The sequence below is a fragment of the Streptomyces sp. NBC_00670 genome (genome assembly GCF_036226765.1).
In the GTDB taxonomy this organism is placed as follows: domain Bacteria; phylum Actinomycetota; class Actinomycetes; order Streptomycetales; family Streptomycetaceae; genus Streptomyces.
This window is the reverse complement of the sequence record NZ_CP109017.1, coordinates 2,199,564-2,660,936: the sequence shown is the minus strand read 5'-3', so window position 1 is coordinate 2,660,936 and position 461,373 is coordinate 2,199,564. Positions and strand designations below refer to the sequence as shown.

373 protein-coding genes, 9 tRNA genes, 4 pseudogenes and 1 riboswitch (1 of these 387 cut by a window edge) are annotated in these 461,373 nt (G+C 72.7%); of the genes and pseudogenes, 218 read left to right on the top strand and 168 right to left on the bottom strand.

What is annotated here, in order from left to right:
- Positions 1-121: 121 nt before the first annotated feature.
- Genes OIE12_RS11725 through OIE12_RS11710 form a run of 4 tightly spaced genes read right to left on the bottom strand, consistent with a single transcriptional unit; the run spans position 122 to position 5,822 of the window.
- Complete coding sequence (locus OIE12_RS11725) at positions 122-1,282, bottom strand: acyl-CoA dehydrogenase family protein (RefSeq protein ID WP_329134485.1); 1,161 nt, start codon at positions 1,280-1,282, stop codon at positions 122-124.
- A gap of 3 nt (positions 1,283-1,285) precedes the next feature.
- Positions 1,286-2,251, bottom strand: a complete 966-nt coding sequence (locus OIE12_RS11720) for a hydroxymethylglutaryl-CoA lyase (RefSeq protein ID WP_329134483.1) — start codon at positions 2,249-2,251, stop codon at positions 1,286-1,288.
- Positions 2,248-4,185, bottom strand: coding sequence for an acetyl/propionyl/methylcrotonyl-CoA carboxylase subunit alpha (locus OIE12_RS11715; RefSeq protein WP_329141871.1), 1,938 nt, complete (start codon positions 4,183-4,185; stop codon positions 2,248-2,250). Before OIE12_RS11715 ends, OIE12_RS11720 begins: the two co-directional genes overlap by 4 nt.
- 14 nt (positions 4,186-4,199) lie before the next feature.
- The gene (locus tag OIE12_RS11710) at positions 4,200-5,822 is read right to left on the bottom strand and encodes a carboxyl transferase domain-containing protein (RefSeq protein WP_329134481.1); all 1,623 of its coding nucleotides are present in this window, start codon (positions 5,820-5,822) and stop codon (positions 4,200-4,202) included.
- An 85-nt stretch (positions 5,823-5,907) separates the two neighbouring features.
- On the opposite strand from OIE12_RS11710, the gene OIE12_RS11705 reads away from it, so the two are divergent.
- Together OIE12_RS11705 and OIE12_RS11700 are read left to right on the top strand one after the other, a co-directional pair.
- On the top strand, positions 5,908-6,513 hold the full coding sequence (locus OIE12_RS11705; protein ID WP_329134479.1) for an SACE_7040 family transcriptional regulator: 606 nt from the start codon (positions 5,908-5,910) through the stop codon (positions 6,511-6,513).
- A 219-nt stretch (positions 6,514-6,732) separates the two neighbouring features.
- Positions 6,733-7,527: a phosphatase gene (locus tag OIE12_RS11700; protein ID WP_329134477.1), complete on the top strand. Its 795-nt coding sequence runs from the start codon at positions 6,733-6,735 to the stop codon at positions 7,525-7,527.
- 42 nt (positions 7,528-7,569) lie between these two features.
- Here OIE12_RS11700 and OIE12_RS11695 read toward each other — a convergent pair whose 3' ends face one another.
- From OIE12_RS11695 to OIE12_RS11685, 3 genes are all read right to left on the bottom strand, one after another.
- A complete protein-coding gene (locus tag OIE12_RS11695) occupies positions 7,570-8,577 on the bottom strand; it encodes a cation diffusion facilitator family transporter (RefSeq protein WP_329134475.1) in 1,008 nt (335 codons plus the stop codon).
- A 5-nt stretch (positions 8,578-8,582) separates the two neighbouring features.
- The gene (locus OIE12_RS11690) at positions 8,583-9,464 is read right to left on the bottom strand and encodes an acyl-CoA thioesterase (RefSeq protein ID WP_329134473.1); all 882 of its coding nucleotides are present in this window, start codon (positions 9,462-9,464) and stop codon (positions 8,583-8,585) included.
- A gap of 88 nt (positions 9,465-9,552) precedes the next feature.
- Entirely contained in the window at positions 9,553-10,710 is a 1,158-nt protein-coding gene (locus OIE12_RS11685; protein WP_329134471.1) for an acyl-CoA dehydrogenase family protein, read from the bottom strand.
- Between the two features lie 265 nt (positions 10,711-10,975).
- On the opposite strand from OIE12_RS11685, the gene speB reads away from it, so the two are divergent.
- The 3 genes from speB to OIE12_RS11670 all read left to right on the top strand — a co-directional run bounded on the left by speB (position 10,976) and on the right by OIE12_RS11670 (position 12,691).
- Positions 10,976-11,956 (top strand): agmatinase, encoded by a 981-nt coding sequence (gene speB, locus OIE12_RS11680; protein ID WP_329134469.1) that lies wholly within the window; start codon positions 10,976-10,978, stop codon positions 11,954-11,956.
- Between the two features lie 106 nt (positions 11,957-12,062).
- Positions 12,063-12,272: a type II toxin-antitoxin system VapB family antitoxin gene (locus tag OIE12_RS11675; protein ID WP_329134467.1), complete on the top strand. Its 210-nt coding sequence runs from the start codon at positions 12,063-12,065 to the stop codon at positions 12,270-12,272.
- Positions 12,269-12,691 (top strand): PIN domain nuclease, encoded by a 423-nt coding sequence (locus OIE12_RS11670; RefSeq protein WP_329134465.1) that lies wholly within the window; start codon positions 12,269-12,271, stop codon positions 12,689-12,691. Before OIE12_RS11675 ends, OIE12_RS11670 begins: the two co-directional genes overlap by 4 nt.
- A gap of 125 nt (positions 12,692-12,816) precedes the next feature.
- Here the strand turns inward: OIE12_RS11670 and OIE12_RS11665 are convergent, their stop codons facing one another.
- Together OIE12_RS11665 and OIE12_RS11660 are read right to left on the bottom strand one after the other, a co-directional pair.
- Positions 12,817-13,623 (bottom strand): endonuclease I family protein, encoded by an 807-nt coding sequence (locus OIE12_RS11665; protein ID WP_329134463.1) that lies wholly within the window; start codon positions 13,621-13,623, stop codon positions 12,817-12,819.
- Between the two features lie 193 nt (positions 13,624-13,816).
- Positions 13,817-16,096 carry a glycosyltransferase family 39 protein gene (locus tag OIE12_RS11660; protein ID WP_443053799.1) on the bottom strand — a complete coding sequence of 760 codons (2,280 nt, stop codon included), beginning with the start codon at positions 16,094-16,096 and terminating at the stop codon, positions 13,817-13,819.
- Between the two features lie 153 nt (positions 16,097-16,249).
- Between OIE12_RS11660 and OIE12_RS11655 the strand changes: the two genes are divergently transcribed.
- Positions 16,250-16,813: a dihydrofolate reductase family protein gene (locus OIE12_RS11655; protein WP_329134461.1), complete on the top strand. Its 564-nt coding sequence runs from the start codon at positions 16,250-16,252 to the stop codon at positions 16,811-16,813.
- Here the strand turns inward: OIE12_RS11655 and OIE12_RS11650 are convergent.
- Both OIE12_RS11650 and OIE12_RS11645 read right to left on the bottom strand, forming a co-directional pair.
- The gene (locus tag OIE12_RS11650; RefSeq protein ID WP_329134458.1) at positions 16,770-17,006 is read right to left on the bottom strand and encodes a DUF397 domain-containing protein; all 237 of its coding nucleotides are present in this window, start codon (positions 17,004-17,006) and stop codon (positions 16,770-16,772) included. The two genes, OIE12_RS11655 and OIE12_RS11650, sit on opposite strands and share 44 nt — an antisense overlap.
- On the bottom strand, positions 16,999-17,793 hold the full coding sequence (locus tag OIE12_RS11645; RefSeq protein WP_329141867.1) for a helix-turn-helix domain-containing protein: 795 nt from the start codon (positions 17,791-17,793) through the stop codon (positions 16,999-17,001). The genes OIE12_RS11650 and OIE12_RS11645 overlap by 8 nt, the downstream gene beginning before the upstream one ends.
- 170 nt (positions 17,794-17,963) lie before the next feature.
- Here OIE12_RS11645 and OIE12_RS11640 point away from each other — a divergent pair, with 170 nt between their 5' ends.
- Both OIE12_RS11640 and OIE12_RS11635 read left to right on the top strand, forming a co-directional pair.
- Positions 17,964-18,227, top strand: coding sequence for a hypothetical protein (locus tag OIE12_RS11640; protein WP_329134456.1), 264 nt, complete (start codon positions 17,964-17,966; stop codon positions 18,225-18,227).
- Positions 18,224-18,571 (top strand): hypothetical protein, encoded by a 348-nt coding sequence (locus OIE12_RS11635; protein ID WP_329134454.1) that lies wholly within the window; start codon positions 18,224-18,226, stop codon positions 18,569-18,571. Before OIE12_RS11640 ends, OIE12_RS11635 begins: the two co-directional genes overlap by 4 nt.
- On the opposite strand, the gene OIE12_RS11630 is transcribed toward OIE12_RS11635, so the two are convergent.
- Positions 18,526-19,077, bottom strand: a complete 552-nt coding sequence (locus OIE12_RS11630) for a TetR/AcrR family transcriptional regulator (protein WP_329134452.1) — start codon at positions 19,075-19,077, stop codon at positions 18,526-18,528. The two genes, OIE12_RS11635 and OIE12_RS11630, sit on opposite strands and share 46 nt — an antisense overlap.
- Before the next feature lie 122 nt (positions 19,078-19,199).
- On the opposite strand from OIE12_RS11630, the gene OIE12_RS11625 reads away from it, so the two are divergent.
- Together OIE12_RS11625 and OIE12_RS11620 are read left to right on the top strand one after the other, a co-directional pair.
- On the top strand, positions 19,200-20,363 hold the full coding sequence (locus OIE12_RS11625; protein WP_329134450.1) for an epoxide hydrolase family protein: 1,164 nt from the start codon (positions 19,200-19,202) through the stop codon (positions 20,361-20,363).
- A 122-nt stretch (positions 20,364-20,485) separates the two neighbouring features.
- Entirely contained in the window at positions 20,486-21,547 is a 1,062-nt protein-coding gene (locus OIE12_RS11620) for a hypothetical protein (protein WP_329134447.1), read from the top strand.
- 8 nt (positions 21,548-21,555) lie between these two features.
- On the opposite strand, the gene OIE12_RS11615 is transcribed toward OIE12_RS11620, so the two are convergent.
- Positions 21,556-22,173, bottom strand: coding sequence for a DUF6000 family protein (locus OIE12_RS11615; protein ID WP_443054036.1), 618 nt, complete (start codon positions 22,171-22,173; stop codon positions 21,556-21,558).
- Positions 22,174-22,279: 106 nt separating this feature from the next.
- On the opposite strand from OIE12_RS11615, the gene OIE12_RS11610 reads away from it, so the two are divergent.
- The 6 genes and pseudogenes from OIE12_RS11610 to OIE12_RS33480 form a co-directional block, all read left to right on the top strand.
- The gene (locus tag OIE12_RS11610) at positions 22,280-23,326 is read left to right on the top strand and encodes an esterase-like activity of phytase family protein (protein WP_329134443.1); all 1,047 of its coding nucleotides are present in this window, start codon (positions 22,280-22,282) and stop codon (positions 23,324-23,326) included.
- Positions 23,327-23,423: 97 nt separating this feature from the next.
- Positions 23,424-23,822, top strand: coding sequence for a type II toxin-antitoxin system RelE/ParE family toxin (locus OIE12_RS11605; protein WP_329134441.1), 399 nt, complete (start codon positions 23,424-23,426; stop codon positions 23,820-23,822).
- The gene (locus tag OIE12_RS11600) at positions 23,819-24,124 is read left to right on the top strand and encodes a helix-turn-helix domain-containing protein (RefSeq protein WP_329134439.1); all 306 of its coding nucleotides are present in this window, start codon (positions 23,819-23,821) and stop codon (positions 24,122-24,124) included. The genes OIE12_RS11605 and OIE12_RS11600 overlap by 4 nt, the downstream gene beginning before the upstream one ends.
- A gap of 154 nt (positions 24,125-24,278) precedes the next feature.
- The gene (locus OIE12_RS11595; RefSeq protein ID WP_329134437.1) at positions 24,279-28,013 is read left to right on the top strand and encodes an ABC transporter ATP-binding protein; all 3,735 of its coding nucleotides are present in this window, start codon (positions 24,279-24,281) and stop codon (positions 28,011-28,013) included.
- Positions 28,014-28,188: 175 nt separating this feature from the next.
- On the top strand, positions 28,189-28,572 hold the full coding sequence (locus OIE12_RS11590) for a hypothetical protein (protein WP_329134435.1): 384 nt from the start codon (positions 28,189-28,191) through the stop codon (positions 28,570-28,572).
- A 30-nt stretch (positions 28,573-28,602) separates the two neighbouring features.
- Positions 28,603-28,701: pseudogene (locus OIE12_RS33480) on the top strand (winged helix-turn-helix transcriptional regulator); the annotation flags it as partial.
- Here the strand turns inward: OIE12_RS33480 and OIE12_RS11585 are convergent.
- Positions 28,698-28,823: pseudogene (locus OIE12_RS11585) on the bottom strand (winged helix-turn-helix transcriptional regulator); the annotation flags it as partial. The pseudogenes OIE12_RS33480 and OIE12_RS11585 overlap by 4 nt on opposite strands.
- 151 nt (positions 28,824-28,974) lie before the next feature.
- Here OIE12_RS11585 and OIE12_RS11580 point away from each other — a divergent pair.
- Positions 28,975-30,438: a S28 family serine protease gene (locus OIE12_RS11580; RefSeq protein WP_329134433.1), complete on the top strand. Its 1,464-nt coding sequence runs from the start codon at positions 28,975-28,977 to the stop codon at positions 30,436-30,438.
- A 31-nt stretch (positions 30,439-30,469) separates the two neighbouring features.
- On the opposite strand, the gene OIE12_RS11575 is transcribed toward OIE12_RS11580, so the two are convergent.
- Positions 30,470-32,314, bottom strand: coding sequence for a glycoside hydrolase family 3 protein (locus OIE12_RS11575; RefSeq protein WP_329134431.1), 1,845 nt, complete (start codon positions 32,312-32,314; stop codon positions 30,470-30,472).
- 489 nt (positions 32,315-32,803) lie between these two features.
- On the opposite strand from OIE12_RS11575, the gene OIE12_RS11570 reads away from it, so the two are divergent.
- Positions 32,804-34,237 carry an alkaline phosphatase family protein gene (locus tag OIE12_RS11570; protein WP_329134429.1) on the top strand — a complete coding sequence of 478 codons (1,434 nt, stop codon included), beginning with the start codon at positions 32,804-32,806 and terminating at the stop codon, positions 34,235-34,237.
- Between the two features lie 63 nt (positions 34,238-34,300).
- Here the strand turns inward: OIE12_RS11570 and OIE12_RS11565 are convergent, their stop codons facing one another.
- Genes OIE12_RS11565 through OIE12_RS11555 form a run of 3 tightly spaced genes read right to left on the bottom strand, consistent with a single transcriptional unit; the run spans position 34,301 to position 37,445 of the window.
- Positions 34,301-35,098: a sugar phosphate isomerase/epimerase family protein gene (locus tag OIE12_RS11565; RefSeq protein ID WP_329141865.1), complete on the bottom strand. Its 798-nt coding sequence runs from the start codon at positions 35,096-35,098 to the stop codon at positions 34,301-34,303.
- Between the two features lie 44 nt (positions 35,099-35,142).
- Entirely contained in the window at positions 35,143-36,297 is a 1,155-nt protein-coding gene (locus OIE12_RS11560; protein WP_329134427.1) for a dihydrodipicolinate synthase family protein, read from the bottom strand.
- Entirely contained in the window at positions 36,294-37,445 is a 1,152-nt protein-coding gene (locus tag OIE12_RS11555) for a Gfo/Idh/MocA family protein (RefSeq protein ID WP_329134426.1), read from the bottom strand. Before OIE12_RS11555 ends, OIE12_RS11560 begins: the two co-directional genes overlap by 4 nt.
- Positions 37,446-37,642: 197 nt before the next feature.
- On the opposite strand from OIE12_RS11555, the gene OIE12_RS11550 reads away from it, so the two are divergent.
- A complete protein-coding gene (locus tag OIE12_RS11550; RefSeq protein ID WP_329134424.1) occupies positions 37,643-38,683 on the top strand; it encodes a LacI family DNA-binding transcriptional regulator in 1,041 nt (346 codons plus the stop codon).
- A 247-nt stretch (positions 38,684-38,930) separates the two neighbouring features.
- Here the strand turns inward: OIE12_RS11550 and rbsD are convergent, their stop codons facing one another.
- The 5 genes from rbsD to OIE12_RS11525 form a co-directional block, all read right to left on the bottom strand.
- On the bottom strand, positions 38,931-39,320 hold the full coding sequence (gene rbsD, locus OIE12_RS11545; protein ID WP_329134422.1) for a D-ribose pyranase: 390 nt from the start codon (positions 39,318-39,320) through the stop codon (positions 38,931-38,933).
- A complete protein-coding gene (locus tag OIE12_RS11540) occupies positions 39,317-40,219 on the bottom strand; it encodes a ribokinase (RefSeq protein ID WP_329134420.1) in 903 nt (300 codons plus the stop codon). Before OIE12_RS11540 ends, rbsD begins: the two co-directional genes overlap by 4 nt.
- A gap of 70 nt (positions 40,220-40,289) precedes the next feature.
- Positions 40,290-42,248 (bottom strand): ABC transporter permease/substrate-binding protein, encoded by a 1,959-nt coding sequence (locus OIE12_RS11535; RefSeq protein ID WP_329134418.1) that lies wholly within the window; start codon positions 42,246-42,248, stop codon positions 40,290-40,292.
- The gene (locus tag OIE12_RS11530) at positions 42,238-43,773 is read right to left on the bottom strand and encodes a sugar ABC transporter ATP-binding protein (protein WP_329134416.1); all 1,536 of its coding nucleotides are present in this window, start codon (positions 43,771-43,773) and stop codon (positions 42,238-42,240) included. Before OIE12_RS11530 ends, OIE12_RS11535 begins: the two co-directional genes overlap by 11 nt.
- Positions 43,770-44,816 carry a LacI family DNA-binding transcriptional regulator gene (locus tag OIE12_RS11525; RefSeq protein WP_329134413.1) on the bottom strand — a complete coding sequence of 349 codons (1,047 nt, stop codon included), beginning with the start codon at positions 44,814-44,816 and terminating at the stop codon, positions 43,770-43,772. The genes OIE12_RS11530 and OIE12_RS11525 overlap by 4 nt, the downstream gene beginning before the upstream one ends.
- Before the next feature lie 144 nt (positions 44,817-44,960).
- Between OIE12_RS11525 and recD2 the strand changes: the two genes are divergently transcribed.
- Positions 44,961-47,297, top strand: a complete 2,337-nt coding sequence (gene recD2 / locus OIE12_RS11520; protein WP_329134411.1) for an SF1B family DNA helicase RecD2 — start codon at positions 44,961-44,963, stop codon at positions 47,295-47,297.
- A gap of 134 nt (positions 47,298-47,431) precedes the next feature.
- On the top strand, positions 47,432-48,721 hold the full coding sequence (locus OIE12_RS11515; RefSeq protein ID WP_329134409.1) for a citrate synthase: 1,290 nt from the start codon (positions 47,432-47,434) through the stop codon (positions 48,719-48,721).
- 785 nt (positions 48,722-49,506) lie between these two features.
- On the opposite strand, the gene OIE12_RS11510 is transcribed toward OIE12_RS11515, so the two are convergent.
- The 3 genes from OIE12_RS11510 to OIE12_RS11500 form a co-directional block, all read right to left on the bottom strand.
- Entirely contained in the window at positions 49,507-51,897 is a 2,391-nt protein-coding gene (locus OIE12_RS11510; RefSeq protein WP_329134407.1) for a heavy metal translocating P-type ATPase, read from the bottom strand.
- 20 nt (positions 51,898-51,917) lie between these two features.
- On the bottom strand, positions 51,918-52,157 hold the full coding sequence (locus OIE12_RS11505; protein WP_329134405.1) for a heavy-metal-associated domain-containing protein: 240 nt from the start codon (positions 52,155-52,157) through the stop codon (positions 51,918-51,920).
- Positions 52,158-52,410: 253 nt separating this feature from the next.
- Complete coding sequence (locus tag OIE12_RS11500; protein WP_329134403.1) at positions 52,411-52,611, bottom strand: helix-turn-helix transcriptional regulator; 201 nt, start codon at positions 52,609-52,611, stop codon at positions 52,411-52,413.
- Positions 52,612-52,939: 328 nt separating this feature from the next.
- On the opposite strand from OIE12_RS11500, the gene iolB reads away from it, so the two are divergent.
- A complete protein-coding gene (gene iolB / locus OIE12_RS11495) occupies positions 52,940-53,776 on the top strand; it encodes a 5-deoxy-glucuronate isomerase (protein ID WP_329134401.1) in 837 nt (278 codons plus the stop codon).
- Between the two features lie 40 nt (positions 53,777-53,816).
- Here the strand turns inward: iolB and OIE12_RS11490 are convergent, their stop codons facing one another.
- Positions 53,817-54,659: a hypothetical protein gene (locus OIE12_RS11490; RefSeq protein WP_329134399.1), complete on the bottom strand. Its 843-nt coding sequence runs from the start codon at positions 54,657-54,659 to the stop codon at positions 53,817-53,819.
- Between the two features lie 251 nt (positions 54,660-54,910).
- Here OIE12_RS11490 and OIE12_RS11485 point away from each other — a divergent pair, with 251 nt between their 5' ends.
- Entirely contained in the window at positions 54,911-57,565 is a 2,655-nt protein-coding gene (locus OIE12_RS11485) for an alpha/beta fold hydrolase (RefSeq protein ID WP_329134397.1), read from the top strand.
- Positions 57,562-58,467, top strand: a complete 906-nt coding sequence (locus OIE12_RS11480; RefSeq protein WP_329134395.1) for an ABC transporter permease — start codon at positions 57,562-57,564, stop codon at positions 58,465-58,467. The genes OIE12_RS11485 and OIE12_RS11480 overlap by 4 nt, the downstream gene beginning before the upstream one ends.
- Positions 58,468-58,559: 92 nt before the next feature.
- Here the strand turns inward: OIE12_RS11480 and OIE12_RS11475 are convergent, their stop codons facing one another.
- Positions 58,560-58,961, bottom strand: coding sequence for a rodlin (locus OIE12_RS11475; protein ID WP_329134393.1), 402 nt, complete (start codon positions 58,959-58,961; stop codon positions 58,560-58,562).
- A gap of 249 nt (positions 58,962-59,210) precedes the next feature.
- Between OIE12_RS11475 and OIE12_RS11470 the strand changes: the two genes are divergently transcribed.
- The 3 genes from OIE12_RS11470 (at position 59,211) to OIE12_RS11460 (ending at position 60,855) form a co-directional block, all read left to right on the top strand.
- Positions 59,211-59,660, top strand: a complete 450-nt coding sequence (locus OIE12_RS11470) for a rodlin (protein ID WP_329134391.1) — start codon at positions 59,211-59,213, stop codon at positions 59,658-59,660.
- Between the two features lie 293 nt (positions 59,661-59,953).
- Positions 59,954-60,211 (top strand): chaplin, encoded by a 258-nt coding sequence (locus OIE12_RS11465; RefSeq protein ID WP_329134389.1) that lies wholly within the window; start codon positions 59,954-59,956, stop codon positions 60,209-60,211.
- A 107-nt stretch (positions 60,212-60,318) separates the two neighbouring features.
- Complete coding sequence (locus OIE12_RS11460; protein ID WP_329134387.1) at positions 60,319-60,855, top strand: chaplin; 537 nt, start codon at positions 60,319-60,321, stop codon at positions 60,853-60,855.
- Positions 60,856-61,243: 388 nt separating this feature from the next.
- Here OIE12_RS11460 and OIE12_RS11455 read toward each other — a convergent pair whose 3' ends face one another.
- Positions 61,244-62,542: an NAD(P)-binding domain-containing protein gene (locus tag OIE12_RS11455; protein WP_329134385.1), complete on the bottom strand. Its 1,299-nt coding sequence runs from the start codon at positions 62,540-62,542 to the stop codon at positions 61,244-61,246.
- A complete protein-coding gene (locus tag OIE12_RS11450) occupies positions 62,542-64,047 on the bottom strand; it encodes a carboxylate--amine ligase (RefSeq protein ID WP_329134383.1) in 1,506 nt (501 codons plus the stop codon). The genes OIE12_RS11455 and OIE12_RS11450 overlap by 1 nt, the downstream gene beginning before the upstream one ends.
- Before the next feature lie 414 nt (positions 64,048-64,461).
- Here OIE12_RS11450 and OIE12_RS11445 point away from each other — a divergent pair, with 414 nt between their 5' ends.
- On the top strand, positions 64,462-65,724 hold the full coding sequence (locus tag OIE12_RS11445) for a glycoside hydrolase family 26 protein (protein ID WP_329141864.1): 1,263 nt from the start codon (positions 64,462-64,464) through the stop codon (positions 65,722-65,724).
- A 61-nt stretch (positions 65,725-65,785) separates the two neighbouring features.
- On the opposite strand, the gene OIE12_RS11440 is transcribed toward OIE12_RS11445, so the two are convergent.
- From OIE12_RS11440 to OIE12_RS11400, 9 genes are all read right to left on the bottom strand, one after another.
- Positions 65,786-66,877 carry a GNAT family N-acetyltransferase gene (locus tag OIE12_RS11440; protein WP_329134381.1) on the bottom strand — a complete coding sequence of 364 codons (1,092 nt, stop codon included), beginning with the start codon at positions 66,875-66,877 and terminating at the stop codon, positions 65,786-65,788.
- Positions 66,878-67,566: 689 nt separating this feature from the next.
- Positions 67,567-68,226 (bottom strand): lipopolysaccharide biosynthesis protein, encoded by a 660-nt coding sequence (locus tag OIE12_RS11435; RefSeq protein ID WP_329134379.1) that lies wholly within the window; start codon positions 68,224-68,226, stop codon positions 67,567-67,569.
- Positions 68,223-69,365, bottom strand: a complete 1,143-nt coding sequence (locus tag OIE12_RS11430) for a glycosyltransferase (protein ID WP_329141862.1) — start codon at positions 69,363-69,365, stop codon at positions 68,223-68,225. Before OIE12_RS11430 ends, OIE12_RS11435 begins: the two co-directional genes overlap by 4 nt.
- A 5-nt stretch (positions 69,366-69,370) precedes the next feature.
- Entirely contained in the window at positions 69,371-70,168 is a 798-nt protein-coding gene (locus OIE12_RS11425; RefSeq protein ID WP_443053797.1) for a polysaccharide deacetylase family protein, read from the bottom strand.
- Complete coding sequence (locus OIE12_RS11420; protein ID WP_329134377.1) at positions 70,152-72,044, bottom strand: lipid II flippase MurJ; 1,893 nt, start codon at positions 72,042-72,044, stop codon at positions 70,152-70,154. The genes OIE12_RS11425 and OIE12_RS11420 overlap by 17 nt, the downstream gene beginning before the upstream one ends.
- Positions 72,041-73,381, bottom strand: coding sequence for an O-antigen ligase family protein (locus tag OIE12_RS11415; RefSeq protein WP_329141858.1), 1,341 nt, complete (start codon positions 73,379-73,381; stop codon positions 72,041-72,043). The genes OIE12_RS11420 and OIE12_RS11415 overlap by 4 nt, the downstream gene beginning before the upstream one ends.
- Before the next feature lie 105 nt (positions 73,382-73,486).
- Positions 73,487-75,064 (bottom strand): sugar transferase, encoded by a 1,578-nt coding sequence (locus OIE12_RS11410; RefSeq protein ID WP_329134375.1) that lies wholly within the window; start codon positions 75,062-75,064, stop codon positions 73,487-73,489.
- Positions 75,061-76,521, bottom strand: a complete 1,461-nt coding sequence (locus OIE12_RS11405) for a glycosyltransferase (RefSeq protein ID WP_329134373.1) — start codon at positions 76,519-76,521, stop codon at positions 75,061-75,063. The genes OIE12_RS11410 and OIE12_RS11405 overlap by 4 nt, the downstream gene beginning before the upstream one ends.
- A gap of 40 nt (positions 76,522-76,561) precedes the next feature.
- Positions 76,562-77,815 (bottom strand): DUF3344 domain-containing protein, encoded by a 1,254-nt coding sequence (locus OIE12_RS11400; RefSeq protein ID WP_329134371.1) that lies wholly within the window; start codon positions 77,813-77,815, stop codon positions 76,562-76,564.
- A 223-nt stretch (positions 77,816-78,038) separates the two neighbouring features.
- Between OIE12_RS11400 and OIE12_RS11395 the strand changes: the two genes are divergently transcribed.
- From OIE12_RS11395 to OIE12_RS11370, 6 genes are all read left to right on the top strand, one after another.
- Positions 78,039-78,278, top strand: a complete 240-nt coding sequence (locus OIE12_RS11395; RefSeq protein ID WP_030379910.1) for a chaplin — start codon at positions 78,039-78,041, stop codon at positions 78,276-78,278.
- A gap of 229 nt (positions 78,279-78,507) precedes the next feature.
- On the top strand, positions 78,508-79,371 hold the full coding sequence (locus OIE12_RS11390) for a hypothetical protein (RefSeq protein WP_329134369.1): 864 nt from the start codon (positions 78,508-78,510) through the stop codon (positions 79,369-79,371).
- A gap of 278 nt (positions 79,372-79,649) precedes the next feature.
- Entirely contained in the window at positions 79,650-79,958 is a 309-nt protein-coding gene (locus OIE12_RS11385) for a hypothetical protein (RefSeq protein WP_329134367.1), read from the top strand.
- Between the two features lie 112 nt (positions 79,959-80,070).
- Positions 80,071-80,592 carry a hypothetical protein gene (locus tag OIE12_RS11380; protein ID WP_329134365.1) on the top strand — a complete coding sequence of 174 codons (522 nt, stop codon included), beginning with the start codon at positions 80,071-80,073 and terminating at the stop codon, positions 80,590-80,592.
- A 136-nt stretch (positions 80,593-80,728) separates the two neighbouring features.
- On the top strand, positions 80,729-81,286 hold the full coding sequence (locus OIE12_RS11375; RefSeq protein ID WP_329134362.1) for a tyrosinase family oxidase copper chaperone: 558 nt from the start codon (positions 80,729-80,731) through the stop codon (positions 81,284-81,286).
- A 111-nt stretch (positions 81,287-81,397) separates the two neighbouring features.
- Positions 81,398-82,267 carry a tyrosinase family protein gene (locus tag OIE12_RS11370; RefSeq protein ID WP_329134360.1) on the top strand — a complete coding sequence of 290 codons (870 nt, stop codon included), beginning with the start codon at positions 81,398-81,400 and terminating at the stop codon, positions 82,265-82,267.
- 148 nt (positions 82,268-82,415) lie between these two features.
- Here OIE12_RS11370 and OIE12_RS11365 read toward each other — a convergent pair whose 3' ends face one another.
- The 3 genes from OIE12_RS11365 to OIE12_RS11355 all read right to left on the bottom strand — a co-directional run bounded on the left by OIE12_RS11365 (position 82,416) and on the right by OIE12_RS11355 (position 84,088).
- A complete protein-coding gene (locus OIE12_RS11365; RefSeq protein WP_329134357.1) occupies positions 82,416-82,742 on the bottom strand; it encodes a chaplin in 327 nt (108 codons plus the stop codon).
- Between the two features lie 208 nt (positions 82,743-82,950).
- Positions 82,951-83,916, bottom strand: a complete 966-nt coding sequence (locus OIE12_RS11360) for a D-2-hydroxyacid dehydrogenase family protein (protein WP_329134355.1) — start codon at positions 83,914-83,916, stop codon at positions 82,951-82,953.
- 99 nt (positions 83,917-84,015) lie between these two features.
- Positions 84,016-84,088 (bottom strand) — tRNA-Arg (locus OIE12_RS11355).
- A 320-nt stretch (positions 84,089-84,408) separates the two neighbouring features.
- Between OIE12_RS11355 and OIE12_RS11350 the strand changes: the two genes are divergently transcribed.
- The 7 genes from OIE12_RS11350 to OIE12_RS11320 all read left to right on the top strand — a co-directional run bounded on the left by OIE12_RS11350 (position 84,409) and on the right by OIE12_RS11320 (position 93,959).
- Entirely contained in the window at positions 84,409-86,019 is a 1,611-nt protein-coding gene (locus tag OIE12_RS11350; protein ID WP_329134352.1) for a dynamin family protein, read from the top strand.
- 5 nt (positions 86,020-86,024) lie between these two features.
- On the top strand, positions 86,025-88,400 hold the full coding sequence (locus OIE12_RS11345; RefSeq protein ID WP_329134350.1) for a YfjP family GTPase: 2,376 nt from the start codon (positions 86,025-86,027) through the stop codon (positions 88,398-88,400).
- 278 nt (positions 88,401-88,678) lie between these two features.
- Positions 88,679-89,206, top strand: a complete 528-nt coding sequence (locus OIE12_RS11340; protein WP_329134348.1) for a single-stranded DNA-binding protein — start codon at positions 88,679-88,681, stop codon at positions 89,204-89,206.
- Between the two features lie 357 nt (positions 89,207-89,563).
- Positions 89,564-90,946, top strand: a complete 1,383-nt coding sequence (locus tag OIE12_RS11335) for a TQXA domain-containing protein (RefSeq protein WP_329134347.1) — start codon at positions 89,564-89,566, stop codon at positions 90,944-90,946.
- A 203-nt stretch (positions 90,947-91,149) separates the two neighbouring features.
- Positions 91,150-92,814, top strand: a complete 1,665-nt coding sequence (gene ettA / locus OIE12_RS11330; RefSeq protein ID WP_030379928.1) for an energy-dependent translational throttle protein EttA — start codon at positions 91,150-91,152, stop codon at positions 92,812-92,814.
- 6 nt (positions 92,815-92,820) lie between these two features.
- The gene (locus OIE12_RS11325) at positions 92,821-93,267 is read left to right on the top strand and encodes an acyl-CoA thioesterase (protein WP_329134342.1); all 447 of its coding nucleotides are present in this window, start codon (positions 92,821-92,823) and stop codon (positions 93,265-93,267) included.
- On the top strand, positions 93,264-93,959 hold the full coding sequence (locus OIE12_RS11320; RefSeq protein WP_329134340.1) for a hypothetical protein: 696 nt from the start codon (positions 93,264-93,266) through the stop codon (positions 93,957-93,959). The genes OIE12_RS11325 and OIE12_RS11320 overlap by 4 nt, the downstream gene beginning before the upstream one ends.
- Before the next feature lie 83 nt (positions 93,960-94,042).
- Here the strand turns inward: OIE12_RS11320 and OIE12_RS11315 are convergent, their stop codons facing one another.
- From OIE12_RS11315 to OIE12_RS11300, 4 genes are all read right to left on the bottom strand, one after another.
- A complete protein-coding gene (locus OIE12_RS11315; RefSeq protein ID WP_329134338.1) occupies positions 94,043-95,092 on the bottom strand; it encodes an ATP-binding cassette domain-containing protein in 1,050 nt (349 codons plus the stop codon).
- Between the two features lie 23 nt (positions 95,093-95,115).
- Entirely contained in the window at positions 95,116-97,869 is a 2,754-nt protein-coding gene (locus OIE12_RS11310; protein ID WP_329134336.1) for an FtsX-like permease family protein, read from the bottom strand.
- A gap of 1 nt (position 97,870) precedes the next feature.
- Positions 97,871-101,233, bottom strand: coding sequence for an ABC transporter permease (locus OIE12_RS11305; RefSeq protein ID WP_329134334.1), 3,363 nt, complete (start codon positions 101,231-101,233; stop codon positions 97,871-97,873).
- A 176-nt stretch (positions 101,234-101,409) separates the two neighbouring features.
- The gene (locus tag OIE12_RS11300; protein WP_329134332.1) at positions 101,410-101,814 is read right to left on the bottom strand and encodes a globin; all 405 of its coding nucleotides are present in this window, start codon (positions 101,812-101,814) and stop codon (positions 101,410-101,412) included.
- 122 nt (positions 101,815-101,936) lie between these two features.
- Here OIE12_RS11300 and OIE12_RS11295 point away from each other — a divergent pair, with 122 nt between their 5' ends.
- On the top strand, positions 101,937-102,899 hold the full coding sequence (locus OIE12_RS11295) for a methyltransferase domain-containing protein (RefSeq protein WP_329134330.1): 963 nt from the start codon (positions 101,937-101,939) through the stop codon (positions 102,897-102,899).
- Positions 102,900-102,964: 65 nt separating this feature from the next.
- Here OIE12_RS11295 and OIE12_RS11290 read toward each other — a convergent pair whose 3' ends face one another.
- The 10 genes from OIE12_RS11290 to OIE12_RS11245 all read right to left on the bottom strand — a co-directional run bounded on the left by OIE12_RS11290 (position 102,965) and on the right by OIE12_RS11245 (position 118,959).
- The gene (locus OIE12_RS11290; protein WP_329134328.1) at positions 102,965-104,962 is read right to left on the bottom strand and encodes an FHA domain-containing protein; all 1,998 of its coding nucleotides are present in this window, start codon (positions 104,960-104,962) and stop codon (positions 102,965-102,967) included.
- A 135-nt stretch (positions 104,963-105,097) separates the two neighbouring features.
- Positions 105,098-106,447: a vWA domain-containing protein gene (locus OIE12_RS11285; protein WP_329134326.1), complete on the bottom strand. Its 1,350-nt coding sequence runs from the start codon at positions 106,445-106,447 to the stop codon at positions 105,098-105,100.
- Positions 106,448-106,529: 82 nt separating this feature from the next.
- Complete coding sequence (locus tag OIE12_RS11280; protein ID WP_329134324.1) at positions 106,530-107,984, bottom strand: PP2C family serine/threonine-protein phosphatase; 1,455 nt, start codon at positions 107,982-107,984, stop codon at positions 106,530-106,532.
- A 4-nt stretch (positions 107,985-107,988) separates the two neighbouring features.
- A complete protein-coding gene (locus OIE12_RS11275; protein ID WP_329134323.1) occupies positions 107,989-110,862 on the bottom strand; it encodes a serine/threonine-protein kinase in 2,874 nt (957 codons plus the stop codon).
- A 287-nt stretch (positions 110,863-111,149) separates the two neighbouring features.
- Positions 111,150-112,463 (bottom strand): hypothetical protein, encoded by a 1,314-nt coding sequence (locus OIE12_RS11270; protein ID WP_329134321.1) that lies wholly within the window; start codon positions 112,461-112,463, stop codon positions 111,150-111,152.
- Positions 112,464-112,737: 274 nt separating this feature from the next.
- On the bottom strand, positions 112,738-113,751 hold the full coding sequence (locus tag OIE12_RS11265; RefSeq protein WP_329134318.1) for a glutamate ABC transporter substrate-binding protein: 1,014 nt from the start codon (positions 113,749-113,751) through the stop codon (positions 112,738-112,740).
- 82 nt (positions 113,752-113,833) lie between these two features.
- Positions 113,834-115,234, bottom strand: coding sequence for a hypothetical protein (locus OIE12_RS11260; RefSeq protein WP_329134316.1), 1,401 nt, complete (start codon positions 115,232-115,234; stop codon positions 113,834-113,836).
- A 229-nt stretch (positions 115,235-115,463) separates the two neighbouring features.
- Positions 115,464-116,453, bottom strand: coding sequence for an N-acetylglucosamine kinase (locus tag OIE12_RS11255; RefSeq protein WP_329134314.1), 990 nt, complete (start codon positions 116,451-116,453; stop codon positions 115,464-115,466).
- Positions 116,450-117,715, bottom strand: a complete 1,266-nt coding sequence (locus OIE12_RS11250; protein ID WP_329134312.1) for a 6-phospho-beta-glucosidase — start codon at positions 117,713-117,715, stop codon at positions 116,450-116,452. Before OIE12_RS11250 ends, OIE12_RS11255 begins: the two co-directional genes overlap by 4 nt.
- 110 nt (positions 117,716-117,825) lie before the next feature.
- Positions 117,826-118,959, bottom strand: coding sequence for a mechanosensitive ion channel family protein (locus OIE12_RS11245; RefSeq protein WP_329134310.1), 1,134 nt, complete (start codon positions 118,957-118,959; stop codon positions 117,826-117,828).
- Positions 118,960-119,293: 334 nt separating this feature from the next.
- Here OIE12_RS11245 and OIE12_RS11240 point away from each other — a divergent pair, with 334 nt between their 5' ends.
- Entirely contained in the window at positions 119,294-119,830 is a 537-nt protein-coding gene (locus tag OIE12_RS11240; RefSeq protein ID WP_006137298.1) for an HNH endonuclease, read from the top strand.
- 117 nt (positions 119,831-119,947) lie between these two features.
- Here the strand turns inward: OIE12_RS11240 and OIE12_RS11235 are convergent, their stop codons facing one another.
- The 3 genes from OIE12_RS11235 to OIE12_RS11225 are packed head-to-tail and all read right to left on the bottom strand — an operon-like array spanning position 119,948 to position 122,582.
- A complete protein-coding gene (locus OIE12_RS11235) occupies positions 119,948-121,300 on the bottom strand; it encodes an ABC transporter permease (protein WP_329134307.1) in 1,353 nt (450 codons plus the stop codon).
- Complete coding sequence (locus OIE12_RS11230) at positions 121,297-122,052, bottom strand: ABC transporter ATP-binding protein (protein ID WP_329134305.1); 756 nt, start codon at positions 122,050-122,052, stop codon at positions 121,297-121,299. Before OIE12_RS11230 ends, OIE12_RS11235 begins: the two co-directional genes overlap by 4 nt.
- Positions 122,049-122,582: a PadR family transcriptional regulator gene (locus OIE12_RS11225; protein WP_329134303.1), complete on the bottom strand. Its 534-nt coding sequence runs from the start codon at positions 122,580-122,582 to the stop codon at positions 122,049-122,051. The genes OIE12_RS11230 and OIE12_RS11225 overlap by 4 nt, the downstream gene beginning before the upstream one ends.
- Before the next feature lie 211 nt (positions 122,583-122,793).
- Between OIE12_RS11225 and OIE12_RS11220 the strand changes: the two genes are divergently transcribed.
- The 3 genes from OIE12_RS11220 (at position 122,794) to OIE12_RS11210 (ending at position 125,597) form a co-directional block, all read left to right on the top strand.
- Positions 122,794-123,057 carry a hypothetical protein gene (locus tag OIE12_RS11220; RefSeq protein ID WP_329134301.1) on the top strand — a complete coding sequence of 88 codons (264 nt, stop codon included), beginning with the start codon at positions 122,794-122,796 and terminating at the stop codon, positions 123,055-123,057.
- Positions 123,058-125,274 (top strand): 4-alpha-glucanotransferase, encoded by a 2,217-nt coding sequence (gene malQ / locus OIE12_RS11215; protein WP_329134299.1) that lies wholly within the window; start codon positions 123,058-123,060, stop codon positions 125,272-125,274.
- Positions 125,275-125,360: 86 nt separating this feature from the next.
- Positions 125,361-125,597 (top strand): hypothetical protein, encoded by a 237-nt coding sequence (locus OIE12_RS11210; protein WP_329134297.1) that lies wholly within the window; start codon positions 125,361-125,363, stop codon positions 125,595-125,597.
- 103 nt (positions 125,598-125,700) lie between these two features.
- Here the strand turns inward: OIE12_RS11210 and OIE12_RS11205 are convergent, their stop codons facing one another.
- On the bottom strand, positions 125,701-126,273 hold the full coding sequence (locus tag OIE12_RS11205; RefSeq protein WP_329134295.1) for a TetR/AcrR family transcriptional regulator: 573 nt from the start codon (positions 126,271-126,273) through the stop codon (positions 125,701-125,703).
- A 172-nt stretch (positions 126,274-126,445) separates the two neighbouring features.
- Here OIE12_RS11205 and OIE12_RS11200 point away from each other — a divergent pair, with 172 nt between their 5' ends.
- Positions 126,446-127,927 (top strand): FAD-dependent monooxygenase, encoded by a 1,482-nt coding sequence (locus OIE12_RS11200; RefSeq protein WP_329134293.1) that lies wholly within the window; start codon positions 126,446-126,448, stop codon positions 127,925-127,927.
- A gap of 19 nt (positions 127,928-127,946) precedes the next feature.
- Here OIE12_RS11200 and pepN (OIE12_RS11195) read toward each other — a convergent pair whose 3' ends face one another.
- Both pepN (OIE12_RS11195) and OIE12_RS11190 read right to left on the bottom strand, forming a co-directional pair.
- Positions 127,947-130,526, bottom strand: a complete 2,580-nt coding sequence (gene pepN, locus OIE12_RS11195; RefSeq protein WP_329134290.1) for an aminopeptidase N — start codon at positions 130,524-130,526, stop codon at positions 127,947-127,949.
- Positions 130,527-130,720: 194 nt separating this feature from the next.
- The gene (locus OIE12_RS11190; RefSeq protein WP_329134288.1) at positions 130,721-131,743 is read right to left on the bottom strand and encodes an aspartate-semialdehyde dehydrogenase; all 1,023 of its coding nucleotides are present in this window, start codon (positions 131,741-131,743) and stop codon (positions 130,721-130,723) included.
- A 378-nt stretch (positions 131,744-132,121) separates the two neighbouring features.
- On the opposite strand from OIE12_RS11190, the gene OIE12_RS11185 reads away from it, so the two are divergent.
- Both OIE12_RS11185 and OIE12_RS11180 read left to right on the top strand, forming a co-directional pair.
- Entirely contained in the window at positions 132,122-132,955 is an 834-nt protein-coding gene (locus OIE12_RS11185; protein ID WP_329134286.1) for an alpha/beta fold hydrolase, read from the top strand.
- Positions 132,948-133,511, top strand: coding sequence for a TetR/AcrR family transcriptional regulator (locus OIE12_RS11180; protein WP_329134284.1), 564 nt, complete (start codon positions 132,948-132,950; stop codon positions 133,509-133,511). The genes OIE12_RS11185 and OIE12_RS11180 overlap by 8 nt, the downstream gene beginning before the upstream one ends.
- A gap of 55 nt (positions 133,512-133,566) precedes the next feature.
- Here OIE12_RS11180 and OIE12_RS11175 read toward each other — a convergent pair whose 3' ends face one another.
- Entirely contained in the window at positions 133,567-136,917 is a 3,351-nt protein-coding gene (locus tag OIE12_RS11175) for a S8 family serine peptidase (RefSeq protein ID WP_329134282.1), read from the bottom strand.
- 199 nt (positions 136,918-137,116) lie between these two features.
- Between OIE12_RS11175 and OIE12_RS11170 the strand changes: the two genes are divergently transcribed.
- The 3 genes from OIE12_RS11170 to OIE12_RS11160 all read left to right on the top strand — a co-directional run bounded on the left by OIE12_RS11170 (position 137,117) and on the right by OIE12_RS11160 (position 140,201).
- Entirely contained in the window at positions 137,117-137,578 is a 462-nt protein-coding gene (locus OIE12_RS11170) for an NUDIX hydrolase (RefSeq protein ID WP_329134280.1), read from the top strand.
- 136 nt (positions 137,579-137,714) lie between these two features.
- Complete coding sequence (locus tag OIE12_RS11165) at positions 137,715-138,002, top strand: hypothetical protein (protein ID WP_329134278.1); 288 nt, start codon at positions 137,715-137,717, stop codon at positions 138,000-138,002.
- A gap of 417 nt (positions 138,003-138,419) precedes the next feature.
- Entirely contained in the window at positions 138,420-140,201 is a 1,782-nt protein-coding gene (locus OIE12_RS11160) for a TIGR03767 family metallophosphoesterase (protein ID WP_329134277.1), read from the top strand.
- 19 nt (positions 140,202-140,220) lie between these two features.
- On the opposite strand, the gene OIE12_RS11155 is transcribed toward OIE12_RS11160, so the two are convergent.
- A complete protein-coding gene (locus OIE12_RS11155) occupies positions 140,221-141,324 on the bottom strand; it encodes a hypothetical protein (protein WP_329134275.1) in 1,104 nt (367 codons plus the stop codon).
- A 214-nt stretch (positions 141,325-141,538) separates the two neighbouring features.
- Positions 141,539-144,118, bottom strand: a complete 2,580-nt coding sequence (gene pepN / locus OIE12_RS11150; RefSeq protein WP_329134273.1) for an aminopeptidase N — start codon at positions 144,116-144,118, stop codon at positions 141,539-141,541.
- 237 nt (positions 144,119-144,355) lie between these two features.
- Between pepN (OIE12_RS11150) and OIE12_RS11145 the strand changes: the two genes are divergently transcribed.
- The gene (locus OIE12_RS11145; protein WP_329134271.1) at positions 144,356-145,090 is read left to right on the top strand and encodes a mycothiol-dependent nitroreductase Rv2466c family protein; all 735 of its coding nucleotides are present in this window, start codon (positions 144,356-144,358) and stop codon (positions 145,088-145,090) included.
- A 199-nt stretch (positions 145,091-145,289) separates the two neighbouring features.
- Here the strand turns inward: OIE12_RS11145 and OIE12_RS11140 are convergent, their stop codons facing one another.
- The gene (locus tag OIE12_RS11140; RefSeq protein ID WP_329134269.1) at positions 145,290-145,958 is read right to left on the bottom strand and encodes a superoxide dismutase; all 669 of its coding nucleotides are present in this window, start codon (positions 145,956-145,958) and stop codon (positions 145,290-145,292) included.
- A gap of 384 nt (positions 145,959-146,342) precedes the next feature.
- Here OIE12_RS11140 and OIE12_RS11135 point away from each other — a divergent pair, with 384 nt between their 5' ends.
- Complete coding sequence (locus OIE12_RS11135; protein ID WP_329134267.1) at positions 146,343-146,918, top strand: biotin transporter BioY; 576 nt, start codon at positions 146,343-146,345, stop codon at positions 146,916-146,918.
- 84 nt (positions 146,919-147,002) lie between these two features.
- Here the strand turns inward: OIE12_RS11135 and OIE12_RS11130 are convergent, their stop codons facing one another.
- On the bottom strand, positions 147,003-148,451 hold the full coding sequence (locus tag OIE12_RS11130; protein ID WP_329134265.1) for an amino acid permease: 1,449 nt from the start codon (positions 148,449-148,451) through the stop codon (positions 147,003-147,005).
- A gap of 331 nt (positions 148,452-148,782) precedes the next feature.
- On the opposite strand from OIE12_RS11130, the gene OIE12_RS11125 reads away from it, so the two are divergent.
- The 10 genes from OIE12_RS11125 (at position 148,783) to OIE12_RS11080 (ending at position 163,746) form a co-directional block, all read left to right on the top strand.
- Positions 148,783-149,268 carry a ribose-5-phosphate isomerase gene (locus tag OIE12_RS11125; protein ID WP_329134262.1) on the top strand — a complete coding sequence of 162 codons (486 nt, stop codon included), beginning with the start codon at positions 148,783-148,785 and terminating at the stop codon, positions 149,266-149,268.
- Positions 149,269-149,599: 331 nt separating this feature from the next.
- The gene (locus OIE12_RS11120) at positions 149,600-150,421 is read left to right on the top strand and encodes an Fpg/Nei family DNA glycosylase (protein WP_329134260.1); all 822 of its coding nucleotides are present in this window, start codon (positions 149,600-149,602) and stop codon (positions 150,419-150,421) included.
- Between the two features lie 234 nt (positions 150,422-150,655).
- Positions 150,656-151,831 carry a PP2C family protein-serine/threonine phosphatase gene (locus tag OIE12_RS11115; RefSeq protein ID WP_329134258.1) on the top strand — a complete coding sequence of 392 codons (1,176 nt, stop codon included), beginning with the start codon at positions 150,656-150,658 and terminating at the stop codon, positions 151,829-151,831.
- 128 nt (positions 151,832-151,959) lie between these two features.
- The gene (locus tag OIE12_RS11110; RefSeq protein ID WP_329134256.1) at positions 151,960-154,302 is read left to right on the top strand and encodes an ADP-ribosyltransferase; all 2,343 of its coding nucleotides are present in this window, start codon (positions 151,960-151,962) and stop codon (positions 154,300-154,302) included.
- 48 nt (positions 154,303-154,350) lie between these two features.
- Entirely contained in the window at positions 154,351-154,752 is a 402-nt protein-coding gene (locus tag OIE12_RS11105) for a hypothetical protein (RefSeq protein WP_329134254.1), read from the top strand.
- 282 nt (positions 154,753-155,034) lie between these two features.
- Positions 155,035-155,367 carry a hypothetical protein gene (locus OIE12_RS11100; RefSeq protein ID WP_329134252.1) on the top strand — a complete coding sequence of 111 codons (333 nt, stop codon included), beginning with the start codon at positions 155,035-155,037 and terminating at the stop codon, positions 155,365-155,367.
- 125 nt (positions 155,368-155,492) lie between these two features.
- A complete protein-coding gene (gene eccD, locus OIE12_RS11095) occupies positions 155,493-156,848 on the top strand; it encodes a type VII secretion integral membrane protein EccD (RefSeq protein WP_030383064.1) in 1,356 nt (451 codons plus the stop codon).
- A gap of 89 nt (positions 156,849-156,937) precedes the next feature.
- Positions 156,938-158,200: a MinD/ParA family protein gene (locus OIE12_RS11090; RefSeq protein ID WP_329134249.1), complete on the top strand. Its 1,263-nt coding sequence runs from the start codon at positions 156,938-156,940 to the stop codon at positions 158,198-158,200.
- 25 nt (positions 158,201-158,225) lie between these two features.
- Positions 158,226-162,212: a type VII secretion protein EccCa gene (gene eccCa / locus OIE12_RS11085; RefSeq protein WP_329134247.1), complete on the top strand. Its 3,987-nt coding sequence runs from the start codon at positions 158,226-158,228 to the stop codon at positions 162,210-162,212.
- A gap of 112 nt (positions 162,213-162,324) precedes the next feature.
- The gene (locus OIE12_RS11080) at positions 162,325-163,746 is read left to right on the top strand and encodes a DUF6177 family protein (RefSeq protein ID WP_329134245.1); all 1,422 of its coding nucleotides are present in this window, start codon (positions 162,325-162,327) and stop codon (positions 163,744-163,746) included.
- Between the two features lie 123 nt (positions 163,747-163,869).
- On the opposite strand, the gene OIE12_RS11075 is transcribed toward OIE12_RS11080, so the two are convergent.
- Complete coding sequence (locus OIE12_RS11075; protein WP_329134244.1) at positions 163,870-165,042, bottom strand: acyltransferase family protein; 1,173 nt, start codon at positions 165,040-165,042, stop codon at positions 163,870-163,872.
- A gap of 666 nt (positions 165,043-165,708) precedes the next feature.
- Between OIE12_RS11075 and OIE12_RS11070 the strand changes: the two genes are divergently transcribed.
- A complete protein-coding gene (locus OIE12_RS11070; protein WP_051707867.1) occupies positions 165,709-165,903 on the top strand; it encodes a hypothetical protein in 195 nt (64 codons plus the stop codon).
- Between the two features lie 94 nt (positions 165,904-165,997).
- On the opposite strand, the gene OIE12_RS11065 is transcribed toward OIE12_RS11070, so the two are convergent.
- Positions 165,998-166,071 (bottom strand) — tRNA-Gly (locus OIE12_RS11065).
- 218 nt (positions 166,072-166,289) lie between these two features.
- Here OIE12_RS11065 and OIE12_RS11060 point away from each other — a divergent pair.
- The 5 genes from OIE12_RS11060 to clpX all read left to right on the top strand — a co-directional run bounded on the left by OIE12_RS11060 (position 166,290) and on the right by clpX (position 171,503).
- Positions 166,290-166,366: transfer RNA gene (locus OIE12_RS11060), tRNA-Pro, on the top strand.
- Between the two features lie 232 nt (positions 166,367-166,598).
- A complete protein-coding gene (gene tig, locus OIE12_RS11055; protein WP_329134242.1) occupies positions 166,599-168,002 on the top strand; it encodes a trigger factor in 1,404 nt (467 codons plus the stop codon).
- A gap of 582 nt (positions 168,003-168,584) precedes the next feature.
- On the top strand, positions 168,585-169,205 hold the full coding sequence (locus tag OIE12_RS11050; protein ID WP_006137351.1) for an ATP-dependent Clp protease proteolytic subunit: 621 nt from the start codon (positions 168,585-168,587) through the stop codon (positions 169,203-169,205).
- A 111-nt stretch (positions 169,206-169,316) separates the two neighbouring features.
- The gene (locus OIE12_RS11045) at positions 169,317-170,015 is read left to right on the top strand and encodes an ATP-dependent Clp protease proteolytic subunit (protein ID WP_329134239.1); all 699 of its coding nucleotides are present in this window, start codon (positions 169,317-169,319) and stop codon (positions 170,013-170,015) included.
- Positions 170,016-170,216: 201 nt separating this feature from the next.
- The gene (gene clpX, locus OIE12_RS11040; protein ID WP_030381734.1) at positions 170,217-171,503 is read left to right on the top strand and encodes an ATP-dependent Clp protease ATP-binding subunit ClpX; all 1,287 of its coding nucleotides are present in this window, start codon (positions 170,217-170,219) and stop codon (positions 171,501-171,503) included.
- 73 nt (positions 171,504-171,576) lie between these two features.
- Here the strand turns inward: clpX and OIE12_RS11035 are convergent, their stop codons facing one another.
- Positions 171,577-172,542, bottom strand: a complete 966-nt coding sequence (locus OIE12_RS11035; RefSeq protein WP_329134237.1) for a hypothetical protein — start codon at positions 172,540-172,542, stop codon at positions 171,577-171,579.
- A 136-nt stretch (positions 172,543-172,678) separates the two neighbouring features.
- Here OIE12_RS11035 and OIE12_RS11030 point away from each other — a divergent pair, with 136 nt between their 5' ends.
- From OIE12_RS11030 to OIE12_RS10985, 10 genes are all read left to right on the top strand, one after another.
- On the top strand, positions 172,679-175,330 hold the full coding sequence (locus OIE12_RS11030) for a valine--tRNA ligase (RefSeq protein WP_329134235.1): 2,652 nt from the start codon (positions 172,679-172,681) through the stop codon (positions 175,328-175,330).
- Between the two features lie 204 nt (positions 175,331-175,534).
- A complete protein-coding gene (gene folC, locus OIE12_RS11025; protein ID WP_329134233.1) occupies positions 175,535-177,052 on the top strand; it encodes a bifunctional tetrahydrofolate synthase/dihydrofolate synthase in 1,518 nt (505 codons plus the stop codon).
- A gap of 5 nt (positions 177,053-177,057) precedes the next feature.
- On the top strand, positions 177,058-177,444 hold the full coding sequence (locus tag OIE12_RS11020; RefSeq protein WP_329134231.1) for a DUF4233 domain-containing protein: 387 nt from the start codon (positions 177,058-177,060) through the stop codon (positions 177,442-177,444).
- Positions 177,445-177,508: 64 nt separating this feature from the next.
- A complete protein-coding gene (ndk, locus tag OIE12_RS11015) occupies positions 177,509-177,922 on the top strand; it encodes a nucleoside-diphosphate kinase (RefSeq protein WP_329134229.1) in 414 nt (137 codons plus the stop codon).
- Between the two features lie 326 nt (positions 177,923-178,248).
- Positions 178,249-179,268 carry a rod shape-determining protein gene (locus OIE12_RS11010; RefSeq protein ID WP_030381728.1) on the top strand — a complete coding sequence of 340 codons (1,020 nt, stop codon included), beginning with the start codon at positions 178,249-178,251 and terminating at the stop codon, positions 179,266-179,268.
- Between the two features lie 176 nt (positions 179,269-179,444).
- On the top strand, positions 179,445-180,440 hold the full coding sequence (gene mreC, locus OIE12_RS11005) for a rod shape-determining protein MreC (RefSeq protein ID WP_329134227.1): 996 nt from the start codon (positions 179,445-179,447) through the stop codon (positions 180,438-180,440).
- Positions 180,441-180,452: 12 nt separating this feature from the next.
- A complete protein-coding gene (gene mreD / locus OIE12_RS11000) occupies positions 180,453-181,124 on the top strand; it encodes a rod shape-determining protein MreD (RefSeq protein ID WP_030381726.1) in 672 nt (223 codons plus the stop codon).
- A gap of 143 nt (positions 181,125-181,267) precedes the next feature.
- A complete protein-coding gene (gene mrdA / locus OIE12_RS10995; RefSeq protein WP_329134223.1) occupies positions 181,268-183,523 on the top strand; it encodes a penicillin-binding protein 2 in 2,256 nt (751 codons plus the stop codon).
- Positions 183,520-184,719, top strand: coding sequence for a rod shape-determining protein RodA (gene rodA, locus OIE12_RS10990; protein ID WP_329134221.1), 1,200 nt, complete (start codon positions 183,520-183,522; stop codon positions 184,717-184,719). The genes mrdA and rodA overlap by 4 nt, the downstream gene beginning before the upstream one ends.
- A gap of 228 nt (positions 184,720-184,947) precedes the next feature.
- A complete protein-coding gene (locus OIE12_RS10985) occupies positions 184,948-186,897 on the top strand; it encodes a TIGR03960 family B12-binding radical SAM protein (protein WP_329134219.1) in 1,950 nt (649 codons plus the stop codon).
- Positions 186,898-186,919: 22 nt separating this feature from the next.
- On the opposite strand, the gene OIE12_RS10980 is transcribed toward OIE12_RS10985, so the two are convergent.
- Positions 186,920-187,699 (bottom strand): hypothetical protein, encoded by a 780-nt coding sequence (locus OIE12_RS10980; protein WP_329134217.1) that lies wholly within the window; start codon positions 187,697-187,699, stop codon positions 186,920-186,922.
- Positions 187,700-187,889: 190 nt separating this feature from the next.
- Here OIE12_RS10980 and OIE12_RS10975 point away from each other — a divergent pair, with 190 nt between their 5' ends.
- The 7 genes from OIE12_RS10975 (at position 187,890) to obgE (ending at position 198,893) form a co-directional block, all read left to right on the top strand.
- Positions 187,890-190,013, top strand: coding sequence for a restriction endonuclease (locus OIE12_RS10975; protein ID WP_329134215.1), 2,124 nt, complete (start codon positions 187,890-187,892; stop codon positions 190,011-190,013).
- Positions 190,014-190,084: 71 nt separating this feature from the next.
- Positions 190,085-191,239: a hypothetical protein gene (locus OIE12_RS10970; RefSeq protein ID WP_329141856.1), complete on the top strand. Its 1,155-nt coding sequence runs from the start codon at positions 190,085-190,087 to the stop codon at positions 191,237-191,239.
- Between the two features lie 46 nt (positions 191,240-191,285).
- Positions 191,286-192,074, top strand: coding sequence for a TIGR03936 family radical SAM-associated protein (locus OIE12_RS10965; protein ID WP_329134213.1), 789 nt, complete (start codon positions 191,286-191,288; stop codon positions 192,072-192,074).
- 245 nt (positions 192,075-192,319) lie between these two features.
- Positions 192,320-196,492, top strand: a complete 4,173-nt coding sequence (locus OIE12_RS10960; RefSeq protein WP_329134211.1) for an Rne/Rng family ribonuclease — start codon at positions 192,320-192,322, stop codon at positions 196,490-196,492.
- A gap of 254 nt (positions 196,493-196,746) precedes the next feature.
- Positions 196,747-197,067: a 50S ribosomal protein L21 gene (gene rplU, locus OIE12_RS10955; protein ID WP_006132815.1), complete on the top strand. Its 321-nt coding sequence runs from the start codon at positions 196,747-196,749 to the stop codon at positions 197,065-197,067.
- Positions 197,068-197,081: 14 nt separating this feature from the next.
- Positions 197,082-197,336 (top strand): 50S ribosomal protein L27, encoded by a 255-nt coding sequence (gene rpmA, locus OIE12_RS10950; protein WP_006137396.1) that lies wholly within the window; start codon positions 197,082-197,084, stop codon positions 197,334-197,336.
- Positions 197,337-197,447: 111 nt separating this feature from the next.
- Positions 197,448-198,893 carry a GTPase ObgE gene (gene obgE, locus OIE12_RS10945; protein ID WP_329134196.1) on the top strand — a complete coding sequence of 482 codons (1,446 nt, stop codon included), beginning with the start codon at positions 197,448-197,450 and terminating at the stop codon, positions 198,891-198,893.
- Between the two features lie 564 nt (positions 198,894-199,457).
- Here the strand turns inward: obgE and OIE12_RS10940 are convergent.
- Entirely contained in the window at positions 199,458-201,551 is a 2,094-nt protein-coding gene (locus OIE12_RS10940; RefSeq protein ID WP_329134195.1) for a hypothetical protein, read from the bottom strand.
- 366 nt (positions 201,552-201,917) lie between these two features.
- On the opposite strand from OIE12_RS10940, the gene proB reads away from it, so the two are divergent.
- The 5 genes from proB to OIE12_RS10915 all read left to right on the top strand — a co-directional run bounded on the left by proB (position 201,918) and on the right by OIE12_RS10915 (position 207,219).
- Positions 201,918-203,069 carry a glutamate 5-kinase gene (gene proB, locus OIE12_RS10935; RefSeq protein WP_329134193.1) on the top strand — a complete coding sequence of 384 codons (1,152 nt, stop codon included), beginning with the start codon at positions 201,918-201,920 and terminating at the stop codon, positions 203,067-203,069.
- Between the two features lie 383 nt (positions 203,070-203,452).
- Positions 203,453-204,001: a hypothetical protein gene (locus OIE12_RS10930; RefSeq protein WP_329141854.1), complete on the top strand. Its 549-nt coding sequence runs from the start codon at positions 203,453-203,455 to the stop codon at positions 203,999-204,001.
- Between the two features lie 93 nt (positions 204,002-204,094).
- Complete coding sequence (locus OIE12_RS10925; RefSeq protein ID WP_329134191.1) at positions 204,095-205,381, top strand: glutamate-5-semialdehyde dehydrogenase; 1,287 nt, start codon at positions 204,095-204,097, stop codon at positions 205,379-205,381.
- A 52-nt stretch (positions 205,382-205,433) separates the two neighbouring features.
- Positions 205,434-206,054 (top strand): SCO2584 family spore wall biosynthesis protein, encoded by a 621-nt coding sequence (locus OIE12_RS10920; protein ID WP_329134190.1) that lies wholly within the window; start codon positions 205,434-205,436, stop codon positions 206,052-206,054.
- Positions 206,055-206,154: 100 nt separating this feature from the next.
- Positions 206,155-207,219, top strand: a complete 1,065-nt coding sequence (locus OIE12_RS10915; protein ID WP_329134188.1) for an SCO2583 family membrane protein — start codon at positions 206,155-206,157, stop codon at positions 207,217-207,219.
- A gap of 205 nt (positions 207,220-207,424) precedes the next feature.
- Here OIE12_RS10915 and OIE12_RS10910 read toward each other — a convergent pair whose 3' ends face one another.
- Complete coding sequence (locus OIE12_RS10910; protein ID WP_443053796.1) at positions 207,425-208,546, bottom strand: M48 family metallopeptidase; 1,122 nt, start codon at positions 208,544-208,546, stop codon at positions 207,425-207,427.
- A 144-nt stretch (positions 208,547-208,690) separates the two neighbouring features.
- Between OIE12_RS10910 and OIE12_RS10905 the strand changes: the two genes are divergently transcribed.
- The 7 genes from OIE12_RS10905 (at position 208,691) to OIE12_RS10875 (ending at position 213,200) form a co-directional block, all read left to right on the top strand.
- Positions 208,691-208,849 (top strand): hypothetical protein, encoded by a 159-nt coding sequence (locus OIE12_RS10905; protein WP_030381708.1) that lies wholly within the window; start codon positions 208,691-208,693, stop codon positions 208,847-208,849.
- A 159-nt stretch (positions 208,850-209,008) separates the two neighbouring features.
- Positions 209,009-209,173, top strand: coding sequence for a hypothetical protein (locus OIE12_RS10900; protein WP_030381707.1), 165 nt, complete (start codon positions 209,009-209,011; stop codon positions 209,171-209,173).
- A 91-nt stretch (positions 209,174-209,264) separates the two neighbouring features.
- A complete protein-coding gene (gene nadD / locus OIE12_RS10895) occupies positions 209,265-209,939 on the top strand; it encodes a nicotinate-nucleotide adenylyltransferase (protein WP_329134182.1) in 675 nt (224 codons plus the stop codon).
- Between the two features lie 16 nt (positions 209,940-209,955).
- Positions 209,956-211,773 carry an LCP family protein gene (locus tag OIE12_RS10890; RefSeq protein ID WP_329134180.1) on the top strand — a complete coding sequence of 606 codons (1,818 nt, stop codon included), beginning with the start codon at positions 209,956-209,958 and terminating at the stop codon, positions 211,771-211,773.
- 160 nt (positions 211,774-211,933) lie between these two features.
- Complete coding sequence (gene rsfS, locus OIE12_RS10885; RefSeq protein WP_329134178.1) at positions 211,934-212,380, top strand: ribosome silencing factor; 447 nt, start codon at positions 211,934-211,936, stop codon at positions 212,378-212,380.
- Positions 212,377-213,051: a histidine phosphatase family protein gene (locus tag OIE12_RS10880; protein WP_329134176.1), complete on the top strand. Its 675-nt coding sequence runs from the start codon at positions 212,377-212,379 to the stop codon at positions 213,049-213,051. Before rsfS ends, OIE12_RS10880 begins: the two co-directional genes overlap by 4 nt.
- 76 nt (positions 213,052-213,127) lie before the next feature.
- Positions 213,128-213,200: transfer RNA gene (locus tag OIE12_RS10875), tRNA-Ala, on the top strand.
- A 90-nt stretch (positions 213,201-213,290) separates the two neighbouring features.
- Here the strand turns inward: OIE12_RS10875 and OIE12_RS10870 are convergent.
- Positions 213,291-213,959 (bottom strand): eCIS core domain-containing protein, encoded by a 669-nt coding sequence (locus OIE12_RS10870; RefSeq protein WP_329134174.1) that lies wholly within the window; start codon positions 213,957-213,959, stop codon positions 213,291-213,293.
- A gap of 346 nt (positions 213,960-214,305) precedes the next feature.
- On the opposite strand from OIE12_RS10870, the gene OIE12_RS10865 reads away from it, so the two are divergent.
- The 3 genes from OIE12_RS10865 (at position 214,306) to OIE12_RS10855 (ending at position 214,949) form a co-directional block, all read left to right on the top strand.
- Positions 214,306-214,479 (top strand): hypothetical protein, encoded by a 174-nt coding sequence (locus OIE12_RS10865; RefSeq protein WP_329134172.1) that lies wholly within the window; start codon positions 214,306-214,308, stop codon positions 214,477-214,479.
- A 3-nt stretch (positions 214,480-214,482) separates the two neighbouring features.
- Positions 214,483-214,716, top strand: coding sequence for a hypothetical protein (locus OIE12_RS10860; protein WP_006137425.1), 234 nt, complete (start codon positions 214,483-214,485; stop codon positions 214,714-214,716).
- A 160-nt stretch (positions 214,717-214,876) separates the two neighbouring features.
- Positions 214,877-214,949: transfer RNA gene (locus OIE12_RS10855), tRNA-Ala, on the top strand.
- Positions 214,950-215,068: 119 nt separating this feature from the next.
- On the opposite strand, the gene OIE12_RS10850 is transcribed toward OIE12_RS10855, so the two are convergent.
- Together OIE12_RS10850 and OIE12_RS10845 are read right to left on the bottom strand one after the other, a co-directional pair.
- Positions 215,069-216,700 (bottom strand): NADH-ubiquinone oxidoreductase-F iron-sulfur binding region domain-containing protein, encoded by a 1,632-nt coding sequence (locus OIE12_RS10850; RefSeq protein ID WP_329134170.1) that lies wholly within the window; start codon positions 216,698-216,700, stop codon positions 215,069-215,071.
- The gene (locus tag OIE12_RS10845) at positions 216,697-217,998 is read right to left on the bottom strand and encodes a cytochrome b/b6 domain-containing protein (protein ID WP_329134168.1); all 1,302 of its coding nucleotides are present in this window, start codon (positions 217,996-217,998) and stop codon (positions 216,697-216,699) included. The genes OIE12_RS10850 and OIE12_RS10845 overlap by 4 nt, the downstream gene beginning before the upstream one ends.
- Positions 217,999-218,454: 456 nt before the next feature.
- On the opposite strand from OIE12_RS10845, the gene leuS reads away from it, so the two are divergent.
- The 8 genes from leuS to holA all read left to right on the top strand — a co-directional run bounded on the left by leuS (position 218,455) and on the right by holA (position 230,110).
- Positions 218,455-221,349 carry a leucine--tRNA ligase gene (leuS, locus tag OIE12_RS10840; protein WP_329134165.1) on the top strand — a complete coding sequence of 965 codons (2,895 nt, stop codon included), beginning with the start codon at positions 218,455-218,457 and terminating at the stop codon, positions 221,347-221,349.
- Between the two features lie 248 nt (positions 221,350-221,597).
- The gene (locus OIE12_RS10835) at positions 221,598-222,341 is read left to right on the top strand and encodes a hypothetical protein (protein ID WP_329134164.1); all 744 of its coding nucleotides are present in this window, start codon (positions 221,598-221,600) and stop codon (positions 222,339-222,341) included.
- Positions 222,342-222,449: 108 nt separating this feature from the next.
- Positions 222,450-223,295 (top strand): DegV family protein, encoded by an 846-nt coding sequence (locus OIE12_RS10830; RefSeq protein ID WP_329134162.1) that lies wholly within the window; start codon positions 222,450-222,452, stop codon positions 223,293-223,295.
- Positions 223,296-223,654: 359 nt separating this feature from the next.
- A complete protein-coding gene (locus OIE12_RS10825; protein ID WP_329134160.1) occupies positions 223,655-224,752 on the top strand; it encodes a ComEA family DNA-binding protein in 1,098 nt (365 codons plus the stop codon).
- A 383-nt stretch (positions 224,753-225,135) separates the two neighbouring features.
- On the top strand, positions 225,136-227,637 hold the full coding sequence (locus OIE12_RS10820; RefSeq protein WP_329134158.1) for a ComEC/Rec2 family competence protein: 2,502 nt from the start codon (positions 225,136-225,138) through the stop codon (positions 227,635-227,637).
- Positions 227,638-227,880: 243 nt separating this feature from the next.
- Complete coding sequence (locus OIE12_RS10815; protein WP_329134157.1) at positions 227,881-228,759, top strand: YceI family protein; 879 nt, start codon at positions 227,881-227,883, stop codon at positions 228,757-228,759.
- Between the two features lie 61 nt (positions 228,760-228,820).
- Positions 228,821-229,066, top strand: a complete 246-nt coding sequence (locus OIE12_RS10810) for a hypothetical protein (protein WP_329134156.1) — start codon at positions 228,821-228,823, stop codon at positions 229,064-229,066.
- A 48-nt stretch (positions 229,067-229,114) separates the two neighbouring features.
- Positions 229,115-230,110 (top strand): DNA polymerase III subunit delta, encoded by a 996-nt coding sequence (holA, locus tag OIE12_RS10805; protein WP_329134155.1) that lies wholly within the window; start codon positions 229,115-229,117, stop codon positions 230,108-230,110.
- Positions 230,111-230,428: 318 nt separating this feature from the next.
- Here holA and rpsT read toward each other — a convergent pair whose 3' ends face one another.
- Complete coding sequence (gene rpsT / locus OIE12_RS10800; RefSeq protein WP_329134154.1) at positions 230,429-230,695, bottom strand: 30S ribosomal protein S20; 267 nt, start codon at positions 230,693-230,695, stop codon at positions 230,429-230,431.
- Between the two features lie 256 nt (positions 230,696-230,951).
- Here rpsT and lepA point away from each other — a divergent pair, with 256 nt between their 5' ends.
- Positions 230,952-232,820 carry a translation elongation factor 4 gene (gene lepA, locus OIE12_RS10795; protein ID WP_329134153.1) on the top strand — a complete coding sequence of 623 codons (1,869 nt, stop codon included), beginning with the start codon at positions 230,952-230,954 and terminating at the stop codon, positions 232,818-232,820.
- Between the two features lie 324 nt (positions 232,821-233,144).
- Positions 233,145-235,031 carry an AMP-dependent synthetase/ligase gene (locus tag OIE12_RS10790; protein ID WP_329134151.1) on the top strand — a complete coding sequence of 629 codons (1,887 nt, stop codon included), beginning with the start codon at positions 233,145-233,147 and terminating at the stop codon, positions 235,029-235,031.
- A 60-nt stretch (positions 235,032-235,091) separates the two neighbouring features.
- Here the strand turns inward: OIE12_RS10790 and OIE12_RS10785 are convergent, their stop codons facing one another.
- Together OIE12_RS10785 and OIE12_RS10780 are read right to left on the bottom strand one after the other, a co-directional pair.
- Positions 235,092-235,679 (bottom strand): response regulator, encoded by a 588-nt coding sequence (locus OIE12_RS10785; RefSeq protein WP_329134150.1) that lies wholly within the window; start codon positions 235,677-235,679, stop codon positions 235,092-235,094.
- Between the two features lie 28 nt (positions 235,680-235,707).
- Positions 235,708-239,895 (bottom strand): HAMP domain-containing protein, encoded by a 4,188-nt coding sequence (locus OIE12_RS10780; protein ID WP_329141852.1) that lies wholly within the window; start codon positions 239,893-239,895, stop codon positions 235,708-235,710.
- 443 nt (positions 239,896-240,338) lie between these two features.
- On the opposite strand from OIE12_RS10780, the gene OIE12_RS10775 reads away from it, so the two are divergent.
- Together OIE12_RS10775 and hemW are read left to right on the top strand one after the other, a co-directional pair.
- On the top strand, positions 240,339-242,534 hold the full coding sequence (locus tag OIE12_RS10775) for an ATP-binding SpoIIE family protein phosphatase (protein ID WP_329134148.1): 2,196 nt from the start codon (positions 240,339-240,341) through the stop codon (positions 242,532-242,534).
- 133 nt (positions 242,535-242,667) lie between these two features.
- Positions 242,668-243,900, top strand: a complete 1,233-nt coding sequence (gene hemW, locus OIE12_RS10770; protein ID WP_329134146.1) for a radical SAM family heme chaperone HemW — start codon at positions 242,668-242,670, stop codon at positions 243,898-243,900.
- A 204-nt stretch (positions 243,901-244,104) separates the two neighbouring features.
- Here the strand turns inward: hemW and OIE12_RS10765 are convergent, their stop codons facing one another.
- Both OIE12_RS10765 and OIE12_RS10760 read right to left on the bottom strand, forming a co-directional pair.
- Complete coding sequence (locus tag OIE12_RS10765) at positions 244,105-244,926, bottom strand: DUF3097 domain-containing protein (RefSeq protein WP_329134144.1); 822 nt, start codon at positions 244,924-244,926, stop codon at positions 244,105-244,107.
- A gap of 31 nt (positions 244,927-244,957) precedes the next feature.
- The gene (locus tag OIE12_RS10760) at positions 244,958-245,731 is read right to left on the bottom strand and encodes an MBL fold metallo-hydrolase (RefSeq protein ID WP_329134142.1); all 774 of its coding nucleotides are present in this window, start codon (positions 245,729-245,731) and stop codon (positions 244,958-244,960) included.
- A 165-nt stretch (positions 245,732-245,896) separates the two neighbouring features.
- On the opposite strand from OIE12_RS10760, the gene hrcA reads away from it, so the two are divergent.
- The 14 genes from hrcA (at position 245,897) to OIE12_RS10690 (ending at position 261,937) form a co-directional block, all read left to right on the top strand.
- On the top strand, positions 245,897-246,916 hold the full coding sequence (gene hrcA, locus OIE12_RS10755) for a heat-inducible transcriptional repressor HrcA (RefSeq protein ID WP_030383353.1): 1,020 nt from the start codon (positions 245,897-245,899) through the stop codon (positions 246,914-246,916).
- Position 246,917: 1 nt separating this feature from the next.
- Positions 246,918-248,054: a molecular chaperone DnaJ gene (dnaJ, locus tag OIE12_RS10750; protein WP_329134139.1), complete on the top strand. Its 1,137-nt coding sequence runs from the start codon at positions 246,918-246,920 to the stop codon at positions 248,052-248,054.
- 205 nt (positions 248,055-248,259) lie between these two features.
- A complete protein-coding gene (locus tag OIE12_RS10745; protein WP_329134136.1) occupies positions 248,260-249,345 on the top strand; it encodes a nitronate monooxygenase in 1,086 nt (361 codons plus the stop codon).
- On the top strand, positions 249,342-250,091 hold the full coding sequence (locus OIE12_RS10740; RefSeq protein ID WP_329134134.1) for a 16S rRNA (uracil(1498)-N(3))-methyltransferase: 750 nt from the start codon (positions 249,342-249,344) through the stop codon (positions 250,089-250,091). Before OIE12_RS10745 ends, OIE12_RS10740 begins: the two co-directional genes overlap by 4 nt.
- Positions 250,092-250,113: 22 nt before the next feature.
- Positions 250,114-250,506: a VOC family protein gene (locus tag OIE12_RS10735; protein ID WP_329134132.1), complete on the top strand. Its 393-nt coding sequence runs from the start codon at positions 250,114-250,116 to the stop codon at positions 250,504-250,506.
- Between the two features lie 75 nt (positions 250,507-250,581).
- Positions 250,582-251,127: a hypothetical protein gene (locus OIE12_RS10730; protein ID WP_329134129.1), complete on the top strand. Its 546-nt coding sequence runs from the start codon at positions 250,582-250,584 to the stop codon at positions 251,125-251,127.
- Positions 251,128-251,173: 46 nt separating this feature from the next.
- Positions 251,174-254,374 (top strand): S41 family peptidase, encoded by a 3,201-nt coding sequence (locus OIE12_RS10725; RefSeq protein WP_329134127.1) that lies wholly within the window; start codon positions 251,174-251,176, stop codon positions 254,372-254,374.
- A 617-nt stretch (positions 254,375-254,991) separates the two neighbouring features.
- Positions 254,992-255,345: a histidine triad nucleotide-binding protein gene (locus tag OIE12_RS10720; RefSeq protein WP_329134125.1), complete on the top strand. Its 354-nt coding sequence runs from the start codon at positions 254,992-254,994 to the stop codon at positions 255,343-255,345.
- 19 nt (positions 255,346-255,364) lie between these two features.
- Positions 255,365-256,270, top strand: a complete 906-nt coding sequence (locus OIE12_RS10715; protein WP_329134123.1) for a ribonuclease Z — start codon at positions 255,365-255,367, stop codon at positions 256,268-256,270.
- 20 nt (positions 256,271-256,290) lie between these two features.
- The gene (locus tag OIE12_RS10710) at positions 256,291-257,283 is read left to right on the top strand and encodes an adenosine deaminase (RefSeq protein WP_329134122.1); all 993 of its coding nucleotides are present in this window, start codon (positions 256,291-256,293) and stop codon (positions 257,281-257,283) included.
- 232 nt (positions 257,284-257,515) lie between these two features.
- Positions 257,516-258,415, top strand: a complete 900-nt coding sequence (locus OIE12_RS10705; RefSeq protein WP_329134120.1) for a methyltransferase domain-containing protein — start codon at positions 257,516-257,518, stop codon at positions 258,413-258,415.
- Positions 258,416-258,514: 99 nt separating this feature from the next.
- Positions 258,515-259,411 (top strand): 5-dehydro-4-deoxyglucarate dehydratase, encoded by an 897-nt coding sequence (locus tag OIE12_RS10700; protein ID WP_329141850.1) that lies wholly within the window; start codon positions 258,515-258,517, stop codon positions 259,409-259,411.
- Positions 259,408-260,703 carry a glucarate dehydratase family protein gene (locus OIE12_RS10695; protein WP_329134118.1) on the top strand — a complete coding sequence of 432 codons (1,296 nt, stop codon included), beginning with the start codon at positions 259,408-259,410 and terminating at the stop codon, positions 260,701-260,703. The genes OIE12_RS10700 and OIE12_RS10695 overlap by 4 nt, the downstream gene beginning before the upstream one ends.
- A gap of 106 nt (positions 260,704-260,809) precedes the next feature.
- Positions 260,810-261,937 carry a carbohydrate kinase family protein gene (locus OIE12_RS10690; RefSeq protein WP_329134116.1) on the top strand — a complete coding sequence of 376 codons (1,128 nt, stop codon included), beginning with the start codon at positions 260,810-260,812 and terminating at the stop codon, positions 261,935-261,937.
- Between the two features lie 115 nt (positions 261,938-262,052).
- On the opposite strand, the gene era is transcribed toward OIE12_RS10690, so the two are convergent.
- From era to OIE12_RS10645, 9 genes are all read right to left on the bottom strand, one after another.
- Positions 262,053-263,006 (bottom strand): GTPase Era, encoded by a 954-nt coding sequence (gene era, locus OIE12_RS10685; protein WP_329134113.1) that lies wholly within the window; start codon positions 263,004-263,006, stop codon positions 262,053-262,055.
- Positions 263,007-263,063: 57 nt separating this feature from the next.
- Positions 263,064-263,417 carry a cytidine deaminase gene (locus OIE12_RS10680; RefSeq protein WP_329134111.1) on the bottom strand — a complete coding sequence of 118 codons (354 nt, stop codon included), beginning with the start codon at positions 263,415-263,417 and terminating at the stop codon, positions 263,064-263,066.
- A 37-nt stretch (positions 263,418-263,454) separates the two neighbouring features.
- Positions 263,455-263,814 carry an MmcQ/YjbR family DNA-binding protein gene (locus tag OIE12_RS10675; RefSeq protein ID WP_329134109.1) on the bottom strand — a complete coding sequence of 120 codons (360 nt, stop codon included), beginning with the start codon at positions 263,812-263,814 and terminating at the stop codon, positions 263,455-263,457.
- Positions 263,811-265,118 carry a hemolysin family protein gene (locus tag OIE12_RS10670; RefSeq protein WP_329134107.1) on the bottom strand — a complete coding sequence of 436 codons (1,308 nt, stop codon included), beginning with the start codon at positions 265,116-265,118 and terminating at the stop codon, positions 263,811-263,813. Before OIE12_RS10670 ends, OIE12_RS10675 begins: the two co-directional genes overlap by 4 nt.
- Positions 265,115-265,612: an rRNA maturation RNase YbeY gene (gene ybeY, locus OIE12_RS10665; RefSeq protein WP_329134105.1), complete on the bottom strand. Its 498-nt coding sequence runs from the start codon at positions 265,610-265,612 to the stop codon at positions 265,115-265,117. Before ybeY ends, OIE12_RS10670 begins: the two co-directional genes overlap by 4 nt.
- Positions 265,613-265,627: 15 nt before the next feature.
- Complete coding sequence (locus OIE12_RS10660; protein WP_329134103.1) at positions 265,628-266,722, bottom strand: PhoH family protein; 1,095 nt, start codon at positions 266,720-266,722, stop codon at positions 265,628-265,630.
- A gap of 146 nt (positions 266,723-266,868) precedes the next feature.
- Positions 266,869-268,209, bottom strand: a complete 1,341-nt coding sequence (locus OIE12_RS10655) for a GH1 family beta-glucosidase (protein ID WP_329134101.1) — start codon at positions 268,207-268,209, stop codon at positions 266,869-266,871.
- Positions 268,206-268,472 carry a protealysin inhibitor emfourin gene (locus OIE12_RS10650; RefSeq protein WP_030382054.1) on the bottom strand — a complete coding sequence of 89 codons (267 nt, stop codon included), beginning with the start codon at positions 268,470-268,472 and terminating at the stop codon, positions 268,206-268,208. The genes OIE12_RS10655 and OIE12_RS10650 overlap by 4 nt, the downstream gene beginning before the upstream one ends.
- A gap of 21 nt (positions 268,473-268,493) precedes the next feature.
- Positions 268,494-269,564 carry a M4 family metallopeptidase gene (locus OIE12_RS10645; RefSeq protein ID WP_329134098.1) on the bottom strand — a complete coding sequence of 357 codons (1,071 nt, stop codon included), beginning with the start codon at positions 269,562-269,564 and terminating at the stop codon, positions 268,494-268,496.
- A gap of 312 nt (positions 269,565-269,876) precedes the next feature.
- Between OIE12_RS10645 and leuA the strand changes: the two genes are divergently transcribed.
- The 4 genes from leuA (at position 269,877) to OIE12_RS10625 (ending at position 273,377) form a co-directional block, all read left to right on the top strand.
- The gene (gene leuA, locus OIE12_RS10640; protein WP_329134096.1) at positions 269,877-271,598 is read left to right on the top strand and encodes a 2-isopropylmalate synthase; all 1,722 of its coding nucleotides are present in this window, start codon (positions 269,877-269,879) and stop codon (positions 271,596-271,598) included.
- A 236-nt stretch (positions 271,599-271,834) separates the two neighbouring features.
- Positions 271,835-272,563: a TerB family tellurite resistance protein gene (locus OIE12_RS10635; protein WP_030382058.1), complete on the top strand. Its 729-nt coding sequence runs from the start codon at positions 271,835-271,837 to the stop codon at positions 272,561-272,563.
- A 149-nt stretch (positions 272,564-272,712) separates the two neighbouring features.
- Positions 272,713-273,057, top strand: a complete 345-nt coding sequence (locus OIE12_RS10630; RefSeq protein WP_329134094.1) for a type II toxin-antitoxin system RelE/ParE family toxin — start codon at positions 272,713-272,715, stop codon at positions 273,055-273,057.
- Complete coding sequence (locus tag OIE12_RS10625; protein WP_329134092.1) at positions 273,054-273,377, top strand: helix-turn-helix domain-containing protein; 324 nt, start codon at positions 273,054-273,056, stop codon at positions 273,375-273,377. Before OIE12_RS10630 ends, OIE12_RS10625 begins: the two co-directional genes overlap by 4 nt.
- A 36-nt stretch (positions 273,378-273,413) precedes the next feature.
- Here OIE12_RS10625 and OIE12_RS10620 read toward each other — a convergent pair whose 3' ends face one another.
- Together OIE12_RS10620 and OIE12_RS10615 are read right to left on the bottom strand one after the other, a co-directional pair.
- Positions 273,414-273,704 (bottom strand): DUF397 domain-containing protein, encoded by a 291-nt coding sequence (locus OIE12_RS10620; protein WP_329134090.1) that lies wholly within the window; start codon positions 273,702-273,704, stop codon positions 273,414-273,416.
- Positions 273,686-274,519 carry a helix-turn-helix domain-containing protein gene (locus OIE12_RS10615; protein WP_329134089.1) on the bottom strand — a complete coding sequence of 278 codons (834 nt, stop codon included), beginning with the start codon at positions 274,517-274,519 and terminating at the stop codon, positions 273,686-273,688. The genes OIE12_RS10620 and OIE12_RS10615 overlap by 19 nt, the downstream gene beginning before the upstream one ends.
- Before the next feature lie 116 nt (positions 274,520-274,635).
- On the opposite strand from OIE12_RS10615, the gene OIE12_RS10610 reads away from it, so the two are divergent.
- Genes OIE12_RS10610 through OIE12_RS10595 form a run of 4 tightly spaced genes read left to right on the top strand, consistent with a single transcriptional unit; the run spans position 274,636 to position 276,724 of the window.
- Positions 274,636-274,842, top strand: coding sequence for a hypothetical protein (locus OIE12_RS10610; RefSeq protein ID WP_329134087.1), 207 nt, complete (start codon positions 274,636-274,638; stop codon positions 274,840-274,842).
- Positions 274,839-275,078 carry a hypothetical protein gene (locus OIE12_RS10605; protein WP_329134085.1) on the top strand — a complete coding sequence of 80 codons (240 nt, stop codon included), beginning with the start codon at positions 274,839-274,841 and terminating at the stop codon, positions 275,076-275,078. The genes OIE12_RS10610 and OIE12_RS10605 overlap by 4 nt, the downstream gene beginning before the upstream one ends.
- A gap of 34 nt (positions 275,079-275,112) precedes the next feature.
- Positions 275,113-275,859 (top strand): DNA repair protein RecO, encoded by a 747-nt coding sequence (recO, locus tag OIE12_RS10600; RefSeq protein WP_329134083.1) that lies wholly within the window; start codon positions 275,113-275,115, stop codon positions 275,857-275,859.
- A gap of 28 nt (positions 275,860-275,887) precedes the next feature.
- Positions 275,888-276,724, top strand: coding sequence for an isoprenyl transferase (locus tag OIE12_RS10595; RefSeq protein WP_329134081.1), 837 nt, complete (start codon positions 275,888-275,890; stop codon positions 276,722-276,724).
- An 85-nt stretch (positions 276,725-276,809) separates the two neighbouring features.
- Here OIE12_RS10595 and OIE12_RS10590 read toward each other — a convergent pair whose 3' ends face one another.
- The 4 genes from OIE12_RS10590 to OIE12_RS10575 are packed head-to-tail and all read right to left on the bottom strand — an operon-like array spanning position 276,810 to position 279,979.
- Complete coding sequence (locus tag OIE12_RS10590; RefSeq protein WP_329134079.1) at positions 276,810-277,217, bottom strand: Fur family transcriptional regulator; 408 nt, start codon at positions 277,215-277,217, stop codon at positions 276,810-276,812.
- Positions 277,218-277,276: 59 nt separating this feature from the next.
- On the bottom strand, positions 277,277-278,215 hold the full coding sequence (locus tag OIE12_RS10585; RefSeq protein ID WP_329134077.1) for a metal ABC transporter permease: 939 nt from the start codon (positions 278,213-278,215) through the stop codon (positions 277,277-277,279).
- Between the two features lie 10 nt (positions 278,216-278,225).
- A complete protein-coding gene (locus tag OIE12_RS10580; RefSeq protein WP_329134074.1) occupies positions 278,226-279,020 on the bottom strand; it encodes a metal ABC transporter ATP-binding protein in 795 nt (264 codons plus the stop codon).
- Positions 279,017-279,979, bottom strand: a complete 963-nt coding sequence (locus tag OIE12_RS10575; RefSeq protein WP_329134072.1) for a metal ABC transporter substrate-binding protein — start codon at positions 279,977-279,979, stop codon at positions 279,017-279,019. The genes OIE12_RS10580 and OIE12_RS10575 overlap by 4 nt, the downstream gene beginning before the upstream one ends.
- Positions 279,980-280,196: 217 nt before the next feature.
- Here OIE12_RS10575 and OIE12_RS10570 point away from each other — a divergent pair, with 217 nt between their 5' ends.
- Complete coding sequence (locus OIE12_RS10570) at positions 280,197-281,579, top strand: glycine--tRNA ligase (RefSeq protein WP_329134070.1); 1,383 nt, start codon at positions 280,197-280,199, stop codon at positions 281,577-281,579.
- A gap of 64 nt (positions 281,580-281,643) precedes the next feature.
- On the opposite strand, the gene OIE12_RS10565 is transcribed toward OIE12_RS10570, so the two are convergent.
- The 3 genes from OIE12_RS10565 to OIE12_RS10555 form a co-directional block, all read right to left on the bottom strand.
- The gene (locus OIE12_RS10565; RefSeq protein ID WP_329134068.1) at positions 281,644-282,540 is read right to left on the bottom strand and encodes a helix-turn-helix transcriptional regulator; all 897 of its coding nucleotides are present in this window, start codon (positions 282,538-282,540) and stop codon (positions 281,644-281,646) included.
- A gap of 209 nt (positions 282,541-282,749) precedes the next feature.
- Positions 282,750-283,346 (bottom strand): TetR family transcriptional regulator, encoded by a 597-nt coding sequence (locus OIE12_RS10560; protein ID WP_329134066.1) that lies wholly within the window; start codon positions 283,344-283,346, stop codon positions 282,750-282,752.
- Between the two features lie 35 nt (positions 283,347-283,381).
- Positions 283,382-284,362, bottom strand: coding sequence for a GlxA family transcriptional regulator (locus tag OIE12_RS10555; RefSeq protein WP_329141846.1), 981 nt, complete (start codon positions 284,360-284,362; stop codon positions 283,382-283,384).
- Between the two features lie 146 nt (positions 284,363-284,508).
- Between OIE12_RS10555 and OIE12_RS10550 the strand changes: the two genes are divergently transcribed.
- The 4 genes from OIE12_RS10550 to OIE12_RS10535 all read left to right on the top strand — a co-directional run bounded on the left by OIE12_RS10550 (position 284,509) and on the right by OIE12_RS10535 (position 291,233).
- On the top strand, positions 284,509-285,474 hold the full coding sequence (locus OIE12_RS10550) for an NADP-dependent oxidoreductase (protein ID WP_329141845.1): 966 nt from the start codon (positions 284,509-284,511) through the stop codon (positions 285,472-285,474).
- A gap of 99 nt (positions 285,475-285,573) precedes the next feature.
- A complete protein-coding gene (locus tag OIE12_RS10545; protein WP_329134065.1) occupies positions 285,574-285,894 on the top strand; it encodes an NIPSNAP family protein in 321 nt (106 codons plus the stop codon).
- A gap of 104 nt (positions 285,895-285,998) precedes the next feature.
- Positions 285,999-286,556, top strand: coding sequence for a hypothetical protein (locus OIE12_RS10540; protein WP_329134063.1), 558 nt, complete (start codon positions 285,999-286,001; stop codon positions 286,554-286,556).
- An 18-nt stretch (positions 286,557-286,574) separates the two neighbouring features.
- Positions 286,575-291,233, top strand: coding sequence for a cation-translocating P-type ATPase (locus OIE12_RS10535; RefSeq protein WP_329134061.1), 4,659 nt, complete (start codon positions 286,575-286,577; stop codon positions 291,231-291,233).
- Between the two features lie 80 nt (positions 291,234-291,313).
- Here the strand turns inward: OIE12_RS10535 and dusB are convergent, their stop codons facing one another.
- Positions 291,314-292,459 (bottom strand): tRNA dihydrouridine synthase DusB, encoded by a 1,146-nt coding sequence (gene dusB, locus OIE12_RS10530; protein WP_329134059.1) that lies wholly within the window; start codon positions 292,457-292,459, stop codon positions 291,314-291,316.
- A gap of 122 nt (positions 292,460-292,581) precedes the next feature.
- Between dusB and OIE12_RS10525 the strand changes: the two genes are divergently transcribed.
- Positions 292,582-294,036 carry an MFS transporter gene (locus OIE12_RS10525; RefSeq protein ID WP_329134057.1) on the top strand — a complete coding sequence of 485 codons (1,455 nt, stop codon included), beginning with the start codon at positions 292,582-292,584 and terminating at the stop codon, positions 294,034-294,036.
- A 36-nt stretch (positions 294,037-294,072) separates the two neighbouring features.
- Here the strand turns inward: OIE12_RS10525 and OIE12_RS10520 are convergent, their stop codons facing one another.
- Positions 294,073-295,959, bottom strand: a complete 1,887-nt coding sequence (locus tag OIE12_RS10520; protein WP_329141843.1) for a CDP-alcohol phosphatidyltransferase — start codon at positions 295,957-295,959, stop codon at positions 294,073-294,075.
- 1,346 nt (positions 295,960-297,305) lie between these two features.
- On the opposite strand from OIE12_RS10520, the gene ppdK reads away from it, so the two are divergent.
- From ppdK to nirD, 5 genes are all read left to right on the top strand, one after another.
- Positions 297,306-300,047: a pyruvate, phosphate dikinase gene (ppdK, locus tag OIE12_RS10515; protein ID WP_329134056.1), complete on the top strand. Its 2,742-nt coding sequence runs from the start codon at positions 297,306-297,308 to the stop codon at positions 300,045-300,047.
- 422 nt (positions 300,048-300,469) lie between these two features.
- Positions 300,470-301,342 (top strand): alpha/beta hydrolase, encoded by an 873-nt coding sequence (locus OIE12_RS10510; protein ID WP_329141841.1) that lies wholly within the window; start codon positions 300,470-300,472, stop codon positions 301,340-301,342.
- Between the two features lie 103 nt (positions 301,343-301,445).
- Positions 301,446-302,684, top strand: coding sequence for an NAD(P)/FAD-dependent oxidoreductase (locus OIE12_RS10505; protein ID WP_329134054.1), 1,239 nt, complete (start codon positions 301,446-301,448; stop codon positions 302,682-302,684).
- Complete coding sequence (gene nirB / locus OIE12_RS10500; protein WP_329134053.1) at positions 302,684-305,287, top strand: nitrite reductase large subunit NirB; 2,604 nt, start codon at positions 302,684-302,686, stop codon at positions 305,285-305,287. Before OIE12_RS10505 ends, nirB begins: the two co-directional genes overlap by 1 nt.
- Positions 305,284-305,634 carry a nitrite reductase small subunit NirD gene (gene nirD, locus OIE12_RS10495; protein ID WP_329134050.1) on the top strand — a complete coding sequence of 117 codons (351 nt, stop codon included), beginning with the start codon at positions 305,284-305,286 and terminating at the stop codon, positions 305,632-305,634. Before nirB ends, nirD begins: the two co-directional genes overlap by 4 nt.
- A 1-nt stretch (position 305,635) precedes the next feature.
- On the opposite strand, the gene OIE12_RS10490 is transcribed toward nirD, so the two are convergent.
- The 3 genes from OIE12_RS10490 to OIE12_RS10480 all read right to left on the bottom strand — a co-directional run bounded on the left by OIE12_RS10490 (position 305,636) and on the right by OIE12_RS10480 (position 308,842).
- Entirely contained in the window at positions 305,636-306,268 is a 633-nt protein-coding gene (locus tag OIE12_RS10490) for a class F sortase (protein ID WP_329134048.1), read from the bottom strand.
- A 142-nt stretch (positions 306,269-306,410) separates the two neighbouring features.
- Positions 306,411-306,935 carry a hypothetical protein gene (locus OIE12_RS10485; protein ID WP_329134045.1) on the bottom strand — a complete coding sequence of 175 codons (525 nt, stop codon included), beginning with the start codon at positions 306,933-306,935 and terminating at the stop codon, positions 306,411-306,413.
- Positions 306,936-307,195: 260 nt separating this feature from the next.
- Positions 307,196-308,842 carry a M4 family metallopeptidase gene (locus tag OIE12_RS10480; RefSeq protein ID WP_329134043.1) on the bottom strand — a complete coding sequence of 549 codons (1,647 nt, stop codon included), beginning with the start codon at positions 308,840-308,842 and terminating at the stop codon, positions 307,196-307,198.
- A gap of 116 nt (positions 308,843-308,958) precedes the next feature.
- On the opposite strand from OIE12_RS10480, the gene cutA reads away from it, so the two are divergent.
- The gene (gene cutA, locus OIE12_RS10475; RefSeq protein ID WP_329134041.1) at positions 308,959-309,315 is read left to right on the top strand and encodes a divalent-cation tolerance protein CutA; all 357 of its coding nucleotides are present in this window, start codon (positions 308,959-308,961) and stop codon (positions 309,313-309,315) included.
- Between the two features lie 71 nt (positions 309,316-309,386).
- Positions 309,387-309,668, top strand: coding sequence for a hypothetical protein (locus OIE12_RS10470; RefSeq protein ID WP_329134038.1), 282 nt, complete (start codon positions 309,387-309,389; stop codon positions 309,666-309,668).
- Between the two features lie 210 nt (positions 309,669-309,878).
- Here OIE12_RS10470 and OIE12_RS10465 read toward each other — a convergent pair whose 3' ends face one another.
- Both OIE12_RS10465 and OIE12_RS10460 read right to left on the bottom strand, forming a co-directional pair.
- Positions 309,879-312,002, bottom strand: coding sequence for a molybdopterin oxidoreductase family protein (locus OIE12_RS10465; protein ID WP_329134036.1), 2,124 nt, complete (start codon positions 312,000-312,002; stop codon positions 309,879-309,881).
- Between the two features lie 116 nt (positions 312,003-312,118).
- Positions 312,119-312,832 (bottom strand): SanA/YdcF family protein, encoded by a 714-nt coding sequence (locus OIE12_RS10460; RefSeq protein ID WP_329134035.1) that lies wholly within the window; start codon positions 312,830-312,832, stop codon positions 312,119-312,121.
- Between the two features lie 402 nt (positions 312,833-313,234).
- On the opposite strand from OIE12_RS10460, the gene OIE12_RS10455 reads away from it, so the two are divergent.
- From OIE12_RS10455 to OIE12_RS10430, 6 genes are all read left to right on the top strand, one after another.
- Positions 313,235-314,038 (top strand): sirohydrochlorin chelatase, encoded by an 804-nt coding sequence (locus tag OIE12_RS10455; protein WP_443054035.1) that lies wholly within the window; start codon positions 313,235-313,237, stop codon positions 314,036-314,038.
- A gap of 41 nt (positions 314,039-314,079) precedes the next feature.
- Complete coding sequence (locus OIE12_RS10450; protein WP_329134031.1) at positions 314,080-315,234, top strand: FAD-dependent oxidoreductase; 1,155 nt, start codon at positions 314,080-314,082, stop codon at positions 315,232-315,234.
- Between the two features lie 88 nt (positions 315,235-315,322).
- Positions 315,323-316,660: a deoxyguanosinetriphosphate triphosphohydrolase gene (locus OIE12_RS10445; protein WP_329134028.1), complete on the top strand. Its 1,338-nt coding sequence runs from the start codon at positions 315,323-315,325 to the stop codon at positions 316,658-316,660.
- A 144-nt stretch (positions 316,661-316,804) separates the two neighbouring features.
- Complete coding sequence (locus tag OIE12_RS10440; protein WP_329134026.1) at positions 316,805-318,070, top strand: NAD(P)/FAD-dependent oxidoreductase; 1,266 nt, start codon at positions 316,805-316,807, stop codon at positions 318,068-318,070.
- Between the two features lie 48 nt (positions 318,071-318,118).
- Entirely contained in the window at positions 318,119-320,029 is a 1,911-nt protein-coding gene (dnaG, locus tag OIE12_RS10435) for a DNA primase (RefSeq protein ID WP_329134024.1), read from the top strand.
- Between the two features lie 92 nt (positions 320,030-320,121).
- Complete coding sequence (locus OIE12_RS10430) at positions 320,122-321,252, top strand: RNA polymerase sigma factor (protein ID WP_329134022.1); 1,131 nt, start codon at positions 320,122-320,124, stop codon at positions 321,250-321,252.
- Between the two features lie 130 nt (positions 321,253-321,382).
- Here OIE12_RS10430 and OIE12_RS10425 read toward each other — a convergent pair whose 3' ends face one another.
- The 4 genes from OIE12_RS10425 to OIE12_RS10410 form a co-directional block, all read right to left on the bottom strand.
- Complete coding sequence (locus tag OIE12_RS10425) at positions 321,383-323,314, bottom strand: ABC transporter ATP-binding protein (RefSeq protein ID WP_329134020.1); 1,932 nt, start codon at positions 323,312-323,314, stop codon at positions 321,383-321,385.
- Positions 323,314-325,047, bottom strand: a complete 1,734-nt coding sequence (locus OIE12_RS10420) for an ABC transporter ATP-binding protein (protein WP_329134018.1) — start codon at positions 325,045-325,047, stop codon at positions 323,314-323,316. The genes OIE12_RS10425 and OIE12_RS10420 overlap by 1 nt, the downstream gene beginning before the upstream one ends.
- A gap of 174 nt (positions 325,048-325,221) precedes the next feature.
- A complete protein-coding gene (locus OIE12_RS10415; RefSeq protein WP_329134016.1) occupies positions 325,222-326,676 on the bottom strand; it encodes a xylulokinase in 1,455 nt (484 codons plus the stop codon).
- Positions 326,677-326,879: 203 nt separating this feature from the next.
- Positions 326,880-327,185 carry a YtxH domain-containing protein gene (locus OIE12_RS10410; RefSeq protein WP_329134014.1) on the bottom strand — a complete coding sequence of 102 codons (306 nt, stop codon included), beginning with the start codon at positions 327,183-327,185 and terminating at the stop codon, positions 326,880-326,882.
- Between the two features lie 168 nt (positions 327,186-327,353).
- Between OIE12_RS10410 and OIE12_RS10405 the strand changes: the two genes are divergently transcribed.
- The 3 genes from OIE12_RS10405 to OIE12_RS10395 all read left to right on the top strand — a co-directional run bounded on the left by OIE12_RS10405 (position 327,354) and on the right by OIE12_RS10395 (position 327,814).
- Positions 327,354-327,426, top strand: a tRNA-Asn gene (locus tag OIE12_RS10405).
- A gap of 5 nt (positions 327,427-327,431) precedes the next feature.
- Positions 327,432-327,504, top strand: a tRNA-Asn gene (locus OIE12_RS10400).
- Positions 327,505-327,740: 236 nt separating this feature from the next.
- Positions 327,741-327,814: transfer RNA gene (locus OIE12_RS10395), tRNA-Ile, on the top strand.
- 289 nt (positions 327,815-328,103) lie between these two features.
- Here OIE12_RS10395 and hemC read toward each other — a convergent pair.
- Complete coding sequence (gene hemC, locus OIE12_RS10390; RefSeq protein WP_329134013.1) at positions 328,104-328,829, bottom strand: hydroxymethylbilane synthase; 726 nt, start codon at positions 328,827-328,829, stop codon at positions 328,104-328,106.
- 513 nt (positions 328,830-329,342) lie between these two features.
- Between hemC and OIE12_RS10385 the strand changes: the two genes are divergently transcribed.
- Both OIE12_RS10385 and OIE12_RS10380 read left to right on the top strand, forming a co-directional pair.
- Positions 329,343-330,254, top strand: a complete 912-nt coding sequence (locus OIE12_RS10385; RefSeq protein ID WP_329134011.1) for a hypothetical protein — start codon at positions 329,343-329,345, stop codon at positions 330,252-330,254.
- Entirely contained in the window at positions 330,251-330,778 is a 528-nt protein-coding gene (locus OIE12_RS10380; RefSeq protein ID WP_329134009.1) for a GNAT family N-acetyltransferase, read from the top strand. Before OIE12_RS10385 ends, OIE12_RS10380 begins: the two co-directional genes overlap by 4 nt.
- A 560-nt stretch (positions 330,779-331,338) precedes the next feature.
- Here OIE12_RS10380 and OIE12_RS10375 read toward each other — a convergent pair.
- The gene (locus OIE12_RS10375; protein ID WP_329134006.1) at positions 331,339-331,917 is read right to left on the bottom strand and encodes a hypothetical protein; all 579 of its coding nucleotides are present in this window, start codon (positions 331,915-331,917) and stop codon (positions 331,339-331,341) included.
- Positions 331,918-332,787: 870 nt separating this feature from the next.
- On the opposite strand from OIE12_RS10375, the gene fxsA reads away from it, so the two are divergent.
- From fxsA to OIE12_RS10340, 7 genes and pseudogenes are all read left to right on the top strand, one after another.
- Positions 332,788-332,949: an FxSxx-COOH cyclophane-containing RiPP peptide gene (fxsA, locus tag OIE12_RS10370; protein WP_329134004.1), complete on the top strand. Its 162-nt coding sequence runs from the start codon at positions 332,788-332,790 to the stop codon at positions 332,947-332,949.
- 175 nt (positions 332,950-333,124) lie between these two features.
- Positions 333,125-334,387, top strand: coding sequence for a TIR-like protein FxsC (locus OIE12_RS10365; RefSeq protein ID WP_329134002.1), 1,263 nt, complete (start codon positions 333,125-333,127; stop codon positions 334,385-334,387).
- A complete protein-coding gene (fxsT, locus tag OIE12_RS10360) occupies positions 334,377-338,384 on the top strand; it encodes an FxSxx-COOH system tetratricopeptide repeat protein (RefSeq protein WP_329134000.1) in 4,008 nt (1,335 codons plus the stop codon). The genes OIE12_RS10365 and fxsT overlap by 11 nt, the downstream gene beginning before the upstream one ends.
- A gap of 102 nt (positions 338,385-338,486) precedes the next feature.
- On the top strand, positions 338,487-339,776 hold the full coding sequence (locus tag OIE12_RS10355) for an FxsB family cyclophane-forming radical SAM/SPASM peptide maturase (protein ID WP_329133998.1): 1,290 nt from the start codon (positions 338,487-338,489) through the stop codon (positions 339,774-339,776).
- Positions 339,773-340,777, top strand: a pseudogene (locus OIE12_RS10350) (aKG-HExxH-type peptide beta-hydroxylase); the annotation flags it as partial. The gene OIE12_RS10355 and the pseudogene OIE12_RS10350, both read left to right, overlap by 4 nt.
- A 60-nt stretch (positions 340,778-340,837) precedes the next feature.
- Complete coding sequence (locus OIE12_RS10345; protein WP_329141839.1) at positions 340,838-341,641, top strand: aminoglycoside N(3)-acetyltransferase; 804 nt, start codon at positions 340,838-340,840, stop codon at positions 341,639-341,641.
- Positions 341,642-341,740: 99 nt separating this feature from the next.
- Complete coding sequence (locus OIE12_RS10340; protein ID WP_329141837.1) at positions 341,741-342,634, top strand: DUF4231 domain-containing protein; 894 nt, start codon at positions 341,741-341,743, stop codon at positions 342,632-342,634.
- Between the two features lie 18 nt (positions 342,635-342,652).
- Here OIE12_RS10340 and OIE12_RS10335 read toward each other — a convergent pair whose 3' ends face one another.
- From OIE12_RS10335 to OIE12_RS10320, 4 genes are all read right to left on the bottom strand, one after another.
- Positions 342,653-343,138, bottom strand: coding sequence for a hypothetical protein (locus OIE12_RS10335; RefSeq protein ID WP_329133995.1), 486 nt, complete (start codon positions 343,136-343,138; stop codon positions 342,653-342,655).
- A gap of 121 nt (positions 343,139-343,259) precedes the next feature.
- The gene (locus tag OIE12_RS10330) at positions 343,260-344,297 is read right to left on the bottom strand and encodes a rod shape-determining protein (RefSeq protein ID WP_030382097.1); all 1,038 of its coding nucleotides are present in this window, start codon (positions 344,295-344,297) and stop codon (positions 343,260-343,262) included.
- Between the two features lie 154 nt (positions 344,298-344,451).
- Positions 344,452-345,441, bottom strand: coding sequence for a S66 peptidase family protein (locus OIE12_RS10325; RefSeq protein ID WP_329133992.1), 990 nt, complete (start codon positions 345,439-345,441; stop codon positions 344,452-344,454).
- Between the two features lie 99 nt (positions 345,442-345,540).
- Positions 345,541-347,007 carry an acyl-CoA synthetase gene (locus tag OIE12_RS10320; protein WP_329133990.1) on the bottom strand — a complete coding sequence of 489 codons (1,467 nt, stop codon included), beginning with the start codon at positions 347,005-347,007 and terminating at the stop codon, positions 345,541-345,543.
- A gap of 201 nt (positions 347,008-347,208) precedes the next feature.
- Here OIE12_RS10320 and OIE12_RS10315 point away from each other — a divergent pair, with 201 nt between their 5' ends.
- Positions 347,209-348,084 carry an ATP-grasp domain-containing protein gene (locus OIE12_RS10315; protein ID WP_329133988.1) on the top strand — a complete coding sequence of 292 codons (876 nt, stop codon included), beginning with the start codon at positions 347,209-347,211 and terminating at the stop codon, positions 348,082-348,084.
- Positions 348,085-348,119: 35 nt separating this feature from the next.
- On the opposite strand, the gene OIE12_RS10310 is transcribed toward OIE12_RS10315, so the two are convergent.
- Positions 348,120-348,710 carry a hypothetical protein gene (locus OIE12_RS10310; RefSeq protein ID WP_329133986.1) on the bottom strand — a complete coding sequence of 197 codons (591 nt, stop codon included), beginning with the start codon at positions 348,708-348,710 and terminating at the stop codon, positions 348,120-348,122.
- A 185-nt stretch (positions 348,711-348,895) separates the two neighbouring features.
- Here OIE12_RS10310 and OIE12_RS10305 point away from each other — a divergent pair, with 185 nt between their 5' ends.
- The 7 genes from OIE12_RS10305 (at position 348,896) to arfA (ending at position 355,997) form a co-directional block, all read left to right on the top strand.
- On the top strand, positions 348,896-349,669 hold the full coding sequence (locus tag OIE12_RS10305) for an IclR family transcriptional regulator (RefSeq protein WP_329133985.1): 774 nt from the start codon (positions 348,896-348,898) through the stop codon (positions 349,667-349,669).
- Positions 349,666-350,523: an SMP-30/gluconolactonase/LRE family protein gene (locus OIE12_RS10300; RefSeq protein ID WP_329133983.1), complete on the top strand. Its 858-nt coding sequence runs from the start codon at positions 349,666-349,668 to the stop codon at positions 350,521-350,523. Before OIE12_RS10305 ends, OIE12_RS10300 begins: the two co-directional genes overlap by 4 nt.
- Positions 350,524-350,671: 148 nt before the next feature.
- Positions 350,672-351,163, top strand: a complete 492-nt coding sequence (locus OIE12_RS10295; protein ID WP_443053795.1) for a mycothiol transferase — start codon at positions 350,672-350,674, stop codon at positions 351,161-351,163.
- A gap of 142 nt (positions 351,164-351,305) precedes the next feature.
- Positions 351,306-352,664 carry an extracellular solute-binding protein gene (locus OIE12_RS10290; protein WP_329133981.1) on the top strand — a complete coding sequence of 453 codons (1,359 nt, stop codon included), beginning with the start codon at positions 351,306-351,308 and terminating at the stop codon, positions 352,662-352,664.
- Complete coding sequence (locus tag OIE12_RS10285) at positions 352,661-353,602, top strand: carbohydrate ABC transporter permease (protein ID WP_329133979.1); 942 nt, start codon at positions 352,661-352,663, stop codon at positions 353,600-353,602. Before OIE12_RS10290 ends, OIE12_RS10285 begins: the two co-directional genes overlap by 4 nt.
- A complete protein-coding gene (locus OIE12_RS10280; RefSeq protein ID WP_329133977.1) occupies positions 353,599-354,462 on the top strand; it encodes a carbohydrate ABC transporter permease in 864 nt (287 codons plus the stop codon). The genes OIE12_RS10285 and OIE12_RS10280 overlap by 4 nt, the downstream gene beginning before the upstream one ends.
- A 29-nt stretch (positions 354,463-354,491) precedes the next feature.
- Complete coding sequence (arfA, locus tag OIE12_RS10275) at positions 354,492-355,997, top strand: arabinosylfuranosidase ArfA (RefSeq protein WP_329133975.1); 1,506 nt, start codon at positions 354,492-354,494, stop codon at positions 355,995-355,997.
- Between the two features lie 109 nt (positions 355,998-356,106).
- Here arfA and OIE12_RS10270 read toward each other — a convergent pair whose 3' ends face one another.
- From OIE12_RS10270 to OIE12_RS10255, 4 genes are all read right to left on the bottom strand, one after another.
- Positions 356,107-356,718 carry a response regulator gene (locus OIE12_RS10270; RefSeq protein WP_443054034.1) on the bottom strand — a complete coding sequence of 204 codons (612 nt, stop codon included), beginning with the start codon at positions 356,716-356,718 and terminating at the stop codon, positions 356,107-356,109.
- 65 nt (positions 356,719-356,783) lie between these two features.
- Positions 356,784-358,100 (bottom strand): sensor histidine kinase, encoded by a 1,317-nt coding sequence (locus OIE12_RS10265; RefSeq protein ID WP_329141835.1) that lies wholly within the window; start codon positions 358,098-358,100, stop codon positions 356,784-356,786.
- A 174-nt stretch (positions 358,101-358,274) separates the two neighbouring features.
- Positions 358,275-360,389 carry an MMPL family transporter gene (locus OIE12_RS10260; RefSeq protein ID WP_329133971.1) on the bottom strand — a complete coding sequence of 705 codons (2,115 nt, stop codon included), beginning with the start codon at positions 360,387-360,389 and terminating at the stop codon, positions 358,275-358,277.
- Positions 360,390-360,783: 394 nt separating this feature from the next.
- Positions 360,784-361,590, bottom strand: coding sequence for an oxidoreductase (locus OIE12_RS10255; protein WP_329133969.1), 807 nt, complete (start codon positions 361,588-361,590; stop codon positions 360,784-360,786).
- Between the two features lie 90 nt (positions 361,591-361,680).
- Between OIE12_RS10255 and OIE12_RS10250 the strand changes: the two genes are divergently transcribed.
- On the top strand, positions 361,681-362,205 hold the full coding sequence (locus OIE12_RS10250; protein WP_329133967.1) for a MarR family winged helix-turn-helix transcriptional regulator: 525 nt from the start codon (positions 361,681-361,683) through the stop codon (positions 362,203-362,205).
- Between the two features lie 70 nt (positions 362,206-362,275).
- Positions 362,276-362,734, top strand: coding sequence for an RrF2 family transcriptional regulator (locus OIE12_RS10245; protein ID WP_329133965.1), 459 nt, complete (start codon positions 362,276-362,278; stop codon positions 362,732-362,734).
- A 31-nt stretch (positions 362,735-362,765) separates the two neighbouring features.
- Here the strand turns inward: OIE12_RS10245 and OIE12_RS10240 are convergent, their stop codons facing one another.
- The 9 genes from OIE12_RS10240 to OIE12_RS10200 form a co-directional block, all read right to left on the bottom strand.
- The gene (locus OIE12_RS10240) at positions 362,766-364,361 is read right to left on the bottom strand and encodes a substrate-binding domain-containing protein (protein WP_329133963.1); all 1,596 of its coding nucleotides are present in this window, start codon (positions 364,359-364,361) and stop codon (positions 362,766-362,768) included.
- A 607-nt stretch (positions 364,362-364,968) separates the two neighbouring features.
- A complete protein-coding gene (locus tag OIE12_RS10235; protein ID WP_329133960.1) occupies positions 364,969-366,732 on the bottom strand; it encodes a pyridoxal phosphate-dependent aminotransferase in 1,764 nt (587 codons plus the stop codon).
- A 170-nt stretch (positions 366,733-366,902) separates the two neighbouring features.
- On the bottom strand, positions 366,903-368,132 hold the full coding sequence (locus tag OIE12_RS10230) for an aldose epimerase family protein (RefSeq protein ID WP_329133958.1): 1,230 nt from the start codon (positions 368,130-368,132) through the stop codon (positions 366,903-366,905).
- Positions 368,133-368,190: 58 nt separating this feature from the next.
- Positions 368,191-369,435 (bottom strand): multiple monosaccharide ABC transporter permease, encoded by a 1,245-nt coding sequence (gene mmsB / locus OIE12_RS10225; protein ID WP_329133956.1) that lies wholly within the window; start codon positions 369,433-369,435, stop codon positions 368,191-368,193.
- Complete coding sequence (gene mmsA, locus OIE12_RS10220; protein ID WP_329133954.1) at positions 369,432-370,991, bottom strand: multiple monosaccharide ABC transporter ATP-binding protein; 1,560 nt, start codon at positions 370,989-370,991, stop codon at positions 369,432-369,434. Before mmsA ends, mmsB begins: the two co-directional genes overlap by 4 nt.
- Positions 370,992-371,034: 43 nt before the next feature.
- On the bottom strand, positions 371,035-372,147 hold the full coding sequence (chvE, locus tag OIE12_RS10215; RefSeq protein WP_329133952.1) for a multiple monosaccharide ABC transporter substrate-binding protein: 1,113 nt from the start codon (positions 372,145-372,147) through the stop codon (positions 371,035-371,037).
- A 149-nt stretch (positions 372,148-372,296) separates the two neighbouring features.
- Complete coding sequence (locus tag OIE12_RS10210; RefSeq protein ID WP_329133950.1) at positions 372,297-373,265, bottom strand: hypothetical protein; 969 nt, start codon at positions 373,263-373,265, stop codon at positions 372,297-372,299.
- Positions 373,266-373,482: 217 nt separating this feature from the next.
- Positions 373,483-374,517: a zinc-dependent alcohol dehydrogenase gene (locus OIE12_RS10205; protein WP_329133948.1), complete on the bottom strand. Its 1,035-nt coding sequence runs from the start codon at positions 374,515-374,517 to the stop codon at positions 373,483-373,485.
- Complete coding sequence (locus tag OIE12_RS10200; RefSeq protein ID WP_329133947.1) at positions 374,514-375,677, bottom strand: mandelate racemase/muconate lactonizing enzyme family protein; 1,164 nt, start codon at positions 375,675-375,677, stop codon at positions 374,514-374,516. Before OIE12_RS10200 ends, OIE12_RS10205 begins: the two co-directional genes overlap by 4 nt.
- 214 nt (positions 375,678-375,891) lie before the next feature.
- Between OIE12_RS10200 and OIE12_RS33475 the strand changes: the two genes are divergently transcribed.
- The gene (locus OIE12_RS33475; RefSeq protein WP_443053794.1) at positions 375,892-377,115 is read left to right on the top strand and encodes an SCO2400 family protein; all 1,224 of its coding nucleotides are present in this window, start codon (positions 375,892-375,894) and stop codon (positions 377,113-377,115) included.
- Positions 377,116-377,369: 254 nt separating this feature from the next.
- Here OIE12_RS33475 and OIE12_RS10195 read toward each other — a convergent pair whose 3' ends face one another.
- Positions 377,370-377,816, bottom strand: a complete 447-nt coding sequence (locus OIE12_RS10195; protein WP_329133945.1) for a MarR family winged helix-turn-helix transcriptional regulator — start codon at positions 377,814-377,816, stop codon at positions 377,370-377,372.
- 118 nt (positions 377,817-377,934) lie between these two features.
- On the opposite strand from OIE12_RS10195, the gene OIE12_RS10190 reads away from it, so the two are divergent.
- Both OIE12_RS10190 and OIE12_RS10185 read left to right on the top strand, forming a co-directional pair.
- Positions 377,935-378,957, top strand: coding sequence for an NADP-dependent oxidoreductase (locus tag OIE12_RS10190; protein WP_329133943.1), 1,023 nt, complete (start codon positions 377,935-377,937; stop codon positions 378,955-378,957).
- Between the two features lie 58 nt (positions 378,958-379,015).
- On the top strand, positions 379,016-379,840 hold the full coding sequence (locus tag OIE12_RS10185; RefSeq protein ID WP_329133941.1) for an EI24 domain-containing protein: 825 nt from the start codon (positions 379,016-379,018) through the stop codon (positions 379,838-379,840).
- Between the two features lie 7 nt (positions 379,841-379,847).
- Here the strand turns inward: OIE12_RS10185 and OIE12_RS10180 are convergent, their stop codons facing one another.
- A complete protein-coding gene (locus OIE12_RS10180) occupies positions 379,848-380,465 on the bottom strand; it encodes a TetR/AcrR family transcriptional regulator (protein ID WP_329141833.1) in 618 nt (205 codons plus the stop codon).
- A gap of 161 nt (positions 380,466-380,626) precedes the next feature.
- Between OIE12_RS10180 and OIE12_RS10175 the strand changes: the two genes are divergently transcribed.
- Positions 380,627-383,071, top strand: coding sequence for a beta-glucosidase family protein (locus OIE12_RS10175; protein ID WP_329141831.1), 2,445 nt, complete (start codon positions 380,627-380,629; stop codon positions 383,069-383,071).
- 214 nt (positions 383,072-383,285) lie between these two features.
- On the opposite strand, the gene OIE12_RS10170 is transcribed toward OIE12_RS10175, so the two are convergent.
- Positions 383,286-384,269 (bottom strand): aldose epimerase family protein, encoded by a 984-nt coding sequence (locus OIE12_RS10170; RefSeq protein ID WP_329133939.1) that lies wholly within the window; start codon positions 384,267-384,269, stop codon positions 383,286-383,288.
- A 9-nt stretch (positions 384,270-384,278) separates the two neighbouring features.
- Positions 384,279-385,184, bottom strand: a complete 906-nt coding sequence (locus tag OIE12_RS10165) for an SGNH/GDSL hydrolase family protein (protein ID WP_443053793.1) — start codon at positions 385,182-385,184, stop codon at positions 384,279-384,281.
- A gap of 275 nt (positions 385,185-385,459) precedes the next feature.
- Between OIE12_RS10165 and OIE12_RS10160 the strand changes: the two genes are divergently transcribed.
- A complete protein-coding gene (locus OIE12_RS10160; RefSeq protein WP_030382895.1) occupies positions 385,460-385,954 on the top strand; it encodes a DUF3145 domain-containing protein in 495 nt (164 codons plus the stop codon).
- 190 nt (positions 385,955-386,144) lie between these two features.
- Here the strand turns inward: OIE12_RS10160 and OIE12_RS10155 are convergent, their stop codons facing one another.
- The 5 genes from OIE12_RS10155 to OIE12_RS10135 form a co-directional block, all read right to left on the bottom strand.
- Positions 386,145-387,416, bottom strand: a complete 1,272-nt coding sequence (locus OIE12_RS10155; RefSeq protein WP_329133935.1) for a beta-ketoacyl-[acyl-carrier-protein] synthase family protein — start codon at positions 387,414-387,416, stop codon at positions 386,145-386,147.
- 138 nt (positions 387,417-387,554) lie between these two features.
- A complete protein-coding gene (locus tag OIE12_RS10150; protein WP_329133933.1) occupies positions 387,555-387,800 on the bottom strand; it encodes an acyl carrier protein in 246 nt (81 codons plus the stop codon).
- Between the two features lie 64 nt (positions 387,801-387,864).
- Entirely contained in the window at positions 387,865-388,896 is a 1,032-nt protein-coding gene (locus tag OIE12_RS10145; protein ID WP_329133931.1) for a ketoacyl-ACP synthase III, read from the bottom strand.
- An 11-nt stretch (positions 388,897-388,907) separates the two neighbouring features.
- Positions 388,908-389,855, bottom strand: a complete 948-nt coding sequence (locus OIE12_RS10140) for an ACP S-malonyltransferase (protein WP_329133929.1) — start codon at positions 389,853-389,855, stop codon at positions 388,908-388,910.
- Positions 389,856-389,945: 90 nt separating this feature from the next.
- Entirely contained in the window at positions 389,946-391,151 is a 1,206-nt protein-coding gene (locus OIE12_RS10135; RefSeq protein WP_443053792.1) for a PucR family transcriptional regulator, read from the bottom strand.
- Positions 391,152-391,553: 402 nt separating this feature from the next.
- Here OIE12_RS10135 and OIE12_RS10130 point away from each other — a divergent pair, with 402 nt between their 5' ends.
- From OIE12_RS10130 to OIE12_RS10085, 10 genes are all read left to right on the top strand, one after another.
- Positions 391,554-392,204, top strand: coding sequence for a pirin family protein (locus OIE12_RS10130; protein WP_329141827.1), 651 nt, complete (start codon positions 391,554-391,556; stop codon positions 392,202-392,204).
- A gap of 187 nt (positions 392,205-392,391) precedes the next feature.
- On the top strand, positions 392,392-392,898 hold the full coding sequence (locus tag OIE12_RS10125) for a chorismate mutase (protein ID WP_329133927.1): 507 nt from the start codon (positions 392,392-392,394) through the stop codon (positions 392,896-392,898).
- The gene (locus OIE12_RS10120; protein WP_329133925.1) at positions 392,895-393,869 is read left to right on the top strand and encodes a menaquinone biosynthesis protein; all 975 of its coding nucleotides are present in this window, start codon (positions 392,895-392,897) and stop codon (positions 393,867-393,869) included. The genes OIE12_RS10125 and OIE12_RS10120 overlap by 4 nt, the downstream gene beginning before the upstream one ends.
- Positions 393,866-394,159 (top strand): Dabb family protein, encoded by a 294-nt coding sequence (locus OIE12_RS10115; protein WP_329133923.1) that lies wholly within the window; start codon positions 393,866-393,868, stop codon positions 394,157-394,159. Before OIE12_RS10120 ends, OIE12_RS10115 begins: the two co-directional genes overlap by 4 nt.
- Before the next feature lie 202 nt (positions 394,160-394,361).
- Positions 394,362-394,790, top strand: a complete 429-nt coding sequence (locus tag OIE12_RS10110) for a DUF2000 domain-containing protein (RefSeq protein ID WP_329133921.1) — start codon at positions 394,362-394,364, stop codon at positions 394,788-394,790.
- Positions 394,791-395,117: 327 nt separating this feature from the next.
- A complete protein-coding gene (locus OIE12_RS10105) occupies positions 395,118-396,542 on the top strand; it encodes a phenylacetate--CoA ligase family protein (protein ID WP_329133918.1) in 1,425 nt (474 codons plus the stop codon).
- A complete protein-coding gene (locus OIE12_RS10100) occupies positions 396,539-397,522 on the top strand; it encodes a branched-chain amino acid transaminase (protein ID WP_329133917.1) in 984 nt (327 codons plus the stop codon). The genes OIE12_RS10105 and OIE12_RS10100 overlap by 4 nt, the downstream gene beginning before the upstream one ends.
- A gap of 48 nt (positions 397,523-397,570) precedes the next feature.
- Complete coding sequence (locus tag OIE12_RS10095) at positions 397,571-398,164, top strand: prephenate dehydratase domain-containing protein (RefSeq protein ID WP_329133915.1); 594 nt, start codon at positions 397,571-397,573, stop codon at positions 398,162-398,164.
- A 105-nt stretch (positions 398,165-398,269) separates the two neighbouring features.
- Positions 398,270-399,256, top strand: coding sequence for an ornithine cyclodeaminase family protein (locus OIE12_RS10090; protein WP_329133913.1), 987 nt, complete (start codon positions 398,270-398,272; stop codon positions 399,254-399,256).
- A gap of 27 nt (positions 399,257-399,283) precedes the next feature.
- Positions 399,284-400,393 carry a histidinol-phosphate transaminase gene (locus OIE12_RS10085; protein ID WP_329133911.1) on the top strand — a complete coding sequence of 370 codons (1,110 nt, stop codon included), beginning with the start codon at positions 399,284-399,286 and terminating at the stop codon, positions 400,391-400,393.
- A gap of 25 nt (positions 400,394-400,418) precedes the next feature.
- Here OIE12_RS10085 and OIE12_RS10080 read toward each other — a convergent pair whose 3' ends face one another.
- Complete coding sequence (locus OIE12_RS10080; protein WP_030382902.1) at positions 400,419-400,871, bottom strand: Lrp/AsnC family transcriptional regulator; 453 nt, start codon at positions 400,869-400,871, stop codon at positions 400,419-400,421.
- A gap of 156 nt (positions 400,872-401,027) precedes the next feature.
- Between OIE12_RS10080 and OIE12_RS10075 the strand changes: the two genes are divergently transcribed.
- On the top strand, positions 401,028-402,056 hold the full coding sequence (locus OIE12_RS10075; RefSeq protein ID WP_329133909.1) for a DMT family transporter: 1,029 nt from the start codon (positions 401,028-401,030) through the stop codon (positions 402,054-402,056).
- 84 nt (positions 402,057-402,140) lie between these two features.
- Here OIE12_RS10075 and OIE12_RS10070 read toward each other — a convergent pair whose 3' ends face one another.
- Positions 402,141-403,562 carry an ATP-binding protein gene (locus OIE12_RS10070; RefSeq protein WP_329133907.1) on the bottom strand — a complete coding sequence of 474 codons (1,422 nt, stop codon included), beginning with the start codon at positions 403,560-403,562 and terminating at the stop codon, positions 402,141-402,143.
- A gap of 120 nt (positions 403,563-403,682) precedes the next feature.
- Complete coding sequence (locus tag OIE12_RS10065) at positions 403,683-404,693, bottom strand: GlxA family transcriptional regulator (protein WP_443053791.1); 1,011 nt, start codon at positions 404,691-404,693, stop codon at positions 403,683-403,685.
- 70 nt (positions 404,694-404,763) lie between these two features.
- Between OIE12_RS10065 and OIE12_RS10060 the strand changes: the two are divergent.
- Positions 404,764-406,108 (top strand): annotated as a pseudogene (locus tag OIE12_RS10060) (MFS transporter).
- Here OIE12_RS10060 and OIE12_RS10055 read toward each other — a convergent pair.
- Positions 406,059-406,328, bottom strand: a complete 270-nt coding sequence (locus OIE12_RS10055) for a DUF397 domain-containing protein (protein ID WP_329133903.1) — start codon at positions 406,326-406,328, stop codon at positions 406,059-406,061. The pseudogene OIE12_RS10060 and the gene OIE12_RS10055 sit on opposite strands and share 50 nt — an antisense overlap.
- Positions 406,288-407,136, bottom strand: coding sequence for a helix-turn-helix domain-containing protein (locus OIE12_RS10050; protein ID WP_329133901.1), 849 nt, complete (start codon positions 407,134-407,136; stop codon positions 406,288-406,290). The genes OIE12_RS10055 and OIE12_RS10050 overlap by 41 nt, the downstream gene beginning before the upstream one ends.
- Before the next feature lie 95 nt (positions 407,137-407,231).
- Here OIE12_RS10050 and OIE12_RS10045 point away from each other — a divergent pair, with 95 nt between their 5' ends.
- Positions 407,232-407,669: an ATP-binding protein gene (locus tag OIE12_RS10045; RefSeq protein ID WP_329133899.1), complete on the top strand. Its 438-nt coding sequence runs from the start codon at positions 407,232-407,234 to the stop codon at positions 407,667-407,669.
- Here the strand turns inward: OIE12_RS10045 and OIE12_RS10040 are convergent.
- From OIE12_RS10040 to OIE12_RS10020, 5 genes are all read right to left on the bottom strand, one after another.
- Positions 407,647-409,098, bottom strand: coding sequence for a DUF6177 family protein (locus tag OIE12_RS10040; protein ID WP_329133897.1), 1,452 nt, complete (start codon positions 409,096-409,098; stop codon positions 407,647-407,649). The genes OIE12_RS10045 and OIE12_RS10040 overlap by 23 nt on opposite strands.
- Before the next feature lie 58 nt (positions 409,099-409,156).
- A complete protein-coding gene (locus OIE12_RS10035; RefSeq protein ID WP_329133895.1) occupies positions 409,157-410,173 on the bottom strand; it encodes a hypothetical protein in 1,017 nt (338 codons plus the stop codon).
- Positions 410,170-412,407 carry a hypothetical protein gene (locus OIE12_RS10030; RefSeq protein WP_329133893.1) on the bottom strand — a complete coding sequence of 746 codons (2,238 nt, stop codon included), beginning with the start codon at positions 412,405-412,407 and terminating at the stop codon, positions 410,170-410,172. Before OIE12_RS10030 ends, OIE12_RS10035 begins: the two co-directional genes overlap by 4 nt.
- A 5-nt stretch (positions 412,408-412,412) precedes the next feature.
- Positions 412,413-412,811 carry a DUF6507 family protein gene (locus OIE12_RS10025; RefSeq protein WP_329133891.1) on the bottom strand — a complete coding sequence of 133 codons (399 nt, stop codon included), beginning with the start codon at positions 412,809-412,811 and terminating at the stop codon, positions 412,413-412,415.
- A 345-nt stretch (positions 412,812-413,156) separates the two neighbouring features.
- Entirely contained in the window at positions 413,157-414,860 is a 1,704-nt protein-coding gene (locus OIE12_RS10020; protein ID WP_329133890.1) for a hypothetical protein, read from the bottom strand.
- A 122-nt stretch (positions 414,861-414,982) separates the two neighbouring features.
- Positions 414,983-415,045: riboswitch (guanidine-III (ykkC-III) riboswitch) on the top strand.
- A 14-nt stretch (positions 415,046-415,059) separates the two neighbouring features.
- Between OIE12_RS10020 and OIE12_RS10015 the strand changes: the two genes are divergently transcribed.
- Positions 415,060-415,374: a DMT family transporter gene (locus OIE12_RS10015; protein WP_030382907.1), complete on the top strand. Its 315-nt coding sequence runs from the start codon at positions 415,060-415,062 to the stop codon at positions 415,372-415,374.
- A 23-nt stretch (positions 415,375-415,397) separates the two neighbouring features.
- On the opposite strand, the gene OIE12_RS10010 is transcribed toward OIE12_RS10015, so the two are convergent.
- On the bottom strand, positions 415,398-416,243 hold the full coding sequence (locus tag OIE12_RS10010) for a serine hydrolase domain-containing protein (RefSeq protein ID WP_329133886.1): 846 nt from the start codon (positions 416,241-416,243) through the stop codon (positions 415,398-415,400).
- 72 nt (positions 416,244-416,315) lie between these two features.
- Complete coding sequence (locus OIE12_RS10005) at positions 416,316-416,801, bottom strand: GNAT family N-acetyltransferase (protein ID WP_329133884.1); 486 nt, start codon at positions 416,799-416,801, stop codon at positions 416,316-416,318.
- Between the two features lie 133 nt (positions 416,802-416,934).
- Here OIE12_RS10005 and OIE12_RS10000 point away from each other — a divergent pair, with 133 nt between their 5' ends.
- Positions 416,935-417,396, top strand: a complete 462-nt coding sequence (locus tag OIE12_RS10000; RefSeq protein ID WP_329133882.1) for a MerR family transcriptional regulator — start codon at positions 416,935-416,937, stop codon at positions 417,394-417,396.
- Positions 417,397-417,408: 12 nt separating this feature from the next.
- Here OIE12_RS10000 and OIE12_RS09995 read toward each other — a convergent pair whose 3' ends face one another.
- From OIE12_RS09995 to OIE12_RS09985, 3 genes are all read right to left on the bottom strand, one after another.
- Entirely contained in the window at positions 417,409-418,278 is an 870-nt protein-coding gene (locus tag OIE12_RS09995) for a DUF4429 domain-containing protein (protein WP_329133880.1), read from the bottom strand.
- 66 nt (positions 418,279-418,344) lie between these two features.
- Positions 418,345-419,562: an alpha/beta hydrolase gene (locus OIE12_RS09990; protein ID WP_329133878.1), complete on the bottom strand. Its 1,218-nt coding sequence runs from the start codon at positions 419,560-419,562 to the stop codon at positions 418,345-418,347.
- 148 nt (positions 419,563-419,710) lie between these two features.
- Positions 419,711-420,343 carry a TetR family transcriptional regulator gene (locus OIE12_RS09985; protein WP_329133876.1) on the bottom strand — a complete coding sequence of 211 codons (633 nt, stop codon included), beginning with the start codon at positions 420,341-420,343 and terminating at the stop codon, positions 419,711-419,713.
- 136 nt (positions 420,344-420,479) lie between these two features.
- Between OIE12_RS09985 and OIE12_RS09980 the strand changes: the two genes are divergently transcribed.
- Both OIE12_RS09980 and OIE12_RS09975 read left to right on the top strand, forming a co-directional pair.
- Complete coding sequence (locus OIE12_RS09980) at positions 420,480-422,102, top strand: MFS transporter (RefSeq protein ID WP_329133874.1); 1,623 nt, start codon at positions 420,480-420,482, stop codon at positions 422,100-422,102.
- Between the two features lie 321 nt (positions 422,103-422,423).
- A complete protein-coding gene (locus tag OIE12_RS09975) occupies positions 422,424-422,729 on the top strand; it encodes a small hydrophobic protein (protein WP_329133873.1) in 306 nt (101 codons plus the stop codon).
- Positions 422,730-422,883: 154 nt separating this feature from the next.
- Here the strand turns inward: OIE12_RS09975 and OIE12_RS09970 are convergent, their stop codons facing one another.
- Positions 422,884-425,262, bottom strand: a complete 2,379-nt coding sequence (locus OIE12_RS09970; protein ID WP_329133871.1) for an Orn/Lys/Arg decarboxylase N-terminal domain-containing protein — start codon at positions 425,260-425,262, stop codon at positions 422,884-422,886.
- Positions 425,263-425,438: 176 nt separating this feature from the next.
- On the bottom strand, positions 425,439-428,186 hold the full coding sequence (gene aceE, locus OIE12_RS09965; protein ID WP_329133869.1) for a pyruvate dehydrogenase (acetyl-transferring), homodimeric type: 2,748 nt from the start codon (positions 428,184-428,186) through the stop codon (positions 425,439-425,441).
- Between the two features lie 445 nt (positions 428,187-428,631).
- Between aceE and OIE12_RS09960 the strand changes: the two genes are divergently transcribed.
- From OIE12_RS09960 to OIE12_RS09935, 6 genes are all read left to right on the top strand, one after another.
- Positions 428,632-429,066 (top strand): DUF3052 domain-containing protein, encoded by a 435-nt coding sequence (locus tag OIE12_RS09960; RefSeq protein ID WP_329133867.1) that lies wholly within the window; start codon positions 428,632-428,634, stop codon positions 429,064-429,066.
- A gap of 250 nt (positions 429,067-429,316) precedes the next feature.
- Positions 429,317-429,775: a peroxiredoxin gene (locus tag OIE12_RS09955; RefSeq protein ID WP_329141824.1), complete on the top strand. Its 459-nt coding sequence runs from the start codon at positions 429,317-429,319 to the stop codon at positions 429,773-429,775.
- A gap of 124 nt (positions 429,776-429,899) precedes the next feature.
- A complete protein-coding gene (locus OIE12_RS09950; RefSeq protein ID WP_329133865.1) occupies positions 429,900-430,475 on the top strand; it encodes a calcium homeostasis/redox stress adaptation protein in 576 nt (191 codons plus the stop codon).
- Positions 430,476-430,681: 206 nt separating this feature from the next.
- Entirely contained in the window at positions 430,682-431,260 is a 579-nt protein-coding gene (locus OIE12_RS09945; RefSeq protein WP_329133863.1) for a TerD family protein, read from the top strand.
- A 173-nt stretch (positions 431,261-431,433) separates the two neighbouring features.
- Complete coding sequence (locus tag OIE12_RS09940) at positions 431,434-432,573, top strand: DUF475 domain-containing protein (RefSeq protein WP_329133861.1); 1,140 nt, start codon at positions 431,434-431,436, stop codon at positions 432,571-432,573.
- Between the two features lie 159 nt (positions 432,574-432,732).
- Complete coding sequence (locus OIE12_RS09935; RefSeq protein WP_329133859.1) at positions 432,733-433,479, top strand: TerD family protein; 747 nt, start codon at positions 432,733-432,735, stop codon at positions 433,477-433,479.
- Positions 433,480-433,653: 174 nt separating this feature from the next.
- Here the strand turns inward: OIE12_RS09935 and OIE12_RS09930 are convergent, their stop codons facing one another.
- The gene (locus tag OIE12_RS09930; RefSeq protein ID WP_329133857.1) at positions 433,654-434,484 is read right to left on the bottom strand and encodes a TerD family protein; all 831 of its coding nucleotides are present in this window, start codon (positions 434,482-434,484) and stop codon (positions 433,654-433,656) included.
- Between the two features lie 256 nt (positions 434,485-434,740).
- Here OIE12_RS09930 and OIE12_RS09925 point away from each other — a divergent pair, with 256 nt between their 5' ends.
- The 6 genes from OIE12_RS09925 (at position 434,741) to OIE12_RS09900 (ending at position 444,956) form a co-directional block, all read left to right on the top strand.
- On the top strand, positions 434,741-435,907 hold the full coding sequence (locus OIE12_RS09925; protein ID WP_329133855.1) for an HpcH/HpaI aldolase/citrate lyase family protein: 1,167 nt from the start codon (positions 434,741-434,743) through the stop codon (positions 435,905-435,907).
- Positions 435,908-435,981: 74 nt separating this feature from the next.
- Positions 435,982-438,534, top strand: coding sequence for a phosphoribosyltransferase (locus tag OIE12_RS09920; RefSeq protein WP_329133853.1), 2,553 nt, complete (start codon positions 435,982-435,984; stop codon positions 438,532-438,534).
- Between the two features lie 29 nt (positions 438,535-438,563).
- Positions 438,564-439,379, top strand: a complete 816-nt coding sequence (locus OIE12_RS09915; RefSeq protein WP_443054033.1) for an HAD family hydrolase — start codon at positions 438,564-438,566, stop codon at positions 439,377-439,379.
- Positions 439,380-440,071: 692 nt separating this feature from the next.
- Positions 440,072-442,252 carry a transglycosylase domain-containing protein gene (locus OIE12_RS09910; RefSeq protein WP_329141820.1) on the top strand — a complete coding sequence of 727 codons (2,181 nt, stop codon included), beginning with the start codon at positions 440,072-440,074 and terminating at the stop codon, positions 442,250-442,252.
- 48 nt (positions 442,253-442,300) lie between these two features.
- A complete protein-coding gene (locus OIE12_RS09905) occupies positions 442,301-443,578 on the top strand; it encodes a hypothetical protein (RefSeq protein ID WP_329133851.1) in 1,278 nt (425 codons plus the stop codon).
- 196 nt (positions 443,579-443,774) lie between these two features.
- Complete coding sequence (locus OIE12_RS09900) at positions 443,775-444,956, top strand: amidase domain-containing protein (RefSeq protein ID WP_329133849.1); 1,182 nt, start codon at positions 443,775-443,777, stop codon at positions 444,954-444,956.
- A gap of 146 nt (positions 444,957-445,102) precedes the next feature.
- Here the strand turns inward: OIE12_RS09900 and OIE12_RS09895 are convergent, their stop codons facing one another.
- Both OIE12_RS09895 and OIE12_RS09890 read right to left on the bottom strand, forming a co-directional pair.
- Positions 445,103-446,500, bottom strand: coding sequence for a hypothetical protein (locus tag OIE12_RS09895; RefSeq protein WP_329133848.1), 1,398 nt, complete (start codon positions 446,498-446,500; stop codon positions 445,103-445,105).
- Positions 446,501-446,594: 94 nt separating this feature from the next.
- On the bottom strand, positions 446,595-447,365 hold the full coding sequence (locus OIE12_RS09890) for a DUF4097 family beta strand repeat-containing protein (RefSeq protein ID WP_329141818.1): 771 nt from the start codon (positions 447,363-447,365) through the stop codon (positions 446,595-446,597).
- 183 nt (positions 447,366-447,548) lie between these two features.
- On the opposite strand from OIE12_RS09890, the gene OIE12_RS09885 reads away from it, so the two are divergent.
- Positions 447,549-447,623, top strand: a tRNA-Val gene (locus tag OIE12_RS09885).
- 64 nt (positions 447,624-447,687) lie between these two features.
- On the opposite strand, the gene OIE12_RS09880 is transcribed toward OIE12_RS09885, so the two are convergent.
- Complete coding sequence (locus tag OIE12_RS09880; protein WP_329133846.1) at positions 447,688-448,179, bottom strand: GNAT family N-acetyltransferase; 492 nt, start codon at positions 448,177-448,179, stop codon at positions 447,688-447,690.
- A gap of 265 nt (positions 448,180-448,444) precedes the next feature.
- Here OIE12_RS09880 and OIE12_RS09875 point away from each other — a divergent pair, with 265 nt between their 5' ends.
- The gene (locus OIE12_RS09875; protein ID WP_329133844.1) at positions 448,445-449,095 is read left to right on the top strand and encodes a DedA family protein; all 651 of its coding nucleotides are present in this window, start codon (positions 448,445-448,447) and stop codon (positions 449,093-449,095) included.
- Here OIE12_RS09875 and OIE12_RS09870 read toward each other — a convergent pair.
- The 4 genes from OIE12_RS09870 to OIE12_RS09855 all read right to left on the bottom strand — a co-directional run bounded on the left by OIE12_RS09870 (position 449,092) and on the right by OIE12_RS09855 (position 452,011).
- Positions 449,092-449,313, bottom strand: coding sequence for a DUF2277 domain-containing protein (locus tag OIE12_RS09870; RefSeq protein ID WP_329133842.1), 222 nt, complete (start codon positions 449,311-449,313; stop codon positions 449,092-449,094). The genes OIE12_RS09875 and OIE12_RS09870 overlap by 4 nt on opposite strands.
- 72 nt (positions 449,314-449,385) lie before the next feature.
- Positions 449,386-449,970: a hydrolase gene (locus OIE12_RS09865; RefSeq protein ID WP_329133840.1), complete on the bottom strand. Its 585-nt coding sequence runs from the start codon at positions 449,968-449,970 to the stop codon at positions 449,386-449,388.
- 86 nt (positions 449,971-450,056) lie between these two features.
- Complete coding sequence (locus OIE12_RS09860; RefSeq protein WP_329133838.1) at positions 450,057-451,562, bottom strand: MFS transporter; 1,506 nt, start codon at positions 451,560-451,562, stop codon at positions 450,057-450,059.
- Positions 451,559-452,011, bottom strand: a complete 453-nt coding sequence (locus tag OIE12_RS09855; RefSeq protein ID WP_329133836.1) for a MarR family winged helix-turn-helix transcriptional regulator — start codon at positions 452,009-452,011, stop codon at positions 451,559-451,561. The genes OIE12_RS09860 and OIE12_RS09855 overlap by 4 nt, the downstream gene beginning before the upstream one ends.
- A 110-nt stretch (positions 452,012-452,121) precedes the next feature.
- On the opposite strand from OIE12_RS09855, the gene OIE12_RS09850 reads away from it, so the two are divergent.
- Positions 452,122-452,466 (top strand): hypothetical protein, encoded by a 345-nt coding sequence (locus OIE12_RS09850; protein ID WP_329133833.1) that lies wholly within the window; start codon positions 452,122-452,124, stop codon positions 452,464-452,466.
- A 232-nt stretch (positions 452,467-452,698) separates the two neighbouring features.
- On the opposite strand, the gene OIE12_RS09845 is transcribed toward OIE12_RS09850, so the two are convergent.
- The 3 genes from OIE12_RS09845 to OIE12_RS09835 all read right to left on the bottom strand — a co-directional run bounded on the left by OIE12_RS09845 (position 452,699) and on the right by OIE12_RS09835 (position 455,672).
- Entirely contained in the window at positions 452,699-453,163 is a 465-nt protein-coding gene (locus tag OIE12_RS09845) for a DoxX family protein (protein ID WP_329133831.1), read from the bottom strand.
- Between the two features lie 189 nt (positions 453,164-453,352).
- Positions 453,353-455,047, bottom strand: a complete 1,695-nt coding sequence (locus OIE12_RS09840; protein ID WP_329133829.1) for an alkaline phosphatase D family protein — start codon at positions 455,045-455,047, stop codon at positions 453,353-453,355.
- 91 nt (positions 455,048-455,138) lie between these two features.
- Positions 455,139-455,672 carry a DUF4232 domain-containing protein gene (locus tag OIE12_RS09835; protein ID WP_329133827.1) on the bottom strand — a complete coding sequence of 178 codons (534 nt, stop codon included), beginning with the start codon at positions 455,670-455,672 and terminating at the stop codon, positions 455,139-455,141.
- A 515-nt stretch (positions 455,673-456,187) separates the two neighbouring features.
- Between OIE12_RS09835 and OIE12_RS09830 the strand changes: the two genes are divergently transcribed.
- Together OIE12_RS09830 and OIE12_RS09825 are read left to right on the top strand one after the other, a co-directional pair.
- Positions 456,188-456,769 carry a TMEM165/GDT1 family protein gene (locus tag OIE12_RS09830; protein ID WP_030379604.1) on the top strand — a complete coding sequence of 194 codons (582 nt, stop codon included), beginning with the start codon at positions 456,188-456,190 and terminating at the stop codon, positions 456,767-456,769.
- A gap of 287 nt (positions 456,770-457,056) precedes the next feature.
- The gene (locus OIE12_RS09825) at positions 457,057-457,725 is read left to right on the top strand and encodes an HAD-IA family hydrolase (protein WP_329133825.1); all 669 of its coding nucleotides are present in this window, start codon (positions 457,057-457,059) and stop codon (positions 457,723-457,725) included.
- Positions 457,726-457,767: 42 nt separating this feature from the next.
- On the opposite strand, the gene OIE12_RS09820 is transcribed toward OIE12_RS09825, so the two are convergent.
- On the bottom strand, positions 457,768-458,796 hold the full coding sequence (locus OIE12_RS09820; protein ID WP_329133823.1) for a peptidoglycan-binding domain-containing protein: 1,029 nt from the start codon (positions 458,794-458,796) through the stop codon (positions 457,768-457,770).
- Positions 458,797-458,945: 149 nt separating this feature from the next.
- Between OIE12_RS09820 and OIE12_RS09815 the strand changes: the two genes are divergently transcribed.
- A complete protein-coding gene (locus OIE12_RS09815) occupies positions 458,946-461,015 on the top strand; it encodes an MDR family MFS transporter (RefSeq protein ID WP_329133821.1) in 2,070 nt (689 codons plus the stop codon).
- Positions 461,016-461,194: 179 nt separating this feature from the next.
- Positions 461,195-461,373: the 5' end (the start) of a hypothetical protein gene (locus tag OIE12_RS09810; protein WP_329133819.1), read on the top strand. It continues 487 nt past the right edge of the window; only the first 179 of its 666 coding nucleotides appear in the window; its start codon is at positions 461,195-461,197; its stop codon lies off the right edge, out of view.

The window sequence follows — 461,373 nt, the reverse complement described above, 5'->3', positions numbered from 1 at the left end:
GGGTGGCCCGCCGGACGAGTTCGAAAGTAGGTTAGCCTAACCTCATGCCGGGTCCGGGGGGCGGGGTCCTTCCCCTGTGCATGCCGCGTCCGGGGGCGGGGTCCTCACCTGTACGTCGGCGTCAGCTCGTCAGCCCCAACTCCCTGGCGATCAGCATGCGTTGCACCTCGCTCGTGCCCTCGCCGATCTCCAGGATCTTGGCGTCCCGCCACATCCGCGCCACCGGGTACTCGTTCATGAAACCGTAGCCGCCGTGGATCTGCGTGGCCTCGCGGGCGTTGTCGACCGCGATCGTGGACGAGTACAGCTTCGCCAGGGCCGCCTCCTTCTTGAAGGGGTCGCCGGAGACCAGGCGGGAGGCCGCGTCACGCCAGGCGAGGCGGGAGGTGTGGGCCTTCATCTCCATGTCGGCGATCTTGAACTGGATGGCCTGGTACTCGCCGATGTGCCGGCCGAAGGCCCTGCGCTCCTTGGCGTACTTCACCGACTCGTCCACACAGCCCTGCGCGAGACCCGTGGCCAGCGCGGCGATCGCGATACGGCCCTCGTCCAGGATGCGCAGGAACTGTGCGTAGCCCCGGCCCACCTCGCCCAGCAGATTGGCCGCCGGGACCCGGACGTCGGCGAAGGACAGCTCCCGGGTGTCCGACGCGTTCCAGCCGACCTTGGAGTACGGGGCCGCGACCGTGAAGCCCGGGGTGCCGGACGGGACGATGATCGAGGAGATGACCGGCCTGCCGTCCGGTTTGCGGTCCGTCACCGCCGTCACCGTGACCAGGCCCGTGATGTCCGTGCCGGAGTTGGTGATGAAGCACTTGGTGCCGTTGATCACCCACTCGTCCGTCTTCTCGTCCAGGCGGGCCGTGGTGCGCGTCGCGCCCGCGTCGGAGCCGCCCTCGGGTTCGGTGAGGCCGAACGCGCCCAGGATCTCGCCCGCGCAGAGCCGGGGGAGCCACTCCCGCTTCTGCTCCTTCGTGCCGAACAGATGCAGCGGCATGGCGCCGAGCGAGACCCCGGCCTCCAGGGTGATGGCGACGGAGGAGTCGACCCGGGCCAGCTCCTCCAGGGCGATGCCGAGCGCGAAGTAGTCGCCGCCCATGCCGCCGTACTCCTCCGGGAACGGCAGCCCGAACAGGCCCATCCGGCCCATCTCGCGGACGATCTCGTACGGGAACTCGTGCCGCTCGTAGAAGTCGCCGATCTTGGGGGCGACGACGTCGTGGGCGAACTCCTCGACCGTGCGGCGGAGTTCCTCCAGCTCGGGGGAGAGCTTGTGGTCCATGGGTCACTGCTCCTTGTGGGAGGCGGCCTGAGAGGCCCGGGGGGTGAGGGCGCGGACGGTGCGGGACGGGCTGGGGCGGCCCAGGTGCCCGGCCATCCACTCGCTCGTGGCGACGAGACGGTCCAGGTCGACTCCGGTCTCGATGCCGAGGCCCCGGAGCATCCACACCAGGTCCTCGGTGGCGAGGTTGCCGGTGGCGGACTTGGCGAACGGGCAGCCGCCGAGGCCGCCCGCGGAGGCGTCCACGGTGGTGACGCCATGCTGGAGGGCGGCCAGGGTGTTGGCGAGGGCCTGGCCGTAGGTGTCGTGGAAGTGGACGCCGAGGGCGCCGGTGGGCACCCCGGCCTCGTTCAGCGCGGACAGCAGTGCCGTGACATGGCCGGGGGTGGCCACGCCGATCGTGTCGCCCAGGCTCAGTTCGTCGCACCCCAGGTCCAGAAGGGCCCGGCAGACCTGGACCACCTGCGCCACCGGGACCGGGCCCTCCCAGGGGTCGCCGAAGCACATGGAGAGATAGCCCCGGACATGCCCGCCCTCCGCCTTCGCGCGGGACACCACCGGGGCGAACATCGCCAGCGACTCGTCCACCGTGCGGTTGAGGTTGGCCCGGGCGAAGGACTCCGTGGCGCTGGCGAAGACGGCGACCCGGCGGGCGCCCAGCGCGAGCGCCCGCTCCAGGCCCCGTTCGTTCGGCACGAGGACCGGCAGCGCCACCGGCAACGCGCTCACCAGGGGGAACAACTGCTCCGCGTCGGCCAGTTGGGGCACCCACCTGGGGTGCACGAAGCTCGTGGCCTCGATCGTCGTCAGGCCCGCCTCGGCGAGCCGGTGGATGAACTCGGCCTTCACCGCCGTCGGCACCGTCGCCGACTCGTTCTGCAACCCGTCGCGCGCGCCGACCTCGTGGATGCGGACCCTGGCCGGCAGCCCCGGCGCGGGGACGGCCATGGGGAGTTCCTGAGCGGTCATTCCGCGCCCTCCTCGAGCGGTGCCAGTACGGCGAGCACCTGGTCCATGGCGACCGCCGTGCCCGGGGTGACGTCCAGCTCGGCGACCGTGCCGGCGTGCGGGGCGGAGATGACGTGCTCCATCTTCATCGCCTCCACCACCAGCAGGCTCTGCCCGGCCGCCACCTCGTCGCCGACGGCCACCTTCACCACCGTCACCGTGCCGGGCATGGGCGCGGTCAGGGCGTCCGCCCCGGCGTGCGCGGCGCGGGTGAGGGAGGCGGCCACCGGGTCGTGGTCACGGACCTGCCAGGCGTCGCCGTCCCGGCCGAGCCAGTCGCCGGAGTGGTGGAAGGTGTGCGTCACGCCGTCCAGCGTCACGGTGACGCGGTCGGCCGTGACGTGGCGCGTGCCGCGCGGGGCGTGCGTCACGGGGTCGAATCCCGTGACGCGCAGGTCGAAGGAGACCGGCGCCGGCTGCCCGCCCATGCGCCAGCCGCTGGGCACCGAGAACGGGTCGGTCCAGCCCTCCGCGCGGGGCGCGAGCGCGTCCAGGCGTACGGCCGCGGCGGCCTCGTACACCTCCTCGGGCACCTCGGTCGGCACGAGGCCGTCGGCCTCGCGTTCCACCAGGCCCGTGTCCAGCTCGCCCGCCACCACCGCCGGGTGGGCCAGCAGCCGGCGCAGGAAGCCCGCGTTGGTCGGCACGCCCAGTGTCACCGTGTCCGCCAGGGCCGCCCGCAGCCTGCGCAGCGCCGTCGCGCGATCGGGGCCGTACGCGATCACCTTGGACAGCATCGGGTCGTAGAGGCTGCCGACCTCCGTGCCCTCGCTGAGCCCCGAGTCGCTGCGCACCCCGTCGCCCTGCGGCTCGCGCAGCGCCAGCACCCGGCCGCCGGACGGGAGGAACCCGCGGGACGGGTCTTCGGCGCAGAGCCGGGCCTCCACCGCGTGGCCGGTCAGCCGGATGTCCTCCTGGCGGTACGCCAGCGGCTCCCCGGCCGCCACCCGCAGCTGCCACTCGACCAGGTCGAGACCCGTGACGAACTCCGTCACCGGGTGCTCCACCTGGAGGCGGGTGTTCATCTCCATGAAGTAGTACGACGACGGGTCGCCGCCGGAGACGATGAACTCCACCGTGCCCGCGCCCCGGTAGCCGCAGGAGCGGGCGGCCTGGACCGCCGCCTCGCCCATCGCCGCGCGCGTGGCCTTGTCGAGCAGGACGCTGGGCGCCTCCTCGACGATCTTCTGGTGGCGGCGCTGGAGGGAGCACTCGCGCTCGCCCAGGTGCACCACGTTCCCGTGCGCGTCGGCCATCACCTGGATCTCGATGTGCCGGGGGCGGTCGATCCAGCGTTCGACGAGGAGGGTGTCGTCGCCGAAGGAGGCGCGGGCCTCGCGGCGGGCGGCGGCGATCTCCTCCGCCAGCGCCCCGGGGTCCCGCACCAGCCTCATGCCCTTGCCGCCGCCGCCCGCGCTGGGCTTGAGCAGCACAGGGGCGCCGATCTCGCGGGCCGCGGCCGCAAGCTCGGCGTCGGTGAGTCCGGAGCCGCTGGAGCCGGGCACCACCGGGACCCCGGCCGCCTTCACCGTCTCCTTGGCGCGGATCTTGTCGCCCATCAGGGCGATCGCGTCGGCGGGCGGGCCGATGAAGACCAGCCCCGCCTCGGCGCACGCCCGCGCGAACCCGGCGTTCTCCGCGAGGAAGCCGTATCCCGGGTGCACCGCCCGGGCACCGCTGCGGACGGCGGCCTCGAGCAGCCGCTCCACCGACAGATAGCTCTCGGCCGCCGGGGCCGGGCCCAACCGCACGGCCGTGTCGGCCTCGCGGACGTGCCGGGCGTCCGCGTCCGCGTCGGAGAAGACGGCCACCGAGCGCACGCCCAGCGCCCGCAGGGTGCGGATCACGCGGACGGCGATCTCGCCCCGGTTGGCCACCAGCACCGTGTCGAACATGGTCATGCTCCCCCTCACATCCGGAAGACGCCGAAGCCGCCGGCCGCGGGCGGCAGCGGGGCGTGGGCGCACGCGGTCAGGGCCAGGCCCAGCACCTGGCGGGTCTCCAGCGGGTCGATCACGCCGTCGTCCCACAGGCGGGCCGTGGCGTAGTAGGCGTTGCCCTGCTGCTCGTACTGGGCGCGGATCGGAGCCTTGAAGGACTCCTCCGCCTCGGCCGGCCACTCCTCGCCGCGCCCCTCCAGCTGGTCCCGCTTGACCGTGGCGAGGACGGAGGCGGCCTGCTCGCCGCCCATCACCGAGATCTTGGCGTTCGGCCACATCCACAGGAAGCGCGGCGAGTACGCCCTGCCGCACATCGAGTAGTTCCCCGCCCCGTACGAGCCGCCCACCACGACCGTGAGCTTGGGTACGCGGGTGCAGGCGACCGCCGTGACCATCTTGGCGCCGTGCTTGGCGATGCCGCCGGCCTCGTAGTCCTTGCCGACCATGAAGCCGGAGATGTTCTGGAGGAAGACCAGCGGGATGCCGCGCTGGTCGCACAGCTCGATGAAGTGCGCGCCCTTCTGGGCCGACTCGGAGAACAGGATGCCGTTGTTGGCGACGATGCCGACCGGGTGGCCGTGGATCCGGGCGAAGCCGGTGACCAGGGTCTGGCCGAACTCCGCCTTGAACTCCGCGAACCGCGAGCCGTCCACCACGCGGGCGATGACCTCCCGTACGTCGTACGGCGTCCGCGAGTCGACCGGCACCGCGCCGTACAGGCCGTAGGGGTCCACCTTCGGCTCGACGGCCGCGGTGACCTCCCAGGGCAGCTCGCCGCGCGCGGGGAGCGTGGAGACGATGTTGCGGACGATCCGCAGCGCGTGCGCGTCGTCCTCCGCGAGGTGGTCCGTGACGCCGGAGGTGCGCGAGTGGACCTCGCCGCCGCCCAGCTCCTCGGCGGTGACGACCTCGCCGGTGGCCGCCTTCACCAACGGGGGGCCGCCCAGGAAGATCGTGCCCTGGCCGCGGACGATCACCGCCTCGTCGCTCATCGCCGGGACGTACGCCCCGCCGGCCGTGCAGGAGCCGAGGACCGCCGCGATCTGCGGGATGCCGGCGCCGGACATGCGGGCCTGGTTGTAGAAGATCCGCCCGAAGTGCTCGCGGTCGGGGAAGACCTCGTCCTGCATCGGCAGGAAGGCTCCGCCGGAGTCGACCAGGTAGACGCACGGCAGGTGGTTCTCCAGCGCGACCTCCTGGGCGCGCAGGTGCTTCTTGACCGTCATCGGGTAGTACGTGCCGCCCTTGACCGTGGCGTCGTTGGCGACGACCACGCACGCGCGTCCGCTGATCCGGCCGATGCCGGCGATCACCCCGGCCGCCGGGGCCTGCCCGTCGTACATCCCCTCGGCGGCCAGCGGGGCCAGCTCCAGGAAGGGGGAGCCGGGGTCGAGCAGGGTGTCCACCCTGTCCCGCGGCAGCAGCTTGCCGCGCGCGGTGTGCCGGGCGCGGGCCCGCTCGCCGCCGCCCGCGCGGGCCGCGGCGAGCCGGCCGCGCAGCTCCTCGACGAGCGCGCGGTGCGCCGACTCGTTGGCCCGCCAGGCCGCCGACGCGGGGTCTGCCGCGCTGGTCAGCTCCGGTGCCTGTTGCATCCTGCGGTCCCCTCACGTGTTAATGAGCGTTAACGCACTCCGTCCAGGTTAACGACCGCTAACGTGGATGTCTAGAATTGTTTTCATGGCCACGAGAACCGACGCCCCGACCCGCCGCGAGCAGATCCTCAAGGAGGCCGCGCGCCTCTTCGCCGAACGCGGGTTCCACGGCGTGGGCGTCGACGAGATAGGTGCCGCGGTCGGCATCAGCGGACCCGGGCTCTACCGGCACTTCGCCGGCAAGGACGCGATGCTGGCGGAGCTGCTGGTCGGGATCAGCGGGCAGCTGCTGACCGGCGGCCGGCGGCGGGCCGCCGAGACGGCCGGCGACCCGGAGGCGGTGCTGGACTCGCTCATCGAGGGCCACATCGACTTCGCGCTCGACGACCGTCCGCTCATCACTCTGCACGACCGCGAGCTGGACCGCCTGCGCGACAGTGACCGCAAGCTGGTGCGGCAGTTGCAGCGGCAGTACGTGGAGCTGTGGGTGGAGGTGCTGCGGGAGGTGTACCCCGGGCTTCTGGAACCGGTCGCCCGGGCGGCGGTCCACGCGGTGTTCGGCCTGCTGAACAGCACGCCGCATCTGGGTCGTCGCGGTGCGCTTCCCGGTCGCGCGGCGACGGCGGAGCTTCTGCGGGCGATGGCCCGCGGCGCGTTCGCCTCGGCGGCGGGCTCGCCTGCGGCGGGCTGAGCGCAGGGCGCCTTATAGCTCCGGGGCTTCTGTGGTGTGGCGGCTGCGGGTGCGTCGTGGCCGTTCGCGCAGTTCCCCGCGCCCCTTGAAAGCCCGGGGGCGCCCCCTGCTTTCAAGGGGCGCGGGGAACTGCGCGGTCTTTTGGGGGTCCGGGGGCGGAGCCCCCGGGGATGGGAAGGGCAAGGGCGGCGGGGGCGAGGCAGCGTACACAATGGGGGCATGCCGATACCCGGGACGCCCCCCAGCCGCGCCGACCTCGTCGATCACCTCGTCCGCACCCGCATCGCGGGCGACGTCGCCACCCCCCGCGAGAACAACCTCTCCCACTACCGCAAGCTGGCCAACGGCGACCGCAACTTCTGGCTCGGCCTGGAGCTCGGCGACCGCTGGACCGACGAGCAGGACGTCCTCGCGGTCATGGCGGAACGCGTCGGCGTCAACGACGACCCCGAGTACCGCTACGGCCAGGACACCATCGACCCCGACCTCACCGTCGACGCCCTGGACCGCATGGCCGCCCGCCTCCGCAAGGCCGCCGACGGCCGCCAGCGCGTCCTGTTCGCCACCGGCCACCCCGGCGGCCTCCTGGACGTCCACCGCGCCACCGCCGCCGCCCTGCGCGCCGCCGGCTGCGACATCGTCGTGATCCCCGAGGGCCTGCAGACCGACGAGGGCTACGTCTGGCAGCTCGCCGACGTCGCCGTCCTCGAACACGGCGCCAGCCTCTGGCACACCCACTCGGGTGAACCCATGCGGGCGATCCTGACGGGCCTGGAGCGCGACGGCGACCCGGCGCCCGACCTCGTCGTCGCCGACCACGGCTGGGCCGGCCGCGCCGCCCAGGACGGCGTCGACGCCATCGGCTACGCCGACTGCAACGACCCCGCCCTCTTCCTCGCCGAGTCCGAGGGCACGCTCCAGGTCGCCGTCCCCCTCGACGACCACGTCACCAGCCCCCGCCACTACGACCCGATGACGGCCTACCTCCTGGACCAGGCGGGACTGCTCGGCTGACGGTGCCGGGAGGGGCTGAACCCCGCACTCACGGCCCCGTCCTCACGGCCACGGGTTCAGCCCCTCCGCCCGCCGCTGCGCGAACCCCGGCGTCGGGTCCAGGTACACCCGGCTCACCGAGGGGACCGCCGCCCGCAGCCGCTGCTCCGCCTGCTCGCACGCCCATTCGATCTGGGCCGCCGTCGACACGTCCCGGAAGTCGACCTTCGCCGCCACCAGCGCCTCCTTCGGCCCCTGCACCAGCGTCGTCAGCTCCAGCACGGCCTCGATGTGCTCCACCGCCACCAGCTCCGCCCGGATCCGCTCCCGCACGGACCGCGGCAGCGGGCGCCCGATCAGCAGTTCGACGTTGGACCTCCCGAGCACCCAGGCGACGTACAGCAGCAGCCCGCCGATGCACAGTGAGGCGACGCCGTCCCACACCCCGGAGCCGGTGAGCTGCCCGCCCAGCAGGCCGCCCGCCGCGAGCAGCAGGCCGACCAGGGCCGCCGAGTCCTCCATGACCACCGCCTTGACCGCGGTGTCGCTGGTGCGCCGCAGATAGCGTCCGAAGGGCACCCTCAGCCGGGACGCCTCCCCGCGCGCCTGGCGCACCGCCGTGCGCAGCGAGAAGCCCTCCAGGACGAAGGCGACGGCGAGCACGATGTACGAGGCCAGCGGGTCGCCCAGTTCCTCGCCCGCCGTCAGGGTGTGGATGCCGTCGTAGAGGGAGAAGACCGCGCCGCCGACGAACGTGGCGACGGCGGCGAGCAGGGCCCAGATGTAGCGCTCGGGGCCGTAGCCGAGCGGATGCTCCTCGTCGGCGGGTTTCGCGCTGCGTTTGAGCGCGGTGAGCAGCAGTACCTCGGTGACGGTGTCGGCGACCGAGTGCGCGGCCTCCGACAGCATCGCGCTGGAGCCGCTGATCAGCCCCGCGACGGCCTTGGCCACCGCGATGCCGAGATTGGCGAGGGCGGCGACGACCACCGTGAAGGTGCTCTCGCCGCCGCCGTCCTGCTGACCGGTGTCCTCAGCCGGGTCCCGGTCCGGTTCCGTGTCCGTGTGCGCCATGCATGTCAGTGTTCCCGCGGAACGCGGACCACGCCTTCCTGGATCACCGATATCGCCAGGCTGCCGTCCTGGGTGTGGATGCGTGCCTGACCGAGACCGCGACCCCCGGAGGCCGACGGCGACTCCTGGTCGTACAGCAGCCACTCGTCGGCGCGAAACGGCCGGTGGAACCACATCGCGTGGTCGAGCGAGGCGCCGACGACGTCCCCGACGGCCCAGCCGCCCCGGCCGTGCGCGAGCAGGACGGAGTCCAGGAGGGTCATGTCGGAGACGTAGGTGGCGAGGACGACGTGCAGCAGGGGCGTGTCGATCGCGCCCTCCAGCTTGCCGTTGGTGCGGAACCACACCTGGGAGTGCGGCTCGCGCGGCTCGCCGAAGCGGCCGTACGGCGGCTCGTCGACGTAGCGCAGGTCGACCGCCTCGCGGACCTCCAGGAACCGCTCCACCACCGCCGGGTGCAGATGCTCGTACGAACGCAGCCGTTCGGCGGAGGTGGGCAGGGTCGCCGGGTCCGGGGCGGACGGCATCGGGGCCTGGTGGTCCAGCCCCTCCTCGTACACCTGGAAGGAGGCGGAGAGGTGGAAGATCGGCTGTCCGTGCTGGACGGCGACCACGCGCCGGGTGGTGAAGGAGCGGCCGTCGCGGATGCGGTCGACGGAGTAGACGATCGGCGCGCCCGGGTCGCCGGGCCGCAGGAAGTACGCGTGCAGCGAGTGCGCGTGCCGGTCCTCGGGGACCGTGCGGCCGGCCGCGACGAGCGCCTGCGCGGCCACCTGCCCGCCGAAGACCCGGGGGACGACGGCGGGCCGGAAGTGGCCGCGGAAGATGTCCCGCTCGATCTGCTCCAGGTCGAGCAGATCGAGCAGCGACTGAAGTGCCTGACTCATATGTCAGTTCTATCCTGCGTGTTCTCCGTGCGGGGTGCCGGGCCGGGGCCGTGGCTGGGACGGCGGTCGGAACCGGTGCCGGGGCCGGTCACAGCCCCATGTTCTTCGCGATGATCGACTTCATGATCTCGCTGGTGCCGCCGTAGATCCGGTTGACCCGGTTGTCGGCGTACAGACGGGCGATCGGGTACTCGTTCATGTAGCCGTAGCCGCCGTGGAGCTGGAGGCAGCGGTCGATGACGCGGTGGGCGACCTCGGTGCAGAACAGCTTGGCGGAGGCGGCCTCGGCGGCCGTCAGCTCACCGGCGTCCAGGGCCTCCAGGGCGCGGTCGGCGACCGCCTCGGCGGCGTCCACCTCGGCCTGGCAGGCGGCCAGCTCGAACTTGGTGTTCTGGAAGCTGGCGACGGTCTTGCCGAAGACCGTGCGGTCCTGCACGTACTCCTTGGCGAACCGGATCGCGGCCTTGGCCTGCGCGTACGCGCCGAAGGCGATGCCCCAGCGCTCGGAGGGCAGATTGGCGCCGAGGTAGTGGAAGCCCTTGTTCTCCTCGCCGAGCAGGTCCTCGGCCGGGACCTTGACGTCGACGAACGCGAGTTCGGCGGTGTCGGAGGTCTTCAGGCCCAGCTTGTCCAGCTTGCGGCCGACGGAGTAGCCCTCGGACTTGGTGTCGACGGCGAAGAGGGAGATGCCGAAGCGGCGGTCCTCGGCGGTGGGCGCGGCGGTGCGGGCGCAGACGATGACGCGGTCGGCGTGGACGCCGCCGGTGATGAAGGTCTTGGCGCCGTTGAGGACGTAGTGCGTGCCGTCCTCGCTGAGCTTCGCGGTGGTCTTCATGCCGGCGAGGTCGGAGCCGGTGCCCGGCTCGGTCATCGCGATCGCCCACATCTCCTCGGCGGAGACGAACTTCGGCAGGTACCGCTTCTTCTGCTCGTCGGTGGCGAGCATCTTGATGTAGGGGAGCGCGAGCAGGACGTGCACGCCGGAGCCACCGAAGGTCACGCCCGCGCGGGCGGTCTCCTCGTACTGGATGGCCTCGAACTTGTGGCTCTCCAGGCCGGCGCCGCCGAACTCCTCGGGCACGTTGATGCCGAAGAGGCCCAGCTCGGCGAGCTTGTAGTAGAACTCGCGGGGCACGATGCCCTGCGTGAACCACTCGTCGTACGCCGGTACGACCTCGGCCTCGATGAAGGCGCGGAGGGTCTCCCGGAACGCCTCGTGATCCTCGTTGAACACCGTACGGCGCACTGCCGCCTCCCTCGAACGTCACCTGCGCGAGCTTGTCTAAGCGCTTGCTCAGACACCAAGGTACCGACGGGTAGGGACCGGCGTCCAGGGCGGGCGGAAAGGGGCGGCCGTAACGCTCGTCACGCCGGGACCGCGGACCCGGCGCTCCCGTTATCGTCGTGTCCGCGCACGCCACCGTGTGCGCGCCCCGGCCGGCGGCCGTCTCGGCACCCCGAACACCCGTCCGTCCGGGCAGCTCACCGCACGCAGAAAGAGGCAGCACCCCATGAGCAGCGAGACGCCCCGCGGCCCCGTCGACTCCTCCCGCGTCCCCCGGTACGCGGGCCCGGCGACCTTCGCCCGGCTGCCCCGGCTCGACGAGGTCGGCGGACGCGCCGACGTCGCCGTCGTGGGCGTGCCGTTCGACTCCGGCGTCTCCTACCGGCCCGGCGCCCGCTTCGGCGGCAACGCGATCCGCGAGGCGTCCCGGCTGCTGCGCCCCTACAACCCGGCGCAGGACGCCTCCCCGTTCGCCCTCGCGCAGGTCGCGGACGCCGGTGACATCGCCGTCAACCCGTTCAACATCAACGAGGCCGTCGAGACGATCGAGGCGGCCGCCGACGACCTGCTCGGCACCGGCGCCCGCCTGATGACCCTCGGCGGCGACCACACCGTCGCGCTCCCGCTGCTGCGCTCGGTGGCCAAGAAGCACGGCCCGGTCGCGCTGCTCCACTTCGACGCCCACCTGGACACGTGGGACACGTACTTCGGCGCCGCGTACACCCACGGCACCCCGTTCCGGCGGGCCGTCGAGGAGGGCATCCTCGACACCTCCGCCCTCTCCCACGTCGGCACGCGCGGCCCGCTCTACGGCAAGCAGGACCTCACCGACGACGAGAAGATGGGCTTCGGCATCGTCACGTCGGCGGACGTCTACCGGCGCGGCGCGGACGAGGTCGCCGACCAGCTCAGGCAGCGCATCGGCGACCGTCCCCTCTACGTCTCCATCGACATCGACTGCCTCGACCCCGCCCACGCCCCGGGCACCGGCACCCCGGAGGCGGGCGGCATGACCTCCCGCGAACTCCTGGAGATCCTGCGCGGTCTGGCCCCCTGCAACCTGGTCTCCGCGGACGTCGTCGAGGTCGCCCCCGCGTACGACCACGCCGAGATCACGTCGGTCGCCGCGTCCCACACGGCGTACGAACTGACGACACTGATGACGCGGGGGATCGCGGGGGAGCGGGGGGACGCCGACGGGCGGTGAACCCAACGGCCGGGTCACTCGGAGGGATGAGTGCCGGGTCCGGAGGCACCTCTCCGCCTCCCTGACCGATATCCTTCATATGTGCCAGCCATAGGGAGGATATGTCGTGTCGAATCTCTACGTGGAAGTCGATGACGAAGCCCTGAACGAGGCCGCCGAAATACTGGGCACCCGCACGAAGAAGGACACGGTCAACGCGGCCCTGCTGGAGGTCGCCAAGCGCCGGCGGAGACTCAAGGCGCTCGAGGAGCTCGCGGCGATGGGCGAGCGGGGCGACTTCGACCTGTTGCTGGACAAGGAGAACTACCGCCGATGAGCTCGGCGAAGTACCTCATCGACACGTCTGCCGCGGTGCGCATCCTGACGGGCAAGCAGGTGCGAGAGCAGTGGAACGACCACCTGGCCGAGGGCGTGGTGGCGCTGTGCGACGTCACCGAACTGGAGATGCTCTACTCCGCGCGCTCCCTGATGGACCGCCTGGCCAAGGAAGAGCTGTTCGCGGAACTCTTCAACTGGGTGCCCATGCCGGACGGCGTCTACCAGCGGGCACGTGCCGTGCAACGCAGGCTGACGGAGTCCGGCGGACATCGCAGCGCCGGTGCCGTCGACCTGCTTGTGGCGGCCACGGCCGAGTTGTCGGGGCTGACCGTGCTGCATTACGACGGCGACTTCGAGACGGTGGCCGAGGCCACGGGGCAGCCGACGCGGTGGGTGGCCCGGGCCGGGACGTTGTGAGGTGACGCCCCGGTCCGGTCCCCTCGCGCAGGCGCAGGCGCAGGCGCAGGCGCAGGCGCAGCGCCGGAGCCGGAGCCGGAGTCGATCCGCCCACTGGCGCGCCGGGGCTCCGGCGGCGGCAGTGCCTACCAGATGGACTCGACCCACTCCGGGTGGTCGATGAACGGGTTGCGGTTGTGCTGGTAGGTGTCGTAGATGACGTCGTTGCGGTTCTCCTCGAAGGAGCTCGGCGGGTCCTGCTCGTTCCATGCCTTGAGGACGGCGAGCTTGCCCATGTACGGGTTGCTGCCGTTGTTGACCTTCTCGTTGGGCTCCAGGTCGGCGAACCCGTCGTCGCCCTCGTAGCGCACGGCCATGTAGAGGATCATGCGGGCGACGTCGCCCTTGTCCGCGTCGCGCGGCTCGAAGGAGTCGGAGTCCACGCGGCTGCCGCCGCCGTTGGTGACAGTGCTGCCGCCGTTGTCGAAGTCCAGGTTGCCGCGGATGCTGTTGACCTGGACGTCGGCGGGGCGCAGGTGGTGCAGATCGGTGCCGGGGCCCGTCACCTCGCCGAAGTCGCCGTGGGACTTGGCCCAGGTGTGCTCGCGGTTCCAGTCGCCGACGTCCCCGCCGTTGAGGGACTTGCTGCGCGAGACGCCGCTGTACAGCAGGATCACGTTGTTGCTGTTGTTCGGGTCCTGGTCGGTGACCTTCAGCGCGTTCCAGACGGCGGAGTACGAGATCTTGGTCTGGCTGCTGATGATCGTGTGGAGGGCCGACTTGAGGCTCGTGCCGGACTTGCCGACGGCGTTCTTGTAGTACGTCGAGTCGTAGTCGGTCGTCGTGGCGGAGGCCGGGGTGGCGGTCAGCGCCGGGGCGGTGAGGCCGACCAGGAGGGCCGCGGTGGCCCAGGCCACCGTCTTCGTCTTCCGACGGGGGTGTGTCGCCGACATGGGGGGCTCCTGTCTACGCGGGTTGAAAGGAGGCGGCAGACGGGAGCGTGACATGGACATGGGAACCTGTAAATGAACCGGACGTGCCAATTCGATGACCGGAGGCGACGATCTCCTCCGTTTCGCCGCGAATCGGGGCACGGGAACGGCCCCCGACCGGAGGGGCGGGGGCCGTTGGGGTGCCGGGTGGGCGTCAGTCGAGGTCGGATGCGTCCAGGCGGTAGAGGGTCGACTGGTTGGCGTTCGATGAATTCGACTCCGATGCCGACGAGTTCGACTTCGTCGTCGACGTGTCCGTCTTGCTGTACGCGCTCTCCTTCACCGCCGTGCCGTGCTTCTGGACCCACGTGGTGAGCGCGGAGCTCACGTCGTTGTTGCCGCCGGGGCCGCCGCCCATGCCGCCGCCGAGTTGGATGTAGTGCAGTTCGCCCTTCTTCACCAGTTCCTTGAGCTTGGCCACGGTCATCGCCTTGTCCGTGCCGGTGAAGCCGAACATGGAGATCACCGGCTGGCCGGTGCTGACGATCAGCTGTCCCGCGCTGGAGGAGCTGGAGACGGCGAGCAGCCAGGTGGCGCCGTCGCGGTGCTTCTTCAGGTAGGCGATCAGCTCGGTGCTGACGTCGCCGCCGCCGGGGCCGCCGCCCATGCCGCCGCGGGCTCCGCTGCCGCCGCTCGCGCCGGGGTCACCGGCTTCGCCAGTGCCGTTCGGTGGCGTGCCGCCGCCCGGCATCTCGCCGTCGCCGGAGGCCTGGCCGTTGCCCGGCGCCTGGCCGTTGGCGCCCGAGCCGCCGGGGGCGCCGCTCGGCATCCCGCTCGGCATGCCTCCGCCGGGGAAGCCCCCGCCCTGAGCCTCGCCGCTGCCCTGCCCCGTACCGCCCGGCGCCTCGCCGCCCGCCTCCGCGTCGCCCGCGCCCGGGAAGCCGCCCTGGCCGCCGCCCCCGCCCGGGCCGCCGCCCATGCCGCCGCCCGTGGACGGACCCGCCGTCGGGTTCGTCCCGCCCATGCCGCCGCCGGAACCCGACGGCACCGAGGCCGCGTACGCCGCCGGGCCGGCGAGCGAGGCGAGCAATGCCGCCGCGACGGACGCGCCCAGCAGCCGTACGCGCGTGCCGGAGCGGAAGAGGAGCAGTCCGACGACCGCGAGCGCCATCAGCACCCCGACCACCGGCCACAGCCACGTGTTCCAGCCGTCGGCCCGGCGCAGCAGCACGATCGCCCACACCCCGGTGACCGCCAGCGCGAGCGGCAGCACCCACGCCCACCGCCGGTCCGCCCGGAACGCCCGCAGCAGCAGCGCCCCGCCGCCCCCGCACAGCGCCGCGATGCCGGGCGCGAGCGCGGTGGTGTAGTACGGGTGCATCGTGCCCTCGGCCATGCTGAACGTCAGGTAGTGCAGCAGCGTCCAGCCGCCCCACAGCACCAGCGCGGCGCGCGTCGGGTCCGTGCGCGGCGCCCGGCCGCGCAGCACCAGTGCGCCGACGAGCGCGATGCCCGCGAAGGGGAGCAGCCAGGAGATCTGGCCGCCGAGGACGTCGTTGAACATCCGGCCGAGGCCCGCGCTCCCGGAGAAGCCGCCGCCTCCGCCCCCGCCGCCCCCGCCGTTGCCCTCGCCGCCGAGGACGCGGCCGAGGCCGTTGTAGCCGAGGATCAGGTCCCAGGCCGTGCCGTCCGTCGACCCGCCGATGTACGGCCGCTGGTCCGCCGGTACGAGGGAGACGGCCGTCGCCCACCAGAACGAGGCCACGGCGAGCGCGACGGCCGCGAGCAGCAGGTTGCGCAGTCGCTTGGCCCAGCCCAGCCGGGAGGCGTACAGATACACGGCGAAGACGGCGGGCAGGGCGATGTACCCCTGGAGCATCTTGGTGTTGAAGGCGAGCCCGAAGCAGACCGCCGAGCCGAGCAGCGGCAGCAGCCGGCCCTCGCGCGTGGCGCGCAGCCCGAGCGCGGCGGCGGACACCATCAGCAGCACGAGCAGGGTGTCGGGGTTGTTGTCCCGGTTGATGGCGACGGTGATCGGCGTGAGCGCGAGGACGAGCGCCGCCACGGCAGCGGCCCCGTGCCCGAAGACCCGCTTCACGGAGGAGTGCAGGATCCAGATCGTGGCGAGCGCGGCCACGATCATCGGCGCCATCATCTGCCACGTGCCGAAGCCGAACACGCGGCACGACAGCCCCATCACCATCAGGGCGAGGGGCGGCTTGTCGACGGTGATGAAGTTCCCCGCGTCGAGCGAGCCGAAGAACCACGCCTCCCAGCTCTTCGTCCCGCTGAGCACGGCCGCGCTGTAGAAACTGTTCAGCCCGGAGGACGACAGGTTCCACGCGTACAGCACACCGGCGAGCGCGAGGATCGCGAGCAGCGCGGGCAACGACCAGCGCGGCGCGGCGACTTGGGGCGGTTCGCCGCCCGGCGGTACGGGGGCCGCGGGACGGCGACCGGGGGCATCGGAGAGTGAATCGGTGGCAGATGTCACCACTGCACGGTGCCGGGCGGGGTTGGGCGCGGGCTGTGCCGTGGCTTGCGGCAGTCTGTGAATCCGTGGCGCCACCGGCCCGGCGAACGGTGCGATGAGTTGTGCAGCGTTTCGCGGTCGTAAGTGCGTACCCGGAACCGAGGAGGATTTCTGATGCGCAGCGTGACCTGTTCCATGAGCGTCTCGCTCGACGGCTACATCGTCGGGCCGGACGGCCGCTTCGACTGGTCCGTGCCCGATGAGGAGGTCTTCCGCCTCGCCACCGACGAGGTGCGCGGGCTCGACGTCCATCTGCTGGGGCGGCGGCTGTACGAGACGATGCGGTACTGGGAGGACGCGGACCGAAAGCCCGAACTCAACGACCTGGAGCGGGAGTTCGCCGCGATCTGGAACGCACTCCCCAAGGTGGTGTTCTCCACCACGTTGACGGAGGTCCGGGGCAACGCCCGCCTGGCCTCCGGCGGCCTGGCGGAGGAGATCGAGCGGCTGCGGGCCGAACCCGGGGAGGGCGACCTCGCGATCGGCGGCGCGACGCTCGCCGCCGAGGCGGCGGCGCTGGGCCTGATCGACGAGTACCGGATCAGGGTCTACCCGGTACTGGTCGGCGGCGGCACGCCGCTCTTCCCCCGGGACGAACGCCGGGTGGACCTCGACCTCGTCGAGAGTCGTACGTTCAGTTGCGGGGTCGTGTACCTCCGGTACCGCGTGTCGCGGTAGCGAGGAACGAGGTCCAACTGGTCCGCGAGAAGAGCAGTACGGGGCTGTCCGCAAGCTTCGAGTCGCGGACGGGGATCCCGGCGGGGTGCCCGTCCAGCACCTCCAGGCAGCTGCCGCCCTCGCTGTTGCTGTAGGAGGATTTGCGCCAGCCGCCGCGTATGGAGGGGCTCGGGATGCTCGTGTTGTCAGCCATGGTGTCCGTACTCCTTCGCCGTCGTTCTGAGCAGCGCCAGTGAGTCCTTCAGCGGCAGTGCATCACTCAGGGCGAGATCGTATCGATGCTGCAGTTGCTGGACTACGGATGGGGCGTCGTGCAACTTCCCCATCAGGAGTCCTTCGCTGTAGGCGAGCGGCGGTTGGTCCTCGAACCACATCAGCGTCACCATGCCTTCGAGCAGAGGGTGAAAGCCCGCCGCCAACGGAAGCACGTGGAGGCGGATGCGATGGGCCTCGACCAGGCGGACGAGGTGCGTGATCTGTTCGGCCATGACGTCGGGGCCGCCGATCGTGCGCCGCAGTACCGCCTCGTCCAACAGGGCCCACACGACGGGTGTGACGGGAGTGTCCAGGAGCTTGGCCCGTGCGAGCCGTGTGACGACGAGCCTGTCACACTCCTCCTCACCCACCGGAGGGAACGACGTGCTCAGGACCGCACGTGCGTACCTTTCCGTCTGGAGGATGCCGGGGACGAACGACAGGGCGAACTCCCGGATCACCACCGCCTGTTGTTCGAGCAGGCGGGCCGACTCGAAGTAGTCGGCGACCGCCGCCTCCTCCGGTGGGAGGAAGCTGCTGAGCACGTTTCCCGTGTTCAGCACCCTGTCCAACCGGCGGGCGTCCTCCTTGGACGGCGTCCGTCGGCCCGCCTCGATGTGGGCGATGTGCGAACGCGTCATCACCGCCGCGTCCGCCAACTGCTGCTGCGTCAGCCCTGCCTGCTCGCGCTGCTGTTTGAGCCAGTCGCCGTAGATGCTGCCCAACCGGGCCTCCTCGTGTGACAGATCATTCGTCACGTCTCAACCCCTGGCGAGCCTAGCTCCGTCCGCTCCACTCTGTGAGCGGATCGCTACAGAAAGCGAGACCCCCGCGACCGCGCGACCGGTCCGGGGGCATGGCCATCAATCCTCATGGGTGCCAAGGAGTTGACGACGTGCGTCACCGTATCGCCCGGCTCGTCGAGCCGTTGCTGCGTTCGCTGTTTCCCCTGGAGGGGCGGCACCGCTCCGTGCCGGAACCGGCAGTGGCACCCGGCGTGGCCGAACGGCCCGCCCGCCCCTGCTGCTTCGCCGACGGCCTTTGCCCCGAGGCCCGCCGCCGCGCGCTGGAACGGCGACGGGAGCTGTGGCGCGCGCAGTACGCCGCCGAGCTCGCGGCAAGCCGTGCGGCCGAGCTCGCGACGGGAGCCCGGCGATGAGGGCCGCCGGAACCGGCGAGGCGCGGCTGCTGCCGTGGGCCGGGGAGGACGGCAAGCCCTGCTACCTGATCACGGACGGCGACGGGCCGCTCTCCCGTGCCGCCGACGCCGTCGAAGCCGTGCAGCTCTCCATGGCCGTCGGACTGCTCCGGCACGCCGATGAGCTGTTGGGCGACCGCGCAGCGACGTCCGTCCAGCTCCGCTACCTGCTCGCCCGCATGTGCGAGTCCCTCCGCGACGTGCACCGCGTCGCCGAGAGTCGAGGGGACCGGCTCGGGTCGCTCGGTACGGTCGACCCTCACTCGGAACGGGGTGGCGCTCCGCCGACGACCGCGCGCGCCTGAGCCGCCTGCGCGCGGCGGATGTCCGCGACGGAACGCCCCGTGTCGAGCAACTCGTCGACGAGGTCGATGTGCAGCACCGCGAGCAGCGCGTGCGCGGCGTACCCGGCGTCACTCTCGCTGCGTGCGGGCGCGGCCTCCCGGATCAGCCCCCGCAGGAGCGCGTGCATCCAGCGGTAGCGCTCCGACCGCAGATTCCCGGGTGCGGCCACCTCGCGGGCGCGCATGAGGTTGCGGTTCTCCAGCTTGAAGGTGAGCACCGCGTCCAGGAACGCGACGATCCGGTCGGGCGCCGGAGTGCCCGGCCCGAGAGGTTCCGGGCCGGACTCCACGGCCGTGCGGAGCGGCTGGAACTTCGCGGCGGCCAGCGCGTCGAGGAGGCCGTCGCGGTCACCGAACGCCCGGAACAGCGTGCCCTTGCCGACGCCGGCCGCCGCCGCGATGGCGTCCATCGACACGGGCTGAGCCGTCGCGTCGGCCGCGAACAGCGCGTCCGCGGCGGCGAGCACGCCGTCGCGGGACGCCGGCGGGCGTCCCAGGCGTCCGCCGGAAATTTTGGACTGACGGTCCGAAACGGTGTTACGTTGTTCTGGACTCATAGTCCGAAAGTCTAGCGGAGGCGGAGAATCCCATGCGCAAGACGCCCTTCACCATCTCCATCGACGACGACCGGCTGGACGACCTGCACTGCCGACTGCGCCACACCCGCTGGCCCGACTCCCTGCCGGACATGGACTGGGCCGACGGAACCGACCTCACCTTCCTCCAACGCCTGACGGAGTACTGGCGGACCGACTTCGACTGGCGGGCGCAGGAGGCCCGGCTGAACGCGTTTCCGCAGTTCGTCGCGGAACTGGACGGGGTCGGCATCCACTTGATCCACCAACGCGGAAAGGGTCCCGACCCCCACCCGCTGGTGCTCACGCACGGCTGGCCCGGCACCGGGTTCGACATGGCAGGGCTCATCCCCCTGCTCACCGATCCCGGCGGCCACGGCGGAGACCCGGCCGACGCCTTCGACGTCGTCGTGCCCTCGCTGCCGGGCTACGGGTTCTCGGAGCGGCCGACCCGGCCGGGGTCCGGCCCCGAGCGCGTGTCGGGGATGTGGACGCGGCTGATGACGGGGCTCGGCTACCCGCGCTTCGGCACCCAGTCCTCCGACTGGGGCGCCGCCGTTTCCATGTGGCTCGCCTCCCGCTTCCCCGAACGGGTGTCCGGGCTGCACGTGACGTTCGTCCCCGGCTTCTACCGGCCCCCGCTGGGCGAGGGGCAACCGCCCCTGTCGGCGGAGGAGAGGGCGTTCCACGAGAGGGCCGCGGCATGGTTCGAGGCGGAGGGCGGCTACCACCGCCTCCAGTCGACGAAGCCGCAGACCCCCGCGTACGCGCTGACCGACTCGCCGGCGGGTCTGGCGGCGTGGATCGTCGAGAAGACGCGCGGCTGGAGCGACTGCGACGGCGACGTGGAGCGCGCCTTCACCATGGACGCCCTCCTCACCAACATCTCGATCTACTGGTTCACCGGCACCATCGGCTCCTCCATGCGGTTCTACCGCGAGAACGCCCTGCGCCCGAACCACTTCGGGCCCGGGGCCCGCGTCCGGCCTCCCATGGGGGTGGCGTCGTTCCCCAAGGACGTGATGCCGCCGCGCAGTTGGGTCGAGCGGGTCTTCGACGTGACGCGGTGGGCGACCATGCCGCGGGGCGGGCACCTCGGTGTCATGGAGGCGCCGGAACCTCTCGCCGAGGAGATCCGCGCATTCTTCCGCCCGCTGCGGGGGCGGCGGACGTCCTGACCGGTGGGAGGCCGGTGGTGGACTGCCGAGGGGATCGGCCCGGGCCGTTTGAGGGAGGGGGCGGGGTGGATAAGTAGCCTGCGTGGGGCGGGAGTTGCTCAACGTGGTCGGGGGGTTACGGGTTGAGGCCGTTGATCGCCGTGGTGGGGAGCGCGGATCCGGTGCGGGTGTACGAGCCGCCGCTGGTGTCCGGGGACCGGGTCGAGGGGGCGTGCGGGGAGATCGGCGCGGCGCTCGCCGAGGCCGGGTGCGATCTCGTCGTCTACTCCAGCGAGGCGCAGTTCGTGGAGGACTGGGTCATCACCGGCTACCTCGCCCACGGCGAACCCGCGCCCGGGTCCATCCACGTCCGGCCGCCGTACGGGAACGTCGACACGGACTTCCCGCTTCTCGACGAGCGGCCCGAACTGTACGACGTACGGCACGAGTCGGGGGAGGAGTGGGAGAGCGGCTACTACCGTTCGCTCGCCGAGGTGCACGGTGTCGTGCTGATCGGCGGCGGCCGCTCGACGCTGATCACCGGCATGGTCTGCCTCGCCTTCGGCATCCCCGTCTACGCGGCGGCGTGCTTCGGCGGGGCCGGCCGCAGGGTGTGGGACGTGATGAACAGGGTCGAGCGGCACCCCACGCCGGACGAGGTGTCGGCGATGGGCGCGGAGTGGGGGCGGGACACGGCGGCCCGGCTGGTGCGGATACTGGCCGCGCAGCGGGAGCGCAAGGACGAGCGGCGCCGCCAGGACGCCCGCGCCGTCCGCCGCGCGGCCTGGCGCAGCGCGTTCGGCATCACGGTGGGGCTGCTCCTGCTCTGCCTCGGCCTTGGCATGATCCCGCTGACCTACGCGCTGGACGCGAGCGCCGCCGTCAACCTCACCGGGCTGATCGTCGGCGCGCTGGCCACCGGCACCTCCGGTGCCATCACCCGCAACGCCTTCGACCGCGGGGAGCACTGGGCGCGCACGGCGGCGCTCGGCATGTCGGCGGGCGCCGTCGCGTTCCTGCTCTTCGTCTCGGCCCAACTGGCCGCCTCCCCCGACATCCTGACCGGCGAGGGCGCCCGCCGCCTCCTCTTCTTCGTCCTGACGGTCGGCTTCGTCTCCGGCTTCACCTTCGACGCGGTCTACGGCCGCCTGAAACAGACGGAACCGCCCCTGCCCCCGCCGCCGGGTCCGCCGACCGGAGCGTGACGGCGCCGTCAGCCCGCCTCGGCGCACTCGTCGACGACGGCGCAGAGCCGGCGTACGAGGCTCAGATAGGTGGCGGGGTGCGTGGTGCCGCGCTGTCGCATGTGGGGCGCGTCGTGGTGCCACTGCTCCCACAGGCCGCCCGGGCGCAGGAACCGGGCGGCCCGGTCGCTGCCCAGGTTGAGGTCGACGAAGAGGAGAGCGCCCATGACCACGGTCTGGTCGTAGCCGAGATCGGGGCGGCGGAGGTACCGGTCGAGGTAGTCGGCCAGCAGATCGGCGTCGCGGGGCGTGCCGAAGCCGGCCAGTGCCACGCAGTAGGCCAGACCGGCGCAGGGGACTTCACTGGCCAGCAGCAGTTCCCCCAGGCGTTCCCGGAACCCGGTCCGCCGGGAGACGGCCACGAGCCACGCCGCGGTCCTCCGCTCCCGCCATCCACCCTCCAGGAGGGTGCCGATCTCGCCGTCGGTGACGACCCCCGCGTCCTCACCGAGCTCCCGTACGAACCGGCCGTACGCGGCCTCCTCCATGCGCAGCAGACCCCCACCGAGCTTCATGTACCGCCGCCCGGGCATGACGTAACGACGGGCCAGGACCAGCAGTTCGGCATCCTCGCGGACGTTGCGCATCACAGCGCTCATCCTGCCCCGCCGACGCGCCGCGAGGCCATCCCCGCAAGGGACCGTGCACGCGGCGGTCTCCCGTACGTCATCCGGCCGTCCTACCGTGATCCGCATGCGTCTGAAAAGCGTGTTTGCCGCTGCCTCCGTCTGTCTCGCGACCGCCGCCTGTCTCACGGCCGCCGGGCCCGCCGTCGCCCATTCCTCGTACGGGAACGCCTGTTCGTCCGCCGTCTCGCTCGCCGGGTTCTCCGACGTGCTCGACAAGACGTCGTACGACGGCACCTACGTCGGGAACCTCTCCGCCCTCGCGCGGGACCGGGACGGGGCGCTCGTCGCGCTCTCCGACCGGTCCTCCCTCTTCCGGCTGGACGCGAAGACCCTGCGGCCCAAGGGCGTCGTCGCGCTCGCCGACGAGAGCGGGGGCGCGCTCGACTCCGAGGGCGTCGTCGTCGACCGGGACGGCACCCGGCTCGTCACCTCCGAGACCGAGCCGTCCGTCCGGCGGTACTCCCGGGACGGGCGCCTGCTCGGGCGGCTGCCCGTGCCGGCCTCCCTCCAGGTCGCCCCGGCCGGGCGGGCCACCGCCAACGGCACCTTCGAGGGGCTCACCCTGCTGCCCGACGGCCGTACCCTCGTCGCCTCCATGGAGTACGCGCTCAGCGGTGACAGCGCCGGGATCGTCCGCCTGCAGACCTGGCGGCGGCACGGTACGCAATGGCGGCTCGGCGCCCAGTACGCCTACCGCGCCGACGACGGGCTCGGCGTCCCGGAGATCACCGCCACCCCCGACGGCCGCCTCCTCGTCCTGGAGCGCGGCTTCACCTCCGGCGTCGGCAACACCATCCGCCTCCACCTCGCCGATCTCCGGCACGCGACCGACACCAGCGGCATCGAGAACCTCACCGGACACAAGTCCGTACGGCTCGCCAAGAAGACCCCGCTCGCCGACCTCGTCGACTGCCCCACCCTCGGCGCCACCGCCAAGCAGCCCCAGCCCAACCCCCTCCTCGACAACATCGAGGGCATGGCCGTCACCGGCCACGACCACCACACCGGCCGCCTGAACGTCCTCCTCGTCAGCGACGACAACCAGAACACCGCGCAGACCACCCGCTTCTACCGGCTCACGGTGCGGCTGCCGCGGCAGGGAGGGGCCTGATCACTCGCGGGCGGGTCCGTGTACCGGCGACAGGCGAAAGGCATCGGTGTGGCGGAGTTCGGTTGTCCGGAGTATTAGTTCATGCTAATTTTCTGGTGTGGCCGAACCCTATGAGCTGCGCTTCTTTGAAGACGTGCTGGACTGGATCAAGACACTCGCAAAAGAAGACCCGGACAGCCATCTCCACGTGATAGCCGCTCTGGAACGGCTCCAGGAAGTGGGGCCGGCGCTCCGCCGCCCGACGGTCGGCGCGATCGAGAGGAGCCGTTACCGGAACATGCGGGAGTTGCGTCCACGCAATGGCGGGACGGTGAGTATCCGGATGCTCTTCGTCTTCGACCCCGAGCGGCGGGCCATCTTTCTCGTGGCGGGTAACAAGGCAGCGGGGCGGCAGTGGGCAGCCTGGTATCCCAAGGCGGTCAAGGAAGCCGACGACAAGTACACGGCCTACCTCAAGGCGCTGGAGCAGGAGAAGAAGGAAGGGCAGGGCAGATGAAACTCGGTACCATGGCCGACCTGACGGCCGACATCACCCCGGAGAAGCGCGAGCGCATCGACGTCCTCAAGGCGGAGATGGTCGACGCCGAGCGGGGGCACGAACTGGCCGCTCTCCGCAAGGCTCAGGGTTTCACTCAGACGCAGGTCGCCAAGGTCATGGGCGTCACTCAGGGGCGGATCAGCCAGATCGAGCGGGGTCTCGCCCGTCTGGACACCTCGACGATGGCCGCGTACCTGCACGCGATCGGCGGCGAGCTGACCATAACCGCCACCGTGGGGAACCTCTCCGTAAAGCTGTGAAGCTGTGAAGCCGTGACCTAGGACCTCCGCCCCACCCCCCTCCGCCATTGGCCCCGGGATTGTTGCGGCGGGATGAAATGCCACGTCACCGATGTTGGTGTCTTCCGGACGAGCAGGGCCGGACGGGCCGGCAGGAGCGACGGAGGGCGGCCGCGTGGCAGCGCAGCAGGGGCAGCAGCAGGGAGGGGCGGGGCGCGGCTGGGCCCGGCGGCTCGGCGGGTATGCGTGGCGGTACCCGAAGGACGTCGTCCTCGCGCTCGGGTCCTCCCTCGCCGGCATGGGGCTGCTCGCCCTCGTCCCGCTGATCACCAAGGTGATCATCGACGACGTGATCGGCGACCACAGCCGCTCCATGGGCCCCTGGGCGGGCGCCCTGGTCGGCGCCGCCGTCCTCGTCTACGGACTCACCTACGTCCGCCGCTACTACGGCGGCCGGCTCGCCCTCGACGTGCAGCACGACCTGCGCACCGGGATGTACGACACGATCACCCGGCTCGACGGCCGCCGCCAGGACGAGCTGTCCACCGGGCAGGTCGTCGGCCGCGCCACCAGCGACCTCCAGCTCATCCAGGGGCTGCTCTTCATGCTCCCGATGACCATCGGGAACGTCCTGCTCTTCGTCATCTCCCTGGTGATCATGGCGTGGCTGTCCCTGCCGCTCACCCTCGTCGCGCTCGCCGTCGCCCCCGCCGTCTGGTTCATCGCCAAGCGCAGCCGCTCCCGGCTGCACCCCGCCACCTGGTACGCGCAGGCGCAGGCCGCCGCCGTCGCCGGGGTGGTGGACGGCGCCGTCAGCGGCGTCCGCGTGGTGAAGGGGTTCGGGCAGGAGGACCAGGAGACCGGCAAGCTGCGGGAGGTCGGCCGGCGGCTGTTCGCGGGGCGGCTGCGCACCATCCGCATGAACGCCCGGTACACCCCCGCCCTCCAGGCCGTGCCCGCGCTCGGTCAGGTCGCGATGCTCGCGCTCGGCGGCTGGCTGGCCGTGCGCGGACACATCACGCTCGGCACCTTCGTCGCCTTCTCCGCCTACCTCGCCCAGCTCGTCGGCCCCGTCCGCATGCTCGCCGTCGTCCTCACCGTCGGCCAGCAGGCCCGGGCCGGCGCCGAACGCGTCCTGGAGCTGATCGACACCGAGCCGTCGATCCGGGAAGGCACCAAGGAACTTCCCGCCGACGCCCCCGCCACCGTCGAGTTCGACGACGTCTCCTTCGGCTACGAGGACGGCCGCCCCGTCCTCCAGGGCCTCAGCTTCGAGATCCGCCCCGGCGAGACCCTCGCCGTCGTCGGCTCCTCCGGCTCCGGCAAGTCCACCGTCTCCCTCCTCCTGCCGCGCTTCTACGACGTCACCCACGGCGCCGTCCTCGTCGGCGGCCACGACGTGCGCGAACTGACCTTCGAGTCGCTGCGCGCCGCCATCGGCCTGGTCCCCGAGGACTCGTTCCTCTTCTCCGACACCGTCCGCGCCAACATCGCCTACGGCCGCCCCGACGCCACCCAGGAGCAGATCGAGACCGCCGCCCGCGCCGCCCAGGCCGACCGCTTCATCGCCGAGCTGCCCGGCGGCTACGACACCAAGGTCGGCGAGCACGGACTGACCCTCTCCGGCGGCCAGCGCCAGCGCGTCGCCCTGGCCCGCGCGATCCTCGCCGACCCCCGCCTGCTCGTCCTGGACGACGCCACCTCCGCCGTCGACGCCCGCGTCGAACACGAGATCCACGAGGCGCTCAGGGAGGTCATGCGCGGCCGCACCACGCTGCTCGTCGCGCACCGCCGCTCCACCCTGGGCCTCGCCGACCGCATCGCCGTCCTCGACGACGGCCGCCTCGCCGACCTCGGCACCCACGAGGAACTCCAGGCCCGCAGCCCCCTCTACCGCAGGCTGCTCACCGACCCCGACGAACTCGGCGGCGTCTCCCCGGGCCACACCCCGCCCACCGCGCCCCAGGACGAGGACACCTCCGTCAGGGCCGAACTGGACGCCGAGTTCGACGCCGAGCGCGGCCTCACCCCCCGGCTGTGGACCGGCGACCGCGAGCCCAAGGACACCGCGCTGTCCGGCATGCCCGCCACCCCCGAACTCCTCGCCCAGGTCGACGCGCTGCCCCCGGCCACGGACACCCCGCACGTCGACGAGGCGGCCGCCGTACGGCCCGAGGAGTCCTACGGGCTGCGCCGCCTGCTGCGCGGCTTCGGCAAGCCGCTGCTGATCAGCCTCGCGCTGGTCGCCGTCGACGCCGGGATGGGCCTGCTGCTGCCCATCCTGATCCGGCACGGCATCGACCAGGGCGTCAACAAGCTCGCCCTCGGCGCCGTCTGGGCCGCCGCCACGCTCGCGCTGCTCGCCGTCGCCGCACAGTGGTCGGCGCAGGTCGCCGAGACCCGGATGACCGGCCGCACCGGCGAACGCGTCCTCTACGCACTGCGCCTGAAGATCTTCGCCCAGCTCCAGCGGCTCGGCCTCGACTACTACGAGCGCGAACTGACCGGCCGCATCATGACGAGGATGACGACGGACGTCGACGCCCTCTCCTCCTTCCTCCAGACCGGCCTGGTCACGGCGTTCGTCTCGGTCGTCACCTTCCTCGGCATCATGGTCGCCCTGCTCGTCCTCGACCTCCAGCTCGCCCTGGTCGTCTTCGCGACCCTGCCGCCGCTGATCATCGGCACGGTCTTCTTCCGCCGGGCCAGCGTGAAGGCGTACGAACTGGCGCGCGAGCGCATCTCGGCCGTCAACGCCGACCTCCAGGAGTCGGTGTCCGGGCTGCGGATCGTGCAGGCGTTCGGCCGCGAGCGCGACGGCCGCGCGCACTTCGCCGCCGGCAGCCTCAGCTACCGCCAGGCCCGCATCCGCGGCCAGTGGCTGATCTCCATCTACTTCCCCTTCGTCCAGCTGCTGTCCTCCGTGGCCGCCGCGGCCGTCCTGATCGTCGGCGCCCACCGGATCGGCGCGGGCACCCTCACCACCGGCGCGCTGGTGGCGTACCTGCTCTACATCGACCTCTTCTTCGCCCCCGTGCAGCAGCTCTCCCAGGTCTTCGACGGCTATCAGCAGGCCACGGTCTCGCTCGGCCGCATCCAGGAACTGCTCCGCGAGCCGACCTCCACGAAGAGCGCCGGGACCCCGGCCGAGGTGGGGCGGCTGCGCGGCGAGATCGTCTTCAAGGACGTCCACTTCTCCTACGGCGACGAGGAGGAGGCCCTCGCCGGCATCTCCCTCACCATCCCCGCCGGCCAGACCGTCGCCTTCGTCGGCGAGACCGGCGCGGGCAAGTCGACGCTGGTCAAGCTGGTCGCCCGGTTCTACGACCCGACCCGCGGCCGGGTCCTGGCCGACGGCACCGACGTACGCGAGCTGGACCTCACCGCCTACCGGCACCGGCTCGGCGTCGTCCCGCAGGAGGCGTACCTCTTCCCCGGCACGATCCGGGACGCCATCGCCTACGGCCGCCCCGACGCCACCGACGCGGAGGTGGAGGCGGCGGCACGGGCGGTCGGCGCGCACGAGATGATCGCGACGCTGGAGGGCGGCTATCTGCACACGGTCGCCGAACGCGGCCGCAACCTGTCCGCGGGACAGCGCCAGCTGATCGCGCTGGCGCGCGCGGAGCTGGTCGACCCCGACGTCCTCCTCCTCGACGAGGCCACCGCCGCGCTCGACCTGGCCACGGAGGCCCAGGTCAACCAGGCCACCGACCGCCTCGCCGGCCGCCGCACCACCCTGGTCGTGGCCCACCGCCTCACCACGGCGGCCCGCGCGGACAGGGTCGTGGTCATGGACCAGGGCCGAGTGGTGGAAGACGGCACCCACGACTCCCTACTGGCAGCGAACGGCCGCTACGCCCAACTCTGGCGCACGTTCGTGGGCGAACCGGTGGGGGCGCCCCGTTAGGGGCCGCCCGTAAGGGGCGCGGGGAACTGCGCGACCAGCCCCCACCGGCGGGTCAGCCGACAACGCACCCCGGGGTCCAAGGGGCGGAGCCCCCCATGCGCAACCACCCACCCACCCCACGCGTCCGTACACCCGTACGAACCCACCCCGCCCCACCCCTCGAAAGGACACCCCCGTGACCCGCGGCGCAATACGCCGAACCGCCGCACTCGCCATGGCCGCCGCGACCACAACCGGCCTCCTCGCCCTGGCGACCCCCGCAACCGCCGCCGCCCCCCTCTGCCCCGGCCACAGAATCCGCACCCTCCCCTTCCACACCGGCTCGGTACAGATCTTCCGCAGCGGCAACTACCTCTGCGCCCTGACCTACCCGAAGAAGAAGCGCGGCAAGAAGACGATGTCGGTGAGCATCCAGGCCCGCGGCAGCCGCCCGGTCGTCGACAAGGGCCGCTTCACGTACCACGCGGGCCCGCTCTCCGTACACGTCGGCCACCGCTGCGTATGGATCAGAGGCAGGGTGGACTCGTCCTCGGTCAGCTCGGGCTGGATCCTCTGCTGACCCCGTCGGCGCCGGGCCCATCCTTACCGATTGCAGAGCCTGGTCCGTGACGGGCTCGTCGCGCGGCGCGTGGAGCCGACCGTGCCGCCGGCCGTGCACTACCGGCTCACGGGGCTCGGGTTGTCGGTCGTGGACAGCATCTTCTGCGAGATGCCCGGGATCCGGCGCCGCAGCACCGCGAAGCGCAGCTCGCCCGGAGCCGCCCGGTCGCCGACGACCTCACCGGCCACGTCATCGAGGGCTGCGGCCACATCGTCCCGCTGCACCGCCCGCACGCCCTGCTCACCGTGCTGCGCCCGTTCCTGGCCGGGCCGGAGGACGAGATGCCTGTCGAACGACCCCTGGCGGAGCGTAAGTTGCTCCGCTAGGTTCCGGCGGACATCTGCACTCCCAGGAGGATGCATGCGCAAGGCGCTCAGATGGCTGCTGGCGCTCACCGTGCTGATCGGCACGCTGGGCACGGCGGGCACGGCCACCGCCGCCCAACCGGCCGCCGGCAGCACCAGTGACCGGGCCGGGACCACCGGCCGGGCGGACAGCACCGACATCAAGGACCGGCTGCTCGCCATTCCCGGCATGAGCCTGATCGAGGAGAAGCCGTACACCGGTTACCGCTTCTTCGTGCTCAACTACACCCAGCCGGTCGACCACCGGCACCCGTCCAGGGGCACGTTCCAGCAGCGGATCACCGTGCTGCACAAGGACGTCTCCCGCCCGACGGTCTTCTACACCGGCGGCTACAACGTCTCCACCACCCCCAGCCGCCGCGAGCCGACCCAGATCGTGGACGGCAACCAGGTCTCCATGGAGTACCGCTACTTCACCCCGTCGCGGCCCGCACCCGCGGACTGGTCCAAGCTGGACATCTGGCAGGCGGCCGGCGACCAGCACCGCATCTTCAAGGCGCTGAAGCGGATCTACACCGAGCGGTGGATATCCACGGGCGGTTCGAAGGGCGGCATGACCGCCACGTACTACGAGCGGTTCTACCCGCGCGACATGGACGGCGTCGTCGCGTACGTCGCCCCCAACGACGTCGTCAACGACGAGGACTCCGCGTACGACCGCTTCTTCACCTCCGTCGGCACCGCCGACTGCCGCGCACGGCTGGAGGGCGTGCAGCGCGAGGCGCTGGTGCGGCGCACCGCGCTGGAGAAGAAGTACGCGGACTACGCCGCCGACAACGGCTACACCTTCACCACGATCGGCAGCCTCGACCGCGCGTACGAGGCGGTCGTCCTCGACTACGTCTGGGGCTTCTGGCAGTACAGCCTGGTCTCGGACTGCGCCACGATCCCGGCCGACGCGAAGTCCGCGACCGACGAGGCGATCTGGACCTCCGTCGACACGATCTCCGGCTTCTCCGCCTACACCGACCAGGGCCTGGAGCAGTACACGCCGTACTACTACCAGGCGGGCACGCAGCTCGGGGCGCCCACGATCCACTTCCCGTACATCGAGAAGAGCCTGATCCGGTACGGCTACCAGCCGCCGCGGAACTTCGTCCCGCGCTCGATCCCGATGCGGTTCGAGCGGGGTGCGATGCGGGACGTGGACGGGTGGGTCCGCCACCACGCACGGCACATGCTCTTCGTGTACGGGCAGAACGACCCGTGGGGCGCGGAGCGGTTCCGGGTCGGCGCGGGGGCGAAGGACTCGTACGTGTTCACGGCGCCGGGGATGAACCACGGCGCGAACGTGGCCGGGCTGCCGGCCGCGCAGAAGGAGCTGGCGACGGCGCGGATCCTGAGCTGGGCGGGGGTCGCTCCGGCGGGAGTGAAGAGCGGCGAGGTGCCGGCGAAGCCGTTGGCGTCGTTCGACGCGAGGCTGGATCGACGGGGGGTGGAGCGGGGGCTTCGGCCGTAGGCCGTCGCCCCCCTTCCCCGGGGGCGCCCCCTCAGTACCCCAGGCCGTATCCGATCGGGTACAGCACCTTCTCCGGGTCGTCCGCCCGTTGGACCGCCACCGGTAGGTGGCCCCTCGGGCGGACGTGGCCCGTCAGGACGCGGGCCGCCGCGCGGAGTTCGACGTCCGTCCAGGCGTACGTGGCCAGGACGGCGTCGGCCTTTGGGAGGTGGGCGACGTCGTACGGGTTGCGGACGGCGACGGCGACCACCGGCACCCCGGTGGCGGCGAGTTGCCGTACCAGCGACGCCTGGGCGCTGTCCGCCGTCACGTTGTACGTCGTGACGACGACCGCGTCCATGCCGTCGGCCGCCGCCACGGCCTTGGCGATCGTCGCGGCGGAGGGCGCCGTACCCGTGGACAACGCGGCCGCGGAGAAGCCGAGTTCGGCCAGGGCGCCGGCGAGGACGGCGGTGGGCGGACCGTCGGTGCCGGACGGCGAGGCCGGGTCCGCGCCGACGACCAGCACCCGGCGGTGGGTGCGGCGGGACAGCGGGAGCAGGCGGTGCTCGTTGACCAGGAGCGTGGTCGTCCGCTCCGCGATGCGGTCGGCGGTGTGCAGATGGGACTCCGTCCCCACCGCCCGGTCCACGCCCCGCCGGGTGACGTACGGCTCGGCGAGCAGGCCCAGCTTCGCCTTGAGCCGGAGGATCCGCAGGATCGATTCCTCGAGCCGTTCCTCGGTCAGCTCACCCTCGTGCACGGCGTCGAGGACGGCGTGGAAGGCGACGTCGAGGGAGGGCGGGTTGAGGAGCTGGTCGACGCCGGCCCTGAGCGCGAGGACGGGGACGCGGTCGTCGCCGTACTTGGTCCGTACGCCCTCCATGCCGAGGGAGTCGGTCACCACCACGCCGTCGTAGCCGAGCTCTCCGCGCAGGATGCCGGTGAGGATGGGGCGGGAGAGGGTGGCGGGGTCGCCGGAGTCGTCGAGCGCCGGGACCATCAGATGGGCGGTCATGATGGCGTCGATGCCGGCCCGGATCGCCGCGCGGAACGGCACGGCGTCCAGCGCCTCCCACCGCTCACGGCTGTGGGTGATGACGGGGAAGCCGGTGTGGCTGTCGACGGCGGTGTCGCCGTGCCCCGGGAAGTGCTTGGCGGTGGCCGCGACCCCGGCCTGCTGGTACCCCTTCACCTCGGCGGCGACCATCCCGGCCACCGCGTCCGGATCGGCGCCGAAGGACCGTACGCCGATGACCGGGTTGGCGGGGTTGACGTTCACGTCGGCGACGGGGGAGTAGTCCTGGCGGATGCCGAGCGCGTGCAGCTCGGTGCCGGAGATCCGGCCGAGCGTACGGGCGTCGGCGCGGGAGCCGCCGGCGCCGAGGGCCATGGCGCCGGGGAAGAGGGTGGCGGGCTTGCCCACGCGGGCGACGATGCCGTGCTCCTGGTCGGTGCCGATGAGCACCGGCAGGCCGTTCGGCCGGGCGAGGGACGCCTTCTGGATGCCGTTGGAGAGGGCGGCGATCTGGTGCGGGTCGCGGGTGTTGTGCGCCCAGGTGAAGTAGATGACGCCGCCGACGTGGTACTTCTCCACCAGTTCGGCGGCGGTGCGGACGCCCAGTTCCTCGAGGTTGGCGTCGATGTCGGCCTGGTCGGGTGCGGTGGCCGAGTGGCCGTAGACCCGCGAGACGAACAGCTGGCCGACCTTCTCCTCCAGGCTCATCCGGGCGATCAGGGCCCGCAGCCGGTCGTCGTGCGGAACGTCGGCGTGGGCCCGCCCACTGCCGAGCGCCCCGAGCCCGAGCGTGGCGGTCAGCCCCGCGGTGGCGGCGAGCACGGTCCGCCGCGCGGGAGCCTCGCCGGGCTCACCACCCTCACCCTCGATGTCACGCACACGCGCCCCTTCCGACGAACCGACGAACATCACTGAAGGAAACTTCCGTGCAGCCACGAATAACCGGAAACTAACTTCCAGTCAAGAGACCTCGCAGAGCAGAGGGGAGGGCCGCGCCCCGCCAGGGCCGCGCCCCGCAAGGGGCGCGGCCGCAAGGGGCGCGGGGCTGTGTTCATTCGCGGCTCCGCCGCGGGGCGCGAGCAACCCAATCAAGCCCCCACCCGCAAACGCACAGAACCCCCCGAGCTGGAAGGCGCCGAGGGGGTCAAAGGGGCGCAGCCCCTTGAAGGGAGGACGGGAAGGGTAGGGGCGGCGGGGGCCGAAAACCGCGCAAAACCCCCACCCGCACAACCGAACGTTGACGCCAAGTTCACCACATGCCCCTGACAACAATCCCACCCCAAGCGCACAGTGAACGGCGGGGCAGGCCCCGTACCACCCACGCCCCGGCACCCCCCGCACCGCCCCGACGACAAGAAAGGGCACCGCATGACACCCCCGCCGCTCACCCGCCGCAGACTCCTCGGCTCCGCCGCCGCCACCCTGGGCGGCGCCACCGCCCTCACCCTTCTCCCCCCGAGCGTCCAGAAGGCCGTCGCCGCCGGCCCCCCGAAGCACGGCTCCCTCCGCGACATCGAGCACGTCGTCATGCTGATGCAGGAGAACCGGTCCTTCGACCACTACTTCGGCACCCTGAGCGGCGTCCGCGGCTTCCACGACCCGCACGCCCTCAAGCTGGACACCGGCCGCTCCGTCTTCTTCCAGCCCGACGCCCAGAACCCGCGCGGCTATCTGCTCCCGTTCCACCTCGACACCCACTCCTCCAGCGCCCAGGCCATCCCCTCCACCAGCCACGCCTGGTCCGTGCAGCACGACGCCTGGAACGGCGGCAAGATGGACCGGTGGCTCCCGGCCCACCGCAAGGCCGACGGCGTCAACGGCCCGTACGTGATGGGCTACTACACGCGCGAGGACATCCCCTTCCAGTTCGCCCTCGCCGAGACGTTCACCGTCTGCGACAACTACTTCTGCTCGGTCTTCGGCCCCACCTGGCCCAACCGCCTGTACTGGATGACCGGCACCATCGACCCCGGCGGCACACAGGGCGGCCCGGTCCTCACCAACAAGGCGCCGATGCCGTACCGCTGGACGACGTACGCCGAACGGCTCCAGGCGGCCGGGGTGAGCTGGAAGGTGTACCAGGAGGACGACGACTACGGCTGCAACATGCTGGAGCAGTTCGCCACGTTCAAGAACGCCGAACCCGGCTCCGACCTCTACGAGCGCGGCATGCGGCCGCAGCCCGCGGGCACCTTCGAGGACGACGCCCGGGGCGACCGCCTCCCGGCCGTCTCCTGGATCATCCCGACCAGCTACCAGTCCGAGCACCCGGACTATCTGCCCGCCGCGGGCGCCGACTTCGTCGCCTCCAAGATCGAGGCGATCGCGTCCAACCCGAAGGTGTGGCGCAAGACGGCGTTCATCCTCAACTACGACGAGAACGATGGCCTGTTCGACCACGTGCCGCCGCCCGTCCCGCCCGAGGGCACGAAGGACGAGTTCGTGCAGGGACTGCCCATCGGCGGCGGCTTCCGGGTGCCGGCCATCGTCATCTCGCCCTGGACGGTGGGCGGCTGGGTCTCCTCCGAGGCGTTCGACCACACCTCCGCGCTCCAGTTCCTGGAGCGGTTCACCGGGGTGGCGGAGCCGAACATCAGCGACTGGCGCCGGGACACCTTCGGCGACCTCACCTCCGCGTTCCGCTTCCACTCCGCCCACCGGCACGTGCCCCGGCTGCCCGACGACACCGCCGAGCAGTTGGAGAAGGCGAAGGAGGAGGTGGCGACGCTGCCGGAGCCGACGCTCCCGGGCGCCGACCAGTCCTACCCGCCCCAGGAGCGGGGCCGTCGCCCGCACGTATGAGCGACACCGGGGCCGTACGGTTCCGGTCGTACGGCCCCGGTGCCGGAGCGGGCGGTGTGTGGCTCACAACGCGTGCGCCACGAACCGCGCCGCCGTCTCGGCGAGGACCGCGCGGCCGTCCCGCGCCCACAGGTCCTCGTTGAACAGCTCGACCTCGATCGGCCCGGTGTACCCGGCCGCCTCCACGTACCCCTTCCACTCCCGCAGGTCGACCGCCCCGTCGCCGAGCTGCCCGCGCCCGTTGAGGACGCCCTCGGGCAGCGGCACGGTCCAGTCGGCGAGCTGGAAGGTGTGGATGCGGCCCGCCGCCCCCGCACGGGCGATCCCCGCCGGGGCCGCGTCGTCCCACCACAGGTGGTACGTGTCCAGGGTGACGCCCACCTGGTCGGCCGGGAAGCGTTCCGCCAGGTCCAGGGCCTGCGCCAGCGTGGACACCACGCACCGGTCGGCGGCGAACATCGGGTGCAGCGGCTCGATCGCGAGCCGTACGCCCCGCTCGGCGGCGTACGGGGCCAGCTCGCCGAGCGCGTCGGCGATCCGCTCCCGCGCCCCGCGCAGATCCTTCGAACCGGCGGGGAGCCCGCCGGACACCAGCACCAGCGTGTCGGTGCCGAGCGCGGCGGCCTCGTCGACCGCCCGCCGGTTGTCGGCCAGCGCGGCCGCCCGCGCGGCCGGCTCGACGGCGGTGAGGAAGCCGCCGCGGCACAGCGTCGTCACCGACAGCCCGGCCCCCCGCACCAGCTTGGCGGCCGCGTCGACGCCGTAGGCCTGCACCGGCTCCCGCCACAGGCCGACCCCGGGCACGCCCAACTCAACGCAGGCGTCGGCGAGTTCCGGCAGGGATAGCTGCTTGACGGTCATCTGGTTGATGCTGAAGCGCGTGAGACGCGTGGGGTCGGGATCCGTCACTGGTTCACTCCGTAGAGCGCGAGCAGGGTTCGCATCCGCTCCTCCGCCAGCTTCGGGTCGGGGAACAGGCCCAGACCGTCGGCCAGTTCGTAGGCGCGGGCGAGATGCGGCAGGGAACGGGCCGACTGAAGACCGCCGACCATCGCGAAGTGGCTCTGGTGCCCGGCCAGCCAGGCCAGGAACACCACGCCCGTCTTGTAGAAGCGGGTGGGCGCCCGGAAGAGGTGGCGGGAGAGGGCCACGGTCGGGTCGAGCAGGGCGCGGAAGCCCGCCGCGTCCCCGGTGTCCAGCACCCGTACCGCCTGTGCCGCCAGCGGGCCCAGCGGGTCGAAGATGCCGAGCAGGGCGTGGCTAAAGCCCTGTGCGTCGCCCGCGATCAGCTCGGGGTAGTGGAAGTCGTCGCCGGTGTAGCAGCGCACCCCGTCCGGCAGGCGCTGGCGCAGATCGACCTCGCGCCCGGCGTCGAGCAGCGAGACCTTGATGCCGTCGACCTTGTCCGGGTGGGCGGCGATGACCTCCAGGAAGGTGCCGGTGGCCGTGTCCAGGTCGGCGGAGCCCCAGTAGCCCTCCAGGGCGGGGTCGAACATGGGGCCGAGCCAGTGCAGGATCACCGGCTCGGCGGCCTGGCGCAGCAGGTGGCCGTAGACCTCCAGGTAGTCCTCGGGCCCCTTCGCGGTGGCGGCGAGCGCGCGCGAGGCCATCAGGATCGCCTGTGCGCCCGACTCCTCGACGAGCGCGAGCTGCTCCTCGTACGCCGCCCGGATCGCGGGCAGGGAACCGGCGGTGGTGAGCTGGTCGGTGCCGACCCCGCAGGCGATGCGGCCGCCCACCGCCCGTGCCTCGGCGGCGCTGCGGCGGATCAGCTCGGCGGCACCGGCCCAGTCCAGGCCCATGCCGCGCTGCGCGGTGTCCATCGCCTCGGCAACCCCGAGGCCGTGCGCCCACAGATGGCGGCGGAAGGCGAGGGTGGCGTCCCAGTCGACGGCGGCGGGGGAGTCGGGGGTCACGTCGGCGTACGGATCGGCGACGACGTGCGCCGCCGAGAAGACCGTACGGGAGGTGAAGGGCGTGCCGGCGGTGACGGCGAGCGGCTCGCGGCGGGGCTCGTAGGTCCGCGACGTGCCGTCGGCGGCGGGGAGTCGGATGCTCACAGCGCGATCTCCGGGACCTCGATGCGGCGGCCCTCGGCCGAGGACTTCAGCCCCAGCTCGGCGAGCTGGACGCCGCGGGCGCCGGCCAGCAGGTCCCAGTGGTAGGGGGCGTCGGCGTAGACGTGCTTGAGGAACAGCTCCCACTGGGCCTTGAAGCCGTTGTCGAACTCGCCGTTGTCCGGGACCTCCTGCCACTGGTCGCGGAAGACCTCGGTGGCCGGGACGTCCGGGTTCCAGACCGGCTTGGGGGTCGCGGAGCGGTGCTGCGCACGGCAGTTGCGCAGGCCCGCCACGGCCGAGCCCTCCGTCCCGTCGACCTGGAACTCGACCAACTCGTCGCGGTTGACGCGGACCGCCCAGGAGGAGTTGATCTGCGCGATCGCCCCGCCGTCGAGTTCGAAGATGCCGTACGCGGCGTCGTCGGCGGTGGCGTCGTAGGGCTTGCCGTTCTCGTCCCAGCGCTGCGGGACGTGCGTGGCGGTCAGCGCCTGGACGGAGGTGACGCGGCCGAACAGTTCGTGCAGCACGTACTCCCAGTGCGGGAACATGTCGACGACGATGCCGCCGCCGTCCTGTGCGCGGTAGTTCCACGAGGGGCGCTGGGCCTCCTGCCAGTCGCCCTCGAACACCCAGTAGCCGAACTCGCCGCGCACGGACAGGATCCGGCCGAAGAAGCCGCCGTCGATCAGCCGCTTCAGCTTCCGCAGCCCGGGCAGGAACAGCTTGTCCTGCACGACCCCGTGCTTGACGCCGGCCGCGTGCGCGAGACGGGCCAGCTCCAGGGCGCCGGCCAGGCCGGTGGCGGTGGGCTTCTCGGTGTAGAGGTGCTTGCCCGCGGCGATCGCCTTCTTCAGCGCCTCCTCGCGGGCGGAGGTGACCTGGGCGTCGAAGTAGATCTCGACCGAGTCGTCGGCGAGGACCGCGTCGAGGTCGGTCGAGTAGTGCTCCAGGCCGTGCCGCTCGGCCAGCGCGCGCAGTGCGTGCTCCCGGCGCCCGACGAGGACGGGCTCCGGCCACAGCACGGTGCCGTCGCCGAGATCGAGGCCGCCCTGCGCGCTCAGCGCCAGCAGGGAGCGGACGAGGTGCTGTCGGTGGCCCATGCGTCCAGTGACGCCGTTCATGGCGATCCGCACCGTCTTGCGTGTCACGTCATTCCCTCCGTACGCGTCCGGCGCCGCGTACGCCCACAGGTGAGCGTGACAGCAAGCGCTTTCTATCACGGGAGACGCTAGCCTCAGTGCGGCGGATCGGACAAGACCGCGAGAGCGGATGGGACAACACCGCCGGAGACGATGCCGACGACGACGACGGCGAAGAACAGACGCGCGACCGGAGGACGACGACGATGACGGTGACCCTGGCGGACGTGGCGGCGCGCGCGCAGGTCTCGCCCGCGACCGTGTCGCGTGTGCTGAACGGCAACTACCCGGTGGCCGCCTCCACCCGGGAGCGCGTGCTGCGGGCGGTGGACGAGCTCGACTATGTCCTCAACGGCCCCGCCAGCTCCCTCGCGGCGGCCACCTCCGACCTGGTCGGCATCCTGGTCAACGACATCGCCGACCCCTTCTTCGGCATCATGGCCGGCGCCGTCCAGTCGGAGATCGGCGGCCCCGGCGGCCGGGCAGGGGGTGAACGGCTCGCGGTGGTCTGCAACACCGGCGGCTCCCCGGAGCGCGAGCTGACGTACCTCACGCTGCTCCAGCGGCAGCGGGCGGCGGCGGTGGTGCTCACCGGCGGGGCGGTGGAGACGCCCAGCCACCGGGAAGCGGTTTCCGCGAAGCTGCGGAAACTGGCGGCGGCCGGCACCCGGGTGGTGCTGTGCGGCAGACCCCCGGCGCCGGAGGCCATCGCGCTCACCTTCGACAACCGGGGCGGCGGACGCAGGCTCACCGAACACCTGATCGGCCTCGGTCACCGGCGCACCGGGTACATCGCCGGCCCCGAGGAGCGCACCACCACCCGGCACCGCCTGGAGGGCCACCGCGAGGCGCTCGCCGCCGCCGGGCTCGCGGACGACCCCCGGCTCACCGTCCACGGCCGCTACGACCGCCGGTCCGGCTACGAGGCCACGCTCGAACTGCTGCGCAGGGAGCCGGGGCTGACCGCGATCGTCGCCGCCAACGACACGGTCGCCCTCGGCGCGTGCGCCGCGCTGCGCGACTCGGGGCTGCGCATCCCGGACGACGTGTCCGTGGCCGGCTTCGACGACCTGCCGTTCTCCATCGACGCGGTCCCGGCCCTGACGACGGTACGGCTCCCGCTGGCCGAGGCGGGCGCCCGCGCGGGCCGCATCGCGATGGGCAGGGAGGAACCGCCGCCGGGGGACATCGCGGTGGTGCGCGGGGAACTGATGGTGCGGGGGTCGACGGCGGCGCCGAAGGGCTGACCCGGCGCCCGACCGGACCCCGCCCGGTACCCGCCCTGGCGCCCTGCTCGGCACCCGCCCGATGGTGCCGAAAAAAATCTTGTGCACCCGTGCAACCGTCGGCCCCCGTGGACGGTCGTACTTGGCATCAGGACCACTGGGGGGAGGATCTGGGGGGATCCGCGGGGGTTCTGACATGGGGAGGCGCGAGGGGCCCGGTCGACGACCGGGCCCCTCCGAGCGTGTGCTGAAGAAGGCACGACCTGGCCTAGAAGAACACCCCGCACCGCAGCAGCACGTTCGCGTACGGGCGGGCCTCGCCGGTGCGCACCACGAGGCGGGCGCCCGCCGACAACTCCTTCAGGCGTACGTGCGGGACGAGTTCGAGCGCGCTGAAACGGTCCCGCAGGACGTCCGCCGCCGCCGGGTTGGCCGTGCGGACCTCCTCCGCCGCGACCGCGCCCTCGACCACCAGCTCCTCAAGGAGCCCGTCGAGCACCTCGGTGAACGCCGGGACGCCCGCGCGGAACGCCAGGTCCACCACGCGGGGGCCGGGCGGGATCGGCATGCCGACGTCGCACACCAGTACGCCGTCCCCGTGGCCCAGTTCGGCCAGGGCGCCGGCGAGATGGCGGTTGAGTATCCCGGTCCGCTTCACAGCGCCGCGACCTCCTCCGCCGTCGGGAACGACGCCTGCGCGCCCGCCCGTGTCACCGCCGCCGCGCCCACCCGGGCCGCGTACGCCGCCGCCTCCGCCAGGGACGCGCCCGCCCCCAGCCGCCAGGCCAGCGCGGCGGTGAACGCGTCGCCCGCGCCCGTCGTGTCGACGGCGTCCACTGTCACCGACGGCACCCGCACCGGGGCGCCCGTGCCGTCGGCGACCACCGCGCCCGCCGCGCCGAGCGTCACCACGACCGAGCGCGGCCCCCGCGCCAGCAGCGCGGCCGCCCACTCCTCGGGCGTGCCGCCCAGCCCGTCGCCCGCGACGACCCGCGCTTCGTGCTCGTTGACGATCAGCGGATCGCACGCCGCGAGCACCTCGTCCGGCAGCGCCCGCGGCGGCGAGGGGTTCAGCACGAAGCGGGTGCCGTCCGGCAGGTTCCGTACGACCTCCACGACCGTCTCCAGCGGGATCTCCAGCTGCGCCGAGACGGCCCGGGAGGCGTGCAGCAGACCGCCGGCGGCGCGGACGTCCTCCGGGGTCAGCCGGGCGTTGGCGCCGGGGGAGACCACGATGCTGTTGTCCCCGGAGGGGTCCACCGTGATCAGCGCGACCCCGGTGGGCGCCCCGCCGACCAGCACGCCCACCGTGTCCACGCCGGACGCCCGCTGCGAGTCCAGCAGCAGCCGCCCGTGCCCGTCGTCGCCGACCCGCGCCAGCAGTGCCGTACGGGCGCCGAGCCGGGCGGCGGCGACGGCCTGGTTGGCGCCCTTGCCGCCCGGGTGGACGGCGAGGTCCGAGCCGAGGACGGTCTCCCCGGCGGCGGGCCGCCGCTCGACCCCGATCACCAGATCGGCGTTGGCCGATCCCACGACCAGCAGGTCGTAGTCGTACATGAATCGTCTCCCTGTAGGGGCTCTGTAGGAGGCCTGCCACTTCGGCGTCAGTCGGCGGGCCCGGCTCGCGTCAGCCGGTGAACCCGGCGACGTTCTCCTTCGTGACCACCTTCACCGGCACCTTCACCGTCGCGTCGACCTTCTTGCCGTCGATCGCCCGCAGCGCGTTGTCCACCGCGATCCTCCCGAGCTGGGACGGCTGCTGCGCCACGGACGCGTACAGCGTGCCGTCCTTCACCGCCTTCAGCCCGTCCGGCGTGCCGTCGAAGCCGACCACGGCCACCGACTTGCCCGCCTTCGAACCCAGCGCCTTGATCGCGCCGAGCGCCATCTCGTCGTTGGCCGCGATCACGCCCTGCACGTCCGGGTGGGCCTGGAGCAGGTTGGACATCACGTCGAGCCCCTTGGTGCGGTCGAAGTCCGCGGGCTGCTCGGCGAGGACCTTGATGCCGGGGTAGGCCTTGAGCCCCTGGGCGAAGCCCTCGGCGCGCTCCCGGGCGGCGGAGGTGCCCGCCTGGCCCTGGAGGATCACGATCTTTCCGGTCCCGCCGAGCTCTTCGGCGACCGTCTTCGCGGCGAGCCTGCCACCGGCGACGTTGTCCGAGGCGACGAGCGTCTTTGTCTTCGCCTTGTTGACGCCGCGGTCGACGGCGACGACGGGGATGTCGGCCTTGTCGGCGGCGCGTACGGACGGTCCCGCCGCGTCCGAGTCGACCGGGTTGACGATGATCGCCCCGTAACTCGAACTGGTGAAGTTCTGCAACTGGTTGGCCTGCTGGGAGGCGTCGTTCTGCGCGTCCGTGACGGTCAGGTCCACGCCCCGCTTCTTCGCCTCCGCCTGCGCACCCGACCGGATCTGCACGAAGAACGGGTTGTTCAGCGTGGACAGCGACAGCCCCATCTTCGGGTTGGCGGAGGAGGAACCGCCGTGCAGGAAGGAGGTCGCGCCCACGACCGCCACCGTGACCACGGCCGCGAGGACGTACGTCGCCGCCTGCTTCCCCCTCCCGCCCGGCGCCCCGGCGCCCGCGGCCGGCGTGCTCGCCCCCGCCTTGCGCCGGGCGGTGTCCAGCAGCACGGCAAGGGCGATGACGACACCGATGACGACCTGCTGCCAGAACGCGGACACCGACAGCAGGTTGAGGCCGTTGCGCAGCACCGCCAGGATCAGCGCGCCGATCAGCGTCCCCGACGCCTTGCCGGTGCCGCCCGCGAGGGAGGCGCCGCCGATGACGACGGCCGCGATCGCGTCCAGCTCGTACCCGTCGGCGGCCTGCGGCTGCGCCGAGGAGAGCCGGGCGGCCAGCACGATGCCCGCGGCGGCGGCGAACAGCCCGGAGAGCGCGTAGATCGCGAGCTTCTGCTTCTTCACCCGCAGCCCGGAAAGCCGGGCCGCCTCCTCGTTGCCGCCGATCGCGTACATGGAACGGCCGATGTACGTCCGGCCCAGGATCAGCGCGGCGACGAGGCCGAGCACCACCATGACCAGCACCGGCACCGGCAGCCAGCCGCCCAGGGTGTCGCCGAGGTGCGAGACCGAGGCGGGGAACGCGATCGGGGAGCCGCCGGAGACGACCAGCGACAGACCGCGGCCCACCGACAGCATGGCGAGCGTCGCGATGAACGGCGGCAGCTTGCCGTACGCGATGAGGAAACCGTTCACCAGCCCGGCCGCCACGCCGGTCGCCACCGCCAGGACGACGGCGAGCACCACCGGCACCCCGTGGGAGGTCGCGGACCAGGCGAGCACGGTCGCCGACAGCGCGGCCACCGAGCCGACCGACAGGTCGATGCCCGCCGAGACGATGACGAAGGTGACGCCGAAGGCGAGGATCGCGGTCACGGCGGCCTGGACGCCGACGTTGAGCAGGTTGTCCGTGGTCAGGAAGTCGCCGGACAGCGCCGACATGGCGATGACCAGGACGATCAGCGCGGTCAGGGCGCCGTTGTCGAGGAGCAGCCGGCGCAGGCCGGCCGTGGTGCCGCCGCTGCGCGCGCCCGGCTCGCTCAGATGCGTGTCAGTGGCCACGGGAGGCCTCCGTTCCGTCCGTTCCGTTGGTGTGCGTGCTGACGGCGAGGGCCATCACGGCGTCCTGGGTGGCCTGTTCGGCGGTGAGTTCACCGGCGACCCGTCCCTGCGCCATCACCACCACCCGGTCGCTCATGCCGAGCACCTCCGGCAGATCGCTGGAGATCATCAGCACGGCGGCACCGGCGGCCGTCAGTTCGTTGATGAGCTGGTAGATCTCGACCTTGGCGCCGACGTCGATACCGCGCGTCGGCTCGTCGAGGATCAGCACCTTGGTGTGCGCCAGCAGCCACTTGCCGATGACGACCTTCTGCTGGTTGCCGCCGGAGAGCGTGCGCACGTGCTGGCCGAGCCCGGCCATCCGCACACCGAGCTGTCCCGCGACCTCGGCGGCGGCGGCCCGCTGCGCCTTGCGGTCGACCAGTCCGGCGTGGGTCGCCGCCCGCATGGTGACCAGGCCGAGGTTCTCCTCCACCGAGGCGTCCAGCACGAGCCCCTGGCCCTTGCGGTCCTCGGGCACGAGCCCGATCCCGGCCGCCATGGCGGCGTTCACGTCGTGCCGGCGCAGCGGCGCGCCCGCGACACGCACGGCACCGGCGTCGTACGGATCGGCCCCGAACACCGCCCGGACCACCTCCGTCCGCCCGGCCCCGACGAGCCCCGCGATGCCGACGACCTCACCGGCCCGCACCTCGAACCCCACGTCGTGGAAGACCCCGTCGCGGGTCAGCCCCTCCACCGTGAGCAACGCCTCGCCGGTGTCGGTGCGTTCACGCGGGTACTGCTGTTCGATCGACCGCCCGACCATCAGCCGGACCAGCTCGTCCTCGGGCGTGGTCGCGGGCACCTGGCCGACGCTGCGGCCGTCCCGGATGACGGTGACCCGGTCGCCGAGGGCGGCGATCTCCTCCAGGTGGTGGGTGATGAACACGATCCCGACGCCGTCCTCGCGCAGCCGCCGCACGATGGCGAACAGCTTCTCGACCTCCTCGGAGGTCAGCACGGCGGTCGGCTCGTCCATGATCAGGACGCGCGCGTCGAGGCTGAGCGCCTTGGCGATCTCCACCATCTGGAGCCGCGCGATGCCGAGTTCGCGCACCCGGGCGCGGGGCGGGACGTCCAGCCCGACGCGCTTGAGCAGCACCTCGGCGTCCGCGTCCATCCGCTTGCGGTCGATCATCCCGAACCGGCGCGGCTGCCGCCCCAGGAAGATGTTCTCGGCGACCGTCAGATCGGGGACGAGGTTGAACTCCTGGTAGATGGTGGCGATTCCGAGCCGCTCGGAGTCCTGCGCACCGTGGACGCGCACCTCCTCGCCGTCGACCACGATCCGCCCGGCGTCGGGCGTGTAGGCACCGGAGAGCATCTTGATCAGCGTGCTCTTGCCGGCGCCGTTCTCGCCGAGGAGCACATGCACCTCGCCCCGGCGCAGGTCGAAGTCGACGCTGTCGAGCGCGACCACGCCGGGGAAGGTCTTGCGGATGCCCTCGATGCGCAGCAACTCGTCCGGACTGCGGCTGCTCACGGCGTACTCCTTCGTACGGGGGAGGGGGACAGGTCGGAGGCGGGGGACGGCGGGGGCTCGCCGCACGAGCGGCGCACGACGAGCCGGGCCGGGAGGGTGACCGACTGCGGGGGCCGCCCCTCGATGCGGTCGACGAGCGCGCGCACGGCGGCCCGCCCGAGTGCGCCCGTCGGCTGGGCGATCGCCGTGACCGGCGGATCGGTGTGCACGAACCACGGGATGTCGTCGAACGCGGCGAGCGCGAGGTCGCCGGGCAGCCGCAGCCGCCGCTCCCGTACGGCGTCCAGCGCGCCGAGCGCCATCAGGTTGTCGGCGGCGAACACGGCCTCGGGCGGTTCGTCCAGGTCGAGGAAGCGCTCGGTGGCCCGGCGGCCGCTGGCGGCCTGGAAGTCGCCCTGGCCGATGTAGGCGTCCGGCAGGCGCAGCCCGTGCTCCGCGAGCGCGTCCCGGAACGCGCTCACGCGCTCCCGGCCGGTCGTGGTGGCCGCCGGACCCGCGATGATCGCGAGCCGGCGGTGCCCGAGCCGGTACAGATGGGCGACGAGTTCGCGTACGGCCGCCCGCCCGTCGGACCGTACGACGGGCACGTCGAGCCCCGCGATCCAGCGGTCCACGAAGACCATCGGGGTGCCGGCCCGGACCGCGTCCAGCATCAGCGGGGAGCCGCCGTCGGTCGGCGAGACCAGCAGGCCGTCGATGCGCCGGTCCAGCAGGGTCCGTACGTGGTGGTCCTGGAGGTCGGGCCGCTCGTCGGCGTTGCCGATGATCACGCTGTAGCCGAGCGCGCGGGCCTCCTCCTCGACGGAGCGGGCCAGCTCGGTGAAGTACGGGTTCATGACGTCGCTGATGACCAGGCCGAGGGTGCGGGTCTGGTCGGTGCGCAGCGACCGGGCGACGGCGTTGGGGCGGTAGCCCAGCGCGTCGACGGCCGTCAGCACCCGTGTGCGGGCGGCCGCGCTGACCGACGGATGGCCGTTGAGGACGCGCGAGACCGTCGCGACGGACACGCCCGCCTCGGCGGCAACGTCCTTGATGCTCGCCATCGCCGTTCCACCTCCTCGTGGAATCGATTACATGGAGGATTGGAATCGATTACACGGGCGGCTGACAAGAGGGTGCGGGGCGGCCGAAACGGAATCGTGACCGGACGCCGGGGCAGTGTCACACCCCGCCGGTACCGTCGGATCATGCCCAACCAGTCCGCAGGCGCTCCTGGTGAACGGCGGCTCGCCGTGCTCGAAGGCGTGCTGGAGCGCGTCACGTACGCCAACGAGGAGAACGGCTACACCGTCGCCCGCGTCGACACCGGCAGAGGCGCCGGCGACCTGCTGACCGTCGTCGGCGCGCTGCTCGGCGCGCAGGTGGGGGAGTCGCTGCGGATGGAGGGCCGCTGGGGCTCGCACCCGCAGTACGGCAAGCAGTTCCTCGTCGAGAACTACACGACGGTCCTGCCGGCCACCGTCCAGGGCATCCGGCGCTACCTCGGCTCAGGGCTGGTCAAGGGCATCGGACCGGTCTTCGCCGACCGCATCACCCAGCACTTCGGCGTGGACACCCTCACCATCATCGAGGAGGAGCCGAAGCGGCTCATCGAGGTGCCGGGGCTCGGCCCCAAGCGGACGAGGAAGATCGCCGACGCCTGGGAAGAGCAGAAGGCGATCAAGGAGGTCATGCTCTTCCTCCAGACCGTCGAGGTGTCGACGTCGATCGCGGTCCGCATCTACAAGAAGTACGGCGACGCCTCGATCTCCGTGGTGAAGAACCAGCCCTACCGGCTCGCCGCCGACGTCTGGGGCATCGGCTTCCTCACCGCCGACAGGATCGCCCAGTCCGTCGGCATCCCGCACGACAGCCCGGAGCGGGTGAAGGCCGGGTTGCAGTACGCGCTGTCCCAGGCCACCGACCAGGGGCACTGCTACCTCCCCGAGGAGAAGCTGATCGCCGACGCGGTCAAGCTGCTCCAGGTGGACACCGGGCTCGTCATCGAGTGCCTGGCCGCGCTCGCCGCCGAGCCGGAGAACCCGGAGGACGACCCCGGCGTCGTCCGCGAGAAGGTCCCCGACCCCGAGGGCGGCGACCCCGTCACCGCCGTCTACCTGGTGCCGTTCCACCGCGCCGAACTCTCCCTGGCGGGCCAGACGCTGCGGCTGCTGCGCGCCGACGAGGACCGCATGCCCGCCTTCGCGGACGTCGCCTGGGACAAGGCGCTCGGCTGGCTGAAGGGGCGCACGGGGGTCGAACTCGCGCCCGAACAGGAGGCCGCCGTCAAGCTGGCGCTGACGCAGAAGGTCGCCGTGCTGACCGGCGGGCCCGGCTGCGGCAAGTCGTTCACCGTCCGCTCGATCGTGGAGCTGGCCCGGGCGAAGAAGGCGAAGGTGGTGCTCGCCGCGCCCACCGGGCGGGCCGCCAAGCGGCTCGCCGAGCTGACCGGCGCCGAGGCGTCCACCGTGCACCGGCTGCTCGAACTCAAGCCCGGCGGCGACGCGGCCTACGACCGGGAACGGCCGCTCGACGCCGACCTGGTCGTCGTCGACGAGGCGTCCATGCTGGATCTGCTGCTCGCCAACAAGCTGGTCAAGGCCGTGCCGCCGGGCGCCCATCTGCTCTTCGTCGGGGACGTCGACCAGTTGCCGAGCGTGGGCGCCGGCGAGGTGCTCCGGGACCTGCTGGCGCCCGGAAGTCCCGTGCCCGCCGTGCGGCTCACCCGGGTCTTCCGGCAGGCCCAGCAGTCCGGCGTGGTGACCAACGCGCACCGGATCAACGCCGGTCAGCACCCCGTCACCGACGGCATGAAGGACTTCTTCCTCTTCGTCGAGGACGACACCGAGGAGGCCGGGCGGCTCACGGTCGACGTCGCCGCCCGCCGCATCCCGGCGAGGTTCGGGCTCGACCCCCGGCGGGACGTGCAGGTGCTCGCGCCCATGCACCGGGGGCCGGCCGGCGCGGGCGCGCTCAACGGACTGCTCCAGCAGGCCGTCACCCCGGGCCGCCCCGACGTGCCCGAGAAGCGGTTCGGCGGCCGGGTCTTCCGCGTCGGCGACAAGGTCACCCAGATCCGCAACAACTACGACAAGGGCGAGAACGGCGTCTTCAACGGCACCGTCGGCGTCGTCACCTCCCTCGACCCGGTCGAACAGCGGCTGACGGTACTGACCGACGAGGACGAGGAGGTGCCGTACGACTTCGACGAGCTGGACGAACTGGCGCACGCCTACGCCGTCACCATCCACCGCTCCCAGGGCAGCGAGTACCCGGCGGTCGTCATCCCGGTGACCACCGGCGCCTGGATGATGCTCCAGCGCAATTTGCTCTACACGGCGGTCACCCGGGCCAAGCGGCTGGTCGTCCTCGTCGGCTCCCGCAAGGCCATCGGCCAGGCGGTGCGCACGGTCTCGGCGGGCCGCCGCTGCACGGCGCTGGACTTCCGGCTCGCCGGATCCCGCCTTCCGGACAGAAATGATCGATCAAATGAGTCGCGAAGGTCACAGAGCACTTCCGGAACCGGGGTGAAGGCGGCAGGATGAGCAGGTTGGCGGCACTCAGTGCCGCCAATGAGCCCAACGGCCGACCCCGAGTGCACGCTTCTGCGCCGAATGGGGGATGGTAGAGACAGTCAGGGCACCTCGAAGATGAGGCACTACGTCGGGTGAGGGAAGACGTGAGCGACAACTCTGTAGTACTGCGGTTCGGCGACGGCGAATACACCTACCCGGTGGTCGACAGCACCGTCGGCGACAAGGGCTTCGACATCGGCAAGCTCCGCGCCCAGACGGGTCTGGTGACCCTGGACAGCGGCTACGGCAACACCGCCGCCTACAAATCCGCCGTCACCTATCTCGACGGCGAGCAGGGCATCCTCCGCTACCGCGGCTACCCGATCGAGCAGCTGGCCGAGCGGTCGACCTTCCTGGAGGTCGCCTACCTGCTCATCAACGGTGAGCTGCCGACCGTCGACCAGCTCTCCTCGTTCAAGACCGAGATCACCCAGCACACGCTGCTGCACGAGGACGTCAAGAACTTCTACAAGGGCTTCCCGCGCGACGCCCACCCGATGGCCATGCTGTCCTCGGTGGTCTCCGCGCTGTCCACGTTCTACCAGGACAGCCACAACCCCTTCGACGAGAAGCAGCGCGACCTCTCCACGATCCGCCTGCTCGCCAAGCTCCCGACGATCGCGGCGTACGCGTACAAGAAGTCGATCGGTCACCCGTTCGTCTACCCGCGCAACGACCTCGGCTACGTCGAGAACTTCCTGCGCATGACCTTCTCGGTGCCGGCCCAGGAGTACGACCTCGACCCGGTCGTCGTCTCCGCGCTGGACAAGCTGCTCATCCTGCACGCGGACCACGAGCAGAACTGCTCCACCTCCACCGTGCGTCTGGTCGGCTCCTCGCAGGCGAACATGTTCGCCTCGATCTCCGCCGGCATCTCCGCGCTCTGGGGCCCGCTGCACGGCGGCGCCAACCAGTCGGTCCTGGAGATGCTCACGGGCATCCAGGAGTCCGGCGGCGACGTCGACACCTTCATCCGCAAGGTGAAGAACAAGGAGGACGGCGTCCGCCTGATGGGCTTCGGCCATCGGGTCTACAAGAACTTCGACCCTCGCGCCAAGATCATCAAGGCCGCCGCGCACGACGTGCTCTCCGCCCTCGGCAAGTCCGACGAGCTGCTCGACATCGCGCTCAAGCTGGAGGAGCACGCGCTCTCCGACGACTACTTCACCGAGCGCAAGCTCTACCCGAACGTCGACTTCTACACCGGCCTGATCTACCGCGCCATGGGCTTCCCGACCGAGATGTTCACGGTCCTCTTCGCCCTCGGCCGCCTCCCCGGCTGGATCGCCCAGTGGACCGAAATGATCAAGGAGCCGGGCTCCCGCATCGGCCGCCCGCGCCAGATCTACACGGGCGTGGTGGAGCGGGACTTCGTGCCGGTGGAGGAGCGCTGACCCCTTAAGGGGCGCGGGGAACTGCGCAAAACGGAGCGAAGCTCCGTAGGGGGGTCCGGGGGCACAGCCCCCGGGGACGGGAAGGGTAGGGGCGGCGGGGGCGAAAAACTCCACCAGCCACTACCCGCCCCCGGTAGCACGCGCAGGCACGCACGCACACCCGCCCGCAAACGACAGAAGGCGCCCTGGTACACCGGTCCCCCCACGGGCCGGCGACCAGGGCGCCTTCCCGTGTCCCGGTACGGATTCCCCCCACGGGATCCGGCCGGGCGCCTAGAGGACAGCGCCTGAATCGCTGTGAGCACAACGAGCAGAACCCGCCGTGCCGCATCGCCGCGGCCTGCGCCGCGACTGTTGTTGCTGCCTGCCGGGACGCGCACGCGCGGGAGGGCCGCTCAAAGCTCCCCGGTGTACGTGCCCCGGCAACGCTTCCTCCGGCTCTCGACCGACCACGGGCCTGCCTCGAGCAGAAGGCACCTCTTTCCGGGAACGTCCCCCAAGACATCCCCAGATGTCAGTCGCGCCCCCCAAGACGCTTCTGACATCGCCAACTTAGACCCACGAACCCCTTCGATGGTTACATTCACATCACTGTGATCTGCGTCTCTTGCATATGTCCCGAAGGTGCGCAAGTGCCTCGATATGGCGATCGAGACCCCAGCGTAAGGAAGATGCGCGAGCCTTGTGAAGAGCTTATGTGAGGCACGCTCCTGACTCTAGGGGGTCTCTTACCTCGTCATCAGAAGAATGCTCATCGTAATAATGCGATGCCGTAGGCCTTCGGCTCAGGAGAACGACCGCAACCGCAGGCTGTTGGTCACCACGAACACCGACGAGAACGCCATCGCGGCGCCCGCGATCATCGGGTTCAGCAGCCCCGCCGCGGCCAGCGGCAGCGCGGCCACGTTGTAGCCGAACGCCCAGACCAGGTTCCCCTTGATCGTGGCGAGCGTCCGCCGGGAGAGCCGGATCGCGTCCGCCGCCACCCGCAGATCGCCCCGTACGAGCGTGAGGTCGCCGGCCTCGATCGCGGCGTCCGTGCCGGTGCCCATGGCGAGGCCCAGATCGGCGGTGGCCAGCGCCGCCGCGTCGTTGACGCCGTCGCCGACCATGGCGACCGTACGGCCCTCGCCCTGGAGCCGCCGTACCTCGGCGACCTTGTCCTCGGGCAGCACCTCGGCGATCACCTCGTCGATGCCGACGCTCCGCGCCACCGCCTCGGCGACCGCCCGGTTGTCCCCCGTCAGCAGTACCGGCGTCAGCCCCAGCGCGCGCAGCCGCCGTACGGCCTCGGCGCTGGTCTCCTTGACCGCGTCGGCCACCGTCAGTACCCCGGCCGCCGTGCCGTCGAGCGCGACCACCACGGCCGTGCGCCCCTCGGCCTCCGCCGCCGTACGCGCCCGTACCAGTTCCTCGGGAAGCGTGGCCGTGGCCTCGGCGAGCCGGCCCACCGTCACCTCGCGCCCCGCCACGCGCCCGCGCACGCCGCGCCCGGGCACGTTCTCGAAGTGCTCGACGGCGGGGAGGGCGAAGTGCTCGACGGTGGGCAGGGCGCCCGCCTCGTCCCGCGCGCCGGTGGTGTGCGCCGTGCGGAGGCGTTCCCGGGCGCCCGCGGCGATCGCGCGCGCCACCGGATGCTCCGATGCGTCCTCCAGCGCGCCCGCGAGCCGCAGCAGCTCCCGCTCGTCCGTCCCGTCCGCCGCGTAGACGTCGTGGAGCGTCATGTGGCCGGTGGTCACCGTGCCGGTCTTGTCCAGCACGACCGTGTCCACCCGGCGGGTCGACTCCAGCACCTCGGGGCCCTTGATCAGGATGCCGAGCTGGGCGCCCCGGCCGGTGCCGACCATCAGCGCGGTCGGCGTGGCCAGCCCCAGCGCGCACGGGCAGGCGATGATCAGCACGGCGACGGCCGCGGTGAACGCGGCCACCGTGTCGCCGGTGACGCCGAGCCAGACCCCGAACGTCCCCGCCGCGAGCAGCAGCACCACGGGCACGAAGATCCCCGAGATCCGGTCGGCCAGCCGCTGCACCTCCGCCTTGCCGCTCTGCGCGTCCTCCACCAGCCGCGCCATCCGCGCCAGCTGGGTGTCCGCGCCGACCCGGGTGGCCTCGACGACGAGCCGGCCCCCGGCGTTGACGGTGGCGCCGGTGACGGTCTCGCCCACGGCCACGTCCACCGGCACGGACTCGCCGGTCAGCATGGAGGCGTCGACGGCGGAGGCGCCCTCCACCACGGTCCCGTCGGTGGCGATCTTCTCGCCGGGCCGGACGACGAACCGGTCGCCGACGGCCAGTGCGCTCACCGGGACCCGCACCTCGCGGCCGTCCCGCAGTACGGCGACGTCCTTCGCGCCCAGCTCAAGCAGCGCCCGCAGCGCGGCGCCGGCCCGTCGCTTGGAGCGGGCCTCGAGGTAGCGGCCGAGGAGGATCAGGGCGATCACCCCGGCGGCCACCTCCAGGTAGATCGTCGATGCCCCGTCCGTCCGGGACACCGTCAGCTCGAAGCCGTGCCGCATGCCGGGCATCCCGGCGTCGCCCCAGAACAGCGCCCACAGCGACCAGCCGAAGGCGGCGAGCGTGCCGAGCGAGACGAGCGTGTCCATGGTGGCCGCGCCGTGCCGGGCATTGGTGTACGCGGCCCGGTGGAACGGCAGCCCGCCCCAGACCACGACGGGCGCGGCGAGCGTCAGCGACAGCCACTGCCAGTTGTCGAACTGCCATGCGGGAACCATGGCGAGCAGCACGACCGGCACGGCCAGCAGCACGGAGGTGACGAGCCGCTGCCGCAGGGCGGCGAGCTCGGCGTCGGGTCCGGCGGACCCGGACCCCTCACCGCCGGCCGGCCCGGATCCCTCGACGCCACCGGGTCCGGTCCCCGGCGCCGACGGCTCGGGCGGCGGCGGAACCTTCTCCTCCGCCGTGTACCCGGTCTTGACCACCGTCGCGATCAGGTCGTCGACGGCGACCCCCCGGGGGTACGCCACCTTGGCCTTCTCGGTCGCGTAGTTGACCGTGGCGGTGACGCCTTCCATGCGGTTGAGCTTCTTCTCGACGCGGGCCGCGCAGGAGGCGCAGGTCATCCCGCCGATGAGCAGCTCGACCTCGGCGCGGGACGGGTCGTCGTCCGGCGCCGGGGTGCCGAGGGCGGGCCCGGAGGCCGTGGTGCTGCTGGTCATGGCGTATCCGGTTTCGTTGCTCAGAGGGTGCCGACAAGCTCGAACCCGGCCTCGTCCACCGCGGCGCGGACGGCGGCCTCGTCGAGCGGGGCGGCGGAGACGACGGTGACCTCACCGGAGGAGGCGACGGCCTTCACCGAGCTGACCCCGGCCAGCTCCGAGATCTCACTGCCTACGGCGCCCTCGCAGTGCCCGCAGCTCATGCCGCTCACCTTGTAGACGGTGGTGACGCCGTTCTGCGTGTCGTTGGTGGAAGTCATGCGGGTACTCCTCGGTGCTGTGCGTCGGTACGTATGGGGCCTACGGTACGCAGACTATACCCCTAGGGGGTATCAGGCAAAGGTCCCGCCGCACCGGCGCGGGCCGACGGGTGCCCCGGGGCGGCATCCGGAGCGCTTCGGCATCCGATGTGCCCGGCATCCGAGGAGCCCGGCCGCCACCCGAAGTACTGGTCGGCCCGCGCCCCCTGCTGGTTCCGCCGGTCCGCCGACCGCTGTCCGGTCCGGCCGACCGCTACCCGTTCCGCCGGCCGCGGTTGCCGGGCCGGGCGGCGACCCAGGCGCGGACGGTGTCCGCGTACCAGTACGGTTTCCCGCCCTCCACGTGGTCGGGCGGGGGCAGCAGCCCGTGCTTGCGGTAGGAGCGCACGGTGTCCGGCTGCACCTTGATGTGTGCGGCGATCTCCTTGTACGACCAGAGCCGGCTTTCGGTCATCGGTTACCTCCCCGCGAGCGCGCGGCGGCGGCCCGGGGCGGGCCGGCGGGGGAGCCGGGCGCTGCGCTTTGGTGATCACGCATCCTGTGCGGGGTGAACGACGCAGGGTGACGACGGGCAAGGCGCTGTCGCGGTGCTGGGACGAACGGCTCGCGTTCCCGTGACGCCCGTAACCGAACCGATGCGTTCGTGGCCTTACGGACACCATGACGTCGACACGTCGTCCGAATGTCCGGACAAAGGATTGACATGACTCGCGCGCCCCGGCTAGACCTGTGTCCAGCCGGGGGCGAGGGGGCCGCCGGGGCGAACCGCTGTGAGGACCTTCATGAGCCGCACGACGACCGGAACCGGCAGCGCCGACGGGCTGCACCTCCCGCACGGCAGCACCGCCCGCGGCCCGTACGCCCTCGACATCGACCCCGGGCGGGCCGGCTGGACCCACAGCAGCCTGCGCATCGTCGCACTGGAACCGGGGGGTACGCACACGTTCGACTCCGGCGACAGCGAGTGGCTCGTGGTGCCGCTGAACGGCGCCTGTACGGTCACCGCCGGGGACGACGTCCTCCCACTCGACGGACGGCCCGACGTGTTCGCCTCCGTCACCGACTTCGCGTACGTACCCCGCGACACCCACACCCAGATCGCCTCCGGCGCGGGAGGCCGCTTCGCCCTGGCAGGAGCGAAGTGCGAGCGCCGACTCCCCGCCCGCTACGGCCCCGCGCCGGAGGTACCCGTCGAGGACCGGGGCAGCGGCGACTGCGCCCGCCGCGTACGCAACTTCGCCGCCGCGGGCACCTTCGACTGCGACACGCTCATCGCCGTGGAGGTCGTCACCCCCGGCGGCAACTGGTCCTCGTACCCGCCGCACAAGCACGACGAGAACCGTCCGGGCGAGGAGACAGAGCTGGAGGAGATCTACTACTTCGAGATCGAGGGCACGGGCGGCTTCGGCTACCAGCGCGTGTCGCCGTCACGGGAGGGCGGCGCCGACGTGCTCGCCGAGGTCCGCACCGGCGACACGGTCCTCGTGCCCGACGGCTGGCACGGCCCGTCCATCTCCCAGCCGGGCCACGACATGTACTACCTCAACGTCATGGCGGGCCCTGGCGAACGCGAGTGGCGCATCCGGTTCCACCCGGACCACACGGAGGGGTACCGGTGACGTCCCTCCCCGGCGCCCCGCCCGCTCGTCCGCCGGTCCGTCAGCTCGCTGCCTTCACCGCGTCCGTGAGGTCGCCGACCTGCGCGGCGGGCGGGGCGGCTATGTCCTTGGTGGCACCGAACTTGTCGAAGTCCATGGTGACCTTCATGGTGCCGAACCGCTGCGTCATGCGCACCGGGAGGTCCTTGGCGCCCACCCAGACGTCCATGGTCATGCTGGAGGAGCCACCGGTCATCGAGCCGAAGAGGTTGTCCTCGTTGGCGTAGGCGTCCTTGAACCTGCCCATGCCCTTCTGGTCGATCACGGCCCGGTAGTGGGTCGTGGACGTGCCGTCGACCTTCTCCCTGCCCAGGTCCTCGACGTCGTCGGCGTACTTCAGGCTCTTCATGGACGCCGACGGGCTGGCCCCGCCGCCCGCCGAGTTGAGCGCGTCGGCGCCCGACTCGCCGAACACGGCCGAGGTGTCGATCTTCATCCACTCCTTGCCCGCCAGGGGGCCGGAGGGCTGCGGGTCGACGTCGTAGTAGTACGCGCCGTCCACCAACAGCGTCCTCACCGTCGGAGAGTCCGTGAGCGGCTCCATGTGGACCGCCTTGGTGTCCATCTCGATGTCGAACGCGTAACCGTCGCCCCAGGAGTACGTGCCGTCCGCGGCGATCGGCTTGCCCGAGCCCAGGGTGGTGGTCATCCGCACCTCGGCGGAGCCCAGCTGCTCGGTGCGGTCGGTGGCGCGGGACAGCGCCGCCATGATCATGTCCGTCTTGTCCACGGCCTTGTCGACGGCGTCGGACGCCGTCTTCGTACCGCCCGAGCCGCACGCGGTCGTGACGACCATGGCGGCCGCCGTCATCCCCACCCAGACCGCCGTGTACCTCAGCTTCATGAGTCCCCACCCGTAGCCGTGATTCTGTGATTCTTCTGTGCGCGGCAGCCTACCGACCCCCACTGACAGCGCCCCGGACAGCCCGGGCCGACCTGGCCTGACGCCACCGCACCCGGCCCGTGTCCCCGCGTGCGTCCCCTCCGTGTACCGCGTCCGTGGTAGGCGGGCGGAGCCGCGTACCTCCATGGGAGGTCGGCGGGTCCACCCCCGGGACTGCTCCGGTTGTCGGTGACGGCCCGTACCGTTGAGCCATGGATCTTCGACTGCCCCGCGTCCGAGGGCTGCTGCGGGGGCCGCGGCGGCTGGTGACCGCCGCGGCCGCCGTCGTCGTGCTCGCCGGCGCGGGGACGTGGACGGCCGTCGCGTCCGACGACGCACCGGCCGTGCACGTGAGCGACAGGGCGCTGCCCATGGGCGGCGGAGTCCGCCTGGACACCTCCTACTTCACCGCGGGCCCCGCCGGCCGCCGCCCCGCCGTCCTGCTGGCGCACGGCTTCGGCGGCAGCAAGGAGGACGTGCGCGGCCAGGCCGAGGACCTCGCCCGCGAGGGCTACGCCGTACTCACCTGGTCCGCCCGCGGCTTCGGCCACTCCACCGGGAAGATCGGGCTGAACGACCCCGAGGGCGAGGTCGCCGACGCGTCCCGTCTCGTCGACTGGCTCGCCGAGCGGCCCGAGGTCCAACTGGACAAGGCGGGCGACCCCCGCGTCGGCATGGCCGGCGGCTCCTACGGCGGCGCGATCTCGCTGCTCACCGCCGGGTACGACGACCGGGTCGACGCCATCGCCCCGGCGATCACGTACTGGAACCTGTCGGACGCCCTGTTCCCGAACGGCGTCTTCAAGAAGCTGTGGACGAGCCTGTTCCTCAACTCCGGCGGCGGCTGCGACCGGTTCGAGCCCGCGCTGTGCCGGATGTACCAGCGCGTCGCCCAGTCCGGGCAGCCCGATGCCGAGGCCCGCGCCCTGCTGGACGCCCGCTCCCCGGAGGCCGTCGGCGACCGCATCAAGGTGCCCACCCTGCTGACGCAGGGCCAGACCGACTCCCTGTTCCCGCTCGGCCAGGCCGACGCCGCCGCGAAGGCGATCAAGGCCAACGGCGCCCCCGTCGACGTCGACTGGATCAGCGGCGGCCACGACGGCGGCAACATGGAGACCGACCGCGTCCAGGGCCGCGTGAAGTCCTGGTTCGACCGCTACCTCAAGGGCGACAAGGGCGCCGACACGGGTCCGGCCTTCCGCGTCACCCGCACCGGCGGCGTCGACTCCACCGACGGCGAGACGCGGTTGCGCGGGGCGACCGACGACCACTACCCCGGCCTGGCGAGCGGCCCGCGCACCCTCCGCCTCGCCGGCGGCGAACAGCACTTCGTCAACCCGGCGGGAGCCAGCCCGCCCGCGATCTCCGCCCTGCCCGGCCTCGGTGACTCGGGCGGACTGTCCCAGCTGTCCTCCCTCGGCGTCGGCATCTCCCTCGACTTCCCCGGCCAGTACGCGGCGTTCGAATCCGCGCCGCTCACCCGGGACCTCGGGATCACCGGCTCGCCCACCGCGACCGTGCACGTCACGTCCACCAGCGAGGACGCCGTCCTGTTCGCCAAGGTGTACGACGTCGCCCCCGGCGACTCCCGGCCGGGACTGCCCGCGCAGCTGGTCACCCCCGTGCGGGTCGAGAACGCGCGGCAGGGCAAGGACGTCACGCTCACCCTGCCCGCGATCGACTACGAGGTCCGCAAGGGCCACCGGCTGCGGCTGGTGCTGGCCTCCACCGACCTCGCCTACGCCTCCCCGACGCAGCCCGCCACGTACACCGCGGAGCTGAAGGGCGGGCTGACGGTCCCGACCGCCCCCGGCGTGGCGACCGCCGACAGCCCGCTGCCGTCCTGGGTGTGGTGGCTGCCGCTCGCCGGTGCCGTGCTCGCCGCGACGCTGCTACTCACCGCCCGCCGCCGCACCTCCGCCCCGGCCCCCGATCCCGAACTGGCCGACGTGCCCCTGGTGATCGCCGGCCTGAGCAAGCGGTACGCCAGGTCCGCCGACCGGTATGCCGTCAGGGACCTCTCCTTCCGGGTGGAGAAGGGCCAGGTGCTCGGTCTGCTCGGCCCCAACGGCGCCGGCAAGACCACCACCCTGCGCATGCTGATGGGGCTGATCACCCCGGACGACGGCGAGATCCGCGTCTTCGGCCACGCCGTCCGCCCCGGCGCCTCCGTACTGTCCCGGGTGGGCGCCTTCGTCGAGGGCGCCGGATTCCTGCCGCACCTGTCCGGCCGGGACAACCTCCGGCTGTACTGGCAGGCCACCGGCCGCCCGCCCGAGGACGCGCACCTGGAAGAGGCGCTGGAGATCGCCGGGCTGACCGACGAGGCGCTGGCCCGCGCCGTGCGCACGTACTCGCAGGGCATGCGGCAGCGACTCGCCCTCGCCCAGGCCATGCTCGGCCTGCCGGACCTGCTGATCCTCGACGAACCCACCAACGGCCTGGACCCGCCGCAGATCCGCGAGATGCGCGAGGTGATGATCCGCTACGCCGCCGCCGGCCGCACGGTGATCGTCTCCAGCCATCTGCTGGCCGAGGTCGAGCAGTCCTGCACGCATCTGGTCGTCATGGACCGCGGCCGGCTGGTCCAGGCGGGCCCGGTCGGCGAGATCACCGGCGCCGGGGACACCCTGCTGGTGGGCACGGAGACGCCGGTCGGCGAGCCGCTGGCCGAGAAGGTCGCCGCGCTGCCCGGCATCGCCTCGGCCGAGGCCGTCGAGGGCGGGCTGCTGGTCCGGCTCGACACGGACGGCAGCGCCCCGCGGCTGGTCGCCGAACTCGTCCGCCTGGAGGTGCCCGTCGCGTCGGTGGGCCCCCACCGCCGCCTGGAGGACGCCTTCCTCACCCTGATCGGAGGCTCGGCATGAGCAGCCTCGCCGGCTCCACGTCCGCCGGCTCCACGTCCGCAGGCCACCCGTCGGTGCAGCCCCCCGAGGTCGCCGACGGGTACCGGGCCGGGCGCACCCTGCCGTTGCGGGTCGAGCTGGTCCGCCAGCTCAAGCGGCGCCGCACGCTCGTCATGGGCGCGGTCCTCGCGCTGCTGCCGTTCGTGCTGGTGATCGCCTTCGCCGTGGGCGACCCCGGCTCACAGGGCGACCGGATCACCCTGATGGACACGGCGACGGCGTCCGGCGCCAACTTCGCCGCCGTCAACCTGTTCGTCTCCGCCGGGTTCCTGCTGGTGGTGCCGGTCGCCCTGTTCTGCGGGGACACGGTGGCCGCCGAGGCGAGCTGGTCCTCGCTGCGGTATCTGCTGGCGGCGCCCGTGCCGCGGGCCCGGCTGCTGTGGTCCAAGCTCGCCGTCGCGCTGACGCTGAGTCTGGCCGCGATGGTGCTGCTGCCGCTGGTCGCCCTGGCGGTCGGCTCCGTCGCCTACGGCTGGGGGCCGTTGCACATTCCCACCGGGGGCACGCTGTCCACCGGCACGGCGGCCGAGCGGCTGGTCATCGCGGTGGCGTACATTTTCGCGTCCCAACTGGTCACCGCCGGGCTCGCGTTCTGGCTGTCCACGAAGACCGACGCACCCCTGGGCGCGGTCGGCGGCGCCGTGGGCCTGACGATCGTGGGCAATGTGCTCGACGCGGTCACCGCGCTCGGCCACTGGCGCGACTTCCTGCCCGCGCACTGGCAGTTCGCCTGGATCGACGCCGTCCAGCCGGAGCCCGAGTGGTCCGGGATGGCGCAGGGCACCGCCGTGTCGGTCGCCTACGCGCTCGTCCTGTTCGCGGCGGCGTTCCGGGGCTTCACGCGGAAGGACATCGTGTCGTAGCACGGAGGCGGGGGCCGGGGCGTGGACGGGGGCGCACACGGAGGCGGGGCGCCGGATCGTCCGGCGCCCCGCCTCCGCGGCCGTGACCGTGCTCAGTCGTCGTGCTCCTCCGAGTTGGTCGACAGGATCGACACGTCCTCCAGCAGGTGCGCGAGCGCGCCGTCCCGCTTGATCTGCGTGGAGTTCTCGGTGCACTGCTGGCTCAGGTCGTCCGACAGGATCGGGATGTCCTGCACCGGGACGCCGTTGACGACGGGCAGGTTGATGTCCTGCAGACCGATGCAGGGCTTGTTGAACGAGCCCTGGATCAGCGCCATCTGCGGGCTCATGTTCCCGTACGTGGCCGAGTTGCCGTACATCTGCATGGCGTTGTTGCCGTTGACAGAGGCCGGACCGCCGTCGTCACCGATGGCCATCGCCTGCGGGGCCGTGGCGGCGCCGGCGCCCACGACGGAGGCGGCGATCGCCGCGGCGGCAAGAGCCTTCTTGATCATTGGTCAGTCCTTTCAGCGGAAAACCCCGTTCACCGGGGCGTCCTGGTCAACTGCGCGGCAGCAGGGTGGTTTCTCCCGTTCACCCCGTCGGCCTATACCGAAGAAATGACCGCCGTCCGCCGGAACCGCGTTGTCCAGGCATTTCTTCCGAGCACGCACCTCCAACCGGGTGAACCCCCGCAACCAATCATCCGGCACCGGGTTGATGAGGCCGTAGGACATGCGTCGCTACGAAGAAAGGAACGCGAAGTGCTCAAGAAGGCAATGGTCGCCGCGGCGGCCGCCGTTTCCGTCATCGGTATGTCGGCGGCAGCCGCTCCCCAGGCGCTTGCCATCGGTGACGACTCCGGGCCGAACTCGGCCAACGGCAACGGTGCCGTGTCGTCGTTCGGCAACTCGGCGACCAAGGGCGACATGAGCCCGCAGCTGTCCCTCATCGAGGGCACGCTGAACAAGCCGTGTGTGGGCCTGGACGACCTGAACGTCCCGATCGTCAACCTGGTTCCGGTCCAGGACATCAACGTGCTGGGCGACGAGCTCGACCAGCAGTGCACCGACAACTCCACCCAGGCCAAGCGCGACGGTGCGCTGTCGCACGTCCTGGAGGACCTGTCGGTCCTGTCCGCGAACGGCGAGACCGAGGGTGTGGCGCACGACGCCGCCGGCGACGGGAAGAACGGCGGCCACGAGGACCGCTGAGCCGTCCGCGCCGGGCTTTCGTGGCCCGCGCGTCCGGACGGGAAGGAGCCGCGGCGCCGCCACCGCCGACGTCGTACGGAAGGCTTTTCCGATGAATTGCCTTCCGGCGTCGGCGAAGGCGTCGCTGCTCCTTCCGGGGTACCGTGCCGACCAGGTGTGGGGCATTCGGGCGTAATACCGGCCGACTCACGTTCCGCGGTTTCCTCCGGGGTCTATTCCTCGTTTACAGCTTGCAGGTCGTGCTGCGAGTCGTTCATGTCGTGCTCGCTCGGTTCCGACCGGCAACAGGGGGCATGACCGCGAAGAAGGGAAAGTACGTGAAGCACAAGAAGAGCGCTGCTGCCGTTGCGGGCATCCTCATGGCCCTCGGCATGGCCGCCCCGGCGGTCGCCGACGCGGGCGCCTCGGGTGTCGCGGCGAACTCCCCGGGTGTTCTCTCCGGCAATGTCATCCAGGTTCCGGTGCACGTTCCGATCAACGTGTGCGGCAACACCATCGATGTCATCGGCCTGGCGAACCCCGCGGCCGGCAACGCCTGCGTCAACGACTGAGTCGACGGCGCAGCAGCCGTACGGCTGATTGCGGCCGGTCCTGGACTGTCTCGTACAGCTCCGGGGCCGGCTTTTCCCATCTCTACCAGCAGGAAGACAAGCTGAAATTGCGACAGACCCTGAGCAGGGGAATGGTCGCGGCGGCGGCCGCGACGGGCATTCTGTCCCTGTGCGCCGCTCCCGCCCTCGCCGACTCGACCGCTGACGGCGTGTCCGCGAACTCGCCCGGCGTCGCCTCGGGCAACGCCGTGCAGGCGCCGGTGGACATCCCGGTCAACGTGTGCGGCAACTCCGTGGACGTGGTGGCCGCGCTGAACCCGGCGTTCGGCAACCAGTGCGCGAACGACGGGCACGCGGAGGCGGACGAGCCGTCCGCGCCGCCGGAGAAGCACGTCCCGGCCACGCCGCCGGCCCACCAGGAGGAGCCCCCCGGCTACGGCGAGGCACCCCCGCAGCCGGCCCCGGAACACAGCACCCCGGCCACGCCTCCCGTGGCGTCCCACACCGAACGCCCGCACGCCCAGCCGCCCATGCTGGCCGAAACGGGCGGCGGCGGCCTGCTGGTCGCCTCCCTGGTGAGCGCGGGCATGCTCACCGGCGGCATGCTCCTCTACCGCCGGGGCCGGACGACTCCGGACCACTGACGGCACGTGCGCCTGCCGGCGGGTACGGCGGCTGCGGGGTGAGCGGTGTCCGTGGGCCGGCCGTGCCCGCGGGGCGGGCCGGGCCTGCGGGGCGAGCGGTGCGCGCGGGGCGCTGCGATCCGGGGTCGGACACGTCCGCGCCGCACGCTCCGACCCACGGCCGCCGACGCGCGACCGCCCGCGTCCACCGGACGCGGGCGGTCGTGGTGCTTGCCCTGCCCGCCGGGCGCGTGCGCCGTGGCGCTTTCGCGTCCACCGCCGCCGGGCCGCAGGCGCCGTAGGCCGCGTCGGCCGGGCGCATGGCCCGATGGACACGCCTTCGCGCCTCCGCTCCACCCGCCCCGGACGGGGCGGAAGCCCGGTGGCCGTCCGTGGAGCCCGGGGCGGGCTACTCGCCCGTGCCCGTGGCTTCGGGGACCGGACGGGCAGGAGCGGCCGGGGCCGGCACCGTCGCCGTACGCCGGCCGTGCGCGACCGCTGTCCGGACGGCCGGCCCGCGCAGACGCTGCCGTACCCCGCGCACCAGCGTGCGTGCGGTGTAGTCCGCGCCCTGGACGAACCGCATCGCGGGGCCGAACGCGGGCGCCGTCATCAGACCCGCCAGGAACAGCCCCGGCACCGCCGACTCGAACAGTGGTCCGACGGCCGGCGCCTCCAGCGCGCCGGGTGCCAGCCGGGACCGTACGTCCTCCTCCAGCAGCTCCAGACGCCCCGCCGCCGCGGTGAACCCCGTGGCGGCGATGACGTGTTCGGTGCGCAGGACGCCCGGCACCCCTGACCGGGTCACCGTGTCCAGATGGACGGCCCCGGCCACCTCCTTCGCCTTGACGATCTCCTGGTCGAGCCGCAGCTCCACCGCCCGCTCCACCCGCTCCCGCACCCACCACGCCCCGGCCGGACCCAGCGCGGTCGCCGCGACCCGGGCGCGCACGCCCCCGGGCAGCCGCCGGTACAGTCCCGGCCGCTCCGCGTAGAACCAGTTGCGCCAGCCGGGGCCGAGGCCGCTGTGCGGCGAGCGCGCCGACCGCCACCACGACCGCTCCAGCGGCGGCGGCACGTCGTTCCAGCGCAGCCGGTCCGCGCGGGCCAGCACCCGGACCCGGGTGCCCTGCTCGGCCAGCAGCGCCGCCGTCTCCAGGGCCGCCTGCCCGCCGCCCACCACCGTGACGTCCCGGTCCAGGAACCGGCTCAGCTCGGCGTGGTGGCTGCTGTGCGTGACGAGCGCCGGGTCGAAGCCGTGCAACGCCTCCGGGAACCGTACGAACGGCAGTACGCCCACGGCCAGGGCGACCGTACGCGCGTACACCACCTCCCCGTCCGCCAGCGCCGCCTCGAAGCCACCGGGGCGGGCGCGGAGCCGGGTCACCGCACGCTCGTCGACCTCGCAGGGCAGCGCGTTGCGGGCGAACCACAGCCCGTACGAGGCGAACGTGCCGACCGGGATCGGTTCCCCGTGCCGTGCCTCGACGCCCTGCCCCGCGCAGTACCGGTCCAGCCGCCAGCGCCCCTCAGGGTCGGAGAGGTTGGAGGCCCACGGTTCCGACTTCAGGAACATCCCGGTCGGCATGTGGTCCCGCCAGGAGGCCATCGGGCGGCCCTGCACACGCAGGGAGAGCCCGGCGGCCGCGGCATGGGCCGCGATGGACAGGCCGTAGGGGCCGGAGCCCACCACCAGCAGGTCGTACATCAGCAACTGCTCGCTTTCTCGTCGTCGGTCGGGGAGGCGGGGGAGGGCAGGTAGGGCCGCGGCCGTGCGGCGCCGAGGGGGCGAGTGCGCGCGCCGTCCGACGTCGAGGACGCGGCCGGCGCTCGCAGGAGACCGGCGGACCCGACCGCCTGAGCCGTCGTGCCGGGGGCCGCGGGGGCGACCCGCGTGGCCTTGGGCCCGGTGGGCGCCGGGTCCGCGGGGTCCGTCGGGTCGCCGGGGTGGCGAAGCGCGGTGGGGGTCGCGGGGCCCCGGGAGCTGCGGCGGGCCGCACACCAGGGCCTCGCGGCGGTGCGGGCGGCGTCCAGTGCGCGGGGCGCGACGCGCTGCGCGACCCGGCCCGCCACATGGCGGGACCACAGCGCCCACATCGCGAGACCCGGACCGGGATCGTCCGGCGCGTGCCAGGCCAGCTCGCGGCCCTGGGGCGGGCGCCGCAGAGCGGTCAGCGGGGCGTAGTTCTCCACCACGAAGGCCCGCCCGGGGCGGGGCGCCGGCGCCGGGAGCGCACGGCCCGTCAGGTCCAGGTGCTGCGCGCGGACGACGTCCAGCCCCGTGGCGTCCGTGAACAGCCGGAACTGGGCCCCGGGACGCGGGTTGAAGTCGAGCAGGTGGTAGCCGCCCGTGCCGGCGTCCCGGCGGAAGTCCAGGTCCAGGATGCCGCGGTAGCCCAGCTCCCCGACCAGCCGCTCCGCCAGCTCCGTCACCCGCGGGTTGACCGCCCACTCCCCAGCCGCGGTCAGCCCCGCACCGCGCGGCCAGGAACGGTGCTTGCGGCCGGGCCCGCCCGCGCGCAGCGCCCCGGTCCGGTCGGCGTAGCCGTGGAAGAACCAGTCGCGGTCGGGCCCCGGCGGCAGGAACGCCTGGAGCAGCAGCCGGCTGCCCGCCTCGGCCGAGCGCGCGTACAGCTCCCTGGCCTCCCGCGCCGAACGCAGCACCACCGTGCTGCGCAGCCCGCGCCCGCCCGGCAGCAGCCAGGGCCGGCTCCACTTCGCCACCACCGGCAGCCCCAGCCGCCGCACGCCGGAGACGGCCTCCGCCGCGCTCTCCGGGACGAGCGTCACCGGGTGCGGCACGCCCACCCGGGCGCACACCTCGGCCAACTCCGCCTTGTCCGCCACCTGTTCGGCGAGCGTGCCGGACCCGGCGGGCAGCAGGAAGCCGGGCGTGAGCCGCTCCCGCAGCCGGCTCACCGCGACCGCGCCCGCGTCGTCCATCGCGACCAGCACGGCGGGTCTGCCGACCCGCCCGGCGACCCGCCCCAGTACGGCGGCGATGTCGTCGGGACGGGCGCCCGGCGCCGGCGGCGGATGCAGCCGCCGGACGAACCGTGAGCCGCGTACGGGACTGGCGGCGCAGTCGGCGACCAGGTGCACCTCCACCCCCGCCCGGCCCAGCGAGCGCACCGCGCCCAGCGTCCCGTGGTGGAAGGGGTTCCGGTCGATCCGCAGCAGAACGGCGGGGACCCGGGTGTCGAGCAGCGGCACGATGACTTTCCTTCGGGTTCGGGAGGGAGGAGGGCGGCGACGGCGGAATTCCTCGGTGGAATCCTCGGTGGTTCTCTCAACGCGTCGCGCGGGCTTCTTTCGAACCGGTTTCACCCGTGCGAGCGACAACGCCACCCGAAGGCCGGAACCGATGTTGGTGCGACGGGTATTCATATGACTGAGTGTCAGTAAGCGAAATCCGCCGAATGGGAACCGAAGGAGCCCGGGAAGCACACGGACGGAACCAGAACCGGCACCAGAAGCAGGTCCAAAGCCAGAGCCATTGGCGCGGCCAGAACCAGGAACGACGAAGCGGAAACAGGAGCATGCATGGGTGCACAGCGGCAAGGACGGGCGTGCACGGGGGGACAGCGGAAACGGTCCCGGTTCCGGCCCGGGTCCCGACGGCCGGTGATGCTCGCCGCGGCGGTGGTCGCGTCGGTCACCCTCGCCGCGGTGCCCTGCCACGCCGCCGACCCACCGCCCCCCGTGGCGACCCCGCGGCCCGCCGCGTCCGCCACGCCACCTGCCGCCGTGCCCGCGCCCGCCGCCGCCCCGGCACCGCGGCCGCCCGCGGTCACCCCCTCGCCGGGCGCCCCGACCCCCGGCGGCACCGACGGCGCCGCCACCGAAGACGCCGCCCGGTGGCCCGCCTTCGGCGCCTACCTCGACTACGGCCCCCGCGGCGTGGCCCGCATGGCCGAGCTCAGCAAATGGCTCGGCGGCACCGAACTCCGCGTCGGTCACACGTACCTGCCCGGCGACCGCTGGAGCAACATCGAGGGCCCGCCGGGCTTCCTCGACGTGTGGGCGCACTGGCGACGGCAGCAGGCCGACCGGATGCTCGTCCTCAACGTGCCGATGATGGAGCGCAACGAGGCGCACGTCTCCGACGACGAGGTGCGGGCGCTGCTGCGCCGTGGCGCGGCCGGCGAGTTCGACCGGCACTTCACCGCGCTCGCCGAACGCCTGGTCGACTCGAAGGTGCCGGACACCGTGATCGTGCTCGGCTGGGAAATGAACGGCACTACATACACCCATCGCTGCGGGCCCGACCCGGAGAACTGGAAGAAGTACTGGAACAGAATTGTGACGGCCATGCGCGCGGTGCCGGGACAGGATTTCCGGTTCGACTTCGCGCCGAGCCGGGGCCGCGACGCCGTCCCCTGGACGGAGTGCTATCCCGGGGACGACACCGTCGACATCCTCGGCATGGACGCGTACGACCAGCCGCGCGGCCTGTCATTCGAGGAACAGGTGAAGGAGCCGTACGGACTGCAGGCGCAGGTCGATTTCGCGAAGGCGCACCACAAACCGGTGTCGTATCCGGAATGGGGACTGTTCCGCAACGGCGACAATCCGGAATACATGCGGGGCATGCTGGACTGGATGGCCCAGCACAAGCCCGCGTACAACACGCTCACCGACTACTGCCCGCACGGCGTGTGGAGTTGCGACGACAACCCCAAGGCGTCCGAGGTCTACCGCTCGCTGCTCTCGCACCTGCCGCACGTCACCCCGACGCCGGCAACTTCCTCTCCCGTGCCGACTCCGACGCCGACCCCGGCCCCGGGTCATCCGGCGGGCTGTTCGCCGATCAACCTCGGGGACTGGGTGGAGTACTGGCTCGGCGGCAAGCTCTGCGTGAAGTTCGACTGGTGGTCGCGCAGCCGCTGAGCGACCGGAGCGCGTGGGCGCGCGGGCGGGGGCGTGCGCGGGAGCGCAGGCCGTGGTGCGGTCAGCCACCGCCGCCCCCGTCCCCGCCCCCGCGCTCGCGCCGGCGCCGCAGCAGCTCCTTGCCGCGCCGGCGCGCGGCGACGTCGCAGAGGACCGCGCCGATCAGCGGCGCGGTGCGTCGGCGGGCCAGCAGCAGCCGCTGGTTGGCGACCGGGACGGGGCGCCAGTGGTGCTTGTACGGCTCGTCGCCGCGCAGCAGGCTCAGCGTCGTGCGGCCGTCCTCCGGTCCCGTATGACGGCTGCACGCGTCGAGGAGCATCACCGCGACGTCCGCCTTGCGCTCGCGCAGCCGGGGATGGGCGCCGTAGAGGTAGCCGCCGGCCAGGCGCCGGGACAGCAGCGTGAGGTCGACGGCGGCCACGTCGCCGTCGAGTCGGAACTCGGTCACCACCGCGTCCCCGTCGCGCACCATCGGCCCGACCGCCCGCACCAGGTGCGCGGCGAACCGGTCCGTGAGGTGCTCCGCCGTCACCTTCCGGCCGCGCCACTGCAACCGGTGCAGCTCCAGCAGCCGGTGCAGCGCCGTCTCGACCCCGTCCGGCGGTACGACCGTACGCCGCACGCCGAGGGCGTCCAGCTTGCGGAGCTTGGCGCGCACACGCTGCGCCTTGCCGGAGGGGAGGCGGGCGACCAGCTCGGCCATCGGGGCGGCGGGCAGCTCCAGACAGAGTGAGTCCTCCAGGCGCCGGCGGGGGCCGCGCCAGAGGTCGTAGACCTGTTCGACGGCGCCGCCGGGCCGCACCTCGCGGAAGTCGATCACCGCGGTGCGGGCGGCGGCGGCCAGGCCCTCGGCGAGCGCGGCGGCGGCGGGGCCGGCGTACGCGTCGTCGAGCAGGACGTCGGCGTAGTCCGAGAGCGCGCCGCCGAGCGGCACGAGGGCGGGCACGGGCCCGCGCACCCGCGTCAGCGGGGCGACGGCGCGCAACTCGGCGCCGTCCCGCACGACGACGAGCCGCAGCCGGCCGCGGCGCCCGTACGACAGCCACCAGGAGTACGCCCAGGCGTGACTCTGGAACGGCGTCGCACTCTCGCACCGTCGGTGCAGCCGCCCCCACGCGGGCGCGAGCGCGGCGAACGCGCGAGCGTCCCGCACGACCTCGACGACGAGCCGGCTCCGGCCGGTTCGCGCGGGGGCCCGGCGGTCCGAGGACCCGGCCGACGAACCGGCCCCGCCGGCGACGGTGGCGGTCGGTGGGCCGACCTCGGCGGTGGCCGCGGCGGCCGACGGGCCCGCCTCACCGACGGTCGCGGTGGCCGGCGGGCCGCCTTCGGCGGTGGCTTCGGCGGCCGACGGGCCCGCTTCGACGGCGGTCGCGGTGGCCGGCGGGCCGGCTTCGGCGGTGGCCTCTGCGGCCGACGGGCCCGCCTCGACGGCGGTCGTGGCGGCCTGCGGGCCGGCTTCGGCGGCCGACGGGCCGACCTCGGCTTCGGACGCGGCCTCGGGACCGGGCTCCGATCCGGCCTCGGACCCTGCCCCGGGCTTCCGCCCGGCCCCGGCCTCGGAGCCTGCCCCGGGCTTCCGTTCTGACCCGGCCTCGGGCTCGGACCCGGCCCGGGGCTTCGTCCCGGACCCGGGTTCCGTCCCGTGCTTTCGCCCGGCTCCGGCCTCGGACCCCGCCCGGGGTTCCGTCCAGGACCCGGGCTCCGTCCCGGACCCGGACCCAGAGCCCGGACCGGCACCGGACCCAGGCGTCAGCCCAGGCCCGGGCTCCGGCCCGCCCCCGTGTGCCGGCACCGGTGGGCGTTCCGGAAGCCGGGATCGTCCCGTGCGCACCGTGGGGTTCACAGTTGGCCGTGGACGTCGGCGGCCTGGGCCGGGCTGGGGACCGAGGCGGGGCGGGGCGGGTCCTCGGGGGTGCGGCGGGGGCGGACCAGGAGGGCCAGGCCACCGAGGAGGCCGCCCGCACCCGCCCCGACCAGCCCGGTGAGCGGCGCGGACGGCGACGACGGCGCCGTCGGCTCGACCGCGCGGGAGAAGTTCACCAGCTTCACGTGCGTACTGGACTGCGTGTCGTTCGCGTGCCGGGTCAGCGAACGCGCCACCGCGTTGGCGATGTCCGCGGCCAGGTCGGGCCGCGCGGACGTCGCCGTGACCGAGATCATCGGCGCGTCCGGCGAGGTGGCCGCCCGCACGCTGCTCCGCAGCGTCGAAACCGGCACCCCCGCCCACACCTGCGCGTCCCCGAGCACCGCGAGCTGCGTGGCGACCCGCCCGTAGGCCTGCGCGAACCCGGTCGCCGAGGCCGGGTCCGACTTCTCGGTCGGCACGGCGACGACGTAGCTGGAGGCGCTGTACTCAGGGGCCCGCAGCTCCCCGTACGCCCCGCCGGCGAGCCCGCCGCACAGGACGCCGGCCGCGACCAGCGTCCACGGCGGCAGCGCCTTGACGCGCGTCGGCAGCGCGCCTGCGAAGCGGCGCTTTCGGGTGGGATTCTCGGTCATCGGGAACTCGCTCCTGCTGGTGTGGGACGGGCGACGGCGGCCGCGTACACGCCCATCAGGCGGGCGGCGCTGCGCGTGACGCAGTAGTGGTGGGCGGCGTCCGCCGGTTCGCGCGGGAGCGCACCCCGGGCGCGGACGCGGGTGATGGCGCGTGCGAAGGACTCCGGGGCGCACTCGACGCGCTCCGCGCCCCCCGCCGCGCCCGGCGGCAGATCGTCGATCGCCGGGCAGGACACGTACCGCACGGGCAGTCCCGCCGCGAGCGCCTCGACGGGCGCGAGCCCGAACGCCTCCTCGGGCGACGGCGAGGCGAACACATCCATGGCGGCGAGCAGCGACGGCAGATCGGGCCCGGGCGTGCCGTCGGCCACGACCGGCCGCTCCCCGGCGAACAGCACCCGCCCCGCGAGCCCGGCCCGCCGCGCCGCGGCCCGCAGCGCGCCCTCCTCGGGCCCGGCCCCGACCAGCAGCAGCCGTACGTCACCGGGCAGCAGCGCGAGTGCGTCGACGAGGACGTCGAACCGTTTGCCCGGCGCGAGCCGCCCGACACCCCCGACGACGTACGCCTGGGCCGGCAGCCCCAGCTCCCGCCGGGCGCGCGCCCGGCGCTCCGCGTCGAAGCGGAAGAGACCCGCGTCGATGCCGTTCGGCACGACCTCGATGCGCGGCGCCGGCACGCCCCACCGCTCGAGCCGGTCGGCGACGGTGGGGGAGACGGCGACCGTGGTCCGGCCCAGCCGCTCGCCCGCCAGGTACAGCGCGCGCACCCCGGCGCCCAGCGCACGGCCCTCCAACTGCGAGTCGCCGAGCGAGTGCTCGGTGGCGACGACCGCCCGGACGCCGGCCAGCCGCGCGGCGATCCGCCCGTAGAGGCAGGCCCGGTACAGGTGCGTGTGGACGAGGTCGTAGCCGCCGCGCCGGACCAGCCGGACCAGGCGCGGCAGCGCGGACAGGTCGCGGTTGCCGGCCATCCCGAGGTGGTGCACCCGGACCCCGTCGGCGGCCAGCCCGGCGGCGACCGGGCCCGGGTTGGTGAGCGTGACGACCTCGCAGGTCACCGGCAGATGGCGGAGCAGCAGCCGCAGCTGCTGTTCGGCGCCGCCGACGCCGAGCCCGGTGATGACGTGCAGGACCCGCATCGCGGTCACACCCCCTCGGCGGGGCGGCGGCGCCACCGGTGCAGCCGGCGCTTGAGCGCCAGCCGCAGCGGCGTGTCGCGCTCGCCGACGTGCAGCCGCGGCAGCGCGAACGGCCCGGTCAGCGGACCGGGGTCGATGGCGCACCCGTACACGTACCCCGCGTCCCGTACGGCGTCGGCGACCCGGCGGTCGACCGTCCCGTACGGGTAGCAGAAGCCCGGCACATGCGCCCCGACCAGCTCCGAGAGCACCGCCCGGCTGTCCGCGACCTCGGCGCGCAGCGTCTCGTCGTCGACGCGGGTGAGGTCGAGGTGGGTGAGCCCGTGCGAGCCGATCTCGATGCCGTCGGCCGCGGCGGCCTCCCGGATGCCGTCCGCGTCGAGGAGCGGCTTGCGCGGGCCGAGCGGATCCCAGGCGTTGTCGCCGCCGAGCCGGCCGGGCAGGACGTAGAGGGTGGCGCCGCAGCCGTGCCGGCGCAGCAGGGGCAGCGCGGCGGAGACGAAGTCGGCGTACCCGTCGTCGAACGTGAGCCCCACGAGCCCCGCGCCCGCGCCGCGCGCGCGGGCGGCCAGCAGCTCGGCCACGCCCACCCCGCGCAGACCCCGGCGGCGCAGCGCGCCGAGCTGCTGGTCGAGGCGCCCGGGGGAGACGGTGACGCGGTACGGGTCGTCGGAGCAGTCGCCCACCGAGTGGTACATGGCGATCCACGGCACGGCGGGGGCGGCCGTCCGGGGATCGTGGACGGCGCGGACGGCGGACGTGGCGGGCGCGGCGGTGCGCGTGGCGTCAGCGGGCACGGACATGGGCGAGCCTCCGGGTGACGGAGCGGGTGACGGAGCGGACGGCGGGGGCGACCGCCTGGGCGCCGAGCGCCCAGGCGACCAGGACGAACACGACGGCCACGACCACGGAGCCGACGGCCAGGCCCAGCACGGGCGAGTCCACGCGGCTCGCGCAGAACGTGCCCAGCGCGGCGGCCACCAGCGCCGCCCGCACCGGCCTGCCGATCTCGGTGAGCACCGCGCGGATCCGGACCGGCACGCTGCGCGCGCCCATCCCGTACAGCAGGACACCGGCGCTGAGCGTGACCCCGGCCGCGTTGGCGGCGGCGATCCCGCACACCCCCCAGGAGCCGACCGTCAGCACGCCGAGCCAGGAGGTGACGGCGACGCCCGCGGCCATCGCGAACATCGGGTACCAGGTGGGCCGACCGCCGGAGAAGTACGAGCGGGCCAGCGCGCCCACCAGCGTGTGCCCGAGCAGCCCGAGCGCGTACACCCGCATCACGGCGGCGGTGGCCTCGGTGTCGCGCGCGGTGAACGCGCCGCGCTGGAAGAGGAGTTCGATGATCTGCGGGGCGCACGCGACCACGGCGGCGGCGCCCACCAGGACCGTGCACGACACCAGCGCGAGGTCCCGCTCCACGCGCCCCCGCGCACGCTCGGTGTCACCCTCGGCCAGCGCCTGCGCCACCACCGGGAAGGTGACGGTGCACAGCATCAGCGCGATCACCATCGGCATCTGGGCGACCTTCTGCGCGTAGTTGAGGTGCGAGATGGCCCCGGCGGGCAGCGAGGAGCCCAGGAACCGCTCGACGAGCACCTGCGACTGCCGGGCCAGGGCGAACATCAGCACGGTGGAGATGGCGGCGAGGTCGACGGAGGAGCGGAGGGGGCCGACCGGTTCGGCGGGGGCCCGGTCGTCCGTGTCGGCCGGCTTGTCCGTGTCGGGCCCGTGGGTCCTCCCGGCCGCATGGGTCGTCCCGGCCGCATGGGTCGTCCCGGTCGCATGGGTCGTCCCGGTCGCATGGGTCGTCCCGGTCGCACGGGTCGCCTCGGCCGTCTCGGTCGCGGGGGACGGGGCGGCCGCCGTCCCCGCCTCCCCCGCCCGCAGCCGGCGCCACAGCGACGGCACCTGTACGGCCGCCATGAGCAGGCCGCCGGCCGCCACCCCGGCCGCTGCCGACCGCACGCCCCAGTCGGCACCGAGCAGGAACATCGCCGCGATGATGGCGGCGTTGTAGGCGACGTAGATCGCGGCCGGTGCCACGAACCGCCGGTGGGCGCGGAGCGCCGCGCTGCAGTACCCGGCCAGCCCGAAGCTCAGGACACAGGTCGCCGTCAGCCGCGTGCAGTCCACCGCGAGCCCGGGGTCGGGCAGTCCGGGCGCGAGCGCCGCGACCAGGTACGGCGCCCCGACGATCAGCAGCGCGGACACGGCGAGGAACGCCGGTACCAGGCGCGGCAGGGTCGTGCGGACCAGCGCGCGCACCGGATCGTCCGCGCCCCCTTGCGCCCTGCGCGCCAGCGCGCGGCTGAACGCCGGTACGAGGACGAACGCGAGCCCGTCCTCGATCAGCAGCGTCGCCGCGAACTCCGGGACCGTCCAGGCCACCAGGAACGCGTCCGTCTCCGGCCCGGCGCCGAACAGCCGGGCGAGCGCCTGGTCGCGGCCGAGCCCGAGCACCGCCCCCGCGATCGACAGGCCGATGGTGACGAGGGCGGCTCTGGCGAGGAACCGTCCGGTGGCGGGGCCGAGCCCGGAGGGCTGCGCGTCGGCGGCCGCACGGGCGGTGGGGACGGGCGCGACTTCGGTGGCGTCACCGGCGGCGCCGGCCGTGGCGTCCGCGCCTTCGCGGCTGTCGGCGCCGGTGGCTGCGTGGGGCGGGGTCACCGTCATCGTGCCGCGGCCTCCTTCGGGGACGACGGGGCGTGCGTACGGGGCCGGACGGGCGGGGCGGCCGCGCAGGCCGGGTCGGCCAGCGCCCAGCGGGCCACCAGGCCGAGGCAGACGGCGGTCAGCGCGGTCGAGGGCCCGCCGATGTCGCCGTACGCGAAGTCGATGAGCTGCCAGATCAGCAGCCCGCAGGCGACGAGCGCGCAGTCGAGGGAGCCGGACGCGCCCGGCGTCCCCCGCCGCACCCGCACCAGCCCGCGCACCCCGCACACCAGCAGCGCGAGCCAGCCGCCGACGAGGGTCGTCACGCCGAGCAGTCCCTGTTCGCCGAGCACGAGCAGGTACATGTTGTGCGGCGACAGCAGCGGCTGCTTGCGGAACGCGGCGCCCGCCCCCTCCGTGTCGCTGCCCGAGGAGAGCGCCAACGAGGCGTAGCCGTCCCGGTGTTCGGGGAAGCCCTTGAGGCCGACGCCGGTCAGCGGGTGGTCGCTCCACATGTCGACCGCCGCCGCCCACATCGTGTACCGGTCGGTGACGGACTGGTCCGGCGCGTCCGTGACCTGGCCGATGCTGCTGAGCCGTTCCTGCAGCATCGACGAGCCGACGCCGAACCCGCCCACCAGCACCAGGCCCGCCGCCACCACGACCGCGAGCACCCGCAGCGCCCGCCGTACCCCGGCGAGCAGCAACTGGGCGCCGCAGGCCACGGTGGTCGCGATCCACGCGCCCCGGCTGAACGACAGCGCGAGCGGCGCCAGCAGCGCCAGCGCGCACACCAGGGCGGACACGCGCTGCCGCACGCCCCCGGCGCCCAGCGCGAGCCCGACCGCGCACACCACCCCGAACGACACGACCGCCGCCATCCCCATGACGTCCGTCGCCCCGAAGGTCCCCACCGCCCGGATGTCCTCGCCCCGGTACGAGGCGCCGGTCCCGGTGGCGTACTGGTGCACGCCGAGCGCCCCCTGCCACAGCGCGAGCCCCACCAGCGACCAGGCGAGCAGCCGCAGATCGGCACGGTGCCGCAGCAGCAGGACGACGGCGGCCGGAACGAGCACGAAGACCTGCAGATAGCGGCCGAACCCGGCGAGCCCCTCGCCCGGCGAGGGCGCCCCGAGGGCCGCCGCGGCGAACCCGACGACGGGCAGCCCCAGCACCACCGCCGCGGTGACCGACAGCGGGCGCCGCCGTCGGCGCACGAGCCGGAGCGCGCAGTACACCACCAGCGCCCCCGAGGCGACGTCCGCCGCCGTCGCGCCACCCCCGCCGCCCGGGTCGACGGGCAGCGCGAGCAGCGCGACGACCGCGACCGCGGGCAGCACCGGCGCCACGGCCGCGATCCGGCGGCCGAACCGCGTGCCCGTGAACGGCGGTGGTGCGGCGGAGGGACGGGAGTCCGAGGGGCCCGCGGGGTGGGGAAGCGGCGGGACGACGTGGCTCACCGGTCAGCTCCCCGTCGGACGGACCAGCGCGGCCGCCGTGCGCAGCAGGATGCAGACGTCCTGCCACAGCGACCAGTCGTCGATGTAGGCGTTGTCGAAGCGGGCCCGGTCCTCGATGGACGTGTCCCCGCGCAATCCGCTGATCTGGGCGAGCCCCGTGATGCCGACCGGCATCCGGTGCCGGGCCGCGTAACCGGGGTGGTCCTGGCTGAACGTACGCACGAAGTACGGACGTTCGGGGCGCGGGCCGACCAGGCTCATGTCGCCCCGGAAGACGTTCCACAGCTGGAGCAGCTCGTCCAGCGAGGAGCGGCGCAGGAACCGGCAGAACCGGCTCATCTCCGCCTCGCCCGCCACGCTCCAGCGCGTCGCGGCCTCGTGCGCGTCGGCCGGCCGGTGCGTGCGCAGCTTGAGCAGGGTGAACGGCCGGCCGTCCTTGCCGATCCGCTCCTGCCGGAACACCACGCCGGGCCCGTCGGACAGCCGCAGCACGAGGGCGCAGCCCAGCAGCAGCGGGGAGAGGAACAGCAGCAGGGCGCCGGAGACCAGGACGTCCAGTGCCCGCTTCACCTCGGTGGCGAGGCTCCGGTCGCCGCGGCCGGCAGCGTCGAGCCGCCGGCAGACGAAGCCGGCGAGCCGCTCGGTGCGGTCGCGCGCGCTTCGGGCGTAGGGGGCGCGTGCGGTGTACGGGGCGGCGTGTGCCGGGTGGACGTCGTACGCCCAGGGCGCCGCGTCGACCTCCCACAGGGCGCAGCCGGCCGCGGCCAGTTCACGGGCCGGCGCCAGGTGCTCGGTGCCGAGCGGGGGATCGGCGGGACCGGCGTCGGCGCCGGCGTGCGTGCCCGCGCCCGTGCGCTCACCCGCGCCCCTGACGAAGAGAATCGCGCGCACGCCGTTCTGGATGAACGCCCGCCGCACCTCCTCGCCCGTGGTCAGCACCGGGAGCCCGTCGTCGCCGTCCGCGGACTGCGCCGGGGCGACCACACCGACGGGGCGCAGCCCGCAGCCCGGGTGGCGCAGGAAGGCCGCGGCCACGCGCTGGGCGGTGGCGGCGTCGCCCGCCACCAGCGCGGCGCCCGGACGGCGGACCAGTGTCCGGCGGCGCAGCCAGTGCACGGTGCCGCGGCCCGCGCCGCTCGCGCCGGACTGCAGGGCGCAGCCCAGGACGAGGGCGTGCGCGGAGAACGCGTGCGCCGGAGCGAACGCCGCGGTGAGCGCCGCGAGCGCGCACCAGCTCACCGCGATCCGCCCGCACACCGCGGGCAGTTCGTCGAGCAGGACCGGCACGGCGGGCGGCCGGTGCAGACCGGCGCGCGCGTTCAGCGTCAGGACGCCGAGCAGCAGCGCCCCCGCGAACAGCGGGTGACCGCGGGTCCCGTCCACCACGAGGGCGGCGAGCAGCGCGGCACCGGCGTCCACGGCGAGCAGCAGCGGCGCCGGCAGCCGCCGTACGGCGGGCGGGCGGCCGGCGGGCAGCCGGTAACCGTCGACGGCCTCACGGGGAGGGATGACCGAGACGGGCGAGTGTCCGTACTCCCGCGGCTGTCCGCCGGGGGAGGGAACGGTGCTTTCCGCAGTCACGTGTGGCTGGACTCCCTGCACTCGGTGGCTTCCGCGCCGGTGGTGTGCGCGGCGCGCACGGCGCACGAGGCGCACGGGGCGGACCCGCCGCCCGGGGCGTGATCGGTGCGTCTGGGACGGCGCACGGTCTCCGGGGAGTGCACGGCGCAAACGGCGGCGCACGCCCCGCCGACGGACGCGCCCCGACCCCGCAGGACGCGTAGCCCGGCCACTCCCCGCACGGCCCGTACGCCCGTCACGGCCCGCGCGGCCCCGGCCGTCGGTCCCGTGGCGAGCAGTTCGCGGTAGACCGCCATGACCGCCTCCGCCGTCCGGCGCACGTCGTGCGTGGCCACGACGTGTGCGCGGGCCTCCTCGCCGAGCCGGGCGCGCAGCGGGGGGTCCAGCAGCAGGGCGGCGATCCGGTCGGCCAGCGGTCCCGGCTGTTCGACGGGCACCGGTTCCTGACCCGGCGGCAGGCACTCCCGGGCGCCCGCGACCTCCGTCAGCACGACCGGCCGTCCGCACGCCATCGCCTCCAGCGGCGCCAGCGCCATGCCCTCCCAACGGGACGGCAGGACGACCACGTCGGCCGCGCGGTACCAGGGCACGACCTCGTCCACCGCACCGGCGAACAGCACCGACGCGGGCGCCGAGGCCCGCAGCCGGGCCTCCTCCGGGCCGTCGCCGACCAGTACGAGCCGTGCCCCCGGCACCCGTCGGACCACCGCGGGCCAGGCGCGCAGCAGCACGTCCTGTCCCTTCTGCCGGCACAACCGCCCGACGCAGACGACGAGCGGGCCGTCGGGGCGGCCGGGGGCGTCCGGCTCGGGCGACCCGTGCGGGCCGTCCGGCTCGGCGTCCGCGTCCGCGCCCGCGTTCGCGTCCGTGAGGAGGCCGAGCCCGGCGCGGGCGCCCGTGTGGGGCGCGGGACGGTGGTGTTCGGTGTCCACCCCGTTCGGTACGACACTCCACGAGGCGCGCACCCCGGCACATACGCCCGCCGCGCGCTCCGCCTCGCTGACGCACACCACCCGCGCGGCCCAGCGGGCGCCCCAGCGCTCCCAGCGCACCGACAGCGCCGCCAGCACCCCGTCCACCGCCTCGAACGACCAGGCGTGCGGCTGGAACACGGTCGGCACCCGCCCGCGCACCGCGAGCCGGGCCGCGAGCCCCGCCTTGGCGCTGTGCGCGTGCACCAGGTCCGGCCGCGTCCCGGCGAGTACGCGCCGGAGCCGCCGTACCTCTCCGGGCAGCGCACGCCCCGGCGCGCGGGTCGCCGGCCAGTCGTGCACCTCCGCGCCGAGCGCCCGGAGCGCGTCGGAGAGCCCGGAGCCGTCCGGACAGGCCACGGCCACCCGGAGCCCGGCGGCCCGCTGGGCGCGCACCAGGTCGCGCACCACCCGGGCCACTCCGCCGTCGACCGGCTGGGTGACGTGCAGGACCAGTGGCCCACGGCCGGTTGCTGGCAGGTGCATGCGCGGTTCCTCGGTCACGGACGGCGTCAGGGGGCGCGCGTCACTGCTGGGCATCGACGGCGACGAAGAGCGCCCCGGTCCAGGCCGCGTCGCGTTGTGAAACGATCAGAAAGTCCAACCGGTCACCCCCGTTTCGGGTCGTGCCGCCCAGATCGAGCACGTCCGAGTCGTAGCCGAGGGTGTTCACGGGGCCCGACCGGCGTTGGTCCGGCCTTCTCGGGGCTCCGGCCGGCCGATGCGGCCCGACAAGTCCGGGCGATCCGGTCATTTTTTCCGTCAATCCGTCCGGATCCGCGATGGTCGAGTTGAGTACGTCGGTACGCGGGTTGGCGGAATCACTCAGCACCGTGCGCGCCCCCCGGCGTGCGGATGCGCTCAGTGAGTCACCCGTGCGCCCCCGGTCGCCGTTGTAGGCGACCAGCCCCACGACGCCGTGCGCCCCCGGTGGGAAGGACAGCCGGCGCATTCGCACCAGGGTCCGCGCGCCGGGTGCGAGCGCCTCGAAGCCGTCCCACAGCACCAGGTGCCGCAACGGCTCCGACGCCTTCTCGTACGCCACCACCAGCGTCCAGCCGCCCCAGGAACCGGCCGCCGAACGGCCCTTGGCCACATTGATCTGCGCCACCGTGTACGCGCCCGAGCCGCTCGACCGGACCAGCCCGGTGACGTCCGCCGAGGCCTGGTAGGCGTCCGCGCCGTGCGCCACCCGGTGGCCGACGACGGTGTCCGCGAGCAGCGCCTTGTAGCTGCCGCCCGGCTCGGCGACCAGCACCCGCCCGTTGTCCGCGGGCGGCTTCTGCTCGCCGACACGGAGGTTGCCGCCCCAGTACAGGCGCGCATACGTGACGTATGCCCCCGGCGGCAGACGGAGTTCGGCGCGGCTGGAGTTGTAGGTGTTCGGGTCGTCGTCGACATCGACGTAACCCATGTCGAAGTCGCCGTTGGTGCCCGCGCCGCCCGCGCGCGCGGCGCGGCAGGCGCGGTCGCCGCCCGGGGTGCGGGCGGACCCGGGGCGGCAGGTCACGGCGGTGCCGGCCGCCCGGACGAGGCCGCCGTGGCCCAGGGCGCGGTAGCGCTCGGCGAACGGCACGCGCTGCCGTTCCGGCGCGGGGGCCGGAACCGGAACGGTGGAGGCGGACGAAATGGACGAAGTAGCCGAAGCGGCCGAAGCGGCCGAGGCTACCGGGGCAGGGGGCGGGCCGGGGGCCGCGGTGGCTGCGGGGGCCCAGAGGGCGGTGAGGGCGCAGACACACGCGATCGCGCGGCCCAGGGGATGACCGGAGGAAAAACGCATGACCGGCGTCGCACCCTTCGCGGCTCGTGAGCGGTCTCGAACGGCTCGCCACTGTAGCCACAAGGGGGATGTACCGGATAAAAGCGGCAACTGTGTCGGCCGGGTCAATCTCCGTACCGTCGGAGTTCACCCCATCGGCGGCACAACCCGCGCCGCGGCCACGCGTTGATTCAGCGTCGGGCATCCCGCCCGGCTGTTGTGACAACCCAAGGAGCACTTCTCCATGTCGCGTATCGCGAAGGGCCTGGCCCTCACCACCGTTGCCGCCGCGGCCGTGGCGGGCACCGCCGGCATCGCCGCTGCCGACGCCGACGCCGGGGCCGTCGCCGCCCACTCGCCGGGTGTCGTGTCGGGCAACGCCATTCAGGTTCCGATCCACGTTCCGGTCAACGTCTGCGGCAACACCATCAACGTCATCGGTCTGCTGAACCCGGCGTTCGGCAACACCTGCGTCAACGACTGACGTCCCGACGGACCGACGGACCGGCCGTCCCCTGGCGGGGGCGGCCGTTCCGTGCTGTCCGGCCCCGAATGGCGGTGTGCCGCCGGGAGCCGCCGCAGGTGCTCCCACCAGGGACGACGCCACGTTCCGGGCGCCCGGCGTGCCACTCTGTGTGGTCGACGGGTTGCAGCAGGTCACTACCCCTTTCACGGTGAGCAGAGGATTCGATGCCCCGCTGAAAGGAACGTCCATGCGTGCTCTGCCCGCACGGCACCTCGCGTCCCCGGCACTCTGCGCCGCACTCCTGCTCGGGATCGCCGGACCCGCCGCCGTCGCGGCCGACGGCCAGTCGGCCACGGGTCAGGCGACCACGGGCCAGTCGGTCACGGATCAGGCGGTCACGGATCAGGCGGCAACCGGCCGGTCCGAGTCCGGCTCGTCCGCCTCCGGCCAGTCGCAGGTGCCCGTCCCCGGCGCGGACGCGCTGCTCGGCCAGGTCCGGTCGCTCTCCACCGCCGGCGGTGTGCTGACCCCCGTCACCGACCTGCTCGACACCACCCTCAAGGCGGACAACGGCCAGCTCTCCGCCAAGCGGGCGGCCGAGCTCGGCCGGGCGGCCAAGGACGCCATCAAGAAGGCCGCGGCGGCTCCGTCGACGGTCGCGCAGCCCGCGAAGCCGGCGGAATCGGCGAAGCCCGCCGAGCCCGCGAAGCCGGCCGCATCGGCGAAGCCCGCGAAGCCGGCGACGCCCGCGGCCCCGCCGCTGTCGAAGACCGCCGCCCTCGGGCAGACCCGGGCGCACGGCGACAGGGCGACGCGGAAGGACACCACCCAGGACGCGCTGACGGCTCTGCAGAAGGCGGTCGACGCGCTGGTGAAGGCGTCCACCTCCGGTGACGTCGGCCAGGTGGTGCCGGCCGTCTCCGAGGTGGTGAACAACCTCGTCGACGTACTGATCGCCACGCTCACCGACAGCAGCCTGAGCGACCCGGAGCTGACCGATCCCGACCTGGCCGGTCTCATCCCGTCGGCGAGCGACGTCTCGGCCGTCACGCTCCCGTCGGCCCCGGCGCTGCCGCCGCTGCCGAGCGACCTGATCCTTCCGACGAGTTGAGCGACGGGCGGGCGGGACCGCCCGCACGCCGCCGCCCCGTCATCGCGCCGACCCTGCCGCAGGGTCGGCGCGACGCGTTTGTGCACGGGGCGTTCTTCGCCCGCGTCCCCGAAGGGGCGCACCTGCGAAGGGGCGCACTCCTTGAAGAGGCGCACTCCTTGAAGGGGCGCGGCCCCCGAAGGGGCGCGGCCCCGTTTCCGTGATCCGCAGGGCTCGTTAGGCCGTGCGCACACGCCGTCCGGCGACGTACGCGCGTCGCCGCAGCAGGAAGGAACACGATGAAGTCGTCGAAGTCCCTCAAGGCCGTCGCCGTCGTTGCCGGGTCCCTCGCCGCGGCGGGAGCGGCCACCCCCGCCCTCGCCGCCACGCAGCCCGCCGACTTCGAGACCCCCACCAGCCTCAACGGCGGCGTGGAGAAGGCCCTCAGCACGCGGACCCTGGACCTGCGCCCGCTGCAGCACCAGTCGGACACCCTCGACACCGAGAACGAGGACTCCGTGCTCAACACGGTGAACGGCGTGGCCGACACCCTCAACCGCAACGGCGGCCCCGCCCGGCTCCTGGGCGGCCTCCCGTTGGGCGGCTGACCGCCTGTCGTACTACTGCGTCACCCGGGGGAATCCCGTACTGGCGCCGTCCCCCGGTCGTTACCCGAGACGCAGGCAGCCCCACGCCCATCCGAAAGGGACCGCACCCGACATGAAGCCGACCACCCGAGGAACGCTCGCCGCCGCCATCACCTGTGTGGCCGCCGCCGCGGGAGCCGCCACCGCCGCCACGCCCGCAGCCGCGGCGACCACGGTCCCCGTGCCGCTGCCGCTGGACGGCGTCGAGAAGTCGCTCCACATGGAGATGCCCCACGTCACCGGCGAGCTGCCGGTACCCGTCGCGGGCGCGCCCGAGGGCACCCGGTTCGCCGAGGGACGCCTGCTGCCGGAACGCGCCCTGCCCCGGCTGCCCCTCGGCGGCGGACTGCCCGGCGGCGACCTGCGCGCCCCGCTGCCGCACGTCCTGGGCGACGGCTTCGACCACCTCGGCGTCAGCGCTCCCGCCGCCGACCTGCGCACGGCGACCCCGGGGCTGTCCGTCGACACCCCCCTGGGCCGGCCGGACGCCGCGAACGGGGGCCTGCCCTCGCTGCACGAGCCGCGCGCGGGGCTCGGCACGCCGCTGCTGCGGACGGTGCCGGGCGCGGAGATCGTCACGGGCCCGGGCGCGTAACCGCCCCTCGGACGCGCGCCCCCCGCACATCCCGCGCGCCCCAGCGCCCCCGAGCACCCCACACCGTCGTACTGCCGTATCGCCGTACTGCCGTATCGCCGTACCGCCGCACATGAACGAGGCCGAGGAGAGAGCGTTGGCCGAGAGAACCCGCAGGGAGGCCCTGCGCGCCCTGGCCATGACGGTCGGCGCCCTGGCCCTGGTCCCCGCCGTCACCGCGTCCCGCTGCCGGCGCACGGAGGACCTCGCCGCCGGCCCGCACACCACCGGGGGCGACGGGGGTCAGGGAGCCGACGGGGGCGCCTCGGCCGACGATCCCACCGCTCCCCGGTCCTCCACCGGCCGGCCCGGCGGTCCGGCGGGAACGGCCGGGCAGCGGCGCAGGTTCACGCAGACGTACCGGGGCCGCCGTATCGAGGGCACCTGGGCCGCGCCGAGCCGGGCCGCCCGGGACGGCGCGGCCCACGGCCCCAGCGATTCGAGCGGCGGGGCCGGCGGGGACGGTGCCGGGCGGTGGCACATCACCGTGGACGGCCGTCCGCTGCACCTGATGCGCCGGGCGGACGGCACCTGGATCAGCATGGTCGACCACTACGCGTCGTACCCCACCCCGCTCGCCGCGGCCCGCGGCGCCGTCGACGTGCTCGGCCCCGGCAACCACCTGCGCGACTCCGACACGGCGCACGTCATGTGACGGAGCCGCGCACAGCACCACGCACCACGTCACAGCACGACACAGCACGTCACAGCACCGCCGCCCGGCGCCGGAGGGCGCCGTGGCGTGCCGGGGGAGGGGGAGGACCGGATGGCGGTCCACACACGGAAGAACGTCACGGCGCTGTCCCGCACGGAGCGGCGCCGCCTCGTTGACGCGCTGCTCGCGCTCAAACGGCGCGGCGAGTACGACGAGTTCGTCCGCACGCACATCGACCACTACGTCTCGGACGGCGAGGACGGGCTGCGCACGGCCCACATGACGCCGTCCTTCCTGCCCTGGCACCGCCGGTTCGTACTGGAGCTGGAGCGGGCGCTGCAACGCGTCGACGCGTCGGTGACGGTGCCGTACTGGGACTGGACCCGCACGCGCGACGCGTCCGCCGTGCCCTGGACCGACGATCTGCTCGGCGGGGACGGGCGCCGCTCCGACGGCCGGGTCACCACCGGCCCGTTCGCGTATGCCGGGGGCGAGTGGACGATCCGGGAGAGCGTGACGGACGCCACATATCTGATGCGGGACCTCGGCCGCCACCGCGACCCGATCGGCCTGCCCACGCGTACGGAGCTGGACCGGGCCCTGGCCGAACCCCTGTACGACGTCGCGCCGTGGGACTCGACGTCGGAGAAGGGATTCCGCAACAAGCTGGAGGGCTGGGGGCGGGGGAGCGGCAGTGCGGCCTGGCACACCCACAACCGCGTCCACCGCTGGGTCGGCGGCCACATGCTCGGCGGCGCCTCGGTCAACGATCCCGTCTTCTGGATGCACCACGCCTTCGTCGACATGCAGTGGACGCGCTGGCAGCAGCGGCATCGCGGGGCGCGTTACCTGCCCGCGCGGCAGCCGGGACGCGGGGACGCGCAGCACGGGCGGATCGTGGCCCGGAACGAGCGGATGCCGCCGTGGGACGTGACCCCGGCGGACATGGAGGACGTGAGCCGCCTCTACCGCTACGTGTAGCGGGCCCGCCCGGAAGCGATGCGGCGGGCGTCTTGGGAGGTGTCGGGGCGGGCGTCTCCGGACTGACTCGACGCAAGGCGAAGCCCCCGGCGGTGGGACCGCTGGGGGCTCGCTCAGGTGTCCGGCCGACGCGTGGCCGGGGGCGGAATCAGCCGCCGTAGCCACCGTCGTCGTGGTGCTCGTGGCCCGACTTGCCGTCGTCCTTGGAGTCGTCGGACTTCTTGCCGTCTTCGTCGCCGCCGTTGACGCAGGCGTTGCCGAAGGCCGGGTTGAGGACGCCGATCACGTCGATCGTGTTCCCGCACACGTTGACGGGGACGTTGACGGGAACCTGGATGACGTTGCCGGAGAGGACACCGGGCGACCCGACGGCCGCACCCTGGGCACCCGCGTCCGCCATGGACAGACCGGCGCCGCTGAGCACCACGGCACCCGTGCCGAGGGCGACCGCGGCCGCCTTCGCGATGCGAGACATCACATACTCCTTCGGTGAAAGGGTGAGCACGGTGATCGCCACCGTGCTCACCCTTCAACGCGCCCGCACAGCCCCGGTCACGGCGTTCATCGGGGGATCACCCTTTCCGAACGGAGCCTTGGGCCGGAGGGGCCATTGCGGATGCGCGCACGCCCGCACGGAGTTATAGGGGCCCGCCGGGCGCCGTGCCCTCTTCGGCGCTGCGCGGCTACGCGGGTCCCAGGACGCGTATCGGCTCCCCGGCCAGATAGGCCCGGATGTCCTCCACGGCCTGCCCGTAGTAGCGCTCGTAGTTGGCCCGGCTGACGTAGCCGAGGTGCGGGGTGGCCAGCAGGCGCGGGGCGGAGCGCATGGGGTCGTCGGCAGGCAGCGGCTCGCTGTCGAACACGTCGACGCCGGCCCCCGCGATACGGCCCTCGCGCAGGGCGGCGAGCAGCGCCTCCTGGTCGACGAGACCGGCGCGCGAGGTGTTGACCAGGTACGCCGTCGGCTTGAGGAGGGCGAGTTCGGCGGCGCCGAGCAGCCCCCGGGTGCGCTCGCTCAGCACGAGGTGCAGCGAGACGAAGTCGCTCGTGCGGAGCAACTCCTCCTTCGACGCGACACGTTCGACACCGACCTCGTCGGCACGCTCCTGGGTGAGGTGCCGGCTCCAGGCGCTCACCCGCATCCCGAACGCGAGCCCGACCCGGGCGACCCGTTCGCCGATCTTCCCCAGCCCCAGCAGCCCGAGCCGCTGCCCGTGCAGATCGGCCCCGAGGGTGCTCTGCCAGGGGCCGCCCGCGCGCAGGGCGGCGTTCTCGGCGACGAGACCGCGGGCCAGCCCCAGCAGCAGCGCCCAGGTCAGCTCGACGGGCGGGGTGGGCGAACTGGCCGTCCCGCACACGGTCACCCCGTGCGCCTCGGCGGCGGCGTAGTCGATGACGCTGTTGCGCATGCCGGAGGCGACGAGCAGTCTCAGCCGCGGCAGCCGGCCGATCACCGACCCGGGAAACGCGACCCGCTCCCGCAGCGTGACGACGATGTCGAAGCCGTCCAGCGCCGCCACGAGCGCGTCCTCGTCGGCGAAGTGCTCCCCGAAGGACACGACCTCGACGTCATCGGCGAGCCCCGACCAGTCGACGACGGAGGTCGCCACTTGCTGGTAGTCGTCCACCACCGCACACCTGAGCCCCACCAGGCCCCCTTCCCGATCCCTTGCACCACACCATAAGGGCCCCCACCGACAACACCCCCGAACAGCAAAAACGCCCTCCCGAAGGAGGGCGGAACGCAGCGCCCCCGGCAGGACTCGAACCTGCGGCCAAGCGCTTAGAAGGCGCCTGCTCTATCCACTGAGCTACGGGGGCCGATGTGGTGGCCTGTGTCGTGGTGCCCGGGTGTGGGGCGATCCGTGACCTCGCCGGGGACAAGGATAGGGCTCCCGAGCCCTTGTCCCTGTTGCTTCGCCTCCGTGGCTCGATGTGGAGGTTCGGTGAAGCGGGTCCGATAATCGCAGGCAGGTACGAATCCTGCATCGCTTTTGGCCGCTCGCGCATCGGGTGTTGTGCACTCGTTATGCCTGGACTGTGCCTGTGTCCCGGTCGTCCTTTCCGTCCCGTGTGTCCAATCGGCGCGCAGAACCAGTTATATGCTTCAGAAAGGCTGCAAAATTGGGCATTCTTCACATGTGGTGACCTTGGACGTACGGCCCCAGCTGCTCGACGCACTCTCCGCCCTGCGCGACCGTGTGGCCGCCGCACGCTTCCCGCTCCCCCTCGCGGGAGCGCCACGCGCGCGTGCGAACCGGGACGAACTCCTCGCGCAACTCGACGACTATCTGGTGCCCCGATTGCGTCAACCAGAGGCGCCGTTGCTTGCCGTGGTGGGCGGTTCCACCGGCGCCGGAAAGTCGACGCTCGTCAACTCCCTGGTGGGGCGCAAGGTCAGTGAGGCCGGCGTCCTGCGGCCCACCACCAGGACCCCCGTGCTGGTGTGCCATCCCGAGGACCACCACTGGTTCAGCGGCATGCGCGTCCTGCCCCAACTCGGCCGCGAATGGCTGCCCCGCGCGGAGACCGGCGACGACGACCTGCCCCCCCTCGCCGACCAGGACCAGCGCGTGCTGCGCATCGAGACCGCCGAGACCCTGCCGCCCGGGCTCGCCCTCCTCGACGCCCCCGACATCGACTCCCTCATCGCCGGCAACCGCACGCTCGCCGCGGAACTGATCTGCGCCGCCGACATCTGGGTCATGGTCACCACCGCCGCGCGGTACGCCGACGCCGTCCCCTGGCACCTGCTGCGTACCGCCAAGGAGCAGCGGGCCACGCTCGTCACCGTCCTGGACCGCGTCCCGCACCAGGTCGTCTCCGAGGTGTCGCGGCAGTACGCCGCCCTCCTCACCAAGGCCGGACTCGGCGACGTGCCCCGCTTCACCGTGCCCGAACTGCCCGAGTCCGCCTGGGGCGGCGGCCTGCTGCCCGCCACCGCCGTCGCGCCGCTGCGCACCTGGCTCACCCATCTCGTGCAGGACCCGGCCACCCGGACCGCCGCCATGGCCCGTACTGCCCACGGAGCGCTCGGCTCCCTCGACTCCCGGCTGCCCGAACTGGCCGGCGCCGCCGCCGCGCAGTACGCCGCCGCGCTCCGGCTCACCGCCGCCGTCGACGGAGCCTACGACAGCGAGTACGCGCGCGTGCGGGGCCGTCTGCAGGCCGGCGCCGTGCTCGCCGGTGACGCGCTGAAGCGGTGGCGCAGCTTCCCCCTGGACTGCACCGCCCGGGAACTGCTCGACGCCCTGGTGGAGAGCCTCGGCGCGCTCCTGCTGTGCGCCGTCACCGCCGCCGACGAACGCATCGACGAGGCCTGGCGCCTCGAACCGGCCGCCGACGCCCCCGAACTCTCCGGGCGCGACCCCGCCGCCGACCACACCGAGCACCGGATCGGCCTGGCGGTACGGCGCTGGCGGCGCGTCCTGGAGGAGTACGCCGAGGAGGAGGCGCGCGACCTCGACCGGAGCGTGGCGCCGGACGCCGAGGTGGTGGCCGCCCTGGTCGCCACCGCGCTGCTCGGCGGACGCAGGGCGCGCTCCGCGGGTGAGCGGCTGGCCGAGCGGATCGGCGCCCACGGAGCCCTGCGGCTGCGCGACCGGGCCGCACGGCTGCTCTCCGACTACGTCGACAGGGTGCTGCACACCGAGCGGGAGCGCCGGCTCGCCCCGCTCGACGCCCTGGAGGTCCATGCCGAGCCCCAGGCGGAGCTCATCGCCGCGCTGTCCCTACTGCAGAAGGAGAGGTGACCGGGGTGACCGCCGTCACTGACCGCACGGACCACGCCCCAGAACGGCCCGGAGCACCCGGCGACCCGGGGCGCCCGGACGGCGATCCCTCGGAGAACCGGGCAGGCCGGGAGGCCGCGCCGGACGCCGTACGGACGAGACCGGAGGAACTGGAGCGGGAGGAATGGGAGCGGAAGGAGCGGGAGCAGACGGAGCGGGAGCACGGCGTGCTGCAGGACCGGGGCGGGGACCGACACGGGGACGACGGTGACGGCGGGGAGGGAGACAACGGCGACGACAAGGGCGTGGACGACAACAAAGGCGTGCACGACGACGGTGTGCACGACGGCAAAGCCGCGCGCGTCGACAAGGGCGCGCGCGTCGACAAGGGCGCGCACGACGGCAAGGGCGCGCGCGACAGCGGGACGGAAGCCTCCGGCGACCCCCGCGCGCACATGGCGCTCCAGCGTGCCCAGCCCGACTTCCGCAGGTCGTCGGAGAGCTCCCGGCCGGGCGGTCGTACGACACCTGGGGGACGGCCTCCCGCGCCCGAGAACCGTCATCCCTCGCCCGAGGACCGTCATTCCGCGCCCGGGGGACGTCCTTCCGAGCCCGCGCCCGAGGACGGCGACGACGGTGACGCCTGGGACGACGGGCTGATCGCGCGGCGGGTGACCGAGAAGAGCGCCGCCCAGGAGACGCCGTCCGTCGTGGAGACCAGGAGCAGCGCCGCACGGCGGCCCGCCCCGCTCGCCTACGACGGCCGACTGCGGTCGCGCCTCGACGCCCTGCGGGAGCTCGTCGGACTGTCGCGCACCCGGCTGGACAGCCGCACGCTCTCCGAGGCGAGCCGTGTCCTGGAGGAGGCGGCGGCACGCCGCAGGCTCTCCGGGCAGCACACCGTCGTCGCCCTGGCCGGCGCGACCGGCAGCGGCAAGTCGGCGCTGTTCAACGCGCTCGCCGGGGTTGCGATCTCGGAGACCGGGGTGCGCCGGCCCACCACCGCCGCACCCATCGCGTGCAGTTGGAGCGACGGCGCCGCGGCGCTCATCGACCGGCTCGGCATCCCCGGGCGGCTGCGCAGACGCCCCGTCCAGGGCCCCGACGGCGACCCGCAACTGCGCGGCCTCGTTCTGGTGGACCTCCCCGACCACGACTCGGCGGCCGTGGAGCACCGTGAGCAGGTCGACCGCGTCCTGGCGCTCGTCGACGCCGTCATCTGGGTCGTCGATCCGGAGAAGTACGCCGACGCCGTCCTGCACGAGCGCTATCTGCGGCCCATGGCGGGCCACGCGGAGGTCATGTTCCTCGTCCTCAACCAGGTGGACCGGCTTCCCGGGGAGGCCGCCGAACAGGTGCTCGACGATCTGCGGCGGCTGCTCGACGAGGACGGCGTCGCCCTCGGGGAGTACGGCGAACCGGGCGCGACCGTGCTTCCGGTCTCCGCGCTCACCGGTGACGGCATCGGGGAACTGCGCGAGGCGCTCGGGCAGTTCGTGGCCGAACGCGGCGCCCCGGGCCGCCGGGTCTCGGCCGACGTGGACGCGGCCGCCGCGCGGCTGCGGCCGGTGTACACCACGGGGCTGCGCGCCGGGCTCAGCGAGAACGCGCGCGACGAGTTCGCCGCGCGGCTCGCGGACGCCGTGGGCGCCACCGCGGCGGGCGAGGCGGCCGAGCGGGCCTGGCTGCGCAACGCCAACCGGGCGTGCGGAACGCCCTGGTTGCGGTTGTGGCGCTGGTACCAGGACCGGCGTGAACCCCCGACGGGGCGGCTCCCGCTGCGTGCCCCCGCGGACGAGGAGGCGACCGCGCGGCAGCGCGTCGAGCAGGCGGTACGGACCGTGGCGGACCGGGCCGCGGCCGGGCTGCCCTCGGCCTGGGCGCAGGCGGTGCGCGAGGCCGCCGTGCGCGGGGCGCACGGGCTTCCGGAGGCGCTGGACGCGCTGGCCGTGCGCGCCGGTGCGCCGCCCGGGCGCCCGCCGCGGCCGGGCTGGTGGCCGGCGGCGGTACTGGCGCAGGCCGCGATGACCCTGCTGCAAGTGGTCGGTGGGTTGTGGCTGCTCGGTCAGATCATCGGATTCATGTCGCCCAACCTCGGTGTGCCGGTGCTGCTGATGGCGCTGGGCATCGTCGGCGGTCCGGTGGTGGAGTGGAGCTGCCGGATGGCGGCACGGGGGCCCGCGCGGCGGTACGGACTGGAGGCGGAACGCAGGCTGCGGGAGGCGGCCGCCGGGTGCGGACGGGCCCGGGTGCTGGACCCGGTGGCCTCGGAGCTGCTGCGCTACCGGGAGGTCCGCGAGCAGTACGCCAGGGTCACGGGACCGGCCGGGGTGGCGGGCACGGTGGGCACGGTGAGTGCGACGGGTGCGACGGGGGCCGGGGCGGGGGACCGGGCGAGGTGAACGGGCGCCGCGCGAGGTGAACGGGGGCCTCGCGAAAGGGGGGGGGGACGGCAACCGTGGGGAGGCGGGCTCACTCGTCCGGGTGACGGAGATGTCCACAGCCCGGCGGTCGTCCACAGCCCTCAGCAGGATCCGGCCGGCGGAGGCAGTCTGAATCCCGCGGCGCTCGCGACGGAGGCGGGCAGCCGCGGCAGACACCACCGTGCGGGAGGGACCCGTGCGTGGATCCGCCGCCCCGCCGGCCCTCGCCGGCCGGGGCGGTGAGGGAGGGGTACGACATGAACGAGACGACTGTGTGCGTGGTCGGCAACGTCGCCACGCAACCGGTGTTCCGCGAGTCCGCGACCGGCGCGTCGGCGCGCTTCCGGCTGGCGGTGACGGCGCGGTACTGGGACCGCGAGAAGAGCGCGTGGGTGGACGGCCACACCAACTTCTTCACGGTGTGGGCCCGCCGGGCACTGGCCACCAACGTCGGCGCGTCCCTGTCGGTGGGCGATCCGGTGCTCGTGCAGGGCCGGCTGAGGGTGCGCACGGAGCAGCGCGACGGACAGAACTGGGCCTCCGCGGACCTGGACGCGAGCGCGATCGGCCACGACCTGGCACGGGGCACGTCGGCCTTCCGACGGGCGTCGAGGCCCGAGACACCCCAGGGAACAGCGGCACAGGAAGCGGGGGCACAGGGGGCCGGAACGCAAGGGGCGGGGGCCCAGCCGGAGCCCGTCTGGGAGGCGGAACCGGCCGGCGCCGCGGCGGCGGATCCCGGGCCGGGGGCCCAACAGCGGCCGGTGGCCGCCGGGGTGACGTGAGGTCGGCACAGGTGGCCGGGGCGGCGGCGTGCGCCCGGTAAAACCTCGATAAGTCCTCGATAAGCGCAGCTCACGCACAACCTGTGGACGGGATAACGATTCCGATTCGGATCAGCCGCGCGAGGAGGTGACCGGGAAGAGTGGCGTCCCCGCGTCCTTAGGATGCCGGGCATGGCTCACGGGGCTCGTGAGGCGCCGGCGGGACCGCTCCCCGCCCACGTCAAGGAAGCCTCGTACTAAGGGGGACTGGTTGTGAAGTCAGCGTTGTCCGTGGTGCCGGGGTTGGCGGGGCTGTCCGCATGGACGGGAACGCTGTCCGCACGCGGTCGGCGGGCCGTGCGAGCGGTACTGCCGCGGATGTCCGCGCGTCTCGCCGCCGTGACCCTGGTGTCCGGGCTGGTGACCGCCGGAGCGCTGGCGGGTGCGGGCTCCGCCGTCGCCGAGGAGAGCACCCGCGGCGAGGGCGGCGCCACGGCGACGATCGGCGGCCTCAAGACCTACGGGGACGCGGTCATCCACGGCACGGACGGCGACCGGCAAGTCTCTGCGGGGCTCTTCGAGATGTCCGTCGAGGGCGGCGGCATGCTGCAGACGTACTGCGTCGACATCGACAACCCCACGCAGAAGGACGCCAGGTACCAGGAGACACCCTGGAGCGGCACCTCACTGGGCGCCAACAAGGCCGCCGGCCGGATCCGCTGGATACTGCGGAACTCCTACCCCCAGGTCAACGACCTCGCCGCACTCGCCGCCAAGGCCGGCGTCAAGGGCCTCACCGAGCAGGACGCGGCGGCCGGCACCCAGGTGGCCATCTGGCGGTACTCCGACGGCGCCGACGTGGAGGCGCTCGACCCGCAGGCGGAGCGGCTCGCGGACTACCTGGAGAGTAACGCCCGCGACGTGGCCGAGCCGCAGGCCTCGCTGCGCCTGGACCCGCCCGCCGTCTCCGGGCACCCGGGCGAGCGGCTGGGACCGGTCACCGTGCACACCACCGCCGACAGCGTCACCGTGACACCGCCGGCCGCCGCCACCGCGAACGGGGTGACGGTGGTCGACAAGGCGGGGAAGCCGGTCACCTCGGCCGCCGACGGCAGCCGGATCTACTTCGACGTGCCCGACGACACGGCGGCCGGCTCGGCCTCGCTGACCGTCCAGGCCTCCACCAGCGTGCCGGTCGGCCGGGCCTTCGTCTCCGACAGCCGCAGCCAGACCCAGATCCTGGCCGGCTCCAGCGAGTCGACGGTGTCCGCGACGGCGACGGCCAACTGGGCGGAACAGGGCGCGATACCCGCGCTGTCGGCCCGCAAGAACTGCGCCGAGGGCGGGCTCGACATCACCGCCGCCAACCAGGGCGACAAACCCTTCACGTTCACCCTGATGGGCACCGAGCACGGCATCGGGGCCGGCGGCAGCGAGACGGTGACGGTCCCGCTGCAGGAGGACCAGGCGTACGACTTCACCATCAAGGGACCGCACGGAGTCGACAGCCGCTTCGAGGGCATCCTCGACTGCGCGACCGAGACCGCCGAGAGGAGCGCCGTGGGCGGTGAGTCGGTGCAGACGCTGAGCGAACCGAGCCCGGCGACGGCCGGCGGCACCACGGACGTGACCAACCTCGCGGAGACCGGCGGCTCCGACACGACCCCGCTGATCGCGGGCGTGGCGATCGCCCTGGTCGTGGTCGGCGGCGCGGTCCTGGTGCTCCTCGGCCGCAGGAAGAACCCCACCACCCGGCATTGACCGGCAGCACCTTGGCAACTGCACAGTGATCCAGAGGCCGGCCCCGGACCGCCGCCCGGGGCCCCGGCACCCCCCTGGGCCGACCGGCGTCGAAGGGCCAGGTCAGCGCCCGCTGACCCCACTCGTTTTCTTCCAGGGGCGGCGGTGCGGCAAGATGGGTGTGTCTGCCCACTGCCAGATTTCAAGCTGCCGGACGGTTTCTCTTGGCTGAGTTCATTTACACCATGCGCAAGGCGCGCAAAGCGCACGGCGACAAGGTGATCCTCGACGACGTCACCCTGAACTTCCTGCCGGGGGCGAAGATCGGCGTCGTCGGTCCGAACGGTGCCGGTAAGTCCACCGTCCTCAAGATCATGGCGGGCCTCGAGCAGCCGTCGAACGGTGACGCCTACCTCTCGCCCGGGTACACCGTGGGCATCCTGCTGCAGGAGCCCCCGCTGAACGAGGAGAAGACGGTCCTGGAGAACGTCCAGGAGGGCGTCGCCGAGATCAAGGGCAAGCTCGACCGGTTCAACGAGATCGCCGAGCAGATGGCGACCGAGTACACCGACGAGCTCATGGACGAGATGGGCAAGCTGCAGGAGCAGCTCGACCACGCCAATGCCTGGGACCTCGACGCCCAGCTCGAGCAGGCCATGGACGCGCTGGGCTGCCCGCCCGGCGACTGGCCCGTGGTCAACCTCTCCGGTGGCGAGAAGCGCCGCGTGGCGCTGTGCAAGCTGCTCCTCGAGGCCCCCGACCTGCTGCTCCTCGACGAGCCCACCAACCACCTCGACGCCGAGTCGGTGAACTGGCTGGAGCAGCACCTCGCCAAGTACGAGGGCACCGTCGTGGCCGTCACCCACGACCGGTACTTCCTGGACAACGTCGCCGGGTGGATCTGCGAGGTCGACCGCGGCCGGCTGCACGGCTACGAGGGCAACTACTCCAAGTACCTGGAGACCAAGGCCGCCCGCCTCAAGGTCGAGGGCCAGAAGGACGCCAAGCGGCAGAAGCGCCTCAAGGACGAGCTGGAATGGGTCCGCTCCAACGCCAAGGGACGCCAGGCCAAGTCCAAGGCCCGCCTCGCCCGCTACGAGGAAATGGCCGCCGAGGCCGACAAGATGCGGAAGCTGGACTTCGAGGAGATCCAGATCCCGCCGGGGCCGCGCCTGGGCAGCGTGGTCGTCGAGGTCGACAAGCTCAACAAGGCCTTCGGCGAGAAGGTCCTCATCGAGGACCTCAGCTTCACCCTCCCGCGCAACGGCATCGTCGGCGTCATCGGCCCGAACGGCGCCGGCAAGACGACGCTGTTCAAGATGATCCAGGGCCTGGAGGAGCCGGACTCCGGTTCCATCAAGGTCGGCGAGACCGTCAAGATCTCCTACGTCGACCAGAGCCGCGAGAACATCGATCCGAAGAAGACGCTGTGGGCCGTCGTCTCCGACGAGCTGGACTACATCAACGTCGGACAGGTGGAGATGCCCTCCCGGGCGTACGTCTCCGCCTTCGGGTTCAAGGGGCCGGACCAGCAGAAGCCGGCCGGCGTGCTCTCCGGCGGTGAGCGCAACCGCCTCAACCTCGCGCTTACCCTCAAGCAGGGCGGCAACCTGCTGCTCCTCGACGAGCCGACCAACGACCTCGACGTCGAGACGCTCTCCAGCCTGGAGAACGCGCTGCTGGAGTTCCCCGGGTGCGCCGTGGTCGTCTCCCACGACCGGTGGTTCCTCGACCGCGTGGCCACGCACATCCTCGCCTACGAGGGCGAGTCCAAGTGGTTCTGGTTCGAGGGCAACTTCGAGTCCTACGAGAAGAACAAGATCGAGCGCCTGGGTGCCGACGCGGCGCGCCCGCACCGGGCCACCTACAAGAAGCTGACCCGGGGCTGATCGATCTTGCGGCATCTCTACCGCTGCCCGCTGCGCTGGGCGGACATGGACGCGTACGGCCACGTCAACAACGTGGTCTTCCTCCGCTACCTGGAGGAAGCCCGTATCGACTTCCTGTTCCGCCCGGACAAGGACTTCCGGCAGGGGTCGGTGGTGGCACGCCATGAGATCGACTACAAGCGGCAGCTCGTCCACCGGCACGCGCCCGTGGACATCGAGCTGTGGGTCACCGAGATCAGAGCGGCGTCCTTCACCCTCGCCTACGAGGTGAAGGACCCCGGCCAGGTCTACGTCCAGGCCTCGACGGTGATCGTGCCGTTCGACTTCGAGGCGCAGCGGCCGCGCCGGATCACCGCCGAGGAGCGCGAGTTCCTCGACGGCTACCGCGACGACGACGCGGCGGACGGTGTCACGGCCGCGGCGGACGACGAGGGCGAGGCCGTGGCCGCATGAGCGTGCTGCACCTCGCCGACGACGGGGAGGCGGCCGACCTGGCCGGCTTCCTCTCCCGGCTGCTGCACTACGACCGCGCGGCGGCGGTGCGGCTCCAGGCGTCCGGGACGGCGCTCGCCGTGTTCGGCCGGCCGCCTTCCTTCGAGGTGCTGGCCGTGCGCGCGGTGCGGCTGGACAAACCGTACGAACACGGCCTGGACGTCACCCTCGACGTGACCGTGTCCGCCGGCGAGCTGCTGGACTCCGTGGACGAGGCGGCGGGCACGGCCACCGTTCCGGCCGCGGTCACCGGTCCGCCCTGGGCCGGGGTGCTGCCGCCGCGCGGCGGCTGGCGGCCCGAGCCGGGACTGCCCGCACCGGACGCGCTGCGGGCGACGGTGGCCGGCGCGGTCGCCGAGTTCCGCTCCCGCACGGACGCACTGCCCGAGGAGCGGCGGACCCGGGCCGAACTGGACCGGATCGGACGGGAGATCTGGTCCCGCACCGTCGCCGGCACGGCGCTGCCCGTGCGGGCCGTGCACGCGGCGCGGACGTTCGGTTTCCTGCGGGCCACCGGGGCCGCGCAGTCCGGTGCGGCCCGTCCGGGGCTGTTTTCCTCGGGTTCCTGGCTCCGGCTGCGCACCCCCTACGGCTCGGTCGCGGTGCGCCGCACGGGGCTCGGCGTGGGCGGACTGGACGTCAGCGTGCGCTGACGGGACGGGCAAGGGACGGGCCGGACGCCGGCGCGCGCCGGCCGACCGACCGGCCCGCGGGCCGGGGGAAGAGACGCGGCCGGTCAGCCGTGGTCCGGGCCCGGGTCCCGGGCCGTGTCGTCCGGGCGGACGGTGATGTGGTCCGGTTCCAGTTCCAGGGCGACCCGGTCGCGCATGCCGAGGGCCTCGGTGTAGTCGGCGGGCAGCTGGAGCCGGCCGGCGCGGTCCAGCATCGCGTACTCGCGGGCCACCACCGCCTCCCGACCGGTGGCCGCGTCCACCTCCGTGCGGCGCAGCACCTCCGTGGACGTACGGCCGTCGCGGATGGCGACCGTGCGGCGGACCTCGCTGGCCACCGCCTGGTCGTGGGTGACGATCACGACGGTGGTGCCGAGGGACTCGTTGGCGGTGCGGAACGCGGCGAAGATCTGCTCGGCGGTGCCCGAGTCGAGTTCGCCGGTGGGCTCGTCGGCGAGGAGCACGGCGGGGGAGTTGACCAGGGCGACCGCGATGGCGACCCGCTGCTGCTGGCCGCCGGACATCTGGTGCGGGCGGCGGTCGCGGCAGTCGGCGACGCCGAGCAGGTCCAGCAGTTCCAGGGCGCGTTCCGTGCGGGCGCGGCGGCGGGCCCGGGGACCGCGCACACCGGCCGGGCGGCCGGTCAGCCGCAGCGGGAGCGCCACGTTCTGTGCGGCCGTCAGATAGGGGAGCAGATTGCGGGAGGTCTGCTGCCACACGAAGCCGACGGTGTCCCGGCGGTAGCGCAGCCGGTCCCCGGCGGTCATGGTCAGCAGGTCCTGCCCGGCGACGCGGGCCGCGCCGGCGGTCGGGGTGTCGAGCCCGGCCAGGATGTTCATCAGGGTGGACTTGCCGCTGCCGGAGGCGCCGACCAGCGCCATCAGCTCGCCCTCGCGCACGAGGAGGTCGAGCCCCTGCAGGGCCTGCACCTCGACGCCGTCGGCGGAGAAGACGCGCACCAGGCGGTCGCAGGTGATCAGCGCGTCGTGGCCGTAGGCGGGCCGCGCCCGGTCCGCGCGGACGCGGTCCGCCAGGTCGGCGAGCGTGGGGTCGCCGGCCTGGGGACCGGGGGCCGCCGGGTGCCTGCTGCCGGTGGTTTCGGAGTCGGTGGTCATCGGGGGCCTCCCGCCGGTGGTGTTCATGCGCGCTCTCCCGCCCGCAGTTCCCGTACCGAGCCGCGCCGCCCCGTCGCCCAGGCCTGGAGGGCGGCGACGGCGACCGTCAGGAGCAGTACGGCGAGGGCCGGCAGCAGCAGGGACGCCGGGTCGGTGCGCAGGTGCGCGGTGTCGGTGGTGCCCCGGGCGGCCAGGGCGAGGGTCGCCAGGTCGATGCCGGGGGAGAGGAGCCGGACGGCCGCCCAGCCCGTCAGCGTGCCGCCCGCCGCGGCGAGGACGGCCTGGGGCAGCGACTCCAGGATCAGCAGACGGCGGCCCTGGGCGCGGGTGAGGCCCATGGTGCGCAGCCGGGCCAGCAGCGCGGTGCGCTCGGGGGCGGCGCGGACCAGGGCGAGCAGCAGGGCGAGGACGGCGTAGCCGGCACCGGCCGCGACCGCCGCCGTGTAGAGGTGCTCGGCGCCCGTCTGGAGGGGCGAGTGGGCGTAGGCGGCGCGTTCCCGCGCGCGGACCTGGACACCCGGGGAGCCGCCCGCCGCCCGGCGCAGCGCTGCCGGGTCGAGGTGGGAGCCGGTGACGAGGAGGGTGGTCGGGCGGACGGCGGCCGGGGGGAGTCCGGAGCGGTCGACGACGAGGAACTCCGTGCCGGTCACGGCCGGGGTCGCCGCGCGCACCAGCGTGATCCGTACGGTGACGTGGCTGCCGTCCTCCAGGCGCACCGGGAAAGGGGCCCTGCCGTAGCGGTGGGCGACGGCGGGAGAGGCCAGCGCGGGGAGCGGCGCCGAGCGCTGGGCTTCACGCGATGCCGCCAGCGCGTCGGCCGGGAAGGCGCCCAGATGCACGCGGCCGGCCAGCCGGGCATAGGCGGTCGGGGACACCGCGGCCAGGGGCACGGTCTCCGGACCGTCGTGCGGCTTCGCCCCGCGGGCGACGGCCGCCGTGGTGACCTCCTCGACGCCCGGCACTCCGCGCACCCGCCGCGCCGCACCGGCCCGCAGCGTGTCCGCCGCCTCCACGCGGGCGTCCGCGCCGGTGGCCAGGAGGGCGGCGTGGTCCCGGGCGGCGTCGATCCCGGCGGTCACCGAACCGCCGAAGGCGGCCGTGGTCAGCGCGGTCAGCAGGGCGAGCAGCGGCAGGACGGCGGAGACGGAGGTGCGACTCGCCCGGGCCAGCGCGAGCGGGCCGACCGCGCCCCGCAGCCGGCCCGCCGCCCGGGTCAGCAGGCGCAGCGGCAGCGGGTGCAGCCGTACCAGCACCAGGGCGGCGATCACCCCGACGAGCACGGGCGCCAGGGAGACCAGCTCGTCGCCCCGGGTGCCGGGCGCGCCCGAGGTGCCCCGCCGGCGCAGCGCCTCCACCGCGCCGGCGGCCAGCACCAGCAGGGTGAGCTCGGCGACCGTGCGGCGCCGGGAGGGGCGTACGGAGACCACGTCCTCGCGGGCCGTGCGCAGGTGGGCCGTGCGGTGCCGGGCGGCCGCGCGCAGCGGGAGCGCGGCGCAGGCCAGCAGGGTGACGGCACCGGCCGCCGCCACCGCGTACGCCGTCCGGCCGTGCGGGACGGCCCACAGTGCCGCCGCCAGCCCCAGCGCGCCGGCGGGCAGCGCCACCACCGCCGTCTCGGCCAGCAGCCGTCCGGTGAGGCCGGGCAGGGAGGCGCCGCGGGCGCGCAGCAGGGACAGTTCGGCGCGGCGGCGGTCCGCGGCGAGGCCGCCCGCCATCAGCAGGACGACGACGGCGATCGTGCCGGTGCCCAGGGCGGCGACGGAGACGAGCGGGGCGATGCGGGAGCGGAGGCCGTCGTAGTCGTCGAGGACGTCGTCGAGGTCGGTCTCGGCGTCGAGGGCCGGGTCGACGGCGTCCCGGATGCGGCCGAGGCCCGGGCCGCTCTCCAGGGCGGCGACGGCGGAGCGCAGGGCCGGCAGCGCGTGCGCGGGCGCGGTGGTGAGGTCGGGTGCCACCTGCCAGTAGCGCACGGGGTTGCCGGCCGTGCCGAGCATCGCGGGCGCGGCCCCCGGCGGCAGCAGCAGCGCGCCGAGCCAGTAGGTGGGGGCGTCGGGCGAGACGCCGTCCCGGACGAGAGAAGGCGAGTGCAGCAGCGGCTGGGCCGCCCAGTAGGCGCCGTCCGACCGCCGGGGCGCGACGATGCCGGTGACGCGCACGGTCAGCGGGGCGCGGTCCGCGCCGGGGACGTGGAGCACCGAGCCCGCCTCGATCCGCAGCCGGGCGGCGGTCTCGGTGGTGACGGCGGCCTCGACGGCGGCGGTCGTCGCGGTCACCGTGCCGGTGGTGCGGGGCAGCCGTCCCGAACGCAGCCGGGCGTGGCCGGCGAGGTCGTTCTGGGCGGCCAGTACCATGCGCGGCGGAAGCCGGTCGGGCCGGGGCAGCCAGGCGTCGGGTACCGCCAGGGGCGTCGCGGTGCGCACCCCGTACGAGGACTGCGCGCGGTCGGCCGCGAGGGGCCGGCGGACCTCGTCGAGGACGGTGGCGTACTGCCGGCGCAGGGCGCCGGGGCGCAGCGCCGACTCGCGCCGCTCGCGCGCGCTCTCGACGCGGGGCTGCGGCGCCCACAGCTGGACGGTGGTGCGCCGGGCCCCGGCCTCGGCGACGGCCCGCCGCAGCCCGGCGTCCTCCGCCCGGTCCACGACGCGCGGGCACACGGCGGCGAGGAACGCGGTGACGGCCACCAGGACGGCGAGCCCGGCCGCGACCCCGGGCGCCACGCGCAGCCGGGTCCGCACCCAGGGGGCGACGACCCGGTTCCCGCGACGGTACGGGCGCATGTCACTCGCCCCCTTGGCGGCGCAGGGAGGCCGCCGGGTGCGGGCGGCGGCGCAGGGACAGGTGGACCGTGAGGGCGACCGGCGCGGCGGCCACCACGGCGAGCAGGAGGACCGCCCGGGAGACGGGGAGCCGTACCAGGACGTCCGGCAGGGGGCGGGCGGCGCCCGAGGTCAGCACGATCAGCGGGACCACGGCGCGGGTGAGGACCGTGCCCAGGGCGGTGCCCACCGCCAGCCCCAGCGCCACCAGCAGCCCCTGTTCGGCGGCGACGAGCCGGGCCAGTTGCCGGCGCGGGGTGCCCAGCGCGCGCAGGACGGCGAACTCCGTGCCGCGCTCCCGCAGCGCCCCCGCCGTGCTCACCGCGAAGCCGACCGCGGCCAGCGCCGCCGCCACCACGGCGGCCGCGGCGAACGCCGCCTGCGGGCCCACGCCGAAGGGGTCGTCGCGCAGTTCGGCCGCGATCTCGTCGCGGACGACGACCTGCGAGGGCGTCAGCTCCGGACGCTCCCGCAGCGTGGTGGCCACCCCGGCTGCGGCGCCCGGGGCGGGCCGCAGCCACCACTCGGTGGGCTGCGCGCTCTGCCCGTACCGGTCCTGGAGGACGTCGTTCACGGCGCGCAGGTCGACGAGGAGGGCGCCGCCGTCGGCCTTGTCGCCCCGCCCCAAGGCGGCGGACGTGCCGGAGGCGGCCGTTCCGGTCGTCGGGAGGGCCTTCGTCGTGCCCACGATGCGCACCGGGACGGTGGCGCCGGCGAACTGCACGTCGACGCGGTCGCCGCGCCGGGCGCCCGCCGCGTCCAGGAAGCGGTCCGTGGCGACGCCGGTCACCTCCGGCGCCTCCGGCCGCGCCGCCCGCAGCCGGACGGTCAGCGAGCCGGTCACCCAGGTGAGCCGGGGCGGCACGAACCCGGTGCCGTACCGCACCGCGATCGAGCCGTCCGACGGGCGGCGCACGTGCGGGGGAGCGGGGCGGTTGCGGGCGTCGGCGGTGGCGGTGGTGCCGTCCGTGCGGGAGCCGGCCGTCCAGGAGGCGGCGAGCGGCGGGCGGCTCGTGGTGCCGTCGGCGGCGACGGCGGTCAGCCGCTCGACGGTGAACGTCTGCCGCTGGGCGGTGCCGGCCGGCTGCGGCACGGTCAGCTCCAGCTCGTCCAGGTTGAGTGGACCGGCCGCCCCGGACACGTCGAGGAGGACCTCGTGGGGGCGCCCGTCGGCCGGGAGCGCGCCGGCCGGCAGTGGGTACGGGGTGCCGTAGCCGTCGGTCACGGTGGCGCGGACGTCGGCGGTGGTGCCGGCGTCGGCGGGCGGGTCGCTGCGCAGCCGCAGCACCAGGCGCAGCCCGGCGGTGCCCTTCGGCAGCCGGGTGCCGGCGACGACGGGCGTCTTCGGGGCGAGGCCGGTCAGGGGGGTGCCGGACGGGCGGGGGGACAGGTCGGGGCGGAGCAGGACCGTGTCGGCGGCGTGCGCGGTGTCCAGGGCCAGCACGGTCGCGGTGCGGTCGCCCGAGAGGGGCACGGTGGTGCGTACGGCGGGGGCGGCGTCGCGCACGCCGGGGAGCGCGGCGAAGTCCCCCGACTCCCCCAGCGAGCCCTCCCCGGTCAGGGTCACGCGCACCGGGGCGCCCGCGCGGAAGTCGGCCTGGTCGTCCTGCGAACGGCTCCAGGAGGCGGCCTGGCCGATGCCGAGCAGACCCAGGGCCACGGCGAGCACCAGCAGCAGGACGGGCCCCGCGCCGCGCCCCGGGCGGCGGCTGAACTGCCAGCCCGCCAGCGCCGCGGGCAGCCCCCGTCCGCCGGCCGCGCGGCGCTCCGCGAGCCGGGCCACCGGCGGCAGCAGCCGCAGGGTCAGTACGGTCCCGGCGAGCAGCGCCAGCGCGGGCGCCGCGACCAGCAGTGGATCGATGCCGAGAGCCCCCGTGCCGTCGTCGCTCACGGCACCGCCGGCGCGTCGGTCCAGCTGCCAGTACGCCACCCCGGCGACGGCCAGCAGCCCGAGGTCCGCACCGGCGCGCACGGGGGCGGGCAGCGCACGCGCGCGCCCCGCGGACGTGCCGGACGCGGTGGTGAGCGCCGGCCCGGTCACCGCGAGCGCGCACCCCAGCGCGACCGCGCCCGCCACCAGCCACACCCCGGGGTCCCCCACCGAGGCCTCCGGACGCAGCCCGATCCGGGACAGGGACCCCTGACCCGACAGCAGCCCGGTCAGCGGACCCGCGAGCAGCGGGGCGCAGACGGCGGCGGGCAGCGCGAGGAGCAGCGCCTCCAGGGCCGCGAGGCCCGCCACCCGGCCCCGCGAGGCCCCGCGGGCGCGCAGCAGCCGGGTCTCGTCGGCACGTCCGGCGCTCAGCAGACCGGCGACGAGCAGCAGCGCGTACCCGGCGAGGAGCACCAGTTGCAGGGCGACGATCAGCAGCGTCGAACGCGCCACGAGCAGCGCGCGCTCCACCCGGTCGAGGACGTCCGGCAGCGAGGTGCTCACCGCGGTCGTGCCGTTCAGGGCGGCGGCCTTGCGCAGCGTGCGCGGGCCCGCGCCGGCCGCGTCGCGCAGCCGGCCGATGTCGCCGGTGCGCACGGCGGAGTAGTCGGCCCTCGCCAGCCAGGCGGTGGTGCCGGAGCTGACCGCGTCCGAGGTGAGCACGCCGGGGGCGGTCAGGAGGGGGCCGTAGGTGGTGAAGGAGACGGTGCCCACCCCGCGGCCGCCGAGGTCGTCCAGGCGCCAGTAGGGGGCGTCGGGGCTGGTCGGGCGGTAGAGGCCGGTGATCCGGACGTGGACGGGCGGGCCGTCCAGGCGGTCGGTGACGGTGAGCCGGTCGCCGGGTCCGAGCCCCAGGCGGTCGGCGGCGGAGCGGGGGAGGGCGGCCTCGACGGTGCCGGGCGGGGCCCCGCCGGAGGGAGCGCGGCCGGTGGTGAAGCGGATCTGGGCGCGGTCCAGGGCCGCGAAGAAGGTGAGGTCGGGGTCGTCCTCGCCGTCGGTCTTGGCCTTGTCCTTCGCCTCGGTGGCGGTGGTCCTGTTTCCGTCGGAGGAAGCGGGTGTGCCTGTGCGGAGGGCGCGGGGGAGCGCGTACGGGCCCGAGCGCACCAGGGTGTGGACGGTCACCGGGAGCCCGTCGAACGTGCGCCGGGCGCCCGCGCGGACCGCGTCGTCCGCCGCCGCGCGCCGGTCCGCCGGGACCTCGGCCTTGACGGTCAGCGCGGCCTCACCGGCGGTCGCGGGGTCGGCGAGGGCGTGGCGCAGGGACGCGTCGCCGAGGGCGCCGGAGTAGGCGGTGAGGGTGGCCAGTACGGCCGTGGTCAGCGCGACGGTGAGCAGGGCTGCCGTGAGCAGCAGGCGGTGCGCGCGTGCGCGCAGTAGCACCAGCGCTGTCACCCGGCCCCCCGCCCTGTGATCGTCCCTCGTTCCTGGTGATGTTCGCAGAGGAGGGTGGGCGGGGGTAAGGCGGTGTGGTGCGGGATTGATCGGATCGTGACCGGAATACGGGGAGGGGTGACCGGAATGCGCGCGTCAGCAGGTCTCAGCCGGTCTCAGCCGGTCTCAGGTCGGTCTCAGCCGGGGGTGTTGATCATCGTGGCCGCGGCGTAGGTCAGGTACTTCCACATCGTGCGGTCGTGTTCCTCGGGGAGGGCGAGGTCGTCCAGGGCGTCGCGCATGTGCTTCAGCCAGGCGTCGTGGGCGGCGCGGTCGACGGTGAAGGGGACGTGGCGCATGCGGAGGCGGGGGTGGCCGCGGCGCTGGCTGTACGTGGTGGGGCCACCCCAGTACTGGATGAGGAAGAGGGTGAGGCGTTCCTCGGCGGGGCCGAGGTCCTCCTCGGGGTACATGGGGCGGAGCAGGGGGTCTGCGGCTACGCCCTCGTAGAAGCGGTGGACGAGGCGGCGGAAGGTGTCCTCCCCGCCGACCTGCTCGTAGAAGGTCTGCTCCTGAAGCGTGTCGCGCGGGTTGTCATTCACGGGTCCATGGTCTCAGACGGGGCGGGTGGTCCGTGGGGGTGGTTTTCGCGCCCGCGCGGCGGAGCCGCAGATCCGGTACAGCCCCGCGTCCCTTGCACGGCGCGGAGTGGAACAGTGGATGTATGGGTGAAATCGGCGAGTTCGCGCGGGAAGCACGGGGGGAGTTGGTGCGGGGGATCGGGGTGAGGGGGGTGTGGGAGGGGGAAGCGGAGTGGCGGGAGGCGTTCGCCGAGGTGCCTCGGCACTTGTTCGTGCCTTACTACTACGTCGGCGTCAGGGGTGGTTATGAGCGGCGTTGGGGGGAGCACGCCGACTTCCGGCAGCGGGAGCGGTGGTTGCGTGGGGTCTACGAGGACGTGCCGCTCGCGACCCGGCTGCGGGACGGGGAGTTGGTGTCCTCCAGCAGTCAGCCCTCGCTGATGGCGATCATGCTCGTCGAGCTGGGGGTGCGGGACGGCGACACCGTTCTCGAGATCGGCGCCGGTACCGGGTACAACGCCGCCCTGCTGTCCCACCGGCTCGGGGACGAGCACGTCACCACCGTCGATCTCGACCCGGAGATCACCGAGTCGGCCCGCCGGCATCTCGACGCCGCCGGGTACCACCCCACCGTCGTCACCGGCGACGGGGCGCGCGGGGTGCCCGAGCGCGCCCCCTTCGACCGGATCATCGCGACCTGCGCGCTGCCGTCGGTGCCGCGCGCCTGGCTCGCCCAGTGCGCCCCCGGCGGTCGCATCCTCACCCCGCTCGCCACCGGGCTCGTCCTCCTCCGGGTCGCCGACGCCGCGCACGCCGAGGGGCACTTCCTCGACACGCCCGCCTACTTCGTGCCGCTGCGCGGTGACACACCGCCCGAGCCGCCGCTCCCGCGGTTGGAGGGGCTGCCGCGCCGGGCCCGCGGTGACGACCTCTTCCGGTTCCTGCTCACGCTGACGGCCGGCGGCCTCGACCCGCGGGAGGCGTACGCCCTGTGGGAGCGCGAGGGCGAACCGCCGCGCGAGCGGTACGGGATCACGGTCGACGGCGACCGTGCCTGGAGCTGGCTGGACGATCCCGAGGGTCCGTACGTCTGGCCGCTGCCCTGAGGGGGCAGGCATGCGTACGGCCGCACGCCCCCTGGGGGTTCGCGCGGCCGTACGGGGTCTGTCGCTCAGCCCCGGTGGACGGTGATGGTCGTCCAGGCGCCGACGTGGACCCGGTCGCCGTCCTGCAGCGGGACCGGTACGAACGGCTGGATCGGCTCCTCGCCGCCGTTGACCGTGGTGCCGTTGGTCGAGTTCTGGTCGACGACCGCCCAGGTGCCGTCCGGCTGCTGCACCAGCATGGCGTGCTGGTGCGAGACGCCCGGGTCCTCCGGCGGCACGGCCAGGTCGATGTCGGGGGTGTCGCCGGTGGAGTGCCGGCGGCGGCCGATCGTGATCTGGTTGCCGGTCAGCGTGCGCTGCTGCTCGGGCGAGTAGGCGGGCAGGTTGAGCCCCGCCGCCTCCGGGCCGGAGCGCTGCATCATCGCCAGGAAGTACTCGCGGTCCGGGCCGATGGTGGCGGTCCAGGTCGACGGTCCCTGGTCGTACGACGGCGGGACGGCCTGGCCGGAGCCGGGCCGGCCGGGCTGCGGGAAGCCGTAGCCGCCGCCCGGGCCCTGTCCGCCGCCGGGGCCGCCGGGTGCGGAGGAGGACGGCGGGGTGAGGACCCAGTCGTCCTCGCCGCCGCCGGCACCGCCGCCGAAGGGCGCCTGCTGGGGGCGGCCGGTTTCCTGCGGGTAGCCGGGCGGGGCCGCCGGGCCGCCGGGGCGCTGGAAGGCGGACGGTGCGCCGGTGCCGGGGAAGGCGAGGGGACCGCCGTCCGCGGCGGCGCCGCCGCGCTCACCGGGGCGCGACGGGTCGCCCCCGTAGCCGCCGCCCGGTCCGCCTTGACGGGAGGGGTCCCCACCGAAGCCGCCGGGACCCCCCGGCCGGGCCGGATCGCCGCCGAAGCCGCCGGGGCCTCCCGGGCCGCCGGGTCCGCCCGGGCGGGCGGGGTCGTTGCCGAACCCGCCCGGTCCACCGGAGCGTGCCGGGTCACCGCCGAAGCCGCCGGGGCCGTCCGGACCACCGGGGCCGCCCCGACGGGACGGATCGCCGCCGAAGCCCTCCCGGCCTCCCGGCTCGCCCGGGCGTGACGGGTTGTTGTCGAAGCCGCCGGGGCCGCCCGGTCCGCCCGGGCGGGCGGGGTCGTTGCCGAAGGCCCCGGGTCCGCCGGGGCGCGACGGATCGCCGCCGAAGCCGCCGGGGCCGCCCGGTCCACCGGAGCGTGCCGGGTCGCCGCCGAAGCCGCCCGGGCCGCCGGAGCGGGAGGGATCGTTGCCGAAGGCACCCGGGCCGCCGGGGCCGCCCGGACCACCGGGCCCGCCGGAACGCGCAGGATCACCGCCGAAGCCCCCAGGGCCCGCAGGACCGCCAGGTCCCCCAGGTCCACCCGGGCCTCCCGGCCCGCCGGCCCCGCCCGGTCCACCCGGACGCGAGCCGTCCCCGTACCCCGAGGGCCCTCCGGGGCGCGACGGGTCGCCGCCGAAGGCCGGCCGCTGGGAGTCACCGCCGTAGCCCGACGGGCCGCCGGGCCCACCGGGGCCGCCCGGTCCCTGGGGCCTGCCCGGTGCTCCGGGACCGCCCGCCGGTTCGCCGCCGTACGGCGGGCCCGGCGGGATCGGTTCCGCCGGGCGGTTCATCTGCGAAGGGCGCGAGCCCTGGTAGTCGTACGAGTCGGGGCCCGGCCCCGGCTGCGTCCGGGGTCCCTGTCCCGCCCCGGGGCCCTGCCCCGGGAACCGCGGCGGCGGGCCGCCGGACGCCGACGGGCGCGGAGCCGCCGGGGTGTACGTCGTCGCCGTGTTCGTCAGGAAGTTCCACCGGCACTCCTCGCAGAACGGCGCGCCCCCCTCCCGGGGCGTGCGGCACTGCGGGCAGAGCTCCGGCTCGGAGTCGCGGCCGCCGCCGAAGGGGCCACGCCCGCCCGCGGCGCCCGGGGGCGGCGGGGGCGAACCCGGCGGCGGATAGCCGTAACCCGCCGCCGGTGGCGGCGGTGGCGGTGGAGGCACGGCACCGGCCATGCGGTGACCGCAGACCTCGCACCAGTCGTCGGAACCCGACTGATGTCCGTTCGGGCAGGTCGGCATGTCGGCGCTTCCCCCTCTCCTTCTCCGGCCCCGCGACGCCCCGTACGACCGGAAAGGACCGGACGGCGGGCCACGGTGGCCGTTTCTCCCACCCCTGGGGGGTCGGGCTCGGTGCTGACTGTGACCGCTTTCAGGTCACTTCTTTACACGAACAGTCTTTGTGGACCTGGTCTCGAGGGTCATTTCGTCCGCCTCCTCGACCTTCGCCTTGAGTCGCACAGTACCTGCCGCCGCGTCGACCACGTCCACCACCTTCGCAAGCAGTTTCGCAGTATCCGCGTTCCCCGAGACCCCCGCGAGCTGCACCGCGCGCCCCAGTTTCGCGGTCGCTCCGTCCAGATCGCCCGCTTTGCGAAGGTCCAGCCCCTGCTGGATGACATGGGCCAGTTCGGCCTGGCCCGTGTAGTGGGCGACTTGGGGGTTGATCCGGGTCGATGCCGCCACGTCGTCCGTCCACACCGCCCGTACGAGCCCCTGCGCGCCCAGGTTCTCCGCCGTCCCGTCAGCCGCCCTCGGTACGACGAGCGAGACCCGGGCGGCGAGCATCTCCTGACCGAGGCCGGCCGGCGGGACCTCCACACACACGTGGTAGTCGCGGGACTCGTCGCCCCAGGAACCGGTGGGGTAGTCGCCGGCGCGCGGGCCGGCCTCCGTGCGGCGGTCGGTGAGATCTTCCACACTCGGCGCGACCTGCTTGACGAAACGCACGGTCGTGCCCACGGGCGTCCACAGCCGCAGCGCCACGTCGGCGACCTCCTTGCCCATCGCCGTCTCCATCATCGCCGTGAAGTCGGCGGTGAGGGCGGCCGGATCGGCGACGATGTCGGCGGTCCCGAGCAGCGCGGAGGCGATCTGGGTGACCTCCTTGACCTCCCAGTCGGTGCCCACGCCCCGGGCGTCGCAGGTGAAGCGCCCGGCGCAGTCGTCCAGGGCGGCCCGCAGGTCCTCGGGCGACTCGTGCTCGTTGCGGCCGTCGGTGAGCAGGATGCCGTGCCGGACGGTGACGTCCGCCGAGGACAGCAGTCGGTCGGCCAGCCGCAGCCAGGTGCCGATCGCCGTGCCGCCGCCCGCGCTCAGCCGGCGCAGCGCCTGCTTGGCCTGCGCGCGCGTGGTGTCGCTCGCGACCGCGAGCCGGCCCCCGCCCGGATAGACCTCCGCGGCGGCGTGCGTGCCGCCGATCACCGCGAAGTGGACGCCGTCGCGCAGGGTGTCGACCGCCGCGGCCGTCGCCTCGCGCGCGTGGCGCAGCTTCGTCGGCGGGTAGTTCATCGAACCCGAGCAGTCGACCATGACCGCCACCGCGGCGGCGGGCCCCCGGCCCGGGGAGTACAGGTGCGGCGCGCCCACCGCGCCGCCGATCGTGCCGCCGCCGGTCGCGCTGACCGTCACGACGGCGTTGACCTCACGGCCGCCCTCGGGCAGGTACTCGTTCTGGTAGACGTCCACCGAGAACCGGGGCACCGTCGGTTTCGAGAAATTCGCCATGCCGTCTCACGTCCCCCTCGTGCGCCCCACCCGGGTGGGGCGATGGCCGAGTGCGGACCGGTCCCCTCCGGCCCGCGACCCTTCAGGCGGATCCTGCCCCCTGCGACGGCGCCGGGAACGGCACGACGGCCACTGTTACGTTGTCGTGGCCCCCGCCGTCCAGCGCGTGACCGACCAGCACCTGCGCGGCGTGCAGCGGACGGACGGCGGCGTCGGACGGCAGCAGCGCGGCCATCTCCTCGGCGGACTCGGCGTAGTTCCACAGACCGTCGGTGCACACCACGACCACGCCCGCCCGGTCCGGCTTGAACGAGGCGGTGTGCGGCTCCAGTTCGTACGCGTCGGCGCCGAGCCAGCCGGTGATGGCGTGGGCGCGCTCGTCGGCGTACGCCTCCGCCTCGCTCATCAGGCCCGCGGCGACCATCTGCGCCGCCCACGAGTCGTCCTCGGTCAGCCGGGCGGGGGGCGCGGAGCGGTCGGCCGGGATCCAGTAGGCGCGGCTGTCGCCGACCCAGCCGATCACCAGCAGACCGCTGGTGACGACCGCGCCGACGAAGGTGCACGCCGGCGCGTTCTGGTGCGGGGCGTGCTCCTGCGCCGTCTCCGGCTCCTCGGCCAGCGCGGTGACCGCCCGCGCGGCGGTGACGATGGCGTCGTGCATCGCCGCCTGCGGGTGCGTGCCGCGGGGGAGCGCCTCGCACAGCGACGCGCCCGCGGTCCCGGCGGCGGCGAGGGAGGCGTCGTCGGGGCGGGTCGCCGACGACACGCCGTCACAGACCAGCGCCAGCACGGCCGGCGGGGCGCCGTCGGGAAGCGGGGCGGTCAGGACGGCGAAGGCGTCCTCGTTGCGGTGGTGGCGCAGCCCGCGGTCGCTGACGGCGGCGACCGGGCCGAGGTCCCGCTCCATGTGGTCGCGCTCGCGGGGCTGGGCGTGGCCGCAGTTCTCGCAGTAGCCGTCACGGTCGACGGTTCCGGCGCGGCAGGCCACGCAGACCCCGGTTCCGGCGGGCGCGCCCTGGGCCCGGGGGTCGCCCCCGGCCGGCGTGGGCCGCGGCTCCGGCGGGGCGAGCGGGTACTCGTCGGGCTCCTCGGCGCCCGCGTGGTCCGGCCGGTCGGCGGAGCGCGGGCGGTCGAGCCGTACGCCGCCGCTCCCGCCCTCCGCGCGCGCCCCTTCGCGCGCCTCCGTGCGCGCCGGGTGCGGCACCGTCGGCGAGCCGCCGGCGCCCGGTTCCGCGCCGTGCGCGCCGACCGCCAGGTGGACGGTGTCCCCGGCACCCGGGCCGCCGGTCCCGACGGCACCGCCGCTCCCGCCCGCACCGGACGGTTCCGGCCGGTCCGCGCCCGCCGCGCCGTCCATCGTGAGCGTCGGGGTGTCCCCCGACGGACCCGGCGACTCCGGGGCCCCCGGTCCTGACCGACCCGTCGGCACCGCCGACAGGTCGTATCCGCACGCACCGCAGAAGCGGTCACCGGACTCCAGCGGCTCGTCGCAACTGGGGCACCTGGTCGGCGCCGTCTGCTGGGGCATCTGCGACATCACTTCACACCCAAGTCCGGGGGCGGTAACGGTTGGCACGTTCCACCAGGTCGATCCTCTCCTCGCCGCCCCGCGCCAGCCGGGCCAGCGTGCGGTACGAGCGTTCCAGGCCGAACCGGAGGCCCCGCTCGTCCAGTTGGCTGCCGAGCAGCGCGGGTCCGGCCGGCGGCGGAGCGGAGGTCCGGCTACCGGAGAGTACCCAGTCCAGGGCGGACCCGAGGACCTCCGTGGCCAGCCGCTCGCGCCGGACGGCGTCCAGACCGTATCCGTCCAGCGCCTCCACCTGCCGCGCGGCGGCGGTGAGTTCGTCCAGGAACGGGATGTCCGGCGATTCGTTCGTACGGTGCCGCAGCCGTGCCCGTACGGCGGCCACCCGGGCCGCGGTGTAGTGGATCGACGACTCCGGCACGGACTCCAGGGTACGGACCGCTCCGGCCCGGTCACCGGTGGCCAGCTGGACGCGGGCCAGGCCGAAGGCGGAGCCGACGTGGCTCGGGTCGGTCGTCCAGACGATGCGGTAGTACTCGGCGGCGTTGTCGAGCTGCCCGAGGACCTCCGCGCACAGGCCGAGGGCCAGCTTGGGCGCGGGCTCGCCCGGGAAGGCGTCGTAGACCGCGTCGAAGGCCAGCGCGGCGCCCTCGTGGTCGCCGGTGACGAGCGCGGCCAGGCCCCGGTACCAGACGACCCGCCAGTCGTCCGGCTGTTCGTCCGTGAGCCGCAGCAGGGCCTCCAGGGCGGTGTACGAGTCCCCGTTCTCCAGCCAGGCGCGGATCTGGCGCAGCCGGGTCTCCAGGGAGGGGGCGGGGGCGTTGCCGAGCGCGGCGAGCAGCTCCAGCGGACCGGAGGTCAGCAGCCCCGCCAGGAACCCGGCGTTGGGGTCGCCGGGGTCCACCCGCGGCACGGGCAGCGCGAGCGCGGCGGCCCGGGCGTCGAGCGGCTTCGTGACCGACCCGGGGGCGGCGGGGGGCGGAACCGGGGCCGGCAGGGCGGCCGGCGGGGGCGTGCGGCGCACGAACCGGCGCTTCCCGGCCGGACCGGGGGAAGCCGCCGTCGCCCTGGACCCCAGCCGCGACACCTCCTCCGTCGGCTCGGCGAACAGCTCGGTGTCCGTGACCTTGAGCTCGGGGCCGAACAGCGTCGACAGCGCCGGGTGCGGCCGGCCCGTGCGCAGGGCCACCACCTCCCGCAGCACGCCCGTCAGCTGCTCGGCCATCTCCTGCGCGGAGGCGAACCGCCGGGCCGGGTCCGGGTCGGTGGCCCGCACCAGCAGCCGGTAGAACGACTCGTACTCCCGGAAGACGTCGACGGTGTCCGGGTCCGGCAGACAGTCCGCGTAGACGGTGGTGTAACCCTGGAAGTCGAACGTGAGGACGGCGAGGGTACGGGCCACCGTGTACAGGTCCGAGGCGACGGACGGGCCCGCCTCGGCGACCTCCGGGGCCTGGTAGCCGACGGTGCCGTAGATGGCCGACTCGTCGTCGTCCATGCGGCGGACCGCGCCCATGTCGATCAGTTTGAGCTGGTCCTCGGTCTGTATCGCGTTGTCGACCTTGAAGTCGCAGTACAGCAGGTTGCGGCTGTGCAGATGGCCCAGCGCCTCCAGCGCCTCGACGCCGTACGCGCAGGCCTGTTCGACGGGGAGCGGGTCCCGCCTGCCCTCCGCCGTGCGGCGGCCGTTGGCGATCTCCTTGAGGGACCGGCCGCCGACGTACTCCATGACGATGTAGCCGTCCAGCGAACCGGAGCGCGGATCGAGGTGCTCGACGAAGTTGTAGATCCGCACGATGTTGGCGTGCTCGATCTCGGCGAGGAAGCGCCGCTCGGAGATCGCGGCGGCCATCGCGTCCTGGTCGCCGGTGTCCAGCAGGCCCTTGAGGACGACCCAGCGGTCGGAGACGGCGCGGTCGACGGCGAGGTAGATCCAGCCGAGGCCGCCGTGCGCGAGGCAGCCGACGACCTCGTACTGGCCGTGCACGACGTCGCCCCCGCGCAGCTTGGGCACGAACGAGTAGGGATGGCCGCACTTGGTGCAGAACCCCTCGGTACGGCCCGGGCGGTCACCGCGCGCCCGGCCGACGGGGGCGCCGCAGTCCGAGCGCGAGCAGAACCGCTTCCGCTCGGGCACCTCGGGGTTGTCCAGGACCATCGCGCGCGGGTCGGGGCGGGGCACGCCGGGCACCTCCACCAGGCCCATGCCGAGCCGGCTGCGGCCGGAGGAGCCGGCCGTCGAACCGGCGCTGCGCACGGAGACGGAGCCGCGGCCGCCCGGCCCCGAGGACGCGCGCGACAACCGTCCGGACACGGACCGCCGCGAGGACGCGGACCGCGAGGACGCGGACCGCGAGGACGCGGACCGTGCCGACGTCCGCGCGGAGGTGCGCGCACTGGGCACGGAGCCGCCGCGTCCGGCGTCCCGACCGGCGCCGGGTGCGCCCGGGCCCGCGGAGCTCCCGCCGGTCGCGGTTCCCCGCGCGGCGCCGGGCGCGGTCGGGCCCGCGGCCCCGGCGCGGTACGGGGCTCCCGGCGCGCCGCCGGATGCGCCCGGGGCTGCCGGCCCGGTGCCGCCCGCGGGGCCTCGCCCGCTGCGGGACGCCGTCGCGGCGGGCGCCAGGCCGCAGGTGTCGCAGTACAGTTCGCCGCCGCCCACGTCCTCGTAGGCCCCGTCGCAGCCGTCCCGCGGACAGGCGCCGCCGACGGCGGCGGCCTCGGCCGTGTCCCCACCGGCCCCGGCCGCACCGACGGCGGCCCCGGCCGTGCCGGCGGCGCCCGCCGGTGCGGCGGGGCCGGTGGGGACGATCACGCCCGCCGCACCGGCCGCGGTGCCGCTCACGCCCACCGCGCCGTCGGCTGCCGTGCCGGCCGGACCCGGCGTGCCCATGGCACCGCCCGTATGCGTGGAGCCCGGTTCCGCGGGCCCCGTCGGTTGCGCCGTACTCTCCGGCCCTGCCGTACTCTCCGGCCCCGCCGTGTCCCCCGGCCCTGCCGTACCCCCCGGCTCGGCCGCCCGTCCGGCCGTTCTCGGTCGTGCGGCCACGTGTGTGGCCGTTTCGGGCTCCGGCGGGGGCTCCGGGGCCAGGCCGCAGGTGTCGCAGTACACCTGGGTCCCGCCCATGTCCTCGTACGTGCCGTCGCAGCCGGGGCGCCGGCACGGGGCCGGTGGTGCCGTCATGGTGTTCCCCCTCGGTCTTCGTCGGGGACGCGGGGGTTCAGCAGGTCCGCCGCCGTGTGCTGGTAGCGCAGGACCGCCTGTTCGGCGACGCGCAGGTCGCAGGGGGCGCTCCACAGCATGCGGCGGGCCGCGTCGTACCGCTCCACCAGCAGCGGGTCCTCCGCGAGGCCGTGCCGGGAGACCTTCGCCCGGTACGCGTCCAGCCGGCCGCGCAGCTCCGCGCGGACCGCGAGCGGCGCGGTGACCGCCGTCAACGACTCACGCGCCCGTAGCAGTTCCTCCTCCGCCTTCTGCTCGAGCGACTCCAGCAGCGGCGACAGCCGGTGCCACTGCGCGTGCCGCCGGTACTCCGCCGCCGTCGCCAACTGCTCCTGCAGCACCGTCGGCGGACCGCTCACCGCCGGCACCTCCGACGCCGCGATCTTCGCCAGCACCTCCCCGCGCGCACTGCGCGCCTCCGCCAGCGTGCGGTCCGCGCGGGAGAGCAGGTCCCGCAGCCGCACCAGCCGCTGCTCGGCGTCCTGCCGGACGGTGAGCACCGCGTCGATCTCGCGGCGCACGTCCTCCAGCGCCCGTGCCTGACGGTCGTACGTCGTCGTGTCCGGACGCCCGCCGCCCGGCGCCGAACTGCCCGGCGCCGGCACCCAGTGGGCCAGCGGGTCGGAGATCACCTCGGCGCGCAGCGCGGTCAGGGAGCGTGTGATCCGCTCCAGGTCGTCCCCGGCCGGGTGCTCGCCCGGCCGTACCCCCACCGAGTGCGCCAGGCGCCGGGTGCGCTGCAACTCGGCCGCGAGTAAATCGATCCGCGCGGGCAGCGCCGACCACACCGCGTCGGCGGCGACCACCATGTCGAGCGAGGACGCGTACAGCTCGTTCATCCGGTCCACCAGGTCCGCCAGCGTGAAGCGTTCGCTGAGCTTCCCCGAACCGGCCATCAGCGTCGGCGCGTTGGCGGTGGCCGTCGCACTGCCCGCGACGGTGACTCCCGCACCGCGCAGCAGTTCGGTCAGCTCCACCAGGTCCTCCCGGCTGGACCAGCGCCGGCGGGAGCGCACCCGGCGGGCGCTGTGCAGGGCGTCGGTGTACGCGTCGAAGTACGCCCACAGCAGCGTGATCGACGCCTCGGTGGCCGTCCAGCGCTCCGCGGTGAGGCCGGTGAGTTCGGCGCCCTCGAGGAGTCTGCGGCCCGCGTGGTCCTGGAGGGCCAGCAACGAGGTCTCGATGGCCTCGTGCTCGGCGCCGAGTCGCGCCAGCGCACGGTCCACCTCGTCCCGGTCCATCACCGGCCCGGCGGGTCCAGCGACGCCCATCGATCACCTCTCGCTCTCGCGTCGTGCCCTGCGCGCGTGTCCGGTGCGCCCGGGCAACTGTCCAGTCGTATCAGGTCGGTTGCCCGCTGACTCGTCCGCTTCCGTGTCCGTGTCCGCTGTCCGTGTCCGCTGTCCGTGTCCGTTGTCCGTGTCCGTTGTCTGTATCTGTGGTCCGTATCCGGTGGCGGTATTCGTATCCCCTGCCGGTATTCGTGATCAATGGGTTCCGGCCGCCGCATCGTGAGGCCGCCGGCGCCTCCCCGGGGCCACCGCCTCAGCGGTACGTCGGTGACGGCGGCCTGGACGACGCCGAGTCCTTGCCCAGCGTGCCGGAGAGCCAGGTGTCGTACGAGCCCTGCCAGCCGTCGTCCCGGTAGTCCTCCAGGACCCGGTTGACCCGGCGGACCAGGTCGTCGGCACCCTTCTTCATCGCCACCCCGTAGTACTCGGTCGTGAACGGCGCGCCCTTGAGCTCCACCGTCGGGTCCTGCGCGGCCTGGCTCGCCGCGAGCGCGCCGTCGGTGACGACCGCGTCCACCTGCCCCAACTGGAGCCGCACCAGGCAGTCCAGCTGGTTGGGCACGGTGACGGAGATGTCGGTGGAGGCCGGTATCCGCCCGCTGCGCCGGTCCGCGGTCAGCTGCGCCAGCGCGGTGGAACCGGTCGCCGAGCACACCCTCGTGTGCGCGAGCGTGTCGTCGTAGCCCGTGATGTCCGACGTCCTCGGGGCCAGCACCTGCTGGCCGGTCCGGAAGTACGGCGCGGAGAACGCGACCTGCCTCAGCCGGTCGCAGGTGATCGTCATCGTGCGCACCACCATGTCGACGCGGCCCGAACGGATGGCGTCGATCCGCTCGTTGGTGGGGATCGCGCGGAACACCACGGCGTCCGGGTCGCCGAGGATCTCCCGCGCGATGCGCCGGGCCAGGTCGATGTCGAAGCCCTCCAGCTCGTTGCCGCCGCCGCTGTTGGGGTCGCGGTAGCCCCAGTGGTAGCTGTTCTGGTCGACTCCGACGACCAGCTTGGGGTTGTCGCGCTTCTTGATGGCGTCGATCGTGTCCCCGTCGGCGCCCGACGGCGAAAGGCTCTGCTTCTCCGGGTCCTCGCACGACCGCGCGCTCGCCCGGGTGCCCTCGGCGAGGCCGCCGGGCGCCCCGGCGTCCGTGCCGGTCCCGCCCGCGCGGGCGAGCGGCAGCAGCACGAAGACGGCGGTCAGCAGGAGCACGACGGCCATCGCCCCGACACCGCCCCAGCCCTTCAGACCCGCCCGCAGACGCCGTACCCGCATTCCCGTTCCTCCTCTCACCACCGCACCCGCTCCTCCCTCACCGGGATGTCTCCCGCCCGGACGTCCCTTGCCCGGACGCCGCTCACCGGTACTCCGACAGCCGCCGGCCTATGCCCAGCACCGCGCCCGCCGCACCCAGCACCGCGAGCACCGCCGCGCCTGCGGGCAGACCGGCCAGCGCCGCGCGCCCGTCGGACGCCGCCCGGTGGAACTCGCTCTCCTCGTGGTCGACGGCCCGGCCCAGGTTCTTGTCGACGCTGTCGAAGCACTCGCCCGTCGACTCGTCCCCCTTGCCGCCGATCACCTTGTCCAGCGCGCCCTGGTAGTCCCCGCCGTCGTCCGCCTCGCGGGCCACCGCGTGCCGCTGCCGCCACACCTTCATGTTCCCGGTGGCCGCCTCGACCGGCCCCCGGCCCGCGCTGTCGTCGGCCAGTGTCCGGGCGTGCGCGAGGCCCGCCGCGAGCGTCTTCATCTCCTGGCCGAAGTCGTAGTCGTACAGGTCGACGACGTCGCCGTCGGCCAGCGTCCTGGTCTCCGCGCCCCGGCTGACCAGCGTCAGGTTCTCGTTGCCGCGCGCGTTCAGCGAGGCGATCCGCGCGTCGTGCAGCACGTTCAGCGAGCGGATGCCGTGCGCGTAGGACGAGTTCAGGTCCGCACGGGCCAGGCTGTGGCCGACCGCCAGCCACAGCAGCACCGCCGCCGAGGCCGCCGTCGCCGCGACCAGGCCCCGGTTGAGCACCCGGTTGGTACGCCGGTAGTGGCGCCGCTGCGCCCACGCCAGCGCGGCCAGCGCGACGACACCGAGGGCGAGCGCGAGCCACGGGTACGGCGTGGCGTGCCCGTAGTCGTCGCGCAGTCGCTGGTTCTCCTTGGTGTACAGGTCCTGCGCGGCCGGCAGCATGCGGTCCTGCATCATCGCGTCGGCCGTGCGCAGATAGGCGCCACCCACCGGGTAGCCGAGCCGGTTGTTGGCACGGGCCCGCTCGATCAGACCCTCGTATCGCGGCAGCAGCCGGTTGAGCTCGGCGATCGTCTCGGCGGCGGGCGAGCCGGGGTCGGCGGCGGCCGCGGCGGTGACCAGTTTGGTGGCGGCGGTCTCCAGGTCCTTCTCGTACCGCGCGCGGACGGCGGCCGGTTCCTGACCGCCCGCCAGGAAGCCGCCCGCGGCGGCGGTGTTGGCGTCCGCGAGCGAGCGGTAGACCTCGGCGGCGCCCGCGCTCAGCGGCTGGCTGCGGTTCAGGACGTCGTCGGCGGCGGCCGCGCGGTCCGTCATCTGCCAGGCGGTGACGGCGCCGAACGCGACGACCAGCAGGGCGAGGAGGGCGCCGATGAGGCGCAGCCGGCCGGGCTCCGTACGGGCGGCGCGGCGCAGGTCGTCGAGGCCTTCGGCGAAGGCGGTGCGGCGGGCGGTGGGGGACGAGGGCGGGGACGGCGGCGGGAGGCCCGGTGGTGCCGTGCCCCGCTGCTCCTGACTCGTCGTCACGCGACCTCCCCCATGGCCGTACGGTTTCCCGGGCGCAAGTATCGCGGCCGGGGGCCGCGCGGCACAGGGCGCGGCTCGGGCCCACGTCCCCTTGGTGAGGAATACGCGTGGGGCGCCGGTGCGGTTCCCTCGTGGGCCCCGCCCGCCCGACCGCTCAGGCCCGTTCCCCCTCGGGCCGCTCAGACCCGTTCCCCCTCGGGCCGTTCAGACCCGTTCCCCCTCGGGCCGCTCAGCCCTCACCCTCGAAGTGCCCCCGCACTCTCTCCTTCGCCTCCCGTGTCGCCCCCAAGCTGTCCAGGCCCAGCAGCGCCGCGCCCAGGACCGGTGGGGCGGTGACCACCTCGGCGTGGGCCCGGGGGGCCCGCGCGGCGAGCAGCGTGCGGACGGCGTCGTCGAGTTGACGGTGGCGTGCGGCCAGGACGCTGCCGCCGAGGAGGACCGGAACCTCCGCCTCCAGCAGGTCGAGGCGGATGAGGGCGACCCTGGCCATCGTCACCACCTCCTCGGCCAGCCGGTCCACCAGTGCCCGGGCGACCCGGTCGCCCGACTCGGCCGTGGCGAACAGGACCGGGGACAACTCGTGGCGGCGGCGCCCGGGGATCTCCCCGAGGTGCAGGGCCTGGAGGAGGTCGTACATCGTGGCCAGCCCGAAGTGGGCGGGGAGCGCACGGGCCAGCGCCGTGGCCTCCCCGCGCCCGTCCTCGGCGCGCGAGGCGTACCAGAGCGCCTCCTCCGCGAGCCCCCAGCCGCCGCCCCAGTCGCCCGAGAGCCGGCCGAGCGCGGGGAACCGGGCGGTGCGGCCGTCCGGCCGCATGCCGACGCAGTTGATGCCGGCGCCGCAGACGACGGCGACCCCGTACGGCTCGGTGACCCCCGCCCGCAGGATCGCGAACGTGTCGTTGCGGACCTCGGTGCCGGCGCCCCAGCCGCGCGCGTGCAGAGCGGCGCCCAGCCGCTCCTCCTCGACGGGGAAGTCCGCGTTGGCCAGGCACGCCGAGACGTGCGTGACGGCCGGGAGTCCGGCCGCGGACAGCGCTTCCTTCACCGGCGTGGCGAGGGCGTCCAGCGCCGGCTCCACGCCCACGGCGGGCGGCCGGAACCCCTCGCCCCGGGCCGTGCCGAGGACCCGCCCGTCGACGCTCACCACGGCCACGTCCGTCTTGCTGTTCCCGGCGTCGACGGCGAGCACGGAGGCGGGGCCCGCGGGATGCGTCGTCACGCCCACGGCAGGTGCTCCCGGTTGTGCGCGAGCAGGCGGTCGGTGAGGGCGTCGGCCCGCGCGTACTGGCCGATCAGGGGGTGGGCGAGGAGCGCGCGGAAGACCCGGTTCCGGCCACCGTGCAGCGCGGCCTCCAGCGCCAGGTCCTCGTACGCGGTCACGTTCGCCATCAGCCCCGCGTACAGCGGGTCGACGGGCGTGACCGGCAGCGGACGCGCGCCCTGCGCGCCGACCGCGGCCTGCGTCTCGATCACCGCGTCGTCGGGGAGGAAGGGCAGCGTGCCCCGGTTGAACGTGTTGACCACCTGGTACGGCGCCCCCGCGCCGGCCAGCAGCGCGGCCGCGAGGTCGACGGCCGCCTCCGAGTAGTAGGCGCCGCCGCGCCGGGCGAGCAGCTCCGGCTTCTCGTCCAGCGCAGGGTCGCCGTACATGCGCAGCAGCTCGCGCTCCATCGCGGCGACCTCCGCGGCCCGCGAGGGCTTGGTGCCGAGCTCCCGCACGACCTCGTCGTGGGAGTAGTAGTAGCGCAGGTAGTACGACGGGACGGTGCCGAGGCGGTCCAGCAGGGGGCGGGGCAGCCGCAGGTCGGCGGCGATGGTGTCGCCGTGCCCGGTGAGCAGCTCGGGGAGGACGTCCTCGCCCTCGGGGCCGCCCAGGCGGACGCCCGTCTCCCAGGTGAGGTGGTTGAGGCCGACGTGGTCGAGGTGGACACCGGCCGGCTCGACGCCGAGCAGCGCGGCGAACTTGCGCTGGAGCCCGATCGCCACGTTGCACAGGCCGACCGCGCGGTGGCCCTCCTTGAGCAGGGCGCGGGTGACGATGCCGACGGGGTTGGTGAAGTCGATGATCCAGGCCCGCGGGTTGCGGCGGCGGACCCGGTCGGCGATGTCCAGGACCACCGGGACCGTGCGCAGCGCCTTGGCCAGGCCGCCCGCGCCGGTGGTCTCCTGGCCGACGCAGCCGCACTCCAGCGGCCAGGTCTCGTCCTGCTGCCTGGCCGCCTGTCCGCCGACGCGCAGCTGGAGCAGGACCGCGTCCGCGCCGTCGACGGCCGCGTCGAGGTCGGAGGTGGTGACGATCCGGCCGCCGTGCCCCTGCCGGGCGAAGATCCGGCGGGCCAGCCCCCCGACCAGCTCCAGCCGGTCCGCGGCCGGATCGACGAGCACCAGCTCCGCCACGGGCAGCGTGTCCCGCAGCCGGGCGAACCCGTCGATCAGTTCGGGGGTGTAGGTCGAGCCGCCGCCGACCACGGTGAGTTTCATGCAGGACGCAGCCCTTCGCTCCGGTGCGCTCCGGATCACTCCGGTGACGGGGGCCACGGTGCCATGAGCGGCATGGTCCGGACCACAGTGCGGGCCCTTCCCGCGCCCCGCTACTTCGACGGCGGGGCCGTGCGTGCCTGCGGTATCGGCTCCGTGGCGCGGGCCTGGGGCGAGGTGGCGTCGGCGAACGTGGAGGGCGCGGCGACCGACGCCGAGGGGTCGGCGGGCTCCTCCTCGGGCGTGGCCGTCGCGCCGCCGACGATGCGGATGTCCGCCGCGTCGAACGCCCGCTTGATCCGCCAGCGCAGCTCGCGTTCGACCGTCGTCGACTTGCCCGGCATCGTCTTCGCCGTCACGCGCACCACCATGGAGTCGATCAGGACGCTGTCCAGGCCGAGCACCTCGACGGGCCCCCACAGGAGCTCGTTCCAGGGCTCCTCCTTGCTCATCTTCTCGGCGACCGCGTCGAGCGTGGCCTTGAGGTGGTCCAGGTCCTCGTCCGCCCTGACGGTGACGTCGACGCCGGCGGTGGCCCAGCCCTGGGAGAGGTTGCCGATGCGCTTGATCTCGCCGTTGCGGACGTACCAGATCTCGCCGTTGTCGCCGCGCAGCTTGGTCACGCGCAGCCCGACCTCGATGACCTCGCCGGAGGCGACGCCCGCGTCGATGGTGTCGCCGACGCCGTACTGGTCCTCGATGATCATGAACACGCCGGAGAGGAAGTCGGTGACCAGGTTCCGCGCACCGAAACCGATCGCGACACCGGCCACACCGGCCGAGGCGAGCAGCGGGGCGAGGTTGATCTGGAAGGCGCCGAGCACCATCAGCGCGGCCGTGCCGAGGATCAGGAAGGACGCCACCGAGCGCAGCACCGAGGCGATGGCCGCCGAGCGCTGCCGGCGGCGCTCGGCGTTGACCAGCAGACCGCCGAACCCGTTGCCCTCCACGGTCTGGCCCGTGCGGTTCATCCGCTCGATCAGCCGGGTCACGGCCCGCCGCACCACCGCCCGCAGCACGACCGCTATCACCAGGATCAGCAGCACCCGCAGCCCGATCGCGAGCCACGTGGACCAGTTCTCCTCGACCCAGCCGGCCGCGTTGGTCGCGTGCTCCTGGGCGTCCTGGAGCGTGGCCGTGGCCGCGTTCCCCGTGTCGGACGGGGAGGGGGACGGCGACGGCGCGGCGGCGGACGCGCGGGGGGCGGATGCCCAGAGGGCGGGCGCCCAGAGGACGGACGGGGACACGGCGGAAACCTCCTGTACGGCCTGCCGCCGGCGCCGGACGGCCGCGGGGTTGTCGGCCGACCGGTGTCGATCGGATCACGGGAAGGTCACCGGACGGGCAGGGAAGACCACACTAACGGGGCAGGTTGTGGGGATTCCCTGTGATGTAGGGAGGAGAGACGGCGCTCACCTGCGTATGCGGGGAGCGCGGCGCGGGGCGCGCTTCCGATGTGGTCGAAAACACTCCCAGCCCGTTACCGGGACATGGTGGCGCTTCCACCAGGCATGAGGAGAGACTGACTATCTGTCGTCCCGGCGCGAGCCACGCGCCGCCGGCGTACCAAGGAGGCCATCCGTGCCGCATGTCCTGGTCCTCAACGCGTCGTACGAGCCCCTCGGCGTCGTACCGCTCCGCCGCGCGCTCGTCCTCGTCCTGGAGAACAAGGCCGTCAGCCTCGAGGAGTCCGGCGCCTTCCTGCACAGCGCGACCGTCACAGTCCCCGCACCCAGCGTGGTCCGGCTGAAGAGGTTCGTCCGGGTTCCCTACCGGGGGCCCGTGCCGCTGACCCGGCGGGCGCTGTTCGCCCGCGACGGCGGGCGGTGCATGTACTGCGGGGGCGTCGCCACCAGCGTCGACCACGTCGTTCCGCGCAGCCGCGGGGGGCAGCACGCGTGGGACAACGTGGTCGCCTCGTGCCGCCGCTGCAACCACGTCAAGGCCGACCGGCACCTCGTCGAACTCGGCTGGCGCCTCCGCCACAAGCCCGCCCCGCCGACGGGGCTGGCCTGGCGCATCATCGGCACGGGCCACCGGGACCCGCGCTGGCTGCCGTACCTGCAGCCGTACGGCGCGGACGACGCGCTGGCCCGCATCGACGGCATCTCGGCGTAGCGCGCCTAGTAGCTCGGGGGGTTCTGTCGTCTGGCGACCGCGGGTGGTTCGTGGCTGATCGCGCAGTTCCCCGCGCCCCTTTCCGGGGCGCGGGGAACTGCGCAAACCACCCCCCCGTCACCCGTACCGCAGCTCCCCCACCGGCACCCCCCGCCCCAACCCCCGCACGGCCACCGCCGAGGCGGCCACGCACGCGCCCCACACAACGGCCGGCACCACGCACGCCCCCCACGGCACCCCACCACTCCCCGCCAACCCCGCGTACCACGCCCCGACCGCCACGCCCCCGCCCCCGGCGACAACAACCCCCGGCCCCAGCGGCAACGCCGTCTCCAGCAACGACGCCCGCACCAGCACCCCGCGCGGCACCCCCACCGCCACCTGCACCGCCAACGCCCGCCGCCGCACGGCAACCGACTCGGCGGAGCCCACCGCGAGCGCGGCCAGCGCGACACAGAGGGCGACCAGCAAGGCGGCCGCCGTCAGGTTCAGTCCCGCCGTGTAGAACGACCGGCCTCCGGCGGTGTTCCCCTCGTCCAGCCGCTCCAGCATCACCCGCCGCACACCGACGAACCCGGCCCCCACCACCGTCACCAGCAGCACCGCCCCATGGCTGCGGGCGGCGGCCCACGGATCCTCCCGCAGCCGCTCCGCCGCGATCAGCACCGCCGGGCTGCCGGTACGCCCCGCCGCCCAGCGTCCCACCAGCCGGGCCGTGACCCCGGACAGCACCACCGCACCCGCCCCGGCGAGCACCACCACCCCGCACACCAGCAGCGCGCCCCACACCGCACCCTGCCGCGCCCCCGCCGTCACCAGGACGAACCCGGCGGCCAGCAGCATCGCCGCCCCGGCGCCCACCAGCGCGGGACCCCGCCCGGTGCGCGGCCGGGACCGCCGCACGACGCCCAGCGGCGAGGCGATCACCCGCCGCAGCGCCACCACGGCCACCAGCGTGCCCAGCACCGGTACCACCACCGCGACCAGCGCGGCCCCGGCCCACACCGGGGCCGGCGGACGCTGCCACACGCGCAGCAGGAGCAGTACGCAGAACACGGCGGTGACCGTCGAGCCCGCCGCGCAGGCGAGCCCCGTCTCCAGCCCGGCGATCCGCCGCACCCGCGCGGGCGAGGCGCCCGCGAGCCGCAGCGCGGCCAGCCGCCGGTCCCGGTGCACCGCGCCGACCCGGGCGCACTGCCCGAGGAAACCGAGCACCGGGACCAGCAGCAGCACCAGGGCGGCGACCACCCCGCGACGCTCCCCGGGCCGGTCCAGCAGCCCGTGCCCGAACGGCACGCTCACCTGCCCGTGCGGCGCCGCGACGGCGAGCGCGGCCAGCGCGCACCCGGCGACCAGGGCCGCACCCGCCCCGGTCAACAGCAGCCGCCACCACTCCCGCCGGTCCGACCCGCGCACCAGTGTCCACGCCAGCCGCAGATCCGCCCGCAGCGTCATTCCCGAAGCGCTCATCGGCCCGCCTCCGCCGTGCCGCCGGCCGCGCCGACGGACGCCCACGCGGGTTCGCCCGCCACGACCCCGTCCCGCAGCACCACCTCCCGGTCCGCGTACGCCGCGACCTGCGCGTCGTGCGTGACCAGCAGCACCGCCGCGCCCGACTCGCGGGCCGTGTGCACCAGGGCCGTCATCACCTGCTCGGTGGCGAGCGAGTCCAGCGCGCCCGTCGGCTCGTCCGCGCACACCACCCGCGCCCCGGTGACCAGCGCCCGCGCCAGCGCCACCCGCTGCGCCTGGCCGCCGCTCAGCTCGCCCGGTCGCAGCTCGCCCTGCCCCCGGACGCCGAACCGCTCCAGCCACTCGCCCGCCCGCTCCCGTGCCGCCGCCCGGGAGGCGCCCACGAGCAGCAGCGGCAGGGCGACGTTGTCGGCCGCCGTCAGCTCCGGGATGAGCTGACCGAACTGGAACACCACCCCGAACTCCGTGCGCCGCAGCTCGCTGAGCCGGTGCTCCGGGAGCCGGTCGACGCGTTCGGCGCCGTAGCGCACCTCTCCCGCGTCGGGGCGCGTGAGGCCCGTCAGGCAGTGCAGCAGCGTGGACTTGCCGCTGCCGCTGGGGCCCGTGACGGCGAGGATCTCGCCGGCGTGCACCTCGATGGAGGCGCCACGCAGCGCCGGTGTGGCGCCGTGCGCCTTGACCAGGTCCCGGCCCGCCAGGAGCGGGCCGTTGGCGTCGGCCGAACCGCGCACGTTGACTGGACTGCTCATGCTGAGTGGACCTCCGCGGTCAAAGTGGTGAGCCGGGCCGCCGTGGTCGTCATCCAGCGGAGGTCGGCGTCGAGGTGATGGAGGGCGTAGTCGGCCGAGAGCACGGTCGCCAGGGGGGCGCCGGGTGCCGTCTTCACCGCGGTGAGCTCCCGCATCCGGGTCATGTGCGCGGCCCGCTGGGCCCGCAGATAGCCGGCCGGATCGCCCGGGGCCAGGATCGCGACGACGACCTTGGCGAAGATCTCGTTCGTCACGAACGGCGCCGGGGGAGTGATCTCCCCCGCCCAGTGGGCCAGCTCCCGGGCCCCGTCCTCGGTGGCGCGGTACAGGGTGCGCTCGGGGCCGCCGTCGGAGCCGGTGCCCTCGACCTCGGCGAGGCCGTCCCGGACCAGCCGTTGCAGCGTCGTGTAGACCTGCCCGTACGCCAGGGGGCGTGCCTGGGGGAAGCGCTCGTCGTGCCGCCGCTTGAGGTCGTAGCCATGGCTCGGCCCCGCGGCGAGCAGCCCGAGCAGGATGTGGCGGGTGCTCATGGTGATCAGTATGCACTCACAACATGTACTGAGTGAATAGTCGGACGCATGGCGGGCGCCGCACACCCGGAAGTGTGACGCGGAGCACGTTGCGGGGTGACTTACGTCTGCGGGTGCGGGCTTGGGGTAGGGCTACTAACCCTCACCCGCGACGGACCGCTCGTACCGGACCATCCGTACCGGACCGTCGTCCGACGACAAGGAGGCCCTTGTGGCCGCACCGGCACGCCTGCTTTTCCCCGCCCAGTCCAAACGCCCGGCGGAGCCGTCCGCCGAAACCGCCGAACTCGACCTGTGCATGCTCAGCGCGGAGGGCAGCCGCGCCGAGGCGCCCCTGACCAGCGAGCCCCCGCTGCCCGACCTCGAGCCGCTCACCAGCGAACCCCCGCTGGCCGACGCGGCCCCCCTGACCAGCGAGCCCTCCGTCGTCGGCGCCGGCCTCACCGGGGCGTGCGCGGACCCCTCGGGACTGTAGATGCCGCCGGGCGAGCGGGAAGAGGCGGCAGAGGCCCCTCGGGCGGGGGACGCGACGGGGGAGACGCCGGCCGACGACCCGTCGGGGGAGACGTCTGCCGACGACCCGCCGGGCGAGGCGTTCGCCGGGGGTGAGCCCGAGACCCCCTTGGCCCGGCTCGCCGCCCTGCACGGTGTCGCCACCTCCTACCGGCCCTCCCCGGACCGTACGGTCGCCGCCTCCGACGGAGCCGTGGTCGCCGCGCTGGCCGCGCTCGGCGTCGACGCGGGCGGCCCGGACGCCGTACGCCGTGCGCTCGACGCGCGCGAGGCGGAGCTGCGGCAGCGGCTGCTGCCGCCGACGGTCGTGCGGTGGCTGCCCGGGGCGGGGGAGGAACCGGTGGTGCCGGACGCCCTCGCCGCGCTCCCCGCCGGTACCCGGCTGCGGGTCGAGACCGAACAGGGCGAGGTCCGCGACGACGGGGCCGACGGCCTCCCGCCCGGCGTCCACACCCTGCACGCCACCGCCCCCGACGGCCGCACCGCCACCGCGCACCTCGTCGTCGCCCCGGCCCGGCTGCCCGCCCCGCCCGGCCGCACCCACGGGCTCCTCGTCCAGCTCTACTCCCTGCTCTCCCACCGCTCCTGGGGCATGGGCGACCTCGGCGACCTCGCCGAGCTCACCGCCTGGGCAGGCCGCACCCTCGGCGCCGGATTCGTGCAGGTCAACCCGTTGCATGCGGCCGTACCCGGCGCCCCCACCGACCCCTCCCCGTACCGGCCGTCCTCCCGCCGCTACCCCGACCCGGTCCACCTGCGGGTGGAGGACGTCCCCGAGTACCCCTACGCCGACGACCCCGCCCGCCTCGCCGGGCTCCGCGCGGACGCCGCCCGGCTGCGCGCCGCCGTTCTGCACGAGGACGCGCTCATCGACCGCGACGCCGTGTGGGAACTGAAGCGCCAGGCCCTCGAACTGGTCCGCGCCGTCCCCCTCGGACCCGGCCGCCGTGCCGCCTACGCCGACTTCCTCGCCCGGGAGGGCCGGGCCCTGGAGGACCACGCCACCTGGTGCGCGCTGGCCGAGGTGCACGGCTCCGACTGGCACCGGTGGCCCGAACCGCTGCGCGACCCCCGCTCGGCCGAGACCGCCCGGGCGCGCGGCGAACTCCTCGACCGCGTCGATTTCCACAGCCGGCTCGCCTGGCTCACCGACGCCCAGCTCGCCGCCGCCCAGCGCTCCGCGCGCGACGCCGGCATGGCGGTCGGGCTCGTGCACGACCTCGCCGTCGGCGTCCATCCCGGCGGCGCCGACGCCTGGGCGCAGGCCGACCACTTCGCCGCCGGCATGTCGGTCGGCGCCCCGCCCGACGCCTTCAACGCCCGTGGCCAGGACTGGGGGCTGCCGCCCTGGCGCCCGGACCGGCTCGCCGCCTCCGGCTACGCCCCCTACCGCAGCCTGCTGCGCGCCCTGCTCCGGCACGCGGGCGCGCTGCGCATCGACCACGTCATGGGCCTGTTCCGCCTCTGGTGGGTCCCCCAGGGCCGGCCGCCCACCGAGGGCACCTACGTCCGCTACGACGCCGACGCCATGCTCGCGATCCTCGTCCTGGAGGCCTCCCGCGCCGGCGCCCTGGTGATCGGCGAGGACCTCGGCACCGTCGAGCCCGGCGTGCGCGAGGCGCTCCAGAAGCGCGGCGTGCTCGGCACCTCCGTGCTGTGGTTCGAACGCGACTGGACCGGCGACGGACGGCCGCTGCCCCCCGAGCGCTGGCGCGCCGACTGCCTGGCCACCGCCACCACCCACGACCTGCCCTCCACCGCCGCCCGCCTCACCGGCGAACACGTCGACCTGCGCGACCGCCTCGGCCTGCTCACCCGACCGGTGGAGGAGGAGCGCGCCGAGGCCGCGGCGGACGTCGGCGAATGGCTGGCCGTCCTCGACCGGCTCGGCCTGCTCGAAGGCGCCGGCGGCGGACCGGCCGGACCCCGCGAGGAGGCCGAGATCCAGGCCCTGCACCGGTTCCTGCTGCGCACCCCCGCCCGCATGGTCGGCGTCTGGCTCCCCGACGGCGTCGGCGACCGCCGCCCGCAGAACCTGCCCGGCACCTGGGACCAGTACCCCAACTGGCGGCTGCCCGTCGCCGACGCGGACGGCCGCCCGGTCACCCTGGAGGACCTGGCCGCCTCGCCCCGCGTCCGCGCCCTGACGGACGTCCTGCGCGAGCCGGGGGAGCGGTGACGCCGGGCCCGGTCCACGGGGCCGGCCGGGCGGCCGTACGGCACCCCGGGCGCGCGGGGCTTCCGGCCGTTCGCTACGTTTGCACCGTGGACAAGAAGAACGCCCTGCGCGCCGGCGCCCTGGCCGCCGGTACGACGCTGATGATGCTGCTCATGTCGTCCCCCGCGCTCGCGCTGGCCCGCGACGACGGCGACGACCCCGGCCAGGGCCTCAGCGTCGCCGAGACGCTGGGACTCTACGTCGCCGCGCCGATCGTCCTGTTCCTGGTCATCGCCGGCCTGGTCATGGCCCTGGACAAGTCCCGCAAGCAGCAGCAGAGCTGACCCGGCCAGACCTTACGCCGAGGGAGCCCGCACACCGCATGGTGCGCGGACTCCCTCGGCGTGTTCGTGCGGCGCGCCGTGTGCCGCACTCCGCGGTGCCGCCTCACGGGCTGGGCGCGGTGAGGTACCGCTGGAGCGTGGGGGCCAGCCACGCCACGACCTCCTCCGGTGAGAGCGCCGCCGCCGACGGGAACCGCAGGACGTAACGGGTCAGCGCCAGCCCCAGCACCTGCGACGCCACGAGCGCGGCCCGGGCCGGCACCTGCTCGGGGTCCGGGCACACGCGCCGGGCGACGGGCACGATCTGGTCCCGGAAGATCCCCTGCATCCGCTCGGCCCCCGCGGCATTGGTCACCCCGGCGCGCAGCAGCGCCGTGAGGACGTCGTTCTCCTCCCACAGGTGCAGGAAGTGCCGCACCAGGACCCGCCCCACCTCCTCCCGCGGCAGCCCCGTGGGGTCGGGCAGCCGAAGGTCGACGTCGAGCACGGCGGCGAACAGCCCCTCCTTCGACCCGTAGTAACGCATGACCATCGACGGGTCGATCCGCGCGTCCTTGGCGATGGCCCGGATGGTCGCCCGCTCGTAGCCGTCGGAGGCGAAGCGTTCGCGTGCGGCGGCGAGGATCGCGGTGCGGGTGGCGTCGGAGCGCCGTGCGGGCGGGGAGGTTTCGGCCATGCCAACAAGCGTAGGCCGACGCCTGACGGCCAACAAGTGTAGGCCAACTCTCGTTGGCCTACACTTGTTGGCCAACATCTGTTGACACGCTGTCTGTGGTCGTCCTACGTTGGCAAACAAGCGTTGGCATAGTTGCGTTGGCCACCATCCGTAGACCCCTGGTGAGGCAGCCATGACGGACAAGTCCCGCACCACCAGCACCGCGCACACCACCACCCCCCGCGTACTCGTCGTCGGCGCGGGGCCGACCGGGCTGCTGCTGGCGGGGGATCTGGCCCTCGCCGGGGTCCCCGTCACCCTCGTCGAGAAGCGCCCGCGCCGGATCAGCAACCTCTCCCGCGCCTTCGTCCTGCACGCCCGCACGCTGGAACAGTTCGACGCCCGCGGGATCGCCGACGAGATCGAGGCGACCGGCCGCAGGCTCGCCGACATCGGCCTCTTCGGCCGCCTCTCCATCCGTCTCGACGAACTCCCCTCCCGCTTCAACCACCTGCTCGTCGTCCCGCAGTACGAGGTGGAGAAGGTCCTGCTGCGGCGCGCCGAGGAGGCGGGGGTGACCTTCCGGTACGACACCGAGGTGACCGGCCTGGCGCAGCACGACGACGGCGTCACCCTGAAGGTCCGCGGCTCCGGCGGGCAGGAGCGGGAGCCGTTGCGGGCGGAGTACGCCGTCGGGACGGACGGCATGCGCAGCGCGGTGCGGGCGGCGGTCGGGCTGCCGTTCCCCGGACGGTCGGTCATCCGCTCCGTCGTGCTGGCGGACGTACGGCTCGGCGAGGAGCCGGAGAACCTGCTCACCGTCAACGCGGTCGGCGACGCCTTCGCCTTCCTCGCGCCGTTCGGCGACGGCTACCACCGCATGATCGGCTGGCACCGGGGCCGTGACGTCCCCGACACCGCGCCGCTCGGCCTGGACGAGGTCAAGGAGATCACCCGGCTCGCCCTCGGCCGCGACTACGACATGCGCGAGGCCCGCTGGATGTCCCGCTTCCACAGCGACGAACGGCAGGCGCCGGCGTACCGGGTGGGCCGGGTCCTCCTCGCCGGGGACGCCGCCCATGTGCACACCCCGGCGGGCGGCCAGGGCATGAACACCGGGCTCCAGGACGCGGCCAACCTGGGCTGGAAACTCGCCGCGGTGCTGCAGGGCCACGCCGGCCCCGGCCTGCTCGACACCTACCAGGCCGAACGGCACCCGGTCGGCCGGGCGGTACTGCGCAGCAGCGGCGGCATCGTACGGCTCGCGATGGCCGAGCGGCCCTGGACCCGCGCGCTGCGCGCCGGCCTCGTCACCTTCCTCGATCACTGCGGCCCCGCCCGCCGCCGCCTCGCCGCCCAGGTCACCGGCATCGGCTACGCCTACGCCACCCCGCGCGGCGCTCACCGCCTGACCGGCACAAGGGTCCCGGACGTCCGCCTGTCGGGCGACACGCGCCTCCACGAGGCCCTGCGCGGAGGCCGCTGGGTCCTGATTCTCCCGCGTGACCGGCAGCTCCCCGCCGGCTCCCGCGAGGACCGTCTCGCCCTCCACCACTGGGCGAGCCCCCGCCGCACCACCCTCCTGGTCCGCCCCGACGGCTACACGGCCTGGGCCGCGGACACACCGGTGTCCGCGGCCCAGTTGGAGCAAACCCTCACGACCCACGTCGGCTGACGGGGGCGCTCCGTGCCCCCTACCGCCCCGCCGCGTCCACCTCCTGCGCCCGCAACGCCCGCTCGACCCCGGCCCGCGCCTCGGAGATCAGCCTCCGCAACGCCGCGTTCGGCTCCGCCGACGACAGCCACTCGTCCGTCTTCGACAGCGTGGAGGCGGCCACCTGCACGGACGGGTACAGCCCCACCACCACCTGCTGCGCCATCTCGTACGACCGCGACTCCCAGACACCCTTGACCGCGTCGAAGTACCGGTCCACGTACGGCGCCAGCAGCTCCCGCTGATCCGTCTGCACGAACCCCGCGATCACCGCCTCCTGCACCGCGTTCGGCAACGTGTCGGACTCCACGACCGAGGCCCACGCCTCCGCCTTGGCCTCCTCCGTCGGCCGCGCCGCCCGCGCACTGGCGGCGTGCCGCTCACCGGCCGCCGTCCGGTCGCGCTCGTACTCCCCGGCGATCTCGTTCTCGTCGAACCGCCCGACCGCCGCCAGCCGCTGCACGAACGCCCAGCGCAGCTCGGTGTCGACGGCCAGCCCCTCCACGGTGTGCGACCCGTCGAGCAGCGACTCCAGCAGGTCCAGCTGCTCCGGCGTACGGGCGGTCGCGGCGAACGCGCGCGCCCAGGCCAGCTGGTGGTCGCTGCCCGCCTCGGCCGACCGCAGATGGGCCAGCGTGGCGTCGGTCCACCGGGTGAGCAGCGTCTCCCTGGCGCCCGGGTCGGCGTAGAGGTCGACGGCGAGCTTGACCTGGCGGTGCAGCGACTGCACCACACCGATGTCGGACTCCTTGCCGATGCCGGACAGCACCAGGGACAGGTAGTCGCGCGCGGCGAGCTCGCCGTCGCGGGTCATGTCCCAGGCCGAGGCCCAGCACAGGGCGCGCGGCAGCGACCACTCGAAGTCGCCCAGGTGCTCGGTGACGAACGCCAGCGACTGCTCGTCGAGGCGGACCTTGGCGTACGACAGGTCGTCGTCGTTGAGCAGGACGACCGCCGGACGGCGCCGGCCGGCCAGCTGCGGCACGGCGGTCAGCTCACCGTCGACGTCCAGCTCGATCCGGCCGTCCTCGGCGCGCACCAGCTTGCCGCTCGCCTCGTCGAGGTCGTACAGGCCGATCGCGATCCGGTGCGGCCGCAGCACGGCCTCGCCCTTGGCGCCGGCGGGCAGCGCCGGGGCCTCCTGGCGGACGGCGAAGGAGGTGATGACACCGTCGGCGTCGGTCTCGATCTCCGGGCGCAGGATGTTGATGCCGGCCGTCTCCAGCCACTTGTTCGACCAGGTCTTCAGGTCGCGCCCGGAGGTCTCCTCCAGCGCGCCCAGCAGGTCGGACAGGCGCGTGTTGCCGTACGCGTGGCGCTTGAAGTACGCCTGCACGCCCTGGAAGAACTCGTCCATGCCCACGTACGCCACGAGCTGCTTGAGCACGCTGGCGCCCTTGGCGTAGGTGATGCCGTCGAAGTTGACGAGCACGTCCTCGAGGTCGTTGATCTCGGCCATGATCGGGTGCGTGGAGGGCAGCTGGTCCTGCCGGTACGCCCAGGTCTTCATCTGGTTGGCGAAGGTGGTCCACGACTGCGGCCACCTCGTGCCCGGCGCGTGCGCGAGGCAGGCGGCCTCGGCGTAGGTGGCGAACGACTCGTTCAGCCACAGGTCGTTCCACCACTCCATGGTGACCAGGTCGCCGAACCACATGTGGGCCAGCTCGTGCAGGATCGTCGCGGCCCGGCCCTCGTACGCCGCGTCCGTCACCTTGGACCGGAAGACGTACTGGTCGCGGAAGGTGACCGCGCCCGCGTTCTCCATCGCGCCCGCGTTGAACTCGGGCACGAACAGCTGGTCGTACTTCTTGAACGGGTAGGCGTAGTCGAACTTCTCCTGGAACCAGTCGAAGCCCTGCCGGGTGATGTCGAAGATCGCGTCCGCGTCGAGGAACTCGGCGAGCGAGGGCCGGCAGTAGATGCCGAGCGGGACGGACTGCCCGTCCTTCTCGTAGACGCTGTGCACGCTGTGGTACGGGCCGACGATCAGCGCGGTGATGTACGTCGAGATCCGCGGCGTCGGCTCGAACACCCAGAGCTGTCCGTCGGGCTCGGGCGTCGGCGAGTTGGAGATGACCGTCCAGCCCTCCGGCGCCTTCACGGTGAACTGGAAGGTCGCCTTCAGGTCCGGCTGCTCGAAGCTGGCGAACACCCGGCGGGCGTCGGGGACCTCGAACTGGGTGTAGAGGTACGCCTGGTCGTCGACCGGGTCGACGAAGCGGTGCAGGCCCTCGCCCGTGTTGGTGTACGCGCAGTCGGCCACGACCCGCAGGATGTTGCGGCCCTCCAGGAGCCCGCGCAGCGCGATCCGGGAGTCCGCGAAGACCTCGGCGGCGTCCAGCGTGTCACCGTTGAGGGTCACCTCGTGCACGGCCGGGGCGATCAGGTCGATGAACGAGTCCGCGCCGGACTCGGCCACGTCGAAGCGCACCGTGGTCACGGACCGGTAGGTGCCGCCCTCTTGAGCGCCCGAGAGATCGAGGTCGATCTCGTACGAGTCGACGGTGAGCAGCTTCGCCCGCGTCCGTGCCTCTTCGCGGGTCAGATTGGTGCCAGGCACGCGGTCATCTCCTCCATATGTGTCGGTTCGGTCATCCTTCCACGACCGGCCCGGCGAAGGCTGCCGAGATTTCGTGGAACGACCGGCGGACCGGACACGTCGAGGGAAAGCCCTGCCCCGGGGCGGACACCGGCGTGGGGGAAACCCCCGCGGGTGCGGCGGGTCGGTTCCCGCCCGCCGCACCCGCCGACCGGTTACTTCTTCTCGTTCAGCTCCGCCGCCACCAGTTCCGCGATCTGTACGGCGTTCAGCGCGGCGCCCTTGCGGAGGTTGTCGTTGGAGATGAACAGGGCCAGACCGTTGTCCACCGTCTCGTCGGCGCGGATGCGGCCCACGTACGACGGGTCCTGGCCGGCCGCCTGCAGCGGGGTGGGGATGTCGGAGAGGGCCACGCCGGGGGCGCCGCCCAGCAGCTCGGTGGCGCGCTCGGGGCTGAGCGGCCGGGCGAAGCGGGCGTTGACCTGGAGGGAGTGGCCGGAGAAGACCGGTACGCGCACACAGGTGCCGGAGACCTTCAGCTCCGGGATCTCCAGGATCTTGCGGGACTCGTTGCGGAGCTTCTGCTCCTCGTCGGTCTCGTTCAGGCCGTCGTCGACCAGGTTGCCGGCGAGGGGCAGCACGTTGAAGGCGATGGGGCGCTTGTAGACGTTCGGCTCGGGGAAGTCCACGGCCGCGCCGTCGTGCGTCAGCCGGTCGGCCTCCGCGACGACCTTCTGCGTCTGTCCGTGCAGCTCGGCGACGCCGGCGAGTCCGGAGCCGGACACCGCCTGGTACGTGGCGACGACCAGCGCCTGAAGCCCCGCCTCCTCGTGCAGCGGCTTGAGGACGGGCATCGCGGCCATCGTGGTGCAGTTCGGGTTGGCGATGATCCCCTTGGGGCGGTTCAGGGCCGCGTGCGGGTTCACCTCGGAGACCACCAGGGGGACGTCCGGGTCGCGGCGCCAGGCGGAGGAGTTGTCGATCACGACGGCGCCCTGGGAGGCGACCTTTTCGGCCAGCGCCTTGGAGGTGGCGCCGCCCGCGGAGAACAGGACGATGTCGAGGCCGGTGTAGTCGGCCTGGGAGGCGTCCTCCACCGTGACACCGTCGACGACCGTGCCGGCGGAGCGGGCCGAGGCGAACAGGCGCAGCTCGGTGACCGGGAAGTCGCGCTCCTTGAGGATCCTGCGCATGACCGTGCCGACCTGTCCGGTGGCTCCGACGATTCCGACCCTCACGGTGTCTCCCTGGTTCTCGGCGCGTCTCGGCCGCGTTTCGGCCGCTTCTCCATGATGCGGTGGTGCCCGGGTTGCCTGTCCAATTCTTTGCCGTCCTGCTCGGGGAGTGGGACGGGGTCCTCCGGGCGGTTTCGGGGCGTGCCTACCCGGGGGGTGGTGGTGCACGCGGGGGTGTGACGTATGCCTCTGCCCTGCGGGGTGCCGGAGTTTTTTCGCCCCCGCCGCCCCTACCCTTCCCGTCCCCGGGGGCTGCGCCCCCGGACCCCCCTAAAAGATTGCGCAGTTCCCCGCGCCCCTTTGCAGGCGCCGTTGACTTCGTTGGCTAACTGGATTAGCTTTTGGATAACGATATTAGCTGAGCGGGTCGAAGGAGCTGTCATGACCGAGTACCTTGCCGTGGACGGTGGGCGTATCGCCTATGACGTCGTGGGGGACGGGCCGCTCGTCGTGCTGGCGCACGGGGTGGGGGACAGCCGGTTCGCCTACCGGGCCGTCGTTCCCCGGCTCGTGGCCGCCGGGTACCGCGTCGCCGCCGTCGACCTGCGCGGCTGCGGCGAGTCCAGCGTCGAGTGGGCGTCCTTCAGCCGTACCGACGTCGCCGGTGACCTGCTCGCCCTCGTACGGCACCTCGGCGGGCCCGCCGTGCTCGTCGGGCACTCCTTCTCCGGCGGCGCCGCCACCATCGCCGCCGCGCGGGAGCCGGAGCTGATCACCGCCGTCGTCGAGCTGGCGCCGTTCACGCGCAAGCAGTCGATGAAGCTCGGCGACCTCAGGGTCAGCCGGTTCCGCAAGGGCATGGTGCGGCTGCTCGGCGCGGGCCTCTTCGGCAGCCCGCGGCTGTGGCGCGCGTACCTGGAGGTGGCCTACCCCGGCGTCCGGCCGGCCGACTGGGAGCGGCGGACGGCGCGCATCGACGCGCTCATGAGCGAGCCCGGCCGGATGAAGGCCATGCAGGCCATGGGGCGCAGCGCCCCGGACGACGCGGGCGCTCAGCTCGGCAACGTCCGCTGCCCCGTCCTGGTCGTCGAGGGCACGCTCGACCCGGACTGGGCCGACCCGCGGGCCGAGGGCGAGGCGATCCTCGCGGAGCTGCCGCAGGGCCTCGGACGGTTGGAGATGATCGAGGGGGCCGGGCACTACGCCCACGACCAGTACCCTGACCAGGTGACCTCGCTCATGCTGCCGTTCCTCGCGGAGACCGCCCGTGCCTAGGGCGGGCCTCGACCCGGCGGTCGTCGTCGCGGCCGGTGCCGCGCTCGCCGACGAGGTCGGCGCGGGCCGCCTCACGATGGGGCTGCTGGCCGAACGGCTGGGGGTGCGCACGCCCTCCCTGTACAAGCACGTGGCCGGGCAGGAGGACCTCAACCGGCGCATCGCCGCCCTGGCGCTGAGCGAGGCCGGTGACGCGGTCGGCACCGCCGTCCAGGGGCGGGCCGGCCGTGACGCCCTGGCGGCCGCGGCCAGGGCCTTCCGCACCTACGTCCTCGACCACCCCGGCCGGTACGCCGCGACGATCGGCATGGAACCCACCGGCCCCGACGACCCGCTGGCCGCCGGCGGCCGACGGCTGCTCGAACCGCTCCTCGCGGTGCTGCGCGGATACGACCTCGCCGAGGCGGACGAGACCCACGCCCTGCGCATGCTGCGCAGCCTCTTCCACGGCTTCGCCACCCTGCAGTCGGCGGGCGGCTTCCGCTGGAGCACCGACGTCGACGAGAGCTTCGAGTGGCTGGTCGACTTCGTCGACCGGGGTCTGCGCGCCCCGTGAACGGCGGGGGAGGGGGGAGACCCCCGGAAGGGACACCCCCGCCCCCGCCGCGCGGTTACCGCACCACCTTGCCGATGCTCACGCTGCCGGTGCCCGCGACCGTGCCCCGGGCGTTGACCAGCTGCACCCGGCCGAAGAACTCCCGGCCCTCGGGCGCCGCGGCCGCCGCCGTGACCTGCGCGTCCACCGTCGCCGACGAGCCCGTGCCGAGCTTCACCGGCGCCGAGGAGGCCACCGTCACCGTGCCGAGCGAGGACGAGAAGAACACGTCCCGGTAGTCGTACTCCGTGGTCCCGGCGGGCACCGAGTAGCCGACGACCTCGACCGTGTACGTCCCGGCGGCCGGCTTGGCCACCGACACCGACTCCTCCGAGTCACCGTCCGCCGACTGCGCGACCTGCGCGCCCGAGGCGTCGTACACCGTCAGGTCCAGGTCGGCCCCGGTGTCCGAGGTCCCGCCGATCGCCACGTCGAGCGAGGCGGCACCCTCGGGCACGACCACGGTGGTGGTCCGGGTCTCGCCCTGCGCGAGCGAGGGCCGGTCCGTCTTCGACGAGCCGAGCGGGCCGCCCTTCAGGGTGCCCTCCAGCGCCGCGAACTTGTTGGTGACCTTCCAGGAGGCGGTGGCCGGGGTGCCGACCTTCGCCTCGGGCACGTTCACGGTCGCCGGGTCGAACTCCGCGCCGAGCACGGTGACGTCCAGCTTGTAGGGGTTGTCGAGCAGCGGCGAGGTACGCCGTGCCTCGACCTCGATCTCCCACACCCCGGCCTGCGGCTCGGCGTACGACCGGGCGTCCGGGCGGCAGCCGTTGCCGTCGAGGTAGTTGTTGTAGCAGTACGGCGTGGACGTCTCGTCCACCGGGACGCCGTACGGGTGGATGCCGATGAACCGGGTCTGGCTCTTGTCCCGCAGCCCGCCGATGGCGACCTCCAGCGAGGTGGCGCCCTCGGGGACCGTGACGAAGTACGAGCGGGTGCTGTTGCGCTGCACCGAACCCGACGCCGTGTAGGTGTACTTCGCCGGCGTGGAGACCACGACCGTGGTGAGGATCTGCTGGTCGGTGCCCTCCGTGCGCGGGTCGTCGACCTCCAGGATCGCGCTCTTGAGCCCCGCCGACCTCGGCGTCGCCCGCACATGGACGGTCACCGGCTCGTTCAGCGGCAGCCGCACCAGCGGGGAGCCGACGATCCGGAACGTGTGCGTGGCGTCGTTGGCGAGCCGCAGCCGGTGCCACACCCCGCCCGAGGGTCCGGAGGTGCGGGTCACGGTGACGTCGTACGTCTTGTGCTGCCCGGCCTTCAGGCCGCCCTCGCGGTCGTAGAGACCGGTGCCGAAGCCCGGGGTCGTGAGCGCGTAGTCGATCGCGGTGTCGACCGGCGCCTTCACCGTGTACGTGTGCGCGCTCGCGCCGTGCCGGATCGACCGCCAGGCGGCGACGATGTCGATGAGACCCGCGCCCTCCTCGTACGCCTGTACGCCGCTGATGTGGTCGGCGGTCGAGGTCAGGGCGGTGCGCAGCTTCGCGGGCGTCAGGTCGATGTGCTTCTGCTTCGCCGCGCTCAGCAGCAGCGCGGAGGCGCCGGCCGCCTGCGGGGAGGCCATCGAGGTGCCCTGGAGCATGGAGTAGCCGGCCGGGAGCGCGTAGCCCGCCTCGGGCACCGGGGCGCCCGGCAGCCAGGTCTGCGTGGTGTTGATCGCGGCGCCCGGCGCGGTCAGCGTCGGCGTGAAGCCGCCGTCCTCACGCGGGCCGCGCGAGGAGAACGGCATCATCGCGTACTTCGTCCGCACCGCGGAGCCGTAGTTGGCCGCCCAGGTCTCGCGCGAGATGGACGCGCCGACCGAGATCACCTTGTCGGCCAGGCCCGGGTCGCCGATCGTGTTGGCGCCGGGGCCGGAGTTGCCCGCGGAGATCACGAGCTGGACGCCGTAGGTGTCGATCAGCCGCGTGTACATCGTGGCGCGCGCGTTGGCGCCGTCGTTGAGCGCGGGCAGCCCGCCGATGGACATGTTGACGATGTCGACGCCCCGGTTGGCGACGAGGTCGATCATGCCCTCGGTGAGCGCCACATTGGTGCAGCCGCCGCTCCAGGTGCAGGCGCGCGAGGAGACGATCTGCGCGCCGGGGGCGGCGCCGTCCATCCGCCCGCCGAACAGCCCGTTGGCGGCGGTGATGCCGGCGACGTGCGTGCCGTGCTCGGACTCGATCACGCCGATGTTGACGAAGTCCGCCTTCTTGCCGACCCAGGACCCGCCGTAGGGGTCCATCGGCACGTCCTTGCGGATCTGCACGACGAACGGCTGCCGCTCGGCCACGTCCGTCTTCGGGTCGTCGGTGCCGAAGTAGCCGACCTGGTAGCCGTCCTTGTACGGCTTCATCGGGGTGTCGTCGGTGAAGTCCCCGTTGTCGTTCAGGTCGACGCGGACCGTGCCGGCCGCCGCGTCGTACAGGACCCCCCAGGAGTCGGTGGTGTCGCCGTCGCGGTTCGCGTCGCCCGCGGCGTCGCCGCCCGTGGTGTACGACTCCTTGAAGGTGCTCACCTGGTACGAACCGGCCGGCGCGGTGTAGGTGCGCCCGCCGTAGGTGAAGGTGGGCCCGGAGACGGAGCTGACCATGGGGCGCCAGGTCTGGTCGCCGTCCACGATCGGGTCGGTCGCGGTCACCCAGTCGACGATCTTCCGCTGGCCGGTGGTCGTCTTCTGCAGCGCCGGGTGGCCGAGGTCCACGCCGGAGTCCAGGATGCCGATGGTGATGCCGCGCCCGTCGGCCTTCGGGTTCTGCCGGACGAAGTCGACGGCGCCGGTCTCGAAGGAGGGGTTGTACGGGTTGACGGCGGGGGTGTTCTTGCCGGGCGCGGGGTAAGTGCGCTCGGCCGCCCGCTTGTTGGCGCCCTTGGCGGCCTTGGTGTCCTTCGCCGTGTCGGCGCTCGGCGTCGGGTCGTCGAGGGCGATCTCCTGGCGGAGGTCGATCGCGTGCACGGAGGACAGCTTGGTGGCGGCCGCGATCGCCGCGTCCGCCTTCGCGGTGGGGACGGTGGCGCGGACGTAACCGAGCTTGTCGTACGTCCGCCCGACGGAGCCGCCCTTGACGGCGTCGAGTTCCCCGGCGACCTGCTCGGTCTTGCCGGGGGCGGTGGCGACCATCATGGTGACGGTCTTGTCGCCGCCCGCCTTCGCCTGCGCCAGCAGGTCGGCGTCGTCCGAACCGAGCTTGGCGGGCCCGGACTTGACGGGGGCGGCGGCCGGGTCGGCCGGGTCGGCGGCGGCCGTGGTGGTGTGGCCCGCCGCGACGGCCAGGGGTATCGGCCCGGCCGCGGAGAGCGCGGCCACCAGGCCGGTGGCCACGGCGACGCGGGCCGCGCGTCTTCTCGCGCCCGATATGGGGGCGCGCTGAGGGTCGGAGGTCATCGGCATCCCTTGTAGGTCAAATGAACCGAAGTGGGCCGCTCAGCTTTACCCGAGCGGGGGTTGTTTGGGGAGTGTTGACCGTCTGATGACGCGTGCATGGCGTACTTCCGCCATACGTCATCGGGGAGTTAGCGGGCAAAGCGGGTGGTTCCGTCCGGGTGACGCGGGGTTTTCTGCCGTCGCCCCGTAACGTCGCCGCATGCGGCAGAACGTGAGGGTGGCGGCCTACGCCGTGTGTGTCCGGGACGGGCGGATCCTGCTGGCCCGGTGGACCGGGGCGGGCGGGCCGCGGCGGTGGACGTTGCCGGGCGGGGGGATGGAACACGGGGAGGACCCGTACGGGACGGTGGTGCGGGAGGTGGAGGAGGAGACGGGGTACCGGGTGGAGCCGGTGGCGCTGCTGGGGGTGGAGTCGGCACGGCGGGTGATCCCGCGCCGGGGCTGGCGGCGGGGTCCGGTCGACCACCAGGCGGTGCGGGTGATGTACGAGGTGCGGGTGGTGGGCGGTGAACTGCGCTCGGAGGTCGACGGCTCGACGGACCTGGCGGCGTGGCACGAACTGTCGGAGGTGGGCGCGCTGGAGCGTGTCCCGTACGTCGACACGGCCCTGCGCCTGTGGCACGACCGCCCGCCGACGGGGCGGGTGGGGAGCTTGCCGTAAGGGCTGCTCGCCCTTGCCACCCTTACCCGAGTCATCCCCGACCAGACACGGCGCCACGCGCTACCCGCAGGTATCGCTGTCACAGTTGGGGCACCGCTCCGTTGTGTCTATGTATCCCGAATGACAGGGAGTTCGAATGGGGCTGGCCATATACGCGCAGGCTGTGGGGCATCAAAGGCTGCGGATGGTGGCTGATGACCGGGACGCGTCCTTCGCGCGCCTGTGCTTGTCGGCTCCGCCGGGCTCGATTCGACGCGGAGTCATGCCTCACGGCGACACCATGTTCAACAGTTGGCAGACCGAACGCCTGATTGAAGAACTTGAGGCACTCCCTGCTGGTCGGCCCGCGGTCATCGACGAGATCCTGGAGATCGCGTGGTTGGCCCTGAAAAAGGCCGGCTATGTCTACATCATCGGGGATTGAGGGACGCTTACCTCTCTCCCTGGGTGAGTGAGGCGTCCACGCTTCACCAGTAGGCCATCGCGATCCTGCTGGACCGGGTGGAACCCTCGAAAGCCGCCTGTGCCACGTTCGTCCACCGCAACCATCGGCGTCGCTGTTGCCGGCCTGGCCGGCCGAGATGCTTGCCACCTACTGGCTTGACGCATCGGAGCGCCCGTAAGTCGGCCTGCCGTAGCGACGCACGACCCGTGTGCGCCTCCGCGGCGCCCCCAGGCTCCGCCTCGCCCCGCAGCCGAAAAAACCTCTGGGGGCGCCGCAACGTTGCCGTCCCGTTCACGCCGTCGCCACCCCCGGTGCCAAGCATCCCGGTGAGCGGAAGGTTCGCGCAGGCGAACCCCGCGCCACCGTCGATGCGTTCGCCCCCGGGGAGATCCCGCCATGCCGCGCCAACGCTCAGCCGCCACAGAACCCCCCACCACAGGCACCAGCACCACCCCCTTCGCCCCCACCCGCCGCACCCTCCTCGCCACCGCCGGCGCGGCCACCGCCTCCGTCGGCCTCGGGCTCGCCCTCCGCCCCGACAAGGCCGCTGCCGGCGCCGAACCGCCGCTCATCACCCACGGGCGCCCCGCCGCGGCCGCACCCCTCGCCCCCTACACCCGCGGCACCACCCTCGCCACCGCCGCCACCCCCGCCACCCCCGCCGGCAAGGACACCGGTTACCGCCGCCTCGGCGACGGCCCCGCCTGGCCCCGTGTCGTCCGCACCGACCTCGCCGCCGCCGCGGGCGGCCGGGCGGCCCGCCGTACCGCCCTCGCCGCGTTCGTCCAGTTCACCGACCTGCACCTGGTCGACGTCCAGCACCCCCTGCGCTACGAGTACCTGCGCGCCCAGACCTCCAGCGCCTGGCGTCCCCAGGAGGCCCTGTCCGTCGCCGGTGCCGCCTCCCTCGTCGAACGCGTCAACGCCCTGCGCGGCGCCCCCGCCACCGGCTCCCCGCTGCACTTCGTGATGACGACCGGTGACAACTGCGACAACAACTCCCGCACGGAACTGGACTGGTTCCTCAAGGTGATGAGCGGCGGCCGCGTCACCCCCAACTCCGGCGACCCCCGCCACTACGAGGGCGTCCAGAACAGCGGTCTGACGCTGTACTGGCAGCCCGACTCCGCCCTGCGCGACGCCGACAAGCAGCACGGCTTCCCCCGTCTCGACGGCTTCCTCGCCGCCGCGATCGCCGAGGTCAACAGCCCCGGCCTCCACCTCCCCTGGTACTCCACCGTCGGCAACCACGACGCCCTGCCCGGCGGCTGCTACGCCCCCGGCGACTCCTGGTTCGCCGAGTTCGCCGTCGGCGGCCGCAAACTGATGAGCCTGGACGAGCACGCGGGCAAGGCCATCTGGGACAACGTCCGGCACGGCGGCGACCCCACCGGCGCCGACTTCCGCGCCCTGCTGAAGTCCCAGGCCCGCCACATGCGTTCCGTCACCCCCGACGAGGCCCGCGCCCCCTTCACCCCCGCCGAGTACCTCAAGGCCCACCTCGACCCCGCGCACACCGGCCCCGGCCCCGTCGGCCACGGCTACACGCAGGCCAACCTCGACGCCGGCACCCAGTACTACGCCTTTCGCATCGCCGACGACGTCCTCGGGATCAGCCTCGACACCACCGACCCCGGCGGCCACTACGAGGGCTCGATCGGCGACGCCCAACTGCGCTGGCTGGAGAAGACGCTGCGCGACAACCGGGACGCCCACGTCCTCGTCTTCAGCCACCACACCAGCAGGACGATGCGCAATCTGCGCACCGACCCCGGCCGCCCCGGCGAGAAGCGGCACGGCGGCGACGAGCTGGTCACCGTCCTCGGCCGCCACCCCAACGTGCTCGCCTGGGTCAACGGCCACAGCCACAAGAACGCCATCACCCCCCACCACTCCCCCGGCAACGGCTCCTTCTGGGAGGTCTCCACCGCCTCCCACGTCGACTTCCCGCAGCTCGCCCGGGTGATCGAGGTCGTCGACAACAAGGACGGCACGCTCTCCCTGTTCACCACGCTCGTGGAGTCCGCCGCCCCGCACCGCACCGACTTCGCCGACCTCACCCAGACCGGGCTCGCCGCCCTCTACCGCGAACTCGCCTTCAACGCACCCGGCTCCCGCGCGACCCTCTCGGGCGACCCCGGGGACCGCAACACCGAACTCGTCCTGAAGAAGGCGTAGAGCAGCACGACAACCGCGCTCACCTGGGCAGGACCACGATGTACGCGGGCGGCTTCCGGTCCGCCGCGGCCATCAGCGCCGTACGGACCACCGTCGCCTGCTGCTCCCTCGCGTCCCGCAGCTTCTTCGGGGTGACGTGGAGGACGGTGACGCCCAGCCGCTCCAGGTGCTCCCGCTTGCGCGCGTGCTCCGTCCACAGGGCGTCGTCGTCCGGGCGCCCCGCGCCCTGCGGGCCGCCGTGGCGCGGGGCACGCGTGTCCAGCTCCACGGCGACCGCGGCCTCGGGCCAGTAGGCGTCCACCCCGCCCAGGTGCGGGCCGCCCGGCAGCCGCAGGTCCACGTTCCACACCGGGTCCGGCAGTCCGTACTCCTCGACCATCCGGTACAGCCGCTCCTCGGCGAGGGTGCGGCCCTCGGCGAGCAGCGCGTCCACGGCGTCCACCACGTGCGGCCGGTTCAGCAGCCGCGCCTGCGTCAGCTCCCGTACGACGGCGGCCGGTTCGCAGTGGCCGCCGCGGACCGCCTCGGTCAGCAGCCGGCGCACCGTGGTGGCGTCCGACAGTTGCGCCACCGCGTCGGCCAGGGCGCGCGGCACCGGGGTGACGGGCACGCCGGTGACCCGCTCGGGGGCGGGCAGCACGGAGGTGCGCACGAGACGGACGCAGCCGACGCTGCGCAGCCGCCGGGTGCGGGGGACGAGGACGTCGATGCGGTCCAGGGACGGCAGCGGCGGGGAGGCGGTGAAGCCGTGCAGGGTGAGCGCGGCGAGCCCGGTGACCATCGCCCCGACGGCGGGCACCGGGCGCGGGGCGGGGCCGGACTCGTGGGCCTGCGCGGCGCCCGGCTGCGGCGGGATGCCCGGGACGGCCGCGCCGGAGCGGCTCTGCGCGCGGTCGGCGTAGAGCAGCACCGCGTGCAGCCGCTCCTCCGAGGTGGGCGGGCCGGGGTGCAGCAGTACGACCCCCGGCAGCAGTTGCTGCCAGGGGCCGCCGGGCCGGCACCGCTCGTCGGTCTCGGCGGCGCCGACGCCGTGGGCGCGCAGCTGCGCGGCGGACAGCACGCGGGGGCGGGCGTCGGAGAGGTGCTGGAGCGGGCGGGGGGAGAGGGGGGTGTTGTGCGTCATGCGGGGGAGTTTCCCGGCCCCGGACCGCCCGATAACCGCTGTTACGCGCCCGTCGACGAACCAGGACAAGGCGGCACTAAAGGACAGCTGTTCGAGTGCCGAAGAGGCTGGTCCGGACGGGCGGCGCCCCGGGTTACGGCCCCGACGTCAGAGTTGCGTAACACCCCGTGGGGAACGGGAAGTTGACGCCGGGGCCGCACCCTCCGTTCCGGCGTCAGCCGGCTGCCGCCGCCGCGTCGCACTCCTGGCCGCGCAGCCCGCGCGCCAGGTCGTCCCGGGCCTCCAGGACCAGGCGGCGCAGCGCCGGGGCCGCGTCCTCGTGGGCCGTCAGCCACGCGTCCGTCGCCGCCAGGGTCTCCCGCGAGGCCTGGAGCGCCGGGTACAGGCCGCGGACCACGTCCATCCCGATCTGGATGGACCGCTCCGCCCACACCCGTTCGATCACCGCGAAGTACTTCTCCGCGTACGGCGCGAGCAGCTCCCGCTGGGACGGCTGCGCGAACCCCGCGATCGTCGCCTCCACCAGCGCGTTGGACAGCGCGTCGGACTCCACCACCCGCTCCCAGGCCCGCGCCTTGACCTCCGCCGAGGGGCGCGCTGCCAGGCAGCGCACCTGGTGCCGCTTGCCGGAGGCGGTGTCGTCCCGGGCGAGTTCCGCAGCGAGCGCCGCCTCGTCCACGGCGCCGTGCGCGGTCAGCGGCTCCAGGAACGTCCAGCGCAGCTCCTGGTCCACCTCCAGGCCGTCGATCTTCTCGGTGTCCTCCAGCAGCCCGCGCAGCACGGCGAGGTCCGCCTCCCCGGCGGCGACCGCCGCGAAGAACCGCGCCCAGGTGAGCTGGTGCTGGCTGCCCGGCTCGGCCGCCCGCAGCTCGCGCAGCGCGCCCTCGGACAGCAGCCGGGCGCCGGTCTCGCGCCACTCGGGCGCGGCGTAGTGGGTGAGCGCGGACTCGGCCCACGCGTGCAGCATGTGCAGCACGCCGATGTCGGACTCGCGGCCCGCGAACCGCAGCACCAGGTCGACGAAGTCCCGCGCGGGCAGCAGCGCGTCCCGGGTCAGGTTCCACAGCGCCGACCAGCACAGCGCCCGCGCCAGCGGGTCCGTGAGGTCGCCGAGCCGGTCGCGCAGCGTGGCCAGCGAGGTCTCGTCGAAGCGGATCTTGCAGTACGTCAGGTCGTCGTCGTTGACGAGCACCAGGTCCGGCGCCTGCTCGCCCGCCAGTCCGGCGACGACCGTGCGCGGCCCGGCGACGTCCGCCTCGGCGCGCGCGTACCGCACCAGCGCCCCGTCCTCGCTCCGGTAGAGGCCCACCGCCACCCGGTGCGGGCGGATCGTGGGGTGCGACTCGGCGGCCTCCTGGACGACGGCCAGCTCCTCCACCCGCCCGTCGGTGCTCAGCAGCACCTGCGGGGTAAGGGAGTTGACGCCGGCCGTCTCCAGCCAGGCGCGCGACCACGCGGCCATGTCCCGCCCGCTGGTCTCCTCCAGGACCGCCAGCAGGTCACCGAGCCGGGTGTTGCCGTACGCGTGCCGCTTGAAGTAGCGCCGGGCGCCCTCCAGGAAGGCGTCCTGGCCCACGTAGGCGACGAGCTGCTTCAGCACGGAGGCGCCCTTGGCGTACGTGATCCCGTCGAAGTTGAGCTTGGCGTCCTCCAGGTCGCGGATGTCCGCCGTGATCGGGTGCGTGGAGGGCAGCTGGTCGGCGCGGTACGCCCAGGCCTTGCGGCGGTTGGCGAAGGTGATCCAGGCGTCCTTGAACCGGGTCGCGCCGACGTTCGCGAACGCGCCCATGAAGTCGGCGAAGGACTCCTTCAGCCACAGGTCGTCCCACCACTCCATGGTGACGAGATCGCCGAACCACATGTGCGCCATCTCGTGCAGGATCGTGTTGGCGCGGCCCTCGTAGGAGGCCCGGGTCACCTTCCCGCGGAAGATGTACTCCTCGCGGAAGGTCACGAGCCCCGGGTTCTCCATCGCCCCCAGGTTGTACTCGGGCACGAACGCCTGGTCGTACTTGCCGAACGGGTACGGGTGGTCGAAGCGGTCGTGGAAGAAGTCCAGGCCCTGCTTGGTGATGAGGAAGACGTCGTCCGCGTCGAAGTGCTTGGCGAGCCCCTTGCGGCACAGCGCGCCGAGCGGGATCTCCAGCCGTGTCCCGTCCTCGAACGTCCGCTCGTAGTGGTCCGTCACGTAGTGGTACGGGCCCGCGACGACGCAGGTGATGTACGTCGAGATCGGCTTCGTCTCGGCGAAGCGCCACACGCCGTCGCGCTGCTCGCCGACGCCGTTGCTCCACACCGTCCAGCCCTCGGGGGCCCGCACCTCGAAGCGGAACGGGGCCTTGAGGTCGGGCTGTTCGAAGTTGGTGAAGACGCGGCGGGAGTCGGCCGGTTCGTACTGCGTGTAGAGGTAGACCTCGCCGTCCTCCGGGTCGACGAAGCGGTGCATGCCCTCGCCCGTGCGGGAGTAGGCGCACTGGGCGTCCACCACCAGCTCGTTCTCCGCGGCCAGGTCCTCCAGGCGGATCCGGGCGCCGTCGAAGACCTCGCCGGGGTCGAGGTCGCGGCCGTTGAGCGAGAGCGCGGTGACGCTCGGGGCGACGAGGTCCGCGAAGCTCGCGGCGCCCGGCTCGGCGCAGCGGAAGCGGATCGTGGTGACCGAACGGAACGTGTGCGGCCCGTCGGCCGGGGCGTCGCCCACGGCCGAGCGCAGGTCGAGCGACACGTCGTACCCGTCGACGGACAGCAGTGCGGCCCGCTCCCGGGCCTCGTCGCGGGACAGGTTCTCACCGGGCACGGGCGGCACTCCCTCGGTATGTCAGGAAAGGGTCCGGCGCTCCGTCTCGGATGCCGGACACACACGTACAGGACCGATCCTGCCATGTGCCCCTGACATCGGGCACCGGGGAATGTCCGGCACCTCCCGCCATGTTGCGACAGGGCAGACCGCCGACTCCCCACCGGGCCGCCCCCGCGACCCGCTCGGCACCCCGTGTACGGCATCCGGCCGTACGACCGCTCCCCGAGGAGACGCATGTCCGAGACGCATGAGACGCACGAGACCGTTGACACGAGTCAGGCCGCCGAGGCGGGAGTGACTGCCGCGACCGCGGGGACCGGTGAGGCCTCCGGGAAGGTCCCGGTCGACTTCTGGTTCGACCCGCTGTGCCCCTGGGCGTGGATGACCTCCCGCTGGGTCCTGGAGGTCGAGAAGGTCCGCGACATCGAGGTCCGCTGGCACGTCATGAGTCTAGCGGTGCTCAACGAGAACAAGCTCGACACGCTGGACGCCGGCTACCGCGAGACGATGACCACCCGCGCCTGGCTGCCGGTGCGGGTCGTCACCGCGGCCTGGCAGAAGCACGGCGCCGAGGTGCTCGGCCCGCTCTACACCGCGCTCGGCACCCGCATCCACAACCGCGGCGAGGGCACCACCCGCGAGGCGATCGTCGGCGCGCTCTCCGACGCCGGACTGCCCGCCGGGCTGATCGACTACGCCGACCAGGAGGACTTCGAGTTCGAGGCGGAGCTGCGCGCCTCGCACAAGGAGGGCATCGACAAGGTCGGCCAGGAGGTGGGCACCCCGGTGATCGCGGTGCCCGGCCCGGACGGCGAGGAGATCGCCTTCTTCGGCCCCGTGGTCACCCCCGCGCCCCAGGGCGATGAGGCCGCCCGCCTCTGGGACGGCACCCTCGCGGTCGCCTCGGTCCCCGGCTTCTACGAGATCAAGCGCACGCGCACGAAGGGTCCGGACTTCAGCAATCTGTGACGGGACGGCGGCCTCGCGGTGCCCGCGGGGCCGCCGGCCGCCCGGCCGGGAGCGTACGGTCGGAGGGCGCCGCGTCGGGAGCCCGGAACCGGTCCCGCCGGGGGCGTGTTCCGGCACCGGCAGCCGGAAACCCCCCGGGAGTCACGTCCTCCCGGGGGATTTCCTCTCTGCGCCTGCCCGGTGAGCGGTGAGAAGACGATCACGAGCAGGCCGCTTCAGTGTGCCGTCGGGGCGCCAGCAGCAGAACATCCGTGCGCGACTTCGCCGCCGCGTAACGCCGGGCGACGTCCTGCCAGTTCACCACCCGCCACATCGCCTCGACGAAGTCGACCTTCTGGTTGCGGTACTGCAGATAGAACGCGTGCTCCCAGGCGTCGAAGACCAGGATCGGCGTGGCGCCCTGGCCCACGTTGCCCTGGTGGTCGTAGACCTGCTCGACGATCAGCCGCCCGCTCAGCGGCTCGTACGCGAGGACGCCCCAGCCGGAGCCCTGCGTCGTGGCCGCCGCCTTCGACAGCTGCGCCTTGAACGAGGCGAACGTCCCGAACGACTCGGCGATCGCGTCCGCCAGCTCGCCCACGCCGTCCGCCGCCAGCGGCTCCCCGCCGCCGTCGCCGGTCATGTTCTGCCAGTAGATCGAGTGCAGGATGTGGCCGGAGAGGTGAAAGGCCAGGTTCTTCTCCAGCCCGTTGACCGAGCCCCACTGGTCCTTGTCCCGCGCCTCGGCCAGATGCTCCAGCGTGTCGTTGGCGCCCTTCACATACCCCGCGTGGTGCTTGTCGTGGTGCAGTTCGATGATCTCGGGGCTGATCACGGGTGCGAGGGCCGCGTAGTCGTACGGCAGTTCCGGCAGCGTGTAGACGGGCATGGCGGATCGATCCCCTCCGGCCTTTATTGCACATTACTTGCAACTACACGCTAGCAACAAGAAGCGTCGGGCGTCAGCGAGGGGAAGGGGGCGCGGCGTGTCCGGCGGCCGGGGGAGACGGCCGGGTGAGGCCGGGCACGGCCCACCGGCGGCCGACGCCGTTGGCGGGTCCCTACAGTCCGCCCGCGTACGCCCGGCGCGCCCACGACGCCGTCGTCCGGGGTGAGCAGCGTCACGCCGCAGGAGGTGTGAGGCACCGCCTTTGTACGGACCCCATCAACGCCCCGTTCCCCGCTTTGTCGGACGGTGACGGTGTAGGACCGGGCATCCACCGGATAGCGTCACGGTGTCCCGAACCGTCCTCACCTCACCCGCGGAGTCCCCATGAGCACCGCCGCCCTCGTCCGCCCCGGTCAGGTCCTCGCCGACCTGCTCCCCTCCACCCGCGTCCGGGACGCCGCCCTCGTGGCCGGCGGCGCCGTGCTCACCGGACTCGCCGCCCAGCTCTCCGTGCCCGTCCCCGGCTCCCCGGTGCCGGTGACCGGCCAGACCTTCGCCGCGCTCCTGGTCGGCACCTCCCTCGGCGCCGGCCGCGGCTTCCTCTCCCTCGCGCTGTACGCGCTGGCCGGCACCGTGGGCGTGCCGTGGTTCGCGGGCGGCGTCTCCGGCGCGGGCGCGCCCTCCTTCGGCTACGTCCTCGGCATGATGCTCGCCGCCCTCGCCGTCGGCGCGCTGGCCCGCCGCGGCGGCGACCGCTCGGCGCTGCGCACCGCCGGCACGATGCTGGTGGGCGAGGCGATCATCTACGCCGTCGGCGTGCCCTACCTGGCGCTCGTGACCGGCATGTCCGCCTCCGCCGCGCTCGCGGCCGGCCTGACCCCGTTCCTGATCGGCGACGCGCTCAAGGCCGCCCTGGCGATGGGCGCGCTCCCGGCGGCCTGGCGGCTGGTCAAGCGCTGAGGCGCGGGCGGGCAGAGGGCTCGCACGGGAGAGGGGCGGGAGCCGCGTACGGCTCCCGCCCCTCCCGTATGTCCGCGGCGCCCGTCAGCGCACCGCCGCCCGGCGCCGCGCGACCACCCGCTCCTTCACCACCGCGACCACCAGCACCCCCGCCGCCACCAGCAGCGACAGCAGTACCGTCTCGCGCCCGTCGTGCTCGGTGTCGGTCAGCATGTAGCCGAGGACGAAGACGATCAGCGCGGCCGTCGCCCAGGTCAGATACGGGTACAGCCACATCCGTACGACCAGCCGTTCCGGGGCCTCGCGCTGGATGATCCGCCGCATCCGCAACTGCGAGAAGCAGATCACCAGCCACACGAACAGCGCGACCGCGCCGGAGGAGTTGACCAGGAAGAGGAAGACCGAGTCCGGGAACTCGTAGTTGAAGAACACCGCCACGAACCCGAAGACCACCGAGGCGACGATCGCCGTCATCGGCACGCCCCGCCGCGTGGTCCGCGCGAACGCCTTGGGCGCGTCGCCCCGCTCGCCCAGCGAGAACGCCATCCGGGAGGCGGTGTACAGGCCGGAGTTGAGGCAGGACAGCACCGAGGTCAGCACGACGACGTTCATCAACTGCCCGGCGTGCGCGATGCCGAGCGAGTCCAGCGCGGCGACGTAACTGCCGTCGTCGGTGATCGCCTTGTCGTTCCACGGCAGCAGACAGACGACGACGAAGATCGAGCCCAGATAGAACACGGCGATCCGCCAGATGATGCTGTTGGTCGCCTTGGTCACCGCCCGCTGCGGGTCCTCGGACTCACCGGCGGCGAGCGTCGGGATCTCGCTGCCCATGAAGGAGAAGACGACCAGCAGCACCCCCGTGAGGATCGCGCCGGGCCCGTGCGGCAGGAAGCCGCCGTGATCGGTGAGGTTGCCGAGCCCCGCACGGTCGCTGTCGACGCCGGGCAGCACCCCGAACACGGCCAGCCCGCCGACGACGATGAACACCGTGATCGCGACGACCTTGATCCCGGCGAACCAGAACTCGAACTCGCCGTAGGAGCCGACCGAGGCGAGGTTGGTCGCGGTGAGGACCACCATGACGATCAGGGCCCAGCCCCACTGCGGCACCGCCGGGACCCAGCCCGCCAGGATCGTCGCCCCCGCGGTCGCCTCGACCGCCAGGACGACCACCCAGAAGAACCAGTACAGCCAGCCGATGGAGAACCCGGCCCAGCGGCCCAGCGCCCGGTCGGCGTGGGCCGAGAACGAGCCCGAGGTCGGGTTGGCGGCGGACATCTCGCCGAGCATCCGCATCACCAGCACCACGAGGACGCCGACGAGCCCGTACGACAGCAGGATGCCGGGGCCGGTCGCGGCGATGCCGGAGCCGGAGCCGACGAAGAGGCCGGCGCCGATGACGCCGCCGATGGCGATCATGGTCAGGTGGCGGTTCTTGAGTCCCGCCTGGAGTCCGGTACCGGGGCCCGGGTCGGGTTTCCCGGGTTCGGGGCCGTTTCCGGGGGTCGCCAGGGTCGGCTGCGAGGTCATGCGCGTCTTCCTTTGCGCCGGGGCCGGGGGGTGGGAGCCGGGGCCGGTGAGTAGGGCTGTCGTCTTCCCCCGGTGCGCGCGGATCATCCGGCGTTTCACGAGGGGTGCACGAACGCCGCACGGGCGGAACACGTGCGAGGGGTGGGACGGGCCGCCCGCCCGTGCGAGCGGCGCACGGGCCGGACCAGTGAATCCCAGGGTGATGTCCTGTGGAACCTGAGTTTCGGATATTTTACAAGCGGCTTACCTGTGGTTCCGTAGCGCGTCTCACAGTTTGGGTGCGCGGTACCCGGGAGGCCGACGCGGCGGGGGCCGTGCCACACTCGGAACCATGCGCGTCTATCTCGGCTCCGATCACGCCGGTTACGAACTCAAGAACCACCTCGTCGAATGGCTCAAGGCGGCGGGGCACGAGCCCGTGGACTGCGGGCCGCACGTGTACGACGCCCAGGACGACTACCCGCCGTTCTGCCTCCGCGCGGCGGAGCGCACGGCGGGCGACCCCGGCTCGCTCGGCGTGGTGATCGGCGGCTCCGGCAACGGGGAGCAGATCGCGGCGAACAAGGTGAAGGGGGTGCGGGCGGCGCTGGCGTGGAGTGAGGAGACGGCGTCGTTGGGGCGGGAGCACAATGACGCGAACGTGGTGGCGGTGGGGGCGCGGATGCATTCGCGCGAGGAGGCGGTGAAGTTCGTCGAGGTGTTCCTCGCGACGCCGTTCTCGGGCGATGCGCGGCACGTCCGCCGCATCGAGATGCTGGCGGGGTACGAGACGACGGGGGACCTCCCCCCGATCCCCCCGCACCACCCGCAGTCCTGACGGCCGTGCGGGCGGCCGGGGCTTTCTTCCGCCCCCGCCGCCCCTACCCTCCCCCAAGCTCTCAACTTCGTTCGAGCAGGGGGGACCCCCATCGTCCCCTCAAGGGGCTCCGCCCCTTGGACCCCGGCACGGGGCTTCGCCCCGTTTCGCGCAGTTCCCCGCGCCCCTGACAGGGGCGCGGGGAACTGCGCGATCGGCCACGACGAGCCCGCGGCCGCCCACGCACCGCAACCCCCCGAGCTGTCCGCACCCCCCGAGTTGTCCGCACCCCCCGAGCTGTCCGCAATCCCCGAGCCGTTCGCAGAACATCCCGCACCGCCGGAGGCGCCCCGTGCCGGAAGGGCACACCATTCACCGCCTGGCGCAGGACTACGCCCGCTTCACCGGCGGAGCCGCCCGCGGAGCCCTCCGCGTCAGCAGCCCGCAGGGCAAGTTCGCCGACGCCGCCGCCCTCCTCGACGGCACCGCACTCACCGCCACCGAGGCCCACGGCAAACATCTCTTCCTCGGCTTCGCCGCCACCGGCTGGGTCCACATCCACCTCGGCCTCTTCGGCAAGGTCGCCTTCGGCGACGCCCCCGCGCCCCCGCCCACCGACACCGTCCGCCTCCGTCTCGCCGACGACACCGCCTACGTCGACCTCCGGGGCCCCACCACCTGCGCCCTGATCACCGATCCCGAGAAGCAGGCGGTCCACGCCCGCCTCGGCCCCGACCCGCTGCGCGCCGACGCCGACCCCGACGTCGCGTACCGCCGTATCTCCCGCAGCCGCACCACGATCGCCGCGCTGCTCATGGACCAGAAGATCGTCGCGGGCGTCGGCAACGTCTACCGCGCCGAGGTCCTCTTCCGGCACGGCATCGACCCCTACCGCCCCGGCCGGGACCTCACCCCCGCCGAGTGGGACGCGATCTGGGCCGACCTCGTCGAGCTGATGCACGAGGGCGTCCGCCTCAACCGCATCGACACCGTGCGCCCCGCGCACACCCCCGAGGCGATGGGCCGCCCGCCCCGTGTCGACGACCACGGCGGCGAGGTGTACGTCTACCGCCGGGCCAACCTGCCCTGCCACCTCTGCGGCACCCCCGTCCGCACCGCGGGCCTCGCCGGCCGCAACCTCTTCTGGTGCCCCACCTGTCAGACCGCCCCGTAGCGGCCGTCCGGACGCGTTCGACACCACGGCCCGGTCCGCGCACGCCGCCCCAACTCCCGTGCGTACAGCACATGATCGACCGTCCCCGTCCCGCCTATCGGGGCAATCCGGTACGAGTGCGGCCGTATCACTCACCGTACGGGCCCCCATACCCTGTGAAGTTGAGCGCTCGGACGGGGGACAAGTGGTACCTCCCGTGCCAAGCACCTGGTCCGATGGATAGGGTCCCGAGCAATGGCATCAGGACGAGAGCGGCGAGCGGAAGCCGAGACGTTCCCGGCCCGGGTGAAAAAGCAGTGGCACCGGGCCCGCGTCGGGCTGCGCCGCGCCGCCGTGGACTACTTCCGCGGGGACGGCTCCGACTGGATCGCCCTCGTCGGCCTGATGCTCACCGTGCCCGTCATCGCGGCGACGACGATGGCCAACTCGGTCTGGTGCTCACCGGCCGTCCTCGTCCTGCCGATCGTCGCCGGCGGCCTGCTGCTGCGACCCTCCAGCCTGCTCGCGCTGTACGCGGCCGCCGCCACCGCGCTGATCGTCGAGTCCGTCCAGCTCGGCCCGTACACCCAGGGCCCCTCCCGGGTCACGCCCGGCGTGGTGCTCGTGGTCGCCGCGTGCGGCTTCTTCGGGCTGCTGATCGCGCAGTTCCGCAGCCGGGTCGGCGTGCCCTGGCGGCGCGGCGGCACCATGCTGTTCGACCTGCGCGAGCGCATCCGGGTGCAGAGCAAGCTGCCGAAGCTGCCGATGGGCTGGCACCGCGAGATGGCGCTGCGGCCGGCCGGCGGGCAGTCCTTCTCCGGGGACTTCGTGGTCGCGGCCCGTACCAACGGCGGCCGCACGCTGGAGGTCGTCCTCACCGACGTCTCCGGCAAGGGCATGGACGCCGGCTCGCGCGCGCTGCTGCTGTCCGGCGCGTTCGGCGGCCTCCTCGGCTCCCTGCCGCCGCACGCCTTCCTGCCCGCCGCCAACGGCTACCTCCTGCGCCAGGACTGGGAGGAGGGGTTCGCGACCTCCATCCACCTCGTCCTCGACCTCGACTCCGGGGACTACGAGTTGTACTCCGCCGGGCACCCGCCGGGCCTCCAGCTCAGCGCGGGCAGCGGTCGCTGGGAGCAGAAGTCCGCGGAGGGCCCGCTGCTCGGTGTCTACGACGGCGCGCAGTTCGACTCGGTGAAGGGCTCGCTGCGCCCCGGGGACGTGCTGATGCTGTTCACCGACGGCCTGGTGGAGACGGCGGAACGGGACATCGCGGAGGGCATGGACCGCCTCACCGGCGAGGCCGACCGCTATGTCGCGGGCGGTTTCCGCGGGGCGGCCTGGCATCTGATCGAGGCGGTCGCCAAGGACGTCAACGACGACCGGGCGCTGCTGCTGATCTGCCGCGAGGGCCCGACGGCCCCGTCCCACTGACCGTTCTTCCCACCGGCTGCCTCACCAACCCGGATTGCACCAGCAATCGCGGAGTTGATAGAGATGACTGCGCGCACGGCACAGCACAGCACGCCAGGCAACGGGCCGGGACGGGGGTCGAGGTCGCGGTGATCAACCCAGCACAGATTCCGCAGTTCACGGGTGATCTGACGCAGCTGGAGAAGGACTACGGGGATCTGAGGACGGACGCGTCGCACGTCCGCTCGACGGGTGCCGGCGTCCACTCCCAGTTCCAGGGCCTGTCGGCGTACTACACGGCTCCGGAGGCGGAGCAGCTCTTCGCGACGACGAAGCCGGTGAAGGACCGCGCGGACGACTTCGCGACGGACCTGGAGACGGTCTCCTCGGCGCTGTCCTCGTACGCCACCGAGATCCGACCGCTGGCCACGAAACTGGCGGAGCTGAAGACCAAGGCGACGACCTTCGTCAACTCCGTGAAGGACGACGACGACTGGCAGTACGACGAGGACAAGGTCGACGAGCACAACGGCATCCGGGACGACATCACGACGACGGTCGCGGCGTTCTGGGCGGCGGAGCGGACCTGCCACAACAAGATCACGGCGATCTTCGGCGGCACGCAGATGGTGGCGGGGGACGGCTCGGACCGCAAGGACCAGTACGGGTTCAACGCGGACGACATGAAGAACGCGAAGCTGCCGTGGGGCGACCCGGTGGAGGAGAAGCACCACGTCTGGGAAGTGGGCCACTGGATCAAGTCGTTCGTGTGGGACGGCCTGATCGTCGACGGCGTCTGGGGCACGATCAAGGGCCTGGGCACGCTGGTCGGCTTCGGCGGCTGGGAGGCGATGGGCCAGGCGTGGAAGGGCCTGGCGCAGCTGGCCACGGGCCTGGCGATCGCCTCGATCCCCGGCGTGGGCACGGCGTTCTGGGCCCTGCCCGACGACAAGCTCCCCGCCTGGATCCGCGACTCCCGCACGGCGGTGAAGGAGACGGGCAAGGCGCTGGTGGCGTGGGACGAGTGGGGCAAGAACCCCGCGCGGGCGGCCGGCGCGGTCACCTTCAACGTCGTGACGACGGTCTTCACGGGCGGTGCGGGGGCGGCGGCGTCGGGCGCGGGCAAGGCGGGCGCGATCGCCAAGGCGCTGTCGGTGGCGGGCAAGGCGGGCAAGGTCATCGACCCGATGACGTACGTCATGAAGGGCGCGGGCGCGGGCCTGTCGAAGATCGGTGACGTGACGAAGGCGCTGAAGGGCGTCGGCAAGATCGACATCCCGACCCTTCCCGACGGCTCGGTCCACCTCCCCGACGGCCGCATCCTGGACCCCCAGGGCCACCTCACGACCCCCGAGGGCGTCGTGGACCCCACCCCCATCCCCCACGAGGCGGCCCCCGGCCTCCCGGCAAGCTGGACGCTGCCCGGCGGCCACCACCCGGTCTACGCCGCGGCCCACGGCCCCGGCGACACCCTGGCCCACACGGCCGACGCCCCGCACCAGCCGGCGTACGGCCACGGCCCGACCCCGACGTCGTACGAGCACACGCCGACGCATGCCCCGCCGCACGAGACGCCGGGCGCCGCCCCCCACCCCGGCCACGAGACACCGGGCGCCCCGCACGACGGCGCGCACGGCGGTGACCACCCGCACGACGGTGCGCACGGTGGCGACCACGACGGGCCGGGCCACCCGGACGACGCGGCGCACCCGGGCGACCACGCGACCCCGGCCCACGCGGTCACGGACGCCACGACCCACCACGCCCCGGACGGCCCCGGGCCGACGGGCCACGCGGACACGGACGTGCCGGGAGGACACGGCGGACCGGGAGAACCGTTCGAGTACAAGCCGTCCATGTCGCAGTCCGAGTTCGCCGGCCTCAGCGACGCCGAGCAGAAGGCGGTGGCCGAGGCAGAACTGGCGCACGGTACGAATCCGGCACCCAGCCTCAGCAACAAGGCAGGGTTCGACTACGGCAACGCGTACTGGAACGACTTCCTGGACGATCTGGACCCCGCGTCCCGGGACAGCCTGGTCACCTACACCGGCAACAGCTACGACGACATCAACGGGCATCTCCGCACCGGCGCTCCCGCATCCGACGCCACGTTGCACACGATTGAGGAGATGGACAAGGTCATGGGCGCCCGTCCCGTACCCGAAGACATCATGATCGTGCGCGGCACCGGAATCGACCACCTCAATCTGCACTCGCCACTGGATATGCAAGGCGGTGTGTTCGACGACAAGGCGTACACGTCGACGGCGCTCGGCAAAACGCCGCCACCGCCCTTCGATGGGAAGCCGGTGTGGATGCACTTGCGGGTGCCGAAGGGCACTCCCGCGCTCTGGCTGGATCACCTCTCCCAGTTCCCCGGCGAACGGGAACTGCTGCTGGCCCGCGGTACGCAGTACAAGGTGACCCGCGTCGTCATGGACGAGGCCGCCGGCAAGTGGCATGTCTACGGGGAGGTTCTGCCGAGGCCCTAGCCTCCTCGCGGACCAAACATGCCTGACGGAAAAGGGAATGTGGACAGCATGAGCTCTGAACGACCGATCAACCCGCGCTTCGACGAGGACGTGCATTTCAACCTCGTGTCGCCGGGACCGCCTCGGTACCGGACGCACAGTGACAAGCCGGTGCGGTACTTCACGGTGGTCGACAAGCAGGGCGGGGCGGTGCTCGGTTATGTGTGGGGCGCCGTTGAGGACGACGCCGCCGCGTGGGAACCCCGGCAGGCTGCCGGGCCTCGCGCCTTGTCCGAGGGTGGCTTCTGGCACGCCCGGCTGACCGAGGCCAAGGGGCGGGGCGTTCCGCCGTCGCAGGCGCTCGCGGAGATGCTGGCCGCGCCGGAGGGCAGGAAGGGGCGGGCTGTGCCGGAGTCGCTGACCGACGCCCCCGACGCCGACGCCGTCAAGGCGTTGGCCGCCCAGGACTGACCCCGGGCTGTACTGCCCGGTGACCCATGGCTTATGTTGCGGGGGCAAAGTGAGGGGGAGCCATGCCGTACGCGGGGGACCGGCGAAGGCGCACGGAGCCGGGGAGGTACGCGCGGCGCACCGGCGCGCCACCCGGCGCGCGGACGGCGGGAGCCGCGGCCTGCGCCGGTTCCGCCCGGTACGCCGTCCTCCCCGAGCCCGCCGCCCACCGGCTCACCGCCCCCGCCCCGACACCCCCGCCCCACCGCAGGTGACTGACGAGACGACACGGGACGACGACTGATGGCACGGGACTACGACAGCCAGCTGCTGGAGTCGGTGGCGGTGCGCCGGCGCCGGATGCGGGACGCGCTGCTGTTCGGCGCGCAGCGCGGCCGGCGCACGGTGGACGAGCGGCTCGGCAAGGTCTTCGCGGGCATCGCCATCGCCGCCGTGCTGTGCGCCGGATGCGTCGGCTGGTCCTTCCTCCAGGCGACCCTGGACAAGCAGAAGGCCGAGAAGAAGAAGCAGGAACAGCAGCAGGAGCAGCTCTACAACCCGTCCGGGCAGAGCGGCTCGCCGAGCCCCACGAAGAGCCCCACGAAGAGCGCGACGAACGACGGGGGCGGGCAGTAGTGAACCGGACGGGAGACGGGAAGGACACACGGGGGAATGATGGGCATGCGCACGTCACCAGATAGCGACATGTTCGCGCCATCGGCGCCCCGTGGCCGAAACTACACGATGATAGGTTCCCGCACGTGGTGAGCACAGCAACGACGTCCCGGGCCCAGCTCAGCCGGGTCACCCTGGTCGGCGAGCGACGGCGAGCCGACATCGTTCTGCCGTCGGACACCCCGATCGGCCAACTGCTGCCCGACATCCTGCAGTTGCTCGACGACCGGGCCGCCTCCCGGCCCATGACCCGGCAGCTGATCACCTCCGACGGCTCGGTCCTGCCGCACGACGCCACGCTCTCCTCCGAGGGCGTCCCCGACGGCGCCGTACTGCAACTCGTGCGCGCGCACGCCGCACCGCCCGCGCCCGTCGTGCACGACGTCACCGACCAGGTCGCCGACGACCTCGACCTGCGCGGCTGGCGCTGGCGCCCCGCCGCCCGGCGGGCCACCGCCGGCACGGCCACGGTCGCCTTCGCGGTCGTCACCGCCGTCCTCGCGCGCCGCGAGTTCGCGCTGGACTCGCTGGCCGGCGTCCTGCTCGGCGCCACCGTCGTCTTCCTGCTCGCCGGCGCCGCCGTCGCGAAGATCGGCGAGGGCAACCAGGGCCTGGCCACCGCGCTGCTGCTCACCTCCGGCGGACTCGGCCTGCTCGCCGCCTGGACCTTCGCCGACGCCCACGACTGGGCGGCGACCGCACGGCTCGCCGCCGTCGCGGCGGCCCTGGTGCTGGTGCTCCTGCTGCTCGCCTTCTTCTCACCGCTCGGCCGCGGCGGACTCATCGGCGCGGGTGCCGTCGCCGTCATGGCCGCCGTCTGGGAGGCCGTCGCCGCGCTCCAGGACCGCTCCGACCGGCTCGGCGCGGTGATGGCGGTCTTCTCCGTCATCCTGCTCGGCCTGCTGCCCCGGTTCGCGCTGATGGCCTCCGGGCTCACCGGGCTCGACGACAAGCGCTCCGGTGGCGTCTCCATCAGCCGCCACCAGGTGGCCAACGCGCTCGCCGCCACGCACCGCGGCCTCGCCCTCGCCACCGTCGTCACCGCCGCCTCCGCCGCGGCCGGCGGCTGGCTGCTGACCACCGCGGACAGCCCGACCCCGTGGAGCGTGGCGCTCGCCTCGCTCACCGCCGTCGTCCTGCTGTCGCGGGCCCGGGCCTTTCCGCTGGTCGCTGAGGTGGTCGCGCTGTTCGCCGCCGCCGCGCTGCTCGTCGTGCGGCTCACCGTGGTGTGGACGGACCACGCGGGCGGCGCCGGACCGCTCGCCGTGCTGTGCGCGGCCGCCGTGCTGCCGCTGCTCGTCCTCGCGGTGCAGCCGCCGGAGCACGTACGGGTGCGGCTGCGGCGCACGGCCGACCTGATCGAGTCCATCGGCGTCATCGGGCTGTTCCCGCTCGCCGTGGGCGTGTTCGGCATCTACGGGCAACTGCTCGACAAGTTCTGACGCGCACCGGCGCGCACGCCCGGGACAGGACGCGGGGCGCGCGGGCCGAAGGCACGGACAGAGGCAGAGGTACAGGGGAGAAGGGCGTTATGCCGAACGGCGACAACTGGCAGAGCGACGTGCTGCGCGACCTGAAGGGCGGCGCCGCGTCCGCGCAGGGCGGCGCGCAGTCCGGCGCGGGCGCGCAGCCGGCGCCCGGCGCACAGCCCCCGCAGGGCGCCGGCGCGCCCGTCCCCGGTGCGCCCGTCCCCGGCGCACCCGCCCCCGGCACGCCCGGACCGGCGCCGCAGCCCCCGCAGGTCCAGCCCCCGCAGACGTACGTCCCCCCGCAGCACCCCCAGGCGCCCCAGTACCAGCAGTCCCCGCAGGCCCAGCGGCCCCAATCCCCGCGCCAGGCACAGCAGTCCCAGCAGCCCCCGTCCCGCCCCCGCACCCCCGACTCCCGCCCCGTCGTGGAGAAGGACCTCGTCGCCGCCGGCCTCAAGCCCCGGCACGGCGAGCCCTTCACCGCCCGCGCGCTGCGTGCCGTACGCCGTACCGTGTCGTCCTCCGCCGCCCGCGAGGTGGCCCGCACCACCGCCACCGCCGAGGTGCTCCAGCAGGCGGTGACCACCGGACGGCAGATCGCGGTCACCTCCATCCGCGGCGGCGCCGGCAAGACCACGATCGCCGCGCTGCTCGGCACCACCTACGCGCACTACCGGCACGACCCCACCCTGATCATCGAGGCCGACCCCGCGCTCGGCTCGCTCCCGCTGCGGCTCGGCGCGCAGACCCTGCGCTGGACCACGGGCGACGTCGCCGGCATCGTCGAACCGCAGATGTCGCTGCTCGACGTCACCGGCTACCTCGTCCAACTCCCCGACAACGCCTGGCTGCTGCCCGGCAGCCAGGGCCAGATCGGGGCGATGCTCGACCTGCGCTCCTACGAGAAGGTCATGGTCTCGCTGCGCCGCTACTTCGGCGTCACGGTCGTCGACTGCGAGACCCTGCCCGCCGAGGTCGCCCGCGTCGCGCTGTCCGCCGCGCAGGCCCGGGTGCTCGTCGCGCCCGCCACCCTGGAGGGCGTGGCCAGTACGTACGCCGTCCTGGAGTGGCTGCGCGGACTGCCCCGGCACGTCATCGCCGGCACGATCGTCACCCTCACCGAGACCGTCCCGCACACCGGCCTCGACCTCGACGCGGCCACCGCCAAGCTGACCGCCACCGGCGCCGGCGTCCACGTCCTGCCCTACGACCGGCACCTCGCGGCCGGCGGCACCATCCGCACCGAACTCCTCGCGCACGCCACCCGGCAGTCCGTCACGCAGCTGGCCGCCGACGTCTTCCAGCTCTCCCAGAAGCGCCGCTGACCGAAGAAGGGGGAGGCCACGGCACATGAGCACCCGACTGATCCACCGTCCCGCCCGGACCACCCGACCCGCCCCCGCGCCCGACCCGCGCTCCATCGAGGCGCCGCCCAACCTGCCCGAGGGCAAGGCGGGTTCGATCGCGACCTCGCTGCTGCCGGTGGCCGGCGTGATGTCGTCCGTGGTGATGATGACCGTCGTCCGCAACAGTCAGTTCGCGGGCCTCGGCGCCATCATCCTCGTCGTCACCCTCACCGGCTCGATGGCCCTGGTCTTCTCCCAGCGCGGCAAGGCCCAGCGCACCCGCCGCACCCAGCGCGAGGCCTACCTCGCCTACCTGGAGGACCTGCGCGAGGAGCTGTCCACGGAGGAGCGGGAGCGGCGCGAGCGGGCCCAGGTGCTCAACCCGCCGCCGGACGCCCTCTACGACATCGTGCGCGACCCGGCCCGGCTCTGGGAGCGCCGCCGGACCGACCCCGACTTCCTGCGCGTGCGCGTCGGCACCGGCGAGATGCCCGTACGGGACCTCAAGGTCGCCCAGCAGGGTTCCTCCGTGCTCACCCCGCCCGACGAGTTCATGCTCAACGAGGCCTCCGCGCTGATGGCCCGCTTCAGCACCGGCACCGAACTCCCGCTCACCGTCCCGCTCGACCGGGTCGGCGACATCAGCGTCATCGGCGCCCGCGAGGACACCCTGCGGGTGGCCCGCGCCCTGCTCGTGCAGGCCGCCGCCACCCACGCGCCCGACGACGTGGCCATGGCGCTCGCCGTGCCCGGAGACCGGCTGGAGGAGTGGGAGTGGGCCAAGTGGCTCCCGCACCTGCTGGACTCCGAGCAGTTCGACGGCCCCGTCGCCGCCCGCCGCATCGCCCCCTCCCTGCCCCAGCTCGCCCGGCAGATCCGCCCCGAACTCGCCCGCCGCGCCTCGTACGCCGCCGAGGTCCGCCGGGGCCTTTCCGGCAAGGACGCGCTCGCCCTGTCCTCCCGGCTGCTCGTCGTCGCCGACGGACACGGCGAGGACGCCGTCGACCTGCCCCGCCCGGACGACGCCGTCGGCCTGCGCGACATGGGCGTCACCGTGCTGCACCTGCTCGACCGGCGGGTCCAGGAGCCCGGCCACGTCGGCGTGCGGATCACCGTCGAGGGCGAGCGCGTCGTCATCGAGGACCTGCGCGAGGCCGAACCGGTCGGCGCGCACGGCACCGTCGACGAGGTCGGCGTCCCCTTCGCCGAGGGCCTGGCCCGGATGCTCGCCCCGATGCGGCTGTCCGCCGACTCCATGGGCGCCGACGCCCCGCTCTCCGGACCCGTCGACTTCGCCGACCTGCTCGGCATCGACGACGTCGCCCGCCTCGACCTCGGCCGGCTGTGGGCGCCGCGCGGCGAGCGCGCCTTCCTGCGCGTCCCGATCGGCGTCAACGACTCCCGCGAGCCGGTCCTGCTCGACCTCAAGGAGTCCTCCGAACTGGGCATGGGCCCGCACGGCCTGTGCGTCGGCGCCACCGGCTCCGGCAAGTCCGAACTGCTGCGCACGCTCGTCCTCGCCCTCGTCGCCACCCACCCGCCGGAGGACCTCTCCCTCGTCCTCGTCGACTTCAAGGGCGGCGCCACCTTCGCCCCCTTCGCCGAACTCCCGCACGTCGCGGGCGTCATCACCAACCTGGAGAACCAGGCCGGGCTCATCGAACGCGTCCACGCCTCCCTCGCCGGCGAGGTCAAGCGCCGCCAGCAGGTGCTCAAGGACGCGGGCAACGTCGCCGACATCGGCCACTACGCCGCCCTGCGCGCCGAGAAGCGGCCCGACCTCGACCCGCTGCCCCACCTGTTCGTCGTCATCGACGAGTTCGGCGAACTTCTCACCGCCAAGCCCGACTTCATCGACCTGTTCCTCTCCATCGGCCGCATCGGCCGCTCCATCGGCGTCCACCTGCTGCTCTCCAGCCAGCGCATCGAGGGCGGCAAGCTCAAGGGCCTGGACACCTATCTGTCCTACCGGCTCGGCCTGCGCACCTTCTCCGCCGACGAGTCGCGCACGGTCCTGGACACCACCGACGCCTTCCACAACCTGCCCCCGCTGCCCGGCTTCGGCTACCTCAAGGTCGACACCAGCCACTACGAGCGGTTCAAGGCCAGCTATGTCTCCGGCGCCTACCGGGGCCCCGTGCAGCGCGAGACCGAGGAGGACACCGGTCCGCTCGCCCTCGCCTACGAGGCGTACAACACCCTCGGCCAGGACGAGGCGGGCGGACCCGAGGAACCGCAGATGCGGCGCCGGGAGACCGGGCCCACCGAGATGGGCGTCCTCGTCGGTCAGATCGAGGAGTCCGGCAGCGCCCCCGTCCGCCAGATCTGGCTGCCCCCGCTGCCCGACGCCATCGCCCTGGACAAGGTCGCCGGCCCCGTCGAGGTCGGCGCGCGCGGCATGCAGCTCGCCAAGCGGCGCGGCCCGCTCCAGGTCCCCATGGGCCTCCTGGACGACCCCACCAAGCAGTGGCAGGGCCAGTGGTACTTCGACCTCACCGTCGCCGGCGGCCACGCCGCCGTCATCGGCGGACCCCAGTCCGGCAAGACCACCCTGCTGCGCACCCTCGCCCTGTCCCTCGCGCTCACCCACACCCCGCAGGAGGTCGGCATCTACGGCCTCGACCTCGTCGGCGGCGGCCTCCAGGCCCTGGCCGGACTGCCGCACGTCGGCGGGGTCGCCGGCCGCGCCGACCGGGAGCGCGCCGCCCGCACCATCGACTCGGTGCGCACCATGCTCGACCAGCGCGAGGAACTCTTCCGCGTCCACAACATCGACTCCCTCGAACAGCTGCGCGACCTGCGCGCGGCCGGCCGGCTGCCCGAACTCGCCTCCACCGAGATCGTCCTGCTCATCGACGGCTTCGGCGCCCTGCGCGACGACTTCGAACAGCTCGACGACGCCGTCGTCGACATCCTCAAGCGCGGCGGCGGCTACGGCATCCACGTCGTCGCCGGCATGCTCCGCTGGAACGACGTCCGCATCGCCACCCAGTCCCAGTTCGGCACCCGTATCGAACTGCGGCTGAACGACCCCAGCGAGTCCAGCGTCGACCGCAAGCTCGCCGAGACCCTGGCCCCCGGCGAGAAGGGCCGCGTCCTCACCGACGGCAAGCTGTTCGCCCAGGTCGCGCTGCCCCGCACGGACGGCCTCGCCGACACCGGCGACCTCGGCGCCGTCCTGGAGCGCACCGCCCGCGGTATCCGCGCCACCTGGACCGGTGACGTCGCCCAGCCCGTCCGCGTCCTCCCGCACGTCCTCGAACCCCAGCAACTGCCCGGCCCCGCCGCCGAACCGCGCCGGGTCCCGATCGGCCTGGACCAGAACCGGCTCGCCCCGGTCCTGCTCGACCTGTTCGACCGCGACCAGCACCTGATCGTCATGGGCGACAGCGAGTGCGGCAAGACCAACCTGCTCAAGGTGATCGCCCAGGGCCTCATCGAGCGCTACAGCGACGAGGAACTCGTCTTCGGCGTCTTCGACCCCCGGCGCGGACTGCGCGGCGCCATCCCCGAGGAGTACCGGGGCGGCTACGCCTACAACGCCAAGCTCGCCGGGGGCCTCGCCACCGGCATCGCGGGCGAACTGGAGAAGCGGCTGCCCGACGAGAGCGCCGACACCGAGGACCTGGAACCCGGCAGCTGGGGCGCGGGCCCCCGCATCGTCATCCTCGTCGACGACTACGACGTCCTCACCACCGCCGGGCAGCAGCCGCTCGCCCCGTTCCTGCCGTACATCCCCTCCGCCGTCGACATCGGCCTGCACTTCGTGCTCACCCGCCGCGTCGCCGGCGCCTCGCGGGGGCTGTACGAGCCGCTGCTCCAGGGGCTGCGCGAGTCCGGCGCGAGCGCGCTGGTGATGGCCGGCGACCGCGGCGAGGGCCAGCTCTTCGCCGGGGTCTACGCCTCCCAGCAACCCTCCGGCCGCGGCACCCTGGTCCGCCGCGGACAGCCCAACCGCCTGATCCAGACGGTGTACACCGGGACGAACTGAACGTGCACACGACGGGACACGACAGCCGCCTCGTGGAGACGGCACACGACAGCCGCAGGGCACCCGGCCGCCGGGTGCCCACCGCCGACGCGACGAAGGGCCTGCCCACCTCATGACCAAGGACGTCATCGCCCTCACCCGCAGGATGCCCGATCCGCTGAGCGTGCTGGCCGGGCTGCTCTCCGGCGGCCCCGACAAACTGGTCGGCGCCGAGGGCGACGGCGCGGTCGTGCAGCTCTGCGACGAGGAGGGCCGCCCGCTGGTCTCCGTCGAGGCCCCGCTCCTCGTCCAGGTCCGCGGCGAGGCCCAGCGACTGCTCGACGCCACCGAGCCGGAGGTTCCGTACTGGTGGACGGAGGCCCGCGCCACCACCGGCGTGCGCGAGGCCGAACAGCTCGCGGGCACGTTCGCGGCGCGCGTGGCCAGTCTGGTCGGCGGCACGGCGTGGCCGCGCGAGGCGGCGACCTCGCTCGCCGTGGTGAAGACCGACGGCATCAGCGCCGCGCCCACCCCGGCCGCCGCCCAGCCGGCCGTCGACGTGCTCACCGACAAGGTCGCCGTCGTCATCCAGGACCGCCCCGTGGTCGCCATGACGGCCTGGCTCTCCGACGCCCTGCGTGCGGCGGCCGCCGCCGAACTCGGCCTGCAGATCGTCACCCCGGCCGGCACCCGGCTCTCGCCCGCCGTCCGGAGCAGCCTCCCCGGCTGGCCTTCACGGTGGGTGGTGCAGGACGAGAAGGACGGCTACTACGACGGCCTCTCCGGCGCCGTACTGGAGTGGAAGAACGGCCTGTTCGTCACCGTCGAGTCCCCGGAGGCCACCCCGCGCGACCCGCGCACCCCGGTCGCCGGCACATTCGCGGCGGACACCGCCGACACGGGCGAACGCCAACTCGCGCTCTCCTTCCGGGCGATCCACCCGGCCGACGACCGCCTCGTGCTGGGCGGCGCCGTGGAGGCCGTCTGGCAGGCGGTCACCGGCGAGTCCCCGGCCGGCTGGGGCACCGAGGAACCGGCCAACCTGCCGTGGAACCTGCGCCAGCTGACCGACGTGGCGCACGAGCGCTCACCGGCCCCGACCTGGCTGGTCGTCGTCGGCACGCCCGAGCGACCGGGCCTGGCCACGGTGCGGATCAGCCGTACGACGGGGGGCGTGGAGGAGGACGTCACGATGGCGTTCGGCTACGGGCCGGGGGAGGAGGTCCCGGTGGACGCGGTACCGAAGGCGGCGGAGGCACTGGCGACCCGGCACGACCTGCAGTCCATGCTGGCCCAGGTCCGCCGCGCCCGCCGCGACCTCTCCGTCCCGCCGCGCTTCGAGGGCCCCGGCGTCCCCCTGGCCTTCGCGCTGGGCGCGGAAGAGGTCCGCACGATGCCGGGCGACCGCGCCCGCAACACCCCCCTGCGCGACAAGCCGAGGGAACTGGGCCCGAGGACCCGCCCCGCCCTCTACTACCCCCTCCCGGGCGACCCGTCCGACCTCACGGCCTGGCAGGACTTCGAACGCCTGATGAGGCACTTGAAGGGGGCGTAAGGTGCGCCTCGGAACTCATGGGCGCGCGACCAACGCAAGGGCCGCGCCCCCAAGGGGCGCGGGGAACTGCGCGACCAGCCACATCAAACCCGCAGCCGCCAACAAACAGTCCCCCGCACCCCCTCAGGCACCCTTCTCCCGGGCCCCCGCACCAACCGTGCGGAAGGCCCACTTGAGCTCCGGCTCCATCACGAACCGGAAAACCCTCCGCACCGGCGGCGTACACAGCACCGTGATGACCGCCGCCGCCACCACCGTGGCGGCGACCTCCCCCCACACCTGCTGCGCCCACGCATGGTCGTACCAGCCCCAGAACCGCGATCCCTTCGCGAGGAACCCGTGCAGCAGGTACCCGTACAGGGTCCCCGCGCCCAGCACGGTGAACCACATCCTGCGCCGCGGCACCCACGCCAGGAAGCAGCCGGTCAGCACCATCGAGCAGCCGAACAGCGCGAGCGTCATGACCACGCCCACCCACCACGGCGCACCCAGCTCCTGCGCGCTGTCCCGGTGGTAGAACCACGCCGAGTTCATCCGCGGCCCGGCCCAGTACGCGAAGGCGACCGCGGCCGCCATCACCGGCACGGACAGCGTCCGCACCGCCCGGCCGCGCAGCCGCCGGAAGTGCTCGGGCTTCATGAAGAGGCCGACGACGAAGAACGGCAGGAACTGGAGCACGCGCTGGAGATCGAGGTCGTCGCCGATGTCGGGCGAGACGGAGGCGAGGCAGGCGATGACGAGCGCCAGCGGCACCGGATGGCGGACGACCTTCCACAGCGGGGTGGTCAGCCGCCAGACGAACAGCGCGACGAGGAACCAGGTGAGGTACCAGGGGTCGAGCAGACTGATCGGATGCCCGGGGTCGTCGTCGGCCCACCGCTTGAACAGGGAGTACGCCACCTCGAAAACGGCGTACGGCACGGCGACGCCGGTGATCAGGCGCTGGAGCCGGTCGGGCCGCATGTCGAAGCTGCGGGAGAAGTAGCCGGAGATGAGGATGAACGCCGGCATGTGGAAGGTGTAGACGACCATGTAGAGCGCCTCGGCGGCGCGGCTGTGGTCGGTCAGCGGCTCCCAGGCGTGGCCCATGGCGACGAGGACGATCGCCAGGTACTTCGCGTTGTCGAAGAACGCGTCACGCTGTTTGGCGGGCCGGGCGGCGGGGGAGCCGTTCACGGCGGGGGAGCCGGGCGGGCGGTGCGGATCGCGGGGTGTGGGCACCCCGTCCGCCGCCGGACGGGCCGGGGGGAGCGGTGTGCGGGGATCGGAGCCGTGCGGTCGCAGCGAGTTGGTCACCGGGCCTCCCACCGAGTGTTCGGCGGGAGTGACCGGGACCTCGCTGCACATGCGGGGGACGAGGCAGCGGAGAACATTTGAGGCACCCTAGCGCTGTCCATGGGGCTTCGTAAAACCCCTGTGGCTAATCCTGGTTATGGCCTGCGCGTACCCCCGATTCACAGAAGTCGACGGACGACATCACGTGTTCTGGGCCACATCCGGGGTACCGAGTCGTACGTCGGACGGTCATCAATTGCCATGCCGTACGCGGCCGTTGTGTCCTGCTTCATCATGATGAAGCAGGACCAAAGGGGCATGGACCGCCCGTCCGTTTCCCGAGGTATGCCGGTTGTGCGCACGCAGGGGCCGCGCGTGCGACGGCCCCTCGCGATCTCCCCTGCCCGCAATGGGAATTACCCGCGAACGAGATGTGTGGGCATGGAAACGATCCTCGGGAATTACCCTGCGGGCGGCTGCTCGAATTCACGTGCGAAATGCGCGCGTTGAGCGGCGCACACGCGGGCGCGCACCCCTCCCGTGCGCGTCTGGACGGACGGAAGTGCACGACGATGCCTCACGCGCCGCATACGGAGGGCCTGTTGGTGGCACGATGGTTCTGGCGGGGGCGCGCCGGGTTGGCGTCCCGGGCCGGTAGTGCGGGACCGACCGAGGGTGTGATCTGTTGTGGCCATTTCGCTGTCAGTGGTGCTGCTGTTGGCGATCATCCTGGTGGTGATGGTGCGAGGGGGCTCCATCAAGGCGGGCCCGGCCATCGTCGCCGTCCTCTTCGGCTTCTTCCTCGCCTCGACCGGCATGGCCCCGTCGATCAACCGCTTCATGAACTCGATAGCGGACATGATCAACTCGATCAGCTTCTGACCGCCGGACCGGCCGCGGACGGGCGCCGCACACGACGACGGCCCCCGTCCCGCCCCGCCCCTCGCAAGGGGCGGAACCGGTCCGGAGGCCGTACTGGAGCGGGCGACGGGAATCGAACCCGCGTAGCTAGTTTGGAAGACTAGGGCTCTACCATTGAGCTACGCCCGCACAGCGGACCGCAGGTCAGTGACCGCGGCACCGCACGCATCGTAGCGGGTCGCCCACCGACAAGGCCAACGCGGATTCCGCCGCACGCGGCGCGGAGCGACGGCGCCCACGCCCGCGGCACGGTGGCACGCACCCCCGTGCGACGACGGCGCGCGCCCCGCCGGAACAATGCGGTCGGCGCACCCCTGCTGGGCATGTACCCTACGTGTCGCACCAGACGGGGTGTGGCGCAGCTTGGTAGCGCGTCCGCTTTGGGAGCGGAAGGCCGTGGGTTCAAATCCCGCCACCCCGACCACCGGGCCGGCCCGCCCGTCACCTCTCCGGCAAGATCGCCTTTGGGCGCGTGAACAGCCTGCGGCTACTATGCAGAATGCGCGCCCGTGCGTCCGCACAGTCACGTCTTACCGGACGGACGGCTCGGCTGTCTCAAGGGCGCGAATCCGCTGAGGCCCTGCCCCGGTCGTTCCCGATCTCCGGCAGGCGCGCACAGCAGAACCCGAAGAAGTCAGCCACAAGGAGACCGAACCGTGAAGAGCGCCGTGGAGACCCTGAACCCGACCCGGGTTCGGCTCACTGTTGAGGTGCCCTTCGAGGAGCTCAAGGACAGCCTCGACGCGGCGTACAAGAAGATCAACCAGCAGGTCACGGTGAAGGGCTTCCGCAAGGGCAAGATCCCCGCCCGGGTCATCGACCAGCGGTTCGGCCGCGGTGCGGTCCTGGAGGAGGCCGTCAACGACGCGCTTCCCAAGTTCTACACCGACGCGGTCAACGAGGCCGAGCTGAACCCCCTGGGCCAGCCCGAGGTCGACATCAAGGAGCTGAAGGACAACGAGCTGCTGTCCTTCACCGCCGAGGTCGACGTCCGCCCGGCCCTCGAGATCCCGGACTACTCCGGCATCGAGGTCGAGGTCGACGCCATCGAGGTCACCGACGAGGACGTCGACAAGGCCGTGGAGGAGCTGCGCGAGCGCTTCGCCTCCACCTCCCCGGTCGAGCGCGCCGCCGAGGACGGTGACGTCGTCACCCTGGACCTCGAGGCCAAGGTCGACGGCGAGGTCCTCGAGGACGGCGTCGCCAAGGACGTCTCCTACACCATCGGCTCCGGCGAGCTGCTCGACGGCATCGACGACGCCGTGAAGGGCAAGTCCGCCGGCGAGGAGGCCACCTTCACCTCCGAGCTCAAGGGCGGCTCGGCGGCCGGCAAGGAGGCCGAGGTCACCGTCAAGGTGTCCCAGGTCGCCGCGCGCGAGCTGCCGGAGCTGGACGACGAGTTCGCCCAGCTCGCCTCCGAGTTCGACACGCTGGCGGAGCTGCGGGAGGACAGCCGCAAGCGGCTGGCCGACATGAAGGAGTACGACCAGGCCACGCAGGCCCAGGAGCGCGTGCTCGACAAGCTCCTGGAGCTCGTCGAGGTGCCCGTCCCCGAGAAGCTGCTCGAGGACGAGATCAACACCCGCAAGCACAACCTGGAGCACCACCAGCTCGGCCAGATGGGCCTCACCCTCGACAAGTACCTGGAGCTCCAGGAGAAGACCGCCGAGGAGTTCGAGACCGAGACCCGCGAGGCCGCGGTCAAGGGCATCAAGACGCAGTTCGTCCTCGACGAGCTGGTCAACAAGGAGAAGCTCAACGTCAACCAGGAGGAGCTCACCGAGCACCTGGTGCGGCGCGCGGCCGGCTCCGGCATGTCCCCCGACCAGTTCGCCCAGGCGGTCGTCGAGGGCGGCCAGGTCCCGATGCTGGTGGGCGAGGTCGCCCGCGGCAAGGCGCTGGCGGTCGTCGTCGAGGCGGCGACGGTCAAGGACACCAACGGTGAGGTCGTCGACCTCAGCGACGACGACGAAGAGGCTGCCGCCGGCTCCGAGGGCGAGACGGTGGCCGAAGCCGCCGCCGACGCCGAGGAGAAGGCCGAGGACTCCACGGAGTCCTGACCTCCCCCCGTACGTCCGGAACGGGCCCCGCGCGCGAGCACGGGGCCCGTTGCCGTTCCGGGGGAGCGCCGTGGGGTGTCCTGTGGCGCGGCCGACCGCGGACCGGTGGGGGCCGCTCGCGCAGTTCCCCGCGCCCCTTGAGGGCGCGGACCCGACCCGGAGGTCACAGGGAACTCTCGGCTCGTGGCAACGCCGCACGCTGCGACCGCCCTACCAAAGGGGCGCGGGGCTGTGTCGATATGCGGCTCCGCCGCGTGGGCGCGAGAAGCCCCACCGGCCCGCAGGCCGCCCCCTCCCGGCGGAGCCACGGCGAAAAGGACCCGGGACCGGGGCGGAGCCCCGCGGCGGGGCGGGCACCGCCGGGTGCCATCCCTACCGTGGGCCCACCACAATTCCCCGCCCCCAGCGGAGCGCATGCGCTCACAGCGAACACTCCCTTACGCGGGATTCCCCGGAGGGACCCGCGCGTTAGGGTCCATGAGTACGAGGGCAGGGGAGTCCCCGAACAGCGCCGGACGGCCCCACGCCCCGGCAGAACACGTGAGACGGCCCGGCGCCGTCGTAAGACGAGCAGGTGGATACGTGACGAATCTGATGCCCTCCGCCGCCGGCGAGCCCTCCATCGGTGGTGGCCTCGGCGACCAGGTCTACAACCGGCTGCTCGGCGAGCGGATCATCTTCCTCGGCCAGCCGGTCGACGACGACATTGCCAACAAGATCACCGCACAGTTGCTGCTCCTCGCCGCCGACCCGGAGAAGGACATCAACCTGTACATCAACAGCCCCGGCGGCTCGATCACGGCGGGCATGGCCATCTACGACACCATGCAGTTCATCAAGAACGACGTGGTCACCATCGCCATGGGCCTCGCCGCCTCGATGGGCCAGTTCCTGCTCAGCGCGGGTACGCCGGGCAAGCGCTTCGCCCTGCCGAACGCGGAGATCCTGATCCACCAGCCCTCCGCCGGACTGGCGGGCTCGGCCTCGGACATCAAGATCCACGCCGAGCGGCTGCTGCACACCAAGAAGCGCATGGCCGAGCTCACCTCGCACCACACCGGCCAGACGGTGGAGCAGATCACCCGCGACTCGGACCGCGACCGCTGGTTCGACGCGTACGAGGCCAAGGAGTACGGCCTCATCGACGACGTCATCACCCACGCCGCCAGCTTGCCGGGCGGCGGAGGCACCGGAGCGGCGTGAGCGCTCCCGTCCGCGCCCGCGCGCACGCCCCGCGTGCGTGACCGCGACAGCGCCCACGCGTACCGCCCCTGCCGACCGCCACAGCCCTTCTCAGGCCCCAGGAGACAACCCGTGAACGACTTCCCCGGCCGCGGCCTCTACGACCGCCTGCAGGCCCCGCAGGCCGCCCAGGCCGAGTACGCCGGCCCCCGCGCCGAGTCCCGCTACGTCATCCCGCGCTTCGTCGAGCGCACCTCGCAGGGCGTGCGCGAGTACGACCCGTACGCGAAGCTGTTCGAGGAGCGCGTGATCTTCCTCGGCGTGCAGATCGACGACGCCTCCGCCAACGACGTCATGGCGCAGCTGCTGTGCCTGGAGTCGATGGACCCCGACCGTGACATCTCGGTCTACATCAACAGCCCCGGCGGCTCCTTCACCGCCCTCACGGCCATCTACGACACGATGCAGTTCGTGAAGCCGGACATCCAGACGGTCTGCATGGGCCAGGCCGCCTCGGCCGCCGCCATCCTGCTGGCCGCCGGAACGCCCGGCAAGCGGATGGCGCTGCCCAACGCGCGCGTGCTGATCCACCAGCCCTACAGCGAGACCGGCCGCGGGCAGGTCTCGGACCTGGAGATCGCGGCCAACGAGATCCTCCGGATGCGCGCCCAGCTCGAAGAACTGCTGGCCAAGCACTCCACCACGCCGATCGAGAAGATCCGCGAGGACATCGAGCGCGACAAGATCCTCACGGCCGAGGAGTCCCTCTCCTACGGCCTGATCGACCAGATCATCTCGACCCGGAAGATGAACAACAACTCGGTCCGCTGAACCCGGACCTCCATCGGAGCTGTATCGTCTGCCGCCCCTTGGTTCGGTTCGACACGCCGCACGTCGGGCGCGCGTCGAAGTGAACCGTGCCAAGGGGGGCCCGAACGGGGGCCGCGGCAAGGTACCGTCGGACATAAGGCAGCACCAGGAGTCGCTGGACGTTGACGTCCAGGCGGCTCCCAGGCGAAGGGGAAGCACACCGTGGCACGCATCGGTGACGGCGGCGATCTGCTCAAGTGCTCGTTCTGCGGCAAGAGCCAGAAGCAGGTCAAGAAGCTCATCGCAGGCCCCGGTGTGTACATCTGCGACGAGTGCATCGATCTCTGCAACGAGATCATCGAGGAGGAGCTCGCCGAGTCCAGCGAGGTGCGCTGGGAGGAGCTCCCCAAGCCCCGCGAGATCTACGAGTTCCTCGAGGGGTACGTCGTCGGCCAGGAGCCGGCGAAGAAGGCACTCTCGGTCGCGGTGTACAACCACTACAAGCGCGTCCAGGCCGGGGAGAACGGCGGCGCGCAGGGCCGGGACGACGCGATCGAGCTGGCGAAGTCCAACATCCTGCTCCTCGGCCCCACCGGCTCCGGCAAGACCCTGCTGGCGCAGACGCTGGCCCGCATGCTCAACGTCCCCTTCGCCATCGCCGACGCCACGGCGCTGACGGAGGCCGGCTACGTCGGCGAGGACGTCGAGAACATCCTGCTCAAGCTGATCCAGGCGGCCGACTACGACGTCAAGAAGGCCGAGACCGGGATCATCTACATCGACGAGATCGACAAGGTCGCCCGCAAGAGCGAGAACCCGTCGATCACCCGGGACGTCTCCGGCGAGGGCGTGCAGCAGGCCCTGCTGAAGATCCTTGAGGGCACCACCGCCTCCGTCCCGCCGCAGGGCGGCCGCAAACACCCGCACCAGGAGTTCATCCAGATCGACACGACGAACGTGCTGTTCATCGTGGGGGGCGCGTTCGCGGGTCTGGAGAAGATCATCGAGTCCCGCGCGGGCGCCAAGGGCATCGGCTTCGGCGCCACCATCCGCTCCAAGCGGGAGCTGGAGTCCAAGGACCAGTTCCAGGACGTCATGCCCGAGGACCTGGTCAAGTTCGGCATGATCCCGGAGTTCATCGGCCGGCTCCCGGTCATCACCTCCGTGCACAACCTCGACCGCGAGGCCCTGCTGCAGATCCTCGTCGAGCCGCGCAACGCGCTGGTCAAGCAGTACCAGCGGCTGTTCGAACTCGACGGTGTGGAACTGGACTTCGAGCGCGAGGCACTGGAGGCCATCGCCGACCAGGCGATCCTGCGCCAGACCGGCGCGCGCGGTCTGCGCGCCATCATGGAGGAGGTCCTCCAGGGCGTGATGTACGAGATCCCGTCCCGCAAGGACGTGGCCCGTGTCGTCATCACCGCCGACGTCGTCCACTCCAACGTCAACCCGACGCTCATCCCGCGCGACGCCCGCGGACGCGGCCCGGGCGAGCAGAAGTCGGCCTGACCGCACACACGTGAAGGGGGCGCCCGGCGAATCCGCCGGGCGCCCCCTTTTTTTTCGAGTGGGTGCGCCTCCGTCAGGCCTTGACGCGTGCCTTGCCGCGCAGTTCGGTGCCGAACGCCGACACCTGGTCCTGCGGGATGCCGGCCCCCGTCTTCGAGGCGGTCAGGTCGAAGCCGTTGACGACGCCGTAGGTGCTGTGGTCAGCCCACACGCAGATCGGCATGTCCAGGCTCTGCGTGCCCTCCGTGATGTGCGCCGTCTGGCACTTCATCAGGGCCCCCTCCAGACCGCTCGGCTTCACGGTCGCCGGGCTGCCCTTCCAGGAGATCTTCTCCTTCTCGTCACTCGTGGACGAGGTCTTGTGGGCGTTGTCGAAGCCCGCGTCGATCGTCGCCTCCGGGTCCTTGATGTCCCCGTAGGCGCCGTTGAACGACATGATCTTGCCGCTGGTGCCGGGACCGGCGGTGTACGTCGCCTTGACGACGTGACCGTTCTCGATGCCGATCGTCTTCAGCTTCTCCGGGCTGCTGGTCCCGGTGGGGCCGCCGTCGTCGTCGGTCGTCAGACCGTCCGCCTTGGCGTAGTCGCCGACCGCGGCCGGCGCCACCAGCTTGTGCGGGCCGTCGTCGGCGACCGAGGCGCCGCCGCCGTCGTCCCCGCCGCTCACCACGAAGTACGCGCCCACCGCGATCGCCGCGACCACGGCCACCGCGCCGATGATCAGCCCCGTCTTCTTCTTTCCACCGCCCGGCGCCGCCGGCTGCGGCGGGTAGGGCTGCTGGCCGTAGCCGGGCTGCTGGCCGTACGGGGGCTGGCCGCCGTAACCCTGCGGCTGGCCGTACGGGTTCGGCTGCTGCGGCACGCCCTGCGGCTGCTGCGGATAGCCGTAACCGGGCTGGGGCGGGGTCTGGGGTGCCTGCGGCGGCTGCCCGTAGCCGGGCTGCGGGGCCTGCGGCGGCTGACCGTAGGGTCCCGGCTGACCGTACGGTCCGGGCTGCTGCGGCTGCCCGCCGTACGGGCCCGGCTGGTTGTGGCTCATCTCTGGGTTCCCCCTCGATTTCCTATGTGGCCCTGACATCCTGGCGGACGGGCCGTGCCGGAGGGACGGTGGGGGCCGCACCGTTACAGAACAAACGCGTTTCAGAACGCGGCCGTGACACCTCTAAACTGAGCGGGTGACCGAGAATGCTCAGCAGCAGCCCACAGCGCCCAGCACCGAACTGCCGACCCAGTACGCGCCGGCCGAGGTAGAGGGGCAGCTGTACGAGCGCTGGGTCGAGCGGGGTTACTTCGAGGCCGACGCCAAGAGCGAGAAGCCGCCGTACACCATCGTCATCCCGCCGCCGAACGTCACGGGCAGCCTGCACCTCGGGCACGCCTTCGAGCACACGCTCATCGACGCCCTGACCCGCCGCAAGCGCATGCAGGGCTACGAGACGCTGTGGCAGCCCGGCATGGACCACGCCGGCATCGCCACGCAGAACGTCGTCGAGCGCGAGCTGGGCAAGGAGGGCAAGTCCCGGCACGACCTGGGCCGGGAGGCCTTCGTCGAGCGCGTCTGGCAGTGGAAGGGCGAGTCCGGCGGCCAGATCAGCGGCCAGATGCGCCGCCTGGGAGACGGTGTCGCGTGGTCGCGTGAGCGGTTCACGATGGACGAGGGCCTGTCCCAGGCCGTCCAGACCATCTTCAAGCGGCTCTACGACGACGAGCTGATCTACCGCGCCGAGCGCATCATCAACTGGTGCCCGCGCTGCCTGACCGCGATCTCCGACATCGAGGTCGAGTACCAGGACGACGACGGCGAACTGGTCTCCATGAAGTACGGGGACGGAGACGAGACCATCGTCGTCGCCACCACCCGTGCCGAGACGATGCTCGGCGACACCGCCGTCGCCGTCCACCCCGAGGACGAGCGCTACAAGCACCTGGTCGGCAAGCAGATCAAGCTGCCGCTGACCGACCGCACCATCCCCGTCGTCGCCGACGCGCACGTCGACCCCGAGTTCGGCACCGGCGCCGTCAAGGTGACGCCCGCCCACGATCCGAACGACTTCGAGATCGGCCAGCGGCACGACTTGCCCTCCATCGCCGTGATGGACGAGCACGCCGTCATCACCGCCCACGGCCCCTTCCAGGGCCTGGACCGGCTCGAGGCCCGCTCCGCCATCGTCGCCGCGCTGCGCGCCGAAGGCCGGATCGTCGCCGAGAAGCGGCCCTACGTCCACTCCGTCGGCCACTGCTCGCGATGCAAGACCACCATCGAGCCGCGCCTGTCCATGCAGTGGTGGGTCAAGGTCGGTCCGCTGGCGAAGGCCGCCGGTGACGCCGTCCGCGACGGCAAGGTCACGATCCACCCGCAGGAGATGGAGAAGCGGTACTTCGACTGGGTCGACAACCTCCACGACTGGTGCATCTCGCGCCAGCTCTGGTGGGGCCACCGCATCCCCGTCTGGTACGGCCCCGAGGGCGAGGTCGTCTGCGTCGGCCCCGACGAGGAGCCGCCGAGCGGTGCGGGCTGGCACCAGGACCCCGACGTCCTGGACACCTGGTTCTCGTCCGGCCTGTGGCCGTTCTCCACGCTCGGCTGGCCCGAGCAGACCGAGTCGCTCGCGAAGTTCTACCCGAACTCCGTCCTGCTCACCGGCTACGACATCCTCTTCTTCTGGGTCGCCCGGATGATGATGTTCGGCCTCTACGCGATGGACGGCACCCCGCCGTTCCACACCATCGCCCTGCACGGCATGGTCCGTGACCAGAACGGCAAGAAGATGTCCAAGTCCTTCGGGAACGTGGTCAACCCGCTGGACTGGATGGACAAGTACGGCTCCGACGCGCTCCGCTTCACCCTCGCGCGCGGCGCCAACCCGGGCGTCGACGTCCCGATCGGCGAGGACTGGGTCCAGGGCTCCCGGAACTTCGCCAACAAGATCTGGAACGCCACGCGGTTCGCCCTGATGAACGGTGCGACGGTCGAGGGCCCGCTGCCGGACGCGTCGCAGATGTCGTCCACGGACCGGTGGATCCTCTCCCGCCTGAACTCGGTCGTCGCCGAGGTCGACGCGTACTACGAGGACTACCAGTTCGCGAAGCTCTCCGACGCCCTGTTCCACTTCGCCTGGGACGAGGTCTTCGACTGGTACGTCGAGCTGTCCAAGACGACGTTCCTGGGCGGCGGCGAGCCCGCGAAGGTCTCCGGACGGGTCCTCGGCGAGGTCCTCGACGTCACCCTGCGGCTGCTGCACCCGATCGTCCCGTTCGTCACCGAGACGCTCTGGACGACGCTCACCGGCGGCGAGTCGGTCGTCATCGCCGACTGGCCCTCCGCTGTGCTGGTTCCTGGCGCTGACGCGCCGGGCGGCTTCCGTGACGCCGGCGCCGAGCGGGAGATCGGGACGCTCCAGCAGGTCATCACCGAGGTCCGCCGCTTCCGCGCCGACCAGGGCCTGCAGCCCGGCCAGCGGGTCCCCGCCCGGCTGACCCTCGACGGTACGGCCCTCGCCCCGCACGAGGCCGCCATCCGCCAGCTGCTGCGCCTCACCCCGGAGGGCGACGCCTTCACCGCGACGGCGACGCTCCCGGTCGCCGGGGCGACGGTCGCCCTGGACCTCTCCGGCACGATCGACGTGGCCGCGGAGCGCAAGCGGCTCGCGAAGGACCTGACGGCGGCCGAGAAGGAGAAGGCACAGGCCACGGCCAAGCTGGGCAACGAGGCCTTCCTGGCCAAGGCCCCCGAACAGGTCGTCGACAAGATCCGCGGCCGCCTGTCGAAGGCGGAGGAGGACATCACCCGCCTCCGGACCCAGCTGGACAAGCTGCCGCAGGCGTGAGGTCCTGAAGGTCAAGCGCAGCGCCCGGTGCCTTGAAGGCTCCGGGGGCTGCGCGCCCTTCAGGGGCGCGGGGAACTGCGCGATCAACCACTACGCACCCGCACCCGCCATGACAACTCGCACCCCCCGAGCTGGAAGGCGCCCGAGCAAGGGGGACCGAGGGGCGCAGCCCCCAAGGGGCGAGCCCTCCGTAGACTGGTCGACGTGAGTGAGCTCCCGCCCGACAACAACGCCTCCGACGACTTCGACGGCGACTTCGACGACATCGTCGCCGCCGAGACGGACCGCGACCCCGACCTCGCCGTCATCGAGGCCGGCAGCCGCACCCTCCGTACCCAGGGCGGCCCGCCGGAGTCCGACATCCCCGCCCGCCCCGCCGACCCCGAGGCCGACAAGGCGCTGCGCGAGGTCGAGGCGGAGCTCGCCACCCGCTGGGGCGAGACCAAGCTGGAGCCCTCCGTCACCCGGATCGCCGCGCTGATGGACGTCCTGGGCGAGCCCCAGCGCTCGTACCCCTCGATCCACATCACCGGCACCAACGGCAAGACCACCACCGCCCGCATGATCGAGGCCCTCCTCGGCGCCTTCGAGCTGCGCACCGGCCGCTACACCAGCCCGCACGTGCAGTCGATCACCGAGCGGATCAGCCTGGACGGGGCGCCGATCTCCGCCGAGCGCTTCGTCGAGACGTACCGGGACATCAAGCCGTACGTCGAGATGGTCGACACCGCGCAGGAGTACCGCCTGTCGTTCTTCGAGGTGCTCACCGGCATGGCGTACGCGGCCTTCGCCGACGCGCCCGTGGACGTCGCCGTCGTCGAGGTCGGCATGGGCGGCACCTGGGACGCCACCAACGTCATCGACGGCGACGTCGCCGTCGTCACCCCCATCGACCTGGACCACACCGACCGCCTCGGTTCCACGCCCGGCGAGATCGCGGGGGAGAAGTCCGGGATCATCAAGCAGGACGCCTCGGTCATCATGGCCCAGCAGCCGGTGGACGCGGCCCAGGTGCTGCTGCGGAAGTCCGTCGAGGCGGATGCGACCGTGGCCCGCGAGGGGCTGGAGTTCGGCGTCGTCGCGCGGCAGGTCGCCGTCGGCGGACAGCTGATCACCCTGCGCGGGCTGGGCGGCGAGTACGGCGAGGTGTACCTCCCGCTGCACGGCGCCCACCAGGCGCACAACGCCTCCGTGGCGCTCGCCGCCGTCGAGGCCTTCTTCGGCGTCGGCGCCCAGCGCCCCGAGCCGCTGGACCTCGACACCGTCCGCAAGGCGTTCGCCGCGGTCTCCTCGCCGGGCCGCATGGAGGTCGTCCGCCGCTCCCCGACGGTCGTGCTCGACGCCGCCCACAACCCGGCCGGCGCCCGGGTCACCGCCGAGGCGGTGGGCGAGGCGTTCGACTTCAGCCGGCTCATCGGCGTGGTCGGCACCAGCGGCGACAAGGACGTACGCGGGGTGCTGGAGGCGTTCGAGCCGATCTTCGCGGAGGTCGTGGTCACGCAGAACTCCACCCACCGCGCGATGGACGCCGACGCGCTCGCCGCCCTCGCGGTCGAGGTCTTCGGCGAGGACCGGGTCCAGGTGGAGCCGAGCCTGCCGGACGCCCTGGAGGCGGCGATCACGCTCGCCGAGGAGGAGGGCGAGTTCGCCGGCGGCGGTGTCCTCGTCACCGGGTCCGTGTACACCGTCGGCGAGGCCCGACTGCTGCTGAAGAGGGGCTGACCGCCGTGCGCATGCTGTGTTCCTCGACCCTGCTGGGCGAGTTCTTCGTGATCGGCTTCGCCGGACTCGTCGCGATGAAGGACCCCGGCCTGTCCGTGGGGACGGTCTGGACGGTCAGCGGCATCGCCATGGTGCTGTGCCTGCTGCTGTGCGGGGTGCTCACCCGGCCCGGCGGCGTCCAGCTCGGCTGGGCGCTGCAGCTCGCGCTGATCGCCTCCGGGTTCTTCGTCCCCACGATGTTCTTCATGGGCGCGGTGTTCACCGCCCTGTGGTGGGCCTCGGTGCACTACGGCCGCAAGATCGACGAGGCGAAGGCCCGCTTCGCGGCCCTGCACGCGGAGCAGGGCGGGCAGAGCCAGGGCTCCGGCCCGGGAGACCTCGGTACTGCGTGATCCTTTCCCGGAGGGGCCCTGTACCCTCTGACCACTCACTCACCAGTTCCCAAGGAGTACCCCCGTGAGCCAGCGCACCCTTGTCCTCCTCAAGCCCGACGCCGTCCGTCGCGGGCTGACCGGCGAGATCATCAGCCGTATCGAGCGCAAGGCCGGCTGGAGCATCACCGCGCTGGAACTGCGCACCCTGGACCAGGAGACGCTGGAGCAGCACTACGGCGAGCACAAGGGCAAGCCGTTCTACGAGCCCCTCGTCGAGTTCATGGCCTCCGGTCCCGTCGTCGCCCTGGTCGTCGAGGGCGAGCGGGTCATCGAGGGGGTCCGGGCGCTGGCCGGCCCCACCGACCCGATCGCCGCCGCCCCCGGCTCCATCCGCGGCGACTACGGCGTCATCGTCCGCGAGAACCTGATCCACGCCTCGGACTCGGAGGACTCCGCCGAGCGCGAGCTGAAGATCTTCTTCCCCGGCCGCTTCTGACCCACCGGCCCGCGGCCCGACTCGCCGTACGACACCGCGCCTGACGCCACGTCAGCCGAACGGCCCAAGGACGCGGGGCGGCCGCCCCGGAAGTGGCCGTCCGTCCGCATATGCGTGCCGATCGGGGGAACGCGCACCCCCGAACGCCCCTCTCCACAAGCGGGGCGGCGCGTGATCTGCTGACAATGGCGGAGACCCTCGCACGGTGTTCGTGCAGGCGAGACTACGATGTAAGCCTTCACGTCACCGCACCCACTTCGCCGCCCCAACACGAGCCCTCACACGCTTCACTTGGGAAGGCCAGACGAATCCTGATGGGGAACTCAATGTCGTTCATCGGCCGTGACATGGCTGTCGACCTCGGGACCGCCAACACGCTGGTGTACGTCAGGGGTCGCGGAATCGTACTCAACGAACCGTCCGTCGTCGCGATCAACACCAACACCGGTGGCATCCTCGCGGTCGGTGCCGAAGCCAAGAAGATGATCGGGCGCACGCCGGGCAACATCGTCGCCGTGCGTCCGCTGAAGGACGGCGTGATCGCCGACTTCGAGATCACCGAGCGCATGCTCCGCTACTTCATTCTGAAGATCCACAAGCGGCGCTACCTCGCCCGTCCGCGCGTCGTCGTCTGCGTGCCCTCCGGGATCACCGGGGTCGAGCGCCGCGCGGTCATCGAGGCCTCCTCGCAGGCCGGCGCCCGCCAGGTGCACATCATCGAGGAGCCCATGGCGGCCGCCATCGGCTCCGGCCTGCCGGTCCACGAGGCCACGGGCAACATGGTGGTGGACATCGGCGGCGGCACCACGGAGGTCGCGGTCATCTCGCTCGGCGGCATCGTCACCGCCCAGTCCATCCGCGTCGCGGGTGACGAACTGGACAACGCGATCATCCAGCACGTCAAGAAGGAGTACTCGCTCCTCCTCGGCGAGCGGACGGCGGAACAGATCAAGATCACGATCGGTTCGGCGTACGACCTCGACTCCGACGAGCACACCGAGATCCGTGGCCGCGACCTGGTCTCCGGCCTGCCCAAGACCGTGGTCATCTCCGCGGCCGAGGTGCGCAAGGCCATCGAGGAACCGGTCAACGCCATCGTCGACGCGGTCAAGACGACCCTCGACAAGTGCCCGCCGGAACTCTCCGGCGACATCATGGACCGCGGGATCGTCCTCACCGGCGGCGGCGCCCTGCTGCGCGGCCTCGACGAACGGCTGCGCCGCGAGACGGGCATGCCGATCCACATCGCCGAGGACCCGCTGGACAGCGTCGCCCTCGGTTCCGGAAAGTGCGTCGAGGAGTTCGAGGCCCTCCAGCAGGTCCTCGACGCCCAGCCGCGCAGATGACGTAACGCTTCGATTCCGCCGTACGAGAAGCACCCCTCTCGTACGGCGGATCGCTGCTAGCGAGGCATAAGCTCCCCCACAACACCCGCAATGCACGCATTGCCCGCGCGCAACCCCCACCTCCGTTCCACCCCACCCCACCTCCCATTCCGACGAGGAAGGCACGGCCGCCGCACGTGAGGGACACAAAGGAGAGCCGGCTGCTCCTGGTGCTGCTGATCGCCATCGCGTTCGCACTGATCACGGTGGACATCCGGGGCGGTGAGGACTCCCCGGTCGACGGCGCCCGGCAGGCCGCCGCCACGGTGTTCGGGCCGATCGAGAACGGGGTGTCGACCGCCGTCGACCCCGTCGGCAACGCGATCGCCGCGGTCCGCGACTCCGGCGACCGGCACGACCGCATCGCCGAACTCGAGCGCGACAACGCCGCGTTGAAGGCGAAGCTCGGCAGCGACGCCCGCAACCGCAGCCGGCTCGCCCAGCTCGACAAGATGCTGCGCATCGCCGGCGAGGGCCAGTACGGCATCAAGGGCGCCCAGGTCATCGCCATAGGAGCGGCCCAGGGCTTCTCCTGGACCGTCACCATCGACATCGGCGCCGACGACGGCGTCAAGCGCGACATGACCGTCCTCAACGGCTCCGGACTCGTCGGCCGCGTCACCACCGTCGGCCCGCACTCCGCCACCGTGCTGCTCGCCAACGACCCCGACTTCACCGTCGGCACCCGTATGGAGGGCAGCGACGAACTCGGCTTCGCCTCCGGCCAGGGCGACCGCCCCTTCCGCGTCCAGCTCCTCAACGCCAAGGCGGACGTGAAGAAGGGCGACCGGCTCATCACCTTCGGCTCCCAGGCCGACAAGCCGTTCGTGCCCGGCGTCCCCGTCGGCAAGGTCCTCCGCGTCGACCCCTCCGGCGGCGACCTGACCCGCACCGTCTACGTCGAGCCCTTCGTCTCCTTCACCAAGCTCGACATCGTCGGCGTCGTCGTCGAGGCGCCCACGAAGGACCCGCGCGACACCGTGCTGCCGCCGAAGTCCAAGCCGAAGCCCACCCCGACCGTCACCGTCACCGTGACGCCCTCGGGCAACGCGCCCGCGGGCGACAACGCCGACGACACCACCGACGACAACACCGGCGCCGACGCCACCGCCGGTGCGCAGCCCACCCCGTAGGAGCCGAACCCGATGCGCCTCAACCGGACGCTGCTCTCCGTCGCCCTCGTGGTCGTCGCCCTGGTGATCCAGGTGAGCGTCCTCGCCCGCCTCCACCTGCCCGGCGCCGTACCCGACCTCGTCCTGCTCACCGTCCTCGCCCTCGCCCTGGTCTACGGCCACGTCGGCGGCGCCCTCGTCGGCTTCGGCGCCGGGCTGCTCTCCGACCTCGCGCCGCCGGCCGACCACGCGGCCGGGCGGTACGCGCTCGTGCTGTGCGTCGTCGGCTACCTCGCCGGGCTCGCCAGACCCGACAACGGCCGTCTGAAGTCCGCCACCGGGCCCATGGCCGTGGTCGTCGTCGCCGCGGTCGGCTCCACGCTGCTCTACGCGGGCGTCGGCGCCCTCGTCGGCGACACCGCCGCCCGCCATGTGGGCCTGCCGAGCCTGCTGCTCAGCGCCGCCGTCTACGACCTGCTGCTCGCGCCCTTCGTGGTCCCCGGGCTGATGGCCCTGGCCCGCCGCGCCGACAACGACCCGCTCGCCGAGACCGGTTCGAACACCAAGGCCGCCGACGTCTCCTCCGGCTGGCTCTCCTCCGGCACCGGGCTGCGCATCGGCAGCCAGCGCGGCGGCCTCAAGGCCCGCGCGGCCAAGGCCCGGGTGGCCCGCGCGGGGCGCATCAAGGGGGTCAAGCGGCTGTGAACCCACGTCACCCGGCCGTCGCCGGGCCGCACAGGTCCGCACGGTACGACTCGTACACGCGCGGGTCGTCCGCACATCGCCAGTACCCGCACTGCTCGTACACGCACTGCTCGCACACGCACTGAGAGGGGGCGGCAGCACCAGTGACCAACATCCCCGAGACCGGACGGACCCCACGCGTCCAGATCCGGCTCGTCGTCATCCAGATCCTCGTCCTCTCCCTGCTCGGCACCCTCGGCGGCCGGCTGTGGTACCTCCAGATCCGCGAGGGCGCCGCCTACGCCAAGGAGGCGTCCGGCAACCACGTCCAGCAGGTCGTCCAGCCGGCCGTGCGCGGCTCCATCCTGGACGCCCGCGGTGTGGCCCTCGCCGACAACGAGACCCGCCTGGTGGTCTCCGCCTCCCGCACCGACCTGATGAAGATGAAGGACGACGGCAAGGCGGTCCTCACCAAGCTCGCCGGCGTCCTCGGCATGAAGCCGCAGGAGGTCATGGAGAAGGTCCGGCTGTGCGACGCCAAGACGCCGCAGCCCTGCTGGAACGGTTCGCCGTACCAGCCCATCCCCATCACCGACGAGGCCACCGCCAAACAGGCCCTGCAGATCCGCGAGCGCGCCGAGGACTTCCCCGGCATCACCGCCGAGCCCGAGGCCGTACGCCGCTACGCCGCCCCCGGCGGGGCCAACACCGCGCAGGTGCTCGGCTACCTCTCCCCGGTCACCGACGACGAGATCACCAAGGCCCAGGACACCGACTCGCCCTACCTCCGCTCCGACCAGGTCGGCCGCTCCGGTCTCGAGCGCCAGTACGACAAGCAGCTGCGCGGTAAGGCCGGCGTCACCCGCTACGAGGTCGACAACCTCGGCCGCGTCATCGGCAAGGCCCAGTCCGACAAGGCCCAGCCCGGCTCCAACCTGGTCACCAGCATCGACGCCCGGGTGCAGCGGGTCGCCGAGTACGAACTGGACGCGGCGATGAAGACCGCCCGCAAACAGTTCGACAAGATCACCGGCGAGAACTACAAGGCGGACTCCGGCGCCGTCGTCGTCATGGAGGCCAAGACCGGCCGCGTCGTCGCCATGGCCTCCGCGCCGAACTACGACCCCAACGTGTGGGTCGGCGGCATCTCCGCCAAGGACTACAAGAACCTCACCGGCAAGGACTCCAACTACCCGCTGCTCAACCGGGCCACCCAGGGCCAGTCGGCCCCCGGCTCCACCTTCAAGGTGGTCTCCACCGCCGCCGCGGTCGAGGCCGGCTACGACTTCGACGGCGACTACCCCTGCACCAGCTCCTACACCGTCGGCAACCAGGTCTTCAAGAACTTCGAGGGCGAGAACTTCGGCGACATCACGCTCGGCCGCGCCCTGGAGGTCTCCTGCGACACCGTCTTCTACGGCCTCGCCGACCGGGAGTGGAAGAAGGACGGCGGCATCAACCCGAAGAAGGGTGAGCCCAAGGACTACTTCTACAAGGCCGCCCACCAGTTCGGTCTCGGCAAGAAGACCGGCATCGACCTCCCCAACGAGGTCACCGGCCGGGTCCCCGACCGCGAGTGGAAGCAGAAGTACTGGGAGGCCAACAAGGACGCCTGGTGCAAGTCCGGCAAGAAGGACGGCACCTACGTCCAGAAGATCGCGTACGAGAACTGCCTCGAGGGCAACAAGATGCGCGAGGGCGACTCGATCAACTACTCCATCGGCCAGGGCGACACCCTGCTCACCCCGATCCAGGAGGCCGTGATCTACGGGGCGCTCGCCAACGGCGGCACCATGTACACCCCGACCATCGGCAAGGCGATCGTCAGCGCCGACGGCAAGCAGGTCACCGAGATCAAGCCGCAGGCCTCGGGCAAACTGCCCGTGAACAAGGCCACCATCGCCAAGATGGACGAGGCGCTCGCCGGTGTGGCCACCCGCGGCACCGCCGCCTGGAAGTTCCAGGGCTGGCCGCAGGACAAGATCCCGCTGCACGCCAAGACCGGTACCGCCGAGGTCTACGGCAAGCAGACCACCTCCTGGCTGGCCACGTACAGCAAGGACTACACGGTCATCATGACGATCTCGCAGGCCGGTACGGGCTCCGGCGCCTCCGGTGAGGCCGTGCGCAAGATCTACAACTCCCTGTACGGCGTCTCCGAGGACGGCAAGATCGACAAGAGCAAGGCGCTGCTGCCCACCCCGCAGAAGAGCCTGCCCAAGATCCAGTCCGACGGCACGATCAAGGCCCCCAAGGTCCAGAAGTACGACCCCAAGGCGGACCAGGCCAACGAGGAGGCCCCCCAGGGCGGCGCCTCTGAGACGCCGGTGGCGACCACCCCGTCACCCACCACCGGCAACCGACAGACACGGCGCCGCTCCGGCCGGGGCCGCCGCGGCGGACGCGGGAGGACGGCATGACCGGCGCCAACAGCTTCTCCGTCTCCGGGTACGGACCCGAGCGGGCCGGCTGGACACGGGTCTTCGCCCGCGACTCCCTCGCCCGCCGCCTGGACTGGCCGATACTGCTGTGCGCCGTCGCGCTCTCGCTGATCGGCTCGCTGCTCGTCTACTCCGCGACCCGCAACCGCACCGAGATCAACCAGGGCGACCCGTACTACTTCCTGCTGCGCCACCTGCTCAACACCGGCATCGGCATCGCCCTGATGATCGGCACGGTCTGGCTCGGCCACCGCACCCTGCGTACCGCCGTGCCGATCCTCTACGGCATCTCGGTCTTCCTCATCCTGCTGGTGCTCACCCCGCTCGGCGCCACCGTCAACGGCGCCCACGCGTGGATCGTGTTCGGCGGCGGCTTCTCGCTCCAGCCCTCCGAGTTCACCAAGATCACGATCATCCTCGGCATGGCCATGCTGCTCGCCGCGCGTGTCGACGCCGGCGACAAGCCGTACCCCGACCACCGCACGGTCCTCCAGGCCCTGGGCCTGGCCGCCGTCCCGGTCGCGATCGTGCTGCTCATGCCCGACCTCGGCTCGGTCATGGTCATGGTCATCATCGTGCTGGGCGTACTGCTCGCCTCCGGCGCCTCCAACCGCTGGATCTTCGGTCTGATGGGCGTCGGCGCGCTCGGCGCCCTCGCGGTGTGGCAGTTGCACATCCTCGACGAGTACCAGATCAACCGCTTCGCGGCCTTCGCCAACCCCGACCTCGACCCGGCCGGCGTCGGCTACAACACCAACCAGGCCCGCATCGCCATCGGCTCCGGCGGCCTGACCGGCGCGGGCCTGTTCCACGGCTCCCAGACGACCGGCCAGTTCGTGCCCGAGCAGCAGACCGACTTCGTCTTCACGGTCGCCGGCGAGGAACTCGGCTTCGTCGGCGCCGGCGCGATACTGCTCCTGCTCGGCGTCGTCCTCTGGCGCGCCTGCCGCATCGCCCGCGAGACGACGGAGCTCTACGGCACGATCGTCGCCGCCGGCATCATCGCCTGGTTCGCCTTCCAGGCCTTCGAGAACGTCGGCATGACCCTCGGCATCATGCCGGTCGCGGGCCTCCCGCTCCCGTTCGTGTCGTACGGCGGCTCGTCGATGTTCGCGGTGTGGATCGCGGTGGGGCTGTTGCAGTCGATCAGGGTGCAGAGACCGCTGTCGGCGTAGGGGAGGGGGCGCCCCGTCAGGGGCGCGGGGAACTGCGCGAGAAGCCCCACCGGCGGTCAGCCGACAACGCACCCGGGGTCCAAGGGGCAGCGCCCCTTGAAGGGACGGGAAGGGTAGGGGCGGCGGGGGCGGAAAACACCCGCGCCCCCACCCCCGCGTTACGCTAGATGGCCGACCCCGGCGAAACCGGAGTCATCCACCCCTCCCTCTCCCGAAGGTAATCGCGCGATGCCAGTCGAGTCGGTCTTCCCACAGCTCGAGGCCCTGCTCCCGCATGTGCAGAAACCGATCCAGTACGTCGGCGGCGAACTCAACTCCACCGTCAAGGACTGGGACGACTGCGACGTCCACTGGGCCCTGATGTACCCCGACGCCTACGAGGTCGGCCTCCCCAACCAGGGCGTCATGATCCTCTACGAGGTACTCAACGAACAGGACCGCGTCCTGGCCGAACGCACCTACAGCGTCTGGCCGGACCTGGAGGCCCTGATGCGGGAGCACCGGGTCCCCCAGTTCACCGTCGACAGCCACCGCCCGGTGAAGGCCTTCGACGTCTTCGGCCTCTCCTTCTCCACGGAGCTCGGCTACACCAACATGCTCACGGCCCTGGACCTGGCCGGCATCCCCCTGGAGTCGAAGGACCGCACGGTCGACGACCCGATCGTCCTGGCCGGCGGCCACGCCGCGTTCAACCCCGAGCCGATCGCCGACTTCATCGACGCGGCGGTCATCGGCGACGGCGAGCAGGCCGTGCTCGACATGACCGCCGTCATCCGCGAGTGGAAGGCGGAGGGCCGCCCCGGCGGCCGCGAGGAGGTCCTGCTCCGCCTGGCGAGGACCGGCGGCGTCTACATCCCCGCCTTCTACGACGTCGAGTACCTCCCCGACGGCCGTATCGCCCGCGTCGTCCCCAACCGCTCGGGCGTCCCGTGGCGGGTGTCCAAGCACACGGTGATGGACCTCGACGAGTGGCCCTACCCCAAGCAGCCGCTGGTGCCGCTGGCGGAGACGGTGCACGAGCGCATGTCGGTGGAGATCTTCCGCGGCTGCACGCGCGGCTGCCGCTTCTGCCAGGCCGGCATGATCACCCGCCCGGTGCGCGAGCGCTCGATCACCGGCATCGGCGAGATGGTGGAGAAGGGGCTGCAGGCCACCGGCTTCGAGGAGGTCGGCCTCCTCTCCCTCTCCTCCGCGGACCACACGGAGATCGGCGACATCGCCAAGGGCCTGGCCGACCGCTACGAGGAGGACAAGGTCGGCCTCTCCCTGCCCTCCACCCGCGTGGACGCGTTCAACATCGACCTGGCCAACGAGCTGACCCGCAACGGCCGCCGCTCGGGCCTGACATTCGCCCCCGAGGGCGGCTCCGAGCGCATCCGCAAGGTCATCAACAAGATGGTCTCGGAGGACGACCTCATCCGGACCGTCGCCACGGCCTACGGCAACGGCTGGCGCCAGGTGAAGCTGTACTTCATGTGCGGCCTGCCCACCGAGACCGACGACGACGTCCTGCAGATCGCCGACATGGCGACCCGCGTGATCGCAAAGGGCCGCGAGGTCTCCGGCTCCAACGACATCCGCTGCACGGTCTCGATCGGCGGCTTCGTCCCCAAGCCGCACACCCCCTTCCAGTGGGCGCCGCAGCTCAGCGCCGAGGAGACGGACGCGCGCCTGGCGAAGCTGCGCGACAAGATCCGCGGCGACAAGAAGTACGGCCGCTCCATCGGCTTCCGCTACCACGACGGCAAGCCCGGCATCGTCGAGGGCCTCCTCTCCCGCGGCGACCGCCGGCTCGGCGCGGTGATCCGCGCGGTCTACGACGACGGCGGCCGCTTCGACGGCTGGCGCGAGCACTTCTCCTACGACCGCTGGATGGCCTGCGCCGACAAGGCGCTCCCCGCCCAGGGCGTGGACGTCGACTGGTACACCACCCGCGAACGCACCTACGAGGAAGTCCTCCCCTGGGACCACCTCGACTCCGGCCTCGACAAGGACTGGCTCTGGGAGGACTGGCAGGACGCCCTCGACGAAACAGAGGTCGACGACTGTCGTTGGACGCCGTGCTTCGACTGTGGTGTGTGCCCTCAGATGGACACCAGTATTCAAATCGGACCAACAGGTAAGAAGCTCCTGCCTCTCACGGTCAAGCAGCCGGCGGGCAGTGCGCACACGCACTGAGGCGGATTCCGGGCGGTCGGCGTCATGAGGCGCCGACCGCCGCCTTCAGGGCCTTGGCCTGGGCGTGGAGCAGGTCCTCGGGGATCTCGGGGGAGGCGGTGGTGCCGTCCACCGTCATGGCGAGGAACGCGGCGACGGTGGAGCCGCAGCGGAACGCGGTGAGGCGGGCGGGGATCTTCGTGTCCTTGCCGTCGGGCCCGGCGAGGACCTTGGTGTAGCGGAACGAGACCGTGTCGTCGCAGGTGGGCGTGGTGTCGACGGAGCGTATGTCCGTGAAGCGTGTGTCCTTCACGCCCTTCTCGTGGAACGCGGTGCAGTGCTCCAGGGCGGTGCGGAGGTCGTCCAGGGTGCGGGTGGCGTCGCCGTGCCGGTAGGAGACCAGGGAGAAGGTGGCCGCGCCCGCTCCCGCCTTCGCCGTGCGCCGGACGCTGCCCACCGGGGTGTGCCGGCCGGCGCCGTAGGACGCGCCGTCGACGGGGGCGCAGGCCGCCGGGTCGGTGAGGTCGGCCGCGACCGGCCGGGCCAGGCCGTTGCCGGGGTCCTCCGTGCCGTCCGTGCTGCCGCCGATCCCCTCGATCCACAGCCCCGGCAGGTCGCCCTTGTCGATGACGGCGGCCTCCAGTTGGTGCTGGGTCAGTACGCGGCCGATCTCCGGGCTCGGCTTCGCCGCCGCGTGCCGTGCGGTGGCCGTGGCGTGCGCGGGGGCCGCGGAGCCGTCCTCGGCGCCGCACGCGGCCGTCGCGAGGGCGAGCGTCAGCGCCGTCGTGCCCGTCGCCCATCTTCGAAGCGTCGTTCCGTGCATGTGCCCCACCCCTTGACCGTTGTGACCGCCGTGATCGTCGTACGAGGAGGGCAGCGTATGCGGCTGGTCGGGGCGGGTGACGGGGTGGGTCGGTTGTCAGTGGGGAGGGATAGAGTCGTCCCCATTGGTGCTGGTTGTGGGGACAGGGTCGGTGGGGTGTGCCGGGCCCTGGGGGAGGGACCTGTAGGGGATGAGTCGTCGCTCCAACGGATTGGCCGGGATGTGGGCCGAGGCGCAGCGTCAGCAGCAGCGGGGGCTGGAGGCGCGGGCCAGGCAGCAGCGGGAGTACGAACGCCGGCAGCGGGCGTACGAGCGTGAGGTGAACCGCAGCCGGCGTGAGCAGCAGGCGGCGTACCGGCAGCAGCGCGAGGCGGAGGCGCGGCGCCGCACGGAGGAGCTGGACGCGCAGGTCGAGGCGTTGCAGGGGCTGCTTGTCGCCGGCTGCCGGGCACCGGCGTTCCGGGCGGGGGCGCTGGGGCGGGCGGAGGAGCTGGAGCCGTTCGCGCCGGGGCCGTTGGCCCAGCCGGTCGCGATGCCCGATCCGAACCAGTATCAGGCGGGGGCCGGTTGGGGCGCGGGGCGCCGGGCACAGGCTCAGGCGGAGGCGCGGGCCCGGTTCGAACACGACTGGCACGCCGCGCAGGCGGCCGAGGCGCAGCGGCAGCGCCAACTGGCGGAGTACCGGCGGCAGTACGACGCGTGGGCGGCGGCCCGGCTCGCGGAGATACGCGCGCACAACGCGGGGATCGCACAGCTGGGCGAGGCCCTGCGGGCGGCGGACCCGGAGGCGGCCGTCGAGTACTTCTCGGCCGCGCTGTACGCCTCCTCCGCCTGGCCGGAGGGGTTCCCGCGCCAGGTCGCGGCGGCCTACGACCCGGCCGCCCGGCAGCTCGTCCTCAACTGGGAGCTGCCGCGGTACGACATCGTGCCGGAGACGAAGCTGGTGCGGTATCTGCCCGGCTCCGACCAGGACAAGGAGGCGCCCCGCCCGGCCACCCAGCGGCGGGCGCTGTACCGCGAGGTGCTCGCGCAGAGCGCGCTCCTCGTGCTGCACGAGCTGTTCGCGGCCGACGAGTTCGGCGCGCTGGAGTCGGTGGCGTTCAACGGGTTCGTGGACGACCACGATCCGGCGACGGGCCGGCGCACGGAGTTCTTCCTGGTCACGGTCATGGCCCCGAAGTCCCTGTTCGCCGGTCTGCGTCTGGAGCAGGTCAGCCCGGTGGACTGTCTGACGGACGCGTTGCACGGCCAGCTCTCCTCCCGCCCGGACCAGTACACCCCCGTACGGCCGGGCCGGCGTCCGGAGGAGGTCGGCGGCGGGGTCGTCACGCACGGCGGGGAGGAGGAACCGGACCTCTTCGCGATGGATCCGCTGCGCTTCGAGGCTCTGGTCGCGGAGCTGTTCCGGGCGATGGGCATGCAGGCGGTGACGACGCAGCGGTCGAACGACGGCGGCGTGGACGTCGACGCGCTGGACCCGACGCCGATCCGCGGCGGCTCGCTCGTGGTGCAGGTCAAGCGGTACAAGAACACCGTCCCGCCGACGGCCGTCCGCGACCTGTACGGCACGGTGCAGTCCCTCGGCGCCAACAAGGGCGTCCTGGTCACGACGTCCGGCTTCGGCCCCGGCTCGCACACCTTCGCCCACGGCAAGCCGCTGGAGCTGGTCTCCGGCCCCGAGCTGGTGGACCTGCTGCACCGGCACGGGCTGCGCGGCCGGCTGGGCGACGGCGGCGGGGGAGCGCCCACCGGGGCGCCGGGCCCGGGCGGCGGCCGGGTGCCCGCGCCGCGCAGTGAATCTCCGGCACCTGCCGCCGACTCCGGCACCGACGACTACAACGTGCTCGGCATGTCCTGGACCGGCGGCGTCGCCCTGGACGTGTGCGCGCTCGTCTGCCACGGCAACCGGGTGCTGAGCGACGACCACTTCGTCTTCTTCAACAACCCGCGCACCCCGGACGGCACGGTCCGCGCGCTGCCCGCCACCACGCCGGACCGGGCCGCGCTGCGGGTCGCCTTCGACGCGCTGCCGGAGCCCGCCGACCGGCTCGTGCTGGTCGCCGCGGTCGACCCGGCCGTCGACCCCGGCGCGGACCTGTCCGGCTTCACGGACGCCGGCATCCGCCTGCTGGACCCGGACCGCACGGAACTGGCCCGCCTGGAGGTCTCCGACGGCCGCCCCGGCGAAACGGCCCTCACCCTCGGCTCGTTCCGCCGCCGCCCGGGCGGCGACTGGGACTTCGTCCTGGGCGGCAAGGGCTACCGCGGCGGCCTGGAGGACCTGCTGCGGGACTACGGGATCGACGTGGAGTAGAGGGGGCGCGGGCGGTGAACGGGGGAGAGACGGGGGAGCCGGTGGAACGGGGGCCCGCGGCGCGGGAGCCCATGGCGCCGGGCGGCGAGGGGTGTCTCGTCGTGGCCGTGCGGATGCCGGTGCGGATCGTGGTGTTCGTGCTGGTCGTGCCGGTGCGGATGGTGTGGGACGCGCTCGTCGCCGGTGGGCGGCTGCTGCACCGTGCGGTGCTGCGGCCGCTGGGACGGGGACTGGCGTGGGTGGGGCGGGCGGTGTTCGTGTGGCCGTGGGTCGCGCTGTGGCGGTACGTGCTGGCACCGGTCGGTGCGGGGCTGGCGTGGGTGCTGCGGGGTGTCGGTGCGGGGCTGGCGTGGCTGGGGCGGGTGCTGCTGGTCGTACCGGCGGTGTGGCTGTACGGCCGCGTTCTCGCGCCTGCCGGGCGCGGGCTCGCCCTGGTGGCGTACGGCATCGGCGCCGGCGTCGGCTGGGTGCTGCGGCGCGTCGGCGCGGGGTTGGCGTGGGTGCTGAGACGCGTCGGTGCGGGGCTCATGTGGGTGCTGCGTGGGGGCGCGGCGGGGGTTGCGTGGGCGTACGCGTGGGTGCTCACGCCGTGCGGGCACGCGGTGGTGTGGCTCGTGCGCTGGCTGGTGGTCGTTCCGGCGCGGTGGCTGTACCGGTACGTGCTCATACCCGTCGGGCACGGCACCGTCCAGGTCGTGCGCGGGCTGCTGTGGCTGGTGCGGACGGGCGTCAACGGAGTCGGGTTCGTCCTCTACTGGACCGCGCGCCTGCTGCTCGTGCTCCCGGCGCTCGCGCTGTGGCGGTGGGTGCTCGTGCCGGTGGGCCGGGCCCTCGTGGTCGTCGGGCGGGAGCTCGCCGCCGCGCTGGGGCACGCCTGGCGGGTCGCGGGGCGCGTGTCGCTCGCCGTGGGGCGCCTCCTGCGCGCCCTCCTGCGGTGGACGGTCGCCGAACCGGCACGCTGGGCCTACCGGCGCGTCCTCACCCCCGTCGGGCACCTGGTGCGCGACGCGGTGCTGCGGCCCGCCGCCGAGGCCGCGCGCGGGGTGGGCCGGGTCGCCCGGCAGGCGCTCGCCACGGCGCGCGACACCGCCCGGCAGGCCCGCGCCGATCTGCGCCGGGCACTGTTCGGGGAGCCCCGAAAGCGGCGCGAGACGGTCCGCCGGGAACCCGGGGGCGACGCGGCACGTACTCTGGAGAGAAGTACGACCGCTCTCACGAAGGACTAGGACACTGGGCAAGCGACAGCCCGAAGGCCCGCCGCCCGCACCCGCGGTGCAGCGCATCCGACTGCGCTACACCAAGCGCGGCCGCCTCCGGTTCACCAGCCACCGTGACTTCCAGCGCGCCTTCGAGCGTGCGCTGCGCCGCGCCGAGGTACCCATGGCGTACTCGGCGGGGTTCACGCCGCATCCGAAGGTGTCGTACGCCAATGCCGCACCCACCGGCACGGGCAGTGAGGCGGAGTACCTGGAGATCGCGCTCACCGAGCCGCGCGACCCGGACACCCTGCGCGCGCTCCTCGACGCGTCCCTGCCCACCGGGCTGGACGTGCTCGAGGCGGTCGAGGCCCGCACCTCGGGCCTCGCCGACCGGCTCACGGCCTCCGTGTGGGAACTGCGCCTGGACGGCGTGGCGCCCGCGGACGCCGAGCGCGCGGTCGCGGCCTTCGCCGCGGCCGGGTCCGTCGAGGTCCAGCGCCGTACGAAGAACGGCCTGCGCACCTTTGACGCACGTCCGGCCGTGCTACGGCTCGAAACGCACCCTTCGCAGGCCGATAGGCCGAACGACCGGCCCTGTGCGATACTGCGGCTGGTTGTTCGGCACGTGACGCCTGCCGTACGACCCGACGACGTCCTGTCCGGTCTCCGCGCCGTGGCCGACCTGGCGCCGCCGGTCCCCGCAGCGGTGACCAGGCTGGCGCAGGGGCTGCTCGATGAAGAGACCGGCACGGTGACCGACCCGCTCGCGCCCGACCGCGAGGCGATCACGGCCGCCCCGGCCGCTTCAGTGGGGGCCGCCGAAGCCGCCGCGTCGGCGCCGGTGCCGGAAGGTTCCGCGTAGGGACGGACGTCGTAGCGCCGCCCTCGTACTCGGGAGCCACCTGGGTCGGGCAGCGCACCGACTACAAGACTTTCGCCAGGCCGTGCACAACAAGGCGTACGGAACCGGCGAGACAGGACACAGACAGCTTCCGAGCGGCGCCCGCGCCCCGGACGGCGGCAGGCGCGCACCGCGCGAGCCGCGGACGTCACCGGCACTGCCGGACCAGGCGGGGCGCCCGGAAGCCTGACGGGAGATACGCCCGCATGCTCGAACCGATCGAACCCGCCGAGGGTTCCGCAACCAACAACTCCCACGCTGCCGGCACCCCCAGCGACACGCTGCCGCCGCGCCGCAGGCGCCGCGCCGCGTCCCGCCCGGCGGGTCCGCCGGTCGCGGCGTCGGAGACGACGCCGGAGATCACGGACACCGCGGCGCCGGCCGCCGCGGAGGACGACGCCGAAGAGGCCGCCCTCGCCCGCACGGAGACGGCGGCGGTGAGCGACGCCGCGGCACAGGAGACGGCCGCCGTCGCGGACGCCGCCACCGCCGCTGACGCCGCGCCGCCGCGCGCGCGGCGCCGTGCGACCCGCAAGGTGTCCGCGCCCGCCGGGGCCCCGGAGGGGGCCGAGGCCGCCGAGACGGTGGTGACTGCGGCGGCCGACGATTCCGGTGCGGCCGGGGAGACCCCGGCCGCGACCGCCGCGACCGACACCTCCGGTGACGCCGCCGAGGCCGCGCCGCCGCGTGCGCGTCGGCGTGCGACCCGCCGGGCGTCCGCGCCCACGGGTGCGCCGCAGACGGCGGCCGCCGGTGAAACGGCGACGTCCGCGCCCGCCGAGGTGGCGCCCGCGGCGCCGGGCGACGGCGACGAAGCCGCGTCCGTCGCGGCCGCCGCCGACGACGCCGAGGCGCCCACCGAGGCCGCTCCGCCGCGTACGCGGCGGCGGGCCACCCGCCGGGCGTCCGCGCCCGCCGGTGCGCCGCAGGCGGTCGAGGCACCCGCCGCCGACCAGCCGGTGTCCGCGGAGACCCCCGTCACCGCCGAGACCCCCGTCGCCGCCGAGATCTCCGTCGAGTCCGTCCCCGGCGCCCAGGCCGCCGAGGCCGAGGACGCCGGTTCCCGGCGCAGCCGCCGCCGCGCCACCCGCCGGGCCTCCGCGCCCGCCGGTGCCCCCGAGGAGCGCGTGGAGGCGCCCGTGACCGCCGACGACGCCGACACCGCCCCGGAGCCCGGCACCCTCGCCGCGCCGCCCGAGGTCGGTGACGCCCTCGCCGCCGAGGAGACCGGCCCCCGCCGTCGGCGCCGTGCCGTCCGCAAGGCCGCCACCGGCTTCGCCGCCCCCGCCCAGCCCGCCGGACGGCGGGGCGCGGGCGAGGAGACGGACGAGGGCTCGCGGCGCCCCAAGCGGCCCGCCGTCGCCGTCTTCCAGGCGCCCGTGTTCACCGAACCGATGTTCCAGACCCCGGAGCGCGCTGCCGCCGCCGCGGCCGCCGAGGCCCGGCAGGAGCAGCAGGAACAGCCCGAGCGGACCGAGCGGCCGGCCGAGCCCGTCGCCGAGGAGGAGACCGGCGGTTCGCGCCGCCGCCGTCGCCGCCGTGGCGGTGCGGACGGCGACGAGGCGCCGGTCGCCGCGCAGCCCGCCGAGAAGGCGGAGGAGCCCGAGGACGAGCCGGAGGCGGCCGAGGACGCCACCGCCACCGACATCGACGCCGACGCCGACGACGGCGACGGCGACGACAACGAGGAGACCGGTTCCCGCCGGCGCCGCCGCCGCGGTGGCCGCCGTCGCCGCCGGGGCGAGGCCGCCGACGGCGACGCGGGCGACGGGGACGACGCCGAGGACGTCGCCGCGGCGCAGGCCGCGCAGGACGCCGAGGACACCGCCGAGCAGACCACCGAGGACGCCGAGGACGCCGAGGACGACTCCCGCGGCGACCAGGGCGGCAGCTCCAGCGGCACCCGCCGTCGCCGCCGCCGGCGCCGCCGCGCGGGCGACGGCGCCGGCGAGGGCGAGTCGTCCGCCGACGACCCCGAGCGCACGGTCGTCAAGGTCCGCGAGCCCCGCAAGGCGAGCGAGCCCGTCGACGAGGTGCAGTCCATCAAGGGCTCCACGCGCCTCGAGGCCAAGAAGCAGCGCCGCCGCGAGGGCCGCGAGCAGGGCCGCCGGCGCGTCCCGATCATCACCGAGGCCGAGTTCCTGGCCCGCCGCGAGGCCGTCGAGCGCGTGATGGTGGTCCGGCAGAGCGGCGAGCGCACGCAGATCGGCGTCCTCGAGGACAACGTGCTCGTCGAGCACTACGTCAACAAGGAACAGGCCGTCTCGTACGTCGGCAACGTCTACCTCGGCAAGGTGCAGAACGTGCTGCCGTCGATGGAGGCCGCCTTCATCGACATCGGCAAGGGCCGCAACGCCGTGCTCTACGCCGGTGAGGTCAACTTCGAGGCGCTCGGCATGTCGGGCGGCCCGCGCCGCATCGAGTCCGCGCTGAAGTCCGGGCAGTCCGTCCTGGTCCAGGTCACCAAGGACCCGATCGGCCACAAGGGCGCCCGCCTCACCAGCCAGGTCTCGCTGCCCGGCCGCTACCTGGTCTACGTGCCCGAGGGCTCGATGACCGGCATCAGCCGCAAGCTGCCCGACACCGAGCGGGCCCGGCTGAAGAGCATCCTCAAGAAGGTCGTCCCCGAGGACGCGGGCGTCATCGTGCGCACCGCCGCCGAGGGCGCCAGCGAGGACGAGCTGCGCCGCGACGTCGAGCGGCTCCAGGCGCAGTGGGAGGAGATCAAGAAGAAGTCCAGGAACGGCGGCAGTGCCCCGACGCTGCTGTACGGCGAGCCGGACATGACCGTCCGGGTCGTGCGGGACATCTTCAACGAGGACTTCTCCAAGGTCGTCGTCAGCGGCGACGAGGCCTGGGAGACGATCCACGGCTACGTCTCCCACGTCGCCCCGGACCTCGCGCCGCGCCTGTCGCGGTGGACGAGCGAGACCGACGTCTTCGCCACGTACCGGATCGACGAGCAGCTCGCCAAGGCGCTGGACCGCAAGGTCTGGCTGCCCAGCGGCGGTTCGCTGGTGATCGACCGGACCGAGGCGATGGTCGTCATCGACGTCAACACCGGCAAGTTCACCGGTCAGGGCGGCAACCTCGAGGAGACCGTCACCAGGAACAACCTGGAGGCGGCCGAGGAGATCGTGCGCCAGCTGCGGCTGCGCGACCTCGGCGGCATCATCGTCGTCGACTTCATCGACATGGTGCTGGAGTCCAACCGGGACCTGGTGCTGCGGCGCCTGCTGGAGTGCCTGGGCCGGGACCGTACGAAGCACCAGGTGGCCGAGGTGACCTCGCTCGGCCTGGTGCAGATGACCCGCAAGCGGGTCGGCCAGGGTCTGCTGGAGTCGTTCTCCGAGACCTGCGTGCACTGCAACGGGCGCGGTGTCATCGTGCACCTGGACCAGCCGGGCACGTCCGGCGGCGGTGGCGGCGGCAAGCGCCGCAAGCGCGGCCGCGGCGGGGCCGACCAGGCCCACGAGCACGAGACGCACGAGCACGGCACGCAGACGGCGGCGGAGACCGCGGTCGAGGAGAGCGCGCCCGAGCCGGTGACCGAGCAGCGGCCGGCCGCCGCGACCGAGGTGCCCGAGTTCACGCCCGACGAGGAGCTGTACAGCAGCGTCGCCGAGGCGGAGGCCGCGGCCACCCGGGGCCGTTCGCGGCGCCGGGCGACCCGGCGGGCGTCCGCCCCGGCGGGCGCGCCGAAGCGGGCCGTCGCCGAGCCCGAGGCGCCGACGGCGCAGGACGTGACCGTCGAGGAAGAGGCCGCGCGTCCGGTCCGCCCGGAGCCGGCCGAGGCCGCGCACGCCGAGCCGGCTGCCGCGGAGGACCCGGTGGTCGAGGCCGCCGAGGCCGCCGAGGCCGTCGAGCCGGCCGCCCCCAAGGGCCGTACGCGCCGCCGGGCCGTCCGCAAGGTGTCGGCGCCCGCGTCCGCGCCCGAGGAGGCCGTGGTGACGGTCACCGAGCCGGTGGCCGCCCCCGCGCCGGCCGAGGCGCCCGAGCCGGAGCAGCCGGCGGCGGAGCCGGCCGCCGAGAGCGCGGCCCCGGCCCGTCCGCGCCGCCGTGCCGTCCGCAAGGCCACCGCGCCGACCTCGTCCGAGGACGCGGCCGTCGTGGTCGTCCCGTCCGCGGAGGCCCCGGCGGAGGAGGCCGGGGCGGCGGAGGAGGCCCCGGCCAAGAAGGCGGCCCGCAAGACCGCCAAGAAGGCCACGGCGAAGAAGGCCGCGACGAAGAAGACGACGGCCAAGAAGACCGCCGCGAAGAAGACCGCCGCCAAGAAGACGACGACGAAGAAGGCGGCGGCCAAGAAGTCGACGGCGAAGAAGACGGCGGCGGCGACGGAGCCGGGGCAGCCGACGGTGTCGGCGTCCACGGACGACTGACGCACGCGCCGGTACGCAACGACGGTGGCCCACCCGCACCTCGCGGGTGGGCCACCTGCGTGCGGGCCCCCTGACGGCTCGGTTTGACCCTGTCGGGGGCTGCCCGTAACCTTGACCGTCGGCGTGTCGAGTGACGCGCCACATCCCCGTAAACCTCTTCCTCCGGGGCACTGCGTGTGCCGGAGAGGCGGCCCGTGTTGTCGGGCGGCTGGACTGCGGGGGTGCCGTTCCCGAGCGTAGAGAGTGAGATCCGCGTGTACGCCATCGTGCGCAGCGGTGGTCGCCAGCACAAGGTTGCTGTCGGCGACATCGTCGAGGTTGACAAGATTTCCACCGCCAAGGTGGGCGACACGGTCGAGCTCTCGACCCTGCTCGTCGTCGACGGCGACTCCGTGACCAGCGACCCGTGGGTGCTGGCCGGCATCAAGGTCCAGGCCGAGGTCGTGGACCACCACAAGGGCCAGAAGATCGACATTCTGCGCTACAAGAACAAGACCGGCTACCGCCGTCGTCAGGGCCACCGCCAGCAGTACACGGCGATCAAGGTCACTGAGATCCCCGCGGCTGCGAAGTAAGGGACTGAGAACAGATGGCACACAAGAAGGGCGCATCGTCCACCCGGAACGGTCGCGACTCCAACGCCCAGCGGCTCGGCGTGAAGCGCTTCGGCGGTCAGGTCGTGAACGCCGGTGAGATCATCGTCCGCCAGCGCGGCACCCACTTCCACCCGGGCAGCGGCGTCGGCCGCGGCGGCGACGACACGCTGTTCGCGCTCCAGGCCGGTGCGGTGGAGTTCGGCACCAGCCGTGGCCGCAAGGTCGTGAACATCGTCCCGGTCGGCTGACCCGGACACTCTCGCGAGGCGGGCCTCACTTCCCCGAGGGGAAGCGGGTCCGCCTTTCGCGTGTTACCCAGAAGACATTCCCGCAGTAGGCAGTAACTGGAGGCACATCCCATGACCACCTTCGTGGACCGCGTCGAGCTGCACGTCGCCGCGGGTAACGGAGGCCACGGCTGTGCCTCCGTCCACCGTGAGAAGTTCAAGCCGCTCGGCGGCCCGGACGGCGGCAACGGCGGCCGGGGCGGCGATGTGATCCTCACCGTCGACCAGTCCGTGACCACGCTGCTCGACTACCACCACTCGCCGCACCGCAAGGCCACGGGCGGCAAGCCCGGCGAGGGCGGCAACCGCTCCGGCAAGGACGGCCAGGACCTCGTCCTGCCGGTCCCCGACGGCACCGTGGTGCTCGACCGGGCGGGCAACGTCCTTGCCGACCTCGTCGGCCACGGCACGTCCTACGTCGCCGCCCAGGGCGGCCGCGGCGGCCTCGGCAACGCGGCGCTCGCCTCCGCGCGGCGCAAGGCCCCCGGCTTCGCGCTGCTCGGCGTGCCGGGCGACCTCCAGGACATCGTGCTGGAGCTCAAGACCGTCGCCGACGTGGCGCTGGTCGGCTACCCGAGCGCCGGCAAGTCCTCGCTGATCTCCGTGCTGAGCGCGGCGAAGCCGAAGATCGCCGACTACCCGTTCACGACGCTCGTCCCGAACCTGGGCGTGGTGACGGCGGGCTCCACCGTCTACACCGTCGCGGATGTGCCCGGGCTCATCCCGGGCGCCAGCCAGGGCAAGGGGCTGGGCCTGGAGTTCCTGCGCCACGTGGAGCGGTGCAGCGTGCTCGTGCACGTCCTGGACACCGCGACGCTGGAGTCCGAGCGCGACCCGCTCTCCGACCTCGACGTCATCGAGGCGGAGCTGCGTCAGTACGGCGGTCTGGACGACCGGCCGCGGATCGTCGTCCTCAACAAGATCGACGTGCCCGACGGCAAGGACCTCGCGGAGATGGTGCGGCCGGACCTGGAGGAGCGGGGTTACCGCGTCTTCGAGGTGTCCGCGGTCGCCCACACGGGGCTGCGGGAGCTGTCCTTCGCGCTGGCGGAGCTCGTCGCGCGGGCGCGGGCGGCCCGGCCGAAGGAGGAGGCGACCCGTATCGTCATCCGGCCCAAGGCGGTCGACGACTCCGGCTTCACGGTCACCCAGGAGGAGTCCGAGGGCGAGCCGCTGTTCCGGGTGCGGGGCGAGAAGCCCGAGCGGTGGGTGCGGCAGACCGACTTCAACAACGACGAGGCGGTCGGCTACCTCGCCGACCGGCTGAACCGGCTCGGGGTGGAAGAGGCCCTGATGAAGGCCGGCGCCCGCACGGGCGACGGCGTCGCGATCGGGCCGGAGGACAACGCGGTCGTCTTCGACTGGGAGCCGACGGTGATGGCGGGGGCGGAGATGCTCGGCCGGCGTGGCGAGGACCACCGGTTCGAGGCGCCGCGGCCGGCGGCGCAGCGGCGCCGTGACCGGGAGGCGGAGCGGGACGAGTCGCTCCGCGAGTACGACGACTTCGAACCGTTCTAACCGGCCGCCGGGGCGTGCGCGGCGGGCGCCCGGGCGGGGCCGCCGCTGCCTGTCGGCGGCTCGCCCGGCTTACGGCCCGCCGGCGGGCGCACCGTGCCGCACCCCGCTGCGGACGTCGTGCCGCACCTCGCTGCGGGCGCGCCCGGCTGCGGGCAGTCGTGCCGCTGGGGCGATGGGGGTCCCCCCACCATCCCCCAGGGGCTCCGCCCCTTCGACCCCGGGGGCGCGGAGCGCCCGAGAGCTCGGGGGGTGGTGGGTACTGCGGCGGGTGCGGGTGCGCTGGGGCTGGTCGCGCAGTTCCCCGCGCCCCTTGCGGGGCGGGGGTGTATTGCTCGCGCCCCTGCGGCGGAGCCGCGCAGAAGACACAGCCCCGTGCCCCTTGCGGGGCGGGGGGGGTGCATTGCTCGCGCCCCTGCGGCGGAGCCGCGCAAAAGACACAGCCCCGTGCCCCTGATGGGGCGCCCCTCCGTGGCGGAGCCGCGCAGGCAGCACAGGCCCGCGCCTCTGACGGGGCGCCCTCCCGGGGCGGGGGCGCTGAACGCACGCCCCCGTTCGGGGGTGCTGTCAGGCGGTGACGGAGTCCTCCGTGCCCGGGGTCGCGTCTGCCTCGATGGCCAGTTCTTCCGGGGCCTCCTCGGCGGCGCCGCGGGGCGCGGGGATGTCGGAGGCCATGCGGGACTCCATGCGCACCCGCCGCTCGTCGGCGCGGTCGCACAACGCCCGCACCGCCTCGTTGAAGCGGACCAGCGACGGCGGCTCCGAGGGCCCGAGGAGCTGCACCTTCAGCTCCGCCCGCGCAGCCGTGAACGCGTCCTTCTCCGGGTGCCGCACCGACTCCAGCAGCCCCTTCACCCCGCCCGCCTTGGGCGTGAGCACCACACCCGCGGACACCGTCGGGAACGCCTCCCGGAACGCCTCCTCCGACAGCCCCGAGGTGTTCGCGACCGCGTACGGCTTCTCGCTGGAGAGCCAGTCCGACACCACCGACGACACGTCGCTGACGAGCAGGTCCGCCTGGTTGAAGCAGGCGAAGATGCCCGGCCGCGCGTCGGTGATGATCTGGTGCTCCCACTCCGGGAAGGAGGCCCAGTAGGCCTTCTCCCAGGCCGCCGTCGCCTCGGCGATCCGCGCCTCGCGCTGCCCGTCGGGCCGGCCCTGGAGCAGCATCCGCTCCATCTCGTCCGCGCTCGTACGGAAGTCCGTGGAGGTGAGCCGGTCCAGCTCGGCCGTCCGGCGGGCCAGCTCGGCGGCGACCTCGGGACCCGGCCGGGCCCCCGACCGCTTGGCGTTCGCTTCCGCGATCATCGCCTTGATGCGCTCGTTGGCGCGGCCCGCGCGCGGGTCGACGGAACCGGTCATCGGGTGCGGCTTGTAGAGCAGTCGTACGCCGTCGTCGGCGAGGAGCTTGCGGACGATGTTCTCGCCGGCCAGCACCACGGAGGTGTTGCCGGGGTTGCCGTCCCAGCCCTCCCAGGTGGGGGCGTACAGCACGGTGGTGTACGTGCCCGTCGGGGCGCCGGAGTACGGGCGGATCGGCGCGAGCTGCGGCCGGCCGACCTCCACGATGTCCTTGTCCTCGACGCCGACCTCGGCCAGCGCGTACCGCTCGCGGGCGGCGGGGCCGGCGACCCACACCTCGTCGTAGGCCTTGGCGTACGGGTTGCAGGAGGAGAGCTTGTCGCTCTCGCCGTGGTTGATGAAGGCGTGCTTGATCGTGGGGATGCGCAGCACCTGGGAGGTCTTCGCCGCGTTGGCGGGGTGCAGCATCATCTTCAGCGTCGAGTTCTCCAGCGAGAACATCGTGGAGACCTTCGGGAAGCAGATCACCGGCACGTCCGTGGCCTCGATCTTCTGCACCATGAACCGCTCGCGCAGCACGATCAGCGGCCGGCCGTCGAGCTGGGAGAGCGTGGAGAGCCACATGTTGGCCTGGTACGCCGAGGTCGTCCCGCCGGAGAAGTACATCGCGAAGGTGGGCCGGTACTCGGCCAGCCAGCCGTCCAGCCACTCCATGACCTGCTGCTCGGTCCTGGCGCGCTTGCCCTTGAGCAGCCAGGTGCCCAGGTACGCGATGCCGCCGACGGCCAGCAGGAGGGCGGCGCCGACGCCGATGTAGCCCCACAGGCCGTCCCCGGTGGCGGCGGTGGCCAGCAGGCCGGCGGTGGCGGGAACGGAGAAGGCCAGCAGCCGGTGCCCCTGGCGGCGGGCCAGGATGCGCGGCGGGGCCTTGGTCAGGTGCAGCGCGGAGGCGTCGATGTTGCGGGTGACGATCGGCAGCGTGCGGGTGCGGCGGACCAGGACGGCGACGGCCTGGCAGCAGAAGTGCAGCGCGTAGAAGGCGCACAGCGCCACCGTCAGGGGCGCCTGCTCGCGCAGGGGCGCGATGTCGTCGATCCGCAGCAGTCCCACCAGGATCAGCATGTCGCGCAGCAGCTGGCGGACCGTGACGTCGAACCGGACCTTGCCGAGGAGGGCGAGGAGGCCGGGGTCGCGGTACTGGTAGTACAGGTCCAGGGCGAGTCCGGCCGCGCTCACGGCGACGAGGACCGGGACATTGGGCAGCAGCGCGGTGATGATCTGGGCCGTGAAAAGCGCGAACATCGCGCACAGCGTGGCCACCTGCACGAGACGGCGGGTGGCGGGGCCTGCGGAGGGCACGGGCTGGGCTCCTGCGGAGGGAATACGGCGGATGGGGGGGGAGCGTGGGAGGTGACGGCCCGCCCTTCGGTCGCGCCCGAACAAGGGTGCCCCATCGAGGAGAGCCGAGGCTGACGGTATGACTTCGGACGCCCGGCAAGCAATCTCCGCCACCCGCTATCGCCGCGAACAGTACATAAGGGGCGCGGGTCCTGTGATCTCGTCCACCTTCTCGTCCACCTTCCCGTCCGCCTTCCCGTCCGCCGTCCGCTCCGCCCCCGCCGACCTCTGCCGGCCCCCGTCCACCTCCCGAAACCCCCGCGCGTCCCGCCGTGCCGTTCCCGTATGTTGCGGGAAGGAACCGCTCCTCGGGGCAATCGTCCGTACATGTCGGGAAAGCGAGAGGCGCACGTGTCAGCGCACAGGCAGGACGTCCACGCAGCACGCCGGATCGTCGTGAAGGTCGGCTCCTCCTCCCTCACGACCGCCGCCGGCGGCCTGGACGCCGATCGTGTCGACGCCCTGGTCGACGCGCTCGCCAAGCACCACGGCGGGGGTGAGAAGGAGGTCGTGCTGGTCTCCTCCGGTGCCATCGCCGCCGGTCTCGCCCCGCTCGGTCTGCGCCGCCGCCCCCGCGACCTGGCCCGGCAGCAGGCCGCCGCCAGCGTCGGCCAGGGCCTCCTCGTCGCCCGCTACACCGCCTCCTTCGCCCGCTACGGGATCCGCGTCGGACAGGTGCTGCTCACCTCGGACGACACCAGCAGGCGCGCCCACCACCGCAACGCCTCCCGCACGCTGGACAAGCTCCTGGCGATGGGCGCGCTGCCGGTCGTCAACGAGAACGACACGGTTGCCACGGACGAGATCCGCTTCGGCGACAACGACCGGCTCGCCGCCCTCGTCGCCCACCTCGTCCACGCGGACCTGCTGGTACTGCTCTCCGACGTGGACGGCGTCTACGACGGCGACCCCGGCAGGCCCGGCACCTCGCGGATATCGCAGGTACGGGGGCCCGCCGATCTCGAGGGCGTCGAGATCGGCAGCGCGGGCCGGGCCGGCGTGGGCACGGGAGGCATGGTCACCAAGGTGGAGGCGGCCCGGATCGCGGCGGCGGCCGGCATCCCCGTCGTCCTGACCAGCGCGGTGCACGCCGCCGAGGCGCTGGCCGGGGGCGACACCGGCACGTACTTCCACCCCACCGGCAAGCGCTCCGCCGACCGGCTGCTCTGGCTCCAGCACGCCTCCGCCCCCCAGGGGGCGCTGATCCTCGACGACGGGGCCGTCCGCGCGGTCGTCGAGGGCCGCAAGTCGCTGCTGCCCGCGGGCATCGCGGGCGCCGAGGGCGACTTCACGGCGGGTGACCCGGTGGAGCTGCGCGACGGCACGGGCCGGGCCGTGGCGCGCGGACTCGTCAACTTCGACGCCAAGGAGATCCCCCGTCTGATCGGCCGCTCGACCCGCGAGCTGGCGCGCGAACTGGGACCGGCGTACGAGCGGGAGGTCGTGCACCGCGACGACCTGGTCCTGCTGGAGGCGTAAGGGACGGGGCTCGGCCCCGCTCCGACCCGAACACCTATTCGCCCACCCCCGACGGAGGACGTTCCGCAAAACCGCCACACGACCGCCCCCCGCCTGCTCAACTGTCTCCCGGGGACACGTTCCGCACGACCGCTGGACACGGCACGACCGCGCTGAAGGAGGCCGCCGTGAGACGAGTGCGCCCTGGGACCCCACCGTCCCGCACCGAGGGCCTCGCCGCCGACCCACGGCCCGGGCCCGGCACCGGCGAGCCCCGGCCCGCGTCCCGGGAGGCGAACCGCGTGCCCGAGCCCCGGGCCGGTTCCGACGTTCGGGAGGCCGGGGAGGCCGGCTCCGGTGAGCGCGGGCTTCGGGCCGTGTCCGGTGAGCGCGAGCCCGGGGGCGTGTCGGGCGGGCGCGGGTCCGGAGCCGCCTCCGGTGACCGGCAGTCGCGGGCCGGGGGCGGTGTGCGCGGGGTGCAGGCGTTGCGTGGGGTGCGGGGGGTCCGGGGTGCGGGCGAGGGGCGGGGGGTCGTCGAGGGCGTGTACGAAGAGTCCGGTGCGGTCGTCGAGCCCGGTGTCGACGGAGGCGCCGGGCGGACAGCCGGGGCCGGAGACCGGCTGTGGCATGTCACGCTCAGCGTCTCCGGCGGGGAGGCCCCGCTCGACGACGTCCGGCGGGGGCTCGAACAGCTCGCGCACGACCACCCCTTCCTGCTCACCAGCCGCTACGCCGGCGACCACGCCGAGATCCGCTACTGGGAGGAGGCCCGCGACCTGCACGACGCCGCCGCGGTCGCCCTCCGCCTGTGGGGCGAGCACCGCCGCACCGCCCGGCTGCCGCCCTGGGAGATCGTCGGCCTGGAGGTCATCGACCGCGAGACCTACCACCAGCGCGTGGCCGCCGGCTACGGCCCGGCCCCCGCGACCCCGGTGGGCGTCCACCCCTTCTGACCGGCACCGGTCGAGGCGTTTCGCCCGGTTCGCCCCGTCTCGGAGCGTGGACCGGCCGGTGGCCGGGCCCGCCCGGCGCACTACGCTTTTCCCATGACCACGCTCTCGCCGTACGACTCCATGTCACCGGTCGCCCGCGCCGCCTACCGGGCGCAGGCCGCGGCTGCCGACATCGCCCCGCTGCCGCGCGCCGTGAAGGACGACACGCTGCTCGCCGTGGCGGACGCGCTGGAGGTCCGGACGAACGAGATCGTCACCGCCAACGCCAAGGACGTCGAGCGCGCCCGCGCGGCCGGCACCAGCGAGGCCATCGTCGACCGCCTCACCCTCACCCCGGAGCGGGTGCGGGCCATCGCCTCCGACGTACGGGACGTCGTCGCGCTGCCCGACCCGGTCGGCGAGGTCGTCCGCGGCTCCACCCTCCCCAACGGCATCGACCTGCGCCAGATCCGCGTCCCGCTCGGCGTCGTCGGCATCATCTACGAGGCCCGCCCGAACGTGACGGTCGACGCCGCCGCCCTGTGCCTGAAGTCCGGCAACGCGGTGCTGCTGCGCGGCTCGTCCTCGGCGTACGAGTCGAACACCGCCCTCGTGCGCGTGCTGCGGGACGCGGTCGGCGGGGCCGGGCTGCCCGCCGACGCCGTCCAGCTCGTGCCCGGCGAGGGCCGCGACGCCGTGCGCGAGCTGATGCGCGCCCGCGGCCTGGTCGACGTGCTGATCCCGCGCGGCGGCGCCTCCCTGATCCGTACGGTCGTGGAGGAGTCCACCGTCCCCGTGATCGAGACCGGCACCGGCAACTGCCACGTCTACGTGGACGCCGACGCCGACCTCGACATGGCGGTCGAGATCCTGGTCAACTCCAAGGCCCAGCGCCCCAGCGTCTGCAACGCCGCCGAGACCCTCCTGGTCCACCAGGACATCGCCCCCGAGTTCCTGCCCCGTGCCCTGGACGCGCTGGCCGACGCCGGGGTCACGGTCCACGGCGACGCGCGCGTGCTGGCGTACGCCAAGGACTCCCGGGCCACCGTCGTCGAGGCCACGGCGGAGGACTGGGACACCGAGTACCTGTCCTACGACATCGCCGCCGGCGTCGTCGACTCGCTGGACAAGGCCGTGGCCCACATCCGGCTGTGGAGCTCCAGGCACACCGAGGCGATCGTCACCAACTCCCAGCAGGCCGCCCGCCGGTTCACCCAGCTGGTGGACGCGGCCGCGGTCGCCGTGAACGCCTCCACCCGGTTCACCGACGGCGGCCAGTTCGGCTTCGGCGCCGAGATCGGCATCTCCACGCAGAAGCTGCACGCCCGCGGCCCCATGGGCCTGCCGGAGCTGACCAGCACCAAGTACGTCGTCACGGGCGACGGTCACGTACGACGCTGACGAATTGTCGTGCGCCCTGCCCAAATCGACCCCCCGGGACTACTCTGGATCCGTGCCGGAGGACGTGGGGGGCACGCCGTTCCCTGACGGCTGGGAGCCCGACGACGACCACGACCGCGGAGCGACGGACGAAGAGTTCGCCTCCGTGGTCTTCGACGAGTCCTTCGTACGGGCCGCCGTGGTCCACGAGCCGACGGCCGTGGAACGCCTCCTCGCCGCCGCACAGGCCCGCGCCGAGGCCCAGGAGGCCGAGGCCCGCCGGGCGCACGCCCGGGGCGCCCTGGGCGACGACGACCCCTACGACGACGACCCCTACGACGACGGCCACGGCCCGGACGGCGGCCGGGTCACCGGCCACGGCCCGGACTTCGACGACCTGGACGACAGCGGCCTCCTCGGTCGGCACGGCGTCCATGGACGGCTGTACGGCAAGCACGCCCGCTGGCACCGCCCGGTGGCCTGGATGCTCGCCCTCGTGATGGGCGTCGGCATGGTCGCACTGGCGTTCGCCGCGGTCTACCGGGGCTCGTCCTCCCCGGACCGCCGGGACCAGGTCCCGCCGCCCGCCTCGACGGGACTGGAACAGGGCCGGGGCACGGGCGCCGACGCGGACCCCGGCACGTCCGCCGAACTCTCCCCGCCCGCGGTCTCCGCGGTACCGCCCGCACCCTGAGCCGGCCGGGCGGGCCGCCGCCCCATCCTGGCCGGGACCTGACACAACTTGTCTCGTAGCGCAGCGTTTACCGGAGCTCCGCGAGACCTACCCTGAAAGTATGGGCGGCCCAGGAAACCCACCCGAGGGGACCCCCGAAGGTGCCCCCGGCGGTGGCGAGGACGAGTACGGATCCGTCGTCTTCGACGAATCGTTCGTCCGCGCTGCCCGCCTCCAGGAGTTCTCCGCTCGGGAGCGGATCTCCGACCACGCCCCCGCCGTGCGCCGCCGCCCCGCCGTCCTGCGGCGCGGGCTCTCCCGGCAGGTGCTCTTCCTCGTCCTGCTGATCGCGCTCGCCTTCAGCACCGCGATCTACATGGGTTTCCGCCACCCCTACCAGAAACCCGTCGCGCGGTCCGCCCAGCCGCTGCGGATGACGGTGATCCCGCTGGCCCCGCGCTCCGCCGTCCCCGGCTCCGCCGACGCCGAGGCGCTCTTCGCCGGCAGCCCGGCCGCCCGGTTCCGCCACGGCGCCGAGGGATTCACCCTGCCGGCCGTGCGGCGCACCGCGCACTTCACCGAGAGCCAGGTCCTCTCCGCGCTGACCACCGCCAAGGACTACCTCGTCGACTCCGCGCTCGACCCGGACGTCCTCACCGGCGGCGCCGTGCGGTCCGTACGGCTGCTCCTCGACCCGCAGCAGTTCGAACAGTTCGACCGGAGCTTCGCCCACCCCGCCGCGGACGGCCGGCACGCCCCCACCGGCTGGCTGATCCGCTTCGACCCCTCCCGCGCCGAGCTGGCCGACCGCAACATCCGGGTACGCGGCACCCTGCGGGCCACCGAGGCCGCCTCCGACGTGCTGGAGGTCGTCGCCGACCACACCCTGGTGTACGCCCTGCGCCCGACCGGCTCCGGTGCCGACGCCAAGGCCTCACTGTTCACGGTGCGGCGCGAACTGACGTTCCACTTCGACCGGGGCGACCTGCGGCTGCACCAGACGGAACTGGCCGCCTCCTCCGTCCAGGCCGGTCCCCTGTCCTGCGCCGACGACCAGGCGGACCACCTCCGCCCCCTCCTGGCCGGCCACAAGGCCAAACCCGGCACCCCCGCCGGCACCAACCCCTACGCCACGGACACCCCCACGGCCCTCTGCGGCACACTGTCCACGGCAGCGCCCCGGTGAGGGGCGCGGGACTGTGTTCGATCTGCGGCTCCGCCGCGCGGGCGCGAGCTGTCACCGTGCCCCTGCAAGGGGCGCGAGGAACTGCGCGAGAAGCCCCACCGGCGGTCAGCCGACAACGCACGCCCGGGGTCCAAGGGGCGAAGCCCCTTGAAGGGACGGGAAGGGTAGGGGCGGCGGGGGCGGGAACACCCCCGGCAAACCCCCGCTAACCCTCACCCTCGTCGTCATCGCGCCCCGGCGCATCCCTGGGCGCATCCTTCGACGGAGTCGACGTGAACCCGTCGAACCCGCGCCGCACGCGCCCGCCGATCCCCCCGGCCCCACCCGCGAGATCGCTGACCAGTTTCATCAACGGATCCTTCGAGCTCTTCACACTGCTCGCGTAGTGCGCCGCCGACTCCCGGAAGGAGTCGGACACGGACGCGTCCTTGTCCTCCGCCCGCCGCGGATAGTGCCCGTCCATCACCCGCTGGTAGTCCCGCGACTCCGCCCACTTCTTCAGCTCGGCCGCCCGCACCGTGGTGAACGGATGCGACCGCGGCAGCACGTTCAGGATCTTCAGCACGGAGTCCCGCAGGTCACCCCCCGCCTCGTACTCCTCCGCCTGCTCCAGGAACGCGTCCACGTTCATCTCGTGCAGATGGTTGCCGCCCGCTATCTTCATCAGCCCCCGCATCGACGCCCGCAGGTCCTGCCCGACCAGCAGCCCCGCCCGGTCCGCCGACAGCTCCGACTTGCGGAACCACTCGCGCAGCGCGGTCACGATCGCCATGACCGCGAGGTTGCCCAGCGGAATCCAGGCCACCCGCAGCGCGAGGCTGGTGAGGAACAGCAGGATCGTGCGGTACACGGAGTGACCGGACAGCGCGTGCCCCACCTCGTGCCCGACGACCGCCCGCATCTCCTCCTCGTCGAGCAGCTCGACGAGCCCCGTGGTCACCACGATGATCGGCTCGTCCATGCCGATGCACATCGCGTTGGGCTGCGGGTTCTGCGTGACGTACATCGGCGGGACCTTCTCCAGGTCCAGGATGTAACAGGCGTCCCGCAGCATGTCGTTGAGGTGGGCGAACTGCGCGTCCGAGACCCGTACCGAGTCGGACAGGAACAGCAGCCGCAGGCTGCGCTCGGGCAGCAGGCCGCTGAGCGCCTTGAAGACGGTGTCGAAGCCGCTGAGCTTGCGCAGGGCCACCAGGGCCGAACGGTCCGCCGGATGTTCGTACGCGCGCGAGGAGATCCCCGGGAACCGCCTGCGCTGCCTGCTGGGCACCTTCTCGTGCCCGTGGGATCCGTTCGGTCGGCTGTCGTCGGACATGTGGTCCCCCATACGTAGGCGTCGTCGAAGGTGTGACGGCGGTGAGAATCCGGTGGGAGCCGTACAAGAACACCCGCCCTCCCCACGCTTCCCGGAGCGGGACCCAGCCTAGGCGGAGTTACCGTGGCAGGGCAGCACACCCGTAAGGAGCGATCCATGGAGCACATCCCCGCCGCCTGGCTCACCGGGGCGGCCGACGCCGCCGCACGGCAGGGCTCCGGATACCTCCTCCGCGTCGTACTGATCGTCATGGTCGTCGGCTGCGCCTTCACCGCCTGGTTCGTGCTGCGCGGTTACGGCCGACACGACGACTGACGCGTTTCAGCCCCGAACGGTTGCCCGAACAGGTGCCCGGAGCGGCCCCCGGGGCCCCGCGCCCGCCCCAACGGTGGAGTCGGCGTGAGGCGCGCACAGGCCCCCGCATACGATGAGGCGACGTCTTTATTCCGCCCACACCGGATAGGTCTGCCGAAGATGAGCCTTCCCAGCACCGCAGCCCAGTTGGTCACTCTCGCCGCCGAGGGCGGGGAGCACGGTGGCAACCACGAGAGCCTCAACCCCGCCGTGACGGGCGGCGCGGCCCTGTTCATCCTGCTCCTGCTGCTGTGGATCACCACCCGGTTCAACCGCGACCGCTGAACCCCGGGCGCAGTGTGGTCCCGGCCATGACATGGCTCGAGGGACGCCCGTCGGACGGAGCTCGTGGGACGGGCCGGTAGGGTCTGCACGCATGGGAGAGCAGGACATGCCTACCGGTCCGGCGAGCGGCGCGGCCCCCGGGGCCCGGCGCGGCCCCGGCAACGCACCGTCGAACCCGGGCAAACGCCGTCTCGGCGTCATGGGCGGAACGTTTGACCCGATCCACCACGGACACCTCGTCGCCGCCAGCGAGGTCGCCGCGCAGTTCCATCTGGACGAGGTGGTGTTCGTCCCCACCGGCCAGCCCTGGCAGAAGGCCGACCGGCACGTCACGCCGGCCGAGGACCGCTATCTGATGACGGTCATCGCCACCGCCGAGAACCCGCAGTTCTCCGTCAGCCGCATCGACATCGACCGCGGCGGCCCCACCTACACCACGGACACCCTGCGCGACCTGCGCGCCCTCAACCCCGACACCGACCTGTTCTTCATCACCGGTGCCGACGCCCTGGGACAGATCCTCACCTGGCGGTACACCGAGGAACTGTTCTCCCTCGCCCACTTCATCGGCGTCACCCGCCCCGGCCACACCCTGACCGACCCGGGCCTGCCCGAGGGCGGTGTCTCGCTGGTCGAGGTCCCGGCGCTGGCCATCTCCTCCACCGACTGCCGCGAGCGGGTCGCGAGCGGCGAGCCGGTCTGGTACCTGGTGCCGGACGGCGTGGTGCGCTACATCGACAAACGCCAGCTGTACCGCGGCGAGTGAGCCGAGAGGGGCACCGGTGAACGACCGATACGACGGATACGCGGGCGGCGGCGACCAGTACGAGCTCGTCGGCTACGACGAGTTCGGGCAGCCCGTGTACCGGCAGGTGCCCGCGCCCCGGGCACCCGAGGGCTACGACCCCTACGCCGGCCGCCCGCCGCAGCAACCCCGGGGCTACGCCGACCAGTCGGGCCAGTCGGGCCAAGTCGACGGGACCGGCTACTCCGGCCAGTCCGGTCAGCAGGACTACTCCGGCCGGCAGGACTACTCCGGCCGGCAGGACTACTCCAGTTACGGCTACGACCCGTATGCCGCCGCCCCGCAGCAGCAGGCCCCGCCGTACGACACCGGCGCGGGCGGCTCCTCGTACGGCCCGTACGACCCGTACGGGACCACCGGCGGCGCCCCGGGCGTCCCCGAGGACCCCTACGGGCAGCCGGCCGGCCGTGGTGCCGACCGGACCGCCCACATCCCCCAGCAGGCGCGCCCGGCGGACCCGGTCGCCCAGGAGACGCGGGAGAAGTCCGAGCCGGACCCCGGTGCCGACCCCGACGCCGCCCCCGAGTACCGCACCGAGCAGTTCGCCTTCGTCGAGGAGCCCGACGGCGACTCCGAGGACGTCATCGACTGGCTCAAGTTCACCGAGAACCGCACCGAGCGCCGCGAGGAGGCCAAGCGCCGGGCCCGCAGCCGTGTCGTCGCCCTCGTGGTCGCGCTCGCCCTCGTCGCCGTCGGAGGGGTCGGCTACCTCTGGTACGCGGGCAAGCTGCCCGGCGGCTCCTCCGACGACGGCAGCGCCGGCACCACGACCGCGGCCGGCGCCCAGAGCCGTGACGTCATCGTCGTCCACCTGCACAACACCAAGGGCGGCGGCACCTCCACGGCGCTCCTCGTCGACAACACCACCACCAAGCAGGGCGCCACCGTGCTGCTGCCCAACTCCCTCAGCCTGACCTCGGACGACGGGTCCACCACCACCCTCGCCAAGTCGGTCGACGACGACGGCTCCACCGGCACCCGCGACGAACTCGACACCGTCCTCGGCACCGACATCGAGGGCACCTGGCGCCTGGACACCCCGTACCTGAACAACCTGGTCGAGCTGGTCGGCACCATCGAGGTGGACACCGACGCCGACGTGCCCGACCCCAGCAGCAAGAAGAAGGACGCCGAGATCCTCGTCCACAAGGGCGAGAGCCAGACCCTCAGCGGCAAGATGGCCGTCGCCTACGCCACCTACCGCGCCTCCGGGGAGTCCCAGGACGTCCAGCTGAAGCGGTTCGGGCAGGTCATGCAGGGCGTGCTGCGCAAGCTGTCCTCCGACGCGGGCGCCGCCACGACCACCGTGCAGACCCTCGCGCAGATCCTCGACCCCTCCCTCACCGACAAGGATCTCGGCGCCTTCCTCGCCAAGCTCGCCGCGCACGCCAAGGAGGGCGACTACACCACCGACACGGTGCCGGTGCGGTCGGACGGGAGCGTCGACGACTCGGCCACCGACGGCGTGGTCAAGAAGCTGCTCGGCGGCACGGTGAAGAGCCCGGAGGCCGGGGACGCCGTCCGCGTCGGCATCAAGAACGCCACCGGCGACAAGGACGACACCGAGAAGGCCCGCGTGACCCTCGTCAACGGCGGCTACACCTTCCTCGACGCCGGCACGGGCACCGCACAGGCCGCGTCCGCCGTCACCTACAAGGACGCCGACGACAAGGGGAACGCCGTCGAGGTCGCCAAGACCCTGGGGCTGCCCACCAGCGCCGTGACGAAGGGCACGGTCACCTCCGGCGCCAACGTGTCCGTCGTCCTGGGGCAGGACTACAAGCCGTCGACGTGAGTCCCGGACCGCCCCGGCCCCCGGGGCGGTCCGTTAATCGCCAAGGGTCCCCGGCGGACCGTGAGACCCTTGGGGAAGTGATACCCCGTGCGGGCGGTCGCCGCCTGGTGCGGCCCCGGGCCCCCGCACCGCCCCGACCGCCGACACGGAAAGCCGCGCAGTGACCGCTACCGACCGCTCTCTCGAGCTCATCAACGCCGCCGCCCAGGCGGCCGCCGACAAGCTCGCGCACGACATCATCGCCTACGACGTCAGCGACGTCCTGTCGATCACGGACGCCTTCCTGCTGGCGTCCGCGCCCAACGACCGCCAGGTCAAGTCGATCGTCGACGAGATCGAGGAACGGCTCAACAAGGAACTCGGCGCCAAGCCGGTACGCCGCGAGGGCGACCGCGAGGCCCGCTGGGTGCTGCTCGACTACGTGGACATCGTGGTGCACGTCCAGCACAGCGAGGAGCGCGTCTTCTACGCCCTGGAGCGGCTGTGGAAGGACTGCCCCGAGCTCGACCTCCCCGAGGACGCCCGGGCCACCCGCGGCAAGGCCGAGGAGCACGCCAAGCTGCGTGCGGCCGAGGAGGCGGCGGAGTTCGGCGGGGAGCCGCGGTGAACCCCGCCACGGACGGCGAAACCGGCCGGCGGCCCGGCCGCGGCCGCCGCGTCATCCTGTGGCGGCACGGCCAGACTCGGTGGAACGTGGAGCGGCGCTTCCAGGGCTCCACGGACGTCGAACTGACCGAGGTCGGCGTCGGCCAGGCCCGCCGGGCCGCCCGGCTCCTCGCCTCCCTGCGCCCGGACGCCATCGTGGCCTCCGACCTCAAGCGGGCCGCCGCCACCGCCGGCGAGCTCGCCGCGCTCACCGGTCTGGACGTGGCGTACGACGAGGGGCTGCGCGAGACCTACGCGGGCGTCTGGCAGGGGCTGACGCACGAGGAGATCATCGCCCGCCACGGCGAGGAGTACGCCGCCTGGAAGCGCGGCGAACCGGTCCGCCGCGGCGGCGGCGAGCTGGAGACGGAGGTCGCCGACCGGGCCGCCCCCGTCGTGCTGCGGCACGCCGAGAAGCTGCCCGAGGACGGCACGCTGGTGGTGGTCAGCCACGGCGGCACCATCCGCACCACCATCGGGCGGCTCCTCGGCCTGGAGTCGCCCCACTGGGAGAGCTTCGGCGGCCTGTCGAACTGCTGCTGGTCCGTCCTCGGCGAGGGCACCCGCGGCTGGCGCCTCCTGGAGCACAACGCGGGCACCCTCCCGGAGCCGGTCCTCGGCGACGACGTCTGAACCGTCGGATTTCACTTTCCGGCCGGCCGCAGGCTAAAGTTCTTCTTGTTCGCCCGCCGAGCGGGAAGAACGACAAGGGGCTATAGCTCAGTTGGTAGAGCGCCTGCATGGCATGCAGGAGGTCAGGAGTTCAATTCTCCTTAGCTCCACGTATTGCGCACTTTCGTGAAGCGGGGGGCGCGGACAATGTCCGCGCCCCCCGCTTCGTGCGCCCCCGAAGCGGGGGGCGCACGCCGGTCTCACCAGCCGGTGTCCTCACCGGACTCCGGGGCGTGGCTGGGCGCCGGTCCCGACATGACGCGGCGCGCGTTGGCCTCGGCCGCCCGCTCGAAGGCGTCCGAGGGATCGGACATCCTCGTCCCGTCACCCATGTCCCTGCCCGCCACCGGCCCTTGGCGCTGCTGGATCACATGCGTGAGTTCGTGGGGGAGCGTGTGCGGGTCGGCGCGCTGCGGATCCATGGCGATGTGGTTGCCCGAGGTCCAGGCGACCGCCTGCATCTGCACCGCCGACTCCTTGGCGAGGCTGTCCGTGTGCAGCACCACGTCGGAGAAGTCCGCGCCGAGGCGGCTCTCCATGTCCCTCCGCACGGGTCCGGGCAGCGGTGTCCCGGGAGAGCTCAGCACCTTGTCCACGGCGGAGCGCCGCTGGACCGGCGCGGGCTGCTCGTGCCCGCACCCGGCGCCGTGCGTGTGCCGCTCCTCCTCCTGCCGCCGCTGCAGCATCCGCGTCACGGCGGCGTTGCCCGCGCTGCGCTGCAGGGCGCGGATCGTGTGCGGCGACGCGGGATCGCCGTGCCCGGCCGCGTCGGCGGCCCGTCCCGTGTCCCGCTTCCGCGCGGTGAGGCCGGGGGGCAGGGCTCGGGCAGCCTCGGACGTGTGCTCGGCCGGCGACTCGTTGGCGCGCATACGCGGACCTTTCCGGTGACGGAGGGAAAGCTCTCACGGTAGGCGCACTCGGCGGCGCACGGACCGGCCTCCGGGGCAGTCCCGGGGGAACCCCTCCCGGAATGAAGGGCAGCGAACCGGGGTACGGCACTTTCCGCACACTCGTGCGGACCGGCTTGAGTCACTTCGGGTTCCGGGGGCGTATATCTCTGCGGACGCGCTCCTCATCCGCACGTACGCGCCGGTCGCGGCGGGTGTCCCGGGTGCCGTGTCCGGACTGGTACGAAGGCGTCGCTGACCGTATTGGCCCGGCCGTGGCAGAATCAAACGGCCGGAAGGGAGCGCGGCCCGACGGGAGGGAGTGGCGATGCCTGCGAGCATCCGCGGGGAGGTCCGGGGCCTCCTCGCAGTGGCGGTGCCGAGAAAGAAGGCCACCTCCCTGGACTGCCCTTCCTGCGGTTCGTCCCTCGTCGCCCAGGTCCTCGGCGACAACGGCGGCGTTTCCTACGTGTGCACGGCCTGCGGCCACAGCTGGAGCTGATCGATGGGTGCACACAGGCGGAAGTGCGACTGGTGCGGCAGTGGCACGCCGATCGTCCGCGACATGGAGCCGGTGAACCAGGACTACCAGTACTGGTGCGAGGAGTGCGCGCGGGCGCTGATCATAAAAGGCGACCCGATCGAGACGTACCGCGAACTCGAGGGTGAGCCGATCTACGGCCGGCTGCTCGACGAGCACTGCACGCTCAAGCGGTTCTACTCGTTCGCGACGGCCTGAGCCCGCGGGCCCGCGTCCGCCGGCCGGGCCCCCGGCCCCGGCCGCCCGCGGGCACCGGAATCGATTTGGTGGTCGACCCCCCGGACCGTGTAATGTTGGCGTCGCCGCCGGGGAGACCGGGCGGACCGCTCGGAAACGCGGCGTCACCGCGTGACCGTACGGGGCTATAGCTCAGTTGGTAGAGCGCCTGCATGGCATGCAGGAGGTCAGGAGTTCAATTCTCCTTAGCTCCACAAACACAGAAGACGTGAGGCGGGTCATCCGGAAACGGATGGCCCGCCTTTCGCGTGGGTGGAGAGAACCGGGGGCGGTTCCCGGCCGCGCCGCCGCCGGGAACAGCCCTCTCGAAATCTCAGCGGCCGCTGCCCAGCGCCCGCCGGCCCCGGCCTCCGCCGCGGCCCTGGGAGAGGACGGGCAGATTGCGGGACGGCGCCGAGGAGCGCGTGTCCTCCTCGATGCGCAGCGCCAGCGCCGGGCACCGCCGTACCGCCCGCAGCGCCTTCGCCTCGGCGTACCGGGGCACGGGGGCCTGTGCGACGGTCGGGAAGCCGTCGGCACCCAGTTCGAAGACCTCGGGGAGGATGTCCGCGCACAGCCCGTGGCCCCGGCACAGCGTCCAGTCGACGTAGATCTTCTGCCGGCTGTCGCCCGCCTCGGGCTCGGCCTGGCCGCCGCCCGGGATGCCGGTCGGCGCCCTGCCGCCCTCGAAGAGGGGCAGTACGCCCTCCACGGGCCGTCCGCAGCCGTTGCCCAGGACATGGGCGGCCAGGTCGTCCGTGAACGCCTTGATGGTCGACTCCAGGAACATCGCCGAGCCGTCCGGGTGCGAGCAGGCGCCGCGCCGCTTCACGGCCTTGGCGACCTGCTTGAGGGCCTCCAGGGCGGCCGGACCGCCGCCGTTCAGGATGTCCTCCATGCCGCGCGCGGCGGCCGGCAGGCCGAGGTAGCAGGGGCCGCACTGGCCCGCGCTCTCCTCCGCCAGCCACTTCGCCACCTGGAGCGACTCGCCCAGCGGGCAGGTCTCCTGACGGATCGGCAGGATGGCGCCCGCGCCCAGCGAACCCCCGACGGCGTCCAGGGAGTTGCGCGAGACGATCGCCTCGTCGACCGTGGCCGCGTCGATCCACTTGCCGTGGTAACCGCCCGTCAGCACGCCCTGCGGCACCGGCGGGGCGCCGGCCAGCTGGAGTACGTACCGCAGGGGCACGCCGGTGGGGACCTCGATCACCATGGGGCGGGCGACGGCGCCGGAGACCGTGAGCATCACGGTGCCCGGCTCGTCGTAGAGGCCGGTGTTGCGGTAGCGGTCCGGGCCGATGCGGGCGGCGATCGCCAGCTGGGCGAACGTCTCCGCGTTGGAGAGCAGTGTGGGCGCGCCGCCCACCCCGCTCTGCGAGGCGCTGATCTTGCGGCCCGGCGGGATGGCCGGGCCGCCGTCGATCGAACGGATCAGCGAGGCGGCGGCGCCCGTCACCATCCGTACCGGGTTGCGCTGCACGCGCGCGCGGATGGCGGCGCCGCGCCGGTCGCCGAGCCCGCGCTCGGAGAGCGCCTGCTCCATCGAGCGTTCGGTGGACTCCCGGGTCACGCCCACCACCAGGGTGCGCGCGCCCAGGGCCTCGGCGACCAGCAGGGCGCCGTCCAGGATGAGGTGCGGTGCCCGGTTGATCAGCACCGTGTCCTTGCGGCAGGCGGGTTCGTCCTCGCTTCCGTTGACCACGACCACCGGCCGGGTGCCGCGGCGGATCGCCTGTTCGGCGACCGACCGCAGCTTCTTGTGGAAGGGGAAGCCGGCGCCGCCCCTTCCCTTCAGGGATATCTGTTCGGCGAGCTGTGCGAGCTGCTCGCCGCCCATCGGCTCGAGCGGCCCGTGCACCTTCAGGTGCATGGGCAGATCGAGCCGTTCCACAAGGTCGAAGCCCGACGTGAGCTGGGGAAGTCCGACGACGCGGACCTCGGGGACGTCGGGCAGGGCCTCGTTCACTTAAAGCCTCCGGAAGGCGTGTTCCATGGTTCTCCGGAGCCCGGGGCGTCGAAGGCACCGGGCAGGGTGTCGCTGGCGGGACCGCTGTTGTACGTGTCATTGGGGTTGTACGTACCGAAGGGTGTGTTCGACTCACCCGCGGCCGAGAAAGTCCCGGAGGAGTTGTCGTAGCCGCTCTGGTACGTCATCCCGCCCGCGAAGGTGTCGGTCATCGGGTCGTACGCGGAGGGCGGGGCCTCGCCCACCGGCGGCGGGGACGGGGCGGGCCAGCGCGGGCCCGCCGGGGCGCCGCCGTCCATGCGCGGCAGCGGACCGGTGCCCTGCATGCCCATCGGCACGTCCATGGGCCGGGTGGCGTCGGCGAAGGGGTCCTGGGCCCGGGTGTTCGAGACGGTCCGGTAGGCGGCCGCGAAGCCGCTCTCGGGCTCCGGGCTCATGGCGCGCGAGCCGGAGGTGTCGTAGAGCGGCGCGGACCCGGTGGCGCCGGCGCCCGCCGGGCCGGGGGAGCGGCGGCCGGAGCCGGCGGGGCGGGCCGCGAAGCCCGCCGTGGCGGCCGCCTCCGCGTTGCGGGCGCGGCTGGCCTCCAGGCCCTCGCGGCCGATCCGGTTGTCGGTGCCGATGAGGGCGACGATCCGGTCGGCGACCTTGCGCTTGAAGGGGCGCGGGGCGCTGCGCAGGGCGAGCGCCGCCATGACGCCGACCAGGCACAGCTCGTACATGACGGTGAAGAGGGGAGACTTCACCGCGCGACCCGCGTAGAGGCCGTGCACCAGGGCGCAGCACCAGGCGGGGTAGGCCAGCATGTGCATCGCCCGCCAGCGGGCGGCGACCGGCGCGGGGGACGCGAAGACGCTGCGCAGGGCGCCGGTGACGGCGGTGAAGATCATGAGCAGTCCGGCCACCGAGCCGAGGCCGACGAGCCCGGCGATGCCGGTGAAGCCGAGGCTGAAGGGGATCACCGCGGCGATGAACTGCGTGTGGTCGAGCGCCAGCTTGACCGTCACGTGCAGCAGCAGGAAGGCCACCGAGGAGATGGCCGTCGTCCGGTGCACGGCCTGCGCCACGATGCGCTGGCGCGTGTTGAGGAAGATGCGGTCGGTCGCGACCAGACCCCAGATCACCGAGCAGGAGAGGGCGACCAGCGACAGCACGCCGGCGCCGAAGTTGAGGAAGTCCCGTACCGAGTTCCCGCCGGCCAGCACGACGACGGGTATCAGCAGCAGGACGACGGCGCTCGCCAGCCCGTAGGCCGAACGGCCTGGCCTGGGCAGCGAGCTGGCACTACGACGAGGATTCATGGGGGCGACTCCGAGCGGTTCGGGAAAGCGGTCCCGCTGCTGCACTCTAAGGCGGCTCCAAACCGAGCGGTACGAGGTTTGAGTTATTGCCTTGTTATCTAAGAGTCTCCAGGGGTGTGCGTTGTCCTATAGAGGGCATTACGCGAAGTAACAATTGAACATTGTTCAAGTTTTTCCGCCCGTCACCCCGGCCGGTGCCGGGATGACGGTTGGGGGACCGGGGGGGTCCGGCGGGCGGAAGTCCGTCGCGGGGCGCTCGGCCGCTGCGGTACCCTGTCGCCATGCGTGCCGTACGCCTTCTGCTTAGCGAGCCGCGCTGATCAGTCCCGACCGGCAAGTGAGACGGTCGGAATCGGCGCGGCGTCCCCTCCTGTGCGAGGGGTTTTTTCGTTTCCGGGAGTCCGTTCCCGGAATCCGCAGCCGTGGGCGCAGACGATCGATGGAGCTTTGAGGATCATGAGCGAGACGAACCCCGCTGCCGACGCCCTGTCGGCCCAGGCAGCGCCGCACCGCTACACGGCCGCCATGGCGGCCGACATCGAGGCACGCTGGCAGGACTTCTGGGCCGCCGAGGGCACGTACGAGGCGCCCAACCCGAAGGGCGACCTGGCCGGTGACCCGGTCCTGGCCGCCCGGCCCAAGAAGTTCATCATGGACATGTTCCCGTACCCCTCCGGCGCGGGTCTCCACGTGGGCCACCCGCTGGGCTACATCGCCACCGACGTCTACGCCCGCTTCCAGCGGATGACCGGCCACAACGTCCTGCACACCCTGGGCTTCGACGCCTTCGGCCTGCCCGCCGAGCAGTACGCCGTGCAGACCGGCACGCACCCCCGGGTCTCCACCGAGGCCAACATCGAGAACATGACCTCCCAGCTGCGCCGGCTGGGCCTGGGCCACGACAAGCGCCGGTCCTTCGCCACGATCGACCCGGACTACTACAAGTGGACCCAGTGGATCTTCCTGCAGATCTTCAACTCCTACTACGACGAGCAGACGCGCAGGGCCCGCCCGATCAGCGAGCTGGTCGCACAGTTCGCATCCGGTGAGCGGCCCGTACCGGGCACCACGCGCGCGTGGAGCGCGCTGAGCGAGGCCGAGCGCGCCGACGTCCTGGGCGAGTACCGCCTGGCCTACGCCTCCGACGCGCCCGTCAACTGGTGCCCCGGCCTGGGCACCGTGCTGGCCAACGAGGAGGTCACCGCCGACGGCCGCTCCGAGCGCGGCAACTACCCGGTCTTCAAGGCCAAGCTGCGCCAGTGGAACATGCGGATCACCGCCTACGCCGACCGGCTGCTCGACGACCTGGACGCGCTGGACTGGCCCGAGGCCATCAAGCTGCAGCAGCGCAACTGGATCGGCCGCTCCGAGGGCGCCCGCGTCGACTTCCCCCTGGACGGCGAGCGCATCACCGTCTTCACCACCCGCCCCGACACCCTGTTCGGCGCCACCTACATGGTGCTGGCGCCCGAGCACCCCCTGGTGGAGAAGTTCACCCCGGCCGCCTGGCCGGAGGGCACCCACGAGGTGTGGACCGGCGGTCACGCCACCCCCGCCGAGGCCGTCGCCGCCTACCGCGCGCAGGCCGCGTCCAAGTCCGACGTCGAACGTCAGGCCGAGGCCAAGGACAAGACCGGCGTCTTCATCGGCGCCTACGCCATCAACCCGGTCAACGGCGAGCGCGTCCCCGTCTTCATCGCCGACTACGTCCTGATGGGCTACGGCACCGGCGCGATCATGGCCGTTCCCGCCCACGACACCCGTGACTTCGCGTTCGCACGCGCCTTCGAACTGCCGGTCCGCTGCGTCGTGCGGCCCACCGACGGCCGCGGCACCGACACCACGGAGTGGGAGGACGCCTTCGCCTCCTACGACGCGACGCTCGTCAACTCCGCGAACGACTCCGTCACCCTGGACGGCCTGGGCGTCGTCGAGGCCAAGGCCCGCATCACCGAGTGGCTGGCGCGCGAGGGCGTCGGCGAGGGCACCGTCAACTTCCGGCTGCGCGACTGGCTGTTCAGCCGCCAGCGCTACTGGGGCGAGCCCTTCCCGATCGTCTACGACGAGGACGGCATCGCCCACCCGCTGCCCGAGTCGATGCTGCCCCTGGAGCTGCCCGAGGTCGAGGACTACTCGCCGCGCACCTTCGACCCGGACGACGCCGACACCCAGCCCGAGACCCCGCTGTCGCGCAACGAGGACTGGGTCAACGTCACTCTCGATCTGGGCGACGGGCGCGGGCCCCGGAAATACCGCCGCGAGACCAACACCATGCCCAACTGGGCCGGTTCCTGCTGGTACGAGCTGCGCTACCTGGACCCGCACAACAGCGAGAAGCTGGTCGACCCCGAGATCGAGCAGTACTGGATGGGCCCGCGCGAGGGCATGCCGCACGGCGGCGTCGACCTGTACGTCGGCGGTGCCGAGCACGCCGTACTGCACCTGCTGTACGCGCGCTTCTGGTCCAAGGTCCTGTACGACCTGGGGCACATCTCCTCCGCCGAGCCGTTCCACAAGCTGTTCAACCAGGGCATGATCCAGGCCTACGTCTACCGCGACAGCCGCGGCATCGCGGTGCCGGCCGCCGAGGTGGAGGAGCGCGACGGCGCGTACTCCTACCAGGGCGAGCAGGTCTCCCGGCTGCTGGGCAAGATGGGCAAGTCCCTGAAGAACGCGGTCACCCCGGACGAGATCTGCGCCGAGTACGGGGCCGACACCCTGCGCCTGTACGAGATGGCGATGGGCCCCCTGGACGTCTCCCGGCCGTGGGACACGCGTGCGGTCGTCGGCCAGTTCCGGCTGCTGCAGCGGCTGTGGCGCAACGTCGTCGATGAGGACAGCGGCGCGGTCACCGTCTCGGACGTCGCGTACGCCGACATCGACGTGGAGACGCTGCGGGCGTTGCACAAGGCGATCGACGGGGTGCGCCAGGACCTGGAGGGCATGCGGTTCAACACCGCCATCGCCAAGGTCACCGAGCTGAACAACCACCTGACGAAGACGGGCGGGGCGGTGCCGCGCGCGGTGGCCGAGCCGCTGGTGCTGATGGTGGCGCCGCTGGCCCCGCACATCGCCGAGGAGCTGTGGCGCCGGCTGGGCCACACCGACTCGGTGGTCCACCAGGACTTCCCCGTCGCCGACCCGGCGTACGTCGTCGACGAGACCGTCACCTGTGTGGTGCAGGTCAAGGGCAAGGTCAAGGCCCGCCTGGAGGTCTCGCCGTCCATCTCGGACGACGAGCTGGAGAAGGTGGCGCTGGCCGACGAGAAGGTCGTGGCGGCGCTGGGCGGGGCGGGCATCCGCAAGGTGATCGTGCGGGCGCCGAAGCTGGTGAACATCGTCCCGGCGTAAGGGTGCGTGCCGTCTGGGAGTGAACCGCTGGGGGCGCGCGTGGGCGTGCGTCCGGGGCCGATCTCCCAGGGGTCACGCCTGGGCGTGCGTCCGGGGCTGATCTCCCAGGGGTCACGCCTGGGCGTGCGTCTGGGGGTGATCCCCTACGGGCAGGTTCGGGGTTCCGCGGGAACCCGGGGCCTGCCCGGTGCGTTTACCGTGGAAGAGCGGCGGAGCAGCCGTGCACACCTGCGTGGAGGAGGAGCGCCGTGGAAACGGTCATCGCGGTCGTCGCACTGCTCTTCGTGCTCTTCGTCGCCCTCGGCGTGTACGCCACCGTCAAGGCGGTCGGCGCCGCGAAGCGCGGCGTGGACCGGACGCTCACCCAGGCCCGGCGCACCGTCGAGGACACCACGCTGCGCGCCAGGACGTTCGCGCTGCCCGGCCCGGCGGGCGAGCTGGCCCAGCTCAGGCTGAAGCTGCGCACGTCGCTGCGCGCCACCCAGGAGACGCTGGAGGCGGGGGCCGTCGAGGACGCCTCGCTGAAGGAGTCCCTCGGCCTCTTCGAGCGGCTCAGCGGCCACGGCCGGCAACTCGACGACGAACTCCGGCGCCTGGAGGGCGATCCGGACCGCGGCGGCCTCGCCCGGCGCCTGCCGGAGCTGCGCGAGCGCACGGAGCGGATCACGAAGTCCGCCGACTCCCTGCGCTGGGCGGCCCACGAGCGCGCCCGCCGCTTCACGGAGGACGACCTGTCGACGCTGAGCGGCCAGATAGACATCGAGGCGGGGGCGCTGAGGCACTGGACGACGGAACCGGGGGCGGGGCCGGGTACGGCGCCGGGGCCGGGGCCGGCGGCGGCGTCCGCCGGGGATCCGGCGTCGAAGGCGTCTGCGTCGAGGGCGGAGGCATCGGGAGCGGAGCGGCCGGTCCGTCCCGCCGTGGCGCCGCCGTCCGGGCCGCGGATCGCCTACCCCTGGGAGAAGAAGCCCCGTCCCGAGACGACGACATGACCGGCGCCCGCGGCCGACGCCAGGCCGATGACGTGATCCCGTCGGTGTCACCGCGGGCGGAAGGGGTCGGGCTGCCTCCGGTTCGCCACGGCAGGTAACCTCCAGCTCATGTCCCGCCATGTCGCGATCGTCACCGATTCCACGGCCTACCTGCCGCCGCGGACGATGGAGCGCCACGGCATCACTTCGGTGCCGCTGACCGTGGTCCTGGGCGACCGGGCGCTCGAGGAGGGGACCGAGATCTCGGCCCGCTCCCTGGCCGAGGCACTGCAGAAGCGACGGCCCGTCACCACCTCGCGGCCCAGCCCCCAGGTGTTCGCGGAGACCTATCGCGAAGTCGCCGGGACGGGAGCCACCGACATCGTCTCCCTCCACCTCTCCTCCGAGTTCTCCGGCACGTACGACGCCGCGGTGCTGGCCGCGCGGGAGGCGCCCGTGCCGGTACGCGTCGTGGACACCGGCATGGTCGCCATGGCGCTCGGCTTCTGCGCCCTCGCCGCGGCCGAGACGGCGGAGGCGGGCGGCACGGTCGACGAGGCGGTCACGGCGGCGGAGAAGCGGGCCGCCGGGACCTCCGCGTTCTTCTACGTCGACACCCTCGACTATCTGCGGCGCGGCGGCCGGATCGGCGCCGCCCAGGCGCTGTTCGGCTCCGCCCTCGCCGTCAAACCGCTGCTGCAGCTGGACGACGGCCGTATCGACCTGCTCGAGAAGGTCCGCACGGCTTCCAGGGCGATCGCCCGCCTGGAGGAGATCGTGGCCGAGCGGGCCGCCGGCGCGCAGGTCGACATCGCGGTGCACCATCTCGCCGCGCCCGAGCGGGCGGCGGCGCTCGCCGAGCGGCTGCGGACGAGGGTACCGGGCCTCGCGGAGCTGCACGTGAGCGAGGTCGGCGCGGTGATCGGGGCGCATACGGGGCCGGGGTTGCTGGGTGCGGTCGTCTCGCACCGTTGATGTGGTGTCGGTGGTGTCGGTGGTGTCGGTGTGTCGGGGTCAATGTTGTCTGGTGTGAGTCACCCTTGTGGGTGACGGAGATATCCACAACCGGCGAGTAATCCACGGTATTTGACCAAGATCATCGCGACGGGCGCGGTCTGTCCGATCCTGCCCGCATGGCACTTCGATCACTTTCACGTACGGCGACTCCCACCAGTGGTCCGGGGCGCGGCCCCGGCTCCGACGGCCGCGCCCGGCATCGTGCCGCGCGGCGCGGTCCCGGGCGGCACGACTCCGCGTTGCGCGGCTCCGGTCGGCGCGACTCCGCGTGGCCTGGTTCCGGCCGGCGTCCTCGCGAGCGACAGCGGGATGCCCCGGTGGCCGAGGCACTGCGGGTGCGCGCGGAGGCCCTCTTCACGGACGGCGCCGTGGCGGGCCGTCGCACGCCCGTGCCGGCACCACCGGCCGAGGACCGGCTGCCGCCGCCGGGGACGCACCCCTTCTTCACGGAGGCGGAGGCGGCGGGACCGGAACCGGGGCGGGACGAGGCGGGGCACGGGCCCCCGTGGGCGGCGGAGCCGTCGCTGGACCGTGAACGGGGGAGGAGCACGGGGACGGCCGTTGCCGAGGTCGAGGCCGAGGTGTCCGACACGGATGACGTGCCCGGTACGGATGCCGTACCCGAGACGGCTGTCGTGCCCCGGCCGACCTGGCGGGAGCGGGTGGGGCTCGCGGTGCGCGAGCGGACGCCGCTGTGGCTGCGGACCCGGTGCGGACTGGAACGCAGGAGCCTTGCGGCGCTCGCGGTCCTGCTCGTGGTGGCCGCGGTCCTCGCCGGCGGACACTTCTGGTCCGGTCGCACCGAGGAGGTCACGGCACCGCAGCCGGTACGGGCGGCGGCCCCGTACGGCGGGCACGGCGGTGACGGCACGGGAGCGAGCGCGGGGCCGTCGCCACGTGCCCGGGATGCCAAGGCACCGGGAGTACCCGCGGCGGCGGGGAGCAGCCCCGGTGCGACGGTCGTCGTCGACGTCAGCGGCAAGGTGCGGCATCCGGGCGTCCAGCGGCTGCCCGCGGGTTCCCGGGTCGCGGACGCCCTGCGCGCGGCCGGTGGAGTGCGCTCCGGCACGGATCTCGACACCCTGAACCGCGCCCGGGTTTTGGTGGACGGCGAACAGGTCGTGGTCGGCGGACCGGCGCCCGCCCCGGCGCCCGGTGCCGCGCCCGCGCCCGCGCCGGGCTCCCAAGGCGCCGGAGCGGCACCCGGCGGTGCGGGACCGGCGAGCCCCGTGTCCCTGAACGCCGCCACCGCCGACCAGTTGGACACGCTGCCGGGCGTGGGCCCGGTCCTCGCCCAGCACATCATCGACTACCGCACACAGCACGGCGGTTTCACGTCGGTCGACCAACTGCGCGAGGTGACCGGCATTGGGGACCGACGGTTCGCGGACCTGCGGGAGCTGGTGCGGCCATGAGCACACCACGGACGGCGGCGCGGGGACCGGCGCCGGTGCCGCGGCGCGGCCCACGCCCCCGGTCCCCGGGCGGCAGGAGCCCGGCGGACCGGGCGCGACCCGGCCGGGCGGGAGCCGCACGCGGACTCCGCGCCGGGCGGACCGGCATCGGGCGGACCGGCTCCGGGCGGACCGGCATCGGGCGGACGGGCACCGGGCGGATCGCTGAGGCCCGGGCGAGAGGCCGGCTCGGGGAGGCTACGGCGGGTCGTCGGCGGGAGGAGGCTACGGCAGCGGGTCGGCTCGAAGAGGCGCCGTTGGGTGGTCGGCGCGGGGAGACTCCGGCGGGTGGGCGCCCGGGGGAGGCGTCTCCCCGGCAGCGGGGCCCGGCGGACCTGCGGCTGGTGCCGCCGGCGCTGGGCGCGTGGGCGGCGGCGGCCTGGGCGCTGACCGCGCCGCCGGGGTGGGTCACCGGCGTGGCCGTCGGCTGCGTGTTGGTCGCCGCCGGGTTGCTGCTGTCACGGCGGACCGCCTGGCCCGCGGTGCCCGTCGCCGCCGTACTGCTGTGCGTCGCCGCGGCCGCCACCTCCGCCGGGCTGCACGGCGCGGACCTGCGGCGCGGACCGGTTCCCGGCCTCGCCCGGCACTACGCCACGGTGACCGCGGAGGTCGAACTGACCTCCGACCCACGGCTCGTCCGCCCGAAGGTCGTCGGCGACCACGCGGCGCCGACCGCGGTGCTGCTGCACGCGGACGTACGACGGCTGACGAGACCGGACGGCACGACGGCGGCGGTCCGTACGCCGGTACTGCTCCTGGTCGACGCCCGCGGCCACCGGATCACGGCCGAGGGAACCGGGACGGCCGGAACCGGAACGGCGGCGGAGGCGGGAGCCGGCACCGCCGGGGCCGGGGCGGCCGGGACCGGAACCGGAGCAGCCGGGCCGGGACCCGGCGCGAGCGGTGACCGGCGGTCGCCCTGGCTGGAGTTGCTGCCGTCGACCCGGCTGAGGGTGGTCGCACGGCTCGCGCCGGCGCTGTCCGGCGGGGACCGGGTGGCGGCCGTGCTACGGGTACGGGGGAAGGGGCCGCCCGAAACGGTGGCGGCGCCCTCGGCACCGCAGCGCTGGGCGGGGCGGCTGCGGGCCGGGCTCCGGGAGGCGACCGCCGGCCTCGGCTCGGACGCGCGGGCGCTGCTGCCGGGACTGGTCGTGGGGGACACCGCACGGGTCACCCCGGAACTGGACGACGCGTTCAAGGCGACCGACCTCACGCATCTACTGGCGGTCAGCGGGGGCAACTTCACGCTGCTGCTGGCCCTGTTCCTGGGCCCGCCGGGGCTCGCCCAGCGCGCGGAGCGCCGCGGACTCGCCCCCCGGCTCGGCATCCCGCTGCGCGGGACCGCGCTGCTCGGCGGCGTGCTCACGCTGGGCTTCGTCGTGGTGTGCCGGCCGGACGCGAGCGTGCTGCGGGCGGCGGCCTGCGGCGCGGTCGCGCTGCTCGCCCTCGCCACCGGGCGCCGCAGATCGCTGCTCCCGGCACTGGCGGCGGTGGTACTGCTGCTGGTGCTGTACGACCCGTGGCTGGCCCGTGGGTACGGCTTCCTGCTCTCCGTGCTGGCGACCGGCGCGCTGCTGACCGTGGCACCCCGGTGGAGTGCCGCGCTGCGGCGACGAGGGGTTCCGCCGCGTCCGGCCGAGGCGCTGGCGGCGGCAGCAGCCGCGCAGGCGCTGTGTGCCCCGGTGGTCGCGGTGCTGTCCGCCCGGGTGAGCCTGGTGGCGGTGCCGTGCAATCTGCTCGCGGAGTTCGCGGTCGCCCCGGCCACCGTACTGGGCTTCGCGGCCCTGGCGACGGCGCCGGTGGCGATGCCCCTCGCCAAGGGGCTCGCGTGGTGCGCGGGGTGGCCCGTCGGCTGGATCGCGGACATCGCCCGCACCGGGGCGTCACTGCCGGGCGCGGGGGTGGACTGGCCGGGCAGCTGGACCGGGGCCTTGCTGCTGGCGGTGGTCACGGCGGGTGTCGTGGCCGTCGGGCGGCGGATCCTGCGGCGGCCCTGGCTCGCGGCCGCGACCGCGCTGCTCCTGGCCCTGGTGGTGGTCAGGCCACCGCCGCTGACCAGGGTGATCACGGGGTGGCCGCCGCCGGGGTGGCGGTACGCGATGTGCGACGTGGGCCAGGGCGACGCGACCGTCCTGGCGGCGGGCGAGGGCACCGGCATCGTGGTGGACGCCGGCCCCGACCCGGTGCTGGTGGACCGGTGCCTGAGCGCGCTCGGCATCACCCGCGTCCCGCTGCTGGTGCTCACCCACTTCCACGCCGACCACGTGGCCGGGCTCCCCGGTGTGCTGCGGGGCCGTGCGGTGGGGGCGATCGAGACGACCGGGTTCGCCGAGCCCGCCGAACAGGCGCTGTGGGTACGGGCCCAGGCGGCCGCCCGGCACATCCCGCTGACCCGCGCCGCGGCGGGGGAGCGGCGGCGGACCGGGTCGCTCACCTGGCAGGTGCTCTGGCCGCCGTCGGACCCCGTGCCGGAGCCGGACGGACCCAACGACGCCAGCGTCACCCTGCTGGTGAGGTCGGCCGGGTTGCGCCTGCTGCTCCTCGGCGACCTCGAACCCCCTGCCCAGCAGGCCATGTTGGCCTCCCCCGCCGCCCAAGAGCTGACCGGAGTGGACGTCCTGAAGGTGGCACACCACGGCAGCGCCCACCAGGACGCGGACCTGATACGCAGGGTGGCCCCACGCCTCGCTCTCATCTCCTGCGGCCGGGACAACCCCTATGGCCACCCGGCCCCGAGCACGGTCGCGGCGCTGCGGGCGGAGGGTGCGACGGTGCTGCGCACGGACGAGGACGGTGCGGTCGCGGTCACCGGCGGGGGCGACCGGCTGGCGGTGGCGCGTGACTGAGGTCAGGGGGCCGGTCCGGGCCGTCCCACGCCGCTGCCGCATCACCGGAATCGGGCGCGCCGGCCCTGTCGCGGCGTCCCCCGCGAGCAGGAGGAAAGGGGTGATGTGTGTTTCCTGTGCGCAGAACCCGGCGCATCCGCCGGATTCCCGCGATGTGGCGTCGAGTTGCCCCGAAAGCCGCAACAGTGATCGAATGTATCTTCGGTAACGGATGTAGTCACGTCGTACAGAGGTGTGTTGCTGATGAGGGTCCGCCGGCTGGGCAACCGATCGAACCGACAGCGGACCGGCCCGCTCGCCTCGGTACGGACGCCGCCCGATGCCGGGGTGATCAGTTGCCGTGTGCTCGATCCCGTCAACCAGCCGGTGCCGCAGGCGGAGTTCACGGTCGCCGACGCCATGGGGCGGGTGGTGGTGAGCGGGGGCACGGACCCCTACGGGCAGATCCTGGCGACGGTGCCGGCCGGGGAGTACCGGCTGGCCGTGTCCGCCGAGGGGTACGCACCCTTCCGGGCGAACGCCGTCGTCGCGGCGGACTCGCTGGCCTCGCTGGGCGACGTCATCCTCCAGGTGTCCCGGCCGCCCGAGTTGCCGGCGACGGGCGACTGGGCGATCGAACCGGCGCACTCCTCCATCGGGTTCACCGCACGGCACATCGGACTGGCCCGGATCCACGGGCGGTTCAACTCCTTCGCCGGTGCCGTGCGCATCGCCGACCCGGCGGAGCAGTCCGCGCTGCACGTGGTGATCGACGCCGGGTCCATCGACACCAATGTGAAGATGCGCGACGACCATCTGCGGTCCGCCGACTTCCTGGACGTGGCGCGGTTCCCGACGCTGGAGTTCTACAGCGACCGGTTCGTCCACCGGGGCGGGGCGCGGTGGGCGGTGCCCGGGGCCCTCTCGCTGCACGGCGTGACGCGGACGGTGACGCTCGACGTCGAGTACCTCGGACTCGGCAACGGCATGGAGGGCGAGGTGCGGGCGGCCTGCCGGGCCACCACCGAGCTGCACCGTGACGACTTCACGGTGAGCTGGCAGACGATGCTGGCGCGGGGCATCGCGGTGGTCGGGCCCAGCATCCAGGTCGAGCTGGACATACAGATCGTGCGGCAGGGCTGAGCGGGGTTCCGGCCGGGGGAGGCCGCGCCTCGACGTGGCGGCCGTCGCGCACAATGGCGGCGTGAGCGATGTGAGACACGTGCTGGTGCTGCCCGACCGCGACGCCGCGGAGGAGGCGGCCGAGGCGCTGGGGGAACGGTTCCGGCTGGACGAGGAGCCGCAGCTGGTCCGGGACGCGCTGGCCGGCGAGGACGACGCCGAGGACGCGCAGTGGCTGCTGGTGCTGCGCGACGAGGCGAACCGGCTCGACCCTGCGGAGCTGGACGCCTTCGCGGGCGAGTGGGAGGGCTGGCGGGAGGAGCCGTAGCCCGCCTCACGGAGGGCGTTGTCAGTGGCGCGTGCGATGCTGTGAGCGATGGCCAGGAAGACCGCAACAGACGACCCTCTCGCCCCCGTCACCCTTGCCGTGGGCCAGGAGGACCTCCTGCTCGACCGTGCCGTACGGGAGGTGGTGGCCGCCGCCAGGGCCGCCGACGCCGACACGGACGTACGTGACCTCACCCCGGACCAGCTTCCGCCCGGCACGCTCGCCGAGCTGACCAGTCCGTCGCTCTTCGCCGAGCGCAAGGTCGTCGTCGTACGCAACGCACAGGATCTTTCCGCCGACACGGTCAAGGAGTTCAAGGCGTACTTCGGCTCGCCCGTCGAGGAGATCACCCTCGTGCTGCTGCACGCGGGCGGAGCCAAGGGCAAGGGCCTGCTGGACGCGGCCCGCAAGTCCGGACTGGCACGCGAGGTGGCGTGCCCGAAGATGACGAAGCCGGCGGACCGGCTGGCGTTCGTCCGCGGGGAGTTCCGCACCCAGGGGCGGTCGGCCACGCCCGAGGCGTGCCAGGCGCTGGTCGACGCGATCGGCAGCGATCTGCGGGAGCTGGCGTCCGCGGTCTCGCAGCTCGTCGCGGACGTGGAGGGGACGATCGACGAGGCCGTCGTCGGCCGGTACTACACGGGGCGGGCCGAGGCGTCGAGCTTCACGGTCGCGGACCGGGCGGTCGAGGGGCGGGCGGCGGAGGCCCTGGAGGCGCTGCGGTGGTCGCTGGCGACGGGGGTGGCGCCGGTGCTGATCACCAGCGCGCTGGCGCAGGGGGTGCGGGGCATCGGGAAGCTGCTCGGGGCGCGGGGCGGACGGCCGGCGGATCTGGCGCGGGAGCTGGGGATGCCGCCGTGGAAGATCGACCGGGTGCGGCAGCAGATGCGGGGGTGGACGCCGGACGGGGTGGCGGTGGCGATGCGGGCGGTGGCGGAGGCGGATGCGGGAGTCAAGGGCGGGGGAGAGGACGTGGGCTACGCCCTGGAGAAGGCGGTGGTGGCGATTGCCCGTGCGGCTCGCTCCCGTGGTGGTCGGGGCTGACCGAGGGTTTTCGCCCCCGCCGCCCTTACCCTTCCCCTCCTCCTCAAGGGGCTCTGCCCCTTGGGCCCCGGCACGGGGCTGCCCCGTTTTGCGCAGTTCCCCGCGCCCCTGGAAGACGCACGCCGAAAGGCCCCGCCCGTTCCCCTGGGGAAGGGGAACGGACGGGGCCCCGGTGAAGCAAAGGGCTCGCACCCGCGTGGCGAACGCAGGCCGCGTGCGAACCCGGGGTGCCGGACGGGAGCGGATGAGAGAGGGCCCGCTCGTGATCCTCCGGCGCGTGGACCCTCACGGGTCCGTCAGATCAGGGGCCGAAGGGCGTCAGCCCTTCAGCGCCGCCACCTTGGTGGCCAGGGCCGACTTCTTGTTGGCGGCCTGGTTCTTGTGGATGACGCCCTTCGAGACGGCCTTGTCGAGCTCCCGCGCGGCAACGCGCTGGTACTCGGTGGCCTTCTCGACGTCACCCGCGGCAGCGGCCTCGCGAGCCTTGCGGATCGCGGTCTTGAGCGAGGACTTCACGGCCTTGTTGCGCAGCCGCGCCTTCTCGTTCGTCTTGTTCCGCTTGATCTGGGACTTGATGTTCGCCACGAAGGAGCCTTTTCAGGTTCTGGCACACGAGAAGACAACCGCGGACGGGAACCGCCTCGCGCGCCGGTGATTTCTTGGAGACGCGCCTTCCGTGACCTCCCATGAGAGGACAGAAGACACAGCTGCCCAGGCTACCAGCCGCCCGCGGGGCCGCCCAAACCGCCCGCCGCCCCCGGCCCGTGGGACCATGGAGGCTGCGTAACGATCCGACCCGAGACCGCAGACGCTGCGGACGCCTCAAGAATCAGGACCCTGCGTGCCCGCGATCCCCAGCCACGTGCCCGAGCCGAGCCGTACCGACCCGGCGCTGATCCGCAATTTCTGCATCATCGCGCACATCGACCACGGCAAGTCCACGCTCGCCGACCGGATGCTCCAGCTGACCGGTGTCGTCGAGCAGCGGCAGATGCGCGCCCAGTACCTCGACCGCATGGACATCGAGCGCGAGCGCGGCATCACGATCAAGTCCCAGGCGGTGCGCCTGCCGTGGGCCCCCACCCACGACAAGAGCGCCACGCACATCCTCAACATGATCGACACCCCCGGGCACGTCGACTTCACCTATGAGGTGTCGCGGTCGCTCGCCGCCTGCGAGGGGACGATCCTCCTCGTCGACGCCGCCCAGGGCATCGAGGCGCAGACCCTCGCCAACCTCTACCTGGCGATGGAGAACGACCTCACGATCATCCCGGTGCTCAACAAGATCGACCTGCCGGCCGCGCAGCCGGAGAAGTTCGCCGAGGAGCTGGCCAACCTCATCGGCTGCGACCCCGGTGACGTGCTCAAGGTCTCCGCCAAGACCGGACTCGGCGTCGAGGCGCTGCTGGACAAGGTGGTCGAGCAGATCCCGGCCCCGGTCGGCGTCGCCGACGCGCCCGCCCGCGCGATGATCTTCGACTCGGTCTACGACTCCTACCGGGGCGTCGTCACCTACGTCCGGGTCGTCGACGGACAGCTCAACAAGCGCGAGCGGATCCGGATGATGTCCACCGGCGCCACGCACGAGCTGCTGGAGATCGGCACCAACTCGCCCGAGATGCTCCCGGCCGACGGCCTGGGCGTCGGCGAGGTGGGCTACCTCATCACCGGGGTGAAGGACGTCCGGCAGTCCAAGGTCGGTGACACGATCACCAGCCAGTCCAAGGGCGCCGAGGAGGCGCTGGGCGGCTACAAGGACCCCAAGCCCATGGTCTTCTCCGGGCTCTACCCGCTGGACGGCTCGGACTACCCCGACCTGCGCGAGGCCCTGGACAAGCTCCAGCTCAACGACGCCGCCCTCGTCTACGAGCCGGAGACCTCCGCCGCGCTCGGCTTTGGCTTCCGCGTCGGCTTCCTGGGGCTGCTGCACCTGGACGTGATCCGCGAGCGGCTCGAACGCGAATTCGGGCTCGATCTGATCGCCACCGCACCCAACGTGGTCTACCGCGTGATCATGGAGGACGGCACCGAGCACACCGTCACCAACCCGAGCGAGTTCCCCGAGGGGAAGATCGACGAGGTCTACGAGCCGGTCGTACGGGCCACCATCCTCGCGCCGACCGAGTTCATCGGCGCGATCATGGAGCTGTGCCAGACCCGCCGCGGCACCCTGCTCGGCATGGACTACCTCTCCGAGGACCGCGTCGAGATCCGCTACACGCTCCCGCTCGCCGAGATCGTGTTCGACTTCTTCGACCAGCTGAAGTCCAAGACGCGCGGCTACGCCTCCCTCGACTACGAGCCCACCGGCGAGCAGTCCTCCAGCCTGGTCAAGGTCGACATCCTGCTGCACGGCGACAAGGTCGACGCCTTCTCGGCCATCACCCACAAGGACCAGGCGTACGCGTACGGCGTACGGCTCGTCGCCAAGCTGCGCGAGCTGATCCCGCGGCAGAACTTCGAGGTGCCGGTCCAGGCCGCCATCGGCTCCCGGGTGATCGCCCGCGAGACCATCCGCGCCATCCGCAAGGACGTCCTCGCCAAGTGCTACGGCGGTGACATCTCCCGCAAGCGGAAGCTGCTGGAGAAGCAGAAGGAAGGCAAGAAGCGGATGAAGATGGTGGGTTCCGTGGAGGTTCCCCAGGAGGCCTTCATCGCCGTCCTGTCCAGCGACGACGGCGGCGGGGCCGGCAAGGGCAAGAAGTAGCCGCCGATCCGGCCGCGGCCGGGTGGATGAAACGGACACAAGAGGGCCCGTCGTGCGAAAGCGCGGCGGGCCCTCCGCCGTGCGGACGGCCGTCCGTCGGAGGAAGTGGGTGCACAGGGCCCCTTACCAACCGGCCGGTCGGCCCTTACGCTGTGCTCGGTAGTTACTCGCGAGTTAAACAAGAGTCGCCGTTGTCCGTGGGCCGCACCACACCCGCGGGCCGGACAACGGCGGACAACGGCGTTGCCCGTGAGTGGAACAACACCGAGAGTGAAACCAGCCGCACTTTGAGTCAGCCGCACCGTCGCGGGCCCGGAGGATGTCGTGAGCGACACACAGACCATGATCGAGAACCGTCCGCCGTCCGTGGCGGCCCTCTTCCTGGAGCGCGTGGCGGCCACACCGGACGCCGAGGCCTACCGCTATCCCGTGCCGTCCCCGTCCGGAGACGGGCCCGACGACTGGCGGACGCTGACCTGGGCACAGGCCGCCGAACGGGTGTACGCCATCGCGGCGGGCCTCATCCAGCTCGGCGTACGGCCCGAGGAGCGGGTCGCGCTCGCCTCCTCCACCCGCGTCGAGTGGATCCTCGCCGACCTCGGCATCATGTGCGCCGGCGCGGCGACGACCACCGTCTACCCGCAGACCAACGCCGAGGAGTCGGCGTTCATCCTCTCCGACTCCGAGAGCCGGGTGCTGATCGCGGAGAACGCCGAGCAGCTCGCCAAGGCCCGCGACAAGCGCGCCGAACTGCCCGAGCTGGCCCATGTGGTCGTCGTCGACCCGGCCGGGGTCGAGCGGACCGCCGAGGAGGGCGACTGGGTCCTCACCCTGGACGAGCTGGAGAGCCGGGGCGCCGCCCACCTGGAGAAACACCCCGAGCTGATCAAGGAACGCGTCGGCGCGATCACCAAGGACCAGCTCGCCACCCTCATCTACACCTCCGGCACCACCGGCCGCCCCAAGGGCGTGCGGCTGCCGCACGACAACTGGTCCTACATGGCCAAGGCCACCGCCGCGACGGGCCTGATCAGCGGCGACGACGTGCAGTACCTCTGGCTGCCGCTCGCCCACGTGTTCGGCAAGGTGCTCACCTCCGGGCAGATCGAGGTGGGGCACGTCACCGCCGTCGACGGCCGCGTCGACAAGATCATCGAGAATCTGCCGGTCGTGCAGCCGACGTACATGGCCGCCGTGCCGCGCATCTTCGAGAAGGTCTACAACGGCGTCGCCGCCAAGGCCCGGGAGGGCGGCGCGGCCAAGTACAAGATCTTCCAGTGGGCGGCCGGGGTCGCCCGCGAGTACGCCAGGGCGAGCCAGGACAACTTCCGGCGCACCGGAACGGCGTCGGCCCCGTTCGGGCTCACCGGCAAGCACAAGGTCGCCGACCGCCTCGTCTTCGCCAAGATCCGCGAGGCCTTCGGCGGCCGGCTGCGCGCCTGCGTCTCCGGCTCCGCCGCGCTCGCCCCCGAGATCGGCTACTTCTTCGCCGGCGCCGGCATCCACATCCTGGAGGGGTACGGGCTCACCGAGTCCTCGGCGGCGTCGTTCGTCAACCCCGGCGAGGCGTACCGCACCGGCACGGTCGGCAAGCCGCTGCCCGGCACCGAGGTGCGGATCGCCGACGACGGCGAGGTTCTGCTGCGCGGCCCCGGCATCATGGAGGGCTACCACGGGCTGCCCGAGAAGACCGCCGAGGTGCTGGAGGCGGACGGCTGGTTCCACACCGGCGACATCGGCGAGCTCTCGCCCGACGGCTACCTGCGCATCACCGACCGCAAGAAGGACCTGATCAAGACCTCCGGCGGCAAGTACGTGGCGCCGGCCGAGGTCGAGGGCCAGTTCAAGGCGGTCTGCCCCTACGTCTCCAACATCCTGGTGCACGGCGCCGACCGGAACTTCTGCACCGCGCTCATCGCCCTCGACGAGGAGGCGATCCTCGGCTGGGCGAAGGAGAACGGCCTGGCGGGCAAGTCGTACGCCGAGGTCGTCGCGGCCCCGGCGACGGTCGCCCTCGTCGAGCTGTACGTCTCCGAGCTCAACCAGGGGCTGCAACGCTGGCAGACCATCAAGAAGTTCCGCCTGCTCCCGCGCGACCTCGACATCGAGCACGGCGAGATGACCCCGAGCCTGAAGCTGAAGCGGCCCGTGGTGGAACGGGAGTTCGGACACCTGATCGACGAGATGTACGCAGGCACGCGCGAGGCGTAGCCACGACCGTCCGCGGGCGCCGCGGGGTCGCGCGAAGTGACCCGGCGGTGCCCGCGCGGCTCACGTGCTGCGCAGCTGCCGCAGGGTCTCCTCCATGCGGCGGACGTGGTGGCGGAGCTCGAAGATGTCCTGGGCCGGGTGCGAGGACAGGTGCGTGTCGAGCTCGTCCAGATGGGCCGAGAGCTGTTCGAACTGGCGTTGTTCGCGGGCCAGCATCCGCTCCAGCTGGCGGTTCTTGCGGTGCAGATCAAGGAAGACGCTCACCTTGGCCCGCAGCACCCAGGGGTCGAACGGCTTGGTGAGGTAGTCGGCCGCCCCGGTGGCGTAGCCGCGGAACGCGTAGCCCGCGTCCGAGTCCGTGCCGGTCAGGAAGATGATCGGCACGTCCTTGGTCTGGTCGAGCCGTTTGATGTGCGTGGCCGTCTCGAAGCCGTCCATGCCCGGCATCCGGATGTCCAGGAGCACCACCGCGAACCGCTGCCTGAGCAGCGCCTTCAACGCCTCCTCGCCCGACCGCGCGCGGACCAGCGGCTCGTTGAGGGAACCGAGCACGGCCTCCAGGGCGATCAGGTTGTCCTCCATGTCGTCGACCAGGAGGATCCCGGCGCGGTCCTCGGCCGTGCCGCCGGCCCTCTGCTCAGGGTTCATCGCCGGCGCCTCACTCGCTCCGTGTTCCTCATCCGTCACTCGCTTCCCGGCCGGCCTCCGGCTCGGCGTGCGGCTCGCCGGCCCGGTCCCCCTCCGGGTCCAACAGTGCGCACACCACCGTCAGCAGCCTGTCGACGTCCACCGGCTTGGGTACGTAGTCGTCGGCGCCGCGGGCGATGGACTGCTCGCGGTCGCCGGGCATCGCCTTGGCGGTGAGCGCGACGATCGGCAGCCGGGCCCAGCGCGGGGTGCGACGGAGGGCGGCTATCGTCTCGTAACCGTCCATCTCGGGCATCATGATGTCCATCAGGACCAGTTCGACGTCCGGGTGGCGCTCCAGCGTCTCGATGCCCTCGCGGCCGTTCTCCGCGTAGAGGACCGGCATGCCGACCCGGCCCAGGACGTGGGTGAGCGCGAAGACGTTGCGGATGTCGTCGTCCACGATGAGGACCGGCCGGCCCGCCAGCACCCGGCCCGCGCGGCCCGACGCCCACTCCTCCAGCCGGCCGGAACCGGGCGGAAAGCCGTCGGAACCGAGCGGAAAGCCGTCCTGACCGGGCGGCAGGCCGTCGGGGCCGGTGGCGGGCGCGAAGCCCGTGGTGGGGGACGGCGCCAGGAGGCCGGGGGAGAGCCCCGCGGAGGGCTCCGGGACCGGCTCCGGCAGCGGACGGTCCTCCGCATGGCCGGGGCAGGTGACCGGCACGTACAGGGTGAAGGTGGAGCCCTTCCCCGGCCGGCTCTCCGCCGTGATGCGGCCGCCGAGCAGGCCCGCGATCTCCCGGCTGATGGACAGGCCGAGCCCCGTGCCGCCGTACTTGCGATGCGTGGTGCCGTCCGCCTGCTGGAACGCGTCGAAGATCACCGGCAGTTTCTCCGGGGCGATGCCGATGCCGGTGTCGGAGACCGCGAAGGCGATCGTGCCCTCCCCGCCGCCGTTTCTGCCCGTGCTCCCGCCGCCGTCCCCGTCCGCGGGCCGCTGCTCGGGGTCGTGCACGCGGTTGACGCGCAGTTCGACCCGGCCCGACGCGGTGAACTTGATCGCGTTGGAGAGCAGATTGCGCAGGATCTGCTGGAGCCGCTGCTCGTCGGAGAACATCTCCCGCGGCACGTCCTCGCCGACCGCGATCTCGAAGGCGAGCCCCCGCTCCAGGGTGAGCGGGCGGAAGACGGCGTGCACGTAGTCGAGCAGCTTCATCAGCGGCAGCCGCTTGGGGCGGACGTCCATCCGGCCGGCCTCGATCTTCGACAGGTCCAGGATGTCGTTGATCAGTTGCAACAGGTCGGAGCCGGAGCGGTGGATGGTTCCGGCGAAGTGCACTTCCTGGTCGGTGAGATGGCCGTCGGGGTTGTCGGCGAGCAGTCGGGCCAGGATGAGCAGGGAGTTCAGCGGGGTGCGCAGCTCGTGCGACATGTTGGCGAGGAACTCGGACTTGTACTGCGAACTGGTCGCCAGCAGCGCCGCCTTCTCCTCCAGCGCGGCATTCGAACGCTGGAGTTCGGCCTGCTGCCGCTGGAGTTCGTCGGACCGCTCCTGCAACTGCGTGGCGAGCCGCTGGGACTCGCCGAGCAGCGACTCGGTGCGGGAGTTGGCGATGATCGTGTTGATGGCGACGCCGATGGTGTTCACGAACTGGTCGAAGAACGCCAGATGCACGTCCGAGAAGCGCGAGAACGAGGCCAGTTCGATCACGCCGAGCAGTTTGTTCTCGAACAGGATCGGAATGATGACGACACTGGCAGGCGCCGCCTCGCCCAGACCGCTGCCGATCTTGATGTAACCGGGCGGCGCCTCCTCCACCAGGATCCGCTTCTTCTCCCGCGCCGCCTGCCGCACCAGCCCGTGCACCGGCAGCCCGCCCGTCTCCACGGTGGCCTCCTGCGCCGCCCCGTACCCGGCGATGAACGCGAGCCCCTTCGCCGGTACGGCGGTGCCGGGCAGCGCCCCGTCCTCCGCCGGGTCGGCCAGGAAGAAGGCCCCGTACTGGGCGTTCACCAACGGGGTCAGCTCGCGCAGGATCAGATCGGCGACCTCCATCAGATCCCGGTGGCCCTGCATCAGCGCGGCCAGCCGGGCCAGATTGGACTCCAGCCAGTCCTTGGCCCGGGTGGTCTCCCGGAGGTTGGCCACCATCAGGTTGATGTTGTCCTTCAGCTCCGCGACCTCGCCGCGCGTCGCCACCGTGATCGAACGTGACATGTCGCCCTGCGCCACCGCCGAGGCGACCTCGGCGATCGCCCGTACCTGAGTGGTCAGATTCGACGCCAGTTCGTTCACGTTCGTCGTCAGCCGCTTCCAGGTGCCGTACACGCCCTCCACCCGGGCCTGTCCGCCGAGCTGCCCCTCGCTGCCCACCTCGCGGGCCACCCGGGTCACCTCGGAGGAGAAGGAGGAGAGCGTGTCCACCATCGTGTTGATGGTGGTCTTCAGTTCGAGGATCTCGCCGCGCGCGTCCACGTCGATCTTCTTCGACAGATCGCCCGAGGCGACCGCCGTGGCGACCTGCGCGATGTTGCGCACCTGGGAGGTGAGGTTGTCCGCCATGTAGTTGACGCTGTCGGTGAGATCCCGCCACACCCCCGACACGCCCTGCACCTGCGCCCGCCCGCCGAGCCGCCCGTCGGTGCCGACCTCGCGCGCCACCCGCGTCACCTCGTCGGCGAAGGCCCGCAGCTGCTCCACCATCGTGTTGACGGTGTCCTTCAGCTCCAGGATCTCGCCGCGCGCGTCCACGGTGATCTTCTTCGACAGATCGCCATTGGCGACGGCCGTCGTCACCTGGGCGATGTTCCTCACCTGTGAAGTGAGGTTGAGCGCCATGAAGTTGACGTTGTCCGTCAGCTCCTTCCACACCCCCGACGCGCCCCGCACCTGCGCCTGACCGCCCAGATTTCCCTCGGTGCCGACCTCGCGGGCGACGCGGGTGACCTCGTCGGCGAAGGCGGAGAGCTGGTCGACCATGGTGTTGATGGTCGACTTCAGCTCCAGGATCTCGCCCTTCGCCTCCACCGTGATCTTCTTGCCGAGGTCGCCCTGCGCCACGGCCGTCGACACGAGTGCGATGTTGCGCACCTGGGAGGTGAGGTTGTCCGCCATGAAGTTGACGTTGTCGGTGAGGTCCTTCCACACCCCGGACACGCCTCGCACCTGTGCCCGGCCGCCGAGCTTGCCCTCGGTGCCGACCTCGCGGGCGACGCGGGTGACCTCGTCGGCGAAGGCGGAGAGCTGGTCGACCATGGTGTTGATGGTCGACTTCAGCTCCAGGATCTCGCCCTGTGTCTCGGCGGTGATCTTCTGGCTGAGATCGCCGTTGGCGACGGCCGTCGTCACCTGCGCGATGTTGCGGACCTGGCCGGTGAGATTGGCGGCCATGAAGTTGACGTTGTCGGTGAGGTCCTTCCACACCCCCGACACGCCCCGCACCTGTGCCCGGCCGCCCAGCCTGCCCTCGGTGCCGACCTCGCGGACCACCCGCGTCACCTCGTCGGCGAAGGCGGACAGCTGATCGACCATCGTGTTGACGGTGAGCTTCAGCTCCAGCAGCTCGCCGGTCGCCTCCACCGTGACCGTACGGGTGAGATCGCCGCGCGCCACCGCCGTGGTGACCAGCGCGATGTCCCGGACCTGCGCGGTCAGCCGCGACGCCATCGCGTTGACGGCCTCCGTCACGTCCCGCCAACTGCCCGAGAGCCCGCGCACCTTGGCCCGGCCGCCGAGCCGGCCGTCGGTACCGACCTCGCGGGCCACCCGGGTCACCTCGCCGGTGAACAGCGAGAGCTGGTCGACCATCGTGTTGACGGCACGGCCGAGCCGGCGCAGATCGCCGCGCAACTGGCGGTTTCCGTCGTGCAGATCGACCCGCTGGGTCAGATCGCCGCCGGCCACCGCGTCCAGTACGCGGGTGGCGTTGGCCGCGGGGGCCACCAGGGCGTCCAGCACCTCGTTCACGTCGTCGACCCGGGCGGCCCAGCCGCCGAGGCCCGGACTGGCCGAAAGACGCTCGTCGAGACGCCCGTAGCGCACCAGTTCCCGGCGCACGCGCTGGAGTTCGCGCCCGTAGTGCGCCTCGCGGTCCACGATCTGGCGGAAGACGGCGGTGAGCTCGGCGACGATGCAGTAGCTCTGGCCGGAGGCCCGGCCGCCGGGGTCCCGGCCGTGGCCCCGGTCCCTGTCGGACTCCGCCGGCTGGACGAAGTTCCCGTCCCGGACGGCGGTCATCGCCGCGAGCAGCGGGCGCAGGGCGGACGGGTCGATCGACGTCGGCTCGGAGATCGGGCGCGGCATCGGCACGGAGGCCGGGTGCGACGCCGGTTCGGACGTCGGGTGCGGAGTCGGTGCGGAGGCCGAGACCGATTCCTGATCGGATGCTCGAATTTGATCGTTTTCCTGCCCGCTTTGGAGCGCATCCTTAGCACTGTTCTTACCCACGGCGGCCCACTTCGGTAACTCGGCGCTTATGGCCGGGGTCAGTCTGTCACTCTGTCCGCATCGGTACAGGCGAATTCGACCGACTGCTCCGGGAGCTGTCCATGGGGGCCATTCCCACACAACGGGACACCTGGGCCCGTCCGTCCGCCGCGTCGGCCACACCCGAGGGAACGACCCCCACGGGTGACGGTGCGCCCGTCGTGGGCGCGTACGGGAGCGCGGGGTGGCACACGGTGGCGCGTACGTCACTGCCCGGCGGGGCGCTCGCGCCGGGCGCCGCCCGCCGCTTCGTCCGCGAGACGCTCGCCGCGTGGACGGGCCGCGCGGTGCCCGGCGCGGGGGCCCTGACGGAGCGGCTGTGCGACGACGCCGAGGTGGTGGTCAGCGAACTCGTCACCAACGCCGTGGTGCACGCGGGCACGGACGTGGGCGTGGAGTGCCGCCTGGAGTACGCGGAGTGGGACACCGGCCTCCTGCCGGAGGCCGGCCTCCTCCCGGACGCCGGCCTTCTCCCGGAGGCCGGCCTCCTCCCGGACGCCGGTCCGGCCGCTGTCACCGGGACCGTTCCCGACGCCGGTCCGCTGCGGGAGCCGGACGCCGGTTCATTGGCGGACGCGGGGTGCCCGGAGAACGACGGCGCGTGCATCCGGGCCGGTGCCGACGGAGCCGCCGGACACGCCGCGCTCGTCGTGGAGGTGTCCGACCGCCATCCCTCCCGGCCCGTACGGGACGAGGGCGCCGGCCGCGGCTTCGGCACGCCGGAGTACGGCCGCGGACTGCGGCTCGTCGCCGCGCTGACCCAGGAGTGGGGCGTCACCTACCGCCGGGGCACCAAGTGCGTATGGGCGCGGCTGGCGGGGGAGAAGGCCGTGGGGCACGAGGGTGCGACGGAGGTTACGGAGGTTACGGCGGTCACGGATGTTGCCGATGTGACCGTCGTCACGGATGTGGCGGGCGCCTGCCCCGTGGATCCCCCTCCCGCCGAGGTTTCGGCGGGGACAGCGGCTCCCTCGGCCCCGTCCGGCTCCCCGGCTCTCCTCGCATCCCCCGGCCCCCGTCCCTCCCGGCCCCCCGACGGTCCCGAGCAGGACTGGCTGGACCGGGGCGCGCTCTCCTTCCTCGCCGAGGCGTCCGACCTGCTGGCCGGGCAGCTCGACGAGGACCTGCTCGCCGCGCTCGCCTGTCAGCTCCTCGTGCCCCGGCTCGCCGAGTGGTGCGCGGTCTGGCTGGAGGACGGGACCACCGACCGGCGCCCGGCCGGTACCGGCGGCACGTCCGGCCCCCGGCTCGCCCGCGTCTGGCACAGCAGCGAGGACCGCCTCGAGGAACTGCGCCGCGTCCTGGAGAAGGACCCGCCCCTGGTGCCCGACGCCGTACGCAGCAGCCCGGTACCTATTCCCTGGCCCGCGGAGGCGCTGGACCCGCATCCGCAGGACGTCGCCGGTGCCGGGGCGGACGCCGGCCCCGGAGGTGTCGCCCTCGCCTACCGGCTGATCGCCGGTGGCCGTCCGCTCGGCACCGTCGTCATCGGCCGGTCCGGCGTGGCGCGCTTCCCCGACGAGGTCACCGGGCTGGTCGAGGACGTCTGCCGCCGGGTCGCCCAGGCCGTCGGCGCGGCCCGCCAGTACGCCCGGCAGGCCAACATCAGCCGCGTCCTCCAGCGTGGTCTGCTGCCCGGCGCGGTCGCCGAGATACCGGGGATGCGCAGCGCCCTCGTCTACGAACCGCGTGACAAGGGCGGCCCCAGCGGCGACTTCTACGACCTGTTCCCCGCCGGGCTCGGCCGCTGGTCGTTCGCGATCGGCGACGTCCAGGGCAAGGGCCCCGAGGCCGCGGTGGTCATCGGGCTGGCCCGGCCGTGGCTGCGGCTGCTGGCCCGCGAGGGGTACGCCGTCCCGGAGGTCCTGGACCGGCTCAACCAGCTCCTCCTCGACGACGCCACCGAGGCCTCGGACGCCGCCGCGCGGGCCCTGGTCGCCGCCGGGGTCCCGGACCTCGGCGCCGACGACGGGCCGCAGAACCGGTTCCTGTCCCTGCTCTACGGCGAGCTGGCGCCCGTCGAGGGCGGGGTGCGCTGCACGCTCGCCTCCGCCGGGCATCCGCTGCCGCTGGTGCTGGCGCCCGACGGGAGCGTGCGGACGGCGGCGCGGCCGCAGACGCTGCTCGGCGTGGTGGAGGACGCGACGTACGACTGTGAAACGTTCGAACTCCGCTCCGGGGACACGTTGCTGTGTGTCACGGACGGGGTGACCGAGCGGCGGCACGGGTCGCGGCAGTTCGACGACGGGGAGGGGCTGGCGGAGGCGTTGGCGGGGTGCCGGGGGTTGTCGGCGGAGCTGGTCGCGGATCGCATTCGCCGGCTCGTTCATGAGTTCGGTGATCGGCCGCCGGAGGATGACCTGGCTCTGCTGGTGCTTCAGGCGGAGTGATGTTTTCGCCCCCGCCGCCCCTACCCTTCCCGTCCCCCGGGGGCTGCGCCCCCGGACCCCCAAAAGATTGCGCAGTTCCCCGCGCCCCTTAACGGCCGCAGGGTTCCGTGCGCCGTGCGGGAGAATGGAACGCATGCCTTCCGCTCTTCCCGATGGTGAGCCCGTGCCCGGTGACGGGGCTCTGCCCGCGTCCGCCCTGGTGGGGGCCGTCGATCGGCCCCTCGGGTTCTATCTGCACGTTCCCTACTGCGCGACCCGCTGCGGGTACTGCGACTTCAACACCTACACCGCCACCGAGCTGCGCGGCAGCGGCGGTGTGCTCGCCTCCCGCGACAACTACGCCGACACGCTGATCGACGAGATCCGGCTCGCCCGCAAGGTCCTCGGCGACGACCCCCGCGAGGTCCGTACGGTCTTCGTCGGCGGCGGCACGCCGACGCTGCTGGACGCGGCCGACCTCGTACGGATGCTGGGGGCGGTGCGCGAGGAGTTCGGGCTCGCGGCGGACGCCGAGGTGACGACGGAGGCGAACCCCGAGTCCGTCGACCCGGCGTACCTGGCCGCGCTGCGGGAGGGCGGCTTCAACCGGATCTCCTTCGGGATGCAGAGCGCGCGGCAGCACGTGCTCAAAGTGCTCGACCGCACCCACACCCCCGGCAGGCCCGAGCGGTGTGTCGCCGAGGCCCGGGCGGCCGGGTTCGCGCACGTCAACCTCGACTTGATCTACGGCACGCCGGGGGAGTCCGACGACGACTGGCGGGCCTCGCTCGACGCCGCGCTCGGTGCCGGTCCCGACCATGTCTCGGCGTACGCGCTGATCGTCGAGGAGGGCACGCGGCTCGCGGCGCGGATCCGGCGCGGGGAGGTGCCGATGACCGACGACGACGTGCACGCGGACCGGTACCTGATCGCGGAGGAGGTGCTCTCCGCGGCGGGGTACGACTGGTACGAGGTGTCCAACTGGGCGACGTCGGACGCGGCGCGGTGTCTGCACAACGAGCTGTACTGGCGGGGGGCGGACTGGTGGGGGGCGGGCCCGGGGGCGCACTCCCATGTGGGGGGCGTGCGGTGGTGGAACGTCAAGCATCCGGGGGCGTACGCGGGGGCGTTGGGGGAGGGGCGGTCGCCGGGGGCGGGGCGCGAGGTGCTGTCGGAGGAGGACCGGCGGGTGGAGCGGATCCTGTTGGAGCTGCGGCTTCGGGAGGGTGTGCCGTTGGGGTTGCTGCGGGAGGAGGGGCTCGCCGCGTCCCGTCGCGCGCTGGCCGACGGGCTTCTTGAGCCCGGGCCGTACGAGGAGGGCCGGGCCGCCCTCACCCTCCGCGGCCGCCTTCTCGCCGACGCGGTCGTGCGGGATCTGGTGGACTGAGGGTTCCCCTGCGGGGGGTGCGCCTGGTGTTTTCCTCGCCCCCGCCGCCCCTACCCTTCCCGTCCCTGCAAGGGGCTCCGCCCCTTGCACCCCGACACGGGGCTTCGCCCCGTTTTGCGCAGTTCCCCGCGCCCCTGATCACGGGCGCGGGGAACTGCGCAATCTTTTGGGGGTCCGGGGGCTTGCCCCCGGAGGGACCTTCGCTCAGCCCTCCGCCGGGGCCGTGACGAAGTCGATCAGTTCCTCCACCCGGCCCAGGAGCTCCGGCTCCAGGTCCTTGTACGTGTGCACCGCGGACAGAATCCGCTGCCACGCCGCCCCCGTGTTCTCCGGCCACCCCAGCCCCCGGCACACCCCCGTCTTCCAGTCCACCCCCCGCGGCACCCGCGGCCACCCCGCGATGCCGACCGCCGCCGGCTTCACCGCCTCCCACACGTCGATGAACGGATGCCCCACCACCAACGCGTACTCGCTCGTCACCGCCTCCGCGATCCGGGACTCCTTGGAGCCCGGCACGAGGTGGTCCACCAGAACCCCCAGCCGCGCATCCGGCCCCGGCGCGAACTCGGCGACCACCGCCGGAAGATCGTCGACCCCGGACAGGTACTCGACGACGACCCCCTCCACCCGCAGATCGTCGCCCCACACCTTCTCCACCAGCTCCGCGTCGTGCCGCCCCTCGACGTAGATCCGCCCGGCCCGCGCCACCCGCGCCCGCGCCTGAGGCACCGCCACGGACCCCGACGCCGTCCGCGTGGGCCGCACCGGGCCCCGCCCGGCCGCCGCGGCCGGCCGCACCAGCGTCACCGGCCGCCCCTCCAGCAGAAAGCCGCGCGGTTCCATCGGGAACACGCGGTGCTTGCCGAAGCGGTCCTCCAGAGTCACCGTGCCGGCCTCGCAGCGGATCACCGCCCCGCAGAAGCCGGTCGCCGGCTCCTCCACCACGAGCCCGGGCTCCGCCGGAACCTCCGGCACGGCCCGGGGCTTCTTCCACGGCGGGGTCAGGTCCGGAGAGTACTGGCGCATTCGACCGACGATAGGGAAAGCTCCCCGCCGGTCACGGCGACACGCCGAAGCGCCGTGCCAGCGCGTCCCGTTGTGCCCGGACGAACCGCGCGTTGACGAGCGCCCCGTGACCGGGCACGTACACCGCGTCCTCGCCGCCGAGGTCCAGCAGCCGGTCGAGCGCGGCCGGCCAGTGCGCGGGCACGGCGTCGGGTCCCGCCTGCGGCTCGCCGGACTCCTCGACCAGGTCGCCGCAGAAGACCACCTCCGGGGAGGAGGTCGTCGCGGGGACCAGTACCGCGAGGTCGTGCGCGGTGTGGCCGGGGCCCACGTTGGCCAGCAGCACGGTGAGCCCGCCGCCCAGGTCGAGGGTCCACTCGCCGGTGACGTGGTGGCGGGGCGGGGCCAGCAGCTCCGCCGCCTCGGCCGCCGCCTCCTCCGCCAGCCCGTTGCGTACGGCGTCCGCGCGCAGCTCCTCCCGCCCGCGCGGCGTGTACGCCGAGTCGACGCCGACCGCGCCGAACACCTCCGCGTCCGGGAACGCCGCCGCGCCGAAGACATGGTCGAAGTGCGGGTGGGTCAGCGCGAGATGCGTCACACGGCGCACGCGCCCCGTGCCCGCGCCCCCGCCCAGCAGCCCCTCGGCCTCCGCGCGCAGCCGTCCGCCCTCCGCCACGCTCGACCCCGCGTCCACCAGCAGCGCCGCGCCCTCGCCGACGACGAGTCCGGCCGTGCAGTCCCACCGCGGCAGCCGGCACCGTCCGGCCCGGGCCGTCACCCGCTCCCAGCCCGCCGCCGTTTCGCAGTCCTCCCACAGCACGCTCATACCGGGACGCTAACGGCGACAACGCCCCGCGGCACGACGTCGCAGGCCCCGCCCTTGCCCGGGCCGTACCCCCCGGCCGTACACTGGACCGGGGATGCTGGCACTCGCGCACATGGAGTGCCAGACGCAGTCGCCGAGGAGACGGCCTTCTGGAGGTGTGCGCGGATGCTCAGTGAACGCAGGCTCGAAGTGCTGCGCGCCATCGTCCAGGACTACGTGGGCACCGAGGAGCCGGTCGGTTCCAAGGCGCTCACCGAACGGCACTCCCTGGGCGTCTCCCCGGCCACCGTGCGCAACGACATGGCGGCCCTCGAGGACGAGGGCTACATCGCGCAGCCGCACACCAGCGCCGGGCGCATCCCCACGGACAAGGGCTACCGCCTCTTCGTCGACAAGCTGGCAGGCGTCAAACCGATGACGGCGCCCGAGCGGCGGGCGATCCAGAACTTCCTCGACGGCGCCGTCGACCTGGACGACGTCGTCGCCCGTACGGTGCGGCTGCTCGCGCAGCTCACCCGGCAGGTGGCGGTCGTGCAGTACCCGTCGCTGACCCGTTCGACCGTGCGGCACGTGGAGCTGCTGTCGCTCGCCCCCGCGCGGGTGATGCTGGTGCTGATCACGGACACCGGGCGGGTCGAACAGCGCATGGTCGACTGCCCGGCGCCGTTCGGCGAGGCCGCGCTCGCGGATCTGCGGGCACGGCTGAACAGCAGGGTCGCGGGGCGCCGCTTCGCGGACGTGCCGCCGCTCGTCCAGGACCTGCCGGAGGCGTTCGAGGAACCGGAGGACCGCGCGACGGTCTCCACGGTCCTCTCCACGCTCCTGGAGACGCTCGTCGAGGAGACCGAGGAACGGCTGATGATCGGCGGCACCGCCAATCTCACCCGCTTCGGACATGACTTCCCTCTCACCATCCGGCCCGTCCTGGAGGCGCTGGAGGAGCAGGTCGTGCTCCTCAAGTTGCTGGGCGAGGCGAAGGATTCGGCCATGACCGTGCGTATCGGTCACGAGAACGCCCACGAGGGACTCAACTCCACGTCCGTCGTCTCCGTCGGCTACGGTTCGGGCGGCGAGGCAGTAGCCAAACTCGGCGTGGTCGGACCGACCCGCATGGATTACCCGGGAACGATGGGAGCGGTACGAGCGGTGGCACGGTACGTCGGACAGATCCTGGCGGAGTCTTAAGGTGGCCACGGACTACTACGCCGTACTCGGCGTGCGCCGCGACGCGTCGCAGGATGAGATCAAGAAGGCCTTCCGGCGGCTCGCCCGCGAGCTGCATCCGGACGTCAACCCCGATCCCAAGACGCAGGAGCGCTTCAAGGAGATCAACGCCGCCTACGAGGTGTTGTCGGACCCGCAGAAGAAGCAGGTCTACGACCTCGGCGGCGACCCCCTCTCGCAGAGCGGCGGGGGCGGTGCGGGCGGCTTCGGCGCCGGCGGCTTCGGCAACTTCTCCGACATCATGGACGCGTTCTTCGGCACGGCGTCGCAGCGCGGGCCGCGCTCGCGCACCCGCCGCGGCCAGGACGCGATGATCCGCATCGACGTCGAGCTCGACGAGGCGGCCTTCGGCACGACGAAGGACATCCAGGTCGACACGGCGGTCGTCTGCACGACCTGCAACGGCGAGGGCGCCGCGCCCGGCACCTCCGCGCAGACCTGCGACATGTGCCGCGGGCGCGGCGAGGTCTCGCAGGTCACGCGGTCCTTCCTCGGCCAGGTCATGACCTCCCGGCCCTGCCCCCAGTGCCAGGGCTTCGGCACGGTCGTGCCCACCCCGTGCCCGGAGTGCGCGGGCGACGGGCGGATCCGGTCCCGGCGCACGCTGACGGTGAAGATCCCCGCCGGTGTCGACAACGGCACGCGGATCCAGCTCGCGGGGGAGGGCGAGGTCGGGCCGGGCGGCGGGCCCGCCGGTGACCTCTACGTGGAGATCCACGAGACCGCGCACTCCATGTTCCAGCGGCGTGGGGACGATCTGCACTGCACGGTGACGATCCCGATGACGGCCGCGGCGCTCGGCACGAAGGTGCCGCTGGAGACGCTGGACGGTCTTGAGGAGGTCGACATCCGGCCCGGCACGCAGTCCGGGCAGTCGATCCCGCTGCACGGGCGGGGGGTCACCCACCTGCGCGGTGGGGGGCGTGGGGATCTCGTCGTGCATGTCGAGGTGCAGACGCCGGGGAAGCTCGATCCCGAGCAGGAGCGGTTGTTGCGGGAGCTGGCGAAGCTGCGGGGCGAGGAACGGCCGACGGGGCAGTTCCAGCCGGGGCAGCAGGGATTGTTCTCGCGCCTGAAGGACGCGTTCAACGGCCGCTAGCGGCCGGGGGTTGTCCGCACCGCCGCCGGGTGCGCGCGGGGGCGCGGGAGAGCTCGGGTGGGCGGGGTGCGTTGACGGGTGCGGGCGGGTCGTGGTTGCTCGCGCAGTTCCCCGCGCCCCTTGAGGGGCGCGGGGCGGCGGGGGCGGGAAAACCCTGCGGAACCGTCGATTCGGACTTGTCAGGGGGACGTGGCACCATGCGGGCATGTCCTCCCCGCTGACCGATCTGTTCCCGCACCCGATCGTGCAGGCCCCCATGGCCGGCGGCGTATCGGTCCCGCGGCTGGCCGCCGCCGTCAGCGACGCCGGTGGCCTCGGTTTCCTCGCCGCCGGCTACAAGACCGCCGACGGCCTCTACCAGGAGATCAAGCAGATCCGCGGCCTCACGGCCCGCCCCTTCGGCGTGAACCTCTTCCTCCCGCAGCCCGAACACGGCGACCCCGCCGCCGTCGAGGTCTACGCCCACCAGCTCGCCGGCGAGGCCGCCTGGTACGAGACGGAACTCGGCGACCGCGACAGCGGCCGCGACGACGGCTACGAGGCCAAGCTCGCCGTCCTCCTCGACAACCCCGTCCCCGTCGTCTCCTTCCACTTCGGCGCCCCCACCCGCGACACCGTCGACGCCCTGCACCGCGCCGGCACCTTCGTGCTGGCCACCGCCACCACCGCCGAGGAGGCCCTCGCCGTCCAGGAGTGCGGCGCCGACGGCGTGATCGCCCAGGGCACCGAGGCCGGCGGCCACCAGGGCACCCACCGAGACCTCGCCGAGAACGACGGCACCGGCATCGGACTGCTCGCCCTGCTCGCCCGGGTCCGCGAGACCGTAGCCCTGCCCGTCCTGGCCGCCGGCGGCCTGATGCGCGGCAGCCAGATCGCCGCCGTCCTCGCCGCCGGCGCCAGCGCGGCCCAGCTCGGCACCGCCTTCCTCGCCACCGACGAGTCCGGCGCCCACCCCCTGCACAAACAGGCGCTGACCGACCCCCTCTACGTCCGCACCGAGCAGACCCGCGCCTTCTCCGGCAGACCCGCGCGCGCCCTCGTCAACCGGTTCCTGCGGGAGCACGGCCGCTACGCGCCCGCCGCCTACCCCGAGGTCCACCACCTCACCGCCCCGCTGCGCCGCGCCGCCGCCGCGGCGGGCGACCCGCAGGGCATGGCGCTGTGGGCGGGCCAGGGCCACCGGCTGGCCCGCGCGCTGCCCGCCGGACAGCTCGTCGAACTGCTGGCGGCGGAACTCGACGCGGCGGCGGCCACCCTGCCGTCCCACCCGGCGGGAGGCACGGCCCGATGACGGCACCGGTGTTCGTCGTGGACGAACTGCGCGACACGGAACCCGAGTTCGTACTGGACGGCCCCGAGGGACGGCACGCCGTCTCGGTGAAGCGGCTGCGGCCCGGCGAGGACGTCGTCCTCACCGACGGGCGGGGCCGCTGGGCCGAGGGCGTCGTCAAGGCCGCCGAGGGCAAGGACCGCCTCGTCGTCACCGGCCTGGCACACGTGCGCGAGGAGCCGGCGGAGCAGCCCCGCATCACCGTCGTCCAGGCGCTGCCCAAGGGCGACCGGGGCGAACTCGCCGTGGAGACCATGACCGAGGTCGGCGTCGACACGATCGTGCCCTGGCAGGCGGCCCGCTGCATCACCCAGTGGAAGGGCGAACGGGGCCTGAAGGCGCTCGCCAAGTGGCGGGCCACCGCGCGCGAGGCCGGCAAACAGTCCCGCCGGGTCCGCTTCCCGGAGGTCGCGGACGCGGCGACGACCAGACAGGTTGCCGCACTTCTGGCCAAAGCCGACCTCGCCGCCGTACTGCACTCCGACTTCGAGTACGGCAGCACCCCGCTCGCCACCGCCGAACTCCCCGCCGCCGGCGAGATCGTGCTGGTCGTCGGCCCCGAAGGCGGCGTCGCCACCGACGAGTTGGCGCTGTTCCGGGAGGCGGGTGCGAAGGCGTACGTGCTGGGCCGTAGCGTGTTGCGCACCTCGACCGCCGGCACGGCGGCCGCCGCCCTGCTCCTCGGCCGCACCGGCCGCTGGTCGTAGAAGTCCTCGGGGGACCTCGTCCATGGAACTCGCCCAAGTCCGGCTGCTCGTCACCGACTTCGCCGCCTGCTACCGCTTCTACGCGGACGTCCTCGGCCTCAAGCCGCAGTCGGGCGCGGCGGACGGACCGTACGAGAAGTTCAGCCCGGCCACCGGCTCGGCGGGCATCGCGTTGCAGGACCGGGCGATGATGGCGCAGGTCCTGGACGAACTGGGCGACGAGGCCACCGGCCACCGCTCCCTCGTGGTGCTGCGGGTCGACGACCTGGACGCCTACTGCGCACAGATCGGTTCACGGGGCGCCACCGTGCTGCACGGCCCGGCGCCCATGACGGACCGGATGCGCGTGGCCCACCTCAAGGACCCCGAGGGCAACGTCGTCGAGTTGCAGGAGTGGCTGCTGCTGCGCGCCTGACGCGCGCGCCCTCCGCCGCCGGGGTGGCCGTATGCGCCCTACCGCCGCGCCGGAGGCGGTGGCAGGCTGCCGCGCATGAGGGCAATGACGCGCTCGAAGGGCGGCCGGGTGGCCGCCGTCGCCGGTCTCGTCGTGATCGCCGTCGGTGCCGTGGTCGCCTGCGAACCCGGCGCTCTCGGCGGGGTGTCGGTCGCGTACACCACCGACCAGACCGCGACGCACGAGCTGGAACGACGGCACGTCGACCTGAGCTGGCTGAGCTGCACCGCCGACTACGGGGACAAGGCGGCCACGAACAAGTCCCCCTCGGCGAAAGCCACGACCGTCGCCGCCGTCGACTGCCAGGGCAGGACGGACGACGGCAAGGACGTCACCGTCAAGGGCCGCGTCACGCGTGCGGTGGACGGCAAATGCGTGCGCGGCGAGCTGCGGGCCACCGTCGGCGGCAAGCAGGTCTTCCGCGTCGACGGCCTCGGCGACTGCGAGGGCGCGACCCCCACCCCGCCGGCCACCTACCGGCCGAACACCCCCGGCCGCCCCGGACCCACCGTCACGGTCACCGCCACCCGCACCATCTGGTGCCACGGCGACCCCACGTGCTGGCCCGTGGAGGGCAAGTGATCCGGAACCCTGTCCGCGCGGCCCGGTCGGTGCATAGGGTGAGCTGGTGACACAGCCCGCATCGCCCGCGTATCTCCGGTTCCCGCACCTGCACGGCGACACGGTCGCCTTCACCGCCGAGGACGACGTCTGGGTCGCGCCCCTGGACGGTGGCCGCGCCTGGCGCGTCAGCGCCGACAACGTCCCCGTGAACCATCCCCGCATCTCCCCGGACGGCACCCGGCTCGCCTGGACCTCCACCCGCGACGGCGCCCCCGAGGTGCACCTCGCGCCCCTGGACGGCGGGTCCACGACCCGCCTCACGTACTGGGGCACCAGAACCCAGGTCCGCGGCTGGACCCCCGACGGCGAGGTGCTCGCGCTCAGTACCCACGGCCAGTCCTCGCTGCGCCGCACCTGGGCCCGCGCGATCCCGCTCGACGGCGGCCCCGCCACCACCCTGCCCTACGGCCCGGTCGGCGACGTCGCGTACGGGCCGCACACCGTGCTGCTCTCGGCGCCCATGGGCCGGGAGGCCGCCTGGTGGAAGCGGTACCGCGGCGGCACCGCGGGCAAGCTGTGGATCGACCGCGAGGGCGACGGCGAATTCGTGCGCCTGCACGAGGAGTTGGACGGCAACCTGGAGTACCCGCAGTGGGTGGCCGACCGGCTCGCGTTCCTCTCGGACCACGAGGGCACCGGCGCCCTCTACTCCTCCCTCGCCGACGGCTCCGACCTGCGCCGGCACACGCCGATCGACGGTTTCTACGCGCGGCACGCGGCCACCGACGGCACGCGGGTCGTCTACTCCTGTGCCGGTGAGCTGTGGATCCTGGACGACCTCGACGGGGCCGAGCCGCGCCGCCTGGACATCCGGCTCGGCGGGCAGCGCGTCGACCTCCAGCCCCAGCCCGTCAGCGCCGCCCGCTGGTTCGGCGCCGCCGCCCCCGACCACACCGGCCGCGGCAGCGCCGTCGCCGTACGCGGGGCCGTGCACTGGGTCACCCACCGCTCGGGCCCCGCCCGCGCGCTCGCCGACGAGCACGGCGTACGCGCCCGGCTGCCGCGCACCTTCCGCTCCGAGGGCGAGGAGTGGGTGGTGTGGGTCACCGACGCCGAGGGCGAGGACGCGCTGGAGTTCGCGCCCGCCACCGGCAGCGCCCCCGGCGCCACCCCGCGCCGGCTCGCCGCCGGACAGCTCGGCCGGGTCCTCGGGCTCGCCATGGCGCCCGACGGCAGCAAGGCCGCCGTCGCCTCGCACGACGGGCGGATCCTGCTCGTCGAACGGGACAGTGGCGAGGTCCGCGAGGTCGACCGCAGCGAGGACGGCGAGGCGAGCGGGCTGGTCTTCTCGCCCGACTCCGCCTGGCTCGCCTGGTCCCACCCCGGCGCGCGCCCGCTGCGCCACCTCAAGCTCGCCAACACCGCCGACCTGTCGGTGACCGAGGCCACCCCGCTGCGGTTCCGCGACTTCTCGCCCGCCTTCACCCTCGACGGCAAGCACCTCGCGTTCCTCTCGGCCCGCTCCTTCGACCCGGTCTACGACGAACACGTCTTCGACCTGGCGTTCGTCGGCGGCGTACGCCCGCATCTGATCACGCTCGCCGCGACCACGCCGTCCCCCTTCGGACCGCAGCGGCACGGCCGCCCCTTCGACGCGCCCGACAAGGACGAGACCCCCGACAGCGAGGGCACCCCCAGCACCCGTATCGACCTCGACGGACTCGCCGACCGGATCGTGCCGTTCCCCGTCGAGGCCGCCCGCTACTCCACCCTGCGGGCCGCCAAGGACGGGGTGCTGTGGCTGCGCCACCCCCTCCAGGGCGTCCTCGGCTCCTCGCGCGCCACCCCCGAGGACCCCGACCCCAAGACCGACCTGGAGCGCTACGACCTCGTCCAGCAGCGCGTCGAACACCTCTCCGGGGACGCCGACCACTATGCCGTCACCGGCGACGGCAAACGCGTGCTGCTGTGGACCGACAGCCGGCTCAAGGTCGTCCCCAGCGACCGCCGTGCCTCCGCCGACGAGGACAGCGACACCAACATCTCCGTCGACCTCACCCGCATCCGGCAGACCGTCGACCCGGCCGCCGAGTGGCGGCAGATGTTCGACGAGACCGGCCGCCTCATGCGCGACAACTTCTGGCGGCCCGACCTCGGCGGCACCGACTGGTCCGCCGTGCTCGACCGTTACCGGCCGGTCCTGGACCGGCTCGCCACCCACGACGACCTCGTGGACCTGCTCTGGGAGGTCCAGGGGGAGCTGGGCACCTCGCACGCCTACGTCACCCCCGGCGGGGCCTGGGGCGGCTGGTCCGACCGGCGGCAGGGGCTGCTCGGTGCGGACATCTCCCGTCACAAAGACGGCAGTTGGCGCATCGACCGGGTGCTGCCCTCGGAGACCTCCGACCCCGACGCGCACGCCCCGCTCGCCGCGCCGGGCGTCGCCGTGCGCGCGGGCGACGCGATCGTCGCCGTCGGCGGGCGGCCCGTCGACCCCGTGACCGGGCCCGGGCCGCTGCTCGTCGGCACGGCGGGCAAACCGGTGGAGCTGACGGTGTCCCCGGCGGGCGGCGGCGACCTGCGGCACGCGGTCGTGGTGCCGCTGGAGGACGAGGAGCCGTTGCGCTACCACGCGTGGGTCGCCGACCGGCGGGCCTACGTCCACGAGAAGTCCGGCGGGCGGCTCGGGTATCTGCACGTGCCGGACATGGTCGGCTCCGGGTGGGCGCAGCTCCACCGGGACCTGCGGGTGGAGGTCGTGCGGGAGGGGCTCGTCGTGGACGTCCGGGAGAACCGGGGCGGGCACACGTCGCAGCTGGTGGTGGAGAAGCTGGCGCGGCGGATCGTGGGGTGGGATCTGCCGCGCGGGATGCGGCCGTACAGCTATCCGGAGGACGCGCCGCGCGGGCCCGTGGTGGCCGTCGCGAACGAGTTCTCCGGGTCGGACGGGGACATCGTGAACGCGGCGATCAAGGCGCTCGGGATCGGGCCGGTGGTGGGGACGCGGACGTGGGGCGGGGTCATCGGCATCGACAGCAAGTACCGCCTGGTGGACGGCACGTTGGTGACCCAGCCGAAGTACGCGTTCTGGTTGGAGGGGTACGGGTGGGGCGTGGAGAACCACGGCGTCGACCCGGACGTGGAGGTGGTGACGGCGCCGCAGGACTATGCGGCGGGCCGTGACCCTCAGCTGGACGAGGCGATCCGGTTGGCCCTGGCGGCCCTGGAGGAAACACCGGCGAAGCAGCCACCGGCGCTCCCGTAGGGTTTTTTCGCCCCCGCCGCCCCTACCCTTCCCCTCCCTGACAAGGGGCTCCGCCCCTTGTACCCCGGAGAGCTCGGGTGGGTGGGGTTGTGTGGGGGCGTGCGGGTGGGTGGGTGGTTGCTCGCGCAGTTCCCCGCGCCCCTGAAAAGCCCGGGGGTGCCCCCCGGCTTTTCAGGAACGCGGCGCAGCGCCGCCGTGCGGCTCCGCCGCGTGGGCGCGACGCCGGTGACTCGTGCCCCGTAAGGGGCGCGGGGCTGTGTTGATTTGCGGCTTCGCCGCGCGGGCGCGTCGCCGGTGACCCGTGCCAAGTAGGGGGCGCGGGGAACTGCGCGAGCAACCACGACGCACCCGCACCCGCCAACGAACCCACCCACCCGAGCTCTCATGCGACTCCCCACCCACCCGAGCTCTTCCGCACTCCCCACCCACCTCGAGCCCTCCGTATCCTTCCCACCCACCCCGAGCCTCCAGCGCCTCCCCGCCCGGAGGGCGTCGGGGTTGAAGGGGCGGAGCCCTTGGGGGACGGGACGGGTAGGGGCGGCGGGGGCGAAAAAACTCCCCGGTGCGGCCGATAGCATGCCCGCAGCGTGATCCACCCGCCCGCGAGGAGGAACCCCATGGCCGGAGAGCCGCAGGACGACTGCCTGTTCTGCAAGATCGTCGCGGGACAGGTCCCCGCCACGATCGTTCGCGAGACCGACACCACCCTCGCGTTCCGCGACATCAACCCCCAGGCCCCCACCCACGTCCTCGTCATCCCCAAGGCCCACCACGCCGACGCCGCCGCCCTCGCCACCGCCGACCCCACCCTCGCCGCGGACGTCCTCCGCGAGACCCACGCGGTCGCCACCGACGAAGGACTCGACAGCTACCGCATCGTGTTCAACACGGGCGCCGACGCCGGCCAGACCGTCTTCCACACCCACGCCCACGTCCTCGGCGGCCGCGGCCTCCAGTGGCCCCCCGGCTAGACAGAGGACGGAGGCCACCGTGTCCGCCCGCGAACTCGTCGTCCTCGGCACCGCCAGCCAGGTCCCGACCCGGCACCGCAACCACAACGGCTACCTGCTCCGCTGGGACGCCGAGGGCATCCTGTTCGACCCCGGCGAGGGCACCCAGCGACAGATGCTGCGCGCCGGCGTCGCCGCGCACGACCTGAACCGGATCTGCGTCACCCACTTCCACGGCGACCACTCCCTCGGCCTCGCCGGCGTCATCCAGCGCATCAACCTCGACCGCGTCCCGCACGAGATCACCGCCCACTACCCGGCCTCCGGGCAGCGGTTCTTCGAACGGCTGCGGTACGCGACGGCGTACCGCGAGACGGTCGCGCTCACCGAGGCCCCCGTCGACACCGACGGCGTCCTGGCGCGAACCCCCGCGTACACCCTGCACACCCACCGCCTCGACCACCCCGTCGAGTCCTACGGCTACCGCCTCGTCGAGCCCGACGGCCGCCGCATGCTGCCGGACCGGCTCGCCGCGCACGGCATCGCGGGCCCCGACATCGGCCGCATCCAGCGCGAGGGCTCCCTCGACGGGGTCCCGCTGGAGGCGGTGAGCGAGGAGCGGCGCGGACAGCGGTTCGCGTTCATCATGGACACCCGGCTGTGCGACGGCGTGCACGCCCTCGCCGAGGGCTGCGACCTCCTCGCCATCGAGTCGACCTTCCTCGACGAGGACGAGGAGCTGGCCACCGACCACGGCCACCTCACGGCGGGCCAGGCGGCCCGCGTCGCCCGGGACGCCGGCGTACGGCATCTCGTCCTCACCCACTTCAGCCAGCGCTACCCCGACCCCGCCGAGTTCGAGCGGCAGGCCCGGGCCGCCGGTTTCGCGGGCGAGCTGACCGTCGCCCGCGATCTCCAACGCGTACCGGTTCCGAAACGGGTGTGAAAGAGCCGTAAAATGCTCTGATGCCCATACCGAAAGCCGAACTGCACCTGCATATCGAAGGCACCCTGGAACCGGAGCTCGTGTTCGAGCTTGCCGCGCGCAACGGCGTGTCCCTGCCGTACGCCGACACGGACGCGCTCCGCGAGGCGTACCGGTTCGAGGACCTGCAGTCCTTTCTGAACCTGTACTACGAGCTGATGGCGGTCCTGCGCACCGAGCGGGACTTCGCCGACCTCGCCGACGCCTACCTCGCCCGGGCCGCCGCCCAGGGCGTGCGGCACGCGGAGATCTTCTTCGACCCGCAGGCCCACACCGCGCGCGGTGTGGAGATGGGCACGGTCGTCGAGGGGCTGTGGCGGGCGCTGGGCAGCAGCGCCCGGAACCACGGGATCTCCACCCGGCTGATCCTCTGCTTCCTGCGCGACGAGCCCGCCGAGTCGGCCCTGCGCACCCTGGACGAGGCCAAGCCCTACCTGGACCGCATCACCGGCATCGGACTCGACTCCGCCGAGGTCGGCAACCCGCCCGCGAAGTTCCGCGAGGTCTACGAGGCCGCCGCCGCGCTCGGTCTGCGCCGGGTGGCGCACGCGGGGGAGGAGGGCCCGCCGGAGTACATCACCGAGGCCCTCGACGTCCTCGGCGTGGAACGCGTCGACCACGGCCTGCGCTGCGTGGAGGACCCGGCGCTGGTCGAACGCCTGGTGCGCGACCGTATCCCGCTCACCCTCTGCCCCCTGTCCAACGTCCGCCTGCGCACGGTCGACCGCCTCGCCGACCACCCCCTCCCCGCCATGCTCGACGCCGGCCTCCTCTGCACGGTCAACTCCGACGACCCCGCCTACTTCGGCGGCTACGCCGGCGACAACTTCGACGGCGTACGGGACGAACTCGGGTTGGGGGAGTCCCGCCTCCGCGCACTGGCCCGCAACTCCTTCCTCGCCTCCTTCCTGGACGACGACGAGGAGCTGCGGGCGCGGTACCTGGCGGAGGTGGAGGCATACGCGTTCTCGTAGACTCCCGGCGTGGCATTCCTGAGCACCCCGCACTGCTGCTTCCTGTGACCGGAAGACACTGAGGGCGGCGCCGTCCGGCGCCGCCCTCCTTGGCGTGCCCGCGGCGTGCACGGCCCTTCCGGCGCCGCCCGTTCTCTTGTGAGGCGGCGACTTCCCCGGCTCCTGCGAGGCGGCGGCCTTCCGCGCGCGTGCGGGCACGGTTCCTTCCCTCCACCCCTGTCAGGAGTGCCCCGTGCCCGTGTCGTTTCCCCCTGCCCTCGTACGCTCCCTCGATCTGCTGCGCTGTCCGGCGTGCCGCACCCACCGTCTGTCCCCCGGCCCGCGGGGCACGCTGCGCTGCCCGGCGGGGCATGCCTTCGACGTCGCCCGGCACGGTTACGCCGCACTGCTGACGGGTGTCCGTGCCACCAGCGGTGACGACGCCGGCATGGTCCGGGCCCGGGAGCGGTTCCTGACCGGGGGCGGTTACGCGCCCGTCCGCCGGGCCGTGGCCGCTCTGGCGGCCGGGTCCCGGGCCGGGCGGGCGGACACGGTGCTGGACGTCGGGTGCGGCACCGGGTACTACCTGGCCGGGGTGCTCGACCGGCTGCCCGGCGCCCGTGGCCTCGGGCTGGACACCTCCGTGCGCGCACTGCGCGCGGCGGCCCGGGCCCATGAGCGGGCCGCCGCGGCGGCCTGGGACGTCTTCCGTCCCCTTCCGCTGGCCGACGCGGTGGTCGACGTCGTACTGGACGTGTTCGCGCCGCGCAGTCCGGCCGAGTTCCACCGGGTGCTCCGGCCGACCGGCCGGCTGGTCGTCGTCCGCCCCACCGAGCGGCACCTGGCCGAGCTGCGGGACCGGGTGCCCGCGATGGTCGCCGTCGATCCGGGCAAGGAGCGGCGTCTGCACCGGGCGCTCGATCCCTTCTTCGAGGCCGCCGACGACGAGCGGGTCGAGTACCGCATGGCCTTGGGCGCGACGGAGGCACTGGACCTCGTGGGCATGACGCCGTCCGCCCGGCACGTGAGCCGGGCCGCGCTGGAGGGCGGCGGGCTCCTCCCCGGCCCCGTCACCGTCTCCGTGCTGGCCACCGCCTACCGGCCCCGGCCTCGTTCCCGGTCCCGATTGACGGGACGCCGTTCGAGTATCTAACCTTCATCTGTATACGTGAATAACGTCTACGTAGGGAGATGAGCGAGGGTGAGCCTCGATGCCGGAGCCAGTGGCGTGGCGCAGCGGTTGCGGGACGGGATGGCGGGGGGTGTGCTGTCCTTCCCCCTGACCTCCTTCCACGAGGACGGCTCGCTCGATCCCGACGGGTTCCGGGACTACGTCGCCGGGCGGCTGGCCACCGCGCCCGGGGCCGTCTTCCCGGCCTGCGGGACCGGCGAGTTCTTCTCCCTGGACGAGGAGGAGTACCGGCAGGTCGTCACGGCGACCGTCGAGGCCGCGGCCGGGCGCGTGCCCGTGGTGGCCGGGACCGGGTACGGGTGGGCGCAGGCCGCCCGGTTCGCACGGATCGCCGAGGAGGCCGGCGCCGACGCGCTGCTCGTGCTGCCGCACTACCTCACCGCCGCCCCGCAGGACGGCCTGGTCGCCCAGCTCGCACAGTTGGCCGCCCGCACCCGGCTGCCGCTGATCGCCTACCAGCGCGGCCAGGTCGCCTACGGGCTCGACGCCTTCCGGCGGATCACAACGATCCCCGGCGTCATCGGGCTCAAGGACGGGCACAGCGACCTCGACCGCCTCCAGCGCCTCACCCTCACCGCCCCCGACGGCTTCCTCTTCTTCAACGGCGCCTCCACCGCCGAGATGCAGGCCCGCGCGTACGCCACCGTCGGCGTCCCCGCCTACTCCTCCGCCGTGCACGCCTTCGCGCCCGAGATCGCGAACGCCTTCTTCGCCGCCCTGCGCGACGGCGACGACGGCACGGTGGAGAAGCTGCTGCGCGACTTCTACGTCCCGCTCGTCGAACTGCGCGACCGCGTGCCCGGGTACGCCGTGTCCCTGGTCAAGGCCGCCGCCCGGCTGCGCGGCTGCCCGGTCGGCCCCGTGCGCGCCCCGCTCACCGCCCCCTCGGCCGCCGACCTGGCCGACCTCACCACCCTGCTGACGACCGGACTCGCCCTCGTAGGAGCCGCCCTGTGACCCGCGACCTCACCCTCACGGACGTCCGGCTGACGCCGATCCTCGTCGCCGACCCGCCGCTGCTCAACACCCAGGGCGTGCACCAGCCGTACACCCCCCGGCTGATCATCGAGGTCACCACCGCCGACGGCGTCACCGGCGTCGGCGAGACCTACGGCGACACCAAGTACCTCGAACTGGCCCGGCCGTTCGCCGCGAAACTGGTCGGGCACCGGCTCACCGACCTCAACGGGCTGTTCACACTCATGGACGAGGTCGCCGTCGACTCCTCCCACGTCTCCGGACAGGTCGACGTCGGCGGACTGCGCGGCGTCCAGACCGCCGACAAGCTGCGGCTGTCCGTCGTCTCCGGTTTCGAGGTGGCCTGCCTCGACGCGCTCGGCAGGTCCCTCGGCCTGCCCGTGCACGCGCTGCTCGGCGGCAAGGTCCGCGACGCCGTCGAGTACAGCGCCTACCTCTTCTACAAGTGGGCCGCCCACCCCGAGGGCGTCGCCTCGGAGCGGGACGACTGGGGCGCCGCCGTCGACCCGGCCGGAATCGTCGCGCAGGCACGGAAGTTCACCGAGCGGTACGGCTTCACCTCCTTCAAGCTCAAGGGCGGTGTCTTCCCACCCGAGCAGGAGATCGCCGCGATCCGCGCGCTCGCCGAGGCCTTCCCCGGCCACCCGCTGCGGCTCGACCCCAACGGCGCCTGGTCGGTTCAGACCTCGGTGAAGGTGGCGGCGGAACTCGGCGACGTCCTCGAATACCTGGAGGACCCGGCGCTCGGCACGCCCGCCATGGCAGAGGTCGCCGCCCGCACCGAGGTGCCGCTGGCCACCAACATGTGCGTGACGACGTTCGCGGAGATCAAGGAGGCGTTCACCAAGGACGCCGTACAGGTCGTCCTCTCCGACCACCACTACTGGGGCGGACTGCGCCACACCCAGCAACTCGCCGCGCTGTGCCGCACGTTCGGCGTCGGCGTGTCCATGCACTCCAACACCCACCTCGGCATCAGCCTCGCCGCCATGACCCATGTCGCGGCCACCGTCCCGAACCTCCACCACGCCTGCGACTCGCACTACCCCTGGCAGTCCGAGGACGTCCTCACCGAACGGCTGACGTTCGACGGCGGCAAGGTGACGGTCTCCGACGCCCCCGGCCTCGGCGTCGAACTCGACCGCGACCGGCTCGCGTTCCTGCACCGCCGCTGGCTGGACGACGACGGCGGACTGCGCGAGCGGGACGACGCGGCCGCCATGCGGATCGCCGACCCGGCGTGGGTCACCCCGGTCGTACCGCGCTGGTAGCGGGCCCTGCCGCACGGGGGCGGGGGTGCGCGGGCGCGCGTACCCCCGCCGGACGGGCCCGGTGGTGCACACTGGCCGGAACCGCACCACGTTCAGGGAGCGCACCGTGACCCCGTCCACCGGAGAGGGACCGCACAGCCCCGCCCACGTCGACCCGCTGGCCGCCCTGCGCGCCCCGGGCGATCCGCCCTGGGACGTGTACCTCACCGGCACCGTCTTCCTGGACATCGTCTTCACCGGACTCGACTCCGCCCCCGTGCGCGGCACCGAGTCCTGGGCGCGCGGCATGGGCTCCAGCCCCGGCGGCGTCGCCAACATGGCCACCGCGCTGGCCCGGCTCGGCCTGCGCACCTCCCTCGCCGCCGCGTTCGGCGACGACCACTACGGCGAGTACTGCTGGGACGCCCTCGCACAGGGCGAGGGCATCGACCTCACCCTCTCCCGGACGGTCCCCGGCTGGCACTCCCCGGTCACCGTCTCCATGGCGTACGAGGGGGAGCGCACGATGGTCTCCCACGGGCACGAGCCGCCGCAGGAGGCGGCGCTCGCCCAGGAGAGCGCCCCCGACCACCCGCCGCGCGCCCGCGCCGCGATCGCCTCGCTCGTGCCGGGCGTCCCGGCCCCCTGGATCGCCGAGGCCGCCCGCACGGGCACACGCATCTTCGCCGACGTCGGCTGGGACGACACCGGAGCCTGGGACCTGGCAGGACTCACCGACCTCGCGCACTGCGAGGCGTTCCTGCCCAACGCGGAGGAGGCCATGCGCTACACCGGCGCCGACTGCCCGCGCGCCGCCGCCCGCGCGCTCACCGCACACGTGCCGGTGGCCGTGGTGACCCTGGGCGCGGAAGGGGCGTACGCGGTGGACGCGCGCACCGGCGAGACGGCGGAGGTGCCCGCGATCGCGGTGGAGGCCCTCGACCCGACCGGCGCCGGCGACGTTTTCGTGGCCGGCTTCGTCACCGGCTCCCTGGCCGGCTGGCCGCTCGCCGACCGCCTCGCCTTCGCCGGCCTCACCGCCGCCCTCTCCGTCCAGGAGTTCGGCGGCTCCCTCTCGGCACCCGGCTGGTCGGAGGTGGCGGCGTGGTGGCGCCGCGTCCAGTCGTACGACGACCAGGACCCGACGGCCCTGCGCCGTTACGCCTTCCTCGCCGACCTGCTCCCCATGGACCACGTACGCCCCTGGCCGCTCCGCAGAGCGGTCCCGACAATCGGCTTCGGCAGGTCGGTATAAGGGGCGCGGGGCTGTGTCGATCTACGGCTCCGCCGCGCGGGCGCAATCTTTCAGGGGGTCCGGGGGCGCAGCCCCCGGGGAAGGGTAGGGGCGGCGGGGGCGGAAAATCCCCCCGTCAGAACCCCAGCCGCCGCAACTGCTTCGGATCCCGCTGCCAGTCCTTGGCGACCTTCACATGAAGGTCCAGGAAAACCGGCGTCCCCAGCAACGCCTCGATCTGCTTCCGCGACTTGATCCCCACGTCCTTCAGCCGCTTCCCCTTCGGCCCGATGATGATCCCCTTCTGACTGGGCCGCTCGATGAACACGTTCGCGTGGATGTCGAGCAGGGGCTTGTCGGCGGGCCGGTCCTCGCGCGGCAGCATCTCCTCCACCACCACCGCGATCGAGTGCGGCAGCTCGTCCCGCACCCCCTCCAGCGCCGCCTCCCGGATCAGCTCGGCCACCATGACCTGCTCGGGCTCGTCCGTCAGATCGCCCTCGGGGTAGAGCGCGGGCCCCTCGGGCAGCAGCGGGATCAGCAGGTCGGCCAGCAGGTCCACCTGCTTGCCTCCCGTCGCCGACACCGGCACGATCTCCGCCCAGGTGATCCCCAGCTCCTTGCCGAGCTGGTCGATCGCGATGAGCTGCTCGGCCAGCGCCTTGGAGTCCACCAGGTCCGTCTTGGTGACGATGGCGACCTTGGGCGTCCGCTTGATCCCGGCCAGTTCCTTGGCGATGAACCGGTCGCCCGGGCCGAGCTTCTGGTCGGCCGGGAGGCAGAAGCCGATCACGTCGACCTCCGCCCAGGTCGCCCGTACGACGTCGTTGAGCCGCTCGCCGAGCAGCGTGCGCGGCTTGTGCAGCCCCGGGGTGTCCACCAGGATGAGCTGCGCGTCCGGCCGGTGCACGATGCCGCGCACCGTGTGCCGCGTCGTCTGCGGCCGGTTGGAGGTGATCGCCACCTTCTGGCCGACCAGAGCGTTCGTCAGGGTGGACTTGCCCGCGTTGGGGCGGCCCACGAAGCAGGCGAAACCGGCACGGTGGACGGCCTCGGCCGGCTCTTCGGAGGACTGGGTAGCAACGCTCATGGCGCCCATTGTCCCTGATCCACGGAGCCCCGCCGCACCGGCCGCATCCGGGCGCGCTCAGCCCGCCGCGAGCGACTCCCGCACCGCCCCGTCCGGCCCTGCCAGATGGACCGGCGTGCCAGCACCGCCGAGATCCCGCACCGCCGCCAGATCCTCCGCCGGAACGCCGCCCGCCTCGGACACCACCGCCGCCGCCTCCAGGGACTTCGCCCCGGACGCCACCGCCATCGCCACCGCCGTGCGCAGCGCGCTCAGCCGGAGCGAGGCAAGCTCCACGCTCCCCGCCACATACGTACGCCCCGTCTCGTCCCGCACGGCAGCACCCTCGGGCACACCGTTGCGGGCCCGGGCCGACCGGGCCAGGGTGACGATCTTGCGGTCCTCGGCGTCGAGCGCGTTGCTGTCGGTCATGCCCCGAGCATACGAACCCGGCCGCCCGGCGCGTGCCTCAGGGGCGGTCGAGGCGGAGCCGCTCCGCCCGCGGCAACCCCGCCACCACCAGGTCGTAGGAGTCCTCCACCAGCTCCCGCACCAGCCGGTCCGGCAGCGACCCGTCCACCGTGACGGTGTTCCAGTGCCGCTTGTTCATGTGGTACCCGGGAACGATCAGCCCCGCATGCTCCTCCCGGAGCCGCACCGTGTCCTCCGGGTCGCACTTCAGGTTGACCGTCAGCGGCCGCGCCCCCAGGTTCGTCAGCGCGAACATCTTCCCCAGCACCTTGAAGACGGAGGTGTCCGGGTTGAAGGGGAAGTCCTCCACCACCGCGTTGAAGGACAGGCACAGGGCGCGCAGCCGCTGCGGGGTCACTCGGACCGCGCCTCCTCCCGGTCCGGCACCGCGGCCGGCACCACCGGCTCCACCAGCACCGTCACGATCTTGTTCCGCCGCCCGGCCGCCGCCTCCGCCGTCAGCCGCAGCCGGCGCCCGTCGGGCAGCTCGACCTCCGAGGACGCGCCCGCGATGGGCACCCGGCCGAGCGCCTTGGCAAGCAGGCCGCCCACCGTCTCCACATCCTCGTCGTCGTACTCCTCGACGCCGTACAGCTCGCCGAGGTCGCCGATGTCCAGGCGCGCGGTGACCCGGAAGCGGTCCCCGCCCAGCTCCTCCACCGGCGGCAGCTCGCGGTCGTACTCGTCGGTGATCTCGCCGACGATCTCCTCGAGGATGTCCTCGATGGTGACGATGCCCGCCGTGCCGCCGTACTCGTCGATCACGACGGCCACGTGGTGGCGCTCCTGCTGCATCTCGCGCAGCAGATCGCCCGCGTTCTTCGTGTCGGGCACGAAGGACGCCGGCCGCATCGCCGTGGAGACCAGGTCGCTCTCCGCGTCCCGGCTGATGTGCGTCTTGCGGGCCAGGTCCTTGAGGTAGACGATCCCGACGATGTCGTCCTCGCTGTCCCCGGTCACCGGGATGCGCGAGAAGCCGGAGCGCAGCGCCAGCGTCAGCGCCTGCCGGATCGTCTTGTACCGCTCGATGACCACCAGGTCCGTGCGCGGCACCATCACCTCGCGCACCAGCGTGTCGCCCAGCTCGAAGACCGAGTGCACCATGCGGCGCTCCTCGTCCTCGATCAGCGACTCCGCCTCCGCGAGGTCCACCAGCGCCCGCAGCTCCGCCTCGGAGGCGAACGGGCCCCGGCGGAAGCCCTTGCCGGGGGTGAGCGCGTTGCCGATGAGGATGAGCAGCGAGGGCAGCGGGCCGAGGACCCGGGCCAGCGGCACCAGCACGTACGCGGCCACCGTCGCCGTGTTCAGCGGGTGCTGGCGGCCGATGGTGCGCGGCGAGACGCCGACCGCCACGTACGACACCAGCACCATCACCGCGATGGCGACGGTCAGCGCCTCCGCCGTGCCGTCGAACTCCTTCAGACAGGCGTACGTCACCACGGCCGCGGCGGCCATCTCGCAGGCCACCCGCAGCAGCAGCGCCAGGTTGAGGTAGCGCGTCGGGTCGGCGGCGACCTGCGCCAGCCGGGCCCCGCCGCGCCGCCCGGACCGTACGGCCTCCTCGGCGCGGAAGCTGGAGATCCGCGCCAGGCCCGCCTCCGCGCAGGCGGCGAGCCAGGCGACGACGACCAGGGCGACGGCCCCGGCGATCAGCTGGGTCATGAGACGGTCGGGGCCGGGGACTGGCCGGTCATGCCCTTCTCCGCCCGCCAGCCGTCCACGATGGCGGCCTGCAGACCGAACATCTCGGCCTTCTCGTCGGGCTCCTCGTGGTCGTAGCCCAGCAGATGCAGCACCCCGTGCACGGTGAGCAGCTGCAGTTCCTCGTCCATGGAGTGCTGCGTGGGCGCCTCGGCGCCCTGCTTGGCCGCGACCTCGGGACAGAGCACGATGTCACCGAGGAGGCCCTGCGGGGGCTCGTCGTCGTCCTTGCCCGGCGGACGCAGTTCGTCCATCGGGAAGGACATCACGTCCGTGGGCCCCGGCAGGTCCATCCACTGCCGGTGCAGCTGCTCCATGGCGTCGGCGTCCACGACGATCACCGAGAGCTCGGAGAGCGGGTGGATGCGCATCCGCGCGAGGGCGTGGCGGGCGATGTCGAGGATCGCCTGCTCGTCGACCTCGGTTCCGGACTCGTTGTTGACGTCGATCGACATGGTCGTGCCGTGTCTCTACTTCCCCTTGTGCCCGGACGACCGGCCCCGGCCGCCCTTGTCGCCCCGCTCGGGGCTCTTGTGGGTGCCGTTCTCGGTGCCGTGCGTGCTGTCGTACTTCTCGTAGGCGTCGACGATACGGCCGACCAGCTTGTGCCGGACGACATCCTGCGACGACAGCCGGGAGAAGTGGACGTCGTCCACGCCCTCCAGGATGTCCTGCACCTGCCGCAGACCGGACTTGGTGCCGCTCGGCAGGTCCACCTGCGTCACGTCACCCGTGATCACGATCTTCGAGTCGAAGCCGAGCCGGGTGAGGAACATCTTCATCTGCTCGGGCGAGGTGTTCTGGGCCTCGTCCAGGATGATGAAGGCGTCGTTCAGCGTCCGGCCGCGCATGTACGCCAGCGGGGCGACCTCGATCGTGCCCGCCGCCATCAGCCGCGGGATCGAGTCGGGGTCGAGCATGTCGTGCAGCGCGTCGTAGAGCGGGCGCAGATACGGGTCGATCTTCTCGTAGAGCGTGCCGGGCAGGAAGCCCAGGCGCTCGCCGGCCTCGACCGCCGGGCGGGTCAGGATGATCCGGTTGACCTGCTTGGACTGCAGGGCCTGGACCGCCTTGGCCATGGCGAGATACGTCTTGCCCGTACCGGCGGGGCCGATGCCGAAGACGATCGTGTGCTTGTCTATCGCGTCGACGTACCGCTTCTGGTTGAGCGTCTTGGGGCGGATCGTGCGGCCGCGCGAGGACAGGATGTTCTGCGTGAGCACCTGTGCCGGCGTCTCCTGGCCGTCGCCCTCGCCGTTCTCGCTCGCCTTGAGCATGGCGATCGACCGTTCCACCGCGTCCTCCGTCATCGGCTGTCCGGTGCGGAGCACCAGCATCATCTCGTCGAACACGCGCTGGACGAGGGCCACCTCGTGGGTGTCGCCGACCGCGCTGATTTCGTTGCCCCGGACATGGATGTCCGTCTCGGGGAACGCCTTCTCGATCACGCGCAGCAGAGAGTCTCCGGAGCCCAGCACGGTCACCATGGGGTGCTGGGCGGGCACGGTGATCTGCGCTCGTGCCTGCCCCTTCGCGGGGTCGTGCGCTGTGGATGTCTGAGTCATGGGCCGGCTCTGTAGGCCTTGCTCGTCCTCCTCGGAACGTCTCGCCCGCCACACGGGCGCCCTGGTGATTCCAGTCATTCCAGGGTACGACGCGACACTGACAGTGCCGTAGGACTTTTCCGGGCCCGGGGGCCCAGCGCGCCTGCTCAGCCGCGCTGGGCCCGCAGCGCCTCCCGCAGCCAGTGGTACGACGCCTTCGGGGTCCGCTCCAGCGTCGCGAAGTCCACGTGCACCAGGCCGAAGCGCCGGGCGTACCCCTCCGCCCACTCGAAGTTGTCCAGCAGCGACCACACGAAGTAGCCCCGTACGTCCACGCCCGCCTCGATCGCCTCGTGCAGCGCGCGCACGTGCCCGTCGAGGTAGGCGATCCGCTCCCGGTCGTCCAGGCCCTCGTAGGAGCAGCCGTTCTCCGTGATCGTCACCGGGGGCAGCCGGTCGCCGTAGCGGTCGCGGAAGGCGGTGAGCAGTTCGGTGAGCCCCTCCGGGACCACCGGCCAGCCGAAGTCCGTCACCGGGCGGCCCTCGATCTCCCGCACCGAGAAGGGCAGTTCGGCGGGCATCGTGACGCCCCCGAACTCGATCTCCGTGCCCTGCGGGGCGCCCACCCGGGTCGGTGCGTAGTAGTTGATCCCGTACCGGTCGATCGGCTCGGCGATCACCTTCAGGTCGGCCTCCACCTGGGCCGCCGTGCCCGGCATCAGCTCGCCGAGGCCGTCGGGGTAGGCGCCGAGCAGCAGCGGGTCGGCGAAGAGGCGGTTCAGGAGCAGGTCGTAGAAACCGGCCGCCTCCAGATCCGCCGGGTCCTGGGAGGCCGGCCAGGTCGGACCGTGGGAGTTGGCGATCCCGACGTCCTCAGCCCCGGCCGCGCGCAGCGCCCGTACCGCCAGGCCGTGCGCCAGGAGCTGGTGGTGGGCGACGGGCAGCGCGTCGAAGAGCAGCCGGTGGCCGGGGGCGTGGATGCCGAGCGCATGGCCGAGGAGGGTGTGCTCGGCGGGCTCGTTGAGCGTGAGCCAGGTGGGCACGCGGTCGCCGAGCCGTGCGGCGACCCGGGCCACGTACTCCGCGAACCGCTCCGCCGTCTCCCGCGACCGCCAGCCCCCGGCCTCCTCCACGGCGAGCGGCAGGTCCCAGTGGAAGAGGGTCGGCACCGGCCGTACGCCGGCCGCGCACAGCTCGTCCACCAGGCGGTCGTAGAAGTCCAGGCCACCGGGGTCGTTGACGCGCGGCCAGGAGACCGAGAAGCGGTACGCGTCCACGCCGAGGCCGCGCAGCAGCGCCACGTCCTCGGCGTGGCGGTGGTAGTGGTCGCAGGCCACCGCCGCCGTCGAGCCGTCCTTCACGCGCCCCGGCGCGGCGGTGAACGCGTCCCACACGGACGGCTCGCGCGCGTCCGCCGCCCCCTCGATCTGGTGCGCCGAGGTGGACACGCCCCACAGGAACCCGGCCGGGAACCGGGGGAGCGGCGAGGGTGCCGGGGCCGGGCTCACGCGCCCTCCTTGAGCACGCGGGAGACCAGCTCGCGCTGCGCCTCGGTCAGCCGGGGGTCCGCGCAGTACACCGTCGTCCCGTCGACCGTGATCCGGTAGCCGAAGCCGTCCGGGACGCCGGACGGGGGCCGGTCCCGGCCGCCCGCCAGCGCCCGCTCGGCCAGCGCCCGCCACTCCCCGGCGTCGGGCCGCCCGGCGGTGTCCACCTCGGCCCGCCGCTCGATGCCCGCGAAACCCCCGGTACGCCTCACCTGAATCCGCATGGCGTTCTGTGTAGTACGGATCTACAGCGTGCGCACCCCCACCTGCTCCCACGCCTTGAGGACGGCCTGGAGCTCCTTGCCCGCGCCGTACCGCTCGCGGGCGGCGGAGACGGTGAGGGTGGCGAAGTCGACGAACAGGGCGTCCTCGTGCAGTTCGCCGCCGGTCAGCACGTCGTACCAGACCTGTCCGGCCCGTTCCCAGGCGTGGCCGCCGAGCGCGGTGGCGGCCAGGTAGAAGGCGTGGTTGGGGATGCCGGAGTTGATGTGCACGCCGCCGTTGTCGCTGCCGGTGTGCACGTAGTCCTCCATCGTGCCCGGCTGCGGGTCCTTGCCGAGGACGTCGTCGTCGTACGCCGAGCCCGGCTCCTTCATCGAGCGCAGCGCCGTGCCGGTGACGCGGGGCGCGAGGAGCCCGGCGCCGATCAGCCAGTCCGCCTCGGCGGCGGTCTGGCCGAGGGTGTACTGCTTGATCAGCGAGCCGAAGACGTCCGACAGCGACTCGTTGAGCGCGCCGGACTGGCCGAAGTAGGCGAGGTTGGCGGTGTGCTGGGTGACGCCGTGGGTCAGCTCGTGGCCGATGACGTCGACGGGGAGGGTGAAGTCGAGGAAGATCTCCCCGTCCCCGTCGCCGAACACCATCTGCTCGCCGTTCCAGAAGGCGTTGTTGTAGTCCTCGTCGTAGTGCACGGTGGCGTCGAGCGGCAGTCCGGAGCCGTCGATGGAGTCGCGGCCGTACGCCTTGAGGTACAGGTCGAACGTGGCGCCGAGGCCCGCGTGGGCGCGGTTGACGGTGGCGTCGGCGGTCGGCTCGTCGCCCTCCCCGCGCACCTTCCGGCCGGGCAGCTCCGTGCCGTGGCCGGCGTCGTAGACCGTGCGGTGCGGCTTCCCGTCCTCGGCGCCGGGACGCGCGGCGACGGCGGCCGCTCCGACGACGGTGGTCAGCCGCCGGCGGGTGCGCTCCAGCGCGTCACGCTCCAGCGTGCGCCGGGCGGGACGGGCGAGCGCCGGATCCCCGTGCCGGGCGAGCCGGTCGAGGACGTGCGGCGGAACGATGGAACAGAAGACAGGCGCGGGGCCCCCGTGTTGAGTCATACGGCAACGATTGCACTGCGTTACCTGATTGTCACCAGGTGCTACCGGAATTGGTGAACGGCGGAACGTGGGCTGACGCGCGGGGGCCGCGGGAAAGAGCCCCCGGTCCCGCATACTGATACGGGGCCCCGCCCACCGCACCGGCTCCGCTAGCATGCGGAGCATCATGCGTATCGGGCTGCTTCTCCTTAGCTGCCGCGGCGAGGGCCTGTAGTCGAGGCCGACCCCCTCCCCGCGGAGTTCGGCGTTGCGCCGTCGGCCGTCCCTTCCGGACCCGCTGACCCGCGGACACTTCGAGGAGCCCACGCCACCATGGCAAACCGCCAGCAGCCCAGCACCATGCCGATCCACAAGTACGGCCGCTACGACCAGGTCGACATCCCCGACCGCACCTGGCCGGAAGCGCGCATCACCACCGCCCCCCGCTGGCTCTCCACCGACCTGCGCGACGGCAACCAGGCCCTGATCGACCCCATGTCGCCCGCGCGCAAGCGCGCGATGTTCGACCTGCTGGTGAAGATGGGCTACAAGGAGATCGAGGTCGGCTTCCCGGCCTCCGGTCAGACCGACTACGACTTCGTGCGCTCGATCATCGAGGAAGAGGGCGCGATCCCGGACGACGTCACGATCTCCGTACTGACCCAGGCCCGCGAGGACCTGATCGAGCGGACCGTGGAGTCCCTGAAGGGCGCCAAGCGGGCCACCGTCCACCTGTACAACGCGACCGCGCCGGTCTTCCGCCGGGTCGTCTTCCGCGGCTCCAAGGACGACATCAAGCAGATCGCCGTCGACGGCACGCGTCTGGTGATGGAGTACGCGGAGAAGCTGCTGGGCCCGGAGACGGAGTTCGGCTACCAGTACAGCCCCGAGATCTTCACCGACACCGAGCTGGACTTCGCGCTGGAGGTCTGCGAGGCGGTGATGGACGTCTACCAGCCCGGACCGGGCCGCGAGATCATCCTCAACCTGCCCGCCACCGTCGAGCGTTCCACCCCGTCCACGCACGCGGACCGCTTCGAGTGGATGCACCGCAACCTCTCCCGCCGCGAGCACGTCTGCCTGTCGGTGCACCCGCACAACGACCGCGGCACGGCCGTGGCGGCGGCGGAGCTGGCCGTCATGGCCGGCGCCGACCGCGTCGAGGGCTGCCTGTTCGGGCAGGGCGAGCGCACCGGCAACGTCGACCTGGTCACCCTGGGCATGAACCTGTTCTCCCAGGGCGTCGACCCGCAGATCGACTTCTCCCAGATCGACGAGATCCGCCGCACCTGGGAGTACTGCAACCAGATGGAGGTCCACCCGCGCCACCCGTACGTGGGCGACCTGGTCTACACGTCCTTCTCCGGCTCCCACCAGGACGCCATCAAGAAGGGCTTCGACGCCATGGAGGCCGACGCGAAGGCCAAGGGCGTCACCGTCGACGACATCGAGTGGGCGGTCCCGTACCTGCCGATCGACCCCAAGGACGTCGGCCGCTCCTACGAGGCCGTCATCCGCGTCAACTCGCAGTCCGGCAAGGGCGGCATCGCGTACGTCCTGAAGAACGACCACAAGCTGGACCTGCCGCGCCGGATGCAGATCGAGTTCTCGAAGATCATCCAGGCGAAGACGGACGCCGAGGGCGGCGAGATCACTCCCGCCGACATCTGGGCGACCTTCCAGGACGAGTACCTGCCCAACCCGGACAACCCCTGGGGCCGCGTCCAGGTCAGGACGGGGCAGTCGACCACGGACACCGACGGCGTGGACACGCTCACGGTCGAGGCGACGGTCGACGGCGAGGACACGGTCCTGACCGGCTCCGGCAACGGCCCGATCTCCGCGTTCTTCGACGCCCTGCAGTCCCTCGGCATCGACGTACGGCTGCTGGACTACCAGGAGCACACGATGAGCGAGGGGGCCTCCGCGCAGGCCGCCTCCTACATCGAATGTGCGATCGACGGGAAGGTCCTGTGGGGGATCGGGATCGACGCGAATACGACACGTGCCTCGCTGAAGGCGGTCGTCTCGGCGGTCAACCGCGCCGCCCGCTGAACCGGCCCTCCGGCCCTGACCTCGGCGTCTTTGACCCCTGTTCGCCTTTTCCGGCGGGCGGGGGTCCGTCGTCGGACCGTCGGCAACCGGCCAATCCGTGTAAGGGTCACACATAGGTCTCGTCCAAGGTACTGACTACGCGTCGACGATGTGGCTAACATCACGCAGACGCGACGACGTCGTCGCGGCACCACTCGCGCCCCTCGCAGGGCGCGGGGGAGTTACGGAGGTGCGACGTGCTGCCAGGACGGGGACGAAGCGGCCACAAAGCCGGCCACCGACGCGTGCCGCGCGCGCTCGCGATCCCCGTGACCCGCCTCGTCGGCACCCGTACGGCGTGGACCGCCGTCGGCGACGGCGAGTTCTTCTGCCCCGGCTGTGGCGGTGACCGCAACTACCAGCGGCTGACCGGCCGGCGCCGGCTGGCCGTGGCGGGCGTGCCGGTGCTGCCGCGCGGCGAGACGGGCCCCGTGGTCGAATGCGCCGCCTGCCGCCACCACTACGGCACGGACGTGCTGGACCACCCCACCACCGTCCGCTTCGCGGCGATGCTGCGGGACGCCGTGCACACGGTCGCCCTCGCCGTCCTCGCGGCGGGCGGCAGCACCTCCCGTACGTCGCTGGAGACCGCCGCCGTCGCCGTGCGCGCGGCCGGCTTCGACGACTGCACGGAGGGCCAGCTCGCCGCGCTCGTCGAGGCGCTGGAGGCGGACACGGGCCGCGTCTACGGCCGCGCGTGCGGCCCCGGGCTCGCCATAGAGCTCCACGAGGCGCTCGACCCCCTGACGCCCCACCTGGCCCCCGCCGGCCGCGAGTCCATCTTCCTCCAGGGCGCCCGCATCGCCCTGGCCGACGGCCCCGACACCCCCGCGGAACGGGACGTCCTGGCCACGGTGGGCGCCGCCCTGACCCTCCCGGCGGACGAGGTCACCCGCCTCCTGGAGTCGGCGCGTACGCCGTCGTGACCGCGTGCCGGGCCCCGGCGCGTTTTTCCTCGTTCGGGTGAACATTCCCACGTGGGGCTTTCGCCGGCAAGCCGTGCGGGTTTAGTGGATGCTAAACTCGCGAAAGGGTTGAGGGTGGAGAAGAGTGGGATGTCTACCTGACCACCGAGGTGGATCAATGGCTGCACGAGCTGGAGAAGACCGACCCCGGTTCGTATGTGCTGGTGAATCAGGCGATCTGGGTCCTGGCCTGCCACGGTCCCGCCGAAGGGCGTCCCCTGGTCGACCGGATCAAGGGATCGGCCCTGCACAATCTCAAGGAGTTGCGTCCTGGCTCGGCGGGGCGCAGCGAGGTGCGCGTTCTGTTCATGTTCGACCCGTGGCGTTCCGCGATCCTTCTGGTGGCGGGAGACAAGTCCGGTAACTGGAGTGCGTGGTACGACGAGGCGATCCCGTTGGCCGAGCGGCGTTATGCGGAATACCTGACTGATCGGAAGAAGGAGTCGGGGAAGTGAGTGGACACACTGCGTGGTCTGCCAGCGGGCACCGTCAGCGGGCGGAGGAACTCGCCGGTGGGCGGGAGGCGTTCCTCGAAGGGGCTCAGCGGTTGCTCACCGCATCGCGCGCCTGGCGGTTGGTCGAGATGCGTCAGGAACGTGGGTACACCCAGGCGGACGTGGCCGAACGCATGGGGGTGAGCAAGGGACGGGTCTCGCAGATCGAGAGTGGCCAGGTGTCCGGTACGGACGTCGTGGCCAGGTACGTCGAAGCGCTGGGCGGCAACCTGATGCTGGTTGCCGTCTTCGCGGACGGGGAGCTGCGCAAGGTCGGTTGAGCGCGGCTCCCGGCTTTCCGCGTCGGATTCGTGGGTTCACCGGCCGGTGACGTGTGCCACCGCGTCGACGAAGTCGGTCCAGGCGGCCGGGCCGACGAGGACGACGGGGCCGTCCGGGATCTTGCTGTCCCGGACGGGGACGATGCCGGGGACTCCGTCGGCTACCTCGACGCAGGCTTCACCGCCGTTGCCGCCGCTGTAACTGCTCTTGCGCCAGCGGGCGGCGCCGGGGAAGTCGTGGGCGACCTCGAGGCAGTCCTCACCGCCGTTGCCGCCGCTGTACGTGCTCTTGCGCCAGCGGGCGTTCGTCAGGTCGTACCCGCGCATCGTCTGTAGTCCTCCGCTGCCGATTCGATCAGGGTCAGGGACGTCTCCGGCGACGACGCGACGGCCCTGAGCAGATCGTAGGACGAGCGGGTGCGACTCACCAGGGTCGGTTCGTCGAGCAGATTGCCCGACAGCACGGCTTCTGTATAGACGGTCGGCGGAGTGTCCTCGAACTCCATGAGCTTCATCATCTTGCCCATCTCCGGGTGGGCGCCCGCCGCGAACGGCAGCACTTGCAGCACCGCCGTGCGCTCGCGCATCAGCGCGGCGAGGTGGTCCAGTTGGCGGGCCATGACGGTGGGCCCTCCGATGGCGATGCGCAGTACCGCCTCGTGGAGGACGGCCCAATACCTGGGCCGGGCCCCGTCCTTGAGGAGCCGGGTGCGGTCCATGCGGCCCTTGATCAGCTCTTCCAGGTACTCCTCGGTGGCGAGGGGGTTGTTCCCCAGGAACACCGCTCGCGCGTACTCCCGGGTCTGGAGCAGCCCCGGGACCACTGCCGGTGCGTACTCGCAGATCTCCGTGGCCAGCCGCTCTAGTTCCGCCGCGTGCGCGAAATACTCCCGGTACGGCTGGTCTTTGATCAGCTTCCGCCACAACCGCTCGAAAATACCGTCGGTTTGCAGGGCCCCGTCGATCCGCTGGGCCACGTCCAGTTGCGGTTTGCGAATGGCCTGTTCGAACTGGCCGATGTAGCCGCCGGAGACGAAGACCCGCATTCCCAGGTCTGCCTGGGTGAGGCCCGCGTCCTCCCTTCGTCGTTTCAGTTCCGTGCCGAAGAACTCCCATGCCGCCTGGCGGGAACCGTTGGCCATGGACAACCTCCCTGTGCTGCCCCGCACTTGTAGTGCGCAGACTCCTGCCGAGTGTAGGCGCGGAGGGTCACCATGTGGGTGCGAAGAGTGAAACCCGGCAGAGAAGGGGAACCACCGTGACGGCACAGCATTCGGCGTTCTGCGTCGAGGAGGCGGAGGAGACCGTGCAGGAATTGCGCAGTGCGCTCGCGAAGGCGGGAATCGTCCTGCCGTCCCTGGGGCTGGACCCCGTGTCCGTCGCCCGGGAGGCGCCGTGTCCGCTCGTGGAGCTGGGGCGCTGCTCCGTCGAGACGGCCGGCCGGCTCGTGACGGCGTTGCGGTGAGGCCCCGTAAGCCGCAGCCCCGCACGCCGCCCGTCGGTGCCTACGCCGTCGACACCCGGAGGGGGTTGCTCGGCGTCGTCATGGGGCACGAAGGGCCCTACGTGCAGCTCCGGCCGCTCGGCGGCGGGCGGGAGTGGGACGTCGAGCCGGGGGCCCTGCGCAGCGCCACCCCGGCCGAGCGGCTCAGCGCGGCGACGGCGTACGTGAACGCCCGCAGCCGGGGCGAGGTGCCTTGACCGGCGCACCCCGGGCGTAGGCGAGAATGGGCGCATGAGCCTGTTCCGCGACGACGGCATCGTGCTGCGCACCCAGAAGCTGGGTGAGGCGGACCGCATCATCACGCTGCTCACGCGCGGTCACGGACGGGTGCGGGCCGTGGCCCGCGGGGTGCGGCGCACGAAGTCGAAGTTCGGAGCCCGGCTGGAGCCCTTCTCCCACGTGGACGTGCAGTTCTTCGCCAAGGGGAGCGAGCTGGTCGGGCGCGGGCTGCCGCTGTGCACGCAGAGCGAGACCATCGCCCCCTACGGCGGCGGCATCGTCGCCGACTACGCCCGGTACACCGCCGGGACGGCCATGCTGGAGACCGCCGAGCGGTTCACCGACCACGAGGGGGAGCCGGCCGTGCAGCAGTACCTGCTGCTGGTCGGCGGACTGCGCACGCTCGCCCGCGGCGAGCACGCCCCGCACCTCGTGCTGGACGCCTTCCTGCTGCGCTCCCTCGCCGTCAACGGCTACGCGCCCAGCTTCGGCGACTGCGCGAAGTGCGGCATGCCGGGGCCCAACCGGTTCTTCTCGGTGGCGTCCGGCGGGGCCGTCTGCGTCGACTGCCGGGTGCCCGGCAGCGTCGTACCCTCGCCGCAGGCCCTGGACCTGCTCGGCGCGCTGCTCACGGGGGACTGGGCGACGGCGGACGCGTGCGAGGGGCGGTACGTGCGGGAGGGGAGCGGACTGGTGTCCGCGTACCTGCACTGGCATCTGGAGCGAGGGTTGCGGTCCTTGCGGTACGTCGAGAAATGACCTGGTGAGTAGAGGAGACGAAGAGCACATGGCCGTACGTGGATTTCTGGGGGGCCGGCGCCGGGAGTACCGCACGCCGGAGCCGCATCCGTCCGGTGCCCGTCCGCCGAAGCTTCCGGGTGAGCTGATCCCCAAGCATGTCGCGATCGTCATGGACGGAAACGGGCGGTGGGCGAAGGAGCGGGGGCTGCCGCGGACCGAGGGGCACAAGGTGGGGGCCGAGCGCGTGCTCGACGTGCTCCAGGGCGGCATCGAGATGGGTGTCGGGGCGATCTCGCTGTACGCCTTCTCCACCGAGAACTGGAAGCGGTCGCCCGAGGAGGTGCGCTTCCTGATGAACTTCAACCGCGATTTCATTCACAAGTCCCGGGACCAGCTCGACTCGCTGGGTGTGCGGGTGCGGTGGGTGGGGCGGATGCCGAAGCTGTGGAAATCCGTGGCGAAGGAGCTCCAGGAGGCGCAGGAGCAGACGAAGGACAACGACCGGATCACGTTGTACTTCTGCATGAATTACGGGGGGCGGGCGGAGATCGCCGACGCGGCGAAGGCGATGGCCGAGGATGTGCGGGCCGGGCGGCTGGAGCCGTCGAAGGTCAGTGAGAAGACGCTGGCGAAGTACCTGTACTACCCGGACATGCCTGATGTGGATATGTTCCTGCGGCCCAGTGGGGAGCAGCGGACGTCGAATTACCTGATCTGGCAGAGCGCGTATGCGGAGATGGTTTTTCAGGATGTGTTGTGGCCGGACTTCGATCGGCGGGATCTCTGGCGGGCGTGTGTGGAGTTCGCGTCGCGGGACCGGAGGTTCGGGGGAGCGATTCCCAATGAGGAGTTGTTGGCGATGGAGGGGCGGCAGCGGGAGTAGGCAGGTGGCGGGGCGCGGTGGTTGGCCGCGCCCCACGGCGGAGTCGCAGGTCGGACCAGCCCCGCGCCCCTGACGGGGCGCTCCCCTACGACGCGCAGTCCCCGCACGTGCCGAAGATCTCCAGCGTGTGGTCCACGTTGACGTAGCCGTGGGCCGCGGCGATGGATTCGGCCCATTTCTCGACCGCGGGGCCCTCGACCTCCACCGCCTTGCCGCAGACGCGGCAGACCAGGTGGTGGTGGTGTTCGCCGGTGGAGCAGCGGCGGTAGACCGACTCGCCCTCGGACGTGCGCAGGACGTCGACCTCGCCGGCGTCGGCGAGGGACTGCAGCGTGCGGTAGACCGTGGTCAGCCCGACCGCGTCGCCCTTGTGCTTGAGCATGTCGTGCAGATCCTGGGCACTGCGGAACTCGTCCACCTCGTCCAGGGCCGCCGCCACGGCGGCGCGCTGGCGCGTGGATCGTCCCCGTACGGGCGGGCCGGCGGTGGTCACCGTTGCCTCCTCACGTCTGCGTCTCGCGGGGCCATTGTGCCAGCCCCGGCTGTGCGGGGTCAGGCGTCGGCCCCCTCGGCAGGTCCTCGCATCGCCGGAAGCGTCGCTTCCGGTCGCTGCGGGGAGGCTGCCCGTTCCGGCAGGGCGCATTCCACCGGGTCCCCGGCCACCGCCTCCGCACGCCTGGTCCTGCGCCTGGCCAGCGGCGCCGCGAGCGCCGTGAGGACCAGGAACGCGGCGATCGTCAGCAGCACGATCGTCGCGCCGGGCGGCACGTCCTGGTAGTACGACGTCACCGTGCCGCCGATCGTGACGCTCACGCCGATCGCCACCGCGAGCGCGAACGTCGCCGCGAAGCTGCGGCCGAGCTGCTGCGCGGCCGCCACCGGCACCACCATCAGGGCCGAGACCAGCAGCAGTCCCACCACCCGCATCGCCACCGTGACGGTGACCGCCGCCGTGACCGCCGTGAGCAGGTTCAGCGCGCGTACGGGCAGGCCCGTCACCCGGGCGAACTCCTCGTCCTGGCTGACCGCGAACAGTTGCCGCCGCAGCCCCAGGGTGACCACGACGACGAAGGCGGCGAGCACACAGATCGCCGTCACGTCCGACTCCGACACCGTCGACAGCGAACCGAACAGATACGAGGTCAGGTTGGCGTTGGAGCCGCCCGGCGCCAGGTTGATGAGCATGACGCCGCCCGCCATGCCACCGTAGAAGAGCATCGCCAGCGCGATGTCGCCGCGCGTGCGGCCGTACCAGCGGATCAGCTCCATCAGCACCGCGCCGAGGACGGAGACCGCCGTCGCCATCCACACCGGGGACCAGGAGAGCAGGAAGCCCAGGCCGACGCCGGTCATCGCGACGTGCCCGATGCCGTCGCCCATCAGGGACTGGCGGCGCTGCACCAGGTAGATGCCGACCGCGGGCGCGGTGATCCCCACCAGCACGGCGGCCAGCAGCGCCCGCTGCATGAAGGCGTAGTTCAACATGTCCATCGGAGGTCCATCAGCTCAGCAGGCCCGTGGGGGCCGGGTCGGTGTCCGCCGCGTGCGGGTGGACGTGGTCGTGGCCCGGCAGGGCGTGCTGGCCGACGGCCTTCGGCGGTGGGCCGTCGTGCAGGACGCAGCCGTCGCGCAGGACGACCGCGCGGTCGATCAGCGGTTCCAGCGGGCCCAGTTCGTGCAGGACGAGCAGGACGGTGACGCCCTCGGCGACCTGTCCGCGCAGGGTCTCGGCGAGCACGCCCTGGCTGACCAGGTCCACGCCGGCCATCGGCTCGTCCATGATCAGCAGCTCCGGCTCGGCGGCCAGCGCCCGGGCGATCAGTACCCGCTGGTGCTGGCCGCCGGAGAGCGCGTCGACGGAGTCCTTGGCGCGGTCCGCCATGCCGACCAGCTCCAGCGCGTGGCGCACGGCGTCGCGGTCGGCCCGGCGCAGTACGCCGAAGCGGGTCCGGGAGAGCCGGCCGGAGGAGACGACCTCGGTCACCGTGGCGGGCACGCCGCCCGCGGCCGTCGTCCGCTGGGGCACGTAGCCCACGCGCCGCCAGTCGCGGAACCGCCGCCGGGGCGTGCCGAACAGTTCGACGTCGCCGGAGGTGACCGGCACCTGGCCGATCACCGTACGGACCGCCGTGGACTTGCCGGAGCCGTTGGCGCCGAGCAGGGCGACGACCTCGCCGCGCCGCACGGTCAGGTCGATGCCGCGCAGCACCGGCCGTGAGCCCAGCTCGGCGGTGACCCCGCGCAGGGCGATGACGGGCTCGCCGAGCCCGTCCGCCGCGTCGTCGCGCCCGGTCATTCGCTGCCCAGGGCCTTCTGGAGCGCCTTCAGGTTGGACTCCATCACCTGGAAGTAGTCGTCGCCGCGGGACTTGTCCGTGATGCCCTCGATCGGGTCCAGCACGTCCGTCTTGAGACCGGCGTCGGCGGCGATCGTCTTCGCGGTCTTGTCGCTGACGAGCGTCTCGTAGAAGACGGTGGTGACGCCGTCGGCCTTCGCCATCTTCTCCAGGTCCTTGACCCGGGCGGCGCTCGGCTCCGACTCCGGGTCCAGGCCGTTGATGGCCTCCTCGGTGAGGCCGTAGCGCTCCGAGAGGTAGCCGAAGGCGGCGTGCGTGGTGATGAAGACCTTGGAGCTGGTGTTCTTCAGGCCCGTCTCGAACCGCGTGTTGAGCTTGTCGAGCCGCTTCACCAGGGCCGCGGTGTTCTTGCGGTACGCGTCGGCGTGGTCGGGGTCGGCCTTCTCGAAGGCCTTGCCGACGCCCTCGGCGACCTCGGCGTAGCGCACGGGGTCGAGCCAGATGTGCGGGTCCTTGCCGCCGGACTCCTCCTCGCCGTGCTCGTCGTCGTGCTCGGCGGCGTGCCCGCCGACCTCGTTGCCGTGCTCCTCGAGCGTGGTCAGGGAGGCGGCGTCGATCTTCGTCTTGACCTCGGACTGGGCGACGGCGTCGTCCACGGAGGGCTGGAGGTTGTTCAGGTAGAGCACCGCGTCGGACTCCTGGAGCCGCGCGGTCTGCTTGGCGCTGATCTCCAGGTCGTGCGGCTCCTGGCCGGGCTGGGTCAGGCTCGTGACGTGCACGTTGTCGCCGCCGATGGACTCGGCGAGGAAGGCGAGCGGGTAGAACGACGCCACGACGTCGAACTTGTCGGTGCTGCCGCCCGCCGCGTCGGCGGAGGAGCAGGCGGAGGTGGCCGCGAGGGTGAGCGCGGAGACCGCGGTCAGCGCGGCCGTGGGTATGAGTCGGCGCCGTACGTTCATGACAGTCATTTTCAACGAGAATGGAAACGATTGTCAATAAGGGCCCGTGGGGAAGGGGTGGTGAGCGCCGCCGGAGGGCCGCCGGAGGGCCGACGGCGAGTCGGTCGGCCCCTTTTGTCACCGGTGTCCGTACACCGGCCCCACCGATTTGATGCGAGGCCGGGCCACGCCGGTAACCTGAAGCATTCGCGCCGTTCCGTCGTATGAAGAGAGCATCGTGGCCGCCGACAAGATCGACACCATCGTCAGCCTGAGCAAGCGCCGTGGGTTCGTGTACCCCTGTAGTGAGATCTACGGCGGGCAGCGCGCCGCCTGGGACTACGGCCCGCTCGGCGTCGAGCTCAAGGAGAACATCAAGCGCCAGTGGTGGCGTTACATGGTCACCTCCCGCGAGGACGTCGTCGGTATCGACTCGTCGGTGATCCTGGCCACCGAGGTCTGGGTGGCCTCCGGTCACGTCGCCACCTTCACCGACCCGCTCACCGAGTGCACCTCCTGCCACAAGCGCTTCCGCGCCGACCACCTGGAAGAGTCGTACGAGGAGAAGAAGGGGCACGCCCCGGCAGGCGGCCTGGCCGACATCAACTGCCCCAACTGCGGCAACAAGGGCACGTTCACCGAGCCCAAGCAGTTCTCCGGCCTGCTCTCCACGCACCTCGGCCCCACCCAGGACTCCGGCTCGGTCGCCTACCTGCGCCCCGAGACCGCCCAGGGCATCTTCACCAACTTCGCCCAGGTCCAGCAGACCTCGCGCCGCAAGCCGCCGTTCGGCATCGCCCAGATGGGCAAGTCCTTCCGCAACGAGATCACGCCCGGCAACTTCATCTTCCGCACCCGCGAGTTCGAGCAGATGGAGATGGAGTTCTTCGTCAAGCCGGGCGAGGACGAGACGTGGCAGGAGTACTGGATGGAGCAGCGCTGGAACTGGTACCGGGGCCTGGGCCTGCGTGAGGAGAACATGCGCTGGTACGAGCACCCGAAGGAGAAGCTCTCCCACTACTCCAAGCGCACCGCCGACATCGAGTACCGCTTCCGGTTCGGCGGCTCGGAGTGGGGCGAGCTCGAGGGCGTCGCCAACCGCACCGACTACGACCTGAGCGCCCACGCCAAGGCCTCCGGCCAGGACCTGTCGTACTTCGACCAGGAGGCCGGCGAGCGCTGGACGCCGTACGTCATCGAGCCGGCGGCCGGTGTCGGCCGCACGATGCTGGCCTTCCTCCTCGACGCCTACGTCGAGGACGAGGCGCCCAACGCCAAGGGCAAGATGGAGAAGCGCACGGTGCTGCGGCTCGACCCGCGCCTGGCGCCGGTCAAGGTCGCCGTCCTGCCGCTGTCCCGCAACGCCGAGCTGTCGCCGAAGGCGAAGGGGCTCGCGCAGGCGCTGCGGCAGAACTGGAACATCGAGTTCGACGACGCGGGCGCGATCGGGCGCCGTTACCGCCGCCAGGACGAGATCGGTACGCCGTTCTGCGTGACCGTCGACTTCGACACGCTCGAGGACAACGCGGTGACGGTGCGGGAGCGGGACTCGATGAAGCAGGAGCGGGTGTCCCTCGACCAGATCGAGGGCTACCTCGGGAGCCGGCTCGTCGGCTGCTAGCCGGTTCGCAGGTGTTCGCGCCGTTCCTCGCGCCCCTCGCTGGGGCCGCGGGGAACGGCGTTTCTCATGCGCCCGTCGCCATCGCGTGCAGCCGTTCCAGGCGGGCGCGGGTCTCGTCGTCCACCGGGACGTACGTGACCAGGCGGGGGCCGTTGCGCGGGCCCAGCCAGAGGTCGGTGTGGTCCAGGGTGAGCAGGCCGACCCGGGAGTTGTGGAACTGCTTGCGCTTGTCGAGCGGGCCCATCACCTCGTGCCGCTCCCAGTACTCGACGAACTCGTCCGACTCGGTGCGCAGCCGGTGCAGGAGCATCTTCCAGGCGGGGTCGGCGAGATGCTCGGCCATCGACGCGCGGAGCGTGGCCGCCATCAGCCGCAGCACCTCCTCGCGGTGCGGCAGTGATGTGCGCCACTCGGGGTGGGTGTAGGCGAGCAGCATGCAGTTGCGGTCCTGCGGGGGTACCGCGTCCATGTCGCACAGCATCAGGGCGTAGGTACGGTTGTAGGCGATGATGTCGTACCGGCTGTTCTGCACGCAGGCGGGCAGCGGCTCCAGTTGCTTCAGCAGGACGCGCTGGGCGTCGGTGACACCGGTGGAGGCGGCGCCGGGGGCGGGGTCGATGGCGCCGGCCAGCTTGAACAGGTGCGCGCGCTCGCTGGAGTCGAGCAGCAGCGCCCGGGCGAGGGAGTCCAGGACCTGCACCGAGACCTGGATGTTGCGGGCCTGCTCCAGCCACGTGTACCAGGTGACGCCGACCGCGGAGAGCTGGGCGACCTCCTCGCGGCGCAGCCCGGGGGTGCGCCGGCGCACGCCGCGGGGCAGCCCGACCTGCTCGGGCGTGACATGCTCGCGGCGGTGCCGCAGGAAGGCGGCCAGTTCGTGCCGCCGTACCGCGGAGGGGGAGCCCTGGCGCCCGCGTGCGGCCTTTCGTGCGGGGGGCGTCTCCTGCGCGGTCGTCGTCATGGTTCCAGGGTGCCGTGTGCGGGAGCCTGTTGCCAGGTGGTGCTCCTACCAGGATGAAGGGGCTCTGGTACCAGCCTTGGGCGGCCTCCGGCGGGGGGTGTGCGCTGCGACGAGCTGCGCGACGGACTGCGACGCACCCGCACGGCCCACTCCCGTCGTACGCGCCTGCGGGCAGTACCCGGTCGGGAACCTTGTGGCCGGCGCCGGCTTCAGGCTGCCCGCAGTCCGGCCAGCAGGAGGTCGAGGACCGTCTCCAGACGGTCCTCGGTGCCCGGGTCCTGCCAGTCGCGGGCGTGGTACGGGGCGTGGAAGCGGGAGGTGGCGTCGAGGAGGGCCGTGGCGGTGGGGGCCGGGTCCAGGGTCCGCCGGAAGGTGCCGTCGGAGATGCCGGCGCGGACGATCGTGGTGAGCTGGGCGGTGAGGTCGCCGACGTGGCGGTCGACGATCGCGCTGTTCTCCCCGGCCAGCACGCCGAACGTGGCGAACAGCTCCGGGTCGTCCACCGCGCGGCGCCGCTTGATGTCGAACAGCGCGCGGAACCAGGCGCGCAGCCGTTCGGCCGGGGCGAGGGCGGTGTCGTCGACGATCCCGGCCAGCCCCTGGTGGGTGCGGTCCAGCCAGCGCTGCGCCACGGCCTCCCGCAGCGCCGTCTTCGTACGGAAGTGCCGGTACACGCTGCCGTGGCTGACCCCGAGCGCGCGGGCCACGTCCACCACGGTCGCCTTGGCGGGGCCGTGGCGGCGCAGCACCTCCTCGGTGGCTTCGAGGATGCGCTCGGCGGTGAGGACGTCGCTGGTCGGTGCCATGCGGGAGACGGTACCCGGGCGGGGGCGGGAGGTCGTCACCGTGCCGCGGCCGGCTCCGGTGCGCTGTGGGCGCGGCGGTAGGCCAGCGGGGACAGGCCCACGTAGGTGTGGAAGTGCTTGCGCAGGGCGACGGGGTCGCCGAAGCCGCAGGCGGTGGCGATCCGGGCGACGGTCAGATCGGTGGACTCCAGGAGCAGGCGGGCGTGCGCCAGCCGCCGCTGGGCCAGCCACTTCAGCGGGCTGCTGCCCACCTCGCTCCGGAACTTCCGGGTGAACGTGCGCACGCTCATGTGCGCGTGCCGGGCCATGTCCTCCAGGGTGAGCGGCTCGGCCAGCCGGTCGAGGGCCCACTGGCGGGTCGCCGAGGTGGAGCGGTCGGTGTCGCGCGGGACCGGGTGCTCGATGAACTGCGCCTGGCCGCCCTCGCGCCACGGGGCCACCACGCAGCGCCGCGCGGCGGCCGAGGCCACCGCCGCCCCGTGGTCGAGGCGGACCAGATGCAGGCACAGGTCGATGCCGGCCGCTCCGCCGGCGGAGGTCAGGATGCGGCCGTTGTCGACGAACAGCACGTCCGGATCGACCTCGACGGCGGGGAACCGCCGCGCCAGCGCGTCGCACAGCGTCCAGTGCGTGGTGGCCCGACCGCCGTCCAGCAGACCGGCCGCCGCGAGCAGGAAGGCGGAGGTGCACAGGCTGACGATGCGGGTGCGCGGCCCGATGCGGTCCAGCGCGGCGGCGAGCTCGGCGGGGAGCGCACCGGTCGTGAGCAGCTGCGCGGTCGGCTCCTGCGTGGCGAGGACGACGGTGTCCGCACTCTCCAGCGCCGACTCGTCGTGGTCGACGACGATCCGGTAGTCCTCGTGCGTGCGCACCGGCCGGCCGCCCAGGGAGCAGGTGGTGACGGAGTAGAGACGGGTTCCGTCCGGGGTGCGGGCCTCGTTGAAGACCCGGGCCGGGATGCCCAGGTCCAGCGGCAGGACTCCGTCGAGGGCGAGGACGACGACACGGTGCGGCAGGGCCATGGCCGGAATGGTACGACAGGTGGCCCTCCGGCCACTCACTCGCCTCCCCGCGCGCCCGGCACTGTGTGTTCTGCGGGAACCGAGGTTCCCGCAGAACACACAGTGGATCTGAACACATGAGCTACCTGAGCGAGGACACGATGAGCGAGCACGTCATGCGGGCCGTCACCGTCAAGGAGTTCGGCGGGCCGGAGGTGCTGACCGTCGAGGAGGTCGCGCGCCCCGAGCCGCTGCCGACCGAGGTGCTGGTACGGGTGCACGCCGCCGGCGTCAACCCGGTGGACTGGAAGACCCGCGAGGGGCAGGGCATGGCCGGGCTGCAGACGCTCCCGCTCGCCCTGGGCTGGGACGTCTCCGGGGTCGTCGAGAAGGTCGGCTTCGGCGTCACCACGCTCGCGCCCGGCGACGAGGTGTACGGCATGCCGTGGTTCCCGCGCGCCGCCAACGCCTACGCCGAGTACGTGACCGCGCCGGCCCGCCAGTGGGCGCGCAAGCCCGCCACCCTCGACCACGTGCACGCGGCCGCCGTGCCGCTGGCGGCGCTGACCGCCTGGCAGACCGTGGTCGACACCGCCTGCGTACAGGCCGGACAGCGCGTGCTGATCACGGCCGCCGCCGGCGGGGTGGGCCACTTCGCGGTCCAGTTCGCCCGGCACCGCGGCGCCCACGTGATCGCCACCGCCAGTGCCGCCCGGCACGCCTGGCTCAAGGAACTCGGCGCCGACGAGACCGTCGACTACACCACCACCCGCTTCGAGGACGCCGTCTCCGGCGTCGACGTCGTCATCGACCTGGTGGGCGACGCGCACGACCGGACCAGCACCCGTGCGCTGAAGGTGCTGCGCCCCGGCGGACTGCTGGTGGCCGTGCCGTCCGGTGTCTCCCCGGACCTGCTGGCGGCCGCCGAGACGGCGGGCGTGCGGGCCACCCCGTACCTCGTCGAGCCGGACGGCACGGCGCTGACCACGATCGCGGGCCTGATCGACGCCGGTGAGGTCACCGTGGAGGTGGCGGAGACGTTCCCGCTGGAGCGGGTCGCCGAGGCCCACACCCGCGGGGAGACGGGCCGCACCCGCGGCAAGCTCGTCCTGACCGTCGCCGACTGAAGCTCGTCCTGACTGTCGCCGACTGATTTCCTCCGTCGTCGGCTGACTTTTCCGTCGTCGAGAAGTGTCGAGAACCATCGAGAAGTTCGGAGCAGCAGCGTGTACTACGAGATCCGTCGTTACCAGGTCCGGCCCGGGCGCCGCGAGGAGTGGGTGCGGTACATGGAGGACGTGGTCATCCCGTTCCAGGCCTCGCTGGGCGTGGACGTGACCGCCTCCTTCGTCGACGCCGAGGACGAGGACGGCTATGTGTGGATGCGCCGGTTCGAGGACGAGGCGCAGAGCGAGGCGCTGTACGCGGCCGTGTACGAGCACGACCGCTGGAAGAACGAGATCGGCCCGGCCGTGCACGAGTTGCTCCTCGCCGAGAAGATCGCCGTCACCCGGGTGGTCCCGACCCCGGCCTCACCGCTGCGGTGAGACGTCCCGGGCCGTTCGACGCTCGCCCGAACGGCCCGGTTGACCTCCCCCGACGCGGGCACTCGTCCGGTTCGCAACGGGTTGTCGCGTACGTGAGGTGAGCCATGGCCGAGGCCGAGGAGAAGTCGTCGAGTCTGCCGTTCCCGCTGCGCACCGCCGCGTCGGTGCTGGGGAAGGTGCCCGGGGCCGGGACGGTGACCCGGGCCGCCGGGGGCGCGCTGGACAAGGTCGGCGCGGTGTCGCCGCGCGGGCGGCGGCTCGTCGTGTACACGGGGGCCGGGGTGCTCGGCCTCGCGGGCGTCGTCGAGTGGCCGGTCGCCGTCACGGGGGCAGCGGTCGCCTGGCTGACGCAGCCGCGGCCGCGGGAGCGTGGGGACGAGACGTCCGGTGACTCCGGAGGTGCGGCGCCTGTGGTCACGACCCCGGCGCCGCCCGCCGCCGTGTCCACGGCGCGCAGCGCCTCGCCCGCGCTGAAGGGCAAGGCGGTCGCCGCGGGCGGTACGGCGGCGCGGGCCGCCCGGGCCACCACCAAGGCGGCGACGAAGGGGGCCGCCACCCCCACCGTCAAGAAGAGCAGGACGGCCGGTGGTGGCGGGACAGGCTCCCGGTCGGCGAAGTCGGCCGGGCGGGCGACCGCCGCGCGCGGCCGCAGCGCCGGCTGAGCGGGGGCGGCGGACGACATGGCACTGGCACTGCTGACCCGGCCGTCGGCCGCGGCCGCGACACTCGCCCTGGCCGGCCCCCGGCTGCTGTCCCGGTCCGCCGCACCGGTGGCCGGCGCGCTCGCCGGCGCGGCGGCGGGCACGGCACGGGCAGGCGTGCGCGGCGCGGACAGCGCGGCCCGCGTACGCCGGGTCGTCCGCAACGCGCTGCCCGGCGGGCCGCGTACGTGGCGGTCGGGGACGCGGGCGCATCTGGCGTTGCGGGCGGAGGGCGACGCGGAGGGGGCTGTGGAGGACGGCTTCGGCGGGGGCGTGGAGGACGACGGCTTCGGCGGGGGCGCGCCGGCGGGGGAGACGGGTGACGCGGGGGACGGGCGGCCGGGGTCGGCCGCGCCCGACGCGAGGGCCCGTCCCGCCCTGCGGGCGGAGGACGGCCTCGGCGGCGACGGCCTCGGCGGCGACGGCCTCGGCGGCGACGTGCTCGCGGAGGAGGCGGGCGGTGGCGGGGGCGGGCGCGGTGAGCGGCTGGGGGCCGGCGCCGCCGGCACGCCCGGGCGGGCGGAGCCGGACGCCTCCGATGCCCGTGCTCGGCGTGCCGCGCGCCTCGCGCGGACCGAGCGGCGGGCGCGGCGGGTCGCCGGTGCGCTCGCGGAGCATCCGGACGTGGCGTTCGCGTACTGGGACGGTGGGCTGGCGCGGCTGGTGGTGGCCGCGACCGAGGACACCGCCATGGACCGGGTACTGGACCGCGCGTCCGAGCTCGCCGCCCGGCACGGGCTGGGGGAGAGCGACGAGCGGGTGGAGGAGTTCTCCCACCCGGGCGACCCCGCCGGCGTCCGCACCGCCGTCGCGGCCCTCGCCGCCGACGCCGCCGGCATCGGCCTGGCGTTCGCCGGCTCGGCCCTGCGGCTGCCGGTCTCGCCGCGGCCGGTCACCGCCGTCACGACGCTGCTGCGCGAGAACCCCCGGTTCCGCGGCTGGCTGCGCACCCGCATCGGCCGCTCCCGCATGGACCTGGCCCTCGCCGTCGCCAACGCCGCCGTCCACGGCGCCGGCCGTACCCCCACCGCACTGGTGCTCGACGGGGCGCTGCGCGCCTGCCAGGTGGGGGAGACGGTGGCACGGGCCGCCGCGTTCGACGCGATGCACGACGAGGTGTGCCGGCCCGACCGCACCGGCGTACCCGCCGGCCGGTGCCCGCGCCCGCCGCTGCGCACCTCCCCGGCGCAGGAGTACGCCGCCTCGGCCGCCACCGGAAGCATGGTGGGCGCCGCCGCGACCCTGCTGGTCAAGCACGACATCGGCGAGGCGGCCGAGGCGGTGCTCGCCGGCTCCCCGAAGGCCGCCCGCTACGGGCCCGCCGCCTTCCACGCCGTCCTCGCCGCGGCCCTGTCCCGCACGGGCGTCCTGGTCCGCGACACCGAGCGGCTGGCCCAGCTCGGCACCGCCGACACGCTCGTCCTGCATCCCAGCGCGCTGCTCGCGCCGGGCGGGGGCGCCGACCCGTGGGCGGAGGAGGTCCTGGAGGCCGCCCGCCGGGCCGGGCTCCGCGTGGTGGTCGTCGACCACCCGGCCCTCGCCGACTTCACCGGCCTCGCCGACCACGTCGCCGACCCGGAACGCCCACTGGCGGAAGTGGTCGCGCGGCAGCGGGACCGCCACGGCGGCACGGTCGTCACGGTGGCCCGGGTGACGGCCGACGACCTCACCGCCGGTCACGACGACGTCCTCGACGGGCTGCTCGCCGGGGACGTGGCCGTGGCCCTCACCGACCGGGACGCCGCCGTCGTCTGGGGGGCCGACGTGCTCGCCCCGCACGGGCCCGCCGACGTGTGGCGGCTGCTCAGCGCCGTGCCCGCCGCGCGGGCGGTGGGGCGCAGGTCGCAGACGCTGGCGCGGTCGGGGGCCGCGCTGTCCGGGCTGCTCGTCGCCGTCGGCGAGTCCCGGCGGGGCCGCCCCTCGCCGTGGCCGGGGCTGCGCCACGCGCCCGTCGACGTCAGCGCGGCGGCCGCCCTCTACACCGGGGCGCGCGCGGCGCTCGGCGTGGCCGTGACGCGCGCCCCGCACCCCCGCCCCCGGGTGGCCTGGCACGCGCTGAAGCCGAAGGACGTCCAGAACCGGCTGCAGGACGAGCCCGAGACACCGCCCGGCCCGGTCGAACAGGCGACCGCACGGGCGCGTGAGCTGGCCGACCGCGCCGGAAAGGTCCGCGTACTCGCTCCCGCCCGCTGGTCCTGGCAGCTCGGCCGGGCCGTACGCGGGGAACTCGACGACCCGCTCACCCCCGTCCTCGCCGTCGGCTCCGCCGCCTCCGCCATCCTCGGCTCCGCCGTCGACGCCCTTCTCGTCCTCGGCGCCCTCGACCTCAACGCTCTGGTCGGCGGCGTCCAGCGGCTGCGCGCCGAGCGGGCGCTGTCCGGGCTGCTCGACGAGCAGAAGCGCAAGGCCCGGGTGCGCGCCGGGACCCCCGACGCCGAGCCCCGCACCGTCGACGCCGCCAAGCTGCACCCCGGCGACGTCATCGAGCTGGGGGCCGACGACGTCGTACCCGCCGACGCCCGGCTGCTGTGGGAGGACGGCCTCGAGGTCGACGAGTCCGCGCTGACGGGGGAGTCGCTGCCCGTCGACAAGCAGACCGCGCCCACCCCGCGGGCCGCCGTCGCCGACCGCAGCTGCATGGTGTTCGAGGGCACCACCGTCGTCGCCGGGCACGCCCGCGCGGTCGTCGTCGACACCGGCGACCACACCGAGTCCGCGCGCGCCGTCCACCTCGCCGCCCGCACGCCCCCGGCCGCCGGCGTCCAGGCCCGGTTGCAGGAACTGACCCGCAAGGCGCTGCCGCTCACCATGGCGGGCGGCGCGGCGGTCACCGGCCTGTCGCTGCTGCGCGGCACGCCCCTGCGCGAGGCGGTCGGCGGGGGCGTCGCGGTCGCCGTGGCCGCCGTCCCCGAGGGGCTGCCGCTGGTGGCGACGGTCGCGCAGCTCGCGGCCGCGCGCCGGCTCAGCCGCCGCGGGGTCCTGGTGCGCGCCCCGCGCACGCTGGAGGCGCTCGGCCGGATGGACACCGTCTGCTTCGACAAGACCGGCACGCTCACCGAGAACCGGCTGCGCCTGGTCCGGCTGACCGACGCGGACGGCACGGTGTACCGGCCCGACGATGAGGCTGACGCCGGCGCGGAGACCTTGCGTGCCGCCGCCCGCGCCTGCCCCCGCCCCAACGGCGACTCCGTCCGTGTCGCCCATGCCACCGACGAGGCCGTCCTCGACGCCGCCCGGCCCGACCCCGGCTGGCGGCAGGACGAGTACCTGCCCTTCGAGGCCGCCCGCGGCTACTCGGCCGCCGTCGGCCGGGAGGACGGCGGCGGCCGTGTCCTCGTCGTCAAGGGCGCCCCCGAGACCGTCCTGCCCGCCGTCGCCGGGCTCACCGACCACGCCACGGAGGCCGCGCACGAGCTCGCCGACCGGGGGCTGCGCGTGCTCGCGGTCGCCCACCGGCCGCTGACGGACGGCGAGCGGCCCGCCGACGTCCTCGAACGCCCGCTGGAGAACCTGGAGTTCACCGGTCTGCTCGCCCTCGCGGACACACCCCGTGAGAGCTCCACCGCCCTGGTGCGCGGGCTGCGCGAGGCGGGCGTGCGGCCCGTGATGCTCACCGGCGACCACCCGGGGACCGCCCGGTCCATCGCCGCCGAGCTGGGCTGGCCCGAGGACACCGGCGTCGTCACCGGCGACGAACTCGCCGCCGTCGACCGCTCCGCGCGCGCCCGGATGCTGCGCGACGTCGGGGTCGTCGCCCGGGTCGCGCCCGAGCAGAAGCTCCAGGTCATCGAGTCGCTGCGGGACGCGGGGCGGGTGGTGGCGATGGTCGGCGACGGTGCCAACGACGCCGCCGCGATCCGCGCCGCCGACATCGGCGTCGGGATCAACGCCCGCGGCTCGGCCGCCGCGCGCAACGCGGCCGACCTCGTCCTCACCGACGACGACATGACCGTCCTCGTCGAGGCGGTCGCCGAGGGGCGCGCGCTGTGGCGCAGCGTCGCGGACGCCATCGCCATCCTCATCGGCGGCAACGCGGGCGAGGTGAGCTTCGGCATCCTCGGCACGCTGCTGTCGGGGTCGGCTCCGTTGTCCACCCGGCAGATGCTGCTGGTGAACCTGTTCACCGACCTGTTCCCGGCGATGGCGGTCGCCGTCACGCCGAAGGAACAGGTGCCGACGGACGACGTGGAGACGGCGGAGCCGCTGGTCACGGCTCTGCTCGGCGAGCCGCTGATCCGCCAGATCCGGCATCGTGCGGCGACGACGTGTCTCGGCGCGACGGCCGCCTGGCTGGTCGGGCGCTTCACCCCGGGTACGGCGCGCCGCTCCACGACGATGGCGCTGTGCGGGGTGGTCGGCACGCAGCTCGCCCAGACGCTGGCCGACCGGCGGGACAGTCCGCTGGTCCGGCTCACCGCCCTCGGCTCGGCGGCGGCGCTGGTGGCGCTGATCCAGACGCCGGGGCTCAGTCAGTTGTTCGGTTGTACGCCGCTCGGGCCGGTGGCGTGGGTGGGGGTGGTGGGTGCGCTCGCCCTGGCGGTCGTGGCGCACCGGTATCTGCCGGGGCTGGAGCGGGCGGTACTGGCGCTCCGCCCGAAGCAGGCGGTTGCGGCTCAGGGCGCGGCTGCTTCTGCGTAGGGCCCGGCGCCGCCCGGGGGCTTCGCCCCCGTGGCGGAGCCGCGCAGACAACGGGGCCCCGCGCCCCTGACGGGGCGCTGTCAGCCGCCCGATGTGTCCAGTTCTGCTTCTTCTCCTACGTCTACCGAGGCGTACGGGTCCTTGAGCCAGCCGTCCGGCAGGACGACCCTGTTGTTGCCGGACGTCCGCCCGCGCGGGCCGTCCGCGCCCGCCGGCCAGCCCTGGTCGAGGTCGAGTTCGTCCAGGCCGCCCCGCAGTTCCGCCAGCGACGACGTGATCGCGAGGCGCTTGCGCATCTCGGAGCCGACCGCGAACCCCTTCAGGTACCAGGCCACGTGCTTGCGGAAGTCGACCACGCCCCGCGCCTCGTCCCCGAGCCACTCCCCGAGCAGGGTCGCGTGCCGGACCATGACGTCGGCGACCTCGCGCAGCGTCGGGCGGACGTAGGCGTCGGAACGGCCCTCGAACGCGGCCACGAGGTCCGCGAAGAGCCACGGCCGGCCCAGGCAGCCCCGGCCCACGACCACGCCGTCGCACCCCGTCTCGCGCACCATCCGCAGCGCGTCCTCCGCCGACCAGATGTCGCCGTTGCCGAGTACGGGGATCTCCGGCACGTGCTCCTTGAGGCGGGCGATCGCGTCCCAGTCCGCCGTGCCGCCGTAGTGCTGGGCGGCGGTGCGGCCGTGCAGCGCGATGGCGGTGACGCCCTCCTCGACCGCCATGCGCCCGGCGTCTAGGTAGGTGAGGTGGTCGTCGTCGATGCCCTTGCGCATCTTCATCGTCACCGGGAGGTCACCGGCGCCGCTGACCGCCTCGCGCAGGATCGACCGCAGCAGGTTCCGCTTGTACGGCAGGGCCGAGCCGCCGCCCTTGCGGGTCACCTTCGGCACGGGGCAGCCGAAGTTGAGGTCGATGTGGTCGGCGAGACCCTCCTCCGCGATCATCCGCACGGCCTTGCCGACCGTCGCCGGATCGACGCCGTACAGCTGTATCGAGCGCGGCTTCTCGCTCGCGTCGAAGCGGATGAGCTGCATCGTCTTGTCGTTGCGCTCGACCAGGGCGCGGGTGGTGATCATCTCGCTGACGTACAGGCCCTTGCCGGCGCTGAACTCCCGGCACAGCGTACGGAAGGGTGCGTTCGTGATCCCGGCCATGGGGGCGAGGACGACGGGCGGTCCGACGGTGTGCGGGCCGATCTGCAACGGGGTGGCGGTGGGCGTGGACATTGCTCCATTGTCCCGCACGGGGCCGGGTCCTCGTGCGGCGTCGTCCACAGGCAGATGCATAGGTCATTAATTAGGCAAGTCATTAGTTAGGCTCGCTATTCTTATTGTCGTACGATGAGGCAATGCCCGAGCTCAGTCACCGCCGCCGCATGCTGGTGCTCGCGATCTGCTGCATGAGCCTGCTGATCGTGGGACTGGACAACACCGTCCTCAACGTGGCCCTGCCCGCGTTGCAGAAGGACCTCCACGCCAGCACCTCGGGGTTGCAGTGGGCGATCGACGCCTACCTCCTCGTCCTGGCCTCCCTGCTGATGCTGTCCGGCTCCACCGCCGACCGGATGGGACGCAAACGCGTCTTCATGACCGGCCTCGCCGTGTTCACCGCCGGCTCGGCGCTGTGCTCCGTCGCCCCGAACCTCCAGATGCTGGTGGTCTTCCGCATGGTGCAGGCCGTCGGCGGGTCGATGCTCAACCCGGTCGCGATGTCGATCATCACCAACACCTTCACCGACCCCCGCGAACGCGCGCGGGCGATCGGTGTCTGGGGTGCCGTCATGGGCGTCTCCATGGCCGCCGGACCACTGGTCGGCGGGCTGCTCGTGGAGTCCGTGGGCTGGCGGTCGATCTTCTGGCTCAACCTTCCGGTGGGCGTCGCCGCGCTGCTGCTCACGCTGAGGTTCGTGCCCGAGTCGCGGGCGCCGAAGCCGCGCCGGCTCGACCCCGTGGGGCAGCTCCTCGTCATCGTGCTCTTCGGCGCGCTGACGTACGCGATCATCGAGGCGCCGGACGCCGGGTTCCTCGCCGTCCTCCCCTTCGTCGTCCTCGCCGTCGCCGCCCTCCTCGGCCTCCTCCGGTACGAGCCCCGGCGCGCCGAACCCCTCATCGAGCTGCGCTTCTTCCGCTCCGCGCCGTTCAGCGGGGCGACCGTGATCGCGATCAGCGCGTTCGCGTCGCTCGGCGGCTTCCTCTTCCTGACGACGCTGTACCTGCAGAACGTACGCGGACTCGACGCGCTCCACGCCGGCCTGTGGATGCTGCCGATGGCGGTGCCGACGTGCCTGTGCGCACCGATCTCCGGACGGCTGGTCGGGAGCCGGGGCCCGCGGCTGCCGCTCGTCCTCGCGGGGTGCGCGATGACCGCGTGCTGCGCGCTGTTCGCCGTGTTCGAGGGGGAGACGTCGAACGTGACCCTGTTCCTCGGCTACGTCCTCTTCGGCATCGGCTTCGGCTTCGTCAACTCGCCGATCACCAACACCGCCGTCTCCGGGATGCCGCGGGAGCAGGCCGGGGTGGCGGCGGCGGTCGCCTCCACCAGCCGGCAGATCGGGCAGACGCTGGGTGTCGCGGTGGTGGGCGCGGTGCTGGTGTCCGGCGTGGGGGCCTCCTCGTACCGGCACGCGTTCGTCTCGGCCGCCCGCCCCGGCTGGTGGATCCTCATGGCGTGCGGGGTGCTGGTGCTGGCCCTGGGCGTGCTGACCACCGGCCGCTGGGCCCGCGGCACCGCCGAGCGGACGGCCCGACGGCTGGCGGAGCCCGAGGTGCGGGACGCGGGGGCGGGTAAGCGGATACGGGCCTGAGGGGAGGGGGCCGGGGCCGGGGCCGCCGCCCGCTCATCATCCCTTCGACGGGTGCGGTGTCGAGCCGTACGCCGTCAGGAACCGGTCCCTGAACGAGCTCATCCGCCACACCGGGGCGTTCTTCGCCGGGCGGAGGCCGTCCGTGTAGTTCCACCCCGCGATCCTGTCGAGCACCTTCGGGTCCTTGGCCACGATCGACACCGGGACCTGGTGGTTGGCGCCGTCGCCGCTCACCTTCGCCACCGGCTGGTGGTCGCCGAGGAAGACGAGCACGGTGTCCTCGTCGCCGTAGCGCTGAAGGAACTGCGTCAGCGCCGTCACCGAGTACTGGATCGACTTTCCGTACTCCTGCTTGACCTTCGTGGAGTCGTAGAAGACGTCGCCCGGGTCCTTGCCCGCCTTCTCGATCGCGTTGTACACGGAGCCGTCGCCCACCTGGTCCCAGCCGACCATCTTCGGGATCGGCGCCCACGGCTGGTGGCTGGACGTCAGGATGATCTCGGACATCAGCGGCTTGTCGCGCTTCTTGCTGTGCTCGAGCCGCTGGAACGCCTCCAGCGCGTACTGGTCCGGCATCGTCGACCAGCTGAACTTCGGCCCCTCGTACCCCATCTGGAACGCGTTGTAGACCTTGTCCAGGCCGTAGAACTTCGCCTCCGGCCAGCCCTTCTGGACGCCGGGCATGATGCCGACGGTGTCCCAGTCGCCGGTCTTCCGGAACGCCTTGGTCAGGCTGAGGTGGTCGCTGTTGGTCACCGTGCGGTAGCGGTTCTGGTTGTCGATCCACAGGCCCGACAGGAACGTCGAGTGCCCGAGCCAGCTGCTGCCGCCGTACGTCGCCGACGTCAGCCAGCCGCTCTTCGCGTGGAACCCGGCCTTGGCCAGTGCCTTGGTGCTCGCGGCGAGCGTCTTGTCGACACCGGGTGCCATCACCGGGTCCTCGATCGCGCTGCGGCCGTAGCTCTCGATGAACGTGAAGATCATGTCCTTGCCGCGCAGGTCCGGCACGAGCTGGGACGGCGGGGTGCCGCCGAACGCGTCCGCCTTCGCCGTCTTCGCGAACTCCCGTTCGTCGCGCAGAGTGTCCTGCACGGCCTCGGCGCGGCTGCGGGCCAGCGCGATGGTGTGTTCGGAGGCGATCGGCACGCCGTCGATGCGGAGACCCAGCACGGTGCAGGTCATCCACACCATGCTGAGGACGAGCAGCGTACGGCCGGTGGTGTGGCGGTGCCGGGCGAGCAGTTCGCTCAGCCGTACGACGGCGAGCGCGATCAGGACGACCAGGACGAGGATCAGCGCGGCCGCGCCGATCAGTACGGCCGTCGTGCCGCTCTTGCCGAGGGTGTCGTTGAGATACGACTTGGCGTCGTCGAGCAGCACCCAGTCGATCACGATGTCGAAGCGGCGGCCGAGGAACTCGTAGAACCCCATGTCGAAGAAGTTCAGGACGGTCAGCGCGCCGAGGACGAGGCCGCCGGCCCACGCCGCGACCAGCCGCCAGCGGCGGGGCAGCGTCATGAGCACGACGCCGCCGAGCAGTGCCTCCACGGGAATGCGGGTGAACTGCGCGGGGCGCAGGTGCATGCGGTTGGGCAGCACCATCGCGGTGAGGACGAGGAGGGCGGCGAGGAGGGTGGTGCCGTCGCGCAGCACGCGGGCGGCGACAGGATGCGCCTCCCGCCACGCCCGTCGCCTCCGCCGTGCGGCGCGGAGGCGCGCCCCTTGCGGGGCCGCTGCGCCGGCGCCGCCCGGCGCACGACCCTCCGCCTCACCCGCCTCGTCCTCGCCGGGTCCGGCGGCCGCGGCGGGCGCCGCCTCCGCCGGGGCCTCCTCCGCGGCCTCCGGCTCGTCCGCAGGCGCGGACTCGCCCGTCGGCGAGGATTCGCCCGCCGGATCGGCGGCGTCCGCCTCGTCCGCCGTCACCGCGGCCTTGGCGGCCCCTGCGGCCGTCGCCCCGCCTGGCTCGGCCGGTTCGGTCGGCTCTGCGTCGGTCCGTGCGCCTGCCTCGGCCGCCTCGGCCGGTTCCGTGGCTTTGGCGGGCCCCTTGGCAACGGCTGGTTCGGTCGGCTCCTCCGCCCCGGCCTGTGCCGACGGCTCGGCCTGTCCCTCGGCCTTGGCGGCCTCCGCGGCCGCCGCCTCGGGTGGTGTCGTCGGCTCGGCGGGCGCGACGGTTCCCGCCGAGTCGGTCGGCTCCGCCGGTTTTGGTGCCCCGACCGGTGCCGCCGACTTCGTGTGGCCCTCGGCCTTGGCGGCCTCCGAAGCCGTCGCCTCGGCCGGTGCCGTCGGCTCGGCGTGGCGCTCAGCGCCGGTGGCCTTGGTCTGACCAACCGAACCGGTCTCTCCGGCCGAACCGGCCAGCGCGTCCGACGCCGTAGGCTCCGCCCCGGCTTGTGCCGACGGTTCGGCCCGTCCTACGGCCTTGACCGCCTTGGCGGTCCCGGGCGTTACGGCCGGCTCCGCCGGTTCGTGTGCCCCGGCTGCTGCCACCGGCCCCGCGTGGCCCTCGGCCTCGGCGGTCTCCGCGGCCGCCGCGTCGGGCGGTGCGGCCGGTTCCGCGGTTTTCGCGGGGCTCTCCGCAGCGGCGGGTTCGGTCGACGCCTCAGCCCCGGCCGAACCGGCCGAGGCCGCCCCGGTCGGCGCAGCCGGCGTCGACCGTTCCGCGGGGTGCGCCGGGGGTGTCTCGTTCGCCGTTTGTCGCGTGTCCGTGTTGAGAGGCACCCGCGGGTCCTTCCGTGCGCAGCCGTGGTGAGAAGGCGGGCCGTTCGGGGAGGCCGGCCCGCCGTCCTCCCGTACGCGCCCCCGCCGACCCGCGTTCAAGCCGTCGCCCCCGCACCCGGCAAACACCCGGCAAACGCCTCGTCAACGCTTCCCCCGGAGGTGTCCGTCAGGCGTCCGCATGGTGAAATCCGGCCCCCTCGAACAGCGTGATTCTCGCCACCCTTGATAGGGGGCATGCTCAGATGAGCGAATCGAAGCGACTGTAAGTCTCGGAGGCGTGGCACTCAGTGCCAGTGGTCGATCGTTCACGGGGTGCACGCATGCGTGCCATGGTGCGCTCATTTGAGCGTCAAAACTGTTTTCGGCTCCCCCTTCCTCTTCAAGAAGTGAACACACCCCCGCTCCCCGCCCCCTCCCGCACCCACTTTCGATCCAGCGGCGGACGGCTGGTTGCGGGCGCATGACGCGCGAGTGGACGTACCCACGCACCTTCGATCTGGGTATGTTCCTCGCCGTCAGGGCAGCCACCGCGTCCTCGAGGAGTCGAGACCGTGTCGGAAAACAAAGATCCTCACGTAACCGGGAACGCCGTCGAGGACGTGAAGTTCGTTTATGACTTCACCGAGGGCAACAAGGACCTGAAGGACCTCCTCGGCGGCAAGGGCGCCAACCTCGCCGAGATGACCAACCTCGGGCTCCCCGTCCCGCCCGGCTTCACCATCACCACCGAGGCGTGCAAGGTCTACCTCGGCAGCGGCGAGGAACCGGCACACCTGCGTGACGAGGTGAGTGCGCACCTCGATGCCCTGGAGAAGAAGATGGGCAAGAAGCTCGGGCAGGCCGACGATCCCCTCCTCGTCTCCGTCCGCTCCGGGGCCAAGTTCTCCATGCCCGGGATGATGGACACCGTCCTGAACATCGGACTGTCCGACAAGTCCGTACAGGGCCTGGCCAAGCAGGCCGGCGACGACCGGTTCGCGTGGGACTCCTACCGCCGGCTCATCCAGATGTTCGGCAAGACGGTCCTCGACGTCGACGGCGACCTCTTCGAGGAGGCCCTCGACAAGGCGAAGGAGGCCAAGAAGGTCGAGGTCGACACCGAGCTGGAGGCCGCGGACCTCAAGAAGCTGGTCACCACCTTCAAGAAGATCGTCAAGAAGGAGGCCGGCCGGGACTTCCCGCAGGACCCGCGCGAGCAGATGGACCTCGCGATCAAGGCGGTCTTCGACTCCTGGAACACCGACCGCGCCAAGCTCTACCGCCGCCAGGAACGCATCCCGCACGACCTCGGCACGGCCGTCAACGTCTGCTCCATGGTCTTCGGCAACCTCGGCCCCGACTCCGGCACGGGTGTCGCGTTCACGAGGGACCCCGCGAGCGGCCACCAGGGCGTCTACGGCGACTACCTCCAGAACGCCCAGGGCGAGGACGTCGTCGCCGGCATCCGCAACACCGTCGCGCTCGCGGAGCTGGAGCGGATCGACAAGAAGTCGTACGACCAGCTGATGCAGATCATGGAGACGCTGGAGAACCACTACCTCGACCTCTGCGACATCGAGTTCACCATCGAGCGCGGCACCCTGTGGATGCTGCAGACCCGCGTCGGCAAGCGCACCGCCGGTGCCGCGTTCCGGATCGCCACGCAGCTCGTGGACCAGGGTCTGATCGACGAGGCGGAGGCGCTGCAACGCGTCAACGGCGCCCAGCTCGCCCAGCTGATGTTCCCCCGCTTCGACGAGGACGCCAAGGTCAGGCAGCTCGGCCGGGGCATCGCGGCCTCGCCGGGCGCGGCGGTCGGCAAGGCGGTGTTCGACTCGTACACCGCGATCAAGTGGTCGCGCTCCGGGGAGCAGGTCATCCTGATCCGCCGCGAGACCAACCCCGACGACCTGGACGGCATGATCGCCGCCGAGGGCATCCTCACCTCGCGCGGCGGCAAGACCTCGCACGCCGCCGTCGTCGCGCGCGGCATGGGCAAGACGTGTGTGTGCGGCGCCGAGGAGCTGGAGGTCGACACCAAGCGGCGCTGTCTGACGGCGCCGGGCGGGGTGGTCGTGGAGGAGGGCGACGTCGTCTCCATCGACGGCTCCTCCGGCAAGGTCTACCTCGGCGAGGTGCCCGTCGTGCCGTCCCCGGTCGTGGAGTACTTCGAGGGGCGGATGCACGCCGGTGCCGACGACGCCGACGAGCTGGTCGAGGCCGTCCACCGGATCATGGCGTTCGCCGACCGCAAGCGCCGGCTGCGGGTGCGCGCCAACGCGGACAACGCCGAGGACGCGCTGCGCGCCCGCCGGTTCGGGGCGCAGGGGATCGGCCTGTGCCGCACCGAGCACATGTTCCTCGGCGACCGCCGCGAGCTGGTCGAACGCCTGATCCTGGCCGACACCGAGGCCGAGCGCGAGGAGTCCCTCAAGCAGCTCCTGCCGTTGCAGAAGCAGGACTTCATCGAACTGTTCGAGGCGATGGACGGCCTCCCGGTGACGATCCGTCTCCTGGACCCGCCGCTGCACGAGTTCCTGCCCGACATCACCGAACTGTCGGTGCGCGTCGCGCTCGCCGAGTCCCGCAAGGACCCGCACGAGAACGATCTGCGGCTGCTCCAGGCCGTGCACCGGCTGCACGAGCAGAACCCGATGCTGGGCCTGCGCGGGGTACGGCTCGGCCTCGTCATCCCCGGCCTGTTCACCATGCAGGTACGGGCGATCGCCGAGGCGGCGGCCGAGCGCAAGGCGGCCAAGGGCGACCCGCGCGCGGAGATCATGATCCCGCTCGTCGGCACGGTCCAGGAGCTGGAGATCGTCCGCGAGGAGGCCGACCAGGTCGTCGCGGAGGTCCAGGCCGCCACCGGCACGGAGCTGAAGCTGGCGATCGGCACGATGATCGAACTGCCGCGCGCCGCGCTGACCGCCGGGCAGATCGCGGAGGCGGCGGAGTTCTTCTCCTTCGGCACCAACGACCTGACCCAGACGGTGTGGGGCTTCAGCCGCGACGACGTGGAGGCGAGCTTCTTCACGGCGTACCTGGAGAAGGGCATCTTCGGGGTGTCGCCCTTCGAGACGATCGACCAGGACGGCGTCGGCTCGCTGGTCAGGGCGGCGGCGAAGGCGGGCCGCGAGACCCGGCCCGACCTCAAGCTCGGCGTGTGCGGCGAGCACGGCGGCGACCCGGAGTCCGTCCACTTCTTCCACGAGGTGGGCCTGGACTACGTCTCCTGCTCCCCGTTCCGCATCCCGGTCGCCCGCCTGGAGGCCGGGCGCGCGGCCTCGTCGTCGACGGGCAGCGACCACCGCTGACCGTCCCGCGAACCCCGGGGCCCGGGTCCCCGACCGAACCGACCCGGGCCCCGGATCACCCCCCGAACGCCGGGGCCCGGGTTCCCTGACCGAACCGCCGGGCCCCGGCCCCCGCCGGCCACACCCGGAACCGCCGCACCCCGCGCACCGACCCTCACCGCGCGGCGACGGCTCCGGCCCGCCGGAAGGAGGCGGCACCCCTTGTGCGGAGGGGCGCCGCCTCCTTCGTCCGTGCGACGGCGGACGGCCGCGAGGTCGGCGAGGCCCCGTGCTCCACCGCCACCGGCACCGGCCGCGACGGACGCCGTGACCACCGGCGTCGGCGGCGCACCCGGCAGGGCCGGGCCGCCCCGCCACGCATGCCCCGCCGCCCGCCGGGCACACGCAACGCCGGTTCCGTCGGCGGTGCGGAGGAGGTCCAGGTGTTCGAGGGATTCGAGGTCGGGCAGGTCCGGACCGGTGACGCGTCGGTGTTCGTGCGGCACGGCGGGGACGGGCCCCCGGTGGTGCTGCTGCACGGGCACCCCCGCACCTCCGCGACCTGGCACCGCGTCGCCCCGCTCCTCGTCCGCGCCGGGTTCACCGTCGTCTGCCCCGACCTGCGCGGGTACGGCCGGTCCACCGGGCCGGTGCCCACCGCGGACCACACCGGGTACTCCAAACGGGCCGTCGCCGGTGACGTGGTCGAGGTGATGCGCGCGCTCGGCCACACGCGGTTCGCGCTCGCCGGGCACGACCGGGGCGGCGCCGTCGCGCTGCGCCTCGCGCTCGACCACCCGGACGCCGTCTCGCGCGTGGCACTGCTCGACTGCCTGCCCGTCTGCGAACACCTCTCCCGCATCACGGCCGAGTTCGCCACGCGGTGGTGGCACTGGTTCTTCTTCGCCCAGCCGGACATCCCCGAACGCGTCATCAACGCCGACCCGGACGCCTGGTACCACGGGGATCCGCACCGCATGGGGCAGGAGAACCACGACGAGTGGCGCGCGGCCACCAGGAACCCGGACGTGGTGCGGGCCATGCTGGAGGACTACCGGGCCGGGCTCACCGTCGACCGACGGCACGAGGAGACCGACCGTGCCGCCGGGGTGCGCGTCCGCTGTCCGGCGCTGGTCCTGTGGTCGCTCCGCGACGACCTCGAGGAGCTGTACGGGGACCCGCTGCGGATCTGGCGGCAGTGGGCGCCCGACGTGCGCGGCCACGGGATCGACTCCGGGCACCACGTCGCCGAGGAGGCGCCGGAGGCGCTCGCGGCCGCGCTGGCCGGCTTCTTGACCGCTGCCCCGCCCGCGTGAGGAGCCCCCTCACACCCGCCCCCCGGCCCCACTGAGGGCAGCGTTCCTCCGGGGAAACAGGAGGGATGCGGTCGGGTAACACCCGCGGCGCACGCTCTTCGGCATGACCTCGGACGCGCGTGTGGTGGTGATCGGGGCCGGGCTCGCGGGTGTCGCGCTCGCCCGGCGGCTCGGTGAGCTCGGTGTGCCCGCGCTGGTCGTGGGGGAGGAGGAGCACCGCCCGTACAACAGGGTGCTGCTCGCCGAGGTGCTGGCCGGGCGGTACGCGCCCGAGGTGATCGCGCTGCCGGGGCCGGCCGGGGAGCCGGTGCGCGGCCGGGTCACCGGGATCGACCGTGCCGCGCGGCGCGTGCGGTGCGCGGACGGCACCGAGATCACGTACGGCACGCTCGTCCTCGCCACCGGCTCCAACCCCGTACTCCCGCCGCTGCGCGGGCTGTTCGGCGCGGACCGCCGGCTGCCCGAGGGCGTGCACGCGTTCCGCACCATGGACGACTGCCTCGGACTCGCCCGTGCCGTGCACCCCGGCGTGCGCGCCGTCGTGGTCGGCGGAGGGCTGCTCGGCGTCTCCGCCGCCCGCGCGCTGGCCGCGCGCGGCGCGCAGGTCGTCCTCGCCCAGCAGGCCGAGCGGCTGATGGAACGCCAGCTCGACCCGGTCTCCTCCGGGCTGGTCCGGCGCCATCTCACCGGGCTCGGCGTGGAGGTCCACACCGAGACCCGGGTGCGCGACGTGCGCTGCGCCGGCGGCGCCGTCCACTCGGTGGAGCTGGCCGACGGCTACCGGCTCGACACCGACCTCGTCGTCCTGGCGTGCGGGGTCCGCCCGCGCACCGGGCTCGCCGAGGAGGCCGGGCTCGCCGTCCGTACGGGCGTCCTCGTCGACGACCGGCTGCGCACCTCGGACCCGTACATCCGTGCGATCGGCGACTGCGCCGAGCACGACGGGACGGCGTACGGCCTGGCCGCACCCGCCCTCGAACAGGCCGGCGTCCTGGCCACCCTGCTCGCGGACCCCGACGCCACCGCCCGCTACACCGGCACCCGCGCACTGACCCGCCTCACGCTCGCGGGAGACGAAGCCCCGGCCGCCCCCGCCCCCTTCCTCGACCTCGCCGCCTTCGGCGACCCCGACCCCCGCCCCGGCGACGACGTCGTCCAGCTCGCCGACGCCACCCGCGGCACCTACCGCAAGGTCGTCGTCCGCGACGACCGCGTCGTCGGCGGGGTCCTCGTCGGCGAACTCGGCACCGTCGGCGCCCTCGCCCGCGCCTGGGAGGGAGCGGAGCCGCTCCCCGACGGCACCCCCCTGCTCCATCTGCTCACCAACGACGGAGGCTCCTGATGACCACCGCCCCCGGGGCCACCCCCACGCTCGTGCTCGTCGGCCACGGCATGGTCGGCCAGCGCTTCCTCGAGGCGCTCGCCGCACGCGGGCTCACCGCCACGTACCGCGTGGTCGTGCTCTGTGAGGAACCCCGCCCCGCCTACGACCGCGTCCAGCTCACCTCCTACTTCGCCGGCCGCACCCCCGAGGAGCTGTCCCTCAGCGACCCCGCCTTCCTCGCCGAACACGGCATCGAACTGCGCCTCGGCGACCCGGCCGAGCACATCGACCGGGAGGCCCGCACCGTCACCGCACGCTCCGGCCGCACGCTCGCCTACGACACCCTCGTCCTGGCCACCGGCTCCTCCCCCTTCGTCCCGCCGGTCCCCGGCAAGGACGCCGAGGGCTGCTTCGTCTACCGGACCATCGAGGACCTGCTCGCCATCGAGGAGTACGCGAGGCGGCGCGCCACCACCGGCGCCGTCGTCGGCGGCGGACTGCTCGGCCTGGAGGCGGCCGGCGCGCTCAAGGGGCTCGGCCTGGACGCCCACATCGTGGAGTTCGCGCCCCGGCTGATGCCCGTCCAGGTCGACGACGGCGGCGGCGCCGCCCTGCTGCGCACCATCGAGGAGAGGGGGCTCGCCGTCCACACGGGCGTCGGCACCCAGGAGATCCTCGCCGACGACACCGGCGCCGTCACCGGCATGAAGCTGTCCGACGGCTCCGAACTGGCCACCGACCTCGTCGTGTTCAGCGCCGGCGTCCGCCCCCGCGACCAGCTCGCCCGGGAGTGCGGGCTGGCCGTCGGCGAACGCGGCGGCATCACCGTCGACGAACAGTGCCGCACCGTCACCGACCCGCACGTCTTCGCCATCGGCGAGTGCGCGCTCGCCGCCGACGGCCGGGTCTACGGGCTGGTGGCGCCCGGCTACGAACAGGCCGAGACGGCCGCCGCGACGATCGCCGCCGACGACACCGAACAGCGCACGTTCACCGGCGCCGACCTCTCCACCAAGCTCAAACTGCTCGGCGTCGACGTCGCCTCCTTCGGCGACGCGCACGGCACCACCGAGGACTGCCTCGACGTCGTCTACTCCGACTCCCGCGCCGGCCTCTACAAGAAGCTCGTCATCGGCCGCGACGGCACCCTCCTCGGCGGCATCCTCGTCGGCGACGCGGACGCCTACGGCACCCTGCGCGCCCTGACCGGCTCGGTGCCGCCGCTCGCCCCCGAGTCCCTCGTCCTGCCCGCGGGCGCCGGCGCCCCCGCCCAGCTCGGCCCGTCCGCGCTGCCCGACGACGCCGTCATCTGCTCCTGCCACAACGTCACCAAGGGCACCATCCGCGGCGCCGTCACCGAGCATTCCTGCACCACCGTGCCCGAGGTGAAGAAGTGCACCCGGGCCGGCACCGGCTGCGGCAGCTGCGTCAAGGTGCTCGGCCAGCTCGTCGAGGCCGAGCTGGAGGCGAGCGGCGTCGAGGTCGACAAGGGCCTGTGCGGCTGCTTCGCGCAGACCCGCGAGGAGCTGTACGAGACCGTCCTCGCCCTGCGCATCGACTCCTACCAGGACCTGCTGGACGGCCACGGCCGCGAGCACGCCCGCGGCGGCGACGGCTGCGACGTCTGCAAGCCCGCCGTCGCCTCGATCCTCGCCTCCCTCGCCCCCACCATCGGCGCGAGCGGCCACATCCTCGACGGCGAGCAGGCGGCGTTGCAGGAGACCAACGACCACTTCCTCGCCAACCTGCAGAAGAACGGCTCGTACTCGGTCGTCCCGCGCATCCCCGGCGGCGAGATCACCCCCGAGAAGCTCATCGTGATCGGCGAGATCGCCCGCGACTTCGGCCTCTACACCAAGATCACCGGCGGCCAGCGCATCGACATGTTCGGCGCCCGCGTCGAACAGCTCCCGCTGATCTGGACCCGCCTCGTCGACGCCGGCTTCGAGTCCGGACACGCCTACGGCAAGGCGCTGCGCACGGTGAAGTCCTGCGTGGGGCAGACCTGGTGTCGCTACGGCGTCCAGGACTCCGTCCGCATGGCGATCGACCTGGAGCTGCGCTACCGGGGCCTGCGCTCCCCGCACAAGCTGAAGTCCGCCGTCTCCGGCTGCGCCCGTGAGTGCGCCGAGGCACAGTCCAAGGACTTCGGCGTCATCGCCACCGCCGGCGGCTGGAACCTGTACGTCGGCGGCAACGGCGGCGCCACCCCGCGCCACGCCGACCTCCTCGCCCAGGACCTCGACGACGCCGGACTCGTCCGCCTGATCGACCGGTTCCTGATGTTCTACATCCGCACCGCCGACAAACTGGAGCGCACCAGCGTCTGGCTCGACCGGCTCCCCGGCGGCCTGGACCACGTCCGCGACGTCGTCGTCGAGGACTCGCTCGGCATCTGCGCGGAGCTGGAGTCCCTGATGGCGGCGCACGTCGCCCACTACCGCGACGAGTGGGCCGACACCATCAACGACCCGGAGAAGCTCGCCCGGTTCGTCTCCTTCGTCAACGCCCCCGACACCCCCGACCCGGTCGTCGCCTTCGTCCCCGAACGCGACCAGATCAAGCCCGACCTGCCCCTGCTGACGATCGGCACCCGGCCCCTGGAAGGAGCCCAGCGATGACCCTGGCCCCCGAGACGACGGACCTGAGGATCCAGCTCCGGCTGGCCGACGACTGGCTCACCGTCTGCGACCTGACCGCCCTCACCCCCGGCCGCGGCGTGGCAGCCCTGCTCCCCGACGGCCGCCAGGCCGCCCTCTTCCGCGACCGTGCGGGGCGCCTCTACGCGATCGGCAACCGGGACCCGTTCACCGGTGCCGCGGTCCTCTCCCGCGGCCTGACCGGCACCCACGCCGGCCGCCCCTTCGTCGCCTCCCCGCTGCTGAAGCAGCGCTTCGACCTGGAGTCGGGCCAGTGCCTGGACGACGACGGGGTGCGGGTACCGGCGTACGAGGTGCGGGCCCGCTGAGTCAGGTGCGGCTGCCGGTGAGGTGGGCGAAGACGACCACGTTGCCCTGGTAGCCGGTCGCCCGCGAGTAGCCGCCGCCGCAGGTGATCACCCGCAGCTCGGGGCGGGCGGCGGCGCCGTACACCTTCTCGTCGGGGAAGTCCTTCGCCTCGTAGACCTCGACGGCGTCCACGGTGAACTCCGCGACGGCGCCGTCCCGGCGGTCCACGTCGATCGTGCTGCCCTTCTTCAGGGCGCCGAGGTCGTAGAAGACGGCGGGCCCCTCGGTGTTGTCGACGTGGCCGGCGACGATCGCGGTGCCTGACTCGCCGGGGGTGGTGCCGGCCTCGTACCAGCCGGCCAGGTTCTTCTCTTCCGCGGGCGGCACGTCCAGGCTGCCGGACTTCGTCAGGCCGAGGCCCATCAGGGGCGCGTCCACATGGATCGACGGGATGCGGATGCGGTCCGGCGGCGACGGCGGCAGGGCGGGGGCCGCGGCGCCCGTGCGGTCGGTCCCGGCGGAGGCCTGCGCGGCCGACGGCTGCGGGGGCGGCGCGGGGGTCTCGGCGGCGCCGTGCAGCAGCCAGGCGCCGGACCCGAGCGCGACCAGGGTGACGGCCGCTATGGCGGAGTTGCCTATCCTGCGTCTGCGCACGAGGCGCCCCCTTTCCGTCGGCCCCCTCTGGTGGTGACGGACCGATGCGGCCCGCATCCCCCTCCGGGCCCGCGAGGGGCGGGCGGACCCGGAGGGGGAGGGGCGTGTGCGGTACCGGCGGACGGACAGCGGAGGATGTCCGTCAGATCCCCTCGCCTCTCGCCCGGCGATGCAGGAGCCAGGTACCGCCCGCGGCGGCGACGGCGAGGGCCGCCACGCCGGCCGCGGTCCGCACGGGGTCGGCGCCGAGCCCGCCGCCGACCCCCGTCTTCACGCTTCCTCTGGGCTGGGTGTGGTTCCGGGTGGCGCTCAACGCCACCACCAGGTCGCCCGTGACCCGCCCGCCGCCCTCGGAACAGCGGGCGACGATCTCGTACGTCCCCGGCTGCGCGCTCGGCGGCACCTCGAACTGACCGATCGCGTCGTGCTCGTGCGCGCTCGGCGCGAGCGCGAAGCGCCCGGCGCCCACGGCGCTCGCGTCGCCGGTGGCCGCGCCGTCCGTGCCACACGCACTGACGTTCACCGACACGTTGTCGCCGGGAATCACCGTGGAGGGGTACACCTCCAGCTCCCCGGCGCCCTCGCCGCCGTACGCGGGCGCGGCGGCGAGACCGGCGACGGTGACGGCGAGCGCGGTACCGGTCAGCAGACGGGCCGTGCGGCGCATGGTGCTCCTCCGAGGGGGCCCGGCCCGCGACACCCCTCATGTGCCACTGCGTCGGCCACGCCCCTGCCCTTCCGAGCAAAAGGGCAGGGACGGCCGCGCGCTTCCTGAGCGCCCGTCAGAAATACGGAGAACGGGTGTTCCGTACCTCGCACACATGACCGGTACGACCCTGTTCCAGCAGGTCAACGCCCCGCCCCCGACCCGCCGGACAGGACCACCCGGGAGGCGTAGGGGACGGGGCGAATGGGGTGACGCGACCGTCAGCCGACGGCCACCGCATCCCATGCGGAGCCCACCGCGGCGTACTCCGCGCTGCCGGCCCCGTAGAGGTCGCCCGCCGCGCTCAGCGTGGCCGCGCGCGCTCCCGCGTAGTCCGTCGACGACGTCATGTACACCGTCAGCGCCCGGTACCAGATCGCGCCCAGCTTGTCCCGGCCGATCCCCGTCACCGTCGAGCCGTCGCAGGTGGGGGAGTCGTACGCGACACCGTTGAGCGTCTTGGCACCGCTGCCCTCGGCGAGCAGATACGCGAAGTGGTTGGCGACGCCGGAGGAGTAGTGGACGTCGAGACCGCCGACCGAGCCGCTCCAGCAGTCGGCCGAGGCACCGTCCCGGGACGGCTCGTCCATGTACCGCAGGGCCGGCTCGCCGAAGCCGGAGCGGACGACCTTCTCGCCGATCAGATAGTCACCGGCGTCGGAGGAGTTGCCCGCGTACCACTCCACCAGCGTGCCGAAGATGTCCGACGTCGCCTCGTTCAGCCCGCCCGACTCGCCGGAGTAGGTCAGCCCGGCCGTCGTCGAGGTCACGCCGTGCGACATCTCGTGCCCGGCCACGTCCAGCGCCACCAGCGGCCCGAACGTCGACCCGTCGCCGTCGCCGTACGTCATGCAGAAGCAACTGTCGTCCCAGAAGGCGTTGTTGTAGCTGTTGCCGTAGTGGACGCGGTTGTACGAGCCCTTGCCGTCACCCGCGATGCCGGTGCGGCCGTGCACCTCCTTGTAGTAGTCCCAGGTCTCGTCCGTGCCGTACTGCGCGTCGACCGCCGCCGAGGAGCGGTCCGCGGTCGTGCCGGTGCCCCAGTGGTTGTCGGCGTCGGTGTAGAGCGTCGCGGGGGCGCGACTGAAGCAGATGCCGAAGATGCAGAGGTCGGTCTTGTTCTCGGCGTCACCGGTGTACGTGTTGCCACGGGTGGCGTCCTTGAGCTGGTACGACGACCCCGACTGCGTCGTCTCCAACGGCACCGTTCCGCTGTAGAGCGACTGCCCGTCGCCGGTGGCCGTCTCGATGGCGTCCCAGGCGTCGATCTCCCGGCCGCTGCGCGCGTCGGTGAGCACGGTACGGGCGACGGGGTTGCCGAGCGAGTCGAGCCCGACCGCATGGGTGCGCCAGGCCAGCTTGGCGGCGCCGTGCAGGGCGTCGACGACCAGCTCGGGCTTGGCCTTCACCGTCCTCAGCGTGCCGCGGTGGGCGGCGCGCAGCTCGGCGGTGGCGAGGTCGGCGGCCTTGGGTGCCTTGACGGCGGGGGTGGTGCTCGCCACCGAGACCGTGCGGGTGGTGGCCCGGTCGGCGCCCTCGTAGGCACCGCCGCGGGCCAGGTGGACGACGAAGTCGCCGCCGAGGACGGGCAGATCGCGGTACGTGCGGTCGTAGCGGACGTGCTGGGTGCCGTCCGCGTCGACGACGACGTCCCGGACGCTGGTGTCCTGCGCGGAGGTCAGACCGAGGGCGGCGGCCCGGTCCGTGAGGACGTGGGCGGCGTTCTCGATCGCGGTGGCTCTGCTCGGCCGGGTGTCCGCCGTGGCGGACGTCGTGGGGGCGAGGGCGGCGGCGAGCAGCGCGGCGGCGGCGACGGCGATGCCGGTCCCGCGGATACGACTCGTACGGCTCATCGGTCTCCGGCTCATCGGACTCCTCGGTCGCTGGGAGGGGGGACCTCTCAGGTTTACGGGGTCATGACATGTCATGTCCATACCGCCTTGGGCGGATGGGGGAGGGGACCGGTGAGGGGATGATGGGTGCCATGACCGAAGCGAACGAGGACGTGGCGGCGCTGACGGTGCTGACGACGACGGACAGCGAGGCGAAGGCGGTGGAACTGGCCCGGGGCGCGGTGGGCGCGCGGCTGGCGGCCTGCGCCCAGATCTCCGGCCCGGTGACCTCCGTCTACCGCTGGCAGGGCGCGGTGGAGACCGCCGCGGAGTGGCAGGTGCTGCTCAAGACGACCCCGGCACGCTACGAGGCCCTCGAACGCCACCTGCGCACCGCGCACGACTACGAGACCCCGGAGATCATCGCGACGCCGGTGGTGCGGGGGAGCGCGGAGTACCTCCGCTGGGTGGCGGAGGAGACGACGCCGGACGGTGCCGGACCGGGCTGAGGTCCGCCGTGCGGGGGACCGCGCCGTGTGCCCCCGCGCTCCCCGGGGACCCCCCGCCTAGGGTCCGGGCCATGACAGACAGACGCATCCGGCACGCACTGTCGGCCGTCGCCCTGGCGGCGACCGTGCTCCTCGCCACCACGGCCTGCTCCCCCGACGACACCCCACCCCCGGCCCCGGGCGCCCCGGCCGACGACACGTCACAGAGCGCGTCGGCAACCCCGACAACCCCGGCCACGACCCCCACCCCGACCGAGACTCCGGACTCCGCGACCCCCACCTTCACCCCACCCGCGGACAGCGCGGCGAGCGCGTCCTTCATGACCCACACACCAACGGCGACGTCGAGCTAAGGGCGTCCCGTAAGGGGCGCGGGACTGTGTCGTCTGCGCCCCGCAAGGGGCGCGGGGCTGTGCTCGATCTGCGGCTGCCGCCGCGCGGGCGCGAGAAGCCCTCACCCACCCGCACTCCCCACTCGACCCCGCCCGCCCGAGTTCTCCGGGGTCAAAGGGGCGGAGCCCCTTGAAGGGATGGGAAGGGTAGGGGCGGCGGGGGCGAAAAACTCACCGCACAACCTCCACCCGCACCGCACACACCTTGAACTCCGGCATCCCCGACACCGGATCAAGCACAGGATTCGTCAACTCGTTGACCCTCCCCGCCCCCGCCCAATGAAACGGCATGAACACCGTGTCCACCCGAATCCCCCCAAAGACCCGCACCGGCACCACCACTCGCCCCCTCCGCGACACCACCGCCACCTCCTCCCCCTCAACAACCCCCACCCGCTCGGCCAGCCGAGGATGCATCTCCACGAACACCCCCGGCGCCGCCGCGTTCAACTCCGCCACCCTCCGCGTCTGCGCCCCCGACTGGTACTGCGCGAGCACCCGCCCGGTGGTCAGCAGCACCGGATATTCCGCGTCCGTCTCCTCCCCGGCCGCCCGGTGCGACACGGCCGCGAACCGCGCCCGCCCGTCCTCCGTGGCGAACCGCTCCAGGAACAACCGGGGCGTCCCGGGATGCGGACGGCCGTCCCCGCCCGCCCCCTCCACGGCCGGACAGGGCCAGAACACCCCGGCCCCATCCCCAGCCCTCTCTTCATTCCCGCCCCCTTCCGCCAACCGCCGGTAACTGATCCCCGAGTAGTCCGCCGGACCCCCCGCACTGGCCCGCCGCAACTCCTCGAACACCTCCTCCGGATCGACCGGAAACCCCTTCTCCACACCGAGCCGCCCGGCCAGCCCGTGCAGCACCTCCAGATCGCTGCGGACCCCGTCCGGCGCGGACAGCGCACGCCGGCGCAGCAGCACCCGCCCCTCCAGACTGGTCGTCGTCCCCGTCTCCTCCGCCCACTGCGTCACCGGCAGGACGACGTCCGCCAGCCGGGCCGTCTCCGAGAGGACGACGTCCGCCACCGCGAGGAAGTCCAACGACCGCAGCCGCTCCTCCACGTGCGCGGCGCGCGGCGCGGACACCACCGGGTTGGACCCCATCACCAGCAGCGCCCGGACGTCCCCGCCGAGCGCGTCGAGGAGTTCGTACGCGCTGCGCCCGGGCCCCGGCAGGGAGTCCGGGTCCACGCCCCACACCCCCGCCACGTGCCGCCGCGCGGCCGGGTCGGTGAGCTTGCGGTAGCCGGGCAACTGGTCGGCCTTCTGGCCGTGTTCGCGCCCGCCCTGCCCGTTGCCCTGCCCGGTCAGGCACCCGTACCCGGACAGCGGCCGGCCCGCCCGCCCCGTCGCCAGCGTCAGGTTGATCCACGCGCCCACCGTGTCCGTGCCCTTGGACTGCTGCTCGGGCCCCCGCGCGGTGAGCACCATCGCGGCCTCGGGAGCGCAGAACATCCGTACGGCCTCCCGCAGTTGGGGCACCAGCACACCGGTGATCCGCTCCACGTACTCCGGCCAGTGCGCCATCGCCGCCGCCCGGGCCTCCTCCCAGCCGCTCGTCCGCTCCCGGATGTACTCCTCGTCCGTGCGGCCTTCGGCGACGACGAGGTGCAACAAACCGAGCGCGAGGGCGAGATCGGTACCGGGGCGGGGCGCCAGATGCAGATCGGCCTGCTCGGCGGTACGGGTGCGGCGCGGGTCGACGACGATCAGCGTGCCGCCGTTCTCGCGCAGTTCGGTGAAGTAGCGCAGGGCCGGCGGCATCGTCTCGGCGGGATTGGAGCCGACGAGGATCACGCACCCGGTCCGCGGGATGTCCTCCAACGGGAACGGCAGCCCCCGGTCCAGCCCGAACGCCCGCGTCCCGGCCGCCGCCGCGGACGACATGCAGAACCGGCCGTTGTAGTCGATCTGCGAGGTACCGAGCACGACGCGGGCGAACTTTCCCAGCGCGTACGCCTTCTCGTTGGTGAGCCCGCCGCCGCCGAACACGCCGACGGAGTCCGCCCCGCGCGCCGTGCGCGCCCGCGCGAGCGCGCCCGCGATCCGGTCGAGCGCCTCGTCCCAGCCGGCGGGCTCCAGTACGCCGTCGCGGCGCACCAGCGGGGAGGTGAGCCGTACGGCGGACGACAGCAGCGCCGGTGCCGTGCGGCCCTTGGCGCACAGCGCGCCCCGGTTCACCGGGAAGCCGGTGCGCTCGGCCACCTCGACCCCGCCGTCGGCCGCCGGGACGAGGTTCATCCCGCACTGCAGGGAGCAGTAGGGGCAGTGCGTGGGGGTGACGGTGGTGTGCATGCCGTTCAGCCTGCGCGGGACGTGTTACGCGGTGGGGCGTACGCCGTTACGCGGGCGGCACGGGGGGCTCCCGGCGGGGCGGGGGCGGACGTGAGGGCGGGCGCGCCCGGTGGCCGTCACCCGGGCCGCACTGCCGCCAGCGCCCGGCCCACCCCCGGCTCCTTCGGGCCGAGGAAGTGCGGGTCCGGCTCGAAGACGGCGTCCAGGGCGGCCTTGGCCGCCGCGAACACCTCGCGGGTGGCGCCGTAGTACCAGGTCACGTCGTGTGTGTCGCCCGCCGCCGCGACGCCGTAGGACTCGATCCCGGCCGCCCGGCACAGGGCCACCGCGCGGCGGATGTGGAAGCCCTGGCTGACCAGGACGGCCCGGTCCACGCCGAAGATCTTCTTCGCGCGGACGCAGGAGTCCCAGGTGTCGAAGCCGGCGTAGTCCTCGACGATGCGGGTGGCGGGGACGCCGTGCTTCTTCAGGTACGCGCGCATCGCGTCCGGCTCGTCGTAGTCGTCGCGGCTGTTGTCGCCGGTGACGAGGACGACCTTGACGCGGCCGGCGTGGTAGAGGGCGGCGGCGGTGTCGAGGCGGTGGGCGAGGTAGGGGGAGGGTTCGCCGTCCCAGAGGCCGGCGCCGAAGACGACGGCGACGTCGGTGCGGGGGGCGGTGCGTGGGGTGCGGAGGTGGCCGTCGGTGGTGGTGAACAGCCAGGCGGCGGGGGTGAGGGCGAGGGTGCAGAGGGCGACGGTGACCTGTAGCGCGCGGCGCTGGGAGCGGCGGGTGCGGGGGAAGTGGGGCAGTCGGAGGAACCGGCGTCCGCGCGGGCGGGGCAGACGCATGGGTCCCTCCGGGGGCGGCGGCGTATGGGTGTTCGTGTGTTCGTGTGTTCGTAAGGGAGGACGCGGAGGGTACGGCGGTGGTTCAGGCAAGTGTGTATCGCCCCCGCCGCCCCTACCCTTCCCATCCTCGACCAGGGGCTCCGCCCCTTTGACCCCGGGAGAGCTCGGGTGGACGGGGTCTCGTTGGGGGGTGCGGGTGGGTGGGGCCTTCTCGCGCAGTTCCCCGCGCCCCTGAAGGCTGGGGGCGCCCCCAGCTTTTTGGGGGCGCCCCACCCACCCGAGCTCTCCCGCACCGTCCCCACCCACCCCCAGCCACGCTCACCACCCCCCACCCCACCCCGTGAGCCCCCCGCAAACCCCCGTGACCCCCACGCAACGGCCCCGCAACCTCCCCCCACCACTCTGAGGAACGTGACCCTCGTCCTCGTAGCCCACGGCAGCCGCGACCCCCGCACCCTCCCCACCGTCCACGCCCTCCTCGACCACATCCGCACCCTCCGCCCCCACCTCCCCACCCACCTCGGCCACATCGAACTCAACGCCCCCCTGCTCACCGACACCCTTGCCTCCCTCGACACCGACGGCGCCGTCCTCGTCCCCCTCCTCCTCAGCCGCGGCCACCACGTCACCCACGACATCCCCACCGCCGCCCGCCAGACGCGCATCCCCACCCTCGTCGCCGCCCCCCTCGGCCCTCACCCCCTCCTCGTCGACACCCTGCACACCCGCCTCCTGGAAGCCGGCTGGCCGGCCGAGCCGGACACCACCCACCGGCACCGCCGCCGCACCGCCGTCGTCCTCGCCGCCGCCGGCTCCCGCGACCCGCACGCCGCCGTCGACACCGCCCGCACCGCCGCCCTCCTCGCCGACCGCCTCGGCGTCCCCGTCGTCCCCGCCTACGCCTCCGCCGCCACCCCCACCGTCCCCGCCGCCGTGCGCGCACTGGCCGCCCGCGGCCGCGACCGGGTCGCCGTCGCCTCGTACTTCACCGCACCCGGCCGCTTCCACACGGAGTGCGCCGCGGCCGCCCCGTGGCGCGCCGCCGCCCCCCTCGGCGCCCACCCCGCGATGGCCCGCCTGGTCCTGCACCGCTACGACGAGGCCCTGGCCCGAGCCGCCACCCGGACCGGCCCACGATCCCGATTCCGCCAACCGCAAAGAGTCCCTACCAACATTGCACTGGTGTCAATCGGCGACCGTTCCTAACGTCGATCGCGCACACCCGCGACGACAGAAGGACCACGCACATGAACCTCCACCCCCGCCCGCCCGCGAAACGCGCCATGGTGATCGGCGCCGGGATCGTCGGCCTCACGACCGGACTCGCGCTGCGCCACGCAGGATTCGACGTCGTGGTCTGCGAACGCGCGCCGGAGATCCGCGCGGCCGGGACCTCGCTCGGACTGTGGGCGAACGCGCTGGCGGTCTTTGACGCGCTCGCCGTCGGCGATCAGGTGCGCGCCGTCGGCGCACCCACCGAGATGCGCTTCCACGACCCGGCCGGAAGGCCGCTCGACACACCGGAGTTCGGCCCCGAGGACCGCCGGTACCTGCTCGTCCACCGCGCGAAGCTGAACGATCTGCTCGCCGACGCCGTAGGGCGGGCGAACATCCGTCTGGGCACCGCGTTCGAGGCGTACGAGCAGCACGCGGACCGGGTGACGGTCCGGCTGTCCGACGGTCGCACTGAGGACGCCGACGTGCTCGTCGGCGCGGACGGCGCGTACTCCGCCGTGCGCGCCCGGCTCGTGCCGGGCACCCCGGCGCGGGAACACGCCGGTCACCACGCCTGGCGCGCGGTCGTCCCGCCCGGCGGCGTCACCGTCTCCGAGGACCGCCTGATCCTCGGCGGCGACCGCTGCCGGGGCGGATACGTGCGCACGTACGACGGAAGCGTCTACTGGCTCGTCAACCAGTTCGACTCGCCCCCGCCGACCGGCACGCCGAAGGAGCAGGCCATGGCCCGCGCCGCCCGCCTGGAGGAGCCGGGACGCGGCGGCGTCCTGTCCGCGCTGATCGCGGCGACGCCCGACGAGGCGATCCTGCACCACCGGATCATGCGGGTGCCGCCGCTGCCCCGCTGGGTCTCCGCCCGGGTCGCGCTGGCCGGGGACGCCGCCCACGCCATGTCCCCGCACATCACCGCCGGTGCGACGCTCGGCATCGAGGACGCCGCCCTGCTCGGCCGGCTGCTCGGCGGCACCGCCGTCGACGTCCCCGCCGCGCTCGCCGCGTACGAGGCCGACCGTATCCCCCAGTACGCCCACGTCGCCGAGCTGTCCGCGGCGGTGGAACACGCCCCCACGCCGGGGGAGTTCGCACGGCACTACGCCGCGTTCAGCCACTGGATGCTCAACCAGCGCCCCGCCGCACCCCGCACCGGAACGGGGCCCGGCGCATGACGTGAACGGGGGCCGCGACGGCACCCGACACCCCCGTCGCGCCCGACCGGACCCGGCACTGTCAGTGGTGGCGTCTACTGTCGTACCCATGGAAGGAACCGCATCCGGCGCGGGCGCCGTCCCGCGTCGGCCGTACGAGCAGTACGCCGCGCACGGCGGGTACGACGCGGCGGCGGTGGAGCGCTGGGCCCCCGAGCCCGACAAGCGCCCCGGGCGCACGGCCTTCCAGCGCGACCGCGCCCGCGTGCTGCACTCCGCCGCGCTGCGCAGGCTGGCCGGCAAGACCCAGGTCGTCACCCCCGGCACCACGAGCTCCGACTGGGACGCCAGCCCTCGTACACGGCTGACGCACTCCCTGGAGTGCGCCCAGGTCGGCCGCGAGCTGGGCGCCGCCCTCGGCTGCGACCCCGACCTCGTCGAGGCCGCCTGCCTCTCGCACGACCTGGGGCATCCGCCCTTCGGGCACAACGGCGAACAGGCGCTCAACGAATTCGCCGAGGACTGCGGCGGCTTCGAGGGCAACGCCCAGTCGCTGCGCCTGCTCACCCGCATCGAACCCAAGCGCTTCGCGCCCGACCCCGCCACCGGCGCCCTCGTCGGCGTCGGCCTCAACCTCACCCGCGCCGCCCTGGACGCCGCCGCCAAGTACCCCTGGCCGCGCGGCGCCCACCCGCGCGATCCGGCCTCGCCCAAGTTCGGGGTGTACGAGGACGACCGCCCGGTCTTCGACTGGGTCCGCAAGGGCGCCCCCGGCGACCGCAGCTGCTTCGAGGCCCAGGTCATGGACTGGTCCGACGACGTGGCCTACTCGGTCCACGACGTCGAGGACGGCCTGCACGCCGGCCACATCGACCCCCGCACCCTGCGCGACGACACCGAGCGGCAGGAGATCTTCGCCGTCGCCCGCCGCCGCTACGTCCCCCCGGACACCGACCCGGCCGCACTCGCCGAGGCCCTGGACCGCCTCCTCGCCCAGGACTGGTGGCCGCACGGCTACGACGGCTCGGCGATCGCCCAGGCCCGCCTCAAGGACGCCACCAGCCAGCTCATCGGCCGCTTCTGCCTGGCCGCCGAGGGCGCCACCCGGGCCGCGTACGGCTCCGGGCGGCACACCCGCTACGGCGCCGAACTGGTCGTACCGCCCGGCACCCGCCACGAGTGCGCGGTCCTCAAGGCGGTCGCCGACCGGTACGTCATGCAGCGCGCCGAGCAGGAGCGGCTCCGCGCCGACCAGCGGGTCGTCGTCGCCGAACTGGCGGACGCGCTCACCGCCCGCGCGCCCGACGGGCTCGACCCCCAGTTCCGGGCCCTGTTCGAGGAGGCGGCCGACGACCGCGCCCGCAAGCGGGCCGTCGTCGACCAGATCGCCTCGCTCACCGACGCCTCGGCACGCTCGCTGCACGCGCGGCTGACGGGGCGGGTGTGAACATGAACGGACGGGTGGGGAGAGGGTGGCGGGAAAGGCGCGCCGGGGCGGCCCGGCGTGCGCCGATCGGGCCACCCCCTCTTCCCGCACCGGGCCGCGTGCGGGAGGCTCGCATGTGGCGACATCCTTACGAGGAGGCATCAAGTGGTCGACGCGGATCAGACGTTCGTCATCGTCGGAGGGGGCCTGGCCGGGGCCAAGGCGGCCGAGGCGCTCCGTGCGGAGGGGTTCACCGGGCGGGTGATACTGATCTGTGACGAGCGCGACCACCCCTACGAGCGCCCGGCGCTCTCCAAGGGCTTCCTGCTCGGCAAGGAGGAACGCGACAGCGTCTTCGTCCACGAGCCCGCCTGGTACGCGCGCAACGACATCGAACTCCACCTCGGCCAGACCGTCGTCGCGATCGACCGCGCCGCCAAGTGCGTCCGCTACGGCGACGACGGCACCGTCGTGCACTACGACAAGCTGCTGCTCGCCACCGGCGCCGAACCCCGCCGCCTGGACATCCCCGGCACGGACCTCGCCGGCGTCCACCATCTGCGCCGGCTCGCCCACGCCGAGCGGCTCAAGGGCATGCTCACCGCGCTCGGCCGGGACAACGGCCACCTGGTGATCGCCGGCGCCGGCTGGATCGGCCTGGAGGTCGCGGCGGCCGCCCGCGAATACGGCGCCGAGGTCACCGTCGTCGAACCCTCCGCCAGCCCGCTGCACGGCGTGCTCGGCCCCGAGCTCGGCAACGTCTACGCCGAACTCCACCGCGAGCACGGCGTCCGCTTCCACTTCGGCGCCCGGCTCACCGAGATCGTCGGCCAGGACGGCATGGTGCTGGCCGCCCGCACCGACGACGGCGAGGAGCACCCGGCGCACGACGTGCTCGCCGCGATCGGCGCCGCGCCCCGCACCTCGCTCGCCGAGGCGGCCGGCCTGGAGATCGCCGACCGCGCCCACGGCGGGGGAGTCGTCGTCGACGAACGGCTGCGCACCTCCGACCCCGACATTTATGCCGCGGGCGACGTGGCCTCCTTCCCGCACGCACTGTTCGGCACCCGGCTGCGCGTCGAACACTGGGCCAACGCGCTCAACGGCGGCCCGGCCGCCGCACGCGCGATGCTCGGCAAGGACGGCGTCTACGACCGGGTGCCCTACTTCTTCTCCGACCAGTACGACGTCGGCATGGAGTACTCCGGCTGGGCCCCGCCCGGCTCCTACGACCAGGTGGTGCTGCGCGGCGACGCCGGGAAGCGGCAGTTCATCGCGTTCTGGGTCAAGGAGGGGCGCGTGCTCGCCGGGATGAACGTCAACGTGTGGGACGTCACCGGACCGATCCAGAACCTGATCACCAGCGGCACCCCCGTGGACACGGAGGCGCTGGCCGACCCGCACACCCCCTTGGAGAGCCTCCTCGCCTGAGCGGCGGGAGCGGCGGGAGCTGTCGGTGGGCCACCGTAGAATTCACGCGTGGCAGGACGGATCAATGACGAGGACGTGAAGGCGGTCCGGGACGCGGTTCCCATCGACGCCGTCGTGTCCGAGTACCTCCAGCTGCGCAACGCCGGTGGCGGCAACCTCAAGGGGCTGTGCCCCTTCCACGACGAGAAGTCGCCGTCCTTCCAGGTCAGCCCGAGCAAGGGACTCTTCCACTGCTTCGGCTGCCAGGAGGGCGGCGACACCCTCACCTTCGTGATGAAGATCGACCACCTCTCGTTCTCCGAGGCGGTCGAACGGCTCGCGGCCCAGGCCGGCATCACCCTGCGCTACGAGGAGGGCGGCTACAACCCCTCCCACCAGCGCGGCGAGCGGATTCGCCTGGTCGAGGCGCACAAACTGGCCGCCCAGTGGTACGCCGAACAGCTCGGCACCCACCCGGAGGCCGACACCGGCCGCACCTTCCTCGCCGAACGCGGCTTCGACCAGGCCGCCGCCGTCCACTTCGGCGTCGGCTACAGCCCCCAGGGCTGGGACCACCTCACCCGCTTCCTGCGCGGCAAGGGCTTCACCGACAAGGAACTGCTCCTCTCCGGGCTCGCCCAGGAGGGCCGCCGGGGCCCCATCGACCGCTTCCGGGGCCGGCTGATGTGGCCGATCCGGGACATCGGCGGCGACGTCGTCGGCTTCGGCGCCCGCAAGCTCTACGAGGCGGACAACGGCCCCAAGTACCTCAACACCCCCGACACCGCGATCTACAAGAAGTCCCAGGTCCTCTACGGCATCGACCTCGCCAAGAAGGACATCGCGAAGGCCTCCCGGGCGGTCGTCGTCGAGGGCTACACCGACGTCATGGCCTGCCACCTCGCCGGTGTGACGACGGCCATCGCCACCTGCGGCACCGCCTTCGGCGGCGAGCACATCAAGATCCTGCGCCGGCTGCTGATGGACAACGGCTCGGCCCGCGTGATCTTCACCTTCGACGGCGACGCGGCCGGCCAGAAGGCCGCCCTGCGCGCCTTCGAGGACGACCAGAAGTTCGCCGCCGAGACGTACATCGCCATCGCCCCCGACGGCATGGACCCCTGCGACCTGCGGCTGGCCAAGGGCGACGAGGCGGTCGCCGAGCTGGCCGAACCCCGCACCCCGCTGTTCGAGTTCGCGCTGCGCCAGATCGTCGGCCGCTACGACCTGGACACCCCGGCGGGCCGGGCCGCCGCGCTCGACGAGGCGGCGCCGATCGTGGCCCGGATCAAGAACAGCGGCGCGCAGCACGAGGTGGCCGTGCAGCTCGCCGGACTGCTCGGCATCCTCGACACCCAGTTCGTCGTCCGCCGCGTCGGCCAGCTCGCCCGCTGGGCCCGCGAGCGCGGCGGCCGGGGCCCGGCACCGGCCGCCGACCGGCGCCCGCAGCAGCAGTACGCCGCGGGACCGGCCCGGCCCGGACTGCGCGGCCCCGCGCTCACCCTGCGCAACCCCGTCTACGCCACCGAGCGCGAGCTGCTCAAACTCGCGCTCCAGCGGCCCGAACTGGTCTCCCCGGCGTTCGACGCGTACGGCGCCGACGAGTTCACCGCGCCGCCCTACGCGGCCGTCCGCGAGGCGATCCAGGAGGCGGGCGGCGCCGAGCAGGGCGTGCGGGACCCGCAGGAGTACCTGCTCCGGGTGCGCGAGGCGGCCCCCGACGACGCGGTCCGCTCGATGGTCACCGAGCTGGCCGTCGAGACGATCCTGCGCCGCACGGTGGACGAGCACTACGCGGGCGAGCAGCTGGTCACCGTGCGCCGCCGCGCGGTCGAGCGGCGGGTGCGCGACATCCAGAGCCAGCTCACCCGGCTCGCCGCGCACGGCGACCCGGCGCAGCTGGGCGCCGTGCAGAACGAACTGTGGGTGCTCCAGCAGTACGACCAGGCGCTGCGGGCGGGCGGCGCGGCGGCGCTGTGAGGGCGCGCCGCCCGTAGCTCCCGCCGCCCTGCCGGTAACCGGCGGGTCACGGACCGGACGCAAAAAGTCACCGCACGCCCCTCGTGGCGGAGATGTGTCGTACCCCACACTGGGGGCGGTGCCAAGTCCTCGGAGCGCGGCCGGCCCGCACCCCCCCCGCAGCGACTCATCCGGAGGTCGCCCCCGTGCAGACCCAGACCCGCACGCAGACAGCCGGCGCGACAGACCGCGCGGTGGAGGTGGTGGTGCCCGTGGAGCCGCCGCGCGGCCGGGCCGACACGGGCGGGACCGGCGGTTCCGGTGCCTCCGGTGGGCCCTCCTCCGACCTGTTCCGCCAGTACCTGCGCGAGATCGGCCGTATCCCGCTGCTCACCGCGGCAGAGGAGGTGGACCTCGCCCGCCGGGTCGAGGCCGGCCTCTTCGCCGAGGAGAAGCTCGGCTCCGCCCCCGATCTGGACAGCCGGCTCGCCCTCGACCTCGACACACTGGTCGTCCGGGGCCGGATGGCCAAGCGCCGGCTGATCGAGGCCAATCTGCGCCTCGTCGTCTCCGTCGCCAAGCGGTACGTCGGGCGCGGGCTGACCATGCTCGACCTGGTGCAGGAGGGCAACCTCGGGCTGATCCGCGCGGTGGAGAAGTTCGACTACGCGCGCGGCTACAAGTTCTCCACGTACGCGACCTGGTGGATCCGCCAGGCCATGTCCCGCGCCCTGGCCGACCAGGCCCGCACGATCCGCGTCCCGGTGCACGTCGTCGAGCTGATCAACCGGGTGGTGCGGGTGCAGCGGCGGATGCTTCAGGAGCGGGGGTACGAGCCGACGGCGGAGGAGGTCGCCGCGCATCTCGACCTGCCGCCGGAGCGGGTGGGGGAGGTGCTGCGGCTCGCCCAGGAACCGGTGTCGCTGCACGCGCCGGTGGGTGAGGAGGAGGACGTCGCGCTCGGCGACCTCATCGAGGACGGGGACGCGGCGAGTCCCGTGGAGTCGGCGGCGTTCCTGTTGCTGCGGGAGCATCTGGACGCGGTGCTGTCGACGCTTGGGGAGCGGGAGCGGAAGGTGGTGCAGCTCCGCTACGGCCTGGCGGACGGCCGCCCGCGCACACTGGAGGAGATAGGCCGCATCTTCGGCGTCACGCGGGAGCGTATCCGCCAGATCGAGTCGAAGACCCTGAACAAGCTCAGGGACCACACGTACGCCGACCAGCTCCGCGGCTACCTGGACTGACGCGACAGAGCTCGGGTAGGTGGGGTTCGTCGGCGGCTGCGGCTACGTCGTGGCTTGTCGCGCAGTTCCCCGCGCCCCTGAAGGGGCGCGGGGAACTGCGCGCGGGGCGAAGCCCCGCCCGGGTCGGACCTCAGTCCACCTCCGCCACCGCCTGGGCGAACTGCGCCCGGTACAGGCGGGCGTACGCACCACCCGTGGCGAGGAGCACGTCGTGGGAGCCCTGCTCCACGAGGGAACCGTTCTCCATCACCAGGATCGTGTCCGCGTCCCGGATCGTGGACAACCGGTGCGCGATCACGAACGACGTCCGCCCCGCCGCCAGCTTCGCCATCGCCTTCTGGATCAGCACCTCCGTCCGCGTGTCCACGGACGACGTCGCCTCGTCCAGCACGAGGATCACCGGATCCGACAGGAACGCCCGCGCGATCGTGATGAGCTGCTTCTCACCCGCGCTCACCCCCGTCCCCTCGTCGTCGATCACCGTGTCGTACCCGTCCGGCAACGTCCGCACGAACCGGTCCGCGTGCGCCGCCCGCGCCGCCTCCTCGATCTCCCCGCGCGTCACCTCGCGCGCGGCCCCGTACGCGATGTTCTCCGCGATCGTGCCGCCGAACAGCCAGGTGTCCTGGAGCACCATGCCGATGCCCGCGCGCAGTTCGTCGCGGGACATCTTCGCGATGTCGACGCCGTCGAGGGTGATCCGCCCGCCGGTGACGTCGTAGAACCGCATCAGCAGGTTGACGAGCGTGGTCTTGCCGGCGCCGGTCGGGCCGACGATGGCGACCGTGTGGCCCGGCTCGACCTTCAGCGACAGGTCCTCGATGAGCGGCTTGTCGGGGTCGTAGCGGAAGGAGACGTGCTCCAGGGCGACACGCCCGCGCAGCTCCGCCGGCTTCTCGCCGGGCACCGGGTCCGCGCTCTGCTCCTCCGCGTCGAGCAGCTCGAAGATCCGTTCGGCCGAGGCGACGCCGGACTGCACCAGGTTGGCCATCGAGGCGACCTGCGTCAGCGGCATCGAGAACTGCCGCGAGTACTGGATGAACGCCTGCACGTCACCGATGGACAGCGACCCCGTGGCCACCCGCAGCCCGCCGACGACGGCGACCAGCACGTAGTTCAGGTTGGAGACGAACATCATCAGCGGCTGCATGATCCCGCTGTTGAACTGCGCCTTGAACCCGGCCTCGTAGAGCTCGTCGTTCTGCTCGGCGAACGCCTTCGCCGACTCCTCCTGCCGTCCGAAAACCTTGACGAGGGTGTGCCCGGTGTACATCTCCTCGATGTGCGCGTTGAGCTTGCCCGTCGTGCGCCACTGCTGCACGAAGTGCGGCTGCGAGCGCTTGCCGACGCGGGTCGCGACGACGAACGACAGCGGCACGGTGACCAGTGCCACCAGGGCCAGGATCCAGGAGACGTAGAACATCATCACCAGCACGCCGACGATCGTCAGCAGTGAGTTGACGAGCTGGCCCATCGACTGCTGGAGCGTCTGGCCGATGTTGTCGATGTCGTTGGTGGCGCGGCTGAGTACCTCGCCGCGCTGGCGCTTGTCGAAGTACGACAGCGGCAGCCGCGACAGCTTCTCCTGCACGTCCCTGCGCAGCCGGGACACCGTCAGGTTGATGGCCCGGTTGGACAGCCGCGTGGACACCGCCATCAGCAGCCCGGCCACCAGGAACGTGCCGAGCGCGAGCAGCAGGACGTTGCCCACCGCGCCGAAGTCGATGCCCTTGCCCGGGGTGAAGTCGGTGCCGGAGAGCATGTCGGCGACGTCGCCGTCGCCGCGCTTCCGCATCGAGTCGAGCACCTGTTCCCTGGTGGCGCCGGAGGGCATCTGCCGTCCGATGATGCCGGCGAACACCAGGTCGGTCGCCTTGCCGAGGATCTTCGGCCCGACCACCGACAGGGCCACGCTGAGCACACCGCACGCCAGCATCACGAGCATCGTGGCGCGCTCGGGACGGAACTGGGCGAGGAGCCGTTTGCCCGATCCCTTGAAGTCCATCGATCGCTGGTCGGGGGCGCCCCGTCCGGCCGCCATCCGCCCCATCGGCCCGGCCATCAGGCAGCCTCCGCTTCCGTGAGCTGGGAGAGCACGATCTCCCGGTAGGTCTCGTTGTCCGCCATCAGTTCCTGGTGGCGTCCGGCGCCGACGATCCGGCCCTCGTCCAGGACCAGGATGCGATCGGCGTCGCGGATGGTCGCCACCCGCTGGGCGACGATCACCACGGTCGCCTCGGCGGTCTCGCGGGCGAGGGCCGCGCGCAGGGCCGCGTCGGTGGCGTAGTCGAGCGCGGAGAAGGAGTCGTCGAACAGATAGATCTCCGGGCGCTGTACAAGGGTGCGGGCGATGGCCAGGCGCTGGCGCTGACCGCCCGACACATTGGTGCCGCTCTGCGCGATCGGCGCGTCGAGGCCGCCCTCCAGCTCGCTGACGAAGCCCTTGGCCTGCGCCACCTCAAGCGCGTGCCACAGCTCCTCGTCGGTCGCGTCCGGGTTGCCGTAGCGCAGATTGGTGGCGACCGTCCCCGCGAACAGATACGGCTTCTGCGGCACCATGCCGACGGTCTTCGCGATCAGCTTCGGGTCGATCTCCCGCACGTCGACGCCGTCGACGAGGACCTCGCCGTCGGTGGCGTCGAACAGCCGGGGGACCAGTCCCAGCAGCGTCGACTTGCCGCTGCCGGTGGAGCCGATGACGGCGGTGGTCTCGCCCGGCCGGGCCACCAGGTCGATGTGGCGCAGCACCGGTTCCTCGGCACCCGGGTAGCGGAAGCCCGCCCCACGCAGCTCCAGATGCCCGTGCCGGCGCAGTTCGAGGACCGGGGCGAGCGGCGGGACCACGCTGCTGGAGGTGTTCAGCACCTCCTGGATGCGCTCGGCGCAGACCTCCGCGCGCGGCACCATCATGAACATGAAGGTGGCCATCATCACGGACATCACGATCTGCATCAGATAGGCGAGGAACGCGGTCAGGTCGCCGATCTGCATGCCGCCGCTGTCGATGCGGTGCGCGCCGAACCAGAGCACGGCGATCGAGGAGAGGTTCACCACGGTCATCACGATCGGGAACATCAGCGCCAGGATCCGCCCGGTGCCCAGCGACACCTCGGTCAGCTCGCGGTTGGCACCGGCGAACCGGTCCTTCTCGAACTCGTCGCGGACGAAGGCGCGGATCACGCGGTTGCCGCTGATCTGCTCGCGCAGCACCCGGTTCACCGTGTCCAGCCGGACCTGCATGCTCCGGAACAGCGGACGCAGCCGGCGCACCAGCAGCGTGACGCAGATGCCGAGCACCGGGACCACCGCGACCAGCACGCCGGACAGCGGCACGTCCAGGCCGAGCGCCATCACGATGCCGCCCACGCACATGATCGGCGCCGACACCATCAGCGTGAACGTCATCAGCGCCAGCATCTGCACCTGCTGGACGTCGTTGGTGGTGCGGGTGATGAGGGAGGGCGCCCCGAACCGGCCGACCTCGCGCGCGGAGAACGACTGCACCCGGTCGAAGATCCCGGCCCGTACGTCGCGGCCGAGCGCGGAGGCGGTACGGGCGCCGAAGTACACGGCCCCCGTGTTGCACACGACCTGGGCCAGCGAGATGCCGATCATCAGCGCGCCGAAGGAAAGGATGTAGTCCGTGTCGCCCTTGACCACACCGTTGTCGATGATGTCGGCGTTCAGGGTGGGCAGGTAGAGGGTGGCGCAGGTCTGCAGGAACTGCAGCAGGACCAGCAGCGCGATGGGTTTCCGGTAGGGCCTGAGATAAGCCCGGAGAAGTCGTATGAGCACGCGGGAACTCTCGGATCGTCGACGGCAGGGTTGCGGTGATGCACCACCCCCTATCGTCGAACACTCCACCCGTGTTACCTCAAGCGATTAATCCGACTGCGGCGCGGGTAGGTGCACGGATTCAGCCGTGAGACGTACGCCACATGGCACGGTCTCCGCGGCTTCCCGCGCGCCTCACGCCCGGAACGCCCCGGGATGGGTCTGTTCGCGCACCGACACGTACTGCTGGCGCACCGCCTGACCCACCGCCAGATCCTCGCCCGCCTCCAGCACCTGCGCCGCCGCGCCCTGCCACACCGGCGGAGTGCGCGGGTCGAGCGTGCCCTGCGAGGCGCCCAGCGCCCAGGCCGCCTGCCGGGCGGAACCGATCGCCGCGTAGTCGGCCGGCTGGGGGACGACGACCTGCGCGGCGAACAGCGAGGGCGCCGCCGCCTGGACGGCGGGCAGTTCGGCGGCGGCCCCGAGCAGGAACACCCGGCGCACCTCCACGCCGCGCCCGCGCAGCACGTCCAGCGCGTCCGCGAGCCCGCACAGCATCCCCTCGAATGCCGCCCGCGCCAGGTGCTCCGGCTTCATCGACTCCCGCCGCAGCCCCGCCAGCGTGCCCGCGGTGTGCGGCAGGCTCGGCGTGCGCTCGCCCTCCAGATAGGGCAGCAGGACGAGGCCGTGCGAACCGGGCGTCGACTTCATCGCCAGCTCCGACAGTGCCTCCAGATCCGGCACGCCGAGCAGATCGGCGGCGCCGCGCAGCGCCCGTACGGCGTTGGTGGTGGTGACCACCGGCAGATGCATCCCGGTGGCGTCCGCGAGCGAGGTGATCATCCCCGACGGGTCCACCAGGGCCTCGGGGTGCACGGCCATCACCGAACCGGAGGCGCCCAGCGACACCACCGCGTCGCCGAGGCCGATGCCGAGCCCGAACGCGGCGGCCATCGTCTCGCCGGTCCCCGCCGAGATCAGCAGCCCCTCCGGGGTGTGCCCGGCCGCGTCGGCGGGGCCGAGCACCTCGGGCAGCATCGCCTGGTGGCCGAGCGCGAGTTCCACCAGGTCCGGCCGGTACGCGCCGCTCGCCGCCGACCAGTAGCCGGTGCCCGAGGCGCCGCCCCGGTCCGTGGTCCGGCGCACCGGCCGGCCGAGCAGCTGCCACACCAGCCAGTCGTGCGCCTGGAGCAGCATGGCGGTGCGCGCGGCGTTCTCGGGTTCGGTCTTGGCCAGCCAGCGCAGCTTCGTCACCGGCTGCGCGGCACCCGGCACACAGCCCACCGACTGCGCCCACGCCTGCCGTCCGCCGAGCGCGTCGATCAGATCGGCGGCCGCGACCTGGGCCCGCTTGTCGCCGCCGACGAGCGCCGGGCGGACGGTGCCGCCCTGGGAGTCGAGCGGCACCACCGCGCCGGCCTGCGCGGAGACGCCGATGGCCTGCACTCCCTCGAGGAGACCGCCGCTCGCCGCGTCGCCGAGGGAGAGCAGCCAGGCCTGCGGATCGACGTCGGAAGGACGTCCGCCGCCCTCTCGCGCCTCCAGCGGATGTGGCGCGTACCCCTGCCTGAGCACGGCCCCCGTGTCCGTGTCACACACGACGATACGAGTGAAATCGGGCGAACTGTCCAACCCGGCGACTATCCCCATGGCGGAATTGTGCCGCACGCCCACGACGGGCCGCGCCGCCCCCCGGGGCGGTTCGTCCGGCTTCCGGGGCGGTTCGTCCGGTTCCCGGGCTGCGGCGGGGCCGGTACGCGGGCGGGCCCGGGGTGTGAACGGGAGGGGTGGCCCTGGCCATCCCCGCCGCCCGCGCCCCGGGCCCGGTACTACCGCGGCTGCCCGCCGTGGGGTTACGTCGTGCTCGTGCCCCAGTCGTCGCGGCCGGAGCCGGCCGTGCTGCGGTCGCGCAGCGACTGGACCCGGCGGCTCACCGAGTCCGGCATGCGGTCACCCACCTTGTCGCTCACCGCGCCGTAGGCCTTGCCGGCGAATTCCCGGCCCTGCTGGGCGGCGGATTCGGCGGTGTTGCGCACCGCGGGGTTCTGCGCCACCCGCCGTGCCGACTTCTTCAGCTGCTCGTAACGCTCGCGTCCGGCCCGTGTGCCCAGTACGTAGCCCACGGCCAGCCCGACCACGAACGTCAGCCGATAGCGCATGACGGCCACCCTTCCCTTGCTCTTGCGTCCCGGTCCTTGCGCGGGCGCCGGTCGTGGGGGATACCGATTGGCGAAGCACCCCCCTGCTTGCGCTAATGTATGTGTCGCAGCGAACGCGCGCCCTCCGGGGCGGCTACCCGGGTAGCTACGTTCGATGCGACGAGGCATTCCTCCGTAGCTCAATTGGCAGAGCAGCCGGCTGTTAACCGGCAGGTTACTGGTTCGAGTCCAGTCGGGGGAGCTCAATCCTCCGTAGCTCAATTGGCAGAGCAGCCGGCTGTTAACCGGCAGGTTACTGGTTCGAGTCCAGTCGGGGGAGCATGCTGAACGAGGACCCTTCAGGGGTCCTTTTTCATGTCCGGCCGAAGGCACGTCCCGGCGGCCGATTCCGGGTCCGGCCGCACGTCCGGTTGACGTTCCGGGAACCGCGCGGGCCGCCGCGGAGTCTCCAAGGACAGCAAGGTCGCCGAGCGCCCGCCCACCTGGAGCAGGAGATCGTATGAGCGGCTATGCTGCGGCAGACGGCGCGCACACATGTACGCGACGCGCCGCAACGGGGCGGTAGCTCAGCCGGTTAGAGCAGCGGACTCATAATCCGCCGGCCGTGGGTTCGAGTCCCACCCGCCCCACTCAAGCTCGGCTCTTCGGACGCCGCGCGCCCGCGAAGATCAGTAGCTCGGCCGATGCTCGGCCGAGCTGTCGAGAGATCACTGCTCGTCCGAAGCTCTGAGGCCGGGGGCATCTTCGCTCCCGGCCCCATGCCGAGCCTGGACCGCCCCGTGAGACTGTTCTCCCTACATACGAAGAGCCCCGACCGCGTGTTCCGGCGTCCTGAGCTGCCTTCAGTACACTCGTAGGCCGCCTCGTCCGTGAGGCCACTCAGCCACGGAAACGCGCTGCTGTGCACGCTCATGCTCCTCAGTGCGGGATGCCCACGATGATGTCTCTCGCTCCTTGACGCAGGAGTTCGGCGGAGACGCGTGCTCCGAGGGTGCCGGGGTCGTTGCTGGACTCGCCCCAGATGTGGGCGTGGACGAACTTCGAGCCGTCGCGGGAGAAGACCATGCCCCGCAAGGACAGTTGCCCGTCGGGCTCGGTGACGCAGTGCCCGGCGATGGGGGAGTTGCAGTGGCCTCGCAGGCCGTGGAGCATCACGCGCTCGGCGGTGACCTCGGTCATCGTCTGCTCGTGGTTCAAGGACGCCAGCAGGCCCGCCACGGGACCGTCGTCCTGACGGCACTCCAGGCCCAGCACGCCCGCGCCGACGGCGGGGAGCATCTCGTGGACGGAGAAGACCTGACGGCCACGGTGGGACAGCCCCAGCCGTTCCAGGCCGGAGGTCGCCAGGATCATGGCGTCCAGCTTGGTGTCGATCTTCTTGGCGCCGTCGAGCTTCTCGATCCGGGTCCCCACCGCCCCGCGCACGCGGACGACGCTGAGGTCCGGGCGGACGCGGTTGATCTGCGCCTTGCGCCGCACGGCCGAGGTGGCCACGGCGGCTCCCGGCGGGAGGTCGTCCAGGGTCTGGAGGTCCGAGCCCTCGGGGAAGAGCAGCACGTCCCGGGCCGCCTCGGCGCTCTCCTCCAGATTCGGCAGGGTCTCGGAGTACCCGGGGTGGCCGGTGTGGTGGGGTTTCGCTGACACGATCATCTGAACCTCTGGGGGAGTCGGCGTACGACGGCCTCGGTTCAGTCAACGACCGCTCCTTTGCCACGAGGAGGAAAAGTCCGTCGGATGTTCGTCACCCTCAAGCGGAAATTCCAGGGTTAGCGCCTGAACTGACGCGGCGTCAGTAACCACCGTGGATGCATGGAGGGGAACACGAGCCTGGCCGGCGCCATGCGGGAAGCGGGCTTCCGTCAGACCGAGTTGGCCGAGACCGTCAACGAGCGCCTGCGCTCGCAAGGCCATGACGGGACGGTGAGTGACCGGACTGTTCGCAACTGGCTGACCGGAAAGACCCGCTGGCCCTACCCCCGGCAGCGTGAGGCACTGGAGGCAGTATTCGGCTGTACGGCCGAAGAGCTGGGCTTCTGCCCGCCGACGGGATCTCGTACCAGCGACCCGGAGGCATCCGTGAGACGCAGGAACTTCCTCACCAGCACAACAGGTACGGCCGCCTCCGTCGTGAGCGCTTTCCACGGTGCTCCACCCCGAGTGGGCACCTCGGACGTCATCCGTCTGCGCAGCGGCCTGGACGCCCTGATGGCCCTGGACGACACCCAGGGAGGCCACGAAGGACTGGAACGGGCGGCGCTGGCGGGAGCGGCCGAAGCCCTGGAGAAGCAGAAGCTCGGGGCCACCCAGCGCATTCGCCTCCGGTTGTTCTCCGTCGCCGCCGACTACACCGCCACGGCCGCCTGGAGCGCCCTGGACGCACGCCGGTCGGACCGCGCTTCCGCCCTGCTGGGCAAAGCCCTGTACCTGGCAGGGATGGCTCAGGACTCCGTCGTGGAACTGAGGGTCTGGAACTCCTACGCCATGCTCGCCCACCAGCGCGGAGAGCACACTGATGCCGTCGACTCCGCCCAGGCCGCCCAGGCCACCTCCCTCACCAGACGGGACCCGTTCTACGCCTCCCTGGCCCACGCGCGTACGGCCATCGGCCACTCCAACCTCAAGGACCGTCAGGCCGCCCTGCGCTCCCTGGGACATGCCCAGGAGGCTCTGAGCAAGGTGGACGGATCCGAACCTCGCCCGAGCTGGGTGGCGCTCTACGGGCCGGCTGAACTGACGGCCATGACCGCGATCGTCCGGGACAGGATCGGGGATGCCGCCGAGTCCGAGGCCGCATCCCATCAGGCCCTGGCCACCATCCCGGAGCACTTCCGCAGAAACCGCGCTCTGGCCACCGCGCGACTCGCCCTGGCCCAGCTCCACCAGCGCGACATCGACCAGGCGTGCGCCACGGCCTCCGGCGTGTTCGAGCTGATGGCGGACTCAGCGCTCCCGGGACGGATGCGTTCCCTGCTCGGCGACTACTACCGAGACCTGATCACGCTTGCGCCGGACGCGACGGTCGCACAAGAGTGGGGAGACCGCTACCGCACGCATTGGAGGCGAGCTTGAGCGCCAACGGTCTGGACGTCCGCCGCTTCAGCCACGCGGATCTCCCGCAGATCCGCCAGGCACTGATCGACGTGCACGCCGACGCCTACGCCGATGCGATGGACGACGAGTTCAACCAGCGCTTCCCCTGGTTCGTGGATCACTGGGGCGGCAACCCCGGCTTCGCCTGCGTGATCGCTTTCGACGCCGGGGAACCGGTGGCCTTCGCCTACGGAGCCCCGGCAACCCCGAAGCGGGAGTGGTGGCGCGAGCACCTCGATCCCGCCCCGGAGACGGACCGGACCTTCTCCTACTCGGAGCTGGCCGTCCGAACGAAGTACCGCAAGACCGGAACGGCGGAGTTGGTCACCCGGGCTCTCCTGGAGGACCGGGACGAAGACCTCGCCGTCCTCCTGGTCGATACCGAGCACCCGCGAGTTCAAGGTCTCTACGAGTCCTGGGGCTTCCGCAAGGTCGGAGAGCGGCAGCCCTTCCCCGACTCCCCGGTCTACGCCGTCATGCTCGCGGACCTGCCGCTCAAGTAGCCGGAACGAAAAAAAGGCCCCGGCTTTCCGCTAGGGAGACCGGGGCTTCAGTGTCTCGCCAGAGATCACCCAAAGGGCGCCTCAGAGGTGCCACGAGCGCAGTACTTGACTCGGACCAGCGGAGATCGCGAGCTCCGCCCCGGACATGGGTTCGATCGGTCCCCGGTCAGGCGTGCTCGCCCATCACGCCTTCTGGTCGGCGTGGACCTTTCGGACACCTACGCATCCCTGCTCCGGGAGGTTGAGCTGGAGATCGCGGAGAAGGCGGCGTACCTGGCCCCCCGAGCGAGGAAAACACCGTGAGAGGAAGATCTGGGGGCCCTATGGCCGAGGGAGCGGATCAGGCCTTCGATCTACGCGAGGAAGTCCTTCCTGCTCGGCCGCTGCTCGGCCGAACGCCTCGGATCAGGGCGTCACGGGGTGACAGCGCACGGGACGAACCGTATCGGGTGTGCCGGCGACTCATAATCCGCCGGCCGTGGGTTCGAGTCCCACCCGCCCCACCACTGCGGGCGCCTGACGGGGACAGGGGCTCCGTCAGGCGGCGGGTCCGGGGGACGTCACTTCTGCTGGAGGACCGGCGGGCACGTGCCCGTCTCCTCGCCGATGGAGTTGATCTCGGCGTTGGAACGCGAGTCGTCGGCGTAGTTGATCTGGTCGGTGCACTTCGTGTCCGGGTCCTTCGGCGTACCCGCGGACTTGTCGGACTTCTCGACGGGCGGGCAGGTGCCGGTGTCCGCGCCGATGGAGTTGATCTCGGCGTTCGAACGGGAGTCGCCCGCGTAGTCGATCTGGTCCGTGCACTTCACGTCGGACGGCGACTTCTGGACCGGCGGACAGGTGCCCGTGTCCGCGCCGATGGAGTTGATCTCGGCGTTGGAGCGGGAGTCGTCGGCGTAGTCGATCTGGTCCGTGCACTTCATGCCGGACTTGGCGGGCGTGCCCGCGGACTTGCCCGACGACGTACCCGACGACGTTCCCTTGCCCGACGCCCCGTCGGACTGCGCGGTGCTCGTGGCCGCTGGCTTGCCCGTGGCGGCGGAGGGCGCACTGGCCATGTCGTCACCGTTGCAGGCCGTCAGGGACAGGCCGAGGGCCACCGCGGTCATGGTCAGGATCGAGATCTTCCGAGTGCGCATTGTCGTGTCCGTCCTCGTGTGGGGCTGGGTCGGCCGTTCGGGCCCGGGTGGCTTTCCGTCCCCCTAGACGGGCGGCCCGGTCGGCACCGTTGCGTCGCGGGTGCCGTCACGACACTCCCGTGACATGGCAGTGGCAGCGGCGTGAAGTTCCCACCGGGCGGACCACGTTCCTGTGACACACCGAAGGGGAGGACACCTGCGGTGGGACGGCGGGAGGGGGCGGGACAGCCCGACGCCTCCGGACCGCCCACCCCGGGCGGTGTGAGGGCGGGCTTCGAGGACGGTACGACGCAGGTCCGGTCGGGCTGCTACGGCGACGCCGACCCCGTCGTCACCACCGACCCGCCTACGAGGGCACGCACGCCCTGCGGTTCGCCCCGAGCCCGGACGGCCGCACGGGCGTCGGCACCAACCGTGACCTCGGCTCCCGCGCGCCCGGCGCGACGGCCACCTACCACGTGTACGCCGACCGACCGGGCACGGCGGTCACCCCGTTCGTCCGGGACGACGGCCACCGGGCGACCCGGACCACGCCCGTCGCCCTGCCCGCCGGCGCCGGCCGGTGGACGACGGTCACCCGGACCGTTCCGGAGGCCGACCCGGTCGGCGCCCTCGGCGGCGTCCTTTCCCACTGCCGGGAGGGGCGCCCGGCGTGCGGGACGCGCCCCCGCGGTGACAATGGCATCAGACGACTCGTCCGGTACGTTCCGGACACCGTTCGGACACGTGTGCGCGCCGCCCGCACGACACCGGTCCCGAGGGCTCGACGGAGGGTGCGTTCCTCTATAGTTCTGCCGTTGCCCGGACCCCGGCGCGGCACCGTACGACACGCGTGCACGCACGCCTCCAGGGAAGGGCACGTACGTGCTGATGGACACGAGCGATTCCGAGTACGCCTCGGTTCTGGTGGATGTCGCCCACGTGCCCATGGACACGCTCGACACACTGCCGGAGACGGCGCTGACGGCGGTACTGCGGGAACTGCGACAGCCGTCGGCGGAGCCGTTCGCGGCCTTCGAGTCGGCCCTCTAGGTTCTCCCGCGACGGACTCTGGCGTTGCCCGGTCACCCGGCATACCGTCAATTGCCCACCGGTGCAGGCCCGGTGAGGGTAGAGCAATGAGCGGCATGGGTATGAAGGTGCCGCGTACGTGTCCCTGGCCCGGCGAGCCGTCGGTGGCCGAGTGAGGGGCGGTGGGGGTTGGGGGGTGCCCTTGGAGCTGGAGTCGTACTTCTTCCTCAGCTATGCGCGCCAGGACGACCGCGACGACGTCTTCGTGAGCCGTTTCTACGAGGACCTCGTGGCCGAACTGGACCGTCTGGGAGAGGACTGCAGCAGACAGCGGCCCTTCCGGGACGTGGAGCGGCTGGCCCTCGGTGCGGACTGGGAACGCACGCTCGGCCGGGAAGTGGGGCACTGCCGCGCCATGGTCGCCCTGTGTTCCCCCTCCTACGTGCACAGCCTCTACTGCGGCAAGGAATGGGCGGCCTTCCAGTCCCGTCTGGAGAACTACCAGGCACGCACCGACATCGACGCACGCGCCCTGATCCCCGTCGTCTGGGCCCCGCTGCGCGGTCCGGTCCCCGAGGTGATCAGCCGTTACCAGTACTCCGAGCACGAGCTGGGCCGGGAGTACGCCGAGCAGGGCCTGATGAGCCTGCTGCGCGGTGACCCCGCCGCGTACCGGAGAGCATTGCGGCTCATCGCCAGACGTGTGCAGTACGCCGCCGGATCATTCCGTCTGCCCACGGTCAAGGGACTCGATCTGGGTGCCGTGCGCAGTCCCTTTCCGGCCCAGAGCACGGTGGCACCGACTGGACGGAGCACCGGCCACGTACGTCTCTTCGTGGCGGCGGGGGCAACCGACGCCCTTCCCGCCGGCCGGCGGCGGCACGAGTACTACGGCCGCTCACCACTCGACTGGACGCCCTATCACCCGCCGGTCCACCCCACCGTGGCGCACCGCGCCCAGCGGGTGATCCTCGAGGAGGAGTACACCTCCAGCATCGAGGTCGTCGACGACACGCTCGGCAGCAAGCTCGACGAGGCGATGGGGGAGAACCAGCCCAGCGTGCTGCTGGTCGACGCCTGGGCCGCGCGCGGCGCGCCGTACCGCGCGCCGCTGTCCGACTACGACCGGCAGAACCACCCTCTCACCGGGGTTCTGATGCCCTTTCACCAGTCGGACGACGAGTCCGGCGACGGCGGACTGTGGGAGGACGTGCGCCAGGTGTTCCAGCGCAACTGGATGCGGCGCAACGACCCGTACGACCGTCTCTTCCGGGTCCAGGTGGACAAGGAACACTTCGACGACCGGCTCGCCGAGATGGTGATCGTGGCACAGAGCCGGCTGATGGAGAACGCCGTTCCCCGACGGCTGCCCGCCGGACCGCCCGCACCGCCGATGCCGGGACTCAACGTCCCCGCGCAGCCCCCTCCCCTCGCAGAGGACCCCGACGATGACGACTGAGGCCGGTACCCGACGCAACGGGCGGATAGTGACGTTCTACTCGTACAAGGGTGGAACGGGACGCACCATGGCACTGGTCAACGTCGGCTGGATCCTGGCCAGCAACGGCCTGAGGGTGCTGCTCGTCGACTGGGACCTTGAGGCTCCCGGCCTGCACCGGTACCTGCGGCCACTGTTCGTCGACTCCGAACTGCGGCGCAGCAACGGCCTGATGAACATGATGACGTCCTACGTCGGGCAGGTCATGGGCTCGGGGGAGCCCGCCCCGCCCGCGGACGGCTCCGTCGCGGCGGGGGACACGGTCATCGAGAGCGAGGAGTGGCTGCGCTCCTGCGCCCGCCTGCGCCCGTACACCACCGGGCTCGATCTGACCCTGCCGCCCGGTGGGCGCCTGGACTTCCTCCCGGCCGGCCGGCAGAGCGCCTCCTACTCCGCCGCCGTCACCACCTTCGACTGGCACCGCTTCTACGACCGGCTCGGCGGCGGCTCCTTCCTCCAGGTGCTGCGCGAGGAGATGAAGGCCGAGTACGACTACATCCTCATCGACAGCCGCACCGGCGTCAGCGACACCTCCGGCATCTGCACCATGCTGCTGCCCGACGTGCTGGTGAACGGCTTCGCGCTGAACCTGCAGAGCATCGACGGCTGCGCCGAGGTCGCCGCCTCGGTGACCACGTCCGCCCCGCACCCGGTGCGGATCCTGCCGGTGCCGATGCGGGTCGAGGACGCCGAGCAGGAACTGCTCCAGCAGGGCAGGGACTCCGCGCGGGCCGCGTTCGCGCCGTACCTCTCCTGGCTGGACAAGGACAAGCGGGAGAAGTACTGGGGGGAGGTGGAGATCCCCTACAAGACCTACTACGCCTATGCCGAGATCCCGGCCACCGTGGGCGACCGCCCGCTGCAGGCGGGTTCCCTGCTGGCCGCGTTCGAACGGCTCACCGCGTGGATCACCGACGGCCAGGTGCGCGGCCTGCAGCCGCAACCCGCCGAGGAGCGGCGACTGCTCAACGCCGAGTACCGGCGTGACCCGCGCGCGGTGCCGCCCCGCTTCTACATCAGTTACGCCCCGACCGACCGGATGTGGGCCGAGTGGGCGGCCGGCCATCTCCAGGCGGCCGGGTACCGGGTGTCCCTGCACGGCACCGTGGAGTCCCTGAAAAGCATCCCCGCCGAGGCGACCGCCGTGCTTGAGCGACGGGGCCGGCTCCTCGCGCTGCTCTCCCCGGACTACGTCCATCAGCCGCGCGCCGCCGATGTGTGGGCCCGGGTGACCAGCCGCGAGTCGGCCGGAGTGCCGGCGCTGGTGGCGGTCCGCGTCCAGGAGACGGACGGCTCCGGTCCCACCGACGGACTCTTCGACGACCGTCTCAGCACCGACCTGACTCGCTGCGGTCCGGAGGATGCCGCCCGCAGGCTGCTGGAGGCCGTCGGTTCGGCCTCGACACCGCGTCCCCCGGCCGCAGGCGCGATCCCACCGCCGTTCCCGGCCGCCACGCCGACCGTGTGGCGTGTCCCCTCACGCAATGTCGCCTTCACCGGACGCGGCCCCCTCCTCGAAGAACTGCGTGACCGATTCGCCACCGGATCCCGGCAGGTGCCCCAGGTCCTGTACGGGCTGGGAGGGGTGGGCAAGACACAGATCGCCCAGGAGTACGCCTACCGTTTCAAGGCCGCCTACGACGTGGTGTGGTGGCTGCCCGCGGCCCAGCCCCACCTGATCCGCCCGGCACTGGCCGACCTCGCCCCCCAGTTGGGGATCGAGGGCGGGGAGGACACGGCCAGCACGGCGGAGGCCGTGTTGCGCGCACTGCGGGAGGGCCGGCCGTACAAGCGCTGGCTGCTCATTCTCGACAACGCCGGACGGCCCGAAGTGCTCGAGGAGTTCCTGCCCGGCGGGCCGTCCGGCGGCCACGTCCTGATCACCTCCCGTGACCGGACCTGGGTCAACAGCGCCGGTCTCATCGACGTCGACGTCTTCCAGCGCCGCGAGAGCCTGGAACTGCTCCACCGGCTTAACCCCCGGCTGCCGGCGCCCGAGGCCGAGCAGGTCGCCGTCCGGCTCGGCGATCTGCCGCTCGCGGTCGGCCAGGCCGCCGTCTGGCTCAGCGACGGCAGCATGCCGGTGTCGACCTACCTCTCCCTGCTCGACGACCGCCTCACCGAGGTCCTGAACGACACCCGACTGCCCGAGCGGGACTATCCGCGTTCCGCCGCGGCGACGTGGCGACTGGCCGTGGACGAACTGCGCCGGGTCAACCCGCCGGCTGCCGAGATGCTGGAGATCTGCGCCTTTTTCGGCCCCGATCCCATCCCCATGCGCCTGCTCTACGGCCGGGCCGTCACCGAGGCCCTCACCCTGGGAGAGGGGGATCCGCGTGACGAGATGACCATCGCGCTGCTGCTGCGCGCCATCAACCGTTTCGGCCTGGCCAGGAGCGACCAGACAAGTGCCACTCTCACCGTGCACCGGCTGGTGCAGGCGGTCATCCGGGAGCAGGTGCCCAAGGAGCACAGATTCAAGATCCGTGCGGTGGTGCACGCGGCTCTGGTCGAAGCTGCCCCCGGCGACCCGGACATACCAGTCAACTGGGAGCGTTACGCGGAACTCCTGCCGCATCTGCAGCCGTGCCGGGCCGCCAAGAACCCGGACCGGGAAGTCCGTAAATGGATCACCGATTCGGTGCGTTACCTCTGGAAGCGCAGTCTGTTCACGGCCGGACTGGACCTCGCCGGGACCACCCTGGCCACGTGGGAGGAGCGTGGCATCGGACACCCCGACGACCCGCAGACCCTCATGCTCCGGACCCAACAGGGCAACCTGCTGCGCTCCCAGGGCAGACTGCTGGAGTCCTACGCGATAGACCAGGACACCTTCGAGCGGTTCCGGCGCACCCGGGGGGCCGAGTACGCCCACACCCTGATCGTCGCCGGCAGCGTGGGCGCCGACCTGCGTGCTCTCGGCCGCTACCGGGAGGCGCGCGAACTGGACCGGGAGACGCTGGCCGCCGCCCGACGGGTCCTGGGCGACGACCACCCCCGCACCTCGATGTACACCAACAACCTCGGCATGTCGGAATACCTGGCGGGCGACCGGCAGGAGGCCTTGCGACTGCACCGCGGCGTCTACCGGCAGCAGCGCGAGACCTACGGACCCGAGAACCCCTACACCCTCACCCGCGCCGACAACTACGCCCGCGATCTGAGGGAGACAGGCAGTCTGCGTACGGCCCTCGAACTGCTGGAGGACACCGTGCAGTTGTGTGCGCGGACCTTCGGCGAGAACCACAACGACACCCTGCGCGTCCGCAAGAACCTCGCCGTCGCCCTACGCAGGAACGGTCAGTACCAGCAGGCCAAGGAGATGGACGAGGACCTGCACAACCGCTACGTCGCCGCCCACGGCCCCGAGCACGCCGACACCCTCGCCGCCGCCTGCAACCTCGCCGCCGATCTCGCCGCCCTCGGCAACACCGCGCGCGCCGTCGAGCTCGCCGAGCGTGCCATGTCCCGTTACGAGACCTACCTCGGCGCCGAGCACCCCGTCTCCCTCGCCTGTGCCAACAACCTCTCCGTCTATCTCCGGCTCGAGGGGCACACCGGGCGGGCGCGGGAGATGTCGGGGCGGGCGCGGGAGCAGATGACGCGGGTGCTGGGCGAGAAGCATCCCTACACCCTCAGCTGCATGGTCAACCACGCCAACGACCTCGCGCTGGCCGGGGCCGCCGACCCCGGCTGCTTCGTGGCCGCCGCCGAACTGGACGTGCGGGCGCACGACTTCTTCGTCGAGGTGCTCGGCACCGACCACTACGACACCATCGGCGTCACCTCCAACCTCGCCCTCAGCCTGCGCGCCGTCGGCCGTACCGACGAGGCGGACGCGCTGGCCGCCGAGGCGCTGCGGCGGGCCCGGGAGACGCTGGGGGAGGAGCATCCCACCACCCGCGCGGTGCTCGCCGGTGCCCGGCTCGACTCCGACATCGAGCCGCCGACGACATGAGCCGGACGGCGGACGGCTCACCCGTGCGCCAAGTCCCGCGCTTCTCCCTGTCCTTGGACCCCGTAAGGTGACGCCGTCACTGACGCCCCACCAGAGCGACCGATGCCCATGCACGCCACCCGCTCCCTGAGCCCCGGGCCCGGCGGCCCGGACGACGACCCCGCCGCCGGGCACGTACCCCTCGTGCCGTTCCGCCAGTTCCTGCTGAAGATCCACAGCCGCTGCGACCTCGCCTGCGACTACTGCTACATGTACGAGGCCGCCGACCAGAGCTGGCGCGGCCGCCCCCGCCACATGGAGCCCGACACCGTCCGCCGCACCGCCGCCCTGGTCGCCGCGCACGCCCGCGAGCACCGCCTGGCCGAGGTGCGCGTCGTGCTGCACGGCGGGGAGCCGCTGCTCGTCGGGGCCCGCCGGCTCGACGAACTGCTCGGCATCCTCACCGACACGCTCGACGGCGTCGCCGTCCCCCGCTTCGTGCTCCAGACCAACGGCGTGCGGCTGGGGCAGGATCCCGCCCTGCTGGACGTGCTGGAGCGGTACGGCGTACGGGTCGGCGTCAGCCTCGACGGGACCGCCGCCGACCACGACCGGCACCGCCGCCGGGCCGACGGCCGCGGCAGCCACGCCGCCACCGTCCGCGCCCTGGACCTGCTCGCCGCCGGCCCGCACCGGCACCTGTACGCGGGTGTGCTGTGCGTCGTCGACCTGGCCGCCGACCCCGTAGGGACGTACGAGGCGCTGCTCGCGCACACCCCGCCCCGCCTCGACCTGCTGCTGCCGCACGCCACCTGGGACGCCCCACCGCCGGGACTGGCGGACCGTACGACCCCGCCCGACCGGCCACCGGCGCTCCCTTACGGGCCCACCCCCTACGGCGACTGGCTGTGCGCCGTCTTCGACCGCTGGTACGGCGCCCCCGTGCGCGAGACCGGCATCCGGCTCTTCGAGGAGATCATGGTGCTGCTGCTCGGCGGCACGGCACGCAGCGAGGCGGTCGGGCTGACCCCCGTCGACCTCGTCGTCGTCGAGACCGACGGGACGATCGAGCAGGCCGACTCGCTCAAGGTCAGCTATCCGGGCGCCCCCGAGACCGGCCTCGACGTGTTCCGTTACACCTTCGCCCAGGCCGCCCTGCACCCCGCCTTCCGCGCCCGGCAGCGCGGCACCGCCGGGCTCGGGCCGGTCTGCCGCGCCTGCCCCCGCGCCCGCGTCTGCGGCGGCGGCCTGTACGCCCACCGCTACCACCCCGGCGCCGCACCGCCGTTCTCCGCGCCGTCCGTCTACTGCCACGACCTCGCGCTCCTCGTCGACCACATCGCCGCCCGCGTCCGGCGCGACGTCGCCCGGCTCACCGGCGGCACGGAACACCCTCAGGCGGTCGGGCGATGAGCACCATGGAGACCCGTCGGCAGACCCCGGACCACCTCGCCCGCCATGTCGTCGGGCGTGAGGACTTCCTCGCGCTGGCCCGCGCCCGCGGCGGCGCGTCCCGCGTCGCGCTGCTGCGCGACGGGCAGCTCAGCAAGCGGATGCTGCTGGTGCGCGCGCTGCGGGAGGCCGTCGGAGAGCCCGTCGAGGACGCCTACCGGCGGCTCGTCGCGCTCAACCGCCGCGATCCGGCGGCCTGGCGGGACGTCATGCTCCAGCCCTACCTCGACGAGGGCGTCGCCCGCACCCTCACCGCCCCGGAGCGCGGCGAGAGCGCCGACACCTCGTGGTTCGACCGGCTGGTGCGCGCCCCCTACGCGCCCGACGGAACGCCCTGGCCCCGGGTGCGCAGCGAGTGCGACGGCCACGTCCTGGACGTACGGCTCGCCGACCGCGGCCCCTTCCGCGACGCCCACGGGCACGTCCTCGCCCCGCCCCTCACCGGACGGGAGCGGGAACGCTGGGCGCGGACGCTCGGCGAGGCGTGGCGGATCCTCGTCCACCGGCACCCCTGGCACGCCGACGCCGTCGCCGCCTGTCTGACCACCCTCGTCCCGCTGGAGCCGGGCCCCGACGGCGGTGGCGTCAGCTCCGCCGCCCGGCGCGCGTACGGGGCCGTCGCCGCCTCCCTGCCCGACGACCCCGTCCTGCTCGCCCTCGGCCTCGTCCACGAGTTCCTGCACGTCCAGCTCGGCGCGCTGCTCGACCTGGTGCCGCTGCACGGCCCGCCCACCGCCGCCCGCTACCACGCCCCCTGGCGCCCCGACCTTCGGCCGGCCGGCGCGCTGCTCCAGGGCACGTACGCGCACCTCGGCGTCACCGACTTCTGGCGCGCCGAACTCGCCGCCGGCACCGGCGGTGCCCGGGCCCGCCGCGAGTACGACACCTGGCGCGGCCACACCGACGCCGCCGCCGGCACCCTGCTCGACAGCGGTGAACTCCTGGCCGCCGGGGAGCGGTTCGTCACCGCACTGCGCCGCGCGGCCCGCCGCCCTGACCCCGGGCCGGCCGCCAGGGCCGCGCTGTACACCCGCGCTCACCTCGCCGCCGACCTGCGGGCCCTCGGGCTCACCGCCGGGGACACGGTGCTCGTGCACTCCTCCCTGCGCGCGCTCGGACCCGTCGAGGGCGGCGCCGAAACCGTCGTGGACGCGCTCCTCGACGTCCTCGGCCCCACCGGCACCCTCGTCGTCTACACCCAGACCCCCGACAACTCCGACCCCTCCCGCTGGCCGCACACCCGCGGCTACGCCGTCCCCGAGGAACGGTGGGACCAACTGCGGGCCGGGATGGCCCCGTTCGACCCGGACACCACCCCCGCCTACGGCGTCGGCGTGCTCCCCGAGACCGTACGGGCGCGGCCCGGCGCCCTGCGCAGCGCGCACCCGCAGAGCTCCTTCACCGCCCTCGGGCCCCGCGCCCGCGCGCTCACCGCCGGCCACGCACCCGACTGCCACCTCGGCGAACGCTCCCCGCTGGCCCGCCTGGAGGAGGCAGGCGCGCGGGTGCTGCTGCTCGGGGTCGGCTGGGAGGTGTGCACGGCGTTCCACCTCGCCGAGTACCGGGTGCCCGGGCGGCCCCGGCAGTCGTACTCCTGCGTCGTCGGCGACGGGCGGGGCGGCCGCGCCTGGTACGCGTACACCGACGTCCGGCTCGACTCCTCGCCGTTCGCCCGCATCGGGGCGTCCTACGAGGCCGCCGGTGACCTCGCCCGGGAGCGGGTCGGCGGCGCCGACGGCCGGCTGTTCGCTCTGGCGCCGGCCGTCGCCCACGCCACGCGGTGGCTGACCGAGGCCCGCCCCGCCGTCCCCGGAACGGATGGTTAGTCCGGTCCACGTCTGGCGCCCGCCCGACGACGGCGCGACCATGGTGGGTCCGAACGGAGGCCGCAACGGGGGGCCCGGACAACGGAGTTGGTCGACGTGCTGGACGACAGGGCGCTGCCGCCGCTATTCATCGAGAACGACCGCTGGGCGCTGAGCCGGCAGAGCGAGGCCTTCCGGGCCACCCGCACCCAGCTGACCGTACTGCTGTCGGGCACGGCCGCCGCCACGCTCACCGAGCACTGGGCGGGCCGCTTCTGGGCCACGCTCGCCGCCCTGTGCTACGCGCTCGCGGGCGTCCTCGGCCTCTACACCGCGCGCCGCAGGGCCCGCGCCCACTGGCAGGCGCACCGCGCGGCCGCCGAGGTCGTCAAGTCGCTGGCCTGGCAGTACATGGTGCACGGGGGGCCGTTCCACACCGGCGTCGTCGACCCGGACGGGCTGTTCGCCGAGCGGCTCGCGGACCGGCTGCGGGAGCTGCGCAAGGTCGGCTGGGAGGACCACGGCGGCGGCACCGGAGGGCTCGCGCTCGTCCGCATCGCCGAGCAGATCACCCCGCAGATGCGCACCGTGCGGGCCAAGCCGTTCGAGGCGCGGCGCGACTACTACGTGCGCGAACGGGTCCTGGAACAGCTCGTCTGGTACGGCAAGCGGTCCGCGCAGGCGCACCGCGCCTCCTCGCGCTGGTCCGCCGGGACCGCCGTCCTCACCGCGCTCGCGCTCGTCACGGCGGCGCTGCGGGCCTACGGCGTGCTCGGCAACTGGGACCTGACCGGGCTGTTCTCCGCCGCCGCGGCGGCCGGGGTGGCCTGGCAGGAGGTGCGCAGGCACCGCCCGCTGGAGTACGCGCACGCCCTCATCGAACAGGATCTGGACACCGCGCGGCTCGCGATGGGCACCACCGTCACGGAGGACGGCTGGGCCGACGCGGTCGCGGACGTGGAGCGGCTGTGCAGCCCGCAGCACACGGACTGGCTGGTGCGGTTCGGGTCGTGAAGGCGCTACTCCAGCGATTTACGCGCGGGTGACGCCCGGCCGCCACAGCACCCGTACGGGTACGCCCGTACTGCGCGCGTACGCCACCACGTCCGCGGTGCCGCCCAGGCCCCGCGCGGGGCGTCCGTCCCAGACGGCGACCAGCCGGTCGGCGTGGTCGACGATCCAGCGGCCCGCCGCGTAGTACGCCTCCTCGTGCGTGGGCTCGCGGGGCAGCCGGACGTGTTCCGCGCAGGCGGCCAGCAGCAGCCGGTAGGCGCCGCGCACCCGCTCGTCGCCGAGGTGCGCCTCGTAGTCCATGCCGGGGATGACGGCGGTCACCGGGACGCCGTGGTCCAGCGCGAGCCGGGCGAAGAGCTGGTCGCTGCCGGCGGCCAGCGCGCTGAGCGCCTGTGCGGCCGGCTCCTGGCTCAGCTCCTTGAGCTCCGCGACGATGCCGGCGCGCACCGCGGGCAGCACGGCGGCGGGAACGCAGCGGTGCCCGGTGATACCGATCCGGGGCACGGACACCACCTCCGCGGGCATGGTTGTCACTTCACCCTAGCGGTCACCCGACGGCGCCCGTAGCCGCAACTGTCGCACGCCCCCCGCGCGTTCGGGGCGGTCGGCGGGCCCTGTTCCCGGGTCAGGCGGCCAGCGGGTCCAGGACCAGCGGCTCGATCCGCCCCTCCAGCATCTCGCCCAGGCCCTGCACCGCGCACACGTCGGGCCGCTCGGCGATGTGCACGGGCATCCCGGTGGCCTGCCGCAGCATTTGGTCGAGGCCGGGCAGCAGGGCGCTGCCGCCGACCATCATGATGCCCCGGTCGGCGAGGTCGGCGACCAGGTCCGGAGGGCAGTCCCGCAGCACCTTGCCGATGCCGTCCAGGACGGCGGTGAGCGGGGTCTGGATGGCGGTGCGCACGGCGGCGGTGTCGACCTTCACCGAGCGGGGGAGCCCGGTGGCCACGTCCCGGCCGTGGATCTCGGTGACCTCGGGCCCGCCCGGGGTGAGCCCGTTGCCGGACAGGGCGATCTGCAGCGGCCGTACCGACTGGCTCGGCAGCATCAGCTCGTGCTGGTGGCGCAGGTGCTGCACGATCGCGTGGTCCACGGCCTCGCCGCCCACCGGGATCCGCTCGGCGGTGACGATGTTGCCCAGCGACAGCACGGCGATCTGCGTGGCCGCCGCACCGCACACCATGATCATCGAAGCCTCGGGACGCTCCACGGGCAGTCCGCAGCCGACGGCCGCGGCGACCAGCGTGTCCACCAGCTCCACCCGCCGGGCCCCCAGCCCGACCATCGTCTCCACGGTGGCGCGCTGGGCCAGCGGATCGGCGTCGTGCGGGGTGCACGCGGCGGCCCGCAGCCGGGGCTTGCGGCGCAGCGTGCGGCGCAGTTTCTCGCCGAGCAGCTGGCGCAGCATGCGCTGGGCCATCTCGATGTCGACGACCGTGCCGCCGGAGACGGGCCGCACCACCCGGATGTACGACGGCGTGCGCCCGGTCATCTTCTCGGCGAACTCACCGACCGCGATCAGCGCCCCGGTCTGCGTGTTGACGGCGGCGGCACTGGGCTGGTCGACGACCAGCCCGACCCCCTTCACATAGACACGGGTCCTCGCCGCCCCCAGATCGACGGCGAAGTGGCAACGGCGCAACTGCTCCAGACTCGCGGTCACGGCGACATCCTCCCGAGGCACGGACCGTGGGGCCTCCGGCCGGCGGCCCCTCACTCGCATCGTGGGACCGGCCGTGCGATCCCGCGCGCGGAGCTGGGCCGAGCGGGCAGCACCCGGACGGGTGAACCTGGGGTGCGTTCCCGGGGAAGGGGAGTCAGCCCTCCGTGACCGCCGGCTCCAGCAGGGTCAGCGTCCGGCGGTCCGCGTCCACCTCCGCGCGGACGCCGAGGGGCAGCGGCAGGTTCGGCGAGTGGTGGCCGAAGTCGACCTGGGCGAGGACCGGGACGTCCCGCCGTCCCAGCACGTCGAGGACCACGTCCCGCAGCTCCGCGCGCTGCCCGCCGCCCTCGTGCGGCTCGACCTCGGTCGGGACGCCGACCACCATGCCCGCGATCCGGTCCAGCACCCCGGACAGCCGCAGCGTGTGCAGGTCGTTCCAGACCCGCGAGACCGGACGCTGCAACTCCTCCCAGAACAGCACGGCGCCGTCGAACAGTTCGGGGGCCGGGGCGAACGGCGTCGCCTGCAACAGGATCAGCCGGTTCAGCAGCCCGCCGAACAGCGGACCCTCCGCGCGCCCCGGCCGCCAGGTCTCCCACACCTCCCGGGCCGGCAGCGCGCCCGGCGCCTCGGCCTTGGTGAGCACCCGGGTGTAGAGGTCGACCAGCTCGGAGCGGCGGGCCTCGTCGCCCAGCGTGTACCAGTCGCTGCCGAAGCCGTGGGTGGCGAGGTCGGCGTGGAGGCCGACGAGGCCGGTGCGGGAGTGCAGCGCCATGTGCAGCAGCGAGATGTCGCTGTAGCCGATGAGCGGCTTGGGGTCGGCCCGGATCGCGTCCAGGTCGATCAGGTCCAGATAGCCGATGGTCGTCTGCCCGCCGGTGTGCGCGACGATCGCCCGCACCTCCGGGTCCCGGAGCAGCCCGTTGAGCTCGTCGGCCTGCTCCGCCGGGGTGCCCGACGCCCACCAGCGGGTGCGCGCCGGGTCGACCAGCGGGCTGACCCGCACCCGGAAACCCATCCGCTCGAGCATCGCCACACCGCGGGCGAGCAGCGGTTCCTCGCCCGGTTCGAGCTGGCCCGAGGGCGCGGTGACGACCACCAGGTCGCCGGGGCGCAGCGCGCGGGGCCGAAGGGTCGCGGGCATGGGGTCTCCTCCTTGCTGATCAACAACGGCCGGGCAACAAGACCCGTGCCACCGATATTCCGCCGCCGCACACCTGTGAGCCGGCCAGGGCCGGCGGGCCTACGGCACCCGCAGCGCCCGCTTCAGCAGCTTCCCCATGTCGTTGCGCGGCAGGGCGGGCACGAAGTGGACGGTGCGCGGCCGCTTGTGCGGCGCGAGCCGCTCCGCCACGTGCGCCGACAGTTCCCCGGCGGCCGGCGGTGCCGCCGGGTCCGCCGCCACCACCCAGGCGACCACCCGCTCGCCGAGATCCGCGTCCGGCTCGCCCGTGACGGCCGCCTCGCTCACCCCCGGGTGCTCCAGCAGCGCGTTCTCGATCTCCCCGGCGCCGATCTTGTGGCCGCCGCTCTTGATCAGGTCCGTCGCCTTGCGGCCCACGATGCGGACGTACCCGTCCGGCTCCCGTACCGCCATGTCCCCGGTGCGGAACCAGCCGTCGGCGGTGAACGCGCCGGCGGTCGCGTCCGGACGGTGCAGATAGCCGGTGAACAGGTTCGGCCCGCGCACCTGGATCTCGCCGACCGTCTCCCCGTCGTACGCGGCGATCGGCGCCCCGTCCTCCTCCACCAGCCGCAGCTCCACCCCCGGCAGGGGCGGCCCGACGGTGCCCGGCCTGGCCTCGCCGTCGGCGCGGACGGCGGTGTTCATCAGCGTCTCCGTCATGCCGTACCGCTCGACGACCCGGCGCCCGGTCGCCGCCGCGATCCGCTCGTGGTCGTGGACGGGCAGCGCGGCCGACCCGGAGACCAGCAGCCGTGCCCCGGCGAGCGCGCCGACCAGCTCCGGGTCGCCGGGCAGCGCCTCGGCGATCCGGTGGTACATCGTGGGCACCCCGAACAGCATCGTCGCCCCGTCGTTCAGCTCCCGGGCCACGCCCTCGGTGGAGAACCGGCCCAGGTGGCGTACGGCACCGCCACGCCGCAGTGGGCCGAGGACGCCGAGGATCAGCCCGTGCACATGGAACAGCGGCAGCCCGTGCACGAGGACGTCGTCGCCGGTCCACTGCCAGGCGTCGGCCAGCGCGTCCAGCGTGGTGGTGACGGCCCGCCGGGGGATGACGGCGCCCTTGGGCGGGCCGGTGGTCCCGGAGGTGTAGACGACGAAGGCGGGGTCCTCGGCCCCGGGCTCCTCGGCCGCTGCCGGAGCCCCGCCGGCGGGGGCGTCGACGTCGACGTCCAGACGCCGCAACCCGCTCACCGCCGCCGGGAGTTCGTCCCCCGGAGCCGCGAGGACGAGCTCCGGCGCACTGTCCGCGAGGATGTGCCCCAACTCGGCATGCCCCGACCGGGGGTTGAGGGGGACGACGGCGAGGCCCGCCTCAAGGGCGGCCACGACCCCCACCGCCGTCTCCAGTACCGGTGTCGCCCACACCGCCACCCGCCCGCCGCCCGCGGCCGCGCGGATCCGCACCGCGAGCGCCCGCGCGGCGGCGGCCAGTTCGCCGTGGCTCAGGGCACGGGAGCCGAAGCGCAGGGCGGGCCGCCGCGCGGCCGGGGCCTCGGCCGGAACCGGGAACAACAGGGACACGCGGCACACTCCTCGTTCGGGGACGGCTACCCGCCACGCGAACCTACGCGGCCGGTACCACGTCCGCCACCACGCAGCCGAGGTGGCCGCCCGCCGGCAGGGGCCGGCGGGCGCGGGCGAACGCGTGTGCTTGTTAGCCTCGCGGAGGCCGGTGCGTGCCACCGCCGTGCCCGTCGTCGTCCGAGGTCAGGAGTCCGTGCCATGTCCCGCATAGCCCTCGCCACCTACCGGCCCGGTCCGGACGCACCCCAGGACCGCGATCTGCCCGTGCTGGTGGCGGCGCTCAACGCGGCCGGGGCGCGGGCCGAGGCGGTGTGCTGGGACGACCCGGAGGCCGACTGGGCCGCCTACGATCTCGTCGTCATCCGCTCCACCTGGGACTACAGCTGGCGGGTGGAGGAGTTCACGGCGTGGACCGAGCGGTGCGGGAAGCTGACCCGGCTGGCCAACCCGGCCCCGGTCGTACGGTGGAACATGGACAAGCGGTACCTGGGCGAACTGTCCGCCGCCGGCGTCCCGACGGTCCCCACCCGCTATCTCGCCCCCGGCGACCCCGTCGAGCTGCCCGGGGACCGGGAGTACGTCGTCAAGCCGACGTCCGGGGCGGGCTCCCGGTACGCCGCGCGGTACACCCCCGGTGAGCGCGAGACCGCCGTACGGCACCTGGAGCGGATGCACGCGGAGGGGCTGACCGCGATGGTGCAGCCGTATCTGAAGGGCATCGACGTCACCGGCGAACGCCCGCTGCAGTTCTTCGGCGGACGCCTGCTGCACGCGGGCCGCAAGCAGGCGGTCCTGACGGCCGGCACGCCCTTCGACGTACGCAAGACGGCACACCCGGGCCTTGAGGTCTGGAAGCCGACGGAGGCGGAAGTCGCGGTGGCCGAGCGGGCGTTGGCGGCGGTGCCGGGGGCGCCGGAGCTGCTGTACGCCCGCGTCGACCTCGTCGACGGCGACGACGGCCGGCCGTGCGTGATGGAACTCGAACTGGTGGAGCCGAACCTGTTCCTGTGGCTGCATCCGGGATCGGTGCCGGTGGTGGCGGGGGAGATCCTGCGGGTGGCGGCCAGTGTCTGAACGGGTTGCCTCGCCCACCGTCGGGTGGAGAGAACTCACCGCGCCCCCACCCGCTGCAGCAGCCCCCATGTGAACTCCGCCGCGTACTCCCTGCGCGCCCCTTCCCCGTCCGGCGCCTTGAACGCCAGGCCCCAGCGGGTCGGCGCCGTACCTTCCAGGGGGCGGGCCGGGGCGAAGGCCCGGGCGACCTCGTCGACCGTGCACGACCACGGGGTCAGGTCCGCCACCGTCCGCAACATCGGTGCCGGCGCCCCCGGGGCCCGCACCAGCCATTCGTTCCAGACCGACCCGTCCGGCCCGACCAGCGCCTCGAAGCGCAGGTCGGGCCAGAGCGGCACCGGCCAGCGCAGCGCCTCGCAGTCCAGGTCGCCGACCCGGCGCGGGGTCACCGACTCGGGCGCCCCCAGCACGGACCGGTGGCGCGCGGCCGCCCCGCGCGAGCGCGGCGCCCGGACCATCGCCTGCCACCGCCTGTTCGCCTCCCGCATCTGCGCCACCGACACCCCCAGCTCGTGCCGGGCGCGTTCGACGAGGTCGGCGTTGTGGTCGGCCATGCGGCGCAGCAGGACCAGCTGGAAGTCGAGGGGGGTGAAGGGGGCCGGGACGGGGCGCTTCGTGGGCGGCATGCGCCCATCCTCCCGCCACCACGCCCCGGGCACCCGTACCGCACCCGTACTCGTACCGCACCCGCACCCATTGCCGCTGTCCTCGGCCGTTGACTAGCCTGTGTTCGTCATTCCGATCGGCTGTTGAGATTTCGAACGCGACTGCGGAAACGCGGCGCACACGACTACAGAGAGGGGGCCGGACCGTGGGACGCCTCGTACCCGCCGTCACCCGGGCTCTCGACATACTGGAGCTCTTCCTGGACGGTGACGGCTCGCTCTCCGCCCCCGACATCGTGCGCAAGCTCCAGCTCCCCCGCACCACCGTGCACGAACTGGTCACGACCCTGGCCGCGCGCCAGTACATCGTCCCGGTCCCGGGGCAACCGGGACGCTACCGCCTCGGCGTCCGCCCGTACCAGCTCGGCAGCCGGTACGCCGAGAACCTCGACCTCGCCGCCGAGGGCCAGCAGGTGGCCCGCGCGGTCGCCGAGACCTGCGACGAGACGGTGCACGTGGCCATCCTGGAGGGCACGGACGTCATCTACATCGCCAAGGTCGACTCCACGCACGCCGTGCGCATGGTGTCCGCCGCCGGCCGCCGGCTGCCCGCCCACTGCACCTCCGTCGGCAAGATGCTGCTGGCCTCGCTGCCGGAGCAGGAGCTCGACGCGCGCATCCCGGCCGACGCCGAGCTGACCGCGATGACCTCGAACAGCATCACCGACCCGGCCGCGCTGCGCGAGGCGCTGAGCGAGATCCGCGGCCGGGGCATCGCCGTGGAGACCCGGGAGTCCAACGAGGACGTCTCCTGCGTCGCCGCACCCGTGCGCGACCGCACCGGCAGGGTGGTCGCCGCGCTGTCCATCTCCGTCCCCATGATCCGATGGAGCGACGAGCGCCGCGCCGAGCTGGAGCAGCTCGCCGCGAAGGGCGCCGCCGAACTGTCGGAACATCTCGGACACCGGAGCGTGGCATGACGACGTACGAAGTGGAAGTCGCCGTACGGGCGGAGGCGGAACTGGGCGAGGGCCCGACCTGGGACGCGGCGGCCGGGCGGCTGCTGTGGCTCGACATCCTGCGCTCCCGGGTGCACACCTACGATCCCCTCTCCGGACGCCGCACGGTCCGCACGACCGAGCAGCACGTCGGCGCCGTCAAGCCGCGGGCCGGGGGCGGGCTGGTGCTCAACCTGCGGGACGGGGTGGGGCTGGTCGACGACGACGGCGGCTTCCGGTGGCTGCGGCACGAGCCGGTGCCGGGGCGGCGCGGCAACGACGCGGCCGTCGCGCCGGACGGGTCGCTGTGGGCCGGCACGATGCGGTACGACGAGGCGACGGGGGGCGGCACGCTGTCCCGGATCACCGGGGACGGGGCGGCCGAGGTGGTCCTCGACGACGTGACGGTGAGCAACGGCACGGGGTGGAGCCCGGACGGGCGGCTCATGTACTACATCGACACGCCGACGCGCCGGATCGATGTCTTCGACTACGACGTGGCGACGGGGCGGGCCTCGGGGCGGCGGCCGCTGGCGACCGTGGAGGAGGGCGCGGGCTATCCGGACGGGTTGACGGTGGACGCGGAGGGGTGCGTGTGGGTGGCGCTGTGGGACGGCGCGGCCGTGCGCCGCTACACGCCGTCGGGCGCGCTCGACCGCGTGGTCCCGCTGCCGGTGCCGCGCGTCACGGCCTGCGCCTTCGGCGGCGCCGGCCTGACGGACCTGTACATCACGACGGCCCGCGTCGGTTTGTCCCCCGCCCCTTCCCTGGCCGGCAGCCTGATGGTCCTGCCCCACGCGGGCAAGGGCGTCCCCCAGCCCTCCTTCGCGGGCTGACCCGGTTCCTTCCCCGCCCCGCCGACGCCTCCCTTCTCGACAGGCACAGCGACGTGCTCCCGACCGCGCGGCCCTTGCCCGCGCGGTCGGGAGCGTTGCCCCGTCCCGCACGGGTCCGCGTACGGGATCTCGCGGCCGCGAACAGCCCATGGCAGGCTCATGCCGCATGATTGACGAGTTCGCGAAGGGCAGCCTGCACGGGAGACTGCGGCGGGACCGCGAGGCGCTCCTCTGGAAACTCGACGGCCTGTCCGAATACGACGCTCGTCGGCCTCTGACGGCGACCGGGACCAACCTCCTCGGCCTGGTCAAACACGTGGCCACCGTCGAGGCCAGGTATTTCGGTGAGGTCTTCGACCGCCCTTCCCCGGAATCGCTGCCCCGGTGGCAGGACTCCGACGGCAGCGATCACTGGGCGGCCGAGCACGAGACCCGCGACCGGATCCGACATCCTGCGCGAGGACATCGACGGCCGAACCGGAATGCGGCCCGGACACGAGACGCGGATCGGCCAGGAAGCCCGCGACGCGTACCGCGCGAAGATCGAGCAGGTCGCGAGATCGGCCGCATCGCTCGAGGCGTAGAAGGCCACGCGGTGAGAAACCCAGCCCGCTCACAGGTTCGCCCCGTTCCTGCGTAACCCATTGACTCGCAAGCGCTTCGATTCTACGGTCCCGTTCGAAGTTCCGGGCGATGTTCGAGATATGGAACGTGTCGCCCGCCGCACGCACCCGTACGCACCGACCCCGCGCGCAGCGCACCGAACAGACAAGGGCAGGGCAATGGGACGACCTGGCCTCAACCGCAGGCAACTACTGGCCGGCGCCGGCGGCCTCGCCGTCGCCGGCAGCTTCGGCTTCGCCGCCCTCGGCACGGGCGCCGACGCGCTCGCCTCCGACGCGAGCACCCGCGTCCGCTACTGGAACCTCTTCAGCGGCGGCGACGGCTACAACATGATCGCGATGCTGGACGCGTTCCGTAAGGACAACCCGGACATCGACGTCAAGGACTCCACCCTCCAGTGGGGCAGCCCCTTCTACACCAAGCTCGCCATGGCCGCGGCCGGCAACCGCGCCCCGGACCTCGGCGTGATGCACCTCGGCCGCGTCACCGGCTTCTCGCCCGGCCGCCTCCTGGACCCCTGGGACCTCGACCTGCTCGCCAAGTACGGCGTACGGGAGGAGGACTTCAACCCCGAACTGTGGAAGCGCGCCGTCATCGACGGCACCCTCTACGCCCTCCCGCTCGACATCCACGTACAGCTCTGCTTCTACCGCAAGGACGTGCTGAAGAAGGCGGGACTGCTCGGCGACGACGGCCGCATCGTGCCGGTGACGTCCGTCGAAGAGTGGTTCGGCGTGCTGAAGAAGGCCAAGAAGGCCACCAAGAAGGGGTTGCAGACCATCGGGCTGTGGGTCAACGACCAGAACTTCCAGTGGTGGTTCTTCGTCGCCTTCTACACCCAGCTCGGCGGCACCTGGTTCAACGACGCGAAGACCGAGGTCACCTTCGACCCCGACAAGGCCACCGAGGTCCTGGAGTTCCTGCGCCGGCACATCACCGACGGCTACGCCAACCCCGCCTTCGCGGGCGGCGCCGGCGCCGAACAGTTCGTCAACGGGGCCCCGTTCTGCTGGGAGGGGAACTGGTCCGTGCCGGTCTTCGACACCGCGAAGGTCGAGTACGGGGCCACCCCGCTGCCGCCCGTCTTCGGCAGGAAGGCCACCCACGCCGAGTCGCACTCCTTCGTCCTGCCGCACCAGTCCGGCCGCGGTGGCGCCGCCAACGACGGGGCGCACCGGCTCGCCGCCTACGTCGTCAAGCACGCCCTGCAGTGGGCGGCCGGCGGCCACATCCCGGCGTACACGCCGACCCTGTCCACGGCCGCGTACCAGAGGCTTCAGCCGCAGAACGAGTACGTCTCGGCCATGAACCACCAGGCCACCGAGCCGAAGGTGTGGTTCGCCGGCTCCACCGGCATCCTCGCCCAGCGCGTCGGCCCGATCGTCGTCTCCTCGACGATGGGCTCCGCGAAGCCGCGGGTCGCCGCGGGCCGGATGAGGAGCACGCTCGCCGAGCTGCTCGCGAGCAAGAACCCCATGGACGGCCGCACGGCCGCGCAGGGAGGTGCCGCCGCATGACCACCACCAGCGCCGAGACCGTCCTGCGCCCGGCCCGCACCCGGGCCGCCGTCGGCAGCGCCACCGTCCGCCGCAAGCAGGGCTTCCAGCACGGCGGCTGGTTCGTCGCCCCGTTCCTGCTCCTGTTCGCCCTCTTCGTCATCTGGCCGCTGCTGCGCGGCCTCTACCTCAGCTTCACGGACGCCAACATCTCCGGCGACTCCCCGGGCTTCGTCGGCCTCGACAACTACCGCGAGGCGCTGCACGACCCGCTGATGTGGGACTCCCTCGGCCACAGCGCGTATTTCACGCTGCTCGTCGTCCCCTGCATCACGGTCCTGGCCTTCCTCCTCGCCATGCTCGCCCACCACATCGAGCGCGGGAAGTGGCTGTGGCGGCTGTGCTTCTTCCTGCCGTTCCTGCTGCCGTCCACCGTCGCCGGCAATCTGTGGCAGTGGCTGTTCAACCCCGGTACGGGGATGGTCAACTACGTCTTCGGCCTGGACACGCCGTGGCTGACCGACAAGTCGTACGCACTGCTCGCGGCCGTCCTCACCACCCTGTGGTGGACGGTCGGCTTCAGCTTCCTGCTCTACCTGGCCGCCCTCCAGGGCATCCCCGCGCACCTGTACGAGGCGGCCAAGCTGGACGGCGCCAACGCCTGGCACCGCATGGTGCACATCACGCTGCCGATGCTGCGGAACATCACCGGGCTCGTCATCGCCCTGCAGATTCTCGCCTCGCTGCAGGTCTTCGACCAGGTCGTCGTCATGCAGGACTTCGGGCCGGGACCGGAGAACTCCACCCGCACCTTCGTGCAGTACACGCTCGAACAGGGCTTCACCACCTACCGCGTGGGCTACGCCTCCGCGATGTCCATCATCTTCTTCGTGCTCATCGCGGCCGTCGCCCTCGCCCGGATGTGGCTGCTGCGCAACCGTGAGGAGGGCGGCCGATGACCACCGCCGCACCGCAGGCGCGGGGTAACGGCCGTCGCGCCTGGACCCCCAGTCAGATCGTCCTCACCCTTCTCGGGGTCGCCGTCTCGATGGTGTTCCTCGCGCCGCTGGCCTGGGCGCTGTTCACCTCGCTGAAGTCGGAGACCGAGGCGGTCGAGGTGCCCACGCACTGGCTGCCGGAGCACTGGACGGGCCAGGCGTGGAAGGCCCTCTTCGAGACCGGCAACATCACCAACTGGTTCGTCAACTCGCTCGTCGTCTCGGTGTGCGTGACGACCGTGGTCCTCGTCGTCAGCGCGCTCGCCGGATACGGCTTCGCCCGCACCGAGTTCCGCGGCAAGGGCGCCCTGATGGGCGTGGTGATGGCGGGGCTCATGGTGTCCCCGGCCGTCCTCGGCGTGCCGCTGTTCACCACCGTGCAGCAGATGGGGATGGTCGACACCTACTGGGGCATGATCCTGCCGCAGTGCGCGCCCGCCGCGATGGTCTACATCCTCTACAAGTTCTTCCAGGGCATCCCGCGCGAGCTGGAGGAGGCCGCGTTCATCGACGGCGCCGGGCGCTGGCGGGTCTTCTTCACGATCATCGTGCCGCTCTCCCGACCCTCCCTCTCCGCCGTCGGGATCTTCACCTTCATCGCCTCCTGGAACAACTTCCTGTGGCCGTACATGGTGACCAACAACCCCGATCTGATGACGATGCCCAACGGCATCGCCACCGTCATGAACTCCTACGGCATCCAGTGGGCCCAGCTCATGGCCGGCGGCCTGATGGCCGGGCTGCCGCTGATCGTCGTCTTCGTCTTCTTCCAGCGCCAGATCGTGGCGGGCGTCGCCCACACGGGCCTGGCCGGCCAGTGACCGCCCCGTCTCCTCCCCGAAGGGAATCCATGCGCACCGCCCGCTTCACCCTCGACCCCGCCTTCACCGTCGGCACGGTCAACCCCCGGCTCTTCGGCTCGTTCGTGGAACACCTGGGCCGCTGCGTCTACACCGGCGTCTTCGAGCCCGACCACCCCACCGCCGACGAGGCCGGACTGCGCGGGGACGTCCTGGACCTGGTCCGCGAACTCGGCGTCACCGCGATCCGCTACCCCGGCGGCAACTTCGTCTCCGGCTACAAGTGGGAGGACTCCGTCGGCCCGGCCGAGGACCGCCCGCGCCGCCTGGACCTGGCCTGGCGCTCCACGGAGACCAACCGGTTCGGCCTGTCCGAGTACATCGCCTTCCTGAGGAAGATCGGCCCGCAGGCCGAGCCGATGATGGCCGTCAACCTCGGCACACGCGGCGTCGCCGAGGCGCTGGAGCTCCAGGAGTACGCCAACCACCCGGCCGGCACCGCCCTGTCCGACCTGCGCGTCTCCCACGGCGACAAGGAGCCGTTCGGCATCCGGCTGTGGTGCCTGGGCAACGAGATGGACGGCCCCTGGCAGACCGGGCACAAGACGGCCGAGGAGTACGGCCGCCTCGCCGCCGAGACGGCCCGCGCGATGCGCCAGATCGACCCCGGCGTCGAACTGGTCGCCTGCGGCTCCTCCGGGCAGTCCATGGAGACCTTCGCCGAGTGGGAGGCCACGGTCCTGACCGAGACGTACGACCTCGTCGACCACATCTCCCTGCACGCCTACTACGAGCCGCACGACGGCGACGTCGACTCCTTCCTGGCCTCGGCCGTGGACATGGAGTCCTTCATCGACAATGTGGTGGCGACCTGCGACCACGTCGGCGCGAAGCTGAAGTCCAAGAAGAAGATCAACCTCTCCTTCGACGAGTGGAACGTCTGGTACATGTCCCGGACCGAGGCCCAGGTCAGCGCCCTGGACTGGCCCGAGGCACCCCGGCTCCTGGAGGACAACTACTCCGTCACCGACGCGGTCGTCTTCGGCTCGCTCCTCATCGCGCTGCTGCGGCACGCGGACCGGGTGACGGTGGCGTGTCTGGCCCAGCTCGTCAACGTGATCGCCCCGATCATGACCGAGCCGGGCGGCCCCGCCTGGCGCCAGACGACGTTCTTCCCCTTCGCCCAGGCGTCCCGGTACGGCAGGGGCGAGGTCCTGGACGTACGGATCGACTCCCCGACGTACGAGACGCGGAAGTACGGCGAAACCGACCTCCTGCACGCGACGGCGGTCCGCGCGGACGACGGCACGGTCACCGTCTTCGCCGTCAACCGCGGCCGCACGGAGCCCCTCCCACTGGAGGTCGCCCTCCCGGGCCTGAACCTGACGAGCGTCGTGGAACACACGGCCCTCGCGGACGAGGACCCCGAGGCCCGCAACACGCTGACGGATCCCGACCGGGTCACCCCGCACCAGGTGCCGGGCACGACGGTGACGGAGGGCCGCCTGACGGCGACGCTGGAGCCGCTGTCCTGGAACGTGATCCGGCTGGCGTAGGTGTTCTCTGCCGCCGAGTCCGGCCGGGCGGAGGACGTACGCGGCCTCCGCCCGGCACGGACACCGGCCCCGAGCGCGGTCTCGCGGGGACGGGACCTGGCGGCGGCGCTCAGAGCGTCCCGGGTGTCACGAGCCCCGACTCGTACGCCGCTATCACCAGCTGCGCCCGGTCACGTGCCCCCAACTTGCCCATGATCCGGCTGACATGGGTCTTCGCGGTGAGCGGACTGAGCCCCAGCGCCTCGGCGATCTCGGTGTTGTTGCACCCGCGCGCGACCAGGGTGAGCACCTGCCGCTCCCGCTCGGACAGCCCGTCCGGGCCGCCCACCGCCGACGTCGTCGTGTCGGGTGCGCGCAGGAAACGGGCGATGAGCCGTGAGGTGGGTCCTGGCGAGAGCAGGGAGTCCCCGGCGGCCACGGTCCGGATGGCGTCGAGGAGTTCGGCCGGCCGGATGTCCTTCACCAGGAAGCCGGACGCCCCGGCCCGCAGCGCGTCGACGATGTGCTCGTCGGTGTCGTACGTCGTCAGGACGAGCACCTTGACGCCCGCCAGGTCCTCATCGGCGGCGATGAGCCGGGTCGCCTCGATGCCGTCCAGGTCGGGCATGCGGATGTCCATCACGACGAGGTCGGCCCGCGCGGAACGGGCGAGGTCCACGGCCTGCCGCCCGGTGCCCGCCTCGGCGACGACCTCCATGTCCCCGGCGGACGCGACGAGCATCGCGAACGAGGCCCGTACGAGGGTCTGGTCGTCGGCGAGCAGTACGCGGATCGGCGTCGGGGCCGTCACGAGGGCTCCTCCCGGAACAGCGGCAGTTCGGCGGTCACTTCGAAGCCCGCGGTGGGGCCCGGTCCGGCGTCCAGTGTGCCGCCCACGCTACGGGCCCGCTCGCGCATCCCGACGAGCCCGAACCCCGGCGCGCCGCCGACGGCCTGCTGCCCGTGCCCCGCCCCGTCGCGCAGCGTGCTGCTCACCCCGTGGCCCGTTCCGTCGTCGGTGACGGTCACCCGCAGGGTCCTCTCCGCCGCCCGCAGACCCACCCGGACGGTCAGGTCGTCGCGGCCCCCGTGGCGTACGGCGTTGGTGAGCGCCTCCTGCACGATCCGGTAGGCGGCGGCGCCCACCGAGGGCGGTACGCCGTCCGCGTGGACGGACAGTTCGACCGTGGCCCCGGCCACCCTGGCCGCGTCCGCGAGCGCGCCCAGCCCGTCGAGCCCGGGCAGCGGCCCACGCCCGTCCTCGGAGCCGAGCCCGGAACCGGAACCGGAGCCGAGTCCGGGACCCGGTCCGGAGCCCGGTTCGGCCACCCGCTCCCGTTCCCCTCCGGCGCTCACGCTCCGCTCGTTCGCCCGCAGCACCTCCAGCGTCGTACGCAACTCGCCCCGGGCCGTCCGGCAGGTCTCCGCGATGTCGTCGAGCGCCTGGGCGACCGCCGTGCGGTCCAGCCGGTCCGGATCCGCGGTGAGGACATGGGCCGCCACGGACGTCCGCACACCGATCAGGGTGATGCTGTGCGCGAGCAGGTCGTGCAGATCGCGGGCGATCCGCAGCCGCTCCTCGGCGACCCGGCGCCGCGCCTCCTCCTCGCGGGTCCGCTCGGCCCGCTCCGCCCGCTCGACGATGGAGGCGACGTACTGGCGGTAGAAGCGGGCGTCGACGCCGAAGAACAGGACCGCGATGATCCAGCCGGAGATCCGCAGCAGCTCCAGTGCCCCGTCCGGGTTGGTGAAGCTGTTGATGATCAGCGTCGGGCCGAGGACGACGACGGCGGTGAGCAGCGAGCGGCGTACCGTGCCGGTCGCCGCGACCGTGTAGAGCGCCAGGAGGGTCGCGGGGATCGGTACGGCGTGGTTGTAGTCGAGGACGTGGTGCAGGGTGACGCAGGCCGCCACCGCGAGCAGCACGAGCAGCGGACGGCTGCGCCGCCACACGAGCGGCACATGGGCGCAGGCCAGCAGGGCCCAGCCGGTCGGGCCGAGCGGGCGTCCGTCGTCGGTGAGCAACGCGAGGACGACGGCGAGCACGGCGACGCCGACGGTGAGCAGCGCGTCGTTGCGGGTGCGGTGCGGCGCGGTGAGCGGGTCCCGGTTGACGACCGCCATGACGCGCTCGATCCGGCGGGGCCGCGCCTCACCCCGTACGACGGTGGTGCTCAGGTCCCCTGCGGCTGAGGTAGCTCCCCGATCGTGCACGACTCCATCTTCCGTCATCGGGGCGCCTCTCCGGCAGAAGGCGGGAGAGGCGCCCGGTCGGTCGGCTGTGGTGGGCCCGGCGGGTCAGGGCGTGCCGATCTGTTCCGGCTGCCGCGGCGGCTCGGTCGGTTCGGACGGCCCGGTGCCGGGCGCGGGTTCGCGGGAGAGGGCGCCCGGCCACCACATCCTCCGGCGCAGGGCGACGCTGGCACTGGTCACCAGGTACGTCCGTACGAGGAAGGTGTCGAGGAGTACGCCGACGGCGATCACGAAACCGAGTTCGACGAGTTCCACGAGCCCCATGTTCATCAGCACGGCGAAGGTCGCGGCGAGGACCAGGCCGGCCGAGGCGATGACGGCGCCCGTGCTCCGCAGGGCGGTGAGCGCGGCGGCGGCCGGTTCCGCGCCGGCCAGGGACTCCTCCCGCATCCGGTGCATGAGGAAGATGCCGTAGTCGACACCGAGGGCGACGAGGAACACGAAGGACAGCAGCCCGAGCCCCGGATCGGTTCCCCTGATGCCGAGGACCGGCTCGAAGACCAGCCCGCCGATCCCGAGGGCCGCGCCCCAGACCGCGACCACGGCGGTCACCAGGATGAGCGGTGCGACGAGGCTGCGCAGCAGGAGGAACAGGATGAGCAGCACCGAGACGAGGACCAGGGGTACGACGATCTTCGTGTCCCGGCTGTTGGTGTCCTCCAGGTCGATCTGCTCGGCGCTGTCCCCGCCGACGTAGGAGCCCTTCAGTTCGCTGCGCAGGGCCTTGATGGTGGCGGTCTCTCCCGCCGACTGGGGGGTGTCCTTCGCGAGGACGGAGATCTCGGTCCAGCCGCCTCCGGTACGGCCCTTCTCGGCGCTCTCGACCCCCCGGGTGTCCCGGATCGCCGCGAGGGTCCGGTCGACACGGTCCGCCGGGGTGATCACGTCGATGGGCTGGGTGCCGCGCTCGGGGTAGGCCCGGGCGAGGGTCTCCATGGCGGTGACGGCCTCGGGCTTGGTGACGAAGGAATCCTCCTGCTTGACCGGTCCGGGCAGGTTGAGCGTGCCGAGGGCGAGCGCGCCGAGCAGGACGGCTCCGGTCGCGAGCACGGTCAGCGGCCTGCGCTTGGCCGAGTCGCCCATCGCGGCGAAGAGGCTCCGCCGCCGCGTGGGTTCGCTGCCGTAGGCCGGTACGAGCGGCCAGAAGACCCGCCGCCCGAGCAGTACGAGAAGGGCGGGGAGCAGTGTCAGCATCGCGACCAGCGCGCACAGCACGCCGACCGTGCCGATCGGGCCCATGCCGCGGCTGCTGTTGAGGTCGGCGGCGAGCAGACACAGCAGCCCGGCGGCGACGGTGCCGGAGGAGGCGAGCACGGCGGGACCGCAGCCGCGCAGGGCGGCGACCATGGCCTCGTACGGGCGCTCGATGCGCCGCAGTTCCTCCCGGTAGCGGGAGATGAGGAGCAGTGCGTAGTCGGTGCCCGCGCCGAACACGAGGATCGTCATCACGCCGGCGCTCTGGCCCGTGACGGTGGTACCGAAGGCCTGGTTGAGCCCGTACACGGCGCCCATCGACAGGAAGTCGGCGACGCCGGCGACGACGAGCGGCACGAGCCACAGCACCGGGCTGCGGTAGATCAGGATCAGCAGGAGGGCGACGACGGCGACGGTGGTGTAGAGCAGGGGGCCGCCGAGTGAGTCGTAGACCTTCCCGGCGTCGGTGCCGAGCGCGGCGGTGCCGCCCACCTCGACGCTCAGCCCGTCCTGGCCGCGGGCGATGCCCCGGACCTCCTCGACGAGCGCGTCCCGCAGCTTCTCGTCGCTCCCGGGCTCGTTGCTGACGACGGGGTACATGAGGGTCGTACCGTCGTCGGACGGAACGCCCTTGGGCTTCCCGCCGACCAGCTCGTGCGCTCCGGCGATCTCCTCGACCTGCCCGGCCGCCACCCGCCGGTCGGCGGCCCTCAGCCCGCCGTCCCGGTGATACACGAGCACCATCTCGGTGCTCTCGCCCCCGGGCAGCGCGTCCTGTATCCGGGCCACCTGGGTCGAGCCGGCGCCGGCGGGCAGATAGTCGGTGGCCCGGTCGTGCTGCACCTGGCCGAGCTTCCCCGCGAACGGGCCCACCAGCGCGAGCGCGGCCACCCACAGCCCGAGCAGCACCCAGGGCACGGCCCGCCTGCGTCCCACGCCCTTCGTGATTGTCTTCCCGACCCTCATGAGCAGATCTCCCTCGCTACGGCGACTACCGCTTGCTCAGCCTTTTCAGCTGTCAGCCTTCCGGCACGGGGAGGGGATTGCGTCGGACGGGAGGGGGAGCCCGCGGGTACTGCCCGGGGTGGCGGGGGGCGCGGATTACTCCCCCGGGAGTAAGGAAGGGAGCGGGGGGCGGACCTGGGCACACGACCAGGCCCGCCCCTGCTCCCTCCAGCGTTCTCTCCTCACGCGGTCTGCCCAACGGCGCTGTTCGCGGACCGCGGCCGCGATCCCGGCGCTCATCCGCGGCGCGGACGCGGCCGAGGGTGGTTCCCGGTTTGAGGGTGTTGGCCGGGCTCCTACGGGTGCTTCGGGGGACCGGCGTCGGATGACGCGGAAGAGGTCCGCGGCCGCCCGTTCAGAGCGTGGGCAGGATTCCTCCGTCGACCGGGACGGTGATGCCGGTGAGGTAGGACGCGCGGGGTGAGGCGAGGAAGGCGATGAGTTCCGCCGCCTCCTCGGGCCGGCCGGGGCGGCCGAGCGGGGCGGCGAGGCGCTGGTGGAACTCCGTGCGGATCTCCTCCAGATCACGGCCGGTCCGCTCGGCGGCCTGCCGGAGGCTGGCCTCGACGGCGTCGGTCTCGACGACGCCCGGCATGACCGCGGTGACCCGCACCCCGTGCGGCCCGCAGGCGAGGGCGAGGCTCTTGCTGTACGAGTTGAGGGCGGCCTTGGCCGCCGCGTACGGCACGCCGTTGGGCTGCGGGTAGCGGGCGGCGTTCGAGGAGACGTGGACGACGGCTCCGCGCCCCTGCGCGACCATGTGCGGGACGAGCACGCGGTCCACACGGACGACGGACAGCAGGTTGGTGTCGAGGTTGGCCAGCCAGTCGTCGTCGGACGCGGCGAGGACGCCGTCCGGTACCTGGGTGTTGCGCCCGGCGTTGTCGACGAGCACGTCGACGCCGCCCAGGTGCTCCAGCGCGGCCCGCGCCGCCGCCTCGGCACCCTCCCCCGTGCTCAGATCGCCCGTCACCAGCCGTACGCCGGCCGGTACGTCGGCCTCCCGCCGGGCGACGGCGACCACCCGGGCCCCCGCGGCGGCCAGCCGCCGCACGGTGGCCGCACCGATGCCGCGGGTGCCGCCGGTGACGACCGCGCGGGCCCCGCGCAGGCCCAGGCCGGCGGTCGGGTCCGAGAGCGGCGGGGAAGCGGTGGTGGGCATGGCACTCCCAAGTTCGATACAGGTGCAGGGATCGTTTACGTTCTTCATTCATGTAGCAATCTACACGATCCCGCCTAGTAGAGTGTCGGGGTGACCAAGGCATCCCCCATCACCACGCCGGCGCCGTCGCCCACCGCACGGCGCGACGAGCCCAGGAACAGCCCGGGGCTGATGCTCGCCCTGCTCGGGCACGAGGCGATGCGGCGGTTGCGGGACGCGCACACCGCCCACGGGCTCACCCCCCGGCAGTTCCACATCCTCGGGCTCCTGCACGACCGCGGCCCGCTCGCGCAGACGGAGTTGGCGGCCGAGACCGACACGGCGGCCAGCGTCCTGGTCACCCAGCTCAACCCGCTGGAGGCCGAGGGCCTGGTGACCCGCACCCGGGACGCGCACGACCGCCGTCGCCACGTGGTGGTGCTCACGGCGGACGGCACACAGCGGCTGCGCGCCGCGACGGCGGCGCAGCACGAGGTGGAGGACGGCCTCTTCCGGTCGCTGGGGGACTCCCAGCGCGCCGAGCTGACGCACCTGCTGATGCGCGTACGCGACGACCTCACCGACGGCGAGGAGCACTGCGCCACGCCGTCCTCGCTCGACCGGACGTCGCGCTGAGCCCCCCGGGGCGGAGAGGCCGCGCCCGCCGGTGGTCACCGCGGGGCGCGTTCGGCACCACAATGGACGCATGAGGATCTCGGCGCGGGCGGACTACGCGGTACGGGCTGTGGTGGAGCTGGCGGTGCGCCAGGGCGACGGGCCGGTGAAGGCCGAGGCGGTCGCCGAGGTGCAGGACATCTCGCACAAGTTCCTGGAGGGCATCCTCGGCGATCTGCGCCGGGGCGGCCTCGTCGCCAGCCAGCGCGGCGGCAACGGCGGCTACCGGCTGGCGCGGGAGGCGGACACGATCACCGTCGCCGACATCATCCGCGCCGTCGACGGCCCCATCGTCTCCGTACGCGGGGAACGGCCGACCCAGCTGAAGTACACCGGCCCCGCCGAGCCGCTGCTCCCGCTCTGGATCGCCCTGCGTGCCAACGTCCGCCAGGTCCTGGAGGGCGTGACGGTCGCCGACCTGGCCACCGGCGCCCTGCCCGGCCCGGTACGGCACCTGGTGGAGGACCCGGCGGCCTGGCAGAACCCCTGAGCCGCGGTCCGCGGTCCCGCGGCCGCACCGGCTACGCGGACGGACGGCACAGCAGCGGCCTCGCCAGTTCCGCGCAGGGGCGGTCGCCGTGGGAGCGGATGATGTCCTGGCCGACCTGCTGGGAGAGGTAGCGCAGGAAGCCGGCGGCGAGGGAGTCGGCGGGCGGTTCGCCGTAGGTGTACGCGTACTCCGTCTGCCAGTACGGGTACGCGCCCTTCTCGACGCCGTCCAGGGTCGCCGGGTAGCCGTCGATCCGCACCGGGACGACGCCCTCGCGCCCGGCGACGTTGCCGGCCTCGCTGTGGCCGAGGGCACCGGGGGTGCGGGCCACCGTGTCGAGCAGGACGTCCGTCCTGCCGACCTCGCAGCGGCCCGGCCTGTCGCGCTCCAGGGCCGTGCAGTCGCTCGTGGTCGTCGCCGGGAGCTTCTTCCCGCCGAGGACCTTCCGCTCCAGCGTGGTGCGGGTGCCGGAGTCGGGGTAGCGGCTGACCAGGTGGATGGGGACGTCCTTGCCGTGCACCTCGTTCCAGTTGGTGATCCTCCCGGCGTAGATGTCCCTGATCTGCTCCAGGGTGAGGTCCTGGACGCCGGCGTCCTCGCTGACGACCAGGGTGAACAGGGAGAGCGCGACGGGACGGGGGAGCAGCCGGGGGTAGCCGGCGGGCTTGGCGCCGTCGCTGAACGTCAGCCGGTCGCCGAGCCCCTTGCCGTCACCGTCCGCGGGACTCGCCCGGTCGCCGGCGTCCGCCAGGGCGCGCAGGCCGGGGCCGCTGCCGCCGAAGTCGCTGTCGGAGGTGGAGATGTGCGCGCCGGGGCACGTCTTCGCGTACTGCTTCGCCGCCTCCTTCAGCACCGGCGCGAACGCGGTGGAGCCGGAGAGGGTGAGTCGGCCGCGCGCGCAGTCCAGCGGCGCCGCCCGGACGTCGTCGTCGCGGGAGAAGGTGAGCAGCGACTGCACCGCTCCCACCAGGGCCAGCACGACGAGCAGGGCGATGACGGGGCGGGAGGCGAAGGGGTGGTACTCGGTCTTCTTGATGGTCCCGCCGCGCACTCCGCCGACGACGCTCGCGACGACCTCCGGATCCGGGAACGCCTCGCCCGGGACGCCCCGTTCGCGTTCCAGGACCGCCAGCACCTTGTAGTGGTCGCGGCGGTTCAGCTTCACCTTCGGCAGTTCGATCAGGCCGTCGGTGACGCCGAAACCGGGGACGGTGCCGGGGACGAAGCCGTGGTTGCCGGTGCCCGGGGTGAAGAAGCCGCGCAGTTCGTCGCGGCTGAGTTCGGTCACCACCATGCCGGCGACGCGGCGGCCCCGGCAGCGGATGCGGATGCCCATGGGGCCCTCGGCGGGGGCGAGGTAGTCGTCCTCGACGATCGGGGCCCAGCCGCTGTTCTCGATGCGCAGCAGGACGAACGACGGGTCGCGGAGGGGGGCGCCGTCGGTGCCACGCAGTTGCTGGAGGACGCCGGCGTACGGGGTGGCCGCGGCGTCGCCGGCGGTCGTGTCCATCTGGACGCGGTAGCCGAGGCGTTTGCGGCCGGCGAGGACGAACTCCCACAGGGCGGCTGCGACGGGGACGGTGAGGCCGAGTACGGCGAAGACGGACTCCCAGGGAAAGCCGTTCACGGCCGGCTCCCGAATGGCTGGAGGGACGGTGGGGGGCCATCGTGGCCGTGGGGGGCGGGGGAGTGCGAGGGTTGTACGGGAATCACACGATGAGTTCACCGTGGTGACAGCGGCAAAACCCGTGCGTTCACCGGGTGTTGGGGTGAACGGGAGGTTCCCCTTCGCCGGGGCCTCCGGGTGGGGTGGGGAGCGCGTGACGACCTGCGGTCGGCGCGGGGGCACGTGACGACCTGCGGTCGGCTTTGGCACGCGGGGTTGTGGCGCGGGCTCCTTCGTGGGGCTGTGCCTCGGGGCCCTTTTCCTCGCCCCCGCCGCCCCTACCCTTCCCGTCCCCCAGGGGCTCCGCCCCTTCGACCCCGGGGGTGCGCCCTCCGGGCGGGGCGCGGGAGGGGCCGGGGGGTTCGGTCGCACCGGCGGCCGCGGGCGCGTCGTGGTCACCCGCGCAGTTCCCCGCGCCCCTCAAAGGCCCCTGCGGGGCCTCTCAGGAGCGCGGGGCTGTGTCGATGTGCGGCTGCGCCGCGTGGGCGCGATCAGCCACAAGTCCACCCGCAGTCGCCGAACAAGCCCGCCCCCCGAGTTCTGCCGCGCACGCATGCCCGGCCGGAGGTCAACCCGCCTGGTACATGGCTCCGGCCGGGGGCCAGCCTCCCGTTTCGGGGGGTGGGTCCGGCTGCGTGCGGCCGCGGACCTGCGCCGCCGTCAGACCACCCGCCGCCGGCATACCCCGCCGGTTCTCCACCGGCGGCACCCCGTTGCCGGGGACGGATTGCAGCCCGGGTCCACCCGGCTGCGCCGGCATCCCCGGCAGTCCGGCACCCGGGCCCCAGCCCACGGTCCCCGCCGGCATGGACGCCGGAGCGGGCGCCGGCATCGGCGCGGAGACCGGCGTGGGCGCGGAGACCGGCGGGGGTCCGGAGACCGGCGGGGGTCCGGAGACCGGTGTGGGTGCCCCGCCGTAGACCGCCCCCGGCACCACCCCCGGTGCCGGCGCCGGCACCGACGGCGTGCCCAGTCCCACTGCGGCCACCATCGCCCCGAGCCCCGGCGCGGGCGCCACGGCCGCCGGGGCGGGTACCTGGGCTGGGGGCGGCGCAGCCGCCGGAGCGGGCCCGGGCACCGCACCCGGCGCCGGTGCCGACCCCGGCGCGAGGGGCATCGCGGAGGCCTGGGCCGCAAGGCCCCGTATGCCCGCGCCGTTCGTTTCGTTGACCAGGCGGTCCACCGCCGCCGTGCCCGAGCTGTAACCCGCGTGCGGGGTCGCGCCGTAGAGGACCTGCTCCAGGCCCGTCACCAGGCGGCGTACGTCCACCTGGGGGCGTACCACGAGCCGCAGGAAGCGGCTGGAGGAGCCGATCTTGTTGCCGCACTCGCGGACCAGGATCCGGTGGCCGGTGAGCAGCCGGTCGCGCACGACCGTGCCCTCCGCCCCCACCGGCAGCCGGACGAAGAGGAAGTTGCCCTGGGACGGGTACACCGTGAGCCCCGGCAGCCGGGCGAGCTGCCCGGCCATGTCCACGCGGTCCTGCCGCACCTGCCGCAGGCTCGCCGCGTACTCCGCCCCGTGCCGCTTCAGCATGAACACCACGTGCTCGGCGAAGGAGTTGAGGTTCCACTTCGGCAGCATCGAGCGGACCCTGCCCGCGAGCGCCGGGTTGGCCACGAGGTAGCCGAACCGGATGCCGTGCAGCCCGAAGTTCTTGCCGAGGCTGCGCAGCACGATCACGTTGGGCCGCAGCATGGCGTCCTGGACGGTGCTCGGCTCCTCCTCCGCGTCGGAGAACTCCAGGAACGACTCGTCGATGACGATGAGGTCGAGGTCGGCCATGGCGTCCATGAAGTCGACCAGCGCCTGCCGGGGCAGGAACCCGCCGTCGGGGTTGTTCGGGTTGCAGACGACGGCGACCCGGGACCCGCGCTTGCGCAGGAACTCGGCGTATGTGCCGAGGTCGAGGGCGAAGCCGCCGGACTCCTGGAGCGGGAACATGTCGACCCGCTTGCCCGTCTCCATCGGCTGGTCGGTCCACCGCCCGAACGTCGGCACGGGCACGGCGAGGGACTCGGTGACCAGCAGATGATCGATCCAGGTGATCAGCTCGGTCGAGCCGTTGCCCATCGCGACGCATTGCGCGGGGAGTTGGAGCAGCTCGCACAGCTCGGCGGTGATGGTGTCGGCGCTGCTCGGGTAATACGTGATGATCTCGCGCAGCCGGCCGGCCAGTTCGTCGAACATGGCGGGGGTGGGGAAGTAGGGGTTGCACGGGATGCAGAAGTCCACCGGCCCGGGGCCGTCGCCGCCCTCGCGCGTCAGCGCGGCCATCGAGGGGCTGTGCGCCGCGGTGCCGCGGAACAACGAGGTGACGTTGTCGGCCATGAAGCCTTCGAACCTCCGTATGGGAACGGGCGCCGGCGGGCCCGTCACGTTTGGGCGGCCCGTGCGGGGGAGCACGGGCCGCCCAGTCATACGGATGCGGGGGCGCCCTCGTTCAAACGCCGGACGGCGCCCCGCGGCTCACCTCGGCCGCCCGCCGGAGCCCGTCCGGCTCACCGCCCCGCGCCGAACGAGTGGACCGTCGTCGTACGGTACGTCTGCCCCGGCCGCAGCACCGTCGAGGGGAAGGACGGCTGGTTGGGGGAGTCGGGGAAGTGCTGGGTCTCCAGGGCGAGCGCGTCGCCCTGCCGGTAGGTGCGCCCGGAGGTGCCCACCAGCGTGCCGTCGAGGAAGTTGCCGGAGTAGAACTGCACGCCGGGCTGGTCGGTGGCGATCCGCAGGGTGCGCCCGGAGGACGGGTCGCGCAGCGTCGCCACGTGCTCGGGCTCCTCGGTGACGCCCTTGTCGAGAACCCAGTTGTGGTCGTAGCCCTTGGCGGTGACCTGCTGGGGGTGGCCGGCGCGCAGATCGCGGCCGATCGCCTTGGCCCGCCGGAAGTCGAACGGCGTGCCGGAGACGCGCGCCAGTTCGCCGGTGGGGATGAGGCCCGCGTCGGTGGGGGTGTACCGGCTCGCGGCCAGGGTGAGTTCGTGGTCGTAGATGTCGCCGCTGCCCTCGCCGGCGAGGTTGTAGTACGTGTGGTTGGTGAGGTTGACGACGGTGGCCTTGTCCGTGGTGGCCGCGTAGTCGATGCGCCAGTCGCCGTGCCGGTTCAGGGTGTAGGTGACCTGGACCTTCAGCGTGCCGGGGAAGCCCTCCTCGCCGTCGGCGCTGGTGTAGTGCAGGCGCAGTCCGACGTCCGCGCCCCGGGTGAACGGCTCGACGTCCCAGACGCGCTTGTCGAAGCCCTTGGCGCCGCCGTGCAGGGTGTTCTCGCCGTCGTTGACGGAGAGCTGGTACGTCGTGCCGTCGAGGGTGAAGCGCCCCTTGGCGATGCGGTTGCCGTAGCGGCCGATGGTGGCGCCGAAGTACGGGCTGCTCGCCACGTAGTCGCCGAGGTCGTCGAAGCCGAGGGAGACGTTGGCGTGGCGGCCGTGGCGGTCGGGGATCTCCAGCGACTGGACGATGCCGCCGTAGCTGAGGACCTTCATCCTCGTCGCGCCGTTCTCCAGCGACCAGCGGTACACCTTGGTGCCGTCGGCCAGCGTGCCGAAGAGCTCCTTCACGGGCTTCCTGCCTCTCGAGGACGACGGCGCGGACGACGACGAGGCCGGGGACGAGGCCGACGACGAGGCCGGGGTCGACGCCTTGTCCGCCGCCGAGGCACGGGCGGTGCCGGCGGTCGCGGCGGTGAGGCCCGCGGCCGCGGCGGTCGCGAGGACGGTACGTCTGCTCATGTCCATGTGCGGCTCCTGCCAAAAGAAGCGGGCCCCGCCGTGGTGGCGGGGCCCGAGCGGAGACTTAAGAACCGGACTTGCGCTTGTTCCACACGTCGAAGCCGACGGCCGCCAGCAGTACCAGGCCCTTGATGACCTGCTGCCAGTCGGTGCCGATGCCGACGAGGTTCATACCGTTGTTCAGCACACCCAGGACCAGGCCACCGATGATCGCGCCGAGGACCGTGCCGACGCCACCGCTCATCGACGCGCCGCCGATGAACGAGGCCGCGATGGCCTCCAGCTCGAAGTTGAGGCCGGCCTTGGGCGAGGCCGCGTTGAAGCGGGCGGCGAAGACCAGCCCCGCCAGGGCCGCGAGCATGCCCATGTTCAGGAAGACCAGGAAGACGACCTTCTTGTCCTTCACGCCCGACAGCTTGGCCGCGGGCAGGTTGCCGCCGATCGCGTAGATGTGCCGGCCGATGATCGCGTTGCGCATCAGATAGCCGAAGCCGACCACCAGCACACCGAGGATGATCAGCACCACCGGGGCGCCCTTGTAGCTGGCGAGCAGCAGCGTGACGACGAGGACGGCGGCGACCAGCGCGACCAGCTTCGTCAGGAACATCTTGGTGGGCAGCACGTCGAGCGCGAACTCCTGCTGCCGCTTGCGGTCGCGGATCTCCTGGTAGACGACGAAGGCGATGACCGCGAGACCGAGCAGGACGGTGAGGTTGTGGTAGTTGGTGTTCGGCCCGACCTCCGGCAGGAAGCCGTTGGCGGTCTTCTGGAGCCCCTCGGGGAAGGGACCGAGGGTCTGCCCCTTGAGGACGATCTCGGTCAGACCGCGGAACAGCAGCATCCCGGCGAGGGTGACGATGAAGGACGGTATGCCGAGATAGGCGATGAAGAAGCCCTGCAACGAGCCCGCGGCGGCGCCGAGGACCAGGCACAGCACCACGGCCAGCGGCCAGGGCACGTCGTGCCTGACCATGAGCACGGCCGCCGCCGCGCCCACGAACGCCGTCAGCGAGCCGACCGACAGGTCGATGTGACCGGCGATGATCACCAGCATCATGCCGATCGCGAGGATCAGGATGTAGCTGTTCTGCAGCACCAGGTTGGAGACGTTGCGCGGCAGCAGCAGGTCGCCGCCGGTCCACGCCTCGAAGAGAATGACGATCAGGCCGAGCGCGATCAGCATGCCGTACTGGCGCATGTTGCGCCGCATGCCGTCCAGGAGCAGCTTCAGCAGGCCGTCGCCCGCGCCCGAGCCGCCCTTGCCCGGCGGCGCGGCCGCCGGGGTCTTCGCGGTGACATCCGTGCTCATCGGGTTACCTCTTTGTCCTTCTCGTCCTTCGTCATCCGGCGCATCAGCACTTCCTGGGTGGCCTCGGCCCGCGGGACCTCGCCGGTCAGCCGGCCGGCGGCCATGGTGTAGATGCGGTCGCACATGCCGAGCAGCTCGGGCAGCTCGGAGGAGATGAAGACGACCGCCTTGCCCTGGGCCGCCAACTGGTCGATGACCGTGTAGATCTCGTACTTCGCGCCGACGTCGATGCCGCGCGTCGGCTCGTCCAGGATCAGCACGTCCGGGCCCGCGAAGATCCACTTGCTGAGGACGACCTTCTGCTGGTTGCCGCCCGACAGCTTGCCCACCGGCTCGAAGACGGTGGGCGCCTTGATGTTCATCGACGTGCGGAAGCCCTCGGAGACCTGGCGCTCCCCGTGCTCGTCCACCAGACCCCGCTTGGAGACCTTCCCCAGGGCGCTGAGCGAGATGTTGCGGTTGATGGTGTCGATGAGGTTGAGGCCGTAGTGCTTGCGGTCCTCGGTGACGTAGGCGATGCCGTGCGCGACCGCCTCGGGGACGGTCTTGGTACGGATCTCCTTGCCGTCCTTGAGGACCGTGCCGGTCGCGTGCCGGCCGTAGGTGCGGCCGAAGACGCTCATCGCCAGCTCGGTGCGGCCGGCGCCCATCAGCCCGGCGATGCCGACGATCTCCCCGCGCCGCACATGGATCGACACGTCGTCGACCACCTTGCGCTGCTGGTCGATCGGGTGGTGCACGGTCCAGTTGCGGATCTCGAAGGCGGGCGCGGCCCCCTCCTCCGGTTGGTGGGGGGTGCGCTCGGGGAACCGGTGGTCGAGGTCGCGGCCGACCATGCCGCTGATGATCCGGTCCTCGGTGGTCTCCGCCGCCTTCACGTCGAGGGTCTCGATGGAACGCCCGTCGCGCAGGATGGTCACCGAGTCGGCGACCCGGCGGATCTCGTTGAGCTTGTGGGAGATGATGATCGAGGTGATGCCCTGCTTCTTCAGCTCCAGGATGAGATCGAGGAGCTTGCCGCTGTCCTCGTCGTTCAGCGCCGCCGTCGGCTCGTCCAGGATGAGCAGCTTCACCTTCTTGGAGAGCGCCTTGGCGATCTCCACGAGCTGCTGCTTGCCCACGCCGATGTCGGCGACCCGGGTGTCCGGGTGGTCCGACAGTCCGACGCGGCGCAGCAGTTCGGTGCCGTGCTTGAGGGTCTCGCCCCAGCTGATGAACCCGCGGGTGGCGTGCTCGTTGCCGAGGAAGATGTTCTCCGCGAGGGAGAGGTAGGGCACCAGCGCCAGCTCCTGGTGGATGATCACGATGCCGTGCTGCTCGCTCGCCCGGATGTCCTTGAAGCGGCAGACCTCTCCCTCGAAGAGGATCTCGCCCTCGTAGCTTCCGTGCGGGTGGACGCCGGAGAGCACCTTCATCAGGGTGGACTTTCCGGCGCCGTTCTCCCCGCAGATGGCGTGGACCTCACCCGGACGCACCGTCAGGGTGACGTCGGAGAGCGCCTTCACACCGGGAAAGGTCTTGACGATCGAGCGCATTTCCAGGACGGGTCCCGCCATGGTCGTGCCTTTCAATCCGTAGGGATCCCTGGGGACGGGCGGGTTACTTCAGTTCGTCCGCGGTGTAGTAGCCGCCGCCGACCAGGACCTTCTCGTAGTTGCTCTTGTTGACGCTCACCGGCTGGAGCAGGTAGGCGGGCACGACCTTGACGCCGTTGTTGTACGACTTGGTGTCGTTGACCTCGGGCTTCTTGTCGTGCAGCGAGTCGTCCACCATGTCCGCGGTGACCTTGGCGAGCTTGCGCGAGTCCTTGTAGATGGTCATGGACTGCTCACCGGCGATGATCGACTTCACCGAGGCGACCTCGGCGTCCTGACCGGTGACGACCGGCAGCGGCTTGTCCTTGGAGCCGTAGTCGTCGGACTTCAGCGAGGACAGGATGCCGATGGAGATGCCGTCGTACGGGGAGAGGACCGCGTCGACCCTGCGGTGCTTGTACGAGGAGGTCAGGATGTCGTCCATGCGCTTCTGCGCGGTGCCGCCGTCCCAGCGCAGGGTGGTGACCTGGTTGAGCGCGGTCTGCTTGGACTGGACCACCAGCTGCTTCTTGTCGATGTACGGCTGGAGCACGCTCATCGCGCCGTTGAAGAAGTACCGGGTGTTGTTGTCGTCGTTGGAGCCGGCGAACAGCTCGATGTTGAACGGGCCCTTCTTCGAACCGTCCTTCAGGCCCAGCTTCTCCAGGATGTAGTCGCCCTGGAGCCGGCCGACCTTCTCGTTGTCGAAGGAGGCGTAGTAGTCGACGTTCTTGGTGCCGAGGATGAGCCGGTCGTAGGAGATGACCGGGATGTCCGCGTCGGCGGCCTGCTGGAGCACGTTGTTCAGCGACTTGTTGTCGATCGCCGCGATGACGAGGGCCTTGACGCCCTGCGTGATGAGGTTCTCGATCTGCGAGACCTGCTGGTCCGGGTCGTCCTCGCCGTAGACCAGCTTGGTCTTGTAGCCCTTGGCCTCCATCTCCTTGACGACGTACTTGCCGTCGTAGATCCAGCGCTCGGAGGACTTGGTCGGCATCGCGATGCCGATGGTCCCGCCCTTGCTGTCGCCCTTGTCCTCCTTGCTGCCGCCCTCACTGTTCTGGCCGCAGGCGGTCAGGGTCAGGGCGAGGGTGGCGACCGAGGCGATCGCGGCTACTGCGGCTCTGCGAGTGGTCATGTTGAACATCCTTGGCGTCAGGCTCAGTTGGACGTGGACCGGTCCTCCGGTGCGCGGTGCGTGGAGGGCGGTGCGAGGAAGGATCGAAGGCGAGTGTGTGGGATTCTGCGCGACTGTGTCGTCTTGTGTGAAGAGATTTTTCGGGAACGTTATGCGCCGGTGTCGAACCGTCGCAGCGAACCCGGCATCCGGGACCCCGGCGGGGCCATGTCGGTGTCCGCCCCGTGGCGCGCGAGCAGGTCCAGGGCGAGCCGCCCGCGGCGCACCCGCTCCTTGGCCGTGGCCAGCGTGACCTCCCGCAACTGGTGCCCGTAGGGGTAGATTCCGGGCGCCTTGGACAGCCCGAACTTCAGATAGATCGGGGCGCCCCGGCGGATCAGCTCGGCCACCTCGTACATCCGCACATAACCGCCCAGATCGTCCGGCGCCTCGATGTACATGTCCATCGGGGCGCCCGAGACCCGGCGGATCTCGGTCAGATGGTCCAGGGTCAGATCGCTGGGGACGTTGACCGAGTCCGCGCCGAGCCGCTCGTACACGGCGAACGAGGCCGGGTTGACGGGGCCGATCAGCGCCGAGACCTTCAGCGTCGTGTCGGCCGGGATGATGCCCTGGGTGCGCGCGCGGTGCAGCGTCCACAGCACGCCCTCGTCGGCCACCAGCAGGCACTTCACGCCGAGTTCGGTGGCGCGCACCGCGTCCTCCAGGCAGCCGGCCACCGCGTCGTGGCCCCGGGCGCGCAGCCCGCCGCCGCGGGAGTCGGTGCGCACGGAGCCGCCGATGTCCCAGGTGCCGCGCGGCCCGGTGAACAGGCACAGCTCGATGTCCCGCGCGGCGGTGGCCTCGACCATCTCGGTGATCTCGGCGTCGGTCAGCATCCACACGCCGCTGCCCTGGCTGATCCGGTGGATCGGCACGTCGAGCCGGGAGGCCTCCTTCAGGACCACGGCGAGCGCCTCCGGGCCCTCGCAGGAGGGCACCTCGGTGCGCCAGCGGCCGCCGCCGGGGAAGGCGTGCGGGGAGGCGTCGGCGGGGGAGAGGGCGGGCGCGTCCAGGCCGAGCGCGGCGAGCGCCTGCTCACCGGGTCGACGGGCCGCCGTAGGGGAAGCGTCGGTCACGAGGTGTCCTTCATGTGCGTCATGTGCGTGTGTCTGGAGCCGGAGGGCCGGGGGCCGGCGCTGTTCGGTATGTCGGACGGGGTTCGCGGAGGGCGGTAGGGGTGGGTGGCGGCGGTGGCCGGGGGCCCGGGATGGTGGGTCGTGCGCCGGTACGGGGCCGTCAGGTCGCTCCGTACCGGCGCACGGCTCGGGTCGCGGCCGTCCCCCCGGGGGGGACCTACGGCCGCAACAGCACCTTGCCCACCTTCGGGTCCCCGGACCCCACCAGTTCGATGGCGCGGGCGAATTCGTCGAGCGGCAGCTCGTGCGAGATCAGCGGCAGCGGGTCGAGCAGCCCCGCCCCGAAGACCCGCACCGTGTGCGCCCACGCCTCCGGCGGCGCCCCGAACACGGTGTGCACCTCCAGCTGGCGTACGACGAGATCGGTCGGGTCGAGCCCGTCCGCGCCCGGGGCCGGGATGCCGGTCAGCACCAGCCGCCCGCCGCGCCGCAGCAGGCCGGCGGCGGTGCGCGCGGCGTCGGCGGACCCGGCCGTTTCGACGACCACGTCGAAGTCGTCCGGGAGCGCCTCGTCCTTGGTACGGAAGTCGGTGGCGCCGAACTCCCGGGACAGCGACTCGCGGTCGCGTCGGGTGCCCACCACGAGCAGCTCCCCGGGCGAGCCCGCCCGCAGGAACTGCGCCGCGAACATGCCGAGCGTGCCGGTGCCGACCACCGCGACCCGCTCGCCCGGCCGTGCCTGCGCCTTGAGCGCGGCGGCGGCGACACAGGCGGCGGGTTCGAGCAGCGCGGCGGCCGTCAGCCCGGCGTCGTCCGGCAGGACGTGCAGCAGCCGGGCCGGCAGGGTCAGGGTGGCGGCCATCGCGCCGGGCTGCGTGAACCCGGTCTCCTCGTAGCCGGCGGTGCACAGCGTGGTCTCGCCCGCGTGACAGCGGTCGCAGACCTGGCAGTTGCGGAACCCCTCGCCGACGACCTTGCGGCCCACGAGGGAGGCGGGCACCCCGGCACCGACCCGGGCGACGGTGCCGGACCACTCGTGGCCCGGGGTGAGCGGGTAACGGACGTACCCCTCGGGCCGGTTGCCCTGGTACACCTCGCGGTCGCTGCCGCAGATCCCGACGGCGTGGACGGCGACCAGGGCTTCGCCGGGCCCGGGCTCCCGCGGGGTGTGCGGGACGAGGCGGTGGGCGCCGGGCGCCTCCACGAGGACGGCGGTACGGCCGGTGCCGGCGTCGGGGGCGCCGGTGCTCACTGGGTGGCCTTGGGGGCGCGCTTCTCCCAGCCCTCGGCCCACAGGTCGAACCGGGCCTGCTGCTGCGGGAACTCGGCCGCCGCGTCGACGTCCAGCTCGACGCCGAGCCCGGGCGCGTCGGAGACGTGGAAGCAGCCGTCCTCCGGGTCCACCTGCGGGGCGCCCTTGACCACCTTCTTGATCTCCGCGTCGGCGAAGTCGTTGAAGTGCTCCAGGATCTTGAAGTTCGGGGAGGTGAAGCCGACCTGGAGGGAGGCGGCGGTGAGCACGGAGCCGCCGACGTTGTGCGGGGCGACGAGCATGTAGTGCGTCTCGGCGGTGGCGGCGAGCTTGCGGGTCTCCCAGATGCCGCCGATGTGGCCGACGTCGGGCTGGAGGATGTCGACGGCCTGGCTGTCGAACAGCTCCCGGAACTCGATCCGGTCGTGGATGCGCTCACCGGTGGCGACCGGGATGTCGACCTTGGCGGCGACCTTCTCCAGCGCCTTGAGGTTCTCCGGCGGCACCGGCTCCTCCAGCCAGGCCGGCTTGAACGGGGCCATCTCCTTGGCGAGGCGGACGGCGGTGGCGGGGGAGAACCGCCCGTGCATCTCCAGCATCAGCTCGGCGTCGGGCCCGATGGCGTCGCGCACGGCCTCGATGAGCGAGACGGCGTAGTGCGTCTGCTCCTGGTCGAGCTCGAAGTGCCCGGTGCCGAACGGGTCGATCTTCAGCGCGCGGTAACCGCGCTCCATGACCCCCTGCGCGGCCTTGTGGTACGCCTCCGGCGTGCGCTCGGTGGTGTACCAGCCGTTGGCGTACGCCTTGACCTTGTCGGTCACCTTTCCGCCGAGCAACTGCCAGACGGGGACGCCGAGGGCCTTGCCCTTGATGTCCCAGCACGCCATCTCGACGACCGCGATGCCGGACATCACGATCTCACCCGCGCGGCCGTAGTCGCCGTACTTCATGCGGCGCACGAGATCCTCGACAGCGAACGGGTCGGAACCGAGAATGTGGTTGGCCTCGGCCTCCTTCAGGTAGCCGAGGAGGGCGTCGGTGTGCCCCAGCATCCGGGTCTCGCCGACTCCGGTGATCCCTTCGTCGGTGTGCACCTGGACGTAGGTCAGGTTGCGCCACGGCGTCCCGACCACGTGTGTGCTGATTCCGGTGATGCGCACGGTGTCGCCTCTCGCTCTGGTTGCCGCTGTGTTCTGTTCGATATTTCGTCACTCGTTCGAAATGCTGGCGTGACAGTAAGAGGTGGTGGGAGGAGTGTCAATGGGTCGCGCACGAGGTGGGCGGGCGGAATCTCCTGATAACTGATCGTTCCCCACACAACTTTCACAGCAGTCACTGGGCAACCGGGTCGGGGGAACCTAGTCTTCCGGCGACATGGACTACTGCACCCCCTGCCGACGACACCTCAACGGAGCCCTGGCGTGCCCGGGTTGCGGGACACCGGTGGGGTGGCTGGAGGGGGAAGCGGGGAACGGGGCGGAGCCCCGCCCGACCGTGCCTCCCACCGGCAAAGCCGCCGTCGGGACGGAGCCCCTTGGGGGTCCGCCCCACATGCCTGCCGGCGAAGCCGCCGTCGGGGTGGGGGCTGCTTCTGAGGGCTCGCCCCACACGCCTGCCGGCGAAGCCTCTCTCGGGATGGAGCCCCACCCCGACGGGGGCGGAGGGGCGGAGCCCCATTCCGGCGGGGGCGGAGGGGCGGAGCCCCATTCCGGCGGGGGCGGAGGGGCCGAGCCCCATTCCGGCGGGGGCGAAGCGGTGGAGCCCGTGGCTCGGCGGGGGCGTGGCCGCCGTGCCTCTCGGGGGTCCAGGGGGCAGAGCCCCCTCGGGAGCGGGGGCGAGAGCCCCCTGACCGGCGACGGGGGCGAAGCCCCTCACACGGGGGTGCAGGGGGCGCAGCTCCCGCGGGGGTCCGGGGCGGAGCCCCTTGAAGACTTGCCTCCTGTTGGCGAAGCCTCCCTCGGGGCGGAGCCCCAGCCGGACGGGGTCGAAGGGGCGGAGCCCCGTGAGGATGGGCAGGGCAGGGGCGGCGGGGGCGAGGAAACCCCCGAGGAACCCCCCGGCCGCCGCGACCGCCGCGCCGCCTCCCACCGCCGCCGACGCCGCCGCGTCCTCCTCGTCGGCGCCGGCCTGCTCCTCGCCGCCGGCGGCCTGAGCCTCGCGGAACTCGGCACCGAGTCCCCGGGCTCCGCGCCGGAGACCGCCGCGACGGGTGATCCGGCGAGCGACGACGCCGGCTCCTCGCCCGAGCGGTCCGGCGAGCCCGGAACGTCCGGTTCCGCGGGTCGCGGCGACGGGACGGCGAGCGCGACGCCGGATGCCTCCGCGTCCGCGTCCGCGTCGGCGTCGCGTTCCGCGAAGGATGAGGGGAAGGGCGCGCCGGCGAGCGCGTCCGAGACGTCGGGCGGGGCGGCGCCGGGGACGACGACGGGGCGGGGGGAGACGGCGGGGTCGTCGGAGACGGCGTCGCCGGGAGGCGAAGGCGGAAGCGGGGGCGGGGACGCGGGGAGCCCCTCGTCCGAGGAGCCGGGGTCGACGACGCCGTCGTCGGAGCCGTCGCCGTCGGACACGTGTGACCGTTTCCTGTGGTGGTGCACGTAGGGGTTTTCGCCCCCGCCGCCCCTACCCTTCCCATCCCCTTCAAGGGGCTCCGCCCCTTGTACCCCGGGGGAGGGCGCCCGGGAACTCGGGTGGGTGGGTTCGTCGGCGGGTGCGGGTGCGTCGTGGCTGATCGCGCAGTTCCCCGCGCCCCTGAGGGGCGCGGGGTTGGCGCTCGCGCATCCCGCGGCGGAGCCGCGCAAAAGACACAGCCCCGCGCCCCTTACAGGGCCCCTGCGGGGCCCCTGACGGGGTGGTCAGCTCGCGTCCTCCTCCGGGAGCATCCGGCGCAGTAGGTCCCGTAGGGACACCCGTTCCGCTTCGGTGAGGGCGGCCAGGGGCTCGCGGGCGAAGTGGAGGGAGTCGCGGAGGCCGCGAGCCACCCGGCGGCCCTCCTCCGTCGCCGCCGCCAGCTTCACCCGCCGGTCGTCGGGGTCCGGCCGGCGCTCGACGAGGCCCCGGCTCTCCAGCCGGTCCACGATCCCGGTCACGTTCGACGGCTCGCACTTCAGCTTCCGCGCCAGCCGCCGCATCGGCAACGGCTCCAGCGACAGCAGGCTCAGCAGCCGCGCCTGCGCACCCGTGAGCGCGTGCTCCGCCGCCGCCTCCTCGTACTCCTCGTGGTACCGCGCGACCACCGTGCCGATCAGATCGACGACCTCCAGCGTCAGCGCGTCCACACGGGGGCTCTTGTGTCCAGCCATGCCCCCGAGGGTACCCGGTTACTTGACATCCTGAAATATTCAGCCCCATTGTTGTTTCAGGTGCTGAATTAAATTCAGCCGGCATCGCGCAAGCACACACAGGAGAGGGCGCGCCCCCATGACCGACCACGCATCGCTTCCCGCCACCGGCCGCGAATGGCAGCTGCTCAGCCGCCCCGTCGGCTGGCCGAAGCCCGAGGACTTCGCCTTCGTCGAGGCGGAGGTCGGCCGGCCGGGCGAGGGCCAGGTCCTGGTGCGCAACCGCTACCTCTCCGTGGACCCGTACATGCGCGGCCGCATGAGCGCCGCCAAGTCCTACGTCGCCCCCTTCGAGCTCGGCAAACCGATGCAGGGCGGCGCCGTCGGCGAGGTGCTCGCCTCGAACGCCGAGGGCATCGCCGTCGGCGACCACGTCCTGCACTTCTTCGGCTGGCGCGAGTACGCCGTCGCGGACGCGAAGCACCTCGTCAAGGTCGACCCCGACGCCGCCCCGCTCTCCGCCTACCTCGGCGTGCTCGGCATGACCGGCCTCACCGCCTACGCCGGCCTGCTGCGCACCGCCTCCTTCAAGGCGGGCGACGCCGTCTTCGTCTCCGGCGCGGCCGGCGCCGTCGGCAGCCAGGTGGGCCAGATCGCCAAGCTCAAGGGCGCCTCCCGCGTCATCGGCTCCGCCGGCACCGACGAGAAGGTGCGGCTCCTGCTCGACGAGTACGGCTTCGACGCCGCCTTCAACTACAAGGAGGCCCCGGTCGCCGAACAGCTGCGCGCGGCCGCCCCGGACGGCATCGACGTCTACTTCGACAACGTCGGCGGCGACCACCTGGAGGCCGCCCTCGGCCGCCTCAACCGCGACGGCCGCATCGCGGTCTGCGGCATGATCTCGGTCTACAACAACACCGAGCCCGCCCCCGGCCCGCGCAACCTCTCCCGCCTCATCCAGACCCGCGGCCGCATCGAGGGCTTCCTCGTCGGCGACCACTACGACCTCCAGCCGCAGTTCGTCCAGGAGATCGGCCCCTGGGTCCGCGACGGCCGCCTCAAGTACCGCGAGACGACCGTCGAAGGCATCGAGAACACCCTCGACGCCTTCCTCGGCGTCCTCCAGGGCGCCAACACGGGCAAGATGATCGTCAAGCTCTGACAAGACGGGGACCGCGGCCCCTGAAGGGGCGCGGCCCCCGCCCGCTATCGTGCAGCCCATGCACGATCTGACCGCAGGATTCCGGCACTTGCTGGCCGGCCACCGCTGGGTGGCCCGGCACGGCCGGGCGTACGGCCTCGGCCTGCTGCCCGGCCTGATCACCCTGCTCCTCTACCTGGCCGCGCTCGTCGCTCTCGCCCTGTGGGGCGACGACTTCGTCGCCTGGGCGACGCCCTTCGCGGACGACTGGCCGAGCCCCTGGCTCGGCCTGTTCCGCGGCTTCCTCACCGCCGTGCTGTTCGCGCTCGCGCTGCTGCTCGCGGTCGTCACGTTCACCGCCGTCACGCTCCTGGTCGGCCAGCCCTTCTACGAGAACCTCTCGGAGCGGGTCGACCGTGACGTCTCGCCGGACGGCACCGCCCCCGAGTCCGGGCTCCCGCTCGTCCGGGAGCTGTGGATATCGGCGCGGGACGGGCTGCGCATCGTGGTGCGGGCCGGGGTGTGGGGCGTGCTGCTGTTCGCCTGCGGGTTCCTGCCGTTCGTCGGGCAGACCCTCGTGCCGGTGCTCGGCTTCTTCGTCACCGGGTTCTTCCTCACCGAGGAGCTCACCGCCGTCGCCCTCCAGCGCCGCGGCGTCGAACTGCGCGAACGGCTCGCCCTGCTGCGCTCCCGCAAGATGCTGGTGTGGGGCTTCGGGACCCCGCTGGGCCTGGCGTTCCTGGTGCCGCTCGTCGCGGTGTTCCTGATGCCGGGCGCGGTCGCCGGCGCCACGCTGCTGGCCCGCGAACTCCTCGGCGAGGAGACCCGGGACCCCGACGGCAACCCTGGCGGCGACCCCGACGGGAGCCCCTACGGCGACCCCGAGTTCACCCCGGTCGACTGAGGCGGCCTCAGCCCGCCCCGGTGCCGTCCTCCGCCTCCGGGGCGTCGCCCGGCCCCCCGCCCAGCAGCGCCACGAAGTCCCGGAACGCCACCGGCATGTCCACCGCCTCCGGGTCGAGCAGCCACTGGAACTGCAACCCGTCCATCACCGCCACCAGCAGCGGTGCCACGCGCTCCGGGGGCAGCCCGCCGGGCAGCCGCTCGCCGTACTCCGCGCGCAGGACCGACGCCATGCTCGCGCGGACCTCCTCGTACCGCCCGGTGAAGAAGTCCCGCGCCGGGTGCCCCTCGGTGACGCTCTCGCCGAGCAGCGCGGAGAACGTCTGGACGACCCCGGGCCGCATCGCGTTGTACTCGACCAGCGAGCCGAGCAGATCGAGCCGCCACCGCTGACCGGGCACCGCGTCCCACTGGTCGCGCTCCTTGAGGACGGCCACGAGCAGCGCGTCCTTGGTGGGGAAGTAGTGCAGCACCCCCTGCTGGGTCAGCCCCACCCGCTCCGCCACCGCGGCCATGCTGGCCCCCCGGTAACCGCGCTCGGCGATCACTTCGAGGGCCGCCCGGACGATCTCCGCGCGCCGCTCCTCGGTCCTGGCCCTGCTCGTCATGGCGCCACCGTACGGGATCTCCCTGCCCCACGTATCACGAGAAAATAACGAAAGCTACCGCATTACAGGTTCCGGGTGCAGCATGGGAGCGTCGAAGCGGCTTTCTACGAGTACGAGGAGGTGCGGCCGTGGCCGGTACAACGGACAAGGCGGACGGGGCGGGCAAGGCGACGGAGAGGGTGACGGGCGAAACGGGCGACCAGGCCCGCGAACAGGCCGTAGAGGCCGCCCTCGCCCGCCTGACACTCGACGACAAGGCGCGGCTGCTCGCCGGCCAGGACCGCTGGACGCTCCCCGCGCTGCCAAAGATCGGCCTCGCCTCCCTCGTGATGTCCGACGGCCCGATCGGCGTCCGCGGGGTCCGCTGGACCGCCGACGACCCCTCCGTCGCGCTGCCCTCCCCGACCGCGCTCGCCGCCACCTGGGACCCCGAACTCGCGCACCGCGCGGGCGTGCTGCTCGCCCAGGAGGCCCGTCGCAAGGGCGTCCACGTCCTGCTCGCGCCCACCGTCAATCTGCACCGCTCCCCGCTCGGCGGCCGCCACTTCGAGGCGTACAGCGAGGACCCGTACCTCACCGGCCGCATCGGCACCGGGTACGTCGCCGGGGTGCAGTCCGGCGGCATCGGCACCACCGTCAAGCACTTCGTGGCCAACGACGCCGAGACCGACCGCTTCACCGTCGACAACCTGGTGGACGCACGCGCCCTGCGCGAGCTGTACCTGGCCCCCTTCGAGGCGATCGTCGCCGGCGCCCGCCCGTGGGGGATCATGACCGCCTACAACTCGGTCAACGGCACCACGATGACCGAGCACGCGCCGCTCGTGAACGGCGTCCTGCGCGGCGAGTGGGGCTTCGACGGCATCAACGTCTCCGACTGGAGCGCCGCCCGCGACACCGTCGCCGCCCTCGAGGGCGGCCTCGACATCGCCATGCCCGGCCCCGACACCGTCTACGGCGAGGCCCTCGCCCGGGCCGTACGGGACGGCCGGGTCGAAGAGGCCACGCTCGACGCGGCCGTGCGCAACGTGCTGCGCCTCGCCGCCCGCGTCGGCATCCTCGACGGCGCCGAGCCCGTCGTCGCGGAGCCGCCCGCGCACCTCGACGGCCGGGCGCTCGCCCACGAGATCGCCCGCCGCTCCTTCGTCCTGGTGCGCAACGAGGGCGCGGCGCTCCCGCTGCGCCCCGGCGCCACCGTCGCCCTCATCGGCGCCGCCGCCCGCGATGCCCGCGTCCTCGGCGGCGGCTCCGCCACCGTCTTCCCCGACCGGATCGTCTCCCCGCTCGACGGCCTCACCGCCGCCCTGCCCGAGGGCGCCCTGACGTACGCCCTCGGCGCCGACCCCAACGAGGAACTGTCCCTCGCCGACCGCGGGTTCACCCTGCGCGCCCTCTGCCGCGACGCCGCCGGCACGGTCCTCGGCACCGGTTCCGCGCCGGGTGGCGACATCAAGTGGACGGACGTCGACCTGCCCGAGGGCGTCACCCACGACAACCTGCACTCCGTCGAGCTGGCCGGCACCTTCACCCCGCGCGAGTCCGGCACGCACACGTTCGGCATCAAGGGCCTGGGCGCGTTCACCCTCGCCGTCGCCGGCACGACGTACTTCGACGGCGTCCAGAGCGCCGCCAAGAACGACCCCTTCGCCGCGTTCTTCGGCGCCCCCGAACCGCACGCCCAGGTGGAGCTGACGGCCGACGAGAGCGTCGAGGTCTCCCTGACGCACGTCGTCGTCACCCCCGAGGACACGACCGCCACGTCGATCCTGTTCGCCCTCGCCCACCAGGAGCCGCGGCGCGACCCCGACGAGCTCATCGCCGAGGCCGCGGAGGCGGCGCGCGGGGCCGACACGGCGGTCGTCGTGGTCGCCACCACCGACCGCGTCGAGTCCGAGGGCTTCGACCGCACCGACCTGCGGCTGCCCGGCCGCCAGGACGACCTGGTCCGCGCGGTGGCCGCGGCCAACCCGAACACCGTGGTCGTCGTCAACTCCGGGTCCCCGGTGGAGCTGCCGTGGCGCGAGGAGGTCGCCGCGGTGCTGCTGAGCTGGTTCCCCGGCCAGGAGGGCGGCGCCGCCCTCGCCGACGTGCTCACCGGCGCGGAGGAGCCGGGCGGGCGGCTCCCCACGACGTGGGGCTCGCTGGCCGACGCACCCGTGACGCAGGTGGTGCCGGAGAACGGCCAACTCGCCTACTCCGAAGGCGTCTTCATCGGCTACCGCGCCTGGGAGAAGGCGGGCCGGACGCCCGTGTACGCGTTCGGACACGGGCTCGGGTACACGGACTGGGCGTACGAGTCCGTGGCGGTGGAGGGGGCGACCGTGCGGGTGCGGCTGCGCAACACGGGGGAGCGGGCAGGCCACGAGATCGTCCAGGTCTACCTCGCCCCGGCCGGCCCGGAGGCCGCCGGCGGCCCCGAGCGACCGGCACGCTGGCTCGCCGGGTTCGCGGGGGTTTCGGCCGGTCCGGGGGAGACGGTGGAGGTGGCGGTGACGCTGCCGGCGCGGGCGTTCGAGGTGTGGGACGAGACGTCTGGAGGCTGGGCGCGTGTGAAGGGTTCGTACGAGATTGCCGCCGGGCGGTCGATCGTGGACCGTCGTGTGACGACGGCGATTACCGTCTGACGCAGGGCACGCCCCTCCCCGAACAGCCCCGGCCCGGCGCCTGACACCCGGACCGGGGCTCAGCCTTCCCCTCCGGGGTGCGCGGAGAGCTCGAGCGGTGGGGTTCGTGGGCGGGTGCGGGTGCATCGTGGTTGCTCGCGCAGTTCCCCGCGCCCCTGAAGGGGCGCGGGGAACTGCGCGAGAAGCCCCACCGGCGGTCAGGGAAACCGGTCCCCTACCGCGTAGCGAACCCGTACGCCGTCTCCGACCGGTACGTCTGCCCGGCGCCCAGCCGCACGCTGGGGAACGACGGCCGGTTCGGGGAGTCGGGGTAGTGCTGGGTCTCCAGCGCGACCCCGTCACCGGCCACGAACGGCGCCGGCAGATGGTCGCCGGTGTACACCTGCACCCCCGGCTCCGTCGTCGCCACCGTCAGCACCCGCCCCGAGGACGGGTCGTACAGCTCGGCCACCGGCTCCGCCACCCCCGTCACGCCCTTGTCGAGCACGAGATTGTGGTCGTACCCGGTCCCCACCTTCCGCGCCGCCCGGAAGTCGAACCGCGTCCCGTCCACCGCCGCCTCCTCCCCCGTGGGAATGAGGTCGGCGTCCACCGGCGTGTACCGCCCCGCGGCGAGCGACAGTTCGTGCCCCGCCGCGCCACCCGTACCGGCCGCGGCACCCGCCAGGTTCCAGTAACTGTGATTCGTCAGGTTCACCACGGTCGCCGCGTCCGTCACCGCCTCGTACGCGATCCGCAGCGTCCCGTCCGCGTCCAGCGTGTACGCCGCGGACACCTCCAGACGCCCCGGGAACCCCTCCTCGCCGTCCGGCGACACGCGGGACAGCCGTACGCCGTGTTCGATCTCCTCGACGGCCCACACGCGCTTGTCGAAGCCGTGCTCGCCGCCGTGCAGGGAGTTGGGCGGGTTGTTGGCGGCGAGCACGTACGTCCGGCCGTCGAGCGTGAAGCGGGCGCCCCCGATCCGGTTGGCGTACCGCCCGACCAGGGCCCCGAAGTACGGCGCGGGGCAGTCGAGGTAACCGTCGAGGGAGTCGAAGCCCAGCACCACGCCCGCGGTGCGCCCCTCGCGGTCCGGGACCTCGACGGACTGCACGATCCCGCCGTACGACAGCACCCGCACCCGTACCCCGGCCCGTTCGAGTGTGCAGCGGTGCACCTCGGTGCCGTCCGGAAGCGTGCCGAAAAGTTGATTCATGGGGAAAGGCTAGGTCACGGGGTCCTTCGCGGTGATGGTGCGGTAGGCGATCTGGGCGAGTCGGGCCTGACCGTCACGGCTGGGGTGGAACCAGTCCCAGTGGCTCAACTGGGCGGGGCCGAAGCGGTAGTCGTGCACCGCGTTGCCGTCGAACCGGCAGCGGGTGTCCGTGGCGCACACCTCCTGAAGCACCTTGTTGTACGCCTCCACCCGCTTCTGCACGGTGTTCCGGCGGGTCTTCGCCGCCGCGTCCAGCGCGTCGGCGTCGCCGAGCATGGAGGGGCAGATCCCCAGCTTCCAGATCTGTTTGCCGAGCGCGCTGGTGCGGCCCTGCGCCCACAGCCGCTTGAGGTTGGGCACGCTCGCCACGTACACCTGACTCTTCGGCAGCTTCGTGCGCAGGGTGGCGAGCGCGTCCTTGAACTCGGCGCGGAAGTCGGCGACCGGGGTCATCCGCTTCGTACTGTCCCGGCAGGCGTCGTTGGCGCCGGCCATCACCGTGACGAGCTCGGGCTTGCGGCGTACGGCCTTGGCCATCTGGGCGGGCACGTCGGCCATCCGGGCACCGGTCACCGCGTAGTTCCAGCTGTGCGCGGCGGCGTCGGCCTTGCCCAGGAGCCGTACCGCGAGACTGTCGACGGAGGCGTCGCTGCCGGTCGCCCAGGAGACGGTGGGGCAGTCGGAGAGCACGTTGCAGGCGTCGAAGCCGCGGGTGATGGAGTCGCCGACGGCCGCGATCGAGTCGGGGCTCGTGTCCCAGACGGGGGCGGAACGGGTGGTGGCGGCGGAGTGCGGGGCGGTGCCGCCGCCGGAGTCGCAGCCGGCCGCGCCCAGGACGACGGCGGCGGTCACGGCGGCCACCGCGGCCGTGGTCCGCATCCGGCGACTTCGGTCGCGCGGCGCCTGGTTCCCCATCCCCTGGTTCCCCTCCTGATCGGAAACTGATCGCGAATGTGTGCCCTCTGTGGTGAACGTGACCGTCCGGTGATTCGTATGCAGAAGACGGGCGTGTCGGCGTGCACGGTCGGTCAGTGCCGCGTCCCGATGGGTGAAACCTCGGGGTTCACGGGCACTGGGACCGACGGTACGTCACACTCCCGGCACCGTCGCACGGTAGCCTCGCCACGTGGCTGCCCCCGCCACCGCCGTTCGTAAAGTTACACAATGCGCCGCTCTGCCCGGAGGTTCAGGTGACGACACGTGGAGTCCTGTACGTGCACTCCGCGCCCCGCGCACTGTGCCCGCACGTCGAGTGGGCGATCGCCGGCGTGCTCGGGACCCGGGTGAGTCTGGACTGGATCCGCCAGCCGGCCTCGCCGGGGACGTGGCGGTCGGAGTTCTCCTGGCGCGGTGAGGCGGGGATCGCCTCCAAGCTCGCGTCGGCGCTGCGGGGGTGGCAGTTGCTGCGGTTCGAGGTGACGGCCGAGCCGTGTGCCGCCGCGGAGGGGGAGCGGTACAGCTGTACGCCGGAGCTCGGGATCTTCCATGCGGTCACCGGGATGCACGGGGACATCCTGATTCCGGAGGACCGGTTGCGGGCCGCGTTGGTGCGGGCGCAGCGGGGGGAGACGGAGCTGGAGGGGGAGCTGGCGAAGCTTCTCGGCAAGCCGTGGGACGACGAGCTGGAACCGTTCCGCTACGCGGGCGAGGGTGCGCCGGTGCGGTGGCTCCACCAGGTCGTCTGACCTGCGGTCCGTTTGCGTACCGAGGGTGCGCCCGGGCTTTTCAGGGGCGCGGGGAACTGCGCGAGCAACCACGAACCGCCCGCGGTCGCCGGACAACAAGCACCCCCGAATCCTCACGCGCCCCCGCCCACGGCAAAGGCCCCCACCCCCCCTCGGGGGTGAGAGCCCTGAACCGGCGGCAGTCGGACCGTCAGACCGACCTGAACGCCAGTACCACGTTGTGGCCGCCGAAGCCGAAGGAGTCGTTGAGGGCGGCGATGCGGCCCTCGACGGGGAGCTTGCGGGCCTCGCCGCGGACCACGTCCGCGTTGGCCTCCGCCTCGGGGTCCAGGTTCTCGACGTTGATCGTCGGCGGCGCCACCCGGTGGTACAGGGCGAGCACCGTCGCGACCGACTCCACGCCGCCCGCGCCGCCGAGCAGATGCCCGGTCATCGACTTCGTACCGGAGACCGCGATGTGGTCGGCGTCGTCGCCGAACACCTTCCGCAGCGCCTTCAGCTCCGCGATGTCACCGGCCGGCGTCGACGTCGCGTGCGCGTTGACGTGCACGATCTCCGCCGGGTCCAGGTCCGTGCGGTCCAGCAGGTTCTGCAGGGCGTGCGAGATGCCCCGCCCCTCCGGCTCCGGCTGCACGATGTCGTGGCTGTCGGCGGAGATGCCCTGGCCGACCGCCTCCGCGTAGACGCGGGCGCCGCGCGCGGCGGCGTGCTCGGCGGACTCCAGGACGATCACGCCCGCACCCTCGCCGAGGACGAAGCCGTCCCGGCCGGTGTCGAAGGGACGCGAGGCGCCCTGCGGGTCGTCGTTGTTCTTGGACATCGCCATCATGTTGCCGAACGCGGCGATCGGCAGCGGGTGGACGGCCGCCTCCGTACCCCCGGCGACGACCACGTCGGCCCGCCCGGTACGGATCATCTCGATGCCGTAGCCGATGGCCTCCGCGCCCGAGGCGCAGGCCGAGACGGGGGTGTGCACGCCCGCGCGGGCGCCCACGGCGAGCCCCACGTTGGCCGAAGGACCGTTCGGCATCAGCATCGGCACGGTGTGCGGGGAGACCCGGCGTACGCCCTTCTCCTTCAGCACGTCGTACTGGTCGAGCAGGGTGGTCACGCCGCCGATGCCGGAGGCGATGACCGTGCCCAGACGGTCGGGGTCGACGGCGGGGTCCTCGCCGGCCTTGCCGGTGAACCCGGCGTCCGCCCACGCCTCCTTGGCCGCGATCAGCGCGAACTGCGCCGAGCGGTCCAGCCGGCGGGCCTGCGGCCTCGGGATCGACTCGGAGGGCTCCACGGCGATCTGCGCGGCGATGCGGACCGCCTGGTCGGCGGCCCAGTCCTGCTCCAGGGGACCCACGCCGGAGCGTCCGGCGACCAGGCCCTCCCAGGTGGAAGTCGCGTCGCCACCCAGCGGTGTGGTTGCGCCGATACCGGTGACGACCACAGTGCGATTGGTCGAGCTCACGGGGATTCTTTCTCCAACGTTACGAGGATGAAGCGGCGCCACCGCCGGGTGGCGGGGCATTTGGGGCCGTGTGCGGCGGTCGCCGCCGGTGGTGCCGGCGGGGTCCGCCGGACGGCCCCGGCCCAGGTGATCGGCGGATCAGGCCTGGTGCTTGAGGATGTACTCGGTGGCGTCACCGACCGTCTTGAGGTTCTTGACGTCGTCGTCGGGGATCTTGACGTCGAAGCGCTCCTCGGCGGCGACGACGACCTCGACCATGGAGAGCGAGTCGACGTCCAGGTCGTCGGTGAAGGACTTCTCCAGCTTCACGTCCTCGACCGGGATGCCGGCGATCTCGTTCACGATCTCCGCGAGACCCGCGACGATCTCTTCCTGCGTGGCCATGTTGGCGCTCCTTCGGTGTGTATCCAGAGGGTGTGGCGTGGGCCGGAAGATCCCGGCCGGTGCACTAGGGGAGGGTAACGACCGTGGCGGCGTAGACCAGACCCGCCCCGAATCCGATGACGAGCGCGGTGTCGCCGCTCTTCGCCTCGCCGGTCGCCAGGAGCCGCTCCATCGCGAGCGGGATCGAGGCGGCCGAGGTGTTGCCGGTGGTGCGGATGTCCCGGGCGACCGTGACGTGCTCCGGCAGTTTGAGGGTCTTCACCATCGAGTCGATGATCCGCACATTGGCCTGGTGCGGGATGAAGACGTCCAGTTCGTCCGGGCTGATCCCGGCCGCGTCCAGCGCCTGCTGAGCGACCTTCGCCATCTCGAACACGGCCCAGCGGAACACCGCCTGGCCCTCCTGGGTGATCGCCGGGAACTTGACGTTCCCCGCGCTGTCCAGCGGAAGCCGGGAGACGTCGCCGATGTGGAACTCGTTCCACGGCACCGTCTGCTTGATCGTCTCGGCCTTGTCGCCCTCCGAACCCCACACGGTCGGGCCGATGCCCGGCTCCTGCGCGGGGCCGACGACGACCGCGCCGGCGCCGTCACCGAAGAGGAAGGCCGTCGAGCGGTCCTCCAGGTCGGTCAGGTCGCTCAGCCGCTCCACGCCGATGACCAGCGCGTACTCCGCGGAACCGTCGACGATCATGCCCTTGGCCAGGGTGAGCCCGTAGCCGAAGCCCGCGCAGCCCGCCGAGATGTCGAACGCGGCGGCCTTGTTCGTGCCCAGCTTGTCCGCGATCTCGGTGGCGATCGCCGGGGTCTGGCTGAAGTGCGAGACGGTGGAGACGACGACGGCGCCGATCTGCTCCGCCGCGATCCCCGCGTCCGCGATCGCCTTGCCGGCCGCCTCGATCGACATGGCGGCGACGGTCTCCTCGTCGTTCGCCCAGTGCCGGGTCTCGATGCCGGAGCGGGAGCGGATCCACTCGTCGGAGGAGTCGATCTTCTCCAGGATCACCTCGTTGGGCACCACGCGTACGGGGCGGTAGCCGCCGACGCCGAGAATGCGGGCGTGCGGGGCGCCCTTGGCGGGCTTGATCTTCGACATGGGGCTCCTTGTCAGGCGCCCGCCGCGTCGGCGGCAGGGGTCGCCGCCTCGGCGACGAGCTCACGGGCGGCGGCGAGGTCGTCGGGGGTCTTCAGCGCCAGCGTCTTGACGCCGGGCAGCGCGCGCTTGGCCAGACCGGTCAGGGTGCCGCCGGGACACACCTCGAGCAGCGCGGTCGCGCCCAGCGCCTGGAACGTCTCCATGCACAGGTCCCAGCGCACCGGGTTGGCCACCTGGCCGACCAGCCGCTGAAGCACCTCGGCGCCGGACGTGACGGTACGGCCGTCCTTGTTGGACACGTACGGAACGGCCGGGTCCGCGGGGGTCAGCTCGCCCGCGGCCTTCGCCAGCGCCTCGACCGCGGGGGCCATGTGGTGCGTGTGGAAGGCGCCCGCGACCTTCAGCGGGACCACCCGGCGCACACCCTCCGGCTTGTCCCCGGCCAGCGCCTCCAACTGCTCCAGCGTGCCGGCGGCGACGATCTGGCCCGCGCCGTTGACGTTGGCCGGGGTCAGCCCCAGCTTCTCCAGATGCGGGATGGTCGTCTCCGGCTCGCCGCCGAGCAGCGCCGACATCCCGGTCGGGGTGACGGCCGCGGCCTCGGCCATGGCCAGGCCACGGGTGCGGACGAGCTTGAGGGCGGCGGTTTCGTCGAGGACGCCGGCGAGCACGGCGGCCGTGATCTCGCCGACGCTGTGGCCCGCCACCGCGCCGGGCGCGAGGACGGTGACGTCGCCGAGCGCGGACGCCGACAGCAGGCCCGCGGCCACCAGCAGCGGCTGCGCCACCGCGGTGTCGCGGATCGCGTCCGCGTCGGCCTCGGTGCCGTAGCGGACGAGGTCGAGCCCGATGGCGTCCGACCACGCGGCAACACGGTCGGCGGCACCGGGGAGTTCGAGCCAGGGGGTCAGGAAGCCGGGCGTCTGGGCGCCCTGGCCGGGAGCGACGAGTACGAGCACTCTCACACTCTCTCTTGTGGACGGCCACGGCCGCCCGTGGGGACAAGGACGAAGAACAGCAGGGGGATTTGTGGACCCCCCACAAAAAGCCTAGATCTGGGGATCTCCATCGACCAGACGCCCCAGGATCAGCGCGATCCGCAAGGTGAAAGCGGAGCGTACATCAGAGGGTGACCAACCGGTGACGTCTGTCACACGTCGGAGCCGGTAGCGCACGGTGTTGGGGTGAACGAACAGCATCCGGGCGGCGCCTTCGAGACTGGACGCCTGTTCCAGATAGACACTGAGCGTCTCCAGGAGCGCGGAGCCGGCCTCCTCCAGCGGTCTGTAGATCTCCTCCACCAACTGCTCGCGCGCGGAGGGGTCCCCGGCCATCGCGCGCTCCGGCAGCAGATCGTCGGCGAGCACCGGGCGCGGGGCGTCCTGCCAGGCCGAACACGCTTTCAGTCCGGCTGCGGCGGCCTGCGCGGAGCGGGTCGCGGCGAGCAGGTCCGGCACGATGGGGCCGGCCACCACGGGGCCGGCGGCGAACGGCCCGATCAACGACTTGGCGACCTGCAACGGATCGCTGTTGCCCCCCGCGATCACCACCAGCCGGTCCCCGAGCACTCCCGTGAGCACCTGCACCTTGGCGTGCCGCGCCGCCCGCCGGATCGCCTCCACCGTCAGCTCGCTGTCCCCGTCGGGCGCGGTCCCCAGCACCACGCACACATGGTCCGGCGAGTTCCAGCCGAGGGCGGCGGCCCGGCTGACGGCGCCCTCGTCGGCCTCCCCGCTCAGCACGGCGTTCACGACCAGCGACTCCAGCCGGGCGTCCCAGGCGCCGCGCGCCTCCGCGGCCTGCGCGTACACCTGGGCGGTGGCGAAGGCGATCTCGCGGGCGTAGACGAGCAGTGCCTCGCGCAGCACGGACTCGTCCCCGGGTGCGGCCACCTCGTCGATGGCGGACTCCATCACCTCGATGGTGGTCCGCACCATCTCCACGGTCTGCCGCAGCGTGATCGCCCGGGTCAGCTCCCGGGGCGCGGTGCCGAACACGTCCGTGGAGATCGCCTGCGGGGTCTCCGGGTGCCGGAACCACTCGGTGAACGCGGCGATACCGGCCTGCGCGACCAGCCCGATCCACGACCGGTTCTCGGCGGGCATCGCCCGGTACCAGGGCAGCGTCTCGTCCATCCGCGCGATCGCCTGCGCGGCGAGCCGCCCGGAGGACTTCTCCAGCCGCCGCAACGTCGCGACATGCGAAGGAGGAGAGGACGCGGAGGATCCGGCAGAGCCGGCTTCGGGTTCGGACACGGAACAAGACTGCCTTATCGGGCCGCCCGCCTGCGGCGCCGGGGGTCACCCCCCGGAGGGGCCGCCCCGCCGGGCCCGCGAGCCCGCGGCTCCACCGCGACGGGCGCGAGCCCCCGCGCCGGTAAGGGGCGCGGGGCTGTGTTGATTCTGTGGCTCCGCCACGCGGGCGCGAGCACCCTGGGGACTCCGCCCCCAGGCCCCCCGGGGGGGGCGGGGAGCTGGGGGTGGGTGGGGAGGGCGCGGGAGAGCTCGGGTGGATGAGGTGTGTACGGCGGGTGCGGGTGGGTGGGGACTTCTCGCGCAGTTCCCCGCGCCCCTTACAGGGCGCGGGCTTGGGGAGGGCAGGGGCGGCGGGGGCGAACAAAACACGCCAAGCCCCGCAGGGCTACCGTTGGCCCCGTGATGGATGTACGCCGCGCCGACACCCGCTACCCCGGCGGAGCCGAACCCGCCGGAATATCGACCCGCCACGCCTTCTCCTTCGGCCCCCACTACGACCCCGACAACCTCCGCTTCGGCCCCCTCATCGCCTGCAACGAGGAACACCTCGCCCCCGGCGCCGGCTTCGACGAACACCCCCACAGCCACACCGAGATCGTCACCTGGGTCGTCGAGGGCGAACTCACCCACCGGGACGACACCGGCCACGCCACTGTCATCCGCCCCGGCGACGTCCAGCACCTCAGCGCCGCCTCCGGCGTCCGCCACGTCGAACGCAACGACGGCGACGAACCCCTCACCTTCCTCCAGATGTGGCTGGCCCCCCGCGACCCCGGCGGCACCCCCTCCTACGAGGTCATCCCCGGCATCGCGGACTCCACCCCCTACGCCCTCCCCGCCGCCGGCGCCATGCTCCACGTCCGCCGCCTCACCCCCGGCGCCCGCACGGCCGTCCCCGAGGCCCCGTACGTCTACCTCCACGTCGTCCGCGGCGAGATCACCCTGGCCGGCGAGCACCTGCACCCGGGCGACGCCGCCCGCCTCACCCACCCCGAGGACATGGCGGCCGTGGCGGAGACCCGGGCGGAGTTCCTGCTCTGGGAGATGGCGTGAAGTCGCCACAAAAATCACGTCGGTTGGCTGGAACCAAACAGCTCCGAAACCACTCCGTCTCAGGTTTCGAGATGCGACCATGAGGCCCTTGTGTATGCCAGTGGCAACGTGAATAGAATCCGAGCGTCAAAGGAACCTGACTGTCCGTCGTCGCCGCCTTCCCGGGCGGCCGAAGGAGTAGGTGTACGTGACGCAGAAAAGCATGGGGGACTTAGCGGCGAACGCCGTCAAGGTCGACGCGCAGAGCGCCACTGAAACCGCCAGACACGCAACCGACAGCCGAGAAGCCGGCCGTGCGGAAAACGGCAGGCAAGCGCCCGAAAGCACAGAATCGGGCAACAAGGAATCCGACCGGCAGGAAACGCCCTGGAAGGAATCCGGCCGGCAGGAAACCGACCGGCAGGGAATGGACCGGCAGGAAATCGACCGCCGGGAGATCGACGCCCTCGATGCGCGCATCGTCCAGCTGATCCGGGACCGCCACCGGATCTCTTCCCGCATCCAGCAGCGCCGCCGCCGCGAGGGCGGCCCCCGCACCGTGCTGACCCGCGAGATGGTCGTCATCGACCGCTACCGCCAGGGCCTCGGCCCCGAGGGCACCGCACTGGCGACGGCCATCCTGAGACTCTGCCGGGGCCCGGCCCCCGAGGCCCCGGGGCCCGTCCCCGCCGGCCGCGGTGAGCCGGACGCGTGAGCGAGGTCCACGCCGCCTCCCGGCCGCCGGCCGCGTCGCGTCGTACCGCCGCCCGCCGCACCACCCGGGCCACCGCCCCGTCCGCCGTCCCGCCCACCGGATCCGCCCCCTTCAGACTGGGCGACATCTCCTTCCTCAACTGCGCCCCGCTGCGCTGGGGCCTGCGCCACAGCGGTGCCCTCGAACAGTTCGACCTGGCCTCCGGACCGCCGGAGTGGCTGGCCGAGGAACTGCTGGCGGGACGGCTCGACGCCGGCCCCGTCAGCCTCGTCCGGTATCTGCGGCACACCGACGCCTGGGAGTTGCTGCCCGGCGGCGTCGCCGTCGGCAGCGACGGCCCGGTGCACTCCTGTCACCTCGTCTCCCGTGCCCCTCTCGACATGCTCGACGGGGCCGTGGTCGCCCTGTCCCGGGCCAGCCGCACCACCGCCCTGCTGGCCCGGATCCTGCTGGAGGACGCCCTCGGCGTCCACCCGGAGTACCGCCCGGCCGCGCAGGACCTGGACGCCATGCTGACCGGCGCGGACGCGGCCGTCCTGATCGGGGACGACGCCCTGCGGCTGCACGCCCGGCCCCCGGCCGGACTGCGGATCCAGGACACCGGCGCGCTCTGGCGCGAGTGGACCGGGCTGCCCATGGTCTTCGCCGTCTGGGTGGTGCGGCGCGAGGCCGCCCGCGCCCACCCCGAGCGGGTGCGGGCCGTCTCCGCCGCGCTCGCCGAGGCGGCCGCGCTGGCCCGCGCGCACCCGGCGGCGGTGGCCCGCGCCGCGGCCGCCGAATCGGCCCGCGGCCCGGGCGGACGCCTCTCCGAACAGGTCCTCCTCGACTACTACCGCGTGCTCGACTACTCCCTCGGCGACCGGCAGTTCGCCGCCGTGCGCGAGTTCGCACGCCGTGCCGCCGCCCGGGGCGAGGTCCCCGCGGACCCCCTCCCGCCCCCCTCACCACAAGCACCAGGAGGACACCCGTGATCCGCCACTACGTGCTCTTCAAGTTCAAGCCCGGCGTCTCCTGGGACGACCCCAGGGCCCAGGAGGCCGAGCGGACCGCGGCCAAGGTCGGCGGCGAGGTGCCGGAACTGAGGGAATGGACCGTCGGCCGTAACATATCGACCCGGCCGATCGCCCACGACTTCGTCGTCGTCGGTCTGCTGGACGACATGGAGGCCGTGGAGCGCTATTTGGTGCACCCCTTCCACCAGGAGGCCATCGCCGCCTGGCGGGAGATCAGCGACTGGGTGATAGCGGATGTCGAGGAATGAGCCGCGGGGCCTCTCCGGCGAACTGCCGGGAAAACCACCGGGTGCGCTTCCTGGGTGAACTTCCGGACGTAGTTCCGGTTGTCGGCGCGGATTACCTCGGACATGTCTCCGCGTTCTTCATGTGCGGCCGTGCCGTGAAATGCGTCCGCGTGCTGTACGAGTGACCGAGCCACTGAGCAACTGAGCAACCGATACAGAAGAAATGGGGAGACCCGTGGGGTACCAATTCGAGAAGTGTGCCATTGTCGTCGACAAGGACCTTCCCGCGGGACTGGCGATGAATACCGTGGCGGCGCTCGCGCTGTCCGTCGGCAAGTTCACCGACGGCATCGTCGGCGACGACGTGAAGGACGCCGACGGCCGGCTGCACACGGGGATCACCTCGATCCCGCTGCCCGTGCTGAAGGCCGACGCCGGGGAGCTGCGCGACGTCGCGGTCCGGGCCGTGGGCGCGAGCGACGTCTTCGTCGTCGACTTCACCTCGGTGGCCCAGTCGTCGCGGTCGTACGACGAGTACACGCGTCGCACCGCCGAGATCCCCACCGGCGAACTCCCCTACATCGGGATCGCGTTGTGCGGCAGCAGGAAGGCGGTGGACAAGATCACCGGCAGCCTGCCGCTGTACCGCTGACACCGGCGCCGTACCGCTGACGCAGGCTCGGCACCGCTGACGTCGGCGCGGGCCGCCGCCGTACCGCCGACGTCGGCGCGTGCCCCCGCCGCCGTACCGCCGACGTCGGCCGCCGCGGCCGTCCGTCCGGCGGCCCGAGCCCGAGACCACCACCCGACACACCCGACACACCCGACACACCCGACGCACCCGACCCGCCCGGCCGGGGCCGGCCCCGCCCGCGCCCCCGGCCGGCCGGTACCCCCTGCCCGAAAGCGGCCGCCACCGCGCCCCCGAACCCCCAAGGACCACCGCACTCCCGCACGCGAACGACCACCGGAGGAAGGCATGTTCACAGTCTTCGACGAGGAACTCGACCGCACCGCCCGCGAGATACGCGACCGCCACCGCTCCTACGCGGCCGGCCGGTGGACCGGGGAGGAGCTGGCGGCCCACCAGCTCGACGCGTTCCGCACCACGCTGGACTACGTCAAGAAGCACTCCGTCTTCTACGGCCGCCACCTGGCCGGCGTGGACCCGGCCTCGATCACCTCGCTCGCGCCCGAACAGCTCGCCACCGTGCCGTTCACCACCAAGGACCACCTCCGGCAGGAGTTCGCCGACGTCCTGTCGCTGCCGATGCACAAGGCGTGGATCTTCTACGAGACCACCGGCACCACCGGCCGCAGCACCCCCTGCCCGCGTGACAACACCGACTCCCTGCACAACAACACCGCGCTGACCGTGTACTACGACACGATCTTCCGGGAGTACGGCGACGAGCAGATCATCGCGGTCTCGGGACCGACCGAACTGCACGCCTTCGGCGACACCTTCGGCGAGGTGTGCCGCAACCTCGGCCACGCCGTGGCCAAGATGTGGCCGCACTCCCCGATGGTCGGCTTCGACCGCGCCCTGGAGACCCTGCGCGTACTGCCCGCCACCGGCCTGTTCAGCACCCCCGGCATGGCGCTCACCCTCGCCAAGAAGGCCCGCGCCGCCGGCCTCGACCCGAAGCGCGACTTCCGCCTCGACGTCATCATGTGCACCGGCGAACTCGCCTCGCCCAGCCTGCTGGAGAACATCGGCGAGGTCTGGGGCGCCCGCGTCCACAACGCCCTGTACGCCTCGCAGGAGGCTTCGGTGATGGGCGCGGCCGGCACCGACGGAGCCCTCTACACGGCCCCGCTGCTCAACCTGTACGAGGTGATCGACCCGGACACCGGGCACGCCGTCGACCCGGGCGCCGACGGAGTGCGCACCGGCGAGCTCGTCGTCACCTCCCTCTACCAGGGCAGCAAGCCCCTCGTGCGCTACCGCACGGGCGACCTGGTCCGGCTCGCCCCGCCCGCCGCGGGCCGCTCGTTGCCCGCGCCCACCCTCGAAGTGCTCGGCCGCACCCGCGACACCCTGCGCATCGGCGGCCGGGACATCAGCGGCTACGACCTGGAGGAGCTGGTCCTCACCCATCCGCGCGGCTACCTGGACTACCAGGTCGTCATCGACGCCGTCGACGGCCGGGACGAGCTGACGCTGCGGCTGGAACTGCCCGAGGACCGCACCGGCGTCCGCCTCGACGAGGGCGAGATCGTCCGCGCCGTCGACGACCGGCTCGGGGTGCCCCTGCACTTCGCGTACGGGCCGCTCGGCAGCGTCACCACCACCGGCGCCATGGTGAGCTGGAAGGCCGCCCGGGTGGAGGACCGCAGGCTCGCCGCCCCCGACGAGGAGCAGGCGGCCGCGCTCGCGGTGGCCGGCGGGAGGGCCCAGTGACCGTCACCCAGGGCGGCGCCCCGGCGCAGCGGCCGCCGGCGTCCGGCACCCCCGCGATCGCCCAGGTCGCCTATCACGACGGCGAGTTCGTACCCCTGGCGCAGGCCCTGCTGCCCGTCACCACCCAGGCCCTCCAGTACGGCACCGGAGTCTTCGAGGGCATCCGGGCCTACGCGCAGGACGACGGCGGCCTCGCGGTCTTCCGCGCCCACGACCACTACCGCCGCCTGCTCCGCAGCTGCCGCACCCTGCGCATCGACCCGGGGCGCACCGTCGAGGAACTGTGCGCGCTCACCGCCGAGTTGCTGCGGCGGATCGGCACGCACGAGGACACGTACATCCGGCCGCTGGCCTACAAGCGGGCCCTGCTGCCCGGGCAGAAGCCGGGTGTCGGCCTCACCGGCGTCTCCGACGCGCTCTCCGTGAACGCCTTCCGGATGGGCTCGTACACCGACCCGGCCGGCATCCGCTGCACCATCAGCTCCTGGCGCCGGCCCTCCTCCGACGCGCTGCCGGTGCGCGCCAAGGTCACCGGCGGGTACGTCAACAACGCGCTCGCCGTGGACGAGGCCCGCGCGGCCGGGTGCGACGACGCGATCCTGCTCAACAGCCGGGGGCAGGTGGCCGAGGCCAGCACCTCCAATGTGTTCGCCGTCGTCGGCGGGCGGCTGGTGACGCCGCCGGTCACCGCCGATCTGCTGGAGGGCATCACCCGCGACACCGCGGTGACGCTCGCGGCGGACCTGCTGGACACCCCGACCGACTTCCGCGACCTGGGCCGGGACGAACTCGCTGGCGCCGACGAGGTGTTCCTCACCGGCACCGGCAGCGAGATCGTCCCGGTCACCGAACTCGCCGGCCGCCCCGTCGCCGACGGCGTGCCCGGCCCGCTCACCACCGCCCTCATGGGCGCCTACCGGAACGTGGTACGCGGCGCGGAACCGCGCTACGGCCACTGGCTCCACCCCGTCACCGCCTGACCGGAGACCCCGGCCGGCAACAGCGGCACCGCACCCAGGGAGGATCGCATGACCACCGAGGCACCTGGCTGGATAGACACCGCACTCACCAACGGCCCGTCCATCGAATCCGTCGGCACGCTCGGACCCACCGGCACGAGCAGCGAGCAGGCCGCGTTATACCTGTGGGCCCGGGGCGGGGACACCGCACCCGACATCCGTCTGTACGACACCTACGAGCAGGCGGGCGAGGCCCTGCGCGAGGGTGCCGTGACCCATCTCGTGGTCGCCAACGCCTACGCGGGCGTGCACAGCTTCTACATGGACCCCGGGCTCCGCTTCGCCGGCGCGTTCCTCTTCGACACCCCGCACTACGGCCTCGCCGTCGCCCCCGGGCACACCGTCCCGAAGCGGCCGAGCGTGGCCACCCACCCGGCGCCCGCCGCCCTCGTCGGCGAACTGCTGCCCGAGGGATACACGGTGGAGGAGCTCCACTACGCGACCTCCACCAGCGCCGCCGCCGACCGGGCCCGCCGCCGGGAGACGGACCTGGCCCTGACCACGCGGCCCGCGGCCAAGCTGCACGAACTGGAGTTCATCTCCCGCACCCGGCCGATCCGCATGCTCTGGTCGGTCTTCACCCCGGCCGCCCCGACGGCCTGACCCCGCCCGGGCCGGGGGCGGCATGCGGACCGGCCGCCACGCACCGCACGCCGCCCCCGCCCCGGGCACCCCCTCCTGCCCGCCGAGGAAGGAACGACCCACCTCATGCTCTTGATCGACCGCGCCACGGTGCGCCGGGTCTACCCCATGGAGCGCGCCATCGAGGTCATGGCCGAGGCCATGCGCCGCTACAGCTCCGGCCTGGTCGACCAGCCGCTGCGCACCATCCTGCGCCCGGAGCGCGACACCGGGCTGCTCGGCACCATGCCGGGCTTCGTGGCCGGGGAGGACCTCAACGGGTACGGGCTCAAGGCCATGGTGCTGCGGCCCGAGAACCCGGCGCGCGGCCTCGACCTGCACATCGGCGTCGTCATGGTCTTCGATCCGGAGACCGGCGCCCCCCTCGCCCTGATGGACGCGGGCGCCGTGACGGCCGTACGGACGGCTGCGGTCTCCGCGGTGGCGACCGACGCGCTGGCCCGGCCCGACGCCGGGGACCTGGCGGTCCTCGGCTCCGGGGTGCAGGCCCGCAGCCATCTGGAGGCCATGACCGTGGTCCGCGCGCTGCGCCGGGTACGGGTCTGGAGCCGCACCCGGGCACACGCCGAGGACTACCGCGCGTGGGCCCGGAAGGAGCTCGGCGTCGACGTCGAGGTCATGGCCGACCCGGCCGCCGCCCTGGCCGGTGCCGACCTCGTGTGCACCACGACCGCCGCCAGGGAGCCCGTCGTCGAGGCCGGCGACCTCGCCCCCGGCGCGCATGTCAACGCCGCCGGTGCCTCCTTCGCCGACCACCGCGAGCTGTCGGCCGAGGCGGTGGCGCGGGCGGCGTTCTTCGTGGACAGCCGCGAGTCGGCGCTGGCCGAGTCGGGCGATCTGAAGGCGCCGCTGGAGGCCGGGCTGGTCGGACCCGAGCACATCCTGGCCGAGCTCGGCGAGGTGCTCCTCGGCCGCCACCCGGGCCGCCGCGACGGGCGGGAGATCACCGTCTACAAGTCGCTCGGGCTCGGGGTGCAGGACATCATGTCCGGCTTCGCGATCGCCGAGGCGGCCGCCGCCCAGGGGCTCGGCCTCGCCTGGAACCAGGACTGACGCGACCCGAGAGGACACCGAACCGCCATGACGACGACCACACCGCACCCCACCGCCCCCGGCACCCCGGCCCCCACGCCCCGCGCGGTGCTCGCCGGAATCCCGGCCTACGTGCCCAAGCCGCCCGCCCCGCCCGCCGAGGGCCCCGCCCACCGGCTGTTCCTCAACGAGAACCCGTACCCGCCGCTGCCCTCCGTCCGGGAGACCATCGCCCGGGCGGCGGCCGAGGCCCACCACTACCCGACCATCCACCCCGAGCGGCTGACGCACGCCCTCGCCCGGCGGCTGGACGTGCCGCCCGCACACCTCGTCACCGGCCCCGGCTCGGTCGGCATCTACCAGCAGATCGGCCAGGCCGTGCTGGAGCCGGGGGACGAAGTCGTCTACGCCTGGCCGTCGTTCGAGGCCTATCCGATCGTGACGCGGATGGCGGGGGCCGTCCCGGTGGAGGTGCCGCTCGCCGACGGCGTGCACGACCTGGACGCCATGGCCGCCGCCGTCGGCCCCCGGACCCGGGCCGTCCTCCTCTGCGAACCCAACAACCCCACCGGCACGGCAGTCGGCGCCGCCGCGCTGGAGCGGTTCCTGGACCGCGTGCCCGGCGACGTCCTGGTCGTCCTCGACGAGGCCTACTTCGAGTTCTACCGGTCGCCGGACGCCCCCGACGGCGTCGCACTGCACCACGACCGCCCCAACCTCGTGACGCTGCGCACCTTCTCCAAGGCCTACGGGCTGGCCGGGATGCGGGTCGGGTACGCCGTCGCCCAGGCCCCGATCGCCGAGGCGCTGCGCAAGTGCGCCGTGCCGTGCGGGGTGGGCCGCGTCGCCGAGGAGGCGGCGCTGACCGCGCTGGAGGTGGAGGCGGAGCTCCTGGAGCGGGTGGAGCGGGTCGTCGCGGAGCGGGAGCGGACGCGGGCGGGGCTCCTCGGACTCGGCTGGGAGGTGCTGCCCAGCGAGACCAACTTCCTGTGGCTGCCGGCCGGTTCGGACGCGGAGCGGGTGGCGGGGGAGTGGGAGCGGCGCGGACTGCTGGTACGGGCCTTCCCGGGCGACGGGCTGCGGGTGACCGTGGGCAGCCCCGAGGCGAACGACCTGCTGCTCACGGCGGCGAAGGAGACGGTGCCGCCGGCCCGGTGAGGTTCCGGCCGGACTCCGGGGTGCCTCACGCCGGCCCGACGACCTTCTTGCGCATGTGCCCGTAGACCACCGAGGTCCGTACGTCGGCCAGTTCCGGACGCTTCGTCAGCTTGTCCAGGACCACCGCATGCAGATGATCGGTGTCGCGCACGGCGACGTGCACGAGGAAGTCGTCGTTGCCGGTGAGGACGAAGAGCGAGATCACCTCGGGCATCCGTTCCAGGAACGCCTGGAAGGCCTCGATCACCGCACGCGTCGGCGGCCGGACCCGCACGGCGATCACGGCCTGCAGCCCCCGGCCGATCGCCGCGAGGTCGGCCTCCGCGTGGAACCCCGTCAGGATGCCGCGCTCGCGCAGCGACCTGATCCGCTCCAGACAGGTGGACGGGGCGATGCCGAGGGCCTGGGCCATGTCCCGGTTGGTGCGCCGACCGTCCTCCTGGAGCATGCGCACCAGCGCCGAATCTAGTTCGTCCATGCGTGCCTCACCCTGCCGATTGCCGAAGATAATTCGGATGGTAGTCGTTCCTTGCGATGACGTTGTTAGCCTTTTCGAGTATTGGCTGATGTTCGTTCGGGCGCGCCTGCTGGACGGCGGGACGTGTGCGGCGGCAGGGGAGAAAGCGGCGTGCGGATGCGTGAGCGAGGGGCAGGCGTGTGGGCGGTGGTCGCGGTGGTGGCGGCCGCGCTGTTCTGGAGCAGTTCGTACGCGGTGACCAAACGGGTCCTGGACGACGTCGGCCCGCTGAGCATCGGCGCGCTGCGGTTCACCATGGCCGCGTTACTCCTGGGCCTGGTGATACGGCTGAACCGGCACCGCCCGGCCCGGCCGGACGCCCGGCAGCGGCGGCAGCTCTATCTGAGCGGCTTCCTCGGCATCACCGTCTACTTCATCCTGGAGAACATCGGCGTCGACATGTCGACAGCGTCCGACGCGTCGCTGATCGTCGCCACCTACCCGCTGATGACGATGCTGCTGGAACTGCTCACCCTGCGCGACCGGATGCCGTGGACACGGGTGGCGGGCGTGCTGCTCGCCACGGTCGGCGCGGTCCTCGTGGTGCGCAGCGGCGCCGAGACCGGCGGCAGTTCGCGGTGGATCGGCGACGTCCTGTTGCTGCTCGGCGGGCTGGCCTGGGCCGGCTACAACATCCTCGGCAAGCGCGCGAGCGCCGGCCAGAACGCCATGAGCGTCACGTACTACCAGACCCTGGCCGGCGCGGCGGGCTTCCTCCTCGCCTCCCTGCTGGAGGCCGGCGACTGGCGGGTCCCGGACGCGACCGCCTCGTCGCTCATCGTCTACCTGGCCGTGGCCTGCTCGGTCGGCGGCTTCCTGCTCTACAACTACGGTCTGCGCAGGATGGCGTCGAGCGTCGCGGTGAACATCCTCAACCTGGTCCCGGTCTTCGGCGTTGCCGGCGCGGTGGTCATCAACGGCGAATCGATCCACCCGGTCCAGGCGCTGGGCGGCGTCGTCATCATCGTGGGGGTGGCCCTGGGCATGCTGGAACGGGGCCACCGGACACCGGTGAGCCCGGAACCGGCCTCCACGACACCCGCCGGGACGGACACCGCCTCGACCGCCTCGACGGACCCGACCGCACCGGTACCGACGGCCGGGGCGGCGGCGGGCCGGTCACCGGCCGACCCCCGGCGACGGTGAGCCGAGCCGCCGACGACTCCGTCCTCGTCCCGATGAGGACCGATCGCACGCCTGCCCGACCGGCGCCGCCGCACGCGGAACTGCTCAGCGGCGCTGCCACGCACCGAGCAGTTCCGCGGGGCCGTAGACCGCCTGTGGGCCGTCGCAGGTGACACCGCTGCGGGAGACGACGACGAGGGGGACGGGCTCGTCCGTCAGGGCAGCCCGGTGTTTGTGCAGGGCCGCGAGGTCGTGACTGTCGAACGGTGACTTCTCCAGCCACTTGACGGACCCCACGAAGAGCAGCCGCTTGGCGACCGGTTCGCGGTCGGCTCCGACGAGGTCGATCTCGACGTCGTTGCTGCGTGTCCAGTACGCGCCCACCGCCGGGGCCGCGGGCAGTCCCTGGTCGGGCAGGAGCCGGGCGAGGCCCTCGCGGACGAGGGGTTCGACGGCCCGGCCGCGCCACGCGGTCCACTGCTCCCGGACGCGGCCCAGGGTCAGATCGCCGCGCATGCGCTCGACCTCCGCCATGTGCGGTTCGAGGAAGGCGAGCCAGAAGCGCAGATAGGAGTCGGCGACCCGGTACCGCCGTTCCTTGGAGGGGCGTGTCGACAGGGGCAGTTCGGCGGCGACCACACGTTTGCCGGTCAGCACCTCCGTCGCCCGGGTGAGCGTGGTGTGGGAGACGCCGCCGGCGGCCCGGGCGATGTTGGTGAAGGTGCGCTCCCCGGCACCGATGGCCTTGAGGACCTCCCGGCTCATCGCCTGCGGCGGGAACTCGGCCCCCAGCGAGCGCTCGGCGGAGACAAGCAGCGCGGAGATCGGATTGGCCAGGGAGGCTTCCAGGAAGTCCCACAGCGATCCGCCGTGGGGCCAGTCACGGCAGATCAACGGCAGTCCACCGGTGACCAGGGCGGCGTCGAAGGCCTCGGCCGGCTCCAGGCCAAGCATCTCGGCGAGGTCCGCGGGGTTCAGGGGCCCCAGGACCATCTCCCGGCCACGCTGGTGGAAGGGTCGGTCGTAGTCGTTGAGGGCCTCCATCATCGACAGGTCCGAACCGATCAGCAGCAGGAGCACCGGCTTGCGGCTGAGGAGCCGGTCCCAGGCGCGCTGCAGCATGCCCTCGAACGCGTCGACCCGGTCCATGAGGTACGGCACCTCGTCGATGACCACCACGCTGGGGCGGTCGTCGGGCAGGGCCTCCGCCAGCAGCCGGAAGGCGGCGTTCCATTGCTGTGGCGCCTCCTCCGCGAAGAGCGCGCGTCCGGGCAGGGTGGAGTGGGAGACGGAGTCGAGCAGCTCCGTCAGCTCGTCCTCGGCGGAGCCGCCGGCCGCCGTGAAGAACAGACTGGGCACTCCGCTCCGCCGGATGAACTCCTCGACCAGGCTGGACTTGCCCACCCGCCGCCGCCCGCGCAGCAGGATGCACTCCCCGGGCCGGGCGCTTCCGACGGCGCCCCCCACGGAGGCGAGTGTCTCGCTCAGCACGCGGAGCTGATGCCTGCGACCGATGAAACGCTGCATGACGGGACTCCGCGTACCTTGAGCCAGGATAGTAACAACAGAGATAGTATCGCGACCGATACTATCTCTGTCGGGAGGATGTGGGGGGACGACGAGGGGAGCCGACGGCGCCGGCCCGCCTCACACCTCCGTGCCCGGCCCTCGGAACGCGGTGCGGTAGACGCTGGGAGAGGTGCCCAGGGTTTGGTGGAAGTGCCGACGCAGGTTGGCGGCCGTGCCGAGGCCGACCTGTTCGGCGACCTGTTCCACCGGCAGCTCCGACTCCTCCAGCAGCTCCCGGGCGCGCTCGATCCGCTGCTGCGTCAGCCAGGTCATCGGCGTGGTGCCGACCTCGTCGTGGAAGCGCCGGGTGAAGTTGCGCACGCTCATGGCCTCGCGTGCCGCGAGCTGTCCCAGCGTGAGAGGTTCGCCCAGCCGTTCCAGGGCCCACCCGCGGGCGGCCGAGGTGGAGGGCGACGACGGCTCCGGCAGCGGGTGGCGGATGTACTGCGCCTGGCCGCCCTCCCGGTGCGGCGGGACGACGGTGCGCCGTGCGACGTCGTTGGCGACCGCCATGCCGAAGTCGCGCCGGATCATGTGCAGGCACAGATCGATGCCCGACGCACACCCCGCGGACGTCAGGACGTCGCCGCCGTCGGTGTACAGCACGTCCGGATCCACCGTCACCCGGGGGAAGAGCCTGGCGAACCGGTCAGTGTACCGCCAGTGCGTGGTGGCGACCCGCCCGTCCAGCAGACCCGCGGCGGCCAGCACGAAGGCACCCGTGCAGATCGACGCCACCCGGGTGCCGGGACGGATACGGGCGAACGCCCCGGCCAGCGGCTCCGCGAGCCGGGGGTCCCGCTGTTCGTAGTCGTCGTACGACGACATCACGATCACGGTGTCGGCCTGCGCCAACGCCTCCGGGCCGTGCGCGACGTCGACGGTGAAGTCCCCGTCCGTGCGCACCTTCCCCGGCCGCAGCGCGCACGTGACGACCTCGTACAGCGGCTCACCCTCCGGACAGGCGCCCTCCCGGGCCTGCCCGAAGAGTTGATGGACGATCCCCAGCTCGATCGGCAGCGTCATCCGGCGGGCGAGGACGGCCACATGATGACGCGTCGGACGGGTGAAAACTCTCGCGGTCCCCATGGCCATATCCTTGCGCATGCCGTCCATGTGGCCACTCGTCGGGCATCCGCCGCGGCACCACGGTGGAACCATGGCTCAGCGCACCCGGACCACTTCCCCTCCGCCCGGCACCGCCGTCCCGCCCCGCCCACGGCCCGGAACACGCCGGGCGGTGACCGTCGCCGTCGTCGCCGGGGCGGCCATCGTCACCGCCGGAGCCTTCACCACCGTCCCCGGACTGCTGATCACCCCGTTGCACCAGGAGTACGGCTGGGACCGCGGCCGCATCGCCCTGGCCGCCTCCGTCAACATGGTCCTCTTCGGCCTCACCGCGCCCTTCGCCACCGCCCTGATGGAGCGCGCGGGAATCCGTCGCGTGGCGGCGGGTGCCCTGCTGCTCATCGCCGGCGGCGCCCTGCTCACCCGCGCGATGACCTCGCCCTGGCAACTCGTCCTGTACTGGGGCGTCCTGATCGGCCTCGGCAGCGGCTGTCTGACGATGACCTTCGCCGCGCTCGTCACCGCCCGCTGGTTCGAGCGGCGGCGCGGCCTGGTCACCGGCGTGCTCAGCGCCTCCAGCCACCTCGGCCAACTGCTCTTCCTGCCACTGCTCGCCTCGGCGGTCGACCGCTACGACTGGCGTCCGCCGGTGGTGACGATGGCGCTCGCCGCCCTGACCGTGTCTGTACTGGTCGCCCTGTGCCTGCGCGACCATCCGGCGGACGCCGGCGTACTGCCGCACGGGGGACGGGAGTTCATCGCGAAGCCGGTCCCCGCCCGGGGAGCCGTGCGCCGCACGGTCACCGTCCTCCTCGACGCCTGCCGCACCGGCACCTTCTGGCTGCTGGCAGGCATCTTCGTGCTCTGCGGCGCCTCCACCAACGGCATCATGTGGAGCAACTGGGTGCCCGCCGCCCACGACCACGGCATGCACGCGACCACCGCCGCGTCCGTGCTGTCACTGATCGGCGTCTTCTCGTCCCTGGGTGCCGCCGTCTCCGGCTGGCTCACCGACCGCTTCGACCCGCGCCGTCTGCTGACCGTCTACTTCACCATTCGGGCGCTCACGCTGCTCGCGCTTCCCCTCGTCCTCCCGGCGTCCGTGCGGCCTTCCCTGATCGCCTTCGCGGTCCTCTATGGCCTCGTCGACGTGGCGACCGTGCCTCCGGTCATCGCCCTCTGCCGGCGCGCCTACGGCGACGACGGCCCTCTCGTCTTCGGCTGGACCAACTGCGCCCACCAGCTGGGAGCCGGCGCCTCGGCGTACCTCGGGGCTGCCGCCCGCGACGTGTTTCGGCGCGTACGACGTGGTGTGGGCGGCTCTGAGCGCGGGTTGCCTCACGGCCGCGCTCCTGGCGGTGGCCGTGAGGCCATCGCTCGCCCCGGCTACCGCAGCCCATCCACGAACGCCCGCCAGGCGCCGGCGCCGACGGTGACGACGGGGCCGGCGGGGTTCTTACTGTCCCGCACGGGCACGGCGCCGGTGGGGCAACCGTCGGCGACCTCGACGCATTCGCCGCCGTTGCTCCCGCTGTACGAGGACGTGCGCCAGGCGGCGCCGCCGGTGACGGTGCACTCGACGCAGTCGCCGCCGTTGCTTCCGCTGTAGCTGGACTTACGCCATTCGATCTTGCTCGGTGCTGTCCGGAGCTGCATAGCGTTCCTCCATCACGCGGGTGATCAGTCTCGCCGAGTCCTCGGGGGAGAGGGCTGAGGCTTGCAGCCGAGCGTAACCGACCGAGCGCTCCTTGATCACGCCCGGATCGGCGGTCATGTGACCCTGGTCGTAGCCGTCCATGTAGAACAGGTCGGGATTGTCGTCGAACCTCAACAGGTTGAACGTACCCATCATGCCCGTGTGTTGGCCTGTTGCGAACGGGAGGACCTGGATGTCCACCCAGGGGTCGTCCTGGAAGCGCAACAGGTGCGCGAGTTGCCGACGCATGACGTCACGCCCGCCGATTTCCAGCAGCAGGGCGGCCTCGCTCAGGACGACCCAGAGCGCGGGCGGCTGATCGCGTTCGAGCACGCGCTGGCGTTCCATCCGAGCCGCCACCATCTCGTCCACCTGCTTGTGGTTCTCCACACCGAGAACCGCCCGCGCGTACTCCTCCGTCTGCAGGAGCCCGTACACCAACTGGGCCTGATACGTGGAGATATATGTAGCCCTCGCCTCCATCTCCGCGTACGGCTGGAACCACGTGGGGAGTTGGCTCCGTAGGACCAGACCGATGAGGCGTGAGAACAGGCCGTCCGTGCCGAGGGCGGCGTCGACGCGTTCGGAGAAGTCGCGCGTGGGGACCTTCTTCGTCGTCTCGATCTGGCCGATCAACGAGCCCGTGCAGAAGATGATCTCGCCGAGCTGGCCCTGCTTGAGGCCGTGCGCCTCGCGCTGGCGGCGCAGTTCCCAGCCGTAGTAGTCGAGCGGGGAGGCGGTGGGGTCCAGGGTCTGGATGTTGGCCACGGAGGCACCTCGCGCGGGAGCGGCGGGGCGCAACGCCCCGCAGGGTTCGTTTCGTTGCGTAGTCGAGCGTATGCGGAACGTCGCACCCTTGTGGTGTGAATCACGTAACTCCTGACAGCGACTACCGCGCCGAGTTCGCCGTGGGCGAGCACTCCGCGCGGCATCTGCGGCGCATCCTGCGTCTCTACCTCACCGGCGCGGGCCTGTCCGACGTGGCCGACGCCGCCGAACTGGCTCTCACCGAGCTGGTCGCCAACGTCGTACGGCACGTGCCGGGGCGCCGCTGCCGGATGTGCTTTCTGCTGCTGCCCGGCGGGGTACGGGTGGAGGTCGCCGATCCGTACCCGCCGCTGCCCGTCGTCCCGGCGGCGCCGGACGTGCTGGCCGAGGGCGGCCGCGGGCTGCTGCTGGTGGCGGCCGTCACCGACCGGTGGGGCGTCGCGCCGCGCCCCGACGGACGCGGCAAGACGGTGTGGTTCGAGTGCCTGCTCGACAAGCCGGACGACGCAACTACGGCGAGGCAGGGGCGCTGACGCCGTCGCGGCTCTCGAAGTGCTGGTCGATCCGTCTGAGGCGCTGCCAGGCGGTGGGATCGGTGCCGTCGCCGAGGGTGTAGTGCAGGGCGGGGCGGGTGGTCGGGCCGAGGTGGGCGGGGGTGGTGTCGGGCGAGGCTTTGTGGGCGTGCCCGAGGCCGAGGTCGGCCGTCGCGTCCGGGCCGAGGGTGAGGGAGACGGGGATCGAGGGTGGTTCGTAGTGGGCCGGGGTGGTCAGGTCGGCGCGGGCCGGCCGGAGTTCGGTGATCATCGTGGCGAGGTTGTGGTGCGTCGCCAGGGCCTCGGCCAGTTCGGGCAGCCGGTCGAGGGGCGGGTCCTCGTCGGCGGTGTGGCCGAGGGCGAGGGTGATGTGTTCCTCGACGCCCGCGCGGGTGTGAGCGATGTGGAGCGTGGCGATCGCCGGGCGGTCGGGGGTGCCGACGACGACCGACCAGGTCGGCTGGGACCGGCGGGCGCGGGTGCGTGCCAGATCGGTGAGTTGCCGTGGTGACCAGGGGGCGTTGACGGGCTCGGCGGTGGCCCAGCCGGCCGGCGGCGCGCCGGTGAGGAGCTGCCAGGTCTCCTCCAACGCACCGCCGAGGACGAGGTGTTCGCGGGCCGGGTGCACGGTGCGCAGGGAGAGCAACAACTGTCGTTCGCCGCTCGGCCCGGCCGAGGGGCGGAAGGCCTCGGCGATGCGTGGGCGGTCGTCTGCGGCGGGGGCGGCGGGAGCTAACCGCCCTTCGTGCCAGTGGAGTACGGCTCCGGAGAGACCGTCGTAGTAGCCGTGCTCGGGGTCCAGTACGACCCAGCGGGCGGGGCCGCGCTCCAGCAGCGTGCGGGCGGGCAGGGTCAGGCGTGTGTTCCGGGACGTGACGAGGCACAGCTCCCGTCCGCTCCTGCCCGCGGCGCGGATCGCCTCCGTCAGCCAGGTGGTGACGGCCAGGACCGGGCGGTCGTGGAGGGCGACGAGGGCCGTGTCCGTGGACGCGTCGAGATCGGCGAGCACGCCGAGGCGGCCGGGGGCGCCCGCCGTGTCACCCTGTCCGCGGGGCACGGCGACGACGTCGGTGTGACCGGCCTCCCGTGGCCAGGTGGTGCCGCCGAGCAGGACGGCGAGCCGGCCCGCGACGGAACCGGCCAGCCGCCGGGCGGCCTCGACACCGGAGGACGCCCGCACTTCCGTCCACCAGACGGGCTCCCGGACGGGAAGACCGGCACCCAGCAGCCGCGCAGTCTCTCCCGGCACCTGGAGGTAGCGCGGAGCCTCGACGGACACCAGCAGTTGCCCGTCGTCGGCACAGAGCTGTGCGACGGCCCCGCCTGCCGCGCGATTGACCCGCAGGTCGGGCCCGCCGGCATGCAGGGCGGCCAGCAGCGCCTTGGCGTCCGGCATCTGGGGGGTGAGGGCGATGACGTCCTGGGTCATCTGCGGCCCTTCGACTGCCACGTACTTTCAGCGGCCACGAGAAGAAGGGTCTGCCGCCTCAGCATTTCCCCGACAGTTCTTCCAGGGCGTCCAGTGACGCGATCTCCCGGGCCGAGTCCTCAAGGAGATGACCGGCCTCCGGCTGCGGCGAATTTCGGGTCAGCCAGTCGAGTGCCGCCAGAGGGGGCAGTCCTTGACGGTGAGCCTCGCGAAGCCGCAGCAGCCAATGCGCGCCCGCGTCGAACGCCTCGTCACCGGCTGCCGTCCGGGGCGCGTAACCGGCGGCGGCGTCACCGACGGATGCCCAGACGAAGCCGAGCGTTCTCCCCTCCCGCTGAACGGTGAAATACCGCACCGGATGCTCCGTGGTCCATTCGTACTCGTCGTCGGAGCGGGGAACCAGGGAAGTGAGGCGGCTTGCCCGGTCCAGCCCTTCGAAGGTTCCCCAGGAGTCGACGTACGCCGGGCCCTCGCTGCGTGGATCTTCGAATCCGGTCGGGCTCGGAGCGGCGTGACGGTTCTCGTCGCCGGGTGTCGGCGGGCTGCCCAGCAACGCCGAGATGCCCTCCAGCGCGGCGGCGAGGCGGGGCGCATTCGCCGCGTACACCTCGGGCTGCTCCCGGTCGCGCGTGTCCATGGTCAGCCAGGCGTCGGAATAGGTCTCCAGCGTCACGACGAGCAGCCGACCGTCCCAGACCTCCAGGTGGATGCTGAACAGCTTCTCCGCTCGGTACTCGGATCCCGGCTCGAACCACCAACCCGGGCAGTCGATCCGGATGGTGAGAACGAAGTCCCCGTCGAGTTCATCGGCCTGGGCCGCCGCCTGCGCGAAGGCGGATCCAGGGGCCAGCGGATCTGTCGTCAGCCGCAACCCGTGCCTTTCCAGGAGAACGTCGCGTAGTTTGCTCCCGGCCCGCACCAGAAGGCCTGCCCTGCTCCCGGGCGCGGCCAGTCGCCGTTCCGTCAACTCGTTCCAGACCGCGACTGCCGTCCGGGCGGCAGCAGCGGGCCGGATGCCGGCGTCTTCCGCCGGGATTTCCCATGTCCAGTCGCCGACAGGGGTGGAGGTGATCACAGCATGTCCTTGGGGTCTGTCTTGCTGCCCGGCGGGATGACGAGGTTTCCGTCCTCAAGACGTACGACGAACGTGATGCCCATCCCTTTTCTTCCTCGAGCGCCGGAATTGATGGCCATGAGCTCATCGTAAGAACCGTTCGACATCCAATCCGCGACAGTTCCACGAGCGCCGTCCACGAGCATCACGGTATGGTCCGCTTCGGAGCTGGCCAGCTGGAGAAGGTACTTGCCGCGGGTGATTTCGCTGACGGCGTTCTGGGGATTGTTCAAGTGCTTCATTTGGTATGCGTACACTTCGCCGGACTCATCCTTGACGCGGATGTCCATGTCGGCGCCGACCGGGTATTTCTGCTCGAAGTCAATGGTGTGGGCGGGTACTCCACTTCTCACCAATTCGTCCGCAAAGATCAACTGGTCGGCTGCGGGTTGGAACATGTGTTCCTTCTTCGCCCCCATGGCTGAAACCACCTGGCCGTACTCGTCGCTCTGGTTGAAGTGTCCGGAAGTGATGATGTCAGCGATTCGTTTCCCGTCCGGTTCTGAAGCAAGACGGTTCAGCACCCTCTCCAGGACGTCGGGCTTGGGCCGCTGCCGGCCCGGAATTTCCTTGACCGCGGCGCGGATCGCCGCTTCCTCCTCACCGCCGCGAGCCAGAGGATGCCCTGCGCTGCCGGGCGAGGACGTTTCAGGACCCGCGGGGCTTTGCACGCCCGGTTCGTCTCCAGAGCCGCCGAAACTGTGCTCCGCCTCCGTACCTCCCGACGCTCCGTCGTGCGGGCGGTCGTGCGAGCCGCCGTGGTCCGCATCGCCATGCCCACCGTGCGGGGGATCGGCCGTATTGCCTCCCGCTCCCGCGCCGCCGTGCTCACCATGCGTAGGGAGGTGTCCACCCACCTGCGCGGTTGCCTCACCCGCACGCCCTCCCACGCCCACCGCTTCGCGGTCCCCCGGCACGCCTCCGCCCACCCGCTCCGCCGCCCCCGGCTCGTGCCGGACCGGGTTCGTGTTCGGGGTGCCGTCGGGGTCGAGGGCGATGAGGTTGCCGTCCTTGTCGATCCGGTAGCGGTCGCTGAGGTCGAGCGCGCCGTCGGGGAACCGGGTCTTCGGCAGGTGCAGATGTGCGCTGACGTTGGCCAGGGTGTCCGAGACCCGGGGGAGAGCCGAGACCGCCTTCACCGCCTTCAGGCTGCCGGAGATCGGGTCCAGCGCGTCCCCGATCTTCGCCATGGTGCCGGCCGCCCTGGCCAGCGAACCTCCCTTGCCGAACCGCGCGACACCGGCGGCCGGCCCGGCCCCCAGCGTGATGAGGTTGAAGAAGACCACCGCGTGGGCGCGGGCCGGGTCCTCCTCCCAGGTGTCGTAGGCGATGAACTGCTTGCCGAACTCCTTGGCGTACGCCTCGCTCTCGTGCTGCCAGTCGGAGACGTGCTCGTCCTGGCCGGCCCAGTCCATGCCGTACGCGTAGGCTCCGACGAGCGTGCGCCGCAGGCCGTCCCACGCCTGGGTACGTGCCTCGGCTCCGTGGTATCCGATGAGCGTCCCGAGGCCGTCGATGCCGCCCCAGACGCTGTCCTTGACGATGCCGTCCCACACCCAGCTCTTGGTTCCATGGCCCCACCAGCCCAGGCTCCACCGCTCGTAGGTGCGGTCCTCGGGGCTGCCCCAGGGCAGGTCCTCCACGTCCTGTAGCGCCTCGGCGTCCACGCCGTACATGCCGAGACCGTGGCTGCCGTCGTCCGGGACCCACAGGGGCCGGCACACGGCCGGGCTGATCGCGCCGATCGTGTTGGCCGCGTTGCGTTCGGCCTCCTGGAACGCCACCACCGCCGCCGACACCCCGTCCAGCAGCGCCTGGTTCCTGTCGACCTTGTCCTGGTCCTCGGTCCAGTCGTCGTCGCCGTCGACACTGTCGACGAAGTCGATGGCGTCCGACTTGAGTTGTCCCAGCCGGTCGGCGTGCGGCTTGGCCTCCGTCACGAACGTGTCCAGCGCGGCGGCGAGCGACTCGATGTCCGCCGCGAACTCGTCGGCCGTGTCCATCACCGGCCGGGTGGAGGAGAAGAGTTGCTCGGCTTCCGGAGCCTTGTAGTAGGCGGCGGTGGCCTGGAAGCGGGCGTGGACGTCCTGGCCGCCGTTGCGGATGCCGGTCGCGTGCGTACGCAGGTCCGACGCGGCCTTGGACAGCTCGGCGAAGTCGCCGGTGTACTGCGGTATTCCCCCGGGCTCGATCACGCCGGCTACTCCCCGCCCCTGTCGCCCGCCCGCTGCCCCACGGCCTGGAGTTCCTCGGGCGTGGGTGCCTTGGCCGCCTCCCGCTGGGCGTCGGCCGCCATGGCCAGATCGCCCTCGAGGTACGCGGTGGTGGCCTCCACCGTGCCGTCCATCGTCTTCTTGGTGCGGGCCGCCATGAACCTGATCCGTCCCTGCGTGTCCGAGACGAAGTTCGCCACCGCCGCTCCGACCGGCCCGGCGGGCGCGGCGCCGCAGTACGGACCGCTGATCGTGCCCGCGAACATGGCGGCGTCCTCCACGCTCTCGCCGTAGCCCTTGATGTCCTTGCTCAGGTCGTCGGCGGCGAGACCCACCAACGACAGAATGGACTGCACCCCGCTGGGTGTGATGTCCCAGCCCGTCACAGCGACCCCCGTACATGACCGTGCCGATACGTTTCCACAGTGGCTCTCCAGCGTGCCCCGTGCCACTGACAACGGATCTTCATCTCTACCAGCCGACTCGTTGCAATAGCAACGCAATTCGCGCCAATCAATCCGCGGCACGTGGTGCGGTAGGTGCCGGCGGGGGTGGCCGACGCCAGGTAGTGGTGAGGGTGGCCCGAGCACGGACTGCCTTACGGCCGTGCACCTGGCGGTGGCCGTGAAGCCACCGTGGAGAACGGGTCGGGGTCGTCGCCGAATCTCAACACGCATGACGTCGCGCCTGGTGACTGTCAGCGACTGCCGCGCCGTGTTGGCGGCTCTTCGTCAATGTGTCGGGTACTGCACGTCGCCCCTCGTGATTGCCACGGACCACGGCATCATCGCCTGTGGGCGTACGAAGTCCTTGAGCAGGACGTCGGTCAACTCGTCGCCCGACATGTTCTTCAGTCTCCTCACCAGGGCCTCGTTCCCGCCGTGGCGTTCAATGCGGGAGATCTCCAGCACGCCGCGGAGCGCCAGTCCCGGAATGATGTGCGGGCCGGCCAGAATATTACCGCTGACATGTTCCGAGTACCGCTTCAATTCATTGGCTGCCGCGGCATCCGCGTATTCCACATGGCCTGCGCCCCCCTTCATGTAGCGCAGTTCTCCACCTTCCGTGTATCCAGTCGCTCCCTCGTATGCGTCGAAGCGCCGCACCTGGTTGCTGAATTTTATGCTCTTCTCGAACTGGGTCACGACCTCGTCGGTCAGCTCCTTGTACCTATCGGCCAGCCCCGCGCCCGTGAAGCTTTCCTGCACCCTCTTGCGTAGCCTTGTGAGGTTGACGATCTGTCGGATGTCGGTCGGGCTGAGGGAGTCTGGGTCCGACCGGAAGGATGCATGGAGGCTGTGGGCGAGTTGCTGTACGAGAGCGTTGAGCTGAGGAAATTCTTCCCAAATTCTCCCAATGTCTATCCTGGCTTTCTGCAGCTTCGCTTCCGGTGACTTGTACTGTTGCATATCGGTGTCGTCCCGTCGGTAGGAGAGCAATTCTCCCTCCGGGCTGGAGCGAAGCGTCGGGTATTCCATGTCGTAGAAGTCATTGATCATTATCCAGCCGCTCTGCGAGACCCGGCCCAGCGGCAGGGCGATACGTGCCGGGCCGCTGGCGTCCCCTTCGGAGAATCTCGTTCGCCGGAACGGGGCATCCTTTTTGGCGATGAAGAAGAAGACGAATGCGTCGTTCGCGAGCTGTTCTTCGTCGTACGGTTCCGTATTGTCGTGGACAGACGAGATGTCAGGGCTTTCGTCCCACTGCTTGCGCCGTGAAGAGAGAGTGCCGTGATCCGTTCGGTTCAGGGCCAGCTCCGCTCGGTTCCGGGTCGTGTAGTGATGCAGCTCGCGCTCTGCCAGGGCGGCCTCGAGCCGCCTTCTCACCGTGTCCTCCCACCCCGCGTCGGGCTCCAACTCCTGTCGCATGGATTTCATGTTGGTGTCGGACATCGACGCGATCAGAGCGTGACCCTCCGGGCCGCCGCTCGTCATGTACTGCTGCCACTTCTCCCCGGTTCCCGTCATGAAGTGGTAGGCGTCGGACTGCTCGGGATCGTTCGCCCAGTTCTCCAGTTCCGGGACGTTCTGTCGAAGGTAGGCCTGCGCCATGGACATCTCCAGAGCCGTCCCGAAGTCGGCGACGTCGAACGGGTTGGACGTCGGGGCGTCGACGTCGGGGCTCTGGGGCTCGGAGTCGGAAAGGCGTTGCACCGATACGTCACCGTGGCCGCCCGGACGGCCCACCCGGCTGTGGTGATCGCCCCCGCCGGTCTCGGTCCCCTGCCGGTGGCCTGCTTGGCGGAGCATCTGGACGACCGCCCCGTTTCCGGCGGTTGCCTGCAATCCGGCCATGCCCTGGCTCTGGTCCCTCGACGGTCTCGGGCCGGGGTGCCCGACCGTGCTCTTCCGGCTCGTGGGGGGCTGGTTCTTCTGGAACTCTTCCCGGTGCCTGCCCATCGTGTCCTCCCTGGCCGAAGCGCTTTCCCTGTCCATTCAAGGCGGTGATGCACCATGGGCAAGAGCCTTCAGGGCAAGCGCGCGGGCCGTTCGGGCGGAGGAGTCGGTGAGCGGAGAAAGCCGGTCTCATCGGTGCCGGAGGTGTGCGACAGTGGGCCGCAGAGCCCCGATCGGCTCCTGGACGAGACGCGCCGTACCCAGTCAGGACAAGACGACGCCGAGGAGTGTGGTCGTCGTGGCGTGGGTCGTGCTCGTGGTGTCCGGGGTGCTGGAGGCCGTGTGGGCCACCGCACTGGACAAGTCCGACGGGCTGAGCCGGCTGGTGCCGAGCGTCTTCTTCTTCGCGGGGCTCGGGCTGAGCATGACCGGGCTCGCGTACGCGCTGCGGACCGTGCCCGTGGGGACCGGGTACGCGGTCTGGGTCGGGATCGGGGCGGTGCTCACCGCGACGTACGCCATGGTCTTCGGCGGTGAGTCCGCCACCCCGCTCAAGCTGCTGCTCCTCGCCGGCATCGTGGGCTGCGTGGCCGGGTTGAAGATCGTGCACTGACCGGCCGACGGCGGGCCGGGGCGTCAGCCCCGCAGTTCCTCCAGCACCGCCTCCGTGAACGGCGGCCACGCCTCGCTCGCCCACGGGCCGAACGCGCGGTCCGTCAGGGCCACGCACGCCGCGCCCGCCACCGGGTCGATCCACAGGAACGTTCCCGACTGGCCGAAGTGGCCGAACGTACGGGGCGAGGAGGACGCCCCCGTCCAGTGCGGGGACTTGCCGTCGCGGATCTCGAAGCCCAGGCCCCAGTCGTTGGGGTTCTGATGGCCGTACCCCGGCAGCACCCCCTTCGTGCCGGGGTACTGCACCGTCATCGCCTCCGCCACCGTGCGCGGGTCCAGGAGCCGGGGCGATTGCACCTCCGCCACGAAGCGGACCAGGTCGGCGACAGTCGAGACGCCGTCCTTCGCGGGGGAGCCGGCCAGCGTCGTCGACGTCATGCCCAGCGGTTCAAGGACCGCCTGGCGCGCGTACTCCGCGAACGGCATGTCCGCCGCCTTCGCCACGTGGTCGCCCAGCGCCTCGAAGCCCGCGTTGGAGTACAGCCGGCGCTCCCCGGGGGCCGACGTGACGCGCGACTCGTCGAAGGCCAGACCCGAGGTGTGGGCGAGGAGGTGGCGGACGGTCGCGCCGGGCGGGCCCGCCGGTTCGTCCAGCTCGACCGCGCCCTCCTCGTACGCGACGAGCACCGCGTACGCCGCGAGCGGCTTGGTCACCGAAGCCAGCGGGAAGCGATGGCCGGCCGGGCCGTGCGTACCGAGCACGGTGCCGTCCGCGCGGACGACGGCCGCCGCCGCGGTCGGCACCGGCCAGTTGTCGATCAGCGTCAGGCTGCGCAGAGAGCTGTGCGGGGAGCTGTGCGAAGACATGCCTACGAGACTATGCGGGACGTCTCCGCGCGCGTACCGAGGGGCCGACCGCCGTCTCGAGAAGCCGAGTGCTCACAGCTGCAGGCGCATGCTCGGGTCCGGCTTGCGGACGAAACCGAGGGAGGCGTACAGCGGCTCGGCCGCCGCCGACGCGTTCAGGTCCACCTGCACGGCGCCCCGCTCCCGGAACCAGTCGAGGAGCGCCTCCATGCACGCCCGCGCGTATCCGCGCCGGCGCGCGCCGGGGTCGGTGGCCACGCTGAAGACGTGCCCGACCCGGCCGTGCGGATTGCCCGCCCGGCCTATCCGGTACTCCAGCGTTCCGACGACGAGGGCGGCCAGCATTCCCGGCCGCCGCGGATCCGGGTGGTCGACGACGAACGCGGCGAGGCCGCCGTCGGGGTCGGCCAGACGGGCGCGCAGGGTCGGCAGGGACTCGGTGTGCCAGTCCGTGGCGGGCTGCTCACCACCGGCGGGGAACACGGAGTCGAGCATGACCTGGCGCAGACGCAGCACTTCCTCCGCGTCCTCGGGTGCGGCACGGCGTACGAGGCTCATGCGGCGCACGGTAGCCGGGCGGGCGGGGGCGCGTCTCCGGGTTTTCGGGCGCCGTGCCGGCCGTCGCACCCGTCGTCCGTCTCGTCCGCGGCGACTTGCCTGGAGTGCACTCCAACGTTCTAGCGTGGAGGTCATGACGGTGATGGAGACCACCCCTGCCACCAGCCCCGAGGCCGACGGCTGCGCCGCGCCGCCGCGCTCGCACCGGCGGCCCGACGGGCAGGACCAGTACACGATCAGCGAGGTCGTCGCCGTCACGGGGCTGTCGGCGCACACCCTGCGCTGGTACGAGCGGATCGGGCTGATGCCGCACGTGGACCGGTCGCACACCGGGCAGCGCCGGTACAGCAACCGTGACCTGGACTGGCTCGCCTTCGTCGGCAAGCTCCGGCTCACGGGGATGCCGGTGGCCGACATGGTGCGGTACGCCGAGCTCGTGCGCGAGGGCGACCACACGTTCGGGGAGCGGCACGGGTTGCTGGAGTCGACGCGGAGGGATGTGCTGAGGCGGATCGAGGAACTCCGGGACACGTTGGCTGTCCTGGACCACAAGCTGGCGTTCTACGCCGAGCGAGCCGGTGACGGGGGCGCATGAGAGCGCGCCCCCCTACAGCTCCGCCAGCAACTCCGTCTTCTTCGCCGTGAATTCCTCGTCCGTCACGAGGCCCGCCTCGTGGAGTTCGCCGAGGTGGCGGATGCGGTCGGCGATGTCGGCCGGGTCGCGGCGGGGAGCGGTGGTGAGGGCCGGCGCCGGGCCGGTGGCGCGGACCGCGGCCAGGACCGCCGCCGCGAACGGCAGCGACTCGTGCACCGGGCCGTACCCCAGGCCGAAGACGACGGCCGCCGGGTCCTGGTCCGGCTGGGCCGCGGCCGCCGCCTGCCCGGCCTCCCCGCGCGGCAGCAGCCGCAGATGCCCCTCCAGCACCTCCGGCGAGCGCCACTCCACCCCGCTCAGCGAGCCCACCGGGTAACGCTGGTCGCCCGCCTTCCACTTCGCGGAGGACGCGCCCGTCCAGGACCAGCGGAACGACACCGTCGTCCCGTCGAACGACGCCTTCCCGTCGTACGCCTTGAACTGCCGGGGCCCCTCCGGCGGCGCCACGAGGTACGCCTCGGCGGGTGCCGCGCGCTGCTCGGGGTCGTCCGGGAGCAGGGCCCGTATCTCGTCCGCGTAGTACTCGGCGAGCGTCTCGCGGTCGGCGGGGAGCACCAGGCGGTAGGGGTCGCACCCCTCCTTGAGCTGGCCCGCGGCCGCGTCCATCAGTGGATCGGCCCCGGGCCTGGGCACCACGCGCAGCACCACCGTGCCGCGCCGGCCCGGTGCCAGCGTCACCCCCGCGATCGCTTCCAGGGGAACCTCGCGCGCGCCGAGCGCCTGGAACAGCTTCGGCGTACGGATCCCCCGTTCGAAGCGGATGCGCACGGAGTCGGACTCGAATTCCCACGTGGCGTGAGCTCCGGCCAGTACGTCACCCATGCGGCTCATCGTATGCGGCATGTGTCCCTCCGTCGCCACCCCGGGCGGACCGCAATTCCTGCGTCTCTACGCGCGTCCGGCCGTCGTCGTGCCGGACAGACCCGCCCGGCACCCGTCGTTGTCCTGGGCGCACGCCACCGTGTCGTACGCCCCCACGCCGATGCCGGCGAAGTTCCGCAGGCTGTCGGTGCCCGGGACGAAGTACCCGGTGTGTCCCTTGGCGTCCCGTGCCGAGAGCACCCGGGCGCCGAAGCCCCGGGAGACCGGGTCGGCGCCGTGGCCGAGGCCGCCGACCTCCAGGTACGGCACGTCCTGGATCCAGTCGTCGGCGTCCCGCATCGCCCAGACGCGGGCCGAGGTGCCGAGCCCGGCGGCGGTCCCGGTGCGCATGCCGGGGCTGCCGGCCACCGCGATGTCCGAGACCCGCGCGGGCAGCCGGTGGGCGGCGACCCCGCACACCACCGAGCCGTAGCTGTGGCAGTACAGGGCGACGGGGGCGCGGCCGGGCAGCGCGCGCAGCAGGGCGTTGAGCCGGACCGCGCCGTCCGCGGCGCGCATCGCGGTGGCCGCCTCGACGCCGAGTCCGGCGGGCGCGGTGTAGTCGGCCCAGGCGATCACCGCCGTGCGCGTCCCGCTGTCCGCCGCGCGCTCCGCCCGGTACAGCGACTTCGCCATGCCGACGGGGGCGGTGTATCTACGGTCGCTGCGCTGGAAGGTGAGCAGATCCGTGTCGACGCCGGGGACGACGAGGGAGATCCGGTCGGCGCGGTCGAGGTCGCCGAAGACCTCCGCGATCCGGCCCGAGCCCGCGGGGTCGAACGCGAGGATCTGCCGGCCGGGCCGCAGCAGCGACTCGAACCGGTGCATGAGGCGGCGCGCCTCCTGGTGGCCGACGGCCGACAGCCGGACGTCGTGCGTCCGTCTCCGTTCGAGGTCACGCTGACGGGCGAGCGCGATCCGGTTGGCCTCGTACCGCAGCCCGGCCGGCGCCCCGTTCATGTTGCCCACCGCGAGCGGATAGCGGTGGACGAGCCGGGAGCGCTGGAGGGTGTCGAGGGAGGCGAAGAACCGGGCGAGCCGCGCGGGCGCCGCGTCGGGGTCCGGCAGCCGGTGCCCGGCCAGGCGGCCGTGCTCCCAGGCGGAGCGCGAGGACTGCAGTGCCGTGGTGCCGCGGTGGCCGCGGACCGCGGTCCAGCCGGTGGTCGCCAGCATCACGAACACCACGGCCAGCGCGAGGCTCGCGCGCCAGACGTTGAGTTGGGGGGAGGTGTCGAAGGAAGTCACTGGGAGGACACACTAGGAGAACGGGACGGTCTCACGTCGGCCTAGTGACGCGTCTCACGTTTCCTGTGCGAAAACTGTGGCATACACGCGTTCGGTGACCGGCCGTCAGTCCCCGTGGCAGGGCCGGAGGCGGATGCCTTCGCCCCCGTCACCAACTGCGGGCGAGCGCCGGACCGATCGCGTCGAGGTGGCGCACGGTCAGCTCCCGCATCGCCGCCACGCTGATGTCTCCGCCGCTGGACCACATCCGTTCGGTGACCCTCATCACACCGCCGAAGAGCGCGACCGCGACCCGGGGACGGGGGTCGGTGTCCGGATCGATGTCCTCGCGGGCGGCGATGATCCGCGCGATCTGCTCCTCCCACTCCGCCGACCGCCGCAGATGGATCGCGAGCAGCGCCGGTGTCTCCCCGATCAGCTGGTACGTGCGCAGATGCAGTCCGACGGGGACGAGCTCCTCGATCGCCTCCCCGATGCGGTCCCAGCCGGTCAGCACCGCCTGCCGCAGCGCCTCCAGCGGCGGCTCCCCGGCCGGGCGCCGGCGGATCTCCGCGACGAAGTGCGACTCGACGACGTCCTGCACGAAGAAGACGACGTCCTCCTTGCCCGCGAAATAGCGGAAGAAGGTGCGCTGGGAGACGTCGACGGCCTCGGCGATCTCGTCGACGGTCGTGTGCTCGTAGCCCTGGGTGGTGAACAGTTCCAGTCCCCGGCGCAGCAGCGTGTCGCGGGTGCGCTGCTTCTTCCGTTCGCGCAGCCCGGGCCGGGATGCCGTGTCCATGGCGGTCGTGGTTCCTTTCTTCGTCCCAGGTCAGGGTAGTCGCGCCCGGGCCGACACCTTTCGGCCACCGGATTGTCAGTTACCGGCATCTGAATCGGTTTGTCGTTTGTCAGTGGCTGTCATTAGCCTCGACGGCATGACTAGTCAGTCCACCGTCGACGCGAAGGGGCCCGGCGACAACGGCCCGGACTCGCCGTCCGACTCCGCTCCCGCCACCACCGGCCTGCGCGGCCGCCCGTGGCTCACCCTGATATCCGTCGCGATCGGCGTGATGATGGTCGCCCTCGACGGCACCATCGTGGCCATCGCCAACCCCGCGATCGCCAAGGACCTCGACGCCAGCCTGGCCGACGTCCAGTGGATCACCAACGCCTACTTCCTCGCCCTCGCGGTCTCGCTGATCACCGCGGGCAAGCTCGGCGACCGGTTCGGACACCGGCAGACGTTCCTGATCGGCGTGGTCGGCTTCGCCGCCGCCTCCGGCGCGATCGGACTGTCCAGCAGCATCGCCTTCGTCATCGTCTTCCGGGTCTTCCAGGGCCTGTTCGGCGCGCTGCTGATGCCGGCCGCGCTCGGTCTGCTGCGCGCCACCTTCCCGGCCGAGAAGCTGAACATGGCCATCGGCATCTGGGGCATGGTCATCGGCGCCTCCACCGCGGGCGGCCCGATCCTCGGCGGTGTGCTGGTCGAGCACGTCAGCTGGCAGTCGGTCTTCTTCATCAACGTGCCGGTCGGCGCCGTCGCGCTCGTCCTCGGCCTGCTGATCCTCGTCGACCACCGCGCGAAGAACGCCCCGCGCTCCTTCGACGTCCTCGGCATCGTCCTGCTGTCCGCCGCGATGTTCTGCCTGGTCTGGGCGCTCATCAAGGCCCCCACCTGGGGCTGGGGCGACGGCCTGACGTGGACGTTCATCGCCGCCTCGCTGCTCGGCTTCGCCCTGTTCGCCTTCTGGGAGACCAAGGTCCAGGAGCCGCTGATCCCGCTGGCGATGTTCCGCTCGGTGCCGCTGTCGGCGGGCGTGGTGCTGATGGTGCTCATGGCCATCGCGTTCCTCGGCGGCCTGTTCTTCGTCACCTTCTATCTGCAGAACGTGCACGGCATGAGCCCGGTCGACGCCGGTACGCATCTGCTGCCGCTCACCGGAATGATGATCGTCGGCTCGCCGCTGGCCGGCGCGATGATCACCAAGGTCGGTCCGCGCATCCCGCTGGCCGGCGGCATGGCGTGCACCGCGATCGCGATGTTCGGCATGTCGCGGCTCGACGCGAACAGCGGCAGCGCCGTCATGTCGCTGTGGTTCGCCCTGCTCGGCCTGGGGCTCGCGCCGGTCATGGTCGGCGCCACCGAGGTCATCGTGGGCAACGCCCCGCTGGAGCTGTCCGGGGTGGCCGGCGGGCTCCAGCAGGCCGCGATGCAGATCGGCGGCAGCCTCGGCACCGCCGTGCTGGGCGCCGTGATGGCCTCCAAGGTCGACAACACGTTCGCGGACAACTGGGCCGACGCGAAGCTGCCGCCGCTCACGCCCGAGCAGCTCGACCAGGCGTCGGGAGCCGTGCAGCAGGGCATCGCGCCCGTGCAGCCGGGCACCCCGGCGGGGATCGCCGCGAAGATCACCGACGTCGCGCACGACACGTTCATCTCCGGGATGAGCCTGGCCTGCCTGGTCGCCGCAGGGGTCGCGGCGGTGGCGGTGCTGGTGGCGTTCCTCACGAAGCGGGGGGACAACGCGGAGGCGGGGGCGGGGGGCGCGCACATCTGACGGTGGGGTGGTGGTGCGGTGCGGTGGGCGGCCGTGGGGGTACGGCCGGGCGCCGCGCCGCGCCGCCGCGGTTCGCCTATCCGGGTGAGGGAGGTGTCGTTCCCTGGCCGGTGGGGCGGGACGCGCGTCACAGTGGGTCAAGTCCTCCGTACGGCCTATGCGTGGCCGGTGGATCGGGGGGCGCTGCGGTCCGCGGCCGCGCTGTCGGAGGGGGACGGCGCGGCCGGGGCCGGAAACCCGTGGCGTGGCGGAGGATTGTCCACCGAATCGGGGGTACCCGCATGTCAGGCCCGAACTGACGGACTAGTTCTGGGAGTTGATATGGCGGGCTTCGGACACAGTTCGCGTACGCACCCTCGCTCACGGGGCCGGATGGGGTCCCGGAGCGGGCCGGATCGCGCGACGCTCGGCATCGTCGGACTGATCTGTGCGATCGCCGGATTCTTCGTGCTGGGGATCGTCCTCGGCCCGGTGGCCATGATCTGCGGCTGGCTCGCCATGGGGCGCAGCTGGGCGGGGTCCCGGCCGGTGCCGGCACTTGTCGCCCTCGTGCTGGGCGCGATTGACACGCTGCTCGCGATCATCTGGATCGCGGGAGCGGCGGGGCCGGGGGGCGGGCTGTTCTGACCCCCGGGCGAGAGAAAAGAGGGCCCCTGGCGACGGCGCGCCGGGGGCCCTGCCCGTGCCTCTGCGCTCTTCGGGCGGGGCCTTTCCGGGCGGTGGCCGGGCCCGTGCCTCCGAACGGGGCGCCCGGGGCCGGGCCCGCCCGCGCCTTTGCGGCTCACCCCACCGGCCTGGCGCCCTCACCGCCGCGTCGCTGCGCCGGCGTCACGGCGTCGGCGAGCCTCTCGTGTGCGTCCGGACGCAGGCACTCGATCAGGTAGTCACCGGTGTCGGGAGCGCGGGTCACCCCGTGCGTCTCGCTGCCGAAACCGGGGAAACGGCGGTCGAAGGCCTCCAGGGCGCCGAGGTACCGCAGGAGGGGGCCGTCCTCCTCCCCGACGCTCTCGCCCGGCATGAGGACCGGGATGCCGGGCGGCGTGACCGTGACCATCGCCGCGGCGACCCGCCCCGCCGCGTCCGCCAGACGGATGCGTTCCGTGCCGCCGCGGATCAGGTGCTGGTAGCACGACTGGGGCGGGGCGACCGGCTCCGGAAGGCGCTGGAAGGCCGTGTCGAGCAGGTCGACCAGCCGGGCCTCGCGCAGGTGTTCGTGCATGTCCTGGCACAGGTCGCGCAGGCTGCGCCCGGAGTAGCGCCGCGGGTGCTCCGCGACCAGCGCGGGCAGTACCCGGTCCAACGGGGCGTCGCCGTCGTAGAGTTCCTTGAAGTCCATCAGGGCGTCCAGCAGCGTGCCCCACTTGCCCTTGGTGATGCCCATGGAGAACAGCACCAGCGTGGTGTAGGTGTCGGTCTTCTCCACGACGATGCCGCGCGTGGTCAGGTAGGCGGTGAGCACCCGGGCCGGGATGCCCCGGTCGGACATCGCACCCGTCGCGTCGAGCCCCGGGCAGGTCAGGGTGACTTTGATCGGGTCGAGCATGCAGTAGCCGTCGGTCAGGCCGGGGAAGCCGTGCCAGTCCGCGTCGGGCGCGAGGTGCCAGCAGGAGGGTTCACCGCACAGCAGGTCCGCCGGAGCCTCGTCGAACGGCAGCCGCGCCCCGCTCCCGGGATCGGTCACCTCGGCCGGCTGCCACACCCCGAAGAACCAGGGCGGCCGGTCCCCGGCGGCCTCGATCCGCCGCCCGATGCGCACCATCTCCTGACGGAACCGGACCGCCTCCGACACCGCCTCGTCGACCAGCCACCGCCCCTGCGGACCGTCCATCATCGCCGTGGCCACGTCCAGTGAGGCGATCATCGGATACAGCGGCGACGTCGTGCCGTGCATCATCAGCGCCTCGTTGAACCGTTCGTGCTCCACCGGCGCCCGGGGCGCGGGCCGGACGTGCACCATGGCGCCCTGCGACAGCGCCGCCAGCAGTTTGTGGGTGGACTGGGTCGCGAAGACCGTCGGCCGGTCGGGGCCGGGGAACACCTCCTCGTCCACCGACATGCCGTAGCGCCCGGCGTAGAGCGGGTGGAAGCGGGCGTAGGCGAACCACGCCTCGTCGAAGTGCAGTCGGGGCGTGCTGGCCGCGAAGGCCCGGGCCGCGGTCGCCGCGTCGTAACACAGCCCGTCGTACGTCGAGTTGGTGAACACCGCGTACTGGGCGCGCGAGGACACCGCGTCCTCGGTGAGGGGGTTGTCCGCGATCCGCGTCGCCACCGAGTCCGCCGCGATCTCGGCCGGCGGCAGCGGACCGGCCAGGCCGTAGCCGTTGCGGGTGGGGACCAGGTACACCGGCCGGGCGCCGGAGACGACCAGGCCGTGCAGGACGGACTTGTGGCAGTTGCGGTCCACCAGGGCGATCTCGTCGCGGGTGACGCTGAAGTGGCCGACCAGACGGTTGCAGGTGGAGTCGCCGTGCAGGACGAAATAGCTGTGCTCGGAGCCGAAGACCCGGGCGGCGTTGCGCTCCGCCTCGCCGATCGGCCCGGTGTGCTCGAACAGCGAGCCGAGTTCCTCCACCGAGATCGACAGGTCGCTGCGCAGCAGCCGTTCCCCGAAGTAGTCGTGGAACGCCCTGCCCACGGGCGACTTGAGGAAGGCGACACCGCCGGAGTGCGCCGGGGTGTGCCACGAGTACTCGTGCGCGTCGTCGAAGCGCCGCAGCGCCTTGAAGAACGGCGGCAGCAAGGCGTCCTGGTAGGCGCGCGCGGCGGTGGTGACGCGTCCCGCGATGAAGGCCGGCGTGTCCTCCAGCGGCCACACGTAGCCCACCACCGACTGCGACACCCACAGCGGCAGCTCGCGCAGTCCCTCGTCCGCCATGACCAGGAACACCGGCAGGTCCCGGAAACGGCGCCCGATCCCGCGCAGCACGGATGCGCCGCCCGGGCCGTCCTCGGCTGCGGGCGGGAGGTCCCAGGCGACCATCGCGGCGGCCACGCCGGCCTCCGTCCTCAGTACCGCCTCGGCGTCGGAGACGCTCATCACCCAGCGGACCCCCAGGCCGCGGGCCCGGATGTCCTCGGCGATGCGCGTCAGCTGCCCGGCGGCGGCGCCCCCGTCGTCCGGATGCTCCGCCACCGCCACCAGAACCGTGCCGTCCGCCATGCCGTCCCCCTCTTCACCGGTGGCCCGCGCCGTCCCCACCAGTGTTCGCGGACGCCGCCCGGCGATGCGGCCCGCAGCCGACGAAACCACCCCTTCGGGGCGCGGTGCGGGCCGGCGTTGACACCGCCGCGGGCGAAGGGCGTTCGGCGGGAACCCCCTTCGCCCGCGGCGGCGGCCTACGCGTCGCCCCCCGCGACGCCGGGGTCGGCGGCGGAGGCATCGAGGAGCTGGTAGCGGTCGATCGCCTGCTTCAGCGCCGAGCGGTCCACGCGCCCCTGCTTCGACAGTTCCGTCAGGACCGCGAGGACGACGGACTGCGCGTCGATGTGGAAGAAGCGGCGCGCCGCCCCCCGCGTGTCCGCGAAGCCGAACCCGTCCGCGCCCAGGGACGCGTACGCCCCCGGCACCCAGCGCGCGATCTGGTCCGGCACCGACCGCATCCAGTCGGAGACGGCCACGAACGGGCCCTGAGCCCCGCTCAGCTTCCGCGTCACCCACGGCACCCGCTGCTCCTCCTCCGGATGCAGCAGGTTGTGCTCCTCGGCCGCCACCGCCTCGCGCCGCAGCTCGTTCCAGGACGTCGCCGACCACACGTCGGCCCGTACGTTCCACTCCTCGGCCAGGATCCGCTGGGCCTCCAGTGCCCACGGCACCGCGACACCCGACGCCATGATCTGCGCCGGGATCTCGCCCGCCGAGCCCGCCGCGATCCGGTGCACGCCCTTGAGGATGCCCTCGACGTCGACGTCCGCCGGCTCGGCCGGGTGCTGGATCGGCTCGTTGTAGACGGTGAGGTAGTAGAAGACGTCCTCGCCGTGCGGGTGCTCCTCGCTCGCCCCGTACATCCGGCGCAGCCCGTCCTGCACGATGTGCGCGATCTCGTACCCGTACGCCGGGTCGTAGGCGACGCACCCCGGGTTGGTCGAGGCGAGCAGCTGCGAGTGGCCGTCCGCGTGCTGGAGCCCCTCGCCGGTCAGGGTCGTACGGCCGGCGGTCGCGCCCAGGACGAAACCGCGCGCGAGCTGGTCGGCCATCTGCCAGAACTGGTCACCGGTGCGCTGGAAACCGAACATCGAGTAGAAGACGTAGACCGGGATCAGCGGCTCGCCGTGCGTGGCGTAGGCCGAGCCCGCCGCGATCGCCGACGCCGTGCAGCCGGCCTCCGAGATGCCGTCGTGCAGCATCTGCCCGGTGGGCGACTCCTTGTACGCGAGGAGCAGCTCACGGTCGACCGACTCGTACTGCTGGCCGAGCGGGTTGTAGATCTTCGCGCTCGGGAAGAACGAGTCCATGCCGAACGTGCGGTACTCGTCCGGCGCGATCAGCACGAACCGCCTGCCGAGCTCCTTGTCCCGCATGAGGTCCTTCAGGAGCCGCACAAAGGCCATGGTCGTCGCGATGGACTGCTGGCCCGAGCCCTTCTTCACGGTCGCGTACGTCTTGTCGTCGGGCAGCGGCAGCGGCTTGGCGCGGACGACCCGGGTCGGCACGTACCCGCCGCACTGCTTGCGGCGGTCGTGCATGTACTGGATCTCCTCCGTGTCCCGGCCCGGGTGGTAGTACGGCGGCGGGCCGGACTCCAGCTCCTTGTCGGAGATCGGCAGATGCAGCCGGTCGCGGAAGCGCTTGAGGTCGTCGACCGTCAGCTTCTTCATCTGGTGCGTGGCGTTGCGACCCTCGAAGTTCGGACCCAGCGTCCAGCCCTTGATCGTCTTGGCCAGGATCACCGTCGGCTGGCCCTTGTGCTCCTTGGCCGCCTTGAACGCCGCGTAGATCTTGCGGTGGTCGTGACCGCCGCGCCCCAGGTGCAGGATCTGGTCGTCGGTCATGTTCTCGACCATCGCCCGCAGCCGGTGGTCGTCGCCGAAGAAGTGCTCGCGGATGTACGCGCCGGACTCCGTGGCGTACGTCTGGAACTGGCCGTCCGGTGTCGTGTTCATCCGGTTGACCAGCACGCCGTCGCGGTCCTGGGCGAGCAGCGGGTCCCAGGTGCGGTCCCAGACCAGCTTGATGACGTTCCAGCCGGCGCCCCGGAAGACCGACTCCAGCTCCTGGATGATCTTTCCGTTGCCGCGCACCGGACCGTCGAGCCGCTGGAGGTTGCAGTTGACGACGAAGGTCAGGTTGTCCAGGTTCTCCCGGGCGGCGATGGAGAGCTGGCCGAGCGACTCCGGCTCGTCCATCTCGCCGTCCCCGAGGAAGGCCCACACGTGCGAGTCGGAGGTGTCCGCGATGCCGCGCGCCTCCATGTAGCGGTTCATCCGCGCCTGGAAGATCGCGCCGAGCGGTCCGAGGCCCATGGAGACGGTCGGGAACTCCCAGAAGTCCGGCATGGAACGCGGGTGCGGGTACGAGGAGAGACCGTTGGGGTACTTCGACTTCTCCTGCCGGAACCCGTCGAGCTGCGCCTCGCTGAGCCGGTCGAGAAGGTAGGCGCGGGCGTAGATGCCGGGGGAGGCGTGCCCCTGGAAGAAGACCTGGTCGCCGCCGCGCCCGTCGTCCTTGCCCCGGAAGAAGTGGTTGAAGCCCACGTCGTAGAGCGACGCGGAGGAGGCGAAGGTGGCGATGTGGCCGCCGACCCCGATGCCGGGGCGCTGCGCCCGGGAGACCATGACCGCCGCGTTCCACCGGGTGGCGTTGAGGATCTTGCGCTCGATCTCCTCGTTGCCGGGGAAGAACGGCTCGCTCTTGGTGGGGATCGTGTTGACGTAGTCCGTACTGCGCATCTCGGGCACGGCCACGCGCTTCTCGCGGGCGCGCTCGATCAGCCGGAGCATCAGATAGCGCGCGCGCTCACGGCCGCGCTCGTCGACCGCGGCGTCCAGCGAGTCGAGCCACTCCTGGGTCTCTTCGGGGTCGAAGTCGGGAACCTGACTGGGAAGGCCGCCAATGATGATCGGATTGCGATCGGATGCGGAAGCCACGCTGTTCCTTCGCTCTCTGGGGGCTGTTGGGGCTGCACAACTGCGCCTTTGGCACCGTTCCCCATCGTGTACCTCGGATACGGAAACTTCATCTTTACCGATCGGTAACCGGGATGCGGGGACAGCCCTGTTGGGGCCGGTCCGGGGCGAGCCCACCCCAATCGCAACGATACGCCCGGGGGGTGACGCCTTACGCAAAACCGTTCGAGTCCCGTAGGCTCGAAGGAATCCGAAACGGGTGAACGGGGCATAACGGTGTGGCGTGCGTCACCCGGGGTCGCGATTCCTTGGCCGGAGTCGCGGCGGCACCGCCAGGATCGTCACCGTTTCGGCGGTCCGGACGGCCGGGTACTTGCGCGATCCGTCCCGCCCGTGTGGACTACCGCCAATGCTTCGCGCACGCGCGAGGCCCAAGGACATTCGCAACATGATCAGGAGGCAACCCGTGAGCGCGACCGCGGACCACGCGGAGGAGCGGACGAACCCTGCCGCAAGGCTGGGGTTCCAGCCCGAGCAGGTGGTCCAGGAACTGGGCTTCGACGACGACGTCGACCAGGAGCTCCGCGAGGCCATCGAGGAAGCCATCGGCAGTGACCTCGTCGACGAGGACTACGACGACGTCGCCGATGCCGTGGTGCTGTGGTTCCGAGACGACGACGGCGACCTGACGGATGCGCTGGTGGATGCCACCACGTACATCGAAGAGGGCGGCTCGATCCTCCTGCTGACGCCGAAGACGGGGCGCGACGGGTACGTCGAGCCCAGCGACATCTCCGAGGCGGCGACGACGGCGGGGCTGTCGGCGTCCAAGAGCGTGAGCGTGGGCAAGGACTGGAGCGGCAGCCGGCTCGTCACGCCGAAGGCGGCGAAGAGGAAGTAAACGGCACTTACCCAACCCCCGGATGCGATGGCTTCCCGGGGGTTGGGCGCGTTCCGGGCAGGGGTGCGGGGGTACGTCGGCGGCGGGCCCGCGGCCGACAAAGCATCCCAGGGGGTCCGGGGCGGAGCCCCGGGACGGGACGGGTAAGGGCGGCGGGGACGAGGAAACCCACCCCCCGGCCCCGCCGGAAGATCGCTGCGTAGGGTGGGGAGTGCCCCACATGGTCCTACGGAGGGACGCAGCGAACATCATGGTCATCCAGGTCGGCGACAAGGCCCCCGACTTCGCGCTCAAGGACAATCACGGCAGCCCCGTCCGCCTCTCCGACTTCCGCGGGGAGAAGAACGTCGTGCTGCTCTTCTTCCCCTTCGCCTTCACCGGCGTCTGCACCGGCGAACTCTGCGCCCTGCGCGACAACCTCCCGAAGTTCGTGAACGACGACACCCAGCTGCTCGCCGTCTCCAACGACTCCATGCACACCCTGCGCGTCTTCGCGGAGCAGGAGGGCCTCGAGTACCCCCTGCTCTCCGACTTCTGGCCGCACGGCGAGACCTCGCGCGCGTACGGCGTCTTCGCGGAGGACAAGGGCTGCGCCGTCCGGGGGACCTTCATCATCGACAAGGAGGGCGTCGTGCGCTGGAGCGTCGTCAACGCCCTGCCCGACGCCCGCGACCTCGACGAGTACGTGAAGGCGCTCGACACCCTGTGACCGATCGGGTGCAGCCGCTGCGGGCGGCGGGAACCCGTCACTAGGATCGAAGCGTTGATCCGGTACATCCGACACATCCGATGCACGACGGGGCTCCCCGCCCCTGAAGACAATGGGAGGACCCGTGGGAGTCAGCCTCAGCAAGGGCGGCAACGTTTCGCTGACCAAGGAGGCCCCCGGCCTGACCGCGGTCATCGTCGGCCTGGGGTGGGACGTGCGTACCACCACCGGCACCGACTTCGACCTCGACGCCAGCGCCCTGCTGCTGAACACGGAGGGCAAGGTCGCCAGCGACCAGCACTTCATCTTCTTCAACAACCTCAAGAGCCCGGACGGCTCGGTCGAGCACACGGGTGACAACATCACCGGTGAGGGCGAGGGCGACGACGAGCAGATCAAGATCAACCTCGCCGGGGTCCCGGCCGACGTGGACAAGATCGTCTTCCCGGTCTCCATCTACGACGCCGAGAACCGCCAGCAGTCCTTCGGCCAGGTCCGCAACGCGTTCATCCGCGTCGTGAACCAGGCCGGCGAGCAGGAGATCGCCCGCTACGACCTGAGCGAGGACGCCTCCACGGAGACCGCGATGGTCTTCGGCGAGCTGTACCGCAACGGCGCCGAGTGGAAGTTCCGCGCCATCGGCCAGGGCTACGCCTCGGGCCTGCGCGGCATCGCCCAGGACTTCGGCGTCAACGTCTGATCCGTGCGCCCGGCGTCAACGCCAGGGGCACGAAGGTACAACCGTCCGGCGTCGCACCGTTTGCGTGCGGCGCCGGACGCGCAGTACATCCAGGAAGCAGCAGTAGACAAGCAGCAGCAGAGCAGCAGCAGAGCAGCAGCAGAGCAGCAGCAGAGAAACAGCAGAGAAACAGCGATACGGCAAGAAAAATCGGGGAGGACAGCATCATGGGCGTCACACTCGCCAAGGGAGGCAATGTCTCCCTCTCCAAGGCCGCACCGAACCTCACCCAGGTGATGATCGGACTCGGCTGGGACGCGCGCTCCACCACCGGGGCCCCCTTCGACCTGGACGCCAGCGCGCTGCTGTGCGGTACCGACGGCCGGGTCCTGGGCGACGAGTGGTTCGTGTTCTACAACCAGCTCAAGAGCCCGGACGGCTCGGTCGAGCACACCGGCGACAACCTCACCGGTGAGGGCGAGGGCGACGACGAGTCGCTGCTGATCGATCTGTCCAAGGTGCCGGGGCACTGCGACAAGATCGTCTTCCCGGTCTCGATCCACATGGCCGACGAGCGCGGCCAGACGTTCGGCCAGGTCAGCAATGCGTTCATCCGCGTCGTCAACCAGGCGGACGGCCAGGAGCTGGCCCGCTACGACCTGAGCGAGGACGCCTCCACGGAGACGGCCATGATCTTCGGCGAGGTCTACCGCTACGGCGGCGAGTGGAAGTTCCGCGCCGTCGGCCAGGGCTACGCCTCGGGCCTGCGCGGCATCGCCCTGGACTTCGGCGTCAACGTTTCCTAGGACGGCGGTCCTTTTCCCGGGGGCCGCCGTCCTTCACCGGGCCCCTGGTCGCGCGCGGAGCCCGCACGGCCGGCTGGAGGATGAGCACTCTAGACTTCGTGGTCAACGTTCAGTAAAGCCGAGTACGGCGCGGGGGAAACCCGTACACATCACGAGTCACGATTGGGTAGCCAGTGCTTCTGAAAACCTTCGGCTGGTCGTTTGCGATCACCGCACTCGGCCTGGTGGCGGCCGTGTTCTACGACGGATGGACCGGGTTCGGGATCGTCGCCATCCTGGCGATCCTGGAGATCTCGCTCTCCTTCGACAACGCGGTCGTCAACGCCGGCGTACTGAAGAAGATGAACGCCTTCTGGCAGAAGATCTTCCTCACCGTCGGCGTGCTGATCGCCGTCTTCGGCATGCGGCTGATCTTCCCCGTCGTGATCGTCGCCATCACCGCGAAACTGAATCCGTGGGACGCGGTCGATCTCGCGTTCTCCGACAAGGACCGTTATCAGCAGCTGGTCACCGACGCGCACCCGGCGATCGCCGCGTTCGGTGGCATGTTCCTGTTGATGATCTTCCTCGACTTCATCTTCGAGGACCGGGACATCAAGTGGCTCGCCTGGCTGGAGCGGCCGCTGGCCAAGCTCGGCAAGGTCGACATGCTCTCGGTCTGCATCTCGCTGATCTGCCTGCTCATCGCCTCCATGACGGTCGCCGCCCACGCCCACCAGCACGGCGGCATCCACGTCGACAAGGGGCAGACGGTCCTCCTCTCCGGCATCGCGGGCCTGATCACGTACATGATCGTCGGCGGCCTCTCGGGATACTTCGAGGACCGCCTGGAGGAGGAAGAGGAACGCGAACAGGAGGCGGAGGAAGAGGCCGAGCGCAGCGGCAAGAAGAAATCGGCCGTACTGCTGGCCGGCCAGGCCGCGTTCTTCATGTTCCTCTACCTGGAAGTCCTGGACGCCTCCTTCTCCTTCGACGGCGTGATCGGCGCCTTCGCCATCACCAACGACATCGTGATGATGGCGCTGGGCCTCGGCATCGGCGCGATGTACGTCCGGTCGCTCACCGTCTACCTGGTCCGCCAGGGCACGCTGGACGACTACGTCTACCTGGAGCACGGCGCCCACTACGCGATCGGCGCCCTGGCCGTCATCCTCATCGTCACCATCCAGTACGAGATCAACGAGGTCATCACCGGCCTCGTCGGCGTCGTGCTGATCGCCTGGTCCTTCTGGTCCTCCGTCCGCCGCAACCGGGCGCTCGCCGCGGAGGGCGGCGGGAGCGAGGCGAAGGACGAGGTCTCGTCCGGCGTCTGACCGGCACGATCCCTCTCGGGCGGGCCCGGCGCACGACCGGGCCCGCCCGAGTGCTTCCGCCGCCGTCGCGGCGGGGGTGTGACGTGGCGCCCCCTGAGGAACGCTTCGTCTGTATGGCCGGTGCATCTCCGGCGAACGTGTCACGCGTGGGGGCGGATTATGGGGTTCTTCGACGGTCTGCTGGGCGCGCGGGCGGCCCAGTTCGACTCCGGCAGCGCGGCCAGCAACTCCATAGAGCTGACCAAGCGGCGTCACACGGTCTCGCTGACCAAGCAGGGTGCGGCCGGCGGGCATCTGCGGGTCAATCTGTCCTGGCGGATGCGCACGTCCGACATCGGTGCGCCGCAGCGGGGCAGTCTGCTGCGGCATCCGTTGCGGATGTTCACCCCCGAGGTGGTGCAGGCGCACACCATGAGCATGGTCAACGTCGACCTCGACCTGGGGTGTCTGTACGAGCTGGCGGACGGCTCCAAGGGGGTCGTGCAGCCGCTGGGCGGCTTCTTCGGGGAGCTCAACACGCCGCCGTACGTGAAGCTGAGCGGGGACGACCGGTTCGGGTCGGGGTCCGGTGAGGACATCTACATCAACCTCGACCACCGGGACGACTTCAAGCGGCTGCTGATCTTCGTCTACATCTACGACCAGACGCCGGCGTTCGACCGGACGCATGCGGTGGTGACGCTGTATCCGAGCAACGGGCCGCGGGTGGAGATCGGGCTCGACGAGCGGCATCCGCAGGCGCGGTCGTGTGCGGTGGTGCTGATCGAGAACGTGAAGGGCGAACTGATGGTTCGCCGGGAGGTCAAGTTCGTGTACGGCTTCCAGGCGGAGCTCGACCGGTTGTTCGGGTGGGGGTTGCAGTGGGGGCGGGGGTACAAGTCGCGGGCGGATCGGGGAGCGATGTAGGGGGTGCGCCCGGGGGGTTTTCTCGCCCCCGCCGCCCCTACCCTTCCCGTCCCTTCAAGGGGCTTCGCCCCTTGGACCCCGGCACGGGGCTTCGCCCCGTTTTCGCGCAGTTCCCCGCGCCCCTGATAGGGGCGGGAAGGGGCGGCGGGGGCGAGAAGAGTCCTGCGGTGACGCCTAGCGGCCGATGAACTGGGGGCCCTGCGGGGGGAGCTGGAAGTCGGGGTCCGGTGCGGCCGGGTGGCCGTACGCCGGGGCCGGCACGCCGGCCGTCTGCGGCTGCGGGTACCCGTACGCCGGCTGCGCCACCGGCTCCGTCGGCCCCGCCGGCGGATACCCGTACGCCGCCTGCTGCGGCACCCCCGCCGACTGCTGCGCCACCACCACCGGCTGCTCCGGCGGCAACGGCACCGCCCCGCCCGCCCCCTCCACCCGAGCCCCCTGCTCGGAATCGTCCACCGAGATGCCGAAGTCGTTCGCCAGCCCCTTCAGCCCGTTCGAGTACCCCTCACCGAGCGCCCGGAACTTCCACGCATCCCCCCGCCGGTACAGCTCCCCGCAGATCAGCGCCGTCTCCTCCCCGGTCTCCGGCGTGATCTCGAAGTACGCCAACGGCTCCCCGCCGGCGGCCCCGCCGGCACCCCCGGCCCCGGCGTCGTACAGCACGATGCACAGCGACCGCACCTGCTCGAACGGCACATCGTCCGCGGACGCCACCAGCAGCACCCGCCCGACATCGCCCTCGACGCCCGCCAGATCCGTCTGGATCGAGTCGGTCATCCCCTCCGGCTCCCGCTTCTTGCCCAGCAGCCGGACCGCCCCCGAGGGGTGCCGGGGCTGGTTGTAGAAGACGAAGTCCTCGTCGGAGCGCACCCGCCCGTCGGGGCCGAGCAGCAGCGCGGACGCGTCCACCTCGGGGGCGCCCTGCCCCGGCGCCCAGCGCAGCACGGCCCGTACCGCCGTCGCCTCCAGCGGGACGTTCGACCCCTTCAGCATCGCGTGCGTCATGCGGTCATCCTGCCTTCTCGGTCCTGCTCACGACAACGCGGGGCGGGGATCGCGCGGCGGTGACCGTGCCGCGGTGCGCCGAGGTACGCGAAAGGTTCCCCGCCCGGTCCGTGGGATACCCGGAGGGACGCCGCGGACACGTCCGTCACAGCGAGGTCATCGGGACTTCACACCCTGAGGGAACTGCGGACATACGTCCGTACGTACTATTACCGGCCACCTGTTTTCCGGCCGATCGGCACCACGGGGGAGTCTTATGCGTCATTTCGGGCACATCGCCCCGGAGCAGCGCCAGCGCCTGTTCTACCGGGAGCCCACGGAATTCACCGCCGACTCCCCGGCCCGGCTGCTCTCCGCCGCCCTCGGCGCCACGCTCTACAGCCCCGCGACGCGCCCCCGCCTCGCCGAGGACGTCGTCAAGCAGGCCGCGCGCGGGGTCGTCTCCATGGTGCTGTGCCTGGAGGACTCCATCGACGACGCCGACGTCACCGACGCCGAGGCCAACCTCGTACGCCAGTTCGCCGCCCTGGACGCGCTTCCCGACCCCGATCTCCCGCTCCTCTTCATCCGGGTCCGCGCCCCCGAGCAGATCCCCGACCTGGTGCGGCGGCTCGGCCCGGCCGTGCGGCTGCTGTCCGGATTCGTACTGCCCAAGTTCACCGAGGAGCGCGGCATCCCCTTCCTCGAAGGTCTCTCCGCGGCCGAGGCGGCGAGCGGGCGGCGGCTGTTCGCCATGCCGGTGCTGGAATCGCCCGAGCTGCTCTACCTGGAGACCCGGGCCGCCACGCTCGACGGCATCTCCCGCACCGTCGACAAGTACCGCGACCGGGTCCTCGCGCTGCGCCTCGGCGTCACCGACTTCTGCTCCGCGTACGGGCTGCGCCGGGCGCCCGACATGACGGCGTACGACGTCCAGATCGTCGCCTCCGTCATCGCCGACGTCGTCAACGTGCTGGGCCGTTCCGACGGCACCGGGTTCACCGTGACCGGGCCGGTGTGGGAGTACTTCCGGGAGCAGGAACGCATGTTCAAGCCGCTGCTGCGGCAGAGCCCGTTCCTGGAGGGGCGGGCGGTGGAACTGCGCCAGGCGCTGCTGGAGAACCGGATGGACGGGCTGCTGCGCGAGATCTCCCTCGACCGTGCCAACGGGCTGCTCGGCAAGACGTGCATCCACCCCTCCCACGTGGCGCCCGTGCACGCGCTGTCGGTCGTCAGCCACGAGGAGTACAGCGACGCGCAGGACATCCTGCGGCCGGAGCGGGGCGGCGGGGGTGTGCTGCGGTCCGCGTACACCAACAAGATGAACGAGGTGAAGCCGCACCGGGCCTGGGCGGAGCGGACGGTGCTGCGGGCGGAGGCGTTCGGGGTGGCGGGGGAGGACGTGGGCTTCGTGGAGCTGCTGGCTGCGGGGCTGCGGGGCTGAGGCGGGGGCGTGGTGGGTGTGGCGGACGTGGCGAGTGTGGGTGTGGCGGGTGCGGCGGGTGTGCTGAGGAAGCGATGAGCGGCGACAGGGGTAGTGACGTGGTGTGGTCCGGTGCGTGGGTGGCCGAGCGGCTCGGGGTCGAGCTCGCCGGTGACGAGGGGCTGCGTGAGCTGCTCGGGCTGGCGCTGCGCCGCAACCCCAAGCGGGCGCATCTGCTGGTGTCCCACGTCCTCGGCAAGCATGTGCCGCAGCGTCCGTCGGTCGTGCACGGGCACGGGGTCGCGCTGGGGCGGCGGGTGCGGGAGCTGCTGGGGGAGCGGGCGGCGGGGGAGGCGGTCGTCCTCGGGTACGCCGAGACGGCCACCGGGCTGGGGCACTGTGTCGCGGACGGGCTCGGGGGTGTGCCGTATCTGCACTCCACGCGGCGGCCGGTCGCGGGGGTCGCGCCGGCGGGGGGCTTCGAGGAGTCGCACTCGCACGCCACGTCGCATCTGCTGCTGCCGGAGGATCCGGGGTTGCTGGGGGGCGACGGGCCGCTGGTGCTGGTGGACGACGAGTTCTCGACGGGGAACACGGTGCTGAACACCGTGCGGGTGCTGCATGAGCGGTTCCCGCGGGAGCGGTATGTGGTCGTGGCGTTGGTGGACATGCGGTCGGAGGAGGATGCGGGGCGGTTGGCGGCGTTCGCGGGGGAGATCGGGGCGCGGGTCGATCTTGTCGCGGGGGCGTCGGGGAGGGTGGTGCTGCCGGAGGGGGTGCTGGAGCGGGGGCGGGCGTTGGTGGAGCGGTTCCAGGGGGCGGGCGGGGCTCCCGCCCCCGGCCCCGAGGGGGCTCTGCCCCCTGGACCCCCGGAGGGGGATGGGGTTGCGGTCCCGGTGGCCGGCGGGGCGAGTGGTGTGGCGGGGGCGAAGGGTGGCCGTGTCGTTCGCGTGGCGCTCGGGTGGCCCTCGGGGGTGCCGGACGGGGGGCGGCATGGGTTCACCGGCGTGGACCGGGGGAGGCTCGACGCCGCGTTGCCCGGGATGGTCGCGCGGATCGCGGAGGCACTGCCCGACGCGGCCCGGCGCGTGCTCGTGCTCGGGTTCGAGGAGTTGATGTACGCACCGCTGCGGCTCGCGCTCGGGCTGGAGGGGGAACTCGGCGACGAGGTCGACGTGCGGTTCTCCACCACCACGCGGTCGCCCGTGCTCGCCGTCGACGACCCCGGGTACGCGATACGCAGCCGTCTGGTCTTTCCCGCTCACGACGGTCCCGCCGACGGGGCCGGTGAGCGGTACGCCTACAACGTGGCCGGGGCCGGGTTCGACGCCGTTGTCGTCGTCGTCGACTCCGTCGGCGACACCCCCGCGCTGCACGCGCCCGACGGGTTGCCGGCCCGGCTCGCCGAGCACATTCCGCATGTTCTGCTCGCGGTCGTTCCCTCGTACGTGCCCCCGCTGCCCGCTCCCGCCGCCGTCGAAAGGCCTTCCATGCTGTCCGAGCCGCTGCGCGGCCCCGCCTTCTCCTCGTACGCGCCCGACGAGGTCGGCTGGCTGCTCCAGGACCTCTCCGAGGTGACCCTGGAGGCGCCCACCGAGGAGCGCGAGGAGGCCATCCAGAGCGGCGGCGCCCACTACGCCGAGTCCCTGCCGGTGGAGTACCAGCCCAGCGAGGAGTACCAGGCCCTCTTCCACGCCGCGCTGGAGACCTCCGCCGCGCGGATCGCCCGCGCCGTCGGCGTCGTCACGGAGACGGTCCTCGCCGAGCGCTCCCCCCGGCCCGTCCTCGTCTCCCTCGCCCGCGCCGGGACGCCCGTCGGCATCCTGATGCGCCGGTGGGGCCAGTACCGCCACGGCCTCGACCTGCCGCACTACGCCGTGTCCATCGTCCGCGGACGCGGCATCGACGCCAACGCGCTGCGCTGGCTCGCCGCCCACCACGACCCCGCCGACGTCGTCTTCGTCGACGGCTGGACCGGCAAGGGCGCCATCACCCGCGAACTGGCCGCCGCCGTGCGCGACTTCGAGGCCGCGGGCGGGGCCGCCGGCTTCGACCCGGAGATCGCCGTACTGGCCGACCCCGGCTCGTGCGTACGCACCTACGGCACCCGGGACGACTTCCTCATCCCCTCCGCCTGCCTCAACTCCACGGTCTCCGGGCTGATCTCGCGCACGGTGCTGCGCGCCGACCTCGTCGGTCCGGACGACTTCCACGGTGCGAAGTTCTACCGCGACCTCGCCGGCGCCGACCTCTCCGTCGCCTTCCTCGACGCCGTCTCCGCCCGGTTCGCCGAGGTGGCCGACGACGCCGACGCCCGCGCCAAGGACCTCCTCGCCGCCGACCGCACGCCCACCTGGGAGGGCTGGGCGGCCGTGGAGCGCATCAGCGAGGAGTACGGCATCCACGACGTCAACCTCGTCAAGCCCGGCGTCGGCGAGACCACCCGGGTACTGCTGCGCCGGGTGCCGTGGAAGATCCTCGCGCGGGCCGGTGCCGGAGCCGACCTGGACCACGTGCGGCTGCTGGCCGCGCAGCGCGGCGTACCGGTGGAGGAGGTCGGCGAGCTGCCGTACTCCTGCGTCGGGTTGATCCACCCCCGCTACACCCGGGGCGCGACCGGCGCCGACGGCAGGGCGGTGGCGCGGTGACGACGCCGAGAACTCCCGCCGCCCCGGTCGTGGTCGCCAGCGACCTCGACCGCACCCTCATCTACTCCGCCGCCGCCCTCGGCCTCACCATGCCCGACGCCCGTGCACCCCGTTTGCTGTGCGTGGAGGTCTACCAGGGCCGTCCGCTGTCCTACGTCACGGAGACGGCGGCCGGGCTGCTCGCCGAGCTGGGCGACGGTGACGCGGCGGTCTTCGTGCCGACGACGACCCGGACGCGCGAGCAGTACCTGCGCGTCAACCTGCCGGGGCCCGCGCCGCGCTACGCCGTGTGCGCCAACGGCGGGCACCTGCTGGTGGACGGCGAGCCCGATCCGGAGTGGCACGCGGCCGTACGGGCCCGGCTGGACGAGGAGTGCGTGCCGCTGGCCGAGGTGCAGGCGCACCTGGCCGCCGCGGCGGACCCGGCGTGGCTGCGCACGCACCGGACGGCCGACGATCTCTTCGCCTACCTGGTCGTCGAACGCGAACTCCTGCCCGGGGACTGGGTGAAGGAGCTCGCGGTGTGGGCGCAGGAGCGGGGCTGGACGGTGTCGTTGCAGGGCCGCAAGGTCTACGCCGTGCCGAAGCCGCTCACCAAGAGCGCGGCGGTGCGGGAGGTCGCGCGGCGGACGGGGGCGGAGCGGACGCTCGCGGCGGGCGACTCGCTCCTCGACGCGGACCTGCTGCTCGCGGCGGACGTCGCATGGCGCCCGGGCCACGGCGAACTCGCGGAGGCCGGCTGGACGGCCCCGACGGTCACCGCGCTTCCGGAGCGCGGCGTGGCCGCGGGGGAGCGGATCCTGCGGGAGTTCCTCCGCGCGGTGGGGGAGGATCCGCGCGCGTAAGAGCTCAGGGGGCGAGGAAAAATCCCAGGTCACCCCTGTCGCACGAACCGGCCCCCGCCGCGTACTCTCCCTACACCGCCCGTTCTTGACCATTTCTCATTCGCCGCTGACCGAAGAGTGCGCACTGGTCACTGATAATTTATGCGTGCCGCGATGAGCCGCATGTCGTGGGAGGGGGGCTCGCAGCCGCAGAACGCGGCAGCTGCATCTACCCGCGCGCGCAACACCGAGTGCGGAGGGAGACGCAGTCGTGACCCATGCCCGGCATCGAACAGATGTCCCGCAGCCCCTGGGCCGTCCCCATTCCGGAGTCGATCATGGATAGAGGGGAGGGCGACGAGCGCCCTGGCATACCCGATCCGTCCGGCGTACCCGTGTGGCCGGACCATCCCGAACGGTCGGAACGTTCCGAACGGTCGGAAGGTGCACAAGGTGTGGATGGTTCGGAAGGTGCGCGAGGTTCGGAAAGTCCGGAAGGCTCGGAACATTCCGAACACCCGGACCGTCCGGACCGTCCGGACCATCCGGACCATCCGGACCGTCCGGAACGCACCGCATCACGCGACCACACCCGCACCGATCCCGACGCCGACCCCGACACCCGTCGCCCCGACGAGACCATGGCCCTGCGCGTCCCTCCGCCGCCGGAGGAGACGATGGCCCTGCGCCGTCCTCCCTCTCCGGAGGAGACGATGGCGCTGCGCGTCCCGCCGCCGCCCGACGAGACGATGGCCCTGCGCGTCGTCAGCGCCGCCGAGGCCGAGGCGGCCGGATCCGGAGCCGAACCGCAGGAGCCGGCCCCGCAACGCCGCTCCCGCCGCAAGGCGAAGCCGAAGGCCGCTGCGACGGTGCCCTCCGCCGTCGCCCGCCTCTTCGCGCCCCTCGCCGCACGCCTTGGCCCCCCGCTCACCGCGGCCGGTGCCCGACTCGCCCCGTACGCCCGCCACTTCAAGCCGGTCTACCCGCGCCCCGGCCGCACCGACTGGCGCCGCTGGCTGCCGTCCTGGCGGCAGTGGCTGGGCGCCTGGCTGATAGCCCTCGGCCTGGGCACCGGCACCCTGGCCGTGGCGTACGCGGCGACGGACATACCGGAGAACCTCAACACCTATGCCACCCAGCAGGACAACGTCTACTTCTGGGCCGACGGCACCCCGATGGCCCGTACCGGCTGGGTGCAGCGGCAGGCGATGCCGCTGAAGGACATCCCCGCGGACGTCCGCTGGGCGGTGCTCGCCGCGGAGAACGAGACCTTCTACTCCGACCCCGGCATCTCCTTCAAGGGCATCAGCCGCGCCGTGTGGCGCACCTTCGGCGAGGGGGACACCGAGGGCGGCTCCACCATCACCCAGCAGTACGTCAAGAACGTCTACCTGAACCAGAACCAGACGGTCAGCCGCAAGTTCACCGAGGCGATGATCTCCCTCAAGCTCGACAACCAGATGAGCAAGGACGACATCCTCGAGGGCTATCTCAACACCAGCTGGTTCGGCCGCGGCACCTACGGCATCCAGCGTGCCGCCCAGGCCTACTACGGCAAGGACGTCAGCGAACTCAACGTGAGCGAGGCCGCGTTCCTCGCCTGTCTGCTCAAGGGCGCGGGGCTGTACGACCCGACGCTGAGCCAGGCCAACCACGCGCGGGCCGTGGACCGGTGGAGCTGGACGCTCGACCGCATGGTCAAGATCGGCAAGCTGTCCGCCGCCGAGCGCGCCACCTACAAGACGTTTCCCGAGCCGCTGAAGACCAACCCGCTCTACGACACCGGTGAGCAGAGCGACTACCTCGTCGAACTGGCCGCCCAGTACGCCAAGAAGTCCGCGCACCTGACGGACAAGGAGTTCGACCTGGGCGGGTACCAGATCTACACGACCTTCGACAAGAAGCGGGAGAAGGCGCTCACCGACACCGTCACCAAGGCCCGCAAGAAGGCGCTCAAGGACGATCCGAAGGCCGCGAAGACGGCCCACTACGGGGCCTCCTCGGTCGCCTCCGACGGACGGATCATCGCCGTCTACGGCGGCCCCGACCACCGTAAACAGGGCTACAACGAGTCCAACGCGACCACCGTCCCGGCCGGCAGCGCCTTCCTGCCCTTCGTCTACGCCGCCGGGCTCGAACACGGCATCACCAAGGAGCGCGACGCCCCGCGCAGCCCCGTCACCCCCGAGTCGGTCTACGACGGCGACGACGCCGTGCCCGTGACGACGCCCGAGGGGCCGTACTGGGACCGCAGCGGCAAGAAGGTCGCCGCGCACAACGACGGGAAGAAGGACTGGGGGCGAATCAGCCTGCACGACGCGCTGGCCCACTCTGTGAACACCCCGTTCATGCAGCTCGGCATGGACACCGGCCTGGACAGGGTGCGGGACACGTCTGTCGCCGCCGGGCTGCTCTCCTCCAGCATGGGCGCACAGGTGCCCGACCTGTCCCTGGGCAGCTCCCGGCCCAGCGCCATCCGGATGGCCAGTGCCTACGCCACGTTCGCCGCCGAGGGCCGGCACACCGAGCCGTACTCGGTGCGCCGCGTCACGCACAACGGCTCGACGGTGCCGATGGACAAGCCGGACACCCGCCGCGCCGTCGGCGCCGATGTGGCCACCGAGGTCACCAAGGCGCTCACCGACGCGTTCCACCTCGCACACCCCACCGCGCCCGCCGCCTTGGCCAAGGCGTCCGGCAAGGCCGGCACCACCGAGGACGACACCGCGTCCTGGTACGTCGGAACGGACAAGGAGGTCTCGACCGCCGTGGTCGTCTACCGCATGGACCTGGCCAAGAGCCTCGAACCACTGCCGCTGAAGGGACTCGCCGGCACCGCCGACGACAGCGTCCCGTACGGCATCTGGTCGAGCGCCCTGGCCCCGCTCGGCTGACGGCCGCCACGTCAACCCCCCACCCCCCTCTCCCAGATGGTGCCCCGTATGAAACAGACCTCCGGCCACCGCCGCCGCGCCCGTCCCCGCCGCAATGCCCGCCCCGGGTTCGTGGTCATGGCGTTCCTCCTCGTCGTGGCGTCGCTGGCCGTCGCCTTCCTGACGCTCAGCCGCTCCGACGACGCCTCCCCGGCCGCCTCCACCGGCGAGGGCACCGGGACGACCTCCGCCAAGGCGTCCAAGGAGCCCGAGTGGGACGGGAAGACGAAGGTGCTCGGGGACGGCTCCACCTCCTACACCGGGCCGCAGAAGGACCAGTTGAAGGCCGTACCGCTGAAGAAGGGGGAGAAACCGCCGCAGTTCGTGGTCTTCTCCTGGGACGGCGCGCTGGAGGGCAGCGACCACCTGTTCTCGCACTACCGGGAGCTGGCCAAGGAGTACGACGCCCACATGACCTTCTTCCTCACCGGCATCTATCTGCTGCCGAAGGACAAGAAGGATCTCTACGACCCGCCGATGCACGACCGGGGCTCCGCCGCGATCAGCTACCCCACCGACGAGCACATCCGCACCACCCTGGAGCAGCTGCGCGAGGCCTACGACCAGGGCAACGAGATCGGCACCCACTTCAACGGCCACTTCTGCGGCGCCAAGGGCGGCGGCGACTGGAGCGTGGCGCAGTGGAAGAGCGAGATCGACCAGTTCTACGACTTCGTCGAGAAGTGGAAGACCAACACCGGCTACAAGGACATCGACCCGCTGCCCTTCGACTTCAAGAAGGAGGTCACCGGCGGCCGCGCCCCCTGTCTGGAGGGCCAGCCCAACCTGCTCAAGGCCATGAAGGACTACGGCTGGCGCTACGATGCCAGCTCCCCGGGCGACTTCCAGATATGGCCGGTGAAGAAGGACGGCATCTGGGACTTCCCGTTGCAGATGCTCCCGTACGAGAGCGGCAAGTACCAGGGCCTGTCCATGGACTTCAACTTCCTCTACAACCAGTCCGACGGGGAGACACAGGGCGACCCCGCCAAGTTCCCGCAGTGGCAGCAGCAGACGGTCGACTCGTACATGGCCGGCTTCAACCGGGTCTACTACGGCAGCCGGGCACCGCTGTTCATCGGCAACCACTTCGAGGACTGGAACGGTGGCATCTACATGAAGTCCATCGACCAGGTCATCAAGAACGTGTGCACCAAGAAGGGCGTCAAGTGCGTGTCCTTCAAGGAGCTCGCCGACTGGATGGACGTGCAGAAGCCGGCCACGCTGCAACGGCTGCGCAGTCTCGACCCGGGGCAGTCGCCGGACTGGTCGACCGTGGTGCAGTGACGGCCGCCGCGGGTCGCGGAAGGTGACGGGGGATCAGGTGATCACGTGATCATCCTGCCGCTTCGGACATCTCCGGAACAGATCGGTTCTGTGAAGTTTCCCGACGTCTCTTGTGCATCCCCCTTCACAGGCGATACAGGGGTCATGGCATCATTCCAGCCCCCGGCGTCCCTGTGCCGGGTAGAGGGGAAACTCAGTGAAGTCAAGGAAATTGAGCCGCAAGCGGCGACGCGCGACCATATTCACGGCGGCGGCCGCCTCGGTCGTCGCGGGCGTGGCCATGCTGCCCAACTGGAGCGCGGGCGCATCGACGGTCGACGACCCCACCGTGGACACGCAGACCAAGGCGACGTTCCAGCGCCTGGCCGACGCGGTCTTCACCGACCGCACGGACGCGCTGGTCGCCAGTGACAAGCAGCAGTACAAGGGCCGCAAGTCCCTGTCCAAGCGCTTCCACGGCGACGTCCGGCTGTCCAAGTCCCAGACGCGCAACGAGAAGACCGCCGTCTCGCAGCTGCGGGACCGCAAGAAGCGCCTTGCCGCGCTCGGCGAGCAGTACAGCGGCGGCAAGACCAGCGTGACGCTCGACAAGACCCATGTCGACGGCCGGCACGCCACCGCCGAGGTCACCGAGACCACGACGCTGACGTACGGCGAGGCGAGGGGCAAGGAGCCGAAGACCACCGGCTTCCAGGCCCACCACAAGCTGTCGTTCACGGCCGACCGGAACGGCAACTGGCAGCTCACCGGCGTCCGTGACACCGACGACGGCGTCGCCGTCAACCAGCCCACGGCGCCGACCGTCGCCGCGCCGGACACGGCCGACGACGACAACCCGCCGGAGGCCACCCGCGCGGCCATCACGCGCAACCCGGCGGCCAACCCGAAGAACCTGACGTCGGGTACGTACGACTACAAGGCCATGGCGGACTACGCCAAGAAGTACTGGAGCAACTACAACCCGGACTACCCCGACTTCAACGGGGCCGGCGAGGGCGGCGACTGCACCAACTTCGTCAGCCAGGCGCTGAAGGCCGGCGGCTGGAAGCACGTGCCGGGCGACGGCACGGACTTCCACAAGTGGTTCGGCAACTCCGAGATCCAGTCGAACTCGTTCGTCGGCGTCAACGAGTTCTCCTGGTTCGCCCTGTCCTCGAAGCGGGTCACGAGCCTCGCCAACGTCTACCAGCTGGACGTCGGCGACGTGCTGCAGATGGACTTCAACAAGGACGGGTCCAAGGACCACACCATGATCGTCACGTCCCGCGTCAACGGCGTGCCGTACCTGTCGTACCACTCGACCAACACGTACAACCGGTCGGTGGCGAGCATCATCGCGTCGTACCCGACGGCGGCGTACTACGCGTACCGCACGTGATTTAGGCGGGGTTCCCCCGCGCCCCATGCTTTTAAGGGGCGCGGGGAACTGCGCAATCTTTCAGGGGGTCCGGGGGCTTGCCCCCGGGACGGGAAGGGTAGGGGCGGCGGGGGCGAAAAACCGTCCGGCAGCCCCCCCCGCACAGGTCACCCCCCGGCCCGCTCCCCCCGAATGTCGGAGACAACCCCCGCCGCGGCCTGCCGCACGGCATCCGTCTCCACCAAGAAGTGCCAGTAGTCCGGATGCCGCCCCTCCAACGAGGCGACCGCCCGCTCAAGGCGCTCCACCGCCGCGTCCAGCGGCCGCGCATGCCGCGGCTCCGGCGTCGACCGCCCCGCCATCGCGAGCCGCTGCGCATCCCGCACCGCGAACCGCGTCCGCTCGATCTCCGCCTGCGGATCCTTCTGCACGGCGTTGAGCCGCCGCAGCCGGTCCCCGGCCGCGGACACCGCCTCGTCCGTCGAGTTCAACAGCGCCCGCACCGTCGCCAGCCGCGCCGTCGCGTCCGCCCAGCGCTGCTCCTGACGGGCCGTCCGCGCCTCCGCCAGCTTCCGCTCGGCCTGCCGTACGTTCTCCGCGGCCAGCTCCGGCACCGGTTGCAGGTCCTGCCAGCACGCCGCCACGAACCGCCGCCGCAACTCGCTGAGGACCGGCTCCACCTGGCCCGCGCGCGTGGTCAGCGCCTGCGCGCGGGTGCGCAGCGACACCAGCCGGTGGTCGATCTCGGCGGCCCGCTCCGGCAGCCGCTCGGCCTCGGCCCGTACCGCCCCGGCCTCCCGGGAGACCCGCTCGGCCCGCTCCAGGGTCGCCGTGACGCCGTGCCGCCCGGCGCCCTCGTTCAGCTTCGTCAGCTCGGGGCCGAGGGCGGCCAGCCGGGCGGCGAGGTCGTCGGCGTTCAGCCCCGTGCCCCGTACGGCGTCCAGGGCCTGACCGGCGGCGCGCAGGGCCTGCCGGGCGCGCTCGACGGCGGGGGCGAGCCGGGCGAGCTGCGTCTCGGCCTTGCCGAGCAGCGGGCCGAGCCCCTGGGCGAAACGATCCAGCTCCTGCTTGACCTTCGTCAGCTCGTCCTTGGCGGCGGCGAGGTCGCGGCGGGCGCGGGCGGCGGCGGAGGCGTCCAGGTCGTCGCGGTCCAGGTCGCAGGCGTCGACGGCGGCGATGTAGCGCTCGCTGACCTCGTCTATCCGGCGCCCGAACGCCTCGAAGTCGGTGAGGGCGCGGCGGGCGGCGGGGGAGTCGTCGACGGCCGCGATGGTCTCGATGGAGATGCGCAGATCGCGCTGGGCGGTGTCCAGCTCGTAGAACGCGGCCGCGGCGGCGTCCTTGGCGGCCTGCGCCTCGGCCCGCGCGCCCTCCGAGCGCCCGCCGAACCACCGCCGGGTCCCGCCTCCGGCGAACGCGGCGGCCAGCAGGGGAGCGGCGAGCAACGGAAGCGCGAGCAGGGCGAAGGCGTCACGGACGACGGGGAACGGCGGGACAGGCGCGTGCGAGGACGCTTGCCGGTGGTGCTTCGACTGTGTGTACGGCTCTGGAGGTGTCGCCGTCACATCCCTCTCCCGTACTGTCGTCCGCTGCCCGGTGTTCATTCTCCCACCGGTTGAGGACGAACACACGGGTGATCCGGTTCGCCGGGAAGACCGCCTATTCCGGGGCGGTGCCCACCGCCACCGAGCCGTCCTCGGTACGGGCGCCGATCACATGGGTGCTGGCCTCGTCGCGGGGGACGGACACACGGACGGAGCCGTCCTTGGACGTGGCCGTGACCCGGTAGGTGGCGTGCGGCAGCGTGAGGCGGAGGGAGCCGTCGTCGCTCTCGGCCGTGACCCGGTCGGGGACGGTGTTCAGGGCGAGACGCACGGAGCCGTCCTGGGTCCCGACGCGCACGCTGCGGGAGCCGACGCCGGTGGCGCGGACCGACCCGTCGTCGGAGTGCAGCGAGAGCGGCCCGGTGACGTCGCTGACGCGCACCGACCCGTCGGCGGTGCGGATGTCCAGCCCCGAGCGGAAGCCGCGCGCGGTGACGCCGCCGTCGTCCTCCGTCACCTTGACCGCGATGCCGCGCGGCACCTCGATGCGGTGCTTGGCGGAGCAGTCCGCGACGAGTCCGGAACAGTGCGTGCGCAGCACCAGCCGGTCGCCGTCGACCTTCCAGGACACCTTCGGGTCGCCGCCCAGCACGACCTTGCCCTTGAACCACCGGGTGACGCGGACCCGGTCGTCGTCGCCGGGGACGAGGACGAGCGTGGAGTCGTCCGAGTCGACGGTCAGGGTCCGCCCGTGCAGCGCGAAGGAGCGGTGGTCGGGCGAGGCGTCGTCCCCCGCGTCCGCCCCGCACCCGGCCGCGGCGACCACGACCCCGCCCAGCACGACCGTCCACACGAGCCCCCGCCGCCGATTCGCCGTCACGCCCACCACGACCCCCCGGAATCCCGGCGCCCGCACCGCACGGCCGCTCACCTCCGCTGTGCAACGACCGTACGAGCCCCCGACCCCCCGCACGATCCGGCCCACCGCCCTCCCGGGGTGGGGTTAACCCCCCGCCCCCGGGTGTGTGCCGCCCCGGCCCCCCGGCAGGGTAGGCTGTCCACTCACCCCGGGCGCGTAGCTCAGCGGTAGAGCGCTGCCCTTACAAGGCAGATGTCGGCGGTTCGAAACCGTCCGCGCCCACCAGTGCTCGACGGGGAAAAGGCCCAGGCAGGCCGGTGTGAACCGGGTGCCTGGGCCGTTGTGTTGGTCAGGGCAGGGTGCGGTGGAACCAGCTGCCCGGTTTGCCGCCGAGTGCGGCGGGGGCGGCCGGGCCGGTGAGGGTGAAGCCGGCCTTGGTGAGGACCTTGCGGGACGCGGGGTTCGCGTGGGCGGCGGCCGCCCGCAGGGTGTGCAGCCCGTACCGCGACGCCGCGAGCCGGCACAGCCGGCGTACGGTCGCGGTCGCCACGCCGTGCCCGGCGACGTGCTCGGCGACCCGGTAGCCGAGCTCCGCGGAGCCGTTCTCGAGGTCGACCAGGTTGAACCGTCCCAGCACCGGGCCGTCCGCGTCGACGAGCACGTGGAAGGCGCAGACCCCGGCCTCCTGCTCCGCCAGCAGCGCGGCGAACCGCTCGTCGAACCGCTCGAAGTACTCGTCGCCCCGGTCGGTGATCCAGGCGGCGAAGTAGGCGCGGTTCGTCAGTTCGAAGGCCAGGACCGCGGGGGCGTGGTCGGGGCGCAACCGTTCCAGCTCGGGCACGGGCCGACCCTACGGGACGAGGGGGTGGGGCCGAGTGGGTTTTCTCGGGCCTCAATGCGGAGTGGGGTGGGGTGAGTTGGGGGTTGTGGGGGTGAATGCGGGGGAGGGGGAGCGCGCCCGTGCGCCCCGTTTTCGCGCCGTGTGCCCCCCGTGACCCTGCTGTCACTCCCGCCGCGTACGCTGTATGGCTGTCACAGGCCGCCCTGCCGTTCCCCCGCGACGTAGCGGCTGGTCGTGTCCACGGGGGAGTAGACGGGGAGTCTCGGTGCTGGAGAGTGTGGGGCCGCTGGTCGGCAGCCCGTGGATCTATGCCGCCGTGGCCTTGTCCGTGCTGCTCGACGTGTTCGTGCCGCTGTTGCCGAGCGGGGTCCTGGTGATCACCGCCGCCACGGCCGCCGCCGCGGGGTCCGCGGGCGATGCCACGGCCGCCGCGGGGGACGCCGTCGCCGATCACGTGCCCGACATCCTCGTGCTCGCCCTGTGCGCGGCCACGGCCTCGGTCGTGGGCGATCTGTTCGCGTACCGCGTCGGCCGGCGCGGCGGGGAGCGGCTGGACCGGGCCATCGCCCGCTCCCGGCGGCTGACCAGCGCGCAGGAACGTCTTGGCGCGGCCCTCGCGCGGGGCGGCGGCGCGCTGGTGGTGCTGGCCCGGTTCGCGCCGGCCGGACGCTCGGTGGTGTCGCTGGCCGCGGGCGCCGCGCAGCGCCGGGTGCGGGAGTTCCTGCCCTGGTCGGCGCTGGCGGGCGTGGCCTGGGCCGCCTACAGCGTCGCCCTCGGCTACTACGGCGGACAGTGGCTCGGTACGACCTGGCTCGCCACCGGCGTCTCCCTCGCCGCGCTGTTCGTCGCGGGCGCCGGCGCCGCCTTCCTCGTCCGCCGCCGTCCGGCGGCCGCTGAGGAGAACGCCGCCGCCTAGGGGCGGCCGGCGCCGCGTACCTCCAGGCCGGACAGGAGGTCCGCCGTCGCGGCCGCCACCGCGTCCACCGCGCGGTCGAACACCTCGCGGTTGTGCGCGGCGGGCGCGCGGAAGCCCGAGACCTTGCGGACGTACTGGAGCGCGGCCGCCCGGATCTCCTCCTCGGTGGCCTGCTCGGGGAGCGCGGGCGGACGGAGCGTCTTGATGCTTCGGCACATGGGTTCAGTGTGGCACCGGGGGAGGGGAGAGGGGGCGGAGACCGGTTGACGGCTCCGCCCCCTCCGGGTTCGTTACGCGTGCGTCTTCCGCAGCAGGTCCAGGATCTCCGCCGTGGTGCCCGTCTCGCCGAGGCGGGGGAAGATCCGGTCCACGCTGACCTGGTGCGCCTCCGCGCTGCGGTCGGCCATGGCGTCGGTGGCCAGGGTGACGTGGTAGCCGTGCTCGTGCGCGGCGCGGGCGGTGGACTCCACGCCGATGCTGGTCGCGATGCCGGTCAGCACGATCTGCGTGACGCCCCGGCGGCGCAGCTGCACGTCCAGGCCGGTGCCGTGGAAGGCGCCCCAGTTGCGCTTGGTGACGTGGATGTCGCCGGCGTGGCCGGAGAGCTCGTCGACGAGGACGTCCCAGCCCTTGGGGGGCGTGCCGCCGGAGCGGCCGGCCTCCGTGCGGCCGGGCACGGCGTCGGCGCCGTCGGCCGCGAAGGAGACGCGGACCAGGACGACCGGCAGGTTCCGGGCGCGGAAGGCGTCGGCGAGCTCGGCCGAGCGGGAGACGACGTCGGCGGCGGCGTGCGGCTGGGTGTCCATGCCGACGATGCCGGCCTGGAGGTCGATGACGACGAGGGCGGTGGTGGGGTCGAGGGCGGTGAGCGCCATGGGGGACGGGGCCTTCCTGGTTGTTTCGTGGGGTGACGGCCCCGCGGGGCCGCCGTTTCGCCGGATCGCTTCCGGCTCTCGCCGGATCACTTCCGGTTCCTGGGGGTGACCGTCCGCAGGGAACGGTCCAGCAGGGACAGCGCGACGAGCGCGACCGCCCCCGCGAGCATGAACAGCGCGAGGCCGTGCAGCCCCGCCGTGTCGGCGCCGTGGGCGAAGAACGCCGCGTCGGCGGCGGAGGCGCCCAGTGCGCCGAGGTACATGAAGGTGCGCAGCAGTCCGGCGGCGGAGGCGATCCGCGCGGGGTCGGACTGCCGGTAGAGCGCGTTCTGGTTGGCCAGACCAATCAGACCCTGCGGCACACCCATCACCGCGCCCGCGATCAGCAGCAGCCACACCGGGCTTCCGGTGCCGAGCAGCAGCAGGACGACGCAGCCCGCGAGCTGCACCGCCCCGCCGACGACCAGCTTGGTCCGCACCGCCTCGCGCCGTCCGGTGAGACTGGAGACGGCGAGCGCGGTCCCCGACAGGGGGAGCAGCACGAGCCCGGCGGAGGAGGCGCTCAGCCCGCGGCCCTCCTCCAGCCACTGCGTGAAGCCGTACAGGAAGGCGTAGGAGGTGAGGTAGCCGAGGAACTGACGCAGATACGTGGCCAGCAGCGGCACGTTGCCGCCGAGTACCCGCAGGTTTATGAACGGCTCGGCCACCCGCAGCTCCCGCACCGCGAAACCGGCGGCGGCGACGGCGGCGAGCACCGGCAGGTACCACAGGGCCGCCCCCGGGCTCATCAGGAACAGCATGAAGGAGAGCAGCAGCGCGGCGAAGAGCAGCATGCCGGGCAGGTCGACGGGGCGCCGGGAGCGTTCGCCGGGCGCGGTGGCCGGCAGATACAGCGCGCCGAGCACCAGACAGGCCGCGGACAGCGGCACGTTGACGGTGAAGACGGCCCGCCAGCCGCCGAGCCCGATGAGCAGCCCGCCGAGCGCCGGGCCGACCACGGAGACGGTCTGGTTGGCGACGGCGAGCGCGGTCAGTATCCCGGCCGGGCTGTCCTTCCCGGTGCGCTCGGCCTCCCGCCGGGTGAGCTGCATGGACGCCGGGTACGCGGCGGAGGTGCCGAAGCCGAGCAGCACGCGGGCGGCGATCAGTACGCCGAGGGACGGCGAGAGCGCGCCCAGCAGTCCGGCGGCGCCGACGGTGCCGGTGCCGAGGAGGTAGAGGCGGCGGGGGCCGTACATGTCGACCAGCCGGCCGATCACCGGCTGGCCCAGCGCGGTGGCCAGATAGAGGCCGGTGACCAGCCAGGTGGTGCGCGAGGGCGTGGCGCCGAAGGCGGCGCCGATCGGCACGAGGGCGACCGCGATCATGGAGGAGTTGATCGGGTTGCAGATCGAGCCGAGGAGCATCGGGGCGATCAGGCGGCGGTCGAAGGCGGTGGGGTCGGCGGGGTGGCGCGCCGGACCGGCGGTGGCGTGGCGCCTTTCGGCGTCGGCGCCGCCGTGCGGGGCCTTGCCGGTGGCGCCGTGGGGGGCCTTGCCGGTGGCGCCGCCCGGGCGGAGGGTTCTCAGTGCGCGGGCCAGGGCGGGGCTCACGACTGGGTGAGCCGTTCCAGGAGGGTGAGGGCGTCGAGGATCGTCTGCCGCTCCTCCTCGCTGTACTGCTCCTCCAGCGTGCGCGCCAGCCACCTGCGGCGGGCCGGGCGGTTGCCCTCGATGCGCTCGCGGCCCGCCTCCGTGAGCGTGACCAGCTGGCGGCGGCCGTCGTCGGGGTCGGGGTTGCGGTGGATCAGGCCCAGCCGGTCGAGTGCGGCGAGCGTGGTCGCCATCGACTGCGGGCGTACGCCCTCGGCCGATGCCAGGGCGCTGGCCGTGGCCGCGTCGTGCTTGCCGACGAGGGTGAGCGCGGAGACCTGCGGCGGGGTCAGGTCCTCCTCGTCCCCGGCGACCGAACGGACGCGCCGGCGCAGCCGGTTGAGGACGACGGTGAGATCGCGGGCGGCGCGGGCCGCCGAGTCGGAGACGCCGTCGGGTTTCTGCTCCATGGGGTCACGGTAGAGCTCGACAGTCTGGGCTGTCCAGTTCAGGCTGACGGGTCCGGTCCTGGGCCCGGGAGTGCTCGCTTCGCGAATTCGAACAGGCGTACCATTACGGGGTGGCTGAGACTCCTGACTTCCCGAGTGACCTGCTGGCCGGTCAGGAGGAGCTGCATCAGATCCGGGCCGAGCTTCTGGCCCTGCTGAAGCGGCTCCCCTGGTCGGTCGAGCCGCTGGACGGTTTCCGTGACGACGACGGGTGGCGCCGGGTCGAGCGGGCGGCCTCGCCCGGGTGGACGGAGGACGAGCAGGCGGAGGTCGAGAAGCTGCGGTGTCGTGAGCGGGAGTTGGCGGTGTTCGTCTCCACGCATCGGTACTGGGCGGAAGTGGTGGCGGCGGAGCGGGTGGATGCGCGGATGAGGTTGAAGAGGGTGGGTGGGGGCGAGCCCTCCGGTGGTGAGTAGGCGGGGCTCGGGAAGTGTTCCGTGGTGTTTCGCCTGCGGGTGTGTGGGGGGTTTTGCGCAGTTCCCCGCGCCCCTTGGGGGTGGTGCGGGGAGTTGTTCGCCTGCGGGTGCGTGGGGGCTGGTCGCGCAGTTCCCCGCGCCCCTGGGGGGTGCGGGGAACTGGCTTGTCTGCGGGCTGTCGCGCCCGCGCGGCGGAGCCGCAGATTGATACGGTCCCGCGCCCCTGTGGGGCTCAGGCCGCTATCGGCTCCGAAGGTGTCTCCTCTTCCTTCGGTTCCGTGCGGAGGGTGCGGGGGCTTCGGAGGGTGTTGCCCAGGGCGAACGCGCCCGGGCCGGTGAAGACCAGGAGGAGGAAGGTCCAGCAGAACAGGGCGGCCTGTTCGCCGCCGTTCTGGATGGGCCAGAGGGCGTTCGGCTGGTGGACGTGGAAGTACGCGAACGCCATCGAGCCCGACGCGAGGAACGCGGCCGGGCGGGTGGCGAGGCCGAGCAGGGCGAGGGCGCCGCAGACGAGCTGGATGACCGCGGCGTACCAGCCGGGCCACGTGCCGGCCTCGATCGTGCCGCCGTCGGTGCCCGCGGCGCCGCCGAGCACACCGAACAGCGAGGCGGCGCCGTGGCAGGTGAAGAGCAGGCCGAGCACGATACGGAAGAGTCCGACGGCATACGGCTGGGCGCTGTTGAGACGTCCTGACATGGGGGAGAGCTCCTTCGGCCGGTCCGAAAGTTTCGGTTCCTCAAGACACCGTTTTCGTCTCCCGGAAGCGGCCGGGCCACGTCAGATTAGGTGTGGTCGCATTCCGCTTGCCAGATCGTCATTCAGCCAATGTTCAACTATTGTCGGTCCGTTTTCGGGCTGGATTTCGACCGTTTGACTTCGACCGTTTCAGGTGGCGGGGCCGCTCAGCCGGGTCTCCATGAGCGTCGTCAGCCGGCCCCCGCGCCCTCCGGACCCGTCGCCCTGGCCGTCGCGCCCGGTGGTCTCCGAGGGGCGGGCCTGTTCGAGTCGCAGCCGGGCCGAACGGCCCCGCAGCGTCAGGGTCATGAGCTGGTTGCCGAACCAGGGCCCGCCCGTGCGGCGCCAGTCGACGGCCGGCCGGGCGCAGCGGCCGTGCCGGGAGAGCAGCCGGCCGATCGCCCGCCCGGGCAGGGTCCAGCCGAACCGGAACGCCACCTTGATGGAGAGCGGCACGGAGTTGTGGACGGGCGAGCAGGTCAGCTGCACCACGTGCGCGTCGGGACCGGCGCCGGCCGTCCGCCAGCTCGGCTCGGCGACATAGGCGTGGTGGACGTCGCCGGACAGCACACAGATCGTCGCGGGCGCGTCGGGACCCGAGCCGGCCTTGGCGATGAGGTCCGCCAGCGCGTCGAACGACGACGGGAACGCCGCCCAGTGCTCCAGATCGAGCGCCCGGCGCAGCCACTCCCCGAACCGCCCCCAGCGTGCGCCCCGGGCACCGGTGGCCAGCGCGGCGTCCCACGACTCCACGTCGTGGATCATGTGCGGAAGCAGCCACGGCAGCGACGTACCGATCAGCAGATGGTCGTACGATCCGGGTGCGTCCAGCGCCTGTGCGCGCAGCCACTCCCACTCGGCGGCGTCCAGCATGTCCCGCTCGCCCTCGGCCAGGACCCGCGCCGCCCTGCTGTCCGCCATCAGCAGCCGGGTCCGGCCGAAGTCGCGGCGGTAGCTCCAGCGGGCGTAGCCGAGGTCGGCGTCGGAGCGGGCGCAGTGGGCGCGCAGCGCCTCCGTGCCGTCCTCGACGGACCGGACGGTCGCGTACACCTCGTCCTTCGCCAGCTCGTCGGGCGAGAGGTTGCCCAGGTGCTGGTGGACCCAGTACGACATCAGCCCGCCGAGCACCCGGTCCCGCCACCACCCGGTGGCGCGCATCTCCTCCAGCCAGGAGGCGCTGGTGTTCCAGTCGTCGATGACGTCGTGGTCGTCGAAGATCATGCAGCTCGGCACGGTGGACAGCAGCCAGCGCACCTCGGGGTCGAGCCAGGACTCGTAGTAGAGGTGGGTGTACTCCTCGTAGTTCGCGACCTGCGCGCCGGGCGGCTCGTCCAGGTCGCGGCGGCCGGCGAGCCAGTCGCGGGTCGCCTCGGAGGTCTCGTCGGCGTACACCTGGTCGCCGAGGAGCAGCAGCACGTCCGGGCGCTCGCCGTCCGGGTCGGCGGCGACGCGGGTGGCGAGCGCGTCCAGGGCGTCCGGGCCGACGGGGTCCTTCTGGCCGAGCGCGGGCGCGGCCCAGCGGCAGGAGCCGAAGGCCACGTCGAGCGTCTCGTCCCCGGCCGGGGGGTGGATCACGGACGGCGGGAACGGCGAGTCGGGCAGCGGCCACACGCGCGCTCCGTCGAGCAGCACCTCGTACGCCGTCGCCGTGCCGGGGGTGAGCCCGGTGACCGGTACCAGCGCGTAGTGGTGCCCGCAGATCTCGAACGTTCGACTGCTTCCGCCGCCGCCGCCGCCGTCCGCGCAGCGCACCTCGGCGGTGCACGGACGGCCCGCCTCGACCCAGACGGTCGCGGACGAGCCGTCGACGTACCTCAGCAGCGGCCCCAGCCGCAGTTCCACCATGTGATCGACCTCCTCCGTCGCCCCGTACGGTACGGAACGACGGAGGGGTCCGGGCGGGTTCCGGGCGTGGCGCCGCTGTGAAGAGTGTGCGTCAGTCGGCGAACGGCACGGCGTCGGCGGCCTTGGCGTGCCAGTTGGTGGCGATGGGCTGGTCGACGAGGACGCTGTCGGGGAGCGAGAGGCCGACGCTGTTGTACTCGTCACCGGCGACCGAGAGGCTGAGCTGGTCGAACTCGATGCCGTTGTCGTTGTTGGTGGTCTTGGGGTTGATGCCGGCGTACGCCGCCTTGGCGCCGGAGAGGGTGACGCCCTCGCTGACGGCCTGCTCGGCGGGGGAGACCGCGGTGTCGGGGCTGGAGCCGAAGGACGCGGAGGGGAACACACCGTCCAGGTGGCACTTGACGCCGGGCAGCGCCTTGGCGGTGACGAGGATGTAACCACCCGCCTGCGACTCGAAGTTGGTGGTGAAGACGAGGTCGTCGGTGACGCAGGCACGGGTGGTGTGCTTGGCGGCGGTGTGGGCGGTGCCGGCGTTGGCCGTGGCGGCCGCGGTGGTGGCGAGTCCGACGGCGGCGACCGCGGTGAGGGCGATACGGGCGGCGCGGGAGGCGAGGAGCGAACGCATGATGATCTCCGTATGTGTCGTGATGAGTGTCGTGATGAGACGTGATGACGTGTGTGACGACCTGTGACGCGGTGTGCCGTCCGGCCGGCTGCCGGCGACGGATGAAGCGTGTGCCGTGATCCGTCCCACCCGCCACGGATGAAGGTCATCGCGGGACGCTGGAATGCTGGAACGGGCGTTGACCTGCGGGAACCTCGGCGGCGTGGAACGGCGGGCCGGGACGCGAGGGACGCGGCCGGCGGGTGCGGGACGCGTACGGGGTCGCGTACGATGGGCCGCGTTGGAGGGGAGTAGCCCTTCGCCGGACCGTCGACATACTGCTCAGCCAGCCTGAGCCGGCGCCCGGAGGCAGATCCCGCGAACCCCTGGGTTCCGGATCGGCCGGCGAGACCTTCGGCAAGCAGTGCACCACCCGTGCCGCCCGGCACGGGTGCGCGAGTGCGCTGCCGTGCCGGGGTGTCGTGAGCAGTGCACGCGGACTCTCGGTGGGCGGCGCCCCGACCGATTGAGGAACTGTGATCAGCCCGACCGTGACGGCGCTCGTCTTCGGCGTCGTCTTCCTCGCCGAACTGCCGGACAAGACGGCCCTGGCCGGCCTCGTCCTCGGCACCCGTTACCGCGCCTCGTACGTCTTCGCCGGCGTCGCCGCGGCCTTCACCCTGCACGTCGTGCTCGCCGTCGCGGCGGGCAGCGTGCTCACGCTGCTGCCGCACCAGCTGGTGCAGGCGCTCACCGGCGTGCTCTTCCTCGGCGGCGCGGCCGTGCTGCTGCTGAAGAAGGACGACGGCGAGGAGGAGATCCGCCGGCCCGAGGACCAGAGCTTCTGGAAGGTGGCCGGGGCGGGCTTCATGCTCATCCTGGTCGCCGAGTTCGGCGACCTGACCCAGATCATGACCGCCAACCTCGCCGCCCGCTACGACGACCCGCTCTCCGTCGGCCTCGGCGCGGTGCTTGCGTTGTGGGCGGTGGCCGGGCTCGGCATCGTGGGCGGCAGGGCGCTGATGCGGAAGGTGCCGTTGACGCTGATCACGAGGATCGCGGCGGTGCTGATGGTGGGGCTCGGGGTGTGGAGCCTGTACGAGGCGATCGCGGGGTAGGGCCGGGGAGCGGGCGTGGGCCCGGGTGTGGGCGCGGGCGCGGGTTCGTGAGTGGAGTGGGGGTTCGCGGGGTACGGGAGGCCTGCGTGTCGCACAGTCGTTCGTGACCCGGTGTGTTGCGTCGTCGCCGTGCGTGTTGTGCCTGGTCGCGGGTGGTGGCGTGGCGGTGGGGTGTTTTGTATCGTGGAGAAACAAAGTGGCTCCCGCCCGTACTCCCTGACCTGCGGGCGGGGCCGCCCTGTTTCCCGGGGCATCCCCCTTTCCGTATTTGGTTCCGCATTTGGAGCATGCCGATGACGGCCACCACCGTTCTCACCGCACGGGCCCTCCTGCTGGACATGGACGGCACCCTCGTCAACTCCGACGCCGCCGTCGAGCGCGTCTGGCGGCGCTGGGCCGACCGGCACGGGCTGGACGGCGACGAGGTGCTGAAGGTCGTGCACGGCCGCCAGGGCTACGCCTCCATGGCCCTGCTGCTGCCCGGCCGGCCGATGGAGCAGAACCTCGCCGAGAACGCGCGGATGCTGGCGGAGGAGACCGCCGACACCGAGGGCGTGGTCGAGGTGCCCGGCGCGGCGGACTTCCTCGCCTCCCTGGCCGGGGTCCCGCACGCGCTGGTGACCTCGGCGGACGTGGCGCTGTCCACCGCCCGGATGGCGGCGGCGGGGCTCGCGCTGCCGGCGGTGCGGATCACGGCGGAGTCCGTGGGCGCGAGCAAGCCGGACCCCGAGGGGTTCCTGAAGGGAGCGGCGGAACTGGGCGTCGCGCCCGAGGACTGCGTGGTCTTCGAGGACTCCGGTGCGGGGGTCGCGGCGGGGCGCGCCGCGGGGATGCGGGTCGTGGGGGTCGGGGCGCGGGCGGGGTTGCACCGGCCGGATGCGGTGGTGCGGGATCTGCGGCGGGTGCGGGTCGAGGTGCTGGAGGGCGGGGCGGGCGTGCGGTTGCACGTGGGGTGAGCGCGGGGGTGGTCCCTTCACCGTCCGTGCGTCTTCTTCTTCCTACGGTTCGTCCGTCTCCGCTTCCAGGCGGGTGCGGGTGGTCTTGCCGTAGACGCCGCGGGGGTCGTCCGTGATGCCCCTGGTCCGCTGGTAGTTCGCGACGGCCGTCTCGAGGTCGTCGTCGTACTCGCCGTCCGCGCTGCCCAGGTAGAACAGTCGCTGGCGGAGGCGGAGCTGGAGCTCCTCGACCTCCGGGCCCTCGTCGCCGTTCCGCAGGACCGGGGGGTCTTCGTGGGCGTCGCCGCCGGGGGCGGGGTTCGTGGAATGGGTGGCGTCCGCGGTCGCCTGTGTGTCCTTCGAGGTGCGGCTGGCGGTGGGGGAGGGGGACGAGGAGGCCGTGCGGCCGGCGGAGGCGGTGGCCGAGGCGGAGGCGGTGTCGCTGGGGGACGGGCTGCCCGTCCCCGCCGACGCGGACGACGTGCCCGTCGGGCCGGTCGCGGTGGGGGTGGCCGAGCCGGCCGGGACGCTGGGGCGGACCTCGTCGGGGAGGGCGTCGTTGCGTTCGGGTTTGCCGTAGGTGAAGAGGCCGGTGGCGAGGGCGGTGGCGGTCAGGACGGCGACGACGGCGCCGCCGGCGGCGAGGACGACGGTACGGCGGGGGGCGCGGGAGGGTTTCTCGCCCCCGCCGCCCCTCCCCTCCCCCAAGCTCTCGGCTTCGCTCGAGCCGGGGGGACCCCCATCGACCACCAGGGGCTCCGCCCCTTCGACCCCGGAGGAGGTGACGAGGGGGAGGTCGTCCAAGGTGCCGGGTTCCTGCGCGGGGTGGTGGTTCCGGGGCTCCGCCCCGGCTCCCGAGGGGGCTCCGCCCCCTGGGCCCCCGGGGGTGGCGTCGCCCGGGGCTTCGTTGCCGTGGCCTGCCACGTACGGGCGTATGCGCAGGGGGTCGAAGTCCTCTGCCGCCGCCGCTTCCGCCGTGCGGGTTTCGCGGAGGGCGTCGGCCGTGCGCTGGGTGCAGGTGCACGTCGGCGAGCCGTCGGGGTCGCGTGGTGCCGCGCACTCCGGGCACGCCTGTTCGTTCGTTCCGCTCACGCCTGGGTTCCCTCCCTGCGAACTCCAGGAATTATGCAGACCTCCCGCACAACTTCTCCGGCGATCCCCCCGGAATGCCGCCGTCCAGCAGGACTGAACGGGCCATAACTGGTCACACCGAACAGGAGGGAAGACGGCGGGAGGTCTCCATGGCCGAGGACGCGCTCCGGAACGGCGACGGTACGGGAGGAGTGGACACGGGGGGTGAGGGTGTCGCCGCCCAGCCGAGCGGCAGCGTCCTCGTCTCCATCGGTGCCCTCCTCCTCGGCATGCTCCTCGCCGCCCTCGACCAGACGATCGTCTCCACCGCCCTGCCCACCATCGTCAGCGACCTCGGCGGCCTGGAGCACCTCTCCTGGGTCGTCACCGCCTATCTCCTCGCCTCCACCGCCGCCACCCCGCTGTGGGGCAAGCTCGGCGACCAGTACGGGCGCAAGAAGCTGTTCCAGACGGCCATCGCGATCTTCCTCGTCGGCTCCGCGCTCTGCGGCGCCGCGCAGGACATGGGCCAGCTCATCGCCTTCCGCGCGCTCCAGGGACTCGGCGGCGGCGGGCTCATGGTGCTGTCCATGGCGATCGTCGGCGACCTCGTGCCGCCCCGCGAACGCGGCCGCTACCAGGGCCTGTTCGGTGCCGTCTTCGGCGCCACCAGCGTGCTCGGACCGCTGCTCGGCGGGCTGTTCACCCAGCACTTGAGCTGGCGCTGGGTCTTCTACGTCAACCTGCCCGTCGGCGTCGTCGCGCTCGCCGTGATCGCCGCCGTCCTGCACATCCCGCGCCGCGCGGCCAGGCACGTCATCGACTACCTCGGCACGTTCCTGATCGCCGCCGTCGCCACCTGCCTGGTCCTCGTCGCCTCCCTCGGCGGCACCACCTGGGGCTGGGGCTCGCCGCAGATCATCGGGCTCATCGTGCTCGGGGTCGTCCTCGCCGGCGCGTTCGTGTCCGTCGAACGCCGGGCCGCCGAACCCGTCCTCCCGCTCAAGCTGTTCCGCGTCCGCACCTTCACGCTCTCCGCCGTCATCAGCTTCGTCATCGGCTTCGCCATGTTCGGCGCGATGACGTACCTCCCGACGTTCCTCCAGGTCGTGCGCGGGGTCTCGCCGACCATGTCCGGCGTGCACATGCTGCCCATGGTGTTCGGACTGCTGCTGTCCTCCACCGTCTCCGGGCAGATCGTCAGCCGTACCGGCCGCTGGAAGGTGTTCCCGGTGGCCGGCACCGCCGTCACCACGATCGGACTGCTCCTGCTGCACCAGCTCGACGAGCACAGCTCCACCGCGGCGACCAGCGCGTACTTCTTCGTCTTCGGGCTCGGTCTCGGCCTGGTCATGCAGGTCCTCGTGCTGATCGTGCAGAACGCGGTGGCCTACGAGGACCTGGGCGTCGCCACGTCCGGGGCGACGTTCTTCCGCTCCATCGGCGCGTCCTTCGGCGTCGCCGTCTTCGGCACGGTCTTCGCGAGCCGGCTCGGCGACAAGCTCGCCGGCGTCCTCGCCGGGCGCCCCCTGCCGGCGGGCGTGAACGTGGACAGCCTCAAGGCCGACCCGCGCGGCATCGCCGGGCTGCCGCCGACGCTGCGGCCCGCCGTGCTGCACGCCTACGCGTCCTCCATCACCGACGTCTTCCTCTACGCGGCGCCCGTCGCCGCCGTCGCCTTCGTGCTCGCCTGGTTCCTGCGCGAGGACCGGCTGCGGGCGTCCGTGACGGCGCCGGACGGCACGGAGACCTTCGCCAGCAACCCGGTGCAGCGCTCGTCCTACGACGAGGTCTGCCGCGCGCTGTCGCTGCTCGGCTCCCGCAACGGGCGGCGGGAGATCTACGAGCGGATCACCGCGCGCGCCGGGTACGACCTGCTGCCGGCGGCGAGCTGGCTGCTGCTGCGGACGCGGAAGCACGGCTGGACGGAACCGGCCGTGCTGACCGAGCGCAGCGCGGTGCCGCTGCACGTGATCATCGAAGCGGCGCGGCAGGTGGAGGAGCGGGGGCTGGCCGCGCGGCGGGGGCCCGACCTGGTGCTCACGGAGCGGGGCGCGGAGGTCGCGGAGCGGCTGGCCGCGGCGCGGCGGGAGTCGCTGGCGGAGCTGCTGGGGGACTGGTGGGGGCCGGACCGGCCGACGGATCTGAACCGGTTGGTGGAGGAGCTGACGGGGGAGTTGTGCGGGTCGGACGCGGAGCGGCCGCACGCGGCGGCACGGGGCGCTGCCGTCGTGCGGTGACGTGGCCTGCGGACGCCGGCCAACCCCCGCGCGCCCAGGCCGCGTTCACGTGCCGCCCCCGTTCGTGCCTCTCCGTGAGCGGGTGCCGTTTGCGGGGCGGGTTGCGGGCAACCCGGTTGAGGTAGGGGTTCGCCGGAGCCGTCCGGTTCCGGGGCCCTTGGGTCTACCGGAAGGCATTCATGTCCACAGGCGTGATCATCGCAATTGTGATCGTGGCGGCCGTGGTCGTTGCCGCGGTCGTACTGTTTCTGCTGCGAGCCCGCGGCGCGCAAGGCGGCCACGGGCTGAAGCGGCGCTTCGGCCCCGAGTACGAGCGGACCGTGGCCCGCCACAACGGGGACACCAGGGCTGCCGAGGC

Bases quoted from the DNA above. Each gene is read 5' to 3' on its own strand.
- OIE12_RS10550 (WP_329141845.1), top strand. From the start codon at position 284,509: ATGAGCGAGCACGTCATGCGGGCCGTCACCGTCAAGGAGTTCGGCGGG.
- OIE12_RS10865 (WP_329134172.1), top strand. From the start codon at position 214,306: ATGCCTGCGAGCATCCGCGGGGAGGTCCGGGGCCTCCTCGCAGTGGCG.
- mmsA (WP_329133954.1), bottom strand. From the start codon at position 370,991: ATGGCGGGACCCGTCCTGGAAATGCGCTCGATCGTCAAGACCTTTCCC.
- OIE12_RS10740 (WP_329134134.1), top strand. From the start codon at position 249,342: ATGACGGCACCGGTGTTCGTCGTGGACGAACTGCGCGACACGGAACCC.
- OIE12_RS11610 (WP_329134443.1), top strand. From the start codon at position 22,280: ATGCGTCTGAAAAGCGTGTTTGCCGCTGCCTCCGTCTGTCTCGCGACC.
- OIE12_RS11280 (WP_329134324.1), bottom strand. From the start codon at position 107,984: ATGTCGCAGATGCCCCAGCAGACGGCGCCGACCAGGTGCCCCAGTTGC.
- nirB (WP_329134053.1), top strand. From the start codon at position 302,684: ATGACCACCGCCCCCGGGGCCACCCCCACGCTCGTGCTCGTCGGCCAC.
- OIE12_RS10255 (WP_329133969.1), bottom strand. From the start codon at position 361,590: ATGCCCACCACCGCTTCCCCGCCGCTCTCGGACCCGACCGCCGGCCTG.
- hrcA (WP_030383353.1), top strand. From the start codon at position 245,897: ATGCTCAGTGAACGCAGGCTCGAAGTGCTGCGCGCCATCGTCCAGGAC.
- ybeY (WP_329134105.1), bottom strand. From the start codon at position 265,612: ATGTCGATCGACGTCAACAACGAGTCCGGAACCGAGGTCGACGAGCAG.
- OIE12_RS10415 (WP_329134016.1), bottom strand. From the start codon at position 326,676: ATGGGGATAGTCGCCGGGTTGGACAGTTCGCCCGATTTCACTCGTATC.
- OIE12_RS10290 (WP_329133981.1), top strand. From the start codon at position 351,306: ATGGGACGACCTGGCCTCAACCGCAGGCAACTACTGGCCGGCGCCGGC.
- OIE12_RS10985 (WP_329134219.1), top strand. From the start codon at position 184,948: ATGCCAGTCGAGTCGGTCTTCCCACAGCTCGAGGCCCTGCTCCCGCAT.
- OIE12_RS10620 (WP_329134090.1), bottom strand. From the start codon at position 273,704: ATGCGCGGGTACGACCTGACGAACGCCCGCTGGCGCAAGAGCACGTAC.
- leuA (WP_329134096.1), top strand. From the start codon at position 269,877: ATGGCAAACCGCCAGCAGCCCAGCACCATGCCGATCCACAAGTACGGC.
- OIE12_RS10055 (WP_329133903.1), bottom strand. From the start codon at position 406,328: ATGCAGCTCCGGACAGCACCGAGCAAGATCGAATGGCGTAAGTCCAGC.
- OIE12_RS11665 (WP_329134463.1), bottom strand. From the start codon at position 13,623: ATGTCGGCGACACACCCCCGTCGGAAGACGAAGACGGTGGCCTGGGCC.
- OIE12_RS10425 (WP_329134020.1), bottom strand. From the start codon at position 323,314: ATGGCCGGGCCGATGGGGCGGATGGCGGCCGGACGGGGCGCCCCCGAC.
- OIE12_RS11390 (WP_329134369.1), top strand. From the start codon at position 78,508: ATGCGTGCTCTGCCCGCACGGCACCTCGCGTCCCCGGCACTCTGCGCC.
- OIE12_RS10480 (WP_329134043.1), bottom strand. From the start codon at position 308,842: ATGAGCCGGAGACCGATGAGCCGTACGAGTCGTATCCGCGGGACCGGC.
- OIE12_RS11315 (WP_329134338.1), bottom strand. From the start codon at position 95,092: ATGACCACCGACTCCGAAACCACCGGCAGCAGGCACCCGGCGGCCCCC.
- OIE12_RS11445 (WP_329141864.1), top strand. From the start codon at position 64,462: ATGCTCGCCGCGGCGGTGGTCGCGTCGGTCACCCTCGCCGCGGTGCCC.
- OIE12_RS11265 (WP_329134318.1), bottom strand. From the start codon at position 113,751: ATGCGGGTACGGCGTCTGCGGGCGGGTCTGAAGGGCTGGGGCGGTGTC.
- OIE12_RS10765 (WP_329134144.1), bottom strand. From the start codon at position 244,926: ATGCGCCAGTACTCTCCGGACCTGACCCCGCCGTGGAAGAAGCCCCGG.
- OIE12_RS10710 (WP_329134122.1), top strand. From the start codon at position 256,291: ATGCCCATACCGAAAGCCGAACTGCACCTGCATATCGAAGGCACCCTG.
- OIE12_RS10970 (WP_329141856.1), top strand. From the start codon at position 190,085: ATGGCGCCGGGCGGCGAGGGGTGTCTCGTCGTGGCCGTGCGGATGCCG.
- obgE (WP_329134196.1), top strand. From the start codon at position 197,448: ATGACCACCTTCGTGGACCGCGTCGAGCTGCACGTCGCCGCGGGTAAC.
- OIE12_RS09905 (WP_329133851.1), top strand. From the start codon at position 442,301: ATGAAACAGACCTCCGGCCACCGCCGCCGCGCCCGTCCCCGCCGCAAT.
- OIE12_RS10260 (WP_329133971.1), bottom strand. From the start codon at position 360,389: ATGAGGGTCGGGAAGACAATCACGAAGGGCGTGGGACGCAGGCGGGCC.
- OIE12_RS10090 (WP_329133913.1), top strand. From the start codon at position 398,270: ATGCTCTTGATCGACCGCGCCACGGTGCGCCGGGTCTACCCCATGGAG.
- holA (WP_329134155.1), top strand. From the start codon at position 229,115: ATGGCCAGGAAGACCGCAACAGACGACCCTCTCGCCCCCGTCACCCTT.
- OIE12_RS11510 (WP_329134407.1), bottom strand. From the start codon at position 51,897: ATGACCAGCAGCACCACGGCCTCCGGGCCCGCCCTCGGCACCCCGGCG.
- OIE12_RS11615 (WP_443054036.1), bottom strand. From the start codon at position 22,173: ATGCGCAACGTCCGCGAGGATGCCGAACTGCTGGTCCTGGCCCGTCGT.
- OIE12_RS10785 (WP_329134150.1), bottom strand. From the start codon at position 235,679: ATGAACCCTGAGCAGAGGGCCGGCGGCACGGCCGAGGACCGCGCCGGG.
- nirD (WP_329134050.1), top strand. From the start codon at position 305,284: ATGACCCTGGCCCCCGAGACGACGGACCTGAGGATCCAGCTCCGGCTG.
- OIE12_RS10235 (WP_329133960.1), bottom strand. From the start codon at position 366,732: ATGGCCGACAACGTCACCTCGTTGTTCCGCGGCACCGCGGCGCACAGC.
- OIE12_RS10300 (WP_329133983.1), top strand. From the start codon at position 349,666: ATGACGACGTACGAAGTGGAAGTCGCCGTACGGGCGGAGGCGGAACTG.
- OIE12_RS11370 (WP_329134360.1), top strand. From the start codon at position 81,398: ATGGCGGTCCACACACGGAAGAACGTCACGGCGCTGTCCCGCACGGAG.
- OIE12_RS11725 (WP_329134485.1), bottom strand. From the start codon at position 1,282: ATGGACCACAAGCTCTCCCCCGAGCTGGAGGAACTCCGCCGCACGGTC.
- OIE12_RS10860 (WP_006137425.1), top strand. From the start codon at position 214,483: ATGGGTGCACACAGGCGGAAGTGCGACTGGTGCGGCAGTGGCACGCCG.
- OIE12_RS10645 (WP_329134098.1), bottom strand. From the start codon at position 269,564: ATGACTCAACACGGGGGCCCCGCGCCTGTCTTCTGTTCCATCGTTCCG.
- OIE12_RS10270 (WP_443054034.1), bottom strand. From the start codon at position 356,718: ATGCTCGTCGCGTCCGCCGGGGACATGGAGGTCGTCGCCGAGGCGGGC.
- OIE12_RS11385 (WP_329134367.1), top strand. From the start codon at position 79,650: ATGAAGTCGTCGAAGTCCCTCAAGGCCGTCGCCGTCGTTGCCGGGTCC.
- OIE12_RS09975 (WP_329133873.1), top strand. From the start codon at position 422,424: ATGGCGGGCTTCGGACACAGTTCGCGTACGCACCCTCGCTCACGGGGC.
- OIE12_RS10430 (WP_329134022.1), top strand. From the start codon at position 320,122: ATGTGTCGTACCCCACACTGGGGGCGGTGCCAAGTCCTCGGAGCGCGG.
- OIE12_RS10165 (WP_443053793.1), bottom strand. From the start codon at position 385,184: ATGGGGAACCAGGCGCCGCGCGACCGAAGTCGCCGGATGCGGACCACG.
- OIE12_RS10450 (WP_329134031.1), top strand. From the start codon at position 314,080: ATGAACCTCCACCCCCGCCCGCCCGCGAAACGCGCCATGGTGATCGGC.
- OIE12_RS11340 (WP_329134348.1), top strand. From the start codon at position 88,679: ATGAACGAGACGACTGTGTGCGTGGTCGGCAACGTCGCCACGCAACCG.
- OIE12_RS11540 (WP_329134420.1), bottom strand. From the start codon at position 40,219: ATGTACGACTACGACCTGCTGGTCGTGGGATCGGCCAACGCCGATCTG.
- OIE12_RS10130 (WP_329141827.1), top strand. From the start codon at position 391,554: ATGGATGTACGCCGCGCCGACACCCGCTACCCCGGCGGAGCCGAACCC.
- mreD (WP_030381726.1), top strand. From the start codon at position 180,453: ATGCGCCTCAACCGGACGCTGCTCTCCGTCGCCCTCGTGGTCGTCGCC.
- OIE12_RS10745 (WP_329134136.1), top strand. From the start codon at position 248,260: ATGTCCTCCCCGCTGACCGATCTGTTCCCGCACCCGATCGTGCAGGCC.
- OIE12_RS10110 (WP_329133921.1), top strand. From the start codon at position 394,362: ATGGGGAGACCCGTGGGGTACCAATTCGAGAAGTGTGCCATTGTCGTC.
- OIE12_RS10585 (WP_329134077.1), bottom strand. From the start codon at position 278,215: ATGGACATGTTGAACTACGCCTTCATGCAGCGGGCGCTGCTGGCCGCC.
- OIE12_RS11550 (WP_329134424.1), top strand. From the start codon at position 37,643: ATGACGGTGACCCTGGCGGACGTGGCGGCGCGCGCGCAGGTCTCGCCC.
- OIE12_RS10960 (WP_329134211.1), top strand. From the start codon at position 192,320: ATGCTCGAACCGATCGAACCCGCCGAGGGTTCCGCAACCAACAACTCC.
- OIE12_RS10575 (WP_329134072.1), bottom strand. From the start codon at position 279,979: ATGAACGTACGGCGCCGACTCATACCCACGGCCGCGCTGACCGCGGTC.
- OIE12_RS11420 (WP_329134377.1), bottom strand. From the start codon at position 72,044: ATGACGGTGACCCCGCCCCACGCAGCCACCGGCGCCGACAGCCGCGAA.
- OIE12_RS10540 (WP_329134063.1), top strand. From the start codon at position 285,999: ATGGCCGAGGCCGAGGAGAAGTCGTCGAGTCTGCCGTTCCCGCTGCGC.
- OIE12_RS11275 (WP_329134323.1), bottom strand. From the start codon at position 110,862: ATGGGCACGCCGGGTCCGGCCGGCACGGCAGCCGACGGCGCGGTGGGC.
- OIE12_RS10170 (WP_329133939.1), bottom strand. From the start codon at position 384,269: ATGAATCAACTTTTCGGCACGCTTCCGGACGGCACCGAGGTGCACCGC.
- OIE12_RS09855 (WP_329133836.1), bottom strand. From the start codon at position 452,011: ATGGAGCAGAAACCCGACGGCGTCTCCGACTCGGCGGCCCGCGCCGCC.
- OIE12_RS11250 (WP_329134312.1), bottom strand. From the start codon at position 117,715: ATGAAACTCACCGTGGTCGGCGGCGGCTCGACCTACACCCCCGAACTG.
- OIE12_RS09910 (WP_329141820.1), top strand. From the start codon at position 440,072: ATGGCGCTGCGCGTCCCGCCGCCGCCCGACGAGACGATGGCCCTGCGC.
- OIE12_RS09865 (WP_329133840.1), bottom strand. From the start codon at position 449,970: ATGGCGCTCACCGCCCTCGACCCCACCACCGCCCTCGTCGTCATCGAC.
- OIE12_RS09930 (WP_329133857.1), bottom strand. From the start codon at position 434,484: ATGACGCACGCGATGCTGAAGGGGTCGAACGTCCCGCTGGAGGCGACG.
- OIE12_RS11100 (WP_329134252.1), top strand. From the start codon at position 155,035: ATGGCACGGGACTACGACAGCCAGCTGCTGGAGTCGGTGGCGGTGCGC.
- OIE12_RS10845 (WP_329134168.1), bottom strand. From the start codon at position 217,998: ATGAATCCTCGTCGTAGTGCCAGCTCGCTGCCCAGGCCAGGCCGTTCG.
- OIE12_RS09995 (WP_329133880.1), bottom strand. From the start codon at position 418,278: ATGGGTGACGTACTGGCCGGAGCTCACGCCACGTGGGAATTCGAGTCC.
- OIE12_RS11165 (WP_329134278.1), top strand. From the start codon at position 137,715: ATGGGGCTGGCCATATACGCGCAGGCTGTGGGGCATCAAAGGCTGCGG.
- fxsT (WP_329134000.1), top strand. From the start codon at position 334,377: ATGACGACTGAGGCCGGTACCCGACGCAACGGGCGGATAGTGACGTTC.
- OIE12_RS10040 (WP_329133897.1), bottom strand. From the start codon at position 409,098: ATGACCCAGGACGTCATCGCCCTCACCCCCCAGATGCCGGACGCCAAG.
- OIE12_RS09945 (WP_329133863.1), top strand. From the start codon at position 430,682: ATGGGCGTCACACTCGCCAAGGGAGGCAATGTCTCCCTCTCCAAGGCC.
- OIE12_RS11140 (WP_329134269.1), bottom strand. From the start codon at position 145,958: ATGCCCGTCTACACGCTGCCGGAACTGCCGTACGACTACGCGGCCCTC.
- rpmA (WP_006137396.1), top strand. From the start codon at position 197,082: ATGGCACACAAGAAGGGCGCATCGTCCACCCGGAACGGTCGCGACTCC.
- OIE12_RS09935 (WP_329133859.1), top strand. From the start codon at position 432,733: ATGGGGTTCTTCGACGGTCTGCTGGGCGCGCGGGCGGCCCAGTTCGAC.
- OIE12_RS11525 (WP_329134413.1), bottom strand. From the start codon at position 44,816: ATGGCGAGCATCAAGGACGTTGCCGCCGAGGCGGGCGTGTCCGTCGCG.
- chvE (WP_329133952.1), bottom strand. From the start codon at position 372,147: ATGACCACTCGCAGAGCCGCAGTAGCCGCGATCGCCTCGGTCGCCACC.
- OIE12_RS11505 (WP_329134405.1), bottom strand. From the start codon at position 52,157: ATGACTTCCACCAACGACACGCAGAACGGCGTCACCACCGTCTACAAG.
- OIE12_RS10245 (WP_329133965.1), top strand. From the start codon at position 362,276: ATGAGGATCTCGGCGCGGGCGGACTACGCGGTACGGGCTGTGGTGGAG.
- OIE12_RS11465 (WP_329134389.1), top strand. From the start codon at position 59,954: ATGACCGCGAAGAAGGGAAAGTACGTGAAGCACAAGAAGAGCGCTGCT.
- OIE12_RS11710 (WP_329134481.1), bottom strand. From the start codon at position 5,822: ATGCAACAGGCACCGGAGCTGACCAGCGCGGCAGACCCCGCGTCGGCG.
- OIE12_RS10900 (WP_030381707.1), top strand. From the start codon at position 209,009: ATGAGCCTTCCCAGCACCGCAGCCCAGTTGGTCACTCTCGCCGCCGAG.
- OIE12_RS33475 (WP_443053794.1), top strand. From the start codon at position 375,892: ATGGACTACTGCACCCCCTGCCGACGACACCTCAACGGAGCCCTGGCG.
- OIE12_RS11580 (WP_329134433.1), top strand. From the start codon at position 28,975: ATGCGCAAGGCGCTCAGATGGCTGCTGGCGCTCACCGTGCTGATCGGC.
- OIE12_RS10145 (WP_329133931.1), bottom strand. From the start codon at position 388,896: ATGTCGAAGATCAAGCCCGCCAAGGGCGCCCCGCACGCCCGCATTCTC.
- OIE12_RS09835 (WP_329133827.1), bottom strand. From the start codon at position 455,672: ATGCGTTCGCTCCTCGCCTCCCGCGCCGCCCGTATCGCCCTCACCGCG.
- OIE12_RS10595 (WP_329134081.1), top strand. From the start codon at position 275,888: ATGGCCGTACGTGGATTTCTGGGGGGCCGGCGCCGGGAGTACCGCACG.
- OIE12_RS10280 (WP_329133977.1), top strand. From the start codon at position 353,599: ATGACCACCGCCGCACCGCAGGCGCGGGGTAACGGCCGTCGCGCCTGG.
- OIE12_RS10230 (WP_329133958.1), bottom strand. From the start codon at position 368,132: ATGGACATGAGCAGACGTACCGTCCTCGCGACCGCCGCGGCCGCGGGC.
- OIE12_RS09955 (WP_329141824.1), top strand. From the start codon at position 429,317: ATGGTCATCCAGGTCGGCGACAAGGCCCCCGACTTCGCGCTCAAGGAC.
- recO (WP_329134083.1), top strand. From the start codon at position 275,113: ATGAGCCTGTTCCGCGACGACGGCATCGTGCTGCGCACCCAGAAGCTG.
- OIE12_RS09840 (WP_329133829.1), bottom strand. From the start codon at position 455,047: ATGGTGGAACTGCGGCTGGGGCCGCTGCTGAGGTACGTCGACGGCTCG.
- OIE12_RS11690 (WP_329134473.1), bottom strand. From the start codon at position 9,464: ATGAGTCAGGCACTTCAGTCGCTGCTCGATCTGCTCGACCTGGAGCAG.
- OIE12_RS09970 (WP_329133871.1), bottom strand. From the start codon at position 425,262: ATGGCGGACGGCACGGTTCTGGTGGCGGTGGCGGAGCATCCGGACGAC.
- OIE12_RS10310 (WP_329133986.1), bottom strand. From the start codon at position 348,710: ATGCCGCCCACGAAGCGCCCCGTCCCGGCCCCCTTCACCCCCCTCGAC.
- OIE12_RS11010 (WP_030381728.1), top strand. From the start codon at position 178,249: ATGTCGTTCATCGGCCGTGACATGGCTGTCGACCTCGGGACCGCCAAC.
- OIE12_RS10830 (WP_329134162.1), top strand. From the start codon at position 222,450: ATGTCCCGCCATGTCGCGATCGTCACCGATTCCACGGCCTACCTGCCG.
- eccCa (WP_329134247.1), top strand. From the start codon at position 158,226: ATGAGCACCCGACTGATCCACCGTCCCGCCCGGACCACCCGACCCGCC.
- OIE12_RS11130 (WP_329134265.1), bottom strand. From the start codon at position 148,451: ATGACCTCGCAGCCGACCCTGGCGACCCCCGGAAACGGCCCCGAACCC.
- OIE12_RS10780 (WP_329141852.1), bottom strand. From the start codon at position 239,895: ATGACCGCCGTCCGGGACGGGAACTTCGTCCAGCCGGCGGAGTCCGAC.
- OIE12_RS10065 (WP_443053791.1), bottom strand. From the start codon at position 404,693: ATGGGGACCGCGAGAGTTTTCACCCGTCCGACGCGTCATCATGTGGCC.
- OIE12_RS10720 (WP_329134125.1), top strand. From the start codon at position 254,992: ATGGCCGGAGAGCCGCAGGACGACTGCCTGTTCTGCAAGATCGTCGCG.
- OIE12_RS10195 (WP_329133945.1), bottom strand. From the start codon at position 377,816: ATGGCTGGACACAAGAGCCCCCGTGTGGACGCGCTGACGCTGGAGGTC.
- OIE12_RS11170 (WP_329134280.1), top strand. From the start codon at position 137,117: ATGCGGCAGAACGTGAGGGTGGCGGCCTACGCCGTGTGTGTCCGGGAC.
- OIE12_RS10815 (WP_329134157.1), top strand. From the start codon at position 227,881: ATGAGGGTCCGCCGGCTGGGCAACCGATCGAACCGACAGCGGACCGGC.
- iolB (WP_329134401.1), top strand. From the start codon at position 52,940: ATGAGCCGCACGACGACCGGAACCGGCAGCGCCGACGGGCTGCACCTC.
- OIE12_RS11115 (WP_329134258.1), top strand. From the start codon at position 150,656: ATGGCATCAGGACGAGAGCGGCGAGCGGAAGCCGAGACGTTCCCGGCC.
- OIE12_RS10670 (WP_329134107.1), bottom strand. From the start codon at position 265,118: ATGACCCAGCTGATCGCCGGGGCCGTCGCCCTGGTCGTCGTCGCCTGG.
- OIE12_RS10615 (WP_329134089.1), bottom strand. From the start codon at position 274,519: ATGGCCAACGGTTCCCGCCAGGCGGCATGGGAGTTCTTCGGCACGGAA.
- OIE12_RS09980 (WP_329133874.1), top strand. From the start codon at position 420,480: ATGACTAGTCAGTCCACCGTCGACGCGAAGGGGCCCGGCGACAACGGC.
- OIE12_RS09985 (WP_329133876.1), bottom strand. From the start codon at position 420,343: ATGGACACGGCATCCCGGCCCGGGCTGCGCGAACGGAAGAAGCAGCGC.
- OIE12_RS10465 (WP_329134036.1), bottom strand. From the start codon at position 312,002: ATGCACACCACCGTCACCCCCACGCACTGCCCCTACTGCTCCCTGCAG.
- OIE12_RS11695 (WP_329134475.1), bottom strand. From the start codon at position 8,577: ATGGCGCACACGGACACGGAACCGGACCGGGACCCGGCTGAGGACACC.
- OIE12_RS11705 (WP_329134479.1), top strand. From the start codon at position 5,908: ATGGCCACGAGAACCGACGCCCCGACCCGCCGCGAGCAGATCCTCAAG.
- OIE12_RS09845 (WP_329133831.1), bottom strand. From the start codon at position 453,163: ATGTCAGGACGTCTCAACAGCGCCCAGCCGTATGCCGTCGGACTCTTC.
- OIE12_RS11490 (WP_329134399.1), bottom strand. From the start codon at position 54,659: ATGAAGCTGAGGTACACGGCGGTCTGGGTGGGGATGACGGCGGCCGCC.
- OIE12_RS11125 (WP_329134262.1), top strand. From the start codon at position 148,783: ATGCGCGTCTATCTCGGCTCCGATCACGCCGGTTACGAACTCAAGAAC.
- OIE12_RS11295 (WP_329134330.1), top strand. From the start codon at position 101,937: ATGGGTGAAATCGGCGAGTTCGCGCGGGAAGCACGGGGGGAGTTGGTG.
- hemW (WP_329134146.1), top strand. From the start codon at position 242,668: ATGCCTTCCGCTCTTCCCGATGGTGAGCCCGTGCCCGGTGACGGGGCT.
- OIE12_RS11485 (WP_329134397.1), top strand. From the start codon at position 54,911: ATGGATCTTCGACTGCCCCGCGTCCGAGGGCTGCTGCGGGGGCCGCGG.
- speB (WP_329134469.1), top strand. From the start codon at position 10,976: ATGAGCAGCGAGACGCCCCGCGGCCCCGTCGACTCCTCCCGCGTCCCC.
- OIE12_RS11205 (WP_329134295.1), bottom strand. From the start codon at position 126,273: ATGGCCGAAACCTCCCCGCCCGCACGGCGCTCCGACGCCACCCGCACC.
- OIE12_RS11405 (WP_329134373.1), bottom strand. From the start codon at position 76,521: ATGCACCTGCCAGCAACCGGCCGTGGGCCACTGGTCCTGCACGTCACC.
- arfA (WP_329133975.1), top strand. From the start codon at position 354,492: ATGCGCACCGCCCGCTTCACCCTCGACCCCGCCTTCACCGTCGGCACG.
- OIE12_RS11285 (WP_329134326.1), bottom strand. From the start codon at position 106,447: ATGGCGAATTTCTCGAAACCGACGGTGCCCCGGTTCTCGGTGGACGTC.
- OIE12_RS10285 (WP_329133979.1), top strand. From the start codon at position 352,661: ATGACCACCACCAGCGCCGAGACCGTCCTGCGCCCGGCCCGCACCCGG.
- OIE12_RS11565 (WP_329141865.1), bottom strand. From the start codon at position 35,098: ATGACCGTCAAGCAGCTATCCCTGCCGGAACTCGCCGACGCCTGCGTT.
- OIE12_RS11475 (WP_329134393.1), bottom strand. From the start codon at position 58,961: ATGATCAAGAAGGCTCTTGCCGCCGCGGCGATCGCCGCCTCCGTCGTG.
- OIE12_RS10560 (WP_329134066.1), bottom strand. From the start codon at position 283,346: ATGGCACCGACCAGCGACGTCCTCACCGCCGAGCGCATCCTCGAAGCC.
- nadD (WP_329134182.1), top strand. From the start codon at position 209,265: ATGGGAGAGCAGGACATGCCTACCGGTCCGGCGAGCGGCGCGGCCCCC.
- OIE12_RS10000 (WP_329133882.1), top strand. From the start codon at position 416,935: ATGACGGTGATGGAGACCACCCCTGCCACCAGCCCCGAGGCCGACGGC.
- fxsA (WP_329134004.1), top strand. From the start codon at position 332,788: ATGGACACGAGCGATTCCGAGTACGCCTCGGTTCTGGTGGATGTCGCC.
- OIE12_RS11200 (WP_329134293.1), top strand. From the start codon at position 126,446: ATGACGGACAAGTCCCGCACCACCAGCACCGCGCACACCACCACCCCC.
- OIE12_RS10005 (WP_329133884.1), bottom strand. From the start codon at position 416,801: ATGAGCCTCGTACGCCGTGCCGCACCCGAGGACGCGGAGGAAGTGCTG.
- OIE12_RS10410 (WP_329134014.1), bottom strand. From the start codon at position 327,185: ATGCGCTATCGGCTGACGTTCGTGGTCGGGCTGGCCGTGGGCTACGTA.
- mmsB (WP_329133956.1), bottom strand. From the start codon at position 369,435: ATGAGCACGGATGTCACCGCGAAGACCCCGGCGGCCGCGCCGCCGGGC.
- OIE12_RS10650 (WP_030382054.1), bottom strand. From the start codon at position 268,472: ATGCGGATTCAGGTGAGGCGTACCGGGGGTTTCGCGGGCATCGAGCGG.
- OIE12_RS11650 (WP_329134458.1), bottom strand. From the start codon at position 17,006: ATGGCTGACAACACGAGCATCCCGAGCCCCTCCATACGCGGCGGCTGG.
- OIE12_RS11035 (WP_329134237.1), bottom strand. From the start codon at position 172,542: ATGAGCCACAACCAGCCGGGCCCGTACGGCGGGCAGCCGCAGCAGCCC.
- OIE12_RS10355 (WP_329133998.1), top strand. From the start codon at position 338,487: ATGCCCATGCACGCCACCCGCTCCCTGAGCCCCGGGCCCGGCGGCCCG.
- OIE12_RS11655 (WP_329134461.1), top strand. From the start codon at position 16,250: ATGCGCAGCGTGACCTGTTCCATGAGCGTCTCGCTCGACGGCTACATC.
- malQ (WP_329134299.1), top strand. From the start codon at position 123,058: ATGCCGCCGGGCGAGCGGGAAGAGGCGGCAGAGGCCCCTCGGGCGGGG.
- OIE12_RS11670 (WP_329134465.1), top strand. From the start codon at position 12,269: ATGAGCTCGGCGAAGTACCTCATCGACACGTCTGCCGCGGTGCGCATC.
- rodA (WP_329134221.1), top strand. From the start codon at position 183,520: ATGACCGGCGCCAACAGCTTCTCCGTCTCCGGGTACGGACCCGAGCGG.
- OIE12_RS11270 (WP_329134321.1), bottom strand. From the start codon at position 112,463: ATGGGCGTCGCTGGACCCGCCGGGCCGGTGATGGACCGGGACGAGGTG.
- OIE12_RS10535 (WP_329134061.1), top strand. From the start codon at position 286,575: ATGGCACTGGCACTGCTGACCCGGCCGTCGGCCGCGGCCGCGACACTC.
- OIE12_RS11430 (WP_329141862.1), bottom strand. From the start codon at position 69,365: ATGCGGGTCCTGCACGTCATCACCGGGCTCGGCGTCGGCGGCGCCGAA.
- OIE12_RS11365 (WP_329134357.1), bottom strand. From the start codon at position 82,742: ATGTCTCGCATCGCGAAGGCGGCCGCGGTCGCCCTCGGCACGGGTGCC.
- OIE12_RS10660 (WP_329134103.1), bottom strand. From the start codon at position 266,722: ATGACTCAGACATCCACAGCGCACGACCCCGCGAAGGGGCAGGCACGA.
- OIE12_RS11720 (WP_329134483.1), bottom strand. From the start codon at position 2,251: ATGACCGCTCAGGAACTCCCCATGGCCGTCCCCGCGCCGGGGCTGCCG.
- OIE12_RS10085 (WP_329133911.1), top strand. From the start codon at position 399,284: ATGACGACGACCACACCGCACCCCACCGCCCCCGGCACCCCGGCCCCC.
- OIE12_RS09815 (WP_329133821.1), top strand. From the start codon at position 458,946: ATGGCCGAGGACGCGCTCCGGAACGGCGACGGTACGGGAGGAGTGGAC.
- OIE12_RS11335 (WP_329134347.1), top strand. From the start codon at position 89,564: ATGTCCGCGCGTCTCGCCGCCGTGACCCTGGTGTCCGGGCTGGTGACC.
- dusB (WP_329134059.1), bottom strand. From the start codon at position 292,459: ATGTCCACGCCCACCGCCACCCCGTTGCAGATCGGCCCGCACACCGTC.
- OIE12_RS11635 (WP_329134454.1), top strand. From the start codon at position 18,224: ATGAGGGCCGCCGGAACCGGCGAGGCGCGGCTGCTGCCGTGGGCCGGG.
- OIE12_RS10325 (WP_329133992.1), bottom strand. From the start codon at position 345,441: ATGCCCGCGACCCTTCGGCCCCGCGCGCTGCGCCCCGGCGACCTGGTG.
- OIE12_RS10910 (WP_443053796.1), bottom strand. From the start codon at position 208,546: ATGGGGGACCACATGTCCGACGACAGCCGACCGAACGGATCCCACGGG.
- OIE12_RS10760 (WP_329134142.1), bottom strand. From the start codon at position 245,731: ATGAGCGTGCTGTGGGAGGACTGCGAAACGGCGGCGGGCTGGGAGCGG.
- OIE12_RS10075 (WP_329133909.1), top strand. From the start codon at position 401,028: ATGCGTGAGCGAGGGGCAGGCGTGTGGGCGGTGGTCGCGGTGGTGGCG.
- OIE12_RS10265 (WP_329141835.1), bottom strand. From the start codon at position 358,100: ATGGCGGTCGTCAACCGGGACCCGCTCACCGCGCCGCACCGCACCCGC.
- OIE12_RS11175 (WP_329134282.1), bottom strand. From the start codon at position 136,917: ATGACCTCCGACCCTCAGCGCGCCCCCATATCGGGCGCGAGAAGACGC.
- OIE12_RS11185 (WP_329134286.1), top strand. From the start codon at position 132,122: ATGACCGAGTACCTTGCCGTGGACGGTGGGCGTATCGCCTATGACGTC.
- OIE12_RS09925 (WP_329133855.1), top strand. From the start codon at position 434,741: ATGCGTCATTTCGGGCACATCGCCCCGGAGCAGCGCCAGCGCCTGTTC.
- OIE12_RS10445 (WP_329134028.1), top strand. From the start codon at position 315,323: ATGGAAGGAACCGCATCCGGCGCGGGCGCCGTCCCGCGTCGGCCGTAC.
- OIE12_RS10925 (WP_329134191.1), top strand. From the start codon at position 204,095: ATGACCACGCTCTCGCCGTACGACTCCATGTCACCGGTCGCCCGCGCC.
- OIE12_RS10730 (WP_329134129.1), top strand. From the start codon at position 250,582: ATGAGGGCAATGACGCGCTCGAAGGGCGGCCGGGTGGCCGCCGTCGCC.
- OIE12_RS10580 (WP_329134074.1), bottom strand. From the start codon at position 279,020: ATGACCGGGCGCGACGACGCGGCGGACGGGCTCGGCGAGCCCGTCATC.
- era (WP_329134113.1), bottom strand. From the start codon at position 263,006: ATGAGCGTTGCTACCCAGTCCTCCGAAGAGCCGGCCGAGGCCGTCCAC.
- OIE12_RS11225 (WP_329134303.1), bottom strand. From the start codon at position 122,582: ATGAGCACCCGCCACATCCTGCTCGGGCTGCTCGCCGCGGGGCCGAGC.
- OIE12_RS11395 (WP_030379910.1), top strand. From the start codon at position 78,039: ATGTCGCGTATCGCGAAGGGCCTGGCCCTCACCACCGTTGCCGCCGCG.
- OIE12_RS11480 (WP_329134395.1), top strand. From the start codon at position 57,562: ATGAGCAGCCTCGCCGGCTCCACGTCCGCCGGCTCCACGTCCGCAGGC.
- OIE12_RS11435 (WP_329134379.1), bottom strand. From the start codon at position 68,226: ATGACCGAGAATCCCACCCGAAAGCGCCGCTTCGCAGGCGCGCTGCCG.
- OIE12_RS10095 (WP_329133915.1), top strand. From the start codon at position 397,571: ATGACCACCGAGGCACCTGGCTGGATAGACACCGCACTCACCAACGGC.
- proB (WP_329134193.1), top strand. From the start codon at position 201,918: ATGTCGGGAAAGCGAGAGGCGCACGTGTCAGCGCACAGGCAGGACGTC.
- OIE12_RS11380 (WP_329134365.1), top strand. From the start codon at position 80,071: ATGAAGCCGACCACCCGAGGAACGCTCGCCGCCGCCATCACCTGTGTG.
- OIE12_RS11500 (WP_329134403.1), bottom strand. From the start codon at position 52,611: ATGACCGAAAGCCGGCTCTGGTCGTACAAGGAGATCGCCGCACACATC.
- OIE12_RS10870 (WP_329134174.1), bottom strand. From the start codon at position 213,959: ATGCGCGCCAACGAGTCGCCGGCCGAGCACACGTCCGAGGCTGCCCGA.
- OIE12_RS11570 (WP_329134429.1), top strand. From the start codon at position 32,804: ATGACACCCCCGCCGCTCACCCGCCGCAGACTCCTCGGCTCCGCCGCC.
- OIE12_RS11080 (WP_329134245.1), top strand. From the start codon at position 162,325: ATGACCAAGGACGTCATCGCCCTCACCCGCAGGATGCCCGATCCGCTG.
- OIE12_RS10735 (WP_329134132.1), top strand. From the start codon at position 250,114: ATGGAACTCGCCCAAGTCCGGCTGCTCGTCACCGACTTCGCCGCCTGC.
- OIE12_RS10915 (WP_329134188.1), top strand. From the start codon at position 206,155: ATGGGCGGCCCAGGAAACCCACCCGAGGGGACCCCCGAAGGTGCCCCC.
- OIE12_RS10505 (WP_329134054.1), top strand. From the start codon at position 301,446: ATGACCTCGGACGCGCGTGTGGTGGTGATCGGGGCCGGGCTCGCGGGT.
- OIE12_RS11230 (WP_329134305.1), bottom strand. From the start codon at position 122,052: ATGAGCAGTCCAGTCAACGTGCGCGGTTCGGCCGACGCCAACGGCCCG.
- cutA (WP_329134041.1), top strand. From the start codon at position 308,959: ATGACCGAAGCGAACGAGGACGTGGCGGCGCTGACGGTGCTGACGACG.
- OIE12_RS10470 (WP_329134038.1), top strand. From the start codon at position 309,387: ATGACAGACAGACGCATCCGGCACGCACTGTCGGCCGTCGCCCTGGCG.
- OIE12_RS09920 (WP_329133853.1), top strand. From the start codon at position 435,982: ATGAGCGGCGACAGGGGTAGTGACGTGGTGTGGTCCGGTGCGTGGGTG.
- OIE12_RS10080 (WP_030382902.1), bottom strand. From the start codon at position 400,871: ATGGACGAACTAGATTCGGCGCTGGTGCGCATGCTCCAGGAGGACGGT.
- OIE12_RS11625 (WP_329134450.1), top strand. From the start codon at position 19,200: ATGCGCAAGACGCCCTTCACCATCTCCATCGACGACGACCGGCTGGAC.
- OIE12_RS11455 (WP_329134385.1), bottom strand. From the start codon at position 62,542: ATGTACGACCTGCTGGTGGTGGGCTCCGGCCCCTACGGCCTGTCCATC.
- OIE12_RS10460 (WP_329134035.1), bottom strand. From the start codon at position 312,832: ATGCGTCTGCCCCGCCCGCGCGGACGCCGGTTCCTCCGACTGCCCCAC.
- OIE12_RS11235 (WP_329134307.1), bottom strand. From the start codon at position 121,300: ATGAGCGCTTCGGGAATGACGCTGCGGGCGGATCTGCGGCTGGCGTGG.
- OIE12_RS11290 (WP_329134328.1), bottom strand. From the start codon at position 104,962: ATGCCGACCTGCCCGAACGGACATCAGTCGGGTTCCGACGACTGGTGC.
- OIE12_RS10190 (WP_329133943.1), top strand. From the start codon at position 377,935: ATGACCGACCACGCATCGCTTCCCGCCACCGGCCGCGAATGGCAGCTG.
- OIE12_RS10315 (WP_329133988.1), top strand. From the start codon at position 347,209: ATGTCCCGCATAGCCCTCGCCACCTACCGGCCCGGTCCGGACGCACCC.
- OIE12_RS11310 (WP_329134336.1), bottom strand. From the start codon at position 97,869: ATGCGCCCGTACCGTCGCGGGAACCGGGTCGTCGCCCCCTGGGTGCGG.
- OIE12_RS11600 (WP_329134439.1), top strand. From the start codon at position 23,819: ATGAAACTCGGTACCATGGCCGACCTGACGGCCGACATCACCCCGGAG.
- OIE12_RS10700 (WP_329141850.1), top strand. From the start codon at position 258,515: ATGGCGGGGGGTGTGCTGTCCTTCCCCCTGACCTCCTTCCACGAGGAC.
- OIE12_RS11400 (WP_329134371.1), bottom strand. From the start codon at position 77,815: ATGCGTTTTTCCTCCGGTCATCCCCTGGGCCGCGCGATCGCGTGTGTC.
- OIE12_RS11425 (WP_443053797.1), bottom strand. From the start codon at position 70,168: ATGTCCGTGCCCGCTGACGCCACGCGCACCGCCGCGCCCGCCACGTCC.
- OIE12_RS09870 (WP_329133842.1), bottom strand. From the start codon at position 449,313: ATGTGCCGAAGCATCAAGACGCTCCGTCCGCCCGCGCTCCCCGAGCAG.
- OIE12_RS09825 (WP_329133825.1), top strand. From the start codon at position 457,057: ATGCCGATGACGGCCACCACCGTTCTCACCGCACGGGCCCTCCTGCTG.
- OIE12_RS10070 (WP_329133907.1), bottom strand. From the start codon at position 403,562: ATGCAGCGTTTCATCGGTCGCAGGCATCAGCTCCGCGTGCTGAGCGAG.
- OIE12_RS10185 (WP_329133941.1), top strand. From the start codon at position 379,016: ATGCACGATCTGACCGCAGGATTCCGGCACTTGCTGGCCGGCCACCGC.
- OIE12_RS10905 (WP_030381708.1), top strand. From the start codon at position 208,691: ATGGAGCACATCCCCGCCGCCTGGCTCACCGGGGCGGCCGACGCCGCC.
- OIE12_RS10680 (WP_329134111.1), bottom strand. From the start codon at position 263,417: ATGACCGACAGCAACGCGCTCGACGCCGAGGACCGCAAGATCGTCACC.
- OIE12_RS11320 (WP_329134340.1), top strand. From the start codon at position 93,264: ATGAGCGTGCTGCACCTCGCCGACGACGGGGAGGCGGCCGACCTGGCC.
- OIE12_RS11135 (WP_329134267.1), top strand. From the start codon at position 146,343: ATGAGCACCGCCGCCCTCGTCCGCCCCGGTCAGGTCCTCGCCGACCTG.
- OIE12_RS10525 (WP_329134057.1), top strand. From the start codon at position 292,582: ATGCCCGAGCTCAGTCACCGCCGCCGCATGCTGGTGCTCGCGATCTGC.
- OIE12_RS10105 (WP_329133918.1), top strand. From the start codon at position 395,118: ATGTTCACAGTCTTCGACGAGGAACTCGACCGCACCGCCCGCGAGATA.
- OIE12_RS10295 (WP_443053795.1), top strand. From the start codon at position 350,672: ATGGCAGGCTCATGCCGCATGATTGACGAGTTCGCGAAGGGCAGCCTG.
- OIE12_RS10565 (WP_329134068.1), bottom strand. From the start codon at position 282,540: ATGACGACGACCGCGCAGGAGACGCCCCCCGCACGAAAGGCCGCACGC.
- recD2 (WP_329134411.1), top strand. From the start codon at position 44,961: ATGCCCAACCAGTCCGCAGGCGCTCCTGGTGAACGGCGGCTCGCCGTG.
- OIE12_RS11090 (WP_329134249.1), top strand. From the start codon at position 156,938: ATGCCGAACGGCGACAACTGGCAGAGCGACGTGCTGCGCGACCTGAAG.
- OIE12_RS10020 (WP_329133890.1), bottom strand. From the start codon at position 414,860: ATGGACAGGGAAAGCGCTTCGGCCAGGGAGGACACGATGGGCAGGCAC.
- OIE12_RS10010 (WP_329133886.1), bottom strand. From the start codon at position 416,243: ATGTCTTCGCACAGCTCCCCGCACAGCTCTCTGCGCAGCCTGACGCTG.
- OIE12_RS10150 (WP_329133933.1), bottom strand. From the start codon at position 387,800: ATGGCCACGCAGGAAGAGATCGTCGCGGGTCTCGCGGAGATCGTGAAC.
- OIE12_RS11700 (WP_329134477.1), top strand. From the start codon at position 6,733: ATGCCGATACCCGGGACGCCCCCCAGCCGCGCCGACCTCGTCGATCAC.
- OIE12_RS11160 (WP_329134277.1), top strand. From the start codon at position 138,420: ATGCCGCGCCAACGCTCAGCCGCCACAGAACCCCCCACCACAGGCACC.
- OIE12_RS11145 (WP_329134271.1), top strand. From the start codon at position 144,356: ATGTCCGAGACGCATGAGACGCACGAGACCGTTGACACGAGTCAGGCC.
- leuS (WP_329134165.1), top strand. From the start codon at position 218,455: ATGAGCGAGACGAACCCCGCTGCCGACGCCCTGTCGGCCCAGGCAGCG.
- OIE12_RS10980 (WP_329134217.1), bottom strand. From the start codon at position 187,699: ATGCACGGAACGACGCTTCGAAGATGGGCGACGGGCACGACGGCGCTG.
- OIE12_RS11155 (WP_329134275.1), bottom strand. From the start codon at position 141,324: ATGACGCACAACACCCCCCTCTCCCCCCGCCCGCTCCAGCACCTCTCC.
- OIE12_RS10975 (WP_329134215.1), top strand. From the start codon at position 187,890: ATGAGTCGTCGCTCCAACGGATTGGCCGGGATGTGGGCCGAGGCGCAG.
- OIE12_RS11715 (WP_329141871.1), bottom strand. From the start codon at position 4,185: ATGTTCGACACGGTGCTGGTGGCCAACCGGGGCGAGATCGCCGTCCGC.
- OIE12_RS10485 (WP_329134045.1), bottom strand. From the start codon at position 306,935: ATGCGCCGCACGGCCCGTCTGCTGACCGGTACCGCGCTCGCCGTCACC.
- OIE12_RS10375 (WP_329134006.1), bottom strand. From the start codon at position 331,917: ATGCGCACTCGGAAGATCTCGATCCTGACCATGACCGCGGTGGCCCTC.
- OIE12_RS11105 (WP_329134254.1), top strand. From the start codon at position 154,351: ATGAGCTCTGAACGACCGATCAACCCGCGCTTCGACGAGGACGTGCAT.